This is a genomic window from Rahnella selenatireducens, from assembly GCF_046449555.1.
GTDB classification, from domain to species: domain Bacteria; phylum Pseudomonadota; class Gammaproteobacteria; order Enterobacterales; family Enterobacteriaceae; genus Rahnella; species Rahnella selenatireducens.
Genome location: NZ_JBKEZJ010000006.1, coordinates 1 through 345,399 on the forward strand (window position 1 = coordinate 1; position 345,399 = coordinate 345,399).

Annotated in this window: 293 protein-coding genes, 1 tRNA gene, 1 other RNA gene and 7 pseudogenes; 160 read left to right on the plus strand and 142 right to left on the minus strand. The window is 53.1% G+C overall.

The window, feature by feature from the left end:
- Window positions 1-34: 34 nt before the first annotated feature.
- A complete protein-coding gene (locus ACLBVC_RS11465) occupies window positions 35-727 on the minus strand; it encodes a TetR family transcriptional regulator (RefSeq protein ID WP_195814977.1) in 693 nt (230 codons plus the stop codon).
- A gap of 110 nt (window positions 728-837) precedes the next feature.
- Between ACLBVC_RS11465 and ACLBVC_RS11470 the strand changes: the two genes are divergently transcribed.
- The 5 genes from ACLBVC_RS11470 to ACLBVC_RS11490 all read left to right on the plus strand — a co-directional run bounded on the left by ACLBVC_RS11470 (window position 838) and on the right by ACLBVC_RS11490 (window position 6,445).
- Complete coding sequence (locus ACLBVC_RS11470; protein WP_410149709.1) at window positions 838-1,671, plus strand: sugar phosphate isomerase/epimerase family protein; 834 nt, start codon at window positions 838-840, stop codon at window positions 1,669-1,671.
- Between the two features lie 102 nt (window positions 1,672-1,773).
- Window positions 1,774-2,217 (plus strand): fructose PTS transporter subunit IIA, encoded by a 444-nt coding sequence (locus ACLBVC_RS11475; RefSeq protein WP_410149710.1) that lies wholly within the window; start codon window positions 1,774-1,776, stop codon window positions 2,215-2,217.
- A 14-nt stretch (window positions 2,218-2,231) separates the two neighbouring features.
- Window positions 2,232-3,686, plus strand: a complete 1,455-nt coding sequence (locus ACLBVC_RS11480) for a PTS fructose-like transporter subunit IIBC (protein ID WP_410149711.1) — start codon at window positions 2,232-2,234, stop codon at window positions 3,684-3,686.
- Window positions 3,676-4,755: a zinc-binding metallopeptidase family protein gene (locus ACLBVC_RS11485; protein WP_410149712.1), complete on the plus strand. Its 1,080-nt coding sequence runs from the start codon at window positions 3,676-3,678 to the stop codon at window positions 4,753-4,755. The genes ACLBVC_RS11480 and ACLBVC_RS11485 overlap by 11 nt, the downstream gene beginning before the upstream one ends.
- A gap of 22 nt (window positions 4,756-4,777) precedes the next feature.
- Window positions 4,778-6,445 carry a PTS sugar transporter subunit IIA gene (locus ACLBVC_RS11490; RefSeq protein ID WP_410149713.1) on the plus strand — a complete coding sequence of 556 codons (1,668 nt, stop codon included), beginning with the start codon at window positions 4,778-4,780 and terminating at the stop codon, window positions 6,443-6,445.
- Here the strand turns inward: ACLBVC_RS11490 and yieH are convergent.
- Complete coding sequence (gene yieH / locus ACLBVC_RS11495; RefSeq protein WP_410149714.1) at window positions 6,435-7,100, minus strand: 6-phosphogluconate phosphatase; 666 nt, start codon at window positions 7,098-7,100, stop codon at window positions 6,435-6,437. The two genes, ACLBVC_RS11490 and yieH, sit on opposite strands and share 11 nt — an antisense overlap.
- 152 nt (window positions 7,101-7,252) lie before the next feature.
- Here yieH and ACLBVC_RS11500 point away from each other — a divergent pair, with 152 nt between their 5' ends.
- Window positions 7,253-8,590, plus strand: a complete 1,338-nt coding sequence (locus ACLBVC_RS11500; RefSeq protein WP_410149715.1) for an NCS2 family permease — start codon at window positions 7,253-7,255, stop codon at window positions 8,588-8,590.
- A gap of 83 nt (window positions 8,591-8,673) precedes the next feature.
- On the opposite strand, the gene ACLBVC_RS11505 is transcribed toward ACLBVC_RS11500, so the two are convergent.
- Window positions 8,674-9,243 (minus strand): NADPH-dependent FMN reductase, encoded by a 570-nt coding sequence (locus tag ACLBVC_RS11505; RefSeq protein ID WP_410149716.1) that lies wholly within the window; start codon window positions 9,241-9,243, stop codon window positions 8,674-8,676.
- A 93-nt stretch (window positions 9,244-9,336) separates the two neighbouring features.
- Window positions 9,337-10,056, minus strand: coding sequence for a 4'-phosphopantetheinyl transferase family protein (locus ACLBVC_RS11510; protein ID WP_410149717.1), 720 nt, complete (start codon window positions 10,054-10,056; stop codon window positions 9,337-9,339).
- Window positions 10,057-10,380: 324 nt separating this feature from the next.
- Here ACLBVC_RS11510 and ACLBVC_RS11515 point away from each other — a divergent pair, with 324 nt between their 5' ends.
- Entirely contained in the window at window positions 10,381-12,276 is a 1,896-nt protein-coding gene (locus ACLBVC_RS11515; RefSeq protein WP_410149718.1) for a methyl-accepting chemotaxis protein, read from the plus strand.
- A 68-nt stretch (window positions 12,277-12,344) separates the two neighbouring features.
- Here the strand turns inward: ACLBVC_RS11515 and ACLBVC_RS11520 are convergent, their stop codons facing one another.
- Window positions 12,345-13,232, minus strand: a complete 888-nt coding sequence (locus ACLBVC_RS11520; RefSeq protein ID WP_410149719.1) for a LysR substrate-binding domain-containing protein — start codon at window positions 13,230-13,232, stop codon at window positions 12,345-12,347.
- Between the two features lie 100 nt (window positions 13,233-13,332).
- Here ACLBVC_RS11520 and ACLBVC_RS11525 point away from each other — a divergent pair, with 100 nt between their 5' ends.
- Window positions 13,333-13,932, plus strand: a complete 600-nt coding sequence (locus ACLBVC_RS11525) for a short chain dehydrogenase (protein ID WP_410149720.1) — start codon at window positions 13,333-13,335, stop codon at window positions 13,930-13,932.
- Between the two features lie 64 nt (window positions 13,933-13,996).
- Here the strand turns inward: ACLBVC_RS11525 and mnmE are convergent, their stop codons facing one another.
- From mnmE to rpmH, 5 genes are all read right to left on the minus strand, one after another.
- Window positions 13,997-15,361, minus strand: a complete 1,365-nt coding sequence (gene mnmE, locus ACLBVC_RS11530; protein ID WP_410149721.1) for a tRNA uridine-5-carboxymethylaminomethyl(34) synthesis GTPase MnmE — start codon at window positions 15,359-15,361, stop codon at window positions 13,997-13,999.
- A gap of 104 nt (window positions 15,362-15,465) precedes the next feature.
- The gene (gene yidC, locus ACLBVC_RS11535; protein ID WP_410149722.1) at window positions 15,466-17,100 is read right to left on the minus strand and encodes a membrane protein insertase YidC; all 1,635 of its coding nucleotides are present in this window, start codon (window positions 17,098-17,100) and stop codon (window positions 15,466-15,468) included.
- A 2-nt stretch (window positions 17,101-17,102) separates the two neighbouring features.
- Window positions 17,103-17,360 carry a membrane protein insertion efficiency factor YidD gene (yidD, locus tag ACLBVC_RS11540; RefSeq protein ID WP_095924029.1) on the minus strand — a complete coding sequence of 86 codons (258 nt, stop codon included), beginning with the start codon at window positions 17,358-17,360 and terminating at the stop codon, window positions 17,103-17,105.
- Window positions 17,324-17,683 carry a ribonuclease P protein component gene (gene rnpA / locus ACLBVC_RS11545; protein WP_071823635.1) on the minus strand — a complete coding sequence of 120 codons (360 nt, stop codon included), beginning with the start codon at window positions 17,681-17,683 and terminating at the stop codon, window positions 17,324-17,326. The genes yidD and rnpA overlap by 37 nt, the downstream gene beginning before the upstream one ends.
- 18 nt (window positions 17,684-17,701) lie before the next feature.
- The gene (rpmH, locus tag ACLBVC_RS11550; protein ID WP_009637487.1) at window positions 17,702-17,842 is read right to left on the minus strand and encodes a 50S ribosomal protein L34; all 141 of its coding nucleotides are present in this window, start codon (window positions 17,840-17,842) and stop codon (window positions 17,702-17,704) included.
- Between the two features lie 684 nt (window positions 17,843-18,526).
- Here rpmH and dnaA point away from each other — a divergent pair.
- The 11 genes from dnaA (at window position 18,527) to ACLBVC_RS11605 (ending at window position 32,004) form a co-directional block, all read left to right on the plus strand.
- A complete protein-coding gene (gene dnaA / locus ACLBVC_RS11555) occupies window positions 18,527-19,918 on the plus strand; it encodes a chromosomal replication initiator protein DnaA (RefSeq protein WP_014333276.1) in 1,392 nt (463 codons plus the stop codon).
- 4 nt (window positions 19,919-19,922) lie between these two features.
- On the plus strand, window positions 19,923-21,023 hold the full coding sequence (gene dnaN / locus ACLBVC_RS11560) for a DNA polymerase III subunit beta (RefSeq protein ID WP_195825566.1): 1,101 nt from the start codon (window positions 19,923-19,925) through the stop codon (window positions 21,021-21,023).
- A gap of 9 nt (window positions 21,024-21,032) precedes the next feature.
- Window positions 21,033-22,121, plus strand: coding sequence for a DNA replication/repair protein RecF (gene recF, locus ACLBVC_RS11565; RefSeq protein ID WP_410149723.1), 1,089 nt, complete (start codon window positions 21,033-21,035; stop codon window positions 22,119-22,121).
- Window positions 22,122-22,140: 19 nt separating this feature from the next.
- Window positions 22,141-24,555: a DNA topoisomerase (ATP-hydrolyzing) subunit B gene (gyrB, locus tag ACLBVC_RS11570; protein WP_410149724.1), complete on the plus strand. Its 2,415-nt coding sequence runs from the start codon at window positions 22,141-22,143 to the stop codon at window positions 24,553-24,555.
- Window positions 24,556-24,702: 147 nt separating this feature from the next.
- A complete protein-coding gene (gene yidA / locus ACLBVC_RS11575) occupies window positions 24,703-25,518 on the plus strand; it encodes a sugar-phosphatase (RefSeq protein ID WP_410149725.1) in 816 nt (271 codons plus the stop codon).
- Window positions 25,519-25,825: 307 nt separating this feature from the next.
- The gene (locus ACLBVC_RS11580; RefSeq protein WP_410149726.1) at window positions 25,826-26,524 is read left to right on the plus strand and encodes a FadR/GntR family transcriptional regulator; all 699 of its coding nucleotides are present in this window, start codon (window positions 25,826-25,828) and stop codon (window positions 26,522-26,524) included.
- The gene (locus tag ACLBVC_RS11585) at window positions 26,521-27,411 is read left to right on the plus strand and encodes a 2-dehydro-3-deoxygalactonokinase (RefSeq protein ID WP_410149727.1); all 891 of its coding nucleotides are present in this window, start codon (window positions 26,521-26,523) and stop codon (window positions 27,409-27,411) included. The genes ACLBVC_RS11580 and ACLBVC_RS11585 overlap by 4 nt, the downstream gene beginning before the upstream one ends.
- Entirely contained in the window at window positions 27,395-28,012 is a 618-nt protein-coding gene (locus ACLBVC_RS11590; RefSeq protein WP_410149728.1) for a 2-dehydro-3-deoxy-6-phosphogalactonate aldolase, read from the plus strand. The genes ACLBVC_RS11585 and ACLBVC_RS11590 overlap by 17 nt, the downstream gene beginning before the upstream one ends.
- Complete coding sequence (gene dgoD / locus ACLBVC_RS11595; RefSeq protein WP_410149729.1) at window positions 28,009-29,157, plus strand: galactonate dehydratase; 1,149 nt, start codon at window positions 28,009-28,011, stop codon at window positions 29,155-29,157. The genes ACLBVC_RS11590 and dgoD overlap by 4 nt, the downstream gene beginning before the upstream one ends.
- A 218-nt stretch (window positions 29,158-29,375) precedes the next feature.
- Window positions 29,376-30,671 (plus strand): MFS transporter, encoded by a 1,296-nt coding sequence (locus ACLBVC_RS11600; RefSeq protein WP_410149730.1) that lies wholly within the window; start codon window positions 29,376-29,378, stop codon window positions 30,669-30,671.
- Between the two features lie 67 nt (window positions 30,672-30,738).
- Window positions 30,739-32,004, plus strand: a complete 1,266-nt coding sequence (locus tag ACLBVC_RS11605; protein WP_410149731.1) for a DUF3748 domain-containing protein — start codon at window positions 30,739-30,741, stop codon at window positions 32,002-32,004.
- 58 nt (window positions 32,005-32,062) lie between these two features.
- Here the strand turns inward: ACLBVC_RS11605 and ACLBVC_RS11610 are convergent, their stop codons facing one another.
- A complete protein-coding gene (locus ACLBVC_RS11610) occupies window positions 32,063-32,437 on the minus strand; it encodes a YceK/YidQ family lipoprotein (RefSeq protein ID WP_410149732.1) in 375 nt (124 codons plus the stop codon).
- 391 nt (window positions 32,438-32,828) lie between these two features.
- On the opposite strand from ACLBVC_RS11610, the gene ibpA reads away from it, so the two are divergent.
- Both ibpA and ibpB read left to right on the plus strand, forming a co-directional pair.
- Window positions 32,829-33,239, plus strand: a complete 411-nt coding sequence (gene ibpA / locus ACLBVC_RS11615; RefSeq protein ID WP_410149733.1) for a small heat shock chaperone IbpA — start codon at window positions 32,829-32,831, stop codon at window positions 33,237-33,239.
- 118 nt (window positions 33,240-33,357) lie between these two features.
- A complete protein-coding gene (gene ibpB, locus ACLBVC_RS11620) occupies window positions 33,358-33,792 on the plus strand; it encodes a small heat shock chaperone IbpB (RefSeq protein WP_410149734.1) in 435 nt (144 codons plus the stop codon).
- Between the two features lie 75 nt (window positions 33,793-33,867).
- Here ibpB and ACLBVC_RS11625 read toward each other — a convergent pair whose 3' ends face one another.
- From ACLBVC_RS11625 to ACLBVC_RS11675, 11 genes are all read right to left on the minus strand, one after another.
- On the minus strand, window positions 33,868-35,118 hold the full coding sequence (locus ACLBVC_RS11625) for a valine--pyruvate transaminase (protein WP_410149735.1): 1,251 nt from the start codon (window positions 35,116-35,118) through the stop codon (window positions 33,868-33,870).
- A gap of 129 nt (window positions 35,119-35,247) precedes the next feature.
- Window positions 35,248-36,225: a glyoxylate/hydroxypyruvate reductase GhrB gene (gene ghrB, locus ACLBVC_RS11630; protein ID WP_410149736.1), complete on the minus strand. Its 978-nt coding sequence runs from the start codon at window positions 36,223-36,225 to the stop codon at window positions 35,248-35,250.
- A 14-nt stretch (window positions 36,226-36,239) separates the two neighbouring features.
- Window positions 36,240-37,517, minus strand: coding sequence for an MFS transporter (locus tag ACLBVC_RS11635; RefSeq protein ID WP_195825574.1), 1,278 nt, complete (start codon window positions 37,515-37,517; stop codon window positions 36,240-36,242).
- 28 nt (window positions 37,518-37,545) lie between these two features.
- A complete protein-coding gene (locus ACLBVC_RS11640) occupies window positions 37,546-38,295 on the minus strand; it encodes a sugar phosphate isomerase/epimerase family protein (protein ID WP_410149737.1) in 750 nt (249 codons plus the stop codon).
- Between the two features lie 211 nt (window positions 38,296-38,506).
- Window positions 38,507-39,541 carry a LacI family DNA-binding transcriptional regulator gene (locus tag ACLBVC_RS11645; RefSeq protein WP_410149738.1) on the minus strand — a complete coding sequence of 345 codons (1,035 nt, stop codon included), beginning with the start codon at window positions 39,539-39,541 and terminating at the stop codon, window positions 38,507-38,509.
- A 67-nt stretch (window positions 39,542-39,608) separates the two neighbouring features.
- Entirely contained in the window at window positions 39,609-40,895 is a 1,287-nt protein-coding gene (locus ACLBVC_RS11650) for an MFS transporter (RefSeq protein WP_410149739.1), read from the minus strand.
- A gap of 57 nt (window positions 40,896-40,952) precedes the next feature.
- Window positions 40,953-43,079, minus strand: coding sequence for an alpha-galactosidase (locus ACLBVC_RS11655; protein WP_410149740.1), 2,127 nt, complete (start codon window positions 43,077-43,079; stop codon window positions 40,953-40,955).
- A 141-nt stretch (window positions 43,080-43,220) separates the two neighbouring features.
- Window positions 43,221-44,228, minus strand: a complete 1,008-nt coding sequence (locus tag ACLBVC_RS11660; protein ID WP_410149741.1) for a LacI family DNA-binding transcriptional regulator — start codon at window positions 44,226-44,228, stop codon at window positions 43,221-43,223.
- Window positions 44,229-44,332: 104 nt separating this feature from the next.
- Window positions 44,333-44,995 carry an OmpA family lipoprotein gene (locus ACLBVC_RS11665; RefSeq protein ID WP_195814946.1) on the minus strand — a complete coding sequence of 221 codons (663 nt, stop codon included), beginning with the start codon at window positions 44,993-44,995 and terminating at the stop codon, window positions 44,333-44,335.
- A gap of 222 nt (window positions 44,996-45,217) precedes the next feature.
- Entirely contained in the window at window positions 45,218-45,661 is a 444-nt protein-coding gene (locus ACLBVC_RS11670) for an N-acetyltransferase (RefSeq protein WP_410149742.1), read from the minus strand.
- The gene (locus tag ACLBVC_RS11675) at window positions 45,658-46,224 is read right to left on the minus strand and encodes a DNA-3-methyladenine glycosylase I (RefSeq protein ID WP_410149743.1); all 567 of its coding nucleotides are present in this window, start codon (window positions 46,222-46,224) and stop codon (window positions 45,658-45,660) included. Before ACLBVC_RS11675 ends, ACLBVC_RS11670 begins: the two co-directional genes overlap by 4 nt.
- Window positions 46,225-46,407: 183 nt before the next feature.
- Between ACLBVC_RS11675 and ACLBVC_RS11680 the strand changes: the two genes are divergently transcribed.
- The 17 genes from ACLBVC_RS11680 to ACLBVC_RS11760 all read left to right on the plus strand — a co-directional run bounded on the left by ACLBVC_RS11680 (window position 46,408) and on the right by ACLBVC_RS11760 (window position 64,582).
- Window positions 46,408-48,402, plus strand: a complete 1,995-nt coding sequence (locus ACLBVC_RS11680; RefSeq protein WP_410149744.1) for an autotransporter outer membrane beta-barrel domain-containing protein — start codon at window positions 46,408-46,410, stop codon at window positions 48,400-48,402.
- A gap of 73 nt (window positions 48,403-48,475) precedes the next feature.
- Complete coding sequence (locus tag ACLBVC_RS11685) at window positions 48,476-48,724, plus strand: type II toxin-antitoxin system Phd/YefM family antitoxin (protein WP_152323719.1); 249 nt, start codon at window positions 48,476-48,478, stop codon at window positions 48,722-48,724.
- Window positions 48,714-48,998 carry a type II toxin-antitoxin system RelE family toxin gene (locus ACLBVC_RS11690; RefSeq protein ID WP_195814942.1) on the plus strand — a complete coding sequence of 95 codons (285 nt, stop codon included), beginning with the start codon at window positions 48,714-48,716 and terminating at the stop codon, window positions 48,996-48,998. Before ACLBVC_RS11685 ends, ACLBVC_RS11690 begins: the two co-directional genes overlap by 11 nt.
- A 111-nt stretch (window positions 48,999-49,109) precedes the next feature.
- On the plus strand, window positions 49,110-50,024 hold the full coding sequence (gene glyQ / locus ACLBVC_RS11695) for a glycine--tRNA ligase subunit alpha (protein WP_410149745.1): 915 nt from the start codon (window positions 49,110-49,112) through the stop codon (window positions 50,022-50,024).
- A gap of 9 nt (window positions 50,025-50,033) precedes the next feature.
- Window positions 50,034-52,103, plus strand: a complete 2,070-nt coding sequence (glyS, locus tag ACLBVC_RS11700) for a glycine--tRNA ligase subunit beta (protein ID WP_410149746.1) — start codon at window positions 50,034-50,036, stop codon at window positions 52,101-52,103.
- 754 nt (window positions 52,104-52,857) lie between these two features.
- Complete coding sequence (locus tag ACLBVC_RS11705; RefSeq protein WP_195814939.1) at window positions 52,858-53,580, plus strand: DUF3053 domain-containing protein; 723 nt, start codon at window positions 52,858-52,860, stop codon at window positions 53,578-53,580.
- Window positions 53,581-53,941: 361 nt separating this feature from the next.
- Window positions 53,942-54,388, plus strand: a complete 447-nt coding sequence (cmtB, locus tag ACLBVC_RS11710; RefSeq protein ID WP_410149747.1) for a PTS mannitol transporter subunit IIA — start codon at window positions 53,942-53,944, stop codon at window positions 54,386-54,388.
- Window positions 54,389-54,418: 30 nt separating this feature from the next.
- Window positions 54,419-55,822: a PTS mannitol transporter subunit IICB gene (locus ACLBVC_RS11715; RefSeq protein ID WP_410149748.1), complete on the plus strand. Its 1,404-nt coding sequence runs from the start codon at window positions 54,419-54,421 to the stop codon at window positions 55,820-55,822.
- Complete coding sequence (locus ACLBVC_RS11720) at window positions 55,819-57,087, plus strand: zinc-binding dehydrogenase (protein WP_410149749.1); 1,269 nt, start codon at window positions 55,819-55,821, stop codon at window positions 57,085-57,087. The genes ACLBVC_RS11715 and ACLBVC_RS11720 overlap by 4 nt, the downstream gene beginning before the upstream one ends.
- 42 nt (window positions 57,088-57,129) lie before the next feature.
- The gene (locus tag ACLBVC_RS11725; protein ID WP_410149750.1) at window positions 57,130-57,657 is read left to right on the plus strand and encodes an MltR family transcriptional regulator; all 528 of its coding nucleotides are present in this window, start codon (window positions 57,130-57,132) and stop codon (window positions 57,655-57,657) included.
- Window positions 57,635-58,342 (plus strand): nucleoside/nucleotide kinase family protein, encoded by a 708-nt coding sequence (locus ACLBVC_RS11730; RefSeq protein ID WP_410149751.1) that lies wholly within the window; start codon window positions 57,635-57,637, stop codon window positions 58,340-58,342. Before ACLBVC_RS11725 ends, ACLBVC_RS11730 begins: the two co-directional genes overlap by 23 nt.
- Before the next feature lie 115 nt (window positions 58,343-58,457).
- Window positions 58,458-59,252, plus strand: coding sequence for a DsbA family protein (locus ACLBVC_RS11735; RefSeq protein WP_410149752.1), 795 nt, complete (start codon window positions 58,458-58,460; stop codon window positions 59,250-59,252).
- 239 nt (window positions 59,253-59,491) lie between these two features.
- Window positions 59,492-59,671: a hypothetical protein gene (locus ACLBVC_RS11740; protein ID WP_410149753.1), complete on the plus strand. Its 180-nt coding sequence runs from the start codon at window positions 59,492-59,494 to the stop codon at window positions 59,669-59,671.
- Window positions 59,672-59,915: 244 nt separating this feature from the next.
- Window positions 59,916-60,203: a hypothetical protein gene (locus tag ACLBVC_RS11745; protein WP_410149754.1), complete on the plus strand. Its 288-nt coding sequence runs from the start codon at window positions 59,916-59,918 to the stop codon at window positions 60,201-60,203.
- Window positions 60,204-60,709: 506 nt separating this feature from the next.
- Window positions 60,710-62,623, plus strand: coding sequence for a PTS mannitol transporter subunit IICBA (locus tag ACLBVC_RS11750; protein WP_410149755.1), 1,914 nt, complete (start codon window positions 60,710-60,712; stop codon window positions 62,621-62,623).
- A 125-nt stretch (window positions 62,624-62,748) separates the two neighbouring features.
- The gene (gene mtlD / locus ACLBVC_RS11755; protein WP_410149756.1) at window positions 62,749-63,897 is read left to right on the plus strand and encodes a mannitol-1-phosphate 5-dehydrogenase; all 1,149 of its coding nucleotides are present in this window, start codon (window positions 62,749-62,751) and stop codon (window positions 63,895-63,897) included.
- A gap of 136 nt (window positions 63,898-64,033) precedes the next feature.
- Window positions 64,034-64,582, plus strand: coding sequence for an MltR family transcriptional regulator (locus ACLBVC_RS11760; RefSeq protein WP_101077866.1), 549 nt, complete (start codon window positions 64,034-64,036; stop codon window positions 64,580-64,582).
- A gap of 130 nt (window positions 64,583-64,712) precedes the next feature.
- Here ACLBVC_RS11760 and ACLBVC_RS11765 read toward each other — a convergent pair whose 3' ends face one another.
- The gene (locus ACLBVC_RS11765; RefSeq protein ID WP_410149757.1) at window positions 64,713-65,321 is read right to left on the minus strand and encodes a LysE family translocator; all 609 of its coding nucleotides are present in this window, start codon (window positions 65,319-65,321) and stop codon (window positions 64,713-64,715) included.
- A gap of 140 nt (window positions 65,322-65,461) precedes the next feature.
- On the opposite strand from ACLBVC_RS11765, the gene ACLBVC_RS11770 reads away from it, so the two are divergent.
- Both ACLBVC_RS11770 and ACLBVC_RS11775 read left to right on the plus strand, forming a co-directional pair.
- Complete coding sequence (locus ACLBVC_RS11770) at window positions 65,462-66,940, plus strand: aminotransferase-like domain-containing protein (RefSeq protein WP_410149758.1); 1,479 nt, start codon at window positions 65,462-65,464, stop codon at window positions 66,938-66,940.
- An 88-nt stretch (window positions 66,941-67,028) separates the two neighbouring features.
- Window positions 67,029-67,388 carry a YibL family ribosome-associated protein gene (locus ACLBVC_RS11775; protein WP_410149759.1) on the plus strand — a complete coding sequence of 120 codons (360 nt, stop codon included), beginning with the start codon at window positions 67,029-67,031 and terminating at the stop codon, window positions 67,386-67,388.
- Window positions 67,389-67,456: 68 nt separating this feature from the next.
- Here ACLBVC_RS11775 and yiiM read toward each other — a convergent pair whose 3' ends face one another.
- From yiiM to fdhD, 4 genes are all read right to left on the minus strand, one after another.
- A complete protein-coding gene (gene yiiM / locus ACLBVC_RS11780) occupies window positions 67,457-68,137 on the minus strand; it encodes a 6-hydroxyaminopurine reductase (protein WP_410149760.1) in 681 nt (226 codons plus the stop codon).
- 108 nt (window positions 68,138-68,245) lie between these two features.
- Window positions 68,246-70,189, minus strand: coding sequence for a methyl-accepting chemotaxis protein (locus ACLBVC_RS11785; protein ID WP_410149761.1), 1,944 nt, complete (start codon window positions 70,187-70,189; stop codon window positions 68,246-68,248).
- A gap of 308 nt (window positions 70,190-70,497) precedes the next feature.
- Window positions 70,498-71,118, minus strand: coding sequence for a superoxide dismutase [Mn] (sodA, locus tag ACLBVC_RS11790; protein WP_101077777.1), 621 nt, complete (start codon window positions 71,116-71,118; stop codon window positions 70,498-70,500).
- A gap of 208 nt (window positions 71,119-71,326) precedes the next feature.
- Window positions 71,327-72,169, minus strand: a complete 843-nt coding sequence (gene fdhD, locus ACLBVC_RS11795) for a formate dehydrogenase accessory sulfurtransferase FdhD (RefSeq protein WP_410149762.1) — start codon at window positions 72,167-72,169, stop codon at window positions 71,327-71,329.
- Window positions 72,170-72,314: 145 nt separating this feature from the next.
- On the opposite strand from fdhD, the gene fdnG reads away from it, so the two are divergent.
- The 6 genes from fdnG to exaC all read left to right on the plus strand — a co-directional run bounded on the left by fdnG (window position 72,315) and on the right by exaC (window position 80,239).
- The gene (gene fdnG / locus ACLBVC_RS11800; RefSeq protein ID WP_410149763.1) at window positions 72,315-75,362 is read left to right on the plus strand and encodes a formate dehydrogenase-N subunit alpha; all 3,048 of its coding nucleotides are present in this window, start codon (window positions 72,315-72,317) and stop codon (window positions 75,360-75,362) included.
- A gap of 12 nt (window positions 75,363-75,374) precedes the next feature.
- Complete coding sequence (gene fdxH / locus ACLBVC_RS11805) at window positions 75,375-76,289, plus strand: formate dehydrogenase subunit beta (protein ID WP_410149764.1); 915 nt, start codon at window positions 75,375-75,377, stop codon at window positions 76,287-76,289.
- Window positions 76,286-76,939 carry a formate dehydrogenase cytochrome b556 subunit gene (fdoI, locus tag ACLBVC_RS11810; RefSeq protein WP_104923826.1) on the plus strand — a complete coding sequence of 218 codons (654 nt, stop codon included), beginning with the start codon at window positions 76,286-76,288 and terminating at the stop codon, window positions 76,937-76,939. The genes fdxH and fdoI overlap by 4 nt, the downstream gene beginning before the upstream one ends.
- Window positions 76,936-77,862, plus strand: a complete 927-nt coding sequence (gene fdhE / locus ACLBVC_RS11815; RefSeq protein WP_410149765.1) for a formate dehydrogenase accessory protein FdhE — start codon at window positions 76,936-76,938, stop codon at window positions 77,860-77,862. The genes fdoI and fdhE overlap by 4 nt, the downstream gene beginning before the upstream one ends.
- Window positions 77,863-77,957: 95 nt before the next feature.
- Window positions 77,958-78,599 (plus strand): glutathione S-transferase, encoded by a 642-nt coding sequence (locus tag ACLBVC_RS11820; protein ID WP_410149766.1) that lies wholly within the window; start codon window positions 77,958-77,960, stop codon window positions 78,597-78,599.
- A 101-nt stretch (window positions 78,600-78,700) separates the two neighbouring features.
- Complete coding sequence (exaC, locus tag ACLBVC_RS11825) at window positions 78,701-80,239, plus strand: acetaldehyde dehydrogenase ExaC (protein WP_410149767.1); 1,539 nt, start codon at window positions 78,701-78,703, stop codon at window positions 80,237-80,239.
- Window positions 80,240-80,367: 128 nt separating this feature from the next.
- Here the strand turns inward: exaC and ACLBVC_RS11830 are convergent, their stop codons facing one another.
- Window positions 80,368-81,606 carry an MFS transporter gene (locus ACLBVC_RS11830; protein WP_410149768.1) on the minus strand — a complete coding sequence of 413 codons (1,239 nt, stop codon included), beginning with the start codon at window positions 81,604-81,606 and terminating at the stop codon, window positions 80,368-80,370.
- 237 nt (window positions 81,607-81,843) lie between these two features.
- On the opposite strand from ACLBVC_RS11830, the gene ACLBVC_RS11835 reads away from it, so the two are divergent.
- A complete protein-coding gene (locus tag ACLBVC_RS11835; RefSeq protein ID WP_410149769.1) occupies window positions 81,844-82,839 on the plus strand; it encodes an acyltransferase in 996 nt (331 codons plus the stop codon).
- A 6-nt stretch (window positions 82,840-82,845) separates the two neighbouring features.
- On the opposite strand, the gene ACLBVC_RS11840 is transcribed toward ACLBVC_RS11835, so the two are convergent.
- The 5 genes and pseudogenes from ACLBVC_RS11840 to ACLBVC_RS11860 all read right to left on the minus strand — a co-directional run bounded on the left by ACLBVC_RS11840 (window position 82,846) and on the right by ACLBVC_RS11860 (window position 87,516).
- Complete coding sequence (locus tag ACLBVC_RS11840) at window positions 82,846-83,760, minus strand: GlxA family transcriptional regulator (protein ID WP_410149770.1); 915 nt, start codon at window positions 83,758-83,760, stop codon at window positions 82,846-82,848.
- 47 nt (window positions 83,761-83,807) lie between these two features.
- Window positions 83,808-84,350, minus strand: a pseudogene (locus tag ACLBVC_RS11845) (isochorismatase family protein); the annotation flags it as partial.
- Window positions 84,351-84,469: 119 nt separating this feature from the next.
- A complete protein-coding gene (locus ACLBVC_RS11850) occupies window positions 84,470-85,066 on the minus strand; it encodes a DJ-1/PfpI family protein (protein ID WP_152323689.1) in 597 nt (198 codons plus the stop codon).
- Window positions 85,067-85,148: 82 nt separating this feature from the next.
- Window positions 85,149-86,180: an L-idonate 5-dehydrogenase gene (gene idnD / locus ACLBVC_RS11855; RefSeq protein ID WP_410149771.1), complete on the minus strand. Its 1,032-nt coding sequence runs from the start codon at window positions 86,178-86,180 to the stop codon at window positions 85,149-85,151.
- Between the two features lie 133 nt (window positions 86,181-86,313).
- Window positions 86,314-87,516 (minus strand): benzoate/H(+) symporter BenE family transporter, encoded by a 1,203-nt coding sequence (locus ACLBVC_RS11860; RefSeq protein ID WP_410149772.1) that lies wholly within the window; start codon window positions 87,514-87,516, stop codon window positions 86,314-86,316.
- A 139-nt stretch (window positions 87,517-87,655) separates the two neighbouring features.
- Between ACLBVC_RS11860 and ACLBVC_RS11865 the strand changes: the two genes are divergently transcribed.
- On the plus strand, window positions 87,656-88,222 hold the full coding sequence (locus tag ACLBVC_RS11865; protein ID WP_410149773.1) for a helix-turn-helix domain-containing protein: 567 nt from the start codon (window positions 87,656-87,658) through the stop codon (window positions 88,220-88,222).
- 28 nt (window positions 88,223-88,250) lie between these two features.
- Window positions 88,251-88,703 (plus strand): GNAT family N-acetyltransferase, encoded by a 453-nt coding sequence (locus ACLBVC_RS11870; protein WP_410149774.1) that lies wholly within the window; start codon window positions 88,251-88,253, stop codon window positions 88,701-88,703.
- Here ACLBVC_RS11870 and ACLBVC_RS11875 read toward each other — a convergent pair.
- Window positions 88,700-89,173 carry a GNAT family N-acetyltransferase gene (locus ACLBVC_RS11875; protein WP_410149775.1) on the minus strand — a complete coding sequence of 158 codons (474 nt, stop codon included), beginning with the start codon at window positions 89,171-89,173 and terminating at the stop codon, window positions 88,700-88,702. The two genes, ACLBVC_RS11870 and ACLBVC_RS11875, sit on opposite strands and share 4 nt — an antisense overlap.
- 11 nt (window positions 89,174-89,184) lie before the next feature.
- Entirely contained in the window at window positions 89,185-89,724 is a 540-nt protein-coding gene (locus ACLBVC_RS11880) for a hypothetical protein (protein ID WP_410149776.1), read from the minus strand.
- Between the two features lie 255 nt (window positions 89,725-89,979).
- Here ACLBVC_RS11880 and ACLBVC_RS11885 point away from each other — a divergent pair, with 255 nt between their 5' ends.
- Both ACLBVC_RS11885 and yfcF read left to right on the plus strand, forming a co-directional pair.
- The gene (locus tag ACLBVC_RS11885; RefSeq protein WP_410149937.1) at window positions 89,980-91,974 is read left to right on the plus strand and encodes a methyl-accepting chemotaxis protein; all 1,995 of its coding nucleotides are present in this window, start codon (window positions 89,980-89,982) and stop codon (window positions 91,972-91,974) included.
- A gap of 106 nt (window positions 91,975-92,080) precedes the next feature.
- Window positions 92,081-92,713, plus strand: a complete 633-nt coding sequence (gene yfcF / locus ACLBVC_RS11890) for a glutathione transferase (RefSeq protein ID WP_410149777.1) — start codon at window positions 92,081-92,083, stop codon at window positions 92,711-92,713.
- 43 nt (window positions 92,714-92,756) lie between these two features.
- Here yfcF and ACLBVC_RS11895 read toward each other — a convergent pair whose 3' ends face one another.
- The 3 genes from ACLBVC_RS11895 to bhsA form a co-directional block, all read right to left on the minus strand.
- Window positions 92,757-93,203, minus strand: coding sequence for a GNAT family N-acetyltransferase (locus ACLBVC_RS11895; protein ID WP_410149778.1), 447 nt, complete (start codon window positions 93,201-93,203; stop codon window positions 92,757-92,759).
- 18 nt (window positions 93,204-93,221) lie between these two features.
- Window positions 93,222-93,857, minus strand: coding sequence for a LysE family translocator (locus ACLBVC_RS11900; RefSeq protein ID WP_410149779.1), 636 nt, complete (start codon window positions 93,855-93,857; stop codon window positions 93,222-93,224).
- A gap of 172 nt (window positions 93,858-94,029) precedes the next feature.
- Complete coding sequence (gene bhsA, locus ACLBVC_RS11905; RefSeq protein ID WP_410149780.1) at window positions 94,030-94,287, minus strand: multiple stress resistance protein BhsA; 258 nt, start codon at window positions 94,285-94,287, stop codon at window positions 94,030-94,032.
- A gap of 406 nt (window positions 94,288-94,693) precedes the next feature.
- On the opposite strand from bhsA, the gene ACLBVC_RS11910 reads away from it, so the two are divergent.
- Complete coding sequence (locus ACLBVC_RS11910; RefSeq protein ID WP_195814909.1) at window positions 94,694-94,942, plus strand: GlsB/YeaQ/YmgE family stress response membrane protein; 249 nt, start codon at window positions 94,694-94,696, stop codon at window positions 94,940-94,942.
- A gap of 60 nt (window positions 94,943-95,002) precedes the next feature.
- On the opposite strand, the gene ACLBVC_RS11915 is transcribed toward ACLBVC_RS11910, so the two are convergent.
- The gene (locus tag ACLBVC_RS11915; RefSeq protein ID WP_410149781.1) at window positions 95,003-95,359 is read right to left on the minus strand and encodes a type II toxin-antitoxin system RelE/ParE family toxin; all 357 of its coding nucleotides are present in this window, start codon (window positions 95,357-95,359) and stop codon (window positions 95,003-95,005) included.
- A pseudogene (locus ACLBVC_RS11920) lies at window positions 95,343-95,564 on the minus strand (type II toxin-antitoxin system prevent-host-death family antitoxin); the annotation flags it as partial. The gene ACLBVC_RS11915 and the pseudogene ACLBVC_RS11920, both read right to left, overlap by 17 nt.
- A 448-nt stretch (window positions 95,565-96,012) precedes the next feature.
- On the opposite strand from ACLBVC_RS11920, the gene ACLBVC_RS11925 reads away from it, so the two are divergent.
- The 6 genes from ACLBVC_RS11925 (at window position 96,013) to ACLBVC_RS11950 (ending at window position 100,849) form a co-directional block, all read left to right on the plus strand.
- The gene (locus tag ACLBVC_RS11925; RefSeq protein ID WP_410149938.1) at window positions 96,013-97,458 is read left to right on the plus strand and encodes an alpha/beta hydrolase; all 1,446 of its coding nucleotides are present in this window, start codon (window positions 96,013-96,015) and stop codon (window positions 97,456-97,458) included.
- An 86-nt stretch (window positions 97,459-97,544) separates the two neighbouring features.
- Window positions 97,545-98,009: a MarR family winged helix-turn-helix transcriptional regulator gene (locus ACLBVC_RS11930; protein WP_410149782.1), complete on the plus strand. Its 465-nt coding sequence runs from the start codon at window positions 97,545-97,547 to the stop codon at window positions 98,007-98,009.
- Between the two features lie 136 nt (window positions 98,010-98,145).
- On the plus strand, window positions 98,146-98,568 hold the full coding sequence (locus ACLBVC_RS11935; RefSeq protein WP_410149783.1) for an organic hydroperoxide resistance protein: 423 nt from the start codon (window positions 98,146-98,148) through the stop codon (window positions 98,566-98,568).
- Window positions 98,569-98,826: 258 nt separating this feature from the next.
- Window positions 98,827-100,506, plus strand: coding sequence for a kdo(2)-lipid A phosphoethanolamine 7''-transferase (gene eptB / locus ACLBVC_RS11940; protein WP_410149784.1), 1,680 nt, complete (start codon window positions 98,827-98,829; stop codon window positions 100,504-100,506).
- A gap of 102 nt (window positions 100,507-100,608) precedes the next feature.
- Window positions 100,609-100,685 (plus strand) — tRNA-Pro (locus ACLBVC_RS11945).
- Window positions 100,686-100,720: 35 nt separating this feature from the next.
- Window positions 100,721-100,849: non-coding RNA, RtT sRNA (locus tag ACLBVC_RS11950), on the plus strand.
- A gap of 95 nt (window positions 100,850-100,944) precedes the next feature.
- Here ACLBVC_RS11950 and ACLBVC_RS11955 read toward each other — a convergent pair.
- Window positions 100,945-101,424 (minus strand): type II toxin-antitoxin system YhaV family toxin, encoded by a 480-nt coding sequence (locus tag ACLBVC_RS11955; protein WP_410149785.1) that lies wholly within the window; start codon window positions 101,422-101,424, stop codon window positions 100,945-100,947.
- 6 nt (window positions 101,425-101,430) lie between these two features.
- Window positions 101,431-101,832 (minus strand): annotated as a pseudogene (locus tag ACLBVC_RS11960) (type II toxin-antitoxin system PrlF family antitoxin).
- A 756-nt stretch (window positions 101,833-102,588) separates the two neighbouring features.
- Between ACLBVC_RS11960 and dppA the strand changes: the two are divergent.
- The 5 genes from dppA to dppF all read left to right on the plus strand — a co-directional run bounded on the left by dppA (window position 102,589) and on the right by dppF (window position 108,324).
- The gene (gene dppA / locus ACLBVC_RS11965) at window positions 102,589-104,196 is read left to right on the plus strand and encodes a dipeptide ABC transporter periplasmic-binding protein DppA (RefSeq protein WP_195814885.1); all 1,608 of its coding nucleotides are present in this window, start codon (window positions 102,589-102,591) and stop codon (window positions 104,194-104,196) included.
- Window positions 104,197-104,340: 144 nt separating this feature from the next.
- Complete coding sequence (dppB, locus tag ACLBVC_RS11970; protein WP_195814884.1) at window positions 104,341-105,360, plus strand: dipeptide ABC transporter permease DppB; 1,020 nt, start codon at window positions 104,341-104,343, stop codon at window positions 105,358-105,360.
- A gap of 10 nt (window positions 105,361-105,370) precedes the next feature.
- On the plus strand, window positions 105,371-106,285 hold the full coding sequence (dppC, locus tag ACLBVC_RS11975; protein ID WP_195825625.1) for a dipeptide ABC transporter permease DppC: 915 nt from the start codon (window positions 105,371-105,373) through the stop codon (window positions 106,283-106,285).
- A 10-nt stretch (window positions 106,286-106,295) separates the two neighbouring features.
- The gene (gene dppD, locus ACLBVC_RS11980; protein WP_095923948.1) at window positions 106,296-107,321 is read left to right on the plus strand and encodes a dipeptide ABC transporter ATP-binding protein; all 1,026 of its coding nucleotides are present in this window, start codon (window positions 106,296-106,298) and stop codon (window positions 107,319-107,321) included.
- Entirely contained in the window at window positions 107,311-108,324 is a 1,014-nt protein-coding gene (gene dppF, locus ACLBVC_RS11985) for a dipeptide ABC transporter ATP-binding subunit DppF (protein ID WP_104923792.1), read from the plus strand. The genes dppD and dppF overlap by 11 nt, the downstream gene beginning before the upstream one ends.
- Window positions 108,325-108,454: 130 nt before the next feature.
- Here dppF and ACLBVC_RS11990 read toward each other — a convergent pair whose 3' ends face one another.
- The 7 genes from ACLBVC_RS11990 to ACLBVC_RS12020 all read right to left on the minus strand — a co-directional run bounded on the left by ACLBVC_RS11990 (window position 108,455) and on the right by ACLBVC_RS12020 (window position 120,260).
- Entirely contained in the window at window positions 108,455-109,468 is a 1,014-nt protein-coding gene (locus tag ACLBVC_RS11990; RefSeq protein ID WP_410149786.1) for a glycosyl hydrolase family 8, read from the minus strand.
- 9 nt (window positions 109,469-109,477) lie between these two features.
- A complete protein-coding gene (gene bcsD / locus ACLBVC_RS11995; protein ID WP_195814880.1) occupies window positions 109,478-109,957 on the minus strand; it encodes a cellulose biosynthesis protein BcsD in 480 nt (159 codons plus the stop codon).
- A gap of 18 nt (window positions 109,958-109,975) precedes the next feature.
- Complete coding sequence (locus tag ACLBVC_RS12000; RefSeq protein ID WP_410149787.1) at window positions 109,976-113,935, minus strand: cellulose biosynthesis protein BcsC; 3,960 nt, start codon at window positions 113,933-113,935, stop codon at window positions 109,976-109,978.
- 79 nt (window positions 113,936-114,014) lie between these two features.
- Window positions 114,015-116,501: a cellulose biosynthesis cyclic di-GMP-binding regulatory protein BcsB gene (bcsB, locus tag ACLBVC_RS12005; RefSeq protein ID WP_410149788.1), complete on the minus strand. Its 2,487-nt coding sequence runs from the start codon at window positions 116,499-116,501 to the stop codon at window positions 114,015-114,017.
- On the minus strand, window positions 116,498-118,597 hold the full coding sequence (gene bcsA / locus ACLBVC_RS12010) for a UDP-forming cellulose synthase catalytic subunit (RefSeq protein WP_410149789.1): 2,100 nt from the start codon (window positions 118,595-118,597) through the stop codon (window positions 116,498-116,500). The genes bcsB and bcsA overlap by 4 nt, the downstream gene beginning before the upstream one ends.
- 29 nt (window positions 118,598-118,626) lie before the next feature.
- Window positions 118,627-119,430 (minus strand): cellulose biosynthesis protein BcsQ, encoded by an 804-nt coding sequence (gene bcsQ, locus ACLBVC_RS12015; RefSeq protein WP_119825464.1) that lies wholly within the window; start codon window positions 119,428-119,430, stop codon window positions 118,627-118,629.
- A complete protein-coding gene (locus tag ACLBVC_RS12020) occupies window positions 119,421-120,260 on the minus strand; it encodes a hypothetical protein (protein WP_410149790.1) in 840 nt (279 codons plus the stop codon). Before ACLBVC_RS12020 ends, bcsQ begins: the two co-directional genes overlap by 10 nt.
- A gap of 558 nt (window positions 120,261-120,818) precedes the next feature.
- On the opposite strand from ACLBVC_RS12020, the gene hmsP reads away from it, so the two are divergent.
- From hmsP to ACLBVC_RS12035, 3 genes are all read left to right on the plus strand, one after another.
- Entirely contained in the window at window positions 120,819-122,801 is a 1,983-nt protein-coding gene (gene hmsP / locus ACLBVC_RS12025; RefSeq protein WP_410149791.1) for a biofilm formation regulator HmsP, read from the plus strand.
- A gap of 236 nt (window positions 122,802-123,037) precedes the next feature.
- Window positions 123,038-124,330, plus strand: coding sequence for a dicarboxylate/amino acid:cation symporter (locus tag ACLBVC_RS12030; RefSeq protein WP_410149792.1), 1,293 nt, complete (start codon window positions 123,038-123,040; stop codon window positions 124,328-124,330).
- A gap of 317 nt (window positions 124,331-124,647) precedes the next feature.
- A complete protein-coding gene (locus tag ACLBVC_RS12035; RefSeq protein WP_410149793.1) occupies window positions 124,648-126,141 on the plus strand; it encodes a M16 family metallopeptidase in 1,494 nt (497 codons plus the stop codon).
- Between the two features lie 715 nt (window positions 126,142-126,856).
- Here the strand turns inward: ACLBVC_RS12035 and kdgK are convergent.
- Together kdgK and ACLBVC_RS12045 are read right to left on the minus strand one after the other, a co-directional pair.
- The gene (gene kdgK / locus ACLBVC_RS12040; RefSeq protein ID WP_410149794.1) at window positions 126,857-127,795 is read right to left on the minus strand and encodes a 2-dehydro-3-deoxygluconokinase; all 939 of its coding nucleotides are present in this window, start codon (window positions 127,793-127,795) and stop codon (window positions 126,857-126,859) included.
- Window positions 127,796-127,997: 202 nt separating this feature from the next.
- Complete coding sequence (locus tag ACLBVC_RS12045; protein WP_410149795.1) at window positions 127,998-128,201, minus strand: 2-hydroxymuconate tautomerase family protein; 204 nt, start codon at window positions 128,199-128,201, stop codon at window positions 127,998-128,000.
- Window positions 128,202-128,477: 276 nt separating this feature from the next.
- Here ACLBVC_RS12045 and pdeH point away from each other — a divergent pair, with 276 nt between their 5' ends.
- A complete protein-coding gene (gene pdeH / locus ACLBVC_RS12050) occupies window positions 128,478-129,254 on the plus strand; it encodes a cyclic-guanylate-specific phosphodiesterase (RefSeq protein WP_410149796.1) in 777 nt (258 codons plus the stop codon).
- Between the two features lie 212 nt (window positions 129,255-129,466).
- Entirely contained in the window at window positions 129,467-131,521 is a 2,055-nt protein-coding gene (locus ACLBVC_RS12055; RefSeq protein ID WP_410149797.1) for an AsmA family protein, read from the plus strand.
- Between the two features lie 37 nt (window positions 131,522-131,558).
- On the opposite strand, the gene ACLBVC_RS12060 is transcribed toward ACLBVC_RS12055, so the two are convergent.
- The 4 genes from ACLBVC_RS12060 to ACLBVC_RS12075 all read right to left on the minus strand — a co-directional run bounded on the left by ACLBVC_RS12060 (window position 131,559) and on the right by ACLBVC_RS12075 (window position 136,095).
- Entirely contained in the window at window positions 131,559-132,326 is a 768-nt protein-coding gene (locus tag ACLBVC_RS12060; RefSeq protein WP_410149798.1) for a CDP-diacylglycerol diphosphatase, read from the minus strand.
- A 59-nt stretch (window positions 132,327-132,385) separates the two neighbouring features.
- A complete protein-coding gene (locus ACLBVC_RS12065; protein ID WP_410149799.1) occupies window positions 132,386-133,708 on the minus strand; it encodes an MFS transporter in 1,323 nt (440 codons plus the stop codon).
- Window positions 133,709-133,995: 287 nt separating this feature from the next.
- Entirely contained in the window at window positions 133,996-135,111 is a 1,116-nt protein-coding gene (gene yhjD, locus ACLBVC_RS12070) for an inner membrane protein YhjD (RefSeq protein ID WP_410149800.1), read from the minus strand.
- A gap of 84 nt (window positions 135,112-135,195) precedes the next feature.
- A complete protein-coding gene (locus ACLBVC_RS12075; RefSeq protein WP_410149801.1) occupies window positions 135,196-136,095 on the minus strand; it encodes a LysR family transcriptional regulator in 900 nt (299 codons plus the stop codon).
- Window positions 136,096-136,220: 125 nt separating this feature from the next.
- Here ACLBVC_RS12075 and ACLBVC_RS12080 point away from each other — a divergent pair, with 125 nt between their 5' ends.
- Window positions 136,221-136,979, plus strand: a complete 759-nt coding sequence (locus tag ACLBVC_RS12080) for an SDR family NAD(P)-dependent oxidoreductase (RefSeq protein WP_410149802.1) — start codon at window positions 136,221-136,223, stop codon at window positions 136,977-136,979.
- 23 nt (window positions 136,980-137,002) lie between these two features.
- On the opposite strand, the gene ACLBVC_RS12085 is transcribed toward ACLBVC_RS12080, so the two are convergent.
- Window positions 137,003-137,749: a flagellar brake protein gene (locus ACLBVC_RS12085; protein ID WP_410149803.1), complete on the minus strand. Its 747-nt coding sequence runs from the start codon at window positions 137,747-137,749 to the stop codon at window positions 137,003-137,005.
- Between the two features lie 269 nt (window positions 137,750-138,018).
- Here ACLBVC_RS12085 and ACLBVC_RS12090 point away from each other — a divergent pair, with 269 nt between their 5' ends.
- The 7 genes from ACLBVC_RS12090 to mqo (ACLBVC_RS12120) all read left to right on the plus strand — a co-directional run bounded on the left by ACLBVC_RS12090 (window position 138,019) and on the right by mqo (ACLBVC_RS12120) (window position 145,606).
- Window positions 138,019-139,077 carry a GGDEF domain-containing protein gene (locus ACLBVC_RS12090; RefSeq protein ID WP_410149804.1) on the plus strand — a complete coding sequence of 353 codons (1,059 nt, stop codon included), beginning with the start codon at window positions 138,019-138,021 and terminating at the stop codon, window positions 139,075-139,077.
- A 90-nt stretch (window positions 139,078-139,167) separates the two neighbouring features.
- A complete protein-coding gene (locus tag ACLBVC_RS12095) occupies window positions 139,168-139,746 on the plus strand; it encodes a cytochrome b (protein WP_410149805.1) in 579 nt (192 codons plus the stop codon).
- A 31-nt stretch (window positions 139,747-139,777) separates the two neighbouring features.
- Window positions 139,778-140,320 carry a tetratricopeptide repeat protein gene (locus ACLBVC_RS12100; protein ID WP_195826057.1) on the plus strand — a complete coding sequence of 181 codons (543 nt, stop codon included), beginning with the start codon at window positions 139,778-139,780 and terminating at the stop codon, window positions 140,318-140,320.
- A gap of 43 nt (window positions 140,321-140,363) precedes the next feature.
- Window positions 140,364-140,855, plus strand: coding sequence for an RNA polymerase sigma factor (locus tag ACLBVC_RS12105; protein WP_410149939.1), 492 nt, complete (start codon window positions 140,364-140,366; stop codon window positions 140,853-140,855).
- Window positions 140,852-141,637 (plus strand): anti-sigma factor family protein, encoded by a 786-nt coding sequence (locus ACLBVC_RS12110; RefSeq protein ID WP_410149806.1) that lies wholly within the window; start codon window positions 140,852-140,854, stop codon window positions 141,635-141,637. The genes ACLBVC_RS12105 and ACLBVC_RS12110 overlap by 4 nt, the downstream gene beginning before the upstream one ends.
- Before the next feature lie 302 nt (window positions 141,638-141,939).
- On the plus strand, window positions 141,940-143,583 hold the full coding sequence (mqo, locus tag ACLBVC_RS12115) for a malate dehydrogenase (quinone) (protein ID WP_101077664.1): 1,644 nt from the start codon (window positions 141,940-141,942) through the stop codon (window positions 143,581-143,583).
- 370 nt (window positions 143,584-143,953) lie between these two features.
- Complete coding sequence (gene mqo / locus ACLBVC_RS12120; protein WP_410149807.1) at window positions 143,954-145,606, plus strand: malate dehydrogenase (quinone); 1,653 nt, start codon at window positions 143,954-143,956, stop codon at window positions 145,604-145,606.
- Window positions 145,607-145,675: 69 nt separating this feature from the next.
- Here mqo (ACLBVC_RS12120) and ACLBVC_RS12125 read toward each other — a convergent pair whose 3' ends face one another.
- The 4 genes from ACLBVC_RS12125 to ebgR all read right to left on the minus strand — a co-directional run bounded on the left by ACLBVC_RS12125 (window position 145,676) and on the right by ebgR (window position 151,876).
- Window positions 145,676-147,175 carry an amino acid permease gene (locus tag ACLBVC_RS12125; protein ID WP_410149808.1) on the minus strand — a complete coding sequence of 500 codons (1,500 nt, stop codon included), beginning with the start codon at window positions 147,173-147,175 and terminating at the stop codon, window positions 145,676-145,678.
- 40 nt (window positions 147,176-147,215) lie between these two features.
- Complete coding sequence (locus ACLBVC_RS12130; RefSeq protein ID WP_410149809.1) at window positions 147,216-147,668, minus strand: beta-galactosidase subunit beta; 453 nt, start codon at window positions 147,666-147,668, stop codon at window positions 147,216-147,218.
- Entirely contained in the window at window positions 147,668-150,724 is a 3,057-nt protein-coding gene (gene ebgA / locus ACLBVC_RS12135) for a beta-galactosidase subunit alpha (RefSeq protein WP_410149810.1), read from the minus strand. The genes ACLBVC_RS12130 and ebgA overlap by 1 nt, the downstream gene beginning before the upstream one ends.
- 171 nt (window positions 150,725-150,895) lie before the next feature.
- Window positions 150,896-151,876 carry a transcriptional regulator EbgR gene (gene ebgR / locus ACLBVC_RS12140; protein WP_410149811.1) on the minus strand — a complete coding sequence of 327 codons (981 nt, stop codon included), beginning with the start codon at window positions 151,874-151,876 and terminating at the stop codon, window positions 150,896-150,898.
- A gap of 220 nt (window positions 151,877-152,096) precedes the next feature.
- Here ebgR and ygjJ point away from each other — a divergent pair, with 220 nt between their 5' ends.
- Both ygjJ and ygjK read left to right on the plus strand, forming a co-directional pair.
- Window positions 152,097-153,179 carry a protein YgjJ gene (ygjJ, locus tag ACLBVC_RS12145; RefSeq protein WP_410149812.1) on the plus strand — a complete coding sequence of 361 codons (1,083 nt, stop codon included), beginning with the start codon at window positions 152,097-152,099 and terminating at the stop codon, window positions 153,177-153,179.
- Window positions 153,179-155,560: an alpha-glucosidase gene (ygjK, locus tag ACLBVC_RS12150; protein WP_410149813.1), complete on the plus strand. Its 2,382-nt coding sequence runs from the start codon at window positions 153,179-153,181 to the stop codon at window positions 155,558-155,560. Before ygjJ ends, ygjK begins: the two co-directional genes overlap by 1 nt.
- Window positions 155,561-155,968: 408 nt before the next feature.
- Here ygjK and ACLBVC_RS12155 read toward each other — a convergent pair whose 3' ends face one another.
- Complete coding sequence (locus tag ACLBVC_RS12155; RefSeq protein WP_410149814.1) at window positions 155,969-156,625, minus strand: Qnr family pentapeptide repeat protein; 657 nt, start codon at window positions 156,623-156,625, stop codon at window positions 155,969-155,971.
- Between the two features lie 187 nt (window positions 156,626-156,812).
- On the opposite strand from ACLBVC_RS12155, the gene dcp reads away from it, so the two are divergent.
- Window positions 156,813-158,966 carry a peptidyl-dipeptidase Dcp gene (gene dcp / locus ACLBVC_RS12160; RefSeq protein ID WP_410149815.1) on the plus strand — a complete coding sequence of 718 codons (2,154 nt, stop codon included), beginning with the start codon at window positions 156,813-156,815 and terminating at the stop codon, window positions 158,964-158,966.
- 48 nt (window positions 158,967-159,014) lie between these two features.
- On the opposite strand, the gene ACLBVC_RS12165 is transcribed toward dcp, so the two are convergent.
- Together ACLBVC_RS12165 and ACLBVC_RS12170 are read right to left on the minus strand one after the other, a co-directional pair.
- A complete protein-coding gene (locus tag ACLBVC_RS12165; RefSeq protein ID WP_410149816.1) occupies window positions 159,015-160,214 on the minus strand; it encodes an MFS transporter in 1,200 nt (399 codons plus the stop codon).
- 132 nt (window positions 160,215-160,346) lie between these two features.
- The gene (locus ACLBVC_RS12170) at window positions 160,347-161,036 is read right to left on the minus strand and encodes a TetR/AcrR family transcriptional regulator (protein WP_410149817.1); all 690 of its coding nucleotides are present in this window, start codon (window positions 161,034-161,036) and stop codon (window positions 160,347-160,349) included.
- 84 nt (window positions 161,037-161,120) lie between these two features.
- Here ACLBVC_RS12170 and ACLBVC_RS12175 point away from each other — a divergent pair, with 84 nt between their 5' ends.
- From ACLBVC_RS12175 to ACLBVC_RS12190, 4 genes are all read left to right on the plus strand, one after another.
- The gene (locus ACLBVC_RS12175) at window positions 161,121-162,620 is read left to right on the plus strand and encodes an MDR family MFS transporter (protein WP_410149818.1); all 1,500 of its coding nucleotides are present in this window, start codon (window positions 161,121-161,123) and stop codon (window positions 162,618-162,620) included.
- 234 nt (window positions 162,621-162,854) lie between these two features.
- A complete protein-coding gene (locus tag ACLBVC_RS12180) occupies window positions 162,855-163,538 on the plus strand; it encodes a glycoside hydrolase family protein (RefSeq protein WP_410149819.1) in 684 nt (227 codons plus the stop codon).
- Window positions 163,538-163,675, plus strand: coding sequence for a hypothetical protein (locus ACLBVC_RS12185; RefSeq protein ID WP_410149940.1), 138 nt, complete (start codon window positions 163,538-163,540; stop codon window positions 163,673-163,675). The genes ACLBVC_RS12180 and ACLBVC_RS12185 overlap by 1 nt, the downstream gene beginning before the upstream one ends.
- Window positions 163,672-164,058, plus strand: coding sequence for a hypothetical protein (locus tag ACLBVC_RS12190; RefSeq protein ID WP_410149820.1), 387 nt, complete (start codon window positions 163,672-163,674; stop codon window positions 164,056-164,058). Before ACLBVC_RS12185 ends, ACLBVC_RS12190 begins: the two co-directional genes overlap by 4 nt.
- Window positions 164,059-164,540: 482 nt before the next feature.
- On the opposite strand, the pseudogene ACLBVC_RS12195 reads toward ACLBVC_RS12190, so the two are convergent.
- Window positions 164,541-165,020: pseudogene (locus ACLBVC_RS12195) on the minus strand (Hcp family type VI secretion system effector).
- Window positions 165,021-165,328: 308 nt separating this feature from the next.
- Here ACLBVC_RS12195 and ACLBVC_RS12200 point away from each other — a divergent pair.
- The gene (locus ACLBVC_RS12200; protein WP_410149821.1) at window positions 165,329-167,176 is read left to right on the plus strand and encodes an ABC transporter ATP-binding protein; all 1,848 of its coding nucleotides are present in this window, start codon (window positions 165,329-165,331) and stop codon (window positions 167,174-167,176) included.
- Here ACLBVC_RS12200 and ACLBVC_RS12205 read toward each other — a convergent pair.
- Complete coding sequence (locus ACLBVC_RS12205; RefSeq protein ID WP_410149822.1) at window positions 167,173-168,312, minus strand: GNAT family N-acetyltransferase; 1,140 nt, start codon at window positions 168,310-168,312, stop codon at window positions 167,173-167,175. The two genes, ACLBVC_RS12200 and ACLBVC_RS12205, sit on opposite strands and share 4 nt — an antisense overlap.
- 191 nt (window positions 168,313-168,503) lie before the next feature.
- Window positions 168,504-169,139 carry a carbonic anhydrase gene (locus ACLBVC_RS12210; RefSeq protein ID WP_152327605.1) on the minus strand — a complete coding sequence of 212 codons (636 nt, stop codon included), beginning with the start codon at window positions 169,137-169,139 and terminating at the stop codon, window positions 168,504-168,506.
- Between the two features lie 221 nt (window positions 169,140-169,360).
- Between ACLBVC_RS12210 and msrA the strand changes: the two genes are divergently transcribed.
- Entirely contained in the window at window positions 169,361-169,903 is a 543-nt protein-coding gene (gene msrA / locus ACLBVC_RS12215; protein WP_410149823.1) for a peptide-methionine (S)-S-oxide reductase MsrA, read from the plus strand.
- 39 nt (window positions 169,904-169,942) lie between these two features.
- Here the strand turns inward: msrA and ACLBVC_RS12220 are convergent, their stop codons facing one another.
- The 6 genes from ACLBVC_RS12220 to ACLBVC_RS12245 all read right to left on the minus strand — a co-directional run bounded on the left by ACLBVC_RS12220 (window position 169,943) and on the right by ACLBVC_RS12245 (window position 174,162).
- Entirely contained in the window at window positions 169,943-170,248 is a 306-nt protein-coding gene (locus ACLBVC_RS12220) for a hypothetical protein (RefSeq protein ID WP_410149824.1), read from the minus strand.
- 33 nt (window positions 170,249-170,281) lie between these two features.
- Window positions 170,282-171,547, minus strand: a complete 1,266-nt coding sequence (locus tag ACLBVC_RS12225) for a PTS sugar transporter subunit IIC (RefSeq protein ID WP_195814833.1) — start codon at window positions 171,545-171,547, stop codon at window positions 170,282-170,284.
- Between the two features lie 73 nt (window positions 171,548-171,620).
- Window positions 171,621-171,923, minus strand: a complete 303-nt coding sequence (locus ACLBVC_RS12230; protein ID WP_165060888.1) for a PTS sugar transporter subunit IIB — start codon at window positions 171,921-171,923, stop codon at window positions 171,621-171,623.
- A 65-nt stretch (window positions 171,924-171,988) separates the two neighbouring features.
- Complete coding sequence (locus ACLBVC_RS12235) at window positions 171,989-172,432, minus strand: PTS sugar transporter subunit IIA (RefSeq protein ID WP_195825333.1); 444 nt, start codon at window positions 172,430-172,432, stop codon at window positions 171,989-171,991.
- 205 nt (window positions 172,433-172,637) lie between these two features.
- Entirely contained in the window at window positions 172,638-173,234 is a 597-nt protein-coding gene (locus tag ACLBVC_RS12240; RefSeq protein ID WP_195825334.1) for an AAA family ATPase, read from the minus strand.
- Window positions 173,227-174,162, minus strand: coding sequence for a tagatose-bisphosphate aldolase (locus tag ACLBVC_RS12245; protein ID WP_410149825.1), 936 nt, complete (start codon window positions 174,160-174,162; stop codon window positions 173,227-173,229). Before ACLBVC_RS12245 ends, ACLBVC_RS12240 begins: the two co-directional genes overlap by 8 nt.
- 234 nt (window positions 174,163-174,396) lie before the next feature.
- Here ACLBVC_RS12245 and ACLBVC_RS12250 point away from each other — a divergent pair, with 234 nt between their 5' ends.
- Window positions 174,397-175,329, plus strand: coding sequence for a sugar-binding transcriptional regulator (locus ACLBVC_RS12250; RefSeq protein WP_218522032.1), 933 nt, complete (start codon window positions 174,397-174,399; stop codon window positions 175,327-175,329).
- An 86-nt stretch (window positions 175,330-175,415) separates the two neighbouring features.
- On the opposite strand, the gene ACLBVC_RS12255 is transcribed toward ACLBVC_RS12250, so the two are convergent.
- A complete protein-coding gene (locus ACLBVC_RS12255) occupies window positions 175,416-176,237 on the minus strand; it encodes an alpha/beta fold hydrolase (protein ID WP_218522033.1) in 822 nt (273 codons plus the stop codon).
- Window positions 176,238-176,564: 327 nt separating this feature from the next.
- Between ACLBVC_RS12255 and ACLBVC_RS12260 the strand changes: the two genes are divergently transcribed.
- From ACLBVC_RS12260 to ACLBVC_RS12270, 3 genes and pseudogenes are all read left to right on the plus strand, one after another.
- On the plus strand, window positions 176,565-177,206 hold the full coding sequence (locus ACLBVC_RS12260) for a hydrolase (RefSeq protein WP_410149826.1): 642 nt from the start codon (window positions 176,565-176,567) through the stop codon (window positions 177,204-177,206).
- A gap of 66 nt (window positions 177,207-177,272) precedes the next feature.
- Window positions 177,273-177,512, plus strand: a complete 240-nt coding sequence (locus ACLBVC_RS12265) for a hypothetical protein (RefSeq protein ID WP_410149827.1) — start codon at window positions 177,273-177,275, stop codon at window positions 177,510-177,512.
- Window positions 177,509-178,738, plus strand: a pseudogene (locus tag ACLBVC_RS12270) (MFS transporter); the annotation flags it as partial. The gene ACLBVC_RS12265 and the pseudogene ACLBVC_RS12270, both read left to right, overlap by 4 nt.
- A 125-nt stretch (window positions 178,739-178,863) precedes the next feature.
- Here ACLBVC_RS12270 and ACLBVC_RS12275 read toward each other — a convergent pair.
- On the minus strand, window positions 178,864-179,772 hold the full coding sequence (locus tag ACLBVC_RS12275; protein ID WP_410149828.1) for a LysR family transcriptional regulator: 909 nt from the start codon (window positions 179,770-179,772) through the stop codon (window positions 178,864-178,866).
- Between the two features lie 138 nt (window positions 179,773-179,910).
- Here ACLBVC_RS12275 and ACLBVC_RS12280 point away from each other — a divergent pair, with 138 nt between their 5' ends.
- Together ACLBVC_RS12280 and cho are read left to right on the plus strand one after the other, a co-directional pair.
- Window positions 179,911-180,219, plus strand: a complete 309-nt coding sequence (locus ACLBVC_RS12280; protein WP_410149829.1) for an antibiotic biosynthesis monooxygenase — start codon at window positions 179,911-179,913, stop codon at window positions 180,217-180,219.
- A 124-nt stretch (window positions 180,220-180,343) separates the two neighbouring features.
- On the plus strand, window positions 180,344-181,195 hold the full coding sequence (gene cho, locus ACLBVC_RS12285) for an excinuclease Cho (RefSeq protein ID WP_410149830.1): 852 nt from the start codon (window positions 180,344-180,346) through the stop codon (window positions 181,193-181,195).
- Between the two features lie 67 nt (window positions 181,196-181,262).
- Here cho and ACLBVC_RS12290 read toward each other — a convergent pair whose 3' ends face one another.
- The 7 genes from ACLBVC_RS12290 to ACLBVC_RS12320 form a co-directional block, all read right to left on the minus strand.
- Window positions 181,263-183,950 carry an autotransporter family protein gene (locus ACLBVC_RS12290; RefSeq protein ID WP_410149831.1) on the minus strand — a complete coding sequence of 896 codons (2,688 nt, stop codon included), beginning with the start codon at window positions 183,948-183,950 and terminating at the stop codon, window positions 181,263-181,265.
- Between the two features lie 362 nt (window positions 183,951-184,312).
- A complete protein-coding gene (gene gorA, locus ACLBVC_RS12295; RefSeq protein ID WP_410149832.1) occupies window positions 184,313-185,665 on the minus strand; it encodes a glutathione-disulfide reductase in 1,353 nt (450 codons plus the stop codon).
- 280 nt (window positions 185,666-185,945) lie between these two features.
- Window positions 185,946-186,788, minus strand: a complete 843-nt coding sequence (locus tag ACLBVC_RS12300; protein ID WP_013573521.1) for a 23S rRNA (adenine(2030)-N(6))-methyltransferase RlmJ — start codon at window positions 186,786-186,788, stop codon at window positions 185,946-185,948.
- Between the two features lie 187 nt (window positions 186,789-186,975).
- Window positions 186,976-187,704 carry a GntR family transcriptional regulator gene (locus tag ACLBVC_RS12305; protein ID WP_410149833.1) on the minus strand — a complete coding sequence of 243 codons (729 nt, stop codon included), beginning with the start codon at window positions 187,702-187,704 and terminating at the stop codon, window positions 186,976-186,978.
- Window positions 187,705-187,811: 107 nt separating this feature from the next.
- Entirely contained in the window at window positions 187,812-188,849 is a 1,038-nt protein-coding gene (locus ACLBVC_RS12310; RefSeq protein WP_410149834.1) for an oxidoreductase, read from the minus strand.
- Window positions 188,850-188,874: 25 nt separating this feature from the next.
- Window positions 188,875-190,128, minus strand: a complete 1,254-nt coding sequence (locus ACLBVC_RS12315) for a PTS sugar transporter subunit IIC (protein WP_410149835.1) — start codon at window positions 190,126-190,128, stop codon at window positions 188,875-188,877.
- On the minus strand, window positions 190,125-191,456 hold the full coding sequence (locus ACLBVC_RS12320) for a 6-phospho-beta-glucosidase (protein ID WP_410149836.1): 1,332 nt from the start codon (window positions 191,454-191,456) through the stop codon (window positions 190,125-190,127). Before ACLBVC_RS12320 ends, ACLBVC_RS12315 begins: the two co-directional genes overlap by 4 nt.
- Window positions 191,457-191,791: 335 nt before the next feature.
- Between ACLBVC_RS12320 and prlC the strand changes: the two genes are divergently transcribed.
- Window positions 191,792-193,855 (plus strand): oligopeptidase A, encoded by a 2,064-nt coding sequence (gene prlC, locus ACLBVC_RS12325; RefSeq protein WP_410149837.1) that lies wholly within the window; start codon window positions 191,792-191,794, stop codon window positions 193,853-193,855.
- Between the two features lie 9 nt (window positions 193,856-193,864).
- Window positions 193,865-194,611, plus strand: coding sequence for a 16S rRNA (guanine(1516)-N(2))-methyltransferase RsmJ (rsmJ, locus tag ACLBVC_RS12330; protein ID WP_410149838.1), 747 nt, complete (start codon window positions 193,865-193,867; stop codon window positions 194,609-194,611).
- Between the two features lie 63 nt (window positions 194,612-194,674).
- Here rsmJ and uspA read toward each other — a convergent pair whose 3' ends face one another.
- Window positions 194,675-195,115 carry a universal stress protein UspA gene (gene uspA, locus ACLBVC_RS12335; protein WP_014333460.1) on the minus strand — a complete coding sequence of 147 codons (441 nt, stop codon included), beginning with the start codon at window positions 195,113-195,115 and terminating at the stop codon, window positions 194,675-194,677.
- A 337-nt stretch (window positions 195,116-195,452) separates the two neighbouring features.
- On the opposite strand from uspA, the gene uspB reads away from it, so the two are divergent.
- Window positions 195,453-195,788, plus strand: a complete 336-nt coding sequence (gene uspB / locus ACLBVC_RS12340) for a universal stress protein UspB (protein WP_195814817.1) — start codon at window positions 195,453-195,455, stop codon at window positions 195,786-195,788.
- Window positions 195,789-195,897: 109 nt separating this feature from the next.
- Here uspB and pitA read toward each other — a convergent pair whose 3' ends face one another.
- Entirely contained in the window at window positions 195,898-197,403 is a 1,506-nt protein-coding gene (gene pitA, locus ACLBVC_RS12345; protein ID WP_410149839.1) for an inorganic phosphate transporter PitA, read from the minus strand.
- 321 nt (window positions 197,404-197,724) lie between these two features.
- On the opposite strand from pitA, the gene ACLBVC_RS12350 reads away from it, so the two are divergent.
- The 3 genes from ACLBVC_RS12350 (at window position 197,725) to ACLBVC_RS12360 (ending at window position 201,475) form a co-directional block, all read left to right on the plus strand.
- A complete protein-coding gene (locus ACLBVC_RS12350) occupies window positions 197,725-198,933 on the plus strand; it encodes a BaiN/RdsA family NAD(P)/FAD-dependent oxidoreductase (protein WP_410149840.1) in 1,209 nt (402 codons plus the stop codon).
- A 4-nt stretch (window positions 198,934-198,937) separates the two neighbouring features.
- Window positions 198,938-200,134: a serine hydrolase domain-containing protein gene (locus tag ACLBVC_RS12355; protein ID WP_410149841.1), complete on the plus strand. Its 1,197-nt coding sequence runs from the start codon at window positions 198,938-198,940 to the stop codon at window positions 200,132-200,134.
- Window positions 200,135-200,353: 219 nt separating this feature from the next.
- Window positions 200,354-201,475, plus strand: coding sequence for an FKBP-type peptidyl-prolyl cis-trans isomerase N-terminal domain-containing protein (locus ACLBVC_RS12360; protein WP_410149842.1), 1,122 nt, complete (start codon window positions 200,354-200,356; stop codon window positions 201,473-201,475).
- Window positions 201,476-201,542: 67 nt separating this feature from the next.
- Here the strand turns inward: ACLBVC_RS12360 and ACLBVC_RS12365 are convergent, their stop codons facing one another.
- The 4 genes from ACLBVC_RS12365 to ACLBVC_RS12380 all read right to left on the minus strand — a co-directional run bounded on the left by ACLBVC_RS12365 (window position 201,543) and on the right by ACLBVC_RS12380 (window position 206,598).
- Entirely contained in the window at window positions 201,543-202,520 is a 978-nt protein-coding gene (locus ACLBVC_RS12365) for a fimbrial protein (protein WP_410149843.1), read from the minus strand.
- A gap of 198 nt (window positions 202,521-202,718) precedes the next feature.
- The gene (locus tag ACLBVC_RS12370) at window positions 202,719-203,441 is read right to left on the minus strand and encodes a fimbrial biogenesis chaperone (RefSeq protein WP_410149844.1); all 723 of its coding nucleotides are present in this window, start codon (window positions 203,439-203,441) and stop codon (window positions 202,719-202,721) included.
- Window positions 203,442-203,452: 11 nt separating this feature from the next.
- Complete coding sequence (locus ACLBVC_RS12375; protein ID WP_410149845.1) at window positions 203,453-205,978, minus strand: fimbria/pilus outer membrane usher protein; 2,526 nt, start codon at window positions 205,976-205,978, stop codon at window positions 203,453-203,455.
- Window positions 205,979-206,052: 74 nt separating this feature from the next.
- Window positions 206,053-206,598, minus strand: coding sequence for a fimbrial protein (locus tag ACLBVC_RS12380; protein WP_410149846.1), 546 nt, complete (start codon window positions 206,596-206,598; stop codon window positions 206,053-206,055).
- A gap of 430 nt (window positions 206,599-207,028) precedes the next feature.
- Between ACLBVC_RS12380 and ACLBVC_RS12385 the strand changes: the two genes are divergently transcribed.
- Both ACLBVC_RS12385 and ACLBVC_RS12390 read left to right on the plus strand, forming a co-directional pair.
- On the plus strand, window positions 207,029-207,283 hold the full coding sequence (locus ACLBVC_RS12385) for a hypothetical protein (RefSeq protein ID WP_410149847.1): 255 nt from the start codon (window positions 207,029-207,031) through the stop codon (window positions 207,281-207,283).
- Window positions 207,259-208,314: a LysR family transcriptional regulator gene (locus ACLBVC_RS12390; RefSeq protein ID WP_410149848.1), complete on the plus strand. Its 1,056-nt coding sequence runs from the start codon at window positions 207,259-207,261 to the stop codon at window positions 208,312-208,314. Before ACLBVC_RS12385 ends, ACLBVC_RS12390 begins: the two co-directional genes overlap by 25 nt.
- A 42-nt stretch (window positions 208,315-208,356) precedes the next feature.
- On the opposite strand, the gene ACLBVC_RS12395 is transcribed toward ACLBVC_RS12390, so the two are convergent.
- Window positions 208,357-210,075, minus strand: coding sequence for a lysophospholipid acyltransferase family protein (locus ACLBVC_RS12395; protein ID WP_410149849.1), 1,719 nt, complete (start codon window positions 210,073-210,075; stop codon window positions 208,357-208,359).
- 169 nt (window positions 210,076-210,244) lie between these two features.
- Between ACLBVC_RS12395 and ACLBVC_RS12400 the strand changes: the two genes are divergently transcribed.
- Window positions 210,245-210,901, plus strand: a complete 657-nt coding sequence (locus ACLBVC_RS12400; protein ID WP_410149850.1) for a helix-turn-helix domain-containing protein — start codon at window positions 210,245-210,247, stop codon at window positions 210,899-210,901.
- Window positions 210,902-211,044: 143 nt separating this feature from the next.
- Here ACLBVC_RS12400 and ACLBVC_RS12405 read toward each other — a convergent pair whose 3' ends face one another.
- Window positions 211,045-211,542: a GNAT family N-acetyltransferase gene (locus ACLBVC_RS12405; RefSeq protein ID WP_410149851.1), complete on the minus strand. Its 498-nt coding sequence runs from the start codon at window positions 211,540-211,542 to the stop codon at window positions 211,045-211,047.
- 566 nt (window positions 211,543-212,108) lie between these two features.
- Between ACLBVC_RS12405 and ACLBVC_RS12410 the strand changes: the two genes are divergently transcribed.
- The 6 genes from ACLBVC_RS12410 to gntR all read left to right on the plus strand — a co-directional run bounded on the left by ACLBVC_RS12410 (window position 212,109) and on the right by gntR (window position 218,139).
- Entirely contained in the window at window positions 212,109-212,804 is a 696-nt protein-coding gene (locus ACLBVC_RS12410; protein ID WP_410149852.1) for a pirin family protein, read from the plus strand.
- Window positions 212,805-213,058: 254 nt separating this feature from the next.
- Window positions 213,059-213,382, plus strand: a complete 324-nt coding sequence (locus tag ACLBVC_RS12415) for a PTS sugar transporter subunit IIB (protein WP_101077532.1) — start codon at window positions 213,059-213,061, stop codon at window positions 213,380-213,382.
- On the plus strand, window positions 213,379-214,707 hold the full coding sequence (locus ACLBVC_RS12420) for a PTS sugar transporter subunit IIC (RefSeq protein WP_101077531.1): 1,329 nt from the start codon (window positions 213,379-213,381) through the stop codon (window positions 214,705-214,707). The genes ACLBVC_RS12415 and ACLBVC_RS12420 overlap by 4 nt, the downstream gene beginning before the upstream one ends.
- A gap of 29 nt (window positions 214,708-214,736) precedes the next feature.
- Window positions 214,737-216,119, plus strand: a complete 1,383-nt coding sequence (locus ACLBVC_RS12425) for a glycoside hydrolase family 1 protein (RefSeq protein ID WP_410149853.1) — start codon at window positions 214,737-214,739, stop codon at window positions 216,117-216,119.
- Between the two features lie 12 nt (window positions 216,120-216,131).
- A complete protein-coding gene (locus ACLBVC_RS12430; RefSeq protein WP_410149854.1) occupies window positions 216,132-217,049 on the plus strand; it encodes a LacI family DNA-binding transcriptional regulator in 918 nt (305 codons plus the stop codon).
- A gap of 94 nt (window positions 217,050-217,143) precedes the next feature.
- Window positions 217,144-218,139 carry a gluconate operon transcriptional repressor GntR gene (gene gntR / locus ACLBVC_RS12435; protein ID WP_410149855.1) on the plus strand — a complete coding sequence of 332 codons (996 nt, stop codon included), beginning with the start codon at window positions 217,144-217,146 and terminating at the stop codon, window positions 218,137-218,139.
- 146 nt (window positions 218,140-218,285) lie between these two features.
- Here the strand turns inward: gntR and ACLBVC_RS12440 are convergent, their stop codons facing one another.
- On the minus strand, window positions 218,286-218,801 hold the full coding sequence (locus ACLBVC_RS12440) for a gluconokinase (RefSeq protein WP_152327568.1): 516 nt from the start codon (window positions 218,799-218,801) through the stop codon (window positions 218,286-218,288).
- A gap of 246 nt (window positions 218,802-219,047) precedes the next feature.
- Between ACLBVC_RS12440 and gntT the strand changes: the two genes are divergently transcribed.
- A complete protein-coding gene (gene gntT / locus ACLBVC_RS12445) occupies window positions 219,048-220,364 on the plus strand; it encodes a gluconate transporter (RefSeq protein ID WP_410149856.1) in 1,317 nt (438 codons plus the stop codon).
- A 64-nt stretch (window positions 220,365-220,428) separates the two neighbouring features.
- Here the strand turns inward: gntT and ACLBVC_RS12450 are convergent, their stop codons facing one another.
- Complete coding sequence (locus tag ACLBVC_RS12450; RefSeq protein ID WP_095923864.1) at window positions 220,429-221,022, minus strand: YhgN family NAAT transporter; 594 nt, start codon at window positions 221,020-221,022, stop codon at window positions 220,429-220,431.
- Window positions 221,023-221,249: 227 nt separating this feature from the next.
- Here ACLBVC_RS12450 and asd point away from each other — a divergent pair, with 227 nt between their 5' ends.
- From asd to glgP, 6 genes are all read left to right on the plus strand, one after another.
- Window positions 221,250-222,353 (plus strand): aspartate-semialdehyde dehydrogenase, encoded by a 1,104-nt coding sequence (gene asd, locus ACLBVC_RS12455; protein WP_120132887.1) that lies wholly within the window; start codon window positions 221,250-221,252, stop codon window positions 222,351-222,353.
- Window positions 222,354-222,742: 389 nt separating this feature from the next.
- Entirely contained in the window at window positions 222,743-224,929 is a 2,187-nt protein-coding gene (gene glgB / locus ACLBVC_RS12460) for a 1,4-alpha-glucan branching enzyme (RefSeq protein ID WP_410149857.1), read from the plus strand.
- Window positions 224,929-226,947, plus strand: a complete 2,019-nt coding sequence (glgX, locus tag ACLBVC_RS12465; protein ID WP_410149858.1) for a glycogen debranching protein GlgX — start codon at window positions 224,929-224,931, stop codon at window positions 226,945-226,947. The genes glgB and glgX overlap by 1 nt, the downstream gene beginning before the upstream one ends.
- A gap of 23 nt (window positions 226,948-226,970) precedes the next feature.
- The gene (glgC, locus tag ACLBVC_RS12470) at window positions 226,971-228,248 is read left to right on the plus strand and encodes a glucose-1-phosphate adenylyltransferase (RefSeq protein ID WP_410149859.1); all 1,278 of its coding nucleotides are present in this window, start codon (window positions 226,971-226,973) and stop codon (window positions 228,246-228,248) included.
- Between the two features lie 72 nt (window positions 228,249-228,320).
- Window positions 228,321-229,757, plus strand: a complete 1,437-nt coding sequence (gene glgA, locus ACLBVC_RS12475) for a glycogen synthase GlgA (protein ID WP_410149860.1) — start codon at window positions 228,321-228,323, stop codon at window positions 229,755-229,757.
- Between the two features lie 38 nt (window positions 229,758-229,795).
- A complete protein-coding gene (gene glgP, locus ACLBVC_RS12480; RefSeq protein ID WP_410149861.1) occupies window positions 229,796-232,243 on the plus strand; it encodes a glycogen phosphorylase in 2,448 nt (815 codons plus the stop codon).
- Between the two features lie 189 nt (window positions 232,244-232,432).
- On the opposite strand, the gene ACLBVC_RS12485 is transcribed toward glgP, so the two are convergent.
- From ACLBVC_RS12485 to ulaG, 12 genes and pseudogenes are all read right to left on the minus strand, one after another.
- Window positions 232,433-232,927 carry a tetratricopeptide repeat protein gene (locus tag ACLBVC_RS12485; RefSeq protein WP_410149862.1) on the minus strand — a complete coding sequence of 165 codons (495 nt, stop codon included), beginning with the start codon at window positions 232,925-232,927 and terminating at the stop codon, window positions 232,433-232,435.
- The gene (locus tag ACLBVC_RS12490) at window positions 232,881-233,372 is read right to left on the minus strand and encodes a tetratricopeptide repeat protein (protein WP_410149863.1); all 492 of its coding nucleotides are present in this window, start codon (window positions 233,370-233,372) and stop codon (window positions 232,881-232,883) included. Before ACLBVC_RS12490 ends, ACLBVC_RS12485 begins: the two co-directional genes overlap by 47 nt.
- Window positions 233,373-233,393: 21 nt before the next feature.
- Window positions 233,394-234,109, minus strand: a pseudogene (locus tag ACLBVC_RS12495) (RHS repeat-associated core domain-containing protein); the annotation flags it as partial.
- A 578-nt stretch (window positions 234,110-234,687) separates the two neighbouring features.
- A complete protein-coding gene (locus ACLBVC_RS12500; protein WP_410149941.1) occupies window positions 234,688-236,166 on the minus strand; it encodes an RHS repeat-associated core domain-containing protein in 1,479 nt (492 codons plus the stop codon).
- Window positions 236,167-236,334: 168 nt separating this feature from the next.
- Window positions 236,335-237,047: pseudogene (locus tag ACLBVC_RS12505) on the minus strand (DUF6531 domain-containing protein); the annotation flags it as partial.
- 237 nt (window positions 237,048-237,284) lie between these two features.
- Window positions 237,285-238,796 carry a glycerol-3-phosphate dehydrogenase gene (gene glpD / locus ACLBVC_RS12510; protein ID WP_410149864.1) on the minus strand — a complete coding sequence of 504 codons (1,512 nt, stop codon included), beginning with the start codon at window positions 238,794-238,796 and terminating at the stop codon, window positions 237,285-237,287.
- A 278-nt stretch (window positions 238,797-239,074) separates the two neighbouring features.
- Complete coding sequence (locus tag ACLBVC_RS12515) at window positions 239,075-239,833, minus strand: DeoR/GlpR family transcriptional regulator (protein WP_410149865.1); 759 nt, start codon at window positions 239,831-239,833, stop codon at window positions 239,075-239,077.
- 9 nt (window positions 239,834-239,842) lie between these two features.
- Window positions 239,843-240,673 (minus strand): rhomboid family intramembrane serine protease GlpG, encoded by an 831-nt coding sequence (gene glpG / locus ACLBVC_RS12520; protein ID WP_104923687.1) that lies wholly within the window; start codon window positions 240,671-240,673, stop codon window positions 239,843-239,845.
- A 220-nt stretch (window positions 240,674-240,893) separates the two neighbouring features.
- Window positions 240,894-242,084, minus strand: a complete 1,191-nt coding sequence (locus tag ACLBVC_RS12525) for a trans-sulfuration enzyme family protein (RefSeq protein ID WP_410149866.1) — start codon at window positions 242,082-242,084, stop codon at window positions 240,894-240,896.
- Window positions 242,085-242,251: 167 nt separating this feature from the next.
- Entirely contained in the window at window positions 242,252-242,572 is a 321-nt protein-coding gene (gene glpE, locus ACLBVC_RS12530; RefSeq protein ID WP_410149867.1) for a thiosulfate sulfurtransferase GlpE, read from the minus strand.
- Between the two features lie 84 nt (window positions 242,573-242,656).
- Window positions 242,657-243,412, minus strand: a complete 756-nt coding sequence (ulaR, locus tag ACLBVC_RS12535; RefSeq protein WP_104923682.1) for an HTH-type transcriptional regulator UlaR — start codon at window positions 243,410-243,412, stop codon at window positions 242,657-242,659.
- A gap of 218 nt (window positions 243,413-243,630) precedes the next feature.
- Window positions 243,631-244,695, minus strand: coding sequence for an L-ascorbate 6-phosphate lactonase (gene ulaG / locus ACLBVC_RS12540; RefSeq protein WP_410149868.1), 1,065 nt, complete (start codon window positions 244,693-244,695; stop codon window positions 243,631-243,633).
- 404 nt (window positions 244,696-245,099) lie between these two features.
- Between ulaG and ulaA the strand changes: the two genes are divergently transcribed.
- From ulaA to malQ, 8 genes are all read left to right on the plus strand, one after another.
- Window positions 245,100-246,503, plus strand: a complete 1,404-nt coding sequence (ulaA, locus tag ACLBVC_RS12545; protein WP_410149869.1) for a PTS ascorbate transporter subunit IIC — start codon at window positions 245,100-245,102, stop codon at window positions 246,501-246,503.
- Between the two features lie 14 nt (window positions 246,504-246,517).
- Window positions 246,518-246,826, plus strand: a complete 309-nt coding sequence (gene ulaB / locus ACLBVC_RS12550) for a PTS ascorbate transporter subunit IIB (protein WP_104923679.1) — start codon at window positions 246,518-246,520, stop codon at window positions 246,824-246,826.
- 10 nt (window positions 246,827-246,836) lie between these two features.
- Window positions 246,837-247,307: a PTS ascorbate transporter subunit IIA gene (gene ulaC / locus ACLBVC_RS12555; RefSeq protein ID WP_410149870.1), complete on the plus strand. Its 471-nt coding sequence runs from the start codon at window positions 246,837-246,839 to the stop codon at window positions 247,305-247,307.
- A 33-nt stretch (window positions 247,308-247,340) separates the two neighbouring features.
- Window positions 247,341-247,997, plus strand: a complete 657-nt coding sequence (locus ACLBVC_RS12560; protein ID WP_195825386.1) for a 3-keto-L-gulonate-6-phosphate decarboxylase UlaD — start codon at window positions 247,341-247,343, stop codon at window positions 247,995-247,997.
- A 10-nt stretch (window positions 247,998-248,007) separates the two neighbouring features.
- Window positions 248,008-248,868, plus strand: coding sequence for an L-ribulose-5-phosphate 3-epimerase (locus tag ACLBVC_RS12565; RefSeq protein ID WP_410149871.1), 861 nt, complete (start codon window positions 248,008-248,010; stop codon window positions 248,866-248,868).
- Window positions 248,865-249,554, plus strand: a complete 690-nt coding sequence (locus ACLBVC_RS12570; RefSeq protein WP_410149872.1) for an L-ribulose-5-phosphate 4-epimerase — start codon at window positions 248,865-248,867, stop codon at window positions 249,552-249,554. Before ACLBVC_RS12565 ends, ACLBVC_RS12570 begins: the two co-directional genes overlap by 4 nt.
- A gap of 473 nt (window positions 249,555-250,027) precedes the next feature.
- On the plus strand, window positions 250,028-252,442 hold the full coding sequence (malP, locus tag ACLBVC_RS12575; RefSeq protein ID WP_410149873.1) for a maltodextrin phosphorylase: 2,415 nt from the start codon (window positions 250,028-250,030) through the stop codon (window positions 252,440-252,442).
- Between the two features lie 8 nt (window positions 252,443-252,450).
- On the plus strand, window positions 252,451-254,583 hold the full coding sequence (gene malQ / locus ACLBVC_RS12580; protein WP_410149874.1) for a 4-alpha-glucanotransferase: 2,133 nt from the start codon (window positions 252,451-252,453) through the stop codon (window positions 254,581-254,583).
- A 150-nt stretch (window positions 254,584-254,733) separates the two neighbouring features.
- Here the strand turns inward: malQ and nfuA are convergent, their stop codons facing one another.
- Together nfuA and gntX are read right to left on the minus strand one after the other, a co-directional pair.
- Window positions 254,734-255,309, minus strand: coding sequence for a Fe-S biogenesis protein NfuA (gene nfuA, locus ACLBVC_RS12585; RefSeq protein WP_013573573.1), 576 nt, complete (start codon window positions 255,307-255,309; stop codon window positions 254,734-254,736).
- A 97-nt stretch (window positions 255,310-255,406) separates the two neighbouring features.
- Window positions 255,407-256,096, minus strand: a complete 690-nt coding sequence (gene gntX / locus ACLBVC_RS12590) for a DNA utilization protein GntX (RefSeq protein ID WP_410149875.1) — start codon at window positions 256,094-256,096, stop codon at window positions 255,407-255,409.
- A gap of 63 nt (window positions 256,097-256,159) precedes the next feature.
- Between gntX and bioH the strand changes: the two genes are divergently transcribed.
- The 12 genes from bioH (at window position 256,160) to ACLBVC_RS12650 (ending at window position 265,607) form a co-directional block, all read left to right on the plus strand.
- Window positions 256,160-256,930 (plus strand): pimeloyl-ACP methyl ester esterase BioH, encoded by a 771-nt coding sequence (bioH, locus tag ACLBVC_RS12595; protein WP_410149876.1) that lies wholly within the window; start codon window positions 256,160-256,162, stop codon window positions 256,928-256,930.
- 230 nt (window positions 256,931-257,160) lie between these two features.
- Entirely contained in the window at window positions 257,161-257,430 is a 270-nt protein-coding gene (locus tag ACLBVC_RS12600; protein ID WP_410149877.1) for a YdgH/BhsA/McbA-like domain containing protein, read from the plus strand.
- Window positions 257,431-257,739: 309 nt separating this feature from the next.
- Window positions 257,740-259,401 (plus strand): malonate decarboxylase subunit alpha, encoded by a 1,662-nt coding sequence (mdcA, locus tag ACLBVC_RS12605; protein WP_410149878.1) that lies wholly within the window; start codon window positions 257,740-257,742, stop codon window positions 259,399-259,401.
- 6 nt (window positions 259,402-259,407) lie between these two features.
- Window positions 259,408-260,265, plus strand: a complete 858-nt coding sequence (locus tag ACLBVC_RS12610; protein ID WP_410149879.1) for a triphosphoribosyl-dephospho-CoA synthase — start codon at window positions 259,408-259,410, stop codon at window positions 260,263-260,265.
- 44 nt (window positions 260,266-260,309) lie between these two features.
- Entirely contained in the window at window positions 260,310-260,612 is a 303-nt protein-coding gene (locus ACLBVC_RS12615; RefSeq protein ID WP_410149880.1) for a malonate decarboxylase subunit delta, read from the plus strand.
- Window positions 260,602-261,444 carry a biotin-independent malonate decarboxylase subunit beta gene (locus ACLBVC_RS12620; protein ID WP_410149881.1) on the plus strand — a complete coding sequence of 281 codons (843 nt, stop codon included), beginning with the start codon at window positions 260,602-260,604 and terminating at the stop codon, window positions 261,442-261,444. The genes ACLBVC_RS12615 and ACLBVC_RS12620 overlap by 11 nt, the downstream gene beginning before the upstream one ends.
- A complete protein-coding gene (mdcE, locus tag ACLBVC_RS12625; RefSeq protein ID WP_195825394.1) occupies window positions 261,441-262,256 on the plus strand; it encodes a biotin-independent malonate decarboxylase subunit gamma in 816 nt (271 codons plus the stop codon). Before ACLBVC_RS12620 ends, mdcE begins: the two co-directional genes overlap by 4 nt.
- Before the next feature lie 189 nt (window positions 262,257-262,445).
- A complete protein-coding gene (locus tag ACLBVC_RS12630; RefSeq protein WP_195814772.1) occupies window positions 262,446-263,408 on the plus strand; it encodes an AEC family transporter in 963 nt (320 codons plus the stop codon).
- 19 nt (window positions 263,409-263,427) lie between these two features.
- A complete protein-coding gene (locus ACLBVC_RS12635) occupies window positions 263,428-264,054 on the plus strand; it encodes a malonate decarboxylase holo-ACP synthase (RefSeq protein ID WP_410149882.1) in 627 nt (208 codons plus the stop codon).
- Between the two features lie 27 nt (window positions 264,055-264,081).
- Window positions 264,082-265,017, plus strand: a complete 936-nt coding sequence (mdcH, locus tag ACLBVC_RS12640) for a malonate decarboxylase subunit epsilon (protein ID WP_410149883.1) — start codon at window positions 264,082-264,084, stop codon at window positions 265,015-265,017.
- A 100-nt stretch (window positions 265,018-265,117) separates the two neighbouring features.
- Window positions 265,118-265,357 (plus strand): DUF4160 domain-containing protein, encoded by a 240-nt coding sequence (locus tag ACLBVC_RS12645; protein ID WP_410149884.1) that lies wholly within the window; start codon window positions 265,118-265,120, stop codon window positions 265,355-265,357.
- Window positions 265,341-265,607 (plus strand): DUF2442 domain-containing protein, encoded by a 267-nt coding sequence (locus tag ACLBVC_RS12650; protein ID WP_410149885.1) that lies wholly within the window; start codon window positions 265,341-265,343, stop codon window positions 265,605-265,607. The genes ACLBVC_RS12645 and ACLBVC_RS12650 overlap by 17 nt, the downstream gene beginning before the upstream one ends.
- On the opposite strand, the gene ACLBVC_RS12655 is transcribed toward ACLBVC_RS12650, so the two are convergent.
- The 6 genes from ACLBVC_RS12655 to greB all read right to left on the minus strand — a co-directional run bounded on the left by ACLBVC_RS12655 (window position 265,587) and on the right by greB (window position 272,840).
- Window positions 265,587-266,507: a LysR family transcriptional regulator gene (locus ACLBVC_RS12655; RefSeq protein ID WP_195825399.1), complete on the minus strand. Its 921-nt coding sequence runs from the start codon at window positions 266,505-266,507 to the stop codon at window positions 265,587-265,589. The genes ACLBVC_RS12650 and ACLBVC_RS12655 overlap by 21 nt on opposite strands.
- Before the next feature lie 93 nt (window positions 266,508-266,600).
- Complete coding sequence (locus ACLBVC_RS12660; RefSeq protein WP_195814766.1) at window positions 266,601-266,837, minus strand: FeoC-like transcriptional regulator; 237 nt, start codon at window positions 266,835-266,837, stop codon at window positions 266,601-266,603.
- A gap of 8 nt (window positions 266,838-266,845) precedes the next feature.
- Window positions 266,846-269,164, minus strand: coding sequence for a Fe(2+) transporter permease subunit FeoB (gene feoB / locus ACLBVC_RS12665; RefSeq protein ID WP_410149886.1), 2,319 nt, complete (start codon window positions 269,162-269,164; stop codon window positions 266,846-266,848).
- Window positions 269,165-269,261: 97 nt separating this feature from the next.
- Entirely contained in the window at window positions 269,262-269,486 is a 225-nt protein-coding gene (gene feoA, locus ACLBVC_RS12670) for a ferrous iron transporter A (RefSeq protein WP_104923656.1), read from the minus strand.
- A gap of 426 nt (window positions 269,487-269,912) precedes the next feature.
- On the minus strand, window positions 269,913-272,246 hold the full coding sequence (locus ACLBVC_RS12675; RefSeq protein ID WP_410149887.1) for a Tex family protein: 2,334 nt from the start codon (window positions 272,244-272,246) through the stop codon (window positions 269,913-269,915).
- A gap of 120 nt (window positions 272,247-272,366) precedes the next feature.
- Window positions 272,367-272,840 carry a transcription elongation factor GreB gene (gene greB, locus ACLBVC_RS12680; protein WP_410149888.1) on the minus strand — a complete coding sequence of 158 codons (474 nt, stop codon included), beginning with the start codon at window positions 272,838-272,840 and terminating at the stop codon, window positions 272,367-272,369.
- 260 nt (window positions 272,841-273,100) lie between these two features.
- Between greB and ACLBVC_RS12685 the strand changes: the two genes are divergently transcribed.
- Window positions 273,101-279,118 carry an alpha-2-macroglobulin family protein gene (locus ACLBVC_RS12685; protein WP_458351914.1) on the plus strand — a complete coding sequence of 2,006 codons (6,018 nt, stop codon included), beginning with the start codon at window positions 273,101-273,103 and terminating at the stop codon, window positions 279,116-279,118.
- A 58-nt stretch (window positions 279,119-279,176) separates the two neighbouring features.
- A complete protein-coding gene (pbpC, locus tag ACLBVC_RS12690; protein WP_410149889.1) occupies window positions 279,177-281,546 on the plus strand; it encodes a penicillin-binding protein 1C in 2,370 nt (789 codons plus the stop codon).
- 38 nt (window positions 281,547-281,584) lie between these two features.
- Here the strand turns inward: pbpC and ACLBVC_RS12695 are convergent, their stop codons facing one another.
- From ACLBVC_RS12695 to ACLBVC_RS12710, 4 genes are all read right to left on the minus strand, one after another.
- Window positions 281,585-282,676, minus strand: coding sequence for a fimbrial protein (locus ACLBVC_RS12695; RefSeq protein WP_410149890.1), 1,092 nt, complete (start codon window positions 282,674-282,676; stop codon window positions 281,585-281,587).
- A gap of 9 nt (window positions 282,677-282,685) precedes the next feature.
- Window positions 282,686-285,121, minus strand: a complete 2,436-nt coding sequence (locus ACLBVC_RS12700; protein ID WP_410149942.1) for a fimbria/pilus outer membrane usher protein — start codon at window positions 285,119-285,121, stop codon at window positions 282,686-282,688.
- 158 nt (window positions 285,122-285,279) lie between these two features.
- Window positions 285,280-285,966, minus strand: a complete 687-nt coding sequence (locus ACLBVC_RS12705) for a fimbrial biogenesis chaperone (protein ID WP_410149891.1) — start codon at window positions 285,964-285,966, stop codon at window positions 285,280-285,282.
- A gap of 89 nt (window positions 285,967-286,055) precedes the next feature.
- Entirely contained in the window at window positions 286,056-286,610 is a 555-nt protein-coding gene (locus ACLBVC_RS12710) for a fimbrial protein (RefSeq protein WP_410149892.1), read from the minus strand.
- Window positions 286,611-286,905: 295 nt separating this feature from the next.
- On the opposite strand from ACLBVC_RS12710, the gene ACLBVC_RS12715 reads away from it, so the two are divergent.
- From ACLBVC_RS12715 to envZ, 3 genes are read left to right on the plus strand one after another with little or no spacing between them, the layout of a single operon-like run.
- Window positions 286,906-287,202, plus strand: coding sequence for a hypothetical protein (locus tag ACLBVC_RS12715; RefSeq protein ID WP_410149893.1), 297 nt, complete (start codon window positions 286,906-286,908; stop codon window positions 287,200-287,202).
- Between the two features lie 49 nt (window positions 287,203-287,251).
- On the plus strand, window positions 287,252-287,971 hold the full coding sequence (gene ompR, locus ACLBVC_RS12720) for an osmolarity response regulator transcription factor OmpR (protein WP_009635740.1): 720 nt from the start codon (window positions 287,252-287,254) through the stop codon (window positions 287,969-287,971).
- Window positions 287,968-289,326 (plus strand): two-component system sensor histidine kinase EnvZ, encoded by a 1,359-nt coding sequence (gene envZ, locus ACLBVC_RS12725; RefSeq protein WP_410149894.1) that lies wholly within the window; start codon window positions 287,968-287,970, stop codon window positions 289,324-289,326. The genes ompR and envZ overlap by 4 nt, the downstream gene beginning before the upstream one ends.
- 386 nt (window positions 289,327-289,712) lie before the next feature.
- On the opposite strand, the gene ACLBVC_RS12730 is transcribed toward envZ, so the two are convergent.
- The 7 genes from ACLBVC_RS12730 to ACLBVC_RS12760 form a co-directional block, all read right to left on the minus strand.
- Entirely contained in the window at window positions 289,713-290,192 is a 480-nt protein-coding gene (locus ACLBVC_RS12730; protein WP_410149895.1) for a PIN domain-containing protein, read from the minus strand.
- Complete coding sequence (locus ACLBVC_RS12735; protein ID WP_410149896.1) at window positions 290,189-290,401, minus strand: FitA-like ribbon-helix-helix domain-containing protein; 213 nt, start codon at window positions 290,399-290,401, stop codon at window positions 290,189-290,191. Before ACLBVC_RS12735 ends, ACLBVC_RS12730 begins: the two co-directional genes overlap by 4 nt.
- Before the next feature lie 112 nt (window positions 290,402-290,513).
- Complete coding sequence (pckA, locus tag ACLBVC_RS12740; RefSeq protein ID WP_410149897.1) at window positions 290,514-292,136, minus strand: phosphoenolpyruvate carboxykinase (ATP); 1,623 nt, start codon at window positions 292,134-292,136, stop codon at window positions 290,514-290,516.
- Between the two features lie 239 nt (window positions 292,137-292,375).
- Entirely contained in the window at window positions 292,376-293,260 is an 885-nt protein-coding gene (gene hslO / locus ACLBVC_RS12745; protein ID WP_410149898.1) for an Hsp33 family molecular chaperone HslO, read from the minus strand.
- Between the two features lie 21 nt (window positions 293,261-293,281).
- Window positions 293,282-293,686, minus strand: a complete 405-nt coding sequence (gene hslR, locus ACLBVC_RS12750; protein ID WP_410149899.1) for a ribosome-associated heat shock protein Hsp15 — start codon at window positions 293,684-293,686, stop codon at window positions 293,282-293,284.
- Between the two features lie 24 nt (window positions 293,687-293,710).
- Window positions 293,711-294,400 (minus strand): GMP/IMP nucleotidase, encoded by a 690-nt coding sequence (yrfG, locus tag ACLBVC_RS12755; RefSeq protein ID WP_410149900.1) that lies wholly within the window; start codon window positions 294,398-294,400, stop codon window positions 293,711-293,713.
- A gap of 122 nt (window positions 294,401-294,522) precedes the next feature.
- Window positions 294,523-296,664, minus strand: a complete 2,142-nt coding sequence (locus ACLBVC_RS12760; protein ID WP_410149901.1) for an intracellular growth attenuator family protein — start codon at window positions 296,662-296,664, stop codon at window positions 294,523-294,525.
- A gap of 441 nt (window positions 296,665-297,105) precedes the next feature.
- On the opposite strand from ACLBVC_RS12760, the gene nudE reads away from it, so the two are divergent.
- Entirely contained in the window at window positions 297,106-297,663 is a 558-nt protein-coding gene (nudE, locus tag ACLBVC_RS12765) for an ADP compounds hydrolase NudE (protein WP_104923641.1), read from the plus strand.
- Window positions 297,664-297,761: 98 nt separating this feature from the next.
- Here the strand turns inward: nudE and mrcA are convergent, their stop codons facing one another.
- A complete protein-coding gene (mrcA, locus tag ACLBVC_RS12770) occupies window positions 297,762-300,320 on the minus strand; it encodes a peptidoglycan glycosyltransferase/peptidoglycan DD-transpeptidase MrcA (protein ID WP_410149902.1) in 2,559 nt (852 codons plus the stop codon).
- 121 nt (window positions 300,321-300,441) lie between these two features.
- Between mrcA and pilM the strand changes: the two genes are divergently transcribed.
- The 11 genes from pilM (at window position 300,442) to trpS (ending at window position 310,484) form a co-directional block, all read left to right on the plus strand.
- The gene (pilM, locus tag ACLBVC_RS12775; protein ID WP_410149903.1) at window positions 300,442-301,281 is read left to right on the plus strand and encodes a pilus assembly protein PilM; all 840 of its coding nucleotides are present in this window, start codon (window positions 300,442-300,444) and stop codon (window positions 301,279-301,281) included.
- Window positions 301,281-301,847, plus strand: coding sequence for a PilN domain-containing protein (locus ACLBVC_RS12780; RefSeq protein ID WP_410149904.1), 567 nt, complete (start codon window positions 301,281-301,283; stop codon window positions 301,845-301,847). Before pilM ends, ACLBVC_RS12780 begins: the two co-directional genes overlap by 1 nt.
- Entirely contained in the window at window positions 301,844-302,698 is an 855-nt protein-coding gene (locus ACLBVC_RS12785) for a pilus assembly protein PilO (RefSeq protein ID WP_410149905.1), read from the plus strand. The genes ACLBVC_RS12780 and ACLBVC_RS12785 overlap by 4 nt, the downstream gene beginning before the upstream one ends.
- Window positions 302,698-303,954 carry a DNA uptake porin HofQ gene (gene hofQ, locus ACLBVC_RS12790; RefSeq protein ID WP_410149906.1) on the plus strand — a complete coding sequence of 419 codons (1,257 nt, stop codon included), beginning with the start codon at window positions 302,698-302,700 and terminating at the stop codon, window positions 303,952-303,954. The genes ACLBVC_RS12785 and hofQ overlap by 1 nt, the downstream gene beginning before the upstream one ends.
- 348 nt (window positions 303,955-304,302) lie before the next feature.
- Window positions 304,303-304,824: a shikimate kinase AroK gene (gene aroK, locus ACLBVC_RS12795; RefSeq protein ID WP_104923635.1), complete on the plus strand. Its 522-nt coding sequence runs from the start codon at window positions 304,303-304,305 to the stop codon at window positions 304,822-304,824.
- Window positions 304,825-304,880: 56 nt separating this feature from the next.
- The gene (gene aroB, locus ACLBVC_RS12800; protein WP_195825419.1) at window positions 304,881-305,963 is read left to right on the plus strand and encodes a 3-dehydroquinate synthase; all 1,083 of its coding nucleotides are present in this window, start codon (window positions 304,881-304,883) and stop codon (window positions 305,961-305,963) included.
- A gap of 129 nt (window positions 305,964-306,092) precedes the next feature.
- Complete coding sequence (locus tag ACLBVC_RS12805) at window positions 306,093-307,151, plus strand: SPOR domain-containing protein (protein ID WP_410149907.1); 1,059 nt, start codon at window positions 306,093-306,095, stop codon at window positions 307,149-307,151.
- 80 nt (window positions 307,152-307,231) lie between these two features.
- Entirely contained in the window at window positions 307,232-308,047 is an 816-nt protein-coding gene (gene dam, locus ACLBVC_RS12810) for an adenine-specific DNA-methyltransferase (RefSeq protein WP_410149908.1), read from the plus strand.
- A gap of 50 nt (window positions 308,048-308,097) precedes the next feature.
- Window positions 308,098-308,775 carry a ribulose-phosphate 3-epimerase gene (rpe, locus tag ACLBVC_RS12815; protein WP_152327511.1) on the plus strand — a complete coding sequence of 226 codons (678 nt, stop codon included), beginning with the start codon at window positions 308,098-308,100 and terminating at the stop codon, window positions 308,773-308,775.
- On the plus strand, window positions 308,768-309,466 hold the full coding sequence (locus ACLBVC_RS12820; protein ID WP_410149909.1) for a phosphoglycolate phosphatase: 699 nt from the start codon (window positions 308,768-308,770) through the stop codon (window positions 309,464-309,466). Before rpe ends, ACLBVC_RS12820 begins: the two co-directional genes overlap by 8 nt.
- Before the next feature lies 1 nt (window position 309,467).
- Entirely contained in the window at window positions 309,468-310,484 is a 1,017-nt protein-coding gene (gene trpS / locus ACLBVC_RS12825) for a tryptophan--tRNA ligase (protein WP_410149910.1), read from the plus strand.
- A gap of 81 nt (window positions 310,485-310,565) precedes the next feature.
- Here the strand turns inward: trpS and ACLBVC_RS12830 are convergent, their stop codons facing one another.
- The 5 genes from ACLBVC_RS12830 to nirB form a co-directional block, all read right to left on the minus strand.
- Window positions 310,566-312,284 (minus strand): ShlB/FhaC/HecB family hemolysin secretion/activation protein, encoded by a 1,719-nt coding sequence (locus ACLBVC_RS12830; protein ID WP_410149911.1) that lies wholly within the window; start codon window positions 312,282-312,284, stop codon window positions 310,566-310,568.
- An 88-nt stretch (window positions 312,285-312,372) separates the two neighbouring features.
- Entirely contained in the window at window positions 312,373-313,524 is a 1,152-nt protein-coding gene (locus ACLBVC_RS12835; protein WP_410149912.1) for a collagen-like triple helix repeat-containing protein, read from the minus strand.
- Window positions 313,525-313,762: 238 nt separating this feature from the next.
- A complete protein-coding gene (cysG, locus tag ACLBVC_RS12840; protein WP_410149913.1) occupies window positions 313,763-315,145 on the minus strand; it encodes a siroheme synthase CysG in 1,383 nt (460 codons plus the stop codon).
- A 60-nt stretch (window positions 315,146-315,205) separates the two neighbouring features.
- Window positions 315,206-315,556: a nitrite reductase small subunit NirD gene (nirD, locus tag ACLBVC_RS12845; RefSeq protein ID WP_410149914.1), complete on the minus strand. Its 351-nt coding sequence runs from the start codon at window positions 315,554-315,556 to the stop codon at window positions 315,206-315,208.
- Entirely contained in the window at window positions 315,553-318,105 is a 2,553-nt protein-coding gene (gene nirB / locus ACLBVC_RS12850) for a nitrite reductase large subunit NirB (protein ID WP_410149915.1), read from the minus strand. The genes nirD and nirB overlap by 4 nt, the downstream gene beginning before the upstream one ends.
- 199 nt (window positions 318,106-318,304) lie before the next feature.
- Here nirB and ACLBVC_RS12855 point away from each other — a divergent pair, with 199 nt between their 5' ends.
- The 6 genes from ACLBVC_RS12855 (at window position 318,305) to argD (ending at window position 325,516) form a co-directional block, all read left to right on the plus strand.
- Window positions 318,305-319,600: a cytosine deaminase gene (locus tag ACLBVC_RS12855; RefSeq protein ID WP_410149916.1), complete on the plus strand. Its 1,296-nt coding sequence runs from the start codon at window positions 318,305-318,307 to the stop codon at window positions 319,598-319,600.
- Window positions 319,601-319,745: 145 nt separating this feature from the next.
- Window positions 319,746-320,312, plus strand: coding sequence for a peptidylprolyl isomerase A (ppiA, locus tag ACLBVC_RS12860; RefSeq protein WP_410149917.1), 567 nt, complete (start codon window positions 319,746-319,748; stop codon window positions 320,310-320,312).
- A gap of 140 nt (window positions 320,313-320,452) precedes the next feature.
- Window positions 320,453-321,976, plus strand: coding sequence for a helicase HerA-like C-terminal domain-containing protein (locus tag ACLBVC_RS12865; RefSeq protein ID WP_410149918.1), 1,524 nt, complete (start codon window positions 320,453-320,455; stop codon window positions 321,974-321,976).
- Window positions 321,977-322,218: 242 nt separating this feature from the next.
- Window positions 322,219-323,424 carry an aldose 1-epimerase family protein gene (locus ACLBVC_RS12870; RefSeq protein ID WP_410149919.1) on the plus strand — a complete coding sequence of 402 codons (1,206 nt, stop codon included), beginning with the start codon at window positions 322,219-322,221 and terminating at the stop codon, window positions 323,422-323,424.
- 131 nt (window positions 323,425-323,555) lie between these two features.
- Entirely contained in the window at window positions 323,556-324,131 is a 576-nt protein-coding gene (locus ACLBVC_RS12875; RefSeq protein ID WP_410149920.1) for an aminodeoxychorismate synthase component II, read from the plus strand.
- A 167-nt stretch (window positions 324,132-324,298) separates the two neighbouring features.
- The gene (argD, locus tag ACLBVC_RS12880) at window positions 324,299-325,516 is read left to right on the plus strand and encodes a bifunctional acetylornithine/succinyldiaminopimelate transaminase (RefSeq protein WP_410149921.1); all 1,218 of its coding nucleotides are present in this window, start codon (window positions 324,299-324,301) and stop codon (window positions 325,514-325,516) included.
- 709 nt (window positions 325,517-326,225) lie between these two features.
- Here argD and ACLBVC_RS12885 read toward each other — a convergent pair.
- Window positions 326,226-328,301 carry a YccS/YhfK family putative transporter gene (locus tag ACLBVC_RS12885; protein ID WP_410149922.1) on the minus strand — a complete coding sequence of 692 codons (2,076 nt, stop codon included), beginning with the start codon at window positions 328,299-328,301 and terminating at the stop codon, window positions 326,226-326,228.
- A 61-nt stretch (window positions 328,302-328,362) separates the two neighbouring features.
- Window positions 328,363-328,995, minus strand: coding sequence for a cAMP-activated global transcriptional regulator CRP (gene crp / locus ACLBVC_RS12890; protein ID WP_013573634.1), 633 nt, complete (start codon window positions 328,993-328,995; stop codon window positions 328,363-328,365).
- Window positions 328,996-329,357: 362 nt separating this feature from the next.
- Here crp and ACLBVC_RS12895 point away from each other — a divergent pair, with 362 nt between their 5' ends.
- A complete protein-coding gene (locus tag ACLBVC_RS12895) occupies window positions 329,358-329,765 on the plus strand; it encodes an OsmC family protein (RefSeq protein ID WP_101077441.1) in 408 nt (135 codons plus the stop codon).
- A 1-nt stretch (window position 329,766) separates the two neighbouring features.
- On the opposite strand, the gene ACLBVC_RS12900 is transcribed toward ACLBVC_RS12895, so the two are convergent.
- Window positions 329,767-330,678 (minus strand): LysR substrate-binding domain-containing protein, encoded by a 912-nt coding sequence (locus ACLBVC_RS12900; RefSeq protein ID WP_410149923.1) that lies wholly within the window; start codon window positions 330,676-330,678, stop codon window positions 329,767-329,769.
- A 204-nt stretch (window positions 330,679-330,882) separates the two neighbouring features.
- Here ACLBVC_RS12900 and ACLBVC_RS12905 point away from each other — a divergent pair, with 204 nt between their 5' ends.
- Together ACLBVC_RS12905 and ACLBVC_RS12910 are read left to right on the plus strand one after the other, a co-directional pair.
- Window positions 330,883-332,073: an MFS transporter gene (locus ACLBVC_RS12905; protein WP_410149924.1), complete on the plus strand. Its 1,191-nt coding sequence runs from the start codon at window positions 330,883-330,885 to the stop codon at window positions 332,071-332,073.
- A 15-nt stretch (window positions 332,074-332,088) separates the two neighbouring features.
- Entirely contained in the window at window positions 332,089-333,273 is a 1,185-nt protein-coding gene (locus ACLBVC_RS12910) for an amidohydrolase (protein ID WP_410149925.1), read from the plus strand.
- A gap of 6 nt (window positions 333,274-333,279) precedes the next feature.
- Here ACLBVC_RS12910 and ACLBVC_RS12915 read toward each other — a convergent pair whose 3' ends face one another.
- The 9 genes from ACLBVC_RS12915 to yiaK all read right to left on the minus strand — a co-directional run bounded on the left by ACLBVC_RS12915 (window position 333,280) and on the right by yiaK (window position 341,979).
- A complete protein-coding gene (locus tag ACLBVC_RS12915) occupies window positions 333,280-334,149 on the minus strand; it encodes a phosphoribulokinase (protein ID WP_104923613.1) in 870 nt (289 codons plus the stop codon).
- Window positions 334,150-334,286: 137 nt separating this feature from the next.
- Window positions 334,287-334,988 (minus strand): L-ribulose-5-phosphate 4-epimerase, encoded by a 702-nt coding sequence (gene araD / locus ACLBVC_RS12920; RefSeq protein WP_410149926.1) that lies wholly within the window; start codon window positions 334,986-334,988, stop codon window positions 334,287-334,289.
- Window positions 334,982-335,842 carry an L-ribulose-5-phosphate 3-epimerase gene (locus ACLBVC_RS12925; protein WP_410149927.1) on the minus strand — a complete coding sequence of 287 codons (861 nt, stop codon included), beginning with the start codon at window positions 335,840-335,842 and terminating at the stop codon, window positions 334,982-334,984. Before ACLBVC_RS12925 ends, araD begins: the two co-directional genes overlap by 7 nt.
- Window positions 335,839-336,498, minus strand: coding sequence for a 3-keto-L-gulonate-6-phosphate decarboxylase UlaD (ulaD, locus tag ACLBVC_RS12930; protein WP_410149928.1), 660 nt, complete (start codon window positions 336,496-336,498; stop codon window positions 335,839-335,841). The genes ACLBVC_RS12925 and ulaD overlap by 4 nt, the downstream gene beginning before the upstream one ends.
- Window positions 336,491-338,020 carry an FGGY-family carbohydrate kinase gene (locus ACLBVC_RS12935; RefSeq protein ID WP_410149929.1) on the minus strand — a complete coding sequence of 510 codons (1,530 nt, stop codon included), beginning with the start codon at window positions 338,018-338,020 and terminating at the stop codon, window positions 336,491-336,493. Before ACLBVC_RS12935 ends, ulaD begins: the two co-directional genes overlap by 8 nt.
- A gap of 9 nt (window positions 338,021-338,029) precedes the next feature.
- A complete protein-coding gene (locus tag ACLBVC_RS12940; protein ID WP_410149930.1) occupies window positions 338,030-339,367 on the minus strand; it encodes an MFS transporter in 1,338 nt (445 codons plus the stop codon).
- A gap of 108 nt (window positions 339,368-339,475) precedes the next feature.
- The gene (locus ACLBVC_RS12945) at window positions 339,476-340,450 is read right to left on the minus strand and encodes a DUF4862 family protein (protein ID WP_410149931.1); all 975 of its coding nucleotides are present in this window, start codon (window positions 340,448-340,450) and stop codon (window positions 339,476-339,478) included.
- Between the two features lie 51 nt (window positions 340,451-340,501).
- Complete coding sequence (locus ACLBVC_RS12950; RefSeq protein WP_410149932.1) at window positions 340,502-340,969, minus strand: YhcH/YjgK/YiaL family protein; 468 nt, start codon at window positions 340,967-340,969, stop codon at window positions 340,502-340,504.
- 11 nt (window positions 340,970-340,980) lie between these two features.
- Entirely contained in the window at window positions 340,981-341,979 is a 999-nt protein-coding gene (gene yiaK, locus ACLBVC_RS12955; protein WP_410149933.1) for a 3-dehydro-L-gulonate 2-dehydrogenase, read from the minus strand.
- A gap of 300 nt (window positions 341,980-342,279) precedes the next feature.
- Here yiaK and ACLBVC_RS12960 point away from each other — a divergent pair, with 300 nt between their 5' ends.
- A complete protein-coding gene (locus ACLBVC_RS12960; protein WP_410149934.1) occupies window positions 342,280-343,086 on the plus strand; it encodes an IclR family transcriptional regulator in 807 nt (268 codons plus the stop codon).
- A gap of 1,316 nt (window positions 343,087-344,402) precedes the next feature.
- On the opposite strand, the gene ACLBVC_RS12965 is transcribed toward ACLBVC_RS12960, so the two are convergent.
- On the minus strand, window positions 344,403-344,774 hold the full coding sequence (locus ACLBVC_RS12965) for a hypothetical protein (protein WP_410149935.1): 372 nt from the start codon (window positions 344,772-344,774) through the stop codon (window positions 344,403-344,405).
- Window position 344,775: 1 nt separating this feature from the next.
- Window positions 344,776-345,399, minus strand: a 624-nt coding sequence (locus ACLBVC_RS12970; protein ID WP_410149936.1) for an RHS repeat-associated core domain-containing protein, incomplete at its 5' end; no start/stop codon positions are given.

Sequence of the window (345,399 nt, forward strand, 5' to 3'; positions counted from 1 at the left end):
CTCTTACGAGGCCTTTTTGCTGTCTGCTGGCGCGTTATTTCATCACATACCGCAGTGCCACCACCACCGCCAGCTGGCGATAATGCGCGACCTGCAAATCCACTTCGTCAGGATTTTCGAACAGCGCACCGAACGTGTACTGGTTCGCGACCTGATGCACACACAGGCTGCTGATCAGCCGGTGAACGTCGCGCGCCTGGGAATCTTCCTTAAATAAATGGCTCTGTTTTCCGCGTTCGAGAATATCTTCCAGCAGCGTTAACGCCGTTTTGTTGATTTCGCGGATGCTGGTGGACTGACGGATAAACCGGCCGCGTAGCATGTTTTCTGTTGATACAATGCGGATGAATTCAGGGTGAGAAACGTGAAAATCGAAGCTGGCTTCCACCAGTTTGACGATCGCTTCCGCAGGGGGAAATGACGATAAATCCAGATCCAGCTCGTGCTGACGGATACCGCGATAAACGTGCTCCAGCACCAGCATGTACAGGGCTTCTTTGGTCTTATAGTGATAGACCACCATACGTTTTGTGGTGCTGGCGTTTGAGGCGATATTTTCCATACGCGCGCCCATCAGGCCGGATTCAGCGAATTCAGCCAGAGCACTGTCGAAAATGCGCTGTTTCAGTCCTATCGGATCATTTTTACGTCCCGGCGCCGGGGAACTTTGGCTGCTCAGCGTCATATCCTCATTAATAACCTCAATCTCGCCACAGAGATTAACCATTGATTCGCTCAGTTACAATCTGTGCGTTCATACAAGCCGCCAACACTTGACGAATGCGGCATGAAGGTCCACTACTGTAAGTCTCGAAGCCTGACAAAAAGGACGCTATTTTGCCTGCTACCACCCGGTTACGTTCTATTGCGACAGTTTCAGTACCAGGAACTCTGCCCGAAAAACTCACTGCCATCGCGGCGGCGGGGTTTGATGGCGTGGAGATTTTTGAAGATGATTTACTCAAAAGCCCGGTTAAACCCATCGCCATCCGGAATCTGGCGGATTCGCTCGGATTGCGGATTTTCCTGCTACAGCCTTTCCGCGATTTTGAAGGCGTTCAGCCGGAAAAGCGTAATGAGAAGTTTGCCAGCGCGCGCCGGCAGTTTGAGCTGATGAATGAACTGGGCTGTGACCGCTTGCTGGTTTGCAGTAATACCGACCCCGAAAGTTCGGCGGAGCGCGATATCCAGATTGCCGATCTCGCCGCTCTGGCCGAAATGGCGCAGCCTCATGATATCCATATTGGCTTTGAGGCGCTGGCGTGGGGGAAACACATCAACCGTTACCGGCAGGCATGGGATCGCGTGCGTGAAGTGAACCATCCGGCGCTGGGGATTGTGCTCGACAGCTTCCATATTCTCGCCGTCGGCGACAACCTCGACCGTCTGGACGAAGTGCCGCTGGAGAAAATCAGTTTCCTGCAACTGGCCGATGCGCCGTTCAAAGACATGAATGTACAGCAGTGGAGCCGTAGTTACCGATGTTATCCCGGCCAGGGCGACCTGCCGCTGGTGGATTTTGTCAGCACGCTGAACCGCAAAGGCTTTACCGGCCCGTGGTCGCTGGAAATCTTTAACGATAAAACCCTGCCACTGGCGGATGGCCTGAGTTCCCTGAGCGAGCTTGAAAAACGGATGCAGGCTTACGTTCAGGCCTCTCCCGAAGACTGATTCATCGCCAATATGTCATTCGTGACGCGACATATTGGGGAGCATTCAATCACTGCGCTTTCTTTATACTGAAAACACTGTTCTCACACGGATGTTTTCACCATGACACTTATTACGTCTCAGGCCATCAATCTTTCCCTTCGCGGCCAAACGCAGACTGAAATCCTCAATGAACTGGCCGAAATGGCCGTCAGCCTGGGAAAAGTCAGCGATCCCCAAACCTTTGCACTGGCGCTCGCGGCTCGCGAACTTCAGGGTTCCACCGGCTTCGGCGACAGTGTTGCACTGCCACATACCCGCTCGGCCTGCGTTATTGCGCCCGGCATTCTGGTTGCCCGGACGCCGCATTCTGTCGCGTGGCACGCGTCTGATGATGAGCCGGTATTCTGCTGGTTATGTCTGATGATCCCTGAACAGGGAGCCGTGGCCGATACCCAGTTGTTATCAACACTGTGCCGCAAAATGGTCAATCCGGATTTCACGGCCGCGCTTAAAACCCGTGATGAACGCGGCATTCTCGAACTGATCCTCAGCGCTATTTCCTGACAGGAGGTCGGACAATGAAAGATAACTGGACGCTCGTCGCCGTGACCAACTGCCCGGCGGGTATTGCGCACACCTACATGGTGGCCGAAGCGCTGGAAAGAAAAGCGCGTTCGCTCGGACACGACATTAAAGTCGAAACGCAGGGAGCCAGTGGCGTGGAAAACAGGCTCACCGCAGAGGAGATTGAATCTGCGGATTTTATCATTCTGGCGCTGGGCAGAACCCTCAGTGAAGACGATCGCTGCCGCTTTGCCGGGAAACGTGTACTTGAGATGAAAATCTCTGATGCGCTGAAGAATATTCCGGTGATCTTCAACACGCTGGAAGAAAATGCGCAGCTGATGAAAGAGGCGACGCAGACGTCCGGCGTCAGGCTGGGTCAGCAACCGGTGAAAGCTGACAGCCTCATGAATCATCTGATGGCCGGCGTATCTGCAGCTTTACCTTTTGTTATCGGCGGCGGTTTGCTGGTGGCGATGGCGAATATGCTGGTGCAGATGGGGTTGCCCTATATTGCGCAGGGAAATGGCGTTTCGCCGTCATTTACCTGGATTGTGGAATCAATCGGTTACCTCGGATTCAAATTCATGATCCCGATAATGGGCGCGTACATCGCCAGTTCCATTGGGGATAAACCGGCATTCGCACCGGCTTTTCTGGTGAGTTATCTGGCGAATGACAGCGCGATGCTGGGCACCAGCTCCGGCGGGGGCTTTCTCGGTGCGGTGATCCTCGGGTTAAGCATCGGATATTTTGTCCGGGCATTCCGTAAAGTCCGGCTCGGAAAATCACTCCAACCTCTGCTGGGCTCAATGTTGATTCCGTTTGTGACGTTGGCGCTGTTTGGCTTGCTGACGTATTACCTGATTGGGCCGGTAATGGCCAGCATGATGGAGTTCCTGCTGCACCTGCTCAATACCATTCCTATGTCGATGAAACTCGGTGCGGCCTGTCTGGTTGGGGCGATGCTGGCGTTTGATATGGGCGGGCCGGTCAACAAAACCGCGTGGTTCTTCTGTTTTTCATTGCTCGATAAAGGAGTTTACGACTGGTACGCCATTGTCGGCGTGGTCGCGCTGATGCCACCGATGTCTGCCGCACTGGCGACGTTCCTTGCACCACGTCTGTTTACCGAACAGGAACGGGGCGCTGCTGTGAGCACGCTGGTGGTGGGGGCAACGGTGGCGACGGAACCCGCCATTCCCTATGCACTTGCGGCTCCTTTGCCGATGATCACCGCCAACACGCTCAGTGGCGGAATGGCGGGCATGTTAGTGATCGCCTTCGGTATTCAGCGACTGGCTCCGGGGTTGGGCGTTTTCGACCCGCTGATTGGCCTGATGTCACCGTGGTACAGCTTCTATCTGGTGCTGGGCATCGGGCTGCTGCTCAATGTGGCCTTCATCATTATTTTCAAAAGCTGGTGGATGAAACGCCAGTCGTTAAGGGCAACAGCACATGCGCACTGATATTTTAAATGACGGCTTACTGGAAAAACTGACGCTGGCTTCCGGGGTCAGTGGTGACGAGCAGGAAATCCGCGAAATTTTACATCAGGCAGTAAAATCTCATGCCGCAGAAATCACATTTGACGGGCTGGGCAGTTTTATTGCCCGTAAGGGCAATAGCGGGCCCAAAGTCGCGCTGATCGCGCATATGGATGAAGTCGGGTTTATTGTTAAGCATATCAAAGCAGAAGGGTTTATTTACTTTGATACGGTCGGTTCGTGGTGGAACCAGAGCATGCTTAACCATCGTGTCGAAATCAAAACGTCCTGCGGGGAAAAAATCCCCGGTATCATCGGTTCTGTCGCGCCTCACGCGCTGAGTGATGATGATAAAAATCATCCGATGAACACTGAAAAGATGTTCATTGATATTGGCGCATCATCGGCAGAACAGGTCAGAGAGAGGGGCGTTTCAGTGGGCGATTTTATCTGCCCTGAGCCGTTCTTCAGCGCGTTTGGTGATGATGGCATCATGGCGAAAGCGCTGGATAACCGCGCGGGTTGCGCCGTGGTGGCGGAGGTTTTCCGTCAATGTCAGAACCCGGATATCCAGCTTTACGCTGTAGCGACAGTCCAGGAAGAAGTGGGTCTACGGGGCGCGCAAAGCTCAGCGGAAACGGTGAAGCCCGACATCGCGATTGTGATTGATACTATGGTGGCGGGAGATACGCCGGGGATCTGCCCGATTGCGTTTCCATTGAAACTCGGCGCAGGCCCAGCGATTTCTTTATTCGATAAGCGTTACATTGCTCACCGTAAATTAACGCAGCTTGTGAAGAATACCGCAGCGGAACAGGGCGTTAATTTGCAATTTTGCACACTGAAAACCGGTGCGACTGACGGAGGACGCTATAACGTCATGGGCGGTGGACGGCCCGTGATTGCGTTGTGTTTGCCGACCCGTTATCTCCACGCTAATGCATCGGTCATTTCTGCCACGGATTATGACGCGCTGATCCGAATGGTCCTCTCTCTGGTTAATCATTACAGCCAGGATGTACATCATCAGGTGACGCAATTTATCGGCTGACCGGCATTGCAGGAATACAAGGATGTTGAATCCCCGACAGAAAGAGATTTTGTCAGCGCTCAGCCACCAGCGGATCAGCGGCCAGGTGCTGGCAAGGCGCGCACGTATTTCTGTGCGTACCTTGTTGCGGGATATTGATTACATTAATTACCGGTTGGGCGCAGCCGGTAAGATCCTCTCTGGCGCAGAGGGGTATCAGTTGCTAGTTGAAGACGGGCGAGATGTGGATCGCCTCTTGGGAAACGCTGAAGATGCCCTCTTTCTGGCACTCATTTTCAATGCCTGTCTGCCGCTGGAATCTTTGGCGGCTAAACTTCGGCTCAGTAAAACCGCAGTGACTGAAATCATCCGTTCATTGCGAAATAAGTCCCGCTCGCGCCCGCTGATTGGCTCACGACCTAAACACGGCCACTCGCTTTTGCTCGACGAACAGCAAAAAACGTTATTGCTGGCGAATCTGATAATCCGAAACCCGGCCTGTTGCGGCGAACGTTGCGCGAAGGCCTTCAGCGAGCGCGTCATGTCTGCGCGTCCGCTCTTAACTACGCTGGATTATCCTTTCGGTACGCCGGTTTTTCTGGTTGCGCTGGAGTTGGCGGTTGAATACCTTCCTGCAACCGGTCTTTCTATGGCGAGAATTCTGGAGCCGCTGCGGCGCAAACTTTCGGGCATAACGCCAGAGGCCATACGTGCAGTGCTGACGCGCATCGCGACGCCGTTGCCGGGGCTGATCGATGAGGAATTGATCGCCCAGCTTACCGCCCATATTCAGCGTTCTGTGGCTTGCCCGATGATCCTGCCGGTCGCGTCATTGCATGATTTTCGTAAAATCAAAACGACGTACCCGCAGGCTTTTGATTTCAGTTTGTCTTTCGTGCGCGAACTGAACCAAAGCCTGGCTGTCGATTTTTATGAAGATGACTGGGCGGGATTGTATTTCGCTTGTGCGCTGGAGCGGACGCAATCTGCGGCACTGAATCTGGTTATTTATGCTGAATATCTGTCGATGGCGACGCTCAACAAAGAGATCATCGAACGGGAAATCAGTGGGGTGAACGTGATCATCGCCACGCATCCGGAACAGATGATCGCCTGCCTGCATCACCAGAAAGTGGCGCTGATCCTGAATAATCACCGGCAATTCCCGGACCTGAAAAATGCCCCGGCGGTGTGGTCAGTCAGTGAACTGGTCGGGCATCGTGAACTGGAACAACTGCGTGCCCGGCTGGCCGGACTGATGCTTTATCAGCACAGCGCGGTTTGCTTCCCGAAAGATCTGTCTTTTACTTACGCCAACTCGCCGCAGGAAAACTGGCAAACTGCTATCGGTGGGATCTGCCAACATCTGGTCAGGTGTGGTGCGCTCACCTCCGCAGAGTCGGACCTGATTGTGGCGCGTGAGGCACAGGGCGAAAACCTGATCATTAATCATCTGGCTGTGCCGCATTGTTCCGGCCAGCGTGAACAGCCTTTTATCGGTATTTTTGTGCATCTGGAAAACCCGCTGCTGATTGAACGTCAGCGGGTACATAACGTGCTGGTGGTGTGTGTCAATGCCAGAGGGCGACAGGATCTGAAAATGTTCAGCCATCTGGCCGATGCGCTCAACGGTTGCGACAGTGCGCAGGTGCGCGGACTGACGACACACGCAGGTTTTATGCAGTGCTTAAATCAGCCCCTTAACGCGTAATCTGATAACCCTTTTCACGCCAGATTGCAGGCAGTTCGCGCATGTCGTGGAAAGTGGTCACAAGATTATGATCCAGCGGCGGGTTGTGCGGATCGGCGCAGTAATAGAATACGGGGATCCCGGCGGCGATACCGGCCTGTGCGCCGGCGACGGAATCCTCAACCAGAATGCAGGCTTCCACCGGGACGTCCATCACTTCAGCAGCTTTGTATAACACCGCCGGATCGGGTTTCCAGCGCTGCAAATCGTAGCCACTGAACAGCTTATCGCCCATAAAATGCAGCAATCCGGTCAGGCCGAGAGAGTGCTGCATTTTGGTGACAGGGCCGTTGGAGACAACGCACATCGGCACGGTGATTTGTTCGAGCAATTCGCGCGCACCGTCGATCGGCTGGAGTTTACTGTCAAAGAGGCGGGCAACGTGCTGGCGAAAAACGACTTCCATCTCCTCTTTCGGCACATCAATCCCCTGTTCTTTATTGATGATGGCGATGATTTCGTAAAGCTTTACGCCTTTGTATTTTTTATACATTTCGTCAAAAGAAACCGTCACACCAAAATGTGCAAACATCTCGACATAGGCTTCACAGCACAGCAATTCGCTGTCTACCAGCGTTCCGTCGCAATCAAAAAAGACACATTGAATCCCCGTCATACTTCCTCCCTTTGAGTGTTTCATCTTTTCGCGTGGTTTATGGCACTGTACCCGAAGGATAGATTTAATCCCACACATCCAGTGCTGGCGCTTTCCGGCTAAAATCCTTAGGATACCCCCCGATTGTTTTTCCTCCATTTTGGAACTCACTAATGAGCACACCACACAGCAATGCTACCGGCGGAAAAAGCCTGGCTGAACGTCTGTTTAAACTGACGCAGCACGGCACCACGGTACGCACCGAAACTATCGCCGGTTTAACCACTTTCCTGACCATGGTCTACATCGTTTTCGTGAACCCGCAAATTCTGGGGGTCGCGGGCATGGATAAACAGGCCGTCTTTGTGACCACATGTCTGATTGCCGCGTTCGGCAGTATCCTGATGGGTGTGATTGCCAACCTGCCGGTTGCGCTGGCGCCAGCAATGGGTCTGAACGCCTTCTTCGCCTTTGTGGTGGTCGGTGCGATGGGCGTTTCCTGGCAAATCGGGATGGGCGCTATTTTCTGGGGTGCCGTTGGCCTGCTGCTGCTGACGATTTTCCGTATCCGTTACTGGATGATCGCGAACATCCCGGTCAGCCTGCGCGTGGGGATTACCGCCGGTATCGGGCTGTTCATCGGCATGATGGGACTGAAAAATGCCGGAATTATTGTGGCGAACCCGGACACCATCGTCACTATCGGTAACCTGACATCTCACAACGTGCTGCTGGGCGTGCTGGGCTTCTTCATCATTGCGGTGCTGGCGTCACGTAACTTCCACGCTTCCGTTCTGGTGTCGATCGTAGTGACGACGGGCATTGGTCTGGCGATCGGAGACGTGCATTACAACGGTTTCTGGTCGATGCCGCCGAGCATCACCACCGTTGTCGGTCAGGTTGATCTGAAAGGCGCGCTAAATATCGGTCTGGCGGGCGTTATTTTCTCCTTCATGCTGGTAAACCTGTTTGACTCCTCCGGTACGCTGATTGGCGTCACGGACAAAGCCGGTCTGGCGGATGAAAAGGGTAAATTCCCGCAAATGAAACAGGCGCTGTACGTCGACAGTATTTCCTCTGTGGCGGGCGCTTTCATCGGGACATCTTCCGTGGGTGCATATATCGAAAGTACGTCCGGCGTTTCTGTGGGTGGCCGTACAGGTCTGACTGCCGTCGTGACCGGTTTGCTGTTCCTGCTGGTGATTTTTATTTCTCCGCTGGCGGGGATGGTGCCGGAATATGCGGCAGCCGGTGCGCTGATTTATGTGGGCGTTCTGATGACCTCCAGTCTGGCGCGCGTTTCATGGGATGACCTGACAGAAGCGGTTCCTGCTTTCGTGACCGCAGTAATGATGCCGTTCAGCTTCTCTATCACTGAAGGTATTGCGCTGGGCTTCATCTCTTATGTAGTGATGAAACTGGGCACAGGCCGCTGGAGAGAAATCAGCCCGTGTGTGGTTGTTGTCGCCCTGTTGTTTGTGCTGAAAATCGCGTTTGTTGACGGGCATTAATCCGCTCGCGATTTGTTGAAAGCAAAAAAACAGCCCGCCACTTTTCTACGTTGGCGGGCTGTTTGCATTTCAGTGCATGAGAGTTATTTGCTGACGCGGTGCGTATAGTCAGCAAATGCAGTCAGCTGGCTCTTAAGGAAATCCAGCGTCCCCTGATCGGAAACTTCACCGGTTTTCTCGTCCACTTTGTTCTGGATGACGCCACCCATAAACTCAGGTTTGTTCATCACCATCGCGTCGAGGAAGACCAAAATCTGGCGCAGATGATACTGGCAACGTGCGCCGCCGACCGGCCCCATGGAACTGGTCTGAATCAGCACAGGTTTGCCTGCCAGAGGCTGGTTTGGCAAACGGGAAATCCAGTCGATGGCGTTCTTGAGGCCACCGGGAACGGAATAGTTATATTCCGGTGTCACGATGATCACACCGTCCGCCTGGCGGATTTGCTCTGCAATCGCGTCTAAATCGGCCGGGAATCCTTCTTCCTGCTGAATATCAGCATCGTACAACGGCAGAGTACCAATAGACGGTAACGCTTCAATGGTGACGCCCTCCGGCGCGACTTTCGGCAGCGTGCGCGCGACCATGGCGTTGTAAGAGGCTTTACGAAGACTGCCTAACAGTGTGACAAATTTCAGTGGTTGAGCTGACATGATTAACTCCTGTTTTGGATGACTCTCTGATTCTTACCTTAAACGAAAAACGGCTCAGCGTTACACAAGGTTTTGGAAAACATCAGTGAAGTTTCATTTGGCTGGCGGCAGACTGGTGAACTTCATAAAATGTGGCGATTCGGATTGCTGGTCAGAAGACAGGGTTTGCGTGCGGGTGAAACCATTTTCCGGTTCATAGCGCCAACACTGTAAACGGATTATCGACGGCGACTGCGCGCAGGCCCAGGTAATCGACCCTTCAATATCACTCATCACCTGCGCTTCCGGTGTGACGATCGAACGCAACCGCCCGGAAGCCGGATTCATGCTGAGTGTCAGCGGGCCTTGCTCGTTCAGGCCGGACATCTTCAGCATACTTTGACGAATACACCACAATTGTAGCGAGGATTCCACGGGGTCGGACTGCATGGCAATCCAGGTTTTTTCGACTGCTGAGAGTTGCTGCTGTGGGTTGACCAGTGCGCTGCGGGCATGAATGATTTCGAGATCAAGGCCGACTTTTCCTTCACTGCTGATCAGAACACCGACGGTGCTGCCCGCATACGCAAGGCTGAAGTCGGGCAAATCGGAGGATTCAAAGCTTGGGCGGCCACTGGGCAATGTGATTACGTGAGGAAGTTCCGCGATACCGTAAAGGTAGAAAATGATTTCAGCCAGCAGGACGCGGCCGTTTAAGAAGCGTCTTCGCTGTTTATCAGAGAGATGTCTTGCGGACATCACAATACTTTTGGGCAACCGGTGTGTATCCGGTTCGGCTTCCGTTACAGCCCATCTTGCAAAATGGCACGCCATTGTTCACTCCATGATTAATGGTTCGACCGTATTTTCTCTAGATTCAGAAAGAATAACATTAAGAGAAATCATTAAAAACCGCTTAAACCCCGCGCCACTGCACACTTTTTTTACTTTTCAGAAAGTTTTTCATAACCATAAAGTGAAAGTAATCACAGTATTAACTTCGTATTGAGAAAAAATCTCATCGGGACGATGTTCTGGATTTTCACTCAAAGGATCTGGGTGCCAGATATATCTACTATAGCCTCATAAAGAAACGTCAGAAAATGCCGTTATTAGTTAAGCAGCGATCTCGCTGCTTTGCCTGTGAGTTACCCTAAAATGTTAAAAACAACGCAATCCCGCTTTATCGCATTGATCAGCTTGTTTTTTATTGTGCTGGTCATCGTCACGCTCATTGTGATCCAGGTCTTTGTCGCTCCTCAGCTGAAACAAACAGAAAGCACTCTGGTTGCGAATCAGGTTGATGATATCGCCGTCGTTATCAACGACCGGCTGAACAAAGTGGAATCTCAGGTGCGTACCATCACTCAAACCGTCGCACAAATGGATAGCGACAGCATTGACCGGCTGTTGCCCGCGCTGGTTGATCAGTATGGTGATTCCGCCGTATTTGGCGGTGGGATCTGGCCTTTGCCGAATCAGCGTGATCCGGCAAAAATTAAATTCAGCACCTTCTTTGCGCGTAATAATAATAACCAGCTGACGGTCAATACGTTCTGGAACAGCGCTGAATCCCCAAATTACTTCGAGCAGTCTTGGTATCTTGCGGCCTCAAAAGGCGAAAAGGGTCAGTGTGTCTGGGCTCCCGCCTACTTTGATGACGCCAGTCCCCAGCCGCGAACCAACTGCGCGATGCCGATTTATAAAGGCGATAAACTCTGGGGTGTTGCCACCGTTGACGTCACGCTGGGCTTCTTTAATCAGCTGGTGGCGGAAATGGAGAAAAAGGTCCAAGGCACCATTTATATCGTCGAAAAAGACGGCAAAATTGTTGGCAGCAGTCATTCAGGCGACGAAAAGTTACCCAAGCTGACTTCTCTGGGCGAACAATCTCCGCTGGCGATGCAGATCCGTAAAAGCCTCGACCAAATCAATAATAGTTCAAGCCTGATTGCGGACTACGACAATAACGGCACGTCCCACACAATGTTCATGAGCAACATTCAGGGGCCGTGGTATATCGCGACCGATATGCCGACCCGTCAGTTACTGACGCGTACGCACGGTATCCTGGAAAGTCTGGGTATGGTGCAAATCCCGATGGTGATTTTACTGCTGGTGGTTCTGATTGCGTCGATCAAAATCTTTATGCGTCAGCTGGATGCGCTGTATAAAAATATCAGCCAGCTCTCCGCCGGTGGCGCGGATCTGACCCGTCGTTTGCCGGAAAGCCGCAGCCCTGAATTTAACCGCGTAAACCAAAGCTTCAACCAGTTCCTGTCATTCCTGCAATCGATTCTCCGTCAGGTCGGTGACAGCAGTCTGGCGATTACGTCGGCGTCGCGTGAAATCGCCAGCGGTAACATGGATCTCTCCGGTCGAACGGAAGAACAGGCAAGTTCCATTGTTGAAACCGCGGCGTCCATGGAACAGCTGACCAGCACCGTGAAACAGAACGCCGCCAATGCCGAAGGCGCTAACCAGCTGGCGCGTGATGCGTCTGCAGTGGCGCAGAAAGGGTCGGATGTGGTGAAACAGGTGGTCGATACCATGGGTTCGATCACACGTTCATCACACAAAATTGTCGATATCATCAGCGTGATCGACGGTATTGCTTTCCAGACCAACATTCTGGCGCTGAATGCCGCCGTAGAAGCGGCGCGTGCCGGTGAACAGGGGCGCGGTTTTGCCGTCGTGGCCTCCGAAGTGCGCAGCCTGGCACAACGTTCCGCAACGTCCGCCCGTGAAATCAAAAAGCTGATAGAAGATTCTGTCGCGGATATCTCCACCGGCAGCCAGCTGGTGGCAACGGCAGGGACGACGATGGATGAAGTCATGGGCGGTGTGAATAATGTGGCGACGCTGATGAACGAAATCATGTCTTCCAGCCAGGAGCAAAGTCTTGGTATCGAGCAGGTGAACGTTGCAATCACCCAGCTGGATAACGCCACTCAGCAGAATGCGGCGCTGGTGGAACAGGTTTCTGCCGCCGCTCAGGCCATGCAGGATCAGACGGTTCAGCTGGAAACCGTGGTGGCAGGCTTTAAACTCTGATTGTCTTTTTGCATCGTAAATTGAACGGTAAGTGAGCGATTACTTACCGTTTTTTATGGAAGTAATAATCAGTAGAAATCGTTTTCTGTCATGTAGTTAATCAGGCTGTTCAGTTTCGCCCGCGGGCGAAAATCGGGCAGATAAACCACATGCACGGCGCGTGGCGTGGGAATGAAAGACTCGAGAACCGGAATAAGCCTGCCGCTGAGAATATCTTCGGCCAGCAGTACCTTCGGCTGAAGCAGTAAACCGGCACCTTCCAGCGCGGCATTGCGCAATGCATGGCCGTCGTTGGAAACATAGCGGCTGTTCACCGGCCACGCCGACGTGGTTTGCCCGGCGTTCGCCAGATGCCAGCCTTCGCTCTGATTCCAAACGGAGTGGATCAGGCACGGATGCGTTTTCAGATCTTCCGGCGATTCGGGTGTGCCGTTGCGTTGCAAATACTCCGGCGAAGCGCAAATCACCATCTCGTAGGGTTTCAGCGGTCTGGCGACCAGCCGGTCATCCCCAATTTCACCAATACGGATGGCGAGATCGAAGTTTTCGCCAATCAAATCGACGCGGGCATTGCTCAGCACCAATTCCACTTTGACCTGCGGGTAGAGATTCAGATAGCGGGCGAGCATCGGTGCAATCACGCTTGAACCTAAGGACACCGGCGCACTGACGCGCAGCAATCCGGTGGGCACGCTTTGCAGACTTTCCATCGCATTTTCAGTGGCTTTCATCTGCTCCAGCACTCGTTTGCCATTTTCGTAAAACACATCACCGGCATCGGTCAGGCTTTGCTTGCGGGTTGTGCGCTGCAAAAGCCGGGCATTCAGATGTTTTTCCAGCTGCTGAATATGCTTGCCGACCATCACCGCTGAAATCCCCAGTTTTTCGGCCGCGCTGCTAAAATTTCCTGATTCGACCACGCAGATAAAGACTTCAATATTCCGCAGCTTATCCATATTGCTAACCCAGAGTTAGGACAGAACAAATATTGTAAGTCTATATCTAACTTTTAGTTTGGTTAATGATGAGCCGGTACACAAAATCGAGGAATGAAAAATGAAAATTTTAGTCATTGGCGGCACGGGCACATTGGGCAAAGCAGTGGTCAGCGCATTAGGCGACATCCATAACGTCATCACCGCAGGCAAAACGCGCGGCGATTTTCAGGTGGATATTACCGATGAAAGCAGCGTGAAAGCGCTTTTTGCTCACACCGGTAAACTCGATGCGATTATTTCCACGACCGGCAGCCTGCATTTTGGCCCGCTGGAAGTAATGACGGCAGAACAGTTTAATACCGGTTTGCAGGATAAACTGCTCGGGCAGGTGCGTATCGCGCTGATCGGCAAAGCGTTTCTTAACGATGGCGGTTCAATCACATTGACCAGCGGTATCGTTGCCGACGAGCCTATCCGACAGGGCGCAAATGCAACGGCAGTAAATGCTGCGGTAGAAGGTTTTGTGCGTGCCGCCGCGATTGAATTGCCGCGAGGCCTGCGCATCAATGGCGTCAGCCCGACGGTGGTTGAGGAGTCTCTAGAAGGTTACGGCCCGTTCTTCCCGGGCTTTGAAGCTGCTCCGGCGGCGCGCGTGGCAAAAGCCTATGTGCGCAGCGTGGAAGGTGCGCAAACCGGGCGAATTTATAAAGTCTGGTAATATAACATTATGAATTTCATGAAAAAGCCCGCACGTTAGCGGGCTTTTCTGAATTTTCCGGTCATTATTTCCCGATACAGAAACTCGAGAAAATACGGCCCAACAAATCGTCGGACGTGAATTCACCGGTGATTTCACTCAGCGATTGCTGCGCCAGGCGCAACTCTTCCGCCAGCAATTCACCTGCCCATGCGCCAAGCAGCTGATCTTTACCCTGAACCAGATGCTGCGCAGCATCTTCCAGCGCCTGCAAGTGACGACGACGGGCAAGGAATCCGCCTTCCATGTTGTGATTAAAGCCCATCACCTGTTTCAAATGATCGCGCAGCAAATCCACGCCGTCGCCGGTGCGGGCAGAAAGGCGAATAAGTGAGTGACCATTCACTTCGGTTTGCCCCAGCGCTTCGCCGGTAATATCGGCTTTATTACGTACCACGACAATAGGCAGGGAAGCCGGAAGGTGGGCCATAAACTCCGGCCAGATCTCTGCGGGTTCGGTGGCTGTCGTTGTCGTGCCATCAACCATAAACAACACTAAATCTGCCTGTTCAATCTCATTCCACGCACGTTCGATGCCAATACGCTCAACTTCGTCGCTGGCTTCACGCAGTCCGGCGGTATCGATTATGTGCAATGGCATACCGTCGAGGTGAATATGCTCGCGCAGAACGTCGCGCGTGGTGCCCGCGATATCGGTCACAATCGCCGCTTCGCGACCGGCCAGCGCATTCAGCAGGCTGGATTTACCGGCGTTAGGGCGGCCGGCAATCACCACTTTCATCCCTTCACGTAACAGGCTGCCCTGACGGGCTTCAGCACGGACGGCATCCAGATCGCCCATCACGGTGTTGAGTTTGGCTTCGATTTTGCCGTCAGAAAGGAAGTCGATTTCTTCATCCGGGAAGTCGATCGCCGCTTCGACAAAGATTCGCAGGTGAGTGAGTGCTTCCACCAAATGATGAATACGCTGCGAGAAAGCGCCCTGAAGCGAGTTCACTGCCGAGCGTGCGGCCTGTTCTGAACTGGCGTCGATCAGATCGGCGATGGCTTCTGCCTGTGCCAGATCCAGCTTATCGTTGAGAAATGCACGTTCAGAAAACTCGCCCGGACGCGCGATACGCACATTGTCCAGCGCGACAATCCGCTTGAGCAGCAGGTCGAGAATGACCGGGCCGCCGTGGCCTTGCAGCTCCAGTACGTCTTCGCCGGTAAAGGAGTTCGGGCCGGGGAACCACAGCGCAATCCCCTGATCCAGCGTGCTGCCGTCTGCGTCCTGAAACGGCAGGTAATCGGCATAACGAGGTTTTGGCAGCTTACCTAAGACAGCCTGTGCCACATCACGCGCCGCACGGCCGGAAATGCGCAAAATGCCAACGCCACCGCGACCGGGAGGTGTTGCCTGGGCAATAATGGTATCTGAGGTACTCATAGCAATTGTCTCTTTCTGAATATGCAAAAAGGCGGTCTCGATGACCGCCTTCGTGTCTTAATCATGAGTGTAGCGGTCAGGACGGGAAACGCCCTGACGCGGACTTATGACTTTTTCTTGTCGCGGCTGTGCAGGCCACGCTTTTCCAGCCCGCGATAAATCAGCTGCTGCTGGAGAATGGTTACCAGGTTACTGACGATGTAGTACACCACCAGACCGGACGGGAACCACAGGAAGAACACGGTGAAAATGACCGGCATGAAGGTCATGATTTTCTGCTGCATCGGGTCAGTGACGGTTGTCGGCGACATCTTCTGAATGAAGAACATCGTGATACCCATCAGAACCGGCAGAATGTAGTACGGATCTTGCGCTGACAGGTCATGGATCCACAGGATGAACGGCGCGTGGCGCAATTCGATGGAACCAGACAGCATGTAATACAGTGCCAGGAAGATAGGCATCTGAATAACCAGCGGCAGACAGCCACCCAGCGGGTTCACTTTCTCAGACTTATACAGCGCCATCATTTCCTGACTCATGCGCTGTTTGTCATCACCGATACGTTCACGCATCGCGGCCAGTTTCGGCTGCAACATACGCATTTTCGCCATCGACGTGTACTGAGCACGGGTCAGCGGGTACATGATACCGCGCACGATGAAGGTGATAACAATGATTGAGAAGCCCCAGTTGCCGACGAAGCTGTTGATGAATTTCAACAGTTTGAACAGCGGCTGAGAGATGAACCACAACCAACCGTAATCAACAGTCAGGTCAAGGTGTGGCGCGATAGCGGCCATTTTGTCCTGAATTTCCGGGCCCACCCACAGGATTGAAGCAACCTGCTGTTGTGCGCCAGGAGCAACGGTAAACGGTGCGCCTTTAAAGCCAATCGATGAGATACCGTTGTTGGTCGTCGTGAAGAACGTGTTGGTGTCCTTCGCTGACGGGATCCACGCCGTTGCAAAATACTGCTGCAACATAGCAACCCAACCGCCCTGTGTGGTGACATTCAGCGCTTCGCTCTTATCGAACGCATACTTCTGATATTTGTCATCACTTGAGGAGTAAGCCGCGCCACGGAACGTATGCAGAGCAAAGTTATTGCTGCCAGTATCGCGGTGCTTAGGCAAATCTGTGGTTTGTTTGAGCTGGCCAAACATGGTCAGTTCAAGCGGGGCAGCCGTGGTGTTGTTGACGTTGTACTCAACATTCACCGCATAGGAGCCACGTTTGATCACGAAAGTTTTGGTAAAGATGGCACCGTTTTGAGCCGTATAGGTCATCGGGATGCGCAGTTCAGACTGGCCTTCTGCCAGGGTGAACGAATCCGAGCTGGCCTGGAACAGAGGACGTTCGCCGTTCGCCGGATTATCTGGACCATTTTTACCTGTCAGACCGCTTTGTGCCTGATAGATGAAATTAGGAGTGGTTTCCAGTAACTGGAAAGGCTGGTCAGAGCCCAAAGATGTAGGGTAAGCAGTCAGAAGAGCCTGCTCAATATCGCCACCACGGGTGTTGATCGTTAATGACAGCACATCACTGTTAACTGTAATTAATTTGCCCTGTCCGCTACCAGGAACAGCCTGGTTAGCAGCATCACCGTTTGCAGTGTTCGCAGTCTGTTGCGTGGTCTGGTTGGCGGGTTGCGGAGCGTGGTCCGTTTGCCATGCCTGCCAGATCATGAAAGACACGAACAGCAGAGCGATGAGGAAAAGATTGCGTTGCGAATCCATCGTTAGTGTTCTCTGTTATTGTCGGTTTTCGGCGGTACGGGGTCATCACCACCTGGGTTCAAAGGATGGCATTTTAATACGCGTTTCAAAGTCAACCAACTGCCTTTTAACATGCCAAAACGACCAATTGCCTCAATACCGTATTGAGAGCAGGTTGGTCGAAAGCGGCAATGTGGCCCGAGCAACGGACTGATGAATAACTGATAACCACGTATCAGTTTAATCAGGATGCGGGAGCCTGTCGGCAATGTCGACGCCATAATTTCTCCAACGCTTCCGTCAGCGCGCGATTATCTAAATCGGCGACACCCTTCTTGGCGACCACCACAAAATCCATCGACGGCAGCGTATGCTGATTCAACCGGAAGCTTTCGCGGGTTAGGCGTTTGATCCGATTGCGTTCATGTGCGCGTTTGACGTGTTTTTTTGCGACGGTGAGACCGATGCGGGGATGCCCCAGCTCGTTCAGGCGGCCGAGTATGGTGATTTGCGGCGTGCCAGCCCGTTGTGGCTGCTGGAAGACGAAAGTGAAATGACGGGGAGTTAACAAACGTAACTCCCTGGGAAAAGCGAGCTTAACCACTAAATAGGTTAGCTTTTATTACTTAGAAGCTGACAGACGTGTACGGCCTTTCGCACGACGGCGAGCCAGAACCTGACGACCATTTTTGGTGGCCATACGAGCACGGAAGCCGTGGCTACGGTTGCGCTTCAATACGGACGGTTGGAAAGTGCGTTTCATGGCGATTTCTACCTAAACTTAAATTATTACTGATCAGTAAACGCGAAGACATTTCGGCGAAAATACGACCGATGCCTTTGTCGCAACATATAAAGAAGCGGGATTGTAATAACTGTACAGTCCTGAGTCAATTTACATTGCCAGAAATGGCTCAAGTGTTTACCAGAATGGCCCGTGGTCACACCGCAATATCCATCTGGTTATGACCATCAGGAACACAGGCTTCACACGTAGGGCTGAGGATTATACGGACTCTGCCATAAATCGCAAGGATCCTCGGCTGATCCTTATCCACAGGGGTGAGATCTTTCTCTCAACACGACGAAAATAGCGTCAGCGGACTCCTATTTTTTCACCAGAGTGATGATTACATCGCCTAATTTTAAAAGGATCGGCTAAGCTTACCCACTTGTCGATCAGTGCCTGTGGATAAAAAGGATCTAAACTCTCAGGAAGGGGAGGATCTCTGTGAAGGATTGCGTTATGATCCGCCATTCCGATCGCGATCCCCGCACGGGTGCTTTCGACAAAAACCGTAAAAAGCGGTTCACACGTGACTTTACGCCACTGACAGGGTGGTGAGAGAAATTTCCCCCATTGCGGGCGGAACGTGTGCCAAAAATCATGATTTAAAAAATATCCTGATCCTTTTCTTTTTTGATACTTGTTCGAGTGGAGTCCGCCGTGTCACTTTCGCTTTGGCAGCAATGTCTTGCCCGTTTGCAGGATGAACTACCTGCCACAGAATTCAGTATGTGGATACGCCCCCTACAGGCGGAACTCAACGACAATACGCTGGCGCTTTACGCTCCGAATCGTTTTGTCCTGGATTGGGTTCGTGACAAATACTTAAACAATATTAACGGCTTGCTTAACGATTTCTGCGGCACGGATGCTCCGTTGCTGCGTTTTGAAGTCGGCAGCAAGCCGGTGATTCAACGCGTCAGTCAACCTGTCGCGGCCAGCGTCAGTTCGCAGGCTGCGCCCGCTATTCCTCGCCTGGCTCCGTCCCGCCCAAGCTGGGACAGTTCTCCGGCTCAGCCCGAACTTTCTTACCGTTCTAACGTTAACCCGAAACATACTTTCGACAACTTTGTTGAGGGTAAATCAAACCAGCTGGCTCGCGCGGCGGCGCGTCAGGTGGCTGATAATCCGGGTGGCGCTTACAACCCGCTTTTCCTTTATGGCGGCACCGGTTTGGGTAAAACCCACTTATTGCACGCTGTCGGCAACGGCATCATGGCGCGCAAAGCCAACGCAAAAGTGGTGTACATGCACTCTGAGCGTTTTGTGCAGGACATGGTAAAAGCCCTGCAAAACAACGCCATTGAAGAGTTCAAACGTTACTACCGTTCAGTCGATGCCTTGCTTATCGATGACATCCAATTCTTTGCTAATAAAGAACGTTCGCAGGAAGAGTTTTTCCACACCTTTAATGCCCTGCTGGAAGGTAATCAGCAAATCATCCTGACCTCTGACCGCTATCCGAAAGAAATCAACGGTGTTGAAGATCGTCTGAAATCGCGTTTCGGCTGGGGGCTGACGGTGGCGATCGAGCCGCCAGAATTAGAAACCCGCGTGGCGATCCTGATGAAAAAGGCTGACGAGAACGATATCCGTCTGCCGGGCGAAGTGGCGTTCTTTATTGCTAAACGTCTGCGTTCCAATGTGCGTGAGCTTGAAGGCGCACTGAACCGCGTCATTGCCAATGCCAACTTTACTGGCCGTGCAATTACCATCGACTTCGTTCGTGAAGCGCTGCGCGATTTGCTGGCGCTTCAGGAGAAGCTGGTCACTATCGATAATATTCAGAAAACAGTGGCCGAATATTATAAAATCAAGGTCGCTGACCTGCTCTCCAAACGGCGTTCCCGTTCGGTAGCCCGCCCACGCCAGATGGCGATGGCGTTGGCGAAAGAGCTGACCAACCACAGCCTGCCAGAAATCGGCGATGCGTTCGGTGGTCGGGACCATACCACGGTGTTGCACGCCTGCCGGAAAATCGAGCAGTTGCGTGAAGAAAGTCACGACATCAAAGAAGATTTCTCCAATTTAATCAGAACATTATCTTCCTAGCGCTATGAAATTTATTGTTGAACGTGAGCATTTGCTGAAACCACTGCAACAGGTCAGTAGCCCGCTGGGTGGACGACCAACGTTGCCAATTCTGGGTAACCTGTTATTGCAGGTGACGGATGGCGCGTTGTCGCTGACCGGGACGGATCTGGAAATGGAGATGGTGGCGAAAGTCGCGCTGTCTCAGCCACATGAAGCCGGGGCGACCACCGTTCCTGCGCGTAAATTCTTTGATATCTGCCGTGGATTGCCAGAAGGCGCGGAAATTTCCGTCGCACTAGACGGTGACCGCATGCTGGTTCGTTCAGGCCGCAGCCGTTTTTCGCTGTCGACCCTGCCGGCAACAGATTTCCCTAATCTTGACGACTGGCAAAGCGAGGTGGAATTCACACTGCCGCAGGCCACGTTGAAACGTCTGATTGAAGCCACGCAGTTTTCCATGGCGCATCAGGATGTCCGTTACTATTTAAACGGCATGCTGTTTGAAACCGAAGGTGAAGAACTGCGTACCGTGGCGACCGACGGTCACCGTCTGGCCGTTTGTTCGATGCCTATCGGCCAGTCATTGCCTTCGCATTCGGTGATCGTGCCTCGTAAAGGCGTGATGGAACTGGTGCGTTTGCTTGACGGCGGCGACACTACGCTGCAATTGCAAATCGGCAGCAACAACATCCGTGCGCACGTCGGTGACTTCATTTTCACGTCCAAGCTGGTTGATGGCCGTTTTCCTGATTATCGCCGCGTGTTGCCGAAAAATCCGGACAAAACGTTGCAGGCGGGTTGCGACCTGCTAAAACAGGCCTTTGCCCGTGCGGCCATTCTTTCTAACGAAAAATTCCGTGGTGTACGTTTGTACGTCAGCCATAACCAGCTGAAAATCACCGCCAATAACCCGGAACAGGAAGAAGCAGAAGAAATTCTGGATGTCGGCTACGAAGGCACCGAAATGGAAATCGGCTTCAACGTCAGTTATGTGCTGGATGTGCTCAACGCGCTCAAGTGCGAAGATGTGAATCTGCTGCTGACCGACTCGGTATCCAGCGTACAGATTGAAGATGCTGCGAGCCAGTCGGCCGCATACGTTGTCATGCCGATGAGGCTCTAGTCTGAATTAATGGCCTTAACGCGCTTACTGATAAAAGATTTCCGCAACATCGAGGCGACGGATTTAGATCCCTCGCCGGGTTTTAACTTTCTCGTCGGTCCCAACGGCAGCGGTAAAACCAGCGTGCTCGAGGCGGTGTATACCCTCGGGCATGGCCGCGCTTTTCGCAGTTTGCAGGCCGGACGCGTAATTCGCCACGATCAGCCTGAATTTGTGCTGCATGCGCGGGTTGATGACGGCGGCGATCGTGAATTATCGATTGGCCTGAGCAAAAGCCGTCAGGGTGACAGTAAAGTGCGCATCGACGGCAGCGACGGACATAAAGTGTCTGAACTGGCGCAGATGTTGCCGATGCAACTTATCACGCCCGAAGGCTTCACCCTGCTCAATGGCGGGCCGAAGTACCGGCGGGCGTTTATCGACTGGGGTTGTTTCCACCACGATCCCGGTTTTTTTATCGCCTGGAGCAACCTGAGACGGTTACTCAAGCAACGCAACGCCGCGTTGCGACAGGTGAGTCGCTATGCGCAAATTCGTGCCTGGGATCAGGAACTGATCCCGTTAGCCGAGCGTATTAGCGAATGGCGGGCGGCATACAGCGCAGCGATCGCGGCTGATATCAGCGCGACCTGCGCGCAATTCCTGCCTGAATTCGCCCTCAGTTTTTCTTTCCAGCGTGGATGGGACAAGGAAACCGAGTACGGCGAGTTGCTGGAGCGTAATTTTGAACGCGACAGAGCCTTAACCTATACCGCATCAGGTCCGCATAAAGCGGATTTCCGCATTCGTGCCGACGGCACGCCGGTGGAAGATTTACTGTCCCGTGGGCAGCTGAAATTACTGATGTGCGCGCTCCGGTTAGCGCAGGGTGAGTTTCTCACCCGACAGAGCGGGCGGCGTTGCCTGTATCTTCTTGACGATTTTGCCTCCGAGCTGGATGCCGACAGACGTCGGTTGCTGGCGGATCGCCTCAAAGCCACCCAGGCACAGGTTTTTGTCAGTGCGATAAGCGCTGAACAAGTGACCGACATGATGGGTGAAAAGGGCAAGATGTTCCGCGTGGAACAAGGTAAAATAGCCGTTCTATCACAGGACTAAAAATGAGCGAGAAACGTTGATGTCGAATTCTTATGACTCCTCAAGTATCAAGGTATTAAAAGGGCTGGACGCGGTGCGTAAGCGCCCCGGCATGTATATCGGCGATACCGATGACGGCACTGGTCTGCACCACATGGTATTCGAGGTTGTGGACAACGCTATCGACGAAGCCCTCGCGGGCCATTGTTCAGAGATTCAGGTCACGATCCACGCAGACAACTCCGTCTCCGTGCAGGATGATGGTCGTGGTATTCCTACCGGCATTCATGAAGAAGAGGGCGTTTCTGCTGCTCAGGTCATCATGACCGTTCTGCATGCTGGCGGTAAGTTCGACGATAACTCCTACAAAGTTTCCGGTGGTCTTCATGGCGTGGGTGTTTCCGTCGTTAACGCCTTGTCGGAAAAACTGGAGCTGGTTATCCGCCGCGAAGGCAAAGTGCACACCCAGACTTACGTGCACGGCGAGCCACAAGATCCGCTGAAAGTGATCGGCGATACCGATCAGACCGGAACCACGGTGCGTTTCTGGCCAAGCTTCCAGACCTTCACCAATAACACCGAATTCGAATATGACATTCTGGCTAAACGCCTGCGCGAACTGTCATTCCTGAACTCCGGTGTCGCAATCCGTTTGCTCGACAAACGCGATGGGAAAAACGATCACTTCCATTACGAAGGCGGTATCAAAGCGTTCGTGGAATATCTGAACAAGAACAAAACGCCAATTCACCCGACCGTATTTTATTTCTCCACGGTGAAAGATGATATCGGCGTTGAAGTTGCGTTGCAGTGGAACGACGGCTTCCAGGAAAACATTTACTGCTTCACCAACAACATTCCACAGCGCGATGGCGGGACTCACTTAGCCGGTTTCCGTTCGGCGATGACCCGTACCCTTAACGCCTACATGGATAAAGAAGGTTACAGCAAGAAATCCAAAATCAGTGCCACCGGTGACGATGCCCGTGAAGGCCTGATTGCTGTGGTTTCCGTAAAAGTTCCGGATCCTAAGTTCTCTTCTCAGACCAAAGACAAACTGGTTTCTTCCGAAGTGAAAACCGCGGTTGAAACGCTGATGAACGAAAAACTGGTGGATTATCTGATGGAAAACCCGTCAGACGCCAAAATCGTTGTCGGTAAAATCATCGACGCAGCGCGTGCCCGTGAAGCGGCGCGTAAAGCACGTGAAATGACCCGTCGTAAAGGCGCACTGGATCTGGCAGGTTTGCCGGGCAAACTGGCGGACTGTCAGGAACGCGACCCGGCTCATTCCGAACTGTACTTAGTGGAAGGGGACTCAGCGGGCGGCTCTGCAAAACAAGGCCGTAACCGTAAGAACCAGGCGATTCTGCCGTTGAAAGGTAAAATCCTCAACGTTGAGAAAGCGCGCTTCGACAAAATGCTGTCTTCTCAGGAAGTGGCGACGCTGATCACCGCACTGGGTTGTGGTATCGGCCGTGACGAATACAACCCGGACAAACTGCGCTATCACAGCATCATCATCATGACCGATGCCGACGTCGATGGTTCACACATCCGTACTCTTCTGCTGACCTTCTTCTACCGTCAGATGCCTGAAATTGTTGAACGTGGTCATGTGTTTATCGCACAGCCGCCGTTGTACAAAGTGAAGAAAGGCAAGCAAGAACAGTACATTAAAGATGACGAAGCAATGGATCAGTATCAGATATCCATTGCGATGGACGGTGCGACGCTGCACGCCAACGCGCATGCACCGGCACTGGCGGGCGAACCGCTGGAAAAACTGGTGGCTGAACATCATAGCGTGCAGAAAATGATTGGCCGTATGGAACGTCGTTATCCACGTGCGCTGCTCAACAACCTGGTTTATCAGCCGACGCTGGCCGGTACTGAACTGGCCGATCAGGCTAAAGTTCAGGCGTGGATGGAGTCGCTGGTGGCGTTGCTCAACGAGAAAGAGCAGCACGGCAGCAGCTACAGTGCCATCGTGCGTGAAAACCGCGAGCACCAGATTTTCGAACCGATTCTGCGTATCCGTACTCACGGCGTAGACACCGATTACGATCTGGATGCTGATTTCATTCAGGGCGGCGAATACCGCAAAATCTGTACACTGGGTGAAAAACTGCGTGGCCTGATTGAAGAAGATGCGTATATCGAACGTGGCGAACGCCGTCAGCCAGTGACCAGCTTCGAGCAGGCGCTGGAATGGCTGGTGAAAGAGTCCCGTCGTGGTCTGTCGATTCAGCGTTACAAAGGTCTGGGCGAAATGAACCCTGATCAGCTGTGGGAAACCACCATGGATCCTGAGCAACGTCGCATGTTACGTGTGACCGTGAAAGATGCCATTGCCGCTGACCAGTTATTTACGACGCTGATGGGCGATGCGGTTGAACCGCGCCGCGCCTTCATCGAAGAAAACGCCCTGAAAGCCGCCAATATCGATATCTGATGAACGTCTGATTGGGTCTGCTGAAAAAGTCCGAAACGGGAAACCGCTTCGGGCTTTTTTTTCGTCTGTTGTCCCCCGCATTCTGGCTGGCTTTAGCCCGGCATGTCGCTTAGCATTGAGGAAGATTTTTCAAACTCTGAGGATGCTATGGCTATTGAATTAATTGCAATTGATATGGACGGGACATTGCTCAATCCGCAGCATGAAGTGACACCTGCCGTAAAAAAAGCGTTATCCGATGCGCGTGCGAAAGGTGTGCAAATCGTTCTGGCGACAGGCCGTCCATTTATCGGCGTGCAGCGTTATCTGAAAGAACTGGATTTGCAGCAGGAAGGTTGTTACTGCATCACCAATAATGGTGCGCTGGTTCACAATGCGAAAGATGGCAGCGTGATCGCCGAAATATCCCTCAAAATTGAAGATTATCACTACTTTGAGCAACTGGCGCGTGAGCTTGGCGTGCATTTCCATGCGCTGACCAAAACTGACCTTTACACCGCGAACCGTCATATCAGCAAATTCAGCGTGCATGAATCCTTCACGACCGGCATTCCGCTTCAGTACTGCCCGGCGGAAGAAATGGATGCCTCCCTGACCTTCCCGAAAATCATGATGATTGATGACCCGGAAGTGCTGGATCGCGCCATCAGCCAGCTTCCGCAGGAAGCCAAAGATCGCTATACCGTCATGAAAAGTTCACCGTATTTCCTGGAGATCCTCGATAAACGCGTGAATAAAGGCGAGGGCGTCAAAGTGCTGGCCGAAAAACTGAGCATTCCGCGTGAAAACGTCATGACGCTGGGTGACCAGGAAAATGACATCGCGATGCTGGAATATGCCGGACTTGGTGTCGCGATGGGCAATGCGCTCGACAGCGTAAAAGCCGTAAGCCAGTTCGTCACCAAAACCAATACTGAAGACGGTGTGGCGTTTGCCGTGAACAAGTTTGTGCTGGGCCAGTAATTTCCTTTCCTGATAAAAATCGTCTGTTTCTGTGAAGGGAAACGGACGTTCTTTCTGCCGTGATCGCTGTTTCCTCCCTTTCTGATTAACCTCTCACGCCCTTTCTGACGTTTTTTTCCGCAATTCCGCCCGCTTTTATCTCTGTGTTGTCCGTTTTGTGATCTGAATTGTAGTACAACTATTATAAATGGTACTACCATGCGCTCAATGTGAGAGTGAAGTATTACAGGATTGTGCAGCAATCCCAAGACCTGAATGCGCCGGAGCGGTAAAGTACATTGTTTATTCTTTCAGCCCAGGAGCATTTATGAACTCATCTGAACTCAGCAAAACCGATCGTCTTGTCATTGAAATGGGGCAGCAAATCGTGAGCGGGAAATACATTCCCGGCGCGGCGCTGCCTTCTGAAATGGAGCTTTGCGAACAGTTTGATACGTCACGCAACATCATTCGTGAAGTGCTGCGTTCGTTAACGGCGAAACGGTTAGTGGAAATTAAGCGCTACCGGGGTGCGTTCGTCTGCCCGCGTAATCAGTGGAATTACCTGGATACCGACGTCTTGCAGTGGGTTCTGGCCAGTGATTACGACCCGCGTTTAATTGCGGCGATGAGCGAAGTGCGCAATCTGGTCGAACCGACCATTGCGCGCTGGGCGGCAGAACGGGCGACATCTGGCGAACTGGCGGTCATTGAAGACGCGCTCAACAGCATGATTGCCCATCATCAGAATCGCGATGCGTTTAACGAAGCGGATATCCGCTTCCATGAAGCCGTGCTGGCCGCGGTGCATAACCCGGTTTTACAGCAACTGAGTATCGCCATCAGCTCGCTACAACGGGCGGTGTTTGAAAGAACGTACATGCCGGATGACAGCAATATGCCGCTGACACTGCGTGAACATCAGGAATTGTTCAACGCAATCCGGCACCAGGATGCCATTGCAGCTGAGCAGGCGGCCATGAAAATGATTGCCTCTTCGACGAAACGACTCAAGGACATTACATGACAGCAAGCTATATCGCGCTCGACTGGGGTTCAACCAACCTGCGCGCTTTCTTGTATCAACAGGGGAAATTAACCGCACACATCCGTTCAGAACGTGGGATCACCCGGCTGGACGGCACCACGCCTCAGCAGATTTTCAGCGAAGTGATTTCGCCGTGGCTGTCTTTGAATCTGCCCGTGATTATGGCGGGCATGATTGGCAGTAACGCTGGCTGGGTCGATGTTCCTTATCTTTCCGCGCCGGTAAATATTGATTCTCTCGGTCAGCATCTTTTTCCGGTCGAAGCCACCCTGCCGGTAAAAGCCTGGATTGTGCCGGGGATCAGCTTCAATCGTGACGATAACTGCAACGTGATGCGCGGCGAAGAAACACAGCTCCTGGGCGCCTATGACGAATCTCCCACCTCCTTATATCTGATGCCCGGTACGCACAGTAAATGGGTACATGCCGATGGCAGCAAAATTTGTGATTTTCGCACCGCGATGACGGGCGAACTTCACCATCTCCTGATGAATTATTCGCTGATCGGCAAAGGTCTGCCTGAACAGCAAAACTCTGCGGACATCTTCCGTCAGGGGCTCGAATCCGGTTTTCGTCAGCCTGAAATCACGGGGCGCTTGTTTGAAGTCCGCGCTGCGCATGTGCTGAACAGGCTGGCGAAAACGGCGGTCAGCGACTGGCTTTCCGGCCTCCTGATCGGCAGCGAAGTCGCGCAGATGCTCAGCCATTTTGGCGGTGAACATCGCATCACCGTTATCGGGAATCCACTGTTAACTGGCCGCTACGCACAGGCGCTCGATCTGGCCGGTATTGGCTGGCAGGCCCTCGACGGCGATCAGGCTTTTCAATCAGGTATAAGGAGAATTGTGAATGCAATGGGCAACTGAAATTCCACTGATCGGTATTTTGCGGGGGATCCGCCCTGAGGAAGTGAACACGCATATTTCGGCGCTGCTCGACGCCGGTTTTGACGCCATCGAAATACCGCTCAACTCGCCGGACTGGCGAAAAAGTATTGCGCTGGCGGTCGAAAATTTTGGCCAGCGTGCGCTGATGGGTGCCGGAACCGTGCTGAAACCGGAACAGGTCGACGAACTGCATTCGCTGGGAAGCAAACTGGTGGTCACGCCAAACACCTGCCCGGACGTTATCCGCCGCGCGGTTGAACGGGGCATGACCGTTTGCGCGGGATGCGCGACGGCCACCGAAGCATTTAGCGCGCTGGATGCCGGTGCGCAGGCGCTGAAAATCTTCCCTTCTTCCGCTTTTGGCCCCGACTACATCAAAGCGCTGAAAGCCATACTACCGCCGGATGTGCCGGTATTTGCCGTCGGCGGCGTCACGCCTGAAAACCTTTCAGTTTATCTGAACGCCGGTTGCGCCGGTGCCGGGCTGGGCAGTGATTTGTATCGCGCAGGCCAGACGCCTGAAACTACCGCGCAGAAGGCTAACGCATTTATCAAAGCCTATAAGGATGCAACGCAATGAAAGTCACCAAACTGACCACCTACCGCTTAGCCCCGCGCTGGATGTTTTTGAAGATTGAGACGGACGAAGGCATTACTGGCTGGGGCGAACCGGTTATTGAAGGGCGCGCGCGCAGCGTGGAAGCCGCGGTTCATGAGCTGAGTGAATATGTTATCGGGCAAGATCCGGCGCGTATCAACGACATCTGGCAAACGCTGTATCGCGGCGGATTCTATCGCGGTGGTCCGATTCTGATGAGCGCGATTTCCGGTATTGATCAGGCGCTGTGGGATATCAAAGGCAAAGCGCTGGGCGTTCCGGTTTATCAGCTTCTGGGCGGTCTGGTGCGGGACAAAATCAAAGCCTACAGCTGGGTCGGTGGCGACAGACCGTCTGAACTTATTGATGGCATTAATAAATTACGCACAATTGGTTTCGATACCTTCAAGCTTAATGGCTGCGAAGAAATGGGCATCATCGAAAACGCCCGTCAGGTCGATGCCGCGGTATCACAGGCGGCGCAAATCCGCGCTGAGTTCGGCAATGAAATTGAATTTGGTCTGGATTTCCACGGTCGCGTCAGCGCGCCGATGGCAAAAGTGCTGATCAAAGAGCTCGAACCGTATCGCCCGTTGTTTATTGAAGAACCGGTTCTGGCCGAACAATCCGAATATTATCCGCGCCTTGCCGCACAAACGCATATTCCGATTGCCGCCGGTGAACGCATGTTCTCGCGCTTCGATTTCAAACGCGTGCTGGCCGACGGTGGCCTGGCGATTGTTCAGCCTGATTTATCCCATGCAGGCGGCATTACCGAGTGCTTCAAAATTGCTGCAATGGCAGAATCTTACGACGTTGCCCTCGCGCCACATTGTCCGCTTGGCCCGATAGCTCTGGCCGCGTGTCTGCATATTGATTTCGTTTCGCGCAATGCCGTACTTCAGGAACAAAGCATGGGGATTCATTATAACCAGGGTGCTGAATTACTGGATTACGTTATTAATAAAGACGACTTTAAAATGAATGATGGATATTTCTATCCTTTAAATAAACCGGGCTTAGGCGTCGAAATAAACGAAGAACTGGTGATTGAACTCAGTAAAAATGCTCCTGACTGGCGTAACCCGTTGTGGCGTTATTCTGACGGTGCCGTCGCTGAATGGTAATTTCCGTCATCTTTCAAACGTTTTCTGTGTCGGCTTCTTTCATTCACCAAGGTCACTTATTTAATTAAGCTCCCAGGGATTCTTTCAATTGCCGGCTTGATAACGTTCGAATGATTTAAGGTAATGATTTAAGTGATTACAAACATTAAATAATCAGGGCAATTTCTGAGTCACCCTTACGCCTGTTATTATAGGATAACCATTAATAGGAAATAAAAATGGATACCACCCTACAAGTCAGACCGACAAAAAGACGTTATATCACCTTGCTGATGATCTTTATTACTGTGGTGATTTGTTATGTTGATCGCGCGAATCTGGCCGTCGCGTCTGCCCATATTCAGGAAGAATTTGGCATTAGCAAAACGCAGATGGGCTATATATTTTCTGCTTTTGCGTGGACGTATACCGCCTGCCAGATCCCCGGCGGCTGGTTTCTCGACAGATTCGGGTCGAGAGTCACCTATTTTATTGCCATTTTAGGCTGGTCCATCGCCACCTTATTTCAGGGTTTTGCCGGCGGATTAGCTTCACTGATTGGTCTGCGCGCCGTGACGGGCATGTTCGAAGCACCGGCTTTCCCGACCAATAACCGCATGGTTACCAGCTGGTTCCCGGAGCAGGAACGTGCATCTGCCGTGGGCTTTTACACCTCTGGTCAGTTTGTCGGATTAGCTTTCCTGACGCCGCTGCTGATCTGGATCCAGGAGATGCTGAGCTGGCACTGGGTCTTTATCATCACCGGCGGTATCGGGATTATCTGGTCCGTGCTGTGGTTCTGCATTTACCAGTCTCCGCGTAAAAGCAAAGGCGTGAATGCTGAAGAACTGGAACATATCCGTGCCGGTGGCGGGTTAATTGATGGCGATACGCAAGCGGATAAGAAAACGTCCGTGCCGTTTACGGCGTCTGACTGGAAACTGGTTTTTAACCGCAAACTGGTCGGCGTGTATTTAGGGCAGTTCGCGGTGGCTTCCACGCTGTGGTTTTTCCTGACATGGTTCCCCAATTATCTGACACAGGAAAAACACATTGCCGCGTTGACCGCTGGCTTTATGACGACCGTGCCGTTCCTGGCTGCGTTCTTTGGCGTATTATTATCCGGATTAGTGGCCGACAAACTGGCTCGCAACGGTAAATCCATTGGCTTTGCGCGCAAATTGCCTATTATCAGCGGGCTCCTGTTATCCACCTGTATTATGGGCGCGAATTATACCAATGATCCGATGTGGATAATGATATTAATGGCACTGGCTTTCTTTGGTAACGGGTTTGCCTCAATTACCTGGTCGCTGGTTTCCTCTCTTGCTCCGGTGCGATTAATCGGATTAACGGGCGGCGTATTTAATCTTGCGGGCGGTTTGGGGGGAATTACCGTGCCCTTAGTCGTCGGATATTTAGCGCAGGATTATGGCTTTGCACCATCATTAATTTATATTTCCGCCGTGGCTTTGCTGGGGGCGATTTCTTATATATTCCTCGTGGGTGAAGTGAAACGCGTCGGCGATATCTGACGATTGTCTCTGCTGTCTGCCTGTCGTAGTCTTAGCCCATTCCAATAAGGTATGGGTTTTTTCACACATGAACGAAAAACAGTTAACTTCCGATGCCAGCGGGCATCAGTTGACCAACATTAATGTCTGGACGCCGGACAGCCAGTGGTTGGTGTATGACGTGCGTCCGCACGGTGGCTCTTTCACCGGTTCGACCATTGAGCGTGTGAATGTGAGAACCGGCGAGACGGAAGTCCTTTATCGCGCCGGTGAAAATGCTCATGTGGGCGTGGTGACTGTCAGCCCGGACCAGCCTGCCCGTTATGCGTTTATTCATGGCCCGGAAAACCCGGACGCAAGCTGGCAGTATGATTTCCATCATCGCCGCGGTGTAATTGTCTCTGAGCCGCAGCGCGCGCAGGCCGTGACGTTAGACGCGATGGACATCACCGCGCCGTTTACACCCGGAGCTCTACGTGGCGGCACGCATGTTCATGTTTTCAGCCCTGACGGCTCCTGCCTAAGCTTTACCTACAACGACCATGTTTTGCATGAACTGAACCCTGCTCTGGATATACGCAACGTCGGCGTCGCCTTATCTGCACACTCTGTCACGCCGCCAAAGCATCATCCCCGCGAATACGATGGCAGCCATTTCAGCGTTCTGGTCAGTGAAACCACCGCGACGCCACAGCCTGGCAGCGACGACATCAACCGCGCTTATGAAGAAGGCTGGATCGGTCAGAAAGGCTACCTCAAACCGGACGGCAATTGTCAGCGCCGGGCGCTGGCTTTCATTGGCGACACGCTATCCACCAGCGGAGAAAAGCATCCGGAAATTTTCGTGGTGGATCTGCCGGAAGACGACGCGGATTACCTGAAGGTGGGGGAAAAACCGTTGCAGGGAACGCCGGACACGCTGCCTGCGCCACCTGCGGGTGTTAAACAGCGACGTATTACGTTTACTGAAAAAGGCATCGCCGCTCACCCGCGTCACTGGTTGCGATCTTCACCAGACGGCAGCCAGATTGCGTTTCTGATGAAAGATGAAAAAGACGTGGTGCAGTTCTGGACGGTATCGCCCAATGGCGGCAAACCGGTGCAGATCAGCCATTCGGCCAGCGGAATTCAGTCGGCGTTTAGCTGGAGCCCGGACGGAAAATCGGTGGCGCTGGTATGCGATAACAGCGTGATGCGCCTTGATGTGGAAAGCGGAGAAATGGACCGGCTGACCGGAAGAACGGAAATCGCGCCGTGCGCGGATGCCGTAGTGTATTCGCCCGACGGCAGCCAGATAGCTTTTATGCGTCAGGTAGGGGAATTTGCGCAAATCTTCGTGACGGCCAGCCGCTGAGGTTTTACCTAACCGGCCGGTCTGGCCGGTTTCACTTCCTCAGGCTGAGGCTGAGTTTTTATTTATGCGTTGAGGATTTCTGCGTGCGCGGCGTCGTGGTCATCGGCGGAACGTGATCGATATCGACCCCGTTGCTCAGCGCAATGTTGTGCTCTTCGCTGGCTTTGACGCGGTCGCGCGTCGTGACCTTTCCGCTGCGATAATAATCATAAGGCAGCAAAACCGTATCGAGTAAGGCGCTGAAAGGCAAATCCAATAACAGCAGCGGGGTCATCGCCCAGCTGGTGTCGTCGCTTTTCATCATGTTTACATCTGCGCGTGCGCCGGAATAATACCCGGTATCGCCACCGGTATGGCTCATGACGCTGGAACAGCCGCTCGTCGCTAAAAAAACACATCCTGTCATCAGCGGCGTTAATACAAATTTCTTCATGATAGAACTCATCTTATGCTGTCAGGCTGAGCTTTTACGTCAAAGTGACTTATACCACTCAGCACAAAAAATTAACAAAGCAAGCTGTAGCTCTGTGGCTGCGATCCCATTAAGTGTAATTACTATTTGAAATCTTGCAGGAAACCGCCTGCTGTCCCTGGCTTTTCGCCCTCGCAATATTTGTATTCTGACGCCCGCAGTCCAAACGAAAACAAATTTTTTGTCTTTTTCTTGCGAATGCCCACTTGAAATACTCTCTTTCATCGCCATTTTTAATGTACGACGCAGGGGAACGATCGCCGGAAGGGATCGTGAATATAAACTGCGCCGCGAGCCTGTCCCATCCGGAAGGCTATATACATACACTCGCTGAATGTCAGGAGAAGTAGTAATGCGTAATTTTGATTTATCACCACTATACCGCTCTGCAATTGGTTTTGACCGTTTATTTAATCTTATCGAATCGGGTCAGAATCAGGGTGGCGGCTATCCTCCTTATAATGTTGAATTGGTTGACGAAAACCATTACCGGATTGCCATCGCAGTAGCGGGATTTGCCGAATCTGAACTGGACATTACAGCGCACGACAATATGTTAGTGGTCAAAGGCGCGCATGCACCGTCTGACGCTGAACGCACATATTTATATCAGGGCATTGCTGAGCGTAATTTCGAACGCAAATTCCAGCTGGCCGAACACATTCAAATTAAAGCGGCCAATTTGTCGAATGGTTTGCTGTATATCGATCTGGAGCGCATCGTTCCTGAAACGTCAAAACCACGGCGTATCGAGATCCGCTAAGCGTTTATAAAGACAACGCACAAATGAAAAAGTTTAGGCTCGCCGTCAGGGGGCTGAACCGTCACACCCAAATCGGGCGACGGATTAATTAATCTCGCTTCAAAGAAGGAGTTACACCATGCGTAATTATGATATTTCCCCATTACTTCGTCAGTGGATTGGTTTTGATAAATTAGCCAGCTCAATGCAGGGCGGCGATCAGGCTTTTCCTCCGTACAATATTGAGAAGTCTGACGACAATCATTACCGCATTTCGCTGGCACTGGCCGGTTTCCAGCAGAGTGAGCTGAACATTGAAGTGGAAGGCCCGCGTTTAACCGTCAGCGGCACTCCGGCTCAGCAGGAAACAAAAGTGGAGTATTTGCATCAGGGGTTAGTGATTAAGCCTTTCACCCTGAGCTTCACGCTGGCAGAGCACATGCATGTGTCGGCCGCCGAGTTTGTAAACGGCCTGCTGCACATCAATCTGGTGCGTGACGTACCGGAAGCTTTGCAGCCACAGAAAATTGCGATCGGCACCGAGAAACCTGCACTGGAGAATCAGACAGCGTAATCCGGCACGGTTGGTAAAAACGAAAACAGGAGGGCAAATGCCCTCCTGTTTTCTTATGCCAGTCGCCCGGAAAAATTAATTTTCGGCGTGCGCTTTCTCGACTTCTTCCGCCAGAATTTTCACGCCGCGTTCAATCTGTTCGGCGTCCGGCACGTAGTTCATGCGCATGCACTGATGCGTGTGTGCCCACGGATGCTCCAGCCCCGGGAAGAAATAATCCCCCGGCACCATCAGCACGCCGCGCTGTTTCAGGCGCTGATACAACACTTCAGTAGTAATCGGCAGATCCTTAAACCACAGCCACAGGAAAATCGCGCCTTCCGGTTTGTGGATCAGGCAACGCTCTTCCGGCAGATAGCGGCGCAGCGTGGCGATGGTTTCCTGCACGCGCTGAGAGTAAAACGGCTTGATCACGTTTTCTGACAGCTTCAGCAGGTCACCACGGGCAATCATTTCTGTGGCGATGGCAGGCCCGACGCTGCCGGGCGACAGACTGATAATCCCGTTCATGTTGCTGATCGCTTTGATGATTTTCTCATCGGCAATCACGATGCCGCAGCGAGAACCCGGCAGGCCGAGTTTCGACAGGCTCATGCACAGAATAATATTCGGATTCCACAGCGGTGTTGCGTCGGTAAATACGATACCTGGGAACGGCACGCCATAGGCGTTATCGATTAATAACGGAATATCTTTTTGCTGCGCCAGTGCATCGAGGCGGATCAGCTCTTCGTCGGTAATCACGTTGCCGGTCGGATTGGTTGGGCGTGAAACGCAGATCAGGCCGATGTCATCGGTGATATTCAGATGATCAAAATCGACGTGATATTTGAACTGGCCTTCGGGCAACAGTTCGATATTCGGTTTGGCGGAAACAAACAGATTTTCGTCGAGCCCGGCGTCTGCGTAACCCAGATATTCCGGGGCCAGCGGGAATAGCACTTTCGACATGCTGCCGTCGGCGCGGCGTCCTGCGAACAGGTTAAACAAATAGAAGAAGGCGCTCTGGCTGCCGTTCGTCAGCGCGATATTTTGCGCATCGAGCTGCCAGCCGAGTTCTTTCTGCAACATTTCTGCCAGTGCGTGACGCAGCACGTCCTTGCCTTGCGGGCCGTCGTAATTGCACAGCGCTTCGGTCAGCTTGCCTTCGGCCAGCATTTCCGTCAGCAGCGTCTGGAAATAATCCTGCATCTCAGGGATCTGCGCCGGATTACCGCCGCCCAACATCACAGCACCTGGTGTGCGTAAACCGTCATTCATATCGCCCATCAGGCGGGTAATGCCTGAAAAACGGGTAAATTTGTCACCGAAAGCAGAAAACGTCATAGAAAGCTTTGTATGTTATCGAAATGTGATGCCCACCATAACGCCTGAGGCAAAGCAGTGCAATCCGACCACGGGGTTTTGAATTGTCCTTCCCCTTCAAAACAACTGAAAGGGAAGGAAAGGAAGGGATTACTTTCTGAGAACTTCCGGATTCACGCAGAACTGTTTAACGTCGCCATTCAGGGCGGCGATCAGGTTATCCACCGCGCAGGCCGCCATATCGTAGCGGGTCTGATGCGTCGCTGAACCCACGTGCGGCAGCGCCACCACGTTGGGCAGGCTCAGCAGCGGGGAATCTTTCGGCAACGGTTCTTTCTCAAACACGTCCATCCCGGCACCATAAATCGTCCCGTCTTTCAGCGCTTCAATCAGCGCTGGTTCATCAATGACCGGACCACGACCGGCGCTGATCAGCACGGCGCTGGACTTCATTTTCGCCAGTTGTTCCTTGCCGATCAGATGGAACGTCTCTTTGGTCATAGGCAGCAGAATACAGACGAAATCTGATTTCTCCAGCAGTTCGTCCAGCTCACATTTGCGTGCGCCAAAACGCTCTTCCGCTTCGGTATGCTGACTGCGTGCGTTGTACAGAATCGGCATATCAAAACCGAAATGCGCACGTTGCGCGAGCGCCAGGCCGATGCGGCCCATACCAACGATGCCCATGGTTTTGTGGTGAACATCAATGCCGAACCAGTCCGGGCCGACGTTTTGCGTCCATTCGCCCGCTTTCACACGTTCGGCCAGATTCACGACGCGGCGGGCAGTCGCCAGCACCAGTGCCATCACGGTATCGGCGACCGTATCGGTCAGCGCGGTCGGGGTGTGCATCAGCGGGATTTCACGACGCGTCAGCTCTGCGACGTCAAAATTATCGTAGCCTACGGAGCTGGTGGAAACGGCGCGCAGGCGCGGCGCGTGATCCAGCAAATCTTTATCCACCCGCCCGCCTGAGCCCAGCAACCCTTCTGCGTTCTGCAATGCGTCTAAAACCTGCGCACGGTTTTCTTCAGTGATGTCATCAAATTGGGTGATGGCGAAATGCTGTTCCAGGCGTTGTTGCAGGTCTGCGGGTTGTTTCTTATACACAACGATAGACGGCTTCATCAATTACAACTCCCTCAGGTTAAGGAAACTTCTTTTTGTTTCATTTCAGATTGTCGCGGTTTTACCAGCAGGGTTAATCCTGCAGAAACCAGTAACGACACGGCCATAAAAATAAAGGAGGCTGCCGGGCTGCCAGTATTACCGTTCAGATAGCCGACAAACCAGGAACCAAAGAACGAGCCAAGCGCTCCAAGGCTGTTGATTAACGCCATTGCGCCGCCGGAAACATTCTTCGGCAGCATTTCAGGAATGATGGCGAAAAACGGGCCATACGGGGCATACATTGCCGCGGCAGCGACCACCAGTAAACTGTACGAAAGCCAGAAATTGTTTGTGCCAACGGCCCATGAACCAAAGAATGCCAGTGCGCCGACCAGTAAAAGCGGCCAGACAAATAACCGGCGGTTTTGCATTTTGTCAGAAGCCCACGACACCAGAATCATGGCGATAGTGGCCGCCAGATACGGCACGGACGACAGCCAGCCCGCTTCGACCATGCCCATCGATTTCCCGTCGCGCAAAATCGACGGCAGCCACAATACAAAGCCGTACACGCCGATGCTCCAGAAGAAATATTGCAGGCAAAGGAAAATGACGTTCCGCGAACGGAAAGCGTCGCGATAACCGCCCACCGCCTGAATACTTTTCTGCTCTTTTTCCAGCTGTTCGGCCAGCGCTCTCTTCTCCTGACTGCTCAGCCAGCTGACTTCTTCGGGTTTATCCTTGACGGTAAACCACCAGATAATCGCCCAGATCACCGCCGGAATGCCCTCGAAAATAAACATCTCCCGCCAGCCGAACGACTTAATCAGATAGCCGGAAAGCACTGACATCCACAGCACCGTGACCGGATTGCCGAGGATCAGAAACGTATTGGCGCGCGAGCGTTCGGACTTCGTAAACCAGTTGCTGATATACACCAGCATCGCGGGCATGACCGCGGCTTCCACCACGCCCAGCGCGAAACGGATCACGGCCAGCATCGGAATATCAGTGACGACACCGGTCAGCGAGGCGAACCCACCCCACAGCAAAAGGCACCAGAAAATCAGCTTTTTAACGCTGCGCCGTTCGGCATAAATCGTGCCGGGGATTTGGAAGAAAAAATAACCTAAGAAAAACAGCGCGCCCAGCAGGGACGACATGCCTTTGGTGATGCCGAGATCATCATTGATGCCCGCCGCCGATGCGAAACTGAAATTCGAGCGATCGACATAGGCCAGGCTGTACGTGATAAACACGACCGGCATGATGTACCACCACCGGCGGGCGGCGATCCCGGGCTGTTTCATGGCGATTTCTCCTGATGAAGTATCAGAATTATTGACGCAGCAGTTCGGTGTAATAACGCGTCACGGCGGTCAGGTCATCCCCTTCCAGCGGGAATTCGATGCCGCGCGGCACATCCTGAGGTAAAAGTCTTAACAGCGGTTCCCAGCTGCCGTCGCTATTATCGAGCGCCACGGCGTGCCATTTTGCGTCTCGCTGTTCCGCCGCTTTCACATGCACATAACCCACATGGCGCGCCAGGCGTTCAGCGGCTGCGGTCGGATCCTGTCCCACCCACAGCCAGTTCGCCGTATCAAACGTCAGGCTCAGCGGCAGATGCAGTGATTCCGCCGCAAACGCAAAGGCATTAATGCGCGACAAAATTCCGCAATCGCTCGACTGGTCATTCTCCACCACCAGTCTGACGGTCTGAGAATCCAGCAGTACGCGCAATGGCGTCAGATCTGCACCGGGTTCAAATTCGCCCAGCGAAAACTTAATGGTGCGGGCACCTAACACATGTGCTTCGGAAAAATACTTTTTTGCATCCGGATTCAGTTTACCGCCCGAAATGAACAGCGGGAAAGGCACCGAATAGACCGAAAACAGCCCGTGGCGCTTAATGTTTTCCGCCAGTTCGGGCAGGGCATCCAGATCCTGCTCGCTGAACAATTCACGACGAATTTCCACACCGTCTGCCTGCGCGTCTGCAATGATGGAAAGCAGCGCGGCCTGACCGCCAAGGGCCTTCACCACGCTGTTTCCGTAAGCGGCGGTGACAATGACGACTTCTCTTTTCATGCGTGTGTATCCTGGTAAACGCGCCACTGCGGCGGCGCAGGCGATCAAATCCAAAACATCATTTTAGTAAAACAAACGGCAGTTGGAGATGTTGTTAATGTTTTGTTTCGTTTTATACAACCTAATTGGAACCGGTTCCAATCAACAGGACAAAAGGCCAAAAATATGATCACGCTCACGAAGAACGGGGCAGAAAACGGAGGAAAAAGAATCAGCGCGCTGCCGTGGAACCGCGTGCAATCAGCTCGCCGGAGAATTCCAGGTCTTTAACGGGATCGGTATTTCCCTGTATCCGCGCGACCAGCTGGCCGAGCGCGGCCACGCCCATTTCGTAGGTCGGCTGTTTGAGCGTGGTGATCCCGACGCCTGCCAGTTCGGCCCAGACCAGTTCGTCAAAACCGGACAAACCGATGTCCTGCCCCCAGACAATCCCCAGCCGTCGCATGGCGCGCGCGACCTGCAATGTGAGCGTACCGTTCACGCACATTACGGCTTTTCGTTTGTCGGGATGGCGGGCAATAAATTCACGCAGCAGATTATCCAGTCCGTCGGTATTCGAAATCTCAATCTCACCCTGTTCGGCGACGTGCTGCGGCGACTGCTGCATGCGCTGGAGGAAAGTACGCAGACGGTCGAAACGGGTATTAATAGTGGCGGGTTCGCTGATAAAAAGCAGAGCGTCGAAACCCTGTTGCAGAAGGTGATCGGTCATCATCTGCGTGGCTTCGACGTTGTTCAGGCCGATCACATCACAGGCGAAATTCGCGACTTTGCGGTCGATCAGCACCATCGGTAAATTGGCCTGTTGCAGTGTGGAAATCGCTGCTTCACGCATGCCGACGGCGTTCACGACAATGCCGTCCACGCGATAACTGCTGAGCAATTGCAGGTAATGTTTTTCCTGATCGAGCTCGTTATTGGTGTTACACACCAGCAGAGTCAGCCCTTGCTGACGGCAGGCGGCTTCGACGCCGCGCATGACTTCAACGGAATACGGGTTGGTAATATCGGCAATAATCAGCCCAATCAGACGCGTCTGGCCGCTTTTCAGGCTGCGCGCCATCTGGCTGGGCTGATAATCGAGCAGGGCGATCGCCCGTCCGATGCGCTCTTTTAACGCGTCGGACAGCAGGTCTTTTTCACCGTTGAGATAACGTGAAACGCTGGTTTTACCCGTTTTCGCGGCGCTGGCGACATCACGTATCGTGGCGCGTACCGGTGCGCCCGGCTCCTGTTTTTTGCTCACAACCTTTCTCCCGTCATGCTTGTCCCACGGAGACTAGCACAGAGTGACGAAAGGCTGCATCCGTTACTCAGCGCAATCCTTCCGCCGGTCTGGCCGCCGGAACCGCCTGTTTCTCCGGCCGGTTACTCAGCGTAAACGCGGAAATGATGGTGACGCCAAAGGCAATGCCGCCAAGGATCAGATAGGTATCGCTGAACCCGATGCGGTCATACAAACTGCCAGCGAACGCCGAAAGGAAAATCGCCGCCAGCTGTTTGGCAAAGTTAAACCCGATCAGATAAATGGTCGCCGAGAACCGGACATCAAAAATCTGCGTGATGTATTTGAACACGCCGACCAGCAGGAACGGCACTTCCAGCGCGTGCAGCATTTTCAGCAAAATGACTTCGATGGCGGTGGTCGCAAATGACGAGCCGACAATGCGGATCGACATAATGGTGCCCGCCAGCAGCAGCGTATTTTTTGCGCCGATGCGGTTAATAATCCACGGCGAACAGAACATGATCAGCGCGTTGCACAGCTCGCCCGCGGTGGTGACATAGCCGAACATTTCCGTGCCCTGCTGCGGTGAGGCAAAGAAGGTTTTGAAGAACGTGGCGAATTGCTGATCAAATACGTCGTAGACGCAGGCGACGCCGATCACGTACAAAATCAGCATCCACAATTTGCGTTCTTTCAACAGCAACGCCGCCGTTTTCAGCGAAAATTGCGGCTGATTGGCACCGAGTTTATCCATCACCACGGCATTCTTGTTTTCCTGCGGACGGGAAATCAGCAGCAGAACCATCAGGATCAGCGCCGCGCCGGACCCCATCCAGAACACGATATTCGGGTTGATGTTAAACAACACGCCTGCGGTCGAGGCGCAAATCCCCCAGCCAAAACAGCCGAACATCCGCGCCTTACCGTATTCAAAGGCGCTGTTGCGGCTGACCCTTTCGATATACGCTTCGGTTGCGCCGGAGCCCCCGGCAAAAACGAAGCCGATATACGCGCCGCCGAGTATCGCGCCGAGCACGATATTGATTTTCAGCAGGGGGGCGAAGACGTAAATAAAGAACGGCGCAAACAGGAAAAGCAGCACTGCGATAATCCACAGCAGATGTTTTTTAAGGCCGAGCTTGTCAGAAATAACGCCGAAAACGGGCTGAAACAGAATCGCAAACAGCGACATGCTGGAGAATACGATGCCGGTTTCCGTTTTGCTCAGGCCGATAATATCTGAAAGCCAGATCGGTAAAAACGGATAACAGGTCGCCATAATGAAGAAATAGAGGAAGAAATAGGCGCCAAATATCCAGAAGTTGGTATTTTTTTTATAGAAACAGCGATCGGACGTTTGTGTCGGGTTCATAGTGATTTCCTTGCCGAAACCATGAAAACCGGCACCTGCGTACCGGCGTTATTTTTGTTATCTGATTTCTTCGAAGCCCAGAAGCAGGGCGCTTTCAGGATCCAGCACCGGCAATGTCAGCCCGGCGTTCGCCAGCCATTCACCGCTCATCACCGGCGATTCGTGCAGCCATGCCGGTTGCACGCGCATGGTATGGCCGCTTCCGCCGCCTGCCAGCAATGCCGGTTCATCCAGTACCGTGACGCGATAACGGGCGTCTGGGTTCAGCCCCGGCACCCGCAGCGTTCCCGGTAATGACCAGGTCGGCATCGCAAGCTGGCTGACCAGAAACACCGCGCGATCGCCGTTTTCGCCAACCACGCCGTTAATCAGCATGGAATCGTCATGGCTGTCGACGCGGTACACATCGCCGCTGTGCAGCAATGGCCGAAGTTGCTGATGCAGCCGGGTGTATTTCGCGAATCCGGCGCGTTCTGTTTCGCCTTCTTTCACCGGATCCAGCTCAATGCCCATGTGTCCGAACAGCGCCGTCAGGCCGCGAAACGCAATGCTGTGCTGGCGCGAGGTGGCGTGGCACAGCTTGTTGCCGATGTGCGATCCCATCACTTCCGGTGGGAAGAAATAGCTCATGCCACGCTGAATTTTCTGTCGCTCCAGCGCGTCATTGTTGTCCGATGTCCAGAAACGGTGGCTGCGTTTGAGTACCTCAAAATCAATGCGCCCTCCGCCGGAGGCGCAGGATTCAAACTCAATGTGCGGGAAGCGCTCGCCGAGTACATCGAGCAGGCGATAAAACTGCTGCGTCTGGTTTGTCAGCGCCGCGCGGCCTTCATGCCCCGGCTGAACGATTTCGCGGTTCATGTCCCATTTCACGTAATCCACGTCGTGCTCGCCGAGCAGCCAGCTCATGCGTTCTACCAGATAATCAAAGACCTGCGGATTATTCAGATCGAGCACGAACTGATGGCGGCCACTCGGTTGCTGATAACCCGGCAACGCCAGCAGCCAGTCCGGATGTGCGCGGTATAAATCCGAATCCGGGTTAATCATTTCCGGTTCAACCCAGATACCAAATTCCATGCCGAGTTTTTTGACATGGTCAATCACCGGTTTCAGCCCGTTCGGGTATTTCAACTCGTCGAGATACCAGTCGCCCAGCGCGGCGCGGTCATGATCGCGCCCGCGGAACCAGCCGTCGTCGATAATGAAGCGTTCAACGCCTAACGCCGCAGATTCTGTCGCCATCTGCATGATGTAACCGGGATCGTGATCGAAATAGATGCCTTCCCAGGTATTGAGGTGTACCGGACGCGGTTTTTCCACCGGGAAGCGCAGGATCTGTTCACGGACAAACCGGTGAAACTGCTGGCTCATGCGGTTCAGGCCGCTGGCGGAATAACTGGCGTAGAGCCACGGCGTTTCCAGCGTTTCTCCTTCTTCGAGGCGCTGTTCGCCGGGGAAATACAGGGCTTCAGCCTGCACCACGCGGCGGCCATCGGTTTTGATATCTGCCCGCAGGCGATGATTGCCGCTCCAGCCCAGATGCATTCCCCAGACTTCGCCCTGTTCTTCGCTGAAACCCGGATGACCGATCATCACCGCCGGAAAATGTTCAGAAGAAGTTTTGCCGCGACGGTTTTCCTGAATGACGCCGCCGTGATCCAGCAAGGTGCGGTGCGGCTGAAACTCTTTGATCCAGCGGCCATGAAACGCCATCACTTCGGCAGCGCGCTCCGGCAGCGGCAGCGTAACGGCCAGACGTGTCAGCTGATAAGTGCCGGGTTTGAGGTTGGTCAGCGCATTACGTGCCTGCAAAACACCGCTGGCATCCAGATGCAGTTCACAGCGAAATTGCAGCCCGGCGATCGGGTCTTCGGTGGTGATGGTCAGCTGATTACCGTGATGCCTGACGTCCGTCGTATTGAAGACCGGAGACCAGTCAAGACCGTCGCGATGGCCTTCTACGCCCGGATTTCCGAACGAACCGCGGCCAGAATCAGCGCTGAGATTGACCGGTGCATCGACATCAATTCGGCCATTAGGTACTGCGCGGCTCAGGGAAATCAGGTCTTGCGCTGAAAACTGGCTGAGGCGTTTTCCCCAGTAAAGGATTTCGGCAAACGGCGTGCAGCGCACGATCAGGCTGGTGTGTTCACTGGTTAAATGGACGGTCTGGTTTTCCATATTGTCACAACTCCACAAGGGTAAAATGCGGCGATAAAACGCGATTTTGTGGAGTAACTATTGATCCGAAACGTTTCGGATTGGAAATGTGACAGTTCAAATTTGTGATATAGGGTGGAAAAATAATCTAAAGGGGAATTATCAGCGTGGTGGATGTGCGGTGACGCCCGCCTGCAATTCCGGCTGCCAGAGAACCTGCAAGTCCTTCAGGGGTTCGTTGCGGATCAGCGCCCGCGTCATGTCGGCAATTTGCAGCCCGACCGCTTCGCGAGTGCCCTGACGGACGGCCGTGACGGCGACATCGGGCACGCTGTCGGAAGGTAATCCGTCAAAAATAATCAGCGAAACGCCGCCGCTGAGCAGCAAACCGGCTTCGTGCAACGCCAGCGCCGCGCCTTCACCGTGCATATTGCAGTCGCAGACCAATGCGGTTGGCGGCTGAGGTAACGCCAACAGCGCCTGCGTGGCCTGATAACCGGCACGGCGGCTGGGGCTGACTTTATGCGCGTAATCCGGATTGAACGGAAGATGGTTCGCCCGCAAGCCATCAAGATAACCCTGATGGCGCTGCCCGATAAACGACTGCTGATTGTTCTCGCCGAGAAACGCGATACGGCTGTGGCCAAGTGCGGCCAGATGATCGACCGCCATCTGCATTCCGGCGCGGTTATCGAAATCAAACCAGGCGTAATCCTGCGTCAGACACTGGCTACGCCCCAGCGCCAGAAACGGGAAATTACGCTGTTGCAAATCCAGCAGGCGCGGGTCGTTATCCAGTGTATGCGCCACCAGCATGGCATCCACACGTTTACTTTCGATCAACCGCCGCCACGAAAACGTGCCGAGTTCGTCCGGTACCAGCAGCAAATCGATTTCATATTTCGCCAGTTCGCGGGTGATACAGCCGACCATTTCGATAAACGCAGAGTTGCTTAACGGATGGGAAGTGAAGGGGAAAATCAGCCCGACGGCGTCGATCTTGCCCATTTTCAACCGGCGGGCGAGGGTGTTTGGCCGGTAGCCGCGTAAATCTGCTGCCGCCTGAACCCGCGCTTTGGTATCCGCTGAAACGTCATCGTAACCGTTCAGCGCACGGCTGACGGTGGTGACAGAGAGACCGAGATCTTTCGCGATAGCTTTCAGCGACATACTGATTTCCGTTGCACAAATAAGGGAGGATTCTTTGGCGGAGGATAGCACAAACGAAAAAACGGAGCCCTGAGGCTCCGTTCTTATTTTGGATCTGACCGCGATTACTGCATCGGGCTGAGGGTGATTTCCACGCGGCGGTTCTGCGCTTTACCGGCCTCAGTGCTGTTGCTGGCAATCGGGTTATCCGGGCCTGCGCCGGTCGTCCGCACGCGGCTGCCTTCAACGCCTTGCGTGATCAGCGCGCTGCCCACGCCGTCAGCACGTTGCTGCGAAAGCTTCATGTTGAGCGCGCGTGTACCTGTGCTGTCGGTGTAACCGACGACGTTCACGGCGGTTTTTGGATACTCTTTCAGTACCATCGCCACGCCGGTCAGCGTGTTCGCGCCTGCCGGTTTCAGCGTGCTGCTGTTGGTGTCGAAGGTCACATTGTTTGGCATATTCAGCACGATGTTATCGCCCTGACGGGTCACGCTGACGCCTGTGCCTTTCATTTTGTCGCGCAGTTTAGATTCCTGCACATCCATGTAATAACCCGCACCGCCGCCCAGTGCAGCACCTGCTGCCGCCCCGATCAGCGCGCCTTTGCCGCGATCGTGTTTAGAGGAGGAAAGCATGCCGACGCCCGCGCCGAGTGCGGCACCGATGCCCGCGCCAATGCCGGATTTTCCGGCTTCTGATTCCCCGGTGTAAGGGTTGGTGGTACAGGCGGAAAGGCCCATCGTCACACACAGCACGCCCGCAACCACTAGAAGTCTTTTATTCATCGTAATTCCTTTCTGGATGTTTATTTTTCAGAACTTTACTGCGGCATTATGACTGCTCTTTTCACGGCAAGTTGCACAGAAAAAGGTGTCAAAACATAAACAAATGCAACAGGCAGAGTTCAGCCCTGCGGCGTTCTGGCGCTCTTTATGCGCAATTTCGAGGCGTTAAGCAGTAGGAGAATTCCGGTTATCTGTTTTTGTATTTTTGCGGATTTTGGGAACTTATTCGGAAAAGGGCTGCAACCAGCGGAGGATCCAGGTAGGCATGTCGGTGCCGGGGTGACGAGTTTCGGCGGTGATCTCAAAGTTTTCCTTACGGTAGAACGCCATCGCACGGTGGTTTTGCTGATACACCTCGAGCAGCAGAACCGGATATTCCTCTTTGACCGCCGCCATCAGACGTTGCGCGGTGCCGTCGCCGTAGCGACTTTCTTCCACAAACAGCGCGCCGATAAACTGCTGATTCAGCACGCTGATAAACCCGCCGATATGACCTTTTTCGTCACACTCAACCCAGGTCCGGGCTTTAGGCAGGAAATCTTCCCTCACCATGTGCAGGCTTTCAATCCAATAGGATTCGGCAATAAAAGAGTGTGATATCAGAGAACTGCGCAGCCAGAGCAACAGAATGGCTTCATGATCGGCGGGCTGCGCAAGGCGGATCATGACGGCTGATTCGCCGGATGGCAGAAGCAATATGACTGATGATCGTTCACCAGCCCGGCTGCCTGCATAAAGGCATAACAAATCGTTGAACCGATAAACTTAAAGCCTTTCTTTTTCAGCGCTTTAGACATTGCATCGGACACCGTCGTTTTGGCCGGAACGCCTTCCGGGCCGAGCGGGTTATTGATGACCGGTTGATGGCCCACGAAGTTCCAGATGAAATCTGAGAAGTCCTCGCCGCTGGACTGCATCGCCAGATAAGCCTGTGCGTTGCCAATAATGGCTTTGATTTTTCCCCTATGGCGGATGATACCGGCATCAAGCACCAGGCGTTCGACGTCGTCGTCGGTCATTTTGGCAATTTTGACCGGATCAAACGCGTGAAAATTCTGGCGATAGTTTTCGCGCTTTCTCAGCACGGTTATCCACGAAAGCCCGGCCTGTTGGCCTTCGAGGCACAACATTTCAAACAACTCGCGGCCATCTTTGACCGGCACGCCCCATTCTTTATCGTGGTAATCGAGGTAAATCGGTTCTTTGGAAACCCAGCTACAGCGCGTCATCTCGTTTTCTCCTTGAAAGCGTGGGCTTCAGTGTGTGGTTTCTCGGATAACTCTGCAACGTCGCAATTTGCGCACCGTGAACTTGACGCTGGTCGGATCTGAACAATATTTAAAGCCATTCATTACGAATTCCTTACATTTAATCAGGGGCATGCGCCGCTGAAACTTCAGGAAAACAGGTTTATGGCAGGCACAAAAAAGTACGCAACACGGCTGACGCAGGGCGCATTTGCCGTGGCGCTTTGCCTCGGAACGCAGGCTTCAGCGCAGGCTTACGATCAGCTTTATGTTTTTGGCGACAGTCTGAGTGATACCGGCAATATCGGCCGCTGGACCTTCGACAGCAGCACGCATCAGCTGTATGACGAGATTCTGGCGAACAACATCGGCACGACCTTAAAACCCTCTTCACAAGGCGGGCTGAACTATGCCGAAGGCGGCGGCGTCTCGGTGCCGGGACTGGATTCTGATTACACCACGCAGGATCAGGTGAAAAGTTATCTGGCCTCGACTGGCGGCAGAGCCGATCCCAACGGGCTGTATATTCACTGGATTGGCGGTAACGATCTCGCGGCGGCGGCGCTCAATCCGCTGAACGCGCTGGATATCGCCACCAACAGCGCGACGCAGGCCGCGTCTCAGGTAAACGATTTACTGAAAGCGGGCGCCGGAACGGTGATTGTGCCGACGGTGCCAAATATTGGTCTGACGCCGGTTCTGATGGAAGGGATTATTCAGGTCGGATTGCTGCCGGTTCAGCAGCAGGCGCTGGAAGCGGCCTATCAATATCTGAATGCGCAAAACACACCGGACGCGGCTGCGCGTACCGAAGCGATTCATAATGCGCTTGCGGCCGCGGCGGCTGAAGGTTCAGGTATTCCGCTGGTTCAGGATGTGATCGCGAAAGGGCTGGCCGCTGCTTATGACGCACTGAAAGACGTCGCGGGCGGGCTGACCGACACCTACAACACGACCGAGGATATTGCGCTGGCGAAAACCGGCGGCAATATTGCGCGCGTAGATATTAACGGTTTGTTCAATGAAGTGATCGCCGATCCGGCGCTGTATGGCTTCGCGAATACGGCGGGCACTGCTTGCCCGGTCGGGACTTCAGCTTCCGAATGTACGTCAAATCTGCCGGGTTTCGACAGCAGCAAATCTTTCCTGTTTGCTGACCATTTTCACCCGACACCGCAGGCGCACGCGCTGATCGCCGAATACATGCAGTCCGTGCTCAACGGCCCGCTGGAAGCGACGGCGCTGAATAAGGGCTCTCTGGCGCTGGCGCGAAATACGCAGGGAATTCTCGACAGCCGTTATCAGCAATTACGCACGCAGGATAACGACGCCGGAACCTTCGGCATGTTCGGCGGTTACGCCGGGCAAAGTGCGGACAGCAAAATTAACCCGTCGCTGGGTGATGGCTCCCTGACCTCGAATTCGCTCAATATCGGGATGGATTATCAGATGACCGATCGCTGGATGATGGGGCTGATGATTTCCGGTTCCGACGATAAACAGGATCCGACTGACCACTACAGCTACCGCACACGCGGCTGGATGGCGACGGCGTTTACCGGCGTGAAAATCGCCGAAAACGGCTGGATTAACGGCGATGTCCACTACGGCTCGCTGAATTATGACGACATCAACCGCAGCATCAATCTCGGGCCAACCACCCGCACTGAGCGCGGCGAAACCGACGGTAAGCAGATTGGCGGCCGCGTCACCGCCGGCTGGGATTTCCCGATTTTACCGGTGCTGAAAACCGGCCCGGTGGCGCAGTACAGCTGGGATTACAGCAGCATTGAGGGTTACAGCGAGAAGGGCAATTACAGCACGTCGATGCGCTTTGGCGACCAGACCTCGCACTCACAAATCGGCGCACTGGGCTGGCGTCTGAATGCAGAGCTGGGCATCGTGAATCCGTATGCGCAGGTCACGTATGACCGCCAGTTCGGCGACAAAACCTATACCGCGACCGGCGCCATCAAATCCACCCGCACGCATTTTAGCCGCACCACCGGCGAGCAGGACGACGACTGGGTCGACATGACCGTGGGCGCCAACGTCCAGATCACCCACAGCATTTCCGCCTTCGCCGCCGTCTCCCAGACCACCGGCCTGGATTCCGGCGAACAAACGTCCTACAACGCGGGGATCAGCGCAAGATTTTAAAAGCATCTTAAAGGGTGCTTTTAAAGATGCTTTTAAGGCTATAATAACGGCATAGTGTGACAGGAGAAAAGCTATGCCGTTTGAAATACTCACTTCCTCAGCCGCCAGTATTACCGAGCTAAAACGTGATCCGATGGGGACGTTCTCCGCCGGAGAAGGTGAAGCCGTGGCGATCCTTAACCGCAATGAACCGGCCTTTTATTGTGTTCCACCAGAGGTCTACGCCTATTTCCTGAGTCTTGCAGAAGACGTGGAACTGAACCGCATAATGGATGCGCGGCAGGGCGAAGAAAGGATAAGGCTGACACTGGATGACTTATAAAATCGATTTTCTGAAGTCAGCCCTGAAAGAATGGAAGGCGCTGGCACCTCCCATTAAAGACCAGTTTAAAAAGAAACTCGCTGAGCGGCTCGAAAATCCTCACGTCGTTTCTGCCCGTTTATGCGGCCCAAAAACTAACCGGTATAAAATTAAATTGAAGAGCCTCGGCTACCGTCTGGTCTATCAGGTTGAGGATCAGGAAATCGTGGTTATTGTTGTCGCGATTGGTAAACGTGAGGGCAATGAAGCCTATAAACTGGCAGAGAAGCGCTGAATACTGGCGTTTTTAAGGTAATTCACAGGGATCTGTTGTGTGATTATCTTCCGTTCAGCGGGTATACTGTCCGACTCTTTATAAACCCACTTTCTCGCGTGCGAATCCAACATGCAAAAGTTTGATACCAAGACATTTCAGGGCCTGATCCTGACACTGCAAGATTATTGGGCGCAGCAGGGCTGCACCATTGTTCAACCGCTGGATATGGAAGTCGGCGCGGGCACATCGCACCCGATGACCAGCCTGCGCGCACTCGGCCCTGAGCCTTTTGCGGCAGCCTATGTTCAGCCTTCCCGCCGCCCGACCGATGGTCGCTACGGTGAGAACCCGAACCGCCTGCAACACTATTATCAGTTCCAGGTGATGATCAAACCGTCACCGGAAAATATTCAGGAATTGTACCTCGGTTCCCTGAAAGAGCTGGGGCTTGACCCGCTTGTCCACGATATCCGCTTCGTAGAAGATAACTGGGAAAACCCGACACTCGGCGCCTGGGGTCTCGGCTGGGAAGTGTGGCTGAACGGTATGGAAGTGACACAGTTCACTTACTTCCAGCAGGTCGGCGGCCTGGAATGTAAACCTGTGACCGGTGAAATCACCTACGGTCTTGAGCGTCTGGCGATGTACATCCAGGGCGTGGACAGCGTTTACGATCTGGTCTGGAGCGACGGTCCGCTGGGCAAAACGACTTACGGCGACGTGTTCCATCAAAACGAAGTGGAGCAATCCACCTATAACTTCGAATACGCCGATGTCGATTTCCTGTTCACCTGTTTTGAACAGCACGAGAAAGAAGCGCAAACCCTGCTGGCTCTCGAAAAGCCGCTGGCACTGCCTGCTTACGAGCGCATCCTGAAAGCTGCACATTGCTTCAACCTGCTCGACGCGCGTAAAGCGATTTCTGTGACTGAACGTCAGCGCTACATTCTGCGCATCCGTACCCTGACTAAAGCGGTAGCTGAAGCGTATTACGCTTCCCGCGAAGTGCTGGGCTTCCCGATGTGCAAAAAGAACGAGAAGTGAGAAACAGCCATGACTGAAAAAACTTTTCTGGTGGAAATCGGCACGGAAGAACTGCCACCGAAGGCTCTGCGCAGCCTTGCTGAATCCTTTGCCGCTAACCTGATTGCGGAACTCGATGCGGCGAATCTGCCACACGGTGACGTAAAATGGTTTGCTGCACCGCGCCGTCTGGCGCTGAAAGTCTTCGGGCTGCATGAATCACAGGCCGATCGCGAAGTTGAAAAACGCGGCCCCGCTGTGGCGCAGGCGTTTGATGCAGAAGGCAAACCAAGCAAAGCCGCAGAAGGCTGGGCTCGTGGTTGCGGCATCACCGTCGATCAGGCTGACCGTCTGGTCACCGACAAAGGTGAATGGCTGGTTTACCGCGCGCACGTCAAAGGCGAAAGCGCGCAACAACTGCTGCCGGCGATGATCGCGACATCTTTGTCCAAATTGCCGATTCCAAAACTGATGCGCTGGGGCGATTCCGACGTGCAGTTTGTGCGTCCGGTTCACACCGTGACGTTGCTGTTAGGTGACGAACTGATCCCGGCGAAAATCCTCGGTATCGATTCTGCGCGTACCCTTCGCGGCCACCGTTTCATGGGCGAGCCGGAATTCACTATCGACAACGCCGAACAGTACCCGCAAATTCTGCTGGAACGCGGCAAAGTCATTGCGGATTACGAGCAGCGTAAAGCCATCATCAAACAGGATGCTGAGAAAGCGGCGAAAGAGATTGGCGGTATTGCCGATCTGAGCGAAAGCCTGCTGGAAGAAGTGGCTTCTCTGGTGGAATGGCCGGTGGTTCTGACTGCTAAATTCGAAGAGAAATTCCTGGCAGTTCCGGCTGAAGCGCTGGTTTACACCATGAAAGGCGACCAGAAGTATTTCCCGGTGTACGACGCCGCAGGCAAACTTCTACCGAACTTCATCTTTGTGGCTAACATCGAATCGAAAGATCCGCAGCAAATCATTTCAGGTAACGAGAAAGTGGTTCGCCCGCGTCTGGCTGATGCGGAATTCTTCTTCAACACTGACCGCAAAAAACGTCTCGAAGATAACCTGCCGCGTCTGGAAACCGTATTGTTCCAGAAACAGCTGGGTACGCTGCGTGACAAAACCGATCGCATTCAGGCGCTGTCTGGCTGGATTGCCGGGAAAATCGGTGCCAACGTTGAAAATGCAAAACGCGCGGGTCTGCTGTCCAAATGTGATCTGATGACCAACATGGTCTTCGAATTCACCGACACGCAGGGCGTGATGGGCATGCACTATGCGCGTCACGACGGCGAGCAGGAAGAAGTCGCGGTTGCGCTGAACGAACAGTACCAGCCACGCTTTGCGGGCGACGAATTACCGGCATCGCTGGTGGCTTGTGCGCTGGCTATCGCAGACAAGATGGACACGCTGGCCGGTATCTTCGGCATCGGTCAACATCCGAAAGGCGATAAAGACCCGTTCGCACTGCGCCGTGCAGCGCTGGGCGTGCTGCGTATCATCGTTGAGAAAAACCTGTCTCTGGATCTGCAAACCCTGACCGAAGAAGCGGTGCGCCTGTACGGCGACAAGCTGACTAACGCCAAGGTTGTCGATGAGGTGGTTGATTTCATGCTCGGTCGTTTCCGCGCGTGGTATCAGGAAGAAGGTCACGCGGTCGATACCATTCAGGCCGTGCTGGCGCGTCGTCCAACCAAACCGGCTGATTTCGACGCCCGTGTGAAAGCGGTGAGCTACTTCCGTACGTTGGATGAAGCGGCAACGCTGGCTGCGGCCAACAAACGCGTTTCCAACATCCTGGCGAAATCCACCGACGTTCTGCTTGATCACGTTCACGCCTCCGTGCTGAAAGAACCTGCCGAGCTGAAACTGGCGACGCATCTGGTGGTTCTGCGCGACAAACTAGAGCCGCTGTTTGCTGCCGGTCAGTACAAAGAAGCGCTGGTCGAGCTGGCAGCCCTGCGTGAAACCGTGGATACGTTCTTTGACACCGTGATGGTGATGGATGAGAACGAGGCGATTCGAATCAATCGGTTGACGTTGCTCTCCAAGCTGAGGGAGTTGTTCTTACAAGTGGCGGATATTTCTCTGCTTCAGTAAGTAAGCAACTTTTCTAAAGTCAAAGTCGTGGGCTCGCCGCCCACACTGGCCCAGAGACCCGCAATCGCGCGGGCCTCTGGACTCCACGCTCTTTTACTGCGCGCTGCCGCTCGCTGGCTATGTTTCAGATACTCCTCTTATTGCCGCAAAATCCCGCTGCTTCGCGGTTCCCTACGTTCGGGCTACAACCCGCGTAAAAAGACACGCGGTTTTCCACCACTCCTCCGGCGTGATTTTTGAAAGCGGCCACTGGCTTTCTAAAGCACAACCTTACTGGCTGATTCTCAAAGCTTCCTTTGACTTAAAAAGCCTCCAGCCGCTTTCAGGATACTTGCTGAGTGAGAGTTTCGAGACCGCAAGGCTCGAATACCGATACGAAGGAACCGCGTAGCGGCAAGTTTTCGCGGCAATAGCGGTGGCTTCTGAAACATAGCCAGCGAGCGGTAGCGCGCAGTAAAAAAGCGTGGAGGAGTCCAGAGGAGGAAAAGCACTTTCCTCCTCTGGGCGGTTTCGGCGCAGGGAGTTAAATGATCGCAATTATTGAGAAACCGAAATTTTCTCGATCAGATTTTAAAAAGTGTCTGTACACCGTCAAAGCACACAAGTCGCGCGGTTATGCGCAAAAAAAGGGATTTTAAGGCGCAGCCTTAAGTATCACATCCCCCCCAGATGTTCTATCCTATACCCCGCATGGACGCACAGCATCGGCACGGAATTCGCCGGCAAAGAACATTGAAATCAGGAGTCAGGACTCATGGCTGTAGGGATCAGAAGCGGTGCATTTTCTCGCTGGCTGGCGCCGTTTATCGCACTGCTGGTAGTGTTTCAGCTCACTGCATGCGGCGATAAAGAACCGGAACAACGCAAAGCCTTTATCGATTATTTGCAAAATACCGTGATGCGCAGCGGGCAAAACCTGCCATCGCTGAGTGAAGATCAGAAGCAACGTTTTGGTAATTACGCGAATGACTACGGCATCATTCTGTCATTCTCCCGTCAGATGAAAGGTGCCGTTGAAGGCAGCTTTGTGCCGGTAGTTAACGCGATTGGTCAGGTGCGCACGCCGCAGGATTACATGACCCAGCGTAGTGCGCTGCAACAGGCCGCCAGCACGCTGAGTATGATGAATGCACAACTGCGCGATTCGAAAACCAAAGCCGATACCGCGATGGCGGGCCTCAAACAGCCTGATGATCTGAAAGCCGTTTACGGCCAGGTCTATAGCACCGTGGTGACTCAGCCTGCAAATGTGCTGACCCCGCTGGTGCCTGCGCTGCAAAGCTTCACGCAGGATATCGTCTCCGTAGGTGATTTCCTGCAACAGCAGGGGCCTCAGGTGGCATTCGCAAACGGCGGCGTGCAGTTCCCGACGCAGCAACAGGCGACGCAGTACAACACCATGATGTCGAATCTGGTCGGCAAACAGCAGACATTGCTCCAGGCGCAGAAAGTCGCGCAGGGCGATTTCAGCAACTGAGTGAGCCAATCAGAAATCCCGAAAGCCACGCCGTGATGCGTGGCTTTTTTTTATTTCCGGAACTCAAAGCAACCCCCTTTATTTGAAATGCATCACAAATATTGAGAATAATATTAAAGTATAATTTGCTAGTTCAATCACAAAAAGCTTGTTGTAATTTTTAATAATTCATGAGTTAGGTATTTTGCGTGTGATTAATGTCTCACTTTATTCCACCAACTCTTCGTTATTTAATCTCGATCACATTTTTATGCCTGTTTGATTAAATGACAGGCTGAGAATATGCTTCTGAATATGAAAGTGGCAGCAAAAATATATTCTCTCATGAGATGTTTATTAATAAGTCCGATAAGGAGATTCTATGTCGTCATTAATGGATTTTTTCGATCATGAAAGTATCGCCATTTATCCTTCTGCCAGAAACTGGTCGCAGGCGATAGATTTATCCATGGAAAGCTTATTTAATAATGGATATATCACCTCGGAATATATCGAAGCCATTAAGAAAACCACGACTGATATCGGGCCTTATTATTTACTGGCGCCGCATATTGCGATGCCGCATGCGAGGCCGGAATGCGGTGCACTGAAAACTGCGCTAAGCCTGACATTATTGCGCGAAGGCGTGAGCTTTGAGAAAGACAGTCCGCCGGTCAATCTGCTTATCGGGCTGGCCGCCAAAGATTCTGATTCACATATTGAGGCAATTCAGGCGTTGAGTGAAATGCTCTGTGAAGACGACGTTATTGATGAATTGCTTTCGGCACAAAGTACCGGGGAATTAATCGCGATACTCCGGCGTTATTAGTTTTATCCTACCATTACACAGGATTCTAATATGGCTAATAAATCTATTCGCGCCAGAGTGCAGGCTTTTGGCGGCTTTCTGACGGCAATGGTTATTCCGAATATAGGCGCTTTTATTGCCTGGGGTTTTATTACCGCGTTATTTATTCCCACCGGATGGACGCCGAATCCGCATTTTGGTCAGCTCGTGGGCCCGATGATCACCTATTTATTGCCGCTGATGATTGGTTCTACCGGTGGTCATTTAATTGGCGGTAAGCGCGGTGCGGTGATGGGCGGAATTGGTACGATGGGCGTCATTGTCGGCGCGGATATCCCGATGTTTATCGGTGCGATGGTGATGGGGCCGCTGGGCGGTTATGTCATCAAAGTCGTGGATAAGGCGCTGGAGAAACGCATTCCGGCGGGCTTTGAGATGGTCATCAATAACTTTTCTCTCGGCATTCTCGGTATGTTGTTGTGCCTGCTGGCCTACGAAGTGATCGGCCCGGCGGTAATGGAAGCCAACAATTTGGTACGCCACGGCATTGAAGCGCTGGTCGCCACCGGATATTTACCACTGCTTTCTGTCATCAACGAACCGGCGAAAGTGTTGTTCCTCAATAACGCCATCGATCAGGGCGTTTATTACCCGCTGGGTATGCAGGACACGGCCGTTGCCGGTAAATCGATCTTCTTTATGGTGGCGTCAAACCCCGGCCCCGGCCTTGGTATTCTTCTGGCGTTTTCATTGTTCGGCAAAGGGTTGAGCAAAAAATCCGCGCCCGGCGCGATGATTATTCATTTTCTCGGCGGGATCCACGAACTGTATTTCCCGTATGTCCTGATGAAACCGCTGATGATCATCGCGATGATTGCAGGCGGCATGACCGGTATTTATGTGTTCGAACTGTTTGGTGCCGGGCTGGTGGCGGGGCCAAGTCCGGGTTCTATTTTCGCATACCTGGCGCTGACGCCGCGCGGTGGCTTTATCGGAACCTGCGCGGGCGTATTCGCGGGCACTGTCGTTTCCTTTGTGGTCGCCTCCGTCATTCTGAAATTTGATAAATCACCGGCAGAAGACACGTTTGCCGATTCCCTGGTGGCCAGCAACAAACGCAAAGCAGAGGGCAAAACCGGTACTCTGCCGGTTACCGCCACTATCCGGCTGATCGCCTTTGTTTGCGATGCGGGCATGGGTTCAAGCGCAATGGGTGCGACCACTTTCCGTAAAAAGCTGCTAAAAGCCGGTTATGAGATTGACGTTAAGCATTATTCCATCGAAAACATGCCGGCCAATGCCGACATCATCGTGACCCACGCCAGCCTCGAAGGTCGTGCGCAGCGGGTGACCGATAAGCCATTAATCCTGATAAAAAATTATCTCGGCGATCCGGCGCTTGATGCGCTGTTTATCGAAATCACATCACCGACCCCGCAAGGAGCCACAGTATGAAAACCAAAGTCGCGGCCATTTATGGTAAAAAAGACGTCAGGATCCGGGAATTTGAGCTGCCTGAAATCACGGATGACGAACTGCTGGTGAGCGTGGTGTCGGACAGCGTTTGCCTCTCGACCTACAAAGCAGCGCTGCTCGGCGGCGAGCACAAACGCGTGCCAGAAAATATCGCAGACCATCCGGCGATCACCGGCCATGAATGTGCGGGCGTCATTGTTCAGGTCGGGAAGAACCTGGCCGGTCGCTTTGAAGCCGGAAAACGCTATGTTCTGCAACCGGCGATGGGGCTGCCAACCGGCTATTCGGCAGGTTACAGCTACGAAACCTTTGGTGGCAACGCGACGTATATGATCATTCCGAAACAGGCTATCGATCTCGGCTGCGTCCTGCCGTATGACGGCGATTATTTTGCCGCCGCCTCGCTGGCCGAGCCGATGTGCTGCATCATCGGCGCGTATCACGCCAGTTATCACACCACGCAATATGTTTATGAACATCAGATGGGCATTAAAGCGGGCGGTAATCTGGCGCTGCTGGCCTGCGCCGGACCGATGGGCATTGGCGCGATTGATTACGCCATTAACGGTGACATCCGGCCAGCCCGCGTGGTCGTTGTGGATATCGATGAACAACGACTGGCGCGCGCGCAGCAATTATTGCCGGTCGAAATGGCGGCGGAAAAAGGTGTTGAGCTGATCTATATAAACAGTAAAACGCTTTCCGATCCGGCGGAGGCATTACGTGAAATCACCGGCGGAACCGGTTTTGATGACGTTTTTATCTATGCCGCGGTGGCGGAAGTTGTCGAGCTGGGTGATGCATTACTGGGCGAAGACGGATGCCTGAATTTCTTTGCCGGGCCGACCGACAAGAGTTTTCGTGTTCCCTTTAATTTCTATAACGTTCACTACGGTTCGACGCATATTGTGGGTACATCGGGCGGATCGACCGGCGATATGGAAGAGGCGCTGGCGCTGACGGCAGCGGGGAAAATTCAGCCTTCTTATATGATTACACACATTGGAGGGCTGGAGGCCGTGCCGGAAACAGTACTGAATCTGCCGACGATTCCGGGCGGCAAAAAACTCATTTATAACGGGATTTCCCTGCCATTGACGGCCATCGACGATTTTGCCGAATTGGGCAAAACCGAGCCGCTGTTTGCCCGTCTGGCCGAACTGGTCGTACCCACGCATGGCGTATGGAACGCGCAGGCTGAGCAGGCGTTACTCAGCCACTTTGGTGTTTCAACTGGCCTGTAATATTATCGATTCTCCTCATTGCTGACAGTGGTTAAGGGAAGGATGACTGTATTAACTGAAGATCAGGTACTGGAGACGCTCTCCGGTCAGGAGAATCTCAATGATTTTCTGGATGCCGCCAACGTTATTTTACTGCGCGGCATCAAACAGTTTCTTCCCCATCTGTTTATCAACAATGACGAGGATATCCGTGAATTTGCCGTAAAACCGCTGCTCGCCAAATCCGGTCCACTCGACAGTATTGATGTTTCCCTGCGGCTTATTTATGCCTTGGGGAAAATCAAGAAACCGGTTTATGCAGACATTCTGTTGTTTTCTCAGCTGGACGAACATCTAAAAACGCAGCCTGAAATTGTCGAATTTCATGAAGATACGACGTATGAATTTATCCAGAATCTGCGGTGTGTGACGGACAATCAGCTGCTGTTTCAGTCTATTGAGAAAATGAAGTTTGCCGGTTTTGAGATATTCAATAATGTGCGCTACGGCAATCTGGTGAAAACGGCGCTGTCTCTGGCCGTGACGGATTTACTCAAGGAACTGACCTATGAACGTGACGCTGACCATTAACGGATTCACCACCCAGGCGTTTTTCCCTCAGAAAGATATTGACCAGCTACATCGGCCTCTTTTACGCCGTTTCACCGCGCTGCAACGTCAGCAAAACCGTCCGCTGGTCGTTTTTCTTGTTGCCCCTCCCGGCGCAGGAAAATCCACGCTTTCGGCATTCTGGCAAAAACTTTCGGCTGAAACGCCCGATTTAGCACCGGTTCAAACCCTGCCGATGGACGGTTTTCATCACCGTAACCGCTGGCTGGAAGAACACAATTTACGCCAGCGTAAGGGGATGCCGGAAACGTTTGATATCGCCGGTTTGCACGATGCGTTGTTGGCGCTGCGTGAACCGGGAAGCTACTGGCCGGAATACAGCAGAACGTTGCATGAGCCGGTTGAGAAGGCGATCAGCGTGACTGCGCCGTTACTGATCGTCGAGGGAAACTGGCTGTTGCTCAATGAAGAAGGCTGGCGACAGCTCGCACAATTTTGCGATATCAGCGTATTTATCCGCGCCAGTCCTGATGTGCTGCGTGGACGGCTGATCGAACGTAAAATCCGCGGCGGCCTGACGCCCGCTCAGGCGGGTGACTTTTATGAATCGACCGATGGCCCGAATGTTGCGCGCGTTCTGGCCGCCAGCGCGAAGGCAGATATCTGCCTGCAAATGCGTGCGGACGGTAGTTATCAAGGCGAGTAACTCAACGCTCTGATTTATAAAAAATGACAATTTTTAACCTGCAAACTCTGCTGAATTCCTCTACTTTTGAAGGCAACTGTCCGATTTCCCCCGTATTTCACTTTAAGGATTTTTGATGAAACGTCAGACGATGACTCTGTTGGCCTCTCTGGTGCTGGCACCCGCGCTGGCCAATGCCGCCGACAGCACAACGGCAGATTTCACCCCGGCGCAACAGGAAGCCATTGGTAAAATTGCAGCAGATTACATGCTTCAGCATCCTGAAATTCTTGTTCAGGTCAGCCAGAAACTTCAGGCGAAGCAGGCCGATCAGCAGCAACAGGAAACCCTGAGCGCCGTTCTGGCCAATTCAAAAGCCCTGATTGAAGACTCTGCCACGCCGAGTTACGGCCCGAAAGATGCCAAAGTCGCCTTTGTGGAATTCTTCGATTATCAGTGCCTGTATTGCAGCCACATGGCTCCGGTGGTTGAGCAAACGGTAAAAGCCAATCCGAACGTCCGTTTCGTTTTCAAAGAATGGCCAATCTTCGGTGACCGCTGGAAAGCGTCCATCACTGCGGCTGAAACCGGTATGGCTATCTGGAAAGAGAAGGGCGCGCAGGCGTACTTCGACTATCACAACAGCATTTATCGTACCGGCCATGACGAAGGTAAACTGACCGATTCCGATATCGCCGGTGCGGTGAAAGCGGCCAAAGCCACCCAGCCAACTGACGCGCAGCGCAAAGCCACGCATGAAGCTATTGCATCCAATGACGAACTGGCCCGCACGCTGGGCTTCAGCGGCACGCCAGGCTTTGTCGTGATGCCAACCAGCGGCGCAACGGCGGAAAACACCACCGTTCTTCCGGGGGCTGTATCCGCCGAAGAATTGCAGGCCGCCATTGTTAAGGCGCAAGGCGGGAAGTAATTTCTCATCAATCTCAATCCGGCTGCCCGGGCTGCCGGATTTTTTCTCCTCCACCGGTTTGGAAAGCACTTCTCAAAATTGGATGTAATGCCTGAAAGGGGTAAAGTTTTACCCGCGCCATTGTTTTCGTCGTGGTAACCTTGTTTTCTTCATGGATATTCATCCCTGTGAAGCGACCTCTGATTCTTTGGATCGGGTATCAGAGTTTCTTAATCTTTTACCGACTACATGGATAGCTAATGATTGTTCAATTTGCTGAGTATGTTGCGCTGAGAAAAAGTAAGCAGGGTAAAGAACCGGAAGTATCAGAAACATTGGGTTCGCCTCAGGTTATTGAGCTGTCTGCTCGGCAAGAGTTTGCTGTATATGAGAGAGTTAAAGCACGAGTGCAGGAAGCTGCCGCTAAACTCGACTGGTAATTCCGCCCTGCCTTGTCCCGTCATTGGCGTTTCTATGGCTGTTTCAGCACATAAAATTGTTACCATTGCAGGCTCAAAACGTTCTACCGAAGGCGACAGTATCGATTCTATTTTATCCAGGCGTTCTCAGGAGCTCATTCTGGGATTATGTTGAGCAAGTGGTTCGGGGATCTGTACGTTAAAGGATAAGTTAATCGCGCGTTTGAAAAGTTGCCATTATCACGTTGAGCACTATGCGAAGAGTTTGGCTGAAGATCTGCACGGTGATTCCATTACAGGTTCAGTTGCTCAGGACAAAAGTAATAAAGTTATTTTTGATATCTTTGAAGGGACGGCACCGAGGCGTTATAGCAAGTTTTTCGGATATAGCCGGGACTGGAAAGATGCCAATGGAAAAGTGATTACTTATGACGTTGATAGCTCACATCATATGGATTCCCAGCAAATGGACAGCTGTAAGGATTTTGAGCTGAAAGTCGTTCAAAATGTGACAACGAAAATTGGTGAAGAAATCACATCCACGCGAAGTTGAGAAAACGTCCGTGAGGCTGAAATTTCCTGTAGCCTCAAACTCTCCCCCCATTCTGTAATTTTATTTCAAACTCTCCCCCGTAAACTCAATTCCGCATTCACCTGACACGTCTGAACGGTTTTTAAGCGAAATAAGCAAGGTCATCGAAAAATACTTTGTGATGAGTATCACGTTTTTATGATAAAGACTCGTTAATAAAAAGTGACTTTCATCACGTTTTTATGCGTATCAAGCTCAAATTATGGTCGGTGTAGCCTAATTACGAGGGTGTTTTGTGATCGCGATCACCAAAATGAAGGGGGTAATGGTCGTATACGTGTGATCTCTGTCACGGGCTGTGGGGTGGCTACGCGAGGCCTATAATCACGTGGTAGAGTCCGCCTCGCAGACAGCAATTCGACGGACGGATTTTTAAAGCAGTGGCAGAAAAACCGAAATAACCGTCACCGATAATTAACTGATATCACGCGCTCTATTGTCAGCGCGTATCAATAGGGGTGCGTTTTATGTTTTCACCAGACGTTAAGATCAAGGTTCAAAACTTTGGTCGCTTCCTGAGTAACATGGTAATGCCCAACATCGGCGCGTTTATCGCCTGGGGTATCATTACTGCTCTGTTCATTCCTACCGGCTGGATCCCTAATGAAACATTAGCGAAGCTGGTTGGCCCGATGATCACTTATCTCCTGCCATTGCTCATCGGTTTCACCGGTGGTCGTCTGGTCGGTGGTGATCGCGGTGGTGTGGTCGGCGCAATCACCGTTATGGGTGTTATCGTCGGTGCGGATATGCCAATGTTCCTCGGCGCAATGATTGCAGGTCCGCTGGGCGGCTGGGCAATCAAGCGTTTCGACCGCTGGGTTGACGGTAAAATCAAAAGCGGCTTCGAGATGTTGGTTAACAACTTCTCCGCCGGGATTATCGGTATGCTGTTGGCGATCCTCGCCTTCCTGGCTATTGGTCCGTTGGTAGAAGCGCTGTCTAAGGTGCTGGCTGCAGGCGTGCACATCATGGTTATCCATAACCTGTTGCCGCTGGCCTCTATCTTTGTTGAACCGGCGAAAATCCTGTTCCTCAACAACGCCATCAACCACGGCATCTTCTCTCCGCTGGGTATCCAGCAGGCGACTGAAACCGGTAAATCAATCTTCTTCCTGATCGAAGCGAACCCGGGTCCGGGTATGGGCGTCCTGATGGCGTACATGTTCTTCGGTCGTGGCAGCGCTAAGCAATCTGCTGGCGGCGCGGCAATCATCCATTTCCTGGGTGGTATCCACGAAATTTATTTCCCATACGTTCTGATGAACCCACGTCTGTTGCTGGCGGTAATTCTGGGTGGTATGACTGGCGTGTTCACCCTGACTATGCTGAACGGCGGTCTGGTTTCTCCGGCTTCTCCGGGTTCAATCCTGGCCGTGCTGGCGATGACGCCAAAAGGTGCTTACTTCGCTAATATCGCCGCTATCGTAGCTGCGTTTGCGGTGTCCTTCGTGATTTCGTCCTTCTTGCTGAAAACCACGAAAGCGAAAGAAGGGGATGATCTGGAAGACGCAACCCGTCGCGTTCAGGACATGAAAGCCGAATCTAAAGGCGGTAAACCAGGCGCGACTGGCGTTGCTGGCGACCTGTCTACCGTACGCAAAATCATCGTTGCCTGTGATGCCGGTATGGGTTCCAGCGCAATGGGTGCCGGTGTTCTGCGCAAAAAAGTGCAGGATGCAGGGCTGACCAACATCAGCGTGACCAACAGTGCAATCAACAACCTGCCTGACGACGTTGACCTGGTCATTACTCACCGTGACCTCACTGAACGTGCGATGCGCCAGGTGCCACATGCACAGCACATCTCGCTGACTAACTTCCTCGACAGCGGCCTGTACACTGACCTGACTGCACGTCTGGTTGAAGTGAACAAAAGCAGCCAGTACAAAGAGAAAGTGACCACCACGTTGGGCGACAGCATCGTGTCCGACAGTGAAAACGAAAACCTGTTCCGCATCAGCGAAAGCAACATCTTCCTGGGTCTGCACGCGGCAACGAAAGAAGACGCCATTCGTTTTGCGGGTGAACAACTGGTTAAAGGCGGTTACGTTCAGGCAGAATATGTCGATGCGATGCTGGCGCGTGAACAATTGACGTCCACGTATCTGGGCGAGTCAATCGCGGTGCCACACGGTACAATCGAAGCGAAAGATCGCGTACTGAAAACTGGTATCGTGTTCTGTCAGTATCCGGCGGGCATCCGCTGGGGTGAAGACGAAGATGATTCAGCGCGTCTGGTGGTGGGTATCGCAGCACGCAATAACGAACACATCAACGTGATCACCAAGCTGACGACTGCGCTTGACGAAGACGGTGTTATCGAACGTCTGGCGAACACCACCAGCGTTGAAGAAGTTCTGACGATCCTTCGCGGTTAATCAGTAGAGCGTTACTAAGCGGGTCTTGATATCGAGACCCGCTTGTTGATTCGGAGCCGGGCGGCTCCCAGCTTTACCTAAAGCTTTTTACCAGAAAGTATGGCCCCCGATTTGAAGGAAATATTATGAAAGCATTACATTTTGGCGCAGGGAACATTGGTCGCGGTTTTATCGGTAAATTACTTGCTGATGCCGGGGCTGAACTGACATTTGCCGATGTCAGCCCTGCTTTACTGGATGCACTGAACAGCCGCAAAGGCTATAACGTGCACGTAGTCGGTGAACAGGCCACCGTTGAGCCTGTCAGCAATGTGAATGCCGTCAACAGCGCCGGTCAGGACGCTATCAACCTGATTGCCGAAGTCGATTTAGTGACCACCGCCGTTGGCCCGACCGTGCTCGAAAAAATCGCGCCGAACGTGGCGAAGGGTCTGGTGCTTCGTCACCAGCAGGGCAACGAAAAGCCACTGAATATTATCGCTTGTGAAAATATGGTGCGCGGCACCAGCCAGTTCAAACAGCACGTATTCAACGCGCTGCCGGAAGATGAAAAAGCCTGGGTTGAAGCGCATATCGGCTTTGTCGATTCTGCCGTTGACCGCATCGTCCCACCGGCCGCCGCCGGTTCGACCGATCCGCTGGAAGTCACCGTTGAAACCTTCAGCGAGTGGATCGTGGATAAAACGCAGTTTAAAGGCCCTCTGCCGGAAATCGCCGGAATGGAGCTGACCGATAACCTGATGGCATTCGTGGAACGTAAACTCTTTACCCTGAACACCGGCCACGCGATCACCGCGTATCTTGGTCAGCAGGCGGGCCATGCGACAATCCGTGATGCCATTCTCGACGAAAAAGTGCGTCTGGTGGTTCGCGGTGCGATGGAAGAGAGCGGTGAAGTGCTGATCCGTCGTTACGGTTTTGACCCGGAAAAACACGCCGCGTACATCGAAAAAATTCTGTCCCGTTTCGAAAACCCGTACCTGCATGATGATGTTGAACGCGTTGGCCGTCAGCCACTGCGTAAACTCAGCGCAGGCGATCGTCTGATCAAACCTCTGCTGGGCACTCAGGAATATCGCCTTCCTCATGAAAATCTGGTGAGAGGAATTGCGGCTGCGATGCACTACCGCAGCGAACAGGATCCACAAGCCAAAGAGCTGGTTGAATTGCTGGATAAAGTCGGGCCAAAAGCTGCCCTCGCCCAGATTTCAGGCCTGCCGGAAGAGGGTGAAGTGGTTGCCCAGGCTGTAAAAATCTACGAATCGATGCACTAATACTGCGTTCGTTTTGATTTCGCCAACACCAGGCAAAGAAAGCCCTGTCGGGCAGGATCTTCCTGCCCTTCATGCGCGCATCTTGGATGACGCCAGGGGCGCTATTAGCACCGGTTCTTTACTGCAAGTAAGCCCTATGGAAAAAGCTCAGGCGTTTGAAAACCGTGTACTGGAAAAGCTCAATGCGGGTAAAACTGTGCGCAGCTTTTTGATGACTGCCGTGGAATTGCTGGCCGAAGCGCTGGATATTCTGGTCGTGCAGGTTTTTCGCAAAGACGATTATGCCGTGAAGTATGCCGTTGAACCGCTGCTGACCGGTACCGGTCCGCTTGGCGATCTTTCCGTCCGTCTGAAACTGATTTACGCGTTGGGCGTGATCAGCCGTCATGAGTATGAAGACGCTGAATTACTGATGGCGTTGCGTGAAGAGCTGAATTACGACGGTGAAGAATATCGTTTTACCGACGATGAAATTCTTGGCCCGTTCGGTGAACTACATTGCGTGACGGAGCTGCCGCCCGCGCCAACCTTCCTCAAACCCGGTGAAGCCGACGAATCACTGATTGCCATGCAACGTCAGCGTTATCAGCAAATCGTCCGCTCCACGATGGTTCTTTCTATTACCGGTCTGATCGCGCATATCAGCAATCAGCAGCCTTCACGGCTTTCCCCGGTCAAAAAATAAATCCCCGTCATACTTCGAGCCGCAGATGCGTTGGTTGCGTCCAGTCACCCGAATCACTTACTTGAGTAAGCTCATCGGGATTCCCTCACTTGCCGCCTTTCTGCAACCCGAACTATTTTGGGGATTCGCTTTAGTTAAGCGCGTGACGCACTTCGCCGACCAAGAGCCACAGTGCGGTTAACGCCATCATGCCGCCCATAATCGTATTGAACAGTTTCAGCTTCCATTCCACGCGTAATGCCTGACGTAATCTGTCACCCATCACCACCCAGATGAGAATACACGGCAGGTTGATCAGCGCGAATCCGACGCAAATCAGCAGCGTGTGATGCAGCATATTGCCGTCTGGCGGCGTGAACAGAATCGCCACGTTAGTCGCCATCAGCCACGCTTTTGGGTTAATGGCCTGAAAAAGTGCGCCCCCCACCATGTTCATCGGTTGCTGTTTCTCGCCTTCTTTCGGTGTGCCGGAACGGTAAATTTTCCACGACAACCAGAACAGATACGTACAACCCACCGCGGCCATCGGCAGACGCACGACGTTCATCCAGCTCAGTAAAATCGCCAGCATGGAGGTCATCAGTGCGCATTGCACCACGCAGCCCAGCGTGATCCCCAGCATCATCGGTACGCTGCGGCGTAACCCAAAATTCACCCCGGACGCCGCCAGCAACAGATTATTCGGGCCCGGCGTAATGGACATCACGGTGACGTAACTGACAAAAGCGGTATCTATCATTTTGTATTTTTCCCCTGTATTCCAGATAACCAGAATAATCAGCTCAGGGGAAAGGTGACAGAACCAGAAATACGCTATTGTTAGGGTTACAGTTTCAGTAAGGCAAAACTGTACCCTTTCAATTTCACGGAACTGACACCATGACCGATATTGCGGAACTGCCCGACACCCGTTACAACCAGCTGGCGGAACAACTGGCCGAAGCCATTCGCCGCGGCACGCTGGCGCCGGGCAGCCGTTTGCCGTCGGTGAGGCGCAGTGCGCAAACCTGGTCAGTCAGCATTAACACGGTTGTCGCAGCGTACCGGCGGCTGGAAGATCGCGGTTTTATTGAGGCCCGCCCGCAGTCCGGTTTTTATGTGCGTGCCGCATTGCCCGCGCTGGAACATCAGCCGCCGCAGGAACAGCCGCAGACGCCAGCCGCTGAACCTGCAGACGAAGTGCTGGATCTGATCGACACCGTTTTCGCCTCGCAAACCGACCCGGCGTACACCAATCTTTCGCTGGCGTGTCCGCAGTCCAATGACTTCTATCCGAGCGGAAAACTCGGGCGCATTATGTCGTCCCTTTTGCGCCGTCAGCCGGACCTGATCGGGAAATATGCTTTGCCGCCGGGACACCCGGCGCTGCGGCAACAAATCGCCCGCCGCGCGCTGGCGCTGGGCATGATTTTAGAACCGATCGATATCACGATTACGCACGGTTGTATGGAAGCGTTGCAGCTGGCGTTGCGCGTGACGACCCAACCGGGCGACAGCGTCGGGCTGGAAACACCGACCTATTTTTATCTGCTACCGATGCTGGCGAGTCTCGGGCTGAAAGCGGTGGAAATCCCGACTGATCCGCAAACCGGGCTTTCTCTGGACGTGCTGGAAATGCTGCTCAGCGAGAAGCGCCTGAATGCGGTTATCGCGATGCCGACAGCGCAAAATCCGCTGGGGTTTACCATGCCGCTGGACGCGAAAAAACGACTGGCGCGGCTGATGAACGTTCATCAGGTGCCGCTGATTGAAGATGGTCTTTATGCGGAGATCCAGTTCGGTGCGACGCTCTCTCCTGCGGTGAAATCGTTTGATACCGATGGCTGGATCCTGTTCTGCACCAGTTTCACCAAAACGCTGGCACCGGATTTCCGCATTGGTTGGGTGGAAGGCGGCCGGTTCGCCGACCGGCTGCATAAGCTCAAAGCCGTTTCCTCGATGGCCGAATCTGCCCTGTTGTCGCAAACGCTGACCATTTTTCTCGAGTCCGGCGGCTACGACCACCATCTGCGGACGTTGCGCCGCCGCTATGCCTCGCAGGTTGAGCAGGCGCGTGCGCTGATCGCGCTGCATTTCCCGCAGGGCACCCGCGCGACACAACCGGCGGGCGGTTTCGTCATCTGGGTTGATTTCCCGCCGGAAGTGGACTGCGTCAGGCTGTTCCATCAACTGTTGCAGGATAAAATCTGCATGACGCCGGGCCAGCTTTATTCCCCTAGCGGGCGCTACAGCAACGGACTGCGGTTGTCGTGTTGCTATGTGTTCGACACGCGCTATATTTCGGCGATGATCCGCATCGGCCAGCGTGCCTGCGAGATGTGCGGCTTACCGCCGGGGCTGGCGCAAGTGCAGGAGTGAACTGAAGAATCGCGCACTTTCTGATACACTGAGCGTTATTATCCCTTTTTACAGTTGTGCCCGCTGCGGCATGAACGGATCTGACACCATGAAAGAAATCGAAAAAGCCGAGATTAAGCGCCTCAGCGACATGCTGGATGCCCTTAACCACAAAGATGCGACCATTATTCAGGCTGGTAATGCTGAGCTGATCGCCAAGCACGAAGAAGAGAAAGAAAAACTGGCAGCAGAAATCGCGCGTCTGAAAGAAGTGCGTGTGAAAAAACTCAGCACCGAAGCTCAGAAACTGGAAAAGCTGTTCAGCCGTGAAATCACCAAGAAAGAACAGGCTGATATGGGCACGCTGAAGAAAACCGTACGCGGTATCGTGGTGGTTCACCCGATGACCGCATTGGGCCGCGAAATGGGCCTGAAAGTCGTCACCGGTTTCGCTATAAAAAAATTCTGATTTTATCTCCCTCCCCCTTCGCTGGGGGAGGAGCAAGAAAAATCCCCTTCGCTCGGGAGGAGCTAAAACTATTTCCCATCCGAACCGAACAATCTCCGTCCAAAATCCTCGATCTTGCGCTGAACCAGACGCGTTTGCATCGTTTTGCTCCAGCTGGCAGAAAGCCCGGCCGCCGACATCAGACGGCGATACTGTTCCTCATCAAACGGCATGTTAAAGGCAATCGAAATCGCTTCAGCCACGGACACTTCGCTGTTACGCGTCAGCAACTCCAGCGGGCGATCGCCGCTGACTTTTCCGGTGCCGACCACGCGATAAAGCCAGCCGCAGCGGCCGCTTTGTTGCAACAATGGCGACAGATTTTTGCATCCCAGAAAATGATTGAGCTTATAGCAGGGCGCACGCGGCTGTGTGACCTGAATCAGCGCTTCGCCCCAGCGGAAAATATCACCGATAAACACGTTATCTTCCGTCATGCCGAGCGTCGAAAGATTTTCGCCAAAGGCGGGAGGATGGAAACGCTCTTCTTCTTCGGGAAACTGCTGACGCAGCCAGGCGTAGTGTTCGCGAGGGAAATGGCACAGTGCGCGGTCTGCGCCGCCGTGATAACTCTTTTCTGCCTGCTGATCGCCTTCGAGCCCGGCAGACGTCAGAACGACCGCGCCGTCGATCTGGCGTTTAGCAATCGCACTGGGCGAATAATCCGGGTAGCTTTCGATATTGCCGATATAAACGTCGGGATAATGCATAAGGTCTCCGCGAGGAATCAGTCGTTAACCTCAGCATAACCTGCATTGCCGGTTCGGAGTATCAGGAATCGCCCCGCGCGAAAATCACGCAAGGCGACGAGTGGGAAATCAGAAAGTTTCCCAGTTATCCTGACTGGTTTTGCCCTGCGCTGGCGGCAGAACCGGGCGTCGCAGCGCGCCGGAAGCGGGCGCTTTCAGCATGTTGCCATTGTCGGCCAGACGAAATACCGACACCGCCTGCGTCAGCGTCGCGGCCTGATCTTCCAAAGAGTCAGCCGCTGCCGAAGACTGCTCAACCAGCGCGGCATTCTGCTGGGTGGTGCTGTCCATTTCGACAATCGCCTGCGAAATCTGGCTGATCCCGCGGCTTTGTTCGTCAGAAGCCGACGCGATTTCACCCATAATATCGCGGACGTGCGAGACGGATTTCACGATGTCCTGCATCGTGCGCCCGGTATTTTCCACGAGCTTCGCGCCGGTATTCACACGTTCAACCGATTCGGCAATCAGCCCTTCAATCTCTTTTGCTGCCTGCGCACTGCGCTGTGCCAGCGTGCGGACTTCGGACGCCACCACCGAGAATCCGCGGCCCTGTTCTCCGGCGCGTGCGGCTTCTACGGCGGCGTTCAGCGCCAGAATATTGGTCTGGAACGCAATGCCGTTGATGACGGAGGTGATTTCTGCGATACGTTTAGAACTGCCGGAAATCTGCTGCATCGTATCGACCACTTCGCCAACCTGCTTGCCACCCAATGTGGCCGTGCCCGATGCTTCGCTCGCCAGTTTGCTGGCATGATGGGCGTTATCGGCATTCTGTTTCACTGTGGCGCTCAGTTCTTCCATGCTGGCGGCCGTTTCTTCAACCGCAGCGGCCTGCTGTTCGGTGCGTGAGGACAAATCGGTATTCCCGGCGGCGATTTCCGCTGCTGCGTGCGAAACCTGCGAGACGCCGGAGCGGATTTCATAAATCATCGTGCTGAGATTCTGGCTCATTCCAGCCACCGCGTTCATCAGCATGCCCAGTTCGTCACGGCGCGTAGTGGTGCGTGCGGCAGTCAGATCACCCTGTGCAATCGCTTCGGCGGTTTTCAGCGTATCACGGATCGGCTGCGCAATCTGGCGGGTGATTCGCCACGCAATCAGGATACCGGCCAGCATGACAATCAGCGTAATCACCATCATGATCATCTGCGCATTACTGATATCGTTGTGTGTATTATCCAGTTCGTTTTTGAAGATTTTCGATACCAGCGCGTTCATCTCGGCGGCTTTCACCGACAGAAGTTGTGAGTTTTTCTGCTCATCTTCATAGGCTGGCATGTACGCCACAACGTGGCTTTTGTAAGTTGCCAGCGCGGTCATCAGCGGAGCCAGCGTCGCCTGCTGATTGGGCAGAAGCAGCGCGTTAAGTTTTTTTGCATTGGCCTGCGTATCGTCGATGGCCTGCAACAATGTCGCCTCAGACTCTTTGTTGATGTTGAGCAACAGGCCACGCACGTAATAACGCACGCTGATCAGTTTCTGAATCACTTCTGCAAGGGAAAGACGAATCGACGGGTCGGCATCTTCCACACGCAGCTGATCCTGCAGGCGTTTCACCACGGCTTCCGTTTCGGAAAGATTCCAGCTGGCGCGCACGGCGTCTTTTCTGTCGACGGCCTGTTTGAAGGCGTCCTGCGCTACCTGATACTCACGGATTTTTACCGGTACCTGATTGAGATCGGCCAGGCTGGTCGCATCCCATTCCAGTTTACCTTTCGACTGCGCAATCAGCTGCGACAGTGCATTAATTTTGTCCTGATTTTGCTTGAGATAGGCAGGGTCGTAATTGAGCTGATAAAGCGTACGGCTAAGACGGGCATCATTGAGCAACGCATTCATCTGATTACTAAAATCAACTTTCTCAGCGCGCTGGCTGATGTCATTAAACTTAATCATTCCGGCGGCGGTGATCACCGCGGCGATCAAAAGAACCAACCCGAAGCCGAGACCCAGTTTGGTGCCGACTTTGAGATTACTCATCCACTGCGAAAGACCCGTGCCGTTGCCCATTGCTGTTCTCCGTCAAGCATTCCATGCAATAAAATTTGCGATTTTGTGACGCCTTTGTGAACAATCTATCGTCAGGACTTAAGAGAAACTTTATAGGTGTCGGGGGGTATTTTTGATTAATGAGAGGGCGGTCTAAAAATGGCGGAAAGTGAGGGGACCATTCGCCCTAACACAGTGATCAGGCTTACGTTTTTTGCATAAAAGGCAGGACATAAAAGTCGGAGCATTAAAATCGAGGTATAAAAAAGGCAGGTCGCTGACCTGCCTCTTGCGAAAGCATCGTGCCCGTTAAGGGCGGTAAAGCGAAATTATTTCGCTTCAGCCAGACGTTTTGCTGCTTCGTCCCAGTTTACAACAGCCCAGAAGGCTTTGATGTAATCAGGGCGTTTGTTCTGATATTTCAGGTAGTAAGCGTGTTCCCAAACGTCCAGACCCAGCAGCGGGTAACCGGAAACGCCTGAAACAGCTTCGCCCATCAGCGGGCTGTCCTGGTTTGCAGTAGAAACAACAGCCAGTTTACCGTCTTTCAGAACCAGCCATGCCCAGCCAGAACCGAAACGGGTTGCAGCTGCTTTCTCAAAAGCTTCTTTGAAAGCGTCAACGCTGCCGAAATCGCGTTCGATCGCAGATTTCAGTTCGCCCTGTAAGGTTGTACCGGTTTTCAGGCCTTTCCAGAACAGGCTGTGGTTAGCGTGGCCACCTGCGTTGTTACGCAGTGCAACTTTCTTGTCCGCAGGCACTTTGTCCAGGTTAGCAATCAACTCTTCAACAGACAGCGCAGCCAGTTCTGGCAGGCTTTCCAGCGCGGCGTTAGCGTTGTTAACGTAAGCCTGATGGTGTTTAGAGTGATGGATTTCCATCGTTTCTTTGTCGAAATGCGGTTCGAGTGCGTCGTATGCGTAAGGCAGTGATGGCAGTGAATAACTCATGTTCATCGTCTCCATAGTGTAGGGCGGCACCGTCTTTGTGAGCACCGCGTAATCAGTCGGATCATTATAGTTAATTAAATGATATTGAAAATGATTATCTAAGCCCGACGCTTGGTAAGGCTACGCGTAAGCCCCTGTTATTGAGGGCTTAGAACCAGATAACCGCAAACAATCCTAAATTGTCTAAAGGCACTGAGTGCTTAGAGGGTTACCGCAACCGCTGAGGATGCGTATACACCGTTGCCCGGCCGGGTTTACTGAAACCGACCAGCGTCAGGTTACATTTTTCTGCGACGTCTACCGCAAGCGTGGTGGCGGCGGAGACGGCGAACAGGATTTCGACGCCGCACATCGCGGCTTTCTGCACCATTTCATAGCTGGCGCGGCTTGAAACCAGCGCAGCGCCGGTGTTCCAGTCATTTTGTCGGGCGCGCTGGCCGAGCATTTTATCCAGCGCGACGTGACGGCCGACGTCTTCGCAGCCGCCCGACAGCGTGCCTGCCGGCGTGATCCACGCGGCGGCGTGCGTGCAGCCGGTCAGCTGGCCGATGGGCTGAACGGATTTCAGTTGCTGCAACGCGGCGTCCAGATTCGCCAGATCGAAGGTTTGCGTAAACGGCAACGGCGCAAGCGGGCGAAACAGATCGCCCAGCTGTTCGATGCCGCAAACGCCGCAACCGGTGCGGCCTGCCATCGCGCGGCGGCGTTCTTTCAGCCCGGCAAAGCGGCGGCTCGATAGCTCAATGTTAACTTCGATTCCATTACAGTTTTGTGCGACGTCCATTCCGTAAATGTCGCTGGCGGTTTCGATAATCCCTTCCGAGAGCGAAAAGCCCAGCGCGAAGGCTTCAAAATCTTTTGGCGATGCCATCATCACCACGTGCGAAATCCCGTTGTAGACCAGCGCGACGGGTACTTCTTCAGCAATCCAGTCCTCTTCCGACGCATCCAGACGGGCGCGTTGCATCACCGTTTTTTGGCGCGCTCCGATGATCTGAGTCACTTTTTTGTCATCTTTTTCGCCCAGTTCGTTTACTTGATGGACATCCATTGGCAATAACCTTATAAACAATCCGGCTACATAAGCCGTACAAAAAATATGGGTACTGAACCTTAATTTTATCGCTTCCGCGTCTGACGGGGAAAGCGCCAATTTGAAAAGCAATGTGTTAACAAATGATGGGAAGGAGTCTTTCATGCAAGTCAGCAGAAGACAATTATTCAAAATATGTGCGGGCGGAATGGCCGGTACAACAGCCGCGTTATTAGGGTTCGCTCCGACGCTGGCGATGGCGGAAACCCGCCAATACAAACTGCTCCGTTCGCGTGAAACCCGCAACAACTGCACCTACTGTTCGGTCGGCTGCGGAATGCTGATTTACAGCCAGGGCGATGGTGCAAAAAATGTCACCGAGAATATCTTCCACGTTGAGGGTGACGCCGATCATCCGGTCAGTCGTGGCTCGTTGTGCCCGAAAGGCGCCGGTGTGCTGGATTATATTCACAGCGAAGGCCGTCTGAGATACCCGGAATACCGTGCGCCGGGCTCAGATAAATGGCAGCGCATCACCTGGGACGAGGCGATTTCCCGTATTGCCCGCCTGATGAAAGATGACCGCGACGCCAACTTCGTTGAGAAAAATGAGAACAACGTGACGGTCAACCGCTGGCTGACCACCGGAATGCTCTGTTCGTCCGCAGCAAGTAACGAAACCGGCCTGCTGGATCAGAAATTCACCCGCGCAATGGGTATGGTTGCCATCGACTGTCAGGCGCGCCTGTGCCACGGGCCGACCGTTGCCGCCTTAGCGCCGAGTTTTGGTCGCGGCGCGATGACCAACAACTGGGTGGATATCAAAAACGCCAACGTCATTTTGATTATGGGCGGTAATGCGGCGGAAGCCCATCCGGTCGGATTCAAATGGGTGATCGAAGCCAAAACCAAAAATAACGCCAAAGTCATTGTTGTCGATCCGCGCTTTAACCGCAGCGCCGCCGTAGCCGATATTTACGCGCCAATCCGCGCCGGTTCTGACACCGCCTTCCTGCTCGGCATGATCAACTACCTGATTACGCATAATAAAATCCAGACAGAATACGTCCGGGAATACACCAACGCCAGCCTGCTGGTGCGTGAAGATTATGCCTTTAACGACGGGCTGTTCAGTGGCTTCGATGCCACGAAAAAAGCCTACAACAAAGACAGCTGGCATTATCAGCTCGATGAAAACGGCATCGCGAAACAGGACAAAACGTTACAAGACCCGCGCTGTGTCTGGAATCTGCTGAAAGAGCACGTTTCCCGTTATACGCCGGAAATGGTCGAACGCCTGTGCGGTACGTCGAAAGAAGATTTCCTGCTGATAAGCTCGATTCTGGCGGAAACCTGTGCGCGCGATAAAACCTCCACCATCCTGTACGCACTGGGTTGGACGCACCACACCGGCGGCGCGCAAATCATCCGCTGTGCGGCGATGATTCAGCTGCTGCTCGGTAACATCGGTATGCCCGGCGGCGGCGTCAATGCGCTGCGCGGTCACTCAAATATTCAGGGTTATACCGATCTTGGTTTGCTGTCGCTCAATCTGCCGGGCTACATGCCGCTGCCGTCTGAGAAACAAACCAATATCACCGATTACCTGAAGCAAATTACGCCGGGAACGCTGGTCGAGAATCAGGTTAACTTCTGGAAAAACACGCCGAACTTCTTCGTCAGCATGATGAAAAGTTTCTGGGGCGAACATGCCACGGCGGAGAATGACTGGGGTTATGACTGGTTGCCGAAATGGGACAAAAGCTACGACGTGCTGCAACAGGCCGAGCTGATGACCCAGGGTAAACTCAACGGGTATATCGTGCAGGGCTTCAACCCGCTGGCGGCCTTCCCGGACAAAAATAAATCCTCGCGCGCGCTTTCAAAACTGAAATACATGGTAGTGATCGACCCGCTGGTGACCGAGTCCTCGAACTTCTGGCAGAATCACGGTGCGATGAACGACGTGCAAACCGCCGACATTCAGACCGAAGTGTTCCGCCTGCCGTCTTCCTGTTTTGCGGAAGAAAATGGCTCAATCGTGAACTCCGGCCGCTGGCTGCAATGGCACTTCCAGGCGTCTGAGCCGCCGGGTGAAGCGCTGCACGACGGAAAGATCATTGCCCGCCTGTTCATGAAACTGCGCGAGCTGTACCAGCAAGAAGGCGGGGCGAATCCGCTGCCGGTGATGAACATGGCGTGGGATTATCAGGATCCGCTTGACCCGCTGCCTGAAGAGATCGCCCGCGAAGCCAACGGCAAAGCGCTGGCGGACATTCACGACGATCAGGGCAATATTCTGGCGAAAAAAGGCCAGCAGATTTCCACCTTTGCACACCTGAAAAACGACGGCTCCACCGCCAGTTTCTGCTGGATTTACGCCGGTAGCTGGACTGAAGCTGGTAACCAGATGGCGCGCCGCGATAATGCCGATCCGTCCGGTCTGGGCTGTACGTCCGGTTGGGCATGGAGCTGGCCTCTGAACCGCCGCATTCTGTATAACCGCGCCTCCGTTGACCCGCAGGGCCAGCCGTGGGATCCAAAACGTGAAATCATCCGCTGGGATGGCGCGAAATGGACCGGTTTTGATGTCCCGGATTACAGCAACGCCGCACCTGGCACCGGCGTCGGGCCGTTTATCATGCAACAGGAAGGCGTCGGGCGTTTGTTTGCGACCGACAAAATGGCTGATGGTCCCTTCCCGGAGCATTACGAACCCATCGAATCGCCGATTGGCACAAATCCTCTGCATCCGGACGTAATTTCCAATCCGGTCGCCCGCATTTTTGCCAGCGATTTACCCAATATGGGCACTGCCAAAGACTTCCCGTATGTGGCCACAACGTATTCGATCACCGAACTTTTCCGCCACTGGACCAAGCACGCTTTGCTGAACGCTATCGCACAGCCTGAACAATTTATCGAGATCGGCGAAAACCTTGCCGCCTCGAAAAATATCGTTCAGGGCGATGAGATTAAAGTCTCCTCGAAGCGAGGTTTTATCGTGGCGAAAGCCGTGGTAACCAAGCGTATCCGCCCGCTGACCATCGACGGCAAACATGTCGATACCATCGGTATCCCGTGTCACTGGGGCTTTGAAGGTGCGACGCGTAAGGGCTATTTAGCCAATACGCTGACGCCGTCAGTCGGCGACGCTAACTCGCAAACGCCGGAGTTTAAGGCGTTCCTGGTTAACGTGGAAAAGGTTTAACGGAGGCGAATTATGGCAATGCAATCTCAGGACATACTTCGTAAGTCCGCAACCAACGGGTTCACGCCAGCGCCGCGTGCCCGCGATCATCAGCAGGAAGTGGCGAAGCTTATCGACGTCACCACCTGCATCGGCTGCAAAGGCTGTCAGGTCGCCTGTTCTGAATGGAACGACCTGCGCGATGAGGTCGGCGTGAACACCGGCGTTTACGACAACCCGATGGATCTCAGCGCGAAATCCTGGACGGTGATGCGTTTCTCTGAAGTGGAAGAAAACGGCAAGCTGGAATGGCTGATCCGCAAAGACGGCTGTATGCACTGCGCCGATCCGGGCTGCCTCAAAGCCTGCCCGGCGGAAGGTGCCATTCTTCAGTACGCCAACGGCATCGTCGATTTTCAGTCTGAACACTGCATCGGCTGCGGTTACTGCATCGCTGGTTGCCCGTTCAACATCCCGCGCATTAACCCACAGGATAACCGCGCGTACAAATGCACGCTGTGCGTTGACCGCGTGAGCGTTGGGCAGGAACCTGCCTGCGTGAAAACCTGCCCGACCGGCGCGATTCATTTTGGGACCAAAACGGAAATGCAGGATCTGGCGGCAGAACGTGTCAGCGAGCTAAAAGGGCGCGGCTTTGAACAGGCTGGTCTGTACGATCCGCAGGGCGTCGGCGGCACGCACGTCATGTACGTACTGCATCACAACGATAAACCGGAGCTGTACCACGGTCTGCCAAAAGACCCGGCCATCAGCACGGCGGTTACGCTCTGGAAAGGCATCTGGAAACCACTGGCGGCCGTCGGTTTTGCTGTGACCTTCGCTGCGGCGGCCTTCCACTTCCTCGGCGTGGGGCCGAACTACGTGAAAGAAGAGCCTGTGGATGAGAAAGACGAAGAAAAACAGAATGATGAGGAGACACGCTCATGAAAAAAGAGAAGTTAATCCAGCGCTATAATCTGGTGGAACGTCTCAATCACTGGATCGTCGCTTTTTGTTTTGTGACGCTGGCGCTCAGCGGTATCGGCTTCTTCTTCCCGTCATTTAACTGGCTGATGAATGTTTACGGCACGCCGCAACTGGCGCGCATCCTGCATCCGTTCTTCGGGGTGGTGATGTTCGTTTCGTTCCTCGGAATGTTCTTCCGTTACTGGAAGCACAATCTGCCGGAAAAAGATGACATCGTGTGGGCGAAAAATATCCACAAAGTGCTGACCAATCATGAAGTCGGCGACACCGGTCGCTATAACTTCGGGCAGAAGTGCGTATTCTGGGCGGCCATCAGTTGCCTGGTTCTGCTGATGGCGAGCGGCGTCATTATCTGGCGTCCGTGGTTTGCCGGTTACTTCCCGATCCCGCTGATCCGCCTGGCACTTCTGGTGCACTCGCTGGCCGGTATCGGATTGATTCTGGTGATCATCATGCATGTGTACGCGGCGACCTGGGCGAGGGGTTCCATTACGGCCATGACGGAAGGCAAAGTCCCGGCGTCATGGGCGAAATACCATCATCCCCGCTGGTATCGTCAGGTTCGTGCTGAAGAACTGAAAAAAGACAAGGACGAAAGGAAAGCCGGATGAGCATACAGATTGTTCCGCAGGACGAACTGGCTGACGGTAAAACGGCGGGAAATATCCCGCCGGTATTGTTCGCCAATCTGAAAACCCTTTACCAGCGCCGTGCAGACCGTTTGCGGAAACTGGCAGAAGACAGCCCGCTGGACGGGTATCTGAACTTTGCCGCGACGATTTGCGACGCGCAACGGCGCGTTCTGGCGGCGTTTCCGCTTGAAATCGACCTCAGCGAAGAGCTGCAAAAAGCAGCCGGTAAACCGCCGCTCGACTGCAGCCTGTTCCCGCGAACGCCGCACTGGCTGGTTCTGCTGGATGCGCTAATTGCGGAGCTCAAGCCGGATGCCGATGAAACGGTAACGTTGGTGCTTGAGCGCCTCGAGCATTCTCCGAGCCTGCAGCGGGAAATGATGGCAACGCAGTTGCTGAATCAGGATTTCGCACACGTTCCGGCTGACAAAGCGCCATTTATCTGGGCGGCGCTGTCGCTGTACTGGGCGCAGATGGCTGCGCAGCTTCGTGGCGTTGGCCGCGCGGAATATGGCGAAAGCCGCCAGTTCTGCCCGGTGTGCGGCAGTATTCCGGTTTCAGCTGTAATTGCTCTGGGTGCCAATAACGGCCTGCGTTATCTGCACTGCAATTTGTGCGAAAGCGAATGGCACGTCGTGCGTGCCAAATGCAGTAACTGCGACGAAATGGGCAATCTTCATTACTGGTCTTTAACTGAAGATCCTGCCGACGTTGGGCAGGCCACGATCAAAGCCGAAGCCTGTGATGATTGCGGTGCGTATCTCAAAGTGATTTATCAGGATAAAGATCCGCAAGCCGATGCCGTCGCCGACGATCTCGCCACGCTGTTGCTTGACGACCGTATGGAAGACAAAGGTTTTATTGGCAGCGGCGTGAACCCCTTCCTGTTCCCCGCCGGATGACTCTGAAAGCTGGCAGCCCGCCGCGTCTTTACTGGTAAAGCGTGCCGTGGCTGCTAGCTTTAAAAGAGGTTCTGGTGAAAAACGTGGAGGCTTTGATGAAACTGATCGGCAGTTATACCAGCCCGTATGTGCGCAAAATTTCGGTGATGTTGCTGGAAAAAGGTATCCCGTTCGATTTCATCAACGACGTGCCGCACGACGCGGGCTGCAAAATCACCCAGTTTAACCCCCTCGGCAAAGTCCCCGCGCTGGTCACTGACGACGGCGAAGTGTTTTACGATTCCCCCATAATTGTGCAGTACATCGAGCTGATGAACGTCGCACCAACCTTTTTGCCGTGGCAGCCGCTGGAAGCGTTGCGGGTAAAGCAGATTGAAGCACTGGCCGATGGCGTGACGGACGCCGCCGTGGCGCTGGTGCTGGAAAACCGCCGCGAAGCCGGTAAACGCAATGAAGCCTGGATTTTACGTCAGCGGGAAAAACTTTTGCGCGGGCTGGACGCACTGGAAAAACACGCCGCAAACCGCACGCTGCTGAATTCTGACCAACTCAACGTCGCCGATATCGCTACCGCCTGTTCGCTCGGTTATATCAACTTTCGCCGCATCGCGCCTGGCTGGTGTGTCGAGCGTCCGGCACTGATCAAACTGGTCGAACGCCTGTTCCTTCGCGAGAGTTTTGCGCGTACTACGCCACCTGGAAGTGGTAACGCGTGTCTTGGGACAAAAAAGGTGTGAAGCGGCTCGAAGAGTTCTCTTTACATCCCGCCGGTTAAATTTTCACTGCCTAAACTTTATGCAGCGCTCTGCTAAAACCTGCTGCATAAAGGAGTCCCATCATGGCTTATGATAAAAATCCTCATGCCGTAAAACCGGAAGAATACGGTTTCCCGCTCAAACTCAAAAAACAATACGACAACTTCATTGGCGGCGAATGGGTCGCGCCGGTGAAAAAAGAGTATTACGACAATCTGACGCCTGTGACCGGCGAAGTGCTGTGCAAAGTTGCCAGTTCCAGTACCGATGATATTGAGCTGGCGCTGGACGCCGCGCACAAAGCCAAAGGAGACTGGGGCAAAATGCCGGTGCAGCAGCGGGCGAATTTACTGCTGAAAGTTGCCGACCGGATGGAAGCCAATATTGAGCTGCTGGCGAACGCCGAAACCTGGGATAACGGCAAACCGATCCGCGAAACCAGCGGTGCGGACGTTCCGTTAGCCATCGACCATTTCCGTTATTTCGCGTCCTGCGTGCGTGCGCAGGAAGGCGGCATCAGCGAAATCGACAGCGAAACTGTCGCCTATCATTTCCACGAGCCGCTGGGCGTGGTGGCACAAATTATTCCGTGGAACTTCCCGCTGCTGATGGCGTGCTGGAAAATGGCGCCGGCGCTGGCTGCCGGTAACTGCATTGTGCTTAAACCGGCCAAACTGACGCCGCTCTCCGTGCTGTTGCTGATGGAACTGGTGCAGGACATTTTGCCTGCGGGCGTCATCAACGTGGTGAACGGTTCAGGCGGTGAAATCGGCGAATATCTGGCGACGTCCAAACGTATCGCCAAAGTCGCCTTTACCGGTTCGACCGAAGTCGGCCAGCAAATTGCTGGTTACGCGGCACAAAACCTGATCCCGGCCACGCTGGAACTGGGCGGTAAATCCCCGAACATTTTCTTTGCCGACGTGATGGACAAAGAAGATGACTTCTTTGACAAAGCGCTGGAAGGTTTCGCGCTGTTTGCGTTCAATCAGGGTGAAGTTTGTACCTGCCCGAGCCGCGCGCTGGTGCAGGAATCCATCTACGAACGCTTTATGGAACGCGCGATTAAACGCGTGGAAGCCATCAAAACCGGTAACCCGCTGGATATCGAAACCCAGATGGGCGCGCAGGTTTCTGCCGGACAGATGAAAACTATTCTGGATTACATCGAAATCGGTAAGAAAGAGGGCGCGGAAGTGCTGACCGGTGGCGCGAAGAAAAAACTCGAAGGCTCCCTGAACGAGGGTTATTACCTGCAACCGACCATCCTGCTGGGTAAAAACAACATGCGGGTGTTCCAGGAAGAAATCTTCGGGCCGGTACTGGCGGTGACCACGTTTAAAGATATGGATGACGCGCTGCAAATCGCCAACGATACGGCGTACGGTCTGGGGGCGGGCGTCTGGAGCCGCGACGGCAACGTGGCGTATCACATGGGGCGCAATATTCAGGCCGGTCGCGTCTGGACCAACTGCTACCACGCCTATCCTGCACACGCGGCGTTCGGTGGCTACAAACAATCCGGTATCGGGCGTGAAACCCATAAGATGATGTTGGATCATTATCAGCAGACCAAGTGTTTACTCGTTTCATATTCGAGTAAGCCGATGGGCTTGTTCTGATTCAGCGTTGCCATTAATACCCCACCTCAACCCTCTCCTTCGCAGGGGAGGGAGCAGATCGGCTTTCGGTTCCTCCCCCTGCGAAGGGGGAGGCTGGGAGGGGGTTTAGCAGGCGACTCAGGACTAGACTAAACCACGCTGTTCGGCGGCAATACGACCTGACGGCTGCGCAGGAAAACGACCACCAGGGCCAGCCACGACAGGCCGCTCAGCAGGTTGAACAGGTTAAACATTCCCGCACCGCCTTCGACGTAAGCCACTTTCGCCAGCTCAATCCCTAATGTGAAAATCATCATGCTGATGACGCCCATCGCCGCAGAAACGGTACCTTTACTCATGTCGCTGGAGAACAGCGTCAGGCGGTACAAACCGGCGTTTGCCACACCAATTCCGAAAGCGTACAAACTCAGGCCCGCGGTCATCCACAAATAAGCATGTGCGGAGAAAAGCGTCGCGGCGGCGGCGATCAACAAACCGACGACCATCGGACCCGCGCCGAATTTGATCAGGTATTCCACCGTCCGTTTGCCGGTCAGGCGCGCCAGCGTGACGTTACCGATAATCAGCGCACCGAAAATCGGCACCTGCAACAGGCCATAATCGTAGGTCGAAAGCCCTTCGCCGCTGATTAAAATAACCGGCGACTGCGCAATCCACGTCAGCAGCGGCAGGCTGGCAAAACCAATCGCCAGTGCGCCACACAGGAACTGACGGTTTTTGAGTACCAGTTTGTAATCGTGGAGCAAGCTTGGCATGGAAAACTTCTCGCCAAGGCGCGAGGCGGTTTCCGGCATGGATTTCCACAATCCCCACAGCGAAATCGCAGCCAGCACGGCGAAAATCACAAACATCAGCTGCCACGGTGCAACGTGGATCAGCGCGGCACCGGCCAGCGGGCCCAGCAGCGGTGCGATCAGCGCAACGTTCGCCATCATGGCCGTGATCTTGATGCAGATGGATTCCTCGAAGGATTCCTGTATCGCTGCGTACCCGACTGCGCCGATAAAGCACAGGCTGATGCCCTGAAGGAAACGCATCACCATAAATTGTTCGATGTTCTGCACGAACAGAATCGCCAGACAGGTGACGATGAAAAAGCTGACGCCCGCAAGCATCACCGGACGACGCCCGCGCCGGTCGGACAGCGGCCCGAGCAGCCATTGCAGGAACATTCCGCCCGCGAGATATGCGGTCATTGAGGTGGGCACCCATTCTTCCCCGGCATTAAAATTAGCCACGACGGCCAGCATGCCCGGCTGGATCATATCGTTGCCGATATAGGTCGCAAACTCGAACAGCACCAGACACAGAGGGAACAAAAGCGCCTGCCGCCCCAGAAGGGACGCAGTATTTGGAGAATTATGCATATTTTTATTTCACAGACGTAAGGCTAATCTTTTGATTATTAGCGAAAAAATAAGAGACTGTCCGGGCGGGATTCGCAAGCGAGGCAGTAATGGGCGTTATTTTGCCCATTTTTTGAGCGTAGCGCAATGTTCTGATTCACGTTAAGCACAATCTGAGATCGGCACTTTTGCCTTGTTTGCGTCCAAAAAGATGACTACGCTGCAAACAACACATCCGCGGGAAGGAAATTGCCGATAATGAGCCAAAAAATCAGCTGGATAGATAATCTGCGCGCGCTCGCCTGCATGATGGTAGTGATGATTCACGCCAGCACGTCACTGGTGGTGAATTTCCCGGCGATACGCACGGCGGAATGGACCGTGGCAAACCTGCTGAATTCGGCGTCCCGCGTCTGCGTGCCGCTGTTTTTCATGATTTCTGGTGCGCTGTTTTTTGGGGAAAAAAGTGCGCAGAAGCGTCATTTCCTACGCGTCAGTTTATGCCTGTTGTTCTACAGTGTGGTCTCGCTGATTTATATCGTCACGATGACCAAAATTGGTTTTTGGCCGTCTCTGCGGCTGATTCTGGAAAAACCGGTGTTTTATCACCTTTGGTTCTTCTACGCGATTATCGTTGTCTACCTGCTTTCCCCGTTGATCAACGTAAAAACCGTCTCCGGGAAATATTTACTGATCGCCGGGATTTTGCTGGGCGTGCTGGCGAACCCGCAGCTTCCGGCGATCACCTGGCAGAAAATCCATCTTCTGCCGCTGGATTTGTACATCAGCGGCGACACGTTTTATTACGTCCTTTATGCCCTGATGGGGCGTGCGGTGAGCCAGCTTGATACACGAAAACCCGGCGTGACGCTGACCGCTTTGGTCGTTTTCGTTCTCAGCACGCTGGCGATTGCGGGCGGGACTTACCGGCAGATGCTGATTAACCAGAATTTCGCCGATACTTTCTATGTCTATACCGGCCCGCTGGTATTTATCTCCGCGTTGACGCTGTTTATTACGTTCAAAAATGCATTCGCCGAACGCATTCTGCCGGGATTCTCGCTCATCTCCCGTCATTCACTGGCGATCTACGGCTTTCATGCGCTGATTATCATCGGGCTGCGCGGCCAACATCTCGATTTCCCGCAATTTCCGTTGCTCAATGTCGCGTACCTGTTTATCTGCGGGCTCGGTGGCGCTTTATTGCTGGCAATGGCTCTGGGGAGAATTGACCGACGGAATTGGGTGAGTTAAACCCTCTCAACGCCACCTTTCCTGCGCCCGTCTGAATTGCCTGCCGGAGGAGAATCCGGCGGCGAGGGCGGCTTTCTCGATGCCTGATCCTTGCTGGATGCGTTGTTGTGCCACGGCGATGCGCAGCTGTTCATGGTAGTCGCGTACGCTGATGCCCAGATGCTGGCGGAACAGGCGCGTCAGGTGGCGACCGCTGATGTGGGCTTTGGCGGCGACGTCTTCCAGTTGCCACGGGGATTCCGGTTCGGCGGCCATCAGGTTTTGCGCACGATGGACGGCAGGATGCAGATGATTGCGGTAGCGCAGCCACGGGGAAAGTTGCGGGTCATCGCCGCCGCGGCGAAAATACACCACCATTTCGCGGGCGACGTTCAACGCGGCCTGCGGGCCGAGATGTGTGGCGATCAGGTGCAGCGCCAGGTCGATCCCGGCGCTGATCCCCGCGCTGGTCAGCACGGAACGGTCCTCGACAAATATCCGGTTATCTTTCACCTGTGCGGCAGGCACCTGCTGGCGCAGACGCGCGATCACGTCGTGGTGCGTGGTGCACTGATAGCCGTCGAGCAGCCCGGCTTTTCCCGCCAGAAGGCTGCCGGAACAGATACAAACCAGTGTCAGCAGGCTGTTTTCGATGGCGTTTTTTTGCTGACGCAGCCAGCCACAGGCAAATTGGGCGACGGATGAGGAAAAATTTTCTTCCGAACGGTCAACGCCGGGCATGATCAGAATGCTGCCTTCCGGCAACGTTTCCGGCAGCGGTTGCAAATGGCTGACCGTCAGCCCGGTCGACATCGTGATTTCCGGCAGGGGGCCGATGTAGTGCAACGCAAACTGCCCGGCGATACGCAGTGCTTCCGCCGGACCGGTCAGGTCTAAGGCCATCACGCCCGGCAGCGTCATAAAGTAGATATTTCGTTGCATATCGCCTCACAGATTCATCATCACTGCGCGTATCTTCACACAGCGCGATCAAGTTCCGCCAGTGCGCCGTTGACGTCGGTAATCGTGGCAAAACGGTCGGCCAGCACCAGCTCGGTGCGCAGTTTGATTTCGGCCGCGCTCAGCGTCACGCCGCTGGCGTGTGCCATCGGAAACGTCAGCGTCGCTTCGGTCACAAACGTCACTGTGTAACCCAGATCAGACGCCACGCGCGCCGTGGTTTCACAGCATTGTTCGGTACGCATTCCGGCAATGATCAGATGTGTGATGCCACGTTCGCGCAGCCACGCGTCGAGGCCGGATTCGGTCAGGGAATTGTGAACATGTTTATGGACAATGTGTTGCGGCTGATGGGTGAGAAAAGCCATCGGCGTGACCAGCCCGGACTCAAGCGAAAACACGCCGTCAGGATTGACATGAAATACGTCGATGACGGGAACGTTACGGGTCTGACAGCCGTCGATCAGGCGGGTTAAAGCCTGGCTGAAAGCCGGTAAATCATCCTGCTGCCAGAAGTCTTTTTGCTCGAAAGAACACTGCACGTCGATATTTAACAGGGCGCTGTGGGTCATTTTCGGACTCCGTATGGTGAATGTGAAACCAGTCTGCGCCTGAAAACATGCCGGGAAAATGCCAAAAACGGACATGATGCTGATGATGGCGGACGACCTGCATCGCCCGCAGGTAAGGATCAGATCTTCTGGTCAGCCCGCCAGTGGTGATAATCGATGTGATCGGCCTGAAAATTGGTGGTTTGGGCGTCGCCGGTCAGGCGATACGCCAGCTGGAAAGCGAAATCAAATGCCAGCCCTAAGCCTTTTCCGCTGAGCAGATTGCCGTCCTCGACGAAAGACTGGTTCACATAAACACCGTCTTTGACGTCTTTGTATAAATCGCCGGAACAGACATAACGCCGCCCTTTCAACAGGCCGTTACCGCCCAGAACGCGCGCGGCTGCCGAGCACAGCGGGCAAATCAGCTTTCCGGCTTCGTCATGACGGCGGACAAATTCTACGACGTCTTTGCTGGCTGCCAGCGCCACCGAGCCTTCCGGTCCGCCGGGCATCACCACCGCATCATACAAACGGTCGCCTTGCGCGCTTAGCAATTCATTGGCCTGCATCTGAATGCCGTGGTACGTGCGCAGCGTCAGGCTTTTCTGGCAGGCCAGCGTCGTCACCTGAATCTCCAGCCGCTCCAGAATATCGAGCACGATCACCGCTTCGCCTTCTTCGAATCCGTCCGCCAGCAGCAGGGCGACCTGCTTTTTCGCGTTGTCCTTCACCATAATGCAAATGTCCTCTGAGGATGAAAATCAGAGGACATCATAAAATGAAACGATGTTTTGATATTGTGAGTCCGTCAGCAGACTAGAAAACCAGCTGAACTTTCGACGCTCTGGATTTATCCAGCGCAAACTCCAGCGCTTCCACCAGGTCCTGTTGCGGGAATTCGGCGGAAAGCAGCGGCATCGGATCAACGGTTTTATTCGCCAGCCATTCCACCGCCGTATTGAATTCCCCGGTGAAGCGGAAGCTGCCAACCCAGTTAATTTCTTTAGCAATCAGCATCATCAGCGGGAATTCATTCACCACCGGTCCCATGCCGACCTGCACCAGCGTGCCGCGCGCACGGGTGACTTCCAGACAGCGGCGGATAGAAGAGGGATGGCCGGAGGCATCGAAAGACACATCGAAAAAGCCCTTTTCGGCCTGATATGCGGAGAAATCGCCTTGCACGGCGTCAAGCGCTTTGCTGGCACCGACGGCCAGCGCCAGCGTACGGCAGCGTTCGCTCGGGTCGGTGACCATAATTTCTGCGGCACCTTTGGCTTTAGCGGCCAGTACGATTAAGCACCCAATCGGGCCGACGCCGGAAACAAACACCGTTTTACCGCGAATATCCCCAGCCTGATTGACCGCGTGAATGGCCACCGCCAGTGGTTCAGCGAACACCATCAGCCGGTCACTGACCTGATTGTCGTAAGGAATGCACTGGTCGCTGTCGACGATTTTATACTGCGTAAATGCGCCGTTGATGTGCGGGAAATACATCGCGCTGCCGAAGAATTTCATGGTCGTACATTGGTTTTCATCGCCGGAAAGACAATATTTGCAGGCTTTGCACGGCTTGCTGGGGTTCAGCGCGACTTTCTGGCCCGGCTGCAAACGCGGGTTATCCGATTTTTCCACCACGCCGACCACTTCGTGTCCGAGAACCATCGCTTCGCGGACTTTGAAATCGCCGACCTGACCGTGCTCGTAGTAATGCAGATCAGAGCCGCAGATACCACCGCGGGTAATCTTCACCAGCGTGCCCTGGCCGGTGTAGTCGAGAGTCTGGCCGATCACCGAGACGTCTTTTTTCCCGGTCACTACGCAGGATTGAGTGGCAATAGTCATGGAGTTCTCCCTCTTTGATGGGGGCGTTTTTTGCCTGATGGCTCCCAGTAAAGAGCGTTTGGACGGCAGAAAATGTGACTGCCGTCACTTTGTTTCGTGTTACGAAAACCTGTTACCCATAACTTGAACGGACTCAACCTTTCGCGGGCGGTTGTGCCTTTTTGCGCGCAGGAATACTGAGGATCAGATGCGTAATCACGCCGCCGGTTAAGCCCCAGAACGCCGAACCCACGCCGAGTAATGTCACGCCGGACGCGGTGATCAGAAACGTGATAATCGCTGCGTCACGCTGACGTTCATTTTCCAGCGCCCGGTATAAACTCCCGGCAATAGTGCCGAGCAGTGCCAGCCCGGCGATGGTATGAATGAGCGCGGGAGGCAGAGCGGTAAACACCATGCCGATCGAACCGCCAAACACACCGGCAATCAGATAGAAAATCCCGGCGGCGACGGCGGCCATGTAACGTTTTTTCGGGTCCGGGTGGATATCTGAGCCCATGCAGATGGCGGCGGTAATGGCGGCGATACAGACGGTAAAACCGCCGAACGGCGCTAAAACTAACGCGGTCAGCGCCGTCCATGAAATCAGCGGTGAAACCGGCAGGTGATAGCCGTGCGCTTTCAGCGTGGCGATACCCGGCGCATTTTGTGACGCCATGGTCACCATGAAAAACGGAATGCCGATGCCGATAATGGACGACCACGTAAAGTGCGGCATCACAAATGCCGGCGCGGCAAACGTCAAGGTCTGGCCGTGCAGCGAAATATCGCCCTGTAATCCGCCCACTATCAGCCCGGCGGCGAGGGCGAGAACCACGGCGTAGCGCGGCAGGGCGCGTTTCGCCAGCAGATAAACCAGACACATCGTGCCTGCCAGCGCGAAATTACTGTGCAGCGAGGTAAAAGCATCGAGCCCAAAGCGCAGCAAAATCCCGCCGAGCATGGCGGCTGAAAGCGCCTGCGGAATGTATTGCATCAGCCTGGCGAATAATCCGGTCACGCCGCACAGCAGGATCAGCCCGGTCGCAAACACAAAAACACCAATCGCCTCGTTGATTGTCGTGCCGTGCAGGCTGGTGACCAGCAGCGCGGCGCCCGGCGTCGACCACGCCGTCACCACCGGCGTGCGGTAATACAGCGACAAACCGATGCTCGTCACGCCCATCCCTAACCCGAGCATACTCAGCCAGCCACCAATCTGCGCCACGCTGGCACCGGCGGCTTCGGCAGCCTGAAAGATGATCGCCGCTGAGCTGGTATAACCGACCAGAACGGCAACAAATCCGGCGATAACCGCCGAAAACGTCAAATCATGAAAGCTTAATCGCGAGGTCATTGTTAAAAATCCTTCTGGTTACCGGGCGCGGGCGTTATGCTGTTGTGCGTTATAGCGCACATCATGGCGCTCAAGATATCACTGTGCGTTATAGCGCACAATTACGATCGTCAAAAATCCGATCGTCACAGGAGTCAGGATGCAGGAACTCACGCGCCACATCGGCAGCCAGCTCAAAGCCGTGCGCAGCGAACGGGGCTGGAGCCTCAGCCAGACGGCAGAAAAAACCGGTGTCAGCAAGGCGATGCTCGGCCAGATTGAGCGCGGTGAATCCAGCCCGACGGTGGCGACGCTGTGGAAAATCGCCAGCGGGCTGAACGTCTCTTTCTCCGAATTTCTCGAAACGCCGCCCGCACAGCCTGCGGCGCTTCACCGCCACGGTTTGCTGACCACGTTTAACAGTGACACCTCGGGAATGCGCGTCGTACCGCTGTTTCCGTTCGATACCACGCTGCGAATGGATATGTTTGTTATCGATCTCGAACCCGGTGGATGCAGTGAATCTTCGCCGCACGAGGCGGGTGTGATCGAACATGTAATTGTGATTGAGGGCGAACTGACGCTGACAGTTGACGGCGTCACGCGCACGCTCAGCGCCGGAGAAGCGCTGCGGTTTGCGGCGGATTGCGCGCACGCATACCGCAATAACAGCGACCATTCCGTGCGTTTCCACGACCTGATACATTATCCGCAGTCCCGCCCGTAACGATTTCATTTACCGAGGAGAATGACCGATGAGCCAGCCGCAAGATGTTGTTATCCGTCCATTAACGCCTGCTGACCGGGAAGGTTGGGAGAGTTTGTGGCGCGGTTATCTGGATTTTTACCAGTCGGAACTGGATCCGGCGCAGTTTGATTTCACGTTCCGGCGGCTGTCGGATCCTGATTATGACGGCATGTTTGGCTATGTGGCGGAATATCAGGGGAGGTTAGTCGGGCTGGTGAATTGCCTGAATCACGATCACGGCTGGCACATGAATCAGGTGGTGTATTTGCAGGATTTATACGTCGATGAGTCCGCGCGCAAACTGGGTATCGGGCAGAAACTGATTGAAGTGGTCTACGCACACGCCGACAAAAACGAAAAAGCCAATGTGTACTGGATGACGCAGACCACCAATTACACCGCGCGCCAGCTCTATGACCGCGTGGGTAAACCGACTAACTTTATGAAATACATCCGCTAAAGCGGTTTGCGCATATTCATTTTTGTCGTGACATAACCCAGGCTGGCATACAGTGCCTGCGCACCGGGATTGCTGGCGAAAACGTTCAGTTCAATCGCCACGCTGCCCAGCTCGCGCAGGCGTTCCTCCATCAGCCGGAATGCCGCGATGGCATGCCCCTGACGACGAAATTGCGGGTAAACCGTCAGTTCATACACGAAAGCGCTGCGCACGCCGTAGCGTTCAATATTGGCAAACCACAGATATCCCACGGTTTCGCCGGGTGCTTCCTGCCTGATCTCATACAAATAGTGATCCGGTGTTTCAATGCCCTGCGGCAGTGCGTTTTGCGTGGAGCTGCGCGCGCGTTCCAGCGCCGTATCCGGCAGCCACAGCCCGGCGGTCACATTCTCTTCGGCGTAATCTTTCGCCAGCAGTTCTGCAAATTCTTCATAAAATGCAGCGCTCATCGGTACTAAAACAGTCATCATTTCCCTCTGATTTATCTGGCAGCTTCTGCCTTTTTATACGGTGTTACATAACATTCGCTGATGGTCGTGGAATGGCTTTCAACCTGAGTGATGATGTAGCCTTTTTCGGTCAGCGCTACCGAGCTGTAGGGCGTTTCATTGTGCTTGTCCGAAATAACATCTTCGAAAGACTGAATGATTTTGGCTTTATCGCCGGCGCGCGCCGGGTCATCCATTCCCTCGACCTGAATCATGGCCTGTTTGAACTGGTTAGAGAATGACGTCTTCCCCATCTTGCTTTCAATCACGGCTTTGATGTTCACCGTGACCTCGTTACCCAGCAGAAACAGCGTATTGCTCTGGTAAACCAGCACATTTTTACGCTTCGACACCACAAAGCCATTCTCGATGACCTTCATTTTGCTGTTGTTGGCGTAGGTCACATCATCGAGGCAAATGGTTTTATCACCGACCTTAAACTGGCTGAAACGTGCCTGAATTTCTTTCGGCGTAGATGCCGCCTGCGAGCACAACGGAACAAGCAACAAAAGCGGTAAGAGCCATGACTTCATAGGAGTTTCCCAAACAAGGTGCTGAACCAGCCGACATAACAGCAGTATAGGGAGACACCGGCAGGATGCGAACGTTTATCTTTGCCGGGCCGTTTTTTACCGTTTTGGCTAAAGACCCGCCCCGGTGATGCCGATAATTCAGACGATAAGGGAATTCCTGCTTATCTTCAGGGGGCGCAAATCAGGGACAGATAATCCGCGTTTTTCATCGTGAATTCACAGTACGTTGACTGTTCCGGGGTAATTATGAGTCAGATGCAGGCGCTTTCATCGGCAGCCGGAGTTGGGGTTGCACCACAGAAAACTGTTCCTAAAAAAGCCATGCGTACCCGTACGCTGATGCTGATTGTCGGGCTTCTTACGATAAGTCTCGGTTATATCATTACGGTCGGATTGCTGAGCTGGCAGTCCGCCGCGCAGCAGCGCGACATCGCCCGTCGTTATCTCCAGCAAACCGCCAATACCGATGGCTATCTTGCCCGCCAGAAACTCGACACGGCCCTGCATGCCGCGCGCGACCTGGTTCAGAGCATGATCAGCCTGCGTGAAGCCGGGCACACCGACCGCAAGCTTGCCGATACGCTGTTACAAAATGCGCTCAGGAGCCATCCGGATTTTTTATCGATGTCACTGGCCTGGGAGCCGGACGCGTTTGACGGCAAAGACGGCGATTTCGCCGCAAAAGAAGGGCAGGATCCCGACGGGCGTTATGTCCGCTACGTTGACCGCGATACCAGCGGAAATATCGTGCTGCACAATCTCACCGACTACGAAACGCCGGGCAGCGGCGATTACTATTTGCTGCCACGAAAGCTGCAAAAAGAAGTCATTCTGGAGCCATACAGCTATCCGTATAACGGCGTGGATACGTTGCTGACGTCCATTGCCGTGCCGATCATCGTTGACGGGAAATTTCTGGGTTCGGTAACGGCGGATTTCTCGCTGCAAACCTTGCAGACGTTGGTCAACGGCATCAAACCGTATCAGGGAACCGGATATGCAATGTTGTTCTCACAGACCGGCCATTTCATCTCTTCGCCTAAAAAAGAGCAGGTGACGCACCAGCTTGAAAACGATGCACCGTTGCTGAAAAGTATTCAGACCGGGCAGATAACCAGCCGTGAACAGCCGGATCCGGTGCTGGGCGAAAATGCGTTTGCCGAGTTTGTGCCGATTCAGATCGGCAATACCGGCACGCCGTGGATGCTGGGCATTGTGGCGCCGGTAAAAGCGGTGATGAAAGAAAGTACGCGTCAGCTTTATTACGCGCTGGTGCTGATGGTGCTGAGCATCGTGGTGGTGTTTGCCGTGCTGAGCGTGATTTTTACCCGCAAAGTTTTGCGCCCGGTGGGCGGCGAGCCTGCGGATGCGGCGAAAATCGCGCTGACGGTCGCTGACGGTGATTTAACGCACCCGATCGTCACGCAGAAAAACGACCACAGCAGCATCTTCTTTGCGCTGCAAACCATGCAGGCGCAGCTGCGGCATGTGGTAAACGACATTATTTCGACCAGCCACGCGGTCGGCAGCGGCGCATCGCAGATTGCCGCGGGGAATATCGATCTGGCCTCACGAACTGAGCAGCAGGCGGCCGCGCTGGAAGAAACCGCCGCCAGCATGGAACAGCTGACGGCGACGGTAAAACAGAACGCTGACAACGCGCACGTGGCGACCGAACTGACGGCAAACGCCACGGAAATCGCCGGAAAGGGCGATCGCATTATGTCCGACGTTGTTGGTGTAATGAGCGCAATTGACGACAGTTCGCGGCGAATTGGCGACATCACGACAGTCATCAACGGCATTGCTTTCCAGACCAATATTCTGGCGCTGAATGCGGCGGTAGAAGCCGCCCGCGCGGGCGAACAGGGGCGCGGATTTGCCGTGGTGGCGTCTGAAGTGCGCAGTCTGGCGCAACGCAGCGCCGACGCCGTAAAAGAGATTTCTGCCCTGATTGAGGAATCGACGTCCCGCGTTGATCACGGCGTCGGGCTGGTGAAAAGCGCCGGGGAAACGATGAAAGAGATCATGAAAGCGGTCACTGACGTGCGCGATATCATGAGTGAAATCGTCTCCGCCTCCGACGAGCAATCACGCGGGATCAGCCAGGTGACGCAGGCCGTACACGAAATGGACGGCGTGACGCAGCAAAACTCCGCCCTGGTTCAGCAGGCTTCCGCCGCGTCAGCCTCTCTGGAAGAACAGGCCCGCCGCCTCAACGAAATTGTGCAGGTGTTCCGGCTGAGATAGGTTTTCTAACCGCCTTCATCCGCCCGGGTGAAGGCTTTTTTAACGACATCCCCCTGTTTGTGCGCTATGTTTTTTATCCTTTCGTTTGATTCTTCAGGAGTTTGCCATGAGCCAGCCTTCGCTGATTTTGTATTCCGACGCCGATTATTTCAGCCCTTACGTGATGTCCGCCTTTGTGGCGCTGACCGAAAAAGGCATTCCTTTTGAGCTGGAAACGGTCGATCTGGCGCAGGCGGATAACCTGAAGGGATCTTATTCGGCGATTTCGCTCACCCGCCGCGTACCGACGTTAATCAACGGCACCTTTGTTTTGTCCGAATCCTCCGCGATTGATGAATACGTCGAAGAGCTTTTCCCTGCGCCAACGTTTCCGGCCATCTATCCGGCAGATCCGGAAAATCGCGCCAAAGCCCGTGAAGTTCAGGCGTGGTTGCGCAGCGATCTGGTGCCAATTCGTGAAGAGCGTCCGACGGAAATCGTGTTTGCCGGTGAGAAACGCCCGGCACTTTCCGCCCGCGCAGAGCAGGCTGCCGAAAAATTGTATGCGGCGGCAGAACGTTTGCTGGGAGACAAAGAGCATTTGTTTGGCGAATGGAGTATTGCGGATGTGGATCTGGCACTGATGCTCAACCGCCTGTACCTGAACGGCGATGCGATGCCGGAAAAACTGGCGGCTTACGCGAAAGCCCAGTGGCAGCGTGCATCGGTTTTAGAGTGGCTAGCGTTATCTGCGAAATAAATACGGCGCGCAGCAGGAAGAAAATCCCTGCTGCGCGAAAAAGTCAGAGCAGTTTCTTCGTCAGAAAATAGCGGGTATGCGTGGACGGTGCGTTTTCCGGCGCGCGCGAATCGGCGATGTAATCTTCCAGCGTCATCTGCGTCGCATAACCCATGCGCTCATAGAAAGGCCGCGCCTGAAAACTAAACGTATCGACCAGCGAATACCGGCAGCCGCGCGCCTGCGCTTCTTCTTCGGCCTCGCGGATCAGTTGCGTCCCCACATCTTTCCCGCGTAACGACTCATCGACCCACAGCATCTGGATGTACATCCAATTACCGATGGTTTCAGCCACAATTCCTGCCTGTTTGTGACCATTTTCATCTTCAACAAAAATCCCTAACTCGCGAAATTTCGGCTGCGGAATGAAGTTTCTGTTGAAACTGCGCAGACCGGTTTTGATTTCATCGAGATCGTCTGCGGTCGGGGCATGGCTGAGTCGGGTCTTCATGACATTCTTCCTTTTTCGTTAGCGTTTGGTCGTAGCGAGTCGGACTGCAAAAGCAATAAAAACGGTTCCGGTGAGACGATCCAGCGTTCTGACGACTGCCGGACGGCGCAGCCAGCGCGAAAGCGGGCGTGTGGCGGAAATCATCGTGACCGACCACAGCGTACCGATGACCGCGTGCATGGCCGCCAGGCCAAAAATGTACGGACCGACCGGGTAACCGGTGGCGACAAACTGCGGCAGGAAAGAGACGTAAAACACACCGACTTTGGGGTTCAGGATGTTGCCAAATAATCCTCTGATAAACGGCGAATCGCCGATGCGTAACGCTTTTTTGCTACTTTCCGGCGCTGCCATGTTCATTTCACTGCGCGGGTTCAGCAACATTTGCAGCCCGAGCCAGCAAAGGTACGCGGCGCCAATCCATTTCAGCACGTTGAAGGCGATTTCCGAGGCGGCAAGTACCGCGCCCAGCCCGAGTGCGACCATCGCGCCCCAGACCAGACAGCCGGTACTGATCCCGAACGCTGAAGACAGCGCTTTTTTACTGCCCTGACTGGCGGCGGTACGCAGTACTAATGCCGTATCCAGGCCGGGCGTGAGGGTCAAAATACCGGCGGCAAACGCGTAAGAAATAAGGGATTCGGTAACGGTCATGGCTTTTCCTGATGAGCGAAAAAACCAGAATAGTGAACAAAATGGGTAAGATGCAATCGGGATGCATAAAGAAATTCTGAGAGGGCGGTGGAGAAAAACAAAAAGCCTGTGGAAGACGCGCTTCCACAGGCTTTTTAAGAGGGTTTTATCGGGCTACGGTTCTGCGCGGCGATTATTTGTAGATTTCAGCGTCAGCGTGCAGTTTGTTATTACCGCTTACGGAGATGATGCGGTAAGACGATGCACCCGCTTCTTTTGCCTGCTGAGAAAATTTCGCTTCCAGGCCACCGATGGTGGTGGAGTTTGCGGCGGAAATCACACCGATTTTCTGCATGTCTGCTGAGGGTTGATTAATCTGCTGAGCCGCGAAGCTGCCGAAAGAAATCAGGGAAAGGGTTGCAGCTACAGCAAAAATTTTGACGTTTTTCATGATATCTATTCCATTCAGGGTTGTGTGAGTGAAAGGTGTTTGCCTTTCGATGGATGCATAATAGGCCTGACGGCGGGAGATGAAAAACGGATTGATTTGAGTATCTCTTTCAAAAAATTTGGTCTACTTTTTACGCAATTTTACGTCCAGATGCGGGTCCCTGACGAAACCGCATTCGTGCTGACATAGCCTGAAACAGCCTTAGATTTCTCTGCGTTTCCTCCCTTCCTGCTGATTTTGGGCGATTTTGTGCAAACGGTGCTAGACTTTAGAGGTAGTGCAAGAAGAGGGCTGTTTGTGTGGAAATACGCATCCGGCTCACAGAACCTGAGTTGTTCTGCTTTTGTTTGGCTGACTTTGCTGAACAATATTCACGGTAACGGAAATTCATTCGGAGGAGTCGAAAATGGGAATTTTATCCTGGATTATTTTTGGTCTGATCGCCGGTATTCTGGCTAAGTGGATCATGCCGGGCAAAGACGGCGGCGGTTTTATTCTGACCGTGGTTCTTGGTGTTGTCGGTGCCGTTGTGGGTGGTTATATCAGTACTTTCTTCGGCTTCGGCCGTGTAGACGGTTTCAACTTCGGCAGCTTCGTTGTCGCCGTGATCGGTGCGTTAGTGGTTCTCTTTATCTACCGTAAAATCAGGAGCTAATGGTTTTCCATTACGCCTGAAACAAAAAAGCCGCGCTGAGTCGCGGCTTTTTTGTTTCTGTTATACCTGCGGTGTGGTTTGGTATTCCACATCTGGCTCATGCAACCGCTGGCGCATGATATCGGCGGGTGAAGGGATCTGATGCATTACGGCCACAAAAACGAGGGTATTGGCATTTTTCAAAAAGTACACGACATGGTTTTGATGGGGGAAGCGGAACAGGTTTTCATTAAAGGAGACGGGTCTGCCCATGTCAGGATAAGACGCTAACATTGAGAAAAGACCCAAAAATTCAGAAAGATATTTTTCCGATTGTGCTCGCCCCCATTGAGCTTGCGTATAACGTTGAATATCAAACAAATCATCCTGCGCCTCCCTGGCTATCTGATTGCGATGTATCTCAATCCCTTTTTCCACTCATCAGTTGAGCGAAAAATGTTTCGCCATCCATGACGTCTCCCCGGGCCATATCTGCTTTAGCCCTGGCCACTTTTTCCTTAAAAATCCGCATCTTAACTTCTTCAAGTATTTGATAATCTTCAATTGATAGCATCACCGCAACGGGTTTCCCATTGCGATTAATCTGTAGGGGTTCTCGCGGAACCCGTAACAGAACATCGCCAAATTGAGTTTTTACTTAATTAGCACTGAAAGATTTCATCGTCATTCCTTTCGACTGTTTCGTTCGATTCATTCGAAACAGCGCATGCTAAACACCCAAATTAAGCCCATTAAATAAGCACCCGGTTTTTTTTCAATCCACCGGCGATGTCGGCAATTTCACGATGTCCAGATTTTCGTCACCCGTCCAGTAAACACCTTCTTTCGCTCAGAACGAGCCTTTGATGAAATCCAGCAGGCCGCTGTTGAGCAGGACATCGGCGATGTGATTTCACAACATCCGGATCTGCTGGGAAGTCATGCGGCTGAACAAAAACGGGAGATTTTGTGCGCTTCATGCAATCGCCGTTCAGGTTAAATGCATTATTATTTATCCAATAATGTGCAGGAACGGCATATCTTTAAACTCTCGCCTTTCGCCCAAAACAGTTTTAGGAAAATTTGATTTGATACAACTTCATTCTCTCTTTGAACGCCTGAAAAAACTGTTACTGGCGGTCATTCTTATCGTGCTGACCTTATTGGCGGTTCGTACTTACGACGCCTCACAAGGACCGGCGCTTGAGCCGTGGCACAAGGTGGTTCCTGATGAACTGAGTGCGTCGCAGCTGGATAAAAGCGACTGGGCCGCGTATTTGCGGGCCGAGCAGCAGGCATTTCTGGAAGTGAAGCAACAGGTGACGGACAAGCTCGATGCTGAAGATCGTATTCCGCTGAACCGGTATTACGACCGCAGCCCGGTTTATCCTGAACATTTTGCGCAGGACTGGAACCGCTCATACGAACTGATGCCTGACGGTAAACCGGTCGGTGCAGTGGTGTTATTGCACGGCCTGACGGACTCGCCCTACAGCCTGCGCCATATTGCAGAAGAATACCGTCGTCGGGGTTTTGTGGCGGTGGGGATCCGTCTGCCGGGGCATGGAACCGTGCCGGGTGGCCTGACGCGCGTTGACTGGGAACAATGGCTGGCTGCCACGCGGCTGGCGGTGAGAGAAGCGCATCGTGCGGCCGGTGAAAATGTCCCGTTGCAGATCGTCGGTTTCTCCAATGGCGGTGCGCTGGCGATGAAATACACGCTCGATACGCTGGACGACAAATCTCTGGTGCGTCCGACGCGTGTGGTGCTGGTTTCCCCGATGATCGGCGTCACCCGTTTTGCACGTTTCGCCGGATACGCGGGCTGGCCGTCGATCTTCCCGGCCTTCGCCAAAACTGCCTGGCTGAATCTGATGCCAGAATTTAATCCGTTTAAATACAATTCATTCCCGGTGAAAGCTGCGCGGCAGTCTTATCTGCTCACGCATGTTTTGCAGCAGCAAATCAGTGAGGATGCGCAGTCGGGCAAGCTGGCGCAACTGCCGCCGCTGCTGGCTTTCCAGTCGGTGATTGATTCTACCGTCAGCACCCGCGCGGTGGTCACGGCATTATTTAATCAGCTTCCCGCCAACGGCAGTCAGCTGGTGTTGTTTGATATCAACCGCAGCGCTTATGTTGGCCCGTTGCTGCGGCCTGCGGCGGAGACTGCCGTTGAACGTCTGCTGCCCGCGCCACCGCGTGCCTATCAGACCACGATTATCACCAACGCTTCACCTGATGATGCCGCTGCGGTCGCGCAAACTACGCTGGCAGGGCAAGCCACAGTCAGCAGCAGTCCGCTGGGGCTGAATTATCCTTCAGAATTCTATTCGCTATCGCACGTTGCGCTGCCTTTCCCGACGGATGACTCGCTCTATGGCCGTAATCCACAAGGCCCGGCGCAGTTTGGTATTCATCTGGGGACGCTGGCTGCGCGGGGTGAAAATGGCGCGCTGGTGGTGAGTATGGATCAGCTGATGCGCGTTTCTTCCAATCCTTTCTATCCGTATATGCTGAAAAGAATTGTCGAATTTTGAAGGGGATAGGGGGAAAACGGCGTTTGGTGAGGGAATAATCAACAAAAGCGCTTGCGATAATATCGCGCACTATATATATTGAAACCATGAAGACGACAACAGACACTGACTTAACGCACAGCAGCATGCTGCATCTTGATCAGCAGATGTGTTTTGCCCTGTACTCCGCGAATCTTGCGCTGCACAAAGTGTACCGCAAGCTGCTCGGGCAGCTCGACCTCACCTATCCGCAATATCTGGTGATGTTGGTTCTCTGGCAGCGTGATGAAGTCACGGTTTCTGATATTGGCGAGAAGCTTTTTCTGGATTCGGCGACGTTAACACCGTTGTTAAAACGTCTCGAAGTGGCCGGTTTGCTGGTTCGTCAGCGGGCGAAAGCCGATGAACGTCAGGTGATTATTTCCCTGACCGCTGAAGGTAAAGCATTACGCGAAAAAGCACAGAGTATTCCGGAAGCAATTTTTTGTGCCACGGAATGCGACATGGGTGAGATTATTGCGCTGAAACAGCAACTTGAAGCACTGCGCGGGCACCTTCAGGATAAAGCCTGAGAAGAACGATTCAACAAACGGAGAGGAAGACAGCATTTTCAATCCGTTTGTGTGTAATAAATAAGTAGCGTGCGATTAAATCGTACGGAAATATTAAGCGTTTTCCCTTATTAATCCGATCGAAAAGGAACGAAACATGTCTATTGAAAAAGTGGTATATCGTGCTCATGCCTCTGCAACCGGCGGTCGTGATGGCCGCGCGACATCTGATGATGGCGTTCTGGACGTTAAGCTGGGCTTGCCAAAAGAAATGGGCGGAATGGGCGGCGGGACTAACCCTGAACAACTGTTTGCAGCCGGTTATTCCGCCTGCTTCCTCGGCGCACTGAAAGCGGTAGCCGCGCAGGAAAAAATCAAAATTCCTGCTGATGCAAAAATTGAAGGCGCAGTCGGTATTGGCGCAATTCCCGGCGGTTACGGTATTGAAGTGCAGCTGGACATTACTCTGCCGGGCTTTGAACGCAGCGAAGCCGAAGCGCTGGTCGCTAAAGCGCATCTGGTTTGCCCGTACTCAAACGCAACCCGCGGCAACATAGACGTGACGCTTAACGTAAAATAACTGAAGCAGAATCAGCGCCTTCACCAGGGAGCTGTAAGTAAGACAATAATAAGAAAATCTCAGGGAGGCTTCGGCCTCCTTTTTCGTGGTGCAAACAAATCAAAAATGTCCTCATCCCGCCTGCAAGCCACGTCAGACGCAGAACTTTCCGGAAAAATGTATATAAACGTAATCTCGGCATAATCTGTGAACTCGCCTTACATAATCATGTCACAATGATTCAGAATTTTAAAAAACACATTTGGAAAGTAACGATTTATGAATAGAGTGAAGACTCTATCGCAGCAAAATATCTCTTTATTGTTAGCGATTTATATTGGCATTTTCCTCAATGTCTCCGTGTTCCAGCGCCGTTTCGCCGCGTTAATCCATCAGTTCACGTCGGCTGAGCTGATTCAGGCGGTCACGGAAGTGTGCGCTATCGTCCTGTTTACGTTCTTCGTACTGCGTTTGCTATCGCTGGGGGGAAAGACGTTTTTCCGGGTGGTGGCCAGTTTGCTGGTGCTGATTTCTGTTGCCGCCAGTTATTACATGATGATGTTCAATGTGGTGATCGGCTACGGCATTGTGGCGTCCGTGATGACCACGGATGTCGATCTCAGCAAGGAGATTATCGGGTTACCGCTCTTTATCTGGATGGCGCTGGTCAGTGCGTTGCCGCTGTTGCTTATCTGGAAAAATAATCTGCGGCTGACGCTGATTGAGCAGATGAAAACACCGGGACAGCGCATACTGCCGCTGGGCGTGATGCTGGCGACGGTTCTGCTGGTCTGGCTGCCGCTGCGCTCACTTGACCACGCGCAAAGCGTCAACGAGAAAAAAACCAACGTTGATTTGCCAAGTTACGGCGGTGTTGTGGCTCACTCGTATTTGCCGTCTAACTGGCTGGCTGCGCTAGGTTTGTATGCCTATACGCAGGTGGATGAAAGTCAGGACGCCGGTAATTATCTGGATCCGGCCAAAGAGTTTACCTATGTGCCGCCCGCAGATATCGACGACACTTATGTGGTGTTTATTATCGGTGAAACGACCCGCTGGGATCACATGGGGATTCTGGGGTACGAGCGCGACACCACGCCGCGCCTGTCTAAAGAAAAGAATCTGGTGGCATTTCGCGGCACATCCTGTGACACCGCGACCAAGCTTTCTCTGCGTTGCATGTTTGTCCGCGAAGGCGGCACAGAAGACAATCCGCAGCGAACCCTCAAAGAGCAAAATATCTTTGCCGTGATGAAGTCTTTAGGGTTCACCTCGGAGCTGTTCGCGATGCAAAGCGAGCTGTGGTTCTACAATAATGCGGATACCAATAACTTCTCTTTCCGCGAAATTATTGCCTCTGAGAAGCGTAACGACGGTAAACCGGTCGATGACATGCTGCTGGTGAATGAATTACAGGAATCGCTGAAGAACCACCCGAAAGGCAAACACCTGGTGATTCTGCATACCAAAGGATCGCATTACATGTATTCCCAGCGTTATCCGCGCAGCTATGCCCGTTATACCCCGGAATGTATGGGCAACACCTGTAGCAAAGCCGAGCTGATTAACGCCTTTGATAACAGCGTGTTGTACACCGATACCTTTATCGACAGCGTGATTGATCAACTGCGTGATAAGAAAGCGCTGGTGTTTTATGCCGCGGATCACGGTGAGTCGATCGACGAGAATTCGCACCTGCATGGCACACCGCGCGAAATGGCACCGCCGGAGCAGTTCCGCGTACCGATGATCGTCTGGGCTTCTGACACTTTCCTTGAACAGGCCGATCACAAGCAGGCGTTTGAGCAGTTACAGGCACAGCAGCGGGTCGGGGCGAAGAAACGCCATGTGGAATTATTCGATTCGATTTTGGGCTGTCTGGGATATACGTCGCCAGACGGGGGTATTAACCCGGCGAATAACTGGTGTGCAACACCTCAGGCTGAACAGAAGCTTTAGGTTATTTAAGAGGCGTATCGGATGATTTGTGGTCAGTCAGCATTTAAGTTTTAAAAAGCCGTTGACGCTCTGAAACCGCCGCAGTAAGATGCGCCCCACTCGCGGCGAGTAGCGCAGCTTGGTAGCGCAACTGGTTTGGGACCAGTGGGTCGGAGGTTCGAATCCTCTCTCGCCGACCATATTTGAAAAGCCTGCTTTTTTAAGCAGGTTTTTTTTCGTCTGAAGTTTATGAGGATGAGAGCCTCCGAAGGAGGTTTGAGCCGAGCGAAGCGAGACAACGTTGCTTTAGCAACGGCCCGCAGGGCGGGCATCGAAGATGCGCGTAATCCTCTCTCGCCGACCATATTTGAAAAGCCTGCTTTTTTAAGCAGGTTTTTTTTCGTCCCCAAAAGCCCGCAGCCTGATGGTTGCGGGCTTTTTGTTTTGTACGAAGAAAATTCAGATGATTTCCTCTCTCAGTTTTTCCCCGTTCGAGGCTTCAAGTAATGCTGCCCAGCTGTCCGGCGGCTCACCACTCTTAAGCATTTTGCGAAAAACCCGGTACACGTCAGTTTTGCTTTCATCGGCACGTAATTCTTTATCGTCATTTACCCACGCATAAATGATGATTCGGGTTCTGAGGTTGTAGCGGAAAAACAGGCGGTATTGCTGGAAGAATTTTGCTCTGAACCAATGAGAAAACTCGCCACCTGGCGTATCGCCCTGACGAAATTCCGTTCGTGCCGGATCCTGCGGGATGACTTCATGCATCAGTTTGTTGATCGCCGCCAGCCTTTTGGACGCATTTTTGGTTTTGTATCCGACCGGATCTTTACGACGTAGCTGGACAACCTGGTCAGTGAGTTTTTGTATTTGTTGCTGGATCAACGGGTGTGAGAGCAGGGTCCATCCATTAACCTCCATTGCCTGATTGTGCATAATCCATTACTCACCATCGTCAGAAAGCGGACTGTTCAGGTCGGCATCTATGCCAGCGGTCAGCACATTGATTTTTTCATGCATTGCTAAGGTGAGCGGCTGCAAATTTTCCGGGTTATTGAGCATATCTGCCTCAACGAAATCCAGAAAGGCATTGATTACCGGATCGCTGTGTTATTCGAGCTGCCTCGAAATCACTACCTGTCCGTCAGGCAACACTTTGTACTGAATGCGATCGTTCTCGGTGAGATTGAGGGCTTTGCGAATGGTGGCGGGAATGGTGGTCTGAAAGCGGCGGGTCACTTTCGATTCCGCTTTGAGTTTGATTCCCCAAGTGGCTGAGGCAGACATAAGTGCGGTTCCCTGTGATGAATAATTAAGCGATTCGACAGCGTAATGCAATTGCATTGCTTTTTGGCCATCATTTCAGTTCCATCCAAAAACCTCTGACGGTGACAAGCTTCACAGTCTTGCAATAAGTACGCCAGGATTTAAAAAATCATTAACATATGAGTTTCCATCCATTTCCGCCCTATACACTTCTGATGCCGGAAAAGCAGGCACATTTTGTACGAAAATTCGCCTGCACCACAATCGTGCATTTGCACTATTTTTGGGGTCTTTTCAGGGAACAGAAGCCAACTTGCTTTCTGACGAGTCGGAGCTGTTTGCCACACTTCCCAGCATTTTCCGCTGGTTTTCACCCTGATCTCAAAAATAACCGTTCATATATTCATCATTTAGCCAGAAATTTTTAGGCTTTAAAAAAGGGCTAAACCCCCATTAATACTCTTTTACATAGCGAATTGTGTGGGCATTCACCGTCAGGAGTGAACATTCATCCTGCATTCGTTAATTAAATGTTTTTTTATGTTTGTTTGCTGTTACTCACAGTCTGTGTAAATGCCTGATGGTTATATTGACGTCAAGGGAAGGAGTTGCCAAATTGATAGCCCCAAGGAAGACCAGTGATTATTTCCAGTCAGGTTTTGTAAAGCCAGCTTTACAGAACGCAGGAAAAAAATGGCAGTTCACCATGCTCTGGTTGGACTTATTACAGCGCACGAGCAAACACAGTCACCCGCAAATAAAAATAAAGGGTGGCGTGAGCTGTAAAACACAACACACACATCCACATCACCATTAATCGATGGAGCAGAAGCGATGACAATCTCTTTAGGTAAGTCGGGGCTACTGAAATTCAGTATGGGCCTGATTGCGCTGACCGTTGCGGCCAGTGTCCAGGCAAAAACGTTAGTCTATTGCTCCGAAGGTTCACCTGAAGGCTTCAACCCTCAGTTGTTCACCTCCGGTACCACGTATGACGCAAGCTCCGTGCCTATCTACAACCGTCTGGTTGAGTTCAAAATCGGGACCACTGAAATCCAGCCTGGCCTGGCAGAGAAGTGGGACGTTTCCGCTGACGGCAAAACGTACACCTTCCATCTGCGCAAAGGCGTGAAATGGCAGGACAACAAGGACTTCAAACCGACCCGTGATCTGAATGCGGACGACATCATCTTCTCCTTCGAACGTCAGCTGGATAAAAACAACGCTTATCACGGCGTTTCCGGCGGCAGCTACGAATACTTCGAAGGTATGGGGATGGGCGATCTGATCAATAAGATCGTGAAAGTAGACGACAACACCGTGCAGTTCGTGCTGAACCGCCCTGAGTCTCCATTCCTGGCTGACCTGGCGATGGACTTCGCTTCCATTCTGTCTGCGGAATACGCTGACAACATGCTGAAAGCGAAAACCCCTGAGAAAGTTGACCTGGATCCTATCGGTACCGGTCCGTTCCAGCTTCTGCAATACCAGAAAGATTCGCGCATCCTCTACAAAGCCTTCCCGGGCTACTGGGGCACCAAGCCGCAGATCGACCGTTTAGTCTTCTCCATCACGCCTGACGCCTCCGTGCGTTACGCGAAATTGCAGAAAAACGAATGCCAGGTAATGCCGTACCCGAACCCGGCTGATATCGCGGCAATGAAGAAAGATAAATCCATCAACCTGATGCAACAGCCAGGTCTGAACGTGGGTTACCTGTCCTTCAACGTTGAGAAAAAACCCCTCGATGAAGTGAAAGTGCGTCAGGCACTGACCATGGCTGTGAACAAAAAAGCCATCATCGACGCGGTTTATCAGGGTGCTGGCCAGCCAGCTAAAAACCTGATCCCACCGACAATGTGGGGCTACAACAAAGACATCGTGGATTACCCGTACGATCCGGCTAAAGCCAAAGAGCTGCTGAAAGAAGCAGGTCACGCAGACGGTTTCACTATCGATCTGTGGGCAATGCCAGTACAGCGTCCGTACAACCCGAACGCACGCCGTATGGCTGAAATGATCCAGGCTGACTGGGCGAAAATTGGTGTGAAAGCTAACATCGTGACTTACGAATGGGGCGAATACCTCAAGCGTGCGAAAAACGGTGAGCACCAGTCTGTGATGATGGGCTGGACCGGCGACAATGGGGATCCGGATAACTTCTTCGCGACCCTGTTCAGCTGCGCTGCTGCAAAAGACGGTTCCAACTACTCCCGCTGGTGCTACAAGCCGTTTGAAGATTTGATCCAGCCAGCCCGTGCTGAATCTGATCACGCCAAACGTGCTGCGCTGTACCAGCAGGCTCAGGTTGTGATGCATGACCAGGCACCTGCGCTGATCATCGCTCACTCCACCGTGTACGAACCTGTTCGTAAAGAAGTCAAAGGCTATGTCGTTGATCCATTAGGCAAACACCACTTCGAAAACGTCTCAATGGAGTGATCGCCTGCTGAATAACCCGGGAGCTGCGTTATGTGGTGCTCGCGGGCCATTCAGTACGGCCTTGACTCTCAAGAAAGAAATGTGAGCCACAATAAGCCCGGAGCGCTACGGTTCTCCGGGCATTTTATACAGAGAGTACGGGATATGTTGCAGTTCATACTCCGACGTTTGGGGTTAGTTATCCCAACGTTTATCGGCATTACTTTGCTGACTTTTGCCTTCGTACACATGATACCAGGCGACCCGGTCACCATTATGGCAGGCGAGCGCGGTGTTTCCCCCGAGCGTCATGCCCAGTTAATGGCAGATATGGGGCTCGACAAGCCTCTTTATCAACAATATTTCAAATACGTGAATGGGGTGCTGCACGGCGATCTGGGCACGTCATTAAAAAGCCGCACGCCTGTCTGGCAGGAATTTGTGCCGCGCTTTAAAGCCACGCTGGAGCTGGGTATCTGCGCGATGATCTTTGCGATCATTGTCGGTATACCTGTCGGGGTGCTGGCGGCAGTGAAAAGGGGCTCGATATTCGATCACACGGCCGTGGGAATATCGCTGACCGGCTATTCAATGCCCATATTCTGGTGGGGGATCATGCTGGTTATGCTGGTCTCGGTGCAATGGAATCTAACGCCCGTATCGGGGCGAATAAGCGATACCGTCTTCCTCGACGACAGCCTGCCGCTGACCGGCTTTATGCTGATCGACACGCTGTTCTGGGGCGAGCCGGGTGATTTCGTGGATGCCGTCATGCACATGATTTTACCGGCCATCGTTCTGGGCACCATTCCGCTGGCGGTGATTGTGCGTATGACCCGTTCTTCCATGCTGGAAGTGCTGGGTGAAGACTACATCCGTACCGCACGCGCCAAGGGCGTCAGCCGTATGCGGGTGATCGTCATTCACGCCTTGCGTAATGCACTGCTGCCGGTCGTGACCATCATTGGTTTGCAGGTCGGTACGCTGTTGGGCGGCGCCATCCTGACGGAAACCATCTTCTCCTGGCCTGGACTTGGCCGGTGGCTGATTGACGCACTCCAGCGCCGCGACTATCCGGTCGTGCAGGGCGGAGTGTTGCTGGTCGCTACTCTGATCATCGTGGTTAACCTGCTGGTAGACGTACTCTACGGTGTGGTCAACCCGCGTATTCGCCACAAGAAATAAGGGGCGCACAATGTCTCAAACCACTGAGCCAGTCGCTAACGAGTTAGTGACGGCTGCGCCAGCGCCGATGCCGCCTTTGCGCGAATTCTGGCACTACTTCAAGCGTAATAAAGGGGCCGTGACCGGCCTGGTTTACATCATCATCATGCTGATTCTGGCGGTTGGCGCGAACTTCATCGCCCCGCACGCACCGGCTGAACAGTTCCGCGATGCGTTGCTGCGCCCGCCGGTCTGGATGCAAGGCGGCAGCTGGAAATTCCTGCTGGGCACTGACGACGTGGGCCGCGATATTCTCTCGCGTCTGATGTACGGCGCGCGTTTATCGCTGCTGGTCGGTTGTCTGGTCGTGGTGCTTTCCCTGATCCTCGGCGTGGTGTTCGGCCTGTTTGCCGGTTACTACGGCGGTGTCGTGGACGCCATCATCATGCGCGTGGTCGATATCATGCTGGCCCTGCCAAGCCTGTTGCTGGCGCTGGTGCTGGTGGCGATTTTCGGCCCGTCGATAGTCAACGCCTCGCTGGCGCTGACGTTCGTCGCCCTGCCGCACTATGTCCGCTTAACCCGCGCGGCGGTGCTGGTGGAAGTGAACCGTGACTATGTGACCGCTTCGCGCGTCGCCGGTGCCGGTTCTGCGCGCCAGATGTTCATCAATATTTTACCTAACTGCTTAGCGCCGCTGATTGTTCAGGCATCGCTTGGCTTCTCCAACGCCATCCTCGATATGGCAGCGTTGGGCTTTCTCGGTATGGGCGCACAGCCGCCAACGCCGGAGTGGGGCACCATGCTGTCTGACGTTTTACAGTTTGCTCAAAGTGCCTGGTGGGTCGTGACCTTCCCGGGTGTGATCATTCTGTTGACGGTGCTGGCATTTAACCTGATGGGTGATGGCCTGCGTGATGCCCTCGACCCTAAACTCAAGCAGTAAGGGGTTGGAGATGGAGACAACATTAACGAATGACGTCCAGGTCGGTAAAACATTGCTGACCGTGGACAAACTCTCCGTTCACTTTGGTGACGAAGGTACGCCGTTCCGCGCTGTAGACCGAATCAGTTACAGCGTGAAGCAGGGCGAAGTGGTCGGGATTGTTGGTGAATCCGGCTCGGGTAAATCGGTCAGTTCACTGGCGCTGATGGGGCTTATCGACTTCCCCGGCAAAGTGATGGCGGAAAAACTGGAGTTCGGCGGCCGCAATCTTCAGGGGATCAGCGAAAAAGAGCGCCGTCAGATTGTCGGTGCGGAAGTCGCGATGATTTTCCAGGATCCGATGACCAGCCTGAACCCGTGTTACACCGTCGGTTTCCAGATTATGGAAGCCATTAAGGTGCATCAGGGCGGCAATAAAAAGACCCGCCGTCAGCGCACCATCGACCTGCTAAATTTGGTCGGTATTCCTGATCCGGCTTCGCGTCTCGACGTGTATCCGCACCAGCTTTCCGGCGGGATGAGCCAGCGTGTGATGATCGCGATGGCAATCGCCTGTCGTCCAAAATTGCTGATTGCCGATGAGCCGACCACCGCGCTCGACGTGACCATTCAGGCGCAGATTATTGAGCTGCTGCTTGAGCTGCAACAGAAAGAAAACATGGCGCTGATGCTGATCACCCATGACCTGGCGCTGGTGGCGGAAGCCGCGCATCACATTATCGTGATGTACGCCGGTCAGGTGGTGGAATCGGCCAAAGCCACGGAGATTTTCCGTGCGCCGCGCCATCCATACACGCAGGCGTTGCTGCGTTCATTGCCGGAATTTGCGGCGGATAAAGCCCGTTTGCAGTCTTTGCCGGGCGTGGTGCCGGGTAAATATGACCGCCCGAACGGCTGTCTGCTGAACCCGCGCTGCCCGTATGCAACGGACCGTTGCCGTAAAGAAGAACCTGCGCTGCGTGACCTCGCGAACGGGCGTCAGTCGAAGTGCCATTATCCGCTGGATGATGCCGGGAGACCTACTTATGAGTCCTGATAACACCCAACCGCAGCCGCTGTTGCATGCGATTGACCTGAAAAAACATTACCCGGTGAAGAAAGGGATGTTCGCCCCGGAACGTACCGTAAAAGCGCTCGACGGCGTGTCTTTCACGCTGGAACGCGGGAAAACGCTGGCGGTGGTCGGTGAATCCGGCTGTGGGAAATCCACGCTGGGCCGTTTGCTGACCATGATCGAAGTGCCAACCGGTGGTGAGCTTTATTATCGCGGTCAGGACTTGCTGAAACCAGATGCCACGGCGGAAAAGCTGCGTCGTCAGAAGATCCAAATCGTGTTCCAGAATCCTTACGGATCGCTGAATCCGCGCAAGAAAGTCGGTCAGATCCTCGAAGAACCGTTGCTGATCAACACCAAACTGACGGCCGCCGAACGCCGTGAAAAAGCGCTGGCGATGATGGCAAAAGTGGGCCTGAAAACGGAACACTACGACCGTTATCCGCACATGTTTTCCGGCGGTCAGCGTCAGCGTATTGCTATCGCCCGTGGTCTGATGCTGGACCCGGATGTGGTGATTGCCGATGAACCGGTTTCCGCGCTCGACGTTTCCGTGCGTGCGCAGGTGCTGAACCTGATGATGGATTTGCAGCAGGATTTGGGGCTGTCTTACGTCTTCATTTCTCACGATTTGTCCGTTGTCGAACATATCGCTGATGAAGTGATGGTGATGTACCTTGGCCGCTGCGTGGAGAAAGGCTCGAAAGACGCCATTTTCAGCAACCCGCGTCATCCGTACACACAGGCGCTGCTGTCCGCCACGCCGCGTCTGAACCCGGACGAACGCCGTGAACGTATCAAACTGACCGGCGAGCTGCCAAGCCCGCTGAACCCGCCAGCCGGTTGCGCGTTCAACGCCCGCTGCCGCCGCGCGTTCGGCACCTGCAAGCAGTTCCAGCCACAGCTGAAGCAATACGGCGATCAACTGGTCGCCTGCTTCGCCGTCGATCAGGATGAAAACGGAACCACGCAAACCGTCGCGTAATTCTGACTGATTTGCAGAAATGACAAAGCCCGCGAAAGCGGGCTTTTTTGTGGAAACTTATTGCGCATATACAATAACTACAGCGCAAATTTATTGCATATATACAATAAATTGGCCTGCAATAAATCCCTTAACCTTTATGGCTCGCCCACCAGCTTAGCAACTGGAGGCAGGAAGAATAATAGTCATCCTTCGGTGACAGAGTCGGGCTGATGGCGCTGGCATTGGCCATGGTGAAATCACGGATGGCTAACAGGCCTGGCGACATGTTGTAGCTGGCTTTGGTGCCGGTCATGACGTCAATCCAGGCGGGCGTCGCGGTACGCGGTGATTTCTGCCACCACAGAATAAACGGCGCCAGCTGCGGGCTTCCCGGATGTGCCCAGCCGAGATACAGCGGGATACGCACAGCGTCGTAGCTGAAACGCGTTGGCCAGCGGGTGGCCGGTTTCATTGTGCCGTCTGCCTGCATATCGACCCAGTCTGTCGGCAGGCGGAATTCACCAAATGCCATTTTGCTGAGCATCGCGGTGCCGCTTTCGTCCAGATCTTTCCACACTCTTAAATGGCTGCGCGCGAAGAACGCCTGCCAGGCGGGGAAGATGAAGTAAGACGGGTTGACCGTGATATTGCTGGTCTGATTGAAGCCTGATACGCCCGGCAGCATCACTTTGTACCCCGCGTAATCAATCACGTTGTGTTTGATCAGCGCGGCCTGCAATTTGTCAGAAGCCTGGGTATAGCGGGATTCATTCCATTTATCCCCCGCCAGCAGCAGCGCCCAGGCAATGAGCGTGTCGCCGTCAGAAGCGTTATTTTTATCTGCAACATGGACGCTGCTGTTCGGGTCATAGCGCCATGAGTAGAGGCCGATATCTTTACGGTAAAGCGTTGTATTTGCCCACTGCCACAGTTTGTCGAATGTCGCCTGATCGTCATTGAACACGGCCAGCAACATGCTGAACCCCTGTCCCTCTGTGTGGCTGACGTTTTTATTGGCAGTATCAATAATTCGACCGTCTGGCATCAGAAAGCGGCTTTTATAAGCCGACCAGCCTGCATCCTGCGCCATTACTGAAGAACTGAAAAATGCAACAATAAGGCTGAACCACAGCACCAGGCTGTAGCGCCGAAATAACAACATATAAATTCCTTACAAACCATTTTGATAGCGGAAAACAAAGGCGCCTTCCGGTGTGCTTTCCTGCCAGCGCAGGGGAACATAAGGCTGTCCGCCTTGTGATAACAACCACTCAGCATACAGGCCTTCAAACAACGAAATCAGGGCGATACGCCATAATTCGTCATCCTGTCCTTGCGGCGACACCGGCCAGGCAATATGTACCAGCGCCAGCTGTTGCTGCGTGGCTTCCAGCTTCACCACACCCCAGTCAAAATGGCTGAGAATGTGGTTGATGTTATCTTCCAGTTCACCCAGCGTTGAAGAAGCCGGTAGCGCATGCTGACGGGCCAGATTATTGCCCATCAGTGTGATAAAACGACGTCCATCTTCATCGTCGGCCGACGCCAGAATACCTGAAAAAAGCACCTGCACCAGGCTTTGCCAGCCTGGTGTGGTGTGACGCTGGCGGTAATATTCCTGCGCAACTTGTGCATAGTTCTGTTCTTGCATGGTTTTATTCCACCGGGTTTAATTTTGGCCCATCAGGTAACGGAAGTAGACCTGCGCGGTGCTTTCGTTGTAATCACCGAAAGTATCGTAGCCAACTTTTCCGCCAATCTGCATATTTTTATTCAGATGGTAGTTACCGCCAACGCCTGCGTTCCAGCCGATGCCATTTTGCGTTTTCCCGCCGTAATACGCTTCTGTGCCGTAGCCTTCTGCGACCAAATCTTCCAGCTGTTTCTGCAAGTCCGGGTTATTCGGGAAGTACGCACTCTTATCCTGAGAATAGGACTGATAACCCACGGCGCCTGACAGTTTCAGATCCCAGTCGTCATACTTCTGGGTGTATTCCACCGGGAAGGAGACGCTGACGTAGTTCTGCGGGCTGAAGTAACCGCCCTGACCGTAGGAGTAGTAGCTGAGGTTCTTGTCGAAGTTCATGTAACCGACGTTGATCCCCGTTTTCAGCTCGCGGTCGTCATAACGGTACGGACGGACGTACAACCCGGCGTTGGCATTCACCGACTGGTTGCTCTTCACGTTGTTACCCAGATAGCTGTAGTAACCGCCTTCGGCATAGAAACCGGCGTCGCCGTCATCATAGGACAGATTAACGCTACCGCCGTTTTTGGTGACCTGACCCCAGGTTTTGCCGCTGTAGTTATCTTTGGTGCCGACGTAAGACAAAATACTGTCGGTGACCGCACGGCGCTCAGCTGTCAGGCGCAGCGTGGTGAAATCAGTCAGTTTCGGTGCCCATTGCACGCCACCGACCAGTGAGTTCAGATCCTGTCCGAGCGGCGTACTGCCGATATCCGCTTTATAGCTGTCGCCGGTCAGCGCGGCGTTCACTTCTACGCCGGTCGCGCTTTGATTGCCTGCAGCGGGAGCGGAATACGTTGTCGGATCGGTGCCGGTAATCGTGTTGTAGGCCACGCACTGATCGGACGTTGCATTAGTCGATGTACAGTTTGTACTGGAGTTAGCTGCTGCGGCTGCCTGCAATTTGGCAAAGGTGCTGTAGTTTGCGATATCCAGACCGGCGGCTGCGGCTGCGGCGGCCACGTCTTTCTGCGCCGACTGTGCCTGCGCCAGCGCACCCTGACCAAACCGGCTATTGCCGGTGCCGGACGGGCTGCCTGCGCTGAGGGAAACAGGCGTGACGCCGATGCTCAGACGCGACGTATCAAACGGCACGAAAGCAAAGGTCATCGGTGCTTTTGCTTCGGTCAGCTGGCTGAGGCCGCTTTCACCGTCACGCCCGCGAATCGACATATCGCCCTGCGCCCAGGTCGCGGTTTTGCCCTGTAAATCGTCGAGCATGTCGTCGATCTGTTTTTCCGTTGCGGTACGCTGCGCGACGGCGGTGGGTACGGCAGGTGTCGGAATATTGCCCGGCACCGAAACCTGATCAGAGACCTGCCACGGCAATACCGTGCCGTAAGAAGATTGTGTTGCCGGACGGCCCGGTGAAGTTCGGGTTGAGCGGTTGATAAACGGGTTGTCGCTGATCTGCAATCCGGCCACCTGCGCCGTGCTGTCTGCGCCTTCCAGACCAATCATCTTGCCCTTCGCGGAACGCAGTAACGCCAGCGCCTGCTGGTGATCGCCCTGTGCTTCGGCCACACGGGCTTCGAGCAACAAACGGTCCGGCGTACGTTCGCCGCGCAGACCGGTTAACAGTTCCTGCGCCCGTTTATTATCGCCTTCACCCAGTGCGACGTTGATGGCACCGACGCGTGCATCCTGCGTCGGCGTATCGTTAAGCATCAGATAGTTATAAACCTGACCGGCCTGCTTATTGAGTTTGCCTGACTGATAAAGACGCGCCATCGCCAGCATCAGATCGCGGTTTTGCGGATCAGCCTGGAGTGCGACGACCAGTTTGTCGTAAGCGGCGGCGTACTGTCCCTGCTCACGCAGCTGATCGGCCTGAGTGATCACGTATCCGTTGCGCAGATTGGCCAGCGCGGTTGCGGATGTGCCTGACTGAATTTGCGGATTTTGCAGGAAAGCCTGCGCTTCGTTGCCCAGACCGGCGGAGTTGAGCACGGTGATCTGATCAGCATAATCGCCCGCATTGCCGTTCACGCCCTGACGCATGTTCTGGCGAACCAGTTGCACGGCCAGCGGAACTTGCCCGGTGGCCGCGAGATTTTTTGCCAGCGCGCCGACATCGGCTGGTGCCGTTGGCGGGTTTTGCGCCAGTGCGCGCAAGGTATTGGCGGCCGCGGCGGTATTGCCCTGTTGCAGATAATTCTCGGCATCCGCCATTTGTGCATTGAAGTTGGCGCGCTGCGCCAGTTCACGCATACCCTGATTCTGGCTGCTGCGCGGAATGCGCGAGAGCAGGGCGTTGGCGGTGGCCCAGTTTTTGGTTTCGGACGCAAACAGTGCGGCGGCGTAAAGGTCTGCCGATGACGCGCCCGGACGCGAAGACGGTGCCATGATGGACTGCGCCTGCGCAGTTTGCCCCTGCGATTGCAGAATGCGCGCCATATCCAGTTTTACCCAGACGTTAGACGGCTGGCGTTCCTGCGCCTGCTGAAGAATATTCAGTGCGCGCTGTGGATCGTTGTTGGCGACGGCCTGCGCGGCCTGTCGGCGCATCGGTTCGATGACATCGGCCACGGTCGGCGGATTCATCTTCGCCTGCAAACTGGCTGGCAGGGTTTTCAGAACCTGATTGGCCTCAGCCGTTTTGTTTTGCTGACGCAGCACGTAGAAAAGCCCTGCGCGGGCGTCGGCGTTGTCACCGAGTGCGCTGTACTGCTGTTCCGCTCCGGCCAGATCGCCTTTGCGGCGCAGAATATCTGCACGCAATAAACCGGCTGACTGACCTTTTTCCCCGCCGACTGACGCCAGCGGTGTGACGGCGGCCAGCGCGGCGTCATAACTGCCGGACGCGGCGGCGTCTTTGGCTTTCGCCAGCTGGGCGTAAAACGCAGAATCCTGCGCCTGATTGCTCAGCTGCGCACTGTTCGCACCGCCCTGCGCGGCGGCTTTGCTCAGGTACTGCGACGCTTCTTCAAAGTTGCCGCTGCGCTGCGCGATGTAACCCAGACCGGCCAGTGCATCGGCGTCGTTCGGGTTGTCGGCCAGCACGCTTTCAAACTTGGCTTTCGCACTGGTGACGTCGCCGCTGTTCAGCGCCGTAAAGCCCTGACCCTTCGCCGCGCCGCCAATGTTTTTCTGGAAGTACGCCATCACGGCGGTGTCATTCGGATGACGCGCCTGATAGCCCTGATACAAATCGCGGTCATCTTCCTGCGGTGCCATCCACAACAACGCCTGACGCAGCGAGCGGTCAGCTTCCGTGCTGGAACCGGCCATCGTGCTCAACAGTTTGATCCCGTCGCGGCGGGTCGATTCCTGATACGTCAGCACTTTGCCTAATCCAAGACGCGCCTGCGTATCGTCAGGACGGGCGGCGACGCGCTGTTGTAAACCCTGAATGGCCTGTGGCTGGAGCGATTTGTCGCCCGCCATGGTCAGGTAATATTCGGTCGCCAGACTGTCGAGCGGCTGGTTGCCGTTGAAAATAGTGCGATAGGCCGAAAGCGCGCCGCTGACGTTACCCTGCGCCGCCATCTGGCGGGCAGATGCCAGTTGCGCCGGAGGAATGGACTGCATCGCTTTGGCGCTGTTGAGCGACGCCAGACGCGGGTCGTCCGGTGAAACGCTCGACAGCTTCTGACGCCACTGGTTCGCTGCCGTTTTGTCGCCGCTCTGCATCGAATACAGCGACATCAGGTACAACGCCTGCGCGTTATTCGGCTCGACCAGCAGGACTTTCTGCAAGGCATCTTTCGCCAGATCATCATGGGCGCGTTCATGCCAGTAAGCGGCCTGATCAAACAGGGCTTTCATGGCCGGATTAGTGGTATCCGCGGCAAACGTGGTGGCACTGAAACTTGCAACTCCGGCGATCCCTACCAGATAAATAGCCCTGATCACCGCCAGCGACAGTTTATGTTTTTTCATTTTCCAGCTCCGGTAATCGCCAGGTTATAGCCGGGAGTAACGGCTACCTTCATTGTTTTTGTTATAAAGACGACGCTTTTCATTTCTGACCCAGACGTTTAGCCGCATGACGACGCAACACGACGAACAGGCTCAGGCCAATCAGCAGTGAAACCAGTGTGGCAATCAGCGAGAGGATCACGATATGCGTGCTGGCGTACCAGAGCACCATCATGTACCACGGCATCTGGCCGGTCGGGAATTGCTGGCCGACAGAGAAGCTGCGGATGCCATTGTCATCGGTAATAATCGCCAGATCGCCACGCACGTTGGCGTTGATTTTCGGCGATTTCAGGTCGTTATGAATTTTAAGCAGTTGCTGATCGTCCGTACCCGTTGCGACGACCACGACGTGATCGTTTGACCAGCGTGAACGGTAGCTGACGAAGCCACGCCATGCGCCGGTTGAGGACAGATAACGGTCAGCATCCACCGGCTGGCGGTACCAGTCGCCGGTGAGCCACGCCACGATGCGCTGCACTTCGGTCGGCGTTTTCACACCCATCGAACCGGCATTCACGCTGAACGGTGAATCCGCCAGCAGTTGCTGGTTGAACGGCGTATCACCCAGCGTAGTGACGGCCAGAATATCGCGGTCAAACAACGCGTTATTTCTTTCATCGCCTTTCAGGCCAAAGGCGACCTGCACGTGATTCACCGATACACCCGTCGCTTTCCCGGCGCGTGCGGCCAGATTCAGCAGCGTATGGATTTCATCGGCAGAAGGCACTTCCGGTAGCAACATCAGCGTGTCGGTGAAGTCGGCCAGTTTGGAGTACGGATAAGACGCACCGACGAAATACGACAGGTTCGGCAACTGCGCGAAATGGTAGCTTCCGCTCAGGTCGATGAAGGATTTTGGATCGATACGACTCTTGATGTTGTCGCTGGTCAGAATGCTGCACGGCGCATCTTTTTTCGGCTTGATGTCGAAATAGAATTGCAGCTGGTTATCCCCGTAAATCAGGTACGGTGCGAGTTGCAGGGTATAACGTTCCTGACGGCTGTCACCGCCCAGACGACGCCAGATGTTTTCCACCAGACCGACTTTGTTCACCGTCAGGCTGCGCAGGAAGTTGTTGTTAATGGACACATTGAGGCGCGAGCTGTCTTCATCAATCCAGTTCTCCGTTGGGAAACGGTAATCAATGCGTACCGGAATGTTGTGGCCATCCCACATGAACAGATCCGGCGCGGCGCGGAAGGCAACCTGAATGCCGTCGTGGTAAATCCCGTTGGAAATCAGGGAATCCGGATCTTTGCCCGCCAGTTCGCCCAGCGTGACCGGGCGCGAGGTGTCAATCCAGCGCGGTGCGTCATACGGTTTGCTCGACGGAATAGTTTGCTGCGCTACATCCAGACGTTCGGCATTGTTCGGCATTCCGCCGCTGATCAGGCGGTAAGCCGCCTGACGCAGTTCGTTATCGTCATTGCCCAGCACCAGCAGCAGTTTATAAACCGGGTTGATCGGGTTATCGATAATCTGAATCGACGCGCCATTGCTGGCCGGTAACGTCAGTGAACCGATTTTATCGCCCGGTTTACCAAACAGAATGCCGTTCTGATCCGGTAAATCGTTCAGGATGACCGGGAAATCGACGCTGCGATAATCGGACAACATGCCGAGATAAGAAGAGACCATCGCCGCTGCGCTGACATCGCCGGGTTTCATCGTCGCCGAGAAGCCCATCGTGATTTTCGATTCCTGCATTTGCAGGCCATCAAAGAACGGACGCGGGAAGTTGCCCAGATTGCGGCCAATATTGAGCTGCTGACCTTCCAGACCAATGCTGGTGGTCGGCAAAATCGTGACCCAATATTTGTCCGACTGATCTTTCTCGCAGGTCATGGTGTTGCTGTCATGCACGCGGAAGCTCAGGTTGTTGTTGGATACCACCATCGCTGACGGAATATCCAGATCGTAAACATCGCCGCCGTTGCTACTCTGATTGAGCGGCAGGTTGCCCAGCGGCTGACCGTTGAGCATCAGTTCCAGCGTGGTATCGCGGGCAATCAGCGCCGGGGAAATTTTCAGTGCCAGCGACAAGTGGGCATTGGTGACCACTTCATCGGCAGGCAGCGTAAAGATAATCCCGGACTGCAACTGGCCGCCGCTGAGGGTCAGACCGTTGGTTTGCCCCATTTCAGCCACGGTGATAGTGCTGGTCACCGGCTGAACCAGCGGAATGACTGGTGGCGCAGACAGATCTGTGGTGGCGGGTACTGCGCTGGTATTCACCGGCGTGGTGTCGCTCTGAGGGGCATCGCCCGCCGGAGCCGTCGCCATCGGGGCTGCTGCGCTGACAGGCGCACTCTCGCCCGGCATCGGGGTGACAGGCGGCAACCACGATGGCGCAGCGGGAAGGGTGGTCGCCGGATCCACGGCGGGCGCGGCGGCGTCTTCCGCATGGGTAAACGGCAGGCTGCTGAAGGTCAGCAATACCCCCGCGGAGATTTTCCTGAGCAAGGACACACCCGGCACAGCAGATAAACGGCGCTTTACGGTCTGTTTACGTGGTCGATTCATGCTGCTTCACTCTTGCTGGTGGCGTCAGCGGGTTTATTTTTGGCACGGCGCTCTTTCCAGGTGTTGTAGAACAGCTCAAACACGCAACGGATAATGCTGACCAGAGATTTGAACGGGTTGTCTGGCGGATACTCTTCGCCAATCCAGGCGTCAGCACGGCATAACACAACGCGTACCAGCTCGCGGCGTTTCGACAACGGCAGGTTTTCAAATTGCAGACGCAGGCGTTCTTTGTTGCCGCTGATTTGCGTCACCGGGAAACTCTCTGCGCCGGAGGAAAGCTGAATTTCCACTTCTTCAATTTCTTCGTCGATGTAACGCACATCCGGCGTCACCAGCTGCACGCCGCCCATCGACATATCAATCGTGGTAGTGCGCAATGAAATCCCATTTGCGTAATGAATGATGGCCGGAATGGCGACATCAATACGGATGGTTTTACGCACCTGACGGGTTTCTTTTGCTACGGCAATCGCCGCCAGCAAAATCAGCACGCTGAAACTGCCCCATGCAACGTTCAGGGCAATAACGTTCGGATCGATGGCAAAGTAATCATGGAAAATCGCGCGAACCACGCCGTAGCCAATGCCGATAATCATCAGAATGGCGACAATCAGGTGCGGTTTGACGATGTTGAAGTCAAAGAAGCCGACATCCAGCAGGCCCCCTTTATCGGTTACGTTAAACTTCCCGCGTTTTGGCGCGAACATCGTGACGAGCGTAGGCAGGATCAGGTGGAAAGCCATGACGGTTTCGTAGATTTCACCCCAGAACGTATAGCGGAAGCGGCCATTCATGCGGGAGTTGATATACAGCGACATCACCAGGTGCGGCAGCGCGTAAGCAAAAATCAGGCTGGCGGACGAGGAAATGATGTTCAGGTTGAAAAGCAGGAACGCCAGCGGGGCGGTCAGGAACACCACGCGCGGCAGTCCAAACTGGAAGTGCAGCATGGCGTTCAGATAACACAGGCGTTGCTGCCATTTCAGGCCACGTCCGAGAAGCGGATTATCAACGCGGAAAATCTGCGTCATGCCACGCGCCCAGCGGGTACGCTGAATGACGTGCAGACCAAGGCGTTCTGTCGCCAGACCGGCGGCCAGCGGAATATCCAGAAACGCGGTATTCCAGCCACGGCGCTGCATTTTCAGCGCGGAGTGCGCATCTTCTGTTACGGTTTCAACGGCAAAACCGCCGACTTCTTCAAGCGCCACGCGGCGGATAACCGCACACGAACCGCAGAAGAACGTGGCGTTCCAGTTATCGTTACCTTGCTGAACCGGGCCGTAGAACAGCGCGCCTTCGTTTGGCATGGTGCGGCCAGCGGAAAGGTTACGTTCGAACGGATCCGGCGAGTAGAAGTAGTGAGGCGTCTGAATCAGCGCCAGTCGCGGATCTTTCAGGAAGCTGCCGACGGTGGCCTGCAAAAACGCGCGCGTCGCGACGTGGTCGCAGTCAAACACGCAAATCAGCTCACCTTTAGTGAGTTTCATCGCATGGTTCAGGTTACCGGCTTTCGCGTGGGAGTTATCGTTACGGGTGATATAACCCACGCCCGCATCGGCGGAGAACACGGCGAATTCGTCGCGCTTACCGTCATCGAGCACGTATATTTTGATTTTGTCTTTCGGATAATCGATACATTGCGCGGCCAGAACGGTATCGCGCACCACATCCAGGCTTTCGTTATAAGACGGAATATATACGTCCACGGTCGGCCACAGCGAGGTGTCATCCGGCAACGGCTCGATGGTGCGTTTCAGCGGCCACGTGGTTTGCAGGTAGCCCAGCAATAAAATAATCCAGACATACAGTTCGGCGAGAAATAATCCGATCCCTAAGATGGCTTCTATCGTTGAATTAAAATGCAGCGTTTCTGTCGCGCGCCAGTAAATATAACGCGTCGACATAATAATGGACATGATGACCATGACCACGCTGATGCGACGGCTCTTGCTGATGCCGAGCAGAAATAACAGCCCGATGCTGATCAGACCAAAAATGTACTGCTTCTGGCTGTCCATAGGGGTGATGATGATCACTGCTGCCACCGGCAGCAGCAGAAGCACAAGTAAGGAAAACAGGAATTTATTCATCGCTTTGGGGTCGCTGTTAACAGTGATAGTTAATAACTGCCGGATTTAGGCGCGGCGTGTAATTCACCATCACCGACTTTAATTCCTAAAATGGCGGCGACTTTCTTGCTGATCAGTTCAATATCAAATGCCGAAGCCGATACCGGACTAAAATCAATAATAGAGCGCTGCGAGGCATTTGCCTCTGGCACACATTCATCCCTGTGGATCGTGCCTAATAATCTTTCGTTCAGACGTTGTTCAAAGAATTGTGTTACGTCCCGGCTTAATGTTCTGCGCGTGTCACTTTGGTTAACGACGTAATATTCACCCTTCTTATTATTCAAAGGTGTACCAATTAATTTATTTTTTTCCATTAATGGCAGTAAAGATAATGAAGCGGTGTCGGCTAACATGACTACAACATGTAAATCAGCAATCGCCTGAACGGCTTTTAACGCCGGGCTTGGGCCAGGAGGGAAATCGGCAATAATAATTAAACCCGGATAATTCAGTACGGTATTTAAACCCCGCTGTAAAAAATGCGGATCGCTGGCTAACTGATGTTCGAATTCCAGACGCTGGTCTTCTGTCACTTCGCCGTAAGGTAATACAAACGTATTTGAACCCGCTTTGAGAATAAACTGACTCCAGTCGGATTCATTGCCTGAACCGGCGACAAAGCCGCGGGTATCGGAAATAGGCACACCAAAATGAAGGCGAAGGGCGTTTTGCACATCAAAATCGATGACCAGAACTTTGCTGCCACTGCGGGCAAGCGAATAGGCCAGGTTCGAGGCCACCGTGGTTTTTCCTACCCCACCTTTCGGTGAACAAACGCAAACTAACGGCATGAGGCAATCATCTCTAACAGGGGTTGAAGCGGTGTGTCGCGATGTAAATAAGCGCCAGCAGGCTGCGGAGCCCGCTGTTTAAACATTTGTTTAAAGCGCTGGTTAGCATCAGCAGACGCCGGGGATGTGTGTGAAACGGGCGCTGTGCTGGTTGCGGGCGGGCTGTGCGGTGCCGGCTTGTGTGCAGGAACCGATTGATACGCCGGTGCTGCAGGTTGTGCGGGCTGACTGCGAACCGATGCCGGCTGCGCGGGGGCTGGTTGCACAGGCGCTTCCGGCATCACTTTACGCAAGGAATCAAGCAGACTTCCGCCGTTGTCAGGAATGACAGACTGGGCGTGGAACGTCGGCGCCGTGTGAACCGGCTGATGTTTTCCGGGCTGCGTGGCCTGCACGGGAGCAGGCTGCGGCGCCACCGGAGGGAGCGTTTCACGCAGGGCGTCAAGCAAACCAAAACCGGCCGCTGGCGCGGAAACTTCCGATGACATTGGCGCGGCCTGAGGTTGTTCCACGGGCTGCACAACCGGGGTCTGTGGCAACGGTTGTTGTTGATTCATCGGGTTTGGCGTGAACGGAATCTCGTTCACCGGATGCGATGCAGAGAGTGAAAACTCATCGGCAGAAATAGATTGCGGCGTGGGTTGTGTCGTGCGGCCATTGTCGAGAGGCCCTGCCGGTTCTTCGCTGGCTGACACTTGTTTAATCAACGTCCACTGATTCATAGAACCAGTAATGGATTCACCCGTTGATTTCTCGTTAAGCTCTTTATAATCAAGCTGTTCCAACTTCGTTTTATCCATAAAACGTTTAATGTCGTCATATTTATTCATAAATCCCGCCCGCTAGGATTATATACATCAGTATTTTCTGAGCGTCGAAGCGCCCCTAAAAGGCCGCTAGCAAATGATGTGAACAGTTTAATTTTCTTTAAGTTTTTAGTGGGAATCAGACACGTCTTAATATATCAGCTCTTTTACAGCATAGAGCACTTTTTACAAAAAATAGGATTTTCACGCATAAATAACACCCCAAAGATAACTGGCTGTCACAGAAGGTTTTTGATATTAATTATCTGATTTTTTGCGTTAGCGCAGATTAATCATTTGCCATTGATGTGATCTGCAGCACGCAATCTTCATTAATTATCCTGAAGCCGGAATCTTATTACGCTGCTACGTATTCAATTACATCCCGTAATGTTTGTTTTCGCAAGTGAAATACCCCTAGGAATAATGAGTGTAGATGCTGCTCATCAAACGTGTTGTTTTTTATAGTCAAAACATTGTGATTCACCTCGAAATAACCGGTTATAAGGTATACTGCGCAGAAGTACCGTTCCTGTTAGTGTATGCGGGGCAAATCAGCCCGGCAGTTGATGGAGAAATAAGTTGCGGGTCAGGCGTTCGTTAACGATTAAGCAGATGGCGGCGGTATCCAGTATTGCTGCAATCGCCGTTTGTATTTTTATCGTCATCCAGTTGTTTCACTTTGTGCAACAGCGGAGGGATGATTACGCCCAGCAACTTGAAAACATTGCACATTCTGTGCGTGAGCCGCTGTCTCAGGCCGTGCTGGATGTTGATCTTGAAGAAACGCAGGACATCCTTAATACCCTGCAACCGGTCGGAATACTCAGTCGTGCCGACGTCGTGATGCCCAATGAAATAGCGGCGTTACACACGCATTTCCCGGCTGGCAGGCCGGTGCCGCAGTGGGTCACGCGCAGTTTTAATCTGCCCGTCACTATTTCTGTTCCTCTTTATTCTGCAGCTGCCAGCCCGAAAGCACCCAAACCGCTGGCGTATCTGGTTCTTCAGGCAGATTCGTACCGCATGTATCAGTTTATCGTCAGCGCACTCTCGACCATGCTGACAACCTATCTGCTGCTGGCGCTGATCCTCACCATCTCACTGAGTTGGGTCATAAACCGCCTGATCGTCAAACCGTTGCGTTCTATCGCCAGTGAGTTGGAATCACTGCCGGAAAGCGATGTGCCTTATCATCAGTTAGTGATGCCGGAACGTCATGAAGACGATGAAATCGGCATGCTGGTGCGCAGTTATAACCGCAATCAGCAGCAACTGGAGAAGATGCAGCAGAATATGAATGATGCGCTCCTGCCTCCGGAAAATAGTCTCAATAATGAAGAGCAATTTATGCTGCGCCTGCAACACCGGCTGCATTCCTCCGAGGCTGAGAAAGGCTTCCATCTGTTACTGATTGGAATTGAAAGTCTGCGTGACGACGGACATGTTGATTGCCCGCTGATCTCTTCCATTATGGATGTACTGCCAGAAAACTGTTTGCTGGCACGGCTAAGTTATAACGAATTTGCATTGCTGGCGGGCAATGTGCCGCGGCCATTTATGGCGATGCGTCTCGCACGACAAATTATGGAGCGCATCAATGCGCCGCAGGAAAGCGACTCCGGCAATATGTCGCTGCACCCGACAGGCAGTATTGGCATTGTCCAGCACACGTGCGAAACGCCGGTGACCGCGCAGCAACTGATGATGAATGCGCGCGCCGCCAGAGTGTCGGCTTATCAGCAGGGGAAAAACCAGATTCTGTTCTTCGAACCGGAACTGACAGAAAAAATTCAGAAGCGCCTGTTGCAGGAAAACGAAATTCTGCACGCGATGGAACAGAGCGATTTCACGCTGTTCATCCAGCCACAGGTCAATATGGAAACCGGCACTGTGGTGGGCGCTGAAGCGCTGTTGCGTAGAAAAATGGCCAACGGCAGTTACGGACTGGAAAGTGATTTTATTGTGCTGGCTGAAGAAATCGGCGTGATGAGCATGCTGGGTTACAAAATTCTCGAACTGGGCTGCGGCATTCTTGCCGACTGGCAAGGGCGCGGCATTACGTTGCCCCTTTCGGTGAATCTGTCCGGCGTTCAGGTTCAGCAACGTAATTTCCTGCCAGAGTTGCGCAGCCTGCTCAGTCGCTACAAAATTAATCCGGGCCAACTGGTGCTCGAAATTACCGAAACGGCGCGCATTGATGATTTAGATCGCGCGCTGTTATTACTCAGTGAACTCCGCGCCGTCGGCGTATCCATTGAGCTGGATGATTTCGGCCTGGGCTATTCCGGGCTGGAATATCTCAACCGTCTGCGTTCTTTGCCTATTGATGTGATCAAAATTGACCGCAGTTTTGTCAGCGTGCTGCCGGACGATGAGGTGATGGTGAATATTGTGGCGTCGATTGGTCGTGCGATGAATATTCAGCTGATTGCAGAAGGCGTAGAAACCGAGGTGCAGCGTCAGTGGCTGCTGAAAGAAAATATCCAGTTCGGGCAGGGTTATTTATTCTCCGCCCCGCTTTCAAAAGAAGAGTTCGAACAGAAGTTCTGTCAGTCCTTCTGAACCTGTTAATGGGCAGGAAAACCCTTCCTGTCCGTCGATTTTCTCCCCGCTTTTACTTTTTTTACTTACATTACCGAATGCTGAATGCTTTCCGCTCTGGTTTTTCATGACCCGTTATTGCAGTGCGAAACGAAATATTTCCATCATGTTGTGTGCGTGTTACTTCCCTGCTGCCGCTTATTACCTTTGACCTTACAAAAACAAAAGGCGGCGCAATCACTTCAGGATGGGTATTTATGAAAAAATCACTCTTCAAGAGCTTGTATTTTCAGGTTCTTCTGGCAATTACCCTCGGTGTCTTGCTGGGGCATTTCTATCCCGACCTTGGTGCCCAAATGAAACCATTGGGTGATGGTTTTGTTAAATTAATCAAAATGATCATCGCGCCTGTCATCTTCTGTACGGTGGTCACCGGCATTGCGGGCATGGAAAGCATGAAAGCGGTGGGGCGCACTGGGGCGATTGCGCTGCTCTATTTCGAAATCGTCAGTACGCTGGCGCTTATTATCGGTCTGGTGATTGTGAATATCGTCCAGCCAGGCGCGGGAATGAACGTCGATCCGGCGGCGCTGGATGCCAAAGCGGTCGCTGTTTACGCCGAACAGGCACAGAGCCAGGGAATTATTCCGTTCCTGCTGGATGTCATTCCGTCGAGTGTCATTGGCGCATTTGCCAGCGGAAACATTCTGCAAGTTCTGATGTTTGCCGTTTTGTTTGGCTTCGCGCTGCACCGTCTGGGCCACAAAGGCCAGCTGATCTTCAACGTCATCGAGAGTTTTTCGCAGGTCATTTTCGGCATCATTAATATGATTATGCGTCTCGCGCCATTAGGGGCCTTCGGAGCGATGGCGTTCACGATCGGTAAATATGGCGTCGGCTCACTGGTGCAGCTCGGTCAGCTGATCCTGTGCTTCTATCTGACCTGTGTTCTGTTCGTCGTGGTCGTGCTGGGACTTATCGCGCGTTTCACCGGTTTCAGTATCTTCAAGTTTGTTAACTACATTAAAGAAGAGTTGCTGATCGTGCTGGGCACATCGTCCTCTGAATCTGCGCTGCCACGCATGCTGGATAAAATGGAGCGTCTGGGCTGTAAGAAATCGGTGGTGGGTCTGGTGATTCCGACTGGTTATTCGTTCAATCTGGACGGTACTTCGATTTATCTGACCATGGCGGCGGTGTTTATCGCGCAGGCGACCAATACCCACATGGACATCTGGCATCAGATCACCCTGATTGTTGTGCTGCTGCTTTCTTCGAAAGGGGCAGCGGGCGTGACCGGGAGCGGCTTTATTGTTCTGGCTGCGACGTTGTCTGCGGTCGGTCACTTACCGGTTGCCGGGTTGGCGCTGATTCTGGGCATCGACCGCTTTATGTCTGAAGCGCGCGCGCTGACCAATCTGGTCGGTAACGGCGTGGCGACCATCGTGGTGGCAAAATGGTGTGGTCAGCTGGATGAAGGCCAGTTAAAAGCAACCCTGAATGGTCAGAAAGGCCTGACGGAGGCGGAGAAATCGGCGTCTGGTTTCTGAATAATGGTCTCTGAACGGACGAAAATATCGCTAAGCGTTCCGAAAAACGCATTTATTTAGCCTCAAAATCCCCTAATAACCACCGGTTACTTGATGTAACCGGTGGATTATCTTCATAATAACTCCCTCAAAGACCACCTCCGGCGCTTTTTATCAGAATATTTTCACGGGCTTCGCGACATTGCGAAAAACGCGCGGTCTAACGAAGGGCTGTAATTTACGTCCTTAACTTACGCTTTCAGTTCCTGTGGGCTCGTCGAGCGACACCGGCAGGACAGCATATTTGAACATTAGAGTGTTATTACGTAGGGGTTCACATGCAGGGCACCAAAATCCGTTTACTCGTTGGTGGATTGTTGCTGGCAGCGGCCGCAAGTCATGTGCAAGCTGAAGCATTACAACCTGACCCGGCCTGGCAGCAGGGCAAGTTGGATAATGGATTTACCTGGCAGTTGCTGACCACGCCGCAACGTCCAAGCGATCGTATCGAATTACGTCTGGTGGTTCGCACCGGCTCGCTGGCAGAATCTGCCCAGCAGACGGGCTACGCCCATTTCCTGCCGCGTCTGGCGCTGATGCACAGCGAAGGCTTCAGCACGTCTGAGTTACAATCTCTGTGGCAGCAAAGTATCAATCCGCAACGGCCATTGCCGCCCGCGGTCAGTTCCTATGATTTCACGATGTATAACCTGAGTCTGCCGAATAACCGCCCGGAGTTGTTGAAAGATGCGCTGAACTGGCTGGCGAATACGGCGGGTAAAATCTCCGTGACGCCAGCGCTGGTCAGCGCGGCACGCCAGGAATCGCAGGATCCGGTGGGTTCATTGCCGCAAAATACGCAGGATGCCTGGTGGCGTACCCGCATCCTCGGCTCAACGCTGGTCGGCCATAGCCCGGATCAGCTGCCGTCCAAACCGGTCAATATTGAAGCCCTGACGAAGTTTTATCATCAGTGGTACACGCCGGATGCCATGACGTTGTTTGTGGTGGGTAATGTCGATAGCCGCGGGCTGGGTGAACAAATCAACCGCACATTCTCGCCGCTGAAGGGCAGCCGTCAGACGCCACAAACGTTGCCGACGCTGTCTGAAGTCACCACCAAATCCATGACCACGATGGACGGCAATCTGGCGCAAGATCGTCTCTCATTAATGTGGGATAACGCGTGGCAGCCGATTCAGGATTCGCAGGCGCTGGCCGCTTACTGGCGAAGTGATCTGGCCCGCGAAGCGCTGTTCTGGCATCTTCAGGAAGCCCTGAAAAGCGCTTTCGAAAGCAAAAAAGACGCCACAACACCGGGCCCTGGCCTTGGTTTTGACTGCAACGTGCAGTATCAGCGTGCGCAGTGCGCCATCCGTATCGATGCGTCGCAGGCAAAACTGACCGAACTGTTTAAGCGTCTTTCCGAAGAACTTCTGGTCGTGCGTGACAAAGGGATTTCTCAAGCTGAATTTGATGCGCTGATTGCGCAGAAAAACGATCAGTTGAGCAAACTTTTCGCCACTTACGCGCGCACCGATACCGATGTGCTGATGAGCCAGCGTTTACGTTCGCAGCAAAATGGCGTTGTCGACATCGCGCCTGAGCAATATCAGCAATTGCGTCAGCAGTTCCTTACCACGCTGACCTTGCCGGTACTGAATCAGGAACTCAAACAGCAGTTATCGCGTGACCCGGCGTTGCTCATTGCACAGCCGAAAGGGGAACCCGAGGTGAATGCCGGCGAGTTGCGGGCGCTTTACGATAAGATCATGGCACCGGCTGATGTTGCTCCGGTGGGGGATGCCCCGGCGGCGGCGACTGCTCAATAAGGGTTGTCGCTTGCCAGCGGGATCTCGCTTGCAGCGAACGGCCGGACCGAGAGTATTTCGGTTTTTCTATTGCTGTGACCGCTTAGCTTGTTGCGCCCAAACCGACCAAAAGGGGAAAGTGCTTTTCCCCTTTTGGATTTCCCCACGCTTTTTCAACACGCGCTCCGCTCGCTGGCATTTTTTCAGTAACTCCGGCTAGTGCCGCAAACTCCGCCGCTTCGCGGTACTCTCACTTCGGGTTCGAACCTGCTCGGAAAAGACTCTCGCTGTTTCTCACCACTCACTCGACGTCGTTTTGAAAGCGGCCACAAACTTTCTAATTCACAACCTCACTACTGAATGTTAATTATAAAACGAGTGAATTTTCTCGCCTGAAGTTAAGCAAGAAAACAGAATGCTGTTGAATTTAGATAAGCCTCCGGCCGCTTTCAGAAAGCTTGCCGAGCGAAGTGTTTCGAGACCTGTGGCTCGAAACCGAGCAAGGGAACCGCGTAGCGGCAAGATTTCGCGGCAATAACTGTCGTGGCTGAAACATAGCCAGCGAGCGATAGCGCTTGTTGAAAAAGCGGGGAGAAATCCAAAAGAGGGAAAGCACTTCCCTCTTTTGGTCGGTTTCGGCGCGAGTCGTTAAGTGATAACTGTTATTGAAAAACCGAAACTTCCTCGATCCGGCCGTACGCTGCAAGCGCCCCCGCTGGCAAGCGAAAAACCGCCCTTATGCCCGGTTTGGCATAAACTCCACCGGGATAATCGCCCCGCGATGCTGAATCACGGTACTCGCCGTCTCATGCCCGCGCACTGCGGCTTCCACCGCGCTGCCGCCGGTTAACCGAACGGCCAGATACCCGGCGCTGAACGAATCGCCTGCCGCCGTCGTATCAATCACTTTCTCTTTCGGTAACTTAACCGCCGGAACGTCGTGCAGATCGCCTTCGGCGCTGGACACGATGCAGCTGTCTGCACCGCGTTTCACCACGACTTCGCTGACGCCCAGCGCATGGGTGCGGGCAATCACTTCATCGTACGGTTTTTTGCCCCACAGCATATCTTCGTCATCAAGCGTCAGGAACGCGATATCGGTACAGGAAAGCATGGCGTTGTATGCCGCCTGCGTTTGCTCTTTGCTGGCCCACAGGCGCGGACGGTAGTTGTTGTCAAAAATGACTTTGCCGCCGCGTGAACGGCAGGCCTGCAGCAGCGTCATCAGACGTTTACGGCTTTCATCGTTCAGAATTGCCAGGCTGATCCCGCTCAGATACAGATAATCAAACGTCGCCAGCTTCTGGCAAATCTCTTCGGATTGCGGGCTGTCGAGCCAGTAACGCGCAGCGGCGTCGTTGCGCCAGTAGTAGAACGTGCGCTCGCCGGTGCTGTCCGTTTCAATCACATACAGGCCAGGCAATTTGTTTTCCAGACGCTGCGTCAGCGCGGTGTGGACCCCTTCCTGTTGCCACGCTTCCAGCATTTCATTACTGAAACTGTCATTGCCGAGCGCCGTCACGTAGTGAACGTTCAGCGCATCTGGCGAAACCTGGCGGGAAATATAAACAGAAGTGTTCAGCGTGTCGCCACCAAAACCGCGGTGAAGGGCATCGCCTTTCTGAGACAATTCGATCATGCATTCGCCGATAACGGCAATGTTTTTGCTGGTCATTGTACCTGGCCTATGTCTGAAGCATTAAAACGAAAGGAAAGAAAAGACCGTCATTATTGCGCTCTAGTCTCTTCATAAGAATGCGGTCAGTCAAATAAATTAAAACGAGGTTTTATTTTTTTAGGCGGGAAGCAAAAAAACGAAATAAAAAGAGGGAAAAAGTGGAAGCAACAGGACTTCCACCTGAGGCGTAGCAGGGGCGCTACTGACGTTCTCTGCGTACCTCGGTCACAGGGCGGCCACCAATGCCCCAGTTATCGGTATCGACTTCATCAATAACCACGACGGTCGTGGCCGGGTTCTTGCCCAGCGTATCGGCCAGTAACTGAGTCACACCGGCAATGAGTGTTTTCTTCTGTTCTGCGGTCGCGCCTTCGCGGGTGATTTTGATGTTTACGTAGGGCATTTTTTTCTCCGTATAGGGTAAGTAAAAGGGATATTGGGGGGGCCAGATCCCCACTGTAGAAGCTGATGAAAACAACTGCCAGCCGGCCTTTTTGGTTTTTTATGCGGGCAGAGCGGCGATAAATGCTGAGTGATTAAAGTTTCCCCGCGCAGCGCCGATAGATATCTCTACTAATGAAAGCCAGGAAATCGGGCTACTAATCACCTTGTAGTCACGCAACACATGTTGCCGCATGTCCCCTGATGATCTGATTCTTATTCATGACGGCAGAAAAATATGATAACTAAGATGATGTTAGGGCTGATTACGCCTTCTTTTACCGCCATCGAACGCGTAAAAGCACAGTCTTACTGGCGTCAATGTCAGAGAGTGTACCGTTTTCAGCCTATTTATCGCACCACTGGAAAACTGTTGGGGATTGAACTGCTGACCGGGGTTTTTCACCCTGCGAACCCGCACAAATTTATTTCGCCCGAAGAATATTTTGTCGCGATCGCCGTCGGTAAGCGCCTGCAAATCGTTCAGGAACAGCTCGACCTTTTACAGCGCTGGCAAAACCTGTTCATTGATAATGAGTTACTCGCTTCAATCAACGTTGATGGCCAGGTGCTGGAAATGTTGCAGTCTGATTCTGCGCTGCAAGCGCAAATCAACGCGATGCCGTACGTCCGTTTTGAGCTGGTCGAAAGTGCTGAGCATGCGCTGAGCATTCCGTTATCGCAGATTCAGCAGTCTGACCGGTTGTGGCTCGACGACTTTGGTCAGGGCATTGCCAACTTCTCTTCCTTCACCACCTGGCACTATGAATACATCAAAATTGCCCGCGATTTGTTTATTCTGCTGGGCCAGAGCGAGGAAGGCTCGCGCCTGTTTTACACGCTGGTGACGCTGATGAATCGCTACAGCAAAGGCGTGATTATCGAAGGGGTCGAAACCGCCGCAGAATGGGCCATGGTGCGTAATTCTGATGCGCTAGCCGCTCAGGGCTATTATCTCGCGAGACCGGTTGTTTTCGACCATCTGGATAATCTGCCAATACATTTCAAAGGATAATGAATCACACCTAACTTGCTGAGGCTAAGTCTCAAAATGCCGGGTGAGTTGATGTGGTGTGATGCATTATCTTCGCACTGATTTTAAAGGCTTTACCACTGCCTCTCCTTCACGTTTTATCCTTCCTAATGCAGGCCGTTTCCGGCAAGCTGCGACGAATTCAACTATGGTTAAACCTCGGGATTCGTTAACTGTTTGAAAGGAACAGCGTTATGACGCGCACAGGTAAAGTGATCTCCTGGGTTGTCGGTGTGATTGTTATTCTGTTGATTGCCATCGTAATTTTCATCGCGATGTTCGACTGGAACCGCCTCAAACCCACGATAAATCAAAAAGTCAGCACTGAGCTTAACCGGCAATTCGCCATTCGCGGTGATTTAGGGGTGGACTGGTCGCGGCAAAAAGATGAAGCGGGCTGGCGCGCGTGGGTTCCGTGGCCTCACATCCATGCGGAAGATATCGTGCTCGGAAACCCTGCCGACGTTCAGACCGGTGAAAAAGACGCGCAAATGGTGAAACTTGCCCGCGTCGATGCCAGTATTGCGCCGCTCGCGCTGCTGCATAAAGAAGTGCTGATCCCGCGTATCTGGCTGAAACAGCCGGATGCCTCGTTGCTGCGTCTGGATAATGGCAAAAATAACTGGACGTTTAACCTCGCCAACAGCGACACCAAAGATCCCGCGCAACCGCCGTCCGCGTGGTCATTTACCCTCAACGATATCGTGTTTGATCGCGGGCAGATTGACTATAAAGACGCCAAACTGAAAGCCGATTTCCGCGCCGTGATTGATCCGCTGGGTAAACCGCTGCCGTTTACGGAAGTGGTGGGCGATAAGAAAGATGCGCCGAAAACCAAAACCCCGCCTTACGTGTTTGGCTGGAAAGTGGACGGTAAATACAACGGAGAATCCCTGTCGGGCAGCGGGAAAATTGGTGGAATGCTGGCGCTGAAAGACCCTGACGCGCTGTTCCCGTTACAGGCAGATGTGCGTTCGGGGAAAACCCGCGTCACCGTGGCCGGGACATTGCAGGATCCGATGAACCTCGGCGGCCTGGATTTGCGCCTGAAATTCTCCGGGCAGACGCTGTCTGATTTGTACGGACTGACCGGCGTCCTGCTGCCGCAAACGCCGCCGTATTCCACCGACGGCCATCTGTCGGCCACGCTGCATGATAAAAACGGCGCGACTTACCGTTATCAGAACTTTAACGGTGAAATTGGCGACAGCGATGTCCACGGTTCGCTGACGTATCAGGCCACCAAACCAAGGCCAAAACTGACCGGCGATGTGGTGTCCAAACAGCTGCGATTCGCCGATCTTGCGCCACTGATCGGGGCCGATTCCAATACGGATAAAGCGAAACGCGGCGAAACGACACGCCAGCCTGCCGACAAAGTGCTGCCGGTTGAGAAGTTTGATACCAAAAGCTGGCGCGTGATGGACGCTGATGTGAAATTCAGCGCCAAGCGTATTGAGCACGGCAAATCGCTGCCGCTGAGCGATTTGAGCACGCACCTGAAACTCACCGACGGTGAAATCCTGCTCGACCCGCTTCGTTTTGGCGTGGCGGGCGGTAATCTCAATTCTACCATCAGGCTGGAAGGCGACAAATCGCCGATGCAGGCACGTGCGGATATTCATGCGCGTAAGCTCAAACTGAAACAGTTGCTGCCCAGCGTGCAGTCGATGGAGCGCAGTCTGGGCGATTTGAACGGTGATGCGACGCTGACCGGCACCGGGAATTCGGTCGCCGCATTGCTCGGCACCAGCAACGGCGACATGAAAATCCTCATCAATGATGGCGTGATCAGCCGCGGTCTGATGGAACTGGCCGGGCTGAACGTGGGGAACTACGTAGTCAGCAAATTGTTCGGCGATGACGAAGTCGCGATTAACTGCGCCGCCGCCAACGTGAACGTTAAAAACGGGCTGGTGACGCCACGGTTGTTTGTGTTCGATACCGAAAATGCTGTCATCAATATCACCGGTAGCACCAACATGGCGAAGGAACGTCTGGATTTGTCGATCAACCCGGAAAGTAAGGGGGTGCGTATTCTGACGCTGCGTTCACCGCTGTATGTTCGTGGCACGTATAAAAATCCGGACGCCGGTGTCAAACCCGGCCCGCTGATCGCCCGGGGTGCCGCCGCTATCGCGCTCGGCGCGGTAGTCGCTCCTGCAGCGGCATTGCTCGCACTGATTTCCCCGAGTGATAACGAAGAAAACCAGTGCGGCCCGATATTGCAGCAGATGAAAGAGAAGTGATTGATACGCTCCTCCCGGCGAAAGGGAGGAGCTGATTTCACCGGGGCACCGGATTCAGCACCGCGCAGTTATGGTCCTGGATTTCCTCGGTCGAAGCGTTGTTGAGTTTCAGCAAATCGCGCTCGCTGGCGAGCAGCAGGAAATCACCGCTTTGCAGGCCGACCATCGCCATGCCGAAGTGGCCCATTTTTTTATCTGCGTCCGGCACGCCCTGCGCCAGAATTCTGAATGCGCCTTTCTCATTGAGCTCGGCAGGCGTCACTTTACGTGCCAGATAGGTATGGCCCAGCAGTTTGTCCGGCAGTTCCTGCCAGTTATTACCCATCTGCGCGCCGTCTCTGGCCAGCGTGTCTTTTACTTGCGGTAACAGGCAGGAAATATGGATGTGCAGCTGATTCTGCGAGCGTCCGTATTGTGAATTAATCGCCAGCGAGACATTGCTGTCATCAATCGGTTTGCCGTATTTATCCGCCATAAAATGCCGCGCATTCCAGGCCTGATTGAAGAAGTTAGGCGTTTCCGGTTCGAGCAGCGCCGGGCTTTCCATACCGGTGATCCGCGCTGTGGGCATCAGTAAATACTGCAACGGCCCGTTCATATCCTTGAGCACCACAAACCCCTGTTGTTCATCTACCTGCGCGCAGGGATCGGGTTTGCCCGTGCTGTGCTGATTCGGTACGCATTTTTGGCTGATGATGTTCCACAGGGCATTAGGATTGGAAGAGTGAGGCCAGAAGTACCAGAAAGCGGCGGCAATGATGATGAGCAGTAACAGGGCAGGCAAAACGAATCGTCGTAAACGCATAAGAAACCTTCGCAGAAGGCACCGCGCCGGGTGAAAACCTGGCACGGTGTCCGGATCAGTTACAGCGACTGATGGGCAGTTTCCTTGGATAATAGCAGCGCGATCAGCGTCAGCGTTGCCATAAAGGCCAGATAAATGCCCACATAGAACAACCCGTAATGGGTCGCCAGCCAGGTGGCGATATAAGGCGCGACGGAAGCACCGAGTATCGAAGACACATTATAGGAGAAGGATGCGCCAGTGTAGCGGACTTCTGTCGGGAACAGTTCCGGCAGCAGTGCGCCCATCGGGCCAAACGTCAGCCCCATCACCATAAAACCACACAACAGGAAGACCATCACCAGCGCCTGCGAGCCCGAGCCGAGGATCGCCGGGAAATTCAGTGCGAAAACAATCATCAGCAAAGTAATGCAGATCATGGTCTTGCGACGACCAAATTTATCCGCCAGCTGACCGGCAATCGGTACCATCACGCCGAAACCGACCACGCCAATCATCAGCATCAGCAGGAATTCGTTACGCGGAATGCCCAGGCCGACCGGCCGCGCCGCCGTGCCGTAACCCAGTGAATAGACGGTCATGATGTAGAACAGCGTATATGTCGCCACCATGATGAACGTGCCAAGCAGGGTCGCTTTTTTATATTTGGTGAACAACGTGCCAATTGGCACTTTCACCTGTTTACCGGCTTTGGCGATTTTGGCGAAGACCGGCGTTTCGTGCAGGGAAACTCGCACGTAAAGGCCAACCAGCACCAGCACCGCAGAAAGCAGGAACGGCACGCGCCAGCCCCAGGAAATAAACTGTTCGTCGGTCAGCAGCCAGGACAGCAGCAGGAACATCCCGTTTGCGAAGAAGAAACCAATCGGCGCGCCAAGCTGCGGGAAAGAGCCGTACAGCGCGCGTTTTTTCGGTGGCGCATTCTCTGTTGCGAGCAATGCCGCGCCGCCCCATTCGCCGCCCAGACCGAGACCCTGACCAAAACGCGCCAGCGCCAGCAGCATCGGTGCGAAAACGCCAATCGTCGCGTAAGTCGGCAGCAGGCCAATGACAACGGTGGAAACACCCATGGTCAGCAGGGACGCCACGAGCGTCACTTTACGCCCGACGCGGTCGCCGAAATGCCCGAACAGCGCGGAGCCAATCGGACGCGCAATAAAGGCGATAGCGAAAGTAGCGAGCGACTGTAGCGTGGCGGCCGTCGGGTCGCCCTGCGGGAAGAATATATGCGGGAACACGATCACCGCAGCGGTGGCATAAATGTAAAAGTCGAAAAACTCGATGGCCGTCCCGATCAGCGACGCAACGATGACTTTTCCGCGTGAGTTCTGATTCACCAGATTGGCGTCAGCTTCTAATTCTTGAGCGATGGAGGCTTGCATAAGTGTTTCTTATTTGTTGTTGATGAAATAGAGGGTTTGTAAATAAATGTGTGGTGAAAGGGCATCTTATGCACAGCCAGACGGGTTTTCAACGAGGGATAAAAGCTCAAAAACGGTATTTCGGGCGGGATCGGGGGAATCTATTTTGGTGTCGCCCGTTTGCAAATCATAAGTTTGCTCAATGGAACAAATTCAGAGTAACTGACTGCAAAACCGTGAAATAAAAGTACGGCCATTAGTCAGTTATTCTGGTTTTAAGGGCAGTGAGAAGCGCTATCTGGAGTTATTCACTGCTTTTTGGTTTCATCTTCAGAATTAACGGTGGTTATATGGATTTCATCTGGCACGATGAGGTCGTCAGGCGTGTATTCACTGTCGTTTCCCGACGCCGCTTTTGCGTCTTTTTTCCTATGATCGGGCATGACCGGGTCATCTTTGTATTTCGCGGTGGCAATCCACGCGGCAACAAACAACGTCAGGCGGGCGAAGAAATAGAAGAACGCCATCAGGCCAATGACCGACCCGAACGCCGCGCCGGAAGGCGAGGTGGCCAGTTTCGGCAGCGTCATGGTCATCACGAATTTAATTACCTCAAAGCCAATCGCCGCCAGCAGCGTGCCGCGCAGCAGGGCTTTCTTGCGCGGTTTATGGCGCGGCAACATCCAGAAAATCCACAGGAACAGCAGATAGTTGGCCGCAATGGAAATCACCAGCGTAATACTGGTCATCACCGGTCTCAGCCACTCGATACCGCCGAGCCCCAGCGCATCCACAATGGTTTTTTGCGCCGCACCGGCAATAGACGTCAGCGACAGCGTGATGATCAGCGCCAGCACTAGCCCGGTCAGTGAAATAAAATCGCGGATGTAGCGGCGGTAAATCTTCTCCTGATCCTGCGGATTGCGTTCCCAGACGTCACGCGACTGCGCGCGGATCGCCTCGCGCAAATTCCCCATCCAGCTGATGCCGGAGTACAGGGCAATCAGCAGGCCGGATAACCCGACGGCGGTACGTTGCTGAATGGCCGTATTGACCGTGCTTTTCAGCGTATTCGCCAGATTCGGGTCGCTGATGCTGTTGACGATTTTATTGATGAGACCGGCCAGCAGGTCCGGATTCGACGCCAGCACGAAACCCACGGCGGCGAAGGAAACCATCAGAATCGGGATCAGTGATAGGAACGAGAAATAGGTAATCGCCGCACCAAACTGGCTGCCCAGACGATCGTTGAAACGTTCCGTGGCCCGCAGCAAATGCGCGACCCAGCCCCAGGACTGAACGTATTCCACCCCCCGTGAGAACCTGCCGATATTTTTATCCACCGTCGAATTGCCGGTTTTGATGTTAATCAGCGGAGCGGGTTTTTCCTGTTTTACCGGTTCTTGCTTAGAAATAATGGGCATTGATCCATGTTGTCCTTAAAAGTGCATCCAGCCTTAAGTATAGACGCCTGAGCCGTCCGGGCGATGTCCGGCGGTTTTAACCGCTCAGGCAATGAACGTTTGGGTGATTTCTGTCAGCCAGTCCATGAAGACTTTGACGCGCCGCGAAAGGTTCAGACGGTGCGGATAAACCAGCGTCACGGGCATCGGCGGAGCGCGGAATTGCGGCAAAATACTCACCAGCTGGCCGCCCGCCAGCGCGTTACGCACACCAATCAGCGGCGCCTGAATAATTCCCAGACCGGCCAGACAGGCTGAAACATAGGTTTCCGTGCTGTTGACCGTCACCGCACCACCGCTTTTGACGGTTTTCACCTGCTTGCCGTCGAGATATTCAAACGCAGATGTGTGGCTGCCAAGCGTTTGTTCGTAATGCACCATTGCGTGCTGCGCCAGTTGATCGGGGTGATCTGGCGTACCGTAGCGTTGCAGATAACCGGGGCTGGCGCAGTTAATCACGCTCAGATGCCCCAGCGGACGGGCGATCAGGCCGGAGTCTTTCAGGGTGCCGCTGCGCACCACGCAGTCAAACCCTTCCCGCACGACATCCACGCGGTGATCGGTGCTGCTTAGTTCGATTTCCAGCGCCGGATAGCGGTTCAGAAACTCCGCCAGACGCGGCAAAACCAGATGCGTCGCCATGCCGACCGACATATCCACGCGTAGCCGCCCGCTGATGCTCGCCGGGTTCGACTGAAACATCGATTCGAGTTCGTCCATGCTGGCGAGCAGTTCCTTGCAGCGCTGATAAAACACCTGGCCGTCCTGTGTCAGCTGTACGCGGCGCGTGGAACGGTGCAGCAAGCGGGCGGACATGCGGATTTCCAGTTGCTGGACCAGCCGCGATACGCTGCCTTTCGGTAATCCCAGACTTTCGGCGGCGCGGGTAAAATTGCTCAGTTCCGCGACGCGAACGAAAACCTTCATTGATTGAATTTTATCCACATTTTGCCCGATTGTTGTTGGTTTTGAGACAGTGAAACTCATTATGGACTATTTATCATTGCAGGGCAGTCCAATAGGCTATGTTTTAAACAACGAAAACCTACTAAATGCCAACGAGGTCTGAAATGAATCGTAAAATCGCTATCGTAACCGGTGGAAGTCGTGGTTTAGGCCGGAATGCCATTGAAAAACTGGCGAAAAAAGGGGTAGACGTCATTTTCACTTACCACAGTCAGATTGACGCGGCGAAAGCCGTGGTGCAGACCGTGGAAGCCTCGGGCGGAAAGGCGGTGGCTTTAGCGCTCAATACCGGCGAAACCGGATCGTTTGATGCGTTTGTGGCTGAGGTGAAAACGCAGCTTCAGAAGGTCTGGCAGCGCGAGACTTATGATTTTCTGGTCAACAATGCGGGCGTAGGGCTGCATGAGGCGTTCACCGACACCACCGAAGAACAGTTCGACCTGATGATGAATATCCACCTGAAAGGACCGTTCTTCCTCACGCAAAAACTGTTGCCGCTGATGGCCGACGGTGGCCGTATTCTGAATATTTCCAGCGGCCTGGCGCGTTTTGCGCTGCCGGGTTCTTCGGCTTACGCGATCATGAAAGGTGCAATCGAAGTGCTGACGCGTTATCAGGCGAAAGAGCTGGGTGCGCGTGGTATCACCGCCAACGTTCTGGCGCCGGGAGCGATTGAAACGGATTTTAGCGGCGGAATGGTGCGTGATAATCCGCAGGTGAACCAGATTGTCTCCGCGAACACCGCGCTGGGGCGTGCCGGCTTGCCGGATGATATCGGCGGCATGGTGGCGCTGATGCTCAGCGATGAAGCGGGCTGGATGAACGCCCAGCGCGTAGAAGCGTCGGGCGGGATGTTTATCTGAGCCGTTTTTATCAGATCTGAACGTTAACTTTCCTGGAAACGTCTGGCTTTGAGATGTTGCTGTTTTTCCAGCTCGAAAATTGCCCGTTGCAGGTCACGTTCCTGCGCGGGCGATAAATGCGGAAACTTAAAACTCAGCCGCTGCGTGCTGACCGTTTCGCCTTTGTTACTGACAGATTTACGTGGCATCGAGCCGATGTATTGCAAATCCAGCTTGAACGAGCCGAGTTCCGCCAGCTGAATCAGCGAATCTTTCAGCACTGCGCCGGAAGCCATTTCCGGTGGCGTTGTGCCGTCAATTTCCAGCCCAAGACCGCCGAGGGAAATATCGCGCACGCGATAGGCAAACTCTGACGCATCTGGCAGTTTTCCGCTGCAACGGTAATCCGGCAGCCAGGGGACGTTCACCCGGAAATACTCGCGGCGCTGGATAAAATACAGGACGGGGGGAATGTCGCAGGTAAACGTCGGCAAACCTTCGTACGTCACCTGACGTACCTGTCCGCAGGCAAATTCCACTTTCGCACCGGTCGGTTCCGCGACAAAGTTCAGCGTCCCGGCATTGATCGCCAGACCGTTTTCATAATCTGAACTGCCCAGGTCGAACAAAAACTGATGGTTATCGGAATCCACGTCCAAAATTTTACTGATAAATTGCCCGCGGGCGTGACTGACCATGACCAGCGTCTGGTTCTTCTTCAAGTCACGCAGTACGGACAAGATTGCCAGCGTGTTCCGCTTAGCAAACGACTCTCGGGATACTTCGCTCACCTGCCACACCTCATCAGAAATAAATGCAAAATTATGGCGCAGTCTTTGACGTATAAAACGCGCAATACGGTTATCGGCTACTCAGAACAAATCTTTATTGTGTAATAACTGATATTTTCTCCGACTTAAAGTGAAATTCCGTTCGCGTTGGGCCGGTGTTTGTGGCACTCCAACTTTATATATAGGCTATCTTTCACACTATTGAAGGCTATTTTCGTCCTCTGATTCGGATTTTCATTATCCGGTGAACGGCGGGAAACAGGAGTTGTATGGAACAGGTGATCAGGTCACTCAACGCGCTTTACATCAATTTGTGTGTGACTTACGCCAGCCTGGTGTTTTTCTATTTTTTCCTCAGCAGCGACAGCCCGCTCGGGCCGACTTCACCGCGCTACAAACGCGTGTTATTCGGGGTGCTTTGCGGTGCCGTGGCTGCTTTTTTGGATCGCGATTTGTACCGTCTCAGCGAAACGGTGTATTACAGCTTCGAGATGATTCCGCTGGTGATTTGCGTGTTCTACGTCGGCTGGTTCAGCGTGCTCTGTGGGTTTATGGTGAAATTTTTCCTCACCGGAATGTTCACCATCGATAACCTGTTTGTGATGGTGATGATTGCGGGGATCTGCTATTTCCGACCCTGGCGCGATAACAACATCCGGACATTTGCCATCGCGACGTCGATAGTGCTGGTGATCCGGTTTTTGGTCTCCATTCCTTATCTGGATTCCTGGGCGATCATCTGGCATTCGCTTGCCTATCAGCTGGTGACGTTGTTTTGCCTGTTCATCTGCTACCACGGGTTGGGGGGCAAATTCCGTTACGTGCGCGCGTTTTTCCGCGAGAAAGAAAACTCGTCGATGGATTTCCTCACCAAAACCTTTAACCGCATGGGGCTGGAAGAGCACCTGAAAGCGGTGCAGAAAAACCACAGCGGATTCGGGCTGGCGATGCTGGATATCGATTTCTTCAAGAAAGTGAACGATACCTACGGACATGCCATCGGCGATGATGTGCTGGTGCGCGTAGCGAATGTAGCGCGCATGATGCTGCGAAAAGACGACGTTCTGGCGCGTTTTGGCGGCGAAGAATTTGTGATTCTGATTGCCAGCGGCAACACCTACGAATGCGTGAAATGCTGTGAGCGTATCCGCCGCGCGGTCGAAAGTACGGTCTTTACCACCGCCGACGGCGAACCCTTCCAGATCACCGTATCGCTGGGCGTGGCGAACTATCAGACGGGCAAAAGTTTGCAGGAAAATATCATTGTGGCCGACGGCGCGTTGTATCAGTCCAAAACCCACGGACGCAACCGGACGACCAGCGTTTAACGATTTCTGAAAATTATTTTTCCCTCATACCGAATAAAAAGCGGTGCTCAGGTGTTTACCTCATATCGAACATTTACGGGCACCGTTTTTATGCAAACTTCCACTTCTGTTTCCCGCTACCGTTACGACGGGCTGACCATTCTTTTGCACTGGCTGACGGCGCTGTGCGTCATTTTCCTTTTTGCCAGCGCGCATATCTGGGAAGTGCTTGAGCGCGGCACGCCGCTGCGCAAAGGGCTGCAATCCGTGCATATTTCTGTCGGGATTTTACTGGCGGCGATTATCCTCGGGCGTTTGCTCTGGCGTCTGTTTACGGTCAGCACCGGGCGCAGCAAACAGGAACCTGTCGCCATGCCGGTGATGATGAAAGCGGCGGCGCATCTGACCCATCTGGCGCTCTATATTTTGCTGGTCACACAGATCGTGCTGGGCTTTTTGTTCCGCTGGTCGCAGGCCGAGCCTTTCTACTTCTTCGGGCTTTTCCCCATTCCCGACGTTTTCAATTTCGACAGCGTGATGACCCGAACCTTCGGCACGTTACACAACAATGTGGCCTGGGCGCTGATTGTTTTGGCGGGCGTACATGCGCTGGCCGCACTGTTCCATCACTACGTTCTTCGCGACGGCATTTTGCGCCGCATGCTGCCGGGCCGCGTCAGCCGCCCGTAAATAATCTCTCCCCTACAGGAAGACAAAAACTATGAAGACAAAAACGGTGATTCAGGCGTTGTCGGTGGTGTGTCTGGCGGGCAATTTGCTGATGTTCAGTGTCGCTGCGCACGCGATGGGTGATGATTCTGATGAGAAAAAAACGCCGGACTGCCCGAAAGGGCAAATCTATGACAGCAAAACCAAAAGCTGCATGGTGGATAAAGGCAGCATGATTTCCGATCAGGACAAAACGCAGTACGCCTACCATCTGGCGAAATCGGGCCGGTATCAGGAAGCGCTGACGGTGCTCGACACGCTGAAAGATCCGAACACCAAAGAAGCCTGGAACTATCGCGGCTACGCCACCCGCAAACTCGGGCGTACCGATGAAGGCATCAGCTATTATCAGAAATCCATCGCCATCGATGCAAATTACGCCAAAGTCCGGGAATATCTCGGCGAGGCTTATATGATTAAAGGGCGTCCCGATCTCGCGAAAGCGCAACTGGCGACCATTAAAGGCCTGTGTGGCACCGGCTGCGAAGAGTATCGCGATCTGAGCGCAGCTATCGACGGACATCCTGAATCCTGAAACGGGGAAACGCTAAATTTCACCCACCGACTTACGTCATGAACTGAGTCAGTGTCTGGCGCGTCTGTGGCGTTACGCGATGGTGTTATCGCGCAAGCCGGACGTGGCAGATGATCTGGTGCAATCGACCTGCGTGCGGGCACTTGAACGCTGCGCGCAGGTGGTTGATCGCGCCGGAGCCGATCGCTGGTTCTTTTCCATTCTGCACTCCATATGGGTCAACGAACTCAGGGCGCAGCACGTCCGTCAGGGGCTGGGATTTGTCGATGTCAGTGAAACAGACGTCCCCGCCGATGCGTTCTCTTTTGAAGACCGGCACTGGCATACGCAGGTGATGCTGCGGGTGAATGCCCTGCCGGAAGCCCAGCGGAACGCGGTATTTCTGGTGTATGTCGAAGGTTTTACCTATCAGGAAGCGGCAATGACGCTGTCAGTGCCTATTGGCACCATCATGAGCCGCCTGGCCGCCGCCCGGCTTACGCTGGCAAAAGACACCGGTTCCGGCGCTCAGCCACAACAGGGAGAGAAAAAATGACCCGCGAAATCCCCCCAGCGCCATTCTCCGATGAAGTTCTGGTCGCCTATCTCGACAACCGGCTGAGCGAAAACCAGCGGGCGCAGTTTGATTCCCGGCTGGCGCAGGACGATGTACTGGACGGGCGTCTGACGAATATGGCGCGCAGCAATTTGCCTTTCCACGATGCGTTCGGGTCGATGTTGCAGGACGCCCCGGTGGGCCGTTTGCAGGCGGCGCTGGACACGATACCGGATGCACCGGTTGCCCGTTCGCGCGGATTCAGCCGCCGTGCATTGCTGGCGGCGTCGGTCAGCTTTATGGCTGTCGGGCTGCTCGCCGGACGCTATTCCGCGCTGCTTTCCGGTGAATCTTCCAAAGACAACTGGCGCGATCGCGTGGCGGATTACATGTCGCTGTACACCGCGCAGACGCTGGCGGACGTCAATGACTCTGCTGAACAACAACAAATTCAGCTGGCGCGGGTGCAAAAAACGATGGGCATCGGGCTCAGCCCGGCGGCGCTGGAAGTGCAGGGCGCTGAGCTGAAAAATGCCCGCATATTGCATTACGATGACTACGATATTGCGCAGATCACTTACCTTGATGCCCGCTACGGGCCGATGGCGCTGTGCATTACCCGCAGCGAACACCGGGATAACACGGCGCAGGAAAGCGAGATCCGGCAAAAAATGAACGTCGTTTACTGGCGCGAGGCGGGTTACAACTTCATGCTGATCGGCCACAGTCCTGCAGCCGTTATGGCCGCGCAGGCCGCGGCTTTGCGGGATAATATCGCCTGATTGGTTTCTCCCTGAAACTAACTTATGTAATTATTTAAAGTATTAAACTATTTTTAATGCACGTAACGACGATGTTAAATTGTTTACGAAATCTCGATAATATGAGTATTCGGTAACATTTGTGTGGTTGATTTGTCGTTGTTCACCGCGGTTTTCGTTACTCCCCATTATTGTCCTTTCAGACTCTGAGGAAATAATCGCTTATTTCCCCACCGCACCGGGTTGTTGATTTCGTTTATCCAGGGAATCTGGATAGCTTTCACCTGCAAAACTAAAACTAAACATTCAGAGAAACAGACGTCATGAGAAAGATACTCGCCATGATCCTCTGCCTTAACGTGGTTGCATTCAGCCAGACAGCGTTCGCAGAAGATGAAAAGCCCGTTGATGTGTTACTGATCGGCGGCGGCATTATGAGCGCGACGCTGGGGACATACCTTCAGGAATTAGAGCCTGACTGGTCAATCGACATGGTCGAGCGTCTGGACGGTGTGGCGCTGGAAAGCTCCAACGGCTGGAATAACGCCGGTACCGGGCACTCTGCGCTGGCTGAAATGAACTACACGCCGGAAAAAGCCGATGGCAGCATCGACATTTCCAAAGCGGTCGAAATCAACGAATCCTTCCAGATTTCCCGCCAGTTCTGGACTTATCAGGTACAGAACGGCGTTCTGCACAACCCGCGTTCCTTTATCAATAGCACGCCGCACATGAGTTTTGTGTGGGGTGATGACAACATCAATTTCCTGCGTAAACGCTTCGCGGCGCTGCAACAAAGCACGCTGTTCCGCGGCATGGAATATTCAGAAGACCCGGCGCAAATCAAACAGTGGATCCCGCTGGTGATGGAAGGCCGTGACCCGAAACAGAAAATCGCGGCGACCCGTATTCCGATCGGCACCGACGTGAACTTCGGTGAAATCACCCGTCAGCTGGTGGCTTCGCTACAGAAAAAACCAAACTTCTCGCTGAGCCTCGGCCATGAAGTGCGCGGTATCAAACGTAACCCGGATAACACCTGGAACGTGACGGTGGCTGACCTGAAAAATGACGGCAAAGAAAGCGTCATCAAGGCGAAATTCGTCTTTATCGGTGCGGGCGGCGCGTCCCTGACCCTGTTGCAGGAATCCGGTATTCCTGAAGCGGATAACTACGGCGGCTTCCCGGTTGGCGGCCAGTTCCTGGTGACTGAGAACCCGGAAATCGTGAAACGCCATCTGGCGAAAGTGTACGGCAAAGCTGCCGTCGGCTCCCCGCCGATGTCCGTTCCGCACCTCGACACCCGTATTCTTGATGGTAAACAGGTTCTGCTGTTCGGGCCGTTCGCGACCTTCTCCAGCAAATTCCTGAAAAACGGTTCCCTGTGGGATCTGTTCGGCAGCGTGAATTTCTCCAACATCATGCCGATGACCCACGTGGGTATCGACAACTTTGACCTGGTGAAATATCTGGTCAGCCAGGTGATGTTGTCCGACGAAGACCGTTTCGATGCATTGCGTGAATACTTCCCGGATGCGAAGAAAGAAGACTGGCGCTTGTGGGAAGCCGGTCAGCGCGTGCAGATCATCAAGAAAGATGAGAAAGAAGGCGGCGTTCTGCGTCTGGGCACCGAAGTGGTCAGCTCCAAAGACGGCAGCATTACCGCGCTGCTGGGCGCATCACCGGGCGCGTCTACCGCGGCACCGATCATGCTGCACCTGATGGAAAAAGTGTTTAAAGACAAAGTCGCCACACCGGAATGGCAGGCGAAACTGAAGGAAATCATCCCTTCTTACGGCACTGAGCTGAACGGCAACGTCGCCGCCACCGAGAAAGAACTGGGCGACACCAGCCGCGTTCTGATGCTGGACAACCCGCAACCCAAAGCGGCTGAACCGGCACCGGCGGCAGAGACAAATGCTGCACCGAAAAAAGAGCAAAAAGTCGTCGCTGACGTCGCGCTCTGATCGGATTGGTTAAGCAGTGATTTTGAAGGCGCGGGAAACTGCGCTTTTTTTATTCCCCCTCTGTCTGCACTTTCCTAAAAACCCGATTTAGCACGAATAGCGCATTCTTTGTACGGCTCACATCCGCCTTAAAACCCTTTCACATGCCTAAAAAACCCAGTCAGGCTGCGGGCTGTGAGGGAGATCACATCATCAGCTACCTTTTTTTTGAAACGTTAAATCCTTTTTTAAATTATGTAGTGATAATGTTATATTCGTAGCCATCATTTGAAAAAATGAAGTTTCAGTAACGATCCCGCGTGTTTTTTTGCTAATTTCTTGTTCGATAGTCTTAACAAAACAGAACTGAACATTTAGAGAAACAGACGTCATGAGAAAGATACTTGGTATGCTTCTCAACCGTGACTCACTGGGTGCCAGCGAGCCTGCGGCCGCAGAAGACGAAAAATCCGTTGATGTATTGCTGGTCGGCGGCGGAATTATGAGTGCAACGCTGGGGACGTATCTCCAGGAACTCGAGCCGGACTGGTCGATCCACATGATCGAACGCATGGATAGCGTGGCACAGGAAAGCTCCAACGGCTGGAACAATGCGGGCACCGGCCATGCGGCGCTGGCAGAAATGAACTACACCCCGGTGATGCCCGACGGCTCTGTCGATATCACGAAAGCCGTGGCGATCAACGAAGCCTTCCAGGTTTCCCGTCAGTTCATGGCGTATCAGGTGCAAAAAGGTGTGCTGAATAATCCGCGCTCATTCATCAACAGCGTGCCGCACATGAGCTTTGTCTGGGGCGATGAAAACATCGATTTCCTGCGCAAACGCTTCGCTGCGCTGCAGGAAAGCACGCTGTTCCGCGGGATGGAATATTCGGAAGACCCGGAACAAATCAAACAGTGGATCCCGGCCGTAATGGATGGCCGTGACCCGAATCAGAAAGTCGCTGCGACACGCACCACGGCAGGCACGGACGTGAACTTCGGTGAAGTGACCCGTCAGCTGGTTGAAGCGTTACAGAAAAAATCCAACTTCACGCTGGCGAACGGCCAGGAAGTGCGCGATATCCAGCGCAACCGCGACAAGACCTGGCGCGTCACCATTACCGATCTGAAGCACAGTCACAAACACCACGTCGTGAATGCGAAATTCGTTTTCATTGGCGCGGGCGGTGCATCGCTGACATTGCTGCAAAAATCCGGCATTCCGGAAGCACGTGAATACGGCGGTTTCCCGGTCGGCGGTGAATTCCTGGTGACTGAAAATCAGGACGTGGTGAAGCGTCATCTGGCGAAAGTTTACGGCAAAGCCGCCGTGGGCGCGCCGCCGATGTCCGTTCCGCATCTCGACACCCGCATTATCGATGGCAAACAAGTTCTGCTGTTCGGGCCGTTCGCCACCTTCTCCAGTAAATTCCTGAAAAACGGTTCCCTGTGGGATCTGTTTGGCAGCGTGAACAGCTCCAACTTACTGCCGATGACGCACGTCGGCGTGGGTAATTTCGACCTGGTGAAATATCTGGTCGGGCAGGTCATGCTGAGCGATGAAGATCGCCATGCTGCGCTGAAGGAGTTTTTCCCGCAAGCCGAGCAGAAAGACTGGAAACGCTGGGTTGCCGGGCAGCGCGTGCAGGTCATCAAAAAAGATGGCAAGCGCGGCGGCGTTTTGCGTCTGGGCACGGAAGTGGTCAGCGCGAAAGACGGCAGCATTGCGGCATTGCTGGGCGCCTCTCCGGGCGCGTCCACGGCAGCGCCTATCATGATGAAATTGCTGGAAACGGTCTTCAAAGAGAAAGCCGCCAGCGCTGAATGGCAGGCGAAATTCCGCGAAATCATTCCGTCCTACGGCACTAAGCTGAACGGCAATGTGGAAGCGACCCGGAAAGAGCTGCTGGAAACCAGCCGCATTCTCGGGCTGGAAATCCCGTCAATGGAAACGACGCCGGTTGCCGATGTTGTGCAACTCCGTCCGCTCGATGTGCAAACTAAAGAAGAACCGAAACAACCTGCGGATATCGCGCTGTAGGTTCGGATTCCAGAAAAACAAAAACCGCCTTGATTTCTCAGGCGGTTTTTTTATGTTCAGAATTCCGATCTACGCGCCGGAAAGCGGTTTTGCGATATTCGCTGCTTTCACACGCGCCGTTTCGTTCTGTGATTCCAGCACTATTCTCGCCAGCGGTGTGTCTTCGTGATAACGCGTTTTATCATCCAGCCCTTTGGAATATTTGTTGTATTTCCACCACGCATAGCCGAGGAAAAGCACCAGCCCGCCGACGTTGTAAAACACGATGGTAATAATGCCGGCACCGGTCGGGAAGGTCGAAGCAATAAACCCGACGGTGAAAATCACAATCAGCGTACTGACGATGGTGATTCCCTGCATTCTGGAACCCATTTTAAAATCGCGTTCGACGTTATCGTATTTCAGCCGCAGGTTCAGGTACGCCAGCATAATAAACAGCGGCGGAAGCATGGACGCCGCGGCGGTCATGTTAATCAGCGTATTCATTAATTCCTGTACGCTGTCGGAGCCTAACGTTGGAATTAACATCAGCGGGATGACGATTAAAAACTGGATCCATGCCGCACGCGTCGGCACGCCATGCTTATTCAGACGGATGGTTTTCTCGCCAAAAATCCCCTTAGGAATTTCAGTAAAGAAGATTTTCACCGGCGCTGCCGTCCACATCAGCAGTGATCCAAACATCGCGGTGAAGGAGACCACGCCGACAAAACGGTTCATCAGGACGGCCGGTAAACCAAAGTGCGCCGATAATCCTTCAAAAACCTGTACCGTGCCGCCGGTGAAATGCAGTGCGGACTGCGCCACAAAAACGTTGATCAGCAATGACGCGATGGAATACAGCACGCCAATTACCAGCCCGGAAATAATAATGACTTTGACAAACGAACGGCTGCCGCCTTTGACGTCATTCACATAAACCGCGACGGATTCCGCACCGCCTGCCGCCTGGAATATCCACGCGATAATGCCTAAGAATGCCCAGTTAAAGTGCGGCGTCATGGCCTCCACGTTAATCGGGTTCGCCGGTTCCACGCCCCCCATTAATGCCGCGCCTGCCAGCACAATATAAGAGAACGTCAGCAACAACATTAACGTGGACGTTACCGATGTCATTGGACCGAGTAATTTCGCGCCGCTGTTGGAAATTAATGTCGAAAAAGCGAACAGACAGATGCTGATAATCGCCGTGGTGATTGGCGTGAAGATATAGTCGTGCCCTAAAAAGGCGTACGACGCATAGGCAATGACGCGCGGAAGTAATGCCGTGAAGAAGAACAAATTCACGAACCAATAAGTGTATGCGGTCATAAATGCCCAGCGTCCACCGAGTGCGCTTTTTACCCAGGCGTAAACTCCGGCTTCCGAGTTTTTATTCAGCGAGACAAACTCGGCGATGATCAGACAGAACGGAATAAAGTAAATGATCGTCGCCACCAGAAAAACCGGCGCAGAGGCGATGCCTAACTGAATATTGTTATTAATGACGTTATTGAAGCTAAAAACGGCGGCAAATGTCATGGATAACAATCCAAATTTACCGATTGTGTTTCTGCTCGACCCGGCCATAGATTCTCTCCAACTGCTTTTTGTAGGATTAGGTTTTTTATTATTTATTAACGAAATAACTTTCTTCGATGGTCACTTTTAAGATGACTTTTTTGACGTCTTTTTCCGGCCTGAACCGGCTGGCTTCGTGGTTTTCAAAGATAATGACATTGCCTTTTTGGGCCGTAATTTTTTCTCCGCGGCCGGAAAACAGTTCGCGGTCGGTTTCGTCGCAATAGGGCGCGCAATTTTGCAGAGAGGATTTGGCGGCGAATTCGATTTCTTCGCGTCCTTCGAGGTAATAATGCACGTCGAAATAACGGCGGTGGCCTTCGAACGTTTCCCGCTGAGGTTCCGCGCCGGATGCCAGCCGGTACACCAGCGAATCCCCGATGGAGTGAAAAACGCCGGGGCGGATTTTTTCAATATTATTAATGGCTTCCCTACAGCGCTGCCATTTTTTCCCTGCATGATAAAGCAGCTGAAATTCAGCCAAAGACCCGAGAATAATCATCAGTTTACCTCCTTTGGCTGGATGCTGAATTGCGCGAGACGCAGGCTGTCGTTGTCCTGCTGGCGGAACGGCAGCATCGTGAAGCCGTAGCGAAATGCCGTGAAATACACGCGGTAGGAATCGAGCACTTCCGAACCCCACGAGTTCGAGCCGAGACCCATGATCTGGTGATCGAGATTGAGCGTCAGGCAGCTGTCCGGCGTGAGTTCGTCGATGTGTTGCGCCTGTTGCAACATCTGCGAACTGTACGGCCACAGGCTGAAATTGAGCGGCTGGCGCGGCTGAATGAAAATGCCGTTGCCCGCGTTGTCGCGCAGGCTCAGCCAGCGAACGTCCTGTCGGTTGCCGTTGTCCTGCGGCATCGGGTAGTTTTCAAACAGGCTGGCCGCCGGTTGCTGATAATGGCCGATCAGGTTGGCCTGACGGCTGTCCGGATAGTTTTCACCCGGTCCGCGCCCGTAATATTCCACCTGTCCGAAGCGACGGCTGAGGCCAAAATCCAGCCCGATTTTGGGGATCACGTGGCTGAAATCGCCATACGGCGTGCCGGATAAATCGAGGCTGACCGCGCCCTGCGGCGATATCTGCCAGCGGTAAACGCAGCGCATCCCGAAATCAAAGACCGGTGGCGCGATGATGCTGTGAACTTCAATCACCACGTCGTCATTTTGATTTTTCCAGCTCAGTGAGCGGAAATGTTGCTGCAGGATTTGCAGATGATTCGGCTGCCAGATGCCTTCGAACTCAGGTTTATGGTTGTCGATAACCGGCTTGAAGAAGTTGAGTTTCGGCGCGCGCCCGACGATTTCTTCGCCGTCCGTCTGCCAGGATTTCAGTTCGCCGTCGAGACGGGAAAATTCGAGACGGAAGTTTTCGCCGCGAACGATCAGCTGATGTTTTTGCTCGTCGCAGACCCGCGCTGCCGTGGCTTTTAGATCCGGTAAAATCTCCAGCGGCTGAGCCGCCTGCAACAACACCTGATAATGGCCGAGCGGATAATTCGCGTCGCTGTAAGCGGTCGGGCTGTTTTTGCTGATGCGGATGTTCAGGAAGGTTTCCTGCCCGCCGGCGTTGAATTCCGGCAGAGGAACCGTTTCGCTTTCGCCGGATTGCAGGTGTGGCAGAGCGATTTCGCGGATTTCCTGACAGCGGCCTGCCACCTGCACGGTGAGCGTCAGCGTGATGTCTTCCAGTGAGCTGTACCAGTAACGGTTTTTGACCCGCAGCGTATTGTCGTCGTGGCTGATTTCCACCGGGCACAACACCTGTTTGTATTCGCGCAGGCCGGGGCCGGGAGTCTGGTCCGGATAAATCAGTCCGTCCATGCAGAAGTTGTAGTTGTTCGGATAATCGCCGTAATCACCGCCGTAGGCGTAACGCGACTGACCGTTTTCACCGGTTTCCAGCAGGCCATGGTCGCACCATTCCCAGATGTAATGCCCCTGAAGGCTGGCGTGGCGGTTCATGACGGCCTGGTATTCCGCTAATCCGCCGGGGCCGTTGCCCATCGCGTGGGCGTACTCGCAGATGATGCGCGGTTTGGCGTGCGGGTATTCGCCGAACGCATTCATCATTTGCACGCGGGAATACATGGTGCTGATGACGTCGGTGACGTCGGCGTCGCGATCTTCTTCGTAATGGATCAGGCGTGTCGGGTCGAGGGCTTTGCAGCGCGCGGCCATCGCGCGGATGTTACAGCCATAGCCGGATTCATTGCCAAGCGACCACATGATGATGGACGGGTGATTTTTCTGCGCCATCACATGCCGCTCGATGCGCTCAACATAGGCGTGTTCCCAGCGCGGATCATCGGTGATGCGGCTCAGATCGCCGACGTTGGCGAAACCGTGGCTTTCCAGGTCGGTTTCGGCCATCACGAATAAACCGTAGATATCGCACAGTTCATAAAAGCGCGGATCGTTCGGGTAATGCGCGGTGCGCACCGAATTGATGTTGTGCTGTTTCATCAGAATGATATCGCGCTCAACCCGCGCCATATCGACCGCGCGGCCTTTGCGATGATCGTGATCGTGACGGTTTACGCCGTGCAGTTTGAGGTAGCGCCCGTTGACGTAAAACAGCCCGTCGCGCACGCAGATATCGCGAAAGCCTACGCGCTGCGGCACCACGGAAATCACATTGCCCGCCTCGTCGTACAGCGTTAAAAGCAGCTGATATAACGCGGGATGTTCGGCGTTCCACTGGCGTGGCTGGCTGACCGGAATTTCAAGATGGCAGCGGGTTTTATCCGCGAGATAAAGGTCAGTGAGAAAAAGCTCTGCCACGCCATTTTCGCCATCCAGTAACTGTGCGTGCAGGCGATAACCCTTCACCGGTTCACGCTGATTATCCAAAACGGCATCAATTTTCAGCGTGGCGTCGCAGTAGTTTTCATCGAACGCGGTGACGACTGTCAGGTCCTGAAGATGCACGGCATTCTGCCCGGTCAGAGTCACGTCGCGGAAAATCCCGGCCATCCACCACATGTCCTGATCTTCGATATAGGTCGAATCTGCCCACTGCAAAACGCGCACCGACAACAGGTTTTCGCCCTGCTGCACAAAAGCGCTGATGTCAAACTCCGCGCACAGGCGGCTGCCTTTGCTGAACCCTGCGTAATGGCCGTTCACGTACACTTCAAAGTAGGTTTCGACACCGTCGAATTTAATGAGGGTTTGCGCATTTTCCCACGTTGCATCGAGATGAAATATCCGCTGATACGCACCGGTCGGGTTATTGGTCGGAACATAAGGAATATCGATCGGGAAGGGAAAACCTTCATCGGTGTATTGCAGCTGGCCGTGGCCTTCCATCTGCCACATGCCCGGCACGTTAATGTCGCCCCAGCCGGATACCGGCTGATTATAGAATTCGTCGGGGACTAAAGCCGGGTGCTCAAAATAGCGGAACTGCCAGCGGCCGCTGAGCAGCTGGAAATGCTGACTGGCCGCACGGTCAAAGCTGAGTGCCTGCTGCGCATTTTTATAGCTGAAAAAGCAGGCACGCGGCGGTAAACGGTTTTCTGACTGTTTGTCTATATTTTCCCAATTATTCACGTAATCTCTCCTGAGACGTGTTTCTATGGGAAATAAGATAGTAAATATTTAGTAAAAATAACTAAAATCATTTACCGATTGTTCAGGGGATCACAAAAATTAAAAAATAGGCAGAAGGATCATGCAGTTAATTTTTACTGCAACTGATGATCCTTTTGAAGGCTGGGGAATTTAGCGGCGGGTGGTGTCGCGCAGCTGGAGAGAGCTGGGCACAAACACGGAAAGCGGGACGCTGCGTTCATCACGCAGACGTTCGGTCAGCAGGTTAACCGCCTGCGCGCCCATGGTTTCGGACTGGATGCGGACCGTTGATAAAGATGGGAAAACAAAGCGTGCGGTCGGGATGTCGTTGACGCTGATCAGCGCGATTTGCTCCGGAATTTTCACGCCGTGTTCAAGCAATGCGCGGGTGACGCCCAGCGCCATGGTATCGGTGGCGATCAGCAGCGCCGGTGGAAACGGCGTATTCTCCTGCAACATTTTCTTCGCGCACTGGTAGCCGGACTGGCTGGTGAAATCGCCGTAGTAAATATCTTGCGGCTGCACGACGTTTTTCAGGCGACCATATTCCACAAACGCCTGTTCCCGCTGATCGGCAAATTCCGGGTGATCGCGCCCGCCGATAAAACCGATCCGCGAATAACCCTGGCCGATAAAGAAGTCGATCACTTTCTGGCTGATCTTAAAGAGATCGACGTTCACGCAGTCAAACCGCGCGTCTTCCATCACGCCATCAATGAAAACCACCGGGCTGGATTGCTGGCTGAGCTGGGTGTGCAGCGCCGTTTGCGGCTGGCCGATAACCAGAAAACCGTCTGCGGCGGGCAGCGGCTTATCACCGGTGAAGTCATAGCCAGAAATCAGGGTCACGCCAAGTTTTTCGCACTGTGTTTCAATGCCATAGCGCATGGAAAGGTAGTAAGGATCGTCGATTTCCAGCCCCTGGCGGTAGGTGAAAAGCGCGGCGAAGGTCATCCGGTGCGTGGCGTTACGTTTGGACGATGACAGTTTGTATTCCAGGCGTTCTGCCGCTTCTAAAATCTTCTGCCGGGTTTGCGCTTTCACGCTCAGGCTCGGATCGTCATTTAGCACACGTGAAACTGTCGCAACGGATACGTTCGCGGCCTCAGCGATTTCCTTCAAAGTAGCCATCAGCGTCTCATAAACAGGTAAACCAAAGCCGTAGCTTAATGTGATCAGCGGCTTATGTACACCCGCCCCGGATGCGTAAGCCCCCAAAATCTCACTGTGACAGGGTTAACGCTTTACCGATATTTAAGTATATTTTAGTAAAATATTTACTAGACTGCGTTTTACTTTTTAGCTCAGTTCCTCTGAATTCTAAATACTTACCTTAAGTGAAGCGCATACCATGAAGAAAATATCATTCCACAAAATGTTCATGATTTTATTATTCGCCTCGCCAATGAGTTCATGGGCGCAGGAGTCCATTGTGCCCGCTGAACATAATGTTTTACCGCCACCGGAAATAACGCCACAAAGCGAAAATAACACCGCCTACCGTTTTTATGGCGAAATGGGTGGCGGTGGCAGCGTATATTTAAACGGTAAAGACCAGCATAAATACAGCGACGGCACCTATATTGAAGGCGGCCTGGAAATAAAGCACGGTAACTGGTTCGGGCTTATTTATGGCGAGGGCTGGACGGTGCAGGCCGATCATCATGGAAATGCCTGGGCGCCGGACCACAGCTGGGGTGGATTTGAAGGCGGTCTGAACCGTTTTTATGGCGGCTACCGCACCGATAATGGCACAGAAATTATCCTCAGTATGCGCAACGATTCCTCACTGGACGACCTGCAATGGTGGGGCGATTTCACGCCAGAATACGGCTACGTCATCCCCAATACGCGCGATTTGACGCAGGCGGCAAAAATCCAGAATCTCACCGGAAAATTCCGCTACAGCGTGACTGCTGCACCGGAAAGCCGCGTGAATGAAAGTACCGCGTTGCTGCATTTCGGAAAATATGACCGCTATTCAGATAAATACACGTACCGCGCGATGGTCAACGGCTACACGCAATATGACCTGACGGAAGGACTGACGCTGCTCAACGGCCTCGAACTTACCGACGGCACCGGGCAATTATTCCTCGCCGGATTGCAGGGCAAAAACCTCGCCGGGCGCGTCTGGCATCACACCGGTAAAGGCGACGGCAATCATCCGGGGAGCGAATCCGGTGCGATGGTCAGCGCCATGGTTGAAGCGGTATCCGGCCTCTATTTCTCCACCGCTTACAGCTACGCCGAACATCATTTAGATCACGCGGCGGACACCACCACATCCTACGCACAGGCCGGTATCTGGTACGAATATTACGGTGGCCGGTTCGCCACGGCGCTGGACAGTAAATTTTATATGAACAACGACAATACCGGTGCCAGCAATTCCATATTTCTGATGCAATATTTCTATTGGGGAAAATCATAATGAAAACCGTCAGCAAGCCTAAATCTGTTGCTTTATTTATCGTCGCGACATTATTTATTTCCGGCAATGTTCTGGCTGAGGCCGAGAATATCTTGCGCGCTGGTGAATATAAGAATGTGATTAACCGCACAGGCGCGCCGCACTTTATGCTCGATTATGATTTTGATGAGCATCAGCGTTTTAACCCTTTATTTGACGATGGTTCGTGGCACGGACATTTATTGCCAGCCAGCGCGGAAGCGGCAGGCGGATTCCCCGGTCCGGCATTGCTGACGGAAGAGTACATCAACTTTATGGCGGATAATTTTGACCGCCTGACGGTGTGGAAAGACGGCAAAAAGGTCGCGCTGAGCATGACCGCTTACAGCATTCCCGGCGCATTAATTCAGACGCTGACCGCGCACGGCGTTAGCATCGACATGACGTTGCGGTTTGTCACCAACCGCACCTCGCTGCTGGAAACTAAAATCACCACCGACGCGCCGCTGGAGCTGGTCTGGGGTGGCACATTGCTGGAAAAACTTCATGCTCAGGATGGAAAGCCGCAGTCCGATAAAACCATCGAACAGGAGTACCCGGGGTATACCCGAAAAATCATCACGACCGCTGATGGCCTGAAAGTGACGTTCGGCAAGGTGCGTGCGGCCTCGAGCCTGATGACGTCCGGTGAGTCGGAATATCAGATCCATAAATCGCTGCCGGTGCAGGCTATCGCGCAAGACCATGAGTTTACCGCGAAGGCCAAAATCACCGGTTCCACCACGATTTACACCACCTATTCGCATCTGCTGACCGCCGCCGAAGTGCAGCGAGAACAGCCGAAAATTGCCGACATTCTGGCGCATCCGCAAACCTATCTCGCTGCCTCCGAAAAGCGCTGGGAAGGTTATCTCAGTAAAGGGCTGACCAATCCTCACGCCACGGCGGCGCAGGAACGCGTGGCGGTGAAAGCGATCGAAACCCTGAACGGCAACTGGCGAGGCGCTGCGGGTGCGATGAAATTTGATTCCGTGACACCTTCGGTCACGGGCCGCTGGTTCTCCGGTAATCAGACCTGGCCGTGGGATACCTGGAAGCAGGCCTATGCGATGGCGCATTTCAACCCCGACGTGGCGAAAGACAATATTCGTGCGGTATTCGCGTTTCAGGTTCAGCCCGGTGATGCAGTTCGTCCGTGGGATGCCGGTTTTGTTCCCGATCTCATCGCCTATAACCCGAGTGCGGAACGTGGCGGCGACGGCACCAACTGGAATGAGCGCAACACCAAGCCCAGCCTGGCCGCGTGGGCGGTGATGGAGGTCTATAAAACGACCGGCGATAAACAGTGGCTGGCAGAAATGTACCCGAAACTGGTCGCCTATCATGACTGGTGGCTGCGCAACCGCGATCACAACCACAATGGCGTACCGGAGTACGGTGCAACGCGCGATAAAGCGCACAATACTGCCGACGGGAAGATGCTTTTTACCGTCAAAAACGGGCAAAAAGAACAGACAGAATCAGGGCTGGAAAACTATGACCGCGTGGTGAAATCCGGTAAATACGACAGTATTGAGATCCCCGCGCAGGTCGCCGCTTCATGGGAATCTGGCCGTGACGATGCTGCGGCTTTCGGTTTTATCGATGCGGAACAGTTGGCGAAATACGTCAAAAATGGCGGTAAAAAACAGGACTGGCAGGTAAGCTTCGCCGAAAACCGCGCCGCCGACGGCACGCTGCTGGGCTATTCGCTGCTACAGGAATCGGTCGATGAAGTCAGTTATATGTTCAGCGATAACAAATATCTGGCAGAAATGGCTGACATTCTGGGTAAGAAAACCGACGCCCAAACCTTCCGCACCAAAGTCGGCAAACTGGCGGATTACATAAATACCTGCATGTTCGATGACCGCAGCGGCTTCTTCTACGACATCAGAATTGAAGAAAAACCGCTGGCGAACGGATGCGCAGGCAAACCGATCGTCGAACGGGGAAAAGGCCCGGAAGGCTGGTCGCCTTTGTTTAATGGCGCGGCAACGCAGGCACACGCCGACGCCGTGGTGAAAGCCATGAAGGATGTACGTGAGTTCAACACTTACGTGCCGCTCGGCACCGCAGCGCTGACCAATCCGGCGTTCGGCGCAGATATTTACTGGCGCGGCCGTGTTTGGGTCGATCAGCTTTATTTCGGTCTGAAAGGCATGGAACAATACGGCTATCGCAACGACGCCATTGCCATGGCACAGGCCTTTTTCGACCACGCCGACGGCCTGATGACTGATGGCCCGATCCGCGAAAACTACAACCCGCTCAACGGCCAGCAACAGGGCGCACCTAACTTTTCATGGAGCGCCGCGCATCTGTATATGCTCTACAACGATTTCTTCGGACAGGGGAAATAAGAGAAGATTCACTGCGTAATGGCTGAATTTCAGGCACAAAAAAACCGCTTCGAAGAGCGGTTATTTTGTTGGGCGATTCAGTTAGCGCTAAATCATCCCAGTTTTGATTCGCTAAAAATAAGCGAGGACGAGCAATCCCAACTCTGCTTGTCCTTCGTCAGTCGGTCCCAGTGCTTATTGATGAAACGCGGTTTTAAAAGGCCGCTTCAATGAAAAAGTGTATTTATGCACTGTTCGTTGTACTGGGTTCTTTGATGACGTCTGCGGGAGATGGATGGAACGTTAACGTTTCTGATATCAACATTAACGTCAGCTTGGGATCGGGTTTATAGCAGTAGAGGAGCCGCCCTTCGGGCGGTTTTTTTACATACAAGGCCACGACCCCAAACTCCCTTATTCCAAGTGCCGCTATTTCGAAAAGATCACAACCACGCCCAGCTTCTCCAGCAAATGGCTTTGCTGCCAGTCGTCGATTTTCACACCATCGAGATCGACTTTGCGGAGGTTTAATTCGCCCAGGTCGGAATTGGTCAGGTCGCAGTGGGTGATGTTCACATTATTCCAGTCGAATTCGGTGAATTCTCCGCCGGAAAGATCGGAGCCGCTGAGGTTAGCGCCTTGCACATTGGCGCCGGTCCAGCGGTTTTCCCACAGCTCGCATTTTTCCAGAATTACTTTGCTGAAGTTGGCGTAGCTGAAGTTATTCTTGGTCATGAACGCGCTGCAAAACCAGGTGCGCGTGGTGATCATATTCATAAAGCTGGCGCCGCTGAAATCTGCGCCAGTGGCTTTGCTTTCGCGGATTTCCAGCCCGAGCGCCTGGATGTTTTTGAAATCAGCCATCGTCAGGTCGCAATGTTTAAAACTGGCGTCCTGTAATTTTGCGTGCTGGAACGAGCAGCCCGACTGTTCTTCGTCATCGTAAAAGAGACAGTCAGTAAAAGCGGTTTCTGATAAATCGCAACTGTCGAAACGGCAGCGGTAAAAGCGGCAGTTTTCCAGCGTTTCGCCGGTGAATTGTTTCACACCAAAACGCTGGCCGGTGAAAGTCTGGTCTTTAATCATGATGTTTTCCTGCCAATTTTACGCGCTGCGAAGGGCAATATCCTGACAGAAAAATTCCCCTGAAAATATTGAAACCCCTTGTCATCACACGATTTCCTTACGCACTTCTTTTGCCGGATCGGTGAGCGGGGTCTATTCTCAATGGCTTAACGGAACAATTTCTCTTAATCAGATAAGGAAGACTGAAATGCGTTTGTCCTACCTCTTTTTGGCAACCAGTCTGGCCATGAGCCAGTTTGCAGGCGCTGCGCAGAGCGTGCAGCCCGCCACGCAGGAGCCCGTCATGAACCATGCCATCAGTAAAGATAATCCGTTTCTGAAACCGAGCCCGCTTGAATACCAGGCACCGCAATTTAACCTGTATAAAGACAGCGATTACGAACCGGCGCTCCTCGAAGGCATTCGCCAGAAACTCGCTGAAGTCGATAAAATTGCCAACGACTCTTCACCGCCGACATTCGAAAATACCTACGTTGCGCTGGAAAGATCGGGCGGCACGTTGCAGCGTGTACAGAGCGTTTTCGGTGCGATGACCGGCGCGAATACCAACGATACGCTGCAAAAAATTGATGAAGACACTTCGCCAAAGCTGGCGGCGATGGACGACAGCATTCACCTCAATAGTAAATTATTTGCCCGCCTGAAAACCGTGTATGACCAGCGCAATACGCTGAAGTTGGATGCGGAATCGCAGCGTCTGATTGAAGTCACGTATAAAGATTTTGAGCTGGCGGGCGCGAATCTTTCGGATGCCGGTAAAGACAAACTCAAGGCACTGAATCAGCAGGCGGCCACGCTGAGCACGCAGTTCACCAATAAACTTCTCGCGGCGACCAAAGCGGGCGGACTGACGGTAAAAGATAAAGCACAGCTGGCCGGGCTGAGCGAGGCCGAGCTTTCTGCCGCGGCGCAGGCGGCCAAAGACCGTAAGCTGGATAACGCGTGGTTGCTGGTGCTGCAAAACACCACGCAACAGCCTTTGTTGCAGTCGCTGGAAAACCGCGATACCCGCAAGGCGCTGTACGACGCGTCCGTCAATCGCGCCGAAAAAGGCGATGCTAACGATACACGTGAGCTTATCGCGAAGCTGGCGAAAGTTCGCGCGGAACAGGCCAAAGTGCTTGGATTCCCGAGCTATGCGGCGTGGAAATTGGAAGACCAGATGGCGAAAACGCCGCAGGCTGCGCTGGATTTCATGCACAAAATTGTGCCAGCCGCGACTGCCCGCGCTGAGCGTGAGGCGAAAGACATTCAGTCAGAAATCGATAAACAGAAGGGCGGATTCAGCGTAGCGGCCTGGGACTGGCAGCATTACGCCCAGCAGGTACGCAAAGAGAAATACGATCTCGACGATGCGCAGATCAAACCCTATTTCGAGCTGAATAATGTGCTGGAAAACGGCGTGTTCTATGCCGCGAATCTGCTGTACGGCATCACGTTTAAAGAGCGCAAAGACCTGCCGGTCTGGAACCCCGATGTGCGGGTTTTTGAAGTCTTCGATAAAGACGGCAAATCGATGGCGCTGTTTTACGCCGATTATTATCAGCGTGATAACAAAGGTGGCGGCGCGTGGATGAGTAATTTCGTCGATCAGTCCAAACTGCTCGGCACCAAACCGGTGATTTATAACGTCGCTAACTTCCAGAAACCGGCGGCGGGGCAACCGGCGTTGTTGTCGTGGGATGACGTGATCACGATGTTCCACGAATTCGGCCATACGCTGCACGGGCTGTTTGCTGACCAGCAATACCCGAGCCTTTCAGGCACCGCAACGCCGCGCGATTTTGTCGAATTCCCGTCCCAGTTTAACGAGCACTGGGCGAGTGACCCGAAAGTGTTTACTCACTTCGCGAAGCATTATCAGACCGGCGAAGTCATGCCACAGGCTTTGCAGGACAAAATCGAGAAAGCCAGCAAGTTTAATAAAGGTTATGACATGACCGAGCTGCTGGCCGCCGCGCTTCTGGATATGCACTGGCACAGCCTGAGCGCCACGGAACCGCAGCAGGATGTCGATAAATTCGAAGCCGAATCGCTGGCGAAGGACAAAGTGAATCTGGCTTATGTTCCGCCGCGCTACCGTTCCAGCTATTTCCAGCACATCTGGGGGAATGGTTATGCAGCCGGGTATTACGCGTATCTGTGGACAGAAATGCTGGCCGACGATGCCTTTGCCGGGATCACCGAACAGGGCGGGCTGACGCGGGAAAATGGTCAGAAATTCCGCGATCAAATCCTCTCGCGCGGGAACAGCGAGGATCTGGAAAAACTGTATGAAACCTGGCGTGGAAAAGCACCGTCTATTGAGCCGATGCTGAAAAACCGGGGGCTGGAAGAGTAATTCGCCCCGCCATGAAACTGCCCTGACCGCCGTGCGCTAAGGGCTTTTTTACGCCATCCGTGCCGCCAGCCGGTGCCCCATCCAGAAGAACACCAGCCCGCCCGCCGACGCGGCAATCAGCGCAATAAACATCACCGGCGGCGCGGCGTAACTGAGCAGGAATCCGCACATCACCGGGTTTATCGCGCCGCCAAGATTGCTCAGGTTTTGCATGCCGTAGTAGCTGCCTTTCATGTTTTCCGGCGCGATATAGTCGATAAACATATATTCGACCGGAATAACGATCAGTTCGCCAAAGCTGAAAATCGCCATCGCGATGATCCAGAACAGCACGGATTGCCCGGCCGTCATAAAACCAATCAGGCCGATGATGAAGAAAATCGTGCCGAGCAGCAGCCATTTCAGCAGGCTTTTTTGTTTCATCCGGCTGCTTAAAACGTACTGGAAGGCGATCACGATGACGGCGTTGGTGATCATGACGACGCCGATAATTTTGTACGCAAACGCCGCGTTGGAAACCAGAATCAGATATTGCGACAGATAACCGGCGAACTGCCCGAAGACGACCGAACCCAGCGTGCTGCCGAGCGTGAAGTAAATCAGGCGGCGATCATGAGCCAGAATGCTGAGCGTCTGGCGCAGGTTAGGCTTGGGCAGCGGTTTTTGCTCCAACTCAGTTTGCGGTGGTTTTTGCGGAATATTACGCAATCCCCAGCCCAATGAAATCACGGTGCCCAGCGCCAGAACGCCGGAAATAATAAACGGCAGTATCGGGCTGAAACCGGCCAGCCAGACGCCCAGTGACGACCCGACGGCCCAGCCGACGTTCACCAGCGTATAGTTCATCGAGAACGCTTTGACCCGTTTTTCAACCGGTAACCAGCTGGCGATACAGGCTTTAAGCGTAATACTCAGCAGGGCGTAAGACGCATTGAGCAGCGCCAGCACCAGCAAAACGCCGGTGACATCCGGCAGCATCGGCAGCAATAAAAAACTCAGGCCGAACGAACTGATCGACACCGTAATCAGCGTCCGGTGATTAAATTTATCCACCAGATAACCGCCGTACAGGCTGCTGAGAATTCCGATCGCCAGGCTGGCGCCCAGAATAATCCCGACGCTTTTGGGCAGCAGATGATAGTGCTCGGTGAGATAAATCGTGATAAACGGCAGAGTGACACCACGTCCGATAGTAAGCACTAACGAACTGGCGAGCAGCGCAAGGATCAGCGGTGGCATTCCCTTCATTGTTAAAGGCATTCCCTAATTCAGAGCAACATTTTCGCTACATGATAGTCGAGTCTGCGCAGTATTTTTCGGTACAAAAAGAAGGGATTAAAGAGAGTTGCGCGGGAGTCACCCGCGCGGTCAGAATTTCGCTCAGCGCTTCTGCGGCCCCAGCCCGTTAAAGAGCAGCAGGGAGACGTGCTGACGCAGCATGTCGGGAGAAATCAGCGAGCCGCCTTCTTTTCTCATTTTCATGGAAGCCATAGGAAACAGCGTCAGGCCGAACAATGAAATAAACAGCAGAGCCGGATTCAGATCGGGGTTCAGACGCCCTTCGGCCTGCCAGCGGGTTATCGATTCATGAACGACTTTGCGGTTTTTGTCGCCGTTACGTTCTTCCATACGCTTTTTCAGCATGCCGCTTTCGCTGATTACTTCCCGCACCCACAGCGGCGCGACCCATGGGTATTTTTCTGCGGCATCAATCATGCATTGCGCCATGTGCGTAATCGCCATCAGCGGATCGTCTGCGTGGGTTTCAAAAATATCGGTAAATCCGGCGCGCACCGGCTGAAAACGTTCTTCGATCATGACGTCCAGCAGCTGCTCGCGCGTATTAAAATAGTAGTGCAGCATGGCGGTGGTCACGCCGGCTTCTTTGGCAATCTGGCTCAGCGGCGTTTCGGCGATACCGTATTGGGCAAACAGTTTCAGAGCGGCATCCAGCAGTAATTCACGCTTATCCGCGCCTTTTTTTACACTACGCGGACGTCCCGGACGGCGTGCGGGCGTTTGATCCTTTTGTGCGGATCCTGTCGTTTCTGAGATTTTTCTGTCTGTCATAAGCGATTTGATCCATTGACCGGATGAAGTGGATGCTTCAATATTAATTATACAGTTAATTAATTGCAAGTCAGGAAGCTATTCATGACCACTATACATTCAGCGCAGAGTGATGTCGCAGAACAGAAGCCGTCGATAACGCTGCTGTTCTCCGCACTGATGCTGGTAATGCTGCTGGCCGCGCTCGACCAGACGATTGTTTCCACCGCGCTGCCGACGATTGTGAGCGAGCTGGGCGGGCTGGATCAGCTTTCGTGGGTGGTGACGTCTTACCTGCTGGCGTCCACCATTGTCGTACCGCTGTACGGTAAATTCGGCGATTTGCTTGGCCGCAAAATCGTCCTGCAAACCGCCATCGTGGTGTTCCTGCTCGGCTCGGTATTGTGCGGGCTGGCGCAGAACATGACGCAGCTGATCCTGATGCGTGCCTTGCAGGGGCTGGGCGGCGGCGGGCTGATGGTGGTCAGTATGGCCGCCGTGGGTGATGTGATTTCACCGTCTGAGCGTGGGAAATATCAGGGATTATTTGGCGGCGTGTTCGGCCTGGCGACGGTTATCGGGCCGCTGATCGGCGGTTTCCTGGTCGAACATATTTCGTGGCGCTGGATTTTCTACATCAACCTGCCACTGGGTATTTTCGCGCTGCTGGTCATCGGCGTGGCGCTGAAATCGCAGACCGCGCGCATCCGCCATGAAATCGACTTCCTCGGCGCGGGCTATCTGGCGGCGGCGCTGACCTGCATCATTTTATTCACCAGCGAAGGCGGCACGGTCTATCAGTGGTCTGATCCGCAGCTGTGGTGCATTCTGGCGTTCGGACTCGTCACGCTCGGCGGCTTTATCTATGAAGAAACGCTGGCGGCAGAACCGATTATTCCGCTCGGGTTATTCCGCGACCGCACATTCCTGCTGAGCTGCGCCATCAGCTTTATTATCGGGATGTCGTTGATGGGATCGATGACCTTCCTGCCACTGTATTTGCAGGTGGTAAAAGGCTCGACGCCTTCACAAGCCGGGATGCAGTTACTGCCGCTGATGGGCGCGCTGCTGGTCAGTTCGATTATCAGCGGACGGATTATCAGCCGCATCGGGCGTTACCGAATTTTCCCGATCCTCGGGACGTTACTGAGCTTTGCCGGGATGGTGTTACTGGGCTTTCTGAAAGTCAGTACACCGCTGCATATGTTGTATCTCTACATCGGCGTGCTCGGTTTCGGGCTGGGCATGGTGATGCAGGTGCTGGTGCTGGCGGTGCAAAACTCGGTTTCGATGAAGCAAATGGGCGTTGCGACGTCCGGTGTTACGCTGTTCCGTTCAATCGGCGGTTCGATTGGCGTGGCGATGTTCGGCGCGATTTTCACACATGTTTTGCGTAATCAGCTCGAGGTGCTGATCCCCGAAGGCACACAACTGCCGCGCTCACTGGGTGCGCAGGCCGTTCAGCAATTGCCCGCAGCCATCCGCGACGATTATTTGCAGGCATTCGGCACGGCGCTGCACTCGGTGTACCAGATTGCCGCAGGCGTGATGGTGCTGGCGTTTATTCTTTCGCTGCTGCAAAAAGAGGGCGTGCTGAAGAAATAAAAACGCGCTATGAAGTTTACATGGGCGGTTGTGATTTTTTTCTCACGCCGCCAAAATTTCAATTCAAAAATCCTCGGACGATCTCCTTTCTATTATTAATACGTTTTGATGTTTTTCCAATCTGTTATTATCTTTGAAGGGTGTTTATATTATTTTGATGAATGTTTATCAGCGATGCCCATTTAATAATATATAAATCACTGATCGTTATTTCATAGCAATAAGGATATTGATATGTTTTCATCATTAAGTCGAAGTGTCGGATATTTTGGCGTCAACTTATTCCATGACGTTATCGAGGTACAGTATCGATTGAAGAATTCCGGTTTCCCTGATCTGGTGGTTGATGGCAACTGTGGTCAGAAAACTGTCGCGGCAATAAGAGAATTTCAGCGTCGTTTTATGTCTTTGCCTGATGGCCTGGTTGAAGTTAATGGCGCAACGATTCGCCGGTTACAGTCTACGGCAATTTCACAAGGAAATGCTCGTCCGGATGCCCCTGTACCGCAAGCGAGTAACGCGCCGGTGTCCGGTGGTGTGAGACGGAATGTTAATGAGTTATCGGTCAGCCCTCAGGCTGAGGCACTGTTAAAAAACTATGAGAGTTTGAGATTAAATATTTACTCCGATAAAACTAAACAGGAAATTACTCAATATGAAAAAGGGGCTACGATTGGTTACGGGCACCTTATCTGTTCGCAACAAGAATTTGAAATATACAGGAATGGAATCTCGGAAATGAAAGCTAATGAAATGTATCATGCTGATGCATCACGTTTTGAAAAAGATGTTAAGAAATTAATCACAGCTGAAATTACTCAAAATGAATATGATGCTGTTTTGATCTTGGCTTTTAATATTGGATCTGGAGATCCTGAAAAAAATCCGGACTGGCATCATCTACTGTTCTTAAAATAATAAATGGAACATCGAACAGCGATCTTGATAGTGCTTGGATGGCCTGGAAAAAATCAGATGGCAGAGTATCTAATGGTTTGATTAACAGACGTAAATCAAAGTTAAACATCTTCCACAATGGAGTCTATGCCCGATGAAAAGAATACTATTGTCATTTCTTATTATGGGTTCCATAACTTGCCATGCTGAAAATTATAAGCTGCATCCCGGACATCCTGATTTCGAAGGGCAACGCTTTGATATTGATTTAAAATACAATTGTCCTGAAGGTGAAATGACTTGCAAGGATGTGGATTACGACGGGATTAATAAGAAAACAGGCGCGAGATTGCATCTCAAAGGCCGCGTAATGTTCAATTCTCATAGCTATGATTTTCAGGGATATATATTTGACAACGGCGAGTATAGTTATGTCCTGAATCCTGATAATTCTAAAGAGACAGATTCAGGACAAGTTTGGATTTTAAACGTATTTTATAAAGACAAGGTCATAGCAACTGATGAAGGTATTATGCAGTAATTTTTTCCTTGGAAACGGAATTTATAATTTATGAAAAAATCAATGTTAATAGTATTTATATGCATGTGTAGCATGAGTTGTTTTGCGAAGGGATACAGACTTCACTCAGGACTCCCCGATTTTGAAGGCCAGCGTTTTGATATCGATCTCAAAGACAATTGCCCTGAAGGTGAAATGGATTGTGATGATGTAAGTTATGACGGGATTAATAAAAAACGGGGGCGAGACTGCATCTGAAAGGTCGTGTTATTACAAATTATTATAGTCATGACTTCAGGGGGTATGAGTTTAAAAATGGAAACTATACTTATACATTGCGGCCGGATTCTAAATCTTCCAATGATGTATTTCAAATCTGGAATCTGAACGTTTCCTTAAATGACGAAGTCATAGCAACCGACCAGGGTATCATGCATTAACGTTTCACGATCTCTGTCTGATAGTGCCATTTGAGATCAACCAAAATGGCACTGACGGAACCGTTAAGAAACTCTGTCAATCCATAAGCTATAACCAGAAGTTCCCGCGATATGATGCGTGACATCTATGGTTTCATAGCGTAATGAAAGTGTCTCATAAGGCTGTGAATCTCCTCCCGGAAGCGTGCTGGGATTGGTCGAGGAAATACTTTCAATGGTGGCATCAGTCAGTTTGATGGTTAAATACTTCTCCTGCACGCCGTATTGCGAAGTTCTGTAGTAATCCAAAATACACTGAATACGTTCGTTATTAGAAATAGCGACCAGCAGTAATGGCGTCGATTTATCCAGAGGTTTAGTGACATGCATCGGGTGATGATTAACGTTTTGTTCACGGGTAATATCATGCTGAGATGAATAGATAAGTATCTGATCTGCATGCCCTGCCTGGAATTTGTTACCGATTGAATTGTAGCTTCAACAACCGGCTGATATCAGGCCCTGAGTCGTTCCATTTATGGTTAAATATGTACAGTTTGACATTCTTAAAAGTCCTTTTATAAGCGATTTATAGATATATTTCAGTGTGAGATTTTCATGCGTTTATTTTCTGCGAATTATTCTAACACGGTATATTTTTAATCATGAGCCTCTGATCGGATTATTTATTGTTTTAAATAACTCCCCGTATTTATTGAGTTGTTTATTTAACGCAAATCAATAAGCCAAATGAATATTATTTTCTGGGTAAAGTGTCAGAAATCTTCTACGCTTAAAGGTTCTGTAACGTCATGCAAACCAGAGCATCAGGGCAGGACAGCCCTGACGATAAATCCATTAAGAGGTGTACCATGCTTTTTCGCCGGTTCGAGCGAATGATCGACATTTTTCGGGAAGCGCCGGGGGGTGAGCCGCCGGGTAAAGTCTGGCCTTTTTATCTTTATTATCTGCGTCAGGTCTGGCCGAGTTTTGCGGTGTTGCTGGTTGTTGGGTTGGTAGCGTCACTGATTGAGGTGTCGCTGTTCAGCTATCTCAGCCAGATTATCGATCTCACCAAAGACACGCCGCCGGGCAGTTTTTTCTCTGACCATATGGGCGAACTGCTGTGGATGGCGGCGGTGGCGATGATTATGCGCCCGGTGTTTTTCGGACTGAATGATTTGCTGGTTCATCAGACGCTGACGCCCGGCATGACCAGCATGATCCGCTGGCAGAATCATAAATATGTCCTCAGGCAGAGCCTCAACTTTTTCCAGAGCGATTTTGCCGGGCGTATTGCCCAGCGCATCATGCAGACCGGCAGTTCACTGCGCGATTCCGCAGTACAAATGGTCGATGCCATCTGGCACGTGGTGATTTACGCCGCCAGCGCACTGTTCCTGTTTGCCCAAGCCGACTGGCGTCTGATGATCCCGCTGATTATCTGGATTTTCTGTTACGCCATTTGCCTGTGGTATTTCGTTCCGCGCGTGAAGCAGCGTTCGGTTGAATCGTCCGAAGCCCGTTCAAAACTGATGGGCTGCATTGTGGATGGCTATACCAATATTTCGACGCTGAAACTCTTTGCGCATACCGATCTCGAGCAGCAGTATGCCCGCGAAGCCATCACCGAACAGACCGTCAAAACCCAGCTGGCTGGCCGCCTGTTAACCGGCATGGCGTTTGCGATCACCACGCTTAACGGTCTGCTGATTGTCGCCAGCACCGGGCTGGCGCTGTGGCTGTGGACACAATCGCTGATCACCGTCGGGGCTATCGCGCTGGCGACGGGGCTGGTGATTCGTATCGTGAATATGTCCGGCTGGATTATGTGGGTGGTGAACGGCATTTTCGAGAATATCGGTACGGTGCAGGACGGCCTGCACTCTATCGCGCAGCCGCTGACCGTCACGGATAAACCGCAGGCGCCGGCGCTGAAAGTCGATCGGGGGGCGATCCGTTTTGATCACGTGGAATTTAATTATGGTAAAGAGAACTACGGAAAAGGCAGCCCGGTGATCCGGAATCTGGATCTGGCGATCCACCCCGGTGAGAAGATCGGCCTGATCGGGCCTTCGGGCGCGGGGAAATCCACACTGGTGAACCTTTTGCTCCGGCTTTACGACATCGACGGCGGGCGGATTCTCATTGATGAGCAGAATATTGCCGACGTCACGCAGGGTAGTTTACGCGCGCAAATTGGTATGATCACGCAGGACACGTCGCTGCTGCACCGTTCGATTCGCGACAATCTGCTGTACGGCAGACCGGGCGCGACGGATGAAGAATTGCAGCTGGCGATACGTCAGGCGCGTGCCGACGAATTCATTCCGCAGCTTTATGATTCACTGGGGCGAACCGGGCTGGATGCGCACGTCGGTGAGCGCGGCGTGAAACTTTCCGGCGGGCAGCGTCAGCGTATTGCGATTGCGCGCGTGTTACTGAAAAACGCACCCATCCTGATTATGGACGAAGCCACGTCGGCGCTCGACTCGGAAGTGGAAGCGGCGATTCAGGAAAGCCTGGAAACGCTGATGGGCGGCAAAACGGTGATTGCGATTGCACACCGGTTATCGACCATTGCCAAAATGGACCGTCTGGTGGTGCTGGAAAAAGGGCAGATTGTCGAGACGGGAAGTCACGCCGAACTGCTGGCGCACGGCGGTCTGTATGCCCGTTTGTGGCAGCATCAGACCGGCGGATTTGTCGGGATGGATTAATCTTCGTTTGAAGACGGAGCGTGCCGGTAGGGCAGCACTTCACGGGCTTCATCGGCCCAGCGCTGCACACCGGCACGTTCTTCCACCAGAAAATCTTCAACGGCGTCGCGTAAACCCGGATGCCGTAAATAGTGCCACGAGTCGGTGATCACCGGCTCAAACCCGCGCAGCAGTTTGTGTTCGCCTTGCGCACCTGCATCGAACCGTGCCAGCCCGTGTGCAATCGCATATTCCATCCCCTGATAGAAACAGGTTTCGAAGTGCAGCCGGTCGAACTCCGCCAGACAGCCCCAGTAGCGGCCATAAAATGTATCGCCGCTGATTAAGCTGAACGCCATCGCCACGTCGCGGCCATTTTGCTGCGCCATTACCACGCAGATCGCCTCCGGCATTCTTTCTGCCAGCAGGCTGAAAAAATCGCGGGTCAGATAGGGTGACTGGCCGCGGATCCGGTAGGTATTGCTGTAGCAGGCGTACACGAAATCCCACTGCGTTTCGGTCAGCTCTGCGCCTTCCCGCCACACAAATTCGATGCCCTGCGCCGCGACCTGTTCGCGTTCCTTGCGGAATTGTTTACGTTTGCGCGAGGTGAGAGCGTCGAGATAATCCTGAAAATCGCGGTAGTCGCGGTTTTGCCAGTGATACTGACAACCCAGCCGGTGCTGCCAACCGGCTTCATCGCCGAGCAGCCGGTTAGCGCGGGTATCTGTGAAATTGATGTGCGCACCGGTCAGCCCGTTTTCAACGAGATATTCCGGCAATGCCTGTATCAGGTTTACCGCCGCCGCTTCATCGCCCAGCAGCCGTGCGCCGGTCACCGGGCTGAATGGTACAGCGCCCAGCCATTTCGGGTAATACGCAATACCCGAGCGCTGGCAGGCATCCGCCCAGCCCTGATCAAACACATATTCGCCGTAAGAATGGCGTTTTCGATAGCCGGGAATGGCCGCCAGAATTTTGCCATTTTCCCGCCACAGAAGATGCTCCGCACGCCAGCCGGAATTCGGCCCCAGGCTGCCGCTGTCTTCCAGCGTAGATAAAAACGCATGGCTGAGGAACGGTTGTTGTGCGGGCACCAGCGCATCCCACTGCGCGGCGGGCAAATCGGCCAGACGGTTTAACGGCATAACGGGCATCAGTTTTCTCACTCTGGTGGAAAAGGCGGTGGCGCGTTCAGATTATAATGAGTGTCGAGTTAACGGGCGCTGATTTAGTGCTCTGGAAAGGATTTTCAAATAACGAACGGCGTGATGCTTTGATTTGTCCTCCGGAATATTACCCACAACATCCCGGAGGAATATTAATTTACTGGTATGCGAAAAATTAATTAACTGGCTCTGACTTCAGGATTATCTGACAGCGAAATAAAGCTGGCGCTCTTCGCATCAAAGGCTTCGATACAGCCTGATTCAATATCGTATACCCAGCCGTGCAGGGTCACTTCGCCTTTCGCTAATGCCACCGCCACGCAAGGGTGCGTGCGCAGGTTGCTCAGCTGTGCGACCACATTCTGATGCACCATGCCGTTGACGCGCGCTTCCGGCGTGGCGTGTTCAGTGGCTTCGTTGATGGCTTTCGCCGCATCGGAATAACGCAGCCAGTGAGCTACCGCTGGCATGTGATCCAGGCAGGTGCAGTTGGCGATTGCGCCCATCGCGCCGCAGTTGGAATGCCCGCAGATCACGATATCTTTTACGCCCAGCGCCTTCACAGCGTACTCGACGGTGGCAGAGACGCCGCCCGGTTCCGGCCCGAATGGCGGCACAATGTTACCGGCATTACGGATAACAAACAGTTCGCCCGGCTCACGCTGCGTGACTAATTCCGGCACTAACCGGCTGTCAGAGCAGGATATAAACAGGGTCTTAGGATTTTGGTTTAATGCGAGTTCTTTGAATAATTTAGAGCGTTGCGGAAACGCTTCTTTCTGGAATCTGAGGAAGCCTTCAATTACGTCTTTCATAGGGGGGATTTCCTGTATTTCAATCGCAACGATACTGCCATGAAAAAAAATGCAGATCAATCAGACGGAAAATCACTACTCTTTATAAGGTAAATCAGTTTGCCTAAAATATTATAAATTTCAGCGCTGAAGAATTTCATTAAGCGTTTTTTAATATCTTCTCTTTATCTCTGCGTGTTCCGCCCCCATTATTTCTCTGTCCTCTAAATCAAGGAGTCTGTATGACAATCGAATACGCTATTTTCGGTGGCGGCTGTTTCTGGTGTACAGAAGCGGTGTTCAAAGACGTCATCGGCGTGGAGTCGGTGGAAAGTGTTTACACTGGCGGCGCGCGCCCGAATCCGACGTATGAGCAGGTCTGCACGGGCGTAACCGGTCACGCAGAAGCCATTCGTGTCGGTTTTGACCCGGCGAAACTCAGTTATGGCGATTTGCTGGATATTCACTTCGTCACGCATGATCCGACCCAGCTCAACCGTCAGGGAAATGACGTCGGTACGCAATATCGCTCGGTGATATTCCCCGCCGGTGAGCAGCAAAAAGCCGAAGCGGAAGCCGCCATTTTGCGCGCGCAGCAGGACCATAACGATCCGGTTGTCACCAGCATCGAACCGCTGGGCGAAGTGTTTGTGGCGGAAGGTTATCATCAGAATTACTGGGAAGGCGCGGGGCAGCAGAACCGCTATTGCATGGCCGTGATCCCGCCGAAGTTACAAAAGCTGCGTAAGGGTTTTGCGCAGCGGACGAAATCGTTGAATCCGTAAACGGCAGAAGCCAGAACATTCGTTCTGGCTTTTTTGGGCTTAAAATCCGTAACGGATGGCGTCCTTACTTTTTTGCATCAGCGCATCGATTTTCTCCGAATACACCTCCAGCCCCTTGCCGTCACCGGCTTGTGAACACTCGCGACGCCGCACGTTGTACGCCTTCATCAGCTGCGCCTGTGCGAAACCGGGCTTTCCGTAGCACGCCATACTTTGCTCCCAGCAGGCAATGGCGTTCTCCAGATCCTGTTGCTCCTGATACTCTTTCCCCAGTTCGTTGAGCGCTTTGGCCGATTCCTGCGGCGGCAGCTGTTGCGATAAAATTTGCTCAATACGCGTATCCATTATTTTTTCCATCTGGAATACCCTCCGGCTCAGTTAATGGAAGAAGTTAAGAATATGGCCGAACACCAGCCCGACGCTGATGACGTCCGAGTCGCTGAAGGTCACGTTCGAGAAGCCGAATTTACCCAGCAGCGGCAACAACAGCGCCGGCAGCAACGTGATAAACAGGCCGTGGAAGATGCCGCCGATAATCGCGCCGCGACGCCCGCCGACGGCGTTACCGAAGATACCCGCCGTACCGCCCGCGAAGAAGTTGGTCAGCATGCCCGGTAAAATCATCGCCAGCCCGAGACTCGGGAACAGGAACATGCCGATAACAGAACCGATGGTGGTTGAGATAAAGCCGATGATGACCGCGTTCGGCGCGTAAGGGAAAAGCACCGGGCAATCGAGCGCCGGAATGGCGTTGGGCACGATGCGCAGGGCAATCCCGCGGAAAGCCGGGACGATTTCCGCCAGCAGCAGGCGTACACCGGAGAGCAGCACGTAAACGCCGACCACAAACTGAATGGATTGCAGGAACGAGTAGACCAGATAGTTAACGCTGTTGGCGAAAGGCGCGACGACTTCCGGGCCGGCGGCAATGGCGGGGATCAGGTAAATCGGGATCATCACCACCATCATCGACAGATAGGTGTCTTGCAGGAAGGAGAGTGCCTGCGGCAATTCGAGATCTTCGGTGCTTTTGTTGACGTTACCGGTGATTTTCGCCACGCCAGCCTGCACGATGTAACCGATAGTGCAGAAATGGCCGAGCGCAAAGTCATCGGAGCCGGTAATTTTGCGCACAATCGGTTGTGCCAGCACCGGCATACCGACCGCCATCACACCGGCAATGACGCCGCCGGTAATGATCAGCTCTGCACCGCGCAGGCCGCCCATATAGCCAATGACGGAGCAGACGGTCGCCATCCACAATGACGCCTGACCGGTGAGGAAGATATATTTAAAGCGGGTCAGACGGGCAATCAGGATATTGACGATAAACGCCAGTACCATAATTAAGGCCGTTTCCCGCCCGAGCGTTTGTTGTGCGATACCGGCGATTGAACCGACGTCGGTGACCACGCCGCGCATATGAAAACCTTTCTGGAATATTTCACCCAGGAAGGTCAGCGCATTGACAATAATACTGGCGCCGGAAAGTAAAACCAGAAATCCGAGCAGCGTTTTTAAAGTGCCGGTAATAATTTGCCCCGGACTTTTCTTTAATGCAATCAGGCCAATCATTGCGATCAGAGAAATTAATATTGATGCCTGGCCTAATACATCATTGACAATAAAGTGAAGGAAAGACATAAGTGTCCCCTGTAGAGTTCACGGTAATTGTTCTGTCGGTTTATACGTTCTGTGAGTCAAAACGTTATTATTATCAGATTGCCAGATGACCCATTTCCTGTAGAACCGGCGTCAGCTTGGTTTTTATTTCATTTTTATCCACCAGGCGTTTCAGGTAAATAATATTGGCGCTGATGGTGTAATGCTGGAACTGCGATCTGAAGTTTTCGCCGGTCATAATAATGTCAGCTCTGGACGAGGTGGCGCTGGAAATATCGCAGTGCGATAAATCCGCCTCCACGCCTAAATCTTTGAGCGCGGCTTCGATACTCATTTCACAGGCAAAACTGCTGCCCAGACCCGCACCGCATACCGCAAGAATAGATAACTTTTTCATCACGTTTCCTTAGGTTCTTTGTAGGCGTTCATTAAGGGTTATGTTTATCTCTCTACACTTCACGTCTAAAACTGCCGGATAATATCTAACGCTTCCTGCTTGTTTTTACTCTGTTTTAATTTTTTAGCCGCTTCATCATCACAGAACAGATGAGAAAGGCTGGCGATCATTTCAATGTGCGAATGGCTGTCAACGGCGGCCAGCGCGAAGATGACATAGACCGGATCGTTATCTTCGCTGCCGAATTCAACACCTTCTGAAACAATCACCAGAGACAGTGCGGTTCTGACAGCACCTTCTTCTGGCCGGGCATGTGGCATGGCAATTCCTTCACCCAAAACATAATAAGGGCCGATTTCCCGGTGCATGTCATATATCGCCTGAAGATAGCGACTTTCGGCGGCGCCGGAATCAATTAAAGGTTGCACTGCTAATGCGACGGCGCTTTGCCAGTCTTTTATTCTGGTGATAATAGTGGTGTTATTTTCATTAATCCAGTCGCTTAACATAATACCTCTTCACATTAATAGGGTCATTTCTCAGTATGATATTTAATTAAAATAAAAACTGTGATCTATCCAATCCTATTTGCCATTAATGAAAGATAATAATTTCAAACGACATGAAGGAATTAATAATAGTAGGGCATTGTCCTGGTCGTGATATCAGAATTCACTGACTTCTCAGTAAATGAATTTTTCCTTTTGTGGATGTTTATTGAGTCTGGGTATGAAATGAATTTAATATCCATTCATGTATATCAACAATATTTACAGGCTTATTTTGTGCAATAACATTCTGGTCAACAGAATAAACTGGCCCCAACGCCATTGGTCGTGCATTTCCGGCGAGAATTTTTAATTCGGGAATATATTCTGCCCCGACGTGTCCGGGTAAACGTTCCCCGAGTCGTGAAGCAAAACGTTCCGCTGCAAGTTCTGCATCAATCTGACACCAGATTTCCAGAACCTGCGTGACGCCTGCCCGTTGCAGATAATCCTGCAACACGTCTTTTGGCTGGAAACCAAACCACGCATCGGCAATAAAGGTGCTGCCCTGCGGCGCGCCGCCGATGATATCCCAGATAACCTGGTAACTTGCCAGCCCGAGCACGCGGTTAAAAGGGCGATCGACATTTTGTAGCCGCTGAAGAAACGGGTTTTTGATGCCATCAAGCGACAGTTGCAGCCAGCCGCTGTATTCAGAAAGCTCAACGGCGAGCCGGCTTTTACCTGACGCCGGGATCCCGTTCACCAGGATGACGCGTTTGCCGGTAAAGCCATTTCGTGAGGCGCTTCTGTTTTCAGACATGTTCCACCTGTTCAGTTTGGTTGCGGGCCGGGGCATGGAAATATTGCTGAATGACAGCCTGAAGTTCGTTCAGACGCGGAACCGCCAGCGATTCGAGCCGGGATTTTGTCGCGCTGCGATCCAACGAAATGCAGTCTTTCCACAGGGAACGTCCGGCAATCACGCCAGATGCGCCTTCGCTCATGGCATCTGCCACTTGTTTGAGGAAAGTGGCGTGGTCAACGCCCGCGGAAAGCACCGCCCAAGGCACGTCTCCTGCCAGTTTAGTGATGTCTGCGCAGGCCTGTTTTGAACCCGGATAAGGCAGTTTCAGCACCTTCGCCCCGCATTCCAGACAAATCTTTGTGCCGCCATAAATCAGGGACGGGACTTTTTCTTTATATTCTTCCTCGGTTTCGTTGTCGAGTTTATAGGTGAGGAACTCCACCACCAGCAGCAGATCTTCGCGGGCGAAATCGTCGATGCACTGACGCAGTATTTCAATGTTATGGCGGTTGGCGGCTTCCTGATCCGAACGCAGATACACCATAATTTTGCCGCCAGTCGCGCCCAGTTCACGCACGCGGCGCGCATCAACGTTCGCCACTAACCGCGACAGACGGTAGCCTTCCGACGAATTATCCCAGCCTGATGCGTCAAGGCCGATCAGCAGCGCGGTATCGCGGGCAATAATGCCGTTGTCCACCAGCTGCGGTACCGCACAGACCGGATCTACCAGCACGCAGGAGGCTTTGCTGGCGAGATATTGGGTGATGTCGGCTTTGATGAGGCCCAGTTCGTGTTCGGAAATCGCGGATTGTTGCTGAGGGTCGCTGGCGAGCAGGCTGCGCATGGCACCGCGCTGGTCACAGGCGATCACCAGCATTGCGCCATTTTTACCGCAAATCTGCTGATAGCTGCGTAATTCTGAAGTAGACATTTTTGACATGAAACTCTCCTTTGCGTGAAATTTATTACAGATGAAAAAATCTCGATTACACTGGACGTTCTGTCTTTGCCCCCTGGCTGAAAGGGGCGGAAAAATCGCGTAACACGCCGTTTTATAAGGGTTGAATCTCGATCCGGCACATTGCATTTTTACAGGTGTTGCGCAATAATCCCTCAATCGACGATTTGAGTGTAATTCATTACTGAAAGGAATTTCAAGCTGAAAGAGCCAATTTTGCAAGATATTGCAGCAACGCGTGCCATGATGCATCTGGTGGCGAAGCTGCATTACGAGTCTGATATGTCTCAGGTAGAGATTGCGCGCAAGCTGGATGTTTCAACGGCGACAATCTCGCGGCTGCTGAATAAAGCCCGTGCGGCGGGCATTGTGCGTATCGAAGTGGTGGGATTATCTTCGCCGGAAGACATGACGTCTGACCTGATTAACCGCCTCGGACTGAAGCACGCGTATGTGGTTGATGCGCCGCCGGGCAATGTGCTGGGCGCGCTGTCGACGCCGCTGGCCGCTTTGTTGCAGGAAGCCGGTTTAGGTGCCGGTTCGGTGCTGGGCATTGGCTGGGGAAGGGCGGTGCGCGAGGTGACGCTGGCCGGAATGCCGCGCCTGCCGGGCATTATGACCGTGGCGCTCAATGGCGGAATGCAGCAGTCTGCGCCGCATTTTCAGATCACCGAGTTCGTGCGCCGCGCGGCTGAACAGATGGAAGGCACGCCGTATTTTCTGCATGCGCCTTACATTTCTTCGGCAGAATTGCGTGATGCGTTTCTCGCCGACGGCAGCGTGCAGGAAATTATTTCCCTGTGGGACAAGCTGGACGCGGCGATTGTCGGCGTCGGCCTGACGCATACGCCGAAACCGAGTGAATCAACCACGGCGACGCCGGGGGAACAGGCACTCAGCGACGCGGCGGGCGACGTGCTGCGCCACTACTTCACGGAATCCGGTGAGTTATTGCACTGGGAAGGCGAGGAGCGAATGATTGCGGCATCGGTGGAACAGCTGCGCAAAACGCCGCTGACCATTGGCGTGGCCGCGACGCCGGAAAAAGCCGCCGGGATTATCGGCGCGGTGCGTTCGGGCATGATTAATTCGCTGGTGACCGACGTGAATACTGCGCAGGCGATTCTGGATAAACTGCCGGTGGCGTGAAACGCTGTTTTCTTCACCAGAATATGCGCCAAAGAAAAAGGCATTCCCTTTGCGGGGAATGCCTTTTTAGCGTTCAGCGGCGGCGGTTACAGGCTTTTCAGGAACGCCAGCAAATCGTCATTCAGCTGATCCTGATGCGTGACCGCGAAACCGTGCGGCGCGCCTTCGTACACTTTAAGCTGTGAGTTTTCGATCATCTCAGCGGCCAGTTTGCCGGTGGCTTCGAACGGTACAATCTGGTCGTTGCTGCCGTGGATAACCAGCGTCGGCACGGTAATTTTTGCCATATCCGGGCGGAAATCGGTTTCGGAGAAAGCGGTCACGCAATCCACGGTGCCTTTGAGCGAGGCCAGCAGCGCGATATTCAGCGTCTGCGTCATCACGCCGTCGGAAACGGTCATGCCCTGATTGGTGCCGTAGAACGGCGTCGCGAAATCACTGATAAATTGTGCACGGTCTTTCAATAAACCGGCTTTGATGCCGTCAAAGGCAGCTTTATCAATGCCTTGTGGATGATCGTCCGTCTTAATAAACAGCGGGGTCACCGCGCCGAGCAGCACTAAACTGGAAACGCGCGCTGTGCCGTAGCGGCTGATATAGCGGGTTACGTCGCCGCCGCCCATGGAGAAACCGACCAGCGTAACATCGTGCAAATCGAGGTGTTCAATCAGATCGTTGATATCTGAGGCAAATGTATCGTAGTTGTACCCTTCCCACGGCTGGTCTGAACGGCCAAAACCGCGGCGGTCAAAAGCGATGGCGCGATAACCGCGTTCGGCCAGGAAATTCATCTGACTGTCCCACATATCCGCATCCAGCGGCCAGCCGTGGCTGAATAAAACCGGCTTACCTTTTCCCCAGTCTTTGAAATAAATTTGAGTGCCGTCTTGCGTGGTGAATGTGCTCATTTGTCTTTCCTCAGCGAGTGATTTTGCAGGTTTTTAAGTGAATGTGTGTTGTGCTGCAATAAACAGTAGACGCTTCTTAGGAATAGTCATAGTGCGTTATTTTTAATAACTCGTTGAAAGATTTTGTTAATACTAACTCACTGACTGTATGGGATATTTTTGACTGTTTATATAGGCGAAAGCCTGTCAAAAAAAACTGAACAACTTCGCAAATTCTTTCCGCTATCTGCGTTTTAACCTCTGCCGTATTGTGATTTCCAGCAGCACAACAACACAACGTTAAATACAAACACACAACCCAACAATGCACTCTGAGAGGAAATGAAAATGTCTAAATTCGATCTGCTGGACCCACAGAACTCCACCCTGATTTTCATCGACCATCAGCCACAAATGTCTTTCGGCGTCGCAAACATCGATCGCCAGCAGCTTAAAAATAACACCGTTGCTCTCGCTAAAGCAGGCAAAGTTTTTAACGTGCCGGTGATTTACACCTCCGTCGAAACTGAAAGCTTCAGCGGCTATATCTGGCCGGAACTGCTGGCGGTTCACCCGGATGTAAAGCCGATTGAACGCACCTCCATGAACTCCTGGGAAGACGCGGCATTTGTGAAAGCCGTTGAAGCAACAGGACGTAAGAAACTGATTATTTCCGCATTGTGGACTGAGGTGTGTCTGACTTTCCCGGCTCTGATGGCGCTGAAAGAAGGCTATGAAGTGTATGTGGTGACCGACACTTCCGGCGGCACCAGCGTGGATGCGCATGAACGTTCCATCGACCGCATGGTGCAGGCCGGTGCCATTCCGGTGACCTGGCAGCAGGTTCTGCTCGAGTACCAGCGCGACTGGTCACGCAAAGAAACCTACGACGCCGTCATGGATCTGGTTCGCGAACACAGCGGCGCCTACGGCATGGGCGTGGATTACGCCTATACCATGGTGTATAAAGCGCCGCAGCGTAAAGCCTGATACTTAAGGTATTTAATTCTTTAATAACGCCGGAACCGCGCTGCGAGCGGGTTCCGGCAGGAGAGAATGATGCGTAACGCACCTGTTTCCGGCCTGTCGGTTCCCGTTGTTCATTTTGCGTTTATCCGCTGGTTCGCCCTGCTGGCCCTGGCAATGTTTACTGTCGTCGCCAACTTTATGGCAAACGCCTTCTGGCAGGCATCTGGGCACGATCGGGCGATGCTAATGAACGGTTTCTTTGAATACATCGGTCTGGCCGGCGTATTTATTTATGCCGCGTGGGATGACCTGAAGGAGCGCGCATGAGCCAGAGTAACGCCGCATCTGGCGCATTTTCACCGCTGAAACAAGGGCTGTTCGCCACGATTTGGGTGGCGACCATTCTCGGCAATACCGGCAGTTTTATGCGCGATGTCGCCAGCTCCTGGCTCGTCACCGGGCTGTCGTCAAACCCGGCGGCCGTCGCGTTGATGCAAACCGCCGCCACGTTGCCCATTTTTCTGCTGGCCATTCCGGCAGGGGTTTTATCCGACATTCTTGACCGCCGCCGTCTGCTGATTTTTGTGCAGTTGCTGCTGGCGAGCGTCAGCGGGACTTTGCTGATTTTGTCGCACAACAACTTACTGACTGTCTAATATCTGGTGGCGCTGACGTTTATCGGCGGTATCGGTGCCGCCCTGATGGGCCCGGCGTGGCAGGCTATTGTGGCGGACCTGGTGCCGCGCACGGATTTGCGTAACGCTGTGGCGCTGAATTCGCTGGGCATTAATATCGCCTGCGCCGTCGGTCCGGCGGGGGGCGGTATATTGTTAGCCAGCCTTGGCGCGGGTGCGGCTTACAGCGCGGATGTCATGAGCTACGTCTTCGTGATTGGCGCACTGCTGTGGTGGAAGCGTCCGGTTAAAGCGAAAAATGAGCTGTCAGAACATTTTCTTGGCGCGTTCCGCGCGGGGCTGCGTTATGTGAAAGCCAGCCGTGAACTGCACCGCGTGCTTTTCCGTGCCGCGATTTACTTTGCGTTTGCCAGTGCGATTTGGGCGATGTTGCCGCTGATTGCCCGCAATATGTTGCACGGAACCGCCGGTTTCTACGGCATTCTGCTCGGTGCAGTGGGCGTCGGGGCGATTTTCGGAGCGCTGTTGTTGCCGCGTTTGCGGCAGAAACTGAGCGTTGACGGGCTGGTTCTGCTTTTCGCACTGTTATCCGCTACCGTGATGTTGCTGCTGGCGACGTCTCCGGCGAAATGGCTGGCAGTTGTGCTGATGGTGGTGCTGGGCGTGGGCTGGATTATCGCGCTGACCTCGATGAACGGCGTGGCGCAGGCGGTATTACCTGACTGGGTGCGCGGTCGCGGACTGGCGGTTTACCTGATGGTTTTCAACGGCGCGATGGCGGCGGGTAGCCTGTTCTGGGGGCTGGTTGCGAGGGAAACCGGTCTGGTCGGCGCGTTAATTCTGGCGGGTATCGGGCTGACCATCGCCACTCTGCTGTGCTGGCGCCTGAAATTACCGGCCGGTGAAGCCGATTTGCAAAGCGAGGTGACGCGTTATCACCGCGGTGAAAATAAGCCGGTGGTTCAGCATTATTTGTCCGTGAGATAAAAAGCAGGAAAGAAAAAAGGCCGCGCAATGCGGCCTTTCGGCTTAACGGGTAACGATTATTCCCGGCTGTAAACGGAGCAGATGCCGTCGAAATTCTGTAAATGTTCGCGCCACCACATGGCGGCGTTGCCAGTGGCTTTTTCGTTCCAGGCCATAAAAGCCTGATCGCGGCGGGTTTCAGTATCCAGACGGCGTTCAACCAGCGCGCCGCTTTCCAGATACGGCGCGGCCAGATAACGCGGCAGATAACCGCAGCCCAGACCGGCGACCTGTGCGTGAACTTTGGCGTTGAAGTCGTGAACGCTCAGCATTTTCTGCTCGTCCAGCACGCGTAAATCCGTGCCTGCGCCATGACGCGACGTATCGTGAACCACCACCGCGCGGTACTGACGGATTTGTTCACGCAATAACGGCTCCGGCAGCGAGGCCAGCGGGTGATGCGGCGCGACGGCAAACACATATTCCAGCCAGCCGATAGGGCGGTATTCTATGCCGCTGCGCGTGACCGGTTCCTGCACTGCGCCGAAAACAATGTCGGCTTCGCCGTAGCTCAGCGCTTCCCAGCAGCCAGCGAGTACGTCGTGGCGAAACAGAAGTTGCGTGTGCTGATGTTGTTCGTAAAAGCGGTCGATAAGCGGTGTGAGCAGGGCGAAGGGGACGGAAGCATCGACGCTGATCGTCAGTTTGCTTTCCCAGCCGCTCTCGACATATTGCGCCTGTTGTTCCAGCTCACTGACCGCACGCAGTAAAACGCGGCCCTTTTCCAGCATCAGACGGCCGGTTGGCGTGAATGTCGCGCGGTGCCCGGAACGATCCAGCAGTTTGATACTCAGGTCACTTTCCATTTTCTGCACGGTATAACTCAGCGCAGACGCGGTTTTAAACAGTCTGGCCGCTGCCGCAGCAAAAGTGCCGTGACGATCAAGCGCATCCAGGATCAGCAGCGCTTCAAGGCTTAGTCGCATTATTTACCCACCCCAAAAATTGTTTAACAACTTCCCAAAAAATTTCCGTTATCAATAACTGTTCGCCTTTCATATTGTTCATCAATATAACGCAACAATCAGTTAACCAGAACAGCGGTTAACCAGAAGGAATATCCTGTGACTTACCCACATCAGCCCGAACACATCACCCTGGTGATTACGCACGGCGTGCAGCGCGATAAGCTGTCGGAATACGAAGGCTGGCTGGAAAAGCTGAAGGCGGATTCGGCCCGGTTTCCAGGTTACGAAAGTGTTAACGTCTTACGCCCGATACATGGCGAAACGATTTACACCGTGCTGGTGCGTTTCGATAACATCGATAATCTGTATGGCTGGATCCAGTCAGACCAGCGCGAAACCCGCGAGGCTGCTTTAGCCAACTTACTGAATGCTCGGGAATATATTGAAATGCGCACGCAGGCGTAGTTTTCGCCGGTCAGAATTTACACTTTATTTTAGCCGTATTGGTTGAAGGCTGTACGGATAGCCAGTATTATCGGCCGTTGTTTTTTTAAACGATATCTTCTCCGATAACAACAGGTCAGCGATTTTGTGGAATCCGGAAAAAGAGCTTTTCACCGAGCTTTATAAGTACCCTGAACATCTTCGTCATACGCTCGAAAACTTACCGTCTCGCTCCGGGGTTTATATTTTCTATGGCGACGATAAAACCTTTCCGCTGTATATCGGCAAAAGTGTGAACATCCGCAGCCGCGTGATGTCGCATTTCCGCAACGCCGACGAAGCCAAACTTTTGCACATGACGCGGGATATCGAATACATCGAAACCATCGGTGAAGTCGGTGCGTTATTGCTGGAATCTGACCTGATTAAAAACCGGCGTCCGCTGTTTAATAAGCGTCTGCGCAACACCCGCAAGCTGTGCTCAATCCGCCTTCAGGGCCTGACCGCCACGGTAGTTTTCAGCAATGAAGTGGATTTTTCCCACACCGATGATCTGTTTGGTTTGTTCAAAACCAAAATGTCCGCCCTGGAAAAAATCCGCGATATCGCCGATCAGGAAAAGCTGTGTTATGGCGCGCTGGGGCTGGAAAAACTGGCAAAAAACCGTGCGTGCTTCCGGTTCTCTCTGGGGAAATGCGGCGGTGTGTGCTGCGGAAAAGAATCGCCCCTGGCCCATCAGGAACGCCTTAAAAATGCGCTTAGCACCCTGAAAATCCGCAACTGGCCGTATCCGGGGCGTATTGCTATCGTGGAAGAAGCCAGCGGCGTAACGGAATATCACGTCATCAATCACTGGTTCTATCTGGGCACGGTGAAAACGCTGGAAGACGCTAAAAAGTTTGATATCGCCGTTCCACACTTTGACCGCGACAGTTATAAAATCCTCTGCAAACCGTTGTTTGAAACTGACAGCCCAAAGGTGATTTTGCTGGACTGAGGGCAATAAAAAGGCTTCAGATCTGAAAATCTGAAGCCTTATTTTTACGACTTACACGTTCTTCGCCTTACCAGCTGTATTTCCCACCGAACTGCCCCTGCAGGCTGGAGTAGTCGTTTTCACCGGCCTGAACGCCCGAATTAATCCACACTGTCCAGTTTTCACTGGTCTTGAGCTGAGCCCCTACTTTGGCTTCATAACGGTTGACCGGGATTGACTGGTCGACGGTCTCCGTATCCATTTGCACGCTGTTACTGCTGCCGCCGTGCCACCAGTTCAACTCGACAAAGGGCTCTGCTTTACCCGCGTCATCCAACTGACCGGAAAGACGAGCACCGAGGCGGGTTGTGACGCCACCGGCATCCTGAGTGCGGATCCGCGTGCCGTTATCTTCGGTATGATCGCCCTGGCTGTAGTTCGAGTAAATCGTCTGGAATTGCGGTTGCACGTACAACTCATGTGTACTGCTGACAGGAATGCGATAGCCGGCTTCCAGTGAACCCGCCCAGTTATGCGCATGGTATTTTTCCTCGGCTAAATCATTGCCTTTGACCGTGTTGTGGAAGGTGCCGTATTGCACCCAGCTGTCGATATAAGGCCCGGATTTTTCATCCGCACTCCCGCCAAACCATGTACCGTAGACACCAACGTTGTAACCTTCCAGCGTACCCTTAGCGGAGCCGCTGACGTGTTTTGCATTGCTGTCGGTATCAACATGGGCATAACCCGTCATCAGACCAGCTTTGATCTGCTGATTGCCGAAGTCATGGCGATAGATGTCGCTGCCAATGCGTAAAACAGTGCTGTTGGATCCCATCGACAACTGACCGCCTCCAGCCTGGCTGTTGATGCGGCCTGTATCCAGATGTGCCCAGCCTGCAGGTGAATCTTCGCCGGTCTGACGATTTTCAGCATTGCGGTCATGCATCGTCGACATAAATACGCTGTTCGCCAGGCTCTGGTTTGCCAGATAAACACCCGCCTCAGGGCGCAGTACCGGTGATTCAGGCGCAGGATTCGGTGGTGTTGGCTCCGGTGGTGTTGGCTCCGGTGGTGTTGGAGCTGGCGGTGTCGGCTCCGGTGGCTCTGGATTTGGCGGCGTAGGATCGGGGGGGGTTGGATCCGGTGGCGTCGGATCCGGCGGTGCAGGGGCGTCCGTGGTCGAACGCAGATACCAGTTTCCGTTATTGTCCGTTGACGTGCCCTGATAGAGTTTGTACTCGTAGGCCCCGGCGACTGCGCGGCCTTGTAAAGCAAACGTGCCGTCAGATTGCCCCTGCACATTGATCAGTTCGATACCATTCACCGTTTGCGCGCCCAGCCCGTGCATGTCTTTAACGGTCACGTCCGTATTGCCGCGGGTGCTGCCTGTTACAAACAGTTCATCATGCGCCGAGTTGTCGCCGTTTAGTTCACTGCTGACCCAAAGCTGTCCGTTGTTACTGCTGTAATCACCGTTAATGGTGAGCGTATTCCCCGGCGTGGCGGTCATCAGATTGATGACGCCATTGTTCACCACCGAACCGGCGACGCTGCCGTAACCTGTTAATGCCGCTGACGGCTCAACATATATTGTGCCGGTGCTGCCAAAATCCCCATTAACCTGCAAAGCGCCCTGATTGATATAAGTATCGCCCGTGTAAGTCATGTTCTGGTCAGCAATGAGCGTGCCGGTGCCGTTCTGGTTCAGGCTGCCAGTGCCATCCAGCTTACCCTTAAGGCTGATATTGTCGCTGCGGTTAATATTTAATGAACCGTAGTTAACAATATCCCCCGCGACGTTGCCGGTGGTTCCGCCATTACCCAACGCCAGCGTAGTGTCGCTGTTGATGATGGTTTGCCCGGTGTAGGTATTGTCATGGGTTAAGGTGAGCGCGCCTGTTCCTGACTGGATTAGAGAGCCGCTGCCAGAAATGGTATTCGCGAGAGTGCTGGCATTGCTGTGGTTAAACACCAGCGTGCCATTATCTGTAATATCCCCCGCGACGCTGCCGGTGGTTCCGCCGTCGCCCAACGCCAGCGTGGTGTCGCTGTTGATGACCGTTTGCCCGGTATAGCTGTTCTCGCTAGTTAAGGTCAGAGTACCTGTACCCGACTGAATAAGAGAGCCGCTACCAGAAATAGTATTTGCGAGAGTGCTGGTATTGCCGTGGTTAAACACCAGCGTGCCATTATCTGTAATATCACCCGCGACACTGCCAGTGGTTCCGCCGTCGCCCAGTTGCAGCGTGCTGCCGATGTCGATGATTGTTGTGCCGGCGAAGGTGTCGTTACCCGCTAAAGTCAGGACGCCAGTACCACTCACAATTATCTCACCGTCGCCTGTAATGAGTTTCGCGTAGAGAATGTTACTACTGCGGTTAAATATCAGGGTGCCGTTATTATAGATAGTCCCCATGGCATTAATACTGCCTGTCGCGCCGCCGTTACCCAGCATAAGAGTACTGCCGCGGTTGATAGTCGTTGATCCCGTGTAGGTGTTATCGCCTGTTAATATGAGGATACCTGACCCGGAGTCGGTCAGAGAACCATTGCCCGAAATAATATCGGCGAATCCAAAATTCTCAGTTTTATTAAAGTTCAGGACACCATTATCGGTGACCGGTCCCTCCAGCATGTCACCATCATTCACTGTGAGCGTGCTGCCCTGAGCAATGGTTGTGGCCTGCGCTGTATCCGATAATACGGCAAGGATTGCTATAGAGAGAATACACATCACCGGTGTCTTGGGATGCTTCTGGGGACTTCCTGTCATAATAAGCGTTTTCCTTAAAATAACCGCATAGATTCTTTTGTATTTTTATTTTCCATATTTTTGAATAAATAAAGTCTACAAAGTGAGTGTGCGTTCGAGCATAAGGAAACGTATCTCTTTATCAACTTAATGATTGATTAAATATTGTTAATCAATGATTTTATAAGGGGTTTAATTTATTTGTTTCATTAATGTGATTGAGTGTTTTTATAGAATTGTTTTTAGTTATTCGGCATTTTTTTGAGATTGTGTTACGAGTGTGTCATTGTTTTTTAAGGATTATTAAAAAAGGCCAAATACCGAAGTATCTGGCCCATCTTGAATTTATTAACTGATAAGGTACCGAATACCTTTCCGCGTTATTAACGCATTGTCACAAACTCTTCTGCGCCCGTCGGGTGAATTGCGACGGTATTGTCGAAGTCTTTTTTGGTGGCGCCCATTTTCAGTGCGACCGCAAAGCCCTGCAACATTTCATCCATGCCGTAACCGATGCCGTGGATGCCGACGATTTTCTCCTCTTTACCGACGCACACCAGTTTCATGCGGCAAGGCTGACGATGCTGCGTAACGGCGGTGTACATTGCGGTGAACGCGGATTTATACACTTTCACGTTTTCTGCGCCGTACTGTTCGATAGCCTGCGGTTCGGTCAGGCCGACCGTGCCGATTGGCGGATGGCTGAACACGACAGTCGCGATGTTGCTGTAATCCAGATGCTCGTCCGGCTTATTGTTGAACAGACGCTCGGAAAGACGACGACCCGCTGCAACGGCCACTGGCGTCAGTTCAACAGCGCCGGTGTTATCGCCCACTGCGTAAATGCCCCGAACGCTGGTGTTCTGGAACTTATCGACGACGATATAACCTTTTTCGTTGGTTTTCACGCCGGTCGCTTTTAGGTTGAAATTGTCGGTTTCCGGTTCGCGGCCAATCGCCCAAACCAGGCTGTCGACTTCAAATTCCTGACCGTTTTCCAGTTTCAGCGTCAGGCTGCCATCAGCATTTTTCACCACTTCTTTCGGAATGGACTCTTTGTGCAGCGCAGGGCCTTCGGCTTCCATGATTTCTACCAGCGTATCAACCATCAGCGGATCAAAGGTGCGCAGCGGCGCATGTTTGCGCACGAACAGGTGAGTTTCCGCGCCCAGTCCGTTCATCACACCGGCGATTTCCACGGCGATGTAACCTGCGCCAACAACCGCAACGCGTTTTGGCATTTCGGTCAGATCAAAGAAACCGTCGGAATCGATACCGTATTCTGCACCTGGAATATTTGGATGGCTCGGGCGACCGCCGGTGGCGATCAGGATGTGATCTGCGGTGATCTTCTCGCCGTTCACTTCAACGGTGTGATCGTCAACAAAGCGTGCAAAACCTTTGATCACATCAACGTTATTTTTACCCAGCACGTTGTCGTACGAGGTGTGGATACGGTCGATGTAGGCGGTACGGTTGGCGACCAGCGTTTTCCAGTTGAAACTGTTCACGGTGGTGTCAAAGCCATAATCCGGGCCGTAGTTGCGGATAGCTTCTGCGATTTGCGCGGCGTGCCACATCACTTTTTTCGGGACACAACCCACGTTGACGCACGTACCGCCCAGCTCTTTAGCTTCGATCAGCGCACATTTTTTCCCATACATAGCTGCACGGTTGATTGATGCGATACCACCGCTGCCGCCGCCAATTGCCAGATAGTCATAATGTTTGGTCATCGGATTTTCCATGAGTTGTCGAAAATGAAGTACGCCTTACCGGCGTCGCTAATCTTAAAAATTGCCTAAGAGTTTAACTGGTTGTGGAAAAGATTGGATCAATGATTGCGATAGGTTTGATAGCTAAGGCCTATCCCCGTCACCCTTCAGGTTGCCCCTGCGTTGGCTGCCTTCTTTCACCCCGGTCACTTACCTGAGTAAGCTCCCGGGGATTCATTCAGTGGCCGTCTTGATGCAACCCGAATGATTTAGGGGATTACAGAATTCAGGAGGGAATTATTTACTCGGGCACAACCCAATTCACGGTGGTGTGGCCGGTGCCGGAAGGAACCAGCACTTTCAGCAGCCACGGCAGCACGTTGTTCATCTGCTGTTCGAGCTTCCATGGCGGGTTAATGACGATCATGCCGGAAGCCGTCATGCCGCGCTGATCGCTGTCCGGGCGCACGCCCAGCTCGATTTGCAGAATACGGCGGATGCCGGTGGCTTCGAGATCACGCAGCATTTTTTTGATTTGCTGGCGCATCACGACCGGATACCACAGCGCGTATGTGCCGGTGGCAAAACGTTTGTAGCCTTCCTGAATGCCTTTTACCACGTCCTGATAATCGGTTTTCATTTCGTACGGCGGGTCCATCAGGATCAGTCCGCGACGGGACGGCGGCGGTAACTGAGCTTTCAGCTGCTGATAACCGTCGGCACGCGCAACGCGGGTACGGTCATCTTTCTGGAATTCACTGCGTAGCAGCGGGAAATCGCTCGGGTGCAGTTCGGTCAGGTGCAGTTTGTCGTCTTCACGCAACAACTGACGGGCAATCAGCGGCGAACCCGGGTAATAACGCAGGTTTTCGTTGCGGTTAAAGTGATTCACGACGGACATGTAAGCCGCCAGTTCTTCAGGAATATCATCACGTTGCCAGATGCGGGCGATGCCTTCCAGATATTCGCCGGTACGTTCGGCGTGTTCGCCACTCAGCTGATAGCGCCCGGCACCCGCGTGGGTGTCGAGATAAAGGAAGGGTTTTTCTTTTTCTTTCAGAGATTCAATGATCAGGCTCTGAACGGTGTGTTTCAGGACGTCGGCATGGTTGCCGGCGTGAAAACTATGGCGGTAACTCAACATAAATTTAGTGTTCCGGAGTGGCTATTGCGGACAGTATAAACTGTTTGCTCCCTTCATACTTCACGTTACAGATGCGTTGGCTGCATTCACTCACCCGAATCACTTACTTATGTAAACTCATCGGGATTCACTCATTTCCCGCCTTCCTGCAACGCGAATTATTTTGGGTGCGCCCTTATACGGATGCTTACTTCCCGACCCAGCTGTTCTTAATTTTGAACATGTCCGCACGGTTAAAACTGATGGAGTAGTTGAAGGCTTTACCGTCTTCAAGCTTAGTGACGCCGGAGACTTTCAGCATCGGGCTGCCGGTTTCGATGTTCAGCAACGCCGACAGGGTTTCGTCGAACAGCGCGGCTTCAATCACCGAGTTGTAGAATTTAATTTTCCGGCCGGTTTTATTTTCAATATATTCATATAAAGATGCTTCCTGTAAAACGGCTTCTGGAATTGACGCTATGACAGCGCAGGGAATATACGAGTCTTCAATCAGCACCGGGATATTATCAACCAGCCTGATACGGCGGATATAATGAATATCGTCATCTGCGTGAATATCCAGTTGAATGGCGATATATTCACCTGCGGCGATTTTTTTCAACGTGATGAGTTTGCTCGAGACTTTGACCTGATTTTTAAATTCACGCGAAAAGCCCAGAATAGAATCGCTGGTGCCGTTGTTGAGTAAATAAACGTTATCTTCAATCACTTTGGTGACATACATGCCTTTGCCGTGGATGCGCTCGATAAAGCCTTCCTGTTCCAGCACATGCATCGCTTTTTGCAGAGTGACACGCGTAACGTCGTAGTGGAGCGCTAGTTCCCGCTCAGAAGGAATTTTGTCCCCGACACGATATTCTTTATTGAGGATCGCCTGTTTCAGGCTGTTTTTAATATCAATATAACGGGCGGCCATGGCGTAACGCCTTCTTGCAGCGGTTTATTTTCGGGCAGTATAAACAGAACACGCAGAGGTGTCATCCGGGCGCACCGCCGTGAAAAACGGGCGGCGCGCTGAGGAGGTTAACGGAGTTTAATCAGCGCCGGAGCGGGTTGTTCAAAGGCACGATGCAATATTTCCATGGTGGTCACCACATCCAGTTGTGGCACATAAGGCGGTTTTTTATGAACCAGCGTGTCATAAACGGCGTCATAAACCCGGCCATAATCGCCGGCTCCGGCATCCACTTTTTCAGTGATTATTTCGCCCTGCACATTCTGATATTTCAGCACACCCAGCTCCGGGTCTTTGCCGAAATTTTCGCTGCCCGGCATTATCCCGGCTTTAAGCGATGTTTCCTGCGGGTCGATATTCAGTTTGATAAATGACCCGTTTTCGCCATGAACAATGAATTTTGGGTAAGGCTGCATGACCAGATGGCTGCATTTCACAATCGCTTTGATATCGCCGTAATAAAGCTGCAATTCAAACGTATCGTCAGGGTTATTTTTATTCCGGACAGGGCGGATATCGTAATGCACAAATTCCGGCCGCCCGAAGAGACTGACGACCTGATCGATAAGATGCACGCCCAATCCGTAAAACGCGCCGTGAGTGAAATCACCCGGCGCGTCCGGCGCGTCGGGGCGGAAATAATCGAAATGGCTTTCGAACTCGACGAGTTTTCCAAGCACGCCGCTGTTAATCACTTTTTTAGCGGCCAGAAAACAGCTGTCATAACGGCGGTTCTGGAAAGGGGTGACCGTTAAGCCCTTTTCTGCAGCGAGAGCAAACAACACCTGTGCTTCCGCCAGCGTGCGGGTAAACGGTTTTTCGACGATGACGTTTTTCCCGTGCTCCAGACACTGACGGGCGTAATCGTAGTGCGTTTCCGGCGGCGTACACAGCGTCACAAGCCGGATGCTTTCATCGAGCAGAATGTCGTTCAGGTTGTCGGTGAAATGAATGCCCTGATATTCGCTTTCGGCTTCGAGCGCGGGGCGGCGGGCCACATCAAAAATCGTTTTTACGCGAAACGTGTCGCGGCGCTGAAAAACGTAAGGCAAATGGTAACGTGTGGCGCTTTTGCCGAACCCTATAAATGCACAGTTTATCATCATGATAACGAACTCCCTTTGAGAAGATTTATGCACTGACCTGCGGTGCATTTACTGGAGTTTCGGCAGATTCATCCGCCAGTTGTTTCTTTTCCAGCAAACGGAAGAAGGGATAATAAATGATTGTCGAAATAATAATCATGACGCCCGACCAGATTGCCGCAGGAATATTCCCACCGGTGGCGAAATAGGCATTCAGAAACGGCGGCATAGTCCAGGGGATCTGCAATACCGGGCGGCCAATAATATTAAATTCCATCAGGAAATAAGACATCGTACACAGCAGCATCGGCGTGACAATTAACGGCAACATCATCAGCGGATTGAAAACCATCGGCACGCCGAATATTACCGGCTCATTAATACAAAACAGGGAAGGGGCGAACGCCATTCTGCCGAGCGATTTGTAATAACGGCTTTTGGATACCATCATCGCCAGCACTAAGCCCATCGTCGCGCCCGAGCCGCCGGTACAAATGAAGAAGTTATAAAACCCTTCGGCAAAGATATGAGGAATGGGTTGATGGCTCAGATAAGCCTGCGTATTTTCGACGATGAATTTCAGGAAGATTGGCGCGGTAATGCCGGATAACACGTTGGTGCCGTGTATTCCGCAACACCACAGTAGCGAAATCAGAAACACCAGAATCAACATGCCGGGCAATGTCCCCAGCCCAATCACCAGCGGGCTGAGGATCATCGTGAAGAACGCATTGATATCAAAGTGCAAAATCACTCTCACGAACCAGACCAGTGCCAGGCAGACAAATGCCGGGATCACGCTGACGAAAGACTGCAACACCGCAGGTGGCACACTTTCCGGCAGCCGGATATAGATTTTATGCCCGATGAAAAAGCGAATAATATAAACCGTCAGCACCGACAGAATAATGGCGGAAAATAATCCCGACGCGCCGAGGTTATCGACATTCAGCAGGTAATTATCATCGAGCTGCGCCATCAGAAAAACGGCGACGGTAATACTGCTGCACGTCAGGCCATCGAGTTTGTAGTGTTTCGCGAGGTTGTAGCTGATGCCGATTGCGGAGATCAAACCAATAATGCCGAACGTGACGATAACCGGCACATTCAGCGCCGTGCCAAAGGTGCCGAGATAATCCGTCCAGCCGGGAATCGGCAGGTTGGCGATAATTAAAAACACGCTGCCGGAAATGATAAACGGCAACGTGAGCGTGATGCCATTTCTGACGGCGACCAGAATCACGTTTTCCCCGACTTTCACCAGACAAGGCACCACGCGGGATTCTAAAAACTTCATCATGATATTTTCCCCGCCTTGCCGAATTTGTACTGAGGCAGGAAAGGCCGGTTTACCGCCAGATATTCATCGAGAATTTTTCCGGCAATATCCACGGACGGGATCAGCGGATGCACCGACAGCGCCATTAATGCCGTGGAATAATCGCCGGTGACGGCGGCCTCAACGGTGAGTTCCTCGAACGCTTTGACGCTCTGAATCAGCCCGCGTATTTTCACCGGCAGGCGGCCATAAGCCAGAGGATGTGCGCCCTGACGGTCAATCACGGCATTGGTTTCCACTACGCTTTCTTCATCCAGATCGCTTGTTGCGCCCCGGTTTGGCGTATTCACAACGTGGATTTCTTTTTTATTGTTATAAATTGAGCTGATGATGGAGCAGGCCGTTTCCGAATAATACGCGCCGCCGCGGCTTTCCAGCTCTTTCGGTTTGGTATCGAGCTGAGGATTTTTATAAATCTCAAAGAGCTGGCGTTCAATTTCACGGGTTTGCTCGCCGCGTGTGCCGTGGTCTTTGCTGTCCTGAAGACTGTGTTCCAGCATTTCCCGGCTGAGATAAAAGTATTTCAGATAAGAGAGCGGGAACAGGCCGAGTGCGCGGATAAAATCGGGCGGTAAACCGATATCGGGGATATTTTTTAATGAATTTTCCCCGGTGCCTTTCGCCAGCTTTTCAATAAATCCGGCGGTAACATCATGGCCTTTTACCGCAATCTGATCGGCAAAAATTAGGTGATTCAGCCCCATCACTCTGGCGTAAACGTCGCGGCGCTCAACGCCGTAAACACCCGCAATGTCCAGCATCATATTGTTGGCGCCGCTGCAAATACCCAGCGTTTTGATCGGCGAATATTTTTCGATGGCTTCGGTGACAATCCCGGCGGGATTGGTGAAATTAATCAGCCATGCATCCGGGCAAAGCCTTTCCATATCTCGGCATAAATCTAACAACACTGGGATGGTGCGCTGCGCTTTCATAAAGCCGCCCGCGCCGGTAGTTTCCTGCCCGAGAACCCCATATTTCAGCGGGATCGCTTCATCGTGAATGCGCGCTTCCTGCAGGCCAACGCGTAACTGCGTGGTGACAAAATCCGCGTCAAACAACGCTTCGTTGCGGTTGGTGGTGAGGTGAACCGTCATCGGTAATCCTGATTTCTTCACCATGCGTTTCGCCAGTTCCCCGACAATTTTCAGCTTCTCCGCGCCCGCGTCGATATCCACCAGATAGTAATCGGTGACTGGCAATTCATCATAACGGCGGATAAAACCTTCAATCAGTTCCGGCGTGTAACTCGACCCGCCGCCCAGCGTGACAACCTTGAGTTTTTTCATTTTTATCTCTTTCCCTGATGTGTTTTGGATTTTTTTAACTGGCATATGCCAGATTGAAAATAACACGATAAACCTTGCTGTAAATAAGGTTTATCGGGTGAACAGAACCTATGCTGAAAAATGCGAGGCGGATCTAAAATGAGAGTGATGTTTCAGATGTGAGTGATTGATATGACGAATAACTTCTTCTGGCGGGACAAATTCGCCGGATCCATTGATTTCCCCGTCACTTGACCGCATGTTAGAAGTTACGTCATCTTTAAGACGACCCGAATTCACGGCGTGGTGCGCCACAGGCCCATCAGCCCCAAACGCTATAACGAAGGACTGGCCCTATGACTGAACAGCAAAACGCGTCGAACAATCCGCTCTTAAAACCGTTCTCCCTGCCGCCTTTCTCTGCGATCCAACCTGAACATATTGTCCCTGCGATGCAATCTGCGATCGAAGAAAGCCGCCAGACGATTGAACGCGTGGTCGCACAAGGCGCGCCTTATACCTGGGAAAATTTGTGCCAGCCGCTGGCAGAAAGCGACGATCGTCTGAGCCGTATCTGGTCGCCGGTCGGGCATCTGAATGCCGTCAAAAACAGCCCGGAACTGCGTGAAGCGTACGAGCAATGTCTGCCGATTTTATCCGAATTCAGCACCTGGACCGGGCAACACGCCGGTTTGTATCAGGCTTACCGCGATTTGAAAGACAGCGATCATTTCAACGCGCTGTCCGTCGCGCAAAAGAAAGCGATTGATAACGCGCTGCGTGACTTCGAGTTATCCGGCATTGGTTTGCCAGTCGAAAAACAAAAACGTTACGGCGAAATTTCCGCGCGTCTGTCTGAGCTAGGCTCGACGTACAGCAACAACGTGCTCGACGCCACGATGGGCTGGAGCAAGCTGATTACCAATGAGGCAGAACTGAAAGGCCTGCCGGAAAGCGCACTCGCGGCGGCGAAAGCGCTGGCGGAATCGAAAGAACAGGAAGGCTGGCTGCTGACGCTGGATATCCCGAGCTATCTGCCAGTGATTACCTACGGCGAAAACCGCGCGCTGCGTGAAGAAATGTACCGCGCGTTCGGCACCCGTGCTTCCGATCAGGGCCCGAATGCCGGTAAGTGGGACAACAGCGAAGTGATGGCAGAAATTCTATCGCTGCGTCACGAACTGGCGCAACTGCTGGGCTTTGATTCCTACGCGGATATGTCGCTGGCCACCAAAATGGCCGAAAGCCCGAAACAGGTGATTGATTTCCTGAGCGGTCTGGCGACGCGTGCCCGCCCGCAAGGCGAACGTGAACTGGCCCAACTTCGTGCCTTCGCCAAAGAACATTTTGGCGTGGACGAAATGGAAGCCTGGGATTTGCCGTTCTACGGCGAAAAACAGAAACAGCATCTGTTTTCCATCAATGACGAGCAACTGCGTCCGTATTTCCCTGAACAGCGTGCGCTGGAAGGGCTGTTCGAAGTGGTGAAACGCATTTACGGCATCACCGCCAAAGAACGTAAAGACGTGGAAACCTGGCACAAAGACGTGCGTTTCTTCGATTTGTTCGACGAGTCCGGCGATCTGCGCGGCAGTTTCTATCTCGACCTGTACGCCCGCGAACACAAACGCGGCGGGGCCTGGATGAATGATTACGTCGGCAGCATGCGTAAAGCCGACGGCGAACTGCAAAAGCCGGTCGCGTATCTGACCTGTAACTTCAACGGCCCGGTCGGCAATAAACCGGCGCTGTTCACGCACAACGAAGTCACCACGCTGTTCCACGAATTCGGCCACGGTTTACATCATATGCTGACCCGCATCGACACCCCGGGGGTCGCCGGTATCGCCGGTGTGCCGTGGGACGCAGTCGAGCTGCCAAGTCAGTTCATGGAAAACTGGTGCTGGGAGCCGGACGCGCTGGCGTTTATTTCCGGGCATTTTGAAACTGGCGAACCGCTGCCAAAAGAGATGCTGGATAAAATGCTGGCAGCGAAGAACTATCAGGCGGCGCTGTTTATTCTTCGTCAGCTGGAGTTCGGCCTGTTCGATTTCCGTATGCATGCGGAATATGACCCAGCGAAAGGCGCGCAGATCCTGCAAACGCTGGCAGAGATCAAGAAGCAGGTTGCGGTTGTGCCGTCACCCGCCTGGGGACGCTTCCCGCACGCATTCAGCCATATTTTCGCCGGCGGTTACGCGGCCGGTTACTACAGTTATCTGTGGGCCGAAGTGCTGTCTGCCGATGCGTATTCCCGCTTCGAAGAAGAGGGGATCTTTAACCGCGAAACCGGGCAGTCGTTCCTCGATAATATTCTGTCGCGCGGCGGTTCCGAAGAGCCGATGGAGTTGTTCAAACGCTTCCGCGGGCGTGAGCCGCAGCTGGATGCTATGCTGCGCCATTACGGTATCAAAGGATAATTTCTGCCTGTGAGTGTGTGTTTACTCTGTGAAGAAGGCGCCGATGAAGGCGCCTTATCTGTTCTGGCGCAGCGCTGGAATCTGACGTGTGATCCGGACGCCGTCATGGCGCTGGTGCTGACGCCTGAGCGTCTGGAATTACGCAAACGCGACGAGCCAAAACTCGGCGCTATTTTTGTCGATTTCGTCGGCGGCACGATGGCGCATCGCCGTAAATTCGGCGGCGGACGCGGTGAAGCGGTAGCAAAAGCCGTCGGCATCAAAGGCAAATATCTGCCGGATGTCGTCGATGCCACTGCCGGTTTGGGTCGTGACGCGTTTGTGCTGGCGTCTCTGGGCTGCAAAGTGCGAATGCTGGAGCGTAATCCGGTGGTGGCGGCGTTGCTCGACGACGGGCTGGCACGTGGCTATCGCGATGCAGAAATTGGCCCGTGGCTGCGTGAGCGCATGACGCTCCTGCACGCTTCAAGCCTGACTGCACTCTCTGATCTTTCGCCAAAGCCGGAAGTGGTCTATCTCGATCCGATGTATCCGCACAAACAAAAAAGTGCGCTGGTGAAGAAAGAGATGCGCGTGTTTCAGGGACTGGTTGGCCCGGACGAAGATGCTGACGGCCTGCTGGAACCGGCGCGGCGGTTAGCGACCAAACGCATTGTGGTGAAACGCCCGGACTATGCGCCGCCCATGGCGGATATTGCCGCGCAGGCCGCCGTGGTGACCAAAAGTCACCGGTTTGATATTTATACGCCGCTGTAAAATCCCCATAAAAAAGAGGTGCCATTGGCACCTCTCATTCAACTCAAGCTCAGACGGTTTGTCTTACGCTTCTTCTTCCTCGTCACGTAATGGCACGATCAGCATGTCGATATGGACAGTGTTGATCAGCTGGCGCGCAGAGGACATCAGCTTGCTCCAGAAATCCTGGTGATGGCCGCACAGCACTAAATCCACACCGTATTTGTTGATGGCATCGACCAGCACTTGCGCCAAATCGCCGCTGCCGCTCAGCGTTTCTGAAATCGGATAACCCGCGTTTTGCGAAAGCTCATTCAGTGCGTGGTGCGTTTCTTCGGAAATGCGTTTCTGCATGTCACCCAGGTTCACGTCAATCAGGCCGGTGTAGAGGTCTGAATAGTTCACATCAACGTGGATCAGGGACACTTTGGCGTTGTACGGTCGCGCCATGGAAACGGCTTTCTCGACCAGAACCTTGCTCTCAGGTGACAGGTCTACAGCGATAAGGATGTGTTTGTAAGCCATAAGAAAACTCCTTCCATAAGTCGGTTAACAGCAATATCAGCATCATGCGAATCTCATGAGATCAGTATAGCCCCAAAATGGTGAGAGAAATCAAGCATACAGATCCCATTTCCTAATCTGACAATCTATAGATACAAATAATATGAACAGTTACAGATTCGTTTCCTACACTCAATAATGCAGGCTTCTCCTGCTTTAGCATTCTTCTGTGATAAGAAAAGAGGGCGGGCGAATGTTGCCCGGGGGTGTGAAATCGCGGAAAGGCAGGGCGAAACGTCGGGTGTGCGGCAGATTTTGAGCGGCATTGCGCGGTGTCAGTTCGCCTTGAGGGGGAATCATGATCAGTCCCGTTGCGCTGTTTTGGGCTTTATGTTTTGTGTGTGTGGTGAATATGCTGCGTTATTACTCGTCTTTGCGCGCGTTGCTGGTGGTGCTGCGGGGCTGTGATCCGTTGCTGTATCAGTACGTGGATGGTGGGGGATTCTTTACTTCCCACGGCCAGCCCAGCAAGCAGATAAGACTGGTTCGCTATATTTATGCTCAGCGCTATGTTGAACATCACGACCCTGAGTTTATTCGCCGGTGTGAAAGAGTACGCGGCCAGTTTGTCCTGACGACATGTCTGGTTGGACTGATTCTTATCAGTATGCTGGCCATGTTGATCTGGTACTGACACGTCTAAAGCCGTTGTGAGGAATGTGTGAAAAAGGGAATAAAAAAAGGCGACCTGTTCTGAGAACAAGGCCGCCTTTTTTACATCCGCGCCTGAGCACGCAGGTTTATCAGATAAGCTTCAGCGCAATCCAGTACAACACGCCGGAAAGAACAATCGACACTGGCAGGGTTAAGATCCACGCCATCGCGATGTTTTTCACGGTTTTAGCCTGAACACCGCCGCCATCCACAATCATGGTGCCCGCAACGGCTGAGGACAACACATGCGTGGTGGAAACCGGCATACCGGTGTAGCTGGCCACACCAATCGAAACCGCTGCGGTCATCTGCGCAGACAGGCCCTGTGCGTAGGTCATGCCTTTTTTACCAATCTTCTCACCGATGGTGGTCGCAACACGCTTCCAGCCAATCATAGTACCCAGCGCAAGTGCCAGGGCTACCGCGATGATGATCCAAATTGGCGCATATTCGACGGTTTGCAGAATGTCGGTTTTCAGCTCGCCGAGGAAGCGTTTATCCGCTGCGGAGGTTTCCGGCAGCTTAGCGACTTTATCGGCCGTATCAGAAACACACATCAGCAGACGGCGCATATGGCTGCGTTCTTCCGGTGCCAGATCGCTGTAAGACTGAAGATTGGTCAGAAGTGTCTGTGCGCGGCCAATCGCGTCAAGCGCATGGCTGCTGTCGCAATGGAAAACTTTTGTCTCATCGGCTGGGGCGATATTGACGTCCGGTGCAGGCACCAGAGGCGTCTGAGCCACAACATGTGGAACGGCATCAACATGCTGCTGATAGTACTGACCGAGGTGGGTCACGGCGTCGCGGGTACGGGCAATGTCGTAACCGGTCGCGCTCATGTTCACCACGAAACCTGCCGGAGCCACACCAATCAGCACCAGCATGATCAGGCCGATACCTTTCTGTCCGTCGTTCGCACCGTGAGAGAAACTCACACCGATTGCGGACAGGATAAGGCCAATACGGGTCCAGAATGGCGGCTTCTTCTTGCCGTCTTTCTTTTCACGTTCTGCCGGCGTCAGGTGGATACGGGCGTGTTTTTTATTCCCGCTCCAGTAGCGACGCAGCAGGAAAATCATGGTTCCCGCCATAATCATCCCGACCAGCGGTGAGACGATCAGTGAGGCGAAAATGCCAATCATTTTCGGGATGTTTAACGCATCAACCACCGACGTGTGGGTCATCAGTGCGTTAGTCAAACCCACGCCGATAATGGCGCCAATGAGGGTATGGGAGCTGGACGCCGGCAGGCCAAAATACCAGGTGCCGAGGTTCCAGATGATCGCCGCCAGTAACATAGAGAACACCATGGCAAGGCCATGCGCGGAACCTACATTCAGCAACAAATCGGTTGGTAGTAAATGGACTATGGCATAGGCCACGCTCAAACCACCGAGCAGGACGCCAAAGAAGTTAAATACCCCTGCCATCACGACCGCTAATTGCGAACGCATTGCCCGGGTGTATATGACGGTTGCTACTGCGTTGGCCGTATCATGGAAACCGTTAATGGCTTCATAGAACAGAACAAACAGTAACGCGAGAATCAATAACGAACCGGTATGAATATCCAACCCGGCAAATAGATGCAGCATAATTGTTACGCCAGTTAGTGGTCATGAACGCCGCGCATTATCTGCGAGAACAGGGGGACGGGAAAAGGAAAATATGACATTTTTTTGACTAAAAACAGTTCAATATTTAGGTTTGTTTCAATTAATTTTTTATATATCAAAATCTTATTCCTCCTTTGGGCGTTGAAACATTTACTTACGACGTTCAGAAAACCACCTCCCTGACTGGTTTAAGGGGCGTCTGTCCCTTACAATCCGCGTCGCAATGCGGCTAAAGCCCATTGGCACAGGGGGAAGCCCTGTCTAAAACGTAGCTGAAATTTCCGGAAAGAGAGGCCAAAAGTGGAACAGGTAGATGTGGTAGTCATTGGTGCGGGTGCGGCAGGCATGTTCTGTGCAGCGCAGGCCGGACAGGGTGGCTGCCGGGTTCTGCTGCTGGATAATGGCAAAAAAACCGGACGAAAAATTCTGATGTCAGGCGGCGGTCGCTGCAACTTCACCAATCTGTATGCCGAACCGGCTGCCTATCTTTCAGAAAACCCGCATTTCTGTAAATCTGCGCTGGCGCGTTATACCCAGTGGGATTTCATCGACTTGGTCAACCGCTACAACATCGCCTGGCACGAGAAAACGCTCGGGCAACTTTTTTGCGATGATTCAGCGACGCAAATTGTGGCGTTGCTGGATAAAGAATGTGAACTGGGGAATGTCGATGTGCGTCTGCGCAGCGAGATTTCAGACGTTCAGAAAACCGACGATGGCTTTATTATCAAAGTGAACGGCTCAACTGTAAGCACTCACTCACTTGTGATTGCCAGCGGCGGACTTTCTATGCCGGGGCTGGGCGCCTCGCCATTCGGTTATCGTCTGGCCGAACAGTTTGGCCTGAAAGTTTTACCGACCCGCGCCGGTCTGGTGCCGTTTACGCTGCATAAACCCCTGCTCGACCATTTACAGACGCTTTCCGGCGTCTCCGTGCCCGCTGTGCTGACAGCGCAGGATGGCACGGTGTTCCGCGAAAGCATTCTGTTTACGCATCGTGGCATGTCCGGTCCGGCGGTTCTGCAACTTTCAAGTTACTGGCAGCCTGGTGAGTTTGTGAGCGTTAACTTACTTCCTGATGTCGATCTGGCGGCGTTTCTCAATGCGCAGCGGCAGGAACATCCGAACCAGAGCCTGAAAAATACGCTGGCGATGCAGCTGCCGAAGCGTCTGGTGGAATGCCTGCAAACGCTCGGGCAACTGCCTGACGTCACGCTGAAACAACTGAACGTGCCACAGCAGGCTGAACTGGTTGAGCAATTGCAAAACTGGCAGGTGCAGCCGAATGGCACTGAAGGATACCGCACGGCGGAGGTCACGCTGGGTGGCGTCGACACGCGTGAGTTGTCTTCCAAAACCATGGCAGCGGCAAAAGTGCCGGGCCTGTATTTCATCGGTGAAGTCGTGGACGTGACCGGCTGGCTGGGAGGCTACAATTTCCAATGGGCGTGGAGTTCTGCATGGGCGTGCGCGCAGGATTTGATTACCCGACCGAAAGGCGCGAAATAGCCATATGACAGGGGGATCCCACCGTTTCTTCATTTTTCTCCCCCTGTTTCTGACATCCTGCGGGACGTTATCCGACATGCAGGTGAAAGAGCACCCTGACGCCGTGCGGGAACTGGCCTGTTCGGGCGATCTCGATGACATGGTCAATCGCGTTGTCCGCCAGTATCAGAAAAAAGAGAAAGCCTCAGGCCTCGCGATAGGCATTATCAGAAATAACGGCGAGGCCAGAACCTGGGGATTCGGCTACACCAATTCCACGCATCGTTACAAAATCGACGGGGAAACCCTGTTTGCTCTCGGTTCAGTCAGTAAAGGCGTAACGGGAGAAGTGGTGGCCGGGCTGGTCAACAAAGGCCAGTTGCGCTGGGATGATAAACTTTCCGATTTGCTGCCGAAAAATATCCCGCTGAGTGACGATGCGAAAAATATCACGCTGTTACAGCTGGCGACGCACACCTCTGGCCTGCCGCGACAAAACATGAATAAAGATATGCTGGAGAGTTTTCTCCGTTATCTCTACACCGGCGATAATTTCTATCAAGAGCTGGACAGCGACTCCGTCGTCAACGATCTGTCCGGGTTCAAAAAGCCTGAAAAGCGTGAACCGCAGTATTCCAATTTAGGCTATGCGCTGCTGGGCTATATTCTTAAACTCAAAACTGGTGAAGACATCCAGCAGCTTTCATATGACTTTATTTTCAGCTCGCTGAAGATGAACAGCACCAGTTTTTATGCCACGCGCCTGAAAGATTATCCCTACCGTGCCATCGGCCACGCAGGCGATCAGCCGAAATTTATCCCGCGCGGCGAAGTGGTGCCTGACTGGCATTTTTCCAATAATATGGTGGCCGCCGCCAGCCTTTACAGCAACGTGGATGACCTGCTTAAGTACTTGCGCGTGCATATCGACGGATCGAGAAACGACGATCTCAATCTTGCTATCAGCGCCACGGAAAAAGTGTATTTCCAGCGAAATATCGAAGCGGCTAATATCGCCTGGGTAACGGATCATATTAATAATCAGACGATTACCTATCAGGTCGGCTACATCGGTGGTTATTCCAGTTACATTGGTTTTGATAAACAGCATCAGAATGCTGTGGTGGTTCTACAGAACACCTTTAACTGGAGTAATTACATTGGCCATGATCTTTTACTGAGAATGGCGATGGCTGATGATTACCGTGGAAAGTGTCATTGATATTTTTCATGTGAATGCATTTGGTTTTGCTATTGATTAAACTTATTGAAATAAATACTTTTACATATTAAGCCATATTCTTACTTGTTGTTTTATCATCGTTTTATTTTTAATCTCCCTCGACTTTGCGCCGAATCAGATATTTCTTCTGCGGAAATCATATAACCTGCGGGAAAATTATCGTGCCCTTCGGGGACCCCTCCTTTCTAAAGGCTGATTATGTTTACTCTTTCATATAAAAAAGGTGCCTGCCTTGCGGGTATTCTGATGCTCTCTGGCGCTGCGGTTGCAGAAGAAACTATTCCGGTTGCGACGTCCGTCCCCGCCCCGGTAACCCTTGAAAAACCTGCGCCTGCTGTTGCGGCAGAACCGGCTCCGGCCGCGGTTGAACAATCCGCGCCTGCTGTTGCGGCAGAACCGGCTCCGGCCGCGGTTAAACAATCCGCGCCTGCTGTTGTGGCAGAACCGGCTCCGGCCGCGGTTGAACAATCCGCGCCTGCTGTTGTAGCAGAACCGGCTCCGGCCGCGGTTGAACAATCAGCGCCTGCTGTTGTGGCAGAACCCGCTCCGGCCGCGGTTGAAAAATCTGCGCCTGCCGTTGCGGCAGAACCGGAACCTGTTGTGACGAAAACCCCGGCTCCGTTGACGACGCTACCGACCTCTGAGGCGACGGTTCCTGTAGCAAAAGAGGAACCGAAAGCGCCGGTGGAGCCCGCATTCAGTTTAAGCAGCGAAGAACAAAAACGCGCTTACGCCAGCGGTGTCGCGATGGCGCGTTATATTGAAGATCAGATTGAGCAGCAGAAGGCGCTGCATATCACTCTGGACAAGGACATTATGCTGGCGGGGATCGCTGATACCTTTAATAAACAGGTGAAAATGAGTGATCAGGACATTCAGGAGACGTTGGCGGCGTTTGATGAGCAGGTTAAAGTTCTGACGAAAGCGGAAATTGATAAAAAGAGTGCGGCAGATAAAGCCTTCCTCGCCGATTTCACCAAACAGGATGGTGTGAAAAAAACCAAACAAGGCCTGCTGTATCTCGTCAAAAACAAAGGGCAGGGCGACGCGCTTAAAGATACGGATACGGTCGAAGTCAGCTATCAGGGCAGACTGGTGGACGGCACGATTATAGATGGCCCGCAGGTTGAGCATTCTAATCAGATTTTCCGCGTGGCGAATATGCCGCCGGTTCTGCGTGACAGCGTGAAGCTTATTCGCAAAGGCGGAGAGATTCAGGTGGTGATTCCGCCTGCAACCGTTGAAAATACGAATAATAAGGGGCCGAACGTTGTTGTGATTTACACCATCTCTGTGGTGAACGTGAATAAAGTACTATAATCGCAATTCAACAAACGCCCCTTAAGTCAATAAGCGGGCGTTTGTTGTAATAGGCTGGAATTAGCCATCAATAATAGGTAATTGTCACGTTAGCTTTTGCGGTGATATTACCGGTGAATTCATGGTTATCTGAGTCGGTAATATTTTCGGCTTCCTGAATGATCGCGGCCTGGAAAGTGGTGGTGTTTTTCCCTTGTACCGCTGCACCAATATTTTGTTTGACTCCCATTCTGACAATATTGCCTTCATTATTATATAAACCCACGGCAACCCCACTCAGTGCTTTTCCGCTGCTCGCGTCATGAACGACAAGAGTCTGTTTTCCTGGAATGGCAGAATTGGCATCGTCAAAGGTGAACTCAACATTATTCGTCTGGCTGCTGCAGGTAAAATTCATCCCAAAATGCGTGAGAGGCCCGGACTGCGGGAAACTGCCATTGCCCGTTTTGTGGAGGGTGCCGAGTTCAACGGTTTGATGTTTGTTATCAAGCTGGCAGGAAGGCGCCGCCATGTAAACCCCGGATCCCAACGGAACGTCGACAGTCGAAATACCGGACATTCCGTCAATGGTAAACGTTAAATGTGCGCCGGCTGGAATTACCGCCGCTGAACTGTATTCTATCCAGCCAAATTTAATCAACTCAGCACGCATTGATTCAATCGCGTAATTATATTGAGTGTCATATTTATAAAGGGTCCTAGCGGCATTGTATTGCGCACCAAACTGAACCAGCGTGGTGTCATCTTTGCCATTGATTATGGGATATTCCACGCCAAGGCGTTTTCCCTGAGCCATGGCTGCGGGCGGATAACTGTTCGACAATGTTTGCTCATTAACAGACACCGCTTTGATATACATTTTCAGCTTAATACCGTTATTCGTGGTCTGTGCTTCCCCCGTCCAGTCGAGTGCGTTGTCATTGACTGCGCTGAGGCTGAGTGAAATTGTTCCGTCGAAAGAAGCCGGTGCGGAAAACTCGTGGCCATCGGAAGTACAGGACAGCCGCATATTGGGCAGAAACTGAGCGTAATCAAGCGCCAGCACAACGGTATAATCCGGTGTGTTTTCATCGACTGCAATTGGATTTTCCCGCGTAAACGGTGAAAAAGGCGCAGCGCCACCCGAATCAATTGAGCAATGTAACGCCGCCTGGCACAAGCCAGGGAGCGCACTCAATAACATGAAAATCAGTAACGAATTCACAGCACGGCAGGCCAGTCTGTTTCTCATTACGCTTATCCGTCAGAAGTTAAGGGTCTGATGCATCACTGGCGTGTCGCCGCCAAAATCATTAATAACAGAATAATTCAACGAACCTGATTTTCCGGAAACTGTGCCGGGCAGGACGTAACGTGTTTCGCCTTTCGCCGGAACCATGACACTTTTGTCGGCGACAGGAAGTTTTTGTCCGCCCGCCGTGACGGAGAGTTCAGAGAAGCTTGCGTAGTATTCCGTCGGGTTTTTGACCGTCAGCCACGTTTTCCCGCCTTCATGCGAGACTTGCCATTGCAGTTTGCCGACCATGTCTGCAGACTTACCCGTCAACGTCGTCGGGCGAATGAAAACTTTCAAACGCGTCCGCACCGCGACCTGCAGTTGGTTGCCTTGTGTTTTGCTGACAGGCGGCACTTCCTGGATCCACAGCCAATACACGGATTCACGATCCTGAGGCAGTTTTCCCGGAATAACCACCATCCTGAGTTTACCTTCACGGCCGGCGCCTATTTTAAATAACGGAGGCGTCAGGATCAGAGGAAGGTTTTTATCGTTACCTTTTTGATCTTCAATCCAGGACTGAACCAGATAGTCCTGAGATTTATCATCATTAATCAGCTTAACTGACGTCTCTTTATCACTTTCCAGCGCAACAACTCTTGTCAAGGCCGGACGTACCGCCGCAGAAGCAGCGTTGGATAATAATAGGATGCTCATCAGCACCGGTACTGCAATTGTAGTCAATTTCATCACTTTCTCTTTTAGCGGCAAACCGCAGTAATTTGTTGATACCAGGGAGTGGCGTCGTTTTGGGCCGCCGGTATAGCGAACTGGCACCGGGTATCATTTTCCAGTGTCACGCTGAGCGTTGTTTCCTCGTCGGCGAGAACGCCGCTGAGATATAACAGTCCGTTATCCGCAACCATCCCGACCTGCTCTTTTCCTTGCCATACCGTTGCCCCGAAAGGCGCGGGTTTGCCGTCAGATAGCGATAGCATCACTATAGCCCGGCGTCCTACTTTTGTTTGGAAGCGGCGAACAACAACCGCTCCATGCGTGGGAATGACGTTATCAGCGCCATCTGTAAGTTCGATATTGTCTGCCGCGTGGCGAGTGTCCAGTGACAGCGGATTATCACGGTAGGGTGAAATAGATGGCAACACAGCACGTCCCCAGCGATTGGTGGAAACCCCCGGCTGGCCTTCCACACTGATATTCTTCGCCCCGGGTGTCTCAATAATGGCGATGGTGTCGCCCAATTGCTGGGACAGTACAACGCCATGGCGATACGCCACGATCCCGCCGGAAATCCCTGCTGAATACTGACGGCTACCCTGACCCGCACTCGCGCTGGCATTCATGTTTGCCATGCTGTTTTGGTATGCCACAGAGCCGGAGGGTGAATAACCATTGCTGTCGTGTTGTGCAGAAAGGGAGTAATTCATCGCGCCTTCCTGCTCGGTTCCGGATACGGTCGCGATTTGCGAATCGCCGGAATGGTTGCTGCTGTTGGTGCTAAACGAGACGTTGCGGCTTCTTCTTTCACCAATATCGAGTGGCATTGAGAAGTTGAGTGAAATCTGGCGATCCGGGCTGATGCTTTCGGATGAATCGTAGCCGGAGCCTGAATTCGCCTGATAGCTGTAACTGACGTTGACACTTACCGCTTTGATATTGAAGCTATATCCCATTGTCAAAGAGGTGTCTGTCGCTCCGGAGTCGTAATAACTGTCACGTTGTAGAGTCAGATAGCCGTTGCCGTATTTCCCGAGTTCCTGATTAAGCGTAGCCTGAACTTCATTTTTTCGATGATGGCGCACATCATCAGAACCCCATCTCCATCCGGCGTATTCAGGGAAATCCATAAAATCGGCGGATTGATAACGGTATCCCATAAGTTGCAATGAGGTATCGGTGGTATCGAAACGGCGGGCGTAGAGTAATCGCAATGCGCGACCCCTCTCTCCTGCTTCATTCTCCGGCGTTTCATCTTTCATACGCACAGAATCCGACACTGACTGATGGCGTTCCAGAGCAAGATCCAGAGAAATACTGCCTAAATATCCCAGGTTAAAAGCGCTGCCCACAGCCATGGACTGGTAGCCTTCACCAGCCAGAATCAGGTCGCTAAGCGTGACATTATCCCAGCCATATTGCAGGCTTCCCTGAGCAACCCACGGCTGATAAGAAATCCCATCATCACGGTAGCGGCCACCGCTCAGGCTGTAACGCCAGCTTCCCGGGCGAAGCATGTTGGGCAAAGATGTGTAGGGCACGGTGAATTTTTGCTGGCTACCGTCACTTTCTTCTACGGTTACCTCAAGGTCGGCCCCAATCTGTCCGTTATTCAGATCCGTAATGGCAAAGCTGCCTGGCGGCACCGTTTTGCTGTAAATAATATTGCCACGCTGGCGAATAACGATGCGGGCATTACTTCGCGCGACGCCACGGATGACCGGTGAATAACTGAAAGTATCTGCCGGCAGCATCTGGCTATTGGTTTCAAGTGTCATACCGCGTACAGGCAAAATACCGAGCACATCACTGGAGGTGCTGGCGTAAACGTCTCCCACGGTGAAACGAGAGACCAGAGAAGCAATATCTCTTTCGGCATACGCACGATCGTGGTTTTGTTCCCAACCTGACGGGGACTTATCAAACGTGTCAAAACTATAGAAGCGCCAGCTTCCAAGATTGACACCAGAATTCAGGCTCAGATAAGCCGTGTCGCTGCTGTCAGAACCCGCATCACCGCTGTGGTTTTCAGTGTGATAAATATAACCGGAATAACTTAAACGCAGTGCATTCACGCCCTGGTCCCATAATGACGGGTCGATCATTTCGCTTTGTGATGTCGCATTGCTCGCGGCTTGTGGCGCGGTGACAATAAGTTGTTGCATGGCGTCATCGTATTGAATTTTTGCATCTGGCCATTTCCCTAGCAGGTCATAGCAAACTTCATCACCGGATTTACCCAGCTCTTTTAAATCGTGATCCAGCCCCATCTGGTGTAATAATGCCTGTGTTAAACAGGGGGTAGCATTTTCACTATTTTTAAGCGGGATAAAATCGACTTTTGTTTTAAAAAGTGTCTGCCCGTTCAAAATAATATCTGCTGTTTTTATACCTACTGCGATCTGATCGGGATGATAAAATTGTTGAGGTATCTCCTGAGAATCCTTGCGTAAAAAGTCCGCGTCAAATCCTGAGTCATTATTTGCACTATTATTTTCCGTGGCATAAACAATAGAAGAAAAAAAAGCAGTAGCAAAAATGAAAGCTTTCATTATAAGAATACAATGATATCTAAACATTTATGTCCTGCTTTTATTTGATTTATTTATGGGGGTGTTTTTTTCTATTACTGATAGAAAATATCGATAAATGTTTTTGCCTGCACGTTACCTGAGGTTACCGCTGGAGTAGAGGTATTAGCCTTATAAGCAACTTTAAATTTCAAAGTGGTATTCCCTTCCGTTAGCGTTTGACTGTCAGATGGCGTACCGCCATTAATATCAACCAGTTTTGTTCCGTTATTCTCAAGGATCGCGATGCCCACGCCGGTTGCAGCATTTGAATCTGACATATTTCTCAATATTGCATTATCAACTGTATCGGGCGAACCACTAAAGGTAACACGAGCATTTTGCATGGTAGAAATATCACAATTTCTCAGGTCTATTGTGAAATCTTTCATGCCTGCATAGCCACCGCCACCTGAAAAAGAAGCGGGGGTCACTGCCGGTAAAGTCATTACTGCCGACGTTGCAGCAGGACCGCCGTTGAAGCCGTTCAGAGTACAAGCCGAGGCTTCAACAAGACCTACGAAGGTAATATCACCATCGGATGCAAATGATGCTAAAGGTAACATTCCCGTAATAATTAATGGGATGGCTTTAATTTTCATAAATTGATTCCTACGTTACATGTATAAATTCTACCGGAAGGTAGATGTTGTTCAGTTCTTAATATGCATAAGAATGATGAATGGATTATAAATATTTAACGTCTTTAGTAAATACATCAAAACTTATTTAATAGTTAAGGATTTTATAACTTGATTGGATTTTAGATGTGCGTAGAAGGAGTCGGGTGATTGACTGGCGGAATTTGGCCTGTAGTCTCCGGCCTTTTTATCTATCGGGTCATTACCCTCATCACTTAAACATTTTTCTAATACGGTGACATCACTGACGTAGTATCATTTGAATGACATATTCCAGTCAGACGACAACATAAGTTTCAAATGAATAGTTTAAAAATTACACATTGCCACTTTCTAAATACCAGTATTAATATGCGCGATAACATCAAATTGGGCGCAGCAAGGGCAGGACATGAATATAAAATTTTTACGCTGTAGAGAGGATTATGATAAGTGGCTTGCGCAAAGAATTAACCCTGACGGCGATACAGCGGTTGCCCGATTTTTGAGTCAGGTTGAAGTCGATGCTGCCTTTTCTGAGTCACCTCCGCGCGCTTACCCCTGCCTGGTTTACCTGGAAACGAGCGAAAATAATTGTCTTGATGAAAAAACTATTTATGTCTATGAAGATGAGTTCTCTGAGTGGATCCATCTGATGGGACTTTGACGCAGGAGAGTGTGATGGCGAATCTAAAAATCAGTGCTAATATTCAAACAACTGAGAATGATGATGAAAAAATGGTGGGGTTGGCCATGAGTATAAAGGGTACTGAACGTATTGAATCGCCAAAAATAAGAAAATTTGATCTCAACCTTTTGATCGTTCTTGATGCCGTTTATATGACCGGAAGCGTGAAAAACGCCGCAGCGCTACTCAACACTTCCTCTCCCAGCATCAGCCAGTACTTGCTGAAGCTAAAAGACTATTTTGGAGATCCGCTTTTCCTCCGTGATGGACAAAAACTAAGTCCGACGACAATCGCGACAAAATTGCATGGGAAGATAAAAAGCAACCTGGATGGTTTAATTTCAGGTGTCGAGGATTTTGAGAAAGACGAGTACCATCAACAGCTTGTTATTCAGTGTCCTATTTATCTTTCTATAAAAATCATCCCGATTATTGGTGAGTTTTTCGAAAGGGAAAATATCACATGTGAAATTGTCCACCGAGTGAGTGATAATATGGTGGATGGTTTCAGTGATTTACTCTCTTTACGGCAGGTTGATTTGATTTTTGGTGTGAGCAAAACGCTGGGTTTATCTACAAAGTCCTTTATATTAGATTCCGAGAAGCTTGCATTTATTTGTAAAAAAAATCACCCCAGAATGCATGATGTGTTTACTGAAGAAGACGTGAAAACGGAGTCATTCTGTTATATCCATACCGATGAGTTACCTGCCGTGATCACCAGGCAAAAGGTTGAAAACTCGATTCAGTCCGGGCGTATATTTTCGCTCAATAGTCCTTCATTTCTGTCAATCCTGAGTCATGTGGAATCGTCAAACTCTATTGCCATTGTTCCCCAGTGGTTGTTTAAAAAGTTCGGTAGTTCATTTAATATTAAGTTGCTGGAGACTGATATTGATTTGCCTACAGTCGATATCGCAATGAGCTACAACAAGGTCAATCTTAATAAAAAGATGAACCATTTACTGTTTGAATATCTCAGGGATAACTTCCCTCGTTATATGGACTGAGCCTGCGTTTAAAGGGCCTTAGGGCACAGGCTTGTCCAGCGTTTATGTCTGATCTATTTTCAACTGATGAACCGCAATATAGCGCTCGAACTTAGTGGGTTTCAACTGACTAAGATCCACCAATACCAGCCCGTCAATACAGTGGTTAAATTCCGGATCACTGCCGAAATCGATAAACTGCACACCGCCTGTTTCGCAAAGTTCTGAATACTGCTTATAAAGCGCTGGAATGCTGCAACCGAGGTTTGCCAGCAGGCGTTTCAGGCGCTGTAAATCTTCCTGATAATCATCTCCGCAAAACTGCGCGAGTACGTCGGGCAATGACGCCGGATAAGGGCGACGCGACGTTGCCAGCGGCAAGGCTGGCGCGAAGTACAGTCGATAAAAGGCTACCAGCAAATCGCGCGCGGCCAGCGGTAATCCACCGGAAATCGACACCGGGCCAAACAGGTAACGTGTTTGCGGATATTTCGCCAGATATGCACCGATGCCGAGCCACAAGTAATCCAGGCCACGCTTGCCCCAGTACGCGGGTTGAATAAAGCTGCGGCCCAGTTCAATGCCCTGCGCCAGAATCAGATCCATCTGGTGGTCGTACTGGAAAAGGCTCTGGCTGTAAATTTCCTTCGGCCCTTTGCTGGCGACCTGTTCTGCGGTCGGAATAAACCGGTAAGCGCCAACGATTTCTAATGCCTGCGGATCCCACAAAACCAGATGATAATAATCGTCATCGTAACCGTCCAGGTCGCGGCGGCGGCCGCTGCCTTCACCCACCGCACGGAACGCGATTTCGCGCAATCGGCCCAGTTCGCGCAAGATAGGTACGTAATCTTCGCCGTGGCGACGATAGAGATAAATCATTTTGCCGTCGGGGGTTTTGCCCAGTACTTCGCTGGCTTCCAATGCATGTTTCAGTACGGCGCGATCTTCGGCGCGGGCAATGGACGTTTCAGTATGAAACAGTTCGGGTTTTCCGCTGCCGAGACGATAAACGTGCTTTCGGAAACGCGCTGCCAGATCGCCAGCCGTCATCTGGCCGTCGTGCCAGCTGGAATACGGGATGCGTGCGCCGATTTTCAGCGTCAGGCTGTTTCCGCGCTGTCCGAACATTTCGTGGACCAGGAGTAAAGTACTCAGCGGGCGGTAAATCATTGAGCTTAGATAAAACAGCGCGCTGTTGCTGCCGCCGATATGTACCGGGACAACGGGCGCACGCGCTTTGGCGGCGAGACGGATGAAACCGGTATGCCATTTGCCGTCGCGAACGCCCTTCGAGCTCATACGCGATACCTCACCGGCCGGAAACATAATCAGCACGCCCTGATTCGCCAGATGTTCCTGCATTTGCGTAACCTGATTTCGGCGTGTGCGGTTGCCCATGTTATCTACCGGGATCATCAGACTGCCGAGCGAGGTCACCAGCGACAATATCTGGTTAGCGACCACTTTGACGTCAGGGCGTACCGACGCTACAGCATGCAATAATGCCAGGCCGTCGAGTGTGCCAATCGGATGGTTAGCCACGATAACAACCGGGCCGTAGCTTGGGATTTGCTCCCGATCTCGCTCCGTCAGTTCGCAGCGAATATCAAAATGCTCAAGCACCTGTTCGGCCATATCAATGCCTTTCAGATGTTGATGTTGTTCGGCAAAACGGTGGAATTCTTTTTCGCGGAACAGGGCTTTTAAGAGACGGCGTTGCCAGGAAGGGGTTTTGTGCTGCGGGTCGAGATCCTGAAACAGGGTATCCATGCTGAACATAGGATGTCCTCCGGTTGAAGTCCTCTGAACATAATCAGCCTGTGTGACAGCGATGTGTCATCAAAATGACAGAATGGCGAACCTTGTCAGGGCGCAAATATTCCTGATGTTCACTTTGGCCGAACTATAGTTTATTGATGACTTAATAGCTTCAGGGGAGGCTCGGGAAATGGTGACCCATTCTGTTCCAGATTTATTGACCCCTATGCCAAAACCGACTGAGGCGATTAATAAACTCATTGCGGTATTTCGTACAGCTTCTGTTCCTCTTGAGATTGAAGAGAAGGATTATGTTATCGATTTACAACAGGGAAACAGCGAGCCCGACGTTATTCTGGTATTAGACGGGGCACTGAATATTTACCGGACTGCCGATAATTTGCGATTCGTCAGAGCCAGTGCGCCTAATTTATTTGGAATGCAGGGTTCTCCGTTCCGCTACAACCTTTATCAGTTCAGAAGTGAAGAGGGGGCAGTGATTGAATTCCTCCCTTATTCTCGTGCGGTTGAGCTTGTCAGCGAACATCAACTTTTCCAAGAAGTGTTGGATTTCCAGGCGTACCTCAGCGATTTTCAGGCATATCGTACAAATCTGCTGATCAGTAAATCGGCATATCAGATAGTTTGCGCATTTCTGATTGAAATAGAGATGATGTCGCCGGAGCAAAGGTTTAACACCAGCGTCTTTAATTATATTCACGAGCATACTCACCTGGCCCGGAGCGGGGTGATGAGAATTTTGGCCGATCTTCGGCACGGGGAATATATTAATATCGAGAATGGAAAACTTATTGCGATCCTGAAAAAATTTCCCCGCGAATATTAAACTTAATAATGTCATTGACTACATTGCCTGATATCTCCGGCAGGGAGTCATACTGATTCTGTTTTTTTCGCACGGGTTTGGATCGCTTTGGCGCGGGCCCTGCGGCGTTTACCGCATGAAACCAGCGCCTCTGTCAGAATAGATTAAACACCGTGGATGCGCCCCATGTGCAGCGTATCCACCAGCTCGCCGTCGCGCAGGGCGTAGCACGGGCTGCGCCCCTCAATGCTAAAACCATACTTCTTGTACAGCCCGATGGCTGCTTCGTTATCGGCGTAAACGGTCAGCTCGACGCGCTTCACCTGCAACCACTTGTCGCAGAGTTCCAGCGCTGCTGCCAGAAGCTTACTACCGACGCCGCGCCCCTGAAAGCCGGTATCCACGCCAATTCCGAAGGTCGCCACATGACGACGTCGCCACGGCTGCTCGACCATCAGCGTGAGATTGCCGACGAGTTTTTCGTCAATGCAGGCCACCAGCGCAAATCTTCCCGGCGCAGAGTTTGCCAGACGGTCTTCCCATAGCGAGGCGGGTGGATAAGGGAGCTGGAGAGTGTCGCTGTAAACAGGAACCTGAGCGTATAGGTGTTGAAGCGCTTCGGCGTCTCGGGCTTCTGCGTGACGGATGACTATTTCGCTCATGGCGACACTCCTCTTTTTGTGGTTACTGTTTGAATATCCTCTACATTTATCAGGAATTGGATAAGAGTCAATCGAATGTTGGGTGAAAAATAATGCTTTACAAGTGCGAATGATAATGATTATTATTGCCATGCGTTCCGGGGATGGCCTCACACCAAGGTCAAACGGGTCCCCAAGAATGCACGACATTGCTCACATTGCTTCCAGTATTACTTAGCCAGCCGGGTGCTGGCTTTTTTTTTGCCTTTTTCCTTCATATTTCCGGCTGGTAGTGCGTTGGCTGTACTCGCTCACGCCGGTCACATACTTATGTATGCTCCCGGGGATTCGTTCCTTTGCCGCCTTCTCCCAACCCGAACTATTTTGGAAAAACCTTTTTTCATCTTGCCCACAACCCGAACTATTTCGAAAAAAAACGCACCTTTTCTCTTTCTAACTTTTCGACAAATCCTTTGGATTTAATCATCTGCGTTTGTTCATATTTTTTGAACAGAGGGGTGAAGTTTTTACGCTTTCTTATTCTCAGGCGTTGACTAGACTAGAGAAAACATTGAGGAGAGTTGAACATGATCTACTTACGTCAGGCACAAGAACGCGGTCACGCAAATCACGGTTGGCTGGAAAGCTGGCATACCTTCTCTTTCGCCGATTACTACGATGCAAACTTTATGGGCTTCTCCGCGCTGCGGGTAATCAATGAAGATTTCATCGATGCAGGGCAGGGTTTTGGTAAGCACCCGCACAAAGACATGGAAATTCTGACCTACGTGCTCGAAGGCACCGTGGAACATCAGGACAGCATGGGCAACAAAGAGCAGATTCAGGCGGGTGAATTCCAGATTATGAGCGCCGGGACCGGTGTGACGCACTCCGAGTACAACGGAAACAGCGACCGTAAGCTGCACCTTTACCAGATTTGGATTATTCCGGACAAAAAAGGGCTGGAGCCACGCTACGAACAGCGTATGTTCGACGCGCCGCAAGGCCGCCAGCTAGTGCTTTCTCCGGATGCCCGCGACGGTTCACTGAAAGTGTTCCAGGATATGGAACTGTCCCGCTGGGCGCTGAAAAAAGACGAACAGTCGGTTTATACGATCCAGGCTGAACGCCGTGTGTGGATCCAGGTGGTGAAAGGCACCGTATCCATTAACGGTCAGAAAGCCGGTCAGAGCGATGCGCTGGCAATCTGGGATGAAACGGCGTTGTCCGTGCATGCCGATGAAGACAGCGAAATTCTGCTGTTTGACCTGCCACCGGTCTGATGATTTCCGATACCACTGTTAAAGGCGACTCCGGTCGCCTTTTTTGTTTTTCCCCATAGTCCTTTTCCCCGCGTTTGCATTGCTGAATTTTTCGGCTTCGTGACGCCATTCACACCCGCAACAAATCGACCGGCAATTCTTTGACCCCCTTCGCACATTGCTTTTAGTTCTATGGAAACCGGTTTCCAAAGTGATTCAAATACCCTCAGCAAGAGAAACGGGCAGAACATAAATCATCTGGGAGTGAAGCAAAAATGAAAAGAATCATGCTTTGTTGTTCGGCGGGAATGTCGACCAGTTTGTTAGTTCGCAAAATGAAAGAGGTTGCGGCGCAGCGTGGCGAAGATGTGCAGATTGATGCGTTCGGAGCCAGCGAGTTTGACGAAAAATTCCGTGACTATCAGGTGGTGCTGCTTGGGCCGCAGGTGCGTTACATGCAGGGCGATTTGTCGGCGAGAGCGGCGGAATTCAATATTCCGGTCGAAGTTATCAACATGATGGATTACGGCATGCAGCGCGGCGATAACGTACTGGACTTCGCCTTCGGCCTGATCGCACAGGAAGGAAGCCGCGTATGAGTGGCCTTTATCAGGCGATGGTTAACGTCATCGAAAAGCACATCACGCCGCTGGCGGGCAGCGTTGGCCAGCAGCGGCACGTGATTGCGATTCGCGACGGTTTTATCGCTGCGCTCCCTTTCATGATTATCGGGTCGTTCATGCTGGTCTTTATTTTCCCGCCATTCTCGCCGGATACTACCAACGGTTTCGCGCGCGGCTGGCTGGATCTCTCGCTAAAATACCGCGAACAGTTGATGCTGCCGTGGTATCTGAGCATGGGTGTCATGACCTTTTTCATTTCCGTCGGTATCGGCGCGAGTCTCGGTAAATATTACAAACTCGACCCGATCATGACCGGTTTGCTGGCGTTTATGGCCTTTCTGCTGGTTGCCGCGCCGTATCACGACAAACAGATTTCAACACAATATTTCTCCGGCGAAGGTATTTTTACCGCGATCCTGACGGCGATTTATGCCGCAGAAGTGTATGCGTTGCTCAAACGCCGCAACATTACGATCCGCCTCCCAAAAGAAGTCCCGACCGGCGTGGCGCGCTCGTTTGAGATCCTGATCCCGGTCGTCGTGATTGTCGCCACGCTGCATCCGCTGAACCTGTTTATTCAATCCACCACTGGCATGATTATTCCTGAAGCGATTATGCATCTGCTCGCGCCGCTGGTTTCCGCGTCGGATTCCCTGCCGGCGATTCTGATTTCGGTGTTTATCTGTCAGGTGCTCTGGTTTGCCGGTATTCACGGCGCGCTGATTGTCACCGGCATTATGAACCCGTTCTGGATGACCAATCTGGCGCTGAACCAGACTGCGTTACAGGCGGGCGAACCGCTGCCACACATTTATTTGCAAGGTTTCTGGGATCACTATCTGCTGATTGGCGGCGTCGGCTCGACCCTGCCGCTGGCGATTTTGCTGTTGTGCAGTAAAGCCGTACATCTGCGAACGATCGGCAAAATGGGCGTCGTGCCGAGCTTCTTTAACATCAACGAACCGATTCTGTTCGGCACGCCGATTATCATGAATCCGGTGTTTTTCCTGCCGTTCACACTGGTGCCGATGCTCAACGCCGTTTTCGCTTATACCGCCACAAAACTCGGCTGGGTCGCGCAAGTGGTGTCGCTCACACCCTGGACAACGCCTGCGCCAATTGGTGCGTCATGGGCCGCAAACTGGGCATTCAGTCCGGTAATTATGTGCCTGTTCTGTATGGTGTTATCAGCAGTGATGTATTACCCGTTCCTGAAAGCGTACGAACGTACTTTACTCAAACAGGAAGCGGAAAAGGCCGGTGCTCAAACGGCGGGTAACGCCGTACCGGTCAACAGCTAAACGCAAAGCAACGGACAGCGAGGATGACGATGAAATATGCATTTCCAAAAGAGTTCTGGTGGGGTAGCGCCAGTTCTGCACCGCAAACGGAAGGTGAAACCCTGAGCCACGGTAAAAGCGCGACGGTCTGGGATCACTGGTATTCGCAGCAACCGACGCGTTTCCATAATGATGTTGGCCCGCAGGACACATCGACGTTTTATAAAAATTGGCGCGAGGACATCGCGCTGCTGAAACAGCTTAACCACAACACATTCCGCACTTCGATTTCCTGGGCGAGGCTGATCCCGGGCGGAAAGGGCGAAGTGAACCCGGAAGCCGTGGCGTTTTATAATCAGGTGATTGATGAAATGCTGGCGCAGGGCGTGCAGCCGTTTATCAACCTGTTCCATTTCGATATGCCGATGGCGATGCAGGAAATTGGCGGCTGGGAAAACCGCGACGTGGTTGAGGCTTACGCAAAATATGCCGATACCTGTTTCGCGCTGTTCGGCGACCGCGTCAAACATTGGTTCACGTTCAACGAACCGGTCGTGCCGGTGGAAGGCGGTTATTTGTATGATTTCCATTATCCGAATGTGGTGGATTTCAAACGTGCCGCGACCGTGGCCTATCACACCATGCTGGCGCATTCGCTGGCGGTGAAAGCTTACCGCGCCCGTCAGCAGGGCGGCGAAATTGGCATCATTCTCAACCTCACGCCGTCTTATCCGCGTTCACAAAATCCGGCAGATTTGAAAGCCGCGAACATTGCTGACCTGATGTTTAATCGCAGTTTCCTCGATCCGGCGCTGCGCGGTGAATATCCGCAGGAACTGGTGGAATTGTTGAAAAAACACGGGCAGCTTCCGGCATGTCAGGAAAGCGATGCGGCGCTGTTGCAGCAGGGCGTGGTGGATTTACTCGGCATCAATTATTACCAGCCGCGCCGTATCCAGTGCCGCGACAGCCTGGTGAATCCTGAAAGTCCGTTTATGCCGGAGTGGTTCTTCGATAACTACGTGATGCCGGGCCGAAAAATGAACCCGCACCGTGGCTGGGAAATTTACGAACAGGGGATCTACGATATCCTCACCAATCTGCGTGAAAACTACGGCAATCCGCGTTGTTTTATTTCCGAAAACGGCATGGGTGTGGAAAATGAACTGCGCTTTGAACAGGCGGGCCGGATTGATGATGACTACCGTATCGAGTTTGTCAGCGGACATTTGAAATGGTTACACCGCGCGTTACAGGAAGGTAGCGGTTGTCTCGGCTACCATATGTGGACATTTATCGACTGCTGGTCATGGATGAACGCGTACAAAAACCGCTATGGTTTCGTGCAGCTGGATCTCGCCACCCAAAAACGGACGGTGAAGAAAAGCGGCGAATGGTTCGCGAACGTGTCTAAAAATAACGGTTTCGATTAACAAAGGAACGGCATGGCAAACATAAACGACGTCTCGCGGCTGGCGAACGTGTCGAAAGCGACGGTTTCCCGTGTCCTGAGTGGCAGCCGCGGAGTAAAAGAGGAAAGCCGCCTGGCCGTTATGCAGGCGGTCGAAACGCTGCAATACAAGCCGAGCGTGATTGCGCAGTCTCTCTCCACGCAGTCCACTGGCTGTATCGGCGTGATTTGCGCGGCAGAAAACATCAACCAGTCCACCGGCTATCTGCATGCGCTGGAAAAAGAGTTACGGCTGAACCAGAAATATTTGCTGCTGAGATTCGCCACGGATGCGGCGGGTCTGGCGCATTCGGTTAACGAAATCGGTAGAGGATTATGCGATGCGATGATCGTCATCGGCGCACGCTTTGAACTGCCGCCGTTGCCGGAAAATGTGATTACCATTGATTGTCTGGATGAAGATTCTGACCGCAGCATTCACTTTGACCGCAGCTTTGCTGCCGAAACCGCCTGCCAGTATGTGTTGCAGCAAGGGCGCAGGCAGATTGCGCTGATTAACGCAGAAAACGGCGAAACTGCCGGGCAAATTTTGCAGGGTTATCATCAGGCACTGGAGAAATTCCTGCTGCCGTATGACAGGCGGCTGGTACACAGCGGCGAGCAGGCGCTGGCGCAGCTGCTGGCGCAAAACGTTCCGTTCAACGCATTGCTGGTGCCGGATGATGCCAGCGCGCAGGACGCCCTGCGCCAGCTCGCACAACACGGGCGCGCCGTGCCCGCCAGCGTGATGGTTTTCAGCCTCGACAGTACATTGCCGCCGGGGATTTCCGCCGTTCCTGCGATCACGTATCCGCTGGAAACGCTGGCGCAAACCGCCATAGCGCTGCTCGCCGGGCAATTTTCAGCGAACGCGTGCGCACCGGTGCGCGGGCAGCTTTCTATCCCTTTCTGACCCACATCTCATGTCGCGCAGCAACGGATACCCGCCTGCGCGATTGTTTGCTACCATTACGCTCTGATCCCCTTAATCCAGTTCATTGAAAAACGTGAAGAAAAAAAGGCCCGTACTCCAGGATGTTGCCGACAAAGTGGGCATCACCAAAATGACGGTCAGCCGTTATTTGCGCAATCCCGAACAAGTTTCCAGCGCCTTGCAGGAAAAGATTTCGGCTGCGCTCGATGAACTGGGTTACATCCCAAACCGCGCTCCGGATATTCTCTCGAACGCCAAAAGTCGCGCCATCGGCGTGTTACTGCCGTCACTGACCAACCAGGTGTTCGCCGAAGTGCTGCGCGGCATCGAAAGTGTCACGGATATTCACGGCTACCAGACCATGCTGGCGCACTACGGTTACAGCCAGGAGCGTGAAGAACAGCGTCTCACGTCGCTGCTTTCTTACAATATCGACGGCCTGATTTTGTCCGAACGCCATCACACCGCGCGTACGCTGAAAATGATCGAAGTGGCCGGTATTCCGGTGGTTGAGATGATGGACTGCGTCTCGCCGTGCGTGGATCTGGCGGTCGGCTTTAACAACTTTGAGGCCGCGCGGCAGATGACGCAGCAGATCATCGCGCACGGGCATCGGCATGTGGTGTATTTCGGTGCACGCCAGGATGAACGTACGATCATCAAACAGCAGGGTTACGAGCAGGCGATGCGTGAATCCGGGCTGGAGCCTTACAGCGTGATGACCAGCCGTTCATCCAGCTACAGCGGCGGCGCGGAATTACTGCGTCAGGCGCAAAAAGACTGGCCGCAAATCGACAGTATTTTCTGCACCAACGATGACCTCGCGGCGGGCGCATTCTTTGAATGTTTACGGCAGGGGTTGAGCATTCCGTCACAAATGGCGATTGCCGGTTTCCACGGTCACAACATGGGACAGGCGATGGAGCCACCGCTCGCCAGCGTACTCACGCCGCGCGAAAGAATGGGGCAGATTTCCGCCGAACGCCTGCTGGCGAGATTACGCGGTGAAGAAGTCGTACCGAGGATGGTGGATGTAGGGTTTACCATCTCGGCAGGCGGAAGTATCTAATCTGCATGAGCCTGGTTTACTTGCCACTTTGAATCCGGGTGGTGCTCGTCCTCCTCACGTACTGCGTGTACGCTCCGGGGCCTGCGCTCCATCCGAATCCAAATTGGCTGCGCCACCGACGGCTCAGCGGCGCAATTAATAGCCAGTTACTTCTGCAATGTTTTCAAGGCAGCTACGCAGCGATCGACCACACCTTCAAACTTATGATCGATATTTACGCGCAATACATCCGGCTCATCTTCGCCGGGTTCTTCGAGTGCATCGAACTGGCTTCTCAGTAAATCGGTCGGCATAAAATGCCCGGCGCGCGCTTTCAGGCGCTCGGCAATCACGTCAAAACTGCCTTTCATGTAGATGAAAACCATGCCTTCGTTGTCTTTGCGCAGTGCGTCGCGGTAGCGGCGTTTTAGCGCGGAGCAGACAATAATACCGGTTTCATTTTTATGGCGCAGGCTGTAAGCCGCGTCATTCAGACGTAATAACCACGGCGCACGATCGTCGTCATTCAACGGCGTACCGCTGGCCATCTTTTGAATATTGGCACGGGGATGAAGATCATCACCGTCGATGAATTTTGCGTTAATTTCACGGGCCAGTGCCGCGCCGACGGTGGATTTACCGCTGCCTGACACGCCCATCAGAATGATGCTTTGTCCTGCCATAAGTATGATCTCTATCCCAAAATGAACATTTCGACTGCGTAGTGAGTCCTAATATTAGCATGTTACCGGTATCATGATACCGGTAACAAATGGAGATGTGACTAATATCACAAAGGAATGCACTGCTGTTTTAGCGGTCGCGGTCTGTACCCGTTGCACTGTTAATTCCTACAACATGTTGAAAATTAAAAACAATGCGTCATCTGTCTGGCCACGATGCCAGGGTGACCGCATGAGGGGAAGAATATGCCAATAGTTATTGTAGCGGTGGGCGTTGCACTGCTGTTGTTACTTATGATCCGATTTAAGCTGAACGGCTTTATCGCGCTGATCCTGGTCGCTCTGGCGGTCGGGATTATGCAGGGTATGCCGGTCGATAAAGTTATTACGTCGATTAAAAACGGGGTAGGCGGAACGCTGGGCAGCCTGGCGCTGATCATGGGCTTCGGGGCCATGCTCGGTAAAATGCTGGCAGATTGCGGCGGCGCGCAACGTATCGCGACGACGCTTATCGAAAAATTTGGCCGTGAGCACATCCAGTGGGCCATCGTGCTGACCGGTTTTATCGTCGGTTTTGCTCTGTTCTATGAAGTCGGCTTCGTGCTGATGCTGCCGCTGGTCTTCACCGTTGCCGCGGCTGCGCGCTTGCCACTGTTGTACGTGGGGGTGCCGATGGCTGCCGCGTTATCTGTGACTCACGGCTTCTTGCCTCCGCACCCGGGCCCGACCGCGATCGCAACGATTTTCCATGCGGATATGGGCAAAACGTTGCTGTACGGTTCGCTGCTGGCGGTACCGACGGTGATTCTGGCCGGTCCGGTGTTTGCGCGCTTCCTGAAAGGTATCGATAAACCGGTGCCGGAAGGTCTGTTCAATCCGAAAACCTTTACTGAAGAAGAGATGCCAAGTTTTGGCGTGAGCGTCGCGACTTCTCTGGTACCGGTGATTCTGATGGCATTCCGCGCGGTCTGCGAAATGATCCTGCCGAAAGGCCATCCGGTTCTGGCGTACGCTGAATTCTTCGGTGACCCGGTGATGGCAACGCTTATCGCGGTGCTGATCGCTATCTTCACCTTCGGTCTGAACCGTGGTCGTAAAATGGAAGATGTCATGGCAACCGTGACTGATTCCATCAAAATCATCGCGATGATGCTGTTAATTATCGGCGGTGGCGGTGCGTTCAAGCAGGTTCTGGTCGACAGCGGAATTGAGAAATATATTGCAGCCCTGATGGATGGCAGCAATTTATCACCGATCCTGCTGGCCTGGTCAATTGCCGCCGTTTTACGTCTCGCGCTGGGTTCCGCAACCGTTGCGGCGATCACAGCAGGCGGTATCGCGGCTCCGTTGATTGCGACCACCGGCGTCAGCCCTGAGTTAATGGTGATCGCGGTCGGTTCCGGCAGCGTCATTTTCTCTCACGTTAATGACCCGGGCTTCTGGTTGTTCAAGGAATACTTCAACCTGAGCATTGTCGAAACCTTCAAATCCTGGTCCGTGCTGGAAACGATTATTTCCCTGTGCGGCCTGGCGGGATGCCTGTTGCTGTCGATGGTCGTTTGATAACAAACTGCAGCTACAAAAAAGGCGAACCCTCGGGCTCGCCTTTGCTTTTTTTACGCACCCACTAAATCTTCAAATACGCCCTGATCCCATCTAAGAACATCTGCGTGGAAAGCATGACCAGAATCAGGCCCATCAGGCGTTCGAGGGCGCTGACACCTTTATCGCCGAGCAGGCGCAGGAACAGATTCGACAGCAGAAGAATGGCCATCGATAAACCCCAGGCGATGAACAGGGCCAGCGTAAGGTGGCTCATCTGATTCGGATACTGGTGCGAAAGCAGCATCAGTGTGGCGAGAATCGACGGGCCGGCGACCAGCGGGATCGCCATCGGCACGAGGAACGGTTCTTCACCGGCAGGCAGGCCGCTGCTGCTTTTCTCTTCCGACGGGAAAATCATTTTGATGGCAATCAGGAACAGAATGATACCACCTGAAATCGACACGGTTTCGGTACGCAAATTCAGGAAGGACAGAATTTTTTCCCCGGCGAACAGGAAAATCAGCATCAGGATCAGGGCAATCAGCATTTCGCGGATCAGCACCACGCGGCGGCGTTTCGGATCAAGATGTTTTAGCACCGACATAAAAATCGGTAAGTTGCCCAGCGGATCCATAATTAAAAACAGCAAAATGGTTGCTGAAATCATTTCGGTCATGACTACCTCAGAATGATGAAATTCGGGTTAAAAACGCTTGTTATAAGTTGTGCTGCTATTAATGGCGGCACTATTGATTAAATTCACTTGCCACTTTTAGTACATTTTGTAAGGTGGTAGACCAGCGCGTTAACAGAGCAGGGTGCCTCATAAAAAGGCACCAACGTAGTGCAAAACGCGCGTTAAGCTTTTTAAGCCGTTATCACCCTCAGGGCAGGACAGATATTATGAAAAATGTAGGTTTCGTTGGCTGGCGTGGAATGGTCGGTTCTGTACTCATGCAACGCATGATTGAAGAACGCGATTTCGACGCTATCCGTCCGGTATTCTTCTCCACCTCTCAGCACGGTCAGGCCGCGCCTTCTTTCACGGGGCAGTCTGGTACCTTGCAGGATGCCTATGATCTGGACGCACTGAGTGCGCTGGACATTATCATCACCTGTCAGGGCGGCGATTATACCAATGAAATCTACCCGAAGCTGCGTGAAATCGGTTGGTCTGGCTACTGGATTGACGCAGCATCTTCTCTGAGAATGGAAGATGACGCGATAATCATCCTCGACCCGGTCAATAGCGCGGTTATTCATCAGGGTATCGACAAAGGCATTAAAACCTTTGTGGGCGGTAACTGTACCGTCAGCCTGATGCTGATGTCTCTTGGCGGTTTGTTCGCCAATGACCTGATTGAATGGGCGTCGGTTGCCACCTATCAGGCCGCTTCCGGCGGCGGTGCGCGCCACATGCGTGAACTGCTGACCCAAATGGGCATGCTGCATAACAGCGTCGCGAAAGAACTGGAAAACCCGGCTTCTGCCATTTTGGATATCGAACGTAAAGTCACGGCGCTGACCCGCAGTGGTACGCTGCCGACTGACAACTTTGGTGTTCCGCTGGCGGGCGGTCTGATCCCGTGGATCGACAAACAGCTCGATAACGGCCAAACCAAAGAAGAGTGGAAAGGCCAGGCGGAAACCAACAAAATTCTCGGCACCTCCAGTATCATTCCGGTGGATGGCCTGTGCGTCCGTATCGGTGCGCTGCGCTGCCACAGCCAGGCGTTCACACTGAAACTGAAAAAAGACGTGTCGATTCCAGAAATCGAACAAATGCTGGCTTCGCATAACGACTGGGTTCGTGTTATCCCGAACGACCGCGAATTGTCGATGCGTGAACTGACGCCTGCGGCAGTGACCGGCACCATGAATACGCCGGTGGGTCGTCTGCGTAAACTGAATATGGGCCCGCAATATCTGTCTGCGTTCACCGTCGGTGATCAGCTGCTGTGGGGCGCGGCAGAGCCACTGCGCCGCATGTTAAGAATTTTGCTCTAAGGGCATAATTACCCAGATTTCATCCCAACGGGACACCAGCACGGTGTCCCGTTTTTATTTCTGTCTTCAATCACTTCACCGTTAAACCGCATTTTGCCAGCGCAACCCTCTGAATTTCATTTTGCGAAAAATTCATCAGCTTCTGCCCACTGATTTACCGAACCTTTGTCTATGCTTAGTAGAAGAGCTCTGCCTCTTTGAGAAGCTGAAACAGAAACTTATTTGGAAATTGTGAACATAAGCGCCATCGCGCATTTTTTGGCAAAACGAAATCACGCCAGATCACAAAGTGACAGGAAAAAGGGGAGCACACTGGGATCACGTTTCGTATTGAATACCTGAATGATTTTATTGGATTTATTGATTTAATTAATCATAGGACGAAATTCATGTCTGTACTTCCCGATCAGCACGTCATTAATCAAATTATATCTGGCCATTACGCTGATCCTTTTTCTCTTTTGGGAATGCATTCCGTGAGCGCCGGGCTGGAAGTTCGTGCGCTGTTGCCGGATGCCGATCAGGTTTGGGTCATTGATGTAGAAAAAGGTAAGCAGGTCGCAGAACTGCGTCGTTATGACGATCGCGGTTTTTTTGTCGGCCTTATTCCGCGTCGTAAAAATGCCTTCCGTTATAAGCTGGAAGTGCGTTGGGGCGACGATCTTCATGTGATTGATGACCCGTACCGCTTCGGCACGTTATTGCAGGAACTGGATATCTGGCTGCTGGCAGAAGGGACACATCTGCGGCCCTACGAAAAACTCGGCGCGCATCCGCAAACGCTCGATGATGTTGATGGCGTCAGTTTTGCCGTTTGGGCACCGAATGCGACGCGCGTTTCAGTCGTGGGTGAATTCAACTTCTGGGACGGTCGCCGCCATCCGATGCGGCAGCGTCGTGAAAACGGCATCTGGGAGCTGTTCATTCCGGCCGTTCATGAAGGTCAGCTGTATAAATTCGAAATTATCGATTGTCGCGGCCATGTCGGCCTGCGTGCGGATCCGTATGCGTTCGAAGCTCAGATGCGCCCGGATACTGCGTCCTGCGTGCGAAAAATCCCGGACGTCGTGCCTTTTTCAGAAACCAGAAAGAAAGCCAACGCGCTGAATCAGCCGGTTTCGGTGTACGAAGTTCACTTAGGTTCGTGGCGACGTCATACCGACGATAACTTCTGGCTGAGTTACGGCGAATTAGCAGAGCAACTGGTGTCTTACGCCAAATGGATGGGCTTTACGCACATTGAGCTGATGCCGGTTAACGAGCATCCGTTTGACGGCAGCTGGGGTTATCAGCCGTTGGGCATGTACGCGCCGACCCGCCGTTTTGGCACGCCGATGGATTTCAAAGCCTTTGTTGATGCCGCGCATGACGCCGGTCTGAACGTGATCCTCGACTGGGTACCGGGGCATTTCCCAAGCGATTCCCACGGCCTGGCGGAGTTTGACGGCACCGCGCTCTATGAATACGCCGATCCACGCGAAGGTTATCATCAGGACTGGAACACGCTGATTTATAACTATGGCCGTCACGAAGTGCGTAACTATCTGGCGGGAAATGGTTTTTATTGGATTGAGCGTTTCGGCATTGATGGCCTGCGCGTCGATGCGGTGGCCTCCATGATTTACCGTGATTACAGCCGCAAAGCCGGGGAGTGGATCCCGAACTATTACGGTGGCCGCGAAAACCTCGAGGCGATTGCCTTCCTGAAATATACCAACCAGACCATCGGGCGCGAACTGGGTGGCGCGGTGACGTTAGCAGAAGAATCGACGGATTATCCCGGCGTCACCATGCCGCCGGATGCAAACGGGCTGGGCTTCCATTACAAATGGAATCTGGGTTGGATGCATGATTCGCTCCAGTACATGCAGCTGGATCCGGTTCATCGCAAATACCACCACAATCTCATGACGTTCGGCGTGCTTTACGCCTACAGCGAGAATTTCATTCTGCCGCTTTCGCATGACGAAGTGGTTCACGGCAAAAAATCCCTGCTCGACAGAATGCCCGGCGATACCTGGCAGAAGTTCGCCAACCTGCGCGCGTATTACGGTTTCATGTGGGCGCATCCGGGCAAAAAATTGCTGTTCATGGGCGGTGAATTTGCGCAGGGGCGCGAGTGGAATTTCGACGCCAGCCTCGACTGGCATCTGCTGGATGACCCAACCGGCTGGCACAGCGGCGTGCAGCATCTGGTGCGTGATTTAAATCTGACGTACCAGGCCAACGCGCCGCTGTATGAGCTTGATTACAACCCGCGCGGCTTCGAATGGCTGGTGGTCGACGACCATGAGAACTCCATTTTTGCCTTTGCGCGCCGTGATGAAAATGGCGGCGAGATTATTGTCATCAGCAACTTCACGCCGATTCCGCGCGAACACTACCGGATTGGCATCAGCCGCCCTGGGCGTTATCACGAAATTCTCAATACCGATTCGCACTTCTACCGTGGCAGCAACGTCGGAAACTGCGGTGACGTTTACAGTGAAAACATCGGCCATCATCAGCGTGAGCATTCGATCAGCGTCACCATTCCGCCGCTGGCGACCGTCTATTTGCGAAGAGAAGAGGCGTAATGAAACAGCTCGAAACCGGTCAGGCCGCGCCATTTGGCGCACATCTCAGAGATAACGGCGTGAATTTTTGCCTGTACTCCGCGCATGCGGAAAAAGTGGAGTTATGTCTTTTTGATGAGACCGGCAGCGAGCAGCATCTGCCTTTACCGGGCCGGACCGGCAATCTGTGGCACGGTTTTTTGCCCGAAGCGAAAGCCGGGCTGCGTTACGGTTACCGCGTTTACGGGCCTTTTGATCCGCAAAACGGCCACCGCTTTAACCCGAAAAAAGTGCTGATTGACCCCAGCGCGCGGGCGATTGACGGCGTGCTTCTGGATAACGCGCGTTTCACCGGCGGCACCGATGCGCCGGACGATAAGGACAGCGCCGTAGTGGCACCGAAATCGGTGGTCGTCGCCGGTAAGTTTGACTGGGAAGACGACAAACCGCCCGCCACGCCGTGGGGCGAAACCGTGATTTACGAAGCGCATGTGCGCGGGCTGACGCGTCAGCATCCGCGTATTCCGGCGGCAATCCGCGGTACTTACGCCGGGCTGGCGCATCCGGTCATGCTCGAATATTTGCAGCATCTGGGTGTCACGGCTATTGAATTATTGCCGGTTCAGCATCATGCCGACGAACCGCGTCTGCAACGTCTCGGCCTGAGCAATTACTGGGGCTACAACGTGCTGGCGCCTTGTGCGGTTGAACAAAGTTATGCCAGCGGGCTGGGCGGCGTGTCGGCGCTGAGCGAATTCAAATCCGCGGTGAAAGCGCTGCATCAGGCGGGCATAGAAGTGATCCTCGACGTGGTGTTCAACCACACCGCGGAGCTGGATATCGACGGGCCGTTTATTTCGTTTCGCGGTATCGACAATGCCAGCTGGTACTGGCTCAACGACGATGGTTCGGATAACAACATGACCGGCTGCGGCAACGCGATGCGCCTGACAAATGACGAAGTGATCGCCTGGACACTCGATTGCCTGCATTACTGGGTGCGCGAATGCCACGTTGACGGTTTTCGTTTTGATCTTGCGACGCTTCTCGGCAGAACGCCGGAGTTCACCGCGCAATCGCCGCTTTTCGATGCGATTAGACAGGACACTGTCCTTTCAAAAATCAAATTGATTGCTGAACCCTGGGACATCGGCACAGGCGGCTATCAGCTCGGGAATTTCCCGGCACCTTTCGCCGAATGGAGCGACATCTGGCGCGATGAAATGCGTCAGTTCTGGCTGCACGGCGATATCTCCATCGGGCAGTTTGCGGGGCGTATCGCGGCGTCGGCGGACACATTCAATCCCGCTCAGCGCGAACCCTATGCCAGCATCAACATGCTGACAGCGCACGACGGTTTTACGCTGCGCGATTTAGTGAGTTTTAACCAGAAGCATAACCAGGCCAACGGTGAGGAAAACCGCGACGGTCATAACGAAAATTTCAGCCAGAACCACGGCGAGGAGGGGCTGGAGGCGTCTGCCGATGTATTGCGACAACGCCGTCTCAGCCAGCGGGCATTGCTGGCGACGCTGTTTCTGTCACAGGGCACGCCGATGTTGCTGGCCGGTGACGAACAAGGCAACAGCCAGCAGGGAAACAATAACGCCTATTGTCAGGACAATCCGCTGACCTGGCTCGATTGGGAAAATGCCGACGAAGGCCTGATGGCCTATGTCTCCGCGCTGATTGCGCTGCGCCGGAAAATTCCTGCGCTGACGCAAAACCGGTGGTGGCAGGACGGCGGTGATGACGTGCAATGGTTGAATCAGCAGGGGCAACCGATGAGTACCGGCGACTGGGAGCAGGGGCCGCAGCAATGGCTGCAAATCTGCCTGTCGCGGCGCTGGTTGTTGATCGTGAATGCCTCACTGCATGAGGTTGAACTGCATCTGCCGCCGGGAAACTGGCAGCCGGTTGCGCCGTTTAACAGCGTGCTTTTCGATGAGGAACCCCGGCGCGTCATGGAAGGCTCGCAATGGCGGGCAGCAGCAAAAACCCTCTGTGTCCTACAAGATTTTACTCCACAGAGCCGGTAACTATAAAAATGAAGGAGTCAGATATGGCGACATTAGATAATCGGGACCCGGTCATGCTGGCGCGACAATTGCCGCTGAAATCCGTGGCGTTGATTCTGGCCGGGGGACGGGGTTCAAGACTGAAAGATTTGACCTCTACCCGGGCAAAGCCCGCCGTTCACTTTGGCGGGAAATTCCGCATCATTGATTTTGCCCTGTCGAATTGCCTGAATTCAGGGATCCGCCGCATCGGCGTGATCACCCAATATCAGTCACATACGCTGGTTCAGCACATCCAGCGAGGCTGGTCTTTCCTCAATGAAGAAATGAATGAGTTTGTGGATTTGCTTCCGGCGCAGCAACGCCACAGCACCGAACACTGGTACAAAGGCACCGCCGATGCGGTGTATCAGAATCTGGATATTATCCGCCGCTATGACGCCGAGTTTGTGGTGATTCTGGCCGGGGATCATATCTACAAAATGGACTACTCGCGGATGCTCATCGACCACGTGCAGAAGGGCGGAGAATGTACCGTCGCCTGCCTCGAAGTGCCGATTTCACAAGCCAGTGAATTTGGCGTGATGGGCGTGACGGAAGATTATCAGATCACCAGTTTCGTCGAGAAACCGAAAGATCCGCCGCCGATGCCGGGCAATCCGGACATGGCGCTGGCGAGTATGGGCATCTACATTTTCAATGCAGACTATCTTTTCCGCATGCTTGAAGAAGACATGGCGAGCGAGGAATCCAGCCATGATTTCGGCAAAGACCTGATCCCGAAACTGACCCGTCAGGGGGTGGCGCGCGCGCATCCGTTTGGCCTGTCCTGCGTGACGCAAAACGACGAACTGACGCCGTACTGGCGGGATGTGGGCACGCTCGACGCTTACTGGCGCGCGAATCTGGATCTGGCGTCGGTGACACCGGAACTGGATATGTATGACCGCAACTGGCCTATCCGTACACATATGGAGCCGCTGCCGCCCGCCAAATTTGTGCAAGACCGGTCGGGCAGTCACGGTATGACCATGAACTCGCTGGTGGCCGGTGGCGTGATTGTTTCAGGTTCGGTGGTGGTGCATTCCGTGCTGTTCCCGCGGGTGCGCATCAACTCTTTCTGCAATATTGATTCGACGATTATTTTGCCGGATGTGAATGTCGGACGTTCCTGCCGTTTACGTAAATGTGTGATTGACCGCGCCTGCCAAATCCCGGAAGGCATGGTGATTGGTGAGAATGCCGATGAAGACAGCCGTCGTTTTTACCGTTCGGAAGATGGCGTTGTACTGGTGACGCGCGCAATGCTGGCGAAACTATAAAGACACGTTAGAGAGCAGTATTTTTCGTCATCCCGGTGAACGCCGGGATGACCGGGATAATCAGGAGCGCGAATGCAGGTTTTACATGTTTGTTCCGAGCTGTTTCCGCTGTTAAAAACGGGCGGCCTTGCGGATGTCGCAGGGGCATTGCCCGCCGCTCAGATTGCGGAAGGTGCTGACGTCCGCGTGCTCATTCCGGCTTTCCCCGATATCAAAAAAGGGCTGGGAGAGACGAAGGTCATCGGCACGCTGGCGACCTTCGCCGGGCATGTCACCCTTTCACTGGGCTACTTTGACGGCGTGGGCATTTACATCATTGATGTGCCCGGTTTGTACGACCGGCCCGGCAGCCCTTATCACGATCAATCGTCTTTCGCTTATCCGGATAACCATCTGCGTTTTGCCTTGCTGAGCTGGATGGCGTGCGAACTGGCGCTGGGTTTTGACCCGCACTGGCAACCGAATATTGTGCATTCTCACGACTGGCACGCCGGGCTGGCGTCGGCGTATATCCGCGCCCGCAACGCGCCGGTGCGCACGGTATTTACTGTACACAATCTGGCATTCCAGGGGCTGTTTGGCGCGCATCATATCGATGAGCTTTACCTCCCGCGTGAATTCTTCCAGATGCACGGGCTGGAGTTCTACGGCCAGATTTCCTACCTGAAAGCCGGGCTGTTTTACTCCGATCACGTGACCACCGTCAGCCCGACGTACGCCAAAGAAATCACGCGTCCGGAATTTGGTTACGGCATGGAATCCCTGCTGCGGGAACGTGAAATGCAGGGGCGACTGACCGGTATTCTCAACGGCGTTGATGAGGCTATCTGGCAGCCGCGCGATGACGTGCTGCTTTCTGCCCGCTATGACGCGGACGATTTGCGTTCCAAAGCCATCAATAAAGCCTATCTGCAACGCGCGATGGGGCTGGATGTGGACGATTCGCGGCTGGTTTTTGCCGTGGTCAGCCGGCTGACCAGCCAGAAAGGGCTGGACCTGGTGCTGGAAGCGTTGCCTGATTTACTCGAACGTGGCGGCCAGCTTGCGCTGCTGGGCGCAGGCGATGCCGTGTTGCAACAGGCATTTCTGGCCGCCGCGGCGGATAATCCGGGGCAGGTCGGCGTTCAGTTGGGGTATCACGAAGCGTTCTCCCACCGGATCATCGGTGGCGCTGACGTCATCATGGTGCCGAGCCGGTTTGAACCGTGCGGATTAACCCAACTTTACGGACTGAAATACGGCACGTTGCCGCTGGTGCGCCGTACCGGCGGGCTGGCGGATACGGTCGTGGATTGTGCGCTGGAAAATCTGGCTGACGGAACGGCCAGTGGTTTTGTTTTTGAAGAAGCAACGGGGAAATCGCTGGGAAATGCGATCCGCCGGGCCTTTGTTTTGTGGAGCCGTCCTAAGCACTGGCGACACGTGCAACAACACGCCATGGGTATTGATTTCGGCTGGAAGGTGGCAGCGCAGGAATATCTCACGCTGTACAACCGTCTGTTGTCCTGAACCCTGAACATAGCTAACCAGATCGGGAATGTAACGTTATGACTTCACCGTTTAATTACAACTCACCGACAGTCAGTGTCGAAGCGCTGAAACACTCTATTGCCTATAAATTGATGTTTATCATCGGCAAAGATCCGTCCATTGCGACGCAACATGACTGGCTGAATGCCACCTTGTTTGCGGTGCGCGATCGTATGGTGGAACGCTGGCTGCGCTCCAACCGGGCGCAAACCTCACAGGACGTCCGGCAGGTTTATTATCTGTCGATGGAGTTTCTGATTGGGCGGACTCTCTCCAATGCGCTGCTGGCGATGGGTATTTATGACGATCTCAAATGTGCGCTCGATGAAATGGGTTTTGATCTCGAAGAACTGATCGGCGAAGAGAATGACCCCGGTTTGGGCAACGGCGGTCTGGGGCGTCTGGCAGCCTGTTTCCTCGACTCGCTGGCCACGCTGGCACTGCCGGGGCGCGGTTACGGCATCCGCTATGAATACGGGATGTTCGCGCAAAACATCGTCAACGGCGAGCAAAAAGAATCACCTGACTACTGGCTGGAGTACGGTAACCCGTGGGAGTTCCAGCGCTACAACACCCGTTATAAAGTGCGTTTCGGTGGTCGTGTGCAGCATGAGGGCGTGAAAACCCGCTGGCTGGAAACCGAAGAAGTTATCGCCTGCGCCTACGATCAGGTCATTCCGGGCTACGATACCGACGCCACCAACACGCTCCGGCTATGGGGCGCGCAGGCCAGTAACGAAATTAATCTGGGTAAATTCAATCAGGGCGATTATTTCGCGGCAGTGGAAGATAAAAACCATTCCGAGAACGTATCGCGCGTTCTATACCCGGACGATTCCACCTATTCAGGCCGTGAGCTGCGTCTGCGTCAGGAGTATTTCCTGGTGTCGGCGACCGTGCAGGACATTCTCAATCGCCATTACACCACGCACCATACCTTCGACAATCTGGCTGACAAAATTGCTATTCACCTCAACGACACGCACCCGGTGCTGTCGATCCCTGAGCTGATGCGGTTGCTGATTGACGAGCATAAATTCGAGTGGAAAGACGCGTGGGAAACCGTGTGTCGGGTGTTCTCGTACACCAACCACACGCTGATGAGCGAAGCGCTGGAAACCTGGCCGGTGGATATGATTGGTAAGATCCTGCCGCGTCATCTTGAGATTATTTTCCAGATTAACGATCATTTCCTCAAAGAAGTCGCGGAACAGATCCCCAACGATAACGGCCTGCTGTCCCGCGTGTCTATTATCGATGAAGGCAACGGTCGTAAAGTGCGGATGGCGTGGCTGGCGGTGATTGCCAGTCATAAAGTGAACGGCGTGTCTGCGCTGCATTCCGATCTGATGGTGCAGTCGCTGTTTGCGGATTTCGCGCACATTTACCCGGATCGTTTCTGCAATAAAACCAACGGCGTCACCCCGCGCCGCTGGCTGGCGCTGGCCAATAAACCGCTGTCGGCGGTCATTGATGACGCCATCGGCCAGACCTGGCGTTCTGATCTCAGCCAGCTTTCTGAACTGAAACAAAATCTGGATTACCCGAGCTTCCTGCAGGCGATCCGAAAGGCGAAGCTGGATAACAAAAAACGGCTGGCGCTGTACATCGCCCAGAAGCTGAATATTGTCGTCGATCCGAAAAGCCTGTTCGATGTGCAGATTAAACGTATCCACGAATATAAACGCCAGTTGATGAACGTGCTGCACGTCATCACGCGATATAACCGCATTCTGGAAGAGCCTGATGCAAACTGGGTGCCGCGCACGGTGGTTTTCGCCGGTAAAGCGGCGTCGGCGTATTATGCAGCCAAACAGATCATCCGGCTGATCAACGACGTAGCGGCGGTGATCAACAACGATCCGCGTATCGGTAATAAACTGAAGGTGGTGTTTATTCCGAACTACAGCGTCAGCCTGGCGCAACTGATCATTCCGGCAGCCGATCTTTCCGAACAGATCTCGCTGGCGGGCACCGAAGCATCGGGCACCAGTAACATGAAATTCGCATTAAACGGCGCGCTGACGATCGGTACGCTGGACGGCGCGAATGTCGAAATGCTCGAACACGTGGGCGAGGAAAACATCTTTATCTTCGGCAATACCACGCCACAAGTCGAAGAACTGCGACAAAAAGGCTACAACCCGCATACCTACTTTGAACAGGACGCCGAGCTGCATCAGGTGCTAACGCAAATCGCGACCGGCGTATTCAGCCCTGGCGAGCCAAAGCGCTACACGAACCTGTTCGATACGCTGGTGAATCTGGGCGATCACTATCAGGTGCTGGCGGATTACCGCAGTTATGTTGATACGCAGGATAAAGTCGATGAGCTGTATAAACTGCCGGAAGAGTGGACGCGGCGCACGCTGCACAACATCGCCAACATGGGCTATTTCTCGTCTGACCGCACGATTCAGGAATACGCGGATGAGATCTGGAACATTAAGCCGGTGAAGTTGTAGGGGGTTGGTGCAGAGAAAACGCTGAAATGAATCCCCGGCAAGACGTCGGGGATTTTTTTAGACTCTGTAAATAGTCCAGTGTAACCAATATAGGGTTACCGCCGATATGGTCGGCGAATTCAATAATAAAACGACTCATCGCCAGTTTTAAGTCACCAGTTCTGGATTGGCATGTTTGATTTTTTACTTTTAAAAATCAGGTGATTCATATTTTTTAATATATTCACAAGCGAGTCTGTTTGCTTGTAAGTATTCAGTGTGAGTTAATTTTTTAGCTATTATTTCTCGCGATTCTTTTGCGCTTTCTTTCCCGTTTTTAAATGCTACTGAATACCATGCATAGGCCTGCTGATTATCAACGGGTAGTTCATCTACTCCATCTGAGTAAAGAATTGCTAAATTATTTTGAGCCTCCGGATAGCCCTGCTTGGCTGAATCTATTATTAACTTTAAAGCCTGGCCTCTATTAATAGTAAGACCTCCAAGCCCTTGCGCATAAAATAATGCTAATGAATTTTTAGCTTCGGGGGATCCTAACTTTGTTGCTTGAAGATAGAAACTTGCCGCAAGCGTATAATCTTGATTCACGCCTAATCCATAATTGTATATATGTCCTAAATTGTAAATTGCAGTCGGATTATTTTTTTTCAGCTGCTTTTGTAAAAAGAACGCGGGATTTTTCATAATCTATATCCCCACCTAAGCCCTGGTTATACAAAACACCAAGGTTTACCTGGGCCTTTGTGAAGCTTTGTTCGGCGGCTTTACTATACCATTCTCTTGCTTGCGGGTATTCTCCGGATTTTTCATATAAGAGACCCAGATTAAATTGAGCCTCTGCAAACCCTTGCTTTGCTGCTTTCTCATACCAGTAGCGTGCTTTAGTATAGTTTTTCTGCATACCGTTTCCGGTACCATAAGCAAGTCCTAAATCTGTTTGTGCTTTCATATCTCCGTGATCTGCTAATTTACGTAATTCATCAAATTTATTTTTATTCATATAAATTTTGTTGTTTAGAATGTCTAACTTATCTTCGTTTATGAAAGTCCTTAACTGTATTGTTAATGCTAGTGACAAACCTGCAATTATAATTATCATTGCCAGTGTTGATTTCTTTACATTTCTCATTTTTTATACTCAGAATGCATTCTATTGTTTCTGTTCGTATTCGGATAGGCTATCAATAAGGTAATCTGATATTTTCCCTTGCAATGATGACGATTCTTTATTTATAAAACCTTTTGTGCAAGTTAGTGCCAGTTTTTTAGGATTTCGCTCTTTTTCAATTATCATCTCTTTAGCTGTGTCTTCAATACATCCAGCACTCTTATTTATTAGTGCTAAAGCGGTTACTGGTCCACTAATACCAGCCATCCCGACAACGGCTGAACCGACACTTAACCCATACACATATTCGCCAAGTGGGTTGTAGGCATTATGCATTGTTTCTATATCATGTATTTCGGCCTCAGCCATACTTTGAGGCAGCCTGCTACCTGCTGAGCCTACTTGTTGACAAACCGCTCCAAGGCCTCCATTACCCAGGCTATCCCATCCTGCCAATCCAAGAGGGTCAATCTGTTTTGTGGGATTTTTTGTATATTGATACCCATTCCATCCCCCGCTCAACCCAATCGGATCCTGCGTAATATACCGTCCCTGCATCGGGTCATAATAACGATGACGGTTATAATGCAGCCCCGATTCGTCGTCGTAATGTTGCCCAAGCAGGTGAATCAGTTACTGCAAATTTTCCAGGTTCTCTTCGTGCAGCACATATCCTCCTGCCAAAAAAGGCTGCCATCTTCATTGATTAGTGCCAGCTGTAGTCTCCGGTGTGCGCTGTGGAACATGTTGAGTTTCCTCGGCCAGGCTGCATTCCGGCTTCATTTTATTTTCATTTTCACAGGCGCTTCCGGGCCACCAATTACTGACTCTGTTCGCTAAGCCGGTCAGCTCGGAATTAATGCTCAAGATATTAGCATCGTTCATGCTAAAAATAATTCAGTCTCAAGCTACAATAACATCAAGAATGCTTACGAAATATTTACTTTGAAAGTATTTTTTTCAACAAGATGCTGAGTATAAATCCCACAAAAATATCAATAAAACTCAAACTGAAAAAAATCACCAATAACCATATACTACCAATCCATCCAGGGAAGTCTGTAGATTGATTCTGCTTATATACATAAACATTGTATGTTGCAATGGAAATTGCTATTAAAAACGCATATGTGCAACATAGCCACCATGCACTAAAATTAATGCGCCATGCAACCCTAATCCCACAAATAAATGGCAATGACCAAATGAATGCCGTAATGGTATTATCAGATAAACCCAAACGGTCATATGAGTAAATGGGAATGTTTTTCAATTCAAAAAGTAAAAAAACAAACAGAAATATCCAAACTAATTCTGAAAAAATATCTTTTTCATTTTACTCTCCACCCAAGCTTGATCCAAATACCGGATCGCGGCTATAACCAGATTCTCCCGGTTGAGGTCCCGGATTTGCTGGAAAATTGGGCCATGATATTTTAGGGAGAAATGCACCACAAGATTTCATTGCCTGTTCTGCACAATGACAACAGTTAAATTCAGTGAAATTATAATCTTTCCCTTTGCAATTTTTCATGGCTTCCCTAATGCATTCATCTAATGATGAATTTTGGTGTTCTGTGCAAATCGTTCCAGCTTTATTAGGCGCGGGATCTGCATGAACCCCTTTATTGTCAAAGCTTGAGGTTGTTCCATTTTCAAATTTTATGTAACAGTGTCTTGCATATGGGACTGGAACAGGGTCGAACTTCCTGTGACACACTTGATAAAGACCTAGTGGGTCTATGAATTCAATTGGATCCAACGCATAAGTATATAAATTCCACCCGCCTCTCAACCCAATCGGATCCTGCGTAATATATCTTCCCTGCATCGGGTCATAATAACGATGGCGGTTATAATGCAGCCCTGATTCCTCGTCATATTGCTGCCCCTGCATTCTTATCTGCTGGCGCAGTTTGTACGGGTTGAAAACATCGACTGCGTTGCCCCAGACGTCCAACACCGCACTCCATTCCACTTTGCTGGTTTTGTGATTAATCAGCGCAATCGGCGTGCCGAGGTGGTCGCAGTGATAAAGGTGTAGTTTGAGTGCGTCACCCTGTGGCAGCGGGTCGAGCCACAGCGCGAGGTTTTCGGCTTTCAGGCCGACGGCGTCCAGCCATTGCTGATTGTCGTCGCTCAAGTGATTTTTGCGGATGTCCTTTTCGACTTCATTCAGGCGCAGATGCAGTTCGGTCGGGAACGCGCTGCCGTTTTCTTCTTCCAGTTTTTCCGCCAGCGAGCGGTGGCTGTCTTCCATCCGCACGTGCTCGGCGCGCAGCAGCGGGACGAAGCTGTTCGGGTGATAAATGGTATGCAGCTGCGTGTCGCGGTTTTCGGTCAGCACCAGCCGGTCGCCGTCCCAGCCGAACCAGATGTTTTGGGTTTCTGTTTCGGCGGATTGCGGATTGATTTGCGTGACGAGCTTGCCGACGCGACGTCCGAGCGGGTCGTAGATATAGCGCGCCTGCGTCAGTGTCTGGCCGTCCTCTTCTGCCGTGAAACGCGTCAGCCGGTGCGCCTGGTCGTAGGCGAAATGGCCGATGGCGCCGCGCGGTGCTTCCCGCCAGCCGTTGCGGTACGGGCGTTTTTCCGTCAGATTGCCAAATTTGTCGTATTCATAAACATACCGTTCGTCGCGCTGGATGCGGTTGTGGTACCAGACCGGCAGCGTATTGGTCAGCGGCGTGTTCAGGTCGGGGTGCGTGCAGTTTCGGTTGCCGGCGTCGTCGCTGCGGATTAGCTGACCGGCGGCGTTGTACTGATAGTTTTGCACGCGCCCGTCGAAACCGACCTCCTGAGTCAGCCGGTCCATGGCGTCGTAGCTGAATGTCGTATCGACGCCGTTTTCGTTGACCAGCCGCGTCAGCCTGCCCGCGCTGTCGAATTCAGTCTGTCGGGTCAGCCCGCCCTCGGTTTGTACGGTTGGATTACCGCGCTCATCATAGGTTTGCGTGGACTGACTGCCGTCCGGTCGGGTGACGGTGACGCCGGTAATCTGCCCGGCGAATTCGCCTTCTGCGTCGCGATGATAGTTAAGCTGATTGCCGAAACGGTCGGTCAGTCCGAGCAATAACCGGCTGGCGGGCAGCGGGCGCAGCAGCACATCTTCTGCGGTTTCGGGTAACTGCACGCAGCCCAAAATCCACCACGGGCCGGTGGCGTCATTGGCGACAAAATAATGATGCGGGCTGTGGCGCAGTTCCTCCGGCAGCGCCTGCCAGAGCTTGCTGAGCGGATGAGCCTCGATTTGTTTATCGACGCCGCCGCGCGCCAGCCAGAGTTTTTCGCTGTGGCTGAAGGCAATCTGGCCGGGAGGCAGATGATGGAAATGAATGCTGCGCCCGGCGTTGTCGTTAAGGATAAGTTCATCGGTGCGGATTTGCAGGCGGATATCCGCCGCCGCCGACCAGCCGGGGCCAAACATCCCGACCGGCGCGGGCGTGTCCGTTTTATAACTGCTGTAGGCACGCGAAAGGAAAAACGGCAGCTGCGCGGGCAGCGCGATATCGGTCTCGCCGGGCAGGACTTTGGCACCGAGCGACGGGTTAACCGGGTTGCCTTCCAGCACACCGCCGGGGCAGACGGAACACGCCACGCCGGTGGGCGCACCCATCATCACGCCCAGCGAGCCCTGAACAATCGGGCCGCCAATGGGGTCATATCACCCCGGCGGGCAGCGGGAAATCCGGTCATGGGTGAAGTCCTTTTGGGTAAAGCGTCCGTGGAATGATTGATTTTAAGGTGGGGTATTTATCGTTTTATTCACAGTATAAATACAACTAAATCAATTAGATGGAGGAAGTTAAACTTTTAAAAGTATATGCGTTGTGAGGCGGTTCACAGGTGTGAGGAAAGCAGAAAAAGTGAAGGGGAACAGATAAAAAAATCCCCGACGCAAGGTCAGGGATTCACGTGTTTCATAAGCAATTTTTACGACGCCAGCGACAAATGTTTCTTCTGCTGTTTGTGCGTTTCCAGCCATTCGGCGACGCGCTGTTGCTGCGCTTTATCCAGCCACATACCGAGTTTGGTACGACGCCAGATGGCATCATCTAGCTGTGAAACCCACTCTTTTTCAACCAGATAACGCAATTCGGCTTCAAAAAAACCGTGACCGAAATCTTCGCCCAGCGATTCGATGCCGGTCGCGTCATTCAGGAACAGTTCTGTCTGACTGCCGTAGGTGCGGGCATAACGGCGGGCCAGTGATTCCGGTAACCATTTGAAGCGACTGCGCAGATTTGCGCTGTAGGTATCGCGATCGCCATTCAGCTTCCCGCCCGGCAGGACGGCAGTTTTCGTCCAGGCAGGGCCGGCTTTCGGATAGTACTTCACCAGTTTTTCCAGCGCGTGCTCGGCCAGTTTACGGTAGGTCGTCAGCTTGCCGCCAAACACGGAAAGCAGCGGCGCTTTGCCATCCTGATCGTGAACATCCAGCGTGTAATCACGGGTGACGGCTTGCGGAGAATCTGACTCATCATCACACAACGGACGCACGCCGGAGTAAGTCCACACAATATCTTCAGTGGTCAGCTGCTTTTTAAAGTGGTCGTTATACACTTTCAGCAGATAGCTCACTTCGTTATCGTCGATTTTCACGTCTTTCGGATCGCCGTGATATTCCACGTCGGTAGTGCCGATAATCGAGAACTCATCCAGCCACGGGATGACAAAAACAATGCGATGATCTTCGTTTTGCAGAATGTAAGCCTGCGGCTGATTGTGCGCGCGCGGGACCACAATATGGCTGCCTTTGATCAGGCGGATGCCGTACGGCGATTTCAGCTTCAGGCCATCGTCGAAGAAATGTTTAACCCACGGGCCGGTCGCATTCACCAGCCCTTTGGCGCGCCAGGTGAAGGTTTTGCCGGTATCGATATCTTCGGCTTCCACCATCCACAAACCGTCTTCACGCCATGCGCGGGTGACGCGGGTGCGGGTACGCACTTCACCGCCGCGCTCTTCCACTTCCTGTGCGTTGACGACGACTAAACGCGCATCGTCAACCCAGCAGTCTGAGTATTCAAAACCTTTGGTCAGTTCTGGTTTCAGTACCGATTCGCTGCCGAATTTCAGGCCTTTACTGGCGGGCAGGCTGGTACGTTTACCCAGATGGTCGTACAAGAACAGACCGGCGCGGATCATCCAGGCCGGACGCAAATGCGGTTGATGCGGTAAACGGAAACGCATCGGGAAGGCAATATGCGGTGCCATTTTTAACAGCACTTCACGTTCAGCCAGCGCTTCGCTGACCAGACGGAATTCGTAGTGTTCCAGGTAACGCAGGCCACCGTGGATCAGTTTAGAACTGGCCGAAGAGGTCGCGCAGGCCAAGTCTTGCGCTTCAAGCAGCAGAACAGACAGCCCGCGGCCAGCTGCATCTACTGCGATGCCGGTACCATTAATACCGCCACCAATTACGATCAAGTCTTTGGTTTCCACGTCATCTTCCTCCAGATGTTCGCAATAGCTCTTTTATGTTCGTTTTCGCTCACGATTGTAATCGAGATTCGACAAACAAGCCAAGAGTTAACCAAATAAAAACAATTATGCGTGATGGAGGTAACATTTTTGTGTCAGTAACGAGCAAAACGGTGAGGCGGGGACAAAACCGAACGCGACAACGCGTGGAATTTTTCGAAATTGTTCGTTTTAAGCAGAAGCGGGGAAGGGAGATAAAGCAGGAGCGCCCGGGTGACGCTCCCTGAAAGAGTGGGAAATCAGCAAAGCTCGAGGTGTACGTCGTACTTATCGATGATTTGCTTCACGCTCTCGGGTGGCTGTTTGTCGGTAAAAAGATAGTGAATCAAATCCATTTTACCGAGGTTAACCATTGCGTTACGGCCAAACTTGGAATGGTCAGTCACCAGCATTACACAGCGGGAGTTTTCGATAATCGCGCGCTTGGTTCGCGCTTCGTGATAGTCGAATTCGAGCAGCGAGCCATCCATATCAATACCGCTGATGCCAAGAATGCCGTAATCGAGGCGGAACTGGGAGATAAAATCGAGCGTCGCTTCACCCATCACACCGCCATCGCGGGCACGGACTTCGCCACCGGCGAGGAACAGACGGCAATCGTCTTTGGCGCTGAACAGTGTCGCCACGTTCAGGTTGTTGGTTACAATCCGCAGATCTTTATGATTGAGCAGTGCGTACGCCACGGCTTCCGGCGTGGTGCCGATATCAATAAACAGTGTGGAACCGTCCGGGATCTGATCCGCGACGCGTTGAGCAATGCGCGCCTTCGCTTCTGACCACATCACTTTACGGTCGTTATAGGCTGCGTTAACGGAGCTTGATGGCAGCGCTGCACCGCCGTGATGGCGGTGGATTTTATTCTGCTCGGCCAGGTCATTGAGATCGCGGCGGATGGTTTGCGGGCTGACCGCGAAATGATCGACCAGTTCTTCGGTGCTGACATAACCCTGCTGGCGAACTAACTCGATAATCGCGTCATGGCGTTGTGTTTGTTTCACCCAAATCCCCTACTTGCGTTTTTTGCGCGGTAAGCGCGTATCAACAAATGCCATCACCAGACCCAGACCCAGGCCAAATGTGTGGGCGGCATTAGCCACCGCTGCACCGCCTGTGGCATAGCCGATGAACATGAAGATCAGCGAAATAGCCAGTAATCCGCCGGGAACGTACAACCGGCTTTCAGGTTTCAACACGCCGGTCAGCCAGACATAACCCATCAGAGCGTAGACCACGCCGGACAAACCGCCGAACCAGGAACCGTTGACCATCGACTGACCCCAGCCGCTGATCAGCGCCGCAATCAGCGTGACGGTGAATAGTTTTCCGCTGCCGAGATGCTGTTCAATCTGGCTCGCCATATACCACCACCAGACCAGATTAATGAGCAATGAAAATAAGGAAAAATTCATCAGCGCAGGTGTAAACCAGCGCCAGACCTGCAAATACCGCGAGCTGTCCGGCCATGCCAGCCAGTTCATGACCTGCTCAAAACCGACCATCTGCTGAAGAATATAGACGGCGATACACAGCACGATCATGCCAATCGTCAGCGGGCCTGCACGGCTGCGCAGCGTTTTCATAAAGGGGGTATGCGACATCCGCAAACCCGGCTGCGCCTTGCCGGTTTGCCAGCTGGCGGCCTGATAACGTGGATGCAGCGGATCACGAACAAACAGCGCGACCTGCTTTTCTGCCTCTTCCAGACGTGATTCGTCTTCCAGCCAGAGCTGGACTTCCTGACTTTCGTGTTTAATCGTCAGCGTAAAACCCTGCGTCGCCATGTAATCGACAAAAGCCTGAGCGAGGCGAGGGTTGTTCAGGTTAAGAATGCGCACCATAGCGTTAAGTGATTTCCCTAATTGTTTGATTTGTTGCCGCCATTTTAGGGCAATACCTTATCTGCCAGCGTGGGGGAAGTCGATTATAACGTCAGTCGGGGGAAGGAGGGGAATTTACGGGTGCGGTGCTGCCTGCTGTGAACAAATAAATGATGTGGGTGTGAGATGGATCGAAGTCTGTTGCAACGTCGCCGGGCGGCGACGTTGCATATGCGGATACTTAAAGCCCTTCCAGCGCCTGTTCCAGATCGGCAATCAGGTCGTCGGTGTCTTCGATACCGATGCTGATACGTACCAGACCGTCGGTAATCCCGCTCTTACGGCGGACTTCCGGCGCGACGGCGCTGTGAGTGGTGGAGGCCGGGTGGCAGGCGAGCGAATCGGTATCGCCGAGGGAAACTGCCTGCGTGATGATGTTCAGCTTATCGAGGAAAGTCCGTGCAGCGTTCAGCCCGCCTTTCAGCTCAATCGCCATAATCCCGCCGAACAGTTTCATCTGACGCGCTGCGACGGCATGGCCCGGATGTTCCGGCAGCCCAGGATAGAATACCGTTTCCACTGCGCTGTGACTGTCGAGGAATTCCGCTACCGCCTGTGCGCTCAGTGAGCTTGCTTCGACGCGCAACGGCAGCGTTTTCAGCCCGCGTATCAGTAAACTGGCTTCGAACGGGCTCAGGCAACCGCCGAACTGTTTCAGGCTCAGCGTGCGGATGGGCGTAATTAATGCCGCAGAACCGGCCACTACGCCGCCGGTCGCATCGCCGTGACCGCTGATGTATTTGGTCGCCGAGTGCAAAACGATATCAATTCCCAGCGCCAGCGGACGCGTCAGGTAAGGTGTCGCAAAGGTGTTATCCACCACGCTGATGGCGCCTGCCGCTTTGGATAAACGCGCGATTTCTGCCAGATCGGCAATGTCCAGCCCCGGGTTTGCCGGTGTTTCAACCAGCACGACTTTGGTTTTTTTGGTGAATGCCCCTTCCAGTTCGCCGACGTTCGCGACGTGTACCGGTTTGATGCCATAACGTGGCAGAAGATTTCGCACCACGCCTTCGGTTCCGCCGTATAGCGTGCCAACATGAATGATTTCATCGCCCGGCACCAGCAGGGCAAACAATGTTGCGCTGATCGCCGCCATGCCACTGGCGCAGGCCACAGAGGTTTCAGCGCCTTCCAGCGCGGCCAGTTTCTGCTCGAAAACCGTCACCGTCGGGTTAGCAAAGCGGCTGTACATATAGCCCGGCTCTTCACCGCTGAAACGACGTGCGCCGCTGTCAAAATCCGGGTAGGAGAACGCGGAAGAGGCGGTAATCGGTGTCGCGACGGCACCGGTCTGGGCATCGGGCTGCTGGCCACCGTGAACGGCGAGCGTACGCATACCCAGAGAACGAGTTGTGTTCAGTTGTTTCATCTTGAAATCCTGTCGATAGTAGGCGGAAATTATATCAACACTGGAGAAATGTAGCTTTTTCAGCTTAAGAACATTTTCGGCGCAAACCCGATAGCCTGGTTATAAAGACTCGGTTTATAAAGACTCGGTTTCTAAAAACTATAGTCTGCGCCGGAGAGAGGTGAGGTTCAGGCTTCGATATCTTTCGGGAAGGTTTGTGACCAGGCTTCAAAGCCGCCGTCAACGCTGTAAACCGACTCAAATCCCTGACTGATCAGGAATTGTGCCGCGCCACGGCTGCTGATGCCGTGATAGCACATGACCAGAACCGGCGTTTTGGCATCGGCCTGTTCCATAAAGGCGTGCATGCTTTCATTGCTCAGATGGAATGCGCCGGGCGCATGTGCGGCACCAAAACTTTGCGGGTCACGAATATCGACCATAACCGCTTCGCCGGATTTCAGGCGGGTATGCGCCTGTTCAACGCTGATTGCTTCAAACTGTTTCATTCTGATCGAACCTTATAAAGTGTTATGCCGCCATTCTACCCAATAATTGCCCGGCGAAGACCAGAGGGATTGCAGGGATAAAGGTTAAACCAGAATCACTTTCACGCCTTTGAGGCGTAATTTTTCGATAATTTCGCCGTCGGCTTCTTTGCCGGTAATGAGCACATTGATTTGTTCCGTGCGGCTGAACAGCATACCTGCGCGTTGCCCGACTTTACTGCTGTCGACCAGAACCGCCAGATTTCCGACGTAATTCAGCATCTTCTGCTCCGCCATCGCGGTCAGCATATCGGTTTTATACAGACCATCAGTGGTCAGCCCTGCGCCGCTGGTAAACATCCAGTGCCCGGCGTAAAGGCTCGCATCACCATCCTGCGGCGCCAGCGTAATCGACTGACTTTTATTGTACTGACCGCCCATGATCACCACGCTGTCGTGTTCCTGCTCAATCAGGTAATTGGCCAGCGGCAAATAGTTGGTGATCACCTGAATGTCTTTCCCGCACATCTCGCGCCCCAGCAAAAACGCGGTTGAGCCGCAGTTAATCACCACGCTTTCGCCCGGCTGGCACAATTCGGCCGCGGCTTTGGCGATACGCATTTTTTCGTTGAGATTATGGGTCTGGTGAATATTGAGCGGAGTCCAGTTCTGGCGCGGCTGGTTAACGGCTTCAGCGCCGTTACGCACTTTGCGCAATTTCCCCAACTCATTGAGTTTAGTGATATCACGGCGCGCTGTGGCCGGTGAAATATCAAAATGATCAATGACATCAGCGACAGAAATCTGGCCCTGACGCTGCAAAAGATCAAGGATGGCATTGTGGCGTTGTGGCTCTGTCATGGTGTCTCCGCGGGGGAATCCGAAAGTTGATGATTACCGCGTGATTATAAACGAGCAGTAATGCGAATAACATCGTCATTATTGCCCGTCATCCTTCGAGCTGCCTCTGCGTTGGCCGCCTTCGCGAACCCCGGTCACATACTGATGTATGCTCCCGGGGATTCACTCAGTTGCCGCCTTGATGCAACTCGAATGATTTAGGGCCTAAGTTCAGGCAATTATAAAAACGATTTAAACGGTAAGTCGGTGTCTGTCGTGAAGCAATCTTCGAACCCGCGCGGATAGTGATATTCGAAATTATCTTTGTCATTCGGATACGTGAACTTGCCCCCAACCTGCCAGATAAAAGGCTTGAAGCCGTATTTCAGGCGGTCTTTTTTCATCTCCCACAGCACCCGGATTTCCTGCGGGTCGGCCTGGAAATTCGACCAGATATCATGGTGGAACGGGATCACGACTTTTGTATTCAGTGATTCCGCCATACGCAGCATATCGACGCTGGTCATTTTGTCGGTCACGCCACGGGGGTTCTCGCCGTAGGAGCCGAGGGCGACATCAATTTTGTACTCGTTGCCGTGTTTCGCGTAGTAGTTGGAATAATGTGAATCGCCGCTGTGATACAGGTTTCCGCCCGGCGTTTTGAACAGATAATTCACTGCACGCTGATCCATCATGTCCGGCAAAACGCCCGCCGCTTTCTGGTCGGCAGGCAACGTGATCAGCACGGTGCGATCGAAAGAATCCAGCGCATGAATTTCCACATCTTTGATTTTCAACACTTTGCCCGGCGTCATCACGATGCAACGCTCTCTCGGCACGCCCCAGCTAATCCATAAATCCACGCAGGTTTGCGGGCCGATAAACGGCACATCGGAAGCGCAATTTTGCATCACAGCGGCCGCGACGTTCACATCAATATGATCGTTGTGATCGTGGGTGGACAATACGGCGTCGATCTCTCTGATCGCAAAAGGATCAAGCACAAACGGCGTGGTGCGCAGGTTCGGTTGCAGCTTTTTCACGCCCGCCATGCGTTGCATCTGGTGGCCGGTTTTCATCAGCGGGCTGCTGTGATTTTGCTTGCCCACGCCACACCAGAAATCGACACAAATATTCGCGCCGCCCTCAGATTTCAGCCAAATCCCCGTACAACCCAGCCACCACATCGCAAAAGTGCCCGGCGCGACTTTTTCCTGCTCGATTTCTTCGTTCAGCCAGGTGCCCCATTCCGGGAAAGTGTTGAGGATCCAGGATTCGCGGCTGATCGTTTCTACTTTGCTCATTGTATTCCCTCATCTGAGTTTGGTTTGAATGATTAAGTCACAATGAATCATTAAATGATTATATATGACTTGATTGTGAGAAACTTATCATTGAAATTTTGTCGTGACAATGACTTTAATCGCGAGTTCTTGACCGGTTACGGGCAATGGAATGACAGGTTATCTGAATAAGCACGAAGTGTATGTAATAAGTATTCTTGTTTATATATATGATAAATATACTAAATATTAATTCAGTGATGACGAGGTGACAGGTGGGATAACGATATCTTGCGAGACCGCTCACAAATAATCATTGTGAATCTTTATCTGATTCGATGTGAGCATTAGAGTGCACCTGTCCCTCACTTTTTAGTGCAGAGCCCTGCGCCGAGAAGATCAAACAAGGTCAGACGGAGAGTTTTATGGAATTCCTCTACACCCTCTTTACCGTATTTTTTAATCAGGTAATGACCAACGCGCCGTTATTGCTGGGGCTTGTCACCCTGCTCGGTTACATCCTGCTCAGAAAGAGCGCGACGGTTATCATCAAAGGCACCATCAAAACCATCATCGGTTTTATGTTATTGCAGGCGGGATCCGGCATTTTGACCGGCACATTTAAACCTGTGGTGGCAAAACTTTCTGAGGTCTACGGCATTAACGGTGCCATTTCAGATACCTACGCGTCAATGATGGCGACGGTAGAACGCATGGGTGATGCCTACAGTTGGGTCGGTTATGCGGTGCTTATCGCGCTCGCGCTGAACATCCTGATGGTGGTTTTCCGCCGTATTACCGGTATCCGCACCATCATGCTGACGGGCCACATCATGTTCCAGCAGGCGGGTCTTATCGCCGTCTTCTTCTTCATCATTGGCTGGCCAATGTGGACCACCATCTGGTCGACGGCGATTTTGGTTTCGCTGTACTGGGGGATCACCTCCAACATGATGTACAAACCGACGCAGTCCGTAACGGAAAACAGTGGTTTTTCTATCGGGCACCAGCAGCAGTTTGCGTCATGGATTGCCTACAAAATCGCACCGTATCTCGGTAAGAAAGAGGACAGCGTTGAAGACCTCAAACTGCCCGGCTGGCTGAATATTTTCCACGACAATATCGTTTCTACCGCCATCGTGATGACCGTGTTCTTCGGCATTATCCTCTGCTCGTTTGGCCTCGATACGTTGCAGAAAATGGCCGGTAAAACGCACTGGACGATTTACATCCTGCAAACCGGCCTGATGTTTGCGGTTGCCATTTTCATCATCATTCAGGGCGTGCGTATGTTCGTCGCTGAACTGACCGAAGCCTTTAACGGGATCTCCCAACGCTTAATTCCTGGTGCTGTTCTGGCGATCGACTGCGCGGCGATTTACAGCTTCGCGCCAAATGCGGTGGTCTGGGGCTTTATGTGGGGCACCATCGGCCAGCTGATAGCCGTCGCCATTCTGTTTGGCATGGGTTCTTCCATCATGATCATTCCCGGCTTTATCCCGATGTTCTTCTCCAACGCCACCATCGGCGTATTCGCGAATCACTTCGGTGGCTGGCGCGCCGCGCTGAAAATCTGTCTGGTGATGGGGATGATCGAAATCTTCGGCTGCGTCTGGGCTATCAAACTGACCGGCCTCAGCGCCTGGATGGGCATGGCCGACTGGTCAATTCTGGCGCCGCCAATGATGCAGGGATTCTTTAGCGTTGGCATGGCCTTCATGGGCGTGATTGCCGTGATCGCAGTGCTGTATATGTTCTTCGCCGGTCGCACGCTTCGTGCCGAAGAAGATGCAGAAAAACAAGCTCTTAATGAGTCCACTACTCACTAATCAACGAGGTTCCCATGACAGTACGAATTCTGGCAGTTTGCGGTTGCGGGCAAGGCAGTTCGATGATCATGAAGATGAAAATCGGGCAGTTTCTGACACAGGAAGGCGTGGATCACACCATGAACAGCTGCGCGGTCGGTGAGTACAAATCTGAGCTTAGCGGCGCGGACATTATCGTCGCGTCCACGCACGTCGCCGACGAAATCACCGTCAGCGGCAACAAATACGTCGTCGGTGTACGCAACATGCTTTCGGCGGCGGATTTCGGCCCGAAAGTCATGGAAGTCATTAATGCTCACTTCCCGACCTCACTGAAAAAGTAAGGAGCGCGCGATGAAACTGCGAGATTCGCTGGCCGAGAATAACTCGATCTGTCTGAACGCGGAGGCAGAAACCTGGCAGGAAGCGGTCAAAATTGGCGTCGATATGCTGGTCGCCGCTGATGTCGTCGAGCCACGTTATTACCAGGCAATTCTGGATGGTGTTGAGCGTTTTGGACCTTATTTCGTGATTGCGCCGGGTCTGGCAATGCCACATGGCCGCCCGGAAGAGGGCGTCAAAAAAACCGGTTTTGCGCTGGTCACGCTGAAAAAGCCGCTGGTGTTTAACCATGAAGATAACGATCCGGTGGATATCTTGATCACGCTCGCCGCCGTGGATGCCAACGCGCATCAGGAAGTGGGCATCATGCAGGTCGTGAACCTGTTTGATGATGAAGCCAACTTCGACCGCCTGCGCGCCTGTACCACCGCTCAGCAGGTACTGGATTTAATCGACCTGACATCCGCTTCGGCGGCTTATTGATTCATTATTTAGTCATCAGAGAAGGAATTCACTATGTCTCACTCATTACCGATGTTGCAGGTTGCACTGGATAACCAGTCCATGGACGACGCTTACAAAACTACGCGCCTGATTGCCAACGAAGTCGACATTATCGAAGTCGGCACCATCCTGTGCGTGGCCGAAGGTGTGCGCGCGGTGCGTGACCTGAAAGCGCTTTATCCGGAAAAAATCGTGCTGGCTGACGCCAAAATTGCCGACGCGGGCAAAATCCTTTCGCGCATGTGTTTTGAAGCCAACGCCGACTGGGTCACCGTGATTTGCTGCGCCGATATCAACACCACCAAAGGCGCGCTGGACGTGGCGAAAGAATTTGGCGGCGACGTGCAGATTGAACTGACCGGTTACTGGACGTGGGAACAGGCGAAAGAATGGCATGACGCGGGCATTCAGCAGGTGGTTTATCACCGCAGTCGCGACGCCCAGGCCGCCGGTGTGGCGTGGAGCGACGCCGATATTACGGCAATTAAACGCCTTTCGGATATGGGCTTTAAAGTCACCATCACCGGCGGTCTGGCGCTGGAAGACTTACCGCTGTTCAAAGACATTCCGGTACACGTTTTCATCGCAGGACGCAGTATCCGTGACGCCAAAGACCCGGTAGATGCGGCGCGTCAGTTCAAAAAATCCATCAGCCAGCTCTGGGGCTAAGGAAAATCGCATGATGCATAAAGCCGTTCCACTCGGGATCTATGAAAAAGCTTTGCCTGCGGGCGAAGACTGGCTGATGCGCCTGACGCTGGCGAAAGAGCTGGGTTTTGATTTCGTCGAAATGTCGGTCGATGAAACCGATAGCCGGTTGGCGCGGCTTGACTGGTCACGCGAGCAACGTTTGCTGGTTGTCGATGCGATTTCTCGCACCGGCATCCGCATTCCGTCGATGTGCCTGAGCGCACACAGGCGTTTTCCGCTGGGCTCTGAAGACGATGACACCCGTAATCAGGGGCTGGAAATCATGCGTAAAGCCATCGTGCTGGCGCAGGATTTAGGCATTCGCGTCATTCAGCTCGCCGGTTATGACGTCTATTACCAGCAGGCCAACGATCATACCCGTGAGCGTTTCCGTGCCGGTTTACAGGAATCCGTCGAAATGGCCAGCCGGGCGCAGGTCACGCTGGCGATGGAAATCATGGATTACCCGCTGATGAATTCGATCAGCAAAGCGTTGGGATATACGCATTACCTGAATAACCCGTGGTTCCAGCTGTATCCGGACATCGGCAATTTATCCGCCTGGGACAACGACGTGCAGATGGAACTGGCGAGCGGCGCCGGGCACATCGTCGCAGTACATATTAAAGATACGCAGCCGGGCGTATTTAAAAACGTCCCCTTTGGCAGTGGCGTCGTGGAATTTGAGCGCTGTTTCGAAACGTTGCAAAAAAGCGGCTATCGCGGGCCATATCTCATCGAAATGTGGAGTGAGACCGCGGCCGACCCGATGCAGGAAGTCCGCAATGCGCGCGCGTGGGTGGTGGAAAAAATGCAGAAAGCCGGGCTGGATATGGGAGAAGTCGCATGACGGAATCACTGAAACAGCGTGTCTTTGACGCCAATATGGCGCTGCCGGCTTACGGTCTGGTGACCTTCACCTGGGGCAACGTCAGCGGCATCGACCGCGAGCGCGGGCTGGTGGTCATCAAGCCGAGCGGTGTGGAATACGAAAAAATGCAGGCCAGCGATATGGTGGTCGTGAATTTGCGCGGTGACGTGGTGGAAGGGCGTTACAGACCGTCATCGGATACCGCGACGCATCTTGAGCTTTATGCCCGTTTCCCTGAACTCGGCGGTATCGTTCACACCCATTCGACGCATGCGACATCGTGGGCGCAGGCCGGGGTTGCCATTCCCGCGTTAGGCACCACGCATGCAGATTATTTCGCGGGCGCTATTCCGTGCACACGTCCGCTGTCGCGTGAAGAAGTGGCCGGTGAATACGAACTGGAAACCGGCAAGGTGATCGCTCAAACACTGCAAGGCATCAACCCGATGCACATGCCCGGTATTTTGGTGGCGCAGCATGGCCCGTTCTGCTGGGGAACCACGCCGGAGCTGGCGGTGCATAACGCCGTTGTGCTGGAAGAAGTCGCAAAAATGGCGTGGATCACCGGCACGTTGCAACGCTCGCAGCATCCGATGGATGATTATCTGCTCCACAAACACTTCAGCCGCAAACACGGGCCGGACGCCTATTACGGGCAGAAATAGAAAAGCATTACATAAATTCTGAATCGCCAGGCAAATCCCCTCCCATCCCCCCCTTCGCAGGGGGAGGCGCATAAAGCCCGATCAGCTCCATGCCTTTCGCAGGGAGGCGCAAAAAAACTCGATCAGCTCCCTCCCCTGCGAAGGGGAGGGTTGGGGTGGGGTATTAACGGCATCTCCGCCCATGCCGAAACTCCCTCAGACATGATTTTATGCATTTTTTGCCGTTCAGGCAGTGAGCATTTTTTCGGCATTGGGTTTATACATAAGTGTGTAGAGATCACACTTTTGCCCTTCATACTTCAAGTTGCAGGTGCGTAGGCTGCTCTTACTCACACGAATCACTTACCTGTGTAAGCTCATCGGGATTCGTTCGTTTGCCGCCTTCCTGCATCTCGAATTATTTTGGGTAAATCACATTTGCATTTTTTCTCACGGAAACGTTCCGTCCCCACTGACAGAAAAGAGACTGCCCTATGTCGAAAATCACGCTCAAGCAGGATGTTTTTTTGGCGGCACTAACCCGCCAGTGGCAAGCGTTTGGACTTACATCAGCCAGGGACATGACCCGGCATCAATGGTGGCACGCGGTCAGCGCCGCCGTGGCTGAGCAACTCCCGCCGCAAAATGAGTCCGTGAGCAGTAAAAGTAAAAAGATCACCCGTCACGTTAACTACATATCGATGGAATTTCTGGTCGGGCGCCTGACCGGTAATAACCTGATTAATCTCGGCTGGTACGAAAAAGTTGCCAGCGCGCTTGAGCAGTTTGATATCAACCTGACAGACCTGCTTGAAGAAGAAATCGATCCGGCGCTCGGTAATGGCGGGCTCGGGCGTCTGGCGGCCTGCTATCTCGATGCGATGGCGTCGGTCGGACAACCGGGCACCGGTTATGGCCTGAACTATCAGTACGGTTTATTCCGTCAGCGTTTTGTCGATGGCAAACAAAAAGAGTCGCCGGATGACTGGCACCGCAGTGAATATCCGTGGTTTCGACATAACAGTTCGCTGGCGGTGAATGTTGGCATTGCCGGGAAAATTGTGAAAAACGAACAGGGCGTTTCCCGCTGGGAACCCGAATTTACGCTGCGCGGCGAAGCTTGGGATTTACCGGTGATGGGCTATCGCAACGGAATTACGCAGCCGCTGCGTTTATGGGAAGCCACGCATCCACACCCGTTTGATCTCGAAAAATTCAATGACGGCGAGTTTCTCAAAGCCGAGCAGCAGGGAATTGATGCGGCCAAACTCACCAAAGTGCTGTATCCGAATGACAACCATCAGGCCGGTAAACGCCTGCGCCTGATGCAGCAATATTTCCAGTGCGCCTGTTCGGTGGCAGATATTTTACGGCGTCATCATTTCCTTGGCCGCAAAATCAGTGAGCTGCCGGATTACGAAGTGATTCAGCTCAACGATACCCATCCGACCATCGCGATCCCGGAAATGCTGCGTGTTCTGATCGACGAACATCAGCTGAGCTGGAACGATGCCTGGCATATCACCAGCCGCACGTTTGCGTATACCAACCACACGTTAATGCCGGAAGCGCTGGAAACCTGGGACGAAAGTCTGGTGCGCAGCCTGCTGCCGAGACATTTTCAAATCATTAAACAAATCAACGCCAACTTCAAAAAGCTGGTCAGCAAAACCTGGCCGGGCGATGAGGCGGTTTGGGCGAAACTGGCCGTGCATCACGACAAACAGGTAAGGATGGCGAACCTCTGTGTGGTGGCCGGTTTTGCGGTAAACGGGGTGGCGGCGCTGCATTCTGATCTGGTGGTCAAAGATCTGTTCCCGGAATATCACCAGCTCTGGCCGGAAAAATTCCACAACGTCACCAACGGCATCACACCGCGCCGCTGGCTGAAACAGTGTAATCCGGCGCTTTCCGCGCTGATTGATGAACGCCTGAAAACGGATTCCTGGGTGAATAATCTGGATCTGCTGAAAGGTCTGGAAGACGGCGTTAAAGATAAAAAATTCTGTAAGCATTACCGCAAAATCAAGCACGACAACAAAGTCCGGCTGGCGGAATACGTCTGGCATCGCATGGGCATCAGGCTCAATCCGGATGCCATTTTCGATTTACAAATTAAGCGCCTGCACGAATACAAACGTCAGCATCTCAATTTGCTGCACATTCTTTCACTTTATCGCCAGATCCGCGACAACCCGAAACTCGATATCGTGCCGCGCGTTTTCCTGTTTGGTGCCAAAGCGGCGCCGGGGTATTACCTGGCGAAAAATATCATTTATGCGATCAATCAGGTCGCGGAGAAGATCAACAACGATCCGATCGTGGCCGATCGAATCAAAGTGGTGTTTATCCCGGATTATTGCGTGTCGGTAGCGGAACTGATGATCCCGGCGGCGGACGTTTCCGAGCAGATTTCAACGGCGGGTAAAGAAGCGTCGGGCACCGGCAACATGAAACTGGCGCTTAACGGCGCGCTGACCGTTGGCACGCTGGACGGTGCGAATGTCGAGATTGCCGAACAGGTGGGTGAAGACAATATTTTCATCTTTGGCCTGACCGTTGATGAAGTGAAAGCCGAGCTGAAGAAAGGCTATAAGCCGAAAGCTGTGGTGAAAAAAGACAAACATCTCAATGCGATCCTCGATGAACTGGCCAGCGGTTTTTATGCCAACGGTGATAAAAAGGCTTTCGATCTGATGCTCAACAGCCTGCTCGATGGCGGCGATCCGTATCTGGTTCTGGCGGATTTTGCGGCCTATTGCGAAGCGCAAAAAGAGGTCGATAAATTGTACCGCAACGCTGACGAATGGACGCGCCGCACGCTGCTTAACACTGCGCGCGTCGGGATGTTCAGTGCCGATCGTTCAATCCGCGATTACCAGCAACGCATCTGGCAGGCAAAACGTTAGGAGCAGGCATGGAGGATAAGCAACTTGTTGAGGCTTCGCGTCGGGCAGGTATTTTAGACAGCTTTATCAATATGTCGGATGAAGTGGAAACGGTGTCCAACGAAACGCGGGCATCGCTGCTGGCGGCCATGGGGCGTGATCCGAAATTTGTGCCCGAGGTCACGCCTTTGCCTGCGGTAAAAGTATTCACCGAAGGCAAAAAAGTGCTGCTGGCCCCGGAGGGTAGCGGCGGATTCGACTGGCAGTTCACGCTTGAAAACGGCGACCAGACGGAAGGAACCGTTGAGGTTGGTAAAGTTCTGAATCTCAGTGCCGGATTGCCAACGGGCTATCACCAGCTGACATTATCGCAAAAAGACAAAATCTGGTCGTGCCGGATTATTGTTGTGCCGCCACGCTGTTATGAGCCGCCCGCGCTGCTGGCAGGTAAAAAACTATGGGGTGCAACGATTCAGTTGTATACGTTGCGGTCGGAAAATAACTGGGGCGTCGGCGATTTTGGCGACCTGAAAAAAATGGTGGAAGAAGTTGGCCAACGCGGCGGCGCGTTCGTCGGGCTGAACCCGATACACGCGCTGTATCCGGCCAATCCTCTCAGCGCCAGCCCGTACAGCCCGTCATCACGACGCTGGCTGAATCTGGCGTACATCGACGTGAATGCGGTGGAAGAATTTACTGCCAGCGATGTAGCGCAAAGCTGGTGGCATTCCATCGAAACGCACGATGCGTTGTTGCAGGCGCGTAGCACTGAGTTTGTCGATTATCCGCTGGTGATGCGGCTGAAACTAAATGCGCTGAAACTGGCGTGGCCGCTCTTTGGTGAACTGCCGGAAGCCAGCCAGCGCAAGCGGGATTTCCGTCGTTTTGTGCTGCTGGGTGGCGAAAGTCTGCGCCAGCAGGCGCTGTTCGATGCGCTGCATGTTCATCTGCGGGACTTAGATCTGGGATTGTGGGGCTGGCCGGTATGGCCCGATGCGTATCGTGACGCCAAAGGGGCGGATGTGGCGGAATTCGGCCAGCATTATGCCGGTGAAATTGAGTTCTACCAGTGGCTGCAATGGCTGGCGCATACGCAATTTTCAGCGTGTTATCAGCGCAGTGTGGAGCTGGAGATGCCGCTGGGTTTGTACCGTGATCTGGCGGTCGGTGTGGCGGAAGGTGGTGCGGAAACCTGGTCAGATCCGTCGTTGTATTGTCTGAATGCGACAATTGGCGCGCCGCCGGATATTTTGGGGCCGCAGGGGCAAAAATGGGGCCTTCCGCCCATTGATCCTCACGAAATGAAAGCCCGTGCCTATCAGCCGTTTATCGATTTGCTACGTGCAAATATGGCGGAATGCGGGGCTTTACGCATCGACCATGTGATGGGACTGCTGCGTCTGTGGTGGATCCCGTTTGACGAAGAGGCGGGCAACGGCGCGTATGTCCGTTATCCGCTGGAAGACCTGCTCGGCATACTGGCGCTGGAAAGCCAGCGGCATCAGTGCATGGTGATCGGTGAAGATCTGGGGACTGTGCCGAAAGAGATTGTCGCCAGCCTGCGTGAAAGCGGCGTCTATTCCTACAAAGTGCTGTATTTCGAGCACGATAAAACCTTCACATACCGGCCGCCTGAAAACTATGTCGTTCAGGCGATGGCGACGGTCACCACGCATGATTTACCGACCTTGCGCGGCTACTGGGAAGGCGGGGATTTAACGCTGGGTGCCACGCTGGGCATCTATCCGGATCCTCAGGTGCTGGAAAATCTGCGTGCCGAACGCGAGCGCAGCAAACAGGGGTTGCTGGATGCATTGCATCTGACGCATTGCGTGCCAAAATCCACCGGACATACGGCGGAAAAAATGCCGATGACGCCTGTGCTGAACCGGGGATTACAGCGTTATCTGGCAGACAGCGCCAGTGCGCTGCTCGGGCTGCAACCGGAAGACTGGCTGGATATGTCGACGCCGGTTAACGTGCCCGGCACGAATACTGAATATCCCAACTGGCGGCGAAAACTGACGCACACGCTGGAAGCGTTGTTCAGCGATGAGCATATTAATCTGCTGCTGGCGGATTTGAACCGGCGACGGTTGGCGACTTCTGAGTCGTCTGCTAAACCCCCTCCCAACCTCCCCCTTCGCAGGGGGAGGAGCTAAAAACCAAACCTCAAAGGGAGCTTCGGGCGGCTCCCTCCCCTACGAAGGGGAGGGTTGGGGTGGGGTATTAATGGCGGCACCCGTATTCAAACCATAAAAAAAGCACCCAACGGAAGGGTGCTTTTTACATTCTGTCTGATCAACGGTTAATCAGTAGAAAGAGTGCTCGCCGCGCTGGTGTTCGGTCAGATCGCGAACGCCTTTCAGTTCCGGGAAGTTTTGCAGCAGTTCTTTCTCGATGCCATCTTTCAGGGTGACATCAATCATAGAACAACCGTTACAACCGCCACCGAACTGGAGAATAGCGATGCCGTCGTCGGTGATTTCCATCAGGGAAACGCGACCACCGTGGCTGGCCAGCTGTGGGTTAATTTGTGACTGCAACTGATATTCAACACGTTCCATCAGCGGCGCATCGTCAGACACTTTACGCATTTTGGCGTTAGGCGCTTTCAGCGTGAGCTGGGAACCGAGCTGATCGGTAACAAAGTCGATCACCGCGTCCTGTAAATATGGCGCGCTGAGTTCATCGATGAAAGCGGACAGTTTCTCGAACTTCAGTTCGGTATCCGTCGCTTCCACGGCGTCAGGTGGGCAATAGGAGACACCGCATTCAGCGGTTGGCGTACCGGGATTGATCACGAATACGCGGATTTGGGTGCCTTCTTCCTGGCTTGCCAGCAATTTGGCAAAGTGCTCTTGGGCAGCATCGGTAATAAGGATCATAACATTCGCTCAATAGTTGACTACTCTAGTTGGTTATAATACGCCCTTTGTTTTTACCCGTCACCCTTCGCGTTGCCAGAGTGTTAGCAGCACGTGCTCACGTCTGTAATGTCCGGCAGATGCACGCGATTTGCACTGAAGCAACACCCTGATTGGTGAGCATTTTGCTGATTTCCCGCACCGTGCTGCCGGTGGTGACCACATCATCAAGCAGCATCACGTTTTTACCGCGCAAATCAGCATGGCAGGTAAAGGCTTTACGCAGATTCCACTTTCTTTCCCGCTCGCTCAGGCTTTGCTGCGGCACGGTGCACCGGTCGCGGCTCAGGGTGTACGGGCGGTATTCGCAACGCAGCCAGCGAGCCAGCGGCCGGGCGAGTAATTCACTCTGATTGTAGCCTCTGGAGAAATAGCGTTTCTGATGCAGCGGCACGCTGAGGATGATATCCGGGCGCGGCAGATTGCCGGACCGCCAGCGCGCCAGCCAGCGCAGGAGAAACAGGCGCGCGAGCGTGGTATCCAGCTCGGGAAGATGGGCGAATTTTAGCCGCAGCACCAGCCCGCTGACCGGCGGTTCATACGGGCTGGCGAAAACCAGCGCGTTCCACGGCGGCGGTTTCAGCAGGCAGCGCCCGCAATCGAGATTGCCTCCGGCGCTGGGTAATCCGCAGCGCGGGCAACAGGGGGGGGTGGCGGGCAGATGTTTGAGACACAGACTGCAAATGCCCTGTACCGCCAGATGAAGCGGACACTGACATAGCCAACAGCGGCTGGCAATTGTTAGCATAGCGGCGGGTTCCTTTTGCCATTTTTATGGATTGAACAATCAGACTGAAACGGACAATACGCTATGAATGAGCTTTACCGGGAGACAATCGGCGAAGGAGATCGCCATCTTGTGCTGCTTCACGGATGGGGATTGAACGCAGAAGTCTGGCGTTACACGGCGGAGCGACTTGCGCCGCATTTTTGTCTGCATCTGGTGGATTTGCCGGGCTATGGCCGCAGTGAAAACTTTGGTGCAATGACGCTGGCAGAGATGGCCGGAATCGTACTCGACGGCGCACCGGAAAAAGCGTCGTGGATGGGCTGGTCTCTGGGGGGACTGGTTGCCAGCCAGATTGCCCTGAGCGCACCGCAGCGGGTAGAAAAACTGATTACCGTGTCTTCCTCACCGTGTTTTGCCGCGCAGGAAAACTGGCCGGGGATCCGCCCCGATGTGCTGCACGGTTTTCAGCATCAGCTGAGTGAGGATTTTCAGCGCACCGTGGAACGTTTTCTGGCATTGCAAACATTGGGCAGCGACAGTGCGCGGCAGGATGCGCGGTTGCTGAAAGCCGTCGTGCTGGGGCAGCCGATGCCTTCTGTGGACGTGCTGAACGGCGGGCTGGAGATTTTACGGCAGGTCGATTTACGCCAGCCGATGGCGGCGCTGAACGTTCCGCTGTTACGGATTTACGGCGCGCTGGACGGGCTGGTACCGAGGAAAATTGTGCCGTTGCTGGATACGTTGCTGCCGGGTTCTCGTTCGGAAATCATTGAAAAAGCGGCCCATGCGCCTTTTATTTCCCATCCTGAAAAGTTTTGTGAAATTGTCGAACGCTTTCTGATTTCAGACTGAAAACCAATGTAAAAATATTTGTCTAATTTCTGGCTAATTCCCAAGGGTGATTAATACTTAAGCCGATGATGACGGGGTAAGGCTGGCGTGAGTTTTTACGTGTACCTGTTTGCGTCTCTGGGGAGTTTACTGGCGTTTAACCATGAAGGTCATGCCAGCGCAAATGTACCTGCTGTTCATATCTTGACTGCTTTCTTTGAAAATTATTCATCCAATTTAGAGGTAATGTCATGAAATCAAATAAAATTATTATTGCTGCCGTTCTGGCCGGTTTCTTCTCGGTCAACGCGATGGCCGCCGATCTGATTACGAAAGAAGAAGCGAAAGAAAAAGGCTATACCAGCCTGGGCGTCGTCACGACAACCAATGAATACACTGCGCCGATGGATGCCCGTGAAGAACTGGCAAAACTGGCGGATGAAAAGGGCGGCAAATACTTTGTGATTATCGCCGCTCAGGAGAAGAGAAAAATCAGCGCAACGGCTGAAGTGTTCAAATAATCTCTTCTTTATCCTGAAAAATCCGGGGGATGCCTGCGCGCATCCCTTTTTATTTTCTCTAATTCTGCGTCATCTCACTTTTCAATTTTACTATCTTCCTGATTTTAAAGAATTCTCTTGAATCATTACTCTGAGAGTAACGAAGTGTCTGTCCGCTTAATTGATAGGATGGGCGAAGATTCCTACACTTAGCAGGCTACTTAAACAGGTCAAATGTGATGCAACCGCCACTTGACTGAACTTCCCACCGTTCTCTTTGTTTCATCACGCCGGGAAAAATTCAGCAAGCTCAACCCAGGGAGGTTTGGCATGCCGCAACATCCGCAGACCACGAAAGCGTGGGACACCCGCCGCAATGAAAAACAACGGCGTATCGACAGTGTCCGTTCCGTGGCCGAGGGTAAAGTATTACCCACAGATAAAATCATTCCTGTCCTCGAAACGCTGATTGCCTCCGGTGACCGCGTGGTGATGGAAGGTAACAACCAAAAACAAGCTGACTTCCTTTCCCGCTCACTGGCGAAAGTGAACCCTCAAAAACTGCATGATTTGCACATGATCATGCCAAGCGTCAGCCGCGCAGAACATCTGGATCTCTTCGAGCGTGGCATTGCCCGTAAGCTCGATTTCGCCTTCTCCGGGCCGCAAAGTCTGCGCATCGCGCAGCTGCTGGAAGATGGTCAGATGGAAATCGGCGCGATCCATACCTACATCGAACTGTATTCCCGTCTTTACGTCGATCTGGTGCCGAATATTGCCCTGATCGCCGGCTTCAAGGCTGACCGCAAAGGTAACCTTTATACCGGCGCAAGCACCGAAGATACGCCGGCGCTGGTCGAAGCCGCAGCCTTCAAAAACGGCATCGTCATCGCTCAGGTTAACGAACTGGTTGACGAAGAAACCGATCTGCCGCGCGTTGATATTCCGGGCGACTGGATTGATTTCGTGGTCGTCGCCGACAAGCCATTCTTCATTGAACCACTGTTCACCCGCGACCCGCGTCTGATTAAACCGGTTCACGTGCTGATGGCGATGATGGCGATCAAAGGCATTTACGCCAAACACAACGTGCAGTCGCTGAACCACGGCATCGGGTTTAACACCGCGGCAATCGAACTGCTGTTGCCAACTTACGGCGAACAGCTCGGCCTGCGCGGCAAGATCTGTAAACACTGGACGCTTAACCCGCATCCGACGCTGATCCCGGCTATTGAAAGCGGCTGGGTCGACACCGTTCACTGCTTCGGCGGCGAACTCGGGATGGAAGAGTATATCCGCGCCCGTCCGGACGTGTTCTTCACCGGCTCTGACGGTTCCATGCGTTCCAACCGCGCGTTCTGCCAGCTGGCAGGTCAGTACGCGGTGGATATGTTCATCGGTTCCACCTTGCAGGTCGATGGTCTGGCGAACTCCTCAACCGTGACCCGTGGCCGTCTGGCCGGTTTCGGTGGCGCACCGAACATGGGGCATGACCCGCACGGACGCCGTCACTCAACGCCTGCGTGGCTCGACATGATTGAAGAGCCGGATCCAATGGCACGCGGTAAAAAACTGGTCGTGCAGATGGTGGAAACCTTCCAGGCCGGTGGTAAACCGACGTTCGTTGAAAAACTGGAAGCGGTCGATGTGGGTAAAGAATCCGGGATGCCGCTGGCGCCTGTGATGATTTACGGCGACGACGTCACGCACGTGCTGACCGAAGAAGGGATTGCGTATCTGTACCGCGCCCGTTCTCTGGAAGAACGCCGCGCGATGGTCGCAGCGGTTGCCGGTATCACTGACATCGGTCTGGGCGTTGACGCCAAACGCGTTGCCGATCTGCGCCGTCAGGAGCTGGTGGTCTTCCCGGAAGACATGGGCATTCGCCGCACTGATGCAACCCGTTCATTACTGGCGGCTGGCAGCGTGAGCGAGCTGGTTGACTGGTCCGGCGGTTTGTATAACCCGCCAGCCAAATTCCGTAGCTGGTAATTGATGATGCCGCAGACTTTAACGATTGGCGCTGTACTCACAGCGCAAGAGCTGGCCGAAAGGCTGGCAGACACGGCGACGCAGGCGCTGATCGACGAAGCGCGGCTTAGCCCGAAACCGGGGCTGGTGGACAGCCGGAGTTCCGGCGCTCATCAGGATTTGACGTTAGACCTGATGGTGCGTTCGGCACGCAGTCTGACCCCGACTTTTTATGCGCTGGCGTTACACAGCTGGCAGCGCCCGGCGGATATCGCCCTGCGTCAGGAAGTCGGTCGTCTGGGCCGTGCAGGTGAAGCACAAATGATGGCAGAAACCGGCGGAGTGAATACTCACCGGGGCGCTATCTGGGCGATGGGGTTGCTGGTCAGCGCCGTTGCCATGCAGCCGGAAAATCTGATCCCGCAGCACATTGCACAACGTGCCGCGAAAATCGCGAAATTACCCGACGCCTTCAGCCCGAAAAAATTCAGTAAAGGTTCGCACGCCGTGCAGCGTTATCAGGTGTCCGGTGCCCGCGAAGAGGCGCAGAGCGGCTTCCCGCACATTCTCGATTGTGCGTTGCCGCAGCTTCATCACAGCCGCATGCGCGGTGCCAGCGAAAGCGAAGCACAGGTCGATGCGTTACTGGCGGTGATGGCCCAGCTTTCCGATACCTGCGTGTTATCGCGCGGCGGATTACCGGCGCTGGAAGCCATGCATCAGGGCGCGCAGGCCGTGCTGGATGCAGGCGGACTTCAGACGTGCGCAGGCAAACAACGGCTGCACCATCTGGAACAGCGGATGCTGGCCGATAACACATCGCCCGGCGGTGCCGCCGATTTACTGGCTGCCACCCTGTTTCTCGACCGCGTCAGCGTGGCCTGACTGAACCGGATACGAATTAACTAACATCAGTACAAAGAGGTGTTATGGAACGTTTTGAATTTAACTACCCGGCGGCAAAAGCGCTGCCAGGCCGCGCCGAAGCTGGCGTAGTGGGTTCCGGCGATTTAGAAGCGCTGTATGAACCCAAAGCAGAAGCTGAGCTGAAAATTATTGTCACGACCTCCGTCGATGGCAGCCACAGCCTGTGGCAGCACTTTTTCGACCGTCTGAACGCCCTGCGCGAATTACCGGCAGGCCGTCTGGACATTAATGATTTTGGCGCCACACCAGGGGTTGCCCGTCTGCGTATCGAACAGGTCTTTGAGGAGGCTGAAAATGCCAACTGATACTGATCAGAGCTTTATCGAACTGAGCGCCCGTCAGCGCGCCCGCAAATTGCTGGACGCCGGGACTTTCCGCGAACTGCTGGGGCCGTTCGAACGCATTATGTCGCCGTGGCTGGAACCGCAGGGCATCGTCCCGCAGGCCGATGACGGCATGGTTGTGGCGAAAGGCCAGATCAACGGCCAGCCCGCAGTAGTCGTCGCGATTGAAGGCAGCTTCCAGGGCGGCAGCATGGGCGAAGTGTCCGGTGCCAAAATGGCCGCTGCGTTGGAAATGGCAGCTGAAGATAACCGTAACGGCACCCCGACTCAGGCAGTCCTTCTGCTCGAAACCGGTGGTGTGCGTTTGCAGGAAGCCAATCTGGGCCTAGCGGCTATCGCCGATATTCACGCCGCCATCGTTGATTTACGCCGCTACACGCCGGTGATTGGCGTTGTTGCGGGCACCGTCGGTTGTTTCGGCGGGATGTCTATCGCTGCCGCTTTGTGCAGCTACCTGATTGTCACCCGTGAAGCGCGTCTGGGCCTGAACGGTCCGCAGGTTATCGAACAGGAAGCCGGTATCGACGAATACGATTCCCGCGACCGTCCGTTTATCTGGAGCATGACCGGTGGCGAGGTGCGTTATCACAGCGGTTTTGTGGATGCGCTGGTCAAAGACTCCCTTGCACAAGTGAAAGACAACGTGCTCGCCTTCATCAAAAAAGGCGTTCCGGCGACACATCGTTCTGATAATTATGATTATTACCTGCCAAAACTGACCGGTTTTGACACCGCGCAGCAGGCCAGCCGCGAAGTAACGGAAGCCCTGTTTAACCGGGAGGATCGCGCATGAGCAACGTAGAAAGCAACACCGTCAGCCGGGGTGATTACTGGTTTGCCGAACTGACCAAAGAGGCTACTCCGGTCAGCGGTCTTTGCCCTTCGGTGAAAGCCGCCGATGGCAAACTCAACGATCAGGCTGTCCGTTTCATTACGGTCGTGCCGGATAAAAATAATCAGTATCCGCGCGCAGCGGGCGGTGAAGTCGGTCTGCTGGAAGGCTGGACGCTGGCAAAAGTCGTTAACGATGCTATTGCCGCTGATGCAAACTCCGACACTAAACGCGCCATCGTGGCAGTGATTGATGTGCCAAGTCAGGCTTATGGCCGTCGCGAAGAAGCGTTTGGTATTCATCAGGCGCTGGCCGGTGCTGCAGGCGCTTACGCTAAAGCCCGTCTGGCCGGACATCCGGTGGTCGGTCTGATTGTGGGTAAAGCGATGTCCGGTGCGTTTCTGGCGCACGGTTATCAGGCCAACAAGCTGATCGCCTTCAAAAACAACGGGGTCATGATCCATGCGATGGGGAAAGAATCCGCCGCACGCATCACGTTACGCTCTGTGGATGCGCTGGAAAAACTGGCTGCCACCATCCCGCCGATGGCTTACGACATCGAAAACTACGCCACTCTGGGGCTGTTGTCGCAACTACTCGACATCGCTAACCCGGACAGCGCAACCCCCGACGACATCACGCGCGTACAAAGCGCGGTATGGCAAAACATCCAGGACGCTCGCAAAGAAGGCGTTAGCCTCAGCAATCGTCTGGGTGCAGAAAATCGCGCAAGTTCGCAGCGCGTTCGCCAGCAGATGCGTCAGGAATGGTAATTCGTTAACAACTTTCAGTCTCAACCGGTAACGCACCTGCAAACAGCGTGACGCAGCCGCATTTGCAGGTTCCCGCCCCTGGCGTTCAGGGGCGAGGGCCTGCTGTTGTCTGCAACTGGACTGTCATACTAAAAAAACCATCGCACCGGCGCCGACTGAGCATTCATACTTTGCCTCAGGAAAAACGCTATGACTTATGTAATATTGCACGCGCTTGCCCCTATTTTCGTCATCATGATCCTCGGTTTTTATGCCGGGAAAGCGAAAATGGTGGATAACCAGAATGTCTCTTTACTTAATATTTTCGTGATGGATTTTGCTTTACCCGCTGCGCTGTTTGCAGCAACCGTACAAACGCCGTGGGCCGGCATTGTTGAACAATCACCGCTGATTCTGGTGCTGGTTCTGGCGATGTGGATCACCTACGCTGCGATTTACTTTATTTGCACCAAAGTATTTAAGAAATCTCCGCAGGATGCTGCCGTTTTGACGCTGACTGTGGCGCTGCCAAACTACGCGGCGCTCGGCCTGCCGATTCTGAGCAGTGTTCTGGGTGATGCGCCGTCAACATCATTGTCCGTGGCGGTGTCGATCGCCTGTGGTTCCGTGCTGATGACACCGTTCTGCCTGCTGATTCTGGAACGTGAGAAAGCGCGTCTGAGCGGCGAAAATCAGGGTTCATCTCTGGCGCTGTTGCCGGTTCTGATGTGGCGTTCAGTGAAGAAACCGATCGTCTGGGCACCGCTTCTGGGTGTGATTCTGGCGGCATTTGGCATTAAAATGCCGGAGATCTTCCTGGCCTCAATCAAACCGCTGGGCCTGTCAGCGACCGCATCTGCGCTGTTCCTGACCGGTGTTATCCTGTCAGCCCGTAAGCTGAAAATTAACGGTCCGGTGTTGTTGTCCTGTGTCGCGAAAAACCTGGTTCAACCGTTTATCGCCTGGGGGCTGGTTCTGGCATTCGGCCTGAGTGGTCAGGTGGCGGTAACCGCAATCCTGATGATTGCGCTGTCTGCCGGTTTCTTCGGTATCGTGTTCGGCAACCGTTTCGGCGTTCAGTCTCCGGATGCAGAAGCTTCACTGCTGATCAGTTCCGTGTTGTGTATTGTGACACTGCCGCTGTTCATTTCACTGACGGCTGCACTTCACTGATAAGACAGGATTTATAAAGATGTCCGACCCGCACCCCCATGATTTTATCTGGATTAGCGACCGTTCTGCGCTGGAAAGCGACAACGTTTTACCCGACTGGGTCAACAGCAGCTGGCGCACCGCGCTTCCGCTGGTGGTCCGTCGCGACCAGCGTGCGGACGGGGCCATTCCGGTTGGGGTCCGCGGGCTGACCCGCATTCAGCGTGCGGCGGCCTGGGTGAGCCCGGCCGCTGTGGTGCGGGTTGTCACGCCGGAATCGCTGGTCAGTGACGTCAATGCGCTTTTGCAATCCCCGTTTGTTTCACAGCAACCGGTGCAGGCATTGATTATGTTAAGCAGTCTGCAATTGCCTTTCCCGTGGGGCGTGACAGGCAGTTGCGCGTTTGCGCTGGCCAGTGATATTCCTGTTATGCATGCTGACAGCGATCTGGATTTGCTGGTGCGCTGCGATTCTCCGGCGACACCCGCGCAGTTTCTCGATTTTTACGACCAGCTTCAGCGGCTTCCGTGCCGTGCCGATGTTCAGATCAATACGCCGCAAGGGGGATTTGCCCTCAGCGAATGGTTGCGCGGCGGTGATGTGATGCTGAAAACCGCGACCGGCCCGTTCCGGGTGCGTGATCCGTGGCAATCGCTGACAGGCTGATGTCTGGCAAAAGAAGCAAGGAGCACGATGAAAATCTTATTTACCTTCCCCGGTCAGGGCCCGCAGGTGCCGCAAATGCTGCACAACTTGCCCGATAATCCCCTGACACATTCCCTGATTGAACAGGCGAGCCTGGCACTTGGCGAAGATGTACTCCTCCTTGATAACGCCGACGCTTTTCATTCCACCCGCGCGGTCCAGCTCTGTCTGCTGATTGCCGGTGTCGTTTGGGCAAAACAATGCCAGGCCGAAGGCATCGACGCTGATTTTTGCAGCGGGCTGTCGATCGGGGCCTTTCCTGCTGCCGTCATCGCGGGGGCGCTGGAATTTTCCGATGCTGTAAAACTGGTTGCCCTGCGCGGCGAGCTAATGCAACAGGCTTATCCGCAAGGCTTTGGCCTTTCTGCTATCACCGGCCTGCGTCAGACGCAAATTGAAGCGCTGGTGGCGCAGGTTAACAGTGACGCACTCCCTGTGTATCTGGCGAATATCAATGCGGAAGATCAGCTGGTTATCGCGGGCAGCGATGCCGCTATGAAGCAGGTGATGCAGCTTGCGAAAGAGCAGGGCGCGCAGAAAACTCACCGGCTGGCGGTCACGGTGCCGTCGCATTGCGCGCTGCTTGATGAACCCGCCGCGAAACTGGTTAAAGCCTTTGAACAGGTGAATATTTCCCGCCCGGTTTGCGGTTATCTCAGCGGAACCACCGGGCGCGTTTACTGGCAGCCGGAGAAAATCGCTGATGATCTGGCGATGAACATGGCGCGCACCGTGAACTGGCGCGACGCCATGGTGGCGGCTTATCAGCGAGACGTCCGTCTGGCACTCGAAATGCCGCCCGGCTGTGTGCTGACAGGCCTGACAAAACGCGCCATGGATCAGGGCGAAGCGCTGTCCGTATGCCAGTCCGGTATGCATGTTGCGGGACGTCTCGCAGCGCGGTTACGTGAAAACGAGCGTTAGAAATTAGTGTAATAGGTTGGCGCAGCTACGGAATAAAAGCCTTTCCTGAGTGAAAGGCTTTTTTGTTTTTATCCACGGATGACACAAGGATGTTAACTGCATGCCAGTGATTTTGCGCTTCAAAAACTACCGTTTTTTCTTTTATTCCAATGAAGGAAACCCTCTGGAACCCGGCCACATTCATGTAAGATCGGATCAGAAAGAAGCCAAAATGTGGCTTTCTCCCGTGACGATTTGTCGCCAGACAGGTTTTTCGACACGAGAGATTAAGGAGATTATTACGTTAACTCACATTTATCAGCGTGTATTTCAAGGAGCATGGAATGACTATTTCGCCTAAAAGCGTTCGTTTTGATGAAGGTACGATGTGGGTAAGCCTGGAAGACGGGCAGATTTTTCCTGTGGCGTTAGCGCAGTTTCCGGTCTTGTTGAATGCAACGCAGCAGCAGCGTGAGAAATACGAAATCAGTGCTTATGGTTTGCATTGGGAAGATCTGGATGAGGACATTGCAATCGAGGGCTTGCTGATGGGAAAGCAGGTCGTTAAACCCGCCATCTCTCCCGTTGATTCAACGCTTTCTGCTCGCTAGCGCATACATCCGGCTTTCAGCCGCCAGCGCGAGTAAATTCGGATCGTGTTCGCGGCTGTGCGGAAACACCAGCGCGATGGTCTGGCGCATCTGATAGGCTTCGGCCAGCGGCAAAAGTCTGACCGTATTTTCATATACCCCTTTCATCCTGCCCGGGATTAACGTGTACCCGACGCCCGCCTGCACCAGACTCAGCATCGAGAAAATATCGTTCACACGGGTGACGATATCCGGTTCGAAACCGGCCACCTGAAAGGCTTCCTGAAATCCGTGATAGGTCGCGAAACCTTCCGCCAGCGAGACAAATTTCTTCTGTTTGAAATCGCGCAAATCGGCGGTGCCTTCACATGCCAGATCGGAACTGGCGGGTGCGGCGAGGAAGATATCGTCCTGAAATAGCGGCAACTGGTCGTAACGCTGGGCATCGACGCTGGAATCGCTGGTGGAAATCAGAATCGCATCCAGCTGTCCGTCCTCCAGCTTTTGCAGCAGGTCGTTGTTCGAGCCCATCACCAGTTCCAGTTCAAGCTCGGGACGCCGCATTTTCAGCCCCATGATTAAACGGGGAATGGTTTCCAGCGTCAGCGAATAGAGCGTGCCGACTTTAAGCCGTTTATCACCAAAACCGGCGGCGCGCTGCGTGGCTAAAATACCGTGTTCCATCTGCTCGATGACCTGGGTCGCGTGTTCCAGCAATGCCTCGGCGGCAGGCAGCGGCAGCAGGTTGCGTCCGCGATGGATAAACAGCGGACAGCGCAAACCCTCTTCCAGCGAATGCAGGGCGCGATGCACGCTGACGCTGCTCAGGCCGAGTTGTTCGGCGGCGCGGGTGATGTTTTGCTTTTCCATGTAGGCGAGGAAAATTTCAAGTTTACGGAAGGTAATTTCACTGTCGATCATGCAGGCTCCTGCGGCGCATTCATGGCCGTTGCGACCTGTGGATGATAGCTGAATAGCCGCGGCGCGACTATTCAGTAAGGGCGAAAGTCGGCGTCAGTTAATGAGCGTGTAGGAAACCGTCAGGCATTTTTTGCCGTCGGCGCAGCTTTTACAGCTGCCGCTCAGGCAGCTGTCATCGGCGTCGACCGTTTTCGCTTTTCGCATGGCGACCAGCCTTTCGAGCATCGCCTCAATCAGTGGTTGAGGCGTATTCAGCTGGCGGCTGAGCTGGCGGGCATCTGCCCGCCCGGCCAGCGCAAGGCTGTCGCGTACCTGAATCAGACTGGCCATCATTTCTCCTAGTGGCAATCGCTGCCGGTGGCGGGTTCACAACAGGCCGCCACGTTGCGCGGTTGCAGATGAACGCTGACGCGGCTGCGCGCTTTGCGCAGGCTGGTGAGCACCACGGCGTTGAAGATTAGCACGATCAATATGATGAGTGCGCTGTGCCCCGGATGATCGCTGAACGTAGCGGCCTGATAGAACAGCGTAGCCAGCGAGTAGGCAACATTCAGCCCCCAGAAAATGGAGAATGTCATCCAGCTGCGGCTGGTTTCGCGGGCGATTGCGCCCATTACGGAAACACAAGGCACGTAAAGCAGCACGAAAATCAGATAGCTGTAAGCGGAAATCGCTGAGCCAAATTTCGTGCTCATCACGCCCATTGAGCTGACGCCCATTTCGCCGTCGCCCTTACTGGCTTCGATCGGGTTAGAAAGTACGCTGATGCTGAAGGTATCTTTCAGGCCCTGCCAGGTTTGCTGAACCGCGCCGTTCAGTTCGCCTAACAGGTTGAAATTCGCAGCATCAAACTCTTCATTGGTGATGTGTTCGGCGGTGTACAGGGTATTCAGGGTTCCGACGACGACTTCTTTCGCCATCGCCCCGGTGACCAGCCCGACGGTGGCCTGCCAGTTATCCGGATGAACGCCCATCGGGATAAGAACCGGTGTCAGCACTTTACTCACCGACGCCAGCGCTGAGTCATTAATGTTATCGACCGCCTGACCGCTGAAGGAGAAGCTGTTCAGCGCTCCGATGAAAATACTGGCGACCACGATGACTTTACCGGCACGCAGCACGAAACCTTTCAGACGCTGCCAGGTTTGCAGCAGCAGGCTTTTCAGATGCGGAACGTGATACACCGGCAGTTCCATCACAAACGGAGACGCTTCGCCGCGCATGATGGTGTATTTCAGCAAAAGCCCGGTCAGGATCGCGACGACAATACCCAGCAGATACAGCGAGAAGACGATGGACGCGCCGTCCTGCCCGAAGAAGGCGGCTGAGAAAACGGCGAAAATCGCCAGACGCGCACCGCAGGACATAAACGGTGCCATCATGACGGTGATCAGACGTTCACGTGGGGCATCCAGCGTGCGGGCACCCATAATCGACGGCACGTTACAGCCGAAACCGACAATCAGCGGCACGAAAGATTTGCCGGGCAGGCCGAGTGATTGCATCAGGCGATCCATCACAAATGCGGCGCGCGCCATGTAACCTGAATCCTCAAGGAAAGAGAGGAACAGGTACATCATGCCGATTTGCGGAACCAGCGGCAGAACGGTGTTGATACCGCCGCCAATGCCCTGCGCAAGGAAAATCGTCAGCCACTGCGGGAAGTGCAGCGTAAAGCCAATCCACTGCATGCCCTGAATGAAAATGGCTGCGGATCCGATATCAAAAATCGGTTGCAGCGCGCCGCCGATGTTAATCGCCAGCACGAACATCAGGTACATCACCAGCAGGAAAATCGGTACGCCGAGGAAGCGGTTGAGGATCACGCGGTCGAGCACCTGCGTCAGTTTATTTGGCGCGGTGAGGTGTGAATTACTGACCGCCGCGCACAGGGACGCAATGCTCTGATAGCGCGCATCGGCAATCAGCAGGGCAGGGTCAGTCAGGTCTTGCTGCGCCAGACGCGCTTTTACTTCCTGTAATAACGCCTGCGCGTTGCCCGCATGAGTCTGGCTGTAAATATCCCCTTCGAGAATCTGCAGCGCCAGCCAGCGGCGTTGCTGCATCGCCATGTTTTCCGGCATGGCGGTGGCCAGCACATCCACTTCCTGTTGCAGAACCGGATGATAGGTCACGCGTTCGAGTTTTTCGACCTGCGGGATCGTATCAATCGCGGCTTTCAGTTCTTTGATACCGCTGGCGCGGGTGGAAACCAGCGCGACGACCGGGCAGCCCAGACGGGCAGACAGCGCCGGGATATCAATATTGATGTTCTGGATTTTGGCGATGTCGAGCATATTGAGTGCGACGATGCAGGGAACGCCGAGCTCAAGCAGTTGTAAGGTCAGATACAGGTTGCGTTCAAGGTTTGAGGCATCAACCACGTTGATCATCAGATCCGCGTCGCCGCTCAGAATGTAATGACAGGCAATTTGTTCATCGAGCGAGGTTTGCTCGGAAATGGTCGTCAGGGAATACGTGCCAGGTAAATCCACCAGCGTGACCTGATGGTCTTCTGTGGAGAAGTGGCCTTCTTTGCGTTCAACGGTCACGCCAGCCCAGTTGCCGACGCGCTGGCGGGAACCGGTCAGCTGATTAAAAAGCGTCGTTTTACCTGAGTTGGGGTTACCAATCAGGCCGATAGTTAATGGTTTCATACGTTAAGGTCTACGTGTGAGAAAGGGAAAACGCGGGGAGTCAAAGCGGCCCGCCCCAAAAAAAGGTCAACATGACAACGCGGCATGATGCTTAAGATCAGGCCATCATCTCGAGCATGAGCAAATCGAGGTCTTTCTTTCTGACCACAAGGCTGGTGCGGCGGGTTTCGATTTGTACCGGGTCACCCATCGGTGCGACGCGGATGATATTGAAGAATGACCCCGGCAGCATGCCCAGTGAGAGCAATTTCTGGCGGTAGGCCGGGCTAATCTCATGGGAAAAGCCGGTGATTTTATAAGCACATTTTGATTTGAGTTGCATAGTTTCCTCGCGAAGCGATCCGGTAAATGTAGAGACGGCGGCAGGAGAGTTAAAGGTCCTGCAATGCCGCGCTTCCTTGCCCGGTGTTCCCACTTAACAGCGATTAGTGTGGCAAAAAGAATTGCTCAGAAATTGTCCCTGGTGCGAAGTTGTCAGCCTGAAACTGGCGGCGTAGCGAATACGCAAAGAAGTACAAACGAAAATAGTTATCATAATTAATACGCATGAAGAGACAAAAGAAAAGAGGTTAACCTCTTCACGGGTATCTCCACCGCGAGGCTATGCTATGCCTGTAGGACGCCTGTTTTATTGATTTACCTCAGTGATTGATTCATTAGGACTGTGTTTAAAAAGTGTCGAAAAAAAGTACATAAAAAAAGCCGCTGATTATCAGCGGCTTTCGTCAGGCAGAAAAAAACGAAAGAATTAGCGTTTTTTACCCATCGCGGCGGCCAGTGCATCGGCCATCGCATTATTCCCTGCAGGTGCTGCATTCCGGCCTGCCGGTTTGCTGTACGCAGGACGTTTTTGCGCATCGCGGTTATTGCCTGCTGCCGGTGCGGAGGAGCGACGCGCCGGGGCTTCGCCCGGTTGTTCGTCCAGGCGCATGGTCAGGGCAATACGTTTGCGTTGCAAATCGACTTCCATCACTTTGACTTTCACGATATCGCCGGCTTTCACTACGGTGTGCGGATCTTCGACAAATTTGTTCGCCAGAGAAGAAATGTGCACCAGTCCGTCCTGATGAACGCCGATATCCACGAACGCACCGAAGTTGGTGACGTTAGTAACCGAGCCTTCGAGGATCATGCCCGGCATCAGGTCATTCATGGTTTCCACGCCATCGGCAAAGGTCGCGGTTTTGAACTCAGGACGCGGATCGTGCCCCGGTTTTTCCAGCTCTTTGATGATGTCGGTAACGGTCGGCACACCGAATTTGTCGTCGGTGAATTCACTGGCTTTCAGGCCGCGCAGCGCGTTGGAATCGCCCATCAGCTCTTTCAGCGCCAGCTGTGAGGCGGCCAGAATACGTTCGACGACCGGATAGGTTTCAGGGTGAACCGTTGAGGCATCGAGCGGGTTATCGCCATGGTTGATACGCAGGAAGCCCGCGCACTGTTCAAAGGCTTTCGGCCCCAGACGGCTCACTTTTAGCAGCTGTTCGCGGTTGCGGAACTGCCCGTTTTCGTCGCGCCAGTTAACGATATTCTGCGCCATCATGCGGGTCAGGCCTGCAACGCGGGTCAGCAGCGGAACCGATGCGGTGTTCAGATCTACCCCCACGGCGTTCACGCAGTCTTCGACGACCGTATCGAGTTTCTTCGCCAGCAAACTCTGGCTGACGTCATGCTGGTACTGACCGACACCGATAGATTTCGGGTCGATTTTCACCAGCTCAGCCAGCGGATCTTGTAAACGGCGGGCAATGGAGACCGCACCGCGAATCGACACGTCCAGATCCGGGAATTCCAGTGCGGCCAGTTCGGAAGCGGAATAGACGGACGCGCCTGCCTCGCTGACGATCACTTTCTGCGCAATCACTTTCGGGAATTGTTTTTGCAGATCAAGGAAGAAGCGTTCGGTCTCGCGTGAAGCGGTACCGTTGCCGATCGCCACCAGTTCAACATTATGTTTGATGCACAGCGCGGCAACCTGCTGCGCCGCTTTCGCCGCCTGACCGGTATGGGGATAAACCGTATCGATATCCACCAGTTTGCCAGTGTTATCCACAACGGCGACTTTTACGCCGGTACGCAGACCTGGATCAAGGCCCATAGTGGCGCGCATTCCGGCTGGTGCAGCCATCAGTAAATCATGCATGTTGCGGGCGAAAACGTTAATCGCTTCGTCTTCGGCGCGTTCACGTACGGTGCCCATCAGCTCGGTTTCGAGGTGCAGCAGCACTTTGATGCGCCACGTCCAGTTCACCACCGCACGACGCCAGACGTCGGCCGGTGCGTTGTTCAGACGCAGGCCCAGATGATCGATAATCAGCTGTTCGGCGTAGCTTTCTTTTGGCGGTTCATCGTGTTGCGGATCGGCATTCAGCGCCAGTTGTAAGATGCCTTCGTTGCGGCCGCGGAACATCGCCAGCGCACGGTGAGAAGGCACCTGAGATATCGGTTCATGATGATCGAAATAATCGCGGAATTTCGCGCCTTCCTGCTCTTTACCGTCGACCATTCGGGAAGTCAGATGCGCATTTTTCCACAGGTAATCGCGGACTTTCGCCAGCAGCGATGCATCTTCGGCGAAGCGTTCCATCAGAATGTAGCGTGCGCCATCGAGCGCCGCTTTGGTATCGGTGACGCCTTTTTCGGCATCGACAAATTTAGCGGCAGTGGTTTCCGGCTCGTTCTGCGGTTCATTCCACAGCAGATCGGCCAGTGGCTCAAGGCCCGCTTCAATCGCAATCTGCCCGCGCGTACGGCGTTTGGGTTTAAACGGCAGATAAAGGTCTTCCAGCTCGGTTTTGCTCAGCGTGGTGTTGATCGCTTTAGCCAGATCGTCGCTCAGTTTGCCCTGTTCTTCGATGGATTTCAGGATGGTCTGGCGGCGGTCTTCCAGCTCACGCAGATACCCCAGACGTGTGTCTAACTGACGCAACTGGGTATCGTCCAACCCACCGGTGACTTCCTTACGATACCGCGCAATAAAGGGCACGGTATTACCTTCATCCAGCAGACGCACCACGGAAGCAACCTGCTCCGGGCGAACCTGCAATTCACTTGCGATAATGCGGCTCAGTTGATCATTCATAGGTCGGGTATCAGTTTTTTCGTTAGTGAGTGACGTAAATACAGGGCACCGTTATACGATTTGAAGGCTGAAAATGCCAGCCGTCGGGACGATGTGCCTCACGTTTTGGGCGTTATCTGATTATTTGCCGTAGTCAATTTCATTGACATACCACGTCGCATCGCCGACCGGCGTGGTGACCACCAGGCTGTCGCCGACTTCCTTTTTCAGCAGCGCACGCGCCATCGGGGAGTCGATAGAAATGTAGTCTTTGCGGCCAAAGATTTCGTCATAACCGACGATGCGGAAGCGCTTGATGTCGCCATCGTCGTTTTCCACTTCCACCCACGCACCAAAGAACACTTTCCCGTCCTGTTGCGGTGAATAATCGACGATGCGCAGCTGTTCCATGCATTTGGTGAGATAGCGGATACGGCGGTCGATCTCGCGCAGGCGCTTTTTGTTGTACTGGTAATCGGCGTTTTCACTGCGGTCGCCCAGGCTGGCGGCCCAGGTCACCTTTTTGGTGACTTCCGGACGCTCTTCGCGCCACAGAAAATCCAGCTCAGCTTTGAGCTTGTCGTAGCCTTCGCGGGTAATCAGTTTGGTCTTCATATCCTCTGCCACCGTCCTTAAAATTCTTTCGCCATTGTTTCACACAATTGCGTTGCTGGCAGCGCAGAAATTGGTCGAAAAAACGGTCTGGCTGCTACGCTTTATCTGATGGCTTTTTCGTCGGATAGTTATTATCCTTCGCCGCGCTTCTTGCGAATATTATCTTCAGTAAAAACTTTCGCAATATTCTGAATTTAAAAATATTTTTCTTAAATATCACTTCAGATTATGGGTCATAGGGATTAGGGGTACAGCTACAAATGGATTTACTCAGATTCTTACTTCGTTTGCCTTTTACACTGATAAAAGGCGTCCTCCGCGCGCTGGCTTTTATTTTAGGCCTGCTCGGGCGCGTCATTAAACCTGTGGTCGGCAATATCGACTGGCGTGCGCCAGTCTGGTGGACGGCAATGTCCGGCTGGCTGAAGCGCGGATTTACGCGCATGGAAGACGGCGTCGATAAACACCCGAAAGCCATCAGCCTGACGATTCTGGTGCTGCTGTGCGCGGCCGGTGCGGGAATTTACGGCTGGCACTGGTGGTTAAACCGTCCGCAGCCGATCGAACCGGCACCGATGGTGTATCAGGAAACCAGCGTGCGGGTCAGTAACCCGGAAGCGATTAATTATGCTGCGCAAAAAATTGCGCCTCAGCAGGCCATATTTAATTTTAGAAATTCTGCTGCGCCGCTGACAGATGTCGGCAAAGTGGTCGAAAAAGGCATTTCGCTGAAACCGGCAACCGAAGGCGAATGGAAATGGGTCAGCGGTTATACGCTGGTCTTCACGCCAAAAAATCCGCTGCCCATGGGCACAAAATACGAAGTGAGTTTTACACCTGACGTATTGCTCGCGCCGCAAATCAAACTGGCGTCCACGCGTTATGAATTCACCGCGCCTGCCTTCGATTATCAGTCCGGGACCGCCGAGTATTATCAGGACCCGCAGGATCCGCAAAAACGCAGCGCGATTTTCAACGTCAAATTCAATGCGCCGGTGGATGTGGCCAGTTTTGAGAAACAAATCTCTCTGGGCCTGAGCGAAGGGAAAGCCAAAACGGAATCCAAACTCAATTATTCCGTGGTCTACGACCAGAAAAAACTCAATGCCTGGGTGCATTCCGAACCGCTGAAATCGCTTGACCACGGCGGCTCTGTACACATGATGATAGGCGAGGGCGTGAAGGCGTCGGTGGCATCAAATGCAACCACGCAGGCGCGTAACGTCTGGGTTTCCGTGCCAACGCTTTACAGCCTGACAGTGAGTGACGCCAGCGCGCAGGTGGTCGATGCCGACGGCGCAAAAGGTCAGCGTGCGTTGATCATCGGGTTTAGCGATGCGGTGAAAGACAAAGATATCCGCCGCGCCGTGAAAGTCTGGTTGTTACCACAGCACGATCCGAACGATTCAGACGCTGCAACCGGCCCGGATGATTACGCCAGCTGGAATGTGGACAGCGTCGAAAATAACGTGCTGGAACAATCCACGCCGCTGAATATTCAGCTGAACGAAGCCGAAAGCGACTATCAGCCGCAGTTCAGTTTCCGCTTCGATGCGCCCGCGCACCGCGCCATGCTGGTGGAGATCGACAATGTGCTGACGTCTTCCGGCGGCTATAAAATGCCGGAAAAAGTCTACCGCATTGTTGAAGTCCCGGATTATCCAAAGTCTCTGCAATTTATGTCGCAGGGTTCGCTGTTGTCGGTGAACGGTGACAAACAAATCAGCGTGGCCGCGCGTAACGTGCCGGGAATGCGTCTGGACATCAAACGCGTAATCCCAAGCCAGCTGCAACACATCGTGTCATTTAAAAGCCGTGAATATTCGTCTGCGGAATTTAACCGTCTGAATGATGAGTATTTTACCGAGCATTTCAAATATCAGACGGCGGTGAATAACGACAAACCGGGTGAAGTGAATTATCAGGGCGTCGATCTTTCCCGTTATCTGTCCACTGATCCGAGTTCGCATCGCGGCGTATTCCTGCTGACGCTGTCGGAATGGGATCCGAAGAAGAAAGAAGAAAAACCGGCAACCGATGACGACGGTTATCAGTATCAGGATGACGAACAGAACGGAGACGAAGCGCCGGTCGGCGATTCCCGCTTTGTGGTGGTCACCGATCTGGGGATTATTGCCAAGCGTTCACAGGATAAAACCCGCGACGTATTTGTGCAGTCGATTCACAGCGGTACCCCGGTCAGCAACGCCAAAGTCTCGGTTATCGCGAAAAACGGCGTCACGCTGCTGACGCAAACCACCGGCGCTGACGGGCATGTGCGTTTCCCTGCGCTGGATGTTTACACCAGCGAGCGGCAACCGGTGATGTTCCTGGTCGAAAAAGAGGGCGATGTTTCGTTCCTGCCTGCCGACCGGAATAATGACCGCGGCCTCGACTTCTCGCGGTTCGACGTGGATGGCGAAGAAACCCCGAACGACCCGCGCACGCTGAGCAGTTATCTGTTCTCCGATCGCGGCGTTTATCGTCCGGGCGATACCTTCAATATCGGTCTGATCACCCGCGCAGCCGACTGGAGCATGGGTTTAGCCGGTGTGCCGGTGCGCGCTGAAATCCATGACCCGCGCGACAAGCTGATGAGCACTCTTCCGCTGACGCTCGGTGCCAGTGGTTTCAACGAACTGAGCTATACCACCGACGACAATTCGCCGACCGGTGAATGGAACGTATATCTGTATCTGATCGGCAAAGACAACGAATCTTCCGTGCTGCTGGGCCACACCTCAGTCAACGTGAAAGAGTTCGAGCCGGATCAGCTGAAAGTGAAACTGCAACTGACGCCGGAGCGTAAGCAAGGCTGGGTGAAACCGACGGAATTGCAGGCCAATATCGACGTGCAAAATCTGTTTGGTACGCCAGCGCAGGATCGCCGCGTGACGTCGAAACTGACGCTGCGTCCGATGTATCCGAGCTTCGACGCGTTCCCGGACTATGCGTTCTACGAGAATCGCCAGAACAGTGACGGCTTTGAAACCAATCTGGAAGACCGCACGACCGATGAGAAAGGTACGGCGAATATTCCGCTGGATCTGAAATCGTATGCCGATGCGACCTATCAGCTGCAACTGCTGTCAGAAGCTTTTGTGGCCGGTGGCGGGCGTTCAGTTTCTGCGACCGCACGGGTTCTGGTCTCGCCGTACGACTATCTGATTGGCGTGAAACCGGACGGGGATTTGGGGTACATCAACCGCGGTGCAGTGCGTCACCTGAACGTGATTGCCGTTGATCCGACCTTGAAACAGATTGCCCTGCCAGCGCTGAAAGTGGCGCTGATTGAACAGAAATACATTTCGGTTCTGACCAAGCAGGATTCCGGCGTTTATAAATATCAGTCGAAAATGAAGGAAGTACAGCTTTCGGAACAACCGCTTTCGCTCACCGCGCAGGGTAATGAGCTTACGCTGACGACTGATAAGCCGGGGGATTTCGTGCTGGTGGTGGAAGACGCGCAGGGCAAAGTGCTTAACCGCATCGCGTACACCGTCGCGGGCAACGCCAACCTCAGCCGTTCGCTGGATCGTAACGCCGAGCTGAAACTGAAACTCAATCAGGCGGAATATCAGCCGGGTGAGGAAATCGAGGTATCCATCAACGCGCCTTATACCGGCAGCGGGCTGATCACCATCGAGAAAGATAAAGTCTACAGCTGGCAGTGGTTCCACACGGATACCACCAGTTCGGTACAGAAAATCCGCGTGCCTGCCGGAATGGAAGGTAACGGCTACATCAACGTGCAGTTTGTGCGTGATGTGAATTCCAATGAAATCTTTATGAGCCCGCTGAGTTACGGCGTGATGCCGTTTAAAATCAGCACCAAAGCGCGCCAGAACTATCTGGAAGTGGATGCGCCGGAAGTCATTAAGCCGGGCGAAAACCTGGCGATGACCGTCATGACCGATGGCCCGCAGCAGGTTGCGCTGTTTGCCGTGGACGAAGGTATTTTGCAGGTGGCCCGTTATCGCCTGAAAGATCCGCTGGAGTATTTCTTCCGCAAGCGTGAGTTGGGCGTGGAAAGTTCACAAATCCTCGACCTGATCTTGCCGGAGTTCAGCAAGCTGATGCAACTGGCGGCTGCACCGGGCGGTGACGGCGGTGAAGGGCTGGATCTGAACGTCAATCCGTTCAAGCGTAAACGCGACAAACCGGTGGCGTACTGGTCAGGCATTACTGAAGTGAACGGCGAGAAGCAGTTTGATTATCAGGTGCCGGATTACTTCAATGGCAAAATACGCGTGATGGCGATTTCCGTCACACCGGACAAAATCGGCAAAGCGCAGACCTCGGCGACCGTGCGCGATAACTTCATCATGACGCCAAACGTGCCCGCAATGGTCGCGCCGGGCGATGAGTTCGATGTCAGCGTCGGCGTGAGCAATAACCTCCAAGGGCTGAACGGCAAGAGCGTGGCCATCGCCGTGCATCTGGCGGTGCCGCCGCAGCTGGAGGTGGTTGGTAAAGCGGATCAGAACCTGTCTCTGGCTGAAAAACGTGAAGGTCTGATTAATTTCCGTCTGCGTGCCAAAGCCGTGCCGGGCGATGCACCGCTGGTCTTTGAAGCAATGTATGCCGATAAAACCAGCCGTCGCACCATCAGCACATCGGTGCGCCCGGCCATGCCGTTCCGCACGCAGTCAGTGATGGGGCGCATGAGCGGCAGCAGTCAGACGGTCGATAATCTGCGTCAGATGTTTGATGCCTATGCGGTGCGCAAAGCTGCGGTTTCCAACTCACCGCTGGTGCTGACCAACGGGCTTTCACAGTATCTGGCGGATTATCCGTATTACTGTTCTGAGCAGATTGTCAGCCGTTCGATTCCGATGATCCTTGAAGGTCAGCATCCGGAAATGAAAGGTTCGCTGAGTCAGGCGGAGACTAGCAAAAAACTGAAAGATATGCTGGCGATCCTGCGTTCACGTCAGAACGACAATGGCGCGATTGGCCTGTGGCGTTCGTCGCCGCAAACCGATCCGTTCGTCACGCCTTACGTGGTGCAATATCTGCTGGAAGCCAAAGCCGCCGGCGTTGCGTTACCGGCCGGTATGCTCGATGAAGCCAACGCGGCACTGCGCGAGCTGGCGGCCAACCAGAGTGATGATTTGTATACCCTTCGTCTGCGTGCGTGGGCGGTGTATCTGCTAACGCGTCAGGGCGAAATCACCACCAGTTCGCTGGCGTCGGTGCAGGACACGTTGCAGCAACGCTATCCGGGCACCTGGAAAACCGATCTCAGCGCGCTGTATCTGGCATCGTCCTACCGCATGCTGAAAATGGATGATGAAGCCAATACCCTGTTGCAGCCAACGTGGAAGCAGCTGAGTAAGGCGTATGACAAAGCCTGGTGGACACAAAGTTACTTTGACCCGCTGGTTCAGGACGCGACGCGTTTGTATCTCATCACGCGCCACTTCCCGGAAAAAGTGTCTGCCATTCCGCCGCAGGTGCTGGAAAACATGGTCAAATCGCTGAAAGAGGAGCGCTATACCACCTATTCTTCGGCAATGAGCATTCTGGCGCTGGAAAGCTATTCCGCACAGGTCGCGGCGCAGGCAACGGCACCGGACGCGCTGAAAATCACGCAGATCAGCAAAACCAAAAATGTTGAACCACAGCTGATTTCCAGCGTACAGGGACTGTTTGCAAAAGCCAATTTCACCGCCGATGCGAAGGCATTGCGCGTGGAGAATGGTAACGACGCACCAGCGTGGTACGTGGTGACGCAGGCCGGTTTTGACCTCGCCGCGCCGAAGAAAGCCATTTCGCGCGGGCTGGAAATTACCCGTGATTACACCGATGAACAGGGTAAACCGGTCACGCAAATTACGCTGGGGCAGAAAATTAACGTTCACCTGAAAATCCGCGCCAATTCGAAAGAAGGGCAGGATAATCTGGCGATTGTCGATTTACTGCCGGGCGGATTTGAAGTGGTACAGCAAACGGCACCGGAACCGGAATCTGACAGCAGCGATGAAAACAGCGATGCAGAGGCTTCCGCATCCTGGCAGTCACCGCTGGCAGCCTCCGGCTCGACGTGGGCGCCAGATTACAGCGACATTCGCGAAGACCGCGTGGTGATTTACGGCAGCGCCAGCAGCGATGTGCAGGAGTTTGTGTATCAGATCAAAGCCACGAACACCGGCAGTTTCATCATCCCGCCGGCCTATGGCGAAGCGATGTATGACCGCGAAGTTCAGGCGCTGTCCGTCAGTGATCAAAAACTGGTGGTCGTCCCGGCCGACGAACCGGCTGTTGCTAAAAAATAATAGACCGCAGACTACGCCCCGCTGTTTTAGCGGGGCGTAACTGACGCTGAGTAGCAAGATGAACACCTTTCCTCTTTTTTTCAAAACAGCCAAACGCCTTCTGCAAAATATCGCCATGGCGTTTTTTTTACTGTTGCTGCTGCTTCTGGCGTGCCGTCTCTGGCCCCATCCGCCGCTTTCTCAGGGGCAACCTTTTTCATCCGTCTATTATGACCGGCAGGGTACGCTGATGCGCATCACGCTGGCGAATGACGATCGTTATCGGGTGTGGACACCGCTAGAACAGGTTTCGCCGCTGGCGATAAAAGGCTTGCTGCTGCACGAAGATCGCTGGTTTTACGTCAATCCGGGTTTCAATCCGTTTAGCCTGATGCGGGGGTTCTGGCGCAGCTATGTGGCGGGCGGAAAAATGCAGGGTGGATCGACTATCACCATGCAGCTGGCGCGGATGCACTGGCATCTCAACACCCGCACGCCGACGGGAAAAATCATGCAGGTTTTACGCGCTGTCCAGCTGGAGCTGAGTTATTCCAAACACGATATTCTCGAAGCCTATCTGAACTACGCGCCCTATGGCCGCAATATTGAAAGTATCGGCGCGGCCAGCCTGATTTACTTTAACAAAGCCCCGAAAGACCTGACGCTGCCGGAAGCGCTGACACTGGCCGTTTTGCCGCAATCTCCCAGTTACCGCATCGACGCCAAAACCGGCGTGCTGGGGACTGCACTGACGCAGGCGCGTAACCGGCTGTTTGGCCGCTGGCAGGCACATTACGCGACCGACAGCAGTCAGATTTCATTGTTCAAACTGCCGCTGGCGCTGCGTCAGCCGGAGCAGATGCCGTACATTGCGCCGCATTTTATCGAGCAGCTTCGCCAGCAAAATCAGCAACTGGTTAAGACCGATAACCGCGTAGACACCACGCTGGACGCCGGTTTGCAGCGGTTGATTGAGCGGCAGGTCAACGCTTTTATCACGCGCAATGAAAGCCGAGGGATCCATAATGCCGCCGCACTGCTGGTGGATACCCGCGACATGGGCGTGCGGACGCTGGTGGGATCGGCGGATTATTACAACCGCGGTATTCAGGGGCAGGTAAACGGCACGAACGCCAAACGTTCGCCGGGCTCGGCGCTTAAACCTTTTATTTACGCGCTGGGAATGGAGCAGGGCGTGTTGCATCCGATGACCATCCTGAAAGATGTGCCTTCAGCATTCGGGGCCTATGCGCCGGAGAACTTTGACCGCCGTTTTCTCGGGCCGGTGACGGCGACCGACGCCCTGAACTTCAGCCGCAATATTCCGGCGGTGTTCGTCGCTTCACAACTGCGGCAGCCAACGTTCTACCAGTTTCTGCGGCTGTCCGGCATCGCGGATATGTCGAGCGAAAACCACTATGGTCTCTCGCTGGTGCTGGGCGGTGGTGAAGTGACGATGCAGGAACTGGCAAAACTGTATGCGCTGCTGGCGAACCGTGGCGTGTTGCAACCGCTGCGGATGCAAAAGAGCGATCCGGCTGTCACGACGCCGGTCAGATTGCTCAGTGAGGAGGCCAGCTTTATGACGCTGGACATGTTGCGTCAGCATCGTCGCCCCGGTGATACGCTGGCTCAGCAACCTTCCTCGTTACCGGTTTACTGGAAAACCGGTACCTCGTGGGGGTTCCGTGATGCCTGGAGCGTGGGGATTTTCGGCCCTTACGTTCTGGTGGTCTGGGAAGGTAATTTCGACAGTAAAGGCAACAACGTGTTTGTGGGCGCTGAAGCCGCTGCACCGCTGTTCTTCAATATCATCGACAGCATTAATGCGAGTTATCCCGCTTTGCAGGAACCCCGGCACCCGTTCCCGAAACAACTAAAACGGGTTGATATCTGCCTCGCCAGCGGAGATTTACCGACGCCGTGGTGCCAGCAAAAAGGCAAAACCTGGTTTATTCCCGGCAAATCACCCATCAAGGTCGATACGGTTTACCGCCCGGTCAGGCTGGATAAGCTGACGGGTGAAGTCGCGTGCCCGCCTTATGAAGAAAACGAAACCCGCACGGAAGTGTTCGAGTTCTGGCCGTCAGATCTGGCCAATGTGTTCGCTCAGGCGGGGCTGCCAAAGCGCAAACCACCGGTGAACCACTGTAAAGATGAGGGCGTGGAGGTCAGCGGAAATCCGCCGCGCATTACGTCTCCACTCAAAAACACGGTCTACACCCTGCGGCAATCGCAGCAAGGGCGCGACAGGATTTCGTTCAACGCGGTGACGGATGCGGACAGCAAAACGGTCTACTGGTTTGTCGATGATATTTACCTCGGCAGTTCCGCCAGTAAATCGGCCATCGACTGGCGGCCCATCAATAACGGGCAATATCGAATCCGCGCCGTCGATGATCATGGCCGCGCCGACAGCCGGTTAATCAGTATTGAAATTTTGAATTAAGAGGAAGAATCAGGCCGCAAAGCCGCTGCCTGATTTTATTATCGGATATCGACTTTCAGCGTCGCCGTCGCTTCGAATTCGCCGGTATCGAGTTCGCCACCGACGAGGTTTATTGGCACTGCGGTGAGCGATACTTTCCCCAATCCGTTCTGGTTCATGGGTAAAACACCTTGTGCAAAAGGAATGTAGGTTCCGCCAGTATCCTGTAAGACAATCCCTATATCAGCTTTGTTATCGGAAGGGCGGCGGCGTGCAACCAGGTAATATTGATTTTCAACGTCCTGCCCCTCCAGAATCATTTCTAATTTATCGTTGTTGGGGATGACCGGAAGCCCGCTTTTTGTGCAGTCATATTTGATATCAAAGGTTACCGGCCGGTAGCCGTCCGGTGGCGTATTTATCTTAGTGAAACGGCTGGCCTGAATTGTGCCGAAGTAAACGGAGATAATTTCCCCCTGATTGATCTCACAGTTTTGTGGCACCGTAATTGTTCCGCTGAGATATACAATTGCAACGGGTGATCCCAGGGGAGGCGCAGTGGTGTTTACCGTTGCGGAAGAGGCATAAATCCGGGCAATTTCAGTGCGTGGGAGGGTGAGTTCGCCGATAAAAGGCGTTGTAATATAAAAGTCTGCTTTGCCCTGCGAACCCGTGGTCAGATTATCTTGTGTGCTCTGTTGAGCACAAATTCCTGTGTTTTCCTTGTCCCAGTGATGCGTCCCGTCACTGACCGCCCTGCCCGTAGGAACGGTAACGTTGCCATTTTTAGGAATGGCGATCTGAGTCATCACGTCGAGATGATCATTGATTTTGAAATAGTTAGTGGCATGTCCGGCAGGAAGTGAAGTTTGTAAACTGTACATTATCAGCACACCATTCGCACCTGATGCATCTGTCGCCGAACAGTTACAGGTTATTTGATAGCTTTGCTGGCTGCTGTTTAATGCTTCGGTGAAGAGACTGCCCCGCGAATTCTCATCGCCGCGCAGGTCACGAAAAAGGGAACTTTCATAAGCCGCCGCGCTGCCATTTTGCGGTTCGCAGGTGGCAGAACCCGCAAATGCAGGCAATACAGAGAACCCTGAAGTGCCCACTATCAGTGCAAACAACGCGTTAATTTTGTGGTTCATGTTTTATCCTTAAATGCATGAGGCCGTGACGGATTGCACCGAAGACGCAACGGGTTTCAAATTTATGCTGGCTTTACACTGCTGGTTTGCCGCGATCCCCCACTTCACGTGCAACCCCACCTGTTCGTCCGTTTGTATCCCGGAGAGGTACAGGATGCCGCCATCATCGACAATATTTTCCAGCGACTGATCTTCACTGACCGCGACGGCACCGAAAGGCACCGTTGTGCCGTTATTGCGTACCAGTTTGATTAAGGCACGCGCGCCTCTTCGTGCGTCGAAATGTGCGACGACCATTGCGCCTTTGTTGGGAATGACAAGTTCTGACGTATTGGTCACATCCACTTCATCAGGCAGGGTTGTTGTGTCGAGAACGATATGGTTTTCGTTATAAGACGTGAGATAAGGGACGACAGCGTAACCCCGCCAGTCGGTCCGAAGACCAGGCAGATTTTGTATTCTTGCCCCGCTCGCCCCGTTGGCATCAATCAGGGCAAATGAATCGCCCAGAGGTTGGGAGAGCGTGACGCCATGACCGTGAGCGACAACGCCTCCGGCAAGGCCATAACTGATTTGCTGCGAATCGTTGTCGTAATAATAACCGGCGTTCAGCGTGCCGTAGGATGAGCGGTAGGACGTATTCATATTGCTGCTGTCGCTTGCGCCCTGAGCGGTGTGACTCTGCTGAAGCGAATAGCTGAGACGATGATCGTCCAGAGCCGTTCCGCTTAGCCCGACTTGCTGACGCGTGTCGCCGTCTTTATCGTGCGTTACGTTATAGGTCGCCCAGCTTTGTGGCAGCCAGCGGCTTAACGGTATGCGAATATTCAGCGCTATCTGCTGATCATTATCTTCTCCGTCAAGCTGGCTGTAGGAATAGGACAGGTTGTAGCTGATTCCATAAAGCGTAGAGTTCATTCCGAGGGAAATATTTTTCTCTTTATTGCTATCACGCCAGTAGTCCTGCTGGTAGGCCGATGCGTACACACTTGCCCCTTCCCAAAGCGCCTGATTAATACTGACCTGATATTTACTGCGTTTATGACCCGTTTGCGTTGCATTCTCCTGGGACTGATTTGCTTCATCAAAATCGTAGAATCCGCGGGTGGAATAGCGATAACTGGCCAGTGAGAAATTGGTATCCGTCGTCTCAATGTTTTTTGAATATTGAATACGATAAGACTGGCCGCTGTTGCTCTGATTGTTGTCCAGCGTGGTTTGAGCTTGCGTGATATCCACAGAAACGGACCCCAGCGACAGCAAGCTGAATCCGATGCCAGCCATCCCGGAAAGATAATCGGGTGATATTAATGTCCCTGCATAGGTGGTGATTTCGTTTGAGACACCGTAAATCACCGTGCTTTGCACAAAATTCGGTTCTTTATCACCGCTGTTGTTTGAACGATAGCGCCCTGCGGTGCCACTGTATTTCAGGCGTCCCGGGCGTTGCATCACGGGCACGGATGAAAAGGGCTGATTAAACCTGCGTTCGGTGCCGTCGGCTTCTTTAATGGTGACTTCCAGATCGCCGCTGTAAGAAGACGGGTAAAGGTCGTTAATTTCAAATGCACCCGGCGCGACATAGCTTTGATAAATAATATATCCATCCTGACGGATGGTGACTTCAGCGTTTGAGTTGGCAATCCCCCGGATCGTCGGTGCAAAACCCCGCTGACTGTCTGGCAGCATATTGTCATCGGAAGCGAGCTGAAACCCGGTGAATTGCAGGCTGGGGAACAGATCGCCGGGCGTGGAGCTTTCGCCGATCAGAAACTGGGATTTAAGGCTTTTGATATCACGCTGAGCATAAGTGGAAATCGCATCCCAGCTTTGCTGACCGTCACTATTGCTGTAAGTGCTGTAATTTCGAAAACGCCATGGCCCCAGATTTAATCCGTTTTGCATATTCAGGTATTGGCTGGAATCATCGCTGCCATTCTTATTTTTTCGCTGCGCCCCCGAAAAGGCATAGTTAGAAAACAGAACGGGAACGCCATCGTCCCATCTTTTGGGGTCGACATACCCGTTGGCTTTCTGATCCATTGCGGCCTGAGGGATGCTGATATCAAGGCGCATCCGGTTAAAATCGAATTTAGCGGCTGCCGCAGGAATGTAATGCGCCAGAGAATCCAGAGGGGCATCATGCTGATGATTGGCCAGAGCAGGAAAAGCGTCGACCCTGACATGGATTGCGCGAAGCAAATCAGGTGTGATCTGCGGTAACAACGAACCATCGGGCTTCTGGTCGTAACGAATCTCCTGCTGGAGTACCCTATCAAGATTTACGTAAATAGCAGTATCGTAAATACCCGCCGCCTGAGCCTGATCGCTTTTGGCAAAAATCGAGAGATCAACGTTATCAGTCGGTTGCCCGTTATGTTCGAGTAACTGCGGATCGAAATAGATTTCTTCCGCCCGTGCAATATCAATAAACAGCGCCGTCATCGGGAAAGCGCAACTCAAGACCAGTGTGAAGATATGACGCTGCAGGCTGAGGTCATTTCCCGGATTTTTTGCTTTCGGAGAGCTATCCATGGTCATTTTCACTGAGTTCCCTGAAGAGATTTTGATGCGATTAAATTGCCGAATGAACCGTAATGGGATCAGAGGTTTCTCTTTTCGGGGATTGAGTCACCGCCGTAATCATTGATTGCACTCCACTCAACGGTATTGCCCGTGATGTTCCCAGGGAGTTTCACGTTGATTTGGCTGCCGGGTGCAATCATCTCAGTGTCTTTGAGCAAGATATTGCCCACCGTCAGATAACTGAACACAACGTAATAAGATGACGGGTTAGTGATCTTGAGTTGGTCGTGAGTTCGCGAAAACGTCAGCAGTTTATAGGCCTCGTAAGCTTTACCCTGTAAGTTTTTGGGCCGATAAAAAAGCTTTATTCTGGTCTTAATGACTAATCTTAACTCGTTAATATCATTTTCTGGTGTGGACGGGATCGCGCGAACATTAATATAAAATATCGATTCTTTATCTTGCGGTAATTCTCCTCCGGTATATGCAATGCGCAGATTGTTTTCATCATTTGCATTTAGCCTAAAAAGCGGAGGGGTAACAACGAACGGGCCGCGTGTTTTACCATCGGAATTTTCAATCCAGGACTGAATCAAAAAAGGTTTACTTTCTGATTTATTGCTAAGAGGTAATGAAGCTTCTTTTTTATTTGCCTCGTAAATGACTCGGGTGCGACCGACAAGAATTCCTCCACCATAGCTCATCTGAATAGAAAGGAAGAAAAAAATAATAAATTTAATGAGATGGATGATTGTATTTCGCATGAACTTATTCGTCCCGATAATGAGTATGCCTTATTTTTTATAATGAAGCCGACAGGCTCGCAGTATGAGCCTGTCGGCTTCAAATCAGATCAACGATAATCAAGAGTGACATTGACACTCGCATCGGCCGGACCCGCTGTGATGTCATTTGGCACTTTGAATGATTGATAATTTGCTATGAGATTCACATTCATAGTTGCTGTGTTGATGTCATAGGTGACTGTCGGTAAAGTATTAAGCAGCATGATGTTATTTGTTTGTGCATCCAAAATTTGAATGCCTACACCATCCGCCATCGTATCGCCAAAGCTATTGCCTAATTTCACGAGGTTGGGATGGGTTGCGTCAACAGCTTCCGCTTCCATCCAAATACGGAAATGTGGAATAGGGTCCCCCACTTTTTGTGCTACGGGGCAGTTAGCCAATGGCAGAGTGAAAGGGATATTGGGAGAGGTATCGCCAATTTCGCGGAATTGAGCCGCTGAATAGGTACCTAACTGAACATCAACATCATTTCCTCCGTTAATGATGCATGCCGTTTTAACAATAGCGCCAGAAAAATTAATTCTGCCATCAATCGCATGACTATTTCCGGCGAATGCCAGAAGCAACCCACTGATCATAAGCTTGTATGTCGTTTTCATTGTTGCATCCATTCTGAAATAAAACGTTGAAAGTTGTTTCGCGGAAATTATCAGGGAATACATAAAGTCCCCGAGGAAAATATTCTACCAAGTGTTTTATGTATTGGATAGTAGGTGCCTGTTGGTTGGATTGTTTGAATATTTGATTTTTATTGATTATATTCATATGAGTGATCAATGCAGGGTTTTTAATTCAATTTATTGATCATTTATTATTGCTATCATCATGATGTCTCTTTTTTCTAAAGAAACGACTGATGCATTATATTTAATTGAGTGATTTAATGAGATTCCAATGGTTGGAAAGGAAATAAAAGTCAATTTAAACGCATTTAAAGCGATGTTTAGCGATTGTTTTATGAATGCCCCTTTTCATTTAAATGCCGTTTATTATTTGATACAGAAACCGCGTCGTGTGTTTTTCAGCCAGGAGGGGAAGTCGGCAAATGCGCAATCCTTGCGCCTTTGCCGGGAAAACCCGTCACGGAAGGCAGAAGATTGCTCTGATATTGTTGATAAATTAGGAAAACCATATCCATTGTTACAATTTCGTCTAGAATATATACCAATAAACGCTGTCTGTTTTGATTGATATTTCTAACAATACAAGCTTCAGGCATTCACGCCTTTGGGAGATTTACATGCAAGAAAATCACAAGATTCTGGTGGTCGATGACGACATGCGCCTGCGCGCACTTTTGGAACGTTATCTGACTGAACAGGGCTTCCAGGTGCGTAGCGTTGCCAATGCTGAACAGATGGACCGTTTGCTGACCCGTGAGTCATTTCATCTGATGGTTCTGGATTTAATGTTGCCTGGCGAAGATGGTTTATCTATTTGCCGCCGCCTGCGAAGCCAAAGTAACCCGATGCCGATCATTATGGTCACGGCTAAAGGCGAAGAAGTTGACCGCATCGTGGGCCTGGAAATTGGTGCCGACGACTATATTCCTAAACCGTTTAATCCGCGTGAATTGCTGGCCCGTATCCGTGCGGTGCTGCGTCGTCAGGCGAATGAACTGCCGGGTGCGCCTTCTCAGGAAGAAGCCGTGATTTCCTTCGGTAAGTTCAAACTTAACCTCGGCACCCGCGAAATGTTCCGTGAAGATGAGCCTATGCCGCTGACCAGCGGTGAATTTGCCGTGCTTAAAGCGCTGGTGAGCCATCCACGTGAGCCGCTGTCCCGTGACAAACTGATGAATCTGGCACGTGGTCGCGAATACAGTGCGATGGAGCGCTCTATTGATGTGCAGATTTCCCGTCTGCGTCGCATGGTAGAAGAAGATCCGGCGCATCCGCGTTATATCCAGACCGTCTGGGGTCTGGGCTACGTATTTGTGCCGGACGGCAGTAAGGCATGAGACGAATACGCTTTTCACCGCGTAGCTCGTTTGCCCGAACACTGTTATTAATCGTCACCTTGCTGTTCGTCAGCCTGGTGACGACCTATCTGGTGGTGCTGAACTTCGCCATTCTGCCAAGTTTGCAGCAGTTCAATAAAGTCCTGGCATATGAAGTCCGTATGCTGATGACTGACCGGTTGCAACTGGAAGATGGCACGTTGCTGGCCGTGCCACCTGCGTTTCGTCGCGAGATTTACCGCGAACTGGGCATTTCGCTTTACACCAACTCTGCGGCTGAGGAGAGTGGTCTGCGCTGGGCGCAGCACTATGAATTCCTGAGTCAGCAGATGGCGCAACAACTCGGTGGCCCAACGGATGTGCGCGTTGAGGTCAATAAAAATACCCCGGTTGTATGGCTGAAAACCTGGTTGTCGCCTGACATCTGGGTACGCGTTCCTCTTACCGAAATCCATCAGGGCGATTTCTCGCCGCTGTTCCGCTATACACTGGCGATTATGTTGCTGGCCATTGGTGGCGCGTGGCTGTTTATCCGCATCCAGAACCGACCCCTTGTCGAACTGGAGCATGCGGCTTTGCAGGTCGGGAAAGGCATTATTCCGCCGCCATTGCGGGAATACGGTGCTTCCGAAGTGCGTTCCGTGACGCGTGCCTTTAACCAGATGGCTGCCGGTGTGAAGTTGCTGGCTGATGACCGCACGCTGCTGATGGCCGGTGTAAGCCATGACCTGCGTACGCCGCTGACGCGTATCCGCTTAGCGACAGAAATGATGAGTGATGGTGACGGTTATCTCGCCGAGTCGATAAATAAAGATATCGAAGAGTGCAACGCCATTATCGAACAGTTTATTGATTATTTGCGCACCGGGCAGGAGATGCCGACGGAGATCACCGATCTCAACGGTATTTTGGGTGAAGTGATTGCCACCGAAAGCGGCTACGAACGTGAAATTGATTCCGATCTGGCCGACGGTGAATTGCTGGTGAATGCGCATCCGTTGTCCATCAAACGCGCCGTAGTGAATATGGTGGTGAACGCCGCCCGTTACGGGAATGGCTGGATCAAAGTCAGCAGCGGACGTGAACTGCAGCGCGCGTGGTTCCAGGTAGAAGATGACGGCCCGGGGATTGAGCCGGACCAGCTCAAACATCTGTTCCAGCCGTTCGTGCGTGGCGAAAGTGCCCGTACTACCAGCGGAACCGGCCTGGGACTGGCGATAGTGCAGCGTATTATTGATGCACATTCCGGAGCGCTGGATATCGGCCGCAGTGACCGCGGTGGATTGAGGATTAGGGCGTATCTGCCATTACCGGTGGAGATGATGCAGAAAACCGCTGCAGTAGCGGGTGCTTAGCGATGGGCTGCGAGAAATTGTGATGTGAAGGTTTCGGTTTTTCACTTGCAGTGATCGCTTAACGCGCTGCGCCGAAACCGACAAGAGAGGGCCAGGACGGCCCCTCTCTTGACTCTCCGCATCTTTTTACAACCCGCGCTGTCGCTGGGTCGATGGACGTGTTCTGGTACTTCTGCTGGTGGCGCAAATTCTGGCACTTCGTGCTCCCTTCACTCGGTCTTCGAGCCTTGGGTCTCGAAACCGAGTAAGGGAACCGCGCAGCGGCAAGATTTCGCGGCGATAGGCGCCTCTTGAGGCCGGTGTGGGTGGCAACCCACGACCTTGACCTTAAGGCCAGTTTGGGAGCCAGCCCAAGTTATTAGCGGGATAAAACGCCCGCTAAAGTTTTAGCTCTTCCGACTCATCACATAATACTCCGCTGCTTCCTCCCGCCATCTTGGTGTCTCCGTCACATCCCACGGATTAACCAGCGTAATGCCGGTATGCGCAAACCTGTCACCGTGGTCTGTCGCGAGGCTGGCCTGATGTTGCAGGCAAATTGCCGCCAGTTGCGTTTCGCGTTCAGTCATCGCCACGTTTGCCTGTTTTGATAAAACCGATACACGCGGGTAATGCAGCGCGCTGGCGGCGTCAAAGGGCAACAGGCGACCGGCAAAATCCTGATTCAGCATGGCGAGCAGCGCTTTGGCGAGCGCGGTTTTCGGGGCGTCTTCGGGTAAATTTTCCACCCAGATAAAGAGTTCGGCGACCGTGAGACTGCTCAGATATAGCTGCGCGGCATCCTGCGTATCCAGCCACTGGAGAACGGCCTTCTGTGGTTTGGGGCTGATCATCTCAAGGATGATGGCGGTATTGAGAATAATCATTTGGGTGGCAGCTCCAGCGGGCTGGTGTTCAAAGCGGCAAAACGCTGGCGGAGCTGGCTGCCGAGGCCAAAATCAGGGGGCGTGCTGGTCAGTGCCTGCTTCAGAATTAAACGCGCCTCCTCTTCCATTGAATGGCCTTTTTTGGCGGCAGCGATGCGCAGCAATTCCTTCACTTCGTCATCCAGATTGCGGACAGTCAGGGTAGCCATGTGAAATTCCTGTGAGAGCAGTGGAAGCATTGCGTTCATTCTGGAATGTGGCCGGAAGGGATGCAATAAAAAAGGCGCGGAAGCCCGCGCCTGAGAAAGCAGAGATTATAGCTTAACGGTGCGGGCCTGCGTTCACCAGCGCGGCGCCTGCCGGAGTGTCCGTATATTTATCAAAGTTATCGATAAACAGCTGGGCCAGATGTTCGGCTTTTTCCTGCCACTGCTCGCGACTGCCGTAAGTATTACGCGGATCCAGAATATGGCCGTCGACGCCCGGCAGTTCGGTTGGCACTGCCAGATTGAACAACGGCAGCGTGAAGGTTTCGGCGTTGTCGATAGTCCCGTTCAGAATCGCATCGATGATGGCGCGGGTGTTTTTCAGGGAAATACGTTTACCCGTGCCGTTCCAGCCAGTATTAACCAGATAGGCCTGTGCGCCCGCCGCTTCCATGCGTTTTACCAACACTTCAGAATATTGCGTCGGATGCAGCATCAGGAACGCAGCACCAAAGCAGGCAGAAAACGTCGGCGTTGGTTCATTGACGCCACGCTCTGTGCCCGCCAGTTTCGCCGTAAAGCCGGAGAGGAAATGGTATTGCGTCTGGGATGCGGTCAGCCGCGAAACGGGCGGTAATACGCCAAACGCATCAGCTGTCAGGAAAATGACTTTACTGGCGTGCCCGGCTTTGGACACTGGTTTCACAATATTCTGTATGTGATAGAGCGGGTAGGAAACCCGGGTATTCTCGGTTTTGCTGTTGTCATCAAAATCGATTTTACCGTCAGCGCTGACCACCACGTTTTCCAGAAGCGCATCACGTTTGATTGCACCAAAGATTTCCGGCTCCGCTTCCTTGCTCAGCTTGATGGTTTTGGCGTAGCAGCCACCTTCAAAGTTGAAGACGCCGTCGTCGTCCCAGCCATGTTCGTCATCACCGATAAGTTTACGTTTAGGATCGGTGGATAACGTGGTCTTACCTGTGCCGGAAAGGCCAAAAAACACGGCCACATCGCCTTTTTCACCCACGTTGGCAGAGCAGTGCATCGACGCGATCCCGTGCAAAGGCAGCAGGTAGTTCATGACGGCAAACATGCCTTTCTTCATTTCGCCGCCGTACCAGGATCCGCCGATAAGCTGGATGCGTTCGGTCAGGTTGAAAGCGATGAAGTTTTCGGAGTTCAGGCCCTGTTTCTGCCAGTTCGGATTGGTGCATTTCGCGCCATTCATCACGATAAAGTCAGGCTCGAAACCTTCCAGTTCGCTATCCGTCGGACGGATAAACATGTTTTTGACGAAATGCGCCTGCCAGGCAACTTCCGTAATGAAGCGGACTTTCAGACGGGAATTGGCGTTCGCGCCGCAGAATGCGTCGACGATAAACAGGCGTTTGCCTGAAAGCTGATGGCTGACCAGCGATTTCAGTGAAGCCCAGATTTCCGGAGAAAGCGGTTTGTTATCGTTCTTCCCTTTGCCCTGATCGGCCCACCACAGCGTATCGCGGGTGGTGTCATCACGGACAATGTATTTATCTTTCGGAGAGCGGCCGGTGAAGATGCCGGTATCAACATTCACTGCGCCCAGCTCTGTCACCTGCCCGCGCTCAAAACCCTCCAGACCGGGTGCAGTCTCTTCTTTAAACAGAAGATCGTAATCAGGGTTATAGACGATTTCGCTATTCTGATGGATCCCGTAACGGGTGAGTGTTTCGGCGGTGACTCCGAGAGTTGTAGGCATTTCCCTGCTCCTTGAACTGAAATTTGAATCCCCTACGTCAGAATCGGTAGGGATAAACTCATTATAATTGTAGGTATTTATCGATTTTTAACCGCGATAGGAATCAAAGAATAACGGGGGATGTAAATAATTTTATGGAATTGTGATGAAAAACTCTTAATTTGTGCAAATGACGTTATGCAGAAGCAATAAAAAAGGGACCTTTCAGCGAAAAGTCCCCCAATGACATTTGTTAACGATCAATGAATGTGATCATTTCCCGGATGAACGTCACCGTCCGTTTTCAGGGTAGCCAGATCCATCGCGTCAAACTCGTAGTCTGAGCCGCAATAATCACAGTGCATTTCGATTTTCCCGTCAGCTTCCAACATTTCCAAAATTTCTTCATCAGGCAGCGTCAGCAGGGCGCCGGCGCAGCGTTCGCGCGAGCAGGTGCAGCGGAAACAAACGTCCTGCGGCTCATACAGGGTAACTTCTTCCTGATGATACAGGCGATAAAGCACTTCGTTGGCCGGTAGGGTGAACAGCTCTTCTGCTTTGATCGTGGTAGTCAGCTGAGCAAGATTGCTGAATTCCTCCGGATCAGTATCTTCGGCTGGGAGCACCTGCAAAAGCATGCCGCCTGCGGCTGGCTGGCCTTCAATTTCACCGGTACGGATGAAAATGCGGGTCGGCAACTGTTCGGACTGCATGAAGTAGTTTTCCAAACACTCCGCCAGATTTTCGCCTTCCAGGCCGACGACGCCCTGATAGCGCTCGCCAACGCTTGGGGAAATGGTGATGACCATGTAGCCGTTGCCAATCATTTCTTTCAGCGAGCTGCCTTCAGCGATATCACCTTGCAGGCGCGCGATGCCGCGCAGTTCCTGACGGTTATTCCCGTTAATCACCGCCAGTTTCAGCGGGCCGTCGCCTTGCAGCTGAACGGTGATGTCACCGTCAAATTTCAGCGTTGCAGTCAGCAGGCTGGTAGCCACCAGCATTTCGCCCAGAAGATTACGGACTTCTGCCGGGTAATCGTGACCGGCAACGATCTGCTGGAAAGTTTCATTGAGCGCGACCAGTTCACCGCGAACGGCGTGGTTATTGAACAGGTAGCGGTGCAGTTGGTCATGATTGGACATAGTTTTCTCTCTCAGCGGCGATCACTCTTGATCGCCATATTTAAATTTGATCAGGTTGCGGCGTTCCTTTTTATCCGGGCGTCTGTCCGGATGCGGCATCGCATTCATTTTCCGCGCTTCCGAGATTTTCGCCCGGTTGGCGATGCTCGCGTCGGTTTCCTGATAAAGCGTCTGCGCTTCTTCCGCACTGCGGCGCTGAGTTGTCAGCCCCAGCACAATGATCGTTTTGGTGTCATTTCCCTGACGAAGGGTGATTTCGGCATTCAGTTCCATCAGCTTGCTGGGTTTTCCACGCTGGCCGTTGTAATGCACTTTGCCGCCGTCAATCATCTCGCGTGCCAGCGCACGGGTCTTATAAAAACGAGCCGCCCAAAGCCATTTATCGAGACGTACTGCATTATCGTCTTCTTCCGTTTTGCCTTTCATTTTTCTCCCCTGAACGTGCCGGTATTACCTGCCCGGGCCTGCCACGGGGTCAATCGAAGGCAACAGGCTGCGGAAGTCATTAATCGAGGGATGACCCTGAAATGACTTGTCTGCCATAGTGGAATCCGGATTTTCTATACCCAGACAATAGCGGATACCGAAGGTTTTTGCCGCATTCAGGATAGCTTCACCGTCGTCGACAAATAATGTTCTCTCAGGATTAAAACCGGTCTTTTGTTGCACCGCGGACCACAATCGCTGATCTTCCTTCGGATAACCAAATGTGTGGGTGGAAAGTAATAAATCAAGGTGCTGATCCAGGCCGGTATGTTCAATTTTAACCGAAAGGCTGTGCGGATGCGCATTGGTCAGCAAAATGGTCTGGCGTCCGGATTGTCGCAAATGCGTCAGGAAAGGCACCGTATCGTCACGTAAACGCGCGTTTTTGCCTATGTTGGTCGTCATCTGGTAAATATCAAGATCTAACCGTTCGCTCCAGTAATCAAAGCAATACCAGTTCATGGTGTGCTGAACGGCGAGGTATTCGTCATGAATAATCTGGCGTGCATTCTCAAGAGGAATGGCGCGTTGCTGGCTGAGCGCCAGCGGCACATCCTGCAACCAGAACTGGCTGTCGAAGGCCAGATCCAGCAGCGTGCCGTCCATATCAAGTAAAACGGTATCGATGTTGTTCCAGTCAAAATCAGGGGGCATGACAACTCCATGTCCTGGCGGCTGGATGGACGTCGGGCGGCGCAGGAACGAATGATGAAAAGCAGGGAAGGGCGTCAGGGTAACATAATCACTCACGGTGGCGCAGTGCCACCGTGAGTTTTTCAACCGGGATTATGGGCCGGCATCGGCATCAGCGTGGGGTGAAAGCAAGAGTTGTAATATTGCTGAATGTCGTCGATACGGCGTTTATCTTTAACGAAGCGGCGGACAAACAGAACGGTATTCACCAGCAGAACCCCGATGAGCAGGAACAGCAGTAAACTGGTACCCAGATAGCGCCATAGCGTCGAAATATCCGGCTCGCTGTGCAGTGAAATATGACGGGTTCCGTTGGCATCAATGCTGATACTGGTAATCACGCCCTGCGCGCTGAACGGCGTATGCAGCAGCATTGACGAAAGATGTTGCAGCTGTTTCCACTGATCCTGTGCCGGATTTCCGGATAACCCGGCTTGCGGCACCGGCATTTCAATAAGCTGATGTCCTTCATCATTGCTGATCAAAAAGCCTCCCGGCGGCGGGCTGTTCAGGCTGTCTGCAGCGCGGCGGGTTTCCTGAATAAAGAACGAAGACGTAGCGTTGTTAACCAGCTCACTCAGGGATTGCGCACTGACCGGGCGCAGCAAGACGTTTATCCCTTGCAATGAACCGGCTTTCGCGCGTTTTACTAATGCGTTCCAGTTATTGGAGTTACCCAGATTGACCAGCGCATTTTTCAGACGCACACAGTCATTGCTCTTACCGCATAGCGTTTCGGTTTTCAAAACGATATCCGCGAAATCATCGAGCAGGATCATGCCGGATTTTTCAATGGCGGTCGCCAGTTGCGGGTTGATGTTTTGTTCCGGGCTTTCCCCCGGATGCATCTGGTTATTCACCGTGGTCTGCAACGCGGTGGCGGCATCAATAATTTCAGACTGCGGAACGGGCAGCGGCGTCGCGGTATTCCAGTAAATCCCGGAGCAGTCAAAAGGCATATAACTGGAAGCCGTGCGGCTGGCGGACGGCGGGACGTAGCACATTCCGGTGCCCTGCACTTTCAGGGTATCACCGACGCGCAATGCCGTTTTTTCCAGTTCCTGCACGCTGTTGACCTGAGAACTTTGTGCGCCCTGAAGCCACGCCATGCTGAGTTTTAAAGGCAAGCCGAGAGGGACATAAACCAGTAAAACCAGCAGCAGGAGGAAAGCGCAGGTTGCCAGCACCAGATTTTTACCCCAAAGCTGGAGCGGGTATTTTTTCACTTCTTCATGCAGCGACAGATAGCTTCCCTGACGAACAACCTGGCTGTTCATATACACTTCGACGTCAGTCGGTTGTCCTAAGTCACGGCCGATATAAGGCTGCCAGTGCGGCGGATAAACCAGATCGACAGCACCCAGTGAAATGTTACTGATATCGCCCTGCTTGGATTCGCCAAACAGACCCCAGCGTTTAGGTAAGCCGCGCAGGCAGTGGATTTCCTTACGATTTTTACCTAAACGTTCGGACGCCAGCCGCCAGATGACCCATGCCACCAGACAGGCAGAAAGTGTCAGCAGCCAGGGCAGCAACATGACCGGGCTTTGCAGCGTGATAAATAACAGAAGAAGCGCGCCGGAGATAGCCAGCGCTTCTTTCACGCCGTTAGAACGGGTCAGCGCGTGCTCTTCCCGCGTTTCCCTGCGCACTTTTACCAGCTCGATATGTTCGCTTTCTTCATGACGAATCGAGGCATTTTGCGGCTGTGAGGGGATAACGGCAGAAACAGGCGCGGGCCCTTCGTAAATGTGATCGGCCAGCGTGTGACCGTTGAGCGAAATCACCAGCGGCATGGTTTGGGTTTTGATCAGCTCAACCAGATTTTCCTGAGCAATATATTGCTCCCAGAAAGGGGGGAGATGGATTTCAGTGGCGTCCAGGAAATAGCGCCATTTATTGGGATCTTCGCTGGCGACACCATAGCGCGTGATCGCTTTTGTCACGCTGTAGACATGCTCACTTTTTGTCGTCAGGGTGAGCTTATCGCGCAGGATAATCAGATCATTGCGGTGGGTAATTGGCGTCTGACCGAGCCCTTCATTCTGACGAAGATAGCGTTCGACAGCGTCGCGCTCTTTCTGTGAAAGTTTCCGCTGGCTGGGTGTGGGGAATCGCACGACGGACTCGTCGCGTTGGCGACGACGCATTACAAGCCAAAAATAAGACCCTGTGGCAATGATTGCGATACACAACAAAACCAGTGTCACGACTACTGTGCTCATCCGATCCCCGTTCAGACGTGGGTGACTTACGTCAACTCTGTGAAAGTATTATACATAAACGAAATGCACATTTTGCGCGCGGCGGCCTTTTTGATAGGAATTTTATTATTATTTACCTGAATAGTGTGCACAAAAACACCAATGTAAAGGATACCGGTAATTGTGAAGTTCAGGGTATCGGTATAATCCTATTTTGATATGGGTGTGTTTTTGTTAAAGCAAAAGTGTGACACCGGTAAGTCAACGCGTCTTTTTAAACCGGGCGGGCGTGCTTTTTAAGCAAAAATTCTTGCTAAAGGGAGCGGCGGCACGGATGTTATTCTGTAAATATTGCGATTCTGGCCCGCATTAACGCACAATGACTTCTGCAAGCGGCTTTTTAATTGTAAAACGAACCCGTTAGAACGCCTCTGGTCAGGTGAATAATAAGCTGGGGATGAAATGACACAACACCTGCAAAAACCGAAAATCCTGAAGGTGGAAACCGTTGCCCGTTCGCGTTTGTTCACCATTGAATCCGTCGAACTGGCTTTCAGCAATGGCGCCGAGCGCGTCTATGAGCGCATGCGCCCTTCTGAACGCGAAGCGGTGATGATTATCCCGGTCATTGACGATGAGCTGGTGCTTATCCACGAATATGCCGTGGGGATCGAAAGCTACGAACTGGGATTTCCTAAAGGGCTCATTGATGCCGGTGAAGGTGTGCTTGAAGCGGCGAACCGCGAACTGATGGAAGAGGTCGGTTTTGGCGCACGACACTTTGATGTGCTGGCAAAACTGACCATGGCTCCGTCGTATTTCTCGAGCCGCATGAATATCGTCATCGCCAAAGATTTGTATCTGCAAAGTCTGGAAGGTGATGAGCCGGAGCCTCTGCCGCAAACCCGCTGGCCGGTTTCGCGCATGATGGAACTGCTGCAACATCCTGATTTTTGCGAGGCACGTAACGTCAGTGCGCTATTCCTCGCGCATGATTTCCTGACGCGTAACGCGCGCTAAACGGGAACCACATCCAAAAAAAAAGCCGGTCGTGCATTATGCAGACCGGCTTTTTATTATCCGGCAGTTTGCACCGGACAACTTATTCTTTCACGCCATCAGAACAGTTCGTGTTCCTGACCATTATCCATAATGGTTGTTCCGACCTCATGAACCGCATGTTCAGTCGGCTGCGTTCCGTCGATGAAGTATTCCGGACGGCTGTTACCCCCGCCGTCGGACAACTTACCGGTGCTCTTATCGATGGTTACCGTGACAATGCCCGGAGGCGGCGTCTGCGGTTGTTCAGGCACGCCTTCCAGCACGGATTTCATATAATCATCCCACGCAGGCTGTGCGCTCTTCGCCCCACCTTCATAGCCTGAAATCTGATCCGGGATCGCACCAGAAGCCGTTGTGCGGCCTAAATCACGGCGATGATCGTCGAAACCAATCCAGACAGACGTCACCACTTCCGGGCCGCCGTATCCGGAGAACCAGGCATCTTTCGAGCTGTTGGTCGTGCCGGTTTTGCCGCCAATATCATGACGCTTCAAATCACGTCCTGCGCGCCAGCCTGTTCCCATCCAGCCCGGTTCCCCGAAGATGTTGGAGTTCAGGGCGTCGCTGATCAGGAATGACAGCGGTGCGCTGATAACGTGAGGTGCGTATTGCTGCGCGGCATCAACCTGTGGCGAGTTCGGCGGAACCTGTTCCAGCTGCGGAGTTGGTACGCTGACATTGTTGTTCGACGTAGACGTTGCCACGTTTTCAACATTGTCATCCGACAGCACGGCAGATTTCTGAGTTTCGCCGTAGATCACCGGAATATTACAGGTGCGGCAGGCAATTTTCGGTTTCGCTTCAAACTGCACCTGACCGGATTCATCCACGATTTTGGTGATGAAATACGGATCAACCAGGAAGCCGCCGTTGGTCAGCGTCGCATAACCACGCACAACCTGGAGCGGGGTGAATGAAGCCGAGCCCAGCGCCAGGGATTCGGAGTGAACGATGTTCGCTGCCGGGAAGCCGAAGCGCTGCAGGTATTCTGCCGCGTAATCCACACCCATCGCACGCATCGCACGCACCATCACCACGTTCTTGGATTCACCCAGCCCCTGACGTAAACGAATCGGGCCGTAATACGTAGGCGGTGAGTTTTTCGGACGCCAGTCAGTGCCCGCACCGGCATCCCAGCGGGTAATCGGCATGTCGTTGAGGATAGTTGCCAGTGTCAGGCCCTTATCCATCGCGGCGGTATAGAGGAACGGTTTGATGTTCGAACCGAGCTGACGCACCGCCTGATTAGCACGGTTAAATTTGCTCTGGTTGAAGTCAAAACCGCCGACCAGCGCTTCAATCGCACCGTCCGTTGAGTTCAGGGAAACAATGGCCGAGTTGACGTCAGGAACCTGCGCCAGCCACCAGTCATCGCCCACTTTACGCACCCAAACCTGCTGACCGGGCTGAACCACGTCGGAAACGCGTTTCGGCGTCGGGCCCTGCGCGGTGTCGCTGCGATAAGGACGCGCCCAGCGCATGCCGCTAAAGGGCAGGCTGATCACGGCGCGATTCGACATCGTGGCAGTGGCCTGAGCGTCATCTGTTGCCGTGATTACCGCCGGGAACAGCGGGCCATAAACCGGCAGCGTTTTCAGAGACTGCACAATCTTGTTCTCGTCCCACGCGGGCTCGCCGACTTTCCACAACTGATTTGACGGGCCGCGGTAGCCATGACGCATGTCGTAGTTCATCACGTTGGTGCGCAAAGCTTCCTGCGCGGCCAGCTGCGTTTTTTTGGTAATGGTGGTGTAAACCATATAGCCATCGTTATAGGCGTTATCGCCATAACGTTTCACCATCTCCTGACGCACCATTTCAGTCAGATACGGCGCGGAGAATTCAATGTGCGGGGCATGATAATTCGCCACCAGAGGCTCTGCACGTGCCTGATCGTACTGCGCCTGCGTGATGTATTTCTCATCAAGCATACGGGCCAGCACGGTATTCCGGCGGGCCAGAGAACGGTCATGGGAATAAAGCGGGTTGAAGGTTGACGGCGCTTTAGGCAGACCGGCAATCACCGCCATTTCACTGAGCGTCAGCTGATCGACGTTTTTACCGAAATAAACCTGCGCTGCGGCACCGACGCCATAGGCGCGATAACCGAGGTAGATCTTGTTCAGATACAGCTCAAGGATTTCATCTTTGGACATCATCTGTTCGATACGGATGGCCAGAAAAGCTTCCTTGATTTTACGGGTCAGCGTGCGTTCAGGGCTGAGGAAGAAGTTACGGGCTAACTGCTGAGTAATGGTACTCGCGCCCTGTGAGGCGTGACCAGACACCAGCGCAACGGAAGCCGCACGGAAAATACCGATCGGGTCCACGCCGTGATGTTCATAGAAACGACTGTCTTCTGTTGCGATAAACGCATGCACCATCTCCGGTGGGATCTGGTCAAGTTTCAGTGGGATACGGCGCTTTTCACCGTACTGGGCGATCAAATCACCTTCAGCACTGAAAACTTGCATCGGTGTTTGCAAGCGCACGTCTTTAAGCGTGGCGACGTCGGGAAGCTGAGGCTCGATATATTTATACAAACCGAAGATCGAGGCCGCTCCCAGCAAAATGCAACACACTGCAAGAATCAATAAATACTTTACGAACTTCACCTGAGATTTCCCATTAAGTGTCAATTGGGCAGTTTATAAACAACCGCGCGGTAGTATAAAGGCAAGCCAGCAACATGGATACGTTCTTTTATTTACCTGACAATATGGAGATTGGACGAAAATGCGACTACAAGCATGGCAGGTAGGTCTGGATATTCAAGCCGGTTTTGCCCGTGCGATTGCCGTTCAGCGGCGGCGGCATGGCTGGCAATTACGTCACTGGTGGCAACATCCCTTGCCCGATTTCACATTGCGGGAGGGGATATTACATGAGACCGCGCCGCTGATCGCCATTTTATCGTGCTGGCGAAAAACCCTACCGGAAACTATTTCGCTGCGAATAAGTCTTCCTGCACAAAGGATTATGCAACAGCGCATGGCCGAGCCGGACAGCCGTTTACGCGAACCCGCCCGCAGCGCATTTATCTTTACCAGCGCCGCCAAACAGTTTCCGCTGAGCATGGAACACCTGGTGATGGATTACCGCGCTGACCCTCATGGCGATAATCAGATTGTCGTGACGGCGGCGCGTCAGCAGGAAATTGAACAATGGATGACCTGCATGGCTCAGGCGCGTCTGTTTCCCGATACCATCGAACTCGCCCCCTGTGCGCTGCACGTTGCCGCGCATGCCGCCGGGCTTCCGGGGGATGCGTTGCTTGTCCATCCGCTGGATGACGCTTTCCTGTGGGTTTCTCCGCACAGCCTGCCTTTTCAGTTTGGCCTGTTTTCTCACGGAGAAATCGAAACTGATTCCTCCTTGTTAGAAAAAGTACGTTCTCAATATCGCGCAGCCACATTGTGCAGCCGTGACGTGTTTTTTAGTGGTGAATCACCGCAATCGCTGATGCAGAACTGGTCGCCACTGAGTGCTATCGGTCAGCTGTCTGCGCCGCTTCCGGCCAACCCCGGCGCATTTGCTCCCGCTGTCGGACTGGCGCTCAGGCAGGCAGATTACTGATGCTGCAGGTTAACTTCATGCCGTGGCGCACATTGCGCCGTCAGCGCCTTTTGCGCTACTGGCTCAGGCTTTTCGTGAGTGTGCCTGTCTGTGTGATATGCGGCGTTTTCTGTCTGTCGCTTTTTATGCTTCAGGAACGAGCGCTGTTGCAGGTGCATTTATCTGCACTGGCTTCCTGCGTGCAAAAGTTATCGCTTCAGCAACGCCGTGTGACCTCTGCGCTGGCTGAGCACAAAGTCATCGCCGAAAAACGTGCCGCGAGCCAGCAGCGCAGACAGGCCAGCCTGAACGATCTGCAACTTATGGTTCTGCTGTCGGTGCAGATCCCGGCGGAAGTCTGGCTGAGCGAGCTGACTGAACATCAGGGGCAACTGACGTTAAAAGGAGGGGGGCGTTTTTATCACGACATTCTGGCCTTCAGCGAAAGGCTGAGCGCCAGCCCGTTGCTGAGGGATGTTCATCTGTCGAACGTTGAGCAGCAACCTGATCATGCGCTGAGTTTTGTGCTGACAACCCGTTTTCAACCGAAGAATGCTGTACCGGCTAATGAGGTGTTGCCACGATGACGACATTCTCCGCGTACCTTGAACCGCTGATGGAAAAACCGGGCTGGCAACGTCTTGCGGCACTGGCTGGATGCGCACTGGTGCTCGTTCTGATGTGTTATCAGTTTTTGCTCCGGGGCTTATGGCTTGAGCAAACAGAATTAAAGCAGCAAACCGAAGCGCAGCAACTGACGTTTTCGCGGGCGCAGGCGACATTATTACACGCCCCGGCGCTAGACAGTCTTGAGCCTTCGCTAAAGGAAAATACGCCGGAGGAACAGCCGCGTTTGCCGCTTGAGCAGCAATTTTCACAGTCGTTAAAAGATGCACAAGCCACGTTGATCCGCTGGCAGCCTGCGACCGAAATGTCAGCAGCGTCACAGGGAGAATTGCAGCTCAAATTATCCTTCAGTAGTCTGATGAATTTTCTGTCAGCACTTCAGCAGCAGCCGGAACCGCCCGCATTCAGTGAACTGATTCTGCAATCTGCCGGAAGTGAAATGACGGCGTCTGTTTTACTGACACAAACGACGGGTCTGGAATTTCTTCCTGAAAATGCTATCACTGCGGTGACACAGCGAGATCCGTTCGCTGTGGCCGCTTCATCGTCCTGCACAACCGCCGTTCAACCGCTTTTGTGGCGGTTAAGCGGTGTTTATTATGCCGGTGAGCAGCTTTCCGGCTGGCTGCTTTCACCGGAGGGACGATGGACCCGTGTTGAAACGGGTACACAGCTCGGCACGCCTGCGTGGACCATCGACAATCTGGACAGCTCACACGCTGAGCTCAGCATGGCGGATCCCCGCTGTGGCGAGCAGCGACAGTCACTTTGGCTTAGCAAAAACACGAATTCTCCAGGGAAAGGAAATTAATGAACAACATCCGTTATCTCTTCGCAGTGTTACTGTTCTGTTCCAGTGGGGTGAAAGCGGCAACGCTGCCAACGGTTTCACTCGAATTCCAGGCCTCTCCGGTTGCGATGGTATTGCAGGCACTTGCGGAAACGCGGGAGTTAAATCTGGTGATAGCGCCGGGCGTCGACGGCCAGATCAGCGTGAAGCTGAAAAATGTCCCCTGGCAGCAGGCGCTGGACATCATTTTGCAAATGAGCCATCTCACCAGCCAGTTGCAGGGGAATGTTTTGCTGGTGTCACCGGTTATCGACCCGCTTGTGCAACAGCAGCAGCGTCAGGACGCCGCAGATCAAATGGCGCAGCAAAGCCCGGTTCTCAGCCTGACGGTGTCGCTGAAATATGCCGATGCAAAAGAAGTTGCGCTTAGCCTGAACGCGCAAAAAGGCTCGCTGCTTTCGCCCAAAGGCAGCGCCACTGCCGATCCCCGCACCAACACACTTTTATTACGTGATACCCGCGAGGCGCTGGATGTCGCAGAACCGTGGGTAAAAGAGATGGATTTACCGCTACAGCAGGTACAACTGGCTGCGCATATTGTCACGATGAACAGCGAAAGTCTGCGCGAACTGGGTGTGCGCTGGGGATTCAACGGAGAAGAGGCCATCACCAAAGCGGTACGCGTCAATAATTTCAATATGGGGATGCCGGTAGAGAACCCGATGTTTGCCGCAGGTTTTAATCTGGCGCACATCAGTGGCCGGATTCTGGATCTGGAACTCACGGCGCTTGAACAGGAAGATAAGGTGGATATCATCGCCAGCCCGCGCCTGCTGACGGCGCACATGCAAACTGCGAGCATCAAGCAGGGCACCGAGATTCCGTATCAGGTTTCAAGCGGTGCCAGCGGTAGTACGTCGGTTGAATTTAAAGAGGCGGTACTCGGCATGGAAGTGACACCGAAAATTCTGCGTGACGGGCGTATCGAGCTGGCGCTGCAAATCAGCCAAAATATGCCGGGGCGAAGCATCAAACAGGCCGAAGGCGAAGCGCTGGCTATAGATAAGCAGGAAATTAAAACGCAGGTGACGGTGAGAGACGGGGAAACCCTCGTGCTTGGCGGGATTTTTCAGCGAAAAAACCAAAAAACAGACACAAAAGTGCCGGTGCTGGGCGACATTCCCGTCATCGGTTCCTTGTTTAAACACCAGTACACGAATGAACAGCGGCGCGAGTTGGTGATTTTCATCACTCCGACCTTAATCCGTACCCAATAAACGGGTATTCTGACTTAACTGAAATTGCACAATAACGTTGAGCGCATGCAACTTTTTGTGTCGTGAGAGGCTTCTGAGTTTGACGCTGCCGTCGATTTAGCTTACAAGGGTTACCGAATTGAGCACCGTGATCTTTTTATTACGACAGACACGCCGATAAAAACGTACGGTTTCCCTCCTGCGGCGTGCAAAGTGATTTATTCGGTTGCCAAACTACCAAGAGTGTTGAGATAATTTTTTTCTGATCTCGCACTATATCGCTCATGAGGTTTCAGTTTAGGTCCCGCCGCTGATTTGATTGGCGGGGCGGGTTATCATCAACGAATTGTCTTAGTAATACCGAAAAACATGGCAGAGAAACGCAATATCTTTCTGGTTGGGCCTATGGGTGCCGGCAAAAGCACTATTGGTCGACAGTTAGCTCAGCAACTCAATATGGAGTTTTTCGACTCCGATCACGAAATTGAGCGACGTACCGGAGCTGATGTGGGCTGGGTATTTGATTTAGAAGGCGAAGACGGATTCCGCGACCGCGAAGAAAAAGTGATCAACGAACTGACAGAAAAACAGGGCATTGTTCTGGCAACTGGTGGGGGTTCCGTTAAATCACGTGAAACCCGTAACCGTTTGTCAGCGCGTGGCGTTGTCGTCTATCTTGAAACTACCATCGAAAAACAACTGGCGCGTACACAACGCGACAAAAAACGTCCATTATTACAAGTGAGTGCTCCGCCACGTGAAGTGCTTGAAGCACTGGCGAAGGAACGCAATCCTTTGTATGAAGAGATTGCCGACGTCACTATTCGTACCGATGATCAAAGCGCCAAAGTCGTGGCTAACCAGATTATTAACATGCTGGAAAGTAACTGATTCTTGGTTCCAATCATCGCCTGAGGGTGTCAGCTAAAAAGGTTACAAAGCACGACATGGAGAGGATTACCGTAACGTTAGGGGAGCGTAGCTACCCCATTACGATTGCTGCCGGATTGTTCCACGATCCGGCTTCTTTTATGCCGGTAAAGGCAGGCGATCAGGTCATGATAGTGACCAATGAAACGCTTGCTCCTCTCTATCTGGACGCTATCCGTTCAGTTCTGGAGCAGGCAGGCGTTCGTGTTGATCAGGTGATACTACCTGATGGTGAACAATACAAATCCCTGACTGTTCTGAATGACGTGTTTTCCGCGCTGCTCGAAAAGCCGCACGGACGTGATACCACGCTTGTCGCCCTTGGTGGCGGCGTAGTCGGTGATTTAACCGGCTTCGCTGCTGCCAGTTATCAACGCGGTGTGCGCTTTATTCAGGTGCCAACCACGTTGCTGTCTCAGGTTGATTCTTCCGTCGGCGGTAAAACGGCGGTAAACCATCCACTCGGAAAAAACATGATCGGCGCGTTTTATCAACCTGCGTCGGTGGTGGTTGATCTCGACTGTCTGCGAACGCTGCCTGCCCGTGAAATGTCATCGGGTCTCGCGGAAGTTATCAAATACGGCATTATTTTGGATGCCGATTTCTTTGTCTGGCTTGAAGACAACATGGACGCATTGCTGGCGCTGGATATGAACGCGCTGGCTTATTGCATCCGTCGTTGCTGCGAGCTGAAAGCTGAGGTTGTGGCTGCCGATGAACGCGAAAATGGTATGCGCGCCTTACTGAATCTGGGCCATACTTATGGCCATGCTATTGAAGCAGAAATGGGTTATGGCAACTGGTTGCACGGCGAAGCCGTCGCGGCAGGTATGGTGATGGCGTGTTATACCGCGCATCGCCTCGGGCAATTTAGCCTGGGAGATATCGCCCGGGTCAAAGCGTTGTTAACCCGCGCGGGTTTACCGGTTGCAGGCCCGCAGGTCATGGAAGCGCAGTCTTATCTGCCGCACATGATGCGAGATAAGAAAGTACTGGCTGGCGAGCTGCGTCTGGTTTTACCTAAAGCAATTGGTCAGTCTGAAGTGCGCTCCGGCGTATCGCATGAAATGGTGCTGGCTTCGATTGAAGATTGCCGTTAAGACTGCGGCCATGATTTTGGCCAGATAACGACCGATTTTACCAATGCCCAGCAAAGCTTTATTTTTTAGTCAGGATAGTTGCTCCGCCTAAAACCTGTTTCAGGTTTTTAGCCGGGTTGGAGGTTTTAGATGGATGATTTAACACCGGAAGACGATCTCAAACCAGACACCAGCGATCGCCGCCCACCGCGCGCACGCAAACCGTCTCCTTCCATTCCAAAGGTTCCTGTGAATCGTCAGTACGTGATGATCGGCATTGGTATTGTGGTGCTGGTATTGCTGATTGTCGGCATCGGTTCCGCGATGAAGTCGCCAACGACTACTCCATCCGCACAGCAGAACAACGGGCCTAAAGATATTAATCTCGCGGGCAACGACCTTGCGGGCAACAATGCCGCCGCTCCGGCTCAACCTTCTGCGCAAGCTCAGGCGAATACGGCGCAGGCGGCTAACGGCCAGCAACCTCAGAGCATTGGTTTACCGCCAGTTTCTTCCACACCGACTGAAGCGCAGCCTCTGCCAGATACCGGGCAGAAAGAGCGTGTCGATTTGCCGGGCGATATGGGCGATGCCTTATCTTCCCAGCAGAATCAGGTAGATGGCGTAGCGCAGGGCAGCATGACGCCCGGTGCCCAGTCACTGACCTCTTTACCGACAGCTCCGGCAACGGTGAATGGTTCGGCGCGGACTCAGATGCCTGCGGCCTCTCAGCCAGCAGCAACGCATACACGCCCTGCACAGACAGCGCGTAATACTCAATCTGCTCATACCGCGAAACCGGCTGAACACAAAACGGCGTCAACGTCATCGCAGACCGCGAAGTCTCAGCCTCAGGCGACGAAATCTCCTGCGAAACATCCGTCAGCCGCACCGGCTGTCTCAGCCCCTGTTGTTGCTTCCGGCAGCGCATCTGCGATTAAGTCTGCTCCGGGTTCGCATTTTACCCTGCAATTGAGCGGTGCTTCTCAGTCAAGTACGTTGAACGCGTTCGCCAGACAGCAGGGTCTGAAAAATTATCTGGTTTATCAGACAGCCCGCGACGGGAAGCCGTGGTTTGTGCTGGTCAGTGGTAATTACGCCTCTTCCGCAGAGGCTAAACGTGCCATTTCCAGCTTGCCTGCGGAAGTTCAGGCGAAAAAACCGTGGGTCAAACCTGTACACCAGGTACAGCAAGACCTGAAAAAATGAATCTGATCTCAACGCGATTTGCTGTCTAAAAACAGGATACAATCCGCGGCTGTGAATTGTATAAGTAGCTAACTGACGGCATGAAGAAGAACCGCGCGTTTTTGAAGTGGGCTGGCGGCAAATACCCGCTGATTGATGACATAAGACGTCATCTTCCAGCGGGAGATTGTTTGATAGAGCCTTTTGTTGGCGCGGGTTCGGTATTTTTGAATACCGAGTATGACGCTTATATTCTGGCAGACATCAACAGCGACCTGATCAATCTCTATAACATCGTGAAAATGCGTACCGAAGAATTCGTACGCGACGCCCGTGTGCTTTTCACGCCTGAATTTAATGAATCAGATCGTTTTTACGCACTGAGGGCTGAGTTTAATGCCAGCAGCGATCCTTATCGTCGTTCGGTACTTTTCCTCTATCTCAACCGACATTGTTACAACGGCCTTTGTCGTTATAACCTCAGTGGTGCGTTTAATGTCCCGTTCGGACGCTATAAAAAGCCGTATTTCCCTGAAGAAGAGCTCCACTGGTTTGCGGAAAAAGCCCGCAATGCGGTGTTTGTTTGCGAGCATTATCAGGACACTTTGCTGAAAGCGCAGTCGGGTTCGGTGGTGTATTGTGATCCCCCTTATGCACCGCTTTCGGCGACGGCCAATTTTACGGCGTACCACACCAACAGTTTTAGTATGGAAGATCAGCGCAATCTGGCGCGGCTGGCGTATCAGCTTTCCAATGAAAATAATGTGCCGGTGCTGATTTCCAACCATGAAACTCCGCTGACGCTGGAATGGTACGCAGAGGCGAAACAACTGCACCGCGTCTCGGCGCGCCGGACCATCAGCAGCAAAGTTGCCCAACGCAGCATGGTAAATGAACTTTTAGCGTTATATCGCTGATTACCGGGTAGCCGGTGATCATCTGGTAACCTTATCGTTTGGAGAAGCGGATGAAACAGTTTTTGATTGCACCGTCCATTCTATCGGCTGACTTTGCCCGTTTGGGTGAGGACACGGCGAAAGCATTGGAAGCTGGCGGAGATGTCGTCCATTTTGATGTGATGGACAATCACTACGTCCCGAATTTAACGATGGGGCCGATGGTCCTCAAATCATTACGCAATTACGGCATCACGGCGCCTATCGACGTGCATCTGATGGTGAAACCGGTCGATCGTCTGATCCCGGATTTTGCAGAAGCCGGCGCGTCTTACATCACTTTCCATCCTGAAGCCTCAGAGCACGTTGACCGTTCGCTGCAACTGATTAAAAGCCACGGCTGCAAAGCCGGTCTGGTTTTCAACCCGGCGACGTCCCTGAGTTATCTGGATTATGTCCTGGATAAACTTGATGTAATCTTGCTGATGTCCGTCAACCCGGGCTTTGGCGGTCAGTCATTTATTCCCGGCACGCTAGATAAACTGCGCCAGGTTCGCAAAATTATCGATGACAGCGGTTACGACATTCGCCTCGAAATCGATGGCGGCGTGAAAGCCGAGAATATCCGCGAAATCGCCGCAGCCGGTGCAGACATGTTCGTCGCCGGTTCCGCCATCTTTAACCAGCCTGACTACCGCACCGTGATTGACCATATGCGCAGCGAACTGGCTAAGGTCTCCCATGACTGAGCCTCTGGTTGCCCGCGGTATTGCGTTTGATTTAGACGGTACGCTGGTCGACAGCGCGCCGGGCCTTTCCGAAGCGGTTGATCTGGCGCTGCATGATTTTGGTTTACCGGCCGCAGGCGTTGAGCGCCTGAGCACCTGGATTGGTAACGGTGCCGACGTGATGGTTGAACGCGCGGTTCGCTGGGCAGAAGGTGATTTGTCACCGGAATTCCTGCAAAAAGTACGCGATAAGTTTGACCATTACTACGCCGATACCGCCGCTTCAGGCAGCCGTTTATACCCGCAGGTGAAAGAAACGCTGGCCGCGCTGGCGGCTCGGGATCTGCCATTAGGGCTGGTCACCAACAAACCCACGCCGTTTATCGCGCCTCTGCTTGCCTCACTGGGCATCGACAGCTATTTCTCGCTGGTGATTGGCGGCGATGACGTTGTGGTGAAAAAACCGCATCCGGCGCCGGTCTATCTGATGCTGGGAAAACTCGGTCTGCGTGCCAGTGAAATGGTATTTGTTGGCGATTCCCGCAACGATATTCAGTGCGCTCAGGCGGCGGGCTGCCCTTGCGTGGGCATGACTTATGGCTATAACTACGGTGAATCTATCGCGCTGACGAAACCCGATCGCGTGCTGGATCATTTCGCCGACCTTTTGCCCACTCTGGGGCTGTCATCTTTAAAAGATCAGGAAGCATAAAATGAGTAAACCCATCGTATTTAGTGGCGCACAGCCCTCCGGTGAACTGACCATTGGCAACTACATGGGTGCGCTGCGTCAATGGGTTCATATGCAGGACGATTACGAATGCATTTACTGCATCGTCGATTTGCATGCGATCACCGTACGTCAGGATCCCGCTCAGCTACGTAAAGCGACGCTTGATACGCTGGCGCTTTATCTGGCTGTCGGCATTGATCCGAAGAAAAGTACCATCTTCGTGCAGTCTCATGTTCCTGAGCATTCCCAGCTGAGCTGGGCGCTGAACTGTTATACCTATTTCGGCGAGCTGGGTCGCATGACGCAGTTTAAAGACAAATCAGCGCGTTACGAAACGTCCAACAGCGAAAGCATTACCGCGGGTCTGTTTGATTACCCGGTGCTGATGGCTGCTGATATTCTGCTGTACCAGACTAACCAGGTACCGGTCGGTGAAGACCAGAAACAACATCTGGAGCTGAGCCGCGACATCGCCAGCCGCTTCAATGCGCTGTACGGTGATGTGTTTACCGTGCCTGAGCCGTTTATTCCGAAATCCGGTGCCCGCGTGATGTCGTTGCAGGAACCGACCAAAAAGATGTCCAAGTCGGATGACAACCGTAAAAACGTGATCGGCCTGCTGGAAGATCCTAAAGCGGTGTCCAAAAAAATCAAAAGCGCGATGACCGATTCCGAAGAGCCGCCAGTCGTGCGTTATGACGTGAAAAACAAGCCGGGCGTGTCTAACTTGCTGGATATTCTGTCCGGCGTGACGGGTAAGGCGATTCCAGAACTGGAAGCCCAATTCGAAGGCCAGATGTATGGTCATCTGAAAGGTGCTGTCGCTGAAGCCGTAGCCGGTATGCTGACGGAAGTGCAGGAGCGTTATCACCGTTTCCGTAACGACGAAGCTTATCTGCAGGACGTGATGCGCGAAGGTGCTGAGAAAGCCCGCGCACGCGCTAAAGTGACGCTGGCAAAAGCCTATGAAGCTATCGGTTTTGTGACTGCGCCTTAATCGCTGAGTCTATTTGAAAATGAAAAGCCACGCCTTCCGGGACGTGGCTTTTTTGATTTGGATTACCGGGTAAAGAACGCGTTATGAACCGGCGCTGAAGTTGTAGGTAAACGTCGCGTTGTAGCGCCAGTCCCTGGAATTACTGTCGAGTGGCACATCGCCAATGGCCCGCGCGGCTTCTACCGATAACGTGTAGTGACGGTTATCGCCAAACATCACGCCAATCGCATAAGAAGACAGATTCTGTTTCGGTAATCCGGGCTGATTGAATTCGGTGTGCGCACCGTCGATCACCGTGTAAGGCTGAATGGTTTTCAGCCAGATTACCTGTTCCAGATTGTGGATGTAGCGCAGTTCCACCTGGCCGCCGACGCCGTAATCGCCTTGCGCATCGCTGTCCGGATAACCGCGTCCGTAATGCAGCGCGCCAAAATTCACCCGTTCAGGTTCCGGCAAATCATTGTCTGACCAGTCGCCTTCGACCGATGTACTGAGCCGCCATTTTTTGTCGAACAGATATGCCGCGTCGCCGTTAAATTTCCAGCGGGTAAACGACAGGTCGGCATTGGGCGTGGAGTTCGTCGCGCCCAGTCCGTCGATCCCCTGACGGACGTTAAATTTCGTGCTCCAGTATGACTGGTCATATTCGCGATAACCTGCCAGCGTGATCTCCGCCGCCGGATAGCGTATGCGCTGGTTTACTTCCGGCAGCCGGATTCGCTGATTTCCCAGGCTAGCCTGCAAATCGTAATCATATTTTTTGTCGAGATAATCCAGCCCGCCGCTGATCGTCCACTGTTTTTTCCGCGTCAGCTCCAGCGGATAACTGAACACGACGCCGCCGTTGTATTGCGTCTGGGTATTCTGCGAACCGACGTCGATGCCATTCGGCAGCGACAAAATGGTGTTGTAGTCCTTGTCTTTCTGCTGGTAATAACTGCCTTTTAGCTGCATCAGCAGCCCGTCGTCACCGAGATATTGCTGATAATTCAGACCTGCATAGGTTTTCCGCGAGTCGCTTTCCAGCGGAATTAAGGTCGCAATTCCCAGCTGTTCGCCGTAAGTGCTCAGCCCACTGAGCGTGGCGTTGACCACCGCGGAACTGTCGCCTTTACGCGTATCGACCGCAGTTTGAATGTTCCAGTTACGCGGGCGCAACGCCTGCACATTGAGCACGGTAGCGCCGTAGATATTGTCTGGGTTGTTGGCGGAGGCGGTCACTTTGGTGTCTGGCGTGCGCTCCATCAGGAGGGTGTAGCGCTCGAACGTATCCTGGGTCAGCGGTTTATCCGCCATGATGTGTTGCGACAGTTTGCTCAGCCAGCGTCCGACCTGCTGATTATCGCTGTGGATCTGCGTGCCGGAAATATACCCTTCGACCAGCCCGATTTTCACCACGCCATCTTTGAAATTATCCGCCGGAATGTACGCATAAGAGAGCACGAATCCGTCCTGATGATAACGCCGGGTAATTCCGTCCGCGACCGCCAGTAGCTGCGACAGCGGCACTTTCTTGCCGACAAAAGGAGCGAAAGGCGCAGCCAGAGAATCCAGCGGATATTGCGTGCCGCCGACAAACTGAATGTGCTTCACCTCTATCAGCGTCTGAGGCGTCAGGCTGGGGGCGGTTTTTTGTGCGGGCAGTTCGATTTTTTGCGTTTTAGCCGGAGGCTGTGAAATCGGCTGGGCCAGTTTGGCCGGGTTATTTGGGTCAATCAACGTAGGGAACATGTCTGCCGAACTGTAACCAACGACAGAGCCCAGTAACGCCACTATGCAGGATTTTATTCTCATAAACATTCCTTTGAACGCACAGGCAAATGTGGGAACCCGTAGGGAGAAGCCCGCTCCCCGGATGTCCGGACAGCGGGCTTTTTACAACAACGTACTATGGCGTTTTATTCACCTTCAGGCCCAGCCCGCCGGTGACCGTCCCCAGCGTGGTCCCTACGCCCGCAATCAGACCGCCTGATTGTGTGAGCGAAGCGCCTGCGCCTGCTGAAATACCACCGGAATTACTGGCGGTGGTCGTCGTTGTGCTGCTGGCCGGAACCAGAAGCGTACCGGTTTTAGACACTGCCTGGCCGGTATCCGTGACGGCGGTGCCCAGACCCGCCAGCGCCGGTGTGCTGGTAGAAACCTGTGTGCCGACGGAGCTAACCGCGCCGCCCACCTGATTCAGCAAGCCGTTAACAGGCGTACCTAAACCGGTCGCGCCGCCCACGGTTTGCGTGGTGGTTTGTACATTGGCGACAACCGGCGTGACGATGCCAGTCGCAGCCTTAGTGACGCCGGAAAGCGCGCCGCTCTGCACGTTTTGCGCCAGACCGTTGCCGGTCGTGGTGACCAGTGATCCGACGTTATTCACCAGACCGCCCGTCGCGCCAGTTACGCTACCCAGCGGCGTTCCGGCGGTGTTAGCCGCAATGGACGTTCCAAGACCGGATACGCCCGTGCCTAAATCAGCCACGGCTTTTGGTACGCCTGCGACCGTGGTGCCGATGGCATTAGGATTGGTGCCAAACTGACCGACACCGTTTTGAATACCGCTGCCCACGGACGTTACCGCATTCCCGGCACTGTCGATAATGGTCACAACACCGGTTCCTGCCACGGGAACATTACTGATGGGTGTCTGGCTGGCGATACTGCTGACTTGTGTCCCCAGGCCACTGACTGCGCCACCCGCACTGCTCAGGATGGTGCCGGTAGTGAGTGTGGTGGATGTCGATCCTGTTCCTGTTCCTGTTCCTGTTCCGGTACCCGTCCCCGAACCCGTTCCAGTGCCGGTTCCATTGCCTGCGGTGGTGGTTCCGTCACCGGTTGTTGTGGTGCCTGTCCCGGTTCCATTTCCGGCTGTCGTGGTGCCGTCACTGCCTGTTGTTGTCCCGTCTCCGGTCGTTGCCGAGCCGGTGGTGGACGTTTTTGCCGTATGAGAAGAACCGCCGCCGCCACTGCCGCTACAGGCAGCCAGTGACAGGGCGACTAAGATTGCCAAAGCAACCTTGTTAACATGACCAACATGAATGGTATGGCGCATGATTTGACCCTCCACGGGAGATTACGCCACAGTCGGCGCACTTAAAGTCTAAGTTGAAGATTCTGAATATTCCATTTGTGTGGGGTGATTATTTTGGTTTTAAGAGGGTTGCTCTCGAAATTCAGGAATTTTATTCTGTTATAAGAATTTTCTTATAATTAAGGTAGAGAAGTGAAAGTCATATCACTCCTCTGAATTGATTAAAAAAATAAATGGAGTTTTCGGACGGGGAGGTGCGTTACTGCGGCGTTTCGCTGGCAAACCAGTTGAGTTTATGGCGCAGGCTGACCACGCTGCCGACGATAATCAGGCTCGGGCTTTGCACCTGTTTGGCCAGATTTTCGAGGTCAGTCAGGTTTCCGGTGACCACACGCTGCTGCTGGCTTGTGCCGTTTTCGACCAGCGCGACAGGTGTTTGTGCTGGCAGACCATTTTCCAGCAGGCGGCGCTGGATCTCGCGCGCCTGCGTCAGCCCCATATAAAACACCAGCGTTTGCTGACCCTGCGCGAGACATGCCCAGTCGAGCGCGCCGTCCTGTTTGGCGTGACCGGTGATTAACCGGACGCTTTGCGCATGGTCGCGGTGCGTCAGCGGAATGCCACTGTAGGCTGAACAACCTGATGCGGCCGTGATGCCCGGCACGACGGAAAACGCGATGCCCGCGGCCTTAAGTGCTTCCAGCTCTTCGCCGCCACGGCCAAAGATAAACGGATCGCCCCCTTTCAGGCGTACAACGCGCTTACCCATTTGCGCCTGTTCCAGCAGAATTTCGTTGATACGCTCCTGAGGTACGCAATGATGTCCGGCGCGTTTGCCGACGAAAATCCGCTCTGCATCCCGGCGTACCAGATTCAGCACGCCGTCGGAAACCAGTCGGTCGTAAACTACCACGTCGGCCAGTTGCATCTGCTGCAAACCCTTGAGCGTCAGCAGACCGGCATCGCCAGGCCCGGCACCGACCAGAATCACTTCGCCGTGTTTATCCACCGGCTCGCTGAATAATTCTTCGAGATATTGTCCGCTTTGCGCGTCGTCATTATTGGCCAGTGATTGCGCCAGACGATGATGATTAAACAGCTTTTCCCACCATCGGCGGCGGTCGGACATTTCGCTGAACTGCGCTTTGACCCGCGCGCGTAATCCGCCCGCGACCTGCGCCAGTTTGCCCAAATGTTGCGGCAAAATAGATTCCAGACGTTCGCGTAACAAGCGCGCCAGAACCGGCGCATTGCCGCCGGAAGAGACGGCGATCATCAGCGGTGAACGGTCGATAATCGACGGCATGATCACGCTTGCGCTTTCCGGCGCGTCCACCACGTTACAGAAAACGCGGCGTTGCTCGGCGGCTTCGCTGACTTCCTGATTCACTAAATCAGAATCCGTCGCGGCAATGACCAGCCATTTTTCATCCACCAGCAGAGGCGAGAATTCGCCTTTCAGCAGGCGAACTTTGCCTTCGTCTGCCCAAATCTCAAATTGCGACGTGAAGGTGAGGGCGTTGACCGTCAGTTTCGCACCGGCATCCAGCAGCAAACGGGCTTTGCGTTCGGCAACGTCACCGGCGCCCACCAGCAGACAGGCTCTGTTTTTTAACTGACAAAAGAGGGGCAAATAATCCATGACGACGTTCCCGAAAGCAGATAACAACGCCGCCCGAAGGCGGCGTGAAAGGCGCGGAGTTTAGCAGGTTTCAGCATAAAGGCTGGCGGTATTGATCTCCACATTGCCGCCCTGAACACGAACCTCAAAGGCCGGAACCGAATGCGTATCGTCTTCCATACACAAACCATCCGTCAGGCGAAAATGCTGTTTTTTCAGCGGACTGGCAACCCACAAATCACCCTGATGTTCTGCAATAATCCCGCGTGAAAGTACGCTCGATTTGGCGAAGGGATCGATATTCGACAGCGCAAAAATCTGCTCATCAGCGTAAGGACGGAACAGCGCAACCTGCTGATCGCCCGCCAGCGCACAAACGCCGCAGCCCGGCAGGATTTGCTCAACAGAACAAAGCGTTAACCACTGGTTCATAATACTTCCTCCCCGTCGGCGATCATTTTCACCGGAATGCGTTCGTCCGGGCGCGCCGGACGGTGCTGTTCGCGTTCTGACACGAACTGGACGTTCGGGTCGCGCTGCACGCTGTTGATAAAGTGCGTGAAGCGGGTCTGCGCCGCCGGATCGTTCAGCGTTTCCTGCCATTCGCAAACTGCAGATTCACGCAGACGCGCCAGTTCGGCTTCCAGCTGATCGTTCAGGCCGAGTTTGTTATCGATAATCACTTTACGCAGATAGTCGATGCCGCCTTCGAGGTTGTCCATCCAGACCGAGGTGCGTTGCAGCTTATCGGCGGTGCGGATGTAGAACATCATGAAGCGGTCGAGATAGCGCAGCAGTGTTTGGTTATCCAGATCGGCGGCTAGCAGATCGCCGTGGCGCGGTTTCATACCGCCGTTGCCGCAGACATACAGGTTCCAGCCGTTTTCGGTGGCGATAATCCCCACGTCTTTGCCCTGAGCTTCTGAACATTCACGGGTACAACCGGACACGCCGAATTTCATTTTGTGTGGCGTGCGGATGCCTTTGTAGCGGTTTTCCAGACTGATGCCGAAACCGAGGCTGTCGCCGACGCCGTAGCGACACCAGGTGCTGCCGACGCAGGTTTTCGCCATGCGCAGCGCTTTCGCATATGCCTGACCGGTTTCGAAACCGGCGTTGATCAGTTTCTGCCAGATAGCCGGTAAATCGTCTTTCTGCGCGCCGAACATCCCGATGCGCTGGGAGCCGGTAATTTTGGTGTAGAGGTTATATTCCGCTGCGATTTCGCCAATTGCCATCAGGCCTTGTGGCGTGATTTCACCGCCCGGTGAGCGCGGGATAACAGAATACGTGCCGTCTTTTTGCATGTTGGCGAGGAAGACGTCGTTGGTGTCCTGAAGCGGCGTGTGCTGCGCTTTCAGTACGTAATCGTTCCAGCAGGAGGCGAGCAGCGAACCGACGGTCGGTTTACACACTTCGCAGCCATAGCCTTTGCCGTATTTATTGAGCAGGTCGTTAAACGAGCGGATACCTTCGACGCGGATCAGGTGATACAGCTCCTGACGGGAATACGCAAAGTGTTCGCACAGGTGATGATTCACCTCGATGCCCTGTTTGCTCAGCTCTGCGTTCAGCACCTGCGTGACCAGCGGAATACAACCGCCGCAGCCTGTACCGGCTTTGGTCGCGGATTTCAGCGCCGCAACGGTGTGACAGCCGCCCTGAACCGCTTTGATGATGTCGCCTTTGGTGACGTCAAAACAGGAGCAGATTTGCGCACTTTCCGGCAGGGCGTCGGTGCCGATCACTGCGCCGCCGCTGCCTGCGTGGGCAGGCAGGATCAGCGCGTCCGGGTTTTCCGGCAGTTCGATATTATTCAGTACAAGCTGCAACAGATTGCCGTAATCGCTGGTATCGCCGACCAGAACCGCGCCGAGCAACGTTTTGTTGTCTTCGCTGACGACCAGACGTTTGTATAACGCTTTGCTTTCATCCAGATAGACGTAGCTGCGTGCGCCCGGCGTGCGTGCGTGTGCGTCGCCGATGCCCGCAACGTCAACGCCGAGCAGTTTCAGCTTGGCACTCATGTCTGCGCCGGTGAAAGTATTTTCGCGGCCCAGAAGATGGTCTGTGGTGACCTGCGCCATTTTGTAGCCCGGCGCGACCAGACCGAAAGTGCGCTGATTCCACGACGCACATTCGCCGATAGCGTAAACGTCCGGATCGCTGGTCTGGCACTGGTCGTTAATGACGATGCCGCCGCGTGGCGCGATCTCCAGATCACACTGGCGCGCCAGTTTATCCTGCGGACGGATGCCGGTAGAGAAAACGATGAAATCGACTTCCAGCGCGGTGCCGTCAGCGAATTCCATGGTTTTACGGGCAGAGCTTCCGCCCTGAACGATTTGTTTGGTGTTTTTCGCGGTGTGAACCTGCACGCCCATGCTTTCGATTTTCTGGCGCAACTGGCTGCCGCCCATCACATCAAGCTGTTCCGCCATCAGGCCGGGTGCGAATTCAACAACGTGCGTTTCCACGCCGAGGTTTTTCAGGGCACCGGCCGCTTCCAGCCCGAGTAAACCGCCGCCGACGACGGCACCGCGTTTGCTGCGACGGGCGCAGGATTCAATGGCGTGCAAATCTTCAATAGTGCGGTAAACGAAACAGTCCTGGCCGTCAGAACCGAGGATCGGCGGTACCCACGGGTAGGAACCGGTCGCGATAATCAGTTTGTCGTAGTACACCGTGCGGCCGCTGCTGGAATGAATCACTTTCTCTTTGCGGTTCAGCGTGATGGCACGTTCGCCAATCAGCACGTTGACGTTGTGTTTTTCGTAAAATCCTTCACGAACCAGCGATAGTTCTTCGGCGGTATGGTGTGAAAAGTAAGAGGAAAGATGGACGCGGTCATAGGCCACGCGCGGCTCTTCACATAATACCGTGATATCGAACTGACCCGGCTCCGCTTTATCCAGCAAATCCTCGATAAAGCGATGGCCGACCATGCCGTTACCAATAATCGCGAGTCTGACTTTGCTCATAATTGCCTCAATTTTGATTTTATGAGGCTAAACATAACCCGCGCGTAACAGGGGGTATTGATACAAATCAAACCGCTCCCAATATACTCCTTAGGTGGTATTTGACTGATTTAATTGGGTTTTTATGTAACCTTTCGATTTATAAACACTTTCAGGCTATTGTTCTTCTATTGCTTTCTAAAACCGACTTTCTCTAACGATGAGGTTACGCGTGACGAAAACCCCTTTACGGACCATCAAAAACGTACGCCTGCCCGGCAGCGAAGGATTGTGGCAGATCGATATCGAAGACGGCGTGGTTCGCCAGATCATCTCCCGGCCACAAAATGATGCGCCGGGTGAACATATTCTTGATGCGGAAGGCGGGCTGGCGATCCCGCCTTTTATCGAACCGCATATTCACCTTGATACGACGCAAACCGCCGGTCAGCCCGCGTGGAACCAGTCCGGTACGCTGTTTGAAGGCATTGAACGCTGGGCCGAACGCAAAGCGCTGCTCACGCACGAAGACGTGAAACAGCGCGCGTGGCAGACACTGAAATGGCAGATTGCCAACGGTATTCAGCACGTCCGTACGCATGTTGATGTGTCCGACCCGACACTGACCGCGCTGAAAGCCATGCTGGAGGTGAAAGCCGAAGTCGCGCCGTGGGTTACACTGCAAATCGTGGCGTTTCCGCAGGAAGGGATTATGTCGTATCCCAACGGTGAAGCCTTGCTGGAAGAGGCACTGAGGCTGGGCGCGGACGTCGTCGGGGCCATTCCGCATTTCGAATTTACCCGAGAATACGGCGTGGAATCGCTGCACAAAACCTTTGCGCTGGCGCAGAAATACAACAAGCTTATCGACGTACATTGCGATGAAATCGATGACGAACAATCGCGTTTTGTGGAAACCGTGGCGGCGCTGGCACTGGGCGAAAATATGGGCGAGCGCGTCACTGCCAGCCATACCACCGCGATGCACTCTTACAACGGCGCGTATACCTCGCGGCTGTTCCGTCTGCTGAAAATGTCGGGCATCAATTTTGTCGCTAATCCGCTGGTGAATATTCATCTGCAAGGGCGCTTTGATACGTACCCGAAACGTCGCGGTATTACGCGCGTGAAAGAAATGCTGGAGGCGGGGATTAACGTCTGTTTCGGTCACGATGATGTTTTTGACCCGTGGTATCCGCTGGGCACCGCCAATATGTTGCAGGTTTTGCACATGGGGCTGCATGTTTGCCAGCTGATGGGGTATCAGCAAATTGATGACGGCCTGAAGCTGATTACCACGTACAGCGCGAGAACAATGAATCTGACGGATTACGGGCTGCAAAACGGCAATCCGGCGAACCTGGTGATCCTGCCCGCGCAGAATGGTTTTGATGCTGTCCGCCGCCAGACGCCGGTGCGTTATTCCATCCGTCAGGGCCGGCTCATCGCGCAAACGGAACCGGCAAAAACGGTCATCCATCTTGATAAAGATTATCCGGTAGATTTCAACAGCTAGCGCTCAGATAAACGCGCTGTAATATTATGAAATATCTGAATAATTTAGTTTTAAGCGTAAATAAAGGTAAAGGTCTGGCGCTGAGCCTAAAGCCTCTTTAGAATCAGTGGGATCTGTTGTTTGTATTCTGGAGAAAGGAACCGTCATGTTTAAACGTACTTTAGTGGCCTTAACTGCGCTGCTATCCCTGACTGCAATGTCACCGGTTTTCGCCGCCGGTCAAACCCACGTAATGCTGACCACTTCAGCAGGGAATATCGAATTGGAACTCGACAGTGCGAAGGCACCGGTTTCTGTGAAGAATTTCGTCGATTACGCGCAGAGCGGCTATTACAACAACACCATTTTTCATCGCGTGATCCCGGGCTTTATGGTTCAGGGCGGAGGTTTTACGACTGACATGCAGCAGAAAGCGACCAAAGAACCGATTAAGAACGAAGCCGACAATGGCCTGCGTAACCTGCGCGGCACCGTTTCCATGGCACGCACTGCCGATAAAGACAGCGCCACCAGCCAGTTCTTCATCAACGTGGCAGATAATGCTTTCCTGGATCACGGTCAGCGTGATTTTGGCTATGCCGTTTTCGGTAAAGTTATCAAAGGCATGGACGTGGTCGACAAAATGTCCTCCGTGAAAACCGATAACGTCGGGCCATACCAGAACGTTCCGACCACGCCGATTGTGATTCTGTCTGCGAAAGTCTTGCCATAACGTTCAGCTTTCCGGTTCCTTTCTGCATAGAATCTAAGCCTCCTTTCGGGAGGCTTTTTGTTGGGTGTTTCTTGACGCCCCTTGTCCTGACTAATAGGTTTTAAAGAGCGTTCCCGCGTCCTACTTTCAAGGAAAATGAAATGAGCGAACCCCGCCTGATTGCGAAAGCGATGAGTGAAGGTAAACCAGTTCAGGATCTGGTGATCCTGCCTGCACTGGCGAACCGGCATGGATTAATAACCGGTGCGACCGGCACAGGGAAAACGGTCACGCTGCAACGCATGGCCGAACAGTTTTCGCGTATCGGCATTCCGGTTTTTCTCGCCGATGTAAAAGGGGATTTATCCGGGATTGGCGCAGAAGGCGTGCCTTCGGAAAAGCTCGCCGCGCGCCTGAAGAATATTGGCGTCACTGACTGGCAGCCTCAGGCGTGCAGCATTATCCCGTGGGATATTTTCGGTGAAAAAGGTCATCCGATCCGCGCCACGATTTCCGATCTCGGGCCGTTATTGCTGGCGCGGTTGCTGGATCTGAATGACGTGCAAAGCGGCGTGTTGCAGCTGGTTTTCAAGATTGCCGATGACAACGGACTTTTGCTGCTCGACATGAAAGATTTGCGCGCGATGGTGCAGTTTACCGGCGAAAATGCCAGGCAGTTCCAGACGCAGTACGGCAATATTTCCACGGCGTCTATCGGGGCGATTCAGCGCGGCCTGCTGACGCTGGAAGGTCAGGGCGCTAATCAGTTCTTCGGCGAGCCGATGCTGGATATTAACGACCTGATGCGCACCGATAAAAACGGTCACGGGATCATCAATCTGCTGGCGGCGGATAAGCTGATTAATCAGCCCAAACTCTATTCTGTTTTCCTGCTCTGGCTGCTGGCGGAGCTGTTCGAACATCTGCCGGAAGTGGGCGATCCGGAACAACCGAATCTGGTGTTCTTCTTTGATGAAGCGCATCTGCTGTTCAATGACGCCCCTGAAGCGTTACTGACGAAAATCGAACAGGTGGTGCGTCTCATCCGTTCCAAAGGCGTCGGGATTTACTTCGTCACGCAGAACCCGCTGGATATTCCCGACAGCGTGCTCGGACAGCTTGGCAACCGGGTTCAGCACGCGTTGCGCGCCTTTACGCCACGTGACCAGAAAGCGGTGAAAGCCGCAGCGCAAACGTTACGCGCCAATCCGGCGTTCGACGCGGAAACGGCGATCACCGAACTGGGCGTCGGCGAAGCGCTGGTGTCTTTTCTCGACGAAAAAGGACGGCCGGAAGTGGTACAGCGGGCGATGGTCATCGCACCGGAATCAAAAATGGGCATGCTGGCGGAAGATGAGCGCAATAAAGCCATCAATCAGTCGCCGCTTTACGGCCGCTACGAAGACAGCGTTGATCGCGAATCCGCGTATGAGAAAATTACCGCACAAGGTTTCGGCACCGTAGCTGTACCACAGCAGGGTGGCACGGCTAAACCGGCTGCTGAAAACGATTCTGGTGGCGGGCTGATGGGCGGTCTCAATGAAATTTTGTTCGGCAGCACCGGCCCGCGTGGCGGAAAACGTGATGGCGTAGTGCAGGTTGCCGCCAAAAGCATGGCCCGCGATTTAGGGCGGCAAATTCTGCGCGGCGTATTGGGTTCTATTATGGGGGGACGTAAAAAGTAATCCCCTTTGTTCAACACACAAAGCTGAAACGCATCAGCTTTGTGTGTGTTTTCCTTGTCTGACTTCTCACTATTTGTTGTAACCCATCCTGTTTCATCCTCTTTTTTGCCACCCTGAGCACGTTGTGAGCGGTGATTTTGCTGCAAAACCGATCTAAGTGAAGGCTGTCACGTTTTTCGCTGTGCGGGGTTTGTAGGCTGAATTGCTTTTGGGCTAAATCAATTCAGCAAAAAGGAGTGAATGTGAAAAAATTACTCGTAACCGGGATCGTCATGGGGCTTTTTTCGTGGCAGGCGGCCGCACAAACTATCGTGCTGACGGATGCTGAAGCCGGTACTGAACTGGGAAACTGGAAAACTGACAGCAAAAAGCTGAACATCGCCGGTGCGGATTTCAGCATCGAACAAAAAGTTTTGCACGGCGGCAAACAGGAAGGGTCTAAAGTCATTACGATCACCAGCAAAGGACTGACCATCGCGCTGAGTCCAACGCGCGGCATGGATTTACTGCATGTCACCGGCGATAACATCCGGCTGGGCTGGGATTCGCCGGTGCAGGAAGTGGTAAATCCGGCGTACATCAATCTGGAAAGCCGGAACGGCGTGGGCTGGCTGGAAGGCTTCAACGAAATGATGGTGCGCTGTGGCTTTGAATGGACCGGCCATCCGGTGACCGCGGACGGCATGATTTACACACTGCATGGCCGTGCAGGTAACACGCCAGCCTCGAAAGTGGTGGTGGAGATTGCAGAAAAAGCGCCGTACGAAATCACCGTGCGCGGGCTGCTCAAAGAAGACACCTTCAAGAAAGCCAAACTGGAAACCTGGACTGAGCTGCGTTACGTGCCGGGCAGCCAGTCGTGGACCATTCACGACCAGCTGACGAACCAGTCGGATTATCCGCACGACTACCAGATTATTTATCACAGCAACTTTGGTCAGCCGATCCTTGAACAGGGCGCGCGCTTTATCGCACCGCTGAAATCCATTTCTCCGTTCAACGATTACGCCAAAAAAGGCCTGACCGACTGGCAGACTTACGCGGGGCCAACCAAAGGCTTCGATGAAATGGTCTTCAACATGGTGCCGCTGGCGGATGCACAGGGTAAAACCATTGCGGGCGTCGTCAACAAAGCCGGTGATAAAGGCGCGTCGATTGAGTTCGATACCCATCAGCTTCCGCTGCTGACGCTGTGGAAAAACACCGACACCCTGAAACAGGGATATGTGACCGGTATTGAACCGGGCACCAACTACGCGTATCCGGTAACGATTGAACGTAAACAGGGCCGTGTGAAACAACTGCAACCCGGCCAGAGCACCGTGTTTGAGTTGAAATATTCCCTGCTGCCGGATGCAAAAGCGGTGCAACAGCTTGAGCAAAGAGTGAAAACGTTGCAAGGCGAACACAAAACCGAGGTCAGCGATCAACCGATTGCCGTTGAGTAATGCAGATTCAGGGCGCAGAGGTTAGCGCCCTTTCTCTCTTTCCTGACAAGAAGCCCGGTAAAATTTCTGAAGCCTGGACTGAAAAATGCGTAGAATTGCCCGGTAAATTTTTCGACTTTACCGGGATCCCCATGCTGCTGCTGATCGACAACTACGACTCGTTTACCTACAACCTCTACCAGTATTTTTGCGAGCTGGGCGTAGAGGTTAGCGTGATGCGTAACGACCTGCTGACGATTGCGGATATCGAACACCTTTCCCCGTCACATCTGGTGATTTCGCCCGGCCCCTGTACGCCGGATCAGGCGGGAATTTCCCTGCAAGCCATCACCCATTTTGCCGGTAAGCTGCCCATTCTCGGCGTTTGCCTTGGTCATCAGGCAATGGCGCAGGCGTTCGGTGCAAAGATAGTTCGCGCCCGTCAGGCCATTCATGGCAAAACCTCTCCCATCCGCCATACCGGCAACAGCGTGTTTAACGGGCTGAATAATCCGCTGACGGTGACGCGCTACCACTCGCTGGTGATTGCGCCCGAAACGCTGCCCGGCTGCTTTGATGTCACCGCGTGGACTGAGCGCGAAGGCGAACGTGACGAAATCATGGGCATCGCACACAAAACGCTGCCGCTGCACGGCGTTCAGTTCCATCCGGAAAGCATTCTCAGTGAACAGGGACATCAGCTTCTGGATAATTTCCTTAAAATCTAAACACTTAATCTCACAGCAAAAATTACTTACGTGAGAGGCGTGATTTCTGTTTGCCTGTGTGTGATTTTTTATGCATATTTTGTGATTATATTTTCACATCCATTGCGACAGTGAATTCCAGTTCATCGTAAGAACTCACTGGTAAGCATCAGAAAGGGAGAAGGGTTATGGCAGAAAAAGCAGCGGTTGACCGGGGCACATTCGATAAAGTGATTTTGCCGGTTTATTCACCCGCGAAATTTATTCCGGTGAAAGGCAAAGGCAGCCGCGTGTGGGATCAGCAGGGCACCGAATACGTTGATTTCGCTGGCGGGATTGCAGTGACCGCGCTGGGCCATTGCCATCCGGCGCTGGTGAAAGCGTTACACGATCAGGGCGAAACCCTGTGGCATGTGAGCAACGTTTTCACCAACGAACCGGCGCTGCGACTCGCGCAGAAGCTGATCGACGCGACCTTTGCTGATCGCGTATTTTTTGCCAACTCCGGCGCAGAAGCCAACGAAGCCGCATTCAAACTTGCGCGCTATTACGCTTCGCATCGTCACAGCCCTTACAAAAGCAAGATTATCGCTTTCCATAACGCCTTCCACGGCCGTACGTTGTTTACCGTTTCCGTGGGCGGCCAGCCAAAATATTCCGACGGATTTGGCCCGAAACCGGCAGACATCGTGCATGTGCCGTTCAACGATCTGGACGCGGTAAAAGCGGTGATCGACGACCATACCTGCGCCATTGTCGTGGAGCCGGTTCAGGGGGAAGGCGGCGTAATGCCCGCCACTCAGGAATTCCTGCAAGGGCTGCGCGAACTTTGCGACAAACATCAGGCACTGCTGGTGTTCGATGAAGTCCAGAGCGGCATGGGCCGCAGCGGTAAGCTTTTCAGCTATATGCATTACGGCGTGACGCCGGACATTCTGACCACGGCGAAAGCCCTGGGCGGTGGTTTTCCGGTCAGCGCTATGCTGGCAACGGAGGATGTTGCGTCGGTGATGGAACCGGGCAAACACGGCACCACCTACGGCGGCAACCCGCTGGCCTGCGCCGTCGCCGAAGCCGCGCTGGATGTTATCAATACGCCGGATGTGTTGGCCGGTATTAACGAACGCCGCGAGAAATTCATCAGCGCGCTGGATGCCATTAACCAGAAATATTCTGTCTTCAGCGAATTCCGTGGCCAGGGGTTGCTGATTGGCGCCGAGCTGTCGGACACCTTCAAAAACCGCGCCGGAGAGTTTCATGCCGCCGCCGCTGAGTTCGGGTTGATGATGCTGGTAGCGGGCCCGAATGTGATGCGGTTTGCACCATCACTGGTGATCGACTTCGCGGATATTGAAGAAGGGATGGGGCGCTTTGAGAAAGCTGTGGCAAAAGTTACAGGGGTTTAGGGTTCAGGCTTTAGCAGCCGGCTTTATTTAAAAAAATATATAGATCGAGAAAATTTCAGTTTCTCACTCACCGTGAGGGCTATGACCGAGAATATTTCGGTTTTTTATGTGCGGTGATCGCTCAGCGGCTCGCGCCGAAACCGACCAGAGAGGGCCAGGACGGCCCCTCTCTGGGCTCTCCGCGTCTTTTTACAACCAGCACTGCCGCTGGGTCGATGGCCGTGTTCTGGCGCTCCCACGTGTGGCGCAAATCCAGGCACTTCGTGCTGCCTTCACTCGGTCTTCGAGCCTCGGGTCTCGAAGCCGCTCCGTTCAGCTGGATTTTGAGCGCGCCATCTCACCTTTTGAAAAACAGCACGAAATACTCTCTTGAATTACATAGCCTTTGGCCGCTTTCAGAAAGCTTGCCTAGCGAGTGTTTCGAGACTCAAGGCTCGAAACCGAGTTAGGGAACCGCGCAGCGGCAAGATTTCGCGGCAATAGCGATTGTTCCTGAAACATAGCCAGCGAGCGGAGCGCGCAGTGAAAAAAGCGTGGGAGATCAAAGAGGGAGGCGCTTTCCTCCCTCTTTGGCGGTTTCGGCACAGCGCGTTAAGCGATCACCATACGTGAGAAACCGAAATCTTCTCGATCCAGCCCTTACTGCAAGCGAAAACCCCAAACACTGCCAGTCGGCTTTAAAGGGGGATATCAAAGGGGATCTCCCCTTTTACGCCCGCCGCGTCAGCCAGATCCCATGGTGTGGCCTCTGCTTCCACGCCAGTGACGAAATGGTATGCATCACACTCAGATGCGAAATTACCCTCCGCAGGTGGCGCTCCATTTCGGTCAGCGGCATATCCGGGTGCAGCTCCGGCGCATTAAATAAGGTGTTCTCACTGCCTGGCCCGTCGTAAAGCAACCGCTGCTGACAGCTTTGCAGCGCGATTTCGCAGGTCTGCAAATACTCCGTCGCCAGCTTTTCCGGCAGCATGTAATGCTCACGGGCGAGAATGGTCATCGCGTTGATGTGCTCAACGACAAACTGACTGTGCGTGACCCACAAACGCATATCCGCCAGATAATGCGAGTTAAAACCGGGTTCCTGCATCGCCTGGCTCAGCGAGGTGAACAGCTTGTTATGCGCCTGATTGACCTGCATTCGGGTGTACGCAAGTTTCGAGGCGTCAGGGTTTTCCTGCAGAATCAGCCGGATGGCATCCTGATAGGTTTCCAGCGCCTGATGGGCGTTCTGGCGCATCAGGCCACTTTGCCATTGCGGCCACAGCCAGATGGTACCGCCGAAGGCCAGCGCACAACCAATCAATGTGTCGATGAGTCGCGGCACCAGAAAATGGATGCCGTTCATTGCCAGCAACTGCAGTGTATAAACGGCGGTGACCGTCATGCCGACCATCGCCAGCCCGTAGTTTTTGCGCAGTACCGTGTAGGAGATCAATGTCACCACCAGCATACAAATCAGCGTGATGCCTTCCGGCATCTCCAGTTTCAGCAATCCGGCGGCAATCAGCAGACCGGCCAGCGTGCCGAGCGCACGGTGCTGGATACGCACACGCGTGGCGTTATAACCGTTCTGGCTGACCAGCATGATCGTCAGCAAAATCCAGTAGGGTTTTGGCAGATTGAAGAACAACCCAAGGCTGCTGCCGATCGCCAGAATCAGACCCAGACGTGCGGCATTGCGCAGGGCCGAGGATTTAAAAGACAGGTAGCTTTTCACCGCAGGCCAGAAAGGCAGGCGCGGCTGGGAGTTCATCAGATCGCGGCGATACAGCGGGCGCTGCGTCCGCAGCAGTCGTGCGATACGGCTGAAATGGTAATAACAGAACTGGCCGACCGGATTCTGCGGGTTCTGCGCCGCAATTTTTTCCAGCGCCGCCAGTTCATTCGCCATGGTGAAACGCTCGGAGAATCGGTGATAAAGAATATCGTCCGCAATCACGCGCAGACGAGCGGAAATTACCTGCGCATTCCGGCGGATCACCGCTTCTGCGTGGCTTTCTTCCACCAGTTTCTGCACTTCTTCCGGCTGATGCAGGCTGACCGTGATGTGTTCCTGCAAATCGAGTGCAACCTGAAAACGCTGGAACAGCCGCTTGTGGTTATTGTGGTGTTCATGATGCGGCAACATATGCAGCTGCTGATAGAGCAACGCAATCAGATCGATGACCTGCTGCTGGCGCTTGAGCAACGGGGGAAGGGCTGTTTCGGGGTCGATATGTTGCGTCAGCAGGCTGTATTTGGCCTCGAAATAATCCGCCAGCTGCAAATACAGCTGGCTGAGCGTTTCGCGCATAGGTTGTTCTTCGGAAATACGGAACCATGCCCAGTTAAACAGCCCGTACCAGGCGGTTCCGGCAGCAAACAGCGCCGGTGCCTGCCACATCGGCCTCACGCCGACCATACTCAGTGTGAAGATGGTGGCCACCAGCGCGCCCGGCAACAGGCGTGCGTGCAGCGGGCTGATTTCGCCGGTGACGCCGAGCAGTAAAGCCAGCGTTAACATGATGAGCGGCAGGGGAATGTGCCAGTTTTCGAGCATCACCTGCAAAAGGATACTGCTGACGGCAAACAGCGAACCGCCGACGATCAGGCGTTTAAAAAAGCGTTTGTGCGGGGTATCGAGACCGGCGACGTTGCAACAGGCCGGGCACAGCGAGAACAGCAGACCCATTTGCAGATTGCCAAACAGCCAGCAAATACCGACAGGCAGGCACAACACCAGCGTCTGGCGCAGCGCGTAGTTAACTTCGGGATGATAGAACAGTCTTCGCCATAGCGTCATGGGTAAAGCTTAGCCCATAAAAAAGGCGCGACAGTCAACTGTCGCGCCAATTTCTGAGGGATTAACGTGTACCGTAAACGACAATCGTTTTACCGTGTGCGGAGATCAGGCTCTGATCTTCCAGCATTTTGAGAATACGTCCGACTGTTTCACGTGAACAACCGACGATTTGGCCGATTTCCTGACGGGTGATCTTGATTTGCATCCCGTCCGGATGGGTCATTGCATCAGGCTGTTTGGCCAGATTAAGCAAAGTTTGCGCGATACGGCCTGTTACGTCGAGGAAGGCAAGGTTGCCGACTTTCTCTGACGTCACTTGCAGACGGTTTGCCATCTGCGCGGAAAGACGCATCAGAATATCCGGGTTTACCTGAATCAGCTGGCGGAATTTTTTATAAGAAATTTCAGCCACTTCGCAGGCAGTTTTAGCACGAACCCAAGCACTGCGTTCCTGCCCTTCTTCGAAGAGTCCCAGCTCGCCGATGAAGTCACCTTGGTTAAGGTATGACAGTATCATTTCTTTGCCTTCTTCATCTTTAATCAGGACGGCAACCGACCCTTTCACGATGTAGTACAGCGTTTCGGCTTTTTCACCCTGGTGAATCAGCGTACTTTTAGAAGGATACTTATGTATATGACAGTGAGACAGGAACCATTCGAGAGTCGGGTCTGTTTGTGGCTTGCCGAGAACCATTTGCTATTATCCTCTGTTGTTATCGCTGCCCAAAATCACAGGGCTCAGAGTTCCCTGTACGGCACTTACTTTAAAAAGCGCCCTTTCAGCATATAACTCCCCAGAAATGCTGCAAGCGGATGTCGGAGTGAAACAGCCTGATTATTGCTGTTAACACCGTGGGTTCTGTTCTTAAACCGCAAAAACCGTCACCGCAATTTACTGGAAAGTATGTTTCGGCTTTGTTTGTAACACAGGTTTGCAATGCTGTCTTCTGTTGTCTCGCTTCAGCATGATGGCGATCGGGTTACGTTGCCAGTTTTTGGGTGAAAGGGTAGTCTGAGGGGAAAATTTGACGAATTTATCCACCGGGAGAAGAGCACATGCACGCACGCGTAAAATGGGTAGAAGGGCTGACGTTTTTAGGTGAGTCAGCGTCGGGCCATCAGATCACAATGGATGGTAATGCGGGCGACAAAGCCCCAAGCCCGATGGAAATGTTGCTGATGTCAGCGGGTGGTTGCAGCGCGATTGATGTGGTGTCTATTTTGCAAAAAGGCCGCAACGACGTGCGTGACTGCGAAGTGAAACTGACGTCTCAGCGCCGTGAAGAAGCGCCGCGTCTGTTCACGCACATCAACCTGCATTTTATCGTCACCGGTAAAGACCTGACGGATAAAATTGTGGAACGCGCGGTCAGCCTTTCTGCGGAAAAATATTGCTCTGTTTCCCTGATGCTGGGCAAAGCCGCGACGATCACCCACAGTTTTGAAGTAGTGAACGCCGAATAAGTCACCACCAGCGATACGACTGGCACTGACTTCGCAGTAAATCCAGAAATCGCCGCGCGGCAAAAGTCAGCGGCGATTTCTGCGAATAAAGCACGCAATATTCCGCCTCTGGCAGCGTATCGATATTGAGCAGGCAAAGCCTGTCCTGCAAGCCGAACGGCGCGCGCATCGCCTTCGCCACAATCGTCAGATAATCCGACTGCAATACCATATTCAGCCCGCACACCACCGAATCCGTTCTTACCGGCGTTTCACCTGCTGGCGCGCTAAAGCCGTTCATTGAAAGCTGAATCTGCTGGTAATAACCCATATCCGTTTCCGGCAACACCCAGCGCGCGCCCTGCAATTCTTCGAGCGTGGTGGCACCTGCCAGCGGATGCCCTTGCCGCGCAATCACGCCAAACGGCGCGCTAAACAGCGGCTCACGCACCAAATCTTCCAGCGGAAAACCCGGCCCGGCGGTTCCGACGGCAAAATCGAGTTTCCCTTCACGCAGCGCCGGTAACAGCGTCGAAAGCTGGCCTTCTTTAATCAGCAGTTTGGACTGGGGAAACTGCGTTTTGAACGCTTCATTGAGAGCCGGAAACACTGTCAGCGCCAGCAGTGATGAAAACCCGATAGCCACCGAACCCTGCGAATACTGATTAATCTGCTGGATCTCATCCGCCGCGCGTTCAAGTTCTTCGAGAATAAACTGCATGCGCTGCGCAAAGGCGCGGCCGGTTTCCGTCAGCGCCATGCCCTGATTGCCGCGCACGATAAGCTGAGTTTCAAGCGTTTGTTCCAGTTCCCGCAAGGTTCTGCTGACCGCCGGCTGGGACTGATTCATCGCCCGCGCTGCGCCGCGAATACTTCCGCTGCGGATAACCTGCTGGAAAACCTTGAGTTGCTGCAATTTCGGTAAATAACGCATGTTGCCTCGCTTGAAAACTCTATCAGTAAAAAGCATCGCCCGCCCAAAAATTGCATCTTATGGCAAACCTGTAAAGCTGATAGCTTCAGATTTGTAATAAATAATACGTTGTTATTCAGTTGATTACGTGATGCATATCGCATTTTACTTTTCGCCCGACAGTGAGAGATTCTGACGCGGTGATAACAAAAAGGGATATCCGCTATGAAAAGTCGTTCCCTGATGATCTTCCTGCTGTTCGTTGGTTATGCGGTGGTGTATATCGACAAAACGGTGATGGGGTTCGCGCTGTTGCCGATTGAGCGGGAATTTAATCTGCAACCGCAGCAGCTGGGTTACATCACCGGCATTTTCTTCCTGGCCTATTCGCTGTTTCAAATTCCCGCTGGCTGGCTGAATGACCGTTTCGGCTACAAGAAAGTGCTCGGCATTTCGCTGTTTTTGCTCGGCGGTTTCGCGCTTTGCTTCGGTTTGCTGGGATTCGGCCTCGGATTGCTGGTGACGTTTCGCTTTCTCTCCGGCGTCGGCCATTCCGGGTATCCGAGTTCCTGCGCCAAAGCGGTAGTTTCCAATTTTGATGTCGGGCAGCGAACTTTTGCGCAATCCATATTGTTGTCATCCGCGGGTCTGGCGATGACCGCCGGGCCGCTGATTGCGGTGTATGCGCTCGATACGCTCGGCTGGCGCGGCTCATTCTCCATTCTCGGCCTGCTGGCGTTTGCGATTGCCGTTGCGATTGTCATCTTTGTGCCGAATCCGCCGAAAGCAGAGGTCCGCGCCGGCGTGGCAACCGGCTACCGTGAGTTGCTGAAAAACCCGATTGTCGTGTTGCTGTTCGTGTCCATTTTCTGCATCAACATTCCGTCCTACGGCCTGATGGCGTGGCTGCCTAAATATCTGGTGCAACAGCGCGGAATGTCGCTGGACGTTTCCGGGCTGGTGGTCGCCACCGGTGGTATGGGGATCTGGATTTCCTCGCTGGCGACCGGCTGGCTGGTCGGCCGTTATATGCAGGGCAAAGAGCCGAAAGTGATTTTTTGCAGCGCAATGCTCAGCGCCTTGTGCATCTGGCTGGTGTACACCTCGGCGTCGGCGGTGACCGCCGGGCTGTTCCTGTTCCTCGGCTACATTTTCCTGATGGCGGCATTTGTCACGGTGTTTACGCTGCCGATGAAACGCCTGCCGCCGGACGTGATGGGTGCCGCAATGGGGATTATCAATACCGGCGGAACGCTCGGCGGATTCGTGGCGCCGATTGCGATGGGCTATCTGATCACGGTGACGCACGGGTATTTTTCGACATTTGTTTTTCTGGCGCTGGCGATGGTGGTTGCCGGGCTGGCCATTTTGCCGCTGACCTTGAAACCGCGCGCAGCGTTGCGCGACGTGGCATAACTGAGGAGAAGTCTGATGACATTTAATTTTGAAGCGATGCTGGCGGAAGTCAAAACGGACGTTCTGCGCTGGCGCAGACACATTCATGCGCATCCTGAGTTGTCATTTCAGGAGCATAAAACGGCGGATTACATCGCGGAACAGCTGGAAAGTTTTGGCGGCCTGACCCTGACGCGGCTGACACCTAACAGCGTGGTTGCCGATCTCAACGGCGCTTATCCGGGGCCGACGTATGCGCTGCGGGCTGATATCGACGCCTTGCCGATTCAGGAAGAAAACGACGAGCCGTTCTGTTCGACGGTGCCTGGCGTTATGCACGCCTGCGGCCATGACGCGCACACCGCGATGTTACTGGGTGCGGCGAAAGTGCTGACACAGTGTCAGTCCGCACTGCACGGCTCGGTGCGGTTTATCTTCCAGCACGCGGAAGAATTACCGCCGGGCGGCGCACAGGAACTGGTGGATTTAGGCGTACTCGACGGCGTGGAGAAAATCTTCGGCCTGCACGTTATGCCGAATTCCCCGACGGGTGAGGTCGGCCTGAAAGAGGGCGTGTTCTGTGCGTCCACCGATAACTTCGACATCACGATTGCCGGCAAGGGCGGGCACGGTTCGATGCCGCATTTGTGCATTGATCCGGTGGTGGTTGGCGCGGAAGTGGTGACGGCGCTGCAAAACGTCGTGGCGCGCCGTATCGATCCGCTACAGGTGCCGGTGCTGACCATCGCCACTTTCCAGAGCGGGGAGAGCTATAACGTGATTCCGGAACGCGTGAAACTCGCCGGAACATTGCGCACCCATCACAGCAGTGTGCGCGAGCTGGTTCCGCAGCTGATGGAACAGATTATTTCCGGGATTACGACGGCGCACGGTGCGCAGTATGAACTGCGCTGGACGCGGGGTTACGTGAATGGCGATAACCACCCTGACGCCTGCGCGATTGCGCGTCAGGTGATTGCTAATACGCTCGGCGAGAATGCGCTGCGGGAAGTGACCCAGCCGCTGTTTGGTGGCGAAGATTTCTCTTCCTATCAGCAAAAAGTGCCGGGCTGTTTTCTGTTTATCGGCAGCGGTAACGAGAAAATCGGCGCGACTTATGGGGTGCATAACCCGCGCTTCCGGCTGGACGAAGAGGCGTTGCAGATTGGCGTGAAATTACACGTCGGATTCATTCAGCAGTTGCTGATGAACGAGGTCTGATTTCACTTACTCGATTTTCTTCCCTTCCATCAGGCGCTGCACCAGCGGCGCCATAATCAGCTCCATCGCCAGCCCCATTTTGCCGCCCGGCACCACCAGCGTTTTGATGTGCGAGATAAACGAGCCCTGCAACATTGCCAGCAGATACGGGAAATCAATGTCGTCCAGCCCCTGAAAATGAATCACCACGAAGCTTTCATCCAGTGAAGGAATGGCTTTCGCAGCAAACGGATTGGAGGTGTCGATGGTCGGCACGCGCTGGAAGTTAATGTGCGTGCGGGAAAACTGCGGCGTGATGTAGTTGATGTAGTCGTCCATCGAACGCACCACGGAATCCATCACCGCCTCACGGGAATGCCCGCGCTCGCCGGTGTCGCGCACCAGTTTCTGGATCCATTCGAGGTTAACGATGGGCACCACGCCGACCAGTAAATCGACATGCGCCGCGACGTCCGTTTTGTCGGATACCACGCCGCCGTGCAGGCCTTCGTAGAAGAGAATGTCCGTCGGTTCCGGTAAGGCCTGCCACGGTGTAAACGTCCCCGGCACCTGATTGTAGGGAACCGCTTCGTCATAAGTATGCAGATATTTACGCGAACGGCCTGTGCCGGTTTTGCCGTATTCGATAAAGCTTTTTTCCAGCAAACCGAAGTCGTTGGCTTCCGGCCCGAAGTAGCTGATATGACGCCCGAGGTCGCGGGCTTTGCGGATGGCCGCGTCCATTTCCGGGCGGGTGAAATGGTGGAAACTGTCGCCTTCAAGCTCGGCGGCACGCAGGCCAAGCTGTTGGAATATTTTCCGAAATGCCAGACTGGTGGTAGTGGTGCCTGCACCGCTCGAACCGGTAACGGCAATAACAGGATGTTTGGCTGACATAATGCGCTGTTCTCCATAAAGGTGAGGCTGGCAGGCGTGTCGCGGTCTTTTCTGTGGTCGAAGACCTGGCGGCATCGCTGCGCATAATTAAGCCTATTGTTACCATATTTATTCGAGAAGTGACAGGCGACGACCGGTTATTTCAGCTGTCCGTAATAGGCATTTTTTCCGTGTTTGCGCAGGTAATGTTTGTCCAGCAGCGTCTGTTGCATATCGCCAAGTGCGGGCGTCAGCTGGCGGGAGAATATGCCCATGTAGGCGCATTCCTCCAGCACGACGGCGTTGTGTATGGCGTCGGCGGCATTTTTTCCCCAGGCGAACGGCCCGTGAGAATGCACCAGAACCGCCGGAACCTGCATGGCGTCCAGACCCCGCTCCAGGAAAGTTTCGATAATGACGTTGCCGGTTTCCAGTTCATACGCGCCGTTGATTTCTGTTTCGGTCATCCGGCGCGTGCAGGGAATATTGCCGTAGAAATAATCGGCGTGCGTGGTGCCCGATGCCGGTAAATCCAGCCCGGCCTGCGACCAGATTGTCGCGTGTCGGGAATGCGTATGCACAATGCCGCCGATTTCCGGAAACTGCCGGTAAAGCGCCAGATGCGTGGCGGTATCCGACGACGGATTTTTGTCGCCTTCGATGCGCTCGCCGGTATGCAGATCGACAACAACCATGTCGCTGGCGCACATGTCGGTATATTCCACGCCCGACGGTTTGATCACCACCCGCCCATTTTCGCGGTCAACCGCGCTGACGTTGCCCCAGGTAAACGTCACCAGATGATGCGCGGGCAGCGCCAGATTGGCCTCCAGTACGGCCTGTTTCAGCTGTTCTAACATGCGAATTCTCCTTCCAGCATTTTGGCTTCAATCCACTGACGGGCTTTGATGATTTCCAGCACCGGTTCGGCGGCAGTTTCCGTCCACATTTCAATGAGGAATGCGCCGCGATAATTCAACGCGCCCAGCGTACGGAAAAAGCCGGGGAAATCGACACAGCCGTCGCCGAACGGCACATCGCGGAACTGTCCTTTAGAGGTTGCGGTGACCGGATAGGTATCTTTCAGATGGATGGCGGCGATACGGTCAATGCCCAGCGCCAGCTCCGACGGAATGTCGTTTCCCCACGCGCTGAGATTGCCGATGTCCGGGTACACGCTGAACCACGGTGAATTCAGGCGCTCATCCCACGCTTTCCATTTGGTTATCGAATTCATGAATTCGGTGTCCATGATTTCGACCGCCAGTGTGACCTGCGCGGCGGCGGCCTGTTCCACCGCCCACGCCAGCCCTTCGGCAAATCGTTCGCGGGTACCGGCGTCGGACGCTTCGTAATACACGTCATAACCGGCCAGCTGTAAGGTGCGGATCCCTAAGTCGCGGGCCAATTTGATGGCCTTGGTCATCACTTCCCGCGCACGTTCGCGGACGCTTTCATCGTGGCTGCCGAAAGGAAAACGGCGGTGCGCGGAAAGGCACATCGACGGAATGGAGACGCCGATTTCCATCATCGCTTCGACCAGCGCGACGCGTTGCGTAATGCTCCAGTCGAGGCGCGACAGGCGCTCATCGGTTTCATCCACCGACATTTCGACAAAATCAAAGCCACAGCTTTTCGCCAGTGCCAGCCTTTCCGGCCAGCTCAGGTGTTTGGGGAGCGCTTTTTCATAGATGCCCAGCGGATGTTTTCTCATGCCGTTGTTCCCCAGATTGCGTCGATTTGCTGGTGAAACGCCTGCGCGACCTGTGCGGGTTGCGTTGTGTCGGATAACGCGCGTCCGGCGATAAACGCCTGCACGTCGATGTCGCGGAACAGCGGCAAATCCGCAGGCGTGATGCCGCCGGTGACGGAAAGGCGCAGGCCGATATCCGACAGCTGTTTCATGCGATCCAGATCCTGCTGGCCCCAGGTTTGTCCGCTGGCCTGCGCGTCGCGTCCGCGGTGATAAATCGCCTGACGGATCCCCGCGGCATGCCAGTCGCGCGCATCCTGCATCGTCCAGTTGCCGAAAAGTTCTATCTGGATTTCGCCCCGATATGTTTTTGCCACGTCGTGCGCTTTGATAACCGTCGCCAGCGGTGCGGCGCAAATCACCGTCATCCAGTTTGCTCCGGCTTTAAAGGCTTCCTGCGCCAGCGTTTCTCCGGCATCGGCCACTTTCAGGTCGGCCACCAGAATCTTGTCCGGGCAAAGTTCACGCAGCATTTCCACGGCCTGCAACCCTTCGCAGAGACACAAAATGGTGCCTGCCTCGATGATGTCGACGTGATTTTTCAGCGCCTTCGCGTTGCGCAGCGCGGCCGGAAGGTCGGTGTGATCCAGCGCCAGCTGGAGGAGAGGTTTAGTCATGTTGAGGTTTTTCCTGTGAGTCAGCCGCCGCGCAGCGGGCGTGGTAACCGCCCAGTGCGTCGATCAGGAACTGGTAACGTTGTGATTTTTTCTGATAGGCCATCTGCGCACCGGCGTCCGGTTCCAGACGCTTTACTGCAAAATGCAGATGGCGCTGCGCTTGCGCGAAAGTGGGATACACGCCGGTGCCGACCATCGCCGCCAGCGCAGCGCCCAGACAGCCGGTTTCTTCGATCTGAGGGAGTTCCACCGGCATTCCGCTGACGTCGGCCAGCATCTGCATCCAGACCTCTGAACGCGCCGGGCCGCCGGTGACGCGCAGGGTTTTCGCCAGCGGAAAGCGTTCAAGCATGCGGTTAAGGTGCGTCATATGGCTGAACACCACGCCTTCGTAAACCGCCTGCAACAAATGCCCGCGATGGTGCAGCGATTGCAGGCCGTAGAATCCGGCGGTCATTTCCGCACCCTGATTGCTGCCATAAAGGAAGGGCAGGAACAGAACGTCGGTTGCGGCCTTCGGCAGGGCGCTGACGGCACGGTTAATCTCGTCAAATGCTATGCCGCCGGTTTGCAGGTTGAGCCATTCGAGATTGGCGGAGGACGTCGGGCTGGCTTCGTGGATGAGATAGCCTTCGCCGCCAGCGTAACGGCCATAGACATACGGATGATTTTCCCGTTCGCCCATTTCCGCCGATATTCCGCTGGTGACCGCCCATGTACCCATCACCGCATTCAGGGTGAATTCGTCGTTAAGTCCGGCGCACAGCGCGGTAGAAACCACATCGAATAACCCGCCAACGACCGGCGTTCCGGCGGTTAATCCGGTCAGCGCCGCGACGTCTGGCGTCACGGTTCCGCAGATTTCCGCCGAACCGACCACCGGTGGCAACGCCGCGCTGATTTCGGCAATCCCTAACATTTCAGCCAGCCGTGCGTCATAGCCGCCTTGCGCCATGTGATACAGATTGGATTCGGAAATGTTGGTTTCTTCGCAGCCGCGCTCGCCGGTCAGGCAATAACGCAGATAATCGTGCGCCATCATTACCGTCCCGATTTGCTGATAGCGCTCCGGCTGATGCAGTTTTATCCAGCGCAGCAATGACACCGGATGCCCGGCCCACAGCGCCTGACGGGTCAGCGGATAGATTTGCTGATGCAAGCCGTCACGCTGCCAGGCGCTGATCACATCACCGGCGCGGCGGTCGGAGGACAAAGTCCCCCGGCCCAGCGGATTTCCTGCTTTATCCAGCAGGAATAACCCTTTGCCCTGCGCCGAAATGCCGATGCCTTTCACCTGATTGCCGCTGACGTTTTGCTGGCGCATCAGCGCGGCAATACAACTGACGCACGACGCCCACAGCGCAGGCATATCGCGCTCGGCCCAGCCGGGCTGCTCGCTCAGCACCGGCAGGGACTGGCGGCAAACGCCGGATTCCTGTCCCGTGTGATCGTACAATCCTGCCTTGAGGTAGGTGCCGCCGCAGTCGATCCCTAACCAGTATTCTCCGGATGAAGCGTTCATCGTATTTCCTCAGGCTACTGTCGGACGGCTGTCGGGTAATTTGTTCGCCGATTGCGCCGGAACGTCGCACCGGGCAGGCAGCAGCAATGCCATCAGTGCCGCCAGCGTGAGTGAGATCGCCAGACAATAAACACCGGCGTCTTTGCTGTAGAACGTGATAAGCAAACCGACGGCATACGGCCCGCAGAATCCACCCAGATTGCCCAGCGCGTTAATCACACCGCGTGCGCCACCGGCCATTTCCGCGCTAAAAAGTTTGGCGGGAATAGTCCAGAAAACACCGGCGGCGGATTGCAGGAAGAAGCCGCAGCCGACCAGCGCTGCGTAGGAAACCCAGATGTAATTTTTCAGCATCACCGACAGGAACATGCAGGCCGCGAAGCCCAGCAGAGGCAGGAACACGTAAAGTTTGCGTTTGCCGGTGCGGTCAGACAGCGAGGAGAACAGCAGCATGCCCGCAACGGCACCGATGTAAGGCAGGATCGCGAGGACGCCGACCTGTCCCATGGTGGAATGCGTCAGTTCTTTCAGGATGGTCGGCAGCCACAGGGTGTAACCGTAAATGCCGGTCTGGTAGAAGAAATTTAGGGCGATAAGCTGCCACATCGTCCGGTTGGCCAGCACCGCGCCGAGGGAGGCGTTTCTGACTTCTTTTCCGGCAATGGCTTTTTGTTCGGCGGCCAGCGTCGCTATCAGCCAGTTTTTCTCTTCAGGCGAAATCCAGCGAGCTTCCTGCGGACGGTCGCAAACGGTCAGCACCCACATCACCAAAACCACGGCGGAAAGCAGCCCTTCGATGATGAACAACCAGCGCCAGTCGAGTGCGCTGATGATCCAGCCGGAGAGCGGGGCGGTGATGATCCCGGCGATCGGCACGAACATGATCACAATCGCGTTCGCCCTGCCGCGTTCGGCATCGGGGAACCAGTTGCTGATCATCGTCAGTACGACCGGCAACATACCGCCTTCTGCAACACCCAGCGAGAAGCGCAGGAAGAGCAACTGATACTGATTGGTGACCAGTCCGGTGAGGATCGAAATAATGACCCAGGCGACCAGTGACCAGCCGATGAATTTCTTACCGCTGCCGTGAACCGCAATTTTCCCGCCGGGTACCTGGAGAAATAAATAACCGAGGAAGAATATGCCCCCAGCCAGCCCGGCCATTGATGCGGTAATGCCTAATTCCGCGTCCATTCCACCCGGCATGGCAAAGGCAATATTTACCCTGTCCATATAAGAAATAATACAGGCAATCAGGATCGGGGGAATAATTCTAAGCCAGCGCTGTTTGGGTATTTCTTTTAATAGCAGTTCGCTTTGCAGAGTATTAGAGTTTTTATTCATAACTTATTACCTTAATAATGAGTTACAGAGCCCGTTTAACAGACGAGCGGGGTTCCCCTCAGAGGAAAGGGATGTGGTGTAAAATAAGATATCGCTATTTTATGGTTATTATTTTTTGTTGATTGCCAGATTCATGGCCTTAATACCGTCCTGCAAAATAGCAATGCGATGATCCACGCTGGCGCTGGCATTAATTTCCAGTAATTTAATTCCCAAGAAGCTCAGTGATTCCGGTGGCGCATGCCGGAACATTTCGGCGGCAATATCGACGGTCATCAGGCTTTCCTGACATCCCGCTTCACTGCCTGCGAACGGCGCAAACGGCGCGTGCAGATCCTGCCAGTCACCATAAGCCCCTTCGCGGGTGGTGCCCGAGAACATCAGCGCCTGAAGAACACCGGCCTGCTGGCAAGTTTGCAGATGCTCCAGCGGCAGCGAGATATTGCGGCCTTCAATGGCGGAGCGCGCCCAGTTGATACACATTCCGGCCGTTTTCCCAGTGTAAGCTTTAGCCTCAGCAATCGCCGTCAGCTCGTGCGCCAGCGGCATGAAACCTTTGCGTGCAGCCGGTTTATCAAGCGCATCGCAATGCTCGATAATCAGCCCGCACGGCCAGTCCCAGCTGAGGATTTCCTGCAAAGACTCTGTGAAACCGCGCGCGGCAAGGCTGACATTTCGTGTGCCAGCCAGCGGCGCGGACTGCAACTCCACGGCCAGCACTTTGTTTCTGCCAAAACGCGTATTGGTCTGCTCAACCTTTTCGAAAATGTGGCGGTAAAAGCTGACACAGGCGCTGCGCTGTTCAGCATCTTCAGACGCCAGCCCGAAGCCCGGCAAAGTTCCGCGTCTGCGCATGGTTTCCATCACGCCGGTGACCACGATGTCCCATTCCTCAGGCAGATGGCGGAATAACCATTCGTCGCCATACGGATGCAACGTTTCAAGACAAGGTTGTTCTATTCCACGGATCCCCGGAATATCGGCCAGCTTGCGCCAGAATTCGGTTTCTTCATTTTCATTTCGCTGATGAAAAGAGGGCGCGCAAGGATAAGCGCCGACAACAAAGCCTGCATGATTTTGCATAGATATTTCCCCATTGAATTAACTGTCTTCCCGGGTTTTTTATCCTGACGGTTACCCGAGTTTATCCACTTTTACTTTGACGACAATTTTACGGATATTGCTGACGCTATGATGAATACACGCCGGGCGGTGAACATCTTGCGGGAAAAATATGGCGTAGGTTCCCGGTGTCATGATAATTTCGGATTCGTTTTCCATGTCGTGATAAAAAATAATGTCGCGTTCTTCAAGCAATGACTGAGATATCGGGTTATTCCCCCGGTCGGCGGCATAACCAATAATTTCATCGCCCCAGGCTAAAAATTGAATATCAATATAACGGCGGTGAACTTCAGGCTGATTTTCCGTTTTCTCTTTGGTCGTCAGATCGAGGATCTGCGCGTAAATATCTCTGCCTTCAATTTCGACGACGCCGGTTTCCAGTGCGCGAAAATCTGTAGTGCGTACAAAATTCAGCGCCTTCTCAATCGCTGCGGGAAACGTGCAGGGATTCGGGTTGCTGATATGTCCGGATATCATGAGCCAGCTCCTTATAAGGCCTGAATTTTTGCCCAAACGCTGTCATCGACGGTGATCCCGTTGCGGCGGTTTTCTGCCAGCAGGCGGGTGAATTCGTGTCCCGGCAGGCGAACGGCTTCGTCCGGATTGTTGCGTTCGGCGGTGGTAACGTAATCCATAATGCGCTGGAGTTTTGCATCGCGGGTTGCGCCGTCAATCAGGCGGTCAACTTCGATGGCGATGAAAATCTGCGAAATCCCGTATTCGTCCGAGTTGTCTTCGGTGACTTCCGCCACGGACGCGCCGTCGGAAAGCAGGGTGGCAATCATGTCCAGTACAATGGATAAACCGGATCCTTTCCAGTAGCCCATCGGCAAAATGCGCCGGTTCTTTTCGATAACGCCGGGCTCGCGGGTCAGCTGGCCGCTGTCGTCGAAGCCGCCGTCGACAGGTAGTTCACGGCCTGCGAGACGGTTCACTTCCAGCATGCCGTAGGAGAACATCGACATCGACATATCCACCATGGTGATCGGCGAGCCGGGGATGGCGACGATCAGCGGGTTCGTGCCGATGCGGCATTCTTTTGCGCCCCACGGTGGCATCACAGCGATGGAGTTCGTCCAGCAAATCCCGATGTAACCTTTCTCTGCCGCCTGCCAGCCGTAACTTCCGCCGCGCATCCAGTGGTTGGCATTGCGTAACGCCACCAGCCCGATGCCGTGGTCGGAGGCCAGAGAGATGGCGCGATCCATCATTTTTTTGGCTGTCAGATTGCCGATTGAGCGTTGTGCATCCCACTGTTCAATCGCGCCCAGCGACAGAATTTTTTTCGCCACGGCATCCGGATGAATATCGCCCTGATCCAGTTGCTGAATGAAGCGCGGGAAACGGTTTACGCCGTGGGAATACACCCCGGACTCGGTGGTTTGTGCAAACATCGTGGCGCATTCATCGGCGACGTCAGGTTTGACGTGGCGCGTGATAAGCACCCTTTTGAACTCCTTTTGCAACGTTTCAAAACTCAGTTTCATACCTTTCTCCAGTGAGATTGTTAAATATTTGGTTGTTTTTAGATCTCTATATTTCACTATGTGGAATCTGATTTCAAAAATCTACTCTTGTCCGTTACGGATCACAATCCATCGGGGTGTTTTTAAAACGCTTTAAAATCAGTTGGATAAAAAATTCATGTCCGGTTCGTGATAAAGGACACATTTTAGGTAGGGCAAAAAGCGGGCAGGGAAAAGGAGTTATTTCGCGTGCGAAGGAAGTTTGCTATACCATCGGTTCAGGATTGCAACGCCATCGGCACAACGGGAATTCTTCAAGGTATGAGAGACGCAGAGAACGAACAGGGGAAAGATAAACCGGCAGGAAGTCAGAGCCTGTTCCGTGGGTTACAGCTGATCGAAATCCTCAGCAATTACCCGAACGGCTGCCCGCTGGCGCATCTTTCTGAACTTGCGGAACTGAATAAAAGTACGGTTCACCGTTTACTTCAGGGGCTGCAATCTTGCGGTTATGTCACACCAGCACCGGCGGCAGGAAGTTATCGCTTAACCACCAAATTTATTTCTGTCGGCCAGAAATCACTGTCTTCGCTGAATATTATCCACGTCGCCGCGCCGCATCTTGAAGCGCTGAATATCGCGACCGGGGAAACCGTTAACTTCTCCAGCCGCGAAGACGACCATGCCATTCTTATTTACAAGCTGGAACCGACCACCGGAATGCTGCGAACCCGCGCCTACATCGGCCAGCATATGCCGCTGTATTGCTCGGCGATGGGCAAAATATACATGGCGTACGGGCATCAGGATTACGTACCGGCTTACTGGGAAAGTCACAGCGAACAGATCCAGCCGCTGACCCGCAATACGATTGTCAGCCTGAAAGAGATGGACAAAGAGCTGGCACAAATTCGCGAGCAGGGTCTGGCGATGGACAGGGAAGAAAATGAACTTGGCGTATCCTGTCTGGCGGTGCCGGTGTTTGATATCCACCGGCGCGTGACGTATGCCGTCTCGATTTCACTCTCGACGGCAAAACTCGGCGTGATCGGCGAAGAAGCATTGCTGAAACCGCTGAAAGAAACCGCAGCCGCGATTTCGGGGGAACTTGGGCTGAAGGTGGGGTGAGGGAGAGTTTGTAGCCTCCTGCATAGGGGGCTGATTGTGCAATATGAATATTGTAGCAATATTTTGTCAAGGTTTGACTTTGCAAGATCAATCAGAGTTTCATTTTGTGATTTTAAATTGACGCTACTAAAGTATTAGTCATTTTTCATGATGAACTTAAATTTTACTTTGAAACATGGTAAAATACTTTTTCAAAAATGATATTTTTTGTTATTTATTTTTTCATGTCTACCAGAACTATTAAAATAAATTTATCATGAAGGTTTTTTATCTTGGGATATCAATGTTCCCCATCTTAAATTAGCTGTGAACTCTGTTTTTTCTGCGGTAAAAAATTTATAGTATTAATGAAGTCAACATTGTTAATGGTGTCATTTAAACTCAAGGTGTTGTGGTTATAATTTCTTATAAGTCTCTCACTTGTTACTGCCGTTCTTGTTAAAATGAATGACGGCATGTGAATTATTTCTATGCTGTTTATTTTTGTCGTGTTAAAAAATAGTACTCTAATGGATTTCGTTTTTGAGTTGCCACTCGCAAAGAATGAATTATCATAGTATATGAAAATTAGTATGATTGAAATAATTTTTATCATTCTGTCTCCTTGTTATTATTTTTATTAAAACTCTAATTAAGATAATAATTATTTTTAAAAATAAAAGTTGTATAGTGTCATCACTCCGGTTGTTCACAAAAAATCAATCTCACAATATGGTTATGGTGGTGTCTAAATGGATTTTAAAAATTATCTTCTCGTTGGCGTTTCGGGTTTTGTATTTCTCATTTTGATAAACGTTTTTGTTATTTTTAAGAGCAAGCTAGAAAGGAAATTTAGGCCTGCGCGGGCATTGATTTTGATAATTTCACTATGCTTTTTTTTGTATTTTATTAGCGATGTGGTTCCTTATTTTCGGCCGGGTTATTAAAAAATCCAACTCATAAACTTCTCATTTATTTGATGGTTAACTCATTGTTTATTTGATTTTGTAGTGTAGCTATAGCCCGATAGTTTAAGATCATTATTTATATTGTTGAATGTGAATCTTTCTGTGATATAGGTGGAAATATATCCGGGTCACCCACTTCATAACTAATGTGATTAATGTTTATTAATTGCGGATTTTTGTATTCGCCTAGTTCAGTCTTAGTCATTTTCATTGCATTCGGTCTATAAGATAGATGTAAGTATGTCATGATGTTGATTTTTCATGTTTTTTAATAAAAGGGCCCGGCAAAAAACAGAGTGATAAAAACATTGATATAATTATTTTTTTGATGTCATTCATCTTTTTTAGATTGCCAAATAAAATAATACATTACTTTTCCCTTAATAGTTCTGTAAGTAATTCTCTATTTATCATAGTGCTGACTCTATTATTTTTATAAACAACCCCCTCTTCATCGATGTAGTAAGTTTTTTCTCCATCAGTAACCATTGCCCTTATTCTTTGGTCACTAAAATAAAAACTGATACCGTCATTAATACTAAGTAAAGCCATTATGGTTATGCTATTGATGTCCGAAGGGTGTATCAACTCACCCATGTGAATAATTTTTTCCCTAGTTACTGGAGTATACGTTTCAACTCCAAACCCCATAAAGTAAACGGATATCTGATTTGCCAAAACTACTTTGGTCAATAAAACTCCTAAAATCATAAATACAGCCATGCAGATTTTATTTTTCATTTTAGTAAGCCACTCTGGGAGGGAGTCCCATTTCTTCTCTGACAGGGTTTTCGTGAGACTTAACATTACTCATAAAACCAGGTCCATCATCTTTCGTCCCCATGACATGCCCTATTTCATGAGCCAGAATTATGTAAATAGGCGACTCTTGCTCTTTACAACCAAATTTTGTTTTTACTTTGACTGTGGAATGGTCATTGATATCGATGTAAATCGTAAACTCATTATCGACATATCTATGGCTTCGTTTATATTTTTCGTCATCAGGTTTGAGACCTCTGATTATATAATTATGTTCTGAAGCTAACATTTTCGATATCATTTCCTTACCGTGTTTGGTAGAACCGACCTTGTCATAGGCCATGCTTAACTCTGTTTTTGTTTTCAGGTCTCCTTGGAACTCAACAGTTAATCCTAACGGGTCAGCAAACTCCAATGGTTTGTTATGGACATACTCGTATCCATTTATCCCCCCGCTCAGCCCAATCGGGTCCTGCGTAATATATCGTCCCAGCGCCGGGTCATAATAACGGTGACGGTTGTAATGCAGCCCTGATTCCTCGTCATATTGCTGGCCCTGCATTCTTATGGGCTGCCGCAGTTTGTACGGGTTGAAAATATCCAC

Bases quoted from the DNA above. Each gene is read 5' to 3' on its own strand.
- ACLBVC_RS11465 (WP_195814977.1), bottom strand. From the start codon at position 727: ATGGTTAATCTCTGTGGCGAGATTGAGGTTATTAATGAGGATATGACG.
- ACLBVC_RS11475 (WP_410149710.1), top strand. From the start codon at position 1,774: ATGACACTTATTACGTCTCAGGCCATCAATCTTTCCCTTCGCGGCCAA.
- ACLBVC_RS11480 (WP_410149711.1), top strand. From the start codon at position 2,232: ATGAAAGATAACTGGACGCTCGTCGCCGTGACCAACTGCCCGGCGGGT.
- ACLBVC_RS11485 (WP_410149712.1), top strand. From the start codon at position 3,676: ATGCGCACTGATATTTTAAATGACGGCTTACTGGAAAAACTGACGCTG.
- ACLBVC_RS11490 (WP_410149713.1), top strand. From the start codon at position 4,778: ATGTTGAATCCCCGACAGAAAGAGATTTTGTCAGCGCTCAGCCACCAG.
- yieH (WP_410149714.1), bottom strand. From the start codon at position 7,100: ATGACGGGGATTCAATGTGTCTTTTTTGATTGCGACGGAACGCTGGTA.
- ACLBVC_RS11500 (WP_410149715.1), top strand. From the start codon at position 7,253: ATGAGCACACCACACAGCAATGCTACCGGCGGAAAAAGCCTGGCTGAA.
- ACLBVC_RS11505 (WP_410149716.1), bottom strand. From the start codon at position 9,243: ATGTCAGCTCAACCACTGAAATTTGTCACACTGTTAGGCAGTCTTCGT.
- ACLBVC_RS11510 (WP_410149717.1), bottom strand. From the start codon at position 10,056: ATGGCGTGCCATTTTGCAAGATGGGCTGTAACGGAAGCCGAACCGGAT.
- ACLBVC_RS11515 (WP_410149718.1), top strand. From the start codon at position 10,381: ATGTTAAAAACAACGCAATCCCGCTTTATCGCATTGATCAGCTTGTTT.
- ACLBVC_RS11520 (WP_410149719.1), bottom strand. From the start codon at position 13,232: ATGGATAAGCTGCGGAATATTGAAGTCTTTATCTGCGTGGTCGAATCA.
- ACLBVC_RS11525 (WP_410149720.1), top strand. From the start codon at position 13,333: ATGAAAATTTTAGTCATTGGCGGCACGGGCACATTGGGCAAAGCAGTG.
- mnmE (WP_410149721.1), bottom strand. From the start codon at position 15,361: ATGAGTACCTCAGATACCATTATTGCCCAGGCAACACCTCCCGGTCGC.
- yidC (WP_410149722.1), bottom strand. From the start codon at position 17,100: ATGGATTCGCAACGCAATCTTTTCCTCATCGCTCTGCTGTTCGTGTCT.
- yidD (WP_095924029.1), bottom strand. From the start codon at position 17,360: ATGGCGTCGACATTGCCGACAGGCTCCCGCATCCTGATTAAACTGATA.
- rpmH (WP_009637487.1), bottom strand. From the start codon at position 17,842: ATGAAACGCACTTTCCAACCGTCCGTATTGAAGCGCAACCGTAGCCAC.
- dnaN (WP_195825566.1), top strand. From the start codon at position 19,923: ATGAAATTTATTGTTGAACGTGAGCATTTGCTGAAACCACTGCAACAG.
- recF (WP_410149723.1), top strand. From the start codon at position 21,033: ATGGCCTTAACGCGCTTACTGATAAAAGATTTCCGCAACATCGAGGCG.
- gyrB (WP_410149724.1), top strand. From the start codon at position 22,141: ATGTCGAATTCTTATGACTCCTCAAGTATCAAGGTATTAAAAGGGCTG.
- yidA (WP_410149725.1), top strand. From the start codon at position 24,703: ATGGCTATTGAATTAATTGCAATTGATATGGACGGGACATTGCTCAAT.
- ACLBVC_RS11580 (WP_410149726.1), top strand. From the start codon at position 25,826: ATGAACTCATCTGAACTCAGCAAAACCGATCGTCTTGTCATTGAAATG.
- ACLBVC_RS11585 (WP_410149727.1), top strand. From the start codon at position 26,521: ATGACAGCAAGCTATATCGCGCTCGACTGGGGTTCAACCAACCTGCGC.
- ACLBVC_RS11590 (WP_410149728.1), top strand. From the start codon at position 27,395: ATGCAATGGGCAACTGAAATTCCACTGATCGGTATTTTGCGGGGGATC.
- dgoD (WP_410149729.1), top strand. From the start codon at position 28,009: ATGAAAGTCACCAAACTGACCACCTACCGCTTAGCCCCGCGCTGGATG.
- ACLBVC_RS11600 (WP_410149730.1), top strand. From the start codon at position 29,376: ATGGATACCACCCTACAAGTCAGACCGACAAAAAGACGTTATATCACC.
- ACLBVC_RS11605 (WP_410149731.1), top strand. From the start codon at position 30,739: ATGAACGAAAAACAGTTAACTTCCGATGCCAGCGGGCATCAGTTGACC.
- ACLBVC_RS11610 (WP_410149732.1), bottom strand. From the start codon at position 32,437: ATGAAGAAATTTGTATTAACGCCGCTGATGACAGGATGTGTTTTTTTA.
- ibpA (WP_410149733.1), top strand. From the start codon at position 32,829: ATGCGTAATTTTGATTTATCACCACTATACCGCTCTGCAATTGGTTTT.
- ibpB (WP_410149734.1), top strand. From the start codon at position 33,358: ATGCGTAATTATGATATTTCCCCATTACTTCGTCAGTGGATTGGTTTT.
- ACLBVC_RS11625 (WP_410149735.1), bottom strand. From the start codon at position 35,118: ATGACGTTTTCTGCTTTCGGTGACAAATTTACCCGTTTTTCAGGCATT.
- ghrB (WP_410149736.1), bottom strand. From the start codon at position 36,225: ATGAAGCCGTCTATCGTTGTGTATAAGAAACAACCCGCAGACCTGCAA.
- ACLBVC_RS11635 (WP_195825574.1), bottom strand. From the start codon at position 37,517: ATGAAACAGCCCGGGATCGCCGCCCGCCGGTGGTGGTACATCATGCCG.
- ACLBVC_RS11640 (WP_410149737.1), bottom strand. From the start codon at position 38,295: ATGAAAAGAGAAGTCGTCATTGTCACCGCCGCTTACGGAAACAGCGTG.
- ACLBVC_RS11650 (WP_410149739.1), bottom strand. From the start codon at position 40,895: ATGAACCCGACACAAACGTCCGATCGCTGTTTCTATAAAAAAAATACC.
- ACLBVC_RS11655 (WP_410149740.1), bottom strand. From the start codon at position 43,079: ATGGAAAACCAGACCGTCCATTTAACCAGTGAACACACCAGCCTGATC.
- ACLBVC_RS11660 (WP_410149741.1), bottom strand. From the start codon at position 44,228: ATGTCGCTGAAAGCTATCGCGAAAGATCTCGGTCTCTCTGTCACCACC.
- ACLBVC_RS11665 (WP_195814946.1), bottom strand. From the start codon at position 44,995: ATGAATAAAAGACTTCTAGTGGTTGCGGGCGTGCTGTGTGTGACGATG.
- ACLBVC_RS11670 (WP_410149742.1), bottom strand. From the start codon at position 45,661: ATGATCCGCCTTGCGCAGCCCGCCGATCATGAAGCCATTCTGTTGCTC.
- ACLBVC_RS11675 (WP_410149743.1), bottom strand. From the start codon at position 46,224: ATGACGCGCTGTAGCTGGGTTTCCAAAGAACCGATTTACCTCGATTAC.
- ACLBVC_RS11680 (WP_410149744.1), top strand. From the start codon at position 46,408: ATGGCAGGCACAAAAAAGTACGCAACACGGCTGACGCAGGGCGCATTT.
- ACLBVC_RS11685 (WP_152323719.1), top strand. From the start codon at position 48,476: ATGCCGTTTGAAATACTCACTTCCTCAGCCGCCAGTATTACCGAGCTA.
- ACLBVC_RS11690 (WP_195814942.1), top strand. From the start codon at position 48,714: ATGACTTATAAAATCGATTTTCTGAAGTCAGCCCTGAAAGAATGGAAG.
- glyQ (WP_410149745.1), top strand. From the start codon at position 49,110: ATGCAAAAGTTTGATACCAAGACATTTCAGGGCCTGATCCTGACACTG.
- glyS (WP_410149746.1), top strand. From the start codon at position 50,034: ATGACTGAAAAAACTTTTCTGGTGGAAATCGGCACGGAAGAACTGCCA.
- ACLBVC_RS11705 (WP_195814939.1), top strand. From the start codon at position 52,858: ATGGCTGTAGGGATCAGAAGCGGTGCATTTTCTCGCTGGCTGGCGCCG.
- cmtB (WP_410149747.1), top strand. From the start codon at position 53,942: ATGTCGTCATTAATGGATTTTTTCGATCATGAAAGTATCGCCATTTAT.
- ACLBVC_RS11715 (WP_410149748.1), top strand. From the start codon at position 54,419: ATGGCTAATAAATCTATTCGCGCCAGAGTGCAGGCTTTTGGCGGCTTT.
- ACLBVC_RS11720 (WP_410149749.1), top strand. From the start codon at position 55,819: ATGAAAACCAAAGTCGCGGCCATTTATGGTAAAAAAGACGTCAGGATC.
- ACLBVC_RS11725 (WP_410149750.1), top strand. From the start codon at position 57,130: ATGACTGTATTAACTGAAGATCAGGTACTGGAGACGCTCTCCGGTCAG.
- ACLBVC_RS11730 (WP_410149751.1), top strand. From the start codon at position 57,635: ATGAACGTGACGCTGACCATTAACGGATTCACCACCCAGGCGTTTTTC.
- ACLBVC_RS11735 (WP_410149752.1), top strand. From the start codon at position 58,458: ATGAAACGTCAGACGATGACTCTGTTGGCCTCTCTGGTGCTGGCACCC.
- ACLBVC_RS11740 (WP_410149753.1), top strand. From the start codon at position 59,492: ATGATTGTTCAATTTGCTGAGTATGTTGCGCTGAGAAAAAGTAAGCAG.
- ACLBVC_RS11750 (WP_410149755.1), top strand. From the start codon at position 60,710: ATGTTTTCACCAGACGTTAAGATCAAGGTTCAAAACTTTGGTCGCTTC.
- mtlD (WP_410149756.1), top strand. From the start codon at position 62,749: ATGAAAGCATTACATTTTGGCGCAGGGAACATTGGTCGCGGTTTTATC.
- ACLBVC_RS11760 (WP_101077866.1), top strand. From the start codon at position 64,034: ATGGAAAAAGCTCAGGCGTTTGAAAACCGTGTACTGGAAAAGCTCAAT.
- ACLBVC_RS11765 (WP_410149757.1), bottom strand. From the start codon at position 65,321: ATGATAGATACCGCTTTTGTCAGTTACGTCACCGTGATGTCCATTACG.
- ACLBVC_RS11770 (WP_410149758.1), top strand. From the start codon at position 65,462: ATGACCGATATTGCGGAACTGCCCGACACCCGTTACAACCAGCTGGCG.
- ACLBVC_RS11775 (WP_410149759.1), top strand. From the start codon at position 67,029: ATGAAAGAAATCGAAAAAGCCGAGATTAAGCGCCTCAGCGACATGCTG.
- yiiM (WP_410149760.1), bottom strand. From the start codon at position 68,137: ATGCATTATCCCGACGTTTATATCGGCAATATCGAAAGCTACCCGGAT.
- ACLBVC_RS11785 (WP_410149761.1), bottom strand. From the start codon at position 70,189: ATGGGCAACGGCACGGGTCTTTCGCAGTGGATGAGTAATCTCAAAGTC.
- sodA (WP_101077777.1), bottom strand. From the start codon at position 71,118: ATGAGTTATTCACTGCCATCACTGCCTTACGCATACGACGCACTCGAA.
- fdhD (WP_410149762.1), bottom strand. From the start codon at position 72,169: ATGGATGTCCATCAAGTAAACGAACTGGGCGAAAAAGATGACAAAAAA.
- fdnG (WP_410149763.1), top strand. From the start codon at position 72,315: ATGCAAGTCAGCAGAAGACAATTATTCAAAATATGTGCGGGCGGAATG.
- fdxH (WP_410149764.1), top strand. From the start codon at position 75,375: ATGGCAATGCAATCTCAGGACATACTTCGTAAGTCCGCAACCAACGGG.
- fdoI (WP_104923826.1), top strand. From the start codon at position 76,286: ATGAAAAAAGAGAAGTTAATCCAGCGCTATAATCTGGTGGAACGTCTC.
- fdhE (WP_410149765.1), top strand. From the start codon at position 76,936: ATGAGCATACAGATTGTTCCGCAGGACGAACTGGCTGACGGTAAAACG.
- ACLBVC_RS11820 (WP_410149766.1), top strand. From the start codon at position 77,958: ATGAAACTGATCGGCAGTTATACCAGCCCGTATGTGCGCAAAATTTCG.
- exaC (WP_410149767.1), top strand. From the start codon at position 78,701: ATGGCTTATGATAAAAATCCTCATGCCGTAAAACCGGAAGAATACGGT.
- ACLBVC_RS11830 (WP_410149768.1), bottom strand. From the start codon at position 81,606: ATGCATAATTCTCCAAATACTGCGTCCCTTCTGGGGCGGCAGGCGCTT.
- ACLBVC_RS11835 (WP_410149769.1), top strand. From the start codon at position 81,844: ATGAGCCAAAAAATCAGCTGGATAGATAATCTGCGCGCGCTCGCCTGC.
- ACLBVC_RS11840 (WP_410149770.1), bottom strand. From the start codon at position 83,760: ATGCAACGAAATATCTACTTTATGACGCTGCCGGGCGTGATGGCCTTA.
- ACLBVC_RS11850 (WP_152323689.1), bottom strand. From the start codon at position 85,066: ATGGTGAAGGACAACGCGAAAAAGCAGGTCGCCCTGCTGCTGGCGGAC.
- idnD (WP_410149771.1), bottom strand. From the start codon at position 86,180: ATGACTATTGCCACTCAATCCTGCGTAGTGACCGGGAAAAAAGACGTC.
- ACLBVC_RS11860 (WP_410149772.1), bottom strand. From the start codon at position 87,516: ATGACCTCGCGATTAAGCTTTCATGATTTGACGTTTTCGGCGGTTATC.
- ACLBVC_RS11865 (WP_410149773.1), top strand. From the start codon at position 87,656: ATGCAGGAACTCACGCGCCACATCGGCAGCCAGCTCAAAGCCGTGCGC.
- ACLBVC_RS11870 (WP_410149774.1), top strand. From the start codon at position 88,251: ATGAGCCAGCCGCAAGATGTTGTTATCCGTCCATTAACGCCTGCTGAC.
- ACLBVC_RS11875 (WP_410149775.1), bottom strand. From the start codon at position 89,173: ATGATGACTGTTTTAGTACCGATGAGCGCTGCATTTTATGAAGAATTT.
- ACLBVC_RS11880 (WP_410149776.1), bottom strand. From the start codon at position 89,724: ATGAAGTCATGGCTCTTACCGCTTTTGTTGCTTGTTCCGTTGTGCTCG.
- ACLBVC_RS11885 (WP_410149937.1), top strand. From the start codon at position 89,980: ATGCAGGCGCTTTCATCGGCAGCCGGAGTTGGGGTTGCACCACAGAAA.
- yfcF (WP_410149777.1), top strand. From the start codon at position 92,081: ATGAGCCAGCCTTCGCTGATTTTGTATTCCGACGCCGATTATTTCAGC.
- ACLBVC_RS11895 (WP_410149778.1), bottom strand. From the start codon at position 93,203: ATGAAGACCCGACTCAGCCATGCCCCGACCGCAGACGATCTCGATGAA.
- ACLBVC_RS11900 (WP_410149779.1), bottom strand. From the start codon at position 93,857: ATGACCGTTACCGAATCCCTTATTTCTTACGCGTTTGCCGCCGGTATT.
- bhsA (WP_410149780.1), bottom strand. From the start codon at position 94,287: ATGAAAAACGTCAAAATTTTTGCTGTAGCTGCAACCCTTTCCCTGATT.
- ACLBVC_RS11910 (WP_195814909.1), top strand. From the start codon at position 94,694: ATGGGAATTTTATCCTGGATTATTTTTGGTCTGATCGCCGGTATTCTG.
- ACLBVC_RS11930 (WP_410149782.1), top strand. From the start codon at position 97,545: ATGAAGACGACAACAGACACTGACTTAACGCACAGCAGCATGCTGCAT.
- ACLBVC_RS11935 (WP_410149783.1), top strand. From the start codon at position 98,146: ATGTCTATTGAAAAAGTGGTATATCGTGCTCATGCCTCTGCAACCGGC.
- eptB (WP_410149784.1), top strand. From the start codon at position 98,827: ATGAATAGAGTGAAGACTCTATCGCAGCAAAATATCTCTTTATTGTTA.
- ACLBVC_RS11955 (WP_410149785.1), bottom strand. From the start codon at position 101,424: ATGCACAATCAGGCAATGGAGGTTAATGGATGGACCCTGCTCTCACAC.
- dppA (WP_195814885.1), top strand. From the start codon at position 102,589: ATGACAATCTCTTTAGGTAAGTCGGGGCTACTGAAATTCAGTATGGGC.
- dppB (WP_195814884.1), top strand. From the start codon at position 104,341: ATGTTGCAGTTCATACTCCGACGTTTGGGGTTAGTTATCCCAACGTTT.
- dppC (WP_195825625.1), top strand. From the start codon at position 105,371: ATGTCTCAAACCACTGAGCCAGTCGCTAACGAGTTAGTGACGGCTGCG.
- dppD (WP_095923948.1), top strand. From the start codon at position 106,296: ATGGAGACAACATTAACGAATGACGTCCAGGTCGGTAAAACATTGCTG.
- dppF (WP_104923792.1), top strand. From the start codon at position 107,311: ATGAGTCCTGATAACACCCAACCGCAGCCGCTGTTGCATGCGATTGAC.
- ACLBVC_RS11990 (WP_410149786.1), bottom strand. From the start codon at position 109,468: ATGTTGTTATTTCGGCGCTACAGCCTGGTGCTGTGGTTCAGCCTTATT.
- bcsD (WP_195814880.1), bottom strand. From the start codon at position 109,957: ATGCAAGAACAGAACTATGCACAAGTTGCGCAGGAATATTACCGCCAG.
- ACLBVC_RS12000 (WP_410149787.1), bottom strand. From the start codon at position 113,935: ATGAAAAAACATAAACTGTCGCTGGCGGTGATCAGGGCTATTTATCTG.
- bcsB (WP_410149788.1), bottom strand. From the start codon at position 116,501: ATGAATCGACCACGTAAACAGACCGTAAAGCGCCGTTTATCTGCTGTG.
- bcsA (WP_410149789.1), bottom strand. From the start codon at position 118,597: ATGAATAAATTCCTGTTTTCCTTACTTGTGCTTCTGCTGCTGCCGGTG.
- bcsQ (WP_119825464.1), bottom strand. From the start codon at position 119,430: ATGCCGTTAGTTTGCGTTTGTTCACCGAAAGGTGGGGTAGGAAAAACC.
- ACLBVC_RS12020 (WP_410149790.1), bottom strand. From the start codon at position 120,260: ATGAATAAATATGACGACATTAAACGTTTTATGGATAAAACGAAGTTG.
- ACLBVC_RS12030 (WP_410149792.1), top strand. From the start codon at position 123,038: ATGAAAAAATCACTCTTCAAGAGCTTGTATTTTCAGGTTCTTCTGGCA.
- ACLBVC_RS12035 (WP_410149793.1), top strand. From the start codon at position 124,648: ATGCAGGGCACCAAAATCCGTTTACTCGTTGGTGGATTGTTGCTGGCA.
- kdgK (WP_410149794.1), bottom strand. From the start codon at position 127,795: ATGACCAGCAAAAACATTGCCGTTATCGGCGAATGCATGATCGAATTG.
- ACLBVC_RS12045 (WP_410149795.1), bottom strand. From the start codon at position 128,201: ATGCCCTACGTAAACATCAAAATCACCCGCGAAGGCGCGACCGCAGAA.
- pdeH (WP_410149796.1), top strand. From the start codon at position 128,478: ATGATAACTAAGATGATGTTAGGGCTGATTACGCCTTCTTTTACCGCC.
- ACLBVC_RS12055 (WP_410149797.1), top strand. From the start codon at position 129,467: ATGACGCGCACAGGTAAAGTGATCTCCTGGGTTGTCGGTGTGATTGTT.
- ACLBVC_RS12060 (WP_410149798.1), bottom strand. From the start codon at position 132,326: ATGCGTTTACGACGATTCGTTTTGCCTGCCCTGTTACTGCTCATCATC.
- ACLBVC_RS12065 (WP_410149799.1), bottom strand. From the start codon at position 133,708: ATGCAAGCCTCCATCGCTCAAGAATTAGAAGCTGACGCCAATCTGGTG.
- yhjD (WP_410149800.1), bottom strand. From the start codon at position 135,111: ATGCCCATTATTTCTAAGCAAGAACCGGTAAAACAGGAAAAACCCGCT.
- ACLBVC_RS12080 (WP_410149802.1), top strand. From the start codon at position 136,221: ATGAATCGTAAAATCGCTATCGTAACCGGTGGAAGTCGTGGTTTAGGC.
- ACLBVC_RS12090 (WP_410149804.1), top strand. From the start codon at position 138,019: ATGGAACAGGTGATCAGGTCACTCAACGCGCTTTACATCAATTTGTGT.
- ACLBVC_RS12095 (WP_410149805.1), top strand. From the start codon at position 139,168: ATGCAAACTTCCACTTCTGTTTCCCGCTACCGTTACGACGGGCTGACC.
- ACLBVC_RS12100 (WP_195826057.1), top strand. From the start codon at position 139,778: ATGAAGACAAAAACGGTGATTCAGGCGTTGTCGGTGGTGTGTCTGGCG.
- ACLBVC_RS12110 (WP_410149806.1), top strand. From the start codon at position 140,852: ATGACCCGCGAAATCCCCCCAGCGCCATTCTCCGATGAAGTTCTGGTC.
- mqo (WP_101077664.1), top strand. From the start codon at position 141,940: ATGAGAAAGATACTCGCCATGATCCTCTGCCTTAACGTGGTTGCATTC.
- mqo (WP_410149807.1), top strand. From the start codon at position 143,954: ATGAGAAAGATACTTGGTATGCTTCTCAACCGTGACTCACTGGGTGCC.
- ACLBVC_RS12125 (WP_410149808.1), bottom strand. From the start codon at position 147,175: ATGGCCGGGTCGAGCAGAAACACAATCGGTAAATTTGGATTGTTATCC.
- ACLBVC_RS12130 (WP_410149809.1), bottom strand. From the start codon at position 147,668: ATGATTATTCTCGGGTCTTTGGCTGAATTTCAGCTGCTTTATCATGCA.
- ebgR (WP_410149811.1), bottom strand. From the start codon at position 151,876: ATGGCTACTTTGAAGGAAATCGCTGAGGCCGCGAACGTATCCGTTGCG.
- ygjJ (WP_410149812.1), top strand. From the start codon at position 152,097: ATGAAGAAAATATCATTCCACAAAATGTTCATGATTTTATTATTCGCC.
- ygjK (WP_410149813.1), top strand. From the start codon at position 153,179: ATGAAAACCGTCAGCAAGCCTAAATCTGTTGCTTTATTTATCGTCGCG.
- ACLBVC_RS12155 (WP_410149814.1), bottom strand. From the start codon at position 156,625: ATGATTAAAGACCAGACTTTCACCGGCCAGCGTTTTGGTGTGAAACAA.
- dcp (WP_410149815.1), top strand. From the start codon at position 156,813: ATGCGTTTGTCCTACCTCTTTTTGGCAACCAGTCTGGCCATGAGCCAG.
- ACLBVC_RS12165 (WP_410149816.1), bottom strand. From the start codon at position 160,214: ATGAAGGGAATGCCACCGCTGATCCTTGCGCTGCTCGCCAGTTCGTTA.
- ACLBVC_RS12170 (WP_410149817.1), bottom strand. From the start codon at position 161,036: ATGACAGACAGAAAAATCTCAGAAACGACAGGATCCGCACAAAAGGAT.
- ACLBVC_RS12175 (WP_410149818.1), top strand. From the start codon at position 161,121: ATGACCACTATACATTCAGCGCAGAGTGATGTCGCAGAACAGAAGCCG.
- ACLBVC_RS12180 (WP_410149819.1), top strand. From the start codon at position 162,855: ATGTTTTCATCATTAAGTCGAAGTGTCGGATATTTTGGCGTCAACTTA.
- ACLBVC_RS12190 (WP_410149820.1), top strand. From the start codon at position 163,672: ATGAAAAGAATACTATTGTCATTTCTTATTATGGGTTCCATAACTTGC.
- ACLBVC_RS12200 (WP_410149821.1), top strand. From the start codon at position 165,329: ATGCTTTTTCGCCGGTTCGAGCGAATGATCGACATTTTTCGGGAAGCG.
- ACLBVC_RS12205 (WP_410149822.1), bottom strand. From the start codon at position 168,312: ATGCCCGTTATGCCGTTAAACCGTCTGGCCGATTTGCCCGCCGCGCAG.
- ACLBVC_RS12210 (WP_152327605.1), bottom strand. From the start codon at position 169,139: ATGAAAGACGTAATTGAAGGCTTCCTCAGATTCCAGAAAGAAGCGTTT.
- msrA (WP_410149823.1), top strand. From the start codon at position 169,361: ATGACAATCGAATACGCTATTTTCGGTGGCGGCTGTTTCTGGTGTACA.
- ACLBVC_RS12220 (WP_410149824.1), bottom strand. From the start codon at position 170,248: ATGGATACGCGTATTGAGCAAATTTTATCGCAACAGCTGCCGCCGCAG.
- ACLBVC_RS12225 (WP_195814833.1), bottom strand. From the start codon at position 171,547: ATGTCTTTCCTTCACTTTATTGTCAATGATGTATTAGGCCAGGCATCA.
- ACLBVC_RS12230 (WP_165060888.1), bottom strand. From the start codon at position 171,923: ATGAAAAAGTTATCTATTCTTGCGGTATGCGGTGCGGGTCTGGGCAGC.
- ACLBVC_RS12235 (WP_195825333.1), bottom strand. From the start codon at position 172,432: ATGTTAAGCGACTGGATTAATGAAAATAACACCACTATTATCACCAGA.
- ACLBVC_RS12240 (WP_195825334.1), bottom strand. From the start codon at position 173,234: ATGTCTGAAAACAGAAGCGCCTCACGAAATGGCTTTACCGGCAAACGC.
- ACLBVC_RS12245 (WP_410149825.1), bottom strand. From the start codon at position 174,162: ATGTCAAAAATGTCTACTTCAGAATTACGCAGCTATCAGCAGATTTGC.
- ACLBVC_RS12255 (WP_218522033.1), bottom strand. From the start codon at position 176,237: ATGAGCACATTCACCACGCAAGACGGCACTCAAATTTATTTCAAAGAC.
- ACLBVC_RS12260 (WP_410149826.1), top strand. From the start codon at position 176,565: ATGTCTAAATTCGATCTGCTGGACCCACAGAACTCCACCCTGATTTTC.
- ACLBVC_RS12265 (WP_410149827.1), top strand. From the start codon at position 177,273: ATGATGCGTAACGCACCTGTTTCCGGCCTGTCGGTTCCCGTTGTTCAT.
- ACLBVC_RS12275 (WP_410149828.1), bottom strand. From the start codon at position 179,772: ATGCGACTAAGCCTTGAAGCGCTGCTGATCCTGGATGCGCTTGATCGT.
- ACLBVC_RS12290 (WP_410149831.1), bottom strand. From the start codon at position 183,950: ATGACAGGAAGTCCCCAGAAGCATCCCAAGACACCGGTGATGTGTATT.
- gorA (WP_410149832.1), bottom strand. From the start codon at position 185,665: ATGACCAAACATTATGACTATCTGGCAATTGGCGGCGGCAGCGGTGGT.
- ACLBVC_RS12300 (WP_013573521.1), bottom strand. From the start codon at position 186,788: ATGTTGAGTTACCGCCATAGTTTTCACGCCGGCAACCATGCCGACGTC.
- ACLBVC_RS12305 (WP_410149833.1), bottom strand. From the start codon at position 187,704: ATGGCCGCCCGTTATATTGATATTAAAAACAGCCTGAAACAGGCGATC.
- ACLBVC_RS12310 (WP_410149834.1), bottom strand. From the start codon at position 188,849: ATGATGATAAACTGTGCATTTATAGGGTTCGGCAAAAGCGCCACACGT.
- ACLBVC_RS12315 (WP_410149835.1), bottom strand. From the start codon at position 190,128: ATGATGAAGTTTTTAGAATCCCGCGTGGTGCCTTGTCTGGTGAAAGTC.
- ACLBVC_RS12320 (WP_410149836.1), bottom strand. From the start codon at position 191,456: ATGAAAAAACTCAAGGTTGTCACGCTGGGCGGCGGGTCGAGTTACACG.
- prlC (WP_410149837.1), top strand. From the start codon at position 191,792: ATGACTGAACAGCAAAACGCGTCGAACAATCCGCTCTTAAAACCGTTC.
- uspA (WP_014333460.1), bottom strand. From the start codon at position 195,115: ATGGCTTACAAACACATCCTTATCGCTGTAGACCTGTCACCTGAGAGC.
- uspB (WP_195814817.1), top strand. From the start codon at position 195,453: ATGATCAGTCCCGTTGCGCTGTTTTGGGCTTTATGTTTTGTGTGTGTG.
- pitA (WP_410149839.1), bottom strand. From the start codon at position 197,403: ATGCTGCATCTATTTGCCGGGTTGGATATTCATACCGGTTCGTTATTG.
- ACLBVC_RS12355 (WP_410149841.1), top strand. From the start codon at position 198,938: ATGACAGGGGGATCCCACCGTTTCTTCATTTTTCTCCCCCTGTTTCTG.
- ACLBVC_RS12360 (WP_410149842.1), top strand. From the start codon at position 200,354: ATGTTTACTCTTTCATATAAAAAAGGTGCCTGCCTTGCGGGTATTCTG.
- ACLBVC_RS12370 (WP_410149844.1), bottom strand. From the start codon at position 203,441: ATGAAATTGACTACAATTGCAGTACCGGTGCTGATGAGCATCCTATTA.
- ACLBVC_RS12375 (WP_410149845.1), bottom strand. From the start codon at position 205,978: ATGAAAGCTTTCATTTTTGCTACTGCTTTTTTTTCTTCTATTGTTTAT.
- ACLBVC_RS12380 (WP_410149846.1), bottom strand. From the start codon at position 206,598: ATGAAAATTAAAGCCATCCCATTAATTATTACGGGAATGTTACCTTTA.
- ACLBVC_RS12385 (WP_410149847.1), top strand. From the start codon at position 207,029: ATGAATATAAAATTTTTACGCTGTAGAGAGGATTATGATAAGTGGCTT.
- ACLBVC_RS12395 (WP_410149849.1), bottom strand. From the start codon at position 210,075: ATGTTCAGCATGGATACCCTGTTTCAGGATCTCGACCCGCAGCACAAA.
- ACLBVC_RS12400 (WP_410149850.1), top strand. From the start codon at position 210,245: ATGGTGACCCATTCTGTTCCAGATTTATTGACCCCTATGCCAAAACCG.
- ACLBVC_RS12405 (WP_410149851.1), bottom strand. From the start codon at position 211,542: ATGAGCGAAATAGTCATCCGTCACGCAGAAGCCCGAGACGCCGAAGCG.
- ACLBVC_RS12410 (WP_410149852.1), top strand. From the start codon at position 212,109: ATGATCTACTTACGTCAGGCACAAGAACGCGGTCACGCAAATCACGGT.
- ACLBVC_RS12415 (WP_101077532.1), top strand. From the start codon at position 213,059: ATGAAAAGAATCATGCTTTGTTGTTCGGCGGGAATGTCGACCAGTTTG.
- ACLBVC_RS12420 (WP_101077531.1), top strand. From the start codon at position 213,379: ATGAGTGGCCTTTATCAGGCGATGGTTAACGTCATCGAAAAGCACATC.
- ACLBVC_RS12425 (WP_410149853.1), top strand. From the start codon at position 214,737: ATGAAATATGCATTTCCAAAAGAGTTCTGGTGGGGTAGCGCCAGTTCT.
- ACLBVC_RS12430 (WP_410149854.1), top strand. From the start codon at position 216,132: ATGGCAAACATAAACGACGTCTCGCGGCTGGCGAACGTGTCGAAAGCG.
- ACLBVC_RS12440 (WP_152327568.1), bottom strand. From the start codon at position 218,801: ATGGCAGGACAAAGCATCATTCTGATGGGCGTGTCAGGCAGCGGTAAA.
- gntT (WP_410149856.1), top strand. From the start codon at position 219,048: ATGCCAATAGTTATTGTAGCGGTGGGCGTTGCACTGCTGTTGTTACTT.
- ACLBVC_RS12450 (WP_095923864.1), bottom strand. From the start codon at position 221,022: ATGACCGAAATGATTTCAGCAACCATTTTGCTGTTTTTAATTATGGAT.
- asd (WP_120132887.1), top strand. From the start codon at position 221,250: ATGAAAAATGTAGGTTTCGTTGGCTGGCGTGGAATGGTCGGTTCTGTA.
- glgB (WP_410149857.1), top strand. From the start codon at position 222,743: ATGTCTGTACTTCCCGATCAGCACGTCATTAATCAAATTATATCTGGC.
- glgX (WP_410149858.1), top strand. From the start codon at position 224,929: ATGAAACAGCTCGAAACCGGTCAGGCCGCGCCATTTGGCGCACATCTC.
- glgC (WP_410149859.1), top strand. From the start codon at position 226,971: ATGGCGACATTAGATAATCGGGACCCGGTCATGCTGGCGCGACAATTG.
- glgA (WP_410149860.1), top strand. From the start codon at position 228,321: ATGCAGGTTTTACATGTTTGTTCCGAGCTGTTTCCGCTGTTAAAAACG.
- glgP (WP_410149861.1), top strand. From the start codon at position 229,796: ATGACTTCACCGTTTAATTACAACTCACCGACAGTCAGTGTCGAAGCG.
- ACLBVC_RS12485 (WP_410149862.1), bottom strand. From the start codon at position 232,927: ATGAAAAATCCCGCGTTCTTTTTACAAAAGCAGCTGAAAAAAAATAAT.
- ACLBVC_RS12490 (WP_410149863.1), bottom strand. From the start codon at position 233,372: ATGAGAAATGTAAAGAAATCAACACTGGCAATGATAATTATAATTGCA.
- ACLBVC_RS12500 (WP_410149941.1), bottom strand. From the start codon at position 236,166: ATGGACCGGCTGACTCAGGAGGTCGGTTTCGACGGGCGCGTGCAAAAC.
- glpG (WP_104923687.1), bottom strand. From the start codon at position 240,673: ATGGTGCGCATTCTTAACCTGAACAACCCTCGCCTCGCTCAGGCTTTT.
- ACLBVC_RS12525 (WP_410149866.1), bottom strand. From the start codon at position 242,084: ATGAAACAACTGAACACAACTCGTTCTCTGGGTATGCGTACGCTCGCC.
- glpE (WP_410149867.1), bottom strand. From the start codon at position 242,572: ATGAAACAGTTTGAAGCAATCAGCGTTGAACAGGCGCATACCCGCCTG.
- ulaR (WP_104923682.1), bottom strand. From the start codon at position 243,412: ATGACAGAGCCACAACGCCACAATGCCATCCTTGATCTTTTGCAGCGT.
- ulaG (WP_410149868.1), bottom strand. From the start codon at position 244,695: ATGAGCAAAGTAGAAACGATCAGCCGCGAATCCTGGATCCTCAACACT.
- ulaA (WP_410149869.1), top strand. From the start codon at position 245,100: ATGGAATTCCTCTACACCCTCTTTACCGTATTTTTTAATCAGGTAATG.
- ulaB (WP_104923679.1), top strand. From the start codon at position 246,518: ATGACAGTACGAATTCTGGCAGTTTGCGGTTGCGGGCAAGGCAGTTCG.
- ulaC (WP_410149870.1), top strand. From the start codon at position 246,837: ATGAAACTGCGAGATTCGCTGGCCGAGAATAACTCGATCTGTCTGAAC.
- ACLBVC_RS12560 (WP_195825386.1), top strand. From the start codon at position 247,341: ATGTCTCACTCATTACCGATGTTGCAGGTTGCACTGGATAACCAGTCC.
- ACLBVC_RS12565 (WP_410149871.1), top strand. From the start codon at position 248,008: ATGATGCATAAAGCCGTTCCACTCGGGATCTATGAAAAAGCTTTGCCT.
- ACLBVC_RS12570 (WP_410149872.1), top strand. From the start codon at position 248,865: ATGACGGAATCACTGAAACAGCGTGTCTTTGACGCCAATATGGCGCTG.
- malP (WP_410149873.1), top strand. From the start codon at position 250,028: ATGTCGAAAATCACGCTCAAGCAGGATGTTTTTTTGGCGGCACTAACC.
- malQ (WP_410149874.1), top strand. From the start codon at position 252,451: ATGGAGGATAAGCAACTTGTTGAGGCTTCGCGTCGGGCAGGTATTTTA.
- nfuA (WP_013573573.1), bottom strand. From the start codon at position 255,309: ATGATCCTTATTACCGATGCTGCCCAAGAGCACTTTGCCAAATTGCTG.
- gntX (WP_410149875.1), bottom strand. From the start codon at position 256,096: ATGCTAACAATTGCCAGCCGCTGTTGGCTATGTCAGTGTCCGCTTCAT.
- bioH (WP_410149876.1), top strand. From the start codon at position 256,160: ATGAATGAGCTTTACCGGGAGACAATCGGCGAAGGAGATCGCCATCTT.
- ACLBVC_RS12600 (WP_410149877.1), top strand. From the start codon at position 257,161: ATGAAATCAAATAAAATTATTATTGCTGCCGTTCTGGCCGGTTTCTTC.
- mdcA (WP_410149878.1), top strand. From the start codon at position 257,740: ATGCCGCAACATCCGCAGACCACGAAAGCGTGGGACACCCGCCGCAAT.
- ACLBVC_RS12610 (WP_410149879.1), top strand. From the start codon at position 259,408: ATGCCGCAGACTTTAACGATTGGCGCTGTACTCACAGCGCAAGAGCTG.
- ACLBVC_RS12615 (WP_410149880.1), top strand. From the start codon at position 260,310: ATGGAACGTTTTGAATTTAACTACCCGGCGGCAAAAGCGCTGCCAGGC.
- ACLBVC_RS12620 (WP_410149881.1), top strand. From the start codon at position 260,602: ATGCCAACTGATACTGATCAGAGCTTTATCGAACTGAGCGCCCGTCAG.
- mdcE (WP_195825394.1), top strand. From the start codon at position 261,441: ATGAGCAACGTAGAAAGCAACACCGTCAGCCGGGGTGATTACTGGTTT.
- ACLBVC_RS12630 (WP_195814772.1), top strand. From the start codon at position 262,446: ATGACTTATGTAATATTGCACGCGCTTGCCCCTATTTTCGTCATCATG.
- ACLBVC_RS12635 (WP_410149882.1), top strand. From the start codon at position 263,428: ATGTCCGACCCGCACCCCCATGATTTTATCTGGATTAGCGACCGTTCT.
- mdcH (WP_410149883.1), top strand. From the start codon at position 264,082: ATGAAAATCTTATTTACCTTCCCCGGTCAGGGCCCGCAGGTGCCGCAA.
- ACLBVC_RS12645 (WP_410149884.1), top strand. From the start codon at position 265,118: ATGCCAGTGATTTTGCGCTTCAAAAACTACCGTTTTTTCTTTTATTCC.
- ACLBVC_RS12650 (WP_410149885.1), top strand. From the start codon at position 265,341: ATGACTATTTCGCCTAAAAGCGTTCGTTTTGATGAAGGTACGATGTGG.
- ACLBVC_RS12655 (WP_195825399.1), bottom strand. From the start codon at position 266,507: ATGATCGACAGTGAAATTACCTTCCGTAAACTTGAAATTTTCCTCGCC.
- ACLBVC_RS12660 (WP_195814766.1), bottom strand. From the start codon at position 266,837: ATGGCCAGTCTGATTCAGGTACGCGACAGCCTTGCGCTGGCCGGGCGG.
- feoB (WP_410149886.1), bottom strand. From the start codon at position 269,164: ATGAAACCATTAACTATCGGCCTGATTGGTAACCCCAACTCAGGTAAA.
- feoA (WP_104923656.1), bottom strand. From the start codon at position 269,486: ATGCAACTCAAATCAAAATGTGCTTATAAAATCACCGGCTTTTCCCAT.
- ACLBVC_RS12675 (WP_410149887.1), bottom strand. From the start codon at position 272,246: ATGAATGATCAACTGAGCCGCATTATCGCAAGTGAATTGCAGGTTCGC.
- greB (WP_410149888.1), bottom strand. From the start codon at position 272,840: ATGAAGACCAAACTGATTACCCGCGAAGGCTACGACAAGCTCAAAGCT.
- ACLBVC_RS12685 (WP_458351914.1), top strand. From the start codon at position 273,101: ATGGATTTACTCAGATTCTTACTTCGTTTGCCTTTTACACTGATAAAA.
- pbpC (WP_410149889.1), top strand. From the start codon at position 279,177: ATGAACACCTTTCCTCTTTTTTTCAAAACAGCCAAACGCCTTCTGCAA.
- ACLBVC_RS12695 (WP_410149890.1), bottom strand. From the start codon at position 282,676: ATGAACCACAAAATTAACGCGTTGTTTGCACTGATAGTGGGCACTTCA.
- ACLBVC_RS12700 (WP_410149942.1), bottom strand. From the start codon at position 285,121: ATGACGGCGCTGTTTATTGATATTGCACGGGCGGAAGAAATCTATTTC.
- ACLBVC_RS12705 (WP_410149891.1), bottom strand. From the start codon at position 285,966: ATGCGAAATACAATCATCCATCTCATTAAATTTATTATTTTTTTCTTC.
- ACLBVC_RS12710 (WP_410149892.1), bottom strand. From the start codon at position 286,610: ATGAAAACGACATACAAGCTTATGATCAGTGGGTTGCTTCTGGCATTC.
- ACLBVC_RS12715 (WP_410149893.1), top strand. From the start codon at position 286,906: ATGGTTGGAAAGGAAATAAAAGTCAATTTAAACGCATTTAAAGCGATG.
- ompR (WP_009635740.1), top strand. From the start codon at position 287,252: ATGCAAGAAAATCACAAGATTCTGGTGGTCGATGACGACATGCGCCTG.
- envZ (WP_410149894.1), top strand. From the start codon at position 287,968: ATGAGACGAATACGCTTTTCACCGCGTAGCTCGTTTGCCCGAACACTG.
- ACLBVC_RS12730 (WP_410149895.1), bottom strand. From the start codon at position 290,192: ATGATTATTCTCAATACCGCCATCATCCTTGAGATGATCAGCCCCAAA.
- ACLBVC_RS12735 (WP_410149896.1), bottom strand. From the start codon at position 290,401: ATGGCTACCCTGACTGTCCGCAATCTGGATGACGAAGTGAAGGAATTG.
- pckA (WP_410149897.1), bottom strand. From the start codon at position 292,136: ATGCCTACAACTCTCGGAGTCACCGCCGAAACACTCACCCGTTACGGG.
- hslO (WP_410149898.1), bottom strand. From the start codon at position 293,260: ATGTCCAATCATGACCAACTGCACCGCTACCTGTTCAATAACCACGCC.
- hslR (WP_410149899.1), bottom strand. From the start codon at position 293,686: ATGAAAGGCAAAACGGAAGAAGACGATAATGCAGTACGTCTCGATAAA.
- yrfG (WP_410149900.1), bottom strand. From the start codon at position 294,400: ATGCCCCCTGATTTTGACTGGAACAACATCGATACCGTTTTACTTGAT.
- ACLBVC_RS12760 (WP_410149901.1), bottom strand. From the start codon at position 296,664: ATGAGCACAGTAGTCGTGACACTGGTTTTGTTGTGTATCGCAATCATT.
- nudE (WP_104923641.1), top strand. From the start codon at position 297,106: ATGACACAACACCTGCAAAAACCGAAAATCCTGAAGGTGGAAACCGTT.
- pilM (WP_410149903.1), top strand. From the start codon at position 300,442: ATGCGACTACAAGCATGGCAGGTAGGTCTGGATATTCAAGCCGGTTTT.
- ACLBVC_RS12780 (WP_410149904.1), top strand. From the start codon at position 301,281: ATGCTGCAGGTTAACTTCATGCCGTGGCGCACATTGCGCCGTCAGCGC.
- ACLBVC_RS12785 (WP_410149905.1), top strand. From the start codon at position 301,844: ATGACGACATTCTCCGCGTACCTTGAACCGCTGATGGAAAAACCGGGC.
- hofQ (WP_410149906.1), top strand. From the start codon at position 302,698: ATGAACAACATCCGTTATCTCTTCGCAGTGTTACTGTTCTGTTCCAGT.
- aroK (WP_104923635.1), top strand. From the start codon at position 304,303: ATGGCAGAGAAACGCAATATCTTTCTGGTTGGGCCTATGGGTGCCGGC.
- aroB (WP_195825419.1), top strand. From the start codon at position 304,881: ATGGAGAGGATTACCGTAACGTTAGGGGAGCGTAGCTACCCCATTACG.
- ACLBVC_RS12805 (WP_410149907.1), top strand. From the start codon at position 306,093: ATGGATGATTTAACACCGGAAGACGATCTCAAACCAGACACCAGCGAT.
- dam (WP_410149908.1), top strand. From the start codon at position 307,232: ATGAAGAAGAACCGCGCGTTTTTGAAGTGGGCTGGCGGCAAATACCCG.
- rpe (WP_152327511.1), top strand. From the start codon at position 308,098: ATGAAACAGTTTTTGATTGCACCGTCCATTCTATCGGCTGACTTTGCC.
- ACLBVC_RS12820 (WP_410149909.1), top strand. From the start codon at position 308,768: ATGACTGAGCCTCTGGTTGCCCGCGGTATTGCGTTTGATTTAGACGGT.
- trpS (WP_410149910.1), top strand. From the start codon at position 309,468: ATGAGTAAACCCATCGTATTTAGTGGCGCACAGCCCTCCGGTGAACTG.
- ACLBVC_RS12830 (WP_410149911.1), bottom strand. From the start codon at position 312,284: ATGTTTATGAGAATAAAATCCTGCATAGTGGCGTTACTGGGCTCTGTC.
- ACLBVC_RS12835 (WP_410149912.1), bottom strand. From the start codon at position 313,524: ATGCGCCATACCATTCATGTTGGTCATGTTAACAAGGTTGCTTTGGCA.
- cysG (WP_410149913.1), bottom strand. From the start codon at position 315,145: ATGGATTATTTGCCCCTCTTTTGTCAGTTAAAAAACAGAGCCTGTCTG.
- nirD (WP_410149914.1), bottom strand. From the start codon at position 315,556: ATGAACCAGTGGTTAACGCTTTGTTCTGTTGAGCAAATCCTGCCGGGC.
- nirB (WP_410149915.1), bottom strand. From the start codon at position 318,105: ATGAGCAAAGTCAGACTCGCGATTATTGGTAACGGCATGGTCGGCCAT.
- ACLBVC_RS12855 (WP_410149916.1), top strand. From the start codon at position 318,305: ATGAGGTTACGCGTGACGAAAACCCCTTTACGGACCATCAAAAACGTA.
- ppiA (WP_410149917.1), top strand. From the start codon at position 319,746: ATGTTTAAACGTACTTTAGTGGCCTTAACTGCGCTGCTATCCCTGACT.
- ACLBVC_RS12865 (WP_410149918.1), top strand. From the start codon at position 320,453: ATGAGCGAACCCCGCCTGATTGCGAAAGCGATGAGTGAAGGTAAACCA.
- ACLBVC_RS12875 (WP_410149920.1), top strand. From the start codon at position 323,556: ATGCTGCTGCTGATCGACAACTACGACTCGTTTACCTACAACCTCTAC.
- argD (WP_410149921.1), top strand. From the start codon at position 324,299: ATGGCAGAAAAAGCAGCGGTTGACCGGGGCACATTCGATAAAGTGATT.
- ACLBVC_RS12885 (WP_410149922.1), bottom strand. From the start codon at position 328,301: ATGACGCTATGGCGAAGACTGTTCTATCATCCCGAAGTTAACTACGCG.
- crp (WP_013573634.1), bottom strand. From the start codon at position 328,995: ATGGTTCTCGGCAAGCCACAAACAGACCCGACTCTCGAATGGTTCCTG.
- ACLBVC_RS12895 (WP_101077441.1), top strand. From the start codon at position 329,358: ATGCACGCACGCGTAAAATGGGTAGAAGGGCTGACGTTTTTAGGTGAG.
- ACLBVC_RS12900 (WP_410149923.1), bottom strand. From the start codon at position 330,678: ATGCGTTATTTACCGAAATTGCAGCAACTCAAGGTTTTCCAGCAGGTT.
- ACLBVC_RS12905 (WP_410149924.1), top strand. From the start codon at position 330,883: ATGAAAAGTCGTTCCCTGATGATCTTCCTGCTGTTCGTTGGTTATGCG.
- ACLBVC_RS12910 (WP_410149925.1), top strand. From the start codon at position 332,089: ATGACATTTAATTTTGAAGCGATGCTGGCGGAAGTCAAAACGGACGTT.
- ACLBVC_RS12915 (WP_104923613.1), bottom strand. From the start codon at position 334,149: ATGTCAGCCAAACATCCTGTTATTGCCGTTACCGGTTCGAGCGGTGCA.
- araD (WP_410149926.1), bottom strand. From the start codon at position 334,988: ATGTTAGAACAGCTGAAACAGGCCGTACTGGAGGCCAATCTGGCGCTG.
- ACLBVC_RS12925 (WP_410149927.1), bottom strand. From the start codon at position 335,842: ATGAGAAAACATCCGCTGGGCATCTATGAAAAAGCGCTCCCCAAACAC.
- ulaD (WP_410149928.1), bottom strand. From the start codon at position 336,498: ATGACTAAACCTCTCCTCCAGCTGGCGCTGGATCACACCGACCTTCCG.
- ACLBVC_RS12935 (WP_410149929.1), bottom strand. From the start codon at position 338,020: ATGAACGCTTCATCCGGAGAATACTGGTTAGGGATCGACTGCGGCGGC.
- ACLBVC_RS12940 (WP_410149930.1), bottom strand. From the start codon at position 339,367: ATGAATAAAAACTCTAATACTCTGCAAAGCGAACTGCTATTAAAAGAA.
- ACLBVC_RS12945 (WP_410149931.1), bottom strand. From the start codon at position 340,450: ATGCAAAATCATGCAGGCTTTGTTGTCGGCGCTTATCCTTGCGCGCCC.
- ACLBVC_RS12950 (WP_410149932.1), bottom strand. From the start codon at position 340,969: ATGATATCCGGACATATCAGCAACCCGAATCCCTGCACGTTTCCCGCA.
- yiaK (WP_410149933.1), bottom strand. From the start codon at position 341,979: ATGAAACTGAGTTTTGAAACGTTGCAAAAGGAGTTCAAAAGGGTGCTT.
- ACLBVC_RS12960 (WP_410149934.1), top strand. From the start codon at position 342,280: ATGAGAGACGCAGAGAACGAACAGGGGAAAGATAAACCGGCAGGAAGT.
- ACLBVC_RS12965 (WP_410149935.1), bottom strand. From the start codon at position 344,774: ATGAAAAATAAAATCTGCATGGCTGTATTTATGATTTTAGGAGTTTTA.